This is a genomic window from Spiribacter halobius (genome assembly GCF_020883455.1).
In the GTDB taxonomy this organism is placed as follows: domain Bacteria; phylum Pseudomonadota; class Gammaproteobacteria; order Nitrococcales; family Nitrococcaceae; genus Sediminicurvatus; species Sediminicurvatus halobius.
Window position 1 is genome coordinate 1 of record NZ_CP086615.1, and the last position, 451,143, is coordinate 451,143.

General features: G+C 70.4%; 420 protein-coding genes, 2 tRNA genes and 1 riboswitch (1 of these 423 only partly in view). Of the genes, 211 read left to right on the plus strand and 211 right to left on the minus strand.

Annotated features, from left to right (window positions below; genetic code table 11):
* The 4 genes from dnaA (at position 1) to gyrB (ending at position 6,543) form a co-directional block, all read left to right on the plus strand.
* Positions 1-1,344: a chromosomal replication initiator protein DnaA gene (gene dnaA / locus LMH63_RS00005; RefSeq protein WP_229332672.1), complete on the plus strand. Its 1,344-nt coding sequence runs from the start codon at positions 1-3 to the stop codon at positions 1,342-1,344.
* Between the two features lie 223 nt (positions 1,345-1,567).
* Positions 1,568-2,668 (plus strand): DNA polymerase III subunit beta, encoded by a 1,101-nt coding sequence (gene dnaN / locus LMH63_RS00010; RefSeq protein WP_109678313.1) that lies wholly within the window; start codon positions 1,568-1,570, stop codon positions 2,666-2,668.
* Positions 2,669-2,851: 183 nt separating this feature from the next.
* Positions 2,852-3,922: a DNA replication/repair protein RecF gene (recF, locus tag LMH63_RS00015; protein ID WP_109678315.1), complete on the plus strand. Its 1,071-nt coding sequence runs from the start codon at positions 2,852-2,854 to the stop codon at positions 3,920-3,922.
* 200 nt (positions 3,923-4,122) lie between these two features.
* Positions 4,123-6,543, plus strand: a complete 2,421-nt coding sequence (gene gyrB, locus LMH63_RS00020) for a DNA topoisomerase (ATP-hydrolyzing) subunit B (RefSeq protein ID WP_109678317.1) — start codon at positions 4,123-4,125, stop codon at positions 6,541-6,543.
* Between the two features lie 191 nt (positions 6,544-6,734).
* Here gyrB and LMH63_RS00025 read toward each other — a convergent pair whose 3' ends face one another.
* The 4 genes from LMH63_RS00025 to glyQ are packed head-to-tail and all read right to left on the minus strand — an operon-like array spanning position 6,735 to position 11,058.
* Positions 6,735-7,508: a lysophospholipid acyltransferase family protein gene (locus LMH63_RS00025; RefSeq protein ID WP_109678319.1), complete on the minus strand. Its 774-nt coding sequence runs from the start codon at positions 7,506-7,508 to the stop codon at positions 6,735-6,737.
* Entirely contained in the window at positions 7,498-8,064 is a 567-nt protein-coding gene (gmhB, locus tag LMH63_RS00030; RefSeq protein WP_229332673.1) for a D-glycero-beta-D-manno-heptose 1,7-bisphosphate 7-phosphatase, read from the minus strand. The genes LMH63_RS00025 and gmhB overlap by 11 nt, the downstream gene beginning before the upstream one ends.
* Before the next feature lie 4 nt (positions 8,065-8,068).
* Positions 8,069-10,165, minus strand: coding sequence for a glycine--tRNA ligase subunit beta (gene glyS, locus LMH63_RS00035; protein WP_109678323.1), 2,097 nt, complete (start codon positions 10,163-10,165; stop codon positions 8,069-8,071).
* Positions 10,162-11,058 (minus strand): glycine--tRNA ligase subunit alpha, encoded by an 897-nt coding sequence (gene glyQ, locus LMH63_RS00040; RefSeq protein WP_109678325.1) that lies wholly within the window; start codon positions 11,056-11,058, stop codon positions 10,162-10,164. Before glyQ ends, glyS begins: the two co-directional genes overlap by 4 nt.
* Before the next feature lie 184 nt (positions 11,059-11,242).
* Between glyQ and LMH63_RS00045 the strand changes: the two genes are divergently transcribed.
* The 5 genes from LMH63_RS00045 to ntrC all read left to right on the plus strand — a co-directional run bounded on the left by LMH63_RS00045 (position 11,243) and on the right by ntrC (position 17,106).
* A complete protein-coding gene (locus tag LMH63_RS00045) occupies positions 11,243-11,812 on the plus strand; it encodes a hypothetical protein (protein ID WP_109678327.1) in 570 nt (189 codons plus the stop codon).
* 421 nt (positions 11,813-12,233) lie between these two features.
* Entirely contained in the window at positions 12,234-13,649 is a 1,416-nt protein-coding gene (gene glnA, locus LMH63_RS00050) for a glutamate--ammonia ligase (RefSeq protein WP_109678329.1), read from the plus strand.
* A 212-nt stretch (positions 13,650-13,861) separates the two neighbouring features.
* Positions 13,862-14,413 carry a DUF4124 domain-containing protein gene (locus LMH63_RS00055; protein WP_229332813.1) on the plus strand — a complete coding sequence of 184 codons (552 nt, stop codon included), beginning with the start codon at positions 13,862-13,864 and terminating at the stop codon, positions 14,411-14,413.
* 244 nt (positions 14,414-14,657) lie between these two features.
* Complete coding sequence (glnL, locus tag LMH63_RS00060) at positions 14,658-15,722, plus strand: nitrogen regulation protein NR(II) (RefSeq protein WP_109678333.1); 1,065 nt, start codon at positions 14,658-14,660, stop codon at positions 15,720-15,722.
* Complete coding sequence (gene ntrC / locus LMH63_RS00065) at positions 15,709-17,106, plus strand: nitrogen regulation protein NR(I) (RefSeq protein ID WP_109678335.1); 1,398 nt, start codon at positions 15,709-15,711, stop codon at positions 17,104-17,106. Before glnL ends, ntrC begins: the two co-directional genes overlap by 14 nt.
* Positions 17,107-17,129: 23 nt before the next feature.
* On the opposite strand, the gene LMH63_RS00070 is transcribed toward ntrC, so the two are convergent.
* From LMH63_RS00070 to LMH63_RS00125, 12 genes are all read right to left on the minus strand, one after another.
* A complete protein-coding gene (locus LMH63_RS00070) occupies positions 17,130-18,359 on the minus strand; it encodes a heme biosynthesis protein HemY (protein WP_109678337.1) in 1,230 nt (409 codons plus the stop codon).
* A gap of 6 nt (positions 18,360-18,365) precedes the next feature.
* Complete coding sequence (locus tag LMH63_RS00075) at positions 18,366-19,556, minus strand: uroporphyrinogen-III C-methyltransferase (protein WP_109678339.1); 1,191 nt, start codon at positions 19,554-19,556, stop codon at positions 18,366-18,368.
* Positions 19,553-20,284, minus strand: a complete 732-nt coding sequence (locus LMH63_RS00080; RefSeq protein WP_109678341.1) for a uroporphyrinogen-III synthase — start codon at positions 20,282-20,284, stop codon at positions 19,553-19,555. The genes LMH63_RS00075 and LMH63_RS00080 overlap by 4 nt, the downstream gene beginning before the upstream one ends.
* On the minus strand, positions 20,281-21,201 hold the full coding sequence (hemC, locus tag LMH63_RS00085; RefSeq protein ID WP_109678343.1) for a hydroxymethylbilane synthase: 921 nt from the start codon (positions 21,199-21,201) through the stop codon (positions 20,281-20,283). The genes LMH63_RS00080 and hemC overlap by 4 nt, the downstream gene beginning before the upstream one ends.
* Positions 21,202-21,328: 127 nt before the next feature.
* Positions 21,329-22,069 (minus strand): LytR/AlgR family response regulator transcription factor, encoded by a 741-nt coding sequence (locus tag LMH63_RS00090; protein ID WP_109678345.1) that lies wholly within the window; start codon positions 22,067-22,069, stop codon positions 21,329-21,331.
* Positions 22,050-23,099 (minus strand): sensor histidine kinase, encoded by a 1,050-nt coding sequence (locus LMH63_RS00095; RefSeq protein WP_229332674.1) that lies wholly within the window; start codon positions 23,097-23,099, stop codon positions 22,050-22,052. Before LMH63_RS00095 ends, LMH63_RS00090 begins: the two co-directional genes overlap by 20 nt.
* A gap of 358 nt (positions 23,100-23,457) precedes the next feature.
* Positions 23,458-24,822, minus strand: coding sequence for an HlyD family type I secretion periplasmic adaptor subunit (locus LMH63_RS00100; protein WP_109678347.1), 1,365 nt, complete (start codon positions 24,820-24,822; stop codon positions 23,458-23,460).
* Positions 24,806-26,974: a peptidase domain-containing ABC transporter gene (locus tag LMH63_RS00105; protein WP_109678349.1), complete on the minus strand. Its 2,169-nt coding sequence runs from the start codon at positions 26,972-26,974 to the stop codon at positions 24,806-24,808. Before LMH63_RS00105 ends, LMH63_RS00100 begins: the two co-directional genes overlap by 17 nt.
* Position 26,975: 1 nt before the next feature.
* Positions 26,976-27,533, minus strand: a complete 558-nt coding sequence (locus LMH63_RS00110; protein WP_109678351.1) for a toxin-activating lysine-acyltransferase — start codon at positions 27,531-27,533, stop codon at positions 26,976-26,978.
* A gap of 27 nt (positions 27,534-27,560) precedes the next feature.
* A complete protein-coding gene (locus LMH63_RS00115) occupies positions 27,561-28,022 on the minus strand; it encodes a GNAT family N-acetyltransferase (RefSeq protein ID WP_109678353.1) in 462 nt (153 codons plus the stop codon).
* 15 nt (positions 28,023-28,037) lie between these two features.
* The gene (locus tag LMH63_RS00120) at positions 28,038-34,343 is read right to left on the minus strand and encodes a calcium-binding protein (protein WP_146205200.1); all 6,306 of its coding nucleotides are present in this window, start codon (positions 34,341-34,343) and stop codon (positions 28,038-28,040) included.
* Between the two features lie 70 nt (positions 34,344-34,413).
* On the minus strand, positions 34,414-35,100 hold the full coding sequence (locus tag LMH63_RS00125) for a tetratricopeptide repeat protein (RefSeq protein ID WP_158280354.1): 687 nt from the start codon (positions 35,098-35,100) through the stop codon (positions 34,414-34,416).
* 539 nt (positions 35,101-35,639) lie between these two features.
* Between LMH63_RS00125 and argH the strand changes: the two genes are divergently transcribed.
* Entirely contained in the window at positions 35,640-37,046 is a 1,407-nt protein-coding gene (gene argH, locus LMH63_RS00130; protein ID WP_109678359.1) for an argininosuccinate lyase, read from the plus strand.
* A 511-nt stretch (positions 37,047-37,557) separates the two neighbouring features.
* Here argH and LMH63_RS00135 read toward each other — a convergent pair.
* A complete protein-coding gene (locus tag LMH63_RS00135; protein WP_109678361.1) occupies positions 37,558-38,241 on the minus strand; it encodes an alpha/beta hydrolase in 684 nt (227 codons plus the stop codon).
* Positions 38,242-38,473: 232 nt separating this feature from the next.
* On the opposite strand from LMH63_RS00135, the gene lptM reads away from it, so the two are divergent.
* From lptM to ubiB, 12 genes are all read left to right on the plus strand, one after another.
* Positions 38,474-38,587 carry an LPS translocon maturation chaperone LptM gene (gene lptM, locus LMH63_RS00140; protein WP_109678363.1) on the plus strand — a complete coding sequence of 38 codons (114 nt, stop codon included), beginning with the start codon at positions 38,474-38,476 and terminating at the stop codon, positions 38,585-38,587.
* On the plus strand, positions 38,584-39,822 hold the full coding sequence (gene lysA / locus LMH63_RS00145; RefSeq protein WP_109678365.1) for a diaminopimelate decarboxylase: 1,239 nt from the start codon (positions 38,584-38,586) through the stop codon (positions 39,820-39,822). Before lptM ends, lysA begins: the two co-directional genes overlap by 4 nt.
* Positions 39,823-39,827: 5 nt before the next feature.
* Positions 39,828-40,010, plus strand: a complete 183-nt coding sequence (locus LMH63_RS00150; protein ID WP_146205201.1) for a hypothetical protein — start codon at positions 39,828-39,830, stop codon at positions 40,008-40,010.
* Positions 40,011-40,040: 30 nt separating this feature from the next.
* The gene (dapF, locus tag LMH63_RS00155) at positions 40,041-40,874 is read left to right on the plus strand and encodes a diaminopimelate epimerase (RefSeq protein ID WP_109678369.1); all 834 of its coding nucleotides are present in this window, start codon (positions 40,041-40,043) and stop codon (positions 40,872-40,874) included.
* A gap of 31 nt (positions 40,875-40,905) precedes the next feature.
* Positions 40,906-41,604, plus strand: coding sequence for a DUF484 family protein (locus tag LMH63_RS00160; RefSeq protein ID WP_158280355.1), 699 nt, complete (start codon positions 40,906-40,908; stop codon positions 41,602-41,604).
* 7 nt (positions 41,605-41,611) lie between these two features.
* Positions 41,612-42,529 carry a tyrosine recombinase XerC gene (gene xerC, locus LMH63_RS00165; protein WP_109678373.1) on the plus strand — a complete coding sequence of 306 codons (918 nt, stop codon included), beginning with the start codon at positions 41,612-41,614 and terminating at the stop codon, positions 42,527-42,529.
* Positions 42,530-42,722: 193 nt separating this feature from the next.
* Positions 42,723-43,274 carry an ATP-dependent protease subunit HslV gene (hslV, locus tag LMH63_RS00170; protein ID WP_109678375.1) on the plus strand — a complete coding sequence of 184 codons (552 nt, stop codon included), beginning with the start codon at positions 42,723-42,725 and terminating at the stop codon, positions 43,272-43,274.
* Positions 43,271-44,593: an ATP-dependent protease ATPase subunit HslU gene (gene hslU, locus LMH63_RS00175; RefSeq protein WP_109678377.1), complete on the plus strand. Its 1,323-nt coding sequence runs from the start codon at positions 43,271-43,273 to the stop codon at positions 44,591-44,593. The genes hslV and hslU overlap by 4 nt, the downstream gene beginning before the upstream one ends.
* A 152-nt stretch (positions 44,594-44,745) precedes the next feature.
* Positions 44,746-45,132, plus strand: a complete 387-nt coding sequence (locus LMH63_RS00180) for a gamma-butyrobetaine hydroxylase family protein (protein WP_146205202.1) — start codon at positions 44,746-44,748, stop codon at positions 45,130-45,132.
* Between the two features lie 4 nt (positions 45,133-45,136).
* A complete protein-coding gene (gene ubiE, locus LMH63_RS00185; protein WP_199225647.1) occupies positions 45,137-45,895 on the plus strand; it encodes a bifunctional demethylmenaquinone methyltransferase/2-methoxy-6-polyprenyl-1,4-benzoquinol methylase UbiE in 759 nt (252 codons plus the stop codon).
* Positions 45,896-45,899: 4 nt separating this feature from the next.
* Positions 45,900-46,532, plus strand: coding sequence for a ubiquinone biosynthesis accessory factor UbiJ (locus tag LMH63_RS00190; RefSeq protein ID WP_109678381.1), 633 nt, complete (start codon positions 45,900-45,902; stop codon positions 46,530-46,532).
* Positions 46,529-48,196 carry a ubiquinone biosynthesis regulatory protein kinase UbiB gene (gene ubiB / locus LMH63_RS00195; RefSeq protein ID WP_109678383.1) on the plus strand — a complete coding sequence of 556 codons (1,668 nt, stop codon included), beginning with the start codon at positions 46,529-46,531 and terminating at the stop codon, positions 48,194-48,196. The genes LMH63_RS00190 and ubiB overlap by 4 nt, the downstream gene beginning before the upstream one ends.
* 131 nt (positions 48,197-48,327) lie before the next feature.
* On the opposite strand, the gene LMH63_RS00200 is transcribed toward ubiB, so the two are convergent.
* From LMH63_RS00200 to LMH63_RS00215, 4 genes are read right to left on the minus strand one after another with little or no spacing between them, the layout of a single operon-like run.
* The gene (locus LMH63_RS00200; RefSeq protein WP_109678385.1) at positions 48,328-48,903 is read right to left on the minus strand and encodes a DJ-1 family glyoxalase III; all 576 of its coding nucleotides are present in this window, start codon (positions 48,901-48,903) and stop codon (positions 48,328-48,330) included.
* Positions 48,843-49,661 carry a divergent polysaccharide deacetylase family protein gene (locus tag LMH63_RS00205; RefSeq protein ID WP_109678387.1) on the minus strand — a complete coding sequence of 273 codons (819 nt, stop codon included), beginning with the start codon at positions 49,659-49,661 and terminating at the stop codon, positions 48,843-48,845. Before LMH63_RS00205 ends, LMH63_RS00200 begins: the two co-directional genes overlap by 61 nt.
* Position 49,662: 1 nt before the next feature.
* Entirely contained in the window at positions 49,663-50,955 is a 1,293-nt protein-coding gene (locus LMH63_RS00210; RefSeq protein ID WP_109678389.1) for a S41 family peptidase, read from the minus strand.
* Positions 50,956-51,003: 48 nt separating this feature from the next.
* Entirely contained in the window at positions 51,004-52,155 is a 1,152-nt protein-coding gene (locus tag LMH63_RS00215; protein ID WP_109678391.1) for a murein hydrolase activator EnvC family protein, read from the minus strand.
* 152 nt (positions 52,156-52,307) lie between these two features.
* On the opposite strand from LMH63_RS00215, the gene LMH63_RS00220 reads away from it, so the two are divergent.
* Genes LMH63_RS00220 through LMH63_RS00230 form a run of 3 tightly spaced genes read left to right on the plus strand, consistent with a single transcriptional unit; the run spans position 52,308 to position 54,321 of the window.
* A complete protein-coding gene (locus tag LMH63_RS00220; protein ID WP_109678393.1) occupies positions 52,308-52,736 on the plus strand; it encodes a rhodanese-like domain-containing protein in 429 nt (142 codons plus the stop codon).
* Between the two features lie 32 nt (positions 52,737-52,768).
* Positions 52,769-53,308, plus strand: coding sequence for a protein-export chaperone SecB (gene secB, locus LMH63_RS00225; protein ID WP_109678395.1), 540 nt, complete (start codon positions 52,769-52,771; stop codon positions 53,306-53,308).
* A 17-nt stretch (positions 53,309-53,325) separates the two neighbouring features.
* On the plus strand, positions 53,326-54,321 hold the full coding sequence (locus tag LMH63_RS00230; RefSeq protein WP_109678397.1) for an NAD(P)H-dependent glycerol-3-phosphate dehydrogenase: 996 nt from the start codon (positions 53,326-53,328) through the stop codon (positions 54,319-54,321).
* 137 nt (positions 54,322-54,458) lie between these two features.
* On the opposite strand, the gene LMH63_RS00235 is transcribed toward LMH63_RS00230, so the two are convergent.
* The 14 genes from LMH63_RS00235 to LMH63_RS00300 all read right to left on the minus strand — a co-directional run bounded on the left by LMH63_RS00235 (position 54,459) and on the right by LMH63_RS00300 (position 78,574).
* Complete coding sequence (locus LMH63_RS00235) at positions 54,459-54,932, minus strand: tRNA (cytidine(34)-2'-O)-methyltransferase (protein ID WP_109679230.1); 474 nt, start codon at positions 54,930-54,932, stop codon at positions 54,459-54,461.
* Positions 54,932-55,585: a hypothetical protein gene (locus tag LMH63_RS00240; protein WP_146205233.1), complete on the minus strand. Its 654-nt coding sequence runs from the start codon at positions 55,583-55,585 to the stop codon at positions 54,932-54,934. The genes LMH63_RS00235 and LMH63_RS00240 overlap by 1 nt, the downstream gene beginning before the upstream one ends.
* Positions 55,582-56,430, minus strand: coding sequence for a sulfurtransferase (locus LMH63_RS00245; RefSeq protein ID WP_109679232.1), 849 nt, complete (start codon positions 56,428-56,430; stop codon positions 55,582-55,584). The genes LMH63_RS00240 and LMH63_RS00245 overlap by 4 nt, the downstream gene beginning before the upstream one ends.
* A gap of 361 nt (positions 56,431-56,791) precedes the next feature.
* Complete coding sequence (locus LMH63_RS00250; protein ID WP_109679233.1) at positions 56,792-57,769, minus strand: quinone oxidoreductase family protein; 978 nt, start codon at positions 57,767-57,769, stop codon at positions 56,792-56,794.
* A 10-nt stretch (positions 57,770-57,779) separates the two neighbouring features.
* A complete protein-coding gene (locus LMH63_RS00255) occupies positions 57,780-60,080 on the minus strand; it encodes an NADP-dependent malic enzyme (RefSeq protein WP_109679234.1) in 2,301 nt (766 codons plus the stop codon).
* An 83-nt stretch (positions 60,081-60,163) separates the two neighbouring features.
* Positions 60,164-60,952, minus strand: coding sequence for an alpha/beta fold hydrolase (locus tag LMH63_RS00260; protein WP_109679235.1), 789 nt, complete (start codon positions 60,950-60,952; stop codon positions 60,164-60,166).
* Positions 60,949-65,826, minus strand: a complete 4,878-nt coding sequence (locus LMH63_RS00265; RefSeq protein WP_109679236.1) for an NAD-glutamate dehydrogenase — start codon at positions 65,824-65,826, stop codon at positions 60,949-60,951. The genes LMH63_RS00260 and LMH63_RS00265 overlap by 4 nt, the downstream gene beginning before the upstream one ends.
* Positions 65,823-66,926, minus strand: a complete 1,104-nt coding sequence (locus tag LMH63_RS00270; protein ID WP_109679237.1) for a 3-oxoacyl-ACP synthase III family protein — start codon at positions 66,924-66,926, stop codon at positions 65,823-65,825. The genes LMH63_RS00265 and LMH63_RS00270 overlap by 4 nt, the downstream gene beginning before the upstream one ends.
* 521 nt (positions 66,927-67,447) lie before the next feature.
* Positions 67,448-69,238, minus strand: a complete 1,791-nt coding sequence (lpdA, locus tag LMH63_RS00275) for a dihydrolipoyl dehydrogenase (RefSeq protein WP_109679238.1) — start codon at positions 69,236-69,238, stop codon at positions 67,448-67,450.
* A gap of 20 nt (positions 69,239-69,258) precedes the next feature.
* Entirely contained in the window at positions 69,259-70,980 is a 1,722-nt protein-coding gene (aceF, locus tag LMH63_RS00280; protein ID WP_109679239.1) for a dihydrolipoyllysine-residue acetyltransferase, read from the minus strand.
* A gap of 73 nt (positions 70,981-71,053) precedes the next feature.
* Positions 71,054-73,735, minus strand: coding sequence for a pyruvate dehydrogenase (acetyl-transferring), homodimeric type (aceE, locus tag LMH63_RS00285; RefSeq protein ID WP_109679240.1), 2,682 nt, complete (start codon positions 73,733-73,735; stop codon positions 71,054-71,056).
* 553 nt (positions 73,736-74,288) lie between these two features.
* Positions 74,289-75,200: an oxygen-dependent coproporphyrinogen oxidase gene (gene hemF / locus LMH63_RS00290; RefSeq protein ID WP_109679241.1), complete on the minus strand. Its 912-nt coding sequence runs from the start codon at positions 75,198-75,200 to the stop codon at positions 74,289-74,291.
* A gap of 19 nt (positions 75,201-75,219) precedes the next feature.
* Positions 75,220-75,975: a biotin--[acetyl-CoA-carboxylase] ligase gene (locus tag LMH63_RS00295; protein WP_158280404.1), complete on the minus strand. Its 756-nt coding sequence runs from the start codon at positions 75,973-75,975 to the stop codon at positions 75,220-75,222.
* Positions 75,976-76,180: 205 nt separating this feature from the next.
* Positions 76,181-78,574 (minus strand): tetratricopeptide repeat protein, encoded by a 2,394-nt coding sequence (locus tag LMH63_RS00300; protein WP_109679243.1) that lies wholly within the window; start codon positions 78,572-78,574, stop codon positions 76,181-76,183.
* Between the two features lie 90 nt (positions 78,575-78,664).
* Here LMH63_RS00300 and LMH63_RS00305 point away from each other — a divergent pair, with 90 nt between their 5' ends.
* From LMH63_RS00305 to LMH63_RS00315, 3 genes are all read left to right on the plus strand, one after another.
* Positions 78,665-79,099, plus strand: a complete 435-nt coding sequence (locus LMH63_RS00305) for a molybdenum cofactor biosynthesis protein MoaE (protein WP_109679244.1) — start codon at positions 78,665-78,667, stop codon at positions 79,097-79,099.
* 29 nt (positions 79,100-79,128) lie between these two features.
* Entirely contained in the window at positions 79,129-80,151 is a 1,023-nt protein-coding gene (gene moaA, locus LMH63_RS00310; protein ID WP_109679245.1) for a GTP 3',8-cyclase MoaA, read from the plus strand.
* A gap of 259 nt (positions 80,152-80,410) precedes the next feature.
* On the plus strand, positions 80,411-80,617 hold the full coding sequence (locus LMH63_RS00315) for a DUF6494 family protein (RefSeq protein WP_109679246.1): 207 nt from the start codon (positions 80,411-80,413) through the stop codon (positions 80,615-80,617).
* Between the two features lie 167 nt (positions 80,618-80,784).
* Here the strand turns inward: LMH63_RS00315 and moeA are convergent, their stop codons facing one another.
* From moeA to LMH63_RS00340, 5 genes are all read right to left on the minus strand, one after another.
* On the minus strand, positions 80,785-82,035 hold the full coding sequence (gene moeA / locus LMH63_RS00320) for a molybdopterin molybdotransferase MoeA (protein WP_109679247.1): 1,251 nt from the start codon (positions 82,033-82,035) through the stop codon (positions 80,785-80,787).
* Complete coding sequence (mobA, locus tag LMH63_RS00325) at positions 82,032-82,637, minus strand: molybdenum cofactor guanylyltransferase MobA (RefSeq protein WP_109679248.1); 606 nt, start codon at positions 82,635-82,637, stop codon at positions 82,032-82,034. The genes moeA and mobA overlap by 4 nt, the downstream gene beginning before the upstream one ends.
* A gap of 41 nt (positions 82,638-82,678) precedes the next feature.
* On the minus strand, positions 82,679-82,957 hold the full coding sequence (locus LMH63_RS00330; protein ID WP_109679249.1) for a MoaD/ThiS family protein: 279 nt from the start codon (positions 82,955-82,957) through the stop codon (positions 82,679-82,681).
* A 240-nt stretch (positions 82,958-83,197) separates the two neighbouring features.
* Positions 83,198-83,974 (minus strand): selenium cofactor biosynthesis protein YqeC, encoded by a 777-nt coding sequence (gene yqeC / locus LMH63_RS00335; RefSeq protein ID WP_109679250.1) that lies wholly within the window; start codon positions 83,972-83,974, stop codon positions 83,198-83,200.
* Positions 83,971-85,089, minus strand: coding sequence for a WD40/YVTN/BNR-like repeat-containing protein (locus LMH63_RS00340; RefSeq protein ID WP_109679251.1), 1,119 nt, complete (start codon positions 85,087-85,089; stop codon positions 83,971-83,973). Before LMH63_RS00340 ends, yqeC begins: the two co-directional genes overlap by 4 nt.
* A 78-nt stretch (positions 85,090-85,167) precedes the next feature.
* On the opposite strand from LMH63_RS00340, the gene LMH63_RS00345 reads away from it, so the two are divergent.
* From LMH63_RS00345 to LMH63_RS00395, 11 genes are all read left to right on the plus strand, one after another.
* Complete coding sequence (locus tag LMH63_RS00345; protein WP_158280405.1) at positions 85,168-85,647, plus strand: DUF6505 family protein; 480 nt, start codon at positions 85,168-85,170, stop codon at positions 85,645-85,647.
* A gap of 19 nt (positions 85,648-85,666) precedes the next feature.
* Positions 85,667-86,137: a DUF3305 domain-containing protein gene (locus LMH63_RS00350; protein WP_158280406.1), complete on the plus strand. Its 471-nt coding sequence runs from the start codon at positions 85,667-85,669 to the stop codon at positions 86,135-86,137.
* A 2-nt stretch (positions 86,138-86,139) separates the two neighbouring features.
* Complete coding sequence (locus tag LMH63_RS00355; protein ID WP_109679252.1) at positions 86,140-86,739, plus strand: DUF3306 domain-containing protein; 600 nt, start codon at positions 86,140-86,142, stop codon at positions 86,737-86,739.
* Positions 86,740-86,756: 17 nt separating this feature from the next.
* On the plus strand, positions 86,757-88,427 hold the full coding sequence (locus LMH63_RS00360; protein ID WP_109679253.1) for a 4Fe-4S binding protein: 1,671 nt from the start codon (positions 86,757-86,759) through the stop codon (positions 88,425-88,427).
* A gap of 281 nt (positions 88,428-88,708) precedes the next feature.
* The gene (locus LMH63_RS00365; RefSeq protein WP_109679254.1) at positions 88,709-89,326 is read left to right on the plus strand and encodes a TorD/DmsD family molecular chaperone; all 618 of its coding nucleotides are present in this window, start codon (positions 88,709-88,711) and stop codon (positions 89,324-89,326) included.
* A gap of 81 nt (positions 89,327-89,407) precedes the next feature.
* Positions 89,408-89,623, plus strand: coding sequence for a hypothetical protein (locus tag LMH63_RS00370; RefSeq protein WP_109679255.1), 216 nt, complete (start codon positions 89,408-89,410; stop codon positions 89,621-89,623).
* 62 nt (positions 89,624-89,685) lie between these two features.
* Positions 89,686-92,661 (plus strand): formate dehydrogenase subunit alpha, encoded by a 2,976-nt coding sequence (locus LMH63_RS00375; protein WP_109679256.1) that lies wholly within the window; start codon positions 89,686-89,688, stop codon positions 92,659-92,661.
* 28 nt (positions 92,662-92,689) lie between these two features.
* Positions 92,690-93,280, plus strand: coding sequence for a formate dehydrogenase FDH3 subunit beta (fdh3B, locus tag LMH63_RS00380; protein WP_109679257.1), 591 nt, complete (start codon positions 92,690-92,692; stop codon positions 93,278-93,280).
* A gap of 24 nt (positions 93,281-93,304) precedes the next feature.
* A complete protein-coding gene (locus tag LMH63_RS00385) occupies positions 93,305-93,511 on the plus strand; it encodes a hypothetical protein (RefSeq protein WP_199225694.1) in 207 nt (68 codons plus the stop codon).
* An 8-nt stretch (positions 93,512-93,519) separates the two neighbouring features.
* Complete coding sequence (locus LMH63_RS00390; RefSeq protein ID WP_109679258.1) at positions 93,520-93,726, plus strand: hypothetical protein; 207 nt, start codon at positions 93,520-93,522, stop codon at positions 93,724-93,726.
* A gap of 26 nt (positions 93,727-93,752) precedes the next feature.
* Positions 93,753-94,832: a formate dehydrogenase subunit gamma gene (locus tag LMH63_RS00395; protein WP_109679259.1), complete on the plus strand. Its 1,080-nt coding sequence runs from the start codon at positions 93,753-93,755 to the stop codon at positions 94,830-94,832.
* A 650-nt stretch (positions 94,833-95,482) separates the two neighbouring features.
* Here the strand turns inward: LMH63_RS00395 and tsaC are convergent.
* From tsaC to LMH63_RS00420, 5 genes are read right to left on the minus strand one after another with little or no spacing between them, the layout of a single operon-like run.
* A complete protein-coding gene (gene tsaC / locus LMH63_RS00400; RefSeq protein WP_109679260.1) occupies positions 95,483-96,052 on the minus strand; it encodes an L-threonylcarbamoyladenylate synthase type 1 TsaC in 570 nt (189 codons plus the stop codon).
* A gap of 31 nt (positions 96,053-96,083) precedes the next feature.
* Complete coding sequence (locus LMH63_RS00405; RefSeq protein WP_109679261.1) at positions 96,084-98,681, minus strand: DNA topoisomerase I; 2,598 nt, start codon at positions 98,679-98,681, stop codon at positions 96,084-96,086.
* Positions 98,682-98,732: 51 nt separating this feature from the next.
* Positions 98,733-99,206: a Smg family protein gene (locus LMH63_RS00410; RefSeq protein ID WP_109679262.1), complete on the minus strand. Its 474-nt coding sequence runs from the start codon at positions 99,204-99,206 to the stop codon at positions 98,733-98,735.
* On the minus strand, positions 99,203-100,300 hold the full coding sequence (gene dprA / locus LMH63_RS00415; RefSeq protein ID WP_229332675.1) for a DNA-processing protein DprA: 1,098 nt from the start codon (positions 100,298-100,300) through the stop codon (positions 99,203-99,205). The genes LMH63_RS00410 and dprA overlap by 4 nt, the downstream gene beginning before the upstream one ends.
* 58 nt (positions 100,301-100,358) lie before the next feature.
* Positions 100,359-101,396: a LysM peptidoglycan-binding domain-containing protein gene (locus LMH63_RS00420; RefSeq protein ID WP_109679264.1), complete on the minus strand. Its 1,038-nt coding sequence runs from the start codon at positions 101,394-101,396 to the stop codon at positions 100,359-100,361.
* 121 nt (positions 101,397-101,517) lie between these two features.
* On the opposite strand from LMH63_RS00420, the gene def reads away from it, so the two are divergent.
* The 26 genes from def (at position 101,518) to LMH63_RS00550 (ending at position 130,182) form a co-directional block, all read left to right on the plus strand.
* Complete coding sequence (gene def / locus LMH63_RS00425; RefSeq protein ID WP_109679265.1) at positions 101,518-102,042, plus strand: peptide deformylase; 525 nt, start codon at positions 101,518-101,520, stop codon at positions 102,040-102,042.
* An 11-nt stretch (positions 102,043-102,053) separates the two neighbouring features.
* A complete protein-coding gene (fmt, locus tag LMH63_RS00430) occupies positions 102,054-102,995 on the plus strand; it encodes a methionyl-tRNA formyltransferase (RefSeq protein ID WP_109679266.1) in 942 nt (313 codons plus the stop codon).
* Positions 102,979-104,280: a 16S rRNA (cytosine(967)-C(5))-methyltransferase RsmB gene (gene rsmB / locus LMH63_RS00435; protein ID WP_109679267.1), complete on the plus strand. Its 1,302-nt coding sequence runs from the start codon at positions 102,979-102,981 to the stop codon at positions 104,278-104,280. The genes fmt and rsmB overlap by 17 nt, the downstream gene beginning before the upstream one ends.
* A gap of 2 nt (positions 104,281-104,282) precedes the next feature.
* Complete coding sequence (locus LMH63_RS00440) at positions 104,283-104,885, plus strand: DUF4390 domain-containing protein (RefSeq protein ID WP_109679268.1); 603 nt, start codon at positions 104,283-104,285, stop codon at positions 104,883-104,885.
* Between the two features lie 44 nt (positions 104,886-104,929).
* On the plus strand, positions 104,930-107,083 hold the full coding sequence (locus LMH63_RS00445; RefSeq protein ID WP_109679291.1) for a sensor histidine kinase: 2,154 nt from the start codon (positions 104,930-104,932) through the stop codon (positions 107,081-107,083).
* Complete coding sequence (locus tag LMH63_RS00450; RefSeq protein ID WP_109679269.1) at positions 107,080-108,441, plus strand: sigma-54-dependent transcriptional regulator; 1,362 nt, start codon at positions 107,080-107,082, stop codon at positions 108,439-108,441. The genes LMH63_RS00445 and LMH63_RS00450 overlap by 4 nt, the downstream gene beginning before the upstream one ends.
* A gap of 198 nt (positions 108,442-108,639) precedes the next feature.
* The gene (gene trkA / locus LMH63_RS00455) at positions 108,640-110,016 is read left to right on the plus strand and encodes a Trk system potassium transporter TrkA (protein WP_109679270.1); all 1,377 of its coding nucleotides are present in this window, start codon (positions 108,640-108,642) and stop codon (positions 110,014-110,016) included.
* Between the two features lie 154 nt (positions 110,017-110,170).
* On the plus strand, positions 110,171-111,628 hold the full coding sequence (locus LMH63_RS00460) for a TrkH family potassium uptake protein (RefSeq protein ID WP_109679271.1): 1,458 nt from the start codon (positions 110,171-110,173) through the stop codon (positions 111,626-111,628).
* Positions 111,629-111,839: 211 nt separating this feature from the next.
* Positions 111,840-112,163, plus strand: a complete 324-nt coding sequence (locus LMH63_RS00465) for a tetratricopeptide repeat protein (RefSeq protein WP_109679272.1) — start codon at positions 111,840-111,842, stop codon at positions 112,161-112,163.
* 265 nt (positions 112,164-112,428) lie between these two features.
* On the plus strand, positions 112,429-113,064 hold the full coding sequence (locus LMH63_RS00470) for a hypothetical protein (RefSeq protein ID WP_199225695.1): 636 nt from the start codon (positions 112,429-112,431) through the stop codon (positions 113,062-113,064).
* Positions 113,065-113,788: 724 nt separating this feature from the next.
* Positions 113,789-114,238: a D-aminoacyl-tRNA deacylase gene (gene dtd, locus LMH63_RS00475; protein WP_109679273.1), complete on the plus strand. Its 450-nt coding sequence runs from the start codon at positions 113,789-113,791 to the stop codon at positions 114,236-114,238.
* Between the two features lie 242 nt (positions 114,239-114,480).
* Positions 114,481-115,074, plus strand: a complete 594-nt coding sequence (gene hisB, locus LMH63_RS00480) for an imidazoleglycerol-phosphate dehydratase HisB (RefSeq protein WP_109679274.1) — start codon at positions 114,481-114,483, stop codon at positions 115,072-115,074.
* Between the two features lie 25 nt (positions 115,075-115,099).
* Complete coding sequence (hisH, locus tag LMH63_RS00485; protein WP_109679275.1) at positions 115,100-115,732, plus strand: imidazole glycerol phosphate synthase subunit HisH; 633 nt, start codon at positions 115,100-115,102, stop codon at positions 115,730-115,732.
* A gap of 23 nt (positions 115,733-115,755) precedes the next feature.
* Positions 115,756-116,496, plus strand: a complete 741-nt coding sequence (gene hisA, locus LMH63_RS00490) for a 1-(5-phosphoribosyl)-5-[(5-phosphoribosylamino)methylideneamino]imidazole-4-carboxamide isomerase (protein WP_109679276.1) — start codon at positions 115,756-115,758, stop codon at positions 116,494-116,496.
* A 1-nt stretch (position 116,497) separates the two neighbouring features.
* Entirely contained in the window at positions 116,498-117,271 is a 774-nt protein-coding gene (gene hisF / locus LMH63_RS00495) for an imidazole glycerol phosphate synthase subunit HisF (RefSeq protein WP_109679277.1), read from the plus strand.
* Positions 117,268-117,663 carry a phosphoribosyl-AMP cyclohydrolase gene (hisI, locus tag LMH63_RS00500; RefSeq protein WP_109679278.1) on the plus strand — a complete coding sequence of 132 codons (396 nt, stop codon included), beginning with the start codon at positions 117,268-117,270 and terminating at the stop codon, positions 117,661-117,663. The genes hisF and hisI overlap by 4 nt, the downstream gene beginning before the upstream one ends.
* Positions 117,656-117,979, plus strand: a complete 324-nt coding sequence (locus LMH63_RS00505; RefSeq protein ID WP_109679279.1) for a phosphoribosyl-ATP diphosphatase — start codon at positions 117,656-117,658, stop codon at positions 117,977-117,979. The genes hisI and LMH63_RS00505 overlap by 8 nt, the downstream gene beginning before the upstream one ends.
* 70 nt (positions 117,980-118,049) lie before the next feature.
* The gene (gene tatA, locus LMH63_RS00510) at positions 118,050-118,349 is read left to right on the plus strand and encodes a twin-arginine translocase TatA/TatE family subunit (RefSeq protein WP_109679280.1); all 300 of its coding nucleotides are present in this window, start codon (positions 118,050-118,052) and stop codon (positions 118,347-118,349) included.
* Between the two features lie 24 nt (positions 118,350-118,373).
* Positions 118,374-118,826, plus strand: a complete 453-nt coding sequence (tatB, locus tag LMH63_RS00515; protein ID WP_109679281.1) for a Sec-independent protein translocase protein TatB — start codon at positions 118,374-118,376, stop codon at positions 118,824-118,826.
* Positions 118,823-119,590: a twin-arginine translocase subunit TatC gene (gene tatC, locus LMH63_RS00520; RefSeq protein WP_109679282.1), complete on the plus strand. Its 768-nt coding sequence runs from the start codon at positions 118,823-118,825 to the stop codon at positions 119,588-119,590. Before tatB ends, tatC begins: the two co-directional genes overlap by 4 nt.
* A 430-nt stretch (positions 119,591-120,020) precedes the next feature.
* Positions 120,021-122,846 (plus strand): 2-oxoglutarate dehydrogenase E1 component, encoded by a 2,826-nt coding sequence (locus tag LMH63_RS00525; protein WP_109679283.1) that lies wholly within the window; start codon positions 120,021-120,023, stop codon positions 122,844-122,846.
* Positions 122,847-122,931: 85 nt separating this feature from the next.
* Positions 122,932-124,266, plus strand: a complete 1,335-nt coding sequence (gene odhB / locus LMH63_RS00530) for a 2-oxoglutarate dehydrogenase complex dihydrolipoyllysine-residue succinyltransferase (RefSeq protein WP_109679284.1) — start codon at positions 122,932-122,934, stop codon at positions 124,264-124,266.
* Between the two features lie 70 nt (positions 124,267-124,336).
* A complete protein-coding gene (gene lpdA, locus LMH63_RS00535; protein ID WP_109679285.1) occupies positions 124,337-125,758 on the plus strand; it encodes a dihydrolipoyl dehydrogenase in 1,422 nt (473 codons plus the stop codon).
* Positions 125,759-126,350: 592 nt separating this feature from the next.
* Positions 126,351-127,244 (plus strand): methylisocitrate lyase, encoded by an 894-nt coding sequence (prpB, locus tag LMH63_RS00540; RefSeq protein ID WP_109679286.1) that lies wholly within the window; start codon positions 126,351-126,353, stop codon positions 127,242-127,244.
* A 30-nt stretch (positions 127,245-127,274) separates the two neighbouring features.
* On the plus strand, positions 127,275-128,393 hold the full coding sequence (gene prpC / locus LMH63_RS00545) for a bifunctional 2-methylcitrate synthase/citrate synthase (protein WP_109679287.1): 1,119 nt from the start codon (positions 127,275-127,277) through the stop codon (positions 128,391-128,393).
* 343 nt (positions 128,394-128,736) lie between these two features.
* Positions 128,737-130,182: a bifunctional 2-methylcitrate dehydratase/aconitate hydratase gene (locus tag LMH63_RS00550; RefSeq protein ID WP_109679288.1), complete on the plus strand. Its 1,446-nt coding sequence runs from the start codon at positions 128,737-128,739 to the stop codon at positions 130,180-130,182.
* A 163-nt stretch (positions 130,183-130,345) separates the two neighbouring features.
* Here LMH63_RS00550 and LMH63_RS00555 read toward each other — a convergent pair whose 3' ends face one another.
* The gene (locus LMH63_RS00555) at positions 130,346-131,059 is read right to left on the minus strand and encodes a flagellar brake protein (RefSeq protein ID WP_109676511.1); all 714 of its coding nucleotides are present in this window, start codon (positions 131,057-131,059) and stop codon (positions 130,346-130,348) included.
* 47 nt (positions 131,060-131,106) lie between these two features.
* Between LMH63_RS00555 and djlA the strand changes: the two genes are divergently transcribed.
* The 3 genes from djlA to LMH63_RS00570 are packed head-to-tail and all read left to right on the plus strand — an operon-like array spanning position 131,107 to position 133,070.
* The gene (gene djlA, locus LMH63_RS00560) at positions 131,107-131,892 is read left to right on the plus strand and encodes a co-chaperone DjlA (RefSeq protein WP_109676509.1); all 786 of its coding nucleotides are present in this window, start codon (positions 131,107-131,109) and stop codon (positions 131,890-131,892) included.
* Between the two features lie 59 nt (positions 131,893-131,951).
* Positions 131,952-132,503, plus strand: a complete 552-nt coding sequence (locus LMH63_RS00565) for a cytochrome b (protein WP_109676507.1) — start codon at positions 131,952-131,954, stop codon at positions 132,501-132,503.
* Between the two features lie 18 nt (positions 132,504-132,521).
* Positions 132,522-133,070, plus strand: coding sequence for a YceI family protein (locus tag LMH63_RS00570; protein WP_109676505.1), 549 nt, complete (start codon positions 132,522-132,524; stop codon positions 133,068-133,070).
* 326 nt (positions 133,071-133,396) lie between these two features.
* Here the strand turns inward: LMH63_RS00570 and LMH63_RS00575 are convergent, their stop codons facing one another.
* The 8 genes from LMH63_RS00575 to LMH63_RS00610 all read right to left on the minus strand — a co-directional run bounded on the left by LMH63_RS00575 (position 133,397) and on the right by LMH63_RS00610 (position 140,671).
* Positions 133,397-134,821: a DUF4139 domain-containing protein gene (locus tag LMH63_RS00575; protein WP_109676503.1), complete on the minus strand. Its 1,425-nt coding sequence runs from the start codon at positions 134,819-134,821 to the stop codon at positions 133,397-133,399.
* Between the two features lie 34 nt (positions 134,822-134,855).
* Positions 134,856-135,575, minus strand: a complete 720-nt coding sequence (locus LMH63_RS00580; protein ID WP_109676502.1) for an LrgB family protein — start codon at positions 135,573-135,575, stop codon at positions 134,856-134,858.
* On the minus strand, positions 135,572-135,928 hold the full coding sequence (locus LMH63_RS00585; RefSeq protein WP_109676500.1) for a CidA/LrgA family protein: 357 nt from the start codon (positions 135,926-135,928) through the stop codon (positions 135,572-135,574). Before LMH63_RS00585 ends, LMH63_RS00580 begins: the two co-directional genes overlap by 4 nt.
* 74 nt (positions 135,929-136,002) lie before the next feature.
* Entirely contained in the window at positions 136,003-136,506 is a 504-nt protein-coding gene (locus tag LMH63_RS00590; protein ID WP_109676498.1) for a J domain-containing protein, read from the minus strand.
* 34 nt (positions 136,507-136,540) lie between these two features.
* Positions 136,541-136,765 (minus strand): oxidoreductase-like domain-containing protein, encoded by a 225-nt coding sequence (locus LMH63_RS00595; RefSeq protein ID WP_229332676.1) that lies wholly within the window; start codon positions 136,763-136,765, stop codon positions 136,541-136,543.
* A 270-nt stretch (positions 136,766-137,035) separates the two neighbouring features.
* A complete protein-coding gene (locus LMH63_RS00600) occupies positions 137,036-139,354 on the minus strand; it encodes a Tex family protein (protein ID WP_109676496.1) in 2,319 nt (772 codons plus the stop codon).
* Positions 139,351-140,451, minus strand: a complete 1,101-nt coding sequence (locus tag LMH63_RS00605) for an AI-2E family transporter (RefSeq protein WP_109676494.1) — start codon at positions 140,449-140,451, stop codon at positions 139,351-139,353. The genes LMH63_RS00600 and LMH63_RS00605 overlap by 4 nt, the downstream gene beginning before the upstream one ends.
* A gap of 22 nt (positions 140,452-140,473) precedes the next feature.
* The gene (locus LMH63_RS00610) at positions 140,474-140,671 is read right to left on the minus strand and encodes a hypothetical protein (protein ID WP_109676492.1); all 198 of its coding nucleotides are present in this window, start codon (positions 140,669-140,671) and stop codon (positions 140,474-140,476) included.
* Between the two features lie 177 nt (positions 140,672-140,848).
* Here LMH63_RS00610 and LMH63_RS00615 point away from each other — a divergent pair, with 177 nt between their 5' ends.
* Complete coding sequence (locus LMH63_RS00615; RefSeq protein ID WP_109676490.1) at positions 140,849-141,997, plus strand: flagellar motor protein MotA; 1,149 nt, start codon at positions 140,849-140,851, stop codon at positions 141,995-141,997.
* 8 nt (positions 141,998-142,005) lie between these two features.
* A complete protein-coding gene (locus tag LMH63_RS00620) occupies positions 142,006-143,325 on the plus strand; it encodes a peptidoglycan -binding protein (RefSeq protein WP_109676488.1) in 1,320 nt (439 codons plus the stop codon).
* A 33-nt stretch (positions 143,326-143,358) separates the two neighbouring features.
* On the opposite strand, the gene LMH63_RS00625 is transcribed toward LMH63_RS00620, so the two are convergent.
* Positions 143,359-143,871 carry an alpha/beta fold hydrolase gene (locus tag LMH63_RS00625; protein WP_109676487.1) on the minus strand — a complete coding sequence of 171 codons (513 nt, stop codon included), beginning with the start codon at positions 143,869-143,871 and terminating at the stop codon, positions 143,359-143,361.
* Positions 143,871-144,239: a DUF2237 family protein gene (locus LMH63_RS00630; RefSeq protein ID WP_109676485.1), complete on the minus strand. Its 369-nt coding sequence runs from the start codon at positions 144,237-144,239 to the stop codon at positions 143,871-143,873. The genes LMH63_RS00625 and LMH63_RS00630 overlap by 1 nt, the downstream gene beginning before the upstream one ends.
* A gap of 288 nt (positions 144,240-144,527) precedes the next feature.
* Between LMH63_RS00630 and LMH63_RS00635 the strand changes: the two genes are divergently transcribed.
* The 3 genes from LMH63_RS00635 to iolG all read left to right on the plus strand — a co-directional run bounded on the left by LMH63_RS00635 (position 144,528) and on the right by iolG (position 146,383).
* Complete coding sequence (locus LMH63_RS00635; protein WP_158280295.1) at positions 144,528-144,872, plus strand: DUF3301 domain-containing protein; 345 nt, start codon at positions 144,528-144,530, stop codon at positions 144,870-144,872.
* Between the two features lie 215 nt (positions 144,873-145,087).
* Positions 145,088-145,282: a hypothetical protein gene (locus LMH63_RS00640; protein ID WP_109676483.1), complete on the plus strand. Its 195-nt coding sequence runs from the start codon at positions 145,088-145,090 to the stop codon at positions 145,280-145,282.
* A 114-nt stretch (positions 145,283-145,396) separates the two neighbouring features.
* Positions 145,397-146,383 carry an inositol 2-dehydrogenase gene (gene iolG, locus LMH63_RS00645; protein WP_109676481.1) on the plus strand — a complete coding sequence of 329 codons (987 nt, stop codon included), beginning with the start codon at positions 145,397-145,399 and terminating at the stop codon, positions 146,381-146,383.
* 55 nt (positions 146,384-146,438) lie between these two features.
* Here iolG and LMH63_RS00650 read toward each other — a convergent pair whose 3' ends face one another.
* Positions 146,439-147,287 (minus strand): MurR/RpiR family transcriptional regulator, encoded by an 849-nt coding sequence (locus LMH63_RS00650; protein WP_109676537.1) that lies wholly within the window; start codon positions 147,285-147,287, stop codon positions 146,439-146,441.
* Positions 147,288-147,481: 194 nt separating this feature from the next.
* On the opposite strand from LMH63_RS00650, the gene LMH63_RS00655 reads away from it, so the two are divergent.
* From LMH63_RS00655 to LMH63_RS00710, 12 genes are all read left to right on the plus strand, one after another.
* Positions 147,482-148,609: an ABC transporter permease gene (locus LMH63_RS00655; RefSeq protein ID WP_109676479.1), complete on the plus strand. Its 1,128-nt coding sequence runs from the start codon at positions 147,482-147,484 to the stop codon at positions 148,607-148,609.
* 10 nt (positions 148,610-148,619) lie between these two features.
* Positions 148,620-149,441: an ATP-binding cassette domain-containing protein gene (locus LMH63_RS19435; RefSeq protein WP_109676477.1), complete on the plus strand. Its 822-nt coding sequence runs from the start codon at positions 148,620-148,622 to the stop codon at positions 149,439-149,441.
* Between the two features lie 70 nt (positions 149,442-149,511).
* Positions 149,512-150,477, plus strand: coding sequence for a sugar ABC transporter substrate-binding protein (locus tag LMH63_RS00665; protein ID WP_109676475.1), 966 nt, complete (start codon positions 149,512-149,514; stop codon positions 150,475-150,477).
* Positions 150,478-150,546: 69 nt separating this feature from the next.
* Positions 150,547-151,668 (plus strand): Gfo/Idh/MocA family protein, encoded by a 1,122-nt coding sequence (locus LMH63_RS00670; RefSeq protein WP_109676473.1) that lies wholly within the window; start codon positions 150,547-150,549, stop codon positions 151,666-151,668.
* A 46-nt stretch (positions 151,669-151,714) separates the two neighbouring features.
* Positions 151,715-153,646, plus strand: a complete 1,932-nt coding sequence (locus LMH63_RS00675; protein ID WP_109676471.1) for a bifunctional 5-dehydro-2-deoxygluconokinase/5-dehydro-2-deoxyphosphogluconate aldolase — start codon at positions 151,715-151,717, stop codon at positions 153,644-153,646.
* A gap of 12 nt (positions 153,647-153,658) precedes the next feature.
* Complete coding sequence (gene iolD / locus LMH63_RS00680) at positions 153,659-155,506, plus strand: 3D-(3,5/4)-trihydroxycyclohexane-1,2-dione acylhydrolase (decyclizing) (protein WP_109676469.1); 1,848 nt, start codon at positions 153,659-153,661, stop codon at positions 155,504-155,506.
* A 23-nt stretch (positions 155,507-155,529) separates the two neighbouring features.
* Positions 155,530-156,435: a myo-inosose-2 dehydratase gene (iolE, locus tag LMH63_RS00685; protein WP_109676467.1), complete on the plus strand. Its 906-nt coding sequence runs from the start codon at positions 155,530-155,532 to the stop codon at positions 156,433-156,435.
* Between the two features lie 40 nt (positions 156,436-156,475).
* Positions 156,476-157,291 (plus strand): 5-deoxy-glucuronate isomerase, encoded by an 816-nt coding sequence (gene iolB, locus LMH63_RS00690; protein ID WP_109676464.1) that lies wholly within the window; start codon positions 156,476-156,478, stop codon positions 157,289-157,291.
* Positions 157,292-157,500: 209 nt separating this feature from the next.
* Positions 157,501-157,938: a hypothetical protein gene (locus LMH63_RS00695; RefSeq protein WP_109676463.1), complete on the plus strand. Its 438-nt coding sequence runs from the start codon at positions 157,501-157,503 to the stop codon at positions 157,936-157,938.
* Between the two features lie 90 nt (positions 157,939-158,028).
* Complete coding sequence (locus tag LMH63_RS00700) at positions 158,029-158,358, plus strand: DUF1840 domain-containing protein (RefSeq protein WP_109676461.1); 330 nt, start codon at positions 158,029-158,031, stop codon at positions 158,356-158,358.
* A gap of 114 nt (positions 158,359-158,472) precedes the next feature.
* Positions 158,473-159,093 carry a peptide-methionine (S)-S-oxide reductase MsrA gene (msrA, locus tag LMH63_RS00705; protein WP_109676459.1) on the plus strand — a complete coding sequence of 207 codons (621 nt, stop codon included), beginning with the start codon at positions 158,473-158,475 and terminating at the stop codon, positions 159,091-159,093.
* A gap of 200 nt (positions 159,094-159,293) precedes the next feature.
* Positions 159,294-160,223 (plus strand): pirin family protein, encoded by a 930-nt coding sequence (locus LMH63_RS00710; RefSeq protein ID WP_109676457.1) that lies wholly within the window; start codon positions 159,294-159,296, stop codon positions 160,221-160,223.
* 102 nt (positions 160,224-160,325) lie between these two features.
* Here LMH63_RS00710 and LMH63_RS00715 read toward each other — a convergent pair whose 3' ends face one another.
* Positions 160,326-161,087, minus strand: coding sequence for an AraC family transcriptional regulator (locus LMH63_RS00715; RefSeq protein WP_158280294.1), 762 nt, complete (start codon positions 161,085-161,087; stop codon positions 160,326-160,328).
* Positions 161,088-161,190: 103 nt separating this feature from the next.
* Here LMH63_RS00715 and LMH63_RS00720 point away from each other — a divergent pair, with 103 nt between their 5' ends.
* From LMH63_RS00720 to LMH63_RS00750, 7 genes are all read left to right on the plus strand, one after another.
* Complete coding sequence (locus tag LMH63_RS00720) at positions 161,191-162,174, plus strand: quinone oxidoreductase family protein (RefSeq protein ID WP_229332677.1); 984 nt, start codon at positions 161,191-161,193, stop codon at positions 162,172-162,174.
* A gap of 37 nt (positions 162,175-162,211) precedes the next feature.
* Positions 162,212-162,835 (plus strand): LysE family translocator, encoded by a 624-nt coding sequence (locus tag LMH63_RS00725; RefSeq protein ID WP_109676453.1) that lies wholly within the window; start codon positions 162,212-162,214, stop codon positions 162,833-162,835.
* Positions 162,836-163,092: 257 nt separating this feature from the next.
* On the plus strand, positions 163,093-164,208 hold the full coding sequence (locus LMH63_RS00730) for a TRAP transporter substrate-binding protein (RefSeq protein ID WP_109676451.1): 1,116 nt from the start codon (positions 163,093-163,095) through the stop codon (positions 164,206-164,208).
* A gap of 76 nt (positions 164,209-164,284) precedes the next feature.
* The gene (locus tag LMH63_RS00735) at positions 164,285-164,890 is read left to right on the plus strand and encodes a TRAP transporter small permease subunit (protein ID WP_109676449.1); all 606 of its coding nucleotides are present in this window, start codon (positions 164,285-164,287) and stop codon (positions 164,888-164,890) included.
* Positions 164,877-166,193 (plus strand): TRAP transporter large permease, encoded by a 1,317-nt coding sequence (locus LMH63_RS00740; protein WP_109676447.1) that lies wholly within the window; start codon positions 164,877-164,879, stop codon positions 166,191-166,193. The genes LMH63_RS00735 and LMH63_RS00740 overlap by 14 nt, the downstream gene beginning before the upstream one ends.
* A gap of 9 nt (positions 166,194-166,202) precedes the next feature.
* A complete protein-coding gene (locus tag LMH63_RS00745; protein ID WP_158280292.1) occupies positions 166,203-167,477 on the plus strand; it encodes an amidase in 1,275 nt (424 codons plus the stop codon).
* A 211-nt stretch (positions 167,478-167,688) separates the two neighbouring features.
* On the plus strand, positions 167,689-168,384 hold the full coding sequence (locus LMH63_RS00750) for an aspartate/glutamate racemase family protein (protein WP_109676443.1): 696 nt from the start codon (positions 167,689-167,691) through the stop codon (positions 168,382-168,384).
* Here LMH63_RS00750 and LMH63_RS00755 read toward each other — a convergent pair.
* The 6 genes from LMH63_RS00755 to LMH63_RS00780 all read right to left on the minus strand — a co-directional run bounded on the left by LMH63_RS00755 (position 168,372) and on the right by LMH63_RS00780 (position 172,678).
* Positions 168,372-169,310 (minus strand): hypothetical protein, encoded by a 939-nt coding sequence (locus tag LMH63_RS00755; protein WP_109676441.1) that lies wholly within the window; start codon positions 169,308-169,310, stop codon positions 168,372-168,374. The genes LMH63_RS00750 and LMH63_RS00755 overlap by 13 nt on opposite strands.
* Positions 169,307-169,606, minus strand: a complete 300-nt coding sequence (locus LMH63_RS00760) for a hypothetical protein (RefSeq protein WP_109676439.1) — start codon at positions 169,604-169,606, stop codon at positions 169,307-169,309. The genes LMH63_RS00755 and LMH63_RS00760 overlap by 4 nt, the downstream gene beginning before the upstream one ends.
* Positions 169,603-170,280, minus strand: a complete 678-nt coding sequence (locus LMH63_RS00765; RefSeq protein ID WP_109676437.1) for a DUF2589 domain-containing protein — start codon at positions 170,278-170,280, stop codon at positions 169,603-169,605. The genes LMH63_RS00760 and LMH63_RS00765 overlap by 4 nt, the downstream gene beginning before the upstream one ends.
* A gap of 10 nt (positions 170,281-170,290) precedes the next feature.
* Positions 170,291-171,094, minus strand: coding sequence for a hypothetical protein (locus tag LMH63_RS00770; protein WP_109676435.1), 804 nt, complete (start codon positions 171,092-171,094; stop codon positions 170,291-170,293).
* A gap of 144 nt (positions 171,095-171,238) precedes the next feature.
* On the minus strand, positions 171,239-171,844 hold the full coding sequence (locus tag LMH63_RS00775) for a DUF2589 domain-containing protein (protein ID WP_109676433.1): 606 nt from the start codon (positions 171,842-171,844) through the stop codon (positions 171,239-171,241).
* Positions 171,845-171,964: 120 nt separating this feature from the next.
* The gene (locus LMH63_RS00780) at positions 171,965-172,678 is read right to left on the minus strand and encodes a winged helix-turn-helix transcriptional regulator (protein ID WP_109676431.1); all 714 of its coding nucleotides are present in this window, start codon (positions 172,676-172,678) and stop codon (positions 171,965-171,967) included.
* Positions 172,679-172,882: 204 nt separating this feature from the next.
* Between LMH63_RS00780 and LMH63_RS00785 the strand changes: the two genes are divergently transcribed.
* Both LMH63_RS00785 and LMH63_RS00790 read left to right on the plus strand, forming a co-directional pair.
* The gene (locus LMH63_RS00785) at positions 172,883-173,716 is read left to right on the plus strand and encodes a class I SAM-dependent methyltransferase (protein WP_109676429.1); all 834 of its coding nucleotides are present in this window, start codon (positions 172,883-172,885) and stop codon (positions 173,714-173,716) included.
* Positions 173,717-173,901: 185 nt separating this feature from the next.
* Entirely contained in the window at positions 173,902-174,657 is a 756-nt protein-coding gene (locus LMH63_RS00790) for a Crp/Fnr family transcriptional regulator (RefSeq protein WP_199225583.1), read from the plus strand.
* A 116-nt stretch (positions 174,658-174,773) separates the two neighbouring features.
* Here LMH63_RS00790 and LMH63_RS00795 read toward each other — a convergent pair whose 3' ends face one another.
* Entirely contained in the window at positions 174,774-175,046 is a 273-nt protein-coding gene (locus LMH63_RS00795; protein WP_146205169.1) for a hypothetical protein, read from the minus strand.
* Positions 175,047-175,370: 324 nt separating this feature from the next.
* A complete protein-coding gene (locus LMH63_RS00800) occupies positions 175,371-176,537 on the minus strand; it encodes a mandelate racemase/muconate lactonizing enzyme family protein (protein ID WP_109676423.1) in 1,167 nt (388 codons plus the stop codon).
* Between the two features lie 95 nt (positions 176,538-176,632).
* Here LMH63_RS00800 and LMH63_RS00805 point away from each other — a divergent pair, with 95 nt between their 5' ends.
* On the plus strand, positions 176,633-177,544 hold the full coding sequence (locus tag LMH63_RS00805; protein ID WP_109676421.1) for a LysR family transcriptional regulator: 912 nt from the start codon (positions 176,633-176,635) through the stop codon (positions 177,542-177,544).
* Between the two features lie 176 nt (positions 177,545-177,720).
* Here LMH63_RS00805 and LMH63_RS00810 read toward each other — a convergent pair.
* The 5 genes from LMH63_RS00810 to rpsU form a co-directional block, all read right to left on the minus strand.
* Positions 177,721-177,796: transfer RNA gene (locus LMH63_RS00810), tRNA-Ile, on the minus strand.
* 107 nt (positions 177,797-177,903) lie between these two features.
* Positions 177,904-179,748 carry an RNA polymerase sigma factor RpoD gene (rpoD, locus tag LMH63_RS00815; RefSeq protein WP_109676419.1) on the minus strand — a complete coding sequence of 615 codons (1,845 nt, stop codon included), beginning with the start codon at positions 179,746-179,748 and terminating at the stop codon, positions 177,904-177,906.
* A gap of 140 nt (positions 179,749-179,888) precedes the next feature.
* Entirely contained in the window at positions 179,889-181,619 is a 1,731-nt protein-coding gene (gene dnaG / locus LMH63_RS00820) for a DNA primase (protein ID WP_109676417.1), read from the minus strand.
* Between the two features lie 111 nt (positions 181,620-181,730).
* The gene (locus tag LMH63_RS00825) at positions 181,731-182,180 is read right to left on the minus strand and encodes a GatB/YqeY domain-containing protein (protein ID WP_109676415.1); all 450 of its coding nucleotides are present in this window, start codon (positions 182,178-182,180) and stop codon (positions 181,731-181,733) included.
* A 10-nt stretch (positions 182,181-182,190) separates the two neighbouring features.
* Entirely contained in the window at positions 182,191-182,406 is a 216-nt protein-coding gene (gene rpsU, locus LMH63_RS00830) for a 30S ribosomal protein S21 (RefSeq protein WP_109676413.1), read from the minus strand.
* Between the two features lie 118 nt (positions 182,407-182,524).
* On the opposite strand from rpsU, the gene tsaD reads away from it, so the two are divergent.
* Positions 182,525-183,574 (plus strand): tRNA (adenosine(37)-N6)-threonylcarbamoyltransferase complex transferase subunit TsaD, encoded by a 1,050-nt coding sequence (tsaD, locus tag LMH63_RS00835; RefSeq protein ID WP_109676533.1) that lies wholly within the window; start codon positions 182,525-182,527, stop codon positions 183,572-183,574.
* Positions 183,575-183,682: 108 nt separating this feature from the next.
* Here tsaD and plsY read toward each other — a convergent pair whose 3' ends face one another.
* Positions 183,683-184,288: a glycerol-3-phosphate 1-O-acyltransferase PlsY gene (plsY, locus tag LMH63_RS00840; protein ID WP_109676411.1), complete on the minus strand. Its 606-nt coding sequence runs from the start codon at positions 184,286-184,288 to the stop codon at positions 183,683-183,685.
* Positions 184,289-184,436: 148 nt separating this feature from the next.
* Here plsY and folB point away from each other — a divergent pair, with 148 nt between their 5' ends.
* The 5 genes from folB to LMH63_RS00865 are packed head-to-tail and all read left to right on the plus strand — an operon-like array spanning position 184,437 to position 188,429.
* Positions 184,437-184,808, plus strand: a complete 372-nt coding sequence (gene folB / locus LMH63_RS00845) for a dihydroneopterin aldolase (protein WP_109676409.1) — start codon at positions 184,437-184,439, stop codon at positions 184,806-184,808.
* The gene (folK, locus tag LMH63_RS00850) at positions 184,805-185,296 is read left to right on the plus strand and encodes a 2-amino-4-hydroxy-6-hydroxymethyldihydropteridine diphosphokinase (RefSeq protein ID WP_109676407.1); all 492 of its coding nucleotides are present in this window, start codon (positions 184,805-184,807) and stop codon (positions 185,294-185,296) included. The genes folB and folK overlap by 4 nt, the downstream gene beginning before the upstream one ends.
* Positions 185,297-185,298: 2 nt before the next feature.
* Positions 185,299-186,489 carry a class I SAM-dependent methyltransferase gene (locus LMH63_RS00855; protein WP_308443943.1) on the plus strand — a complete coding sequence of 397 codons (1,191 nt, stop codon included), beginning with the start codon at positions 185,299-185,301 and terminating at the stop codon, positions 186,487-186,489.
* A gap of 59 nt (positions 186,490-186,548) precedes the next feature.
* The gene (locus LMH63_RS00860) at positions 186,549-187,616 is read left to right on the plus strand and encodes an adenylate/guanylate cyclase domain-containing response regulator (protein ID WP_109676403.1); all 1,068 of its coding nucleotides are present in this window, start codon (positions 186,549-186,551) and stop codon (positions 187,614-187,616) included.
* An 18-nt stretch (positions 187,617-187,634) separates the two neighbouring features.
* Positions 187,635-188,429, plus strand: a complete 795-nt coding sequence (locus LMH63_RS00865) for an undecaprenyl-diphosphate phosphatase (RefSeq protein ID WP_109676401.1) — start codon at positions 187,635-187,637, stop codon at positions 188,427-188,429.
* Between the two features lie 9 nt (positions 188,430-188,438).
* Here the strand turns inward: LMH63_RS00865 and LMH63_RS00870 are convergent, their stop codons facing one another.
* Entirely contained in the window at positions 188,439-189,686 is a 1,248-nt protein-coding gene (locus LMH63_RS00870; protein WP_109676399.1) for a multifunctional CCA addition/repair protein, read from the minus strand.
* 161 nt (positions 189,687-189,847) lie between these two features.
* Positions 189,848-190,807 (minus strand): complex I NDUFA9 subunit family protein, encoded by a 960-nt coding sequence (locus tag LMH63_RS00875; RefSeq protein ID WP_109676397.1) that lies wholly within the window; start codon positions 190,805-190,807, stop codon positions 189,848-189,850.
* Between the two features lie 471 nt (positions 190,808-191,278).
* Between LMH63_RS00875 and LMH63_RS00880 the strand changes: the two genes are divergently transcribed.
* Entirely contained in the window at positions 191,279-192,070 is a 792-nt protein-coding gene (locus LMH63_RS00880; RefSeq protein WP_109676395.1) for a sulfite exporter TauE/SafE family protein, read from the plus strand.
* A gap of 169 nt (positions 192,071-192,239) precedes the next feature.
* Here the strand turns inward: LMH63_RS00880 and accC are convergent, their stop codons facing one another.
* From accC to cutA, 6 genes are all read right to left on the minus strand, one after another.
* Positions 192,240-193,583 carry an acetyl-CoA carboxylase biotin carboxylase subunit gene (gene accC / locus LMH63_RS00885; RefSeq protein WP_109676393.1) on the minus strand — a complete coding sequence of 448 codons (1,344 nt, stop codon included), beginning with the start codon at positions 193,581-193,583 and terminating at the stop codon, positions 192,240-192,242.
* Between the two features lie 14 nt (positions 193,584-193,597).
* Positions 193,598-194,068: an acetyl-CoA carboxylase biotin carboxyl carrier protein gene (accB, locus tag LMH63_RS00890; RefSeq protein ID WP_109676391.1), complete on the minus strand. Its 471-nt coding sequence runs from the start codon at positions 194,066-194,068 to the stop codon at positions 193,598-193,600.
* 7 nt (positions 194,069-194,075) lie between these two features.
* Positions 194,076-194,513 (minus strand): type II 3-dehydroquinate dehydratase, encoded by a 438-nt coding sequence (aroQ, locus tag LMH63_RS00895; RefSeq protein ID WP_109676389.1) that lies wholly within the window; start codon positions 194,511-194,513, stop codon positions 194,076-194,078.
* Positions 194,514-194,657: 144 nt separating this feature from the next.
* Positions 194,658-195,191, minus strand: coding sequence for a TlpA family protein disulfide reductase (locus LMH63_RS00900; protein ID WP_109676387.1), 534 nt, complete (start codon positions 195,189-195,191; stop codon positions 194,658-194,660).
* Positions 195,188-197,134 (minus strand): protein-disulfide reductase DsbD, encoded by a 1,947-nt coding sequence (gene dsbD, locus LMH63_RS00905; RefSeq protein WP_109676385.1) that lies wholly within the window; start codon positions 197,132-197,134, stop codon positions 195,188-195,190. Before dsbD ends, LMH63_RS00900 begins: the two co-directional genes overlap by 4 nt.
* A 2-nt stretch (positions 197,135-197,136) precedes the next feature.
* Positions 197,137-197,463: a divalent-cation tolerance protein CutA gene (cutA, locus tag LMH63_RS00910; RefSeq protein ID WP_229332678.1), complete on the minus strand. Its 327-nt coding sequence runs from the start codon at positions 197,461-197,463 to the stop codon at positions 197,137-197,139.
* A gap of 271 nt (positions 197,464-197,734) precedes the next feature.
* Between cutA and groES the strand changes: the two genes are divergently transcribed.
* The 6 genes from groES (at position 197,735) to LMH63_RS00940 (ending at position 205,189) form a co-directional block, all read left to right on the plus strand.
* Complete coding sequence (groES, locus tag LMH63_RS00915) at positions 197,735-198,025, plus strand: co-chaperone GroES (RefSeq protein WP_109676381.1); 291 nt, start codon at positions 197,735-197,737, stop codon at positions 198,023-198,025.
* Between the two features lie 64 nt (positions 198,026-198,089).
* Positions 198,090-199,736, plus strand: coding sequence for a chaperonin GroEL (gene groL, locus LMH63_RS00920; protein ID WP_109676380.1), 1,647 nt, complete (start codon positions 198,090-198,092; stop codon positions 199,734-199,736).
* 343 nt (positions 199,737-200,079) lie between these two features.
* Positions 200,080-203,013, plus strand: coding sequence for a bifunctional [glutamate--ammonia ligase]-adenylyl-L-tyrosine phosphorylase/[glutamate--ammonia-ligase] adenylyltransferase (gene glnE / locus LMH63_RS00925; RefSeq protein WP_109676378.1), 2,934 nt, complete (start codon positions 200,080-200,082; stop codon positions 203,011-203,013).
* Positions 203,010-203,933: a branched-chain amino acid transaminase gene (locus LMH63_RS00930; protein ID WP_109676375.1), complete on the plus strand. Its 924-nt coding sequence runs from the start codon at positions 203,010-203,012 to the stop codon at positions 203,931-203,933. The genes glnE and LMH63_RS00930 overlap by 4 nt, the downstream gene beginning before the upstream one ends.
* Positions 203,934-203,950: 17 nt before the next feature.
* On the plus strand, positions 203,951-204,205 hold the full coding sequence (locus tag LMH63_RS00935; RefSeq protein ID WP_109676531.1) for a zinc-finger domain-containing protein: 255 nt from the start codon (positions 203,951-203,953) through the stop codon (positions 204,203-204,205).
* Between the two features lie 30 nt (positions 204,206-204,235).
* A complete protein-coding gene (locus LMH63_RS00940; protein ID WP_109676373.1) occupies positions 204,236-205,189 on the plus strand; it encodes an LpxL/LpxP family acyltransferase in 954 nt (317 codons plus the stop codon).
* Between the two features lie 215 nt (positions 205,190-205,404).
* Here LMH63_RS00940 and LMH63_RS00945 read toward each other — a convergent pair whose 3' ends face one another.
* From LMH63_RS00945 to LMH63_RS00965, 5 genes are all read right to left on the minus strand, one after another.
* The gene (locus LMH63_RS00945) at positions 205,405-206,061 is read right to left on the minus strand and encodes a sulfotransferase family 2 domain-containing protein (protein ID WP_109676371.1); all 657 of its coding nucleotides are present in this window, start codon (positions 206,059-206,061) and stop codon (positions 205,405-205,407) included.
* 172 nt (positions 206,062-206,233) lie between these two features.
* Positions 206,234-207,382, minus strand: a complete 1,149-nt coding sequence (locus tag LMH63_RS00950) for a glycosyltransferase (protein WP_229332679.1) — start codon at positions 207,380-207,382, stop codon at positions 206,234-206,236.
* Positions 207,379-209,199, minus strand: a complete 1,821-nt coding sequence (asnB, locus tag LMH63_RS00955; protein WP_109676369.1) for an asparagine synthase (glutamine-hydrolyzing) — start codon at positions 209,197-209,199, stop codon at positions 207,379-207,381. Before asnB ends, LMH63_RS00950 begins: the two co-directional genes overlap by 4 nt.
* Positions 209,199-210,347 (minus strand): glycosyltransferase, encoded by a 1,149-nt coding sequence (locus LMH63_RS00960; protein WP_109676367.1) that lies wholly within the window; start codon positions 210,345-210,347, stop codon positions 209,199-209,201. The genes asnB and LMH63_RS00960 overlap by 1 nt, the downstream gene beginning before the upstream one ends.
* A 66-nt stretch (positions 210,348-210,413) precedes the next feature.
* Positions 210,414-211,520, minus strand: a complete 1,107-nt coding sequence (locus LMH63_RS00965) for a glycosyltransferase (RefSeq protein WP_229332680.1) — start codon at positions 211,518-211,520, stop codon at positions 210,414-210,416.
* On the opposite strand from LMH63_RS00965, the gene LMH63_RS00970 reads away from it, so the two are divergent.
* Complete coding sequence (locus tag LMH63_RS00970) at positions 211,513-212,937, plus strand: O-antigen ligase family protein (RefSeq protein WP_229332681.1); 1,425 nt, start codon at positions 211,513-211,515, stop codon at positions 212,935-212,937. The two genes, LMH63_RS00965 and LMH63_RS00970, sit on opposite strands and share 8 nt — an antisense overlap.
* Here the strand turns inward: LMH63_RS00970 and LMH63_RS00975 are convergent.
* Genes LMH63_RS00975 through lpxL form a run of 5 tightly spaced genes read right to left on the minus strand, consistent with a single transcriptional unit; the run spans position 212,894 to position 218,483 of the window.
* Positions 212,894-213,979 (minus strand): glycosyltransferase, encoded by a 1,086-nt coding sequence (locus tag LMH63_RS00975; protein WP_109676363.1) that lies wholly within the window; start codon positions 213,977-213,979, stop codon positions 212,894-212,896. The two genes, LMH63_RS00970 and LMH63_RS00975, sit on opposite strands and share 44 nt — an antisense overlap.
* Complete coding sequence (locus tag LMH63_RS00980) at positions 213,976-215,013, minus strand: glycosyltransferase family 9 protein (RefSeq protein WP_109676361.1); 1,038 nt, start codon at positions 215,011-215,013, stop codon at positions 213,976-213,978. The genes LMH63_RS00975 and LMH63_RS00980 overlap by 4 nt, the downstream gene beginning before the upstream one ends.
* Before the next feature lie 2 nt (positions 215,014-215,015).
* Complete coding sequence (locus tag LMH63_RS00985) at positions 215,016-216,089, minus strand: glycosyltransferase (RefSeq protein ID WP_158280290.1); 1,074 nt, start codon at positions 216,087-216,089, stop codon at positions 215,016-215,018.
* 10 nt (positions 216,090-216,099) lie between these two features.
* Positions 216,100-217,542 carry a bifunctional D-glycero-beta-D-manno-heptose-7-phosphate kinase/D-glycero-beta-D-manno-heptose 1-phosphate adenylyltransferase HldE gene (gene hldE, locus LMH63_RS00990; RefSeq protein ID WP_109676357.1) on the minus strand — a complete coding sequence of 481 codons (1,443 nt, stop codon included), beginning with the start codon at positions 217,540-217,542 and terminating at the stop codon, positions 216,100-216,102.
* Positions 217,539-218,483, minus strand: a complete 945-nt coding sequence (gene lpxL / locus LMH63_RS00995) for an LpxL/LpxP family Kdo(2)-lipid IV(A) lauroyl/palmitoleoyl acyltransferase (RefSeq protein ID WP_109676355.1) — start codon at positions 218,481-218,483, stop codon at positions 217,539-217,541. The genes hldE and lpxL overlap by 4 nt, the downstream gene beginning before the upstream one ends.
* 119 nt (positions 218,484-218,602) lie before the next feature.
* Between lpxL and waaA the strand changes: the two genes are divergently transcribed.
* Positions 218,603-219,868 (plus strand): lipid IV(A) 3-deoxy-D-manno-octulosonic acid transferase, encoded by a 1,266-nt coding sequence (waaA, locus tag LMH63_RS01000; RefSeq protein ID WP_109676353.1) that lies wholly within the window; start codon positions 218,603-218,605, stop codon positions 219,866-219,868.
* Between the two features lie 29 nt (positions 219,869-219,897).
* Here the strand turns inward: waaA and LMH63_RS01005 are convergent, their stop codons facing one another.
* From LMH63_RS01005 to LMH63_RS01025, 5 genes are all read right to left on the minus strand, one after another.
* Positions 219,898-221,238: a TolC family outer membrane protein gene (locus LMH63_RS01005; RefSeq protein WP_109676351.1), complete on the minus strand. Its 1,341-nt coding sequence runs from the start codon at positions 221,236-221,238 to the stop codon at positions 219,898-219,900.
* A 19-nt stretch (positions 221,239-221,257) separates the two neighbouring features.
* A complete protein-coding gene (locus LMH63_RS01010; protein WP_109676348.1) occupies positions 221,258-221,578 on the minus strand; it encodes a rhodanese-like domain-containing protein in 321 nt (106 codons plus the stop codon).
* Between the two features lie 16 nt (positions 221,579-221,594).
* Positions 221,595-222,257 (minus strand): protein-L-isoaspartate O-methyltransferase family protein, encoded by a 663-nt coding sequence (locus LMH63_RS01015; RefSeq protein ID WP_109676346.1) that lies wholly within the window; start codon positions 222,255-222,257, stop codon positions 221,595-221,597.
* Positions 222,258-222,416: 159 nt separating this feature from the next.
* On the minus strand, positions 222,417-223,406 hold the full coding sequence (locus LMH63_RS01020; RefSeq protein WP_109676344.1) for a DnaJ C-terminal domain-containing protein: 990 nt from the start codon (positions 223,404-223,406) through the stop codon (positions 222,417-222,419).
* A 20-nt stretch (positions 223,407-223,426) separates the two neighbouring features.
* Complete coding sequence (locus LMH63_RS01025) at positions 223,427-223,864, minus strand: Hsp20/alpha crystallin family protein (RefSeq protein WP_109676342.1); 438 nt, start codon at positions 223,862-223,864, stop codon at positions 223,427-223,429.
* A gap of 242 nt (positions 223,865-224,106) precedes the next feature.
* On the opposite strand from LMH63_RS01025, the gene rpmB reads away from it, so the two are divergent.
* From rpmB to mutM, 6 genes are all read left to right on the plus strand, one after another.
* Entirely contained in the window at positions 224,107-224,343 is a 237-nt protein-coding gene (rpmB, locus tag LMH63_RS01030) for a 50S ribosomal protein L28 (RefSeq protein ID WP_109676340.1), read from the plus strand.
* A gap of 13 nt (positions 224,344-224,356) precedes the next feature.
* Positions 224,357-224,512, plus strand: coding sequence for a 50S ribosomal protein L33 (gene rpmG / locus LMH63_RS01035; protein ID WP_109676338.1), 156 nt, complete (start codon positions 224,357-224,359; stop codon positions 224,510-224,512).
* Between the two features lie 108 nt (positions 224,513-224,620).
* Positions 224,621-225,532, plus strand: coding sequence for an ABC transporter ATP-binding protein (locus LMH63_RS01040; protein WP_158280289.1), 912 nt, complete (start codon positions 224,621-224,623; stop codon positions 225,530-225,532).
* Positions 225,529-226,266, plus strand: a complete 738-nt coding sequence (locus LMH63_RS01045) for an ABC transporter permease subunit (protein WP_109676334.1) — start codon at positions 225,529-225,531, stop codon at positions 226,264-226,266. Before LMH63_RS01040 ends, LMH63_RS01045 begins: the two co-directional genes overlap by 4 nt.
* Positions 226,263-227,576 (plus strand): DUF4350 domain-containing protein, encoded by a 1,314-nt coding sequence (locus tag LMH63_RS01050; RefSeq protein ID WP_158280288.1) that lies wholly within the window; start codon positions 226,263-226,265, stop codon positions 227,574-227,576. The genes LMH63_RS01045 and LMH63_RS01050 overlap by 4 nt, the downstream gene beginning before the upstream one ends.
* A 12-nt stretch (positions 227,577-227,588) precedes the next feature.
* Positions 227,589-228,407, plus strand: a complete 819-nt coding sequence (gene mutM / locus LMH63_RS01055; protein ID WP_109676329.1) for a bifunctional DNA-formamidopyrimidine glycosylase/DNA-(apurinic or apyrimidinic site) lyase — start codon at positions 227,589-227,591, stop codon at positions 228,405-228,407.
* A 189-nt stretch (positions 228,408-228,596) separates the two neighbouring features.
* Here mutM and LMH63_RS01060 read toward each other — a convergent pair whose 3' ends face one another.
* Genes LMH63_RS01060 through LMH63_RS01080 form a run of 5 tightly spaced genes read right to left on the minus strand, consistent with a single transcriptional unit; the run spans position 228,597 to position 234,075 of the window.
* Positions 228,597-230,189 (minus strand): gamma-glutamyltransferase family protein, encoded by a 1,593-nt coding sequence (locus tag LMH63_RS01060; RefSeq protein WP_229332682.1) that lies wholly within the window; start codon positions 230,187-230,189, stop codon positions 228,597-228,599.
* A 35-nt stretch (positions 230,190-230,224) separates the two neighbouring features.
* Positions 230,225-231,061, minus strand: coding sequence for a sulfite exporter TauE/SafE family protein (locus LMH63_RS01065; protein ID WP_109676325.1), 837 nt, complete (start codon positions 231,059-231,061; stop codon positions 230,225-230,227).
* A gap of 14 nt (positions 231,062-231,075) precedes the next feature.
* The gene (locus LMH63_RS01070; protein WP_109676323.1) at positions 231,076-232,404 is read right to left on the minus strand and encodes a TRAP transporter large permease; all 1,329 of its coding nucleotides are present in this window, start codon (positions 232,402-232,404) and stop codon (positions 231,076-231,078) included.
* The gene (locus LMH63_RS01075; protein ID WP_109676321.1) at positions 232,401-232,964 is read right to left on the minus strand and encodes a TRAP transporter small permease subunit; all 564 of its coding nucleotides are present in this window, start codon (positions 232,962-232,964) and stop codon (positions 232,401-232,403) included. The genes LMH63_RS01070 and LMH63_RS01075 overlap by 4 nt, the downstream gene beginning before the upstream one ends.
* A 4-nt stretch (positions 232,965-232,968) precedes the next feature.
* The gene (locus tag LMH63_RS01080; RefSeq protein ID WP_109676319.1) at positions 232,969-234,075 is read right to left on the minus strand and encodes a TRAP transporter substrate-binding protein; all 1,107 of its coding nucleotides are present in this window, start codon (positions 234,073-234,075) and stop codon (positions 232,969-232,971) included.
* Between the two features lie 368 nt (positions 234,076-234,443).
* On the opposite strand from LMH63_RS01080, the gene LMH63_RS01085 reads away from it, so the two are divergent.
* A complete protein-coding gene (locus LMH63_RS01085; RefSeq protein WP_109676317.1) occupies positions 234,444-234,890 on the plus strand; it encodes an Lrp/AsnC family transcriptional regulator in 447 nt (148 codons plus the stop codon).
* A gap of 215 nt (positions 234,891-235,105) precedes the next feature.
* On the opposite strand, the gene LMH63_RS01090 is transcribed toward LMH63_RS01085, so the two are convergent.
* Positions 235,106-235,420, minus strand: a complete 315-nt coding sequence (locus tag LMH63_RS01090; protein ID WP_109676315.1) for a ribbon-helix-helix domain-containing protein — start codon at positions 235,418-235,420, stop codon at positions 235,106-235,108.
* Positions 235,421-235,620: 200 nt separating this feature from the next.
* Here LMH63_RS01090 and LMH63_RS01095 point away from each other — a divergent pair, with 200 nt between their 5' ends.
* From LMH63_RS01095 to gloA, 3 genes are all read left to right on the plus strand, one after another.
* A complete protein-coding gene (locus LMH63_RS01095) occupies positions 235,621-236,178 on the plus strand; it encodes a twin-arginine translocation signal domain-containing protein (RefSeq protein WP_109676313.1) in 558 nt (185 codons plus the stop codon).
* 36 nt (positions 236,179-236,214) lie between these two features.
* On the plus strand, positions 236,215-237,783 hold the full coding sequence (locus tag LMH63_RS01100; protein WP_109676311.1) for a GMC family oxidoreductase: 1,569 nt from the start codon (positions 236,215-236,217) through the stop codon (positions 237,781-237,783).
* Between the two features lie 94 nt (positions 237,784-237,877).
* Positions 237,878-238,417 (plus strand): lactoylglutathione lyase, encoded by a 540-nt coding sequence (gloA, locus tag LMH63_RS01105; protein ID WP_109676309.1) that lies wholly within the window; start codon positions 237,878-237,880, stop codon positions 238,415-238,417.
* 311 nt (positions 238,418-238,728) lie between these two features.
* Here gloA and LMH63_RS01110 read toward each other — a convergent pair whose 3' ends face one another.
* The 7 genes from LMH63_RS01110 to LMH63_RS01140 all read right to left on the minus strand — a co-directional run bounded on the left by LMH63_RS01110 (position 238,729) and on the right by LMH63_RS01140 (position 247,814).
* Positions 238,729-239,511 (minus strand): dienelactone hydrolase family protein, encoded by a 783-nt coding sequence (locus tag LMH63_RS01110; protein ID WP_109676307.1) that lies wholly within the window; start codon positions 239,509-239,511, stop codon positions 238,729-238,731.
* 377 nt (positions 239,512-239,888) lie between these two features.
* Positions 239,889-240,950, minus strand: coding sequence for a tartrate dehydrogenase (locus LMH63_RS01115; protein ID WP_109676305.1), 1,062 nt, complete (start codon positions 240,948-240,950; stop codon positions 239,889-239,891).
* Positions 240,951-241,120: 170 nt separating this feature from the next.
* Positions 241,121-242,803 carry a thiol reductant ABC exporter subunit CydC gene (cydC, locus tag LMH63_RS01120; protein ID WP_109676303.1) on the minus strand — a complete coding sequence of 561 codons (1,683 nt, stop codon included), beginning with the start codon at positions 242,801-242,803 and terminating at the stop codon, positions 241,121-241,123.
* Positions 242,796-244,403: a thiol reductant ABC exporter subunit CydD gene (cydD, locus tag LMH63_RS01125; RefSeq protein WP_229332683.1), complete on the minus strand. Its 1,608-nt coding sequence runs from the start codon at positions 244,401-244,403 to the stop codon at positions 242,796-242,798. Before cydD ends, cydC begins: the two co-directional genes overlap by 8 nt.
* A gap of 166 nt (positions 244,404-244,569) precedes the next feature.
* A complete protein-coding gene (cydB, locus tag LMH63_RS01130) occupies positions 244,570-245,571 on the minus strand; it encodes a cytochrome d ubiquinol oxidase subunit II (protein ID WP_109676299.1) in 1,002 nt (333 codons plus the stop codon).
* 5 nt (positions 245,572-245,576) lie between these two features.
* Positions 245,577-246,989 (minus strand): cytochrome ubiquinol oxidase subunit I, encoded by a 1,413-nt coding sequence (locus LMH63_RS01135; RefSeq protein WP_109676298.1) that lies wholly within the window; start codon positions 246,987-246,989, stop codon positions 245,577-245,579.
* A gap of 129 nt (positions 246,990-247,118) precedes the next feature.
* Entirely contained in the window at positions 247,119-247,814 is a 696-nt protein-coding gene (locus LMH63_RS01140; protein ID WP_109676296.1) for a Crp/Fnr family transcriptional regulator, read from the minus strand.
* 110 nt (positions 247,815-247,924) lie between these two features.
* On the opposite strand from LMH63_RS01140, the gene LMH63_RS01145 reads away from it, so the two are divergent.
* The 3 genes from LMH63_RS01145 to LMH63_RS01155 are packed head-to-tail and all read left to right on the plus strand — an operon-like array spanning position 247,925 to position 249,549.
* Positions 247,925-248,140, plus strand: a complete 216-nt coding sequence (locus tag LMH63_RS01145; protein ID WP_109676294.1) for a YgaP family membrane protein — start codon at positions 247,925-247,927, stop codon at positions 248,138-248,140.
* A 5-nt stretch (positions 248,141-248,145) separates the two neighbouring features.
* Positions 248,146-248,580: a DsrE family protein gene (locus LMH63_RS01150; protein ID WP_109676292.1), complete on the plus strand. Its 435-nt coding sequence runs from the start codon at positions 248,146-248,148 to the stop codon at positions 248,578-248,580.
* 30 nt (positions 248,581-248,610) lie between these two features.
* Positions 248,611-249,549: a sulfurtransferase gene (locus tag LMH63_RS01155; protein ID WP_109676290.1), complete on the plus strand. Its 939-nt coding sequence runs from the start codon at positions 248,611-248,613 to the stop codon at positions 249,547-249,549.
* A 65-nt stretch (positions 249,550-249,614) separates the two neighbouring features.
* Here the strand turns inward: LMH63_RS01155 and hemH are convergent, their stop codons facing one another.
* The 4 genes from hemH to speE all read right to left on the minus strand — a co-directional run bounded on the left by hemH (position 249,615) and on the right by speE (position 254,637).
* Positions 249,615-250,724, minus strand: coding sequence for a ferrochelatase (gene hemH, locus LMH63_RS01160; protein ID WP_109676288.1), 1,110 nt, complete (start codon positions 250,722-250,724; stop codon positions 249,615-249,617).
* A 110-nt stretch (positions 250,725-250,834) separates the two neighbouring features.
* Positions 250,835-251,809 carry a GGDEF domain-containing protein gene (locus tag LMH63_RS01165; RefSeq protein WP_109676286.1) on the minus strand — a complete coding sequence of 325 codons (975 nt, stop codon included), beginning with the start codon at positions 251,807-251,809 and terminating at the stop codon, positions 250,835-250,837.
* A gap of 83 nt (positions 251,810-251,892) precedes the next feature.
* Complete coding sequence (locus LMH63_RS01170) at positions 251,893-253,731, minus strand: sensor domain-containing diguanylate cyclase (RefSeq protein ID WP_109676284.1); 1,839 nt, start codon at positions 253,729-253,731, stop codon at positions 251,893-251,895.
* 36 nt (positions 253,732-253,767) lie between these two features.
* Positions 253,768-254,637 (minus strand): polyamine aminopropyltransferase, encoded by an 870-nt coding sequence (gene speE / locus LMH63_RS01175; protein WP_109676525.1) that lies wholly within the window; start codon positions 254,635-254,637, stop codon positions 253,768-253,770.
* A gap of 240 nt (positions 254,638-254,877) precedes the next feature.
* On the opposite strand from speE, the gene speA reads away from it, so the two are divergent.
* Positions 254,878-256,758 (plus strand): biosynthetic arginine decarboxylase, encoded by a 1,881-nt coding sequence (gene speA / locus LMH63_RS01180; protein ID WP_109676282.1) that lies wholly within the window; start codon positions 254,878-254,880, stop codon positions 256,756-256,758.
* Positions 256,755-257,639: an NAD(P)-dependent oxidoreductase gene (locus tag LMH63_RS01185; RefSeq protein WP_109676280.1), complete on the plus strand. Its 885-nt coding sequence runs from the start codon at positions 256,755-256,757 to the stop codon at positions 257,637-257,639. The genes speA and LMH63_RS01185 overlap by 4 nt, the downstream gene beginning before the upstream one ends.
* Before the next feature lie 147 nt (positions 257,640-257,786).
* On the opposite strand, the gene LMH63_RS01190 is transcribed toward LMH63_RS01185, so the two are convergent.
* The 3 genes from LMH63_RS01190 to LMH63_RS01200 form a co-directional block, all read right to left on the minus strand.
* A complete protein-coding gene (locus LMH63_RS01190) occupies positions 257,787-258,422 on the minus strand; it encodes an SPOR domain-containing protein (protein ID WP_109676278.1) in 636 nt (211 codons plus the stop codon).
* Between the two features lie 2 nt (positions 258,423-258,424).
* Complete coding sequence (argS, locus tag LMH63_RS01195; protein WP_109676276.1) at positions 258,425-260,185, minus strand: arginine--tRNA ligase; 1,761 nt, start codon at positions 260,183-260,185, stop codon at positions 258,425-258,427.
* 333 nt (positions 260,186-260,518) lie between these two features.
* Entirely contained in the window at positions 260,519-262,702 is a 2,184-nt protein-coding gene (locus LMH63_RS01200; RefSeq protein ID WP_109676274.1) for a primosomal protein N', read from the minus strand.
* 80 nt (positions 262,703-262,782) lie between these two features.
* Between LMH63_RS01200 and LMH63_RS01205 the strand changes: the two genes are divergently transcribed.
* Together LMH63_RS01205 and LMH63_RS01210 are read left to right on the plus strand one after the other, a co-directional pair.
* Positions 262,783-263,373: a DNA-J related domain-containing protein gene (locus tag LMH63_RS01205; protein ID WP_158280287.1), complete on the plus strand. Its 591-nt coding sequence runs from the start codon at positions 262,783-262,785 to the stop codon at positions 263,371-263,373.
* Between the two features lie 316 nt (positions 263,374-263,689).
* Positions 263,690-264,271, plus strand: coding sequence for a TIGR02444 family protein (locus LMH63_RS01210; RefSeq protein ID WP_109676270.1), 582 nt, complete (start codon positions 263,690-263,692; stop codon positions 264,269-264,271).
* A 47-nt stretch (positions 264,272-264,318) separates the two neighbouring features.
* Here the strand turns inward: LMH63_RS01210 and LMH63_RS01215 are convergent, their stop codons facing one another.
* The 4 genes from LMH63_RS01215 to LMH63_RS01230 form a co-directional block, all read right to left on the minus strand.
* The gene (locus tag LMH63_RS01215) at positions 264,319-264,756 is read right to left on the minus strand and encodes a hypothetical protein (RefSeq protein WP_109676269.1); all 438 of its coding nucleotides are present in this window, start codon (positions 264,754-264,756) and stop codon (positions 264,319-264,321) included.
* Between the two features lie 435 nt (positions 264,757-265,191).
* Complete coding sequence (locus LMH63_RS01220) at positions 265,192-266,685, minus strand: NAD(P)(+) transhydrogenase (Re/Si-specific) subunit beta (RefSeq protein ID WP_109676268.1); 1,494 nt, start codon at positions 266,683-266,685, stop codon at positions 265,192-265,194.
* Positions 266,682-266,990, minus strand: coding sequence for an NAD(P) transhydrogenase subunit alpha part 2 (locus LMH63_RS01225; RefSeq protein ID WP_109676267.1), 309 nt, complete (start codon positions 266,988-266,990; stop codon positions 266,682-266,684). Before LMH63_RS01225 ends, LMH63_RS01220 begins: the two co-directional genes overlap by 4 nt.
* Entirely contained in the window at positions 266,990-268,120 is a 1,131-nt protein-coding gene (locus tag LMH63_RS01230) for a Re/Si-specific NAD(P)(+) transhydrogenase subunit alpha (RefSeq protein WP_109676266.1), read from the minus strand. Before LMH63_RS01230 ends, LMH63_RS01225 begins: the two co-directional genes overlap by 1 nt.
* Positions 268,121-268,680: 560 nt before the next feature.
* Between LMH63_RS01230 and LMH63_RS01235 the strand changes: the two genes are divergently transcribed.
* Both LMH63_RS01235 and LMH63_RS01240 read left to right on the plus strand, forming a co-directional pair.
* On the plus strand, positions 268,681-269,253 hold the full coding sequence (locus LMH63_RS01235; RefSeq protein WP_109676523.1) for an HNH endonuclease: 573 nt from the start codon (positions 268,681-268,683) through the stop codon (positions 269,251-269,253).
* Between the two features lie 161 nt (positions 269,254-269,414).
* Complete coding sequence (locus tag LMH63_RS01240; protein WP_109676264.1) at positions 269,415-270,284, plus strand: fructosamine kinase family protein; 870 nt, start codon at positions 269,415-269,417, stop codon at positions 270,282-270,284.
* Between the two features lie 256 nt (positions 270,285-270,540).
* Here the strand turns inward: LMH63_RS01240 and LMH63_RS01245 are convergent, their stop codons facing one another.
* A complete protein-coding gene (locus LMH63_RS01245) occupies positions 270,541-271,293 on the minus strand; it encodes an MlaA family lipoprotein (protein ID WP_229332685.1) in 753 nt (250 codons plus the stop codon).
* Positions 271,294-271,398: 105 nt separating this feature from the next.
* Between LMH63_RS01245 and LMH63_RS01250 the strand changes: the two genes are divergently transcribed.
* On the plus strand, positions 271,399-272,394 hold the full coding sequence (locus tag LMH63_RS01250) for an RsmB/NOP family class I SAM-dependent RNA methyltransferase (protein WP_109676262.1): 996 nt from the start codon (positions 271,399-271,401) through the stop codon (positions 272,392-272,394).
* Positions 272,395-272,613: 219 nt separating this feature from the next.
* Here LMH63_RS01250 and LMH63_RS01255 read toward each other — a convergent pair whose 3' ends face one another.
* Complete coding sequence (locus LMH63_RS01255; protein WP_109676260.1) at positions 272,614-273,627, minus strand: CDP-6-deoxy-delta-3,4-glucoseen reductase; 1,014 nt, start codon at positions 273,625-273,627, stop codon at positions 272,614-272,616.
* Positions 273,627-275,105 carry a 4-hydroxy-3-polyprenylbenzoate decarboxylase gene (gene ubiD, locus LMH63_RS01260; RefSeq protein ID WP_109676258.1) on the minus strand — a complete coding sequence of 493 codons (1,479 nt, stop codon included), beginning with the start codon at positions 275,103-275,105 and terminating at the stop codon, positions 273,627-273,629. The genes LMH63_RS01255 and ubiD overlap by 1 nt, the downstream gene beginning before the upstream one ends.
* Positions 275,106-275,549: 444 nt before the next feature.
* Here ubiD and LMH63_RS01265 point away from each other — a divergent pair, with 444 nt between their 5' ends.
* Entirely contained in the window at positions 275,550-276,893 is a 1,344-nt protein-coding gene (locus tag LMH63_RS01265) for a sigma-54 dependent transcriptional regulator (protein WP_109676256.1), read from the plus strand.
* Positions 276,894-276,934: 41 nt separating this feature from the next.
* A complete protein-coding gene (locus LMH63_RS01270) occupies positions 276,935-277,999 on the plus strand; it encodes a transporter (RefSeq protein WP_158280286.1) in 1,065 nt (354 codons plus the stop codon).
* 266 nt (positions 278,000-278,265) lie between these two features.
* Here the strand turns inward: LMH63_RS01270 and LMH63_RS01275 are convergent, their stop codons facing one another.
* The 11 genes from LMH63_RS01275 to senA all read right to left on the minus strand — a co-directional run bounded on the left by LMH63_RS01275 (position 278,266) and on the right by senA (position 289,918).
* Positions 278,266-278,940 carry a hypothetical protein gene (locus LMH63_RS01275; protein ID WP_109676254.1) on the minus strand — a complete coding sequence of 225 codons (675 nt, stop codon included), beginning with the start codon at positions 278,938-278,940 and terminating at the stop codon, positions 278,266-278,268.
* A gap of 6 nt (positions 278,941-278,946) precedes the next feature.
* Entirely contained in the window at positions 278,947-279,654 is a 708-nt protein-coding gene (locus LMH63_RS01280; RefSeq protein ID WP_109676252.1) for a C39 family peptidase, read from the minus strand.
* A gap of 22 nt (positions 279,655-279,676) precedes the next feature.
* Entirely contained in the window at positions 279,677-280,033 is a 357-nt protein-coding gene (locus LMH63_RS01285; protein WP_109676250.1) for a hypothetical protein, read from the minus strand.
* 62 nt (positions 280,034-280,095) lie between these two features.
* Positions 280,096-281,460 (minus strand): hypothetical protein, encoded by a 1,365-nt coding sequence (locus LMH63_RS01290; RefSeq protein ID WP_158280285.1) that lies wholly within the window; start codon positions 281,458-281,460, stop codon positions 280,096-280,098.
* 32 nt (positions 281,461-281,492) lie between these two features.
* Complete coding sequence (locus LMH63_RS01295) at positions 281,493-282,863, minus strand: hypothetical protein (protein WP_158280284.1); 1,371 nt, start codon at positions 282,861-282,863, stop codon at positions 281,493-281,495.
* A gap of 357 nt (positions 282,864-283,220) precedes the next feature.
* On the minus strand, positions 283,221-283,991 hold the full coding sequence (gene xth / locus LMH63_RS01300; protein WP_109676242.1) for an exodeoxyribonuclease III: 771 nt from the start codon (positions 283,989-283,991) through the stop codon (positions 283,221-283,223).
* 15 nt (positions 283,992-284,006) lie between these two features.
* A complete protein-coding gene (egtD, locus tag LMH63_RS01305; protein WP_109676240.1) occupies positions 284,007-284,936 on the minus strand; it encodes an L-histidine N(alpha)-methyltransferase in 930 nt (309 codons plus the stop codon).
* 574 nt (positions 284,937-285,510) lie between these two features.
* The gene (locus LMH63_RS01310) at positions 285,511-287,031 is read right to left on the minus strand and encodes a PhnE/PtxC family ABC transporter permease (RefSeq protein WP_109676238.1); all 1,521 of its coding nucleotides are present in this window, start codon (positions 287,029-287,031) and stop codon (positions 285,511-285,513) included.
* Between the two features lie 27 nt (positions 287,032-287,058).
* Positions 287,059-287,709: a phosphonate ABC transporter ATP-binding protein gene (locus tag LMH63_RS01315; protein WP_109676236.1), complete on the minus strand. Its 651-nt coding sequence runs from the start codon at positions 287,707-287,709 to the stop codon at positions 287,059-287,061.
* Positions 287,709-288,569, minus strand: coding sequence for a putative selenate ABC transporter substrate-binding protein (locus tag LMH63_RS01320; RefSeq protein WP_109676234.1), 861 nt, complete (start codon positions 288,567-288,569; stop codon positions 287,709-287,711). The genes LMH63_RS01315 and LMH63_RS01320 overlap by 1 nt, the downstream gene beginning before the upstream one ends.
* 29 nt (positions 288,570-288,598) lie before the next feature.
* Positions 288,599-289,918 carry a selenoneine synthase SenA gene (gene senA, locus LMH63_RS01325; RefSeq protein WP_109676232.1) on the minus strand — a complete coding sequence of 440 codons (1,320 nt, stop codon included), beginning with the start codon at positions 289,916-289,918 and terminating at the stop codon, positions 288,599-288,601.
* A gap of 26 nt (positions 289,919-289,944) precedes the next feature.
* On the opposite strand from senA, the gene senB reads away from it, so the two are divergent.
* The gene (senB, locus tag LMH63_RS01330; protein ID WP_109676230.1) at positions 289,945-290,910 is read left to right on the plus strand and encodes a selenoneine biosynthesis selenosugar synthase SenB; all 966 of its coding nucleotides are present in this window, start codon (positions 289,945-289,947) and stop codon (positions 290,908-290,910) included.
* A gap of 219 nt (positions 290,911-291,129) precedes the next feature.
* Here senB and selD read toward each other — a convergent pair whose 3' ends face one another.
* A complete protein-coding gene (selD, locus tag LMH63_RS01335) occupies positions 291,130-293,406 on the minus strand; it encodes a selenide, water dikinase SelD (protein WP_109676228.1) in 2,277 nt (758 codons plus the stop codon).
* A 33-nt stretch (positions 293,407-293,439) separates the two neighbouring features.
* Entirely contained in the window at positions 293,440-295,473 is a 2,034-nt protein-coding gene (gene prlC, locus LMH63_RS01340; protein WP_109676226.1) for an oligopeptidase A, read from the minus strand.
* 107 nt (positions 295,474-295,580) lie between these two features.
* On the opposite strand from prlC, the gene gorA reads away from it, so the two are divergent.
* From gorA to LMH63_RS01355, 3 genes are all read left to right on the plus strand, one after another.
* On the plus strand, positions 295,581-296,942 hold the full coding sequence (gene gorA / locus LMH63_RS01345; protein ID WP_109676224.1) for a glutathione-disulfide reductase: 1,362 nt from the start codon (positions 295,581-295,583) through the stop codon (positions 296,940-296,942).
* A 186-nt stretch (positions 296,943-297,128) separates the two neighbouring features.
* A complete protein-coding gene (locus LMH63_RS01350) occupies positions 297,129-297,656 on the plus strand; it encodes a gamma carbonic anhydrase family protein (protein WP_109676222.1) in 528 nt (175 codons plus the stop codon).
* On the plus strand, positions 297,657-298,706 hold the full coding sequence (locus tag LMH63_RS01355; RefSeq protein WP_109676221.1) for a succinylglutamate desuccinylase/aspartoacylase family protein: 1,050 nt from the start codon (positions 297,657-297,659) through the stop codon (positions 298,704-298,706).
* Between the two features lie 169 nt (positions 298,707-298,875).
* Here LMH63_RS01355 and LMH63_RS01360 read toward each other — a convergent pair whose 3' ends face one another.
* The 5 genes from LMH63_RS01360 to hemE form a co-directional block, all read right to left on the minus strand.
* Positions 298,876-300,096: a cation:proton antiporter gene (locus LMH63_RS01360; protein ID WP_109676219.1), complete on the minus strand. Its 1,221-nt coding sequence runs from the start codon at positions 300,094-300,096 to the stop codon at positions 298,876-298,878.
* A gap of 10 nt (positions 300,097-300,106) precedes the next feature.
* A complete protein-coding gene (gene aroE / locus LMH63_RS01365; RefSeq protein WP_109676217.1) occupies positions 300,107-300,925 on the minus strand; it encodes a shikimate dehydrogenase in 819 nt (272 codons plus the stop codon).
* A gap of 128 nt (positions 300,926-301,053) precedes the next feature.
* Complete coding sequence (hemB, locus tag LMH63_RS01370; RefSeq protein WP_229332686.1) at positions 301,054-302,067, minus strand: porphobilinogen synthase; 1,014 nt, start codon at positions 302,065-302,067, stop codon at positions 301,054-301,056.
* Between the two features lie 380 nt (positions 302,068-302,447).
* Positions 302,448-302,933 carry an NUDIX domain-containing protein gene (locus LMH63_RS01375; protein WP_229332687.1) on the minus strand — a complete coding sequence of 162 codons (486 nt, stop codon included), beginning with the start codon at positions 302,931-302,933 and terminating at the stop codon, positions 302,448-302,450.
* Positions 302,905-303,969 carry a uroporphyrinogen decarboxylase gene (hemE, locus tag LMH63_RS01380; RefSeq protein WP_109676515.1) on the minus strand — a complete coding sequence of 355 codons (1,065 nt, stop codon included), beginning with the start codon at positions 303,967-303,969 and terminating at the stop codon, positions 302,905-302,907. Before hemE ends, LMH63_RS01375 begins: the two co-directional genes overlap by 29 nt.
* 154 nt (positions 303,970-304,123) lie before the next feature.
* Here hemE and LMH63_RS01385 point away from each other — a divergent pair, with 154 nt between their 5' ends.
* The gene (locus LMH63_RS01385) at positions 304,124-304,744 is read left to right on the plus strand and encodes a glutathione S-transferase family protein (RefSeq protein WP_109676215.1); all 621 of its coding nucleotides are present in this window, start codon (positions 304,124-304,126) and stop codon (positions 304,742-304,744) included.
* A 17-nt stretch (positions 304,745-304,761) separates the two neighbouring features.
* Here the strand turns inward: LMH63_RS01385 and LMH63_RS01390 are convergent, their stop codons facing one another.
* From LMH63_RS01390 to LMH63_RS01440, 11 genes are all read right to left on the minus strand, one after another.
* Complete coding sequence (locus tag LMH63_RS01390; RefSeq protein WP_109676213.1) at positions 304,762-306,168, minus strand: glutamate synthase small subunit GltD family protein; 1,407 nt, start codon at positions 306,166-306,168, stop codon at positions 304,762-304,764.
* A gap of 324 nt (positions 306,169-306,492) precedes the next feature.
* Positions 306,493-310,956, minus strand: a complete 4,464-nt coding sequence (gltB, locus tag LMH63_RS01395; protein ID WP_109676211.1) for a glutamate synthase large subunit — start codon at positions 310,954-310,956, stop codon at positions 306,493-306,495.
* Between the two features lie 237 nt (positions 310,957-311,193).
* Entirely contained in the window at positions 311,194-311,736 is a 543-nt protein-coding gene (locus tag LMH63_RS01400) for a Dps family protein (RefSeq protein ID WP_109676209.1), read from the minus strand.
* Between the two features lie 225 nt (positions 311,737-311,961).
* A complete protein-coding gene (locus LMH63_RS01405) occupies positions 311,962-313,134 on the minus strand; it encodes a deoxyguanosinetriphosphate triphosphohydrolase (protein WP_109676207.1) in 1,173 nt (390 codons plus the stop codon).
* Positions 313,127-314,230 carry a 3-dehydroquinate synthase gene (gene aroB, locus LMH63_RS01410; protein WP_109676205.1) on the minus strand — a complete coding sequence of 368 codons (1,104 nt, stop codon included), beginning with the start codon at positions 314,228-314,230 and terminating at the stop codon, positions 313,127-313,129. Before aroB ends, LMH63_RS01405 begins: the two co-directional genes overlap by 8 nt.
* Positions 314,214-314,747 carry a shikimate kinase AroK gene (aroK, locus tag LMH63_RS01415; protein WP_109676203.1) on the minus strand — a complete coding sequence of 178 codons (534 nt, stop codon included), beginning with the start codon at positions 314,745-314,747 and terminating at the stop codon, positions 314,214-314,216. The genes aroB and aroK overlap by 17 nt, the downstream gene beginning before the upstream one ends.
* A gap of 102 nt (positions 314,748-314,849) precedes the next feature.
* Complete coding sequence (locus LMH63_RS01420) at positions 314,850-316,997, minus strand: type IV pilus secretin PilQ (protein WP_229332688.1); 2,148 nt, start codon at positions 316,995-316,997, stop codon at positions 314,850-314,852.
* Positions 316,998-317,049: 52 nt separating this feature from the next.
* Entirely contained in the window at positions 317,050-317,583 is a 534-nt protein-coding gene (locus tag LMH63_RS01425; protein WP_109676200.1) for a pilus assembly protein PilP, read from the minus strand.
* Positions 317,580-318,203 (minus strand): type IV pilus inner membrane component PilO, encoded by a 624-nt coding sequence (locus tag LMH63_RS01430; protein ID WP_109676199.1) that lies wholly within the window; start codon positions 318,201-318,203, stop codon positions 317,580-317,582. Before LMH63_RS01430 ends, LMH63_RS01425 begins: the two co-directional genes overlap by 4 nt.
* Positions 318,203-318,781, minus strand: coding sequence for a PilN domain-containing protein (locus LMH63_RS01435; protein WP_109676198.1), 579 nt, complete (start codon positions 318,779-318,781; stop codon positions 318,203-318,205). Before LMH63_RS01435 ends, LMH63_RS01430 begins: the two co-directional genes overlap by 1 nt.
* A 1-nt stretch (position 318,782) precedes the next feature.
* Positions 318,783-319,847: a pilus assembly protein PilM gene (locus LMH63_RS01440; protein WP_369406039.1), complete on the minus strand. Its 1,065-nt coding sequence runs from the start codon at positions 319,845-319,847 to the stop codon at positions 318,783-318,785.
* Between the two features lie 169 nt (positions 319,848-320,016).
* On the opposite strand from LMH63_RS01440, the gene LMH63_RS01445 reads away from it, so the two are divergent.
* On the plus strand, positions 320,017-322,524 hold the full coding sequence (locus LMH63_RS01445; protein ID WP_109676196.1) for a penicillin-binding protein 1A: 2,508 nt from the start codon (positions 320,017-320,019) through the stop codon (positions 322,522-322,524).
* 21 nt (positions 322,525-322,545) lie between these two features.
* A complete protein-coding gene (locus LMH63_RS01450; RefSeq protein ID WP_109676194.1) occupies positions 322,546-323,154 on the plus strand; it encodes a hypothetical protein in 609 nt (202 codons plus the stop codon).
* A gap of 530 nt (positions 323,155-323,684) precedes the next feature.
* Here LMH63_RS01450 and LMH63_RS01455 read toward each other — a convergent pair.
* The 3 genes from LMH63_RS01455 to LMH63_RS01465 form a co-directional block, all read right to left on the minus strand.
* On the minus strand, positions 323,685-324,983 hold the full coding sequence (locus LMH63_RS01455) for a citrate synthase (protein WP_109676192.1): 1,299 nt from the start codon (positions 324,981-324,983) through the stop codon (positions 323,685-323,687).
* Between the two features lie 281 nt (positions 324,984-325,264).
* Positions 325,265-325,528 (minus strand): type B 50S ribosomal protein L31, encoded by a 264-nt coding sequence (locus LMH63_RS01460; protein ID WP_109676190.1) that lies wholly within the window; start codon positions 325,526-325,528, stop codon positions 325,265-325,267.
* Between the two features lie 92 nt (positions 325,529-325,620).
* Positions 325,621-325,962, minus strand: a complete 342-nt coding sequence (locus LMH63_RS01465) for a DUF3135 domain-containing protein (protein ID WP_158280283.1) — start codon at positions 325,960-325,962, stop codon at positions 325,621-325,623.
* Between the two features lie 128 nt (positions 325,963-326,090).
* On the opposite strand from LMH63_RS01465, the gene LMH63_RS01470 reads away from it, so the two are divergent.
* Entirely contained in the window at positions 326,091-326,471 is a 381-nt protein-coding gene (locus LMH63_RS01470) for a SirB2 family protein (RefSeq protein WP_109676186.1), read from the plus strand.
* A 143-nt stretch (positions 326,472-326,614) separates the two neighbouring features.
* On the opposite strand, the gene LMH63_RS01475 is transcribed toward LMH63_RS01470, so the two are convergent.
* From LMH63_RS01475 to rph, 4 genes are all read right to left on the minus strand, one after another.
* Positions 326,615-326,800: a CPXCG motif-containing cysteine-rich protein gene (locus tag LMH63_RS01475; RefSeq protein WP_109676184.1), complete on the minus strand. Its 186-nt coding sequence runs from the start codon at positions 326,798-326,800 to the stop codon at positions 326,615-326,617.
* Complete coding sequence (gene hemW, locus LMH63_RS01480) at positions 326,797-327,963, minus strand: radical SAM family heme chaperone HemW (protein ID WP_109676513.1); 1,167 nt, start codon at positions 327,961-327,963, stop codon at positions 326,797-326,799. Before hemW ends, LMH63_RS01475 begins: the two co-directional genes overlap by 4 nt.
* Complete coding sequence (rdgB, locus tag LMH63_RS01485) at positions 327,960-328,565, minus strand: RdgB/HAM1 family non-canonical purine NTP pyrophosphatase (RefSeq protein WP_109676183.1); 606 nt, start codon at positions 328,563-328,565, stop codon at positions 327,960-327,962. Before rdgB ends, hemW begins: the two co-directional genes overlap by 4 nt.
* 199 nt (positions 328,566-328,764) lie before the next feature.
* Positions 328,765-329,481, minus strand: coding sequence for a ribonuclease PH (gene rph / locus LMH63_RS01490; protein WP_109676181.1), 717 nt, complete (start codon positions 329,479-329,481; stop codon positions 328,765-328,767).
* A gap of 133 nt (positions 329,482-329,614) precedes the next feature.
* Between rph and LMH63_RS01495 the strand changes: the two genes are divergently transcribed.
* From LMH63_RS01495 to recG, 6 genes are all read left to right on the plus strand, one after another.
* A complete protein-coding gene (locus LMH63_RS01495; RefSeq protein ID WP_109676179.1) occupies positions 329,615-330,481 on the plus strand; it encodes a YicC/YloC family endoribonuclease in 867 nt (288 codons plus the stop codon).
* Complete coding sequence (gene gmk / locus LMH63_RS01500; protein ID WP_109676177.1) at positions 330,478-331,098, plus strand: guanylate kinase; 621 nt, start codon at positions 330,478-330,480, stop codon at positions 331,096-331,098. The genes LMH63_RS01495 and gmk overlap by 4 nt, the downstream gene beginning before the upstream one ends.
* 88 nt (positions 331,099-331,186) lie before the next feature.
* Positions 331,187-331,510 (plus strand): DNA-directed RNA polymerase subunit omega, encoded by a 324-nt coding sequence (gene rpoZ, locus LMH63_RS01505; protein ID WP_109676175.1) that lies wholly within the window; start codon positions 331,187-331,189, stop codon positions 331,508-331,510.
* A gap of 10 nt (positions 331,511-331,520) precedes the next feature.
* Positions 331,521-333,689 carry a bifunctional GTP diphosphokinase/guanosine-3',5'-bis pyrophosphate 3'-pyrophosphohydrolase gene (gene spoT, locus LMH63_RS01510; RefSeq protein WP_109676173.1) on the plus strand — a complete coding sequence of 723 codons (2,169 nt, stop codon included), beginning with the start codon at positions 331,521-331,523 and terminating at the stop codon, positions 333,687-333,689.
* Positions 333,690-333,865: 176 nt separating this feature from the next.
* Complete coding sequence (locus LMH63_RS01515) at positions 333,866-334,255, plus strand: RidA family protein (RefSeq protein WP_109676171.1); 390 nt, start codon at positions 333,866-333,868, stop codon at positions 334,253-334,255.
* A gap of 13 nt (positions 334,256-334,268) precedes the next feature.
* A complete protein-coding gene (recG, locus tag LMH63_RS01520; protein WP_109676169.1) occupies positions 334,269-336,344 on the plus strand; it encodes an ATP-dependent DNA helicase RecG in 2,076 nt (691 codons plus the stop codon).
* A 243-nt stretch (positions 336,345-336,587) separates the two neighbouring features.
* Here recG and LMH63_RS01525 read toward each other — a convergent pair whose 3' ends face one another.
* On the minus strand, positions 336,588-337,580 hold the full coding sequence (locus tag LMH63_RS01525; protein WP_229332689.1) for an IS110 family RNA-guided transposase: 993 nt from the start codon (positions 337,578-337,580) through the stop codon (positions 336,588-336,590).
* A 573-nt stretch (positions 337,581-338,153) separates the two neighbouring features.
* Here LMH63_RS01525 and LMH63_RS01530 point away from each other — a divergent pair.
* Entirely contained in the window at positions 338,154-338,714 is a 561-nt protein-coding gene (locus LMH63_RS01530) for a chorismate--pyruvate lyase family protein (RefSeq protein ID WP_158280413.1), read from the plus strand.
* The gene (ubiA, locus tag LMH63_RS01535; RefSeq protein WP_109679423.1) at positions 338,705-339,586 is read left to right on the plus strand and encodes a 4-hydroxybenzoate octaprenyltransferase; all 882 of its coding nucleotides are present in this window, start codon (positions 338,705-338,707) and stop codon (positions 339,584-339,586) included. Before LMH63_RS01530 ends, ubiA begins: the two co-directional genes overlap by 10 nt.
* Before the next feature lie 135 nt (positions 339,587-339,721).
* Here the strand turns inward: ubiA and LMH63_RS01540 are convergent, their stop codons facing one another.
* Complete coding sequence (locus tag LMH63_RS01540; protein WP_199225705.1) at positions 339,722-340,435, minus strand: ComF family protein; 714 nt, start codon at positions 340,433-340,435, stop codon at positions 339,722-339,724.
* Between the two features lie 278 nt (positions 340,436-340,713).
* Here LMH63_RS01540 and LMH63_RS01545 point away from each other — a divergent pair, with 278 nt between their 5' ends.
* The 5 genes from LMH63_RS01545 (at position 340,714) to LMH63_RS01565 (ending at position 346,062) form a co-directional block, all read left to right on the plus strand.
* Positions 340,714-341,652: a methyltransferase domain-containing protein gene (locus LMH63_RS01545; RefSeq protein WP_109679424.1), complete on the plus strand. Its 939-nt coding sequence runs from the start codon at positions 340,714-340,716 to the stop codon at positions 341,650-341,652.
* Between the two features lie 279 nt (positions 341,653-341,931).
* Complete coding sequence (locus tag LMH63_RS01550; RefSeq protein WP_109679425.1) at positions 341,932-342,501, plus strand: DUF2244 domain-containing protein; 570 nt, start codon at positions 341,932-341,934, stop codon at positions 342,499-342,501.
* Between the two features lie 6 nt (positions 342,502-342,507).
* Positions 342,508-343,383 carry a cytochrome c oxidase subunit II gene (coxB, locus tag LMH63_RS01555; protein WP_109679426.1) on the plus strand — a complete coding sequence of 292 codons (876 nt, stop codon included), beginning with the start codon at positions 342,508-342,510 and terminating at the stop codon, positions 343,381-343,383.
* Between the two features lie 30 nt (positions 343,384-343,413).
* On the plus strand, positions 343,414-344,991 hold the full coding sequence (gene ctaD, locus LMH63_RS01560) for a cytochrome c oxidase subunit I (protein ID WP_109679427.1): 1,578 nt from the start codon (positions 343,414-343,416) through the stop codon (positions 344,989-344,991).
* Positions 344,992-345,201: 210 nt separating this feature from the next.
* Positions 345,202-346,062, plus strand: a complete 861-nt coding sequence (locus LMH63_RS01565; protein WP_109679428.1) for a cytochrome c oxidase subunit 3 — start codon at positions 345,202-345,204, stop codon at positions 346,060-346,062.
* A 31-nt stretch (positions 346,063-346,093) separates the two neighbouring features.
* Here the strand turns inward: LMH63_RS01565 and LMH63_RS01570 are convergent, their stop codons facing one another.
* Positions 346,094-346,312, minus strand: a complete 219-nt coding sequence (locus LMH63_RS01570; RefSeq protein WP_109679429.1) for a twin transmembrane helix small protein — start codon at positions 346,310-346,312, stop codon at positions 346,094-346,096.
* Between the two features lie 79 nt (positions 346,313-346,391).
* On the opposite strand from LMH63_RS01570, the gene LMH63_RS01575 reads away from it, so the two are divergent.
* From LMH63_RS01575 to cyoE, 4 genes are read left to right on the plus strand one after another with little or no spacing between them, the layout of a single operon-like run.
* A complete protein-coding gene (locus LMH63_RS01575; RefSeq protein ID WP_109679430.1) occupies positions 346,392-347,138 on the plus strand; it encodes an SURF1 family protein in 747 nt (248 codons plus the stop codon).
* Positions 347,135-347,728 (plus strand): redox-active disulfide-containing membrane protein, encoded by a 594-nt coding sequence (locus LMH63_RS01580; protein ID WP_109679431.1) that lies wholly within the window; start codon positions 347,135-347,137, stop codon positions 347,726-347,728. Before LMH63_RS01575 ends, LMH63_RS01580 begins: the two co-directional genes overlap by 4 nt.
* 16 nt (positions 347,729-347,744) lie before the next feature.
* The gene (locus LMH63_RS01585; RefSeq protein WP_109679432.1) at positions 347,745-348,758 is read left to right on the plus strand and encodes a COX15/CtaA family protein; all 1,014 of its coding nucleotides are present in this window, start codon (positions 347,745-347,747) and stop codon (positions 348,756-348,758) included.
* Positions 348,755-349,699, plus strand: coding sequence for a heme o synthase (cyoE, locus tag LMH63_RS01590; protein WP_109679433.1), 945 nt, complete (start codon positions 348,755-348,757; stop codon positions 349,697-349,699). The genes LMH63_RS01585 and cyoE overlap by 4 nt, the downstream gene beginning before the upstream one ends.
* A gap of 52 nt (positions 349,700-349,751) precedes the next feature.
* Here the strand turns inward: cyoE and LMH63_RS01595 are convergent, their stop codons facing one another.
* From LMH63_RS01595 to LMH63_RS01605, 3 genes are read right to left on the minus strand one after another with little or no spacing between them, the layout of a single operon-like run.
* Positions 349,752-350,168 (minus strand): gamma-glutamylcyclotransferase family protein, encoded by a 417-nt coding sequence (locus LMH63_RS01595; protein WP_109679434.1) that lies wholly within the window; start codon positions 350,166-350,168, stop codon positions 349,752-349,754.
* Positions 350,169-350,174: 6 nt separating this feature from the next.
* Positions 350,175-351,182: a lipoyl synthase gene (gene lipA, locus LMH63_RS01600; RefSeq protein WP_109679435.1), complete on the minus strand. Its 1,008-nt coding sequence runs from the start codon at positions 351,180-351,182 to the stop codon at positions 350,175-350,177.
* 54 nt (positions 351,183-351,236) lie between these two features.
* Entirely contained in the window at positions 351,237-351,425 is a 189-nt protein-coding gene (locus LMH63_RS01605) for a hypothetical protein (protein WP_109679436.1), read from the minus strand.
* Between the two features lie 84 nt (positions 351,426-351,509).
* Here LMH63_RS01605 and LMH63_RS01610 point away from each other — a divergent pair, with 84 nt between their 5' ends.
* Complete coding sequence (locus LMH63_RS01610; RefSeq protein WP_229332690.1) at positions 351,510-351,797, plus strand: sulfurtransferase TusA family protein; 288 nt, start codon at positions 351,510-351,512, stop codon at positions 351,795-351,797.
* 46 nt (positions 351,798-351,843) lie between these two features.
* Here the strand turns inward: LMH63_RS01610 and sohB are convergent, their stop codons facing one another.
* Positions 351,844-352,848, minus strand: coding sequence for a protease SohB (gene sohB, locus LMH63_RS01615; RefSeq protein WP_109679438.1), 1,005 nt, complete (start codon positions 352,846-352,848; stop codon positions 351,844-351,846).
* Positions 352,849-352,976: 128 nt separating this feature from the next.
* Here sohB and LMH63_RS01620 point away from each other — a divergent pair, with 128 nt between their 5' ends.
* From LMH63_RS01620 to LMH63_RS01660, 9 genes are all read left to right on the plus strand, one after another.
* Complete coding sequence (locus tag LMH63_RS01620; RefSeq protein ID WP_109679439.1) at positions 352,977-353,258, plus strand: ORF6N domain-containing protein; 282 nt, start codon at positions 352,977-352,979, stop codon at positions 353,256-353,258.
* 527 nt (positions 353,259-353,785) lie between these two features.
* Positions 353,786-354,628: a cytochrome c oxidase assembly protein gene (locus tag LMH63_RS01625; RefSeq protein ID WP_109679440.1), complete on the plus strand. Its 843-nt coding sequence runs from the start codon at positions 353,786-353,788 to the stop codon at positions 354,626-354,628.
* Positions 354,625-355,209 carry an SCO family protein gene (locus LMH63_RS01630; RefSeq protein WP_109679441.1) on the plus strand — a complete coding sequence of 195 codons (585 nt, stop codon included), beginning with the start codon at positions 354,625-354,627 and terminating at the stop codon, positions 355,207-355,209. Before LMH63_RS01625 ends, LMH63_RS01630 begins: the two co-directional genes overlap by 4 nt.
* A gap of 523 nt (positions 355,210-355,732) precedes the next feature.
* Complete coding sequence (locus LMH63_RS01635) at positions 355,733-357,499, plus strand: NirA family protein (protein ID WP_109679442.1); 1,767 nt, start codon at positions 355,733-355,735, stop codon at positions 357,497-357,499.
* Between the two features lie 26 nt (positions 357,500-357,525).
* The gene (locus tag LMH63_RS01640) at positions 357,526-357,924 is read left to right on the plus strand and encodes a (Fe-S)-binding protein (RefSeq protein ID WP_109679443.1); all 399 of its coding nucleotides are present in this window, start codon (positions 357,526-357,528) and stop codon (positions 357,922-357,924) included.
* 58 nt (positions 357,925-357,982) lie between these two features.
* Entirely contained in the window at positions 357,983-359,530 is a 1,548-nt protein-coding gene (locus tag LMH63_RS01645) for a sulfite reductase subunit alpha (protein WP_109679444.1), read from the plus strand.
* Positions 359,531-359,793: 263 nt separating this feature from the next.
* Positions 359,794-360,240 (plus strand): cyanase, encoded by a 447-nt coding sequence (gene cynS, locus LMH63_RS01650; protein ID WP_109679445.1) that lies wholly within the window; start codon positions 359,794-359,796, stop codon positions 360,238-360,240.
* A 69-nt stretch (positions 360,241-360,309) separates the two neighbouring features.
* Positions 360,310-361,125 carry a formate/nitrite transporter family protein gene (locus LMH63_RS01655; protein WP_109679446.1) on the plus strand — a complete coding sequence of 272 codons (816 nt, stop codon included), beginning with the start codon at positions 360,310-360,312 and terminating at the stop codon, positions 361,123-361,125.
* Positions 361,126-361,426: 301 nt separating this feature from the next.
* Positions 361,427-363,151: a bifunctional protein-serine/threonine kinase/phosphatase gene (locus tag LMH63_RS01660; protein WP_109679447.1), complete on the plus strand. Its 1,725-nt coding sequence runs from the start codon at positions 361,427-361,429 to the stop codon at positions 363,149-363,151.
* 134 nt (positions 363,152-363,285) lie between these two features.
* On the opposite strand, the gene ilvD is transcribed toward LMH63_RS01660, so the two are convergent.
* A complete protein-coding gene (gene ilvD, locus LMH63_RS01665; protein WP_109679448.1) occupies positions 363,286-364,977 on the minus strand; it encodes a dihydroxy-acid dehydratase in 1,692 nt (563 codons plus the stop codon).
* A gap of 159 nt (positions 364,978-365,136) precedes the next feature.
* Here ilvD and LMH63_RS01670 point away from each other — a divergent pair, with 159 nt between their 5' ends.
* From LMH63_RS01670 to LMH63_RS01680, 3 genes are all read left to right on the plus strand, one after another.
* The gene (locus LMH63_RS01670) at positions 365,137-365,451 is read left to right on the plus strand and encodes a hypothetical protein (RefSeq protein ID WP_109679449.1); all 315 of its coding nucleotides are present in this window, start codon (positions 365,137-365,139) and stop codon (positions 365,449-365,451) included.
* Between the two features lie 263 nt (positions 365,452-365,714).
* The gene (gene zapE / locus LMH63_RS01675) at positions 365,715-366,815 is read left to right on the plus strand and encodes a cell division protein ZapE (protein ID WP_109679476.1); all 1,101 of its coding nucleotides are present in this window, start codon (positions 365,715-365,717) and stop codon (positions 366,813-366,815) included.
* A gap of 344 nt (positions 366,816-367,159) precedes the next feature.
* Positions 367,160-367,921, plus strand: coding sequence for a hypothetical protein (locus LMH63_RS01680; protein ID WP_109679450.1), 762 nt, complete (start codon positions 367,160-367,162; stop codon positions 367,919-367,921).
* Positions 367,922-368,176: 255 nt separating this feature from the next.
* On the opposite strand, the gene LMH63_RS01685 is transcribed toward LMH63_RS01680, so the two are convergent.
* The 7 genes from LMH63_RS01685 to LMH63_RS01715 form a co-directional block, all read right to left on the minus strand.
* Positions 368,177-369,100: a histone deacetylase family protein gene (locus tag LMH63_RS01685; RefSeq protein WP_109679451.1), complete on the minus strand. Its 924-nt coding sequence runs from the start codon at positions 369,098-369,100 to the stop codon at positions 368,177-368,179.
* A gap of 96 nt (positions 369,101-369,196) precedes the next feature.
* Positions 369,197-369,628, minus strand: a complete 432-nt coding sequence (locus LMH63_RS01690; RefSeq protein ID WP_109679452.1) for a DUF4426 domain-containing protein — start codon at positions 369,626-369,628, stop codon at positions 369,197-369,199.
* A 73-nt stretch (positions 369,629-369,701) separates the two neighbouring features.
* Entirely contained in the window at positions 369,702-370,304 is a 603-nt protein-coding gene (gene metW / locus LMH63_RS01695) for a methionine biosynthesis protein MetW (RefSeq protein ID WP_439654548.1), read from the minus strand.
* Positions 370,301-371,455: a homoserine O-succinyltransferase MetX gene (metX, locus tag LMH63_RS01700; RefSeq protein WP_109679453.1), complete on the minus strand. Its 1,155-nt coding sequence runs from the start codon at positions 371,453-371,455 to the stop codon at positions 370,301-370,303. Before metX ends, metW begins: the two co-directional genes overlap by 4 nt.
* Positions 371,456-371,652: 197 nt before the next feature.
* Positions 371,653-372,231 (minus strand): YggT family protein, encoded by a 579-nt coding sequence (locus tag LMH63_RS01705; RefSeq protein WP_109679454.1) that lies wholly within the window; start codon positions 372,229-372,231, stop codon positions 371,653-371,655.
* Between the two features lie 2 nt (positions 372,232-372,233).
* Complete coding sequence (proC, locus tag LMH63_RS01710) at positions 372,234-373,061, minus strand: pyrroline-5-carboxylate reductase (protein ID WP_109679455.1); 828 nt, start codon at positions 373,059-373,061, stop codon at positions 372,234-372,236.
* A 27-nt stretch (positions 373,062-373,088) separates the two neighbouring features.
* A complete protein-coding gene (locus tag LMH63_RS01715; protein ID WP_109679456.1) occupies positions 373,089-373,778 on the minus strand; it encodes a YggS family pyridoxal phosphate-dependent enzyme in 690 nt (229 codons plus the stop codon).
* A gap of 89 nt (positions 373,779-373,867) precedes the next feature.
* Here LMH63_RS01715 and LMH63_RS01720 point away from each other — a divergent pair, with 89 nt between their 5' ends.
* Positions 373,868-374,905 (plus strand): type IV pilus twitching motility protein PilT, encoded by a 1,038-nt coding sequence (locus LMH63_RS01720; protein WP_109679457.1) that lies wholly within the window; start codon positions 373,868-373,870, stop codon positions 374,903-374,905.
* 32 nt (positions 374,906-374,937) lie between these two features.
* Complete coding sequence (locus LMH63_RS01725; protein ID WP_109679458.1) at positions 374,938-376,056, plus strand: PilT/PilU family type 4a pilus ATPase; 1,119 nt, start codon at positions 374,938-374,940, stop codon at positions 376,054-376,056.
* A gap of 293 nt (positions 376,057-376,349) precedes the next feature.
* Here the strand turns inward: LMH63_RS01725 and LMH63_RS01730 are convergent, their stop codons facing one another.
* The 8 genes from LMH63_RS01730 to gshB form a co-directional block, all read right to left on the minus strand.
* Positions 376,350-377,042, minus strand: coding sequence for a hypothetical protein (locus tag LMH63_RS01730; RefSeq protein ID WP_109679459.1), 693 nt, complete (start codon positions 377,040-377,042; stop codon positions 376,350-376,352).
* 100 nt (positions 377,043-377,142) lie between these two features.
* On the minus strand, positions 377,143-378,432 hold the full coding sequence (locus LMH63_RS01735; RefSeq protein WP_109679460.1) for a dihydroorotase: 1,290 nt from the start codon (positions 378,430-378,432) through the stop codon (positions 377,143-377,145).
* On the minus strand, positions 378,429-379,397 hold the full coding sequence (locus LMH63_RS01740) for an aspartate carbamoyltransferase catalytic subunit (protein WP_109679461.1): 969 nt from the start codon (positions 379,395-379,397) through the stop codon (positions 378,429-378,431). The genes LMH63_RS01735 and LMH63_RS01740 overlap by 4 nt, the downstream gene beginning before the upstream one ends.
* Complete coding sequence (gene pyrR, locus LMH63_RS01745) at positions 379,394-379,906, minus strand: bifunctional pyr operon transcriptional regulator/uracil phosphoribosyltransferase PyrR (protein WP_109679462.1); 513 nt, start codon at positions 379,904-379,906, stop codon at positions 379,394-379,396. The genes LMH63_RS01740 and pyrR overlap by 4 nt, the downstream gene beginning before the upstream one ends.
* The gene (gene ruvX, locus LMH63_RS01750; protein ID WP_109679463.1) at positions 379,903-380,319 is read right to left on the minus strand and encodes a Holliday junction resolvase RuvX; all 417 of its coding nucleotides are present in this window, start codon (positions 380,317-380,319) and stop codon (positions 379,903-379,905) included. The genes pyrR and ruvX overlap by 4 nt, the downstream gene beginning before the upstream one ends.
* A 6-nt stretch (positions 380,320-380,325) precedes the next feature.
* Complete coding sequence (locus LMH63_RS01755) at positions 380,326-380,886, minus strand: YqgE/AlgH family protein (protein WP_109679464.1); 561 nt, start codon at positions 380,884-380,886, stop codon at positions 380,326-380,328.
* A gap of 55 nt (positions 380,887-380,941) precedes the next feature.
* Positions 380,942-381,802 (minus strand): energy transducer TonB, encoded by an 861-nt coding sequence (locus tag LMH63_RS01760; protein ID WP_146205236.1) that lies wholly within the window; start codon positions 381,800-381,802, stop codon positions 380,942-380,944.
* A 271-nt stretch (positions 381,803-382,073) separates the two neighbouring features.
* A complete protein-coding gene (gene gshB / locus LMH63_RS01765; RefSeq protein WP_109679466.1) occupies positions 382,074-383,021 on the minus strand; it encodes a glutathione synthase in 948 nt (315 codons plus the stop codon).
* A 320-nt stretch (positions 383,022-383,341) separates the two neighbouring features.
* Between gshB and LMH63_RS01770 the strand changes: the two genes are divergently transcribed.
* The 8 genes from LMH63_RS01770 to LMH63_RS01805 all read left to right on the plus strand — a co-directional run bounded on the left by LMH63_RS01770 (position 383,342) and on the right by LMH63_RS01805 (position 395,607).
* Entirely contained in the window at positions 383,342-383,701 is a 360-nt protein-coding gene (locus tag LMH63_RS01770) for a response regulator (protein ID WP_109679478.1), read from the plus strand.
* 88 nt (positions 383,702-383,789) lie between these two features.
* Positions 383,790-384,155, plus strand: a complete 366-nt coding sequence (locus tag LMH63_RS01775) for a response regulator (RefSeq protein ID WP_109679467.1) — start codon at positions 383,790-383,792, stop codon at positions 384,153-384,155.
* The gene (locus LMH63_RS01780; protein WP_109679468.1) at positions 384,136-384,711 is read left to right on the plus strand and encodes a chemotaxis protein CheW; all 576 of its coding nucleotides are present in this window, start codon (positions 384,136-384,138) and stop codon (positions 384,709-384,711) included. Before LMH63_RS01775 ends, LMH63_RS01780 begins: the two co-directional genes overlap by 20 nt.
* 96 nt (positions 384,712-384,807) lie before the next feature.
* Positions 384,808-386,859, plus strand: coding sequence for a methyl-accepting chemotaxis protein (locus LMH63_RS01785; protein WP_229332691.1), 2,052 nt, complete (start codon positions 384,808-384,810; stop codon positions 386,857-386,859).
* A gap of 27 nt (positions 386,860-386,886) precedes the next feature.
* Complete coding sequence (locus LMH63_RS01790; protein WP_109679469.1) at positions 386,887-387,783, plus strand: CheR family methyltransferase; 897 nt, start codon at positions 386,887-386,889, stop codon at positions 387,781-387,783.
* On the plus strand, positions 387,780-394,166 hold the full coding sequence (locus LMH63_RS01795; RefSeq protein WP_109679470.1) for an Hpt domain-containing protein: 6,387 nt from the start codon (positions 387,780-387,782) through the stop codon (positions 394,164-394,166). Before LMH63_RS01790 ends, LMH63_RS01795 begins: the two co-directional genes overlap by 4 nt.
* The gene (locus LMH63_RS01800) at positions 394,147-395,097 is read left to right on the plus strand and encodes a chemotaxis protein CheB (RefSeq protein WP_109679471.1); all 951 of its coding nucleotides are present in this window, start codon (positions 394,147-394,149) and stop codon (positions 395,095-395,097) included. The genes LMH63_RS01795 and LMH63_RS01800 overlap by 20 nt, the downstream gene beginning before the upstream one ends.
* Before the next feature lie 30 nt (positions 395,098-395,127).
* Positions 395,128-395,607 carry a chemotaxis protein CheW gene (locus LMH63_RS01805; protein WP_158280414.1) on the plus strand — a complete coding sequence of 160 codons (480 nt, stop codon included), beginning with the start codon at positions 395,128-395,130 and terminating at the stop codon, positions 395,605-395,607.
* Between the two features lie 75 nt (positions 395,608-395,682).
* Here the strand turns inward: LMH63_RS01805 and LMH63_RS01810 are convergent, their stop codons facing one another.
* From LMH63_RS01810 to metK, 3 genes are all read right to left on the minus strand, one after another.
* Positions 395,683-396,411: a 16S rRNA (uracil(1498)-N(3))-methyltransferase gene (locus LMH63_RS01810; RefSeq protein ID WP_109679473.1), complete on the minus strand. Its 729-nt coding sequence runs from the start codon at positions 396,409-396,411 to the stop codon at positions 395,683-395,685.
* 182 nt (positions 396,412-396,593) lie between these two features.
* Positions 396,594-398,006 (minus strand): adenosylhomocysteinase, encoded by a 1,413-nt coding sequence (gene ahcY / locus LMH63_RS01815; RefSeq protein ID WP_109679474.1) that lies wholly within the window; start codon positions 398,004-398,006, stop codon positions 396,594-396,596.
* 15 nt (positions 398,007-398,021) lie between these two features.
* Positions 398,022-398,105: riboswitch (S-adenosyl-L-homocysteine riboswitch) on the minus strand.
* A gap of 213 nt (positions 398,106-398,318) precedes the next feature.
* Entirely contained in the window at positions 398,319-399,479 is a 1,161-nt protein-coding gene (gene metK, locus LMH63_RS01820; RefSeq protein WP_229332692.1) for a methionine adenosyltransferase, read from the minus strand.
* A gap of 255 nt (positions 399,480-399,734) precedes the next feature.
* Between metK and tkt the strand changes: the two genes are divergently transcribed.
* The 4 genes from tkt to pyk all read left to right on the plus strand — a co-directional run bounded on the left by tkt (position 399,735) and on the right by pyk (position 405,616).
* Positions 399,735-401,729 (plus strand): transketolase, encoded by a 1,995-nt coding sequence (gene tkt, locus LMH63_RS01825; RefSeq protein ID WP_109680087.1) that lies wholly within the window; start codon positions 399,735-399,737, stop codon positions 401,727-401,729.
* A gap of 26 nt (positions 401,730-401,755) precedes the next feature.
* A complete protein-coding gene (gene gap / locus LMH63_RS01830; RefSeq protein ID WP_109680086.1) occupies positions 401,756-402,769 on the plus strand; it encodes a type I glyceraldehyde-3-phosphate dehydrogenase in 1,014 nt (337 codons plus the stop codon).
* A gap of 196 nt (positions 402,770-402,965) precedes the next feature.
* The gene (locus tag LMH63_RS01835) at positions 402,966-404,150 is read left to right on the plus strand and encodes a phosphoglycerate kinase (protein WP_109680085.1); all 1,185 of its coding nucleotides are present in this window, start codon (positions 402,966-402,968) and stop codon (positions 404,148-404,150) included.
* A gap of 32 nt (positions 404,151-404,182) precedes the next feature.
* Positions 404,183-405,616, plus strand: a complete 1,434-nt coding sequence (pyk, locus tag LMH63_RS01840; RefSeq protein WP_109680090.1) for a pyruvate kinase — start codon at positions 404,183-404,185, stop codon at positions 405,614-405,616.
* A 277-nt stretch (positions 405,617-405,893) separates the two neighbouring features.
* Here pyk and LMH63_RS01845 read toward each other — a convergent pair whose 3' ends face one another.
* Positions 405,894-406,796 carry a phosphoribosylaminoimidazolesuccinocarboxamide synthase gene (locus tag LMH63_RS01845; protein ID WP_109680084.1) on the minus strand — a complete coding sequence of 301 codons (903 nt, stop codon included), beginning with the start codon at positions 406,794-406,796 and terminating at the stop codon, positions 405,894-405,896.
* Positions 406,797-406,891: 95 nt separating this feature from the next.
* Between LMH63_RS01845 and LMH63_RS01850 the strand changes: the two genes are divergently transcribed.
* The gene (locus LMH63_RS01850) at positions 406,892-407,194 is read left to right on the plus strand and encodes a metal-sensitive transcriptional regulator (RefSeq protein WP_229332693.1); all 303 of its coding nucleotides are present in this window, start codon (positions 406,892-406,894) and stop codon (positions 407,192-407,194) included.
* Positions 407,195-407,273: 79 nt separating this feature from the next.
* Here the strand turns inward: LMH63_RS01850 and LMH63_RS01855 are convergent, their stop codons facing one another.
* The 4 genes from LMH63_RS01855 to LMH63_RS01870 form a co-directional block, all read right to left on the minus strand.
* Positions 407,274-407,696, minus strand: a complete 423-nt coding sequence (locus tag LMH63_RS01855) for a DUF6691 family protein (RefSeq protein WP_109680082.1) — start codon at positions 407,694-407,696, stop codon at positions 407,274-407,276.
* Complete coding sequence (locus tag LMH63_RS01860) at positions 407,693-408,124, minus strand: YeeE/YedE family protein (protein ID WP_199225751.1); 432 nt, start codon at positions 408,122-408,124, stop codon at positions 407,693-407,695. The genes LMH63_RS01855 and LMH63_RS01860 overlap by 4 nt, the downstream gene beginning before the upstream one ends.
* Before the next feature lie 73 nt (positions 408,125-408,197).
* Positions 408,198-409,652, minus strand: a complete 1,455-nt coding sequence (locus tag LMH63_RS01865; protein ID WP_109680080.1) for a cryptochrome/photolyase family protein — start codon at positions 409,650-409,652, stop codon at positions 408,198-408,200.
* Positions 409,649-410,557: a MerR family transcriptional regulator gene (locus LMH63_RS01870; protein ID WP_158280473.1), complete on the minus strand. Its 909-nt coding sequence runs from the start codon at positions 410,555-410,557 to the stop codon at positions 409,649-409,651. Before LMH63_RS01870 ends, LMH63_RS01865 begins: the two co-directional genes overlap by 4 nt.
* A gap of 140 nt (positions 410,558-410,697) precedes the next feature.
* Between LMH63_RS01870 and LMH63_RS01875 the strand changes: the two genes are divergently transcribed.
* Both LMH63_RS01875 and LMH63_RS01880 read left to right on the plus strand, forming a co-directional pair.
* Positions 410,698-411,474: an SDR family NAD(P)-dependent oxidoreductase gene (locus tag LMH63_RS01875; RefSeq protein ID WP_109680078.1), complete on the plus strand. Its 777-nt coding sequence runs from the start codon at positions 410,698-410,700 to the stop codon at positions 411,472-411,474.
* Positions 411,471-411,920, plus strand: a complete 450-nt coding sequence (locus LMH63_RS01880) for a nuclear transport factor 2 family protein (RefSeq protein WP_109680077.1) — start codon at positions 411,471-411,473, stop codon at positions 411,918-411,920. The genes LMH63_RS01875 and LMH63_RS01880 overlap by 4 nt, the downstream gene beginning before the upstream one ends.
* A 155-nt stretch (positions 411,921-412,075) precedes the next feature.
* Here the strand turns inward: LMH63_RS01880 and LMH63_RS01885 are convergent, their stop codons facing one another.
* The 4 genes from LMH63_RS01885 to LMH63_RS01900 all read right to left on the minus strand — a co-directional run bounded on the left by LMH63_RS01885 (position 412,076) and on the right by LMH63_RS01900 (position 416,802).
* A complete protein-coding gene (locus LMH63_RS01885; RefSeq protein WP_109680089.1) occupies positions 412,076-413,332 on the minus strand; it encodes an MFS transporter in 1,257 nt (418 codons plus the stop codon).
* A 139-nt stretch (positions 413,333-413,471) separates the two neighbouring features.
* A complete protein-coding gene (locus tag LMH63_RS01890) occupies positions 413,472-414,686 on the minus strand; it encodes an SAM-dependent methyltransferase (protein WP_109680076.1) in 1,215 nt (404 codons plus the stop codon).
* On the minus strand, positions 414,683-415,468 hold the full coding sequence (locus LMH63_RS01895; RefSeq protein ID WP_109680075.1) for a DUF1365 domain-containing protein: 786 nt from the start codon (positions 415,466-415,468) through the stop codon (positions 414,683-414,685). The genes LMH63_RS01890 and LMH63_RS01895 overlap by 4 nt, the downstream gene beginning before the upstream one ends.
* The gene (locus LMH63_RS01900) at positions 415,465-416,802 is read right to left on the minus strand and encodes an NAD(P)/FAD-dependent oxidoreductase (protein ID WP_109680074.1); all 1,338 of its coding nucleotides are present in this window, start codon (positions 416,800-416,802) and stop codon (positions 415,465-415,467) included. The genes LMH63_RS01895 and LMH63_RS01900 overlap by 4 nt, the downstream gene beginning before the upstream one ends.
* A 142-nt stretch (positions 416,803-416,944) precedes the next feature.
* Between LMH63_RS01900 and moaB the strand changes: the two genes are divergently transcribed.
* The 8 genes from moaB to trpC all read left to right on the plus strand — a co-directional run bounded on the left by moaB (position 416,945) and on the right by trpC (position 423,557).
* Positions 416,945-417,460, plus strand: coding sequence for a molybdenum cofactor biosynthesis protein B (gene moaB, locus LMH63_RS01905; RefSeq protein ID WP_109680073.1), 516 nt, complete (start codon positions 416,945-416,947; stop codon positions 417,458-417,460).
* A gap of 3 nt (positions 417,461-417,463) precedes the next feature.
* Positions 417,464-418,063 (plus strand): TetR/AcrR family transcriptional regulator, encoded by a 600-nt coding sequence (locus LMH63_RS01910; protein WP_109680072.1) that lies wholly within the window; start codon positions 417,464-417,466, stop codon positions 418,061-418,063.
* Between the two features lie 64 nt (positions 418,064-418,127).
* Entirely contained in the window at positions 418,128-418,802 is a 675-nt protein-coding gene (gene rpe / locus LMH63_RS01915; RefSeq protein WP_109680071.1) for a ribulose-phosphate 3-epimerase, read from the plus strand.
* The gene (locus tag LMH63_RS01920) at positions 418,799-419,503 is read left to right on the plus strand and encodes a phosphoglycolate phosphatase (RefSeq protein WP_109680070.1); all 705 of its coding nucleotides are present in this window, start codon (positions 418,799-418,801) and stop codon (positions 419,501-419,503) included. The genes rpe and LMH63_RS01920 overlap by 4 nt, the downstream gene beginning before the upstream one ends.
* Before the next feature lie 86 nt (positions 419,504-419,589).
* Complete coding sequence (gene trpE, locus LMH63_RS01925) at positions 419,590-421,083, plus strand: anthranilate synthase component I (protein ID WP_109680069.1); 1,494 nt, start codon at positions 419,590-419,592, stop codon at positions 421,081-421,083.
* Positions 421,084-421,106: 23 nt separating this feature from the next.
* On the plus strand, positions 421,107-421,700 hold the full coding sequence (locus LMH63_RS01930; protein ID WP_199225750.1) for an anthranilate synthase component II: 594 nt from the start codon (positions 421,107-421,109) through the stop codon (positions 421,698-421,700).
* A gap of 28 nt (positions 421,701-421,728) precedes the next feature.
* Positions 421,729-422,760, plus strand: coding sequence for an anthranilate phosphoribosyltransferase (gene trpD / locus LMH63_RS01935; protein ID WP_109680068.1), 1,032 nt, complete (start codon positions 421,729-421,731; stop codon positions 422,758-422,760).
* Positions 422,757-423,557: an indole-3-glycerol phosphate synthase TrpC gene (gene trpC, locus LMH63_RS01940; protein WP_109680067.1), complete on the plus strand. Its 801-nt coding sequence runs from the start codon at positions 422,757-422,759 to the stop codon at positions 423,555-423,557. The genes trpD and trpC overlap by 4 nt, the downstream gene beginning before the upstream one ends.
* A gap of 149 nt (positions 423,558-423,706) precedes the next feature.
* Here trpC and crp read toward each other — a convergent pair whose 3' ends face one another.
* Positions 423,707-424,345: a cAMP-activated global transcriptional regulator CRP gene (gene crp / locus LMH63_RS01945; protein WP_109680091.1), complete on the minus strand. Its 639-nt coding sequence runs from the start codon at positions 424,343-424,345 to the stop codon at positions 423,707-423,709.
* Between the two features lie 188 nt (positions 424,346-424,533).
* On the opposite strand from crp, the gene LMH63_RS01950 reads away from it, so the two are divergent.
* From LMH63_RS01950 to LMH63_RS01985, 8 genes are all read left to right on the plus strand, one after another.
* Positions 424,534-424,950, plus strand: coding sequence for an OsmC family protein (locus LMH63_RS01950; RefSeq protein WP_109680092.1), 417 nt, complete (start codon positions 424,534-424,536; stop codon positions 424,948-424,950).
* Between the two features lie 44 nt (positions 424,951-424,994).
* Complete coding sequence (speD, locus tag LMH63_RS01955; protein ID WP_109680093.1) at positions 424,995-425,819, plus strand: adenosylmethionine decarboxylase; 825 nt, start codon at positions 424,995-424,997, stop codon at positions 425,817-425,819.
* Positions 425,820-425,909: 90 nt separating this feature from the next.
* Positions 425,910-426,338: a 50S ribosomal protein L13 gene (rplM, locus tag LMH63_RS01960; protein WP_109680094.1), complete on the plus strand. Its 429-nt coding sequence runs from the start codon at positions 425,910-425,912 to the stop codon at positions 426,336-426,338.
* A 25-nt stretch (positions 426,339-426,363) separates the two neighbouring features.
* The gene (gene rpsI, locus LMH63_RS01965) at positions 426,364-426,756 is read left to right on the plus strand and encodes a 30S ribosomal protein S9 (protein ID WP_109680095.1); all 393 of its coding nucleotides are present in this window, start codon (positions 426,364-426,366) and stop codon (positions 426,754-426,756) included.
* Between the two features lie 11 nt (positions 426,757-426,767).
* A tRNA-Gln gene (locus tag LMH63_RS01970) sits at positions 426,768-426,841 on the plus strand.
* A gap of 261 nt (positions 426,842-427,102) precedes the next feature.
* Positions 427,103-427,474: an outer membrane protein assembly factor BamE domain-containing protein gene (gene bamE / locus LMH63_RS01975; RefSeq protein ID WP_109680096.1), complete on the plus strand. Its 372-nt coding sequence runs from the start codon at positions 427,103-427,105 to the stop codon at positions 427,472-427,474.
* 289 nt (positions 427,475-427,763) lie between these two features.
* Positions 427,764-428,003 (plus strand): MoaD/ThiS family protein, encoded by a 240-nt coding sequence (locus LMH63_RS01980; RefSeq protein WP_109680097.1) that lies wholly within the window; start codon positions 427,764-427,766, stop codon positions 428,001-428,003.
* 5 nt (positions 428,004-428,008) lie between these two features.
* On the plus strand, positions 428,009-429,205 hold the full coding sequence (locus LMH63_RS01985) for a molybdopterin molybdotransferase MoeA (protein ID WP_109680098.1): 1,197 nt from the start codon (positions 428,009-428,011) through the stop codon (positions 429,203-429,205).
* 63 nt (positions 429,206-429,268) lie between these two features.
* Here LMH63_RS01985 and LMH63_RS01990 read toward each other — a convergent pair whose 3' ends face one another.
* Both LMH63_RS01990 and rpiA read right to left on the minus strand, forming a co-directional pair.
* Positions 429,269-429,469 carry a DUF2905 domain-containing protein gene (locus LMH63_RS01990; protein ID WP_109680099.1) on the minus strand — a complete coding sequence of 67 codons (201 nt, stop codon included), beginning with the start codon at positions 429,467-429,469 and terminating at the stop codon, positions 429,269-429,271.
* A gap of 142 nt (positions 429,470-429,611) precedes the next feature.
* Entirely contained in the window at positions 429,612-430,265 is a 654-nt protein-coding gene (gene rpiA / locus LMH63_RS01995) for a ribose-5-phosphate isomerase RpiA (RefSeq protein WP_109680100.1), read from the minus strand.
* 458 nt (positions 430,266-430,723) lie between these two features.
* Between rpiA and ilvA the strand changes: the two genes are divergently transcribed.
* Positions 430,724-432,235, plus strand: a complete 1,512-nt coding sequence (gene ilvA, locus LMH63_RS02000) for a threonine ammonia-lyase, biosynthetic (RefSeq protein ID WP_109680101.1) — start codon at positions 430,724-430,726, stop codon at positions 432,233-432,235.
* Positions 432,236-432,291: 56 nt separating this feature from the next.
* Complete coding sequence (locus tag LMH63_RS02005; RefSeq protein ID WP_109680102.1) at positions 432,292-433,296, plus strand: YhdH/YhfP family quinone oxidoreductase; 1,005 nt, start codon at positions 432,292-432,294, stop codon at positions 433,294-433,296.
* Positions 433,297-433,435: 139 nt separating this feature from the next.
* On the opposite strand, the gene LMH63_RS02010 is transcribed toward LMH63_RS02005, so the two are convergent.
* Positions 433,436-434,521, minus strand: coding sequence for an endonuclease/exonuclease/phosphatase family protein (locus tag LMH63_RS02010; RefSeq protein ID WP_109680103.1), 1,086 nt, complete (start codon positions 434,519-434,521; stop codon positions 433,436-433,438).
* 78 nt (positions 434,522-434,599) lie between these two features.
* Between LMH63_RS02010 and LMH63_RS02015 the strand changes: the two genes are divergently transcribed.
* Together LMH63_RS02015 and LMH63_RS02020 are read left to right on the plus strand one after the other, a co-directional pair.
* Entirely contained in the window at positions 434,600-434,758 is a 159-nt protein-coding gene (locus tag LMH63_RS02015; RefSeq protein ID WP_109680104.1) for a DUF1289 domain-containing protein, read from the plus strand.
* Positions 434,755-434,961, plus strand: coding sequence for a cysteine-rich CWC family protein (locus LMH63_RS02020; protein WP_109680105.1), 207 nt, complete (start codon positions 434,755-434,757; stop codon positions 434,959-434,961). Before LMH63_RS02015 ends, LMH63_RS02020 begins: the two co-directional genes overlap by 4 nt.
* A gap of 3 nt (positions 434,962-434,964) precedes the next feature.
* On the opposite strand, the gene LMH63_RS02025 is transcribed toward LMH63_RS02020, so the two are convergent.
* Entirely contained in the window at positions 434,965-435,264 is a 300-nt protein-coding gene (locus LMH63_RS02025) for a hypothetical protein (protein WP_109680106.1), read from the minus strand.
* Between the two features lie 156 nt (positions 435,265-435,420).
* Between LMH63_RS02025 and LMH63_RS02030 the strand changes: the two genes are divergently transcribed.
* Both LMH63_RS02030 and LMH63_RS02035 read left to right on the plus strand, forming a co-directional pair.
* Positions 435,421-436,164, plus strand: coding sequence for an FCD domain-containing protein (locus tag LMH63_RS02030; RefSeq protein WP_109680107.1), 744 nt, complete (start codon positions 435,421-435,423; stop codon positions 436,162-436,164).
* Positions 436,165-436,237: 73 nt separating this feature from the next.
* Positions 436,238-436,783 carry an adenine phosphoribosyltransferase gene (locus LMH63_RS02035; RefSeq protein ID WP_109680108.1) on the plus strand — a complete coding sequence of 182 codons (546 nt, stop codon included), beginning with the start codon at positions 436,238-436,240 and terminating at the stop codon, positions 436,781-436,783.
* A gap of 278 nt (positions 436,784-437,061) precedes the next feature.
* Here the strand turns inward: LMH63_RS02035 and LMH63_RS02040 are convergent, their stop codons facing one another.
* The 4 genes from LMH63_RS02040 to LMH63_RS02055 form a co-directional block, all read right to left on the minus strand.
* Positions 437,062-437,964, minus strand: a complete 903-nt coding sequence (locus LMH63_RS02040; RefSeq protein ID WP_109680109.1) for a ketopantoate reductase family protein — start codon at positions 437,962-437,964, stop codon at positions 437,062-437,064.
* On the minus strand, positions 437,964-438,530 hold the full coding sequence (locus LMH63_RS02045; protein WP_109680110.1) for a hypothetical protein: 567 nt from the start codon (positions 438,528-438,530) through the stop codon (positions 437,964-437,966). Before LMH63_RS02045 ends, LMH63_RS02040 begins: the two co-directional genes overlap by 1 nt.
* Before the next feature lie 226 nt (positions 438,531-438,756).
* Complete coding sequence (locus LMH63_RS02050; protein ID WP_199225752.1) at positions 438,757-439,218, minus strand: NUDIX domain-containing protein; 462 nt, start codon at positions 439,216-439,218, stop codon at positions 438,757-438,759.
* Positions 439,215-439,871, minus strand: coding sequence for a DUF4126 domain-containing protein (locus LMH63_RS02055; protein WP_109680112.1), 657 nt, complete (start codon positions 439,869-439,871; stop codon positions 439,215-439,217). Before LMH63_RS02055 ends, LMH63_RS02050 begins: the two co-directional genes overlap by 4 nt.
* A gap of 240 nt (positions 439,872-440,111) precedes the next feature.
* Here LMH63_RS02055 and LMH63_RS02060 point away from each other — a divergent pair, with 240 nt between their 5' ends.
* Entirely contained in the window at positions 440,112-441,926 is a 1,815-nt protein-coding gene (locus tag LMH63_RS02060; protein ID WP_199225753.1) for a S8 family serine peptidase, read from the plus strand.
* 64 nt (positions 441,927-441,990) lie between these two features.
* Here the strand turns inward: LMH63_RS02060 and LMH63_RS02065 are convergent, their stop codons facing one another.
* From LMH63_RS02065 to LMH63_RS02110, 9 genes are all read right to left on the minus strand, one after another.
* The gene (locus LMH63_RS02065) at positions 441,991-442,704 is read right to left on the minus strand and encodes a PEP-CTERM sorting domain-containing protein (protein WP_158280474.1); all 714 of its coding nucleotides are present in this window, start codon (positions 442,702-442,704) and stop codon (positions 441,991-441,993) included.
* A gap of 233 nt (positions 442,705-442,937) precedes the next feature.
* On the minus strand, positions 442,938-443,750 hold the full coding sequence (locus LMH63_RS02070) for an ABC transporter permease (RefSeq protein WP_373317891.1): 813 nt from the start codon (positions 443,748-443,750) through the stop codon (positions 442,938-442,940).
* Positions 443,751-443,977: 227 nt separating this feature from the next.
* Positions 443,978-444,538, minus strand: a complete 561-nt coding sequence (locus LMH63_RS02075; RefSeq protein ID WP_109680114.1) for a Uma2 family endonuclease — start codon at positions 444,536-444,538, stop codon at positions 443,978-443,980.
* A gap of 60 nt (positions 444,539-444,598) precedes the next feature.
* Positions 444,599-445,555 carry a helix-turn-helix domain-containing protein gene (locus LMH63_RS02080; RefSeq protein WP_109680115.1) on the minus strand — a complete coding sequence of 319 codons (957 nt, stop codon included), beginning with the start codon at positions 445,553-445,555 and terminating at the stop codon, positions 444,599-444,601.
* A 126-nt stretch (positions 445,556-445,681) separates the two neighbouring features.
* On the minus strand, positions 445,682-446,173 hold the full coding sequence (locus LMH63_RS02085) for a transposase (RefSeq protein WP_109680116.1): 492 nt from the start codon (positions 446,171-446,173) through the stop codon (positions 445,682-445,684).
* Positions 446,174-446,579: 406 nt separating this feature from the next.
* Complete coding sequence (locus LMH63_RS02090) at positions 446,580-447,002, minus strand: pilin (protein WP_109679019.1); 423 nt, start codon at positions 447,000-447,002, stop codon at positions 446,580-446,582.
* 407 nt (positions 447,003-447,409) lie between these two features.
* Positions 447,410-448,744 (minus strand): sigma-54-dependent transcriptional regulator, encoded by a 1,335-nt coding sequence (locus LMH63_RS02100; protein WP_109679018.1) that lies wholly within the window; start codon positions 448,742-448,744, stop codon positions 447,410-447,412.
* Positions 448,741-449,769 (minus strand): sensor histidine kinase, encoded by a 1,029-nt coding sequence (locus LMH63_RS02105; protein WP_109679017.1) that lies wholly within the window; start codon positions 449,767-449,769, stop codon positions 448,741-448,743. Before LMH63_RS02105 ends, LMH63_RS02100 begins: the two co-directional genes overlap by 4 nt.
* Positions 449,770-449,796: 27 nt before the next feature.
* Positions 449,797-450,396 carry a hypothetical protein gene (locus LMH63_RS02110; protein WP_109679016.1) on the minus strand — a complete coding sequence of 200 codons (600 nt, stop codon included), beginning with the start codon at positions 450,394-450,396 and terminating at the stop codon, positions 449,797-449,799.
* A 408-nt stretch (positions 450,397-450,804) separates the two neighbouring features.
* On the opposite strand from LMH63_RS02110, the gene sucC reads away from it, so the two are divergent.
* A protein-coding gene (gene sucC / locus LMH63_RS02115; RefSeq protein ID WP_109679015.1) for an ADP-forming succinate--CoA ligase subunit beta crosses the window boundary here: on the plus strand, positions 450,805-451,143 show its 5' end (the start). It continues 831 nt past the right edge of the window; 339 of the gene's 1,170 nt are visible here — the first part of the coding sequence; the start codon lies at positions 450,805-450,807; the stop codon falls past the right edge of the window.

Sequence of the window (451,143 nt, forward strand, 5' to 3'; positions counted from 1 at the left end):
GTGGCCGATTCGCTATGGAAGGGCTGTTTGCGCCGCCTGGAGCGGGAGATTCCGGACCAGCAGCTGAATACCTGGATCCGGCCGCTGCAGGCGCAGGAGGATGGCGAACAGCTCCGCCTCTATGCACCCAACCGGTTCGTGCTGGACTGGGTGCGCGAGCACTTCTCCCACCGGATCGAGGAGCTTCTGGCAAGCCAGCGCCCCGACGCGCCCCCGAGGCTTGCGCTGCAGATCGGTACCCAGGCGCCGCCGCCCGAGGCTCCGCGGCGGCCCTCCTCCCGCCCGGCAAACGCCGAGGCAACCGCCCGCAGCGTCATGCCGTCGGCGTCCAGCCTGAACAGCCATTTCACCTTCGATACGTTCGTCGAGGGCAAGTCGAACCAGCTCGCGCGGGCGGCGAGCATGCAGGTGGTGGAGAATCCGGGGGGCGCCTACAACCCGCTGTTCATCTACGGTGGCGTCGGCCTCGGCAAGACCCACCTGATGCATGCCATCGGCAACGCCCTGCTGCGCAATCGGCCCCGGGCCCAGGTGCTCTACCTGCACTCCGAGCGCTTCGTCGCAGACATGGTCAAGGCGCTGCAGCACAACGCCATCAACGAGTTCAAGCGCCACTATCGCGGTGTGGACGCCCTGCTCATCGACGATATCCAGTTCTTCGCCCGCAAGGAGCGCTCCCAGGAGGAGTTCTTCCATACCTTCAACGCGCTGCTCGAGGGCCAGCAGCAGGTGGTCATGACCTGCGACCGCTACCCCAAGGAGGTACAGGGCCTCGAGGAGCGGCTGAAATCGCGCTTCGGGTGGGGGCTGACCATCGCCATCGAGCCCCCCGAGCTGGAGACACGGGTCGCGATCCTCATGAGCAAGGCCAATCAGGAAGGCATAGACCTGCCGAACGAGGTCGCCTTCTTCATCGCCAAGCGGATTCGCTCGAACATTCGCGAGCTCGAGGGGGCGTTGCGCCGGGTCGTCGCCAACTCGCAGTTCACCGGGGCACCCATTACCGTCGACTTCACCAAGGCCGCGCTGCGGGACCTGCTCGCCCTGCAGGACAAGCTCGTCACCATCGAGAACATCCAGAAGACGGTAGCCGAATACTACAAGATCCGCGTGGCGGATCTCCTCTCGAAGCGGCGCAGCCGCTCTATCACCCGCCCGCGGCAGGTGGCGATGGCCCTCGCCAAGGAACTCACGAGCCATAGCCTGCCGGAGATCGGCGATGCCTTCGGCGGGCGTGACCACACCACCGTCCTCCATGCCTGCCGCAAGGTGGTGGCATTGCGGGAGAGCGACACCCGTGTGGACGAGGACTACAACAACCTGATGAGAACCCTGTCGTCATGATGTGGATAACCGGTGCACAACCGCAGGGGTCGATTTCGTCCACAGGTTGCACCCAGGCTTTGCTTGCCAGAGGCGCGTTCTATGCACAGCTTCCTGATGCGAGGGACGCCGCGTGATGAGGGCGGATCGAAGGGTTGTCCACCGTTGAGGGGGCTGCCTGCAACAGCAGGTATCCAGAATATTAAGAGATATCTAAGACAGTATCGGGAGACCGGGATCCGTCATGCAGTTCGAGATCGAGCGCGAAGCCCTGCTGCGACCGCTTCAGTCCGTCATCGGCGTGGTGGAGCGCCGGCAGACCCTGCCGGTGCTCGCCAACCTCCTGCTGGTTGCCGATGAGAGTGGCCTGGCCCTCACCGCCACCGACCTGGAGGTAGAGCTGCAGGCGCGGGTAGCCGTAGAAGTGGCGGAGACCGGGCAGATCACCCTGCCGGCCCGCAAGCTCATGGACATCGTCCGAAATCTGCCCGAGGGCTGCACCATCCGCATGCAGGTGGACCAGGACCGGGTAGTGGTGCGGGCGGCGCGCAGCCGCTTCAGCCTGGCGACGCTCCCGGCCGGGGATTTCCCCACGGTGGCGGAGATCGGCGCCGCTGACGAGGTCCAGCTGCCCCAGTCCCAGCTGCGCTGGCTGATAGAGAAGACCCACTTCTCCATGGCGCTGCAGGACGTCCGCTACTATCTGAACGGCCTGCTGCTGGAGCTGGAACCGCGTCGACTTCGGGCGGTGGCCACGGACGGGCATCGGCTGGCACTGGCGGAGCTGGCTCCGGAGCTGGAGCTCGAGAACCCGACCCAGGTGATCGTGCCGCGCAAGGGCGTGCAGGAGATGCTGCGCCTGCTCGACCATTCGGACACCCCGGTCAGCGTCTCGCTCGGGGCCGGGCACATCCGCGCCGAGCTGCCGGAGCTCCGCTTTACCTCGAAGCTGATCGACGGGCGTTTTCCGGACTACCAGCGTGTGATACCGGCCGAGGAGGGGCCGCACGCCGAGGTGGATCGGGAGGCCCTGCGGCAGGCGCTGGTCCGCGCCTCGATCCTCTCCAACGAGAAGTACCGCGGTGTGCGCTTCCTGTTCGAGTCGGAGCGGCTGCGCATTCAGTCGAACAATCCGGAACAGGAGGAGGCGGAGGAAGAGGTCGCGGCCACGTATGACGGTGAGCCGGTAGAGATTGGCTTCAACGCGAGCTACATGCTGGACGCCCTCGGGGCCGTGGACGAGCCGTCGGTGCATATCTACGTGCGCGATGCCAACAGCAGTGCCCTGGTGTTCGGCGCGGAGAGCAGTGACAGCCGCTACGTTGTCATGCCCATGCGGCTCTAGCCCGCCTCTCTCACCGATTCGCGTGGCGAGGGCGTGGAGATGGCGGGCAGGACAAGGCGCGGGAGAGTCCGGGCGCGCAGGCGTACTCGACAGTACGTCGAGCACCCGGGCCGAGCGCAACGCCGGCCTGCCTGCCAGATCCGCGCCCGCAGCCGCGAATCGGTGGGAGAGGCGGGCTAAGCCGTGGCGCTGATCCGCTTCGAGGTTCAGGGGTTCCGTAATCTCGAGCCCACCGCGGTCGAGTTTTCGCCCGGGGTAAACGTTATCCACGGCGCGAACGCCGCGGGCAAGACGAGCCTGCTGGAGGCAATCCATTTCCTCGCCCGGGCGCGCAGCTTTGCGACGACACGGGTGCCGCGGCTGGTGCAGCGGGGTCGGGCGGACGGTCTCTGGGTTCGCGGCGAGGTGGATGTCGCCGGCAGCGTGCATCGGCTGGGCGTGGGCTGGCGTGAGCATCGCGTCCAGGTGCGCCTGAATGGCGGGGATGTAGGGGCTCTGTCGGAGGCGGCCTGGCTGCTGCCGGTGCAGGTCATTAACACCGAGGCGCAGCGCCTGCTCACGGACGGGCCGCCGGTGCGTCGCTCCTTCCTCAATTGGGGCGTGTTCCACGTGGAACACCGCTTTCGTGACGACTGGCGTCGCTACCAGCGTGCGCTGCGCCAGCGGAATGCCGCTTTGCGGGTCGGCGACGCACGTCTCGCAGCGGCCTGGGAGCCGGAGCTGGCGTCGGCAGGTGAGGCGGTGGATGGCGCCCGACAGCGGTTTCTGGAAACACTGAACGGCAGTTTCCAGGAGCGCGCGGCGGCCTGGCTGGGCGGCGTGCCAATGGGCTGGCGCTACCGTCGCGGCTGGTCCGGCGAGCAAGGCCTTGCCGAGGCGCTGGCCACGGGGCGGGAGCGGGAGCTGCAGCAGGGCTACACGCTTTACGGTCCCCATCGAGCGGATCTGCGATTGCTGGCCGAGGGCGTGGATGCGGCGTGGCGACTCTCGCGGGGGCAGCAGAAGCTCGCGGTAATCGCCTTGCGGCTCGCGGAAGTTGACCGGCTGCTCAGCGCAGGCGGCGCGCGCCCCCTGGTGCTGGTGGATGATCTGCCGGCGGAGCTGGACAGCGCGCATCGGCGGCGGGTCCTGGACGCCCTCTTCGGTACCCAGGCCCAGGTCTTCGTGACCAGCATCGAACGGGACGCGCTGCCATCGTTGCCCGAGGCGCGGGTGTTCCACGTGGAACATGGTATCTACCGGCGCGAAGCCTGACCGACCCCGTGACCCGTTTATCGGACCGCAACGAGCTTCAGCCAGGCGGGGCCAGGAGACCGCGGCGTACCGGGTGATTTCCGGCACGCGGTGCGGGGCGCGAGGCGGGGCAAGCCACTAAGGGATACCGTGCATTTGCGCCTGCAGTCCGGGGGCGGGGGATCAGGTATAATCACCCGGTTCAGCCAATAGGTGAGCCGATGAGCGCACAGACGACCGAATACGATTCCGCCCAGATCAAGGTGCTCCGTGGCCTGGATGCGGTGCGCAAGCGTCCGGGCATGTACATCGGAGACACCGATGACGGCACCGGCCTCCATCACATGGTCTTCGAGGTCGCGGACAACTCCGTCGACGAGGCACTGGCGGGCCACTGCAGCGAGATCGAGGTGATCCTCCACGGCGACAACTCCGTCACCGTCGCGGATAACGGTCGCGGCATTCCAGTGGACATCCACCCCGAAGAGGGGCGCTCGGCGGCGGAGGTCATCATGACCGTGCTGCACGCCGGCGGGAAGTTCGACAATAACTCGTACAAAGTCTCCGGCGGGCTGCACGGTGTGGGCGTTTCCGTGGTCAACGCCCTCTCGGACCGCCTGCGCCTCGTGATCAACAAGCACGGCAAGGTGCACATGCAGGAGTACGCGGGCGGCGAGCCCGTGGCCCCGCTCAAGGTGGTGGGCGAGACGGATCAGAAAGGCACCCGCATCACCTTCCACCCGAGCGCCGAGGTGTTCACCAACATCGACTTCAATTACGACATCCTCGCCAAGCGGTTTCGCGAGCTGTCGTTCCTGAATCCCGGTGTGCGCATCTCGCTGAAGGACGAGCGCTCGGACAAGGAGGACACCTTCGAATACGCGGGGGGGATCCGCGCCTTCGTGGAGCATCTGAACAAGAACAAGACGCCGCTCCACCGTAACGTCTTCTATCTCAGCACCACCCGCGACGAGATCATCGTCGAGGTCGCGATGCAGTGGAACGACTCCTACCAGGAGGCGATCTTCTGCTTCACCAACAATATCCCCCAGCGCGATGGCGGCAGCCACATGGCGGGCTTTCGCGCCGCGCTCACGCGTACGCTGAACCAGTACATGGATGCCGAGGGCTACAGCAAGAAGCTCAAGGTGAGCCCCACGGGTGACGACATCCGCGAAGGTCTTACCGCGGTGGTCTCGGTGAAGGTTCCGGACCCGAAGTTCTCCTCCCAGACCAAGGAGAAGCTCGTCTCCTCGGAAGTGAAGGGCGTGGTGGAGTCGACTCTTTCGGAGTCGCTGCACAGCTTTCTCTACGAGAACCCCAACGATGCCAAGGCCATCGTCGAAAAGGTGGTGGATGCCTCCCGCGCCCGCGAGGCAGCGCGCCGCGCCCGGGAGATGACGCGGCGCAAGGGCGCGCTGGATGTGGCCGGCCTTCCCGGCAAGCTCGCCGACTGCCAGGAAAAGGACCCGAGCCTCTCGGAGCTCTACCTGGTGGAGGGCGATTCCGCCGGTGGCTCTGCCAAGCAGGGGCGCGACCGCCGGATCCAGGCGATCCTGCCGCTCAAGGGCAAGATCCTGAACGTGGAGAAGGCCCGCTTCGACAAGATGCTCTCCTCCGCCGAGGTCGGCACGCTGATCACCGCGCTCGGCTGCGGCATCGGCAAGGAGGAGTTCGATCCGGACAAGTTGCGCTACCACCGCATCATCATCATGACCGATGCGGACGTGGACGGCTCCCATATCCGCACCCTGCTGCTGACCTTCTTCTACCGGCAGATGTCGGAGCTGGTGGAGCGCGGCCACGTCTACATCGCGCAGCCACCGCTCTACAAGGTCCGGCGCGGCAAGCAGGAGCACTACGTCAAGGACGAGCGTGAGCTAACCAACTACCTGCTGCAGCTCTCGCTCTCCGGCGCGAGCCTCGAGCCCGGCGGCGGCGCGCCGGCCATTGGCCCTGAGGCGCTGGAGAAGCTCATCCGCCAGTACCTCACCACCATGGAGATGATCGACCATCTCGCCCGGCGCACGGATCCGCACATCCTGCGCGCCATGGTCGACCTTGACCCGCTGCACGAGGACGCCCTGCAGGACGGCGCCCGCATCCAGCGCTGGTTCGAGGCCCTCGGCGAGCGCATCAACCAGGGCCTGCCCACCGGCACCGAGTACCGCGTGCGGGTACAGACCGGGCCTGACGGCGGTTTCCAGGAGGCGGTGCTGACCAAGCGCATGCACGGCATCCTCTATCCGTACACCTTCCCCGCACAGTTCTTCCTCTCCCGGGAGTACGACACCCTGCGCCACCTCGCCGAGGCTCTCGACGGGTTGCTGGCGGAGGATGCGACGATCCGCCGGGGCGAGCGAAGCCAGCCGGTGAGCGAGTTCCGGGACGCCGTCAGCTGGCTGATGGAGGAAGGCAAGCGCGGCCTGGTGGTACAGCGCTACAAGGGCCTCGGCGAGATGAATCCCGACCAGCTCTGGGAGACCACCATGGACCCGGAGACCCGCCGGCTACTGCAGGTTCGCATCGAGGATATCGTCGCCGCGGACGAGATCTTCACCACGCTCATGGGCGACCACGTCGAGCCCCGCCGCGAGTTCATCGAAAAGAACGCCCTGGCGGTGAGCAACCTGGACGTCTAGGCTGCGACTCGTTCAGCGTTTTTTTTGAACACAACGGCACAACGGACACAACGATTCACGACGTCGAACGGGATCTACAGGTAAACCGGCCACGCGCAAGGTTTACTGATTCAGCCACAATTGGCTTAATTATCAGAATGTTACCCGTGGTGAATCGTTGTGTCCGTTGTGTCGTTGTGTTTAACCCGGCCTCACCCTGCAGCACGGTGACGATCGACGAGCTCGCCGCTGTACCCGAAGCGGGACAGCTCCGGCATCTGCTGCTCGATCCAGTGCTGGGCCTCGGTGAGGACGTCCATGGCGTCGCGGCCGGCGGTGGGGATGGGCTGTCCGATGCGGACGTTGACCGTGCCGGGCCGTAGGCGCAGGCCGCGGCGTGGCCAGTGCTCGCCGGCGTTGTGCGCCACCGGGACCACGGGCACGCCCGCCTCGCACGCCAGCACCGCGCCTCCCAGCCGATAGCGCCCGCGCCGACCCGCCGGGATCCGCGTGCCTTCCGGGAACACCACCACCCAGCGGCCGGCCCGGAGACGGGCGCGTCCCTGCTCCACCACCTGGCGCATCGCGTCCCGGCCCGCAGCCCGATCGATGGCGATGGGCTCCAGCAGGGCCAGCGCCCAGCCGAAGATCGGCAGCCACATGAGCTCCCGCTTCAGCACCCAGGTCTGGGGATGGAACCAGCGCACCAGATTCACCGTTTCCCAGGTGCTCTGGTGTTTGCTCAGCACCACCGCCGGCGTCTCGGGGATGTGCTCCAGACCCTCCACGCGGAAGCCGACGCCGCCAACCCGCTCCAGCCACCACCACATGAACGGACACCAGCGGCTGATCAGCCAGTAGCGCCGGCGATACGGCAGCGGCCAGCTCAGCAGCAGGCTGACCACACCCCAGACAAGGATGGACAGCATCATGCCGGTCTGGAACAGCAGGCCGCGGGCAAGGCTGCCCCTGGCGCTAGTCGCCATGATCGTGCTCCCGGGGTCGTTCCAGCAGGGCCGCGACGGCCATGCCGAGATCGTCGAAGGTGGCGACGGGCCACGGCCAGGCAGCCGCTGTCTCACGCCCATTGCCGGTGCGTACCAGTATCGGCTCCACCCCCGCCGCCTCGGCGGCCGCAACGTCGCGGGCGCTGTCACCGACGAACGCAGCCTGGTGCGGTGGCACGGCGAGAGTCTCGAGCGCCCGCAGCAACAGGCCCGGGCGGGGCTTGCGGCAATCGCAGCCCGCGTCGGGCCCGTGCGGGCAGACGAAGACACCGGCCAGGGCACCGCCGGCCTCGTCTATCGCGCCTTCCATCCGCTGATGGATGGCCGCAAGGTCGGCATGGCCGAACAGCCCGCGGGCGAGGCCGGACTGGTTGGTGCACACGGCCACCGGTATGTCTGCCTCGTGCAGGCGCGCGATGGCCGCAAGGCTGCCGGGAAGCGGCTGCCAGTCGGCCGCGCTGCGTATATGCTCCGGGCTGTCGGCATTGATCACGCCGTCCCGGTCCAGGAGCACCACCGCGGGGCGCCGGCGCACGGCCTCAGGCGTGCTCCGGCAGCCGGGAGACATCGGCGATGGCGAGAAACAGCCGCTCCAAGCGCTGCAGCAGGGCCAGCCGGTTGCGGCGGACGGCCGGATCCTCCGCCATGACCATGACGCCGTCGAAGAAGGCGTCCACCGGGTCGCGCAGCTCCGCCAGCCGGCGCAGCGCGGCACTGTAGTCACCGCCGGCGATGGCGGCCTCCACGCTGCCGGCCCGCTCCTCGATGGCCTCGTGCAGCGCCCGCTCCGGCGGTTCCCTGAGCGCTGCCGGGTCCACCGCACCGTCGGGGATCTCCCCTTCGGCCCTGCGCAGGATATTGCGGATGCGCTTGTTGGCTGCCGCCAGGCTCCCCGACTCCGGCAGCGACGCGAACTCGCGGCAGGCTCGCAGCCGCCGCTCGACGTCCAGCGGCACCACCTGCGGCGGCGCCAGCACCGAGCGAACGGCCTCGAAGAGCTCCACGGGGTAACCCTGCTCGTGGTAGAAGGCGCGCAGCCGCTCCAGGCAGAAAGTGACCAGCGGCGTGACCTGCGCGCCGGCGTCGACCCCGGCCGGCTGGCGCTCGGCGGCGGTAGCAAACAGCGCCCCGAGGTCGATCTCGTGGCCGCCCTCGATCAGCGTCCGCAGCAGCCCAAGGGCGGCGCGACGTAGCGCGAACGGATCCTTGGCGCCGCTCGGCGCCTTGCCGATGGCGAAGATCCCGGCCAGGGTATCCGCCCGCTCCGCCACCGCGAGCAGCTGCCCAAGCCGGCTCGGCGCGATGGCGTCACCGGAGAAACGCGGCTGGTATATCTCGTCCAGAGCCCGGGCCACCGGATCGGGCTCGCCATCGTGCTCGGCATAGTACCGGCCCATGACGCCCTGCAGCTCGGGGAACTCCCCCACCATCTCGGTGAGCAGATCGGCCCGGGCGAGCAGGCCGGCGCGCCGGGCCTGCTCCGGATCGGCACCGAAATCGCTGGCAAAGGCCGCGGCCAGCTCCGCCACGCGCGCACTCTTGTCGTAGAGGCTGCCAAGGCGCTTCTGGAACACCACCTCCCGCAGACCCTCGAGCCGGTCGGCCAGGGGACGGCGCCGGTCCTGATCCCAGAAAAACGCGGCGTCAGCGAGCCGCGGGCGGATGACGCGCTCGTTGCCGCGCACGATCTGCTGCGGATCGCGGCTGTCGATATTCGCGACCGCGATGAAGCGCGGCAGGAGCCGGCCCTCGGCGTCGCGCACCGGGAAGTAGCGCTGGTGCCCCTGCATGCTGGAGATGAGCGCCTCCGGCGGCACCCGCAGGAAGTCCTCGTCGAAGCTGCCGGAGAGCACGACGGGCCACTCCACCAGGGCCGTGACCTCGTCGAGCAGCGTCTCCTCCATCACCGCGTGCCCGCCGATGCGCTCGCCCTCGGCCCTGACCCCTTCAGCGATCAGCGCGCGGCGGGTGTCGAAGTCGGCAACGACGTGACCGGGGTCGCGCAGGGTCGCCTCGTAGGCCTCCGGGCGCGGGATCTCCAGGGGCTGCGGGTGATGGAAGCGGTGGCCGCGGCTACGCCGGCCGCTGTTGACTCCGAGCACCTCGGCCGGGACGACCTCGTCGCCCAGCAGCAGCACCAGCCAATGCACTGGGCGGACGAACTCCGCATCACGATCGCCCCAGCGCATGCGCTTCGGGATCGGCAGCCGGGCCAGCGCCTGTTCGATAATGCCGGGCAGCAGCGCCGCGGTGGGCTGGCCGGGCTCTACGCCGCGATGGACGAGCCAGGCCCCCTGCTCCGTCTCCAGCCGCTCCAGCGCCGGCACCGCAACGCCGCAGGAGCGGGCGAAGCCCTCGGCCGCACGGGTGGGCTGCCCGGCCTCGTCGAAGGCGACGTTCAGCGCCGGCCCGCGCCGCTCGAACGGCCGATCCGGCTGGCGCAGCGCGACGGCATCGAGCTGCAGCGCGAGCCGCCTGGGGGCGGCAAAGGCCCGCACGGCGCCGTGGCCGACCTCGGCCCGGGCCAGGCCCGCGGTCACCTCCGCCTGCAGTGCATCGCGCAGGGTGGTCAGCGCCCCCGGCGGCAGCTCCTCGGTACCGAGCTCGAACAGCAGTGCGGCCTGCCCCGCGCTCATGCCGCCCCCTGCTGCCGGGGGCAGAGCGGAAATCCAAGGGCCTCGCGGCTGTCGTAGTACGCCTGGGCGACGCCCCGGGCGAGGGTGCGCACGCGCAGGATGTAGCCCTGCCGCTCGGTCACGGAGATGGCGTGACGGGCGTCGAGGAGGTTGAACGTGTGGGAGGCCTTCAGCGCCTGCTCGTAGGCGGGCAGCGGCAGGCCCGCCTCCACCAGGCGCCGGGACTCGCGCTCGCAGGTATCGAACCAGCGGAACAGGCTGTCCACGTCCGCCTGCTCGAAGTTGTATCGCGACTGCTCGCGCTCGTTCTGCAGGTAGACGTCACCGTAGGTCACGGTCCCCGACGGGCCCCGGGCCCAGATCAGGTCGTAGACGCTCTCCACATCCTGCAGATACATGGCGATGCGCTCCAGGCCGTAGGTGATCTCGCCCATCACCGGTCGGCAGTCCAGCCCGCCCACCTGCTGGAAGTAGGTGAACTGGGTGATCTCCATGCCGTTCAGCCAGACCTCCCAGCCGAGCCCCCAGGCGCCGAGGGTGGGTGACTCCCAGTTGTCCTCCACGAAGCGGATGTCGTGCACCAGCGGGTCGATGCCGAGGGCCTCCAGGGAGCCGAGATACTGCTCCTGGAAGTCCGCCGGCGAGGGCTTCAGCACGACCTGGAACTGGTAGTAGTGCTGCAGCCGGTTGGGGTTCTCGCCGTAGCGACCGTCGGTGGGGCGCCGCGAGGGCTGAACGTAGGCCGCATGCCACGGCTCCGGGCCCACCGCCCGCAGGAAGGTCGCCGGATGGAAGGTGCCGGCGCCTACCTCCATGTCGAGCGGCTGCATGACGACGCAGCCGCGCTCCGCCCAGTAGCGCTGCAGGGCGAGAATGAGCTCCTGAAAGGTCATCGTCTCTCCGCTGGATCCCGGTTGGCGTGGAGCCTGCGTCCGCCCGGCGCGCCGCGCCCGGCGGGGGACCGCGCAGTATAGCCCGCCCCTGTCCGGCCATGTAAGGGAAGCGCGACGGGGTTCACTGTCCCCGCCCGGCTGGCCTATATAGAAGGGGAGGGTGACGGGTGCAAGGAGACCTTCAATGGCGCCACTGATACTCGAGCCGACGGCCATGGCGAGCTGGCATCGGCTGGTCACCGAGGCGGCCGCGCGGGCCGACGTTGAACTCGACGAGGAGCGCGAGAGCTACCTGGTGTTCCTGCTCATGCGCTACCTGCGCTGTCCCGAGCTGGTCCGCGCCGTGCTGGCGCTGGAGTTTCTCGAGACCCTGAACGAGCCCTCGTGGCGGCTGCGCGCACAGGGCCTGCAGACGGTCGGTGACCGCTGCCTGCTGCTCGCCGGCCTGTTCCCGGAGCAGGCCCGGCGGCGCCGGGTCGGCCCCGGGTACTTCGTCGACCTTGGCCGCAGCGCTTACGACGGGGCGGCCGAGCTCAATGCCGGCAGCGCCAGCGACCTGCTCGCCGCACTCGCCGCCGGCTTCGTCGCCCTGGCGGATACCCTGCAGGCTGCCCGAGAGGCCGACGAGAGCCATCTGGTGGACGCCCTGGAGGCGGCGGATCAGGCCATCGCCACCGGCAGCGGCGAGGCGCGGCGGCGCCTGCGGCGGGTGACCCGGGCGACGCTGGTTGCCGGCAGCGACCGCCGGCACTGACCGGCGGGCGTTACCAATCGTTTCGGACGTATCGTCAGGTCTCAGCGGGCCTGTCCGGGAGCGGTCGCCGACCGCAAAACGCCGCGCAGCGGCGTACGGTGCCGCGCCTCGCGCGCTCTCGCGCTCGCAGAACGCTCCGACCAGGGGCCCTGCCAGACAGGCCCGCAATGCCGGCGCCCCGGAGCGGGCTGGCGGCGACCTCGTGCATCGGTGCTACAGTCCCGGGGTCAGGCGCAGAGTGTCTGCCCTATTCTGGTGCAACTGCTCGCGTATTTGCACCAATTCAGGGCGCGCTCGCGACCGACTGGCGGTCGCGACGCACCACAATAGCCCGCCGATGCCCGATTCGCGCCTTCCTGGCATGGAATCTGCTTCTTACAGGGGCGCTTTTCCGAACCGCATTCTCACTGGAGGTCGACCGATGGCAAAGACAGCCGATGATGTTCTCAAGCTGATCGCAGACAACGACGTGAAGTTCGTTGATCTGCGATTCACGGATACCAAGGGCAAGCAGCAGCACGTCACCGTGCCCGCCCATTCGGTCGACGCGGACATGTTCGCCGACGGCAAGATGTTCGACGGCTCCTCGATCGCCGGCTGGAAGGGCATCAACGAGTCGGACATGATCCTCCTGCCCGACCCGGACAGCGCCGTGCTCGATCCCTTCTTCGATGATGCGACCGTGAACCTGGTCTGCGACATCATCGAGCCGAACACCATGCAGGGCTACGAGCGCGACCCGCGCTCCATCGCGCGCCGCGCCGAGGCCTACCTGCAGTCCACCGGCATCGGCGACGTGGCCTATTTCGGTCCGGAGAACGAGTTCTTCGTGTTCGACGACGTCCGCTGGGGCGCCGACATGAGCGGCAGCTTCTACAAGGTGGATGCCGAGGAGGCGGACTGGAACTCCGAGCGCGTCTATCCCGACGGCAACATGGGTCATCGTCCGGGTGTGAAGGGCGGCTACTTCCCGGTGCCGCCGGTGGACAGCCTCCACGACATGCGCTCGGCCATGTGTGAGGCCCTCACCGAGATGGGCCTGACGACCGAGGTGCACCATCACGAGGTCGCCACCGCCGGCCAGTGCGAGATCGGCGTCGCCTTCAACACCCTGGTGAAGAAGTGCGACGAGGTGCAGACGCTCAAGTACGTGGTGCACAACGTCGCTGCCGCCTTCGGCAAGACCGCCACCTTCATGCCGAAGCCCCTGGTCGGGGACAACGGCAGCGGCATGCACGTGCATCAGTCCATCGGCAAGACGGGCGACATGCTCTTCGCCGGTGACCAGTACGGCGGCCTCTCGGAGACGGCGCTGTTCTACATCGGCGGCATCATCAAGCACGCCCGTGCCATCAACGCCTTCGCCAATGCCTCCACCAACAGCTACAAGCGCCTGGTGCCGGGCTTCGAGGCGCCGGTGCTGCTGGCCTACTCGGCCCGCAACCGCTCGGCTTCCGTGCGCATTCCCTGGATCTCGAACCCGAAGGCGCGGCGCATCGAGATCCGCTTCCCGGACAGCACCGCGAACCCCTATCTCTGCTTCGCGGCCATGCTGATGGCGGGCCTGGACGGGATCCAGAACAAGATCCATCCGGGCGAGGCCATGGACAAGGACCTCTACGACCTGCCCCCCGAGGAGGAGGCCGAGATCCCGAAGGTGGCCTTCTCGCTGGAGGAGGCGCTGGATGCCCTGGACCAGGACCGCGAGTTCCTCAAGGCCGGCGGCGTCTTCAGCGACGACGCCATCGATGGCTACCTGGAGCTCAAGCGCGAGGAGGTCCAGCGCCTGCGCATGACCACTCACCCGGTGGAATTCGACCTCTACTACAGCGTCTGAGCGACCTCAGCTCTCTGCACTAAAGCCCCCGCCCTGCGGGGGCTTGCTGTTTCCGGCCCGGGGTGGACACCACCGCGCACGACCTACAGCCATGGCCTGGCGGCGGCCTCCCGCCGACGGCCGGATCGAACCCCTCCGCCAGCGGCATTGGCGGCTCCCGCGGCGGGCGCTACAGTGGCGCAAGCCGTCCGGAGGAGCCCGCCGTGAACGCGATGCGTGTCTGCCTGATGGGGATCGCCCTGGCCCTGAGTCCAGCGCCCGCGCTGGCGGACGTCTACCGCTGGGTGGACGAGGACGGCGTGGTGCATTTCAGCGACGAGCCCCGCGACGGGGCCGAGCGCATCGAGGTGCAGGAGCCCGCCACCGTCCGCCTCCCCCGGCCTCAGTCTTCCCGCGCCAGCGCCGCCAACGGCGGGCAGGAAGACGATGACCGCGACGAGGCCGCGGGCTACGAGCGCTTCGCCATCGCCAGCCCCACCGAGGAGCAGACCATCCAGAGCGCGCCAGGCGAGGTGCCGGTCTCGCTGTCGCTGGAGCCGGCCCTGCGTCAGGGGCACCGTATTCGCCTGCTCCTCGACGGCTCACCGGCGGACGTCTCGCCGTCACGAAGCCTGCAGGCCACCCTCGGCCCGCTGGACCGCGGGCCCCACACCCTCGCGGCCGAGGTCACGGATGCCAGCGGTCGTGTGCGCGCACGCACCGAAACGGTGACCTTCTACCTGCACCGGCCCTCCGTGAATCTGCCAAGCCGGCAGGGCAACTGAGACCAGCCAGAGGGTCTGCACTATTCTGGTGCATTAGGTCGGGCGCGCGCCCTATACTGGCGCCATCCCGACGGCGGCCCATCGCCGGTCTGACGACGGCATGGGCGGTGATGGGCCGAGGGCAACGCCGGCTCTCGCCCCCGGATCCGCGCCCGCGGCCGCGAATCGCTGAGCGATGCGGGCTGGCACCATCGCGCCAACGCCGTGCCCACTGGCGCGCTTCTTGCTGCTTTCCGGTGCAGACATGAACGCCAGAACCCGAGCCCCCAACGGCGACATCCTCGAGCACCTGACGCGGGCGGTGGTCCTGCTCGATGCAGGGCGCACGGTGCTGTTCCTCAACCCCGCCGCCGAGACGCTGCTCCATTTGAGTGCACGTCAGGCGACCGGGGCGGTGCTGCCGCGGCTGCTGCCGGGATTCGCCGCGCTGGAGCCGGCCATCGCCCAGGCGGTGGCCCGCGGGGCGAGCTATACCGAGCGCGAGGTGCGCCTGGCCGTGGCCAGTGAAAGGACGGTGACCGTGGACTGCGCCATCACCCCGCTGGCGGATGACCGCCTGCTGCTGGAGCTCGAGCAGCTGGACCGGCATCTGCGCATCTCCCGCGAGAACCGCCTCATCGCACAGAACCAGGCCATCCGCCAGCTCATCCGCGGCCTCGCCCACGAGATCAAGAACCCGCTGGGCGGGCTGCGCGGCGCCGCCCAGCTGCTCGAGAGCGAGCTCGGCGACGCCGAGCAGCGCGAGTACACGCAGATCATCATCAGCGAGGCCGACCGCCTGCGGGCGCTGGTGAACGGCCTGCTGGGGCCGGACGCCCGGCCGGAGAAGCGGCCGACGAACATCCACGAGGTGCTGGAGCGGGTGCGCCACCTCGCCGAGGCGGAGGCCCCGGCGGGGGTGGAGATTCAGCGCGACTACGACCCCAGCATCCCACCCCTGCCGGCGGCGCCGGACCAGCTCATCCAGGCGGTGCTCAACCTGGTGCGCAACGCCCTGCAGGCGGTGGGTGACGCCGGGCGCATCCGCCTGCAGACCCGTACCCAGCGGCGCTTCACCATCGGCGAGGTGCAGCATCGCCTGGTGGCGCGGATCGACGTCATCGACGACGGCCCGGGCATCGCCCCGGAGCTGCTGGACCGCATCTTCTACCCGATGGTGACGGGCCGCCCGGAGGGCAGCGGCATCGGCCTGCCCATCGCCCAGACCCTGGTCAACCAGCATGGCGGCCTGATCGAGTGCAGCAGCGAGCCGGGCTGCACGGTATTCACCGTCTGGCTGCCCATGGAGGACCCTGATGTCGGAGGCTGAACGCGTCTGGATCGTCGACGACGACCGCTCCATCCGCTGGGTGCTGAAGAAGGCGCTGGAGCGGGACGGCATGCATGCGGTGCCGTTCGAGACCGGCGACGAGGCGTTGACCGCGTTCGAGCGCGAGCGCCCGGACGTGCTCATCACCGACATCCGTATGCCCCGTCTGGACGGCCTCACGCTCATGCAGCGGCTGCACGAGCAGATGCCCGATCTGCCGGTGATCGTCATCACCGCCCACTCGGACCTGGATGCCGCGGTCTCCGCCTACGAGGGCGGTGCTTTCGAGTACCTGCCGAAGCCTTTCGACGTCGAGGAGGCGGTGGACCTGGTGCGGCGGGCCGCTGCCGCAGCCCGGGCCAGCGCGCCGCCGCGGGCGGACCGCGAGAACCTGCCGGAGATCATCGGCGAGGCGCCGGCGATGCAGGAGGTATTTCGTGCCATCGGCCGGCTGTCGCGCTCCAACATCACCGTGCTCATCAACGGCGAGTCCGGTACCGGCAAGGAGCTGGTGGCCCGGGCCCTGCACCGGCACAGCCCGCGCTCGGATCATCCGTTCATCGCCCTCAACATGGCGGCGATCCCGCGGGACCTGATGGAGTCCGAGCTCTTCGGCCACGAGAAAGGGGCCTTCACCGGCGCCCACCAGGTCCGGCGCGGGCGTTTCGAGCAGGCCGACGGCGGCACGCTGTTCCTGGACGAGATCGGGGACATGCCGGCGGAGCTGCAGACCCGCCTGCTGCGGGTGCTCGCGGACGGCGAGTTCTACCGCGTGGGCGCCCATACACCGATGCGGGTGGATGTGCGCATCATCGCCGCGACGCACCAGAACCTGGAACGCCTGGTGGAGGACGGCCGCTTCCGCGAGGACCTGTTCCACCGGCTCAACGTCATCCGCATTCACGTGCCGGCCCTGCGGGAGCGGGCGGCCGACGTGCCGGCGCTGGCGGATCATTTTCTGCGCCGGGCCGCGCGTGAGCTCAACGTCGAGCCGAAGAAGCTGACCCCGGCGGTTGAGCGCTACTTCCAGCAGCTGCCCTGGCAGGGCAACGTGCGCGAGCTGGAGAACACCTGCCGCTGGCTTACGGTGATGGCAAGCGGGCGTGAGGTGCAGATGGAGGATCTGCCTCCGGAGCTCGCCACGCCGAGCACGGGCGGCGAGGCCCCGGTGGACTGGGAAAGCGCACTCTCGCGCTGGGCCGATCAGCAGGCGGCGGACCTCAGCGCCGGCGCCCTGGGCGAGGCGCAGACCCGTCTCGAGCGCATCCTTATCGAGGCGGCCCTGCGCCGCACCGGCGGCCGGCGCCAGGACGCGGCGCGGCTGCTCGGCTGGGGGCGCAACACCCTGACGCGCAAGATCAAGGATCTGCGCATGGATCTCTAGCCCACCCTCGCGGGGTGCTGTCGTCAGGCCTGACTGAGGTCTGCCGGCAGCTCGATGGGCGGCAGGCTGTTGCGTCCGGGGTCGAGGCCGATGGCCCGGCGGTAGGCACGGCGCGCCCGTTCGGTCTCGCCGAGGCGCTCGTAGAGCTCGGCCAGCATGCGATGGACCTCCGCATGACCCGTGCGCGAGGCGGCCGCCTCGAGGTAGCTGCGCGCCCGGCCCCAGAGCTCGCAGCGGGCGGCCTGACGGGCGGCGGCGAAGAGCAGCGCCGGGTCCTCCGGATGCTGATTCAGCCAGCCCTCGATCTGCTCGAACGCCCGCTCCGGCGGGTCTACCGCGAGCTCGCCGTAGGCCGCCACCAGTCGCTCGTCCCAGCTCTCCCGCAGCCAGCCGCGCAGGAGCTGCTCGGCGGTGGCGTGGCAGTCGGCGCGCATCAGCGCCCGCGCATAGGCGGCGCGCAGGGCCGGATCGCGCTGGCGCGCGCGGGGCAGCTCGTCCCAGACCTGAGTGATCTCGTCCGCCCCCACTTCCGGGCCGAAGGACCGCAGGCGGCCCTCGAACTGCTCCTGCTCCAGGGTGTTCAGCTCGGCGTCGGGCAGGGCGCGCTGGCGGCGCAGCTCCGGCAGCAGCTCGCCGAGGCGCTGGTGATCCCGCACCGCCTGCAGGCAGCGGGCGAACAGCGCCAGCGCACGACGGTTGCCGGGGGCGCGTTCCCGGGCCCAGGCCAGCGTGGCCAGGGCCTGCTCCCACTGCTCGGCCTCCACCTGCAGCTGCGCCTGCAGCAGGCCCACGGCCAGGCGGGCACGGCTGTCGGCCTGGTCCGCCTCCGCCAGGTAGCGGTCGCGCAGGACCCAGTCGCCCTCGCGCTGGGCGGCAATGGCGGCCAGGAGGTAGTGAAACAGCGGCAGGTCCGAGTCCTGCGCCGCTGGCGCCAGGGTACGCTCGGCCTCCTTGTAGCGGCCCTCGGCGAGCTGCAGCAGGCCGCTGTTGAGGCGGCGGAGGGCGCGCTGGCTACGCCGCTCACGCCAGGCACGGCGCACCCCGCGCGGCGTGCGCCAGAGCCGGCGCACCAGGCCGACGGCGAGCGTCAGCGCGATCCAGGCCGCGACCACCGCACCCACGGCGACGAACAGGCTGGTCTGAATCGCCAGCTCGCCGATGCGCAGGATCAGGAAGCCGTCCTGGCCACGGAACCAGAGGGCGGCCGCGACACTGGCCAGGAGCAGGAGCAGGGCGAGAAAGAGCTTCCGCATCGTGCCCTACTCCCAGTTCCGCACCGGTGCCAGGGCATCGCGGACATCCGGGATGTCCGCCGTCACGTTGGCCTCGCGAAGCTCCGCGAGGCGCTCGCGCAGGGTGCCCACGGCCGGGTCCGCGGTGTCGAAATAGGCCTCGACCCAGCGGTCCACCCGCTCCAGCGCCGCCCGGTACGGCTCCGGATTGCCCCGCAGCGCCGCCAGACGGGCGGACTCGAGCTGCAGGCTCAGGTTCTGCTCCAGCAGGAAGCGGGTCTCCGGGCTCGGCAGCGGCTGCACCTGACGGTCCCGGCTGACGGTGACCAGGCCTGAAAGCCCCTCACGCAGCTCCTCCCAGGCCCGCCGCAGCCGCGCCCGCCAGCCTTCATCCGCTGCCGCCGCGTCGCCCTCGCCGGCGGCCTCGTCCGCCGCGTCCGGGGTGGGGGCGAAGCGGTCGACGTCGGCGGCAAGGGGCAGGTCCGAGAGCTGCTGACTGACGGCGCTGATCCCGTCGCTGATGCGCCCGAGATCGGGCTCTTCGGCCTCCAGGAGCTGATCGATGGCGGCGGCGACGCCCTGGCGGGCATCCACCCCCTCCCCGCCGAGGCCGGCCAGGAGCTGATCCGCGGCCTCCAGCGCCTCGAGGGCGCCGTCGACGTCGCCCAGCAGCCGCGCGCGGTAGTCGGCGATGCCGGCGAGATAGGCCGCCTCGGCGTGGCGCCAGTCGCTGCGCGAGGACTCCATGCGCCGGAAGAGCTGGTCCACCCGGTCCGCCAGGGCGGTGCGGGCATCCGCCTCGCTGTCCACCCGGGCGCGCAGCTCGGCGATGCCCTGCAGGCGGGAGTCCAGGCGCTCGCTGAGGTTGCTGACGCGGCCGCCGAGCTCCGCGATACGCTGCTCCAGGGCCTCGCTGCGCTCGGTCAGGGTCTGTTCGGTGACCACGCCCTGCTGGCCCGCCTCCAGCGCCTGGAGGCGCTGCTGGAACCAGTAGGCGGCGCCGGCCCCGAGCACCAGGAGCAGCAGTACCAGCACCAGCGCCAGGGCGGCGACGATGCCGCGCGGCGGCTCGGAAGCCTCGGCCTCGGGCTCCGGCGCGGGCGGCGGCACCGGCGGCCCCGCGGTCTCCTCGGTGCCTTCGGGAGCGCGCTGGTCGGCGGAGCTTTCCCCGGAAGGCGGAGTGTCCTGGCCTGGCCTGCCGTCGTTCTTCTCGCTCATCGCTCACTCCCTGTGGCGGCGCCGACCACGGCGGCCACCACGGCCGCGTCGTCCGCACCTTCCGCCAGCACGGGCTCGGAGAACCCCGCGGCGCGCGCGGCGGCCGCCACGCGCGCGCTCACCGCGACCACCCGGCTCGCCATCAGCAGCGGGCGGGCCCCCTCGTCGGTCAGCCGCAGGAGGTTCTCGAGTCCCGTCACACTGGTCACGATTGTGAACGCCCGTTCCCGATCCTGCCAGTCCGGCGCCGCCGGGGCCGGCGGCAGCACCCGCCGATAGACCACCGCCTCGCCCACGCGGACGCCGCGCGCGGCGAGCGCCGCCTGCAGTCGCCGCCGGCCGCCCTCGCCGCGCAGCACAAGCACGGTCTCGCCTGGCGCCGGCGCGAACCCGGGCTCGGCCAGCAGGTCGTCGGCACCGCCCCCGCGGGCGGGGGCAACGGTGACCGGACAGCCTGCCGCCGCCAGCGCGGCAGCCGTGCCCGGGCCGACCGCCGCCACCCGCGAGGGCAGTCTCGCCAGCCACGGCAGACCGTAGCGGACGGCGTTGGGGCTGGTGAACACGGCCCAGTCCGCGGCGGGGACCGTGCCCGGGGCCAGCGACTCGAAGGCCACCGTGGGAAATGGCGTGACCCGCGCGCCCAGTGTCTCGAGCTCGCGGCAGAGCCCGGCCTGCTGCCCCTCGGGGCGGGTCACGACGACATGGCAGCCCGCCAGGGGTCTGCTCAACCCGCCTCCGCCAGCAGTGCCCCGGCACCGCGCCCCAGCAGCTCCTCGGCGAGGTGGTTGCCGAGCGCCGGCCCTTCCTGCCGCGGCGCGCGCCCCTCTGCGGTCAGCACCTGGCGGCCGTCGCGGCTCGCCACCAGGGCACGCAGCCAGAGCTGGTCCCCTTCCAGCACGGCGTAGGCGGCAAGCGGCACATGGCAGCTGCCCTCGAGACGGGCGTTGACCGCGCGCTCCGCGGCGACGCGATCGTGGCTGTCGGCGTCGTCCAGCCCCGCGATCAGGGCCTGGACGTCTTCGTCATCCGCCCGGCACTCGATGCCGAGCGCGCCCTGGCCCACCGCGGGCAGGCTCTCCTCGGCACTCATCACGCGGGTAATGCGCTCGCCCATGCCGAGCCGGCGCAGGCCGGAGGCGGCCAGCACGATGGCGTCGAACTCCCCCGCCTCGAGCTTGCCGAGCCGGGTCTGGACGTTGCCGCGGAGCGAGCCGACCTCGAGGTCCGGGCGTCGGGCCCGCAGCTGGCATTCGCGGCGCAGGCTAGCGGTCCCCACCCGGGCGCCCTCGGGCAGGCTGGTGATGTCGTCGTAGTGCACCGAGACGAAGGCATCGCACGGGTCCTCGCGGTCGAGGATCACCGGCAGCCGGAACTCACGGGGCACGGTGGCAGGGACGTCCTTCATCGAGTGCACGGCGATGTCGGCCGCGTCCTCCAGCAGCCCACGCTCCAGCTCCTTGACGAACAGCGCCTTGCCACCGACAGCCGCCAGCGGCCGGTCGAGGATCTGGTCCCCGCGGGTGGTCATCCCGACCAGCTCCACCTCGAGCCCGTCATGCGCCTGCCGCAACCGCGCTGCGACATGCTCCGCCTGCCAGAGGGCGAGGGGGCTGCGGCGGGTAGCGATTCGTATTCGTTCACGCATCGGTTGGCTCGCTTCGCTCCCAGAGTGGCAAGTGGCAAGTTTCAAGGGACAAGCGGGAAGGCGACTCGGCGCATCTTCTTACTTGATACTTTGAACTTGCAACTTGTCACTCTGAGCGCGGCAGCGCTCAGACGACCCCCACCTCCCGGAGCAGCCCGCGCACCCGCGGCAAATGGCGGCGGCTGACCTCGAGGCGGTCTTCGGTGCCGTCGAGCACCGCGTAGGTGCGGCCGTTGTCGCCGCGCTCGAGGCCGATCAGGCGGTCCCGGGCGACCAGCGCCTTGCGGTGGATGCGCACGAAGCGGTTGCCGAACTCCTGCTCGAGCTTCTTCAGCGAGTCCTCGATGAGGTCCTCGCCGTCGGCGTGCTGAACGGTGACGTACTTCTGATCGGCCAGGAAGTAGCGGATGCCACCCACCGGGATGAGCTCGAGACCGGTGCGCCGCCGGCAGAGGATGTGCTCGCGGCAGCCCTCCGCCTCCGGGGCCTGCAGTGCCTCGAGCTGGGCCCGGTTCAGCCGCCGTGCCCGGTCCAGGGCGCGATTCAGCCGCTCCAGACGCACCGGCTTCAGCAGGTAGTCGATGGCCGCGGTCTCGAAGGCCTGCAGGGCGTGGTCGCCGAAGGCGGTCACGAAGATCACCGCCGGGGGGCGGTTCAGCTGGCTGATGCGGGTGGCGGCCTCGAGGCCATCCATTCCCGGCATGCGGATGTCGAGCAGCACGACATCCGGCTCCTGGCGCTCGCAGCACTCGAGGGCCTCACGCCCGCCGGTGGCCTCGCCCACCACCTCGTGCTCGCCCGCCGCCTGCACCAGGGTGGCGAGCCGGTGCCGGGCAGGGGCTTCGTCGTCAACGATGAGTATCTTCATCGACAGGGCCTCGCCGATACGGGACTCGCACCGTCACATGATAGACGCCATCCGCGGTGCTGACCTCCAGTCGGGCGCGTTCGCCGAAGGCCAGCAGCAGACGCTCGCGAACGTTGGCCTGGGCCATGCCGAAGCCGGCACTGCGCCGGCGCGGCATGCTCGGGGCCGGATTGCGCACCTCCACCAGCAGCTGGTCGCCGCTGACACCGCCGGTGAGCGTGATGGTGCCGCCCTCCTCGCGCGGCTCGATACCGTAGTACACAGCGTTCTCCAGCAGCGGCTGCAGCGTCAGCGGCGGGATGAGGGCCCCGCGGGGCAGGCCATCCAGGCGCCAGGCGACGTCCAGGCGCTCGCCGAGCCGCTGATGCTCCATGCGCAGGTAGCCGTCGACCAGGGCGAGCTCCTCGGCCAGCGGCACCAGCCGACGCTCGTCCCGCGTCAGGCTGGCGCGGAAGAGATCCGCCAGATCCTCCACCAGCCGCTCGGCGAGGCGCGGATCCACACCGATGGCCGAGGCGATGGTGTTCAGGCTGTTGAACAGGAAGTGCGGGCGGATGCGCGCCTGCAGGGCGTCGATGCGGGCCTCGGCGGCGGCCTGCATGCGCGCCCGCCACTGGTGCTGCAGATAGAGATAGCGCAGCGCCACGGCGGCGACGATGGCCGTAATGGCGAAGGTGCGGGCGAGGAATGCCGAGCCGCCGCCGGCCGGCAGCACCGCCGGCGGCAGCAGCCACTGGGCGATGGCCGCCGCCAGCGCGGCGACGATAAGGACAAGCGCGTAGCTCGCCAGCGCGCCGCGCCGGGCGCCGAGCCCGAGCAGCCGGCGCCGCAGCAGGCAGAGCACGGCGGCGCTCACGAGTCCGATCCACTGCACGTACAGCGAGAGCAGCGACAGCGCCTCCCAGCTCCAGCCGCCGGTACGCGCCAGCACGAGCACGAACACCAGCAGCTCGCCCATGATGACCACGGCGAACACGCTGCGGATGGCGCAGAAATCGGGGAGGAAGCCCTGGTCCTCGCTGCCCTTCACGGATGCCCCTAATGCCGAAGTGCGCACAGCATGGGCCGCGGCGGCACCGACGGGAAGCCGACCGGTTCACAACCTCGTGCCCGCTTGGATGCCGCGCCACGGGCTCCGGGGGTGGCTCGCGGGCCTGCCGCGCTCGTCCTGAGCGCGCGAGCAGCGTCCCCTGCGACCGGCATTGCCCGCAAGCCACCCCCGGAGCCCGCGCCGTGCGGCGGCGGACCATAGCTTTACAGCCGACCTACAGCCTGACCGCTGGGCTGGTGGGTTGTCTGTCCGCGAACGGCGACAGGAGGAGTAAGCATTTGCTTACACCATGGTTGCCCTGCGGGCGTTTCCGGGCCAAGCGGGCTACGCTCCGAGGTCATTGCTCCCGCAGCGCCTGTTCCCGGTATCGCAGCACTGGGGCGAGGAAGTATTCGATCACGCGGCGGCTGCCGAGTTGCACGTCCACGGTTGCACCGAGGCCAGGGCGGATCGGAATGCGCTCCTGGTCAATCTCCACCCACGCGCGCTCGAGCGTAACCGTCGCCTCGTAGTAACGGCCGCCCTGGCCGTCCTGGGTCGCGCGTGGCGCAATCTTCTCGATGACGCCCGGAATGGACCCGTACCGGGTGTAATCGAAGGCGGACAGCTTGACATCTACAGCCTGCCCAGCACGGGCCAGCGCAATATCGCGGTCGAGGATCCGTGCCGCCACTTCTATCGGATGATCCGCAGGTACCACGTTCAGCAACACCTCCGCCGGCTCCACCACGCGCCCCGGGCCGGTTACCGCGAGATCCTGCACGACGCCGGCCATCGGGGCACGCAGTGTGCGTTGATCGAGCCGCTCTTCCGCCTCGGCAAGCTCCTGGCGGAGTTCTGCGATGCGATCCGTGAGCCGCGCCTGCTCGGCCAGTAGCTCTGCGCTGTAGGCGTTGACAACCGCTTCGCGCCGCCGCGCCGACAGCGCCATCCGGCCAGCGGCGCTCCTGGCTTCGCGCCGTTGCACTTCCAGCTTGCCCCGGTGCTCGGCGAGCAGGCTTTCGGCCTCCTCCACCCGGTTTACCGGCTCGATGCCTCGGCGATGGAGCTGGTGCTGCCGCTCGGCGCGGCGCTCCAGAAAGGGCAGCAGCCGTTCGGTGGCCTGCATCCGTGCCAGCGCGGTGGCATGGTCGGCGCGCGCGTTGGTCAGGGCCTGTTCGAGCTCTTCCAGCTCCGCCCGGTGGGCCTGCCACTGCGCCTGGGCCCGGTGGCGGGCCATCCGAAGCGTGGGGGCCGGCAAGGCCACCGTGGCGTCGAGCTCGGGCGGCGCCTCGCGCCCGGACGCCAGCAATGCTCGGACACGAGCGTGAGCGCCGCGCGCGCTCTGCAGGCGGGCACGCAGAGAGTTTACCCGGGCTTCAGCGGCCTGGCTGGCCAGCCGTATGGTTGGCTGCCCGGCGCGCACGCGATCCCCGTTACGAACCAGGACCGCGGCGACGGTGGCTCTTTCCATCGACGCAACTGGCTGGACCCTGGAGCTCACTACCGTCTCGCCCTGCGCGAAAGCGACGACCTCGATGCGGGCAAAGGTGGCCCAGACCAGAAGCGCCATAAGGAAGGCCAGCAGCACCGCCAGCAGCCCGCGCGCCGCGCCTGGCGATGGCGCCTCGGTCACGGCCCGCACGCCGGGCTTGGCGCGGGCGAGCGCCGCCGATTCGGATCCGCAGTGTTTCGTGCCGTGCGGTCTACGGGGCCAGCGCATGCCGCACCTCCCCGGATGAGGGTCGCGCCTGGGGCTCACCCAGCTGCGCTGCGCGCAGCCGGGCAAAGGGTCCGCCGGCCCGAATCAGGGCCGATGGCGGCCCGGACTCGACGAGTTGCCCGTCTTCCAGTACCAGGACGCGGTCGCATATGCGCAGCGTGGAGAGTCGATGGGCCACCAGAAAGACCGTCCGCCCGCCGACAATGGCCCGCAGGTTCGACTGAATACGCTGCTCCGCAATGGCATCGAGTGCACTGGTGGGTTCGTCGAGCAGCAGGATCCGCGGATCGGCGGCGAGGGCTCGGGCGAGGGCCACGCGCTGGCGCTGGCCGGCGGACAGCTCGACGCCGCGCTCGCCCACCACCGTGTCGTAGGCCTGAGGTAGCGCACGGACGAAGCGGTCGGCTGCCGCGAGCTCGGCAGCCTGCTCGACCTTCTCCATGGGCAGTGCCGGGTGCGCTGCGGCGATATTGGCCCGCACGCTGGCGTTGAACAGCACGCCGTCCTGAGTAACAGCGGCGACATGCCGTCGCAGCCAGCGCGGGTCCATACGCGCGGTGTTTACGCCATCGAGCAGGATGCGGCCGGCGGTAGGCACGTAGAGCCGCTGGATCAGCCTCAGCAGCGACGTCTTGCCCGCACCTGACTGGCCCACGATGCCGATGACCTCGCCTGGCTTTGCCTCCAGTGACACAGATCGGATGACTTCAGGCGCATCCGGGCCGTAGCGAAAACTGACGTCTTCGAAGCGTACCGCACCCCGCGGCGGGGGCAGCTCCGTTGCCGAGGCCGGATGCGGCTCGGTTGGCCGATCGAGGATGTCCGCAAGGCGTCGCACGGCAACGCGCGTCTGTCCCAGCTGCTGGAACAGCTGTGCGAGGCGCATTGCCGGTGCCATGACACGACCGACCATCATGTTGAATGCAATCAGTCCGCCGGCTGTGAGCCCACCGTCGATCACCGCTCGTGCGCCGAGCCACAGGGTGAGGGCAATGGTGCCTTTGCTGATGAACTGGGCGACCTGGTTGAGTCCTGAGGCCAGTTGGTCCGCGTCCCTGGCGGCGTTGCTTTGAGCCACGGTTTGCGACTCCCACTCGCGGGCGCGTTGCGGCTCCAGACCGAGCCCCTTCACCGTCTCGACCCCGGCGACAGCCTCCGTCAGAAACGACTGCGTCTCGGTCTGCTCGACGATACGGCTCTCCAGCCGCCGGCGGAGCACCGGCGCACAGAGGCCGTACAGCAGCAGAAGGCCGGCCATCGCGGCCGCAACGACCATCGTCAACGGCACGCTGAACAGCGCCATGACCCCGAGAAAGAGCAGCGCGAAGCAGAAATCGACCAAGGCGGTCAGCCCGGAGCCGGTGAGGAACTGCCGCACAGACTCGAGCTCCCGGACACGGGCAACGACGTCCCCGGTGCGCTGGCGCGCGAAGTAGGCGAGCGGCAAATCCAGTAGATGGCGGAAGAATCGGGCACTCAGCAGCACGTCCACCCGATTGGCGACATCCGCCAGCAGAATGCTGCGGAGCAGGCCTATGGCGAGATCGAACAGGGCGACGGCGGCGAGCCCGAGAATGAGGACGTCGAGCGTGGAGAGGGCGCCGGTGGTCAGCACCTTGTCGATGATGACCATCGTGAACAGGGGGGTGGCCAGCGCGAAGAGCTGCAGCATCAGAGAAGCGGCGAGCACATGGCCCAGCATGCCGCGGTAGCGGCCCAGCTCGGCAAGCAACGTGCTCAGCCCGAAGCGACGGCGCTCTCTCGCGCGCGCTTCCGAGTCCGAGCGGACCAGCAGCACCGGCATGCGCCGCGTGGCCAACCGTTCCGGTGCAACGCGCTCCTCCGGAGCAGCCGGATCCATGAGCCACGGCTCCGGCGCGTCTGCGTTCCACACGAGCACCCTGCCGTCGCCCGGCAGCACGAGGGCGGGCAAGCCGACCCTGGTCAGCTCGCGCGCGTTCAGATGGACGCGCTCCACGGCGAGACCCTGTTCCTGCGCCGCGTCCAGGAGCTCATCCGGCCCGAAGCCGGAAATGATGCCCGTGCGCCGGCGGATCGTCTCCGCGGTGGTGGGGCGCTGCAGCAGACCGAGCAGAACCAGCAGAGCGGTCAGCCCGGGGTCGGCGACCTCGGGGTTGTCGGTGACATCCATGTCAGCTTCCTGCCTTTTGATGCGCTTCCTGAACTGCCGGCGTATCGCTGGAAGCGGCGGATTCGGGATCCAGAGTGACTGTCTCTCGCCGGCCGTCGCCGCGCAGGCGTGAGAAGCTCAGGCGCCGCCCCGCCAGAACAGTGCTGCGGAGCTCGCCCAGCATGGTCTCCGCCTGCCCGAATGGTGCGATGAGCTCCACCAGCCACGGGCGTTCGCCGCTGCGCCACTCGCCGGCGGCGATGCGCCCGCCGCCCTCCAGACGGCGGCCTACGTTCTTGGAGACGAAGGCCCAGAGCGCAGCGCCCACGGGCTGGCCACCGGACCGGTAGACGCGAAACTGTCCGTGGCTCACCGCGGGCACAACCAGCCATTCCAGGTCCGCGAGAAACAGCGCGTGCCGGTGGGTCGGAGACTGGGAGAGAAGCCAGCCGATCTCGCCGAGTACTGCCGCCACCCGCGGCGGCTCCGCGGAAGCCTCCGCGTCCCGGGCCTGCTCTTTGGTGGATTCAGGGTCGGATCGGCTGTGGTCGCCGCGTCCTGCCGGGGATTCCTCTTCCATGCCTCACTCCCTTGAGATCCTGGGTACTCAGCCGAGCGGCCTTGTATAGAGGCCGCCGATCTGTGACATGCCGGCCCGCCGCAGGAAGCGATCCATTCGAGCCAGCGTCGTGCCCTGGGACGGTCCAGTGCCCAGCACCGCCTCGCGCGCGCCTCGCTGCTCCGCCCAGCGCCAGAAGTAGGCGAGAAGCCGCAGCGCGGCCGAGCTGCCACGGAAGTGCGGCAGAACAAAATAGGCTACGGACTCGGCCATGTATTGATCGGAAAAGTAGTAGGCGGTGACCTGGGCCAGGTGCAGGCCGGCCAGCTCGCCGTTGTCGCTTTCCGCAACCGCCAGCATGTAGTCGGAAGCGGGAATGGCGTAACGGATAACCGCCCGGACCTTGTCCCGATTGAGTGCAATGCCGCGAAATCGGCCGAGCGAGAACATTCGCTCGGCGAGGGCTTCAATCGCCGGCGCATCGGCCAGCTGCGCTGCGCGCACCTGCATGGCTCCCCGAGGCTCCTAACCGACGAGCTGAAGCGGTTGGTCCGCCAAGGGTTCGTCTGCCACTACGACGCCCTCGGCGACGGGCGGCGGGGGCGCCTCCCGGGAAGAGGTGGCGGCCGCCGCCTGCGCGGCCCGCAGAACGGCAACCGCCGAGAGCTCATCGGCGGTCGTCGTCGGCGCCTTCCCGGCATAGTGGAAGGCCACGTCCCCCACGACGCCACCATCGCCGTCGGCCGTCTGGAAGCGGCTGCGGCCGAACACCGTGACATCGCCCAGGCGCTCGGCTTCGCCGTCCGATATCACGCCGATTCGCCGAATACCGGCGTGCGCCAGCTCGATCCGCTCGCCAGGGTCCTCGATGCCGTCGCCATCGCCATCCTGCCAGAGGGCGAAGCGATCCCAGGCGGCGTCGTCGCGGTCGAGATCGCCGTCGCCATCGGTGTCGAATGCCAGCGCCAGCCCCTCCATGTCGGTGCGCGCCCTAGGGTGGTCGTCGACGAAGCTGATCTCTTCGAATCCGGAGACGCGGCCGTCGCCGTCCCGGTCCAGGGTCAGCAGGGCGTCGTCCGCTCCGATCCAGGCCATTCGCTCGAGCCAGCCGTCGCCGTTGATGTCGGCCTCGATCCCAGAGTCGTCAATGTCCGTAAACTCCAGGCCGTCGCCATCGAGGTCCAGCGCCAGGGGCTTCTTGCCGCCTCCGCGTGGAGGGCTGTTCTCTATCGTTACCGTGCTCTCGGCGGTGCCCCCCTGTGAGTCCGTAACCCGAACGTCGAAGCGCACGGTCTCAACCCGGTGCTTCTCGCCGGCGGGCACCGGGTCCTCGGGGGGCTGCCAGACCCAACGGGTCGCGGTCCCGGTGCGCGTATCGCCGCCATCGCGGTCGATGTAGGTGTACTCCTGCGCAACCCAGCGGCCTGCGTCGTCGCCCTGATTTAGCCGATAGCTGAAGCGCCCGTCGGAGGCCACGCTCACCTCGCCGAAGGCCGGCTGGGACGCGAGCTCGTAGTGCAGTTCGCCGGACAGGTCGAGGCCGCCGCCTGTGTCCTCGACGTCGATGCCGAGCAGGCGACCAGACCCTTCGGCGGTGAAGTATCCCGCCTCTGCCTGGTTATGTTCCCGGTCCCAGGCCGGGGACCGCACCGTGACGTGGCGGTAGTTCCCGTCGTAGTCGACCTCCCGATACAGGGAGGGGCTGTCGTTGACGGGCGCGAGGTCCACATGCAGCTGGCCTGCAGCGCGTCCGCCATGACCATCCGCTGCCGAGTAGCGAATGCTCGTCTCCCCGAACCAGTCACGGTCTCCCCGGAAGCGCGCGCCGTCTCCGGTGACTTCGAGCACGCCGCGGCGCACGTCCGCCTCACCGACGAATACGGAGCCGTCCGTGAAGCGCAGGCCCTGAATGCCGTACAGACGGTCTGTGGCGCCGCTGTCGAGCCGGGTAACCTCGACGCGGTCTCCGGCCGCCTCGAGCCGATAGTCCTCGCGGCGGCCGTCGAGCACGACGGTGTCGCGCTCGCCGCCTGCGCCGAGGAAGAGCTCGCGCCCGTCACCCGCGGCAAGCTCGTCGTCCCCGGGTCCGCCGCGCCTAACCCGCCACGAGCCGCCATCGGCAGCCAGTGCGTTCGCTTGCGCCTCGGCGTAGTCCGGATCCCAGTAGCGGTGGTCGAGCGCGCGGGTCAGCGCGATGTCGACTCCTCCCACGGCGGCAACGCGAGTCGCATCGCCGGCATCGAGGTCGAGGTCGTTCGCGGCGAGGCGCTGCGGGTCGAACCGCAACCACGCATCCTCCTCGCCCGTGAGCCGGTCGTCCCGGGTGAACGGGTCGTTGTTGCGGCCGTCGAGATGCACCTCACCCTCGTCAAGCACCAGCGTCTCGGCCGTCACGGCGAGTTTCGCGCCTTCCGCGTCCTCGACCACGGCGCTGCCCGACTCCGGCCCGAAGCGGAGCGCAGCGGCAAAGACGCTGAGGCCTGGGAGCGCCAGACTGTCCTGACCGTCACCCAGGTCGACGTGCAGGAAACGCGTGCTGGCGGTGACCTCATCGTCGCCGGCGCCGCCCTGGATCCGTTCCACGCCCTGGAAGCCCCGCACATCCCCACGCCACACGCCGTCGAGGATCACGGTGTCCGTGCCGCTGCCGCCCTCGACCAGCTCGGCGTCATCGTCGGCATCGACCACCAGCCGGTCATCCCCGGCGCCGCCCGACAGGACGTCGGCGCCCGGTCCGCCAGCCAGCGTGTCGTCGCCGCCACCGCCGGAGAGAATGTCGTCGCCCCCGCCGCCGCGGAGAGTGTCCGATCCGGTACCACCCCGCAGCCAGTCGTCACCCGCCCCGCCGCGCAGGGTATCCGCACCGCTGCCGCCCTCGAGCCAGTCCGCGCCCGGGCCGCCTTCCAGACGATCGTCTGCCTTGCGGCCGTAGAGGCGGTCGTCGCCTCCCCGGCCGAGCATGATGTCGCGAATGTCACTGCCGCGAATTACATCGTCGCCGTTCGTCCCCTCCCAGCGCAGCACGTCGGGCGGAAGCGGCTCGGGGTCCTCGACGGCGTGAGGCTGCCGCTCTTCCCGCGGAGCGGTGCCCTCAGCGGATCGCAGTTCGGGGGCCAGGCCGGCTATCGCTGGCGGCCGTTCACTGTCACCGGCGGCGGTGGTTTCCCGCTGGGCTGGGTCGGCGGGTGGGATGATCGCAACGCCAGGAAGGGATGCTCCGGGCGCACCATCACTGCCGTTACTGGGAGCGTCCGCGGCATGCGATGGCTTGCCGCGGATGTTCTCCCCGATCGCCGCTCCCGGCTCAGCTGCTGCTGGCGGCTGCTGAATCGTCTTCGGGGCCGCCGGCGGCCCCGCACCCTGGTCCGACGGCGACTCTGGACGCCAGTCCCGACCGGAGGCCGTTGCCGGACGCTGCAGGGCGAAACTGGCCAAGATCCCGAGCGCGGCTGCCTCGCCCCAGCCGACACTGCTCTCTGCCGGCCGCCCGCCAAGGCGGCGTGCCGCGGACGGGACGGATGTCCAGTTGCCATCCGACTGAAGTTGCAGAATGCGGTCGTTAAAGCGTAGCCGCTCGACGCCGGAGAGACGGTCTTCCGTGCCCGCCGGCCCGACCACGCTGGCCTCGCCTTCCCCGGCCAGGGTCACGCGGTAATCGCCAAAGTCCCCGGCGTAGGCGGCGGTATCCTGGCCGCCGCCACCCGCGATGATATTGCTGCCACCGCCGCCGATGAGCACGTCGTCACCGGAACCACCCAGGAGCGCGTCATCACCGGATTCGCCGTAAAGGTGGTCATTACCATGACCGCCTGCGATTCGGTCATCGCCGGTGCCGCCGGCGAGCAGGTCCTCACCGGCCTCGCCAAGGAGGGTGTCATGCCCCGCGGCGCCATGGGCGTGGTCATCCCCGGCGCCGGTCGCGAGGCGGTTATCGTCCATGCTTCCCTGCAGAACGTCGGAATGGCGGCTCCCCTCGACGTTTTCGATGCCGTGGAGGCGATCGCCCCAGGCGTCGCCGCCCCGGGCAGCGCCCGTAGCGAGATCCACGTGCACGCCATCGTCGCTTCGGGTGTAGACGACCGTATCCTGCCCGGCGCCGCCGTCCAGGACATCGGCTCCGGCGCCGCCGGCGAGACGATCGGCGCCCGCGCCACCGCGCAGCCGGTCATCGCCGGCCATGCCGATCAGCTCATCTCCAGAGGATCCAGCGGAGAGAACGTCATCGCCGTCGGTACCGACGGCTGCACCGCCCGGAAAAGCGTCCGCGACGGCGCGCGTGCCCGCCCCGTCCGCGAGCCCGAGCCGCGCCACGAGATCGGCGAGGTTCCAGTCGCCGCCATCGGGCAGATGGAGCGTTGCCGCTCCACGATCCGCTGCATACCAGTCGATGGCCGCATGGGGCAGCCCGCCCACGGCGGCTTCCGGGCGGTCCGGATCTGCAACCGCTGCCACCAGGCGGCCGTGATCGATCGCCATCACCAGGTCAGTCACCGCGACACCGTCGAGGTCCACGCCCGCCCGCTCCAGCGCGTCCGTCAGCCGCGAGGCGTGGTCGAAGCGGTGGGGTCGCCCCAGAGCCAGTGCCTGCGCCGCGCTCTCAACCTCCGTCGCCGCGAGCAGCCGCTGCGCCTCGGCCGACAGCTCGTCCACGTTGCGGGCGCCGTCAGCAAGCGCCTCGAGCTCCACCGCGACGTCCACATCGCCCGCCAGGGCTTCTACCTCGGCGCGCTGCCTCTGAACGGCGCTGAATCGCCTCCCGGCCGCCAAGGCCGACTCGAGCGCGTCCAGATCGAGGGCGCCGCCATCGGCGAGCTCGCCGTAGAGGGCGCGCTTCGCGTAGACCTCCCCACCCTCGATCGGCACCTGGCCGAGCATGCGCTGCGCCACACGGCCAAGTGCCTCGTCCAGGGAATCCACATGCCCACCGGGGCCGTAGAGGCCGTCACCGTCATAGCCGATGCGCACGGACGGAATGTCCTCCGGCGCCAGCAGGCGGCCGCCGGTGGCCGCCACGGCCGCATTCATGACATTGGCCACCTGCTGTGCCGCCACCGCCATGGCCCCGCCATTGCCGCCGTAGGCGTCGCCGGCATCGGCCACGTAGTAGCGACCGGTTTCATCCACGGCGATTGCTGCGTAGGCCTCGGGCGGGGGCGGCGGGTCGTCATCCCCGAGCAGGCCGCCGAGCACGCTCCCCGCCACGGAGAGCACCATGCCGGCGACGGGATTCACTGCGCCGACGGCGCTGGTGATGACGCCGAAGCCATTGCCCTCGGCAATATTCGAGAAGAGCCCGGCGTAGGGCACGAACTCCTGCAGCGTTCCGGAGAACGCCTCGAGCCCCGCATTCCCCAGCGCTGAACCCGCCCAGCCGGCGGCGTTGCCGATTCCGTCCACCACCGATACGTAGTTGCCGGCGTCCAGCGCCTCGTCCAGATTCGCCAGCCCAGCCACCGCGCCGAGCGCGTCGCCAGCGCCCTTCAGCTGCCCAGCGAACGCGGATTCGGTGCCGTCGGCCAGCCAGGCGGCAGAGTCGCCAGCGAGGTCCACGCCGTAGCTGGCCGCCCTCCAATCGTCGCCGAGGTCGAGGGCGCGGTCGAGGCGGAAAAGGTCGGCGCCCACACGGAGACCGTCTCCGAGCCCGCCGTTGACCGGCTCCGCAAAGCGGGCAAGCCCGTCGAGGCCCGTGCCGGCGTCGCCGTGGACCAGCCCCAGGCTCAGGCCGCCGGCCCCGAGGAGAAGGTTTCCCGTGAGCGGAGGCGCCGCCCTGTCGGTCTCGGCATCCGGGGCCTGGGGTGCGCTGTCCTCGGCGCCATTGGAGTTATCAGCGTTCGGTTCGCGAAGCGCCGCGCTGCTGTGCGCCGCACCGGCCGGGTGCTTGCCGAGGCCCGGGGCGAGCGTATCAGCGCCTTCGGAGTGCCCCCCCGGTGCCGCGGCCCCCCCGGCAGCGCTTGGCCGCTTCTCAGGCTTTTCGTCAACATCGTGCTCAGGGCGATCAAACTCGCTTACCGCGGCCGGGCGGAAGGCGCCATTGTTTGACCACGGCGACATGTCTGGCTCGGGTACCTGAACTCTTCGACCGGATTCGTGATACCAGATCCGGGTCCCGGCCGGCCCCGACTCGCCGAGCAGGATGTCCTCCACCGGGTGCCCGCCGATCGCGGGACCAGCCGCTTCCGGAAAAGCCGTCACCCGGACGAACGTGCCGTCCTCCCCCCGCAGACCGGAGACCACCTTGGCGTTCACCTCGCCCGCTTCACCGCCCAATAGCGCCGAGAGGTCATCAAGCACGGTCGAGCGCTCAACGACATCATAGGCGTCCAGGCGGCCCACCCCGTTCGCTCCGATCACGACATCAGCCGTGCCGCCGAACCCCTCGCTGATCAGCCCGTCCAGATTGATTGTCTGCCCGTTCTCGTTGGTCGCCCTCAGCCTTACATAGTCTTCCGAGGTGATTCGCCCGTCCGTGTCCCTTGATTCCACGTTGCCATCAATGCGCTCAACTCGGTAGGTACCGCTTTCCGCGAGTACAGTACCGTCCCCCCGCCAGAACAGGTTCGCGCTATTGGTCACCTCGCCAGCGCTACCAACCGGCGACGGCATGAAATCAATGGATGTCTTAAGAATTGAGAAATCAGTATGCAGTGAAATCCCGACCACACCCGGAAAAGACACAGAAATCCCGGGCATTCCTTCATGGTCAACGCTAAGGACCGGAATCACTTGATTCGCCGAGTGAACGACCCTACCGGTCAGATCGTTGCCGCTGGTGGCTCCTGCGCTACCGGGGTAAGGGGGCTGCGGCGGCCGGCCGACGTGATCTCTGCTCATGATTCAACCCTTCCATGGCTCTCGGCGCTGGTCACGCTTAGATCCGGCGTGCAAGGTGATGCGCGGCCCGTCAATCGTTGGTGAGGCTCGGCATGACACCGGCTTCCACGCGCCGCTCGATATCGCGCTGCTGGTGTTCATTGAGGAACCAGTCCGCACCTTCCCAGGCCTTCCGCCCCCACTCGCTGCCCTGGCGGGCAGCGAAGAGCGCCCAGGTGTAGGCGGTCATCTCGTCGTGCGGGACGCCAAGGCCCTGACCGTAGAGCACGTAGAGTCCGTACTGCGCGCGGGCCTCACCCTGGCGGGCAGCGCGATAAAACCACTCGGCGGCACGCTCATGGTCGATGGCAAAGGGGCCGGATCCGCGGTAGTGGATCTCGGCCATGAGGCGAGCGGCCACGGCATCGCCGTTCTCGGCCGCCCGGCGATACCATCGTGCCGCCTCCTCAAAGTCCCGCTCTACCCCCTCGCCCGCGGCATACATCAGCCCCAGGGCGCGCTGGGACGGTACCTCTCCGCCTTCAGCCGCCTTGCGATACCAACGAATCGCTTCCGCGTCATCGAGCGGTAACCCAATCCCTTCATCGAAGGAGTAAGCAATCGCTGCTTGGGCCTCGGGCAGTCCCTGTTCAGCAGCGTCCCAATAGAGGTCGAGTGCGCGGTCAGGATCGGTAGGGACACCATGACCGTAGTCATAAGCCTGTCCCAACCAGTACATGGCGCTTGCATCGCCACTCTCGGCTGCTTCCTGCAGCATGGGGATCGCCTGCTCATAGTCACCGGCCTCGTAGGCGGCGATTGCCTCCTCGAGCGGTGCCGCGGCCGCGAGTGGCGCACAGGCGAGTCCGAGGACAAGCAAAGCTAGCCGTAATGGCTGGCCTGCAGTGGAGACAACCCTGGTGGCGATCGCGCGAAGTCGCGATGTAGCTATGGGGCGCGGTCTGGCGAAGCCGGAAATGCGGGGCGGCGTAGTGTCTGCCCGCTGGGTCTGCACGGAGGCCGTTGAGAACCGATGCGCACGCGGCCCTGCCCACTGTGAACCGAGCAGCTTTGCGCCGATTTGCGTGTTAGCACCGGGACCACGGATCCGAGGCTCGCTGCGGACCACAGTCGCCCGGGAGTGGGGTGGCCTATCCATGAGCACCTCCGTGTGCAAACGGCTAATAGAACGTTAACCCCATCGGGTAAGCCGGGCAAGAGGTCAATTGTGACCGGTGCACTATTCCGCACCCGCATTCAGCCATGGGCGCCCTGATATACTCCCGCGCCCACAAACCCGCGCCCAGGAACTGCGCCATGACCGATCGAGACTCCGCCTCCGGGCAGCTTTGGACCGGCCGATTCACGGAGGCCACGGACGCCTTCGTCGAGGCCTTTACCGCCTCCGAGCACTACGACCGCCGGCTCTATCGCGAGGACATCCGTGGCTCCCAGGCGCACGCGCGGATGCTGAACGCGGTGGGGGTGCTGAGCGATGCCGATACCCGGGCCATCGTTGAAGGGCTCGACGCCATCGCCGGGGAGATCGAGCGCGGCGAGTTCCCCTGGGATCCGGGGCTCGAGGACGTGCACATGAACATCGAGGCGCGTCTGACCGCGCGCATCGGTGAGGCCGGCAAGCGCCTGCACACGGCGCGCTCCCGCAACGATCAGATCGCCACCGACGTGCGCCTGTGGCTGCGGGCGGCCACCGACGAGGCCATCGCGCTGCTGCGCCGGTTCCAGCACGGGCTGGTGGACCTGGCCGAGCGCGAGGCGGACAGCATCATGCCCGGCTTCACCCACCTGCAGGTGGCGCAGCCGGTGACCTTCGGCCATCACATGCTCGCCTGGTACGAGATGCTGGTGCGCGACGAGGGCCGCTTCCGCGACGCCCGCGAGCGGCTCGACGTCTGCCCCCTCGGCAGCGCGGCGCTGGCCGGGACCACCTTCCCGGTGGACCGCGAGCGCACTGCCCGCGAGCTCGGCTTCCGCGAGCCCACCCGCAACTCGCTGGACGCCGTGTCGGATCGGGACTTCGCCATCGAATTCGCCAGCGCCGCGGCGCTGACCATGACCCATCTCTCGCGCATGGCCGAGGAGCTGGTGCTCTGGACCTCACCCATGTTCGACTTCATCGACCTGCCGGACCGGTTCTGCACCGGCAGCTCGATCATGCCGCAGAAGAAGAACCCGGATGTCGCCGAGCTGGTGCGCGGCAAGGCCGCGAGGGCGCACGGCGCGCTGCACACCTTGCTGACCCTGATGAAGGGCCAGCCGCTGGCCTACAACCGCGACAACCAGGAGGACAAGGAGCCGCTGTTCGACGCCGCCGACGCACTGCGCGACAGCCTGCGCGCCTTCGCCGACATGGTGCCGGCCCTCACGGTCAAGCGCGACAACGCCCGTGAGGCGGCGCGTCGGGGCTTTGCCACCGCAACCGACCTGGCCGACTACCTGGTGCGCCAGGGTGTGGCCTTCCGCGACGCCCACGAGATCGTCGGCCGTGCCGTCCGCCACGGTGTGGCGCATGGGCGGGACCTGGCCGAGATGAGCCTGGAGGAGCTTCGCGGCTTCTCCGAGGCCATCGGCGAAGACGTCTTCCAGGTGCTCACCCTGGAGGGCTCGGTGGCTGCCCGCGACCACCTCGGGGGCACGGCGCCGGCCCAGGTGCGCGCCCAGGTCGCCGCCGCCCGCGAGCGCCTGGCTGGCGACAGTTCCTAGCCCGCCTATCTCACCGATTCGCGGCTGCGGGCGCGGATCTGGCGGGCAGGCCGGCGTTGCGCTCGGCCCGGGTGCTCGACGTACTGTCGAGTACGCCTGCGCGCCCGGGCTCTCGCGCGCCTTGTCCTGCCCGCCATCTCCACGCCCTCGCTTCGCGAATCGGTGAGATAGGCGGGCTAGGGCGCGCCTCCGGGACGCCGGTTCGTTGGGGATTGACCGCCAAGACGCGAAGGACGCGAAAGGGGACGCAAAGCGCCAAAGGCGTTACTGATTGCGCGCCTGCCTCAGCCACCGTTCCGGCATCACCGCCCACGGAAGGCGATACAGGCGCCATTCCCGGTATTGCTTTAACCCCGCTCGCGGCCGCGTGCCTGCGCGCCCCGCAAGCTTGGCTGAGCACTATCCGTAATCACGGAGGCTTGCGGAGCCAGGAATGCCGGCTCATGGACGTGCAGGCTTTTCCCGGCTGTCGCTTTCCTTTGCGTCCTTTGCGTCCTCTGCGCCTTCGCGGTTAATCCCCCGGCTGCAGCGCCAGGGCCCGGCGCAGCCACTGGCCGAGGGCCTGGATCTCTTCCAGGCAGACCTGGTGCTGCATCGGGTACTGGTGCCACTCCACGTCGTAGCCGGCATCCTCGAGCGTGTTGCGGGTGCTGGTGCCGAGCTCGAAGGCGAGGACCGGGTCGTACTCGCCGTGGGCGAGGAAGACCGGCGTGCGGCGATTGGCGTCGCTCGCCTCGTCGGCGAGGCGGGCCGGCAACGGCAGGTAGGTGGAGAGGCCCATGATGCCGGCGAGGCGTTCCGGATGACGCAGCCCGGTGTGCAGCGCCACCGCGCCGCCCTGGGAGAATCCCGCCAGCACCACGCGCTCCGCCGGCACCCCGCGCTCGCCCTCGCGGGCGATCAGCGCCCGGGCGTGTCCGGCCGCCTCCGCGAGGCCGGCCTCGTCCTGACGCGCCTGCCGGTCGAGGCCGATGATGTCGTACCAGGCGCGCATGGCCATGCCGCCGTTGAGCGTCACCGGGCGCACGGGGGCGTGGGGGAAGACGAAGCGCACGGCCGCTCCAGCGGGCAGCTGAAGCTCCGGGACGATGGGCTCGAAGTCGTGGCCGTCGGCGCCGAGGCCGTGCAGCCAGATGACGCTCGCGCTGGCGTCGGCCGGGCCGACCTCCACGGTCTCGAGCAGCGAATCGCTCATGGGTGCCTCCCTGGGTTGGCATTCGGTGCAGGGCTGATCGTTCAGGGTACCCATCATGGCGAGGCGATGCGCGCCCGCTGCCGCGCCAACCCGTGCCTCCGTGCCGACGTGGCTTGTCCGCGGCGGAGGTCAGAGTGTTCGTGTGACTGCCCGTGACGGAACTCTGCAGCGCGGCGTGGCTGAGGCCTTCAGCCCCGTTATACTGGCGCATTTTCGCCGCCGGGAGACCGCCATGCTGGTGCGGAGCCTTGTCGCTGCCCTGCTCGCTGCGTCACTGATGGCGGGGTGTGGCGTGAAGGGGGATCTCTACCTGCCCCCCGAGGATACCGAGGAGACGGCTGAATGAGTTTCGAGCGCCGGGACGGGCGACTATATGCCGAGGACGTGCCGCTCGAGGATCTCGCTGCGCGCTTCGGCACGCCGCTGTATGTCTACTCGCGGGCGGCCATTGAGTCGGCCTGGCAGGCCTACGCCGCGGCCTTCGCCGAGCGCGAGCATCTGATCTGCTACGCGGTGAAGGCGAACGGCAATCTGGCCGTGCTGGCGACGCTGGCGCGGCTCGGCAGCGGCTTCGACATCGTCTCCCAGGGCGAGCTGGAGCGGGTGCTGGCCGCCGGCGGCGACCCGGCGCGCACCGTGTTCTCCGGGGTCGGCAAGGGCGAGGCGGAGATGGCGCGGGCGCTGGAGGTGGGTATCCTCGCCTTCAACGTCGAGTCCGAGGGCGAGCTGCATCGCCTGGATGCGGTGGCACGGCGGCTGGGGCAGCGGGCGCCGGTGTCGCTGCGGGTCAACCCGGACGTGGACGCCGAGACCCATCCCTACATCTCCACCGGGCTCAGGGAGAACAAATTCGGCATCGACATCGCCCGTGCCGAGGCGGTGTACCGGGAGGCGGTGACGCTGCCCGGCATTCGGGTCACCGGGGTGGACTTCCATATCGGCTCGCAGCTCACCCGGATCGCGCCGTTGGCGGAGGCCCTGGAGCGGACCCTGGGCCTGGTAGATCGGCTGGCGGCTGCGGGCATTCCGCTCGCCCACATCGACGTCGGCGGCGGGCTCGGCATCCGCTACCGCGACGAGGATCCACCGGCCCCCGCGGCGCTGGCGGAGGCGCTAGCGCCCGCTCTGGCCGGACGGCCGCAGCGGCTGCTCCTGGAGCCAGGCCGGGCCCTGGTGGGCGACGCCGGCGTTCTGCTCACGCGAGTGGAATACCTCAAGCACGACCATCGCGACTTCGCCATCGTGGACGCGGGCATGAACGACCTGCTCCGCCCCGCCCTCTATGACGCCTGGCAGGCCATCGAGCCGGTGCGCGAGCGGCGCGGCCGCAGCCGTTGCTACGACGTCGTCGGCCCGGTCTGCGAGAGCGCGGACTTCCTCGGCCGCGGGCGTGAGCTCGCCATTGCCCCGGGGGACGTGCTCGCCGTGCGCAGTGCCGGGGCCTACGGATTCGTGATGAGCTCGCAGTACAACGCCCGCCGGCGGGCAGCCGAGGTGCTGGTGGACGGCGGACGGGCGGAGCTGGTGCGGGCGCGGGAGTCCTGGGAGGATCTCTGGCGCGGGGAGCGCATCCCGGGGTGACGGCGATGGACGTCAGCCTGTGGGTGGTGCTGCTGCCAGTGCTGGCGTTCTTCGTGCTGCAGCTGAGCGGCACCCTCAGCCGCTACGCGGGGCGTCGCGGCGGCCGGCGCCTGAGCCGGCGGCAGGCGCTGGTGCTGTTCGTGCTGGGCACGGCGGCGATGATCTGGATCAGCGTGCGCGTGCTTTAGTGTCCCTCGAGGGACACTTGGGAGGCCTGGATGGAGCGGCTCGCCTTCACCAAGATGCAGGGCCTTGGCAACGACTTCGTCGTCCTGGACGGGGTCACGCGCCGGCTCGCCCTGGCGCCGGAGCAGATCCGCCACCTGGCCGACCGGCGCCTCGGCGTCGGCTGCGATCAGGTGCTGGTGGTCGAGCCGGCCACCGCGCCCGACGCCGACTTCCGCTACCGCATCTTCAACGCCGACGGCGGCGAGGTGGAGCACTGCGGCAACGGCGTGCGCTGCCTGGCGCGCTTCCTCCTCGAGCGGGGGCTGACCGAGCGCCGCGAGCTGACCCTGCAGACCGGCGAGGGCCGCGCCGTGGTGCGGGTGTGCAGCGACGGTCCGGTGACCGTGGACATGGGGCCGCCCATCCTCGATCCGGCCCGCATTCCCTTCCAGGCGCCGGCGGAGGCGACGAGCTATGCGCTGCGGGTCGACGGCACGATGCTGGAGATCGCGGCCGTGTCCATGGGCAACCCTCACGCCGTGCTCGCCGTGGAGGACGTGGACCGCGCCCCGGTGGCCCAGCTCGGGCCCAGCATCGAGTCGCATCCGGACTTCCCGCGCCGGGTGAACGCCGGCTTCATGCAGGTGGTGGATCGCGGACACATCCGCCTGCGGGTGTTCGAGCGGGGCGTGGGCGAGACCCTGGCCTGCGGGACCGGGGCCTGTGCCGCGGTGGTGGCGGGGCGCCTGCGCGGCTGGCTGGACGACTCCGTAGCCGTCGACCTGCCCGGCGGGCGGCTGGTGATACACTGGTCCGGACGGGGCGAGCCGGTCTGGATGACAGGCCCGGCGGTCACGGTCTTCGACGGGGTGATCTCGATCTGAACGGCGCACGGGCGCATCGCACGGTATGGGCATGAGCACACAGCAGCCGGAACAGCGCCCCGAGGGGCCGGTGAGCGACGACAACGCCGTCGCCGAGTATCTCCTGGCGCACCCGGACTTCCTCCGCCGGCGGCGCGACGTGCTCGCGGCGCTGGACATCCCCCACGACGTCTCCCCGGCGGTCTCGCTGATCGAGCGCCAGGTGGCGGTGCTGAGCGAGGAGGCGTCGCAGCTGCGCGGCCGGCTCGACGAGCTGCTGCGCGTGGCGCGGGACAACGACCGCCTGGCCGACCAGCTGCACCGCTTTACCCTGGAGCTGCTGGCGGCGGATGGGCTGGAGCGCGTGCTGGTGACGCTGCGCGACGGGCTGCGCCACGACTTCCGCGCCGATGTGGTGCAGGTGGTGCTGGTGGGCAGCGGCCTGCCGGCGGTGGACGTGCCGGTGCTGGCCGCGGACGATCCCGCGGCGCTGCGGCTGTGGGAGGCGTTTCCGGACGCGCGGCCGCGGGTGGGCCGGCTCGACCGCGAGTCGCTGGACCTCGTCTTCGGCGACCATGCCGAGGGTCTGCGCTCGGCGGCGGTGGTGCCGCTGGACGAGCCGCCGCTGCGCGGCCTGATCGCCATTGGCAGCCGCGATCCGGAGCGCTACTGCGCGGATCACGGCACCGTGTTCCTCGAGCGCCTCGGCGCCGTGGCGGCCCGGGTGCTGCGCCAGGCGATGCCCCGGTAGCGCGCCCGTGAGCGCGGACGCCCTCGCCGACGGCATCACGCGCTTCCTCGCCCATCTGCGCGACGAGCGCCGGCTCTCGCCCCTCACCGCGCGCCATTACCGGCGCGACCTCGAGAGCTTCGCCGCGGCCTGCCGGGGGACCGGCATCGGCGCCTGGCGTGAGGTCACCAGCGGCGAGGTGCGCAGCTGGCTCGCCGCGCGCCACCGCCAGGGCCTCTCCCCCCGCTCGCTGCAGCGCGGGCTGTCCGCCGTGCGCAGCCTCTATCGCTACCTGCTGCGCGAAGGGCTGGCCGGCCACGACCCGGCCGCCGAGGTGCGTGCCCCACGGGTGCGGCGGCGGCTGCCGGCCACGCTGGATGTCGACGAGACCGCACGGCTGCTGGACGCCGCCCCGGCGGAGCGTGACGATTCCCTCGCCTGTCGCGACCGGGCCCTGTTCGAGCTGGTCTACGGTTCCGGGCTGCGTCTCGCCGAGGTGGCCGCGCTGGACGTGGCGGACGTGGCCGGGGGGTCGGCGGAGCTGCGGGTGCTGGGCAAGGGTGCGCGCACCCGGGTGGTGCCGGTGGGCCGGCACGCGCGCGCGGCGCTGCAGGTCTGGCTGCATCACCGGCACGGGCTGGCCGGCGTCGAGCAGCCGGCACTGTTCGTCAGCCGCCGCGGTGGCCGGCTCTCCCATCGTGCCATCCAGCAGCGCCTCACGGCCCTTGCCCGCCGCCGCGGGCTGGATCGACCCGTGCACCCGCACATGCTGCGCCATGCCTTCGCCACGCATCTGCTGGAGTCGAGCGGTGACCTGCGCGCGGTCCAGGAGCTGCTCGGCCACGCCGACATCGGCACCACGCAGATCTACACGCACCTCGACTTCCAGCACCTGGCGGAGGTCTATGACCGGGCCCATCCGAGGGCGCGGTTGAAAAACAAGTAACAAGTAACAAGTAACAAGTAACAAGTAACAAGTGGCAAGCGGCAGGAGCAGGGAACAGGGGGGTCGGCTGGCGATGCCTCCACGTCTGGCTCCCTTCCGGCTTGCAACTTGCGACTTGCAACTTGCAGCTTTCAACTCGTGCCCCGCCACCCTGCGTTAGAATCGCCAATCCAATCGGACCTCCGGAGCTCCCGTGCAGCAATACCAGGCCACCACCATCCTTGCCGTCCGCCGCCATGGCCAGGTGGCCATCGGCGGGGACGGGCAGGTGACCCTCGGCGATACGGTGATGAAGGGCAACGCGCGCAAGGTGCGGCGGCTCTTCCACGGGCGGGTGCTGGCGGGCTTTGCCGGCGGCACCGCCGACGCCTTTACCCTGTTCGAGCGCTTCGAGGCCCAGCTTGAGCAGCACCGCGGCCAGCTCACCCGCGCCGCGGTGGAGATGGCCAAGGACTGGCGCTCGGACCGCGCCCTGCGCCGGCTGGAGGCGCTGCTCATGGTCGCCGACCGGGATGCCCTGCTGATGATCTCCGGCAACGGCGACGTGGTGGAGCCCGAGCGCGAGCTGATGGCCATCGGCTCCGGCGCCGGCTACGCCCAGGCGGCGGCCCAGGCCCTGATGGCGGAGACGGAGCTCTCGGCCGAGGGCATTGTCGAGCGGGCGCTAGGGATTGCCGCGGACATCTGCATCTACACCAACCATCAGCTCACCATCGAGACACTGGCGGCGGAGCCGAGCGAATGAGTCAGATGACCCCGCGGGAGATCGTCCAGGAGCTGGACAAGCACATCGTCGGCCAGGCCGAGGCCAAGCGGGCGGTGGCCATCGCCCTGCGCAACCGCTGGCGCCGGATGCAGGTGGACGAGCAGCTGCGCCCCGAGATCACGCCGAAGAACATCCTGATGATCGGGCCCACCGGCGTCGGCAAGACCGAGATCGCCCGGAGGCTGGCGCGCCTCGCCAATGCCCCGTTCATCAAGATCGAGGCGACCAAGTTCACCGAGGTGGGCTACGTTGGCCGGGATGTGGAGTCCATCGTCCGCGATCTGGTGGACAACGCCATCAAGATGACGCGCCAGGCGGAGATGGCCAAGGTGGCCGGACGGGCCGAGGACGCCGCCGAGGAGCGCATCCTCGACGCCCTGCTGCCCCAGGCCCGTGGCGGCAGCGACGACCAGAGCGTGGACGCCACCCGCCAGAAGATGCGCAAGAAGCTGCGCGAGGGAGACCTGGACGAGCGCGAGATCGAGATCGAGGTGAAGAGCCTCGGCCAGGGCGCGGAGATCATGGCGCCCCCCGGCATGGAGGAGCTCACCAGCCAGCTACAGGGCATGTTCCAGAACCTGGCCGGCGAGCGCAGCAAGCGCCGGCGCCTGCGCATCCGCGACGCCTTCCGCGTATTGCGTGAGGAGGAGGCGGCGAAGCTCATCAACGAGGAAGAGGTCAAGCAGCAGGCCCTGGAGTCGGTGGAGCAGAACGGTATCGTGTTCATCGACGAGATCGACAAGGTGGCCAAGCGTGCCGAATCCGGCAGCGGTGGCGACGTCTCCCGGGAGGGCGTGCAGCGCGACCTGCTGCCGCTGGTGGAGGGGAGCACGGTGTCCACCCGCCACGGCATGGTGAACACGGACCACATCCTGTTCATCGCCTCCGGCGCCTTCCACGTAAGCAAGCCCTCGGACCTCATCCCCGAGCTGCAGGGCCGGCTGCCCATCCGCGTGGAGCTGGACTCCCTCGACACCGACGACTTCGTGCGCATCCTCACCGAGCCGGACGCCGCGCTCACGCGCCAGTACGAGGCCCTGCTTGCCACCGAGGGGGTGACCGTGCGCTTCGCCGGGGACGGCCTGCAGCGCATCGCCGAAGTGGCCTGGCAGGTCAACGAGCGCACCGAGAACATCGGCGCCCGCCGCCTGCACACCGTCCTCGAGCGCCTGCTCGAGCAGCTCTCGTACAATGCCCCGGAACGCGACGGCGAGACCGTCACCATCGACGCCGCCTACGTCGACGAGCACCTCTCGGGGCTCGCGCAGGACGAGGATCTGAGTCGTTACATCCTCTGAGGGAGGAGTTCAAAGTCCGAAGTTCAAAGTTCAAAGACCGCCTTCGCGAAGCCCCGGGCGCCTTTGGCGTCGGATTCGCGAACGGGCCTATCGGCTCCGGTCTTTGAACTTTGAACTGAGAACCTTGAACTCAACAACCAAAGGTTGTTGCCATGAAAAGACCCGACCGCACCGACACCGGCCGCATGCCCACCGACATCCGGCTGCACCGGCGCTCGCGGGTGCTGGAGGTGGCGTTCGACAACGGCGAGCGCTTCAATCTTCCGGCGGAGTATCTGCGGGTGTACTCGCCCTCGGCGGAGGTGCGCGGGCACGGGCCGGGGCAGGCGGTGCTGCAGGTGGGCAAGGAGGACGTCGGCATCAATGGCATCGAGCCGGTGGGGCAGTACGCGCTGCGCATCGAGTTCGACGACGGCCACAACACCGGCCTCTACTCCTGGGATCTGCTCTACGATCTCGGCGCGAACTACGACGCCTACTGGCAGTCCTACCTCGAGGCGCTTGAGGAGGCCGGCTATCAGCGCAGCGGCGGGGACTGACACCATGACCGGGGAGCACGACCAGGACGCGGTGGACTTCGGCTACCGGCAGGTGCCGGCTGCGGAGAAGGCGGCCCGTGTGGGTGAGGTGTTCCGGTCCGTGGCGGGCCGCTACGACGTCATGAACGATCTCATGTCCGCCGGTCTGCACCGCATCTGGAAGCGCCAGGCGCTGAACCTCATCGCCGCGCGCCCCGGGCAGCGGGTGCTGGACCTCGCTGCCGGCACCGGCGACCTCAGCCGCGGCCTGGCCAGGCAGGTTGGGGCCAGTGGCCGCGTGATCGTCTCCGACATCAATCCGTCCATGCTGACCCTGGGCCGTGACCGGCTCACCGACGCCGGCGTGGTCGGCAACGTCGACTACGTGCTCGCCGATGCCGAGTGCCTGCCCTTCGCCGACCGCAGCATGGACCGGGTGAGCATGGCCTTCGGCCTGCGCAACGTCACCCGCAAGGAGCGGGCGCTGGCGGCAATGCGGCGGGTGCTGCGCCCCGGTGGCCGGCTGGTGGTGCTGGAGTTCTCCCGGCTCTACCTCACGCCGCTGCGGCCGGCCTACGATCTCTACTCGTTCCGCATGCTGCCGCTGATGGGGCGGCTGGTAGCGGGCGACGCCGAGAGCTACCGCTACCTCGCCGAGTCCATCCGCATGCACCCGGACCAGGAGACCCTGCTCGGGATGATGCAGGAGGCCGGCTTCGAGGACTGCGACTACGTCAATCTGAGCGGGGGCATCGTCGCCCTGCACTACGGCCACGTGTACTGACGCCATGCCCGATGCCACGGAAGCGCGGCTCGCCGCCGGCACGCTGCGGGTGCTGCAAGCGGCACTCAACCGCGTGCTCGCCCTCGACCCGGATACGCCCCGCCGCCTGCGTCCGCTCGCCGGGCGCAGCCTCGCCGTACAGCTCACCGAGCCGCCGCTGCACCTGCGGCTCGCCTTCACGGACGCGGCGCTGGAGCTGGCGCCCGCGGCCGACACCGATGCGCCCGCGGACGCGACCCTGGAGGCGAGTCTCGGCGGCCTGATCGGTCTCGTGCTCTCCCGCGGCGAGCGCAGCCGGGACGTCGCCTTCCGCGGCGACGTCGGCGTCATCCAGGAGGTGCGCCGGCTGTTCGGCGAGCTGGAGGTGGACCTCGAGGAGCAGCTCGCCGCGGTCACTGGCGACGTGATCGCCCATCAGGTGGGCAATGCCGCTCGCGGCGGCCAGGCGTGGGGGCGACAGGCCGCCGATACCCTGCTGCGCAACACCGGCGAGTGGCTCACCGAGGAGCGGCGGCTGCTGCCGCCGGCCGCGGAGGCCCGCCACTTCCTGCGTGAGGTGGACCGCCTGCGCGAGGATACCGATCGCCTGGAGGCGCGGCTGCGCCGGCTGGAGCGCCGGCGCGGGGAGGGCTCGTGATCCCGCGCCCGGCGCTGCTCCTGCGCTTCGCCCAGATCAATTTCATCCTGCTGCGCCACGGCCTCGACGAGGTCCTGCTCGCCACGCGGCTGTTCCGCCCGCTGCGCTTTCTGCGCCTGTTCATGCCCTGGGCCTGGTTCCGCCGCCGCCAACGCCCCCGGGGCGAGCGCATTCGGCTCGCGCTGGAGGATCTCGGGCCAATCTTCGTGAAGTTCGGCCAGATCCTCTCCACCCGGCGCGATCTGCTGCCGCCGGATATCGCCGTGGAGCTCTCCTACCTGCAGGACCGGGTGCCTCCGTTCCCCGGAGCGGTGGCGCGGGCAATCATCGAGCGCGAGTACCAGCAGCCGGTGGATGCCTATTTCGCCCATCTGGAGCCGGAGCCGCTGGCCTCGGCATCCATCGCCCAGGTCCACGGCGCCCGGCTGCACGATGGCCGCGACGTGGTGGTGAAGGTGGTGCGCCCGGGCATCGAGCGGGCCATCGAGCGCGATCTGAGGCTGCTCTACACGTTTGCCCACCTGGCCCAGCGCTACTGGACCGAGGGCCACCGGCTGCGCCCGGTGGAGGTGGTGCGGGAGTTCGACAACACCCTGCACGACGAGCTGGACCTGATGCGCGAGGCCGCCAACGCCTCGCAGCTCAAGCGCAACTTCCAGGACTCCGAGCTGCTGTACGTCCCGGAGGTCTACTGGCCGGGCACGCGCCTGCGGGTGATGGTGATGGAGCGCATCCACGGCGTGCAGATCAACGACGTGGAGCGCCTGCGGGCGAGCGGCGTGGACATGAAGGCGCTGGCGGAGCGCGGCGTTGAGATCTTTTTCACCCAGGTCTTCCGGGACAGCTTCTTCCACGCCGACATGCATCCCGGCAACGTCTTCGTCGACGTCAGCGATCCCGCCGCGCCGGTCTACAAGGCCGTGGACTTCGGCATCATGGGCTCGCTCAATCCGGTGGACCACCGCTACCTCGCGGACAACTTCCTCGCCTTCTTCAACCGCGACTACCGGCGCGTGGCAGAGCTGCACGTGGAATCGGGCTGGGTGCCCCCGGATACCCGCATCGACGAGTTCGAGGCGGCCATGCGCACGGTCTGCGAGCCCATCTTCGAGCGCCCGCTCGGCGAGATCTCCTTCGGGGCGCTGCTGCTGCGGCTGTTCCAGACCGGGCGGCGCTTCAAGATGGAGATCCAGCCGCAGCTGGTGCTGCTGCAGAAGACCCTGCTCGCCATCGAGGGCCTGGGCCGCGATCTCTACCCCCAGCTCGATCTCTGGAGCACCGGCAAGCCTTATCTTGAGCGCTGGATGCGCGAGCAGCTCGGCACCCAGGCGGTGCTGAAGAACCTGCGCCGGGAGCTGCCGAAGCTCGGCGAGATCCTCCCGGGTCTGCCGGCCCGCATGGATGCCGCGCTCACCGAGATGGCCGCAAGCCGGCACCGGCAGCAGGACCAGGAGCGGCGGCTGGAGGCGCTGCGCCGGGAGCTGCGCAACAACGGCCGCCGCAGCTTCGCTGCCATTGTCGGTTCGGCGCTGGTGGTCTCGGCCTTCATCATCGCCGGCCTCGACGGCCGCAGCCCCACCATGCTCGGCGAGGCCCCCCTGGTGAGCTGGGTCATCGGCAGCCTGGGCGGGGTGCTGTGGCTGGCGGCGTGGCCCCGCGACTAGGCGCGACTGGTCGCGCCTAGTCGCGAGTTCAAGGTTGCAAGTTCAAAGTTCAAAGTGGGGAGAGGGTCCGCCGTGGCACTGCAGGTGCGGCGGGTGTCTTTGAACTTTGAACTGTGAACTTTGAACTCGCCCTACGGCCCAGCGGCAAAGAGCTGCTGGGCCGTAGGGCGCTGCAGCCGCGCCTCGACTTCCTCTGCCTTTTCTCGTCCGCAGACCAGCTCGATCAGGCGCAGGGCGAAGTCCATGGCGGTGCCGGGGCCGCGGGAGGTGACGATGCGGCCGTCCACCACCACCGGGTCCTCCCGGTAGTCGACGTCCGCCACTTCGTCCAGCCAGCCGGGGAAGCTGGTGGCGCTGCGCCCGGCGAGCAGGCCGGCGCCGGCGAGAATGCTGGGCGCGGCACAGATGGCGCCAAGCCAGGCACCGGCCTCGGCGTGGCGGCGCAGCAGGGTCTGCAGGTTGGGGTCCGCGGCGAGGGCCTGGGCGCCGGGGCCGCCGCCGGGCAGGACGACCAGGTCGAAATCCTCCGTCGCCGCCTCGGCCAGGGTGCGATCGGGGAGCAGGCGCACGCCGCGGCTCGCCTCGATCGGGCCGTCGCCGAGGCCGGCGACGGTCACGGCGACGCCGGCGCGGCGCAGCAGGTCGATCACGGTGACGGCTTCAAGCTCCTCGCTGCCGGGAGCGATGGGGACGAGGGCAGTGACCATTGCACGATCTCCTCGTTCGGGGTCTCTTCGACCTCGGGTTCCGGAATGAGCTCGCTCACCCGTACAAAGCGGATGCCCTCGCGGGCGAGGGCCGGCAGCCGTCGCTCGAGCACCGCGAGGGTGTTTGGCCGCGGATGGCCGATGCCCACCGCCTGGCCTTCGCGCCGGGCCTCGGCGACGAGCCGGGCAAGCTGGCGCTCGATGGCCGCCGGGTCTGCATCATGATCCAGGAACACATCGCGCTCGACAAAAGGCCGGCCGTGCTCGCCGGCGATCTGCCTGGCCACGGTGTGATGGGTGGTGCGGCTGTCGACGAAGTAGAGATCGCCGTGGCCGGCCAGGGCCTCCATCAGCCACGCCATGTGTCCCGGGTGGCGGGTGATCAGGCTGCCCATGTGGTTGTTCAGCCCGCGGGCGTTGGGCACGGCCTCGAGATTGCGCGCCAGGGTGGCGTGCAGCTCGCCTTCGGTGGTGTCCAGCCACAGGGCGCCGCGGCCCACCGGGCCGGGCCGCTCGGCCTGCATCGGCTGATGCAGCATGACCTCCTTGCCGGCCGCCGGCGCCGCCTCCGCGGTGGCGCGTGCGTGCGGGGTGTGCGGCAGGATCGCGAGGGTCAGCGGGACCGGCAGGGCCAGGGTGCGTTCGGCGGCCGCACGGTCGGTGCCGATGTCGTCGATGATGAGCGCGACGCGGGGCTCGCCGGCCAGGGCCGGCAGTGCCGTGGCGAGCAGAAGGAGCGTGGTCAGCGCCCGCGCCATGTCACTCCGTCCGGCCCAGGATGGCCAGCCCCTTCAGCAGGTTGAGCGCCTCCGCCAGGGCGTAGTCCTCGGCGGCCAGGGCCTCGGCCGCGCGTGCCTCTTCCCGGCTCTGCTCGCCGTTCTCGTTGCGCAGATGGCGCGGCAGGTCAGACTCGCGCATGCCCTGTCCCGGGGACTCGCTGCGGCTCACCTGCACGTTGGCGATGGTCACGTCCGGGGCAATGCCCTCGGCCTGGATGGATCGGCCGTCGGGTGTGTAGTAGCGGGCCGTGGTCAGCTTCACGGCGTTGCCGTCGCGCAGGGGCAGGATGGTCTGGACCGAGCCTTTGCCAAAGGTGCGCTCACCCATGATCACCGCCCGGCGATGATCCTGCAGCGCGCCGGCCACGATCTCCGAGGCGGAGGCCGAGCCGCCGTTGACCAGCACCACCAGCGGCGCGCCGTTGAGGGCATCGTTGGGGGTTGCGCTGAAGCTCATCTCGGCGCGCTCGATACGGCCCTCGGTGTAGACGATGCGGCCCTCGCTGAGGAAGGCGTCCGCCACCTCCACCGCGGCATCCAGCACGCCGCCGGGGTTGTTGCGCAGGTCGAGCACCAGACCGTCGAGGCCGCCCTCGGTCTCCGCCTGCAGACGGTCCAGCGCCTCCAGGGCCTCCACACCGGTGTTGGACTGGAACTGACTGATGCGCAGGTAGCCGAAGCCGTCGTCGAGCATGCGCGCCCGCACGCTTTCCACCTGGATCACGGCGCGCTCGAGGGTGACCTCCAGGGGGGCGTCCTCGCCCTCGCGCAGGATGGTGAGCATGATCTCGGTGCCCGGCTCGCCGCGCATCGCCGTGACCGCCTCCTGGAGGCTCATGCCCTTCACCGACTGACCGTCGATGCGCACGATCAGGTCGCCGGCGCGGATACCGGCCCGATCCGCCGGGGTGCCATCGATGGGCGCGATCACCTCGACGAAACCGTCCTCCATGCCGACCTCGATGCCGAGGCCCCCGAACTCGCCGCGGGTACCCTCCTGCAGGTCCTGGTACTCGCTGCGGTCGAGATAAGACGAGTGCGGGTCCAGGCCCTCGAGCATGCCGCGGATGGCGCTCTCGATGAGCTGCTCGTCCTCCACCTCGCCGACGTAGTCGCGCTTGATGCGCTCGAACACCTCGGTGAAGGTACGCAGATCCTCCAGCGGCAGCTCCGCGCCCGCCTCACGCTGAGCCAGTACGCCCTGTGCGGTGGCCAGCAGCAGGCCGAGCAGGACGCTGGCGGTGAGCGCGTAGAGGGTCTTCGGGAATCGCATAGGCTCAAGTCTCTCGCCCGTGTTGTCGTGCCGGCGCCATTGCGCGCCTCAGCTGCGGCTGCGCAGCCAGGCCACCGGATCCACCGGGTCGCCGTCGGCCCGGACCTCGAAGTACAGGGCACTGCCCCGGCGACCGCCGCTGTCGCCGACGGCGGCGATCACCTCGCCGGGCGCCACCCAGTCCCCCACCTCCCGATAGAGTGACTGGTTGCGGCCGTAAAGGGTGAGATACCCGTCACCGTGGTCAATGATGAGCAGCAGGCCGAGTCCGCGCAACCAGTCGGCGAACACCACCCGGCCGTGGGCCACCGCCCGTACCGGCGCGCCCTGCTCGCCGTCGATGAGCAGCCCCGTCCAGCGCACGCCGCCCGAGCGCTGGCTGCCGTAGCCGGCCAGCACGCGGCCCTCCAGCGGCCAGGCCAGATCGCCCTTGTGCGCCGGGAAGGGCCGCGCCTCGGCGGTCGTCTCCGGGATGTCGGCCAGGGTGTCGCGCAGCCGCCCCACCAGATCGGCCAGTGCCTCCGCCTGCTGCTCCAGGTCGGCGAGGGTGCCGCCCTGGCGCTCGATGCGCTCGCGCAGCTCGGCGAGCAGGGCCTCGCGCTCGGCCCTGCCCGCCTCCAGCCGTTGCAGGCGACTCTCCCGCTCCGCCCGGGCCTGTTCCAGGGCCTCCTGCTCCGAGCGCCGGCGCTCGCGCAGCCGGCGCAGCGTCTCCACGGCATCCAGCGCGGCCTCGATGCGCTCACCACGGGCCCGGCCCAGATAGCCGTAGTAGGCGATCATGCGGTCCACCCGGTCCGGGTCCTCCTGATTGAGCAGCAGCCTCAGCACGCCCTCACGGCCCACCCGGTAAGCGGCCCGCAGCTCGGCGGCGAGGCGCTCCCGCTGTCGGGCGACGTTCTCGCGCTCGGTGGCGATCTCCGACTCCAGCGCCTCCACGCGCTCGGCGCGGGCGGCGATCTCGCGCTCCAGCGCGCGCACGTCGCCGGCGATCTCGCCGATGCGCCGCTCGAGCTCCGCGAGGCCGGCGCTGAGGCTGTCCTCGCGCTGCCGGTCCTGGTCGATGGCCGCCTCGAGCTCACCGATACGCTCGCGCAGGGTCTCCAGGCGTTCGGCCTTGGCACCGACGTCGTCCTGCGCCGCGGCGCCGGCGGCGAGCAGACCAAGGGCAAGACCGGTAAAGATATGGAGGATGCGCGTCATCGGTTTCCGGTTGCGGCTGGTATACTCCCGCCCCGCGACGATACGCCGCTGCGGCGGCCGGCGCACCGGCCCCCGGGCCAGACGCATCGAATTGGGGGTCCCGGTGGCGGCGACCCCGACAGCCCACGGCCTTAACGGACCACGCAAGCCCCATGGAAAGAGTCGTCGAATTCGCCGGCAACCATCCCCTGCTCATGCTGGCACTGGTGGCCACGCTGGCCGCCATCGCCGCCAACGAGTTCATGCAGTACCGGCGCAGCCGCGATGCCGTGGACGCCGATACCGCCACCCGGCTCTACAATCGGGACGAGGCGGTGTTCGTCGACATCCGGGGCGAGAACGCCTACCACAGCTTGCGCTTGCCGGGGGCAGTGAACGTGCCGCTGGAGCATCTGGACAAGCAGGCCGGTCGCCTGGATCGCTTCAAGGGCCGGGCGCTCATCGTCTACTGCGACAGCGGCCGGCAGAGCCTGCGCGGGGTGCAGGCGCTCAAGGCCAAGGGCTGGGAGGCGGTCTACCAGCTCAAGGGCGGCATCAACGCCTGGCGCGAGAACAGCCTGCCCACCGAGGGCCGTGGTTGAGCGCCGGGTAACCGGACACAAGCGGAGGCAGCATGGCGGAAGACAACCAGAACACGGGCACGAGCAACGGCGCCGCCGGCGCCGCCGGCGCCGAGGCGCCCAAGCAGCAGTTCGGGATCCAGCGGGTGTATCTCAAGGACGCCTCGCTGGAGACGCCGGCGACCCCGGAAATCTTCCGCGAGGGCGGCAAGCCCGAGGCGCGGGTGGAGCTGAACAGCCGCCGCACGGCGCTGCCCGACGACCACCATGAGGTGGTGCTCACGGTAACGGTGACCGCCAAGGTCGGCGAGCGCACGGCCTATCTCTGCGAGGTGCAGCAGGCAGGCATCTTCGCCGTGCGTGGCTTTCCGGAGGCGGCGGCGGATCAGCTCCTCGGCAGCTACTGCCCCAACGTGCTGTTCCCCTATGCCCGCGAGGCCGTCTCGGACCTCACCGGCAAGGCCGGTTTCCCGCCCATGCTGCTGGCGCCGGTGAACTTCGACGCCCTCTACGCCCGGCAGAAGGCGCAGCGCCAGCAGGCCGCCGGGCAGACCCCGGAGCAGGCCGGCGGCGAGGTCGGCCAGGAGCACTAGCGGAGCGGCAGGCGGCCATGCAGCGGTTCGCGGTCCTCGGCGCCGGTTCCTGGGGCACTGCCCTGGCGCTGGTGCTCGCCCGCAACGGCCATACCGTGCGCCTCTGGGGCCACGACCGGGAGCGCATGGCGGCGCTTGCCCGGGAGCGTCGCAACACCCGCTACCTGCCGGATGCGGCCCTGCCTGACCAGGTAGCGCCCACCGCGGATCTGGACGCCGCCCTCGTCGATGCCGAGGCCGTGCTGGTGGTGGTGCCGAGCGTCGCCTTCGGCGAGGTGCTGGCGGCGGTGGCGTCGCGGCTGCCGCCGGGAGTCGGGCTCGCCTGGGCCACCAAGGGGCTCGACGCCGACTCCGGCGGGCTGCTGCATCAGCTCGCCCGCCGCCATCTGCCCACCACGCCGCTGGCCGTGCTCTCCGGACCGAGCTTCGCCGCCGAGGTGGCCCGCGGCCTGCCAACGGCGGTCAGCCTGGCCGCCACCGAGGCGGACTGGGCCGAACGCCTCGCCGCCGCCTTCCACGACGAGCGCTTCCGGGTCTATACGAGCACCGACGTCATCGGCGTCGAGCTCGGCGGCGCGGTGAAGAACGTCCTTGCCATCGCCACGGGCATCGCCGACGGCCTCGGCTTCGGCGCCAACGCCCGGGCCGGGCTGATCACCCGCGGGCTCGCCGAGGTCCGCCGCCTCGGCCGTGCCCTCGGCGCCGAGGACCACACCCTCACCGGCCTGGCCGGCATGGGCGACCTCATTCTCACCTGCACCGACGACCAGTCCCGCAACCGCCGCCTCGGCCTCGCCCTCGGTCGTGGCGAGTCCCTGGATGGCGCCGTCGCCGCCATCGGTCAGGTGGTGGAGGGTGTCCGCACCGCCGGTGAGCTCCACCGCCTCGCCGCCGACTGCGGCGTCGAGCTCCCCATCGCCCACCAGGTCCACCGCGTAGTGGCGGAGGGCCTCGCCCCGCACGAGGCCGCCCGCAATCTCATGCAGCGGGCAGCGCGCGCGGAGTTCGAGTAGCGCCGCTTTGCGGCCGCTACTCGAACTCCGCGCGCGCTGCCCGTTCAAAGTTGCGAGTTCAAAGTTCAAAGGGACCAGTCAGCACCGCCCGGCGGCGTCTTCGGACTTTGAACTTTGAACTTTGAACTGCAGCTTGGCTACGCCGGCGTGCCGCCGGCGTAGCCAAGCTGCCGCCACGCCTCGAACACCGTCACCGCCACCGCGTTGGAGAGGTTGAGGCTGCGGTTGCCCGGGACCATGGGCAGGTGCAGGCGCTGGGCCGGAGGCAGGGTATCGAGGAACTCCGGGGGCAGGCCGCGGCTTTCCGGGCCGAACAGCAGGGCATCGTCCGGGCGATAGCGGACCGTGTCGAAGCGGGTGGGGCCGCGGGTGGTGAGGGCGAGTACCCGACGGGGGGCGATGGCTGCGAGAAACGCCGAATAGTCCGCATGGACCCGGATGCTCGCGAACTCGCGGTAGTCAAGTCCGGCGCGGCGCAGCCGGGCGTCCTCGAGGGCGAAGCCCAGCGGCGCGATCAGATGCAGCCGGGCGCCGGTGTTGGCGCACAGCCGGATGACGTTGCCGGTGTTGGGCGGGATCTCCGGCCGCCAGAGAACGACGTCCAGCGGCATCAGAAGCGCCGGCGAACGCTCACCCCGAGGCGCTCGCGGGCACCGGCCTCGCCGTGGATGACGATGGCGCCGGTGCGGTCGAGGGCGATGGCGAGCTCCCCCCAGGCCCCCGTGTCCTCGTCGCCCTCCACCGGGCGCGTGCTCTCGCCCTCCACGCGCAGGTCGCCGTCGATGCTCCGGGCGAAGGCGCCGCCGGCGAGCTCCCAGCCGCCGGCGTCGAAGGCGATCCCGGCCCGGCCCTCCAGCTCGGCCCACTCCAGGGTCGTGGTGCGGTCGTCCTCCCGGCTGTCGACGTCGTGCCAGATCCAGCTGGCATCCCCGAGCAGCGCCAGGCCGCCCCCGAGCGGCAGCCGCGAGCGCAGCAGCACGCCGGCGAAAACGCCGTCGAGCCCCAGGCCCTCGGTGGCGGGCTCGCCGTCCTGGCGCAGCCACACGGCGCCGGCGGTGAGGCCGGGCTGGAAACCGGGCCGGCTGGTCTCGCGCAGGGTGGCGGCAAGCCGGGTGATGCGGGTGTCCCGCGGCGGGCTGTCGTCGTAGCGCAGCCGCGTCTCCTCCCGGCTCGCCTCCAGAGACAGGGCGACACCCTGGGCCGCGGCGGCGCCGGGCAGTGCGAGGCCGAGCGCCAGCATCAGCGCCAGACCGGGTGCCCTCACGGTGTCCGCCCCCGCCGCACCGGCCGCTCCGGGTCGCGGATCCACTCGCTCCAGGAGCCCGCATAGAGGGCGACGCCCTCGATACCGGTGTGGGCGAGGGCGAGCAGGTGATGGCAGGCCGTCACCCCCGAGCCGCACATGACCGCGGCCGGTCGCCCGCCGGCGTGCGCCAGCAGGGTGCGCCACTCGGTCTCCAGGGTGGCTTCCGGCTGCAGCCGCTGGTCCGGGCCCAGGTTGCGGGTAAAGGGCCGGTTGAGGGCCCCCGGAACGTGGCCTGCCACCGGATCCATCGGCTCGCTCTCACCGGCGTAGCGCTCCTCGCTGCGGGCATCCACCAGCAGCCAGCCCTCCGGCTCGCGGGCGAGCGCGGCAGTGTCCACCACCGGCATGCTGCCCGGGCGGGGAATGAAGCGGGCGCCCGGGCGCTCCGGGGCGGCGTCGTCCAGGTCCCCGCCCATGGCCCGCCAGGCCTCGAGCCCGCCGTTGAGCACCGCGACGGCGTCGTGGCCGAGCCAGCGCAGCAGCCACCAGAGGCGGGCGGCGAACATGCCCGGGCCGCTGTCATAGGCGACCACCTGGGTGTCGTTGCCGATGCCGTGCCGCGAGAGCCAGGCCGCGAGCGCGTCCGGGTCAGGCAGCGGGTGGCGGCCGGTGTGGCGCTGGCGCGGCCCGGAGAGAACCTGTTCGAGATCGGCGAACACGGCCCCCGGAATATGCCCCGCCTGCCAGGCCCGCCGCCCTGCCTCGGGGTCGGCGAGATCGAATCGGCAGTCCACCACGGCCCAGTCCGGCGCGTGCAGCCGCTGGTGGAGCGTCTGCGGATCGATCAGCGTGGTGAACGGCATGCTGGTCTTTCCTCCTCGCGGGCGTTGGTATTCAACACAACGACACAAAGGACACAAAGGAACACAACGTAAGAGGGAGGTGATTTCTGCTGATCGACGTTGGAGCCTGCCACGCATCCGAAACCAGCACCCGCGAGACCGCAGGTCGATTCACCGTGGGCGCCGGGTGCTACTGCCCCATCTTACGCGACCGGCCGCTGTACCGTGTTCGGCGAGCAGCACGACGGGAGCGATCGCCGCGCCCGTCTTGTAATCAGGATCTTCTCCCCGTTGTGATCCGTTGTGCTCGTGGTGTCGTTGTGTTGAATCTCCCCGCCGGATAGCCCCGCATCGGCTCCAACCCCGGCAGCACAAGGCAGCACTAAGGCAGCAGCACCGTGGAGCCGGTGGTGCGGCGGCCCTCCAGGGCGCGGTGCGCCTCGGCGGCCTCCGCCAGCGGGAAGCGCTCGTTGACCTCGATGCGCACCGCCCCCTGCTCCACCACCTCGAACAGCTCGCGGGCGGTGGCGAGCAGGTCCTCCCGGCTGGCGGTGTAGTGGAAGAGCGTGGGACGGGTGAGGAACAGCGAGCCCTTCTTCGCCAGAAGGCCGACGTCCAGCGGCGGTACCGGTCCGGAGGACTGGCCGAAGCTCACCAGCGTCCCTCGCCGGCGCAGGCAGTCCAGGGAGCGCTCGAAGGTGTCGCGGCCCACGGAGTCGTACACGGCGGCGACGCCCTCGCCGCCGGTGAGCTCGCGCACCCGCTCCACGAAGTCCTCCTCGCGGTAGCGGATCGGGTGCTCGCAGCCGTGGGCGCGGGCGAGCTCGGCCTTCTCGGCACTGCCGACGGTGCCGATGACCATGGCGCCGAGATGGCGCGCCCACTGGCAGGCGATGAGCCCGACGCCGCCGGCGGCGGCATGGATGAGCACGGCGTCGCCGGGCTGCACGCGGTAGGCCCGGCGCAGCAGATACTGGGCGGTCATGCCCTTGAGCATCATGCCGGCGGCCTGCTCGTCGGCGATGCCGTCGGGGAGCGGCACCAGCCGGTCGGCGGCGATCACGCGCTGCTCGGCGTAGCTGCCGGGGGGCGGCGAGGCGTAGGCGACGCGCTCGCCCACGGCGAGCTCGGTAACACCCTCGCCTACGGCCTCTACCACGCCGGCTGCCTCCATGCCGGGAGTGAACGGCAGCCCCGCCGGCTGATAGAGCCCGGTGCGGAAGTAGACGTCGATGTAGTTCACGCCGATCACGGTGTGCCGCACCAGCGCCTCGCCGGGGCCGGGTGCCGGCACGGTCACCGACTCCCAGCGCATCTGCTCGGGGCCGCCGTGCTGGTGAACGCGAATGGCCTGCACCATGGGTAGGCTCCTACTGCTCGGAAACGGTAGCGGCCTCGGCCGGGGCGGACATCGCCGCCTCCACCGCCGCCAGGGCCGTCATGTTGACGATGCCGCGGACGGTCACCGACGGCGTGAGGATGTGCGCGGGCTGGCCCACACCGAGCATGATCGGGCCGATGGAGACCGAGTCCGTCACCGTCTTCAGCAGGTTGAAGGCGATGTTGGCGGCATCCAGCGTCGGCATGATCAGCAGGTTGGCCTGCCCCTTGAGCCGTGAGTTGGGGAAGATGCGCCGCCGGATCTCCTCGTTGATGGCGGCGTCGCCGTGCATCTCGCCCTCGACCTCGAGGCTCGGGTCGCGGTCCTCGATCAGCCGCATGGCCTCGCGCATCTTCACCGCCTCGGGCGCCTCGGAGGTGCCGAAGCTCGAGTGCGAGAGCAGCGCCACCTTGGGCACGATGCCGAAGCGGCGGATCTCGTCGGCGGCCAGCACGGTCATCTCCGCGATCTGGTGCGGGGTGGGGTCCTGGTTGACGTAGGTGTCGCAGAGGAAGAGCGTGCCCTTGGGGGAGATGATGGCGTTCATCGCCGCGAGGTTATGCACCCCGGGGCGGCGGCCGAGCACCTCCTCCACGTAGCGCAGCTGCCGCGGGTAGGTGCCCACCATCCCGGAGAGCATGGCGTCCGCCTCGCCGCGGCGGACCATGAGGGCGGCGATCACGGTGTTGCGGGTGCGCACGATCTGGCGGGCGCGGTCCGGGGTCACGCCCCGGCGCTCCATGATCGAGTGGTAGAGGGTCCAGTACTCGCGGTAGCGCGGATCGTCCTCGGGGTCCACCAGCTCGAAGTGCTGGTCGATCTCGATGCGCAGGCCGAGCCGCTCGAGCCGCATCTGCACCACGCGCCGGCGGCCGATGACGACGGGCTTCGCCAGGCCGTCGTCCACCACGACCTGGATGGCCCGCAGCACGCGCTCGTCCTCGCCGTCGCCGTAGACCACGCGCCGGGGATTCTGGCTGGCGCGCTCGAAGATCGGCTTCATCACCAGGCCGGACTGGAACACGTACTGGGACAGGCGCAGCCGGTAGGCGGCGAAGTCGTCGATGGGCTGGGTCGCCGCGCCGCTGTCCATGGCGGCCTTGGCCACCGCCGGCGCGATGCGCGTGATCAGCCGCGGGTCGAAGGGCTTCGGGATCAGGTACTCGGGGCCGAAGCTCAGCGGCTTGCCGCCATAGGCGGCGACCACCACGTCCGAGGACTCCACCGTCGCCAGGTCCGCAATGGCGCGCACGCAGGCCTTCTTCATCTCCTTGTTGATGGTGGTGGCGCCGACGTCGAGAGCGCCGCGGAAGATGAACGGGAAGCAGAGGACGTTGTTGACCTGGTTGGGGTAGTCCGAGCGGCCGGTGGCGATGATGGCGTCGGGCTTCTCCTCCAGCGCCTCCTCCGGCCAGATCTCCGGAGTGGGGTTGGCCAGCGCCATGATCAGCGGCCTGTCCGCCATCTTGCGGACCATCTCCCGCTTGAGGACGCCCGGCGCGGAGAGGCCGAGGAAAATGTCCGCGCCCTCCATGGCGTCAGCCAGGGTGCGGGCATCGGTCTCCACCGCGTAGGCGCCCTTGCGCTCGTCCATGTATTCCTTGCGGCCCTTGTAGATCACGCCCTTGCGGTCGGTGGCGATGATGTTCTCGGGCTTCACGCCCATGGACACCAGCAGGTCCAGACAGGCAATGGCGGAGGCGCCGGCGCCGGAGGTGACGAGCTTCACCTCCTCGAACTTCTTCCCTACCAGGCGCAGGCCATTGTAGATGGCCGCTGCGGCGGTGATGGCGGTGCCGTGCTGGTCGTCGTGGAACACCGGGATGCCCATGCGCTCCTGGAGCTTCTCCTCCACCACGAAGCACTCGGGGGACTTGATGTCCTCCAGGTTGATGGCGCCGAAGGTGGGTTCCAGGCTGGCGATGATGTCCACCAGCTTGTCCGGATCGAGCTCGTCGATCTCGATGTCGAAGACGTCGATCCCGGCGAACTTCTTGAACAGGACGCCCTTGCCCTCCATCACCGGCTTCGAGGCCAGCGGCCCGATGGCGCCGAGGCCGAGCACGGCGGTGCCGTTGGTGATTACCCCCACGAGGTTGCCGCGGGCGGTGACGGTGGCGGCCTCCGCGGGGTTGTCGACGATGGCCTCGCAGGCCGCGGCGACGCCGGGGCTGTAGGCCAGCGCCAGGTCGCGCTGATTCGCCAGCGGCTTGGTGGGCGTGACCGCGATCTTCCCCGGCGTGGGCAGGCGGTGGTACTCGAGCGCGCTTTCGCGGAAATCTTCAGCCATCTTCGTCCCCTAAGGTCCACGGTCTGGCGGTGCTGCACGCTAGGCTAGCAAAGCCCACCCACAACCGTAATGCAGAAGTGTTTTCATGATGCGGAATACTCGGCGTCGAGGAAGCGCCGCAGCCGGGCCATGAAATCCTCCGGGGCCTCCGCATGCACCCAGTGGCCGATGCCGGGCATCGCCTGCAGCGCTGCCGCCGGGAAGTACCGGTGGATGGCGGCCGCGCCGTCGCTGTCCACGTAGTCCGAGGCGCCGCCGTGGATGAAGGCGGCGGGCCCCTCCCAGCGGCCGTCCAGGGCCGGCCAGCCCTCGATCACGGGGATCTGGCCGGCAAGCAGGTCGAGCGGTATGCGCCAGCTCCAGCCGCCTGCCTGGCGCTGCAGGTTGGTGAGCAGGAACTGTCGCACCAGCGGCTCGGGGATGTCCCGCGCCAGCGCCGTGTCGGCGTCCTCCCGGCGCGTCAGGGCGTTCAGGTCCACCCGATGCAGCGCGGAGATGATCTCGCCGTGGTCGTGGTGATAGGCCACAGGGGCGATGTCCACCACCACCAGGGCGGCGAGGCGCTGTGGGCGCGTCAGCGCAAGCGCCATGGCGGTCTTGCCGCCCATGCTGTGGCCTACCACCGCGGCGCGCTCGACCCCCTCGCGGGCGAGCAGCGCATCCACGTCCGCCGCCATCGCCCGGTAGTCCATGTCGGCGACGTGCGGCGAGCGTCCGTGGTTGCGCAGGTCGGGCAGCAGCACGCGATAGCGATCCGCCAGCGCCCGTGCCTGGCTGCGCCAGTTGTTGCCCGAGCCGTAGAGGCCGTGCAGGAACACCAGCGGCGGTCCGGACCCGGTCTCGGTGCAGGCGAGCTCGACGGTCTGCGTCATCCCTGTGCCTCCCGGGCCGGGGCGAGCGCCGCGCCGGGGCTGCCGCCGCCCTCGGCGGCGCTCACCTGGGAGAGCTGGCGCAGCTCCTGGAGGCCGACGCCGAGCATGGCGAGCTCGGGCTGGGGCGTCGCCTGAAGGGCCTCCATGGTGCGGCCGAGCCGCTCCACCATGTTGGCGTGGCGGGCGCTCCATTCGGCGACCCGCGCCTCCGCGTCGCCGGGGCCCGTGGCCCCGAGGATGGCCACGGTGACCAGGCGCTGCTGGACGAAGAACTCCTCCTCGAGCCCGGCCCGGTAGCGCTCCTGCCAGGGATCGGCGGCGCGGAAGGCGGCGATGGCGGTGCGCAGGCCATCCAGGCCGAGATGGCGCCCGGCCTCGAAATACAGCCGCGCGGTCTCTTCCAGCTCCGCACCGGTGTCGGTGCAGGCCTTGACCAGATCCAGCACCGCGAACAGGGGCTCCAGCCGGGAGACGCGGCCGGCCAGCGCCTCCGGCACACCGTCGGCCACCAGGCCGTCGCGCTCTGCGGCCAGATGCTCGCGGTCGGGCGCCGCCAGCAGCTCCTCCAGGCGGGACTCGAGGCGGCTCACCGCCGGGCGGATGTGGCCGATGGTCTCGCCGATGTCCAGCGGCGGCGGCGCATTGCGCAGCAGCCAGACGGTGGCCCGCTCCTGCAGGTGGCAGATGCGCTGCAGCAGCTGCGCCTGCAGCGCCGCGGGGGCCTGGTTGTCGAGCCGGTCCACCTCGTGCCAGAGCCCGCGCAGGCCGTAGATGTCGCGGGCCGCGAGGTAGGCGCGGGCGGCCTCCTCCGCACCGCAGCCCGTGGTGTTGCCGAGGCGGAACAGGAAGGTCGCGCCCATCCGGTTGAGGATGTGGTTGGTGAGCGAGGTGGCGATGATCTCCCGGCGCAACGGGTGGGCCGTGACCCGCTCCGGAAAGCGCTCGCGCACTGGGCGCGGGAAGTAGTCCAGCAGGTCCTCGTCGAGCTCCTCGGAGGCCACCAGGGCCGAGTCCAGCAGCCCCTCGTAGGTCTGCAGCTTGGAATAGGCGAGCAGCACCGCGAGCTCCGGGCGGGTGAGTCCCTGTCCCAGCTTGTTGCGCTCGCCGAGGGCGTCGTCGTCCGGCAGCTTCTCCACCAGCCGGTCGAGACGCCCGGCCCGCTCGAGCTCGCGCATGAAGCGGCCGTGCTCGTCGAGCATCGGCGCCGCCCGCGCCTCCATCAGGCTCAGTCCCTGGGTCTGGCGGTAGTTGTTGGCGAGCACCAGGGACGCCACCTCGTCGGTCATGTCCCGCAGCAGGCGGTTGCGCTGCTTCAGGGTCAGGTCGCCGTCGTCCACAACGCGGTTGACTAGGATCTTGATGTTGACCTCGTGATCGGAGCAGTCGACGCCGCCGGAGTTGTCGATGGCGTCGCTGTTGACCCGGCCGCCGCCCAGGGCGAAGGCGACCCGTCCCAGCTGTGTGATGCCGAGGTTGCCGCCCTCGCCGATCACCTTGCAGCGCAGGTCCTCGGCGTCCACGCGCACGGCGTCGTTGGTCTTGTCGCCGACGTCGGCGTCGCTCTCCTCGGCGGCCTTGACGTAGGTGCCGATGCCGCCGTTCCAGAGCAGGTCCACCGGCGCCCGCAGGATGGCACTGATGAGCTCGGCCGGTGTCAGCCGGCTTGCCTCGATGCCAAGAGCCGCCCGGGACTCCTTCGACAACGGGATCGACTTTGCGCTGCGCGGCCACACACCGCCGCCCCTGGAGATCAGGCTGGTGTCGTAGTCCGCCCAGGTGGAGCGGTCGAGGCCGAACAGGCGCTCACGCTCGACATAGCTGGTCTCCGGGTCGGGATCCGGGTCGAGGAAGATGTGCCGGTGGTCGAAGGCGCCGATCAGCCGGATCTGGCGCGAGAGCAGCATGCCGTTGCCGAAGACGTCGCCGGACATGTCACCGACGCCGACCACGCTGAACGGCTCGCGCTGGATGTCGCGGCCGAGCTCGCGGAAGTGGCGCTTCACCGCCTCCCACGCGCCGCGGGCGGTAATGCCCATCTTCTTGTGGTCGTAGCCACTGGAGCCGCCGGAGGCGAAGGCGTCGCGCAGCCAGAAGCCGTACTCCTCGGCCACCGCGTTGGCGTCGTCGGAGAAGGTCGCCGTGCCCTTGTCGGCCGCCACCACCAGGTACGGGTCGTCGTCGTCGTGGCGCACCACGTCCGGCGGTGGTACCACCGCTCCCTCGACGATGTTGTCGGTGACGTCCAGCAGTGCGCGGATGAAGGTGCGATAGCACTCCAGCACTTCCGCCTGCAGGGCGCTGCGCTCCTCGGGCAGGTGCTTGCAGACGAACCCGCCCTTCGCGCCCACTGGCACGATCACGGCGTTCTTCACCATCTGCGCCTTCATCAGCCCAAGGACCTCGGTGCGGAAGTCCTCCCGCCGATCGGACCAGCGCAGGCCGCCGCGGGCCACCTTGCCGCCGCGCAGGTGCACACCCTCCACCCGCGGCGAGTAGACGAAGATCTCATAGGCCGGCACGGGTTTGGGCACGCCGGGTATGGCGTCGGGCCGGAGCTTGAAGGCGAGATACCCGCGCGCCCGGCCGTCGCCGTCGCGCCGGAAGTAGTTGCTGCGCAGCGTCGCCTGCACGGCGGCGAGGAGGCGGCGCAGGATGCGGTCCTCGTCGAGGCTTGCCACCGCCTCCAGCGCACCCTCCAGGGTCTCCGCCAGCCGCTCGGCACGGGCGTCGTCGCGCCGCTCCGGATCGAGGCGGGCGCGGAACAGGGCCACCAGCGAGGCGGCGATGTCCGGGTTGGCGGCCAGCGTCTCCTCGACGTAGGCCTGGCTGTAGCTGGTGCCGGCCTGGCGCAGGTAGTGGGCGTAGGCGCGCAGGATGACGATGTCCCGCCAGCCGAGGCCGGCGGCGAGGACCAGGCGGTTGAAGCCGTCATCCTCGGCCTCGTGCCGCCAGACCGCCGCGAACGCCTCCTGGAAGGCCTCGCGCACCCGGTCCGTGTCCAGCGTGCCGGCGCCCTCGTGGGCCAGCCCGAAGTCGTGGATCCAGCAGGGGGTGTCGTCCTCGCGCTCGATGTCGTACGGACGCTCGTCCACCACCTGCACGCCCATGTGCTCGAGCACCGGCAGCACGTCGGACAGGGTGATGGGCTGCTCGGCATGGAAGAGCTTGAAGCGCAGGGTGCCTTCCGGCGCCTCCAGCGGCCGGTACAGGCTGATCGAGAGATCCCCGGCCCGATGCAGCGTCTCCAGGCGCTCGATATCCAGCGCGGCCGCCCGGGGGCTCGTGTCCTCCCGGTAGGCGGCGCCGAAGCCGTCGCCATAGCGCTGGTGCAGCGCGGTGCCGCGCTCCTCGCCGTAGTGCTCGAGCAGCGCCCGGTAGAGGTCGTCCGACCAGGAGCGCATGGTGTCGGCTATGCGCCGCTCCAGCGCGGCGTGGTCGTAGGCCGGGCGGCCGGGTGTGCGCAGGTGCACGATGAAATGGATGCGCGCCAGCACCGCCTCGGAGAGCTGGACCGAGAACTCCGAGTGCGCGGCGTCGAAGGTCTCGGCGAGGATTTCCTGCATCCGCTGGCGCACCTCGGTGTTGTAGCGCTCCCGGGGGGCGTAGACGAGGCAGGAGACGAAGCGCCCGAACGGGTCGTAACGCACGAACAGCCGCACCCGCTGGCGCTCCTGCAGCTGCAGGATGCCGAGCGCGGTGGCATAGAGCTCGTCCACCGAGGACTGGAACAGCTCGTCCCGCGGGTAGGTCTCGATGATGTTCACCAGCGCCTTGCCGGCGTGGCTGTTGGGGCGCAGGTCCGCCCGCGCCAGCACCGCCTCGACCTTGCGCCGCAGCAGCGGGATGGTGCGCGGATTGCGGTTGTAGGCCGCGGAGGTGTAGAGCCCGAGGAAGCGGTGCTCGCCGATGACCTCGCCCCTGGCGTTGTAGCGCTTGACGCCGATGTAGTCCATGTAGCCCGGCCGGTGCACCGTGGCGCGGCTGCTGGACTTGGTCAGTACCAGCGGATCCGGGTCGCGGGCGCGACTGCGCAGGTCGTCCGGCAGGGCGTCGAAGCTTGCGGAGATGCGCTGGCGGCTGCCGCCGTCGCGCAGCAGGCCGAGGCCCGAGTCGGCGACGGCTTGCAGGACGTCACGGCCGCGGCGCTGCCGCAGGTCGTAGCGCCGGTAGCCGAGAAAGGTGAAGTGGTCCGCTGCCACCCAGCGCAGGAACTCCACGACCTCGTCGACGTACTCGCCGTCGACGCCCGGCGGGTTGCGGCGCAGGGCGCGCACGGCGGTATCCACCTGGCCGCGCATCGCCTTCCAGTCGGCGACGGTGACCTCGACGTCCTCCAGCACCGCCCGGAGGTCGTCATGAATGGCCTGCAGCCGCTCGGGGCGGCTCTGGCGGTCGACCTCGAAGTGCATCCAGGCCTCGGTGACGCCATGCCGGTCGCCATCCGCCAGCAGCCCCGTGAGGCGGTCGCCGTCGCGGGCGACGGTGAGCACCGGATGGATGATGAGGTGGATGGTGAGCCCGTGGCGGTTGAGCGCCATGGACAGGGAGTCCACCAGGAACGGCCGGTCGTCGGTGACGATCTGCACGACGCTGTGGGTGCACTCCCAGCCGTTCTGCTCCGGGTCCGGGTTGTAGACGTGGATGAGCGGCTGTCCCGGCGTTCGCCGTCCGCCCAGGGTCCAGTGGGAGAGCGCGGCGCCGTAGAGGTTACCGACGTCGCTGTAGCCGATATCCTCGGGCGCGAGGCCGGCGTAGTAGATCCGCACGAAGCGCTCGACGTCCGCCACCTGGTCCTGGGACCAGCGTTCGCGCACGCGCTCGACGGTCGCCTCGATGGCCGCTTCGCGAAGCTCGTTGTCGCTGCCGTTCTTCATGTCGGCTCCTCGGCTCCCCCATGCGCACCGCCATGGTGCGTCCTTCCGTCTAAGCCTAGTCTGCCAGTATCGCCGAGCCACGGCTGCGGGCGGATCAGCCGTGCGTCCAGCCGCAGCGCCACGCCGGCCATGTTGTAGCCCACCCCGGAGCCCACAAGGGTGATCAGGTCCCCGGGGCCGGCGAGGCCGCGCTCAAGCGCGTCGTCCAGGGCAATAGGCACGCAGGCGGAGCCGGTGTAGCCGTAGCGGTCCATCACCCGCGGCGCCCGCTCGAGCGGCAGGCCGAGGCGCGTGCAGACGGTTTCGATGCTGCCGGCGTTGACCTGGGTGAACACGGCGAGGTCCACCGACGCCGGGTCGAACCCGCCGCGGCGTCCCAGCCGCCGCATGACCTCGGGCCAGCCCTCGTCGTTGATCTCCGGGGGGTAGCGCCCATTGAGCTGCACACGGGTGCGCCCGGCGCGCACCGCCTCGATGCTGGCCGGCTCCGCGGTGCCACCGGCGGGGATGCCCCAGCGCTCGGCGTAGCGGCCATCGGCGAGGAACGCCGAGGCAATCACGCCGCCCGTCTCCGCCGGCTCCACCACCGCGGCCCCGGCGCCGTCGCCGTAAAAGAACACCATCGGGTCCTCGGGGTCGGCCAGGCGCTGCATGAGGTAGGCGCCCACCACCAGCACGCTGCGCAGCTCCGGCTGGGTGGCGATCAGGCCGTTGGCCGTGGCCAGCGCGGTGGGGAAAGAGGCGCAGGCGCAGCCGATGTCGAAGGTGCCGGCCTGATGGGCGCCCAGCTTGGCCTGGAGGATGACGCTGGTGGCCGGCGTGATCTGGTCTGGAGTGTCGGTGCCGAGGAGAATCAGGTCGACCTCCCCGGGGCCGCGTCCCGCGCGCTCCAGGGCCTGCCTGGCCGCGCGCAGGGCGAGATCGGAGGTGGCCCAGTCGTCGGGGGCGTACCAGCGCTGCCGGATCCCGGAGCCGGCTTCCAGCTTGTCGATGACGTGTCCCTTGCCGAGGGGCTCGAAGCGCGCGCGCAGCTCGTCGTTGGTCACGAGACGCTCGGGGAGGTAGCGTCCGGTGGCGACGATGGTAGCGGTGCGCGGCATTCGTTCCTGGTTCCGGTCTGCGTTCTGTGCGCCTTCGGCGCGGGTTTATCTCTGCGGTTCTGGCCTCGGTGCCGGGGGCGAGGTGGGCGGTGACCCTTTTCGGGACACGCCGTGGATCCATCCCTGGAGGCTCCACTGCGGCATCCCTGCCGCAGAGGGTCCCGAAATGGGTCACCACCCACCTCGCCCGCACCCGCCGGGGCGCGGTCAGGTGTGGTCGCAGCGCCACCGCTGGTGGGGGATGGTTGGGGCGTGCAAGCGCTGCGCGCTCGCACGCCTGTTTACACTCCACCTTTCACCGCGGCGGGGATGCCTGCCCGTGCGCCTGAATTCTCCTCCTCTCAAGAAGGCCCGAGCTGCCACCATGCGGTGATGGGCGGGGATCGGGTGCTCCTTCCCGGGACCCTTTGCGGCATGGATGCCGCAATGGAGCCTACAGGGATGTATTCACGGCGTGTCCCGGGAAGGAGCACCCGATCCCCGCCTGGGCAACCGCCGTGATGTAACACTCAAGGCACGCTTCACGCCTTCTTTTTCTTCGGAATGTACAGATCCGTCAGCGTCCCCGCCGCGGCCTCCGCCGCCATGCCTACCGTCTCCGAGAGGGTCGGGTGGGGATGGATGGTGAGGCCGATGTCGTGCATGTCCGCGCCCATCTCGATGGCCAGGCCCACCTCTGCGATCAGGTCGCCCGCGTTGGGGCCGACGATGCCGGCGCCGATCACCTGCTCGGTGTCGGCGTCGAAGATCAGCTTGGTGATGCCCTCGTCGCGGCCGAGGGAGAGCGAGCGGCCGTTGGCGGCCCAGGGGAAGTTGCCGATCTCCACCTTGCGGCCTTCCGCCTTCGCGTGCTCCTGGGTCACACCCACCCAGGCCACCTCGGGGTCGGTGTAGGCGACCGAAGGAATGACCCGGGCGTCGAAGGCGCTCTTCTCCCCGGCGGCGCATTCCGCGGCCACCTTGCCCTCGTGCACCGCCTTGTGGGCAAGCATGGGCTGGCCGATGATGTCGCCGATGGCGTAGATGTGCGCGACGCTGGTGCGCATGTGCTCGTCGGCGCGGATGCAGCGGCTGTCGTCCAGCTCGACGCCGGTGGCCTCGATGTTGATGAGATCCGTGTTCGGCCGCCGGCCGACGGAGACCAGCACGCGGTCGAAGGTGTCCTTCTCCGGCGTCTTCTCGCCCTCGAAGTGAACCGTCACCGACTTCGCGCCCGGCTCCATCTTCGTGACCTTGCTGTTCAGGAAGACGTTGGCGTAGCGCTTGTCGATGATCTTGCGGAAGGGCTTGACGATGTCCGGGTCGGCGCCGGCCATGACCCGGTCCAGCATCTCCACCACGGTGATCTCGCTGCCGAGGGCGTGGTAGACCGAGGCCATCTCCAGGCCGATGATGCCGCCGCCCACCACCAGCAGGCGCTTCGGCACCTCCTCGAGCTTGAGCGCGTCGGTGGAGTCCATGATGCGCGGGTGGTCCAGGTCGAAGCCCGGCGGGGCGGCCGGGCGCGAGCCGGCGGCAATGATGCAATTGCGGAAGCTGATGGTGCGCTCGCCGTCGTCGCCTGCCACCTTCAGATGATGGTCGTCGACGAAGCCGGCGCGGCCGTGCACCACCTCCACCTTGCGCTGCTTGGCGAGGCCCTTGAGGCCGCCGGTGAGCTTGCCGACGACGCTGTCCTTCCAGCTGCCGAGCTTCTTCAGGTCGATCTTCGGCTTGCCGAAGCGGATGCCGTTGTCGGCGAAGAACTCCGCCTCGTCGATGACCTTGCCGGCATGCAGCAGCGCCTTGGACGGGATGCAGCCGACGTTCAGGCAGACGCCGCCGAGGCTCGGGTAGCGCTCGACGAGGATGGTCTTGAGGCCCAGGTCCGCGGCCCGGAAGGCGGCGGTGTAGCCGCCCGGGCCGGCGCCGAGGACGACCACGTCGCAGTCGGCATCGGCCGGGGCTGGGCCGCTGGCCGCCGGGGCCGGGCCCTTGGCGGCGGGTTTCTCCGCAGGGGCCGCTGGCTCGGCCGCCGCCTGCTCCGGCGCCGGCTCGGCCGCCGGCGCCTCCTGGCCGCCGCCGGTGCCCTCGGCCGGTTCGGCCAGCAGGATGAGGTCTCCCTCGGCGACCTTGTCGCCCACCTTCACCTTCAGCTGCTTCACGGTGCCGGCGAAGGGCGCGGGCACCTCCATGGTGGCCTTGTCGCTCTCCAGCGTGATCAGCGACTGCTCGGCCTCGACGGTGTCGCCCTCGGCGACCAGCACCTCGATGATGTCCACCGCGTCGAAATCGCCGATGTCGGGGACGCGGACTTCCTTTGCTTCTGCCATGGCTTGCCGCCCCTCCCGAGTTACAGAATCAGCCGGCGCAGGTCACCCAGCAGGCCGGCGAGGTAGGTGGTGAAGCGTGCCGCGGCGGCGCCGTCGATCACGCGGTGGTCGTAGGAGAGGCTCAAGGGCAGCATCAGGCGCGGGACGAACTGGCTGCCGTCCCACACCGGCTTCTGGCTCGACTTGGACACCCCGAGGATCGCCACCTCCGGGGCGTTGACGATGGGCGTGAACGCGGTGCCGCCGAGCCCGCCGAGGCTGGAGATGCTGAACGTGCCGCCCTGCATGTCCCCGGGGCCGAGCTTGCCGTCCCGCGCCTTGCCAGAGAGCGTGGCCAGGTCGGCGGCGATGTCGTAGACGCCCTTCCTGTCGGCGTCCTTGATCACCGGCACCACCAGGCCCTGCGGGGTGTCCACGGCGACGCCGATGTTGACGTACTTCTTCAGGATCAGCGCATCGCCTGACGGCTTGAGCGAGCTGTTGAAGTTGGGGAATTCCACCAGCGCACGGGCCGAAGCCTTCACCAGGAAGGCCAACGGCGTGAGCTTCACGCCCGCCTTCTCCGCGGCGGCCTTCTCCGCCTGGCGGAAGGCCTCCAGCTCGGTGATGTCCGCCTCGTCGAACTGGGTGACATGGGGGACGTTCAGCCAGCTGCGGTGCAGATGCGGCCCGGAGAGCTTCTTGATCCGGGACAGCGGCTGCTCCTCGACCTCGCCGAACTTGCTGAAGTCCACCTCGGGGATGGGTGGGATGCCCATGCCGCCAGCCGCCGCGGGGGCCGCCGCCGGCGCCGCCGCACCAGCGCCGCCCTGCAGGGCGCGCTTGACGAAGGCCTGGACATCCTCGCGGGTGATCCGGCCCTTACGCCCGGTGCCCTGGACCTGCTCCAGCGGCACGCCAAGCTCGCGGGCGAAGCGGCGCACCGACGGCCCGGCGTGAGCGAGGCGCTGCTTCTCGGGGTCGATAGGGCGCTCGATGGGCTCGTGGTCCATCTCCAGCGAGCTGTCAGCGGTGGGCCCGCGGGGCGGGATGGAGGGAGCGGCGCCGGCGTCCTCCTCCGGCAGCGAGGCCGCGCCGCTCGGCGCCTCCTCCTGCGCTGCGGCGGGCGCCGGCGCCTTCTCCGCGGTTGCCGGGGCCGGGGCGCCGCCGCTGGTCTCCAGCCGCACGATGGGCGTGCCCTCGGAGACCTTGTCCCCGACCTTGATCAGCACCTCGCTGACCTTGCCCGCCTGGGGCGAGGGCACCTCCATCGAGGCCTTGTCGCTCTCCAGGGTGATCAGCGGCTGCTCGGCCTCCACTTCGTCGCCGGCGGCGACCAGCACCTCGATCACGTCCACGGCGTCGAAGTCGCCGATGTCGGGGACGGTGACGGTCTCGGTACCGCCGCCGCCACCGCCACCGGAGGCGCTCGCCGCCGGCGCCTCCTCCGCCGGGGCCGCCTCGGGCTTCTCGCCACCGGCGTCCTTGTCCGCTGCTGCGGCGTCGTCGCCGCCACCCTCGCCGGCGACCTCGAGCTTGATCACGGCAGTGCCCTCGGCGACCTTGTCGCCGACCCCGACCAGCACCTCCTTCACCGTCCCCGCCTCCGGGCAGGGCACCTCCATGGTGGCCTTGTCGCTCTCCAGCGTGATCAGCGAGTCCTCCGCCTGGACCTGGTCGCCAGCGGATACCAGCACCTCGATCACGTCCACGGCATCGAAGTCGCCGATGTCGGGGACGTGGATTTCCTTCACCTCTGCCACGGGGAATCCTCCTGCCGCAGTGCGCGCGAACGCGGACGGGGCGGCTCCGGGCCGCCCCGTCGTTTCCCAACCCTCAGACAGTGACGGGGTTGGGCGCGTCGGCGTCGATGTTGTACTTCTTGATGGCCTCGGTGACCTTCTTCGCAGGTATCGTGCCCTCGTCGGCGAGGGCCTTCAGCGCTGCCACCGTGACGTAGTAGCGGTCCACCTCGAAGAACCGGCGCAGGTTCTCCCGGGTGTCGGAGCGCCCGTAGCCATCCGTGCCCAGGACCACGAAGCGGCGGTCCAGGTAGGGGCGGATCTGGTCGGCGAACGAGCGCATGTAGTCCGTGGACGCCACCACGGGGCCGCCGTGCTTCTCGAGGCACTGGGCGACATAGGGCACCCGCGGCTTTTTCTCCGGGTGCAGCATGTTCCAGCGCTCGCAGTCGATGCCCTCCCGGCGCAGCTCGGTGAACGAGGGGCAGCTCCAGAGATCCGAATCCACCCCCCAGTCCTGCTTGAGCAGCTCGGCGGCGGCGATCACCTCCATGAAGATGCTCCCCGAGCCCATCAGCTGCACCCGGGTCTTGCCGCGTCCGCCCTTGCGGAACAGGTACATGCCCTTGCGGATGCCCTCCTCGGCGCCCTTCGGCATGGCCGGCTGGTGGTAGTTCTCATTGAGCATGGTGATGTAGTAGAAGACCGATTCCTGGTCCTCGTACATCCGCTTCAGCCCGTCCTGGATGATCACCGCCATCTCGTAGGCGAAGGTCGGGTCGTAGGAGCGGCAGTTCGGCACCACCGCGCTCATCAGGTGGCTGTGGCCGTCCTCGTGCTGCAGCCCCTCGCCGTTCAGCGTGGTGCGCCCGGCGGTGCCACCCATGAGGAAGCCCTTGGCCTGCATGTCGCCGGCGGCCCACCAGAGATCGCCCACCCGCTGGTAGCCGAACATCGAGTAGTAGGCGAAGAAGGGCACCATCTCCACACCGTGGTTGGTGTAGGCGGTGGCCGCGGCGATCCAGCTCGACATCGCCCCCGCCTCGTTGATGCCCTCCTGGAGGATCTGCCCCTTCTTGTCCTCCCGGTAGTACATCAGCTGATCGGCGTCCTGGGGCTCGTAGAGCTGGCCCTTGGCGGAGTAGATGCCGATCTGGCGGAACAGGCCCTCCATGCCGAAGGTCCGCGCCTCGTCGGGGACGATGGGCACCAGATGCTTCGCCAGCGGCTTCTCGCGGGCGATCACGGCCAGTGCGCGCACGAACGCCATGGTGGTGGACATCTCGCGCTCGCCGCTGTCGCGCAGCAGCACCTCGAAGGCGGAGAGCTCCGGCACCTTGAGGGGCTTGGCGTCGGTGCGTCGCTGCGGCAGATAGCCGCCGAGGTGGCGCCGGCGCTCGTGCAGGTACTGGATCTCGGGGCTGTCGTCGGCCGGCTTGTAGAACGGCGCCTCGGCCACCTGGTCGTCCGGCACCGGGATCTGGAAGCGGTCGCGGAACTGCTTCAGCGCCTGCTCGGCCATCTTCTTCTGCTGATGGGTGATGTTCTGGCCCTCGCCGGCATCGCCCATGCCGTAGCCCTTGACCGTCTTCGCCAGGATCACCGTGGGCTGGCCCTTGTGCCGGGTGGCCTCGGCGTAGGCGGCATAGACCTTGTGCGGATCGTGGCCGCCGCGGTTGAGCCGCCAGATGTCCTCGTCGGTCATGTTGGCGACCATCTCCTTCAGCTCGGGGTACTTGCCGAAGAAGTGCTCGCGGGTGTAAGCGCCGCCCTTGGCCTTGAAGTTCTGGTACTCGCCGTCGACGCATTCCTCCATGCGCTTGCGCAGAAGGCCCTTGGTGTCCTTGGCAAGCAGCGGGTCCCAGTACGAGCCCCAGATCACCTTGAGGACGTTCCAGCCGGCGCCGCGGAATTCACCCTCCAGCTCCTGGATGATCTTGCCGTTGCCGCGCACCGGCCCGTCCAGGCGCTGCAGATTGCAGTTGACCACGAAGATGAGGTTGTCCAGCTCCTCGCGGGCCGCCACGCCGATGGCGCCGAGGGACTCCGGCTCGTCCATCTCGCCGTCGCCGCAGAAGACCCACACCTTGCGGTCCTCGGTGTTGGCGATGCCGCGGTTATGCAGGTACTTCATGAACCGCGCCTGGTAGACGCCCATGATCGGCCCGAGCCCCATGGACACCGTCGGCAGCTGCCAGAAGTCGGGCATCAGCCAGGGGTGCGGATAGGAGGACAGCGGCTTGCCCTGCTTGGCGAGGTCGGCGCGGAAGTTGTGCAGGTCCTCCTCGGTGAGGCGGCCCTCGAGGAAGGCGCGGGCGTAGATGCCCGGCGCCGAGTGGCCCTGGATGAACACCAGATCGCCGCCGTGGTTCTCGCTCGGCGCGTGCCAGAAGTGGTTGAAGCCCACCTCGTAGAGGGTCGCGGAGGAGGCGAAGGAGGCGATGTGGCCGCCGATCCCCTCACGATCGCGGTTCGCCTGCACCACCATGGCCATGGCGTTCCAGCGGATAATGGAGCGGATGCGCCACTCCAGTGCGGCGTCACCGGGGGACTTCGCCTCCATCTGCGGCGGGATGGTGTTCTGGTAGGCCGTGGTGGCCTTGAACGGCAGCTGACCGCCGCGTCGCCGAGCCTGGTCCACCAGGGCCTCGAGCAGGAAATGGGCGCGCTCGGTGCCCTCGTACTCAAGTACGGCCTCCAGGGCCTCGAGCCATTCCCGGGTCTCCTCGGGATCGACGTCACCCGGAAGGGGGGTGGGGGTCAGTCTTGCCGCCATCGTTCACCTCTCGCTTGGGCCGCGGCGCGGCTGGCTGTCCGGTTCGGAAATTCGGCCTCGGGCCGGCTGCCTGCCGCCCGAGTATAGACACAGGCCGGGGCCTTCGTGGTGTTCGGGAAAGCCACGCAGGCCCTTGTTGCACCGCAAAAAAACGCCTGCTGGCCAAGACGCACACGCTAACGCAGCAGCCCGCGTCTGTCGTCTCATGATTTGAGACGCAGGCGATCAAATAGTGTGAGCAGGAAGGCAAAAACATGCTGCGCTGCCGCAAGAATCCCGGCAGCGCATTGATCCGGCAGCTTTGTTGCGACGCAGCGGAAAAAATCTGCTGATTAGCAACGCGCTTCTGCTATCACGGCGCCAGGAACCCGCGGCGCTGGAGCTACTGTAGCGGCCGTGCCGGGCGCGAGGCGGGGCAGGAGCGCCCGGGACACGCTGTGAATACGTCCCTGTAAGCTCGTAGGCGAGGTCCCTCTCGCCTACGGTCCCGGTCGCTCCTGCCCCGCCTCGCTCGGCCGACGTGGGTACCCGCCGCCGCGCGTATACCGGGGTGCTACTCCTCCAGCCAGTCCCGCGGCCGGAGATAGTCGCGGCTGAGGGCGGCCTCCGGGGTGTCCGGCTCCGGCTGCCAGCCGTACTCCCAGCGGGCGAGGGGCGGCAGCGACATGAGGATGGACTCGGTGCGCCCGCCGGACTGGATGCCGAACCGCGTGCCGCGGTCGAACAGCAGGTTGAACTCCACATACCGGCCCCGGCGGTAGAGCTGGAACTGGCGCTCGCGCTCGCCGTAGGGGGTGTCCCTGCGCCTGTTCACGATGGGCAGGTAGGCCTCCAGATAGGCATCGCCCACGGCGCGCATCAGCCCGAAGCAGTGCCCGAAGCCGCCCTCGTCGTAGTCGTCGAAGAACAGCCCGCCGATCCCCCGGGCCTCGTTACGGTGGGGCAGGTGGAAGTAGCGGTCGCACCACTGCTTGAAGCGCGGGTAGAGATCGTCGCCGTAGGGCGCGACGGCGTCCCGCGCAACCCGGTGCCAGTGCCGGCAGTCGGCGTCGAAGGGGTAGTAGGGCGTCAGATCGAAGCCGCCCCCGAACCACCAGACGGGCTCCGCCCCCTCGGCCTCCGCCAGGAAGAAGCGGACATTGGCGTGGGACGTCGGCACATAGGGATTGCGCGGGTGGACCACCAGCGAGACGCCCAGGGCCTGGAAGCTGCGCCCCGCGAGCTCGGGTCGGCGGTCGCTTGCCGTCGCCGGCAGCCGGTTGCCATGGACGTGGGAGAAGTTCACCCCCGCCTGCTCGAACACCGCGCCCCCGGCCAGCACCCGACTGCGCCCCCCGCCCCCGTCGGGCCGGTCCCAGCGGTCTTCGTGGAACCGCCCGCCATCCACGGCCGCCAGCTCCGCACAGATCCGGTCCTGCAGGTCGAGGAGGTAGGCATGAACGGCATTGGGATCGACGCTTGGCATAAAACACGAAACTCCGCATTCAGCGGCCAAAGAAGTCCGCCAGCGCCACCGTCTTCTCGGTGCCGTCACTGGCCAGCCGCAGGCTGCCATCCGCCTCCAGCCCCCGGGGTATGCCGGTCACCGGGCCCGCCGCGACGTGCACGGTGATCGGCTCCTCCCGCGAGAGCAGGCCGCGGGCGCGCAGGGACTGGCACACCGGCGCGAGGCCCTCCTCGTCCCAGCGCTGCAGCCAGTCCAGCAGGTAGCGCGCGTACCGCTCCAGGGCCTCACCCGGGGTGGTCTCCGCGGCCCCGTCCGCCACCAGCGAGGCGTACTCCCAGCCCTCCACCGGCGGCGCGACGTTGAGCTGCGTCGCCAGGATGGCGGCATCCGCCTGCGGGCGGTGAACCGCCACGCCGCCCACCTTGTGGCCATTGATGAGCAGGTCGTTGGGCCAGCGATAGTCGAGCCCGGTCATCGGCGGCAGCAGCTCCGCCACCGCAGTGCCCAGGGCCAGCAGACTCACCAGACCGAGCTCGGGCAGACGCTCGGCGGGAAACTCCGGGCGCAGCAGCACGGCCGCGTAGAGTCCGCCCGGGGGTGAGCGCCAGGCCTCCCGCTGGCCTCGCCCGGCCGCCTGCTCACCCACCCAGACCAGCAGCCCCTCGTCCGCCCCGGCGGCGGCCCGGCGCGCGGCCTCGTCCACAGCGCTGTCGGCCCGCTCGAGGAACACCGGGTCGTAGAGCGGCGGGAGCGTAGCGGCCAGCCGGGGGTCGCGTGGCTGATTGGTTGCCATCAGAGCCTCCCCGGAAGCGGGAAAATCGCGGGATGACGTAACTGCCCAAGTCTTGCCGCGGCCTCGCGGGCCCCCCACCGGCCGTGCCCGGTGCGGTGCGGGGCAGAAGCCCCGAGCGCGGGCGCCGCATACCCGGCCAGGCACCCACGCTGCCGTACCCCGGCGGCCGCGGAAAACAAGTTCGGCCTGCGCCGCCGACCAATGCTCATCGGCCACCCCCCGCCCGGCGCAGCGCATCCAGATGGCGGCGCAGCTTCTGCAGCTGGGGGGAGAGGACCTTGGTGGTGCCGGCGGCCCGGTCGTAGGCATCCTTCAGCAGCGCCGCGCCCTCCGCGCCACGGCCCGTGTCCCGGAGCAGCGCCGCCAGCCGGCAGAGACTGTCCACGTGCAGGCTGCTGTCGATCCCCATGATGCGCTCCAGCCGCCCCACCGCATCCCGCAGCAGCGGCTCCGCCTGATCCACCCGGCGCGCGTCCGCGTACAGTCCGCCGAGCTCCGCCGCCGTCATCGCCGTGTTCGGGTGATCCAGCCCGTAGAGCTCCGACCAGATCGCCAGATTCTCCCGGTACAGCGGCTCCGCCTCGTCGTAGCGGCGCGTCTCCCGCAGCAGGTCCGCCAGGTTGTTGACGCTGGTGGCTGTCGCCGGATGGCGCTCGCCGACCACCGCCTTCCAGACGGCCACCGCCTCGCGGTAGAGGGTCTCCGCCTCCTCGCGCTGGCCGGTGACGTCCAGCACCCCGGCCAGATTGTGCAGTGTCGTGGCCGTCTCCGCGTGCTCGCGGCCGAGGGCCGCGGTGCGGATCTCCAGCGCCCGGCGGAAGCAGCGCTCCGCCTCGGGGAAGCGCTCCAGGGCGTCCAGCGTGGTGCCCAGGTTATGCAGGCCGGCGGCCGTCGCCGGATGCCCCGGGCCGAACAGCGTCTGCGTGATGTCCAGCGCCTCGCGGTACCGGGCTTCGGCGCCGGCGTAGTCGTGGCCGGCGTAGAGTAGGCCGCCGAGGTTGTCCAGGGCGCTGGCCAGCGCGGGATGGGTGTCGCCGTAATGGCGGCGGGCGAGCTTGACGGCGCGCTCGAAGGGGGCGCGGGCGCGCTCCAGATGGTTCGCCGCCCGGTGCACGGCACCGAGGTTGGTCAGGTGCGGGATCAGCGCCGCGTCCTCGCGCCCGAGCGTCGCCTCGCGGGCCGCGAGCAGCCTGGCATAGGCCGAAGTTGCGCCGTCCAGGTCGTCGTTCGCTTCGAGGGTGGCGGCCAGGGCCGCACGGGTGGAGCGCGTGTCGGGGTGGTCCTCGCCGAGCGTTGTCTCCCTGAGCTCGAGCGCCTCTCTCAGGGGTGCCGCCGCGCCCGCCTGGTCGCCGGCCGCCGAGCGGCTAAGCGCGAGCTGATGCGCCGCCGCCGCCCGCGTCGGGCTCTCTGGCGCCAGGGCCTGCAGTCGGGTGTAGGCGGCTTCGCGCACGGCGCGGGCGGCGTCCGGCGCTTCCAGCTGCTCGAGGATGCGGCCGGCGCCGTCGTGGGCGAGGGCCATGCGCTCCACCTCCCCCGACTTGCGGCGCAGTGTGTCCAGAGCCTGGATCAGATGGCTGATGGCGGTGTCCCGAGCCGGCAGCTCCGCCCACAGGCTCTGCCAGGCAAAGGGTGCGCCGCGCCAGGCCGCCAGGGCCTCCGGCCGGGCCAGGGTCTCGAGCAGCCCGGTCCAGTCCGCGGCGAGCGCCAGATGGCGGGCGCGGGCGAGCGGCTCGTCGATCACCGCCGCAAGGCGGGCGTGGCAGGCCCGGCGCTCGGCACCCCCCGGCAGCAGCGTGCGGGCGACGGCGTCCCGCAGGCCCGCGTGGCGTAAGCGCCAGCGTCTGCCGTCCTGCAGCACCAGCGGATCGCCGGCGGGTTCCGGCAGGCCCAGGGCCGCCAGCGTCTCCGCGTCGAGACCAGTGGGGGCTGCCCAGAGCGCGCCCAGCAGCGGGACCCGCTCCGGCCCGACGTCCGCGAGCGCCGCGGCGACGGGGTCCTCGGCGCCGGCATAGTCCGGCAGCAGCGTGGCCGGGTCAGCCTCGCGGTTCATGTCGAGCCGCTCCCAGCCGAGCTCGCGCAGGCGCTCGGCGAGCAGCCCGCGGCGCGCGGTGGCCACCAGGGTGACCCCCGGCGGCAGGTGCGCCGGCAGCCAGTCCGGCTCGCCGGTGAGGTCGCTGCCGGTGATGCGGTCGAGGTCGTCGATGACGATGAGCGCCGGCCCGGTGCCGAGGCGCGCGAGCCACCCGGGCAGCGCCTCGCGCAGGCCGGACTCATCCAGCGGCAGGGCGTCGGCGGCGTCCAGTTGCCGGCGCAGCCGGGTCAGCAGCCCGTGGATCACGCCCGCGGGGCTGTCGCGGTCCGGTGCCAGTCCGGCCGCGTGGACGTGGCACCAGCGGCCTTCCCGAGCGGCGGCGAGCCAGGTCCGGAGCGTCGCCGTGCGGCCGCTCATCTCCGGGCCGGTGAGCAGCAGCCGGCGGCCGCCGCGGGCACTGTGGCCGAGATGCTCGGCCACGTTGTCGGCCGCCGGCAGGGGATCGACGTCGAGGCCCGGGGTATTGGCGGCCTCTGGACAGGGGGGCGCGCTGCGCGGCATGTTCATGCTGTCTGCGTGTCACACTATGGGTAGACGCGACATCTTGCGGCCAACGCCGCCTGTCGCCAAGCGTGTCACCCTCTTGGAGAGAGCAGGATGAGCGAGCACGTCGGCGCTGCGCCGATCGACCTGGATGCGCTGCTGGAGGCGGGGGACTCCCCCGACGCCGGTGCGCTGGTGGTCTTTGGCGGCACCGTCCGCCGCCACCACGACGGCAAGTCCGTCACCGCCATCGAGTATTCCGCCTACGAACCGCTGGCCGAGAGGGCCCTGGCGGAGGTCGAGGCGGAGACCATGGAACGTTTCGACATCCTCTCCTGCCTCATCCGGCACCGGGTCGGCAAGCTCGAGGTGGGGGAGCTCAGTGTCGTTGTGGTGGTGCGGGCGGCGCATCGTGCCGAGGCCTTCGAGGCCGGCCGCTACGCCATCGACACGCTGAAGAAGACCGCCCCGGTGTGGAAGCGCGAGGCCTACGCCGACGGCACCGAAGTCTATCTGCAGGGCGAGCCCCTGCCCGGCGCCGGCGCCTGAGCGCGCCGCGCCCCGGCACCGGAGGAGCCATGGCGGGTAACGTTACCGACCGACTCGACCGCCCGCTGCGGGATCTGCGTATCTCGCTGACGGACCGATGCAACTTTCGCTGCACCTACTGCATGCCGAAGGCCCTGTTCGGCGTGAGCCACCAGTTCATGCCGCGCCGGGAGCTGCTCTCCTTCGAGGAGATCGAACGCCTCGCGCGGCTGTTCGTGCAGCTCGGCGTGCGCAAGCTGCGCCTCACCGGCGGCGAGCCGCTGATCCGGCGGGACATCGAGGATCTGGTGGCCATGCTCTCGGCCATCGACGGGGTGGAGGACATCAGCCTCACCACCAATGCCTCGCTGCTTACCCTGGACAAGGCGAAGGCGCTGCGAGCCGCCGGCCTGCGGCGGATCACCGTGAGCCTGGACGGCATCGACGACGACACCTTCCGGGCGATGAACGACGTCGGCTTCCCGGTGGCCAAGGTGCTGCAGGGCATCGACAACGCCGCCGAGGCCGGGCTCACGCCGATCAAGATCAACATGGTGGTCCAGCGCGGCGTCAACGAGCACGACATCCTGCCGATGGCCGAGCACTTCCGGGGCAGCGGGCACATCGTGCGCTTCATCGAGTACATGGATGTCGGCAACAGCAACGGCTGGCGCCTGGACGAGGTCATGCCCTCCCGCGAGGTCGCGGAGCTGATCGGCTCGCGCTGGCCGATCGAGCCGGTGGAGCCGAACTACCGCGGCGAGGTGGCCGACCGCTGGCGCTACCGGGACGGCGCCGGGGAGATTGGCGTGATCAGCTCCGTGAGCCAGCCCTTCTGCGGCGACTGCAGCCGCGCGCGGCTCTCCGCCGAGGGCAAGCTCTACACCTGCCTGTTCGCGAGCCGCGGCCACGAGCTGCGCGACCGCATGCGCGCCGGTGCCGGCGACGACGAGCTGCTGGCCTACCTGCGCGGTATCTGGAGCCGCCGCAGCGACCGCTACTCGGAGCTCCGCACCCACGAGACCAAGCCCATCGACAGCCGCAAGATCGAGATGTCCTACATAGGCGGCTGACCACTACGGGTGGTGATGGGGGGTAGAGAGACAGTCGCCAAGGCGCGAAGGACGCAAAGTGGAGGGATCAGGGACTCAACACAAAGACACAAAGGACACAAAGATGCACGAAGGTGAAGAAGGAAATTCATGTTCACTTCCCTTTGTGTTCTTTGTGGCCTTTGTGCCTTTGTGTTGAATCTCCCTCTCGCTTTGCGTCCTTCGCGCCTTTGCGGTCATCCGCCCGTCAGCTCGAATCCAACCCCAAGGGGCATGAGTGATGAACGAAGAGACGATGAACATCAGTGTGCGCAAGTTTCTGAAGAAGGTGGGGGTGACCTCGCAGCGGGAGATCGAGACCGCGGTGCGGGAGGCCATCGAGAGCGGCAAGCTCAAGGGCGACGAAACCCTCAAGGCAAAGATCACCCTGGAGGTGGAGGGGTTGTCGCTGACGCACGAGATTGATGGGGCGATCGAGCTGGAGTAGCGCGCTCGGCGCGCTACTCCAGCTCGATCGAGTTCAAGGTTCAAAGTTCCGAGTCCAAAGACCCAAGGCCGCAAAGCCCTGCTGGTATCCAGATATCCGCCGGCTCAGGGTCTTGGAATCTTGAACTGACAACTTTGAACTCGAGCCTTTCGACACGCTTTTGCGCTTCAGCGCAAAAGCGTGTCGAAAGGCTCGACGAGAACGTCCTCCCCCGCCGCCACCGGGCCTGCGTCCTCCGGGAGCACGATGAAGCAGTCCGCCAGGCTCATGGAGCGGAGGATCCCGGAGCCCTGGTGGCCGACGCTCTCAACTTCCAGGGTGCCGTCCTCGCCGGGGACCAGGCGGCCGCGCTGGAACTCCATGCGGCCGGGCTTCTTGCGCAGACGGCTGCGGCAGCGCACGCGGAAGCGTCGCGGCGGTGCGGCGTTCTCGCCGGCGAGCTGGCGCAGGGTCGGGGCCACCACCTGGGAGAAGGTCGCCATCACCGAGACCGGGTTGCCCGGCAGGCCGAAGAACCAGGCCGTGCCGACGCGGCCGAAGGTGAGCGGGCGGCCGGGCTTCATGGCGATGCTCCAGAAGTCCACCTCACCCTGTTCGCCGAGTATGCGGCCGATGAAGTCCGCCTCGCCGACGGAGACGCCGCCGGAGGTGAGCACCGCGTCCACTTCGGCGCTGGCATCGCGGAAGGCCTGCGCCAGCGCCGCCGGCTCGTCGGCGACCACGCCGTAGTCGAAGACCTCGGCGCCGAGGCGCGTAAGCATGGCGTGGAGCGTGTAGCGGTTGCTGTCGTGGATCTCCCCGGGGCCGAGTGGCTCGCCCAGGCCGCGGAGCTCGTCGCCGGTGGAGAAGAAGGCCACCCGGGGTCGGCGGTGCACCGCCACCTCCACCCGCCCCACCGAGGCCAGCAGACCGATGTCCGCCGGGGTCAGCCGCCGGCCCGGGCCGAGGATCGTCTCGCCGGCGCGCAGATCCTCGCCGGCGGGGCGGATGTTGTCTCCCGTCTCGGGCCAGCTCTCGATGTGGACGCGCTCGCCCTCGGCACGGGCGCGCTCCTGCATGATCACCGTGTCCGCGCCCGCCGGGATGACCCCACCGGTCATGATGCGCACGCATTCCCCTGTCCCGAGCCGGCCGCTGAAGGGGTGGCCGGCGAAGGCGGAGCCCACCAGGCGCAGCGTCTCGGTGCCGCGGTCCTCGCCACGCACGGCGTAGCCGTCCATGGCGGAGTTGTCCTGGGCGGGGACGTCCGCGGGGGCCGTCACGGACTCCGCCAGGACGCGACCGAGGGCGCTGCGTACCGCAAGGCGCTGCCGTGCGGCCACCGTGCCCACGGCGCCGAGGATGCGCTGCAGGGCCTCGGCCAGAGGCATGGCCGGGGCGTCGTGGCCGCAGCCGGCGCTGAACAGGCGCTCGCTCATGGGGTGGTCGTCTCCCGTCCCGGGTCGAGCCGGGCCTCGAGGCGCGCGTGCTCCTCGGGGGTGTTGACGTTGATGAACAGCTCGCGCTGGCCGGAGAAATCGGCCTCGCGCACGTCGAGGCTGGCGTACCAGCGGTCGATCTTGCGGCCGCCATCGGCGAGGAAGCGCTCCAGGCTTGGCAGCACCGGGGCTCGCAGCAGGGCGTGCGCCGGCTGCAGGCGCTCGCCGTCGTGGGCCACCGCGGCGTCGCCGTCACCGAGGGCGGCGCGCAGCCGCGCCACCAGGTCCGCCGGCACCAGCGGACCGTCGCAGGGCAGGGTCAGCGCCAGCGGCGTGTCGCAGTGAGCGAGGCCGCTCGCCATGCCGGCCAGCGGCCCCTGGAACCCGCCCTCGCGGTCCGCTACCACGGGCAGGCCGAACGCGGCATAGCGTTCGTGGTTGCGGTTCGCGTTGATGATGATCGCGTCCACCTGCGGGCGCACGGCGTCGAGGACATGGGCGATCATGGGTCGCCCGGCCAGCGCGATCAGGCCCTTGTCCTCGCCGCCCATGCGGGTCGCCCGCCCGCCGGCGAGGATGATCGCGGTCACGGTCTCCGGCATGGGAGCCTCCCGGCGGCGGGGCGGGGAATGCGGCGCACCGTTCAGCCTCCGGCCACGGAAGGCACCACCGCCAGCGTGCGCCGTCCGGTCAGCGGGGTCTCGAGCCCCTCCAGCGCACGGATGTCCTCGTCGTCGAGGAACAGATTCACGTAGGGCCGGAGCTCGCCGCCCCGGGTGAGGATGCGCGGCAGCAGCAGGGCGTGGCGCTCGCCGGCGGCATTGAGTGCGTCGCGCACGCGCTCGGCGCGCACCACGATGCGTGCCTCGCCGTCGGCGATCTCCTGGAGCGCAGCGGGCAGTTCGATGGCGACTTCGGTCATGCGGTTGTTACCGGTGTTCGAACGGACATCTCAGCCTGTGCTCACCAACCTTCTCGGAATTATCGTCAGTTCTCAGAGCTCGGGAGCGCCCGCACGGCGGGCCTGTGTACCCCGTGGGAGCGGTCTCCGACCGCGAAACGCCGCGCAGCGGCGTACCGTACCGCGCTCCGCGCGCTCTCGCGGTCGGAGACCGCTCCCACGCGGCGCACAGGCCTGCTGAGACCTGGCGAGCAGCCAGCATCAGTTTGCCTCGCCGTCGCGCCGCCGGACAATGTCGACCACGGGCTCCGCGGCAGTCATGGCGGCCAGCACGATGTGCGCCAGTGCGTCGCTGCGTGCGAGGGCCCGTGTGGCCGCCTCGCGGGCAAGGGCCGCCCGCTCGCCATCGTCCACCTGGTTGATCACCGGGATGACGCGCATGCCCGCGGTGCCCTTCAGTGCACCCTGCGGGTCGCTCAGCAGTCGCGCCACGTGTTCCGGGCGCAGGGCCTCGCCGGGGGCGCAGCCGGTGACCGCGGAGAGCTCTGCCGGCCGGTGGGCGATACGCTCGTCGAGCGGCTCGCCGAAGACACCGGCGGAGACCACGAACAGTACGGTGGCGGTGCCGGGGACCAGCTGCGGCTCGCCCTCGGCGGGCGCCTTGATCGAGCGCATGCGCGCGCCGTCCGCCTTGACCAGGGTGAGCCCGAAGCCGCCGGCGCGATGCAGCGCGGCGATCCGTGCCGGATCCACGCCGCTCACCCGGCCCGACTTGGCCGCGGCGGTGGCGTAGGCGATGCGCCGGTACTGGCGCCCCGCCGCCGGCACCTCGGTGTCCAGGCTCTCGGCGTCGGTGAACAGCCGTGCCTCCACCAGCCGCCGGCCCGGCGGCGTGGTCATCACCGAGGCGGTGACGGCCACCGGGCCCGGATGGGCGGCGAGCAGGCGGTAGAGCGTGGTCTTCTTGCCGCCGGCCCCCACGGCGCACACGATGCCCCTCTCGGCGCCGAAGGTTTCGAGCAGCTCGGCGTCGGTCATGGCGCCGCCTCCAGTGAGGTCGCCCGCACGCAGAGGATGCCCGGCAGGAATCCCGCCACCAGCGCCCACTGGTCGCCGCCGTCGCGGCTCGCGAACAGGTGCCCGCTGGAGGTGCCGAGGTAGAGGCCGAGGGGGGCGAGGCCATCGCTGTCGAGGCCGTCGCGGAGGATGGTGACGAACACGTTCTCCTGCGGCAGCCCCGCGGTCAGCGGCTCCCAGCTCGTGCCCGCGTCGCGCGTGCGGTAGACCCGCAGGCGCCCGCCCACGGTCGCCCGGAACTGGCTGCTGTCCTCCGGCACCGTGTAGAGCACGTCCGGATCCCGCGGGTCGGTGGCGAGGGCGTAGCCGAAGTCGCTGGGCAGCCCGGCGGTGATCTCGTGCCAGTGCCCGCCGTGGTCGTCGCTGCGGTAGGTGCCGTGGTGGCTCTGCTGGTAGAGGCGGCCGTCCTGCGCCGGGTGCACCAGCAGGCGGTGGATGCAGTGGCCGCAGGCTGGTGCCTGGCCTGGCAGGTAGGGGGCGCGCACGCCGCGATTGAGCGCATGCCAGTGGCCGCCGTCATCGTCCGAGCGATACACGCCGCCGGCGGAGAGCGCGGCGTACAGCCGCTCCGGGCGGTGCGGGTCGGCCTGTACCGAATGCACCGCGAGGCCGCCCTTCGCCGGGCTCCAGTGGGTGCGGTCCGGATGCTGATTGAAGCCGCCGAAGGCCTCCCAGTGGCGGCCGTCGTCATCGCTGACGAACACCCCCGGCGGCTCGATGCCGGCGTAGAGGCGCTGTGGGCGGGCGCCGTCGGCCGGCGCCAGGCACCAGATCATCTGCAGGCTCTCGGGGCCGTCGTCGCGCCGGTGGCGCGGCACCTCGGCCAGCGGCGCCCAGTGCCGGCCATGGTCCTCGGTGCGGTAGACGTGGATGCCCCAGACCGGATGGTGCGCGGCGGCAAAGCCGACCCCGGGGCGGCGCGGATCGAGGAACGCGGACTGCACCTCGTAGCCGGCGAGATGCGGACCCTCCACCCGCCAGTGCTGGCGCCCGGCATCGGCGCGGGCGATGAACAATCCCTTGCGCGTGCCAACGAGCACGGCGATGGCCTCGCTGGCGGCCTGCGCCCCGGACATGAACTCCTCCGCTTTTCGATCCGTGAGCAGGTACTATACCGTACGAGTTTGGAATCATTCCGATCCAGGAGGAGAGCCTTGCGCTTCCTGCGGGCCCTGCGCCTCGACGACAGCGACGATGCCATCTACGCCCGTGCGGCGCAGGCCGGTGAATGGGTGGTGCCGGGGACGTTCGTGTTCACGTTCAGCGAGCGCGAGCCGGAGCGCCTGGACGAGGGCGAGCGTGCGGCGTTCCGGCACGGCTTCCTCGGCCTGGGTTCCTTCGGCTGGACGACGCTCGCCGTGGTGGTGGAGATGCCCGAGCCGGAGCGCCGCCAGGTACTGGAGCGCCTGGCACGGCACTTCGTCGAGCACTACGGGGCGCCGGACCTCAACGCCGCGATGGAGGTGGCACGGGAAGAGGTGGCGTTCTGCGAGTCGCTCTGCACGCCGGACATCAATACCGTGCTCTCGGTGCAGCGCGAGCTTGGCGACGACGGGGTGCGCGAGGCCTTCCGCGTGCACCGGCCGCGGGCGGACTGGGAGTCGGCGCCCGTCTTCCGCATGGAGCCCGAATGAGGGCGCTGGAGCCATCACCATGAGCGATAGCCCCGAAGCCAGAACGGTCTGGCCGGTTACCGTGATCCTGACGCGGGAGCTGCGGCAGCGCGGGCCGTGGCAGTTTCCGGCCTGGAGCGTGGCGGGCGTGCTGGCCAGGGAGACCGCACCGGGCGTCACCCGCGTACACCCGGACGACCGGCGCGCGGAGTTCGTGTGGGGCGGGCTCAGCGTCCAGCTGGTGCGCTCCAATGCCGAGACCTACTGGTTTAACCTGAAGAGCGAACGCCCCTCGCTGTTCGTCGTCTGCCGTGAGGATCCGGCGAATGGCCTGATGCCGGTGCTGGTTACCCTGGACCACGACGAGGCGTCGCGTCAGGGCGAAGGCGATGGCGAGGTGTTCGCCGTCGAGTTTCCGGGCTGGCTGGAGGCGGGGGTGCGCGAGTTCATTGCCCGCCACTACCGGCCGGCGCCGCCGCGCAAGCGCAAGCCGCGCGAGGAGGAGGACTGATCATGGCCCGAGAGACGAACCCCGAGGACCGCGAGACCGGTTTTCTCGCACGCTGGAATCAGCGCAAGCGCGAGGTGCAGCGCGAGGCCGGGAGGCCGGATCCGGAGCCCGAGGCCGGCGCCCCCGAGGAGGCCGGTTCGGCGGACGAGCAGGCGCCGGCACTCACCGACGCAGACATGCCTGCGCTGGATAGCCTCGACCAGGACAGCGACGTCAGCGGATTCCTTTCCGAGGGCGTGAGCGAGGATCTGCGCCGGCAGGCCCTGCGCCGGCTCTTTCACACTCCGAAGTTCAATCTCCGCGATGGCCTGGACGATTATGACGAGGACTATCGGGCGATGATGACGCCGCTTGGCGATACCGTGACCCACGACCTGCGCCGGCAGCGCAAGCGGCTGGAGGAACGCGAGGCGGAGCGCCAGGAGGCGCTCGCCGACGTCGGCGAGCCCGTCGGCGAGCCCGTCGGAGAGGACGTCGGCAGCCGGGAACGAGTGCCTGGGCGCGGTCCGGCTGGCGACGGCGCGGGGGCGCCGGCGGGCGAGCCGCCGCGCGCGACGGAATCCAGCGCCGATGACAACGACAGTGACACCGGGCGTGCCTGACGGCCGCGGAGGCGAACGTGCTTGATATCGTTGCCAATCCCCTGCCGGAGTTGCCGGCCGCCACGGAGGCCGGCGAGGCCCGCGCGGCGGCGCTGGCGGCGCTCTCCGCGGCACCCCTAGGAACGGCTGGGTTCGTCGAATACCGCTCGCTGGGTCTGTTGCTGATCGTGGGGCCTGCGGCGCCGGCCTTCGAGGCCGCGCGTGCCCTGGCGGACCAGCTCGCCTGCGTGATCGTCGCCGAGGATGACGGGATCGGGTCCGAGCCCGAGGCCGATGTCGAGCGCTTCCTCCTCGCCCGGGGGCGTCCGTCGATCAGCGGTCACCTGGGGGCGTTTCGCGCGCTGCTCCGCAGTGACACCCATGAGGACAACCTGGCCGCGCTGGCAGCGCGCGAGCGGGAGACCTTCGATTTGGTGCTGGATCTCTCGGCGCAGCCGCACATCGGGTTCGAGCGACCTCCGCTCGGCTATTACCGCCCGGGGCAGGATCCGGAGGCCCTGGGCGAGGCGCTGGCGGTGTTGCCGGAAATGGTGGGCGAGTTCCAGAAGCCGCGCTTTTTCACCTACGACGAGCGCATCTGCGCCCATGGCAGCCGCGGCCTTACGGGCTGCACGCGCTGCCTTGACGCCTGCGCCACCGGCGCTATCCGCTCTCTGGGTGAGCGGGTCGAAGTCGACCCCTACCTCTGCCAGGGCTGCGGCAGCTGCGCGGTGGTCTGCCCGAGCGGCGCCATGGGCTATGCCTTCCCCGAGACACGGGATCTGCTGGGTGCGCTGCGCCGGGCGCTGCGGGCCTACGCCGAGCTCGCCGACGAGCCGCCTGCGGTGCTCTTCCATGATGACAGCAGCGGCGCGGAGGCGGTGGCCGCGCTGGCCGCCAGCCTGCCCGAGCGGCTGATTCCGGTGCCGGTGGAGGACGCCGGCAGCATCGGTCCGGACGTCTGGCTCGCCACCCTCGCCTTCGGTGCGAGCGACGTCCGCCTGCTGCTCCCGGAGGACGCGGAGCCCTCGCTGCGCGCGGCCACGGAACGCCAGCTCGCCCTCTACCGGGCCGTGCTGGAGGCGGTGCAGCTCGAGCCGGAGCGTATCGGCGTGGTGGCGCCGGGCAGCGGGCTCGAGGCGCTGACGCTGCATGCCGGCCACGGCCGGCGGCCGGCGGGTTTCAGCACCAGCGGCGGCAAGCGGGAGCTGCTGCAGCGGGCCTTTACCCATCTCTACCGCCCGGCCCGCGACCGGGCCACGACGCCGCTGGAGGCGGGCGCCCCGTTCGGGCGCATCCACGTCGACCAGGAGGCCTGCACCCTGTGCATGGCCTGCGCGGCGGTCTGCCCGGTGGAGGCGGTGGTGAGCGGCGGCAGTCTCCCGCGCCTGGTCTTCCACGAGGAGCGCTGCCTGCAGTGCGGCCTCTGCGAGACGGCCTGCCCGGAGGACGCGATCAGCCTGGAGGCGAGGCTGCACCTGCCGGCCTTCGCCTCGCCCACGGAACGGGTCCTCAACGAGGAGGCGCCCTTCCACTGCGTGGGCTGCGGCAAGCCCTTCGCCACCGAGAAGATGATCGCCCGCATCGGCGAGCAGCTCGCCGGGCACTGGATGTTCCGGGATGAGCGCGCCCGTCGACGCCTGGAAATGTGCGAGGACTGCCGGGTGCGCGACCTCTTCGACGAGGAAGCCTCGGGTTCCGCCCACTGAGACACGTGGCGCCCGGTGCCGCTCCAGCGTTCCAGGCGCAGTCGTCCCCGGCGAATACCACCGGAGCGATCAGGCCGATGCGGGGCAGGAGGGCCCGGGCAACGCCGGTGCTGAGCCCCGAGCGTCGCGCCGCCTGAGCGTGGCCGGGTGCGTCGGGCGACACGCTCCGATTCCACAATGTGCACGCTGCGTCGCAGCAACGATTTTCTTTGGAATTGTTCCGTTTCCGAGCTATAACTTGTCAGACGAACGGTCAGACCACATGAGGGGAACGGCGCCACGTGACTTCCCAGGCCACCGCACAGGACGAGCGCGAGTCGATGCAGACCGACAGCGAGGAGTGGCTGCGCTCTCGGGTCTACGGCCTGCTGGGCCGGCTGTTCGCGGACATACCGCCGGCGGAGGTGATCGAGCCGTTGCGCGCCCTGGAGGTGGATCCCGCGGACGGGCCGCTGGCGGAGGGCTGGCATGGCCTCGCCGAGGCGGCGCGGGCCGCGGGCGACGAGGCGCTGGACATCGAGTACCACGCCCTGTTCATCGGGCTCGGGCGCGGCGAGGTGATGCCGTTCGCCAGCTGGTACCTGACCGGCTTCCTGATGGGCCGCCCGCTGGTGAAGCTGCGTCGGGACCTGCGCGCCCTCGGCGTGGAGCGTGAGGATGACGTGCATGAGCCCGAGGATCACATCGGCGCGTTGTTCGAGGCCATGGCGTTGCTGAGCGGGCCAGAGGGCGGATCGTTCGCTGCGCAGCGGGAATTCTTCAATGCCCATCTGGCCAGCTGGGTGGAGCGATTTATGCAGGATTTGAGGGGGGCGCCCTCGGCACGCTTCTACAAGGCCGTAGGTGCCTTCGGCGAGCGGTTCATGGTGCTGGAGAAGCAGTACCTGGAGATGATCTGACAGCGGCTCGGGGTCGGCGACGGCCGCGGGCGCAGCAAACAGCCACGTTAATCGTGAACATTTACCCGGGAGGAGAGAGCCGTGAGTGCCAACCATCCCCGTAATGACAGCCGCCGCCGGTTCCTGAAGGGGCTGGTGATTGGCGGCGCCGCCGCCGGCATCGCCGCTGGCGGTTCGGCCGGTGCCCTGGCGGCGCCGGTCACGGCGAAGCCCGCCAACGCCGCGGAGAAGCCAGCCCGCAAGGGCTATCAGGAAACGGCGCACGTGCGCCGCTACTACGACCTGGCGCGGGGCTGACCGGCCCTCGCGGCGCCTGGCGCCGCTGGCCGCTGGCTCCAGACGTTTCGGAGAAGGCAGTTATGAAGCTGATCAGAAAGCAGAGCGCAGGGGGTGAGGGCGCGGCCCGTCGCGGCGGTATCTTCGGTGTCCTCGACTCGCCCATGGACCGCCGCACGTTTCTGCGGCGTTCCGGCCTGACCGCCGGCGCCGCCGCGGTGGGCGCTGCCCTGCCGCCGGCCATGATGCGCCGGGCGGAGGCCGCCGGCGGCGAGTACTCGCCCAAGGCCGATGTCCCCACCGAAATCCGTCGGTCGGTGTGCACGCACTGCTCCGTCGGTTGTGGTGTCATCGCCGAGATTCAGGACGGCGTCTGGACGGGCCAGGAGCCGGACTTCGACTCGCCGCTGAACCTCGGTTCGCACTGTGCCAAGGGCGCCGCCCTGCGCGAGCACGGCGTTGGCGAGAAGCGCGTCAAGTACCCGATGAAGCTCGAGGGTGGACGCTGGCGGCGCCTGAGCTGGGACGACGCCATCAACGAGATCGGCGACCGCTTCATGCAGATCCGCGAAGAGAATGGGCCGGATGCGGTATGGTGGTGCGGCTCGTCCAAGGCGAGCAACGAGGGTTCCTACCTGCAGCGCAAGTTCGTCGCCTTTTGGGGCACGAACAACATCGACCATCAGGCGCGCATCTGTCACTCCACCACCGTCGCCGGCGTGGCCAACACCTGGGGCTACGGGGCGATGACGAACAGCTATAACGACATGCACAACAGCAAGTGCATGTTCTTCATTGGCTCGAACGCCGCCGAAGCCCACCCCGTGTCGATGCAGCACATTCTCCGCGCCAAGGAGAACGGCGCGAAGATGATCGTGGCCGACCCGCGCTTCACCCGCACGGCGGCGCATGCGGACATGCATGTGCGATTCCGCCCGGGAACCGACGTCGCGCTGGTCTGGGGCGTGCTGTGGCACGTCTTCGATAACGGGTGGGAGGACACGGAGTACCTCCGCCAGCGCGTCTACGGCATGGACAAGGTCCGCGAGGTGGTGGCCGATTACCCGCCCGACGTGGTGGAGAACATCACGGGGGTCGACCGCGACACTGTCTTCAACATGGCCAAGACCATGGCCGAGAACCGCCCCGGGACGCTGGTCTGGTGCATGGGCGGAACCCAGCACCACATCGGCAACAACAACACCCGTGCCTACTGCGTGCTGCAGCTCGCGCTCGGCAACATCGGCGTCTCCGGAGGCGGGGCCAACATCTTCCGTGGCCACGACAACGTGCAGGGCGCGACGGACGTCGGGCCGAACTCCCATACCCTGCCCGGCTACTACGGCCTTTCGGAGGGAGCCTGGCGACACTGGGCGCGTGTGTGGGACGTGGACTTCGACTACCTCAAGTCCCGCTTCGACGACGGCCGCTACGACTCCGGGACTGGCAGCCAGGCGCATCCCATGAACATTCCCGGCATCCCGGTGTCCCGGTGGATCGACGGCGTTTTGGAGGACCCCGAGAACCTGCAGCAGAGCGCCAACACCCGCGCGGTGTTCTTCCAGGGGCACGCGGTGAACAGCCAGAGCCGCGGGCCGGAGATGAAGGAGGCCATCGAGAAGCTCGACCTGGTTGTGATCTCCGATCCCTACCCGACCCATCTCGCCGTCATGAGCGAGCGCACGGACGGCGTCTACCTCCTGCCGACCTGCACCCAGTTCGAGCAGGTGGGATCGGTGACCGCGTCCAACCGATCGCTGCAGTGGCGCGAGAAGGTCGTGGAGCCGCTGTTCGAGTCCAAGCCGGACGCCGCCGTGCTGTACCTGCTCGCGCAGAAGTTCGGCTTTGCCGAGGAGATGTTCAAGCACATCGCGGTGGACGGCGACATGCCAAGCCCGGAGGACACCCTGCGGGAGATCAACCGCGGAACGTGGACCATCGGCTACACCGGTCAGAGCCCGGAGCGCCTGAAGCTGCATCTCGAGCACAAGCGCAGCTTCGACACCACCACGCTGCGAGCGGTGGGCGGTCCGGCCGACGGCGACTACTACGGCCTGCCGTGGCCGTGCTGGGGCAACCCGGAGATGAAGCACCCCGGCACCCACGTGCTCTATGACCCGAGTCAGCCGGTCAAGGACGGTGGCCTCACCTTCCGTGCGCGCTTCGGCGTCGAGCACGACGGCGAGAATCTGCTCGCGGAAGGCTCATACTCCGTGGATTCGGAGCTCCAGGACGGCTACCCGGAGTTTACCTTCGGCATCCTGCGCCAGCTTGGCTGGCACCGGGACCTGAGCCGCGACGAGCTCCAGGCCATCGCCGACGTCGCGGGTGTCGAGCTGCCGTCGAGCCTCAACGACGCCTCCGACGAGGTGCTTGCGGCGCTGGACGGGGTGAACTGGAAGACCGACCTCTCCGGCGGCATCCAGCGGGTGGTTATCAATCACGGCTGCGCCCCGTTCGGCAATGCCAAGGCGCGCTGTGAGGTCTGGCAGTGGCCGGACCCCATCCCGGTGCACCGCGAGCCCCTGTACACGCCGCGCCGGGATCTGGTCTCCGATTATCCGACCTACGACGACCTCAAAAACACGGTCTACCGTCTGCCGACCCGCTACGCCTCGATCCAGGCGGATGACTACTCGCAGGACTATCCGCTGGTTTTCACCAGCGGCCGTCTGACCGAGTACGAAGGTGGTGGCGAGGAGACCCGCTCCAATCCCTGGCTGGCCGAGTTGCAGCAGGACATGTTCGTCGAGATCCACCCGGCGGACGCCTATGACCGCGGCATCGAGGACGGTCAGTCGGTCTGGCTGGACGGCCCTGAGGGTGGAAGCATCAAGATCAAGGCCATGCTCACCGAGCGCGTGGGTCGCGGCGTGGTCTGGACGCCCTTCCACTTCGGCGGCTGGTTCCAGGGGCAGGATCTGCTCGACCGTTACCCCGAGGGTACAGCCCCCTATGTGCGCGGCGAAGCCTGCAACACGGCGACGACGTATGGCTACGACATCGTCACCCAGATGCAGGAAACCAAGACCACGCTCTGCCAGATCCGCGCCGCCTGAGGCGGAAGAATTCTAGGAGGAGTGCCAGATGGCCAGAATGAAGTTCCTCTGTGACGCCGAGCGCTGCATCGAGTGCAACGCCTGCGTCACCGCCTGCAAGAACGAGAACGAGGTGCCGTGGGGCGTTAACCGGCGCCGCGTGGTCACCATGAACGACGGCGTGCCCGGCGAGAAGTCGATCTCGGTCGCCTGCATGCACTGCACCGACGCCCCGTGTGCGGCGGTCTGCCCGGTGGACTGCTTCTACACCACCGAGGACGGCATCGTCCTGCACGACAAGGACCTCTGCATCGGCTGCGGCTACTGCTTCTACGCCTGTCCCTTCGGCGCGCCGCAGTATCCGCAGCAGGAGGCCTTCGGCGTCCGCGGCAAGATGGACAAGTGCACCTTCTGCGCCGGCGGCCCTGTCGAGGACAACAGCAACGCCGAGTACGAGAAGTACGGCGCCAACCGCGTGGCCGAGGGCAAGCTGCCCGCCTGCGCGGAAATGTGCTCGACCAAGGCCCTGCTCGCCGGTGACGGCGACATGGTGGCGGACATCTACCGCGAGCGGATCATGCGCCGCTCCGGCAGACCGCAGACCTGGGGTTGGGACAAGGCATACGGCGAGGGCGTATAGCGCCCCCGCCGGAAGGAGTCTCCAATGCGATTACCCCTCAGGGTAGGCGCGCTGGCGGCGCTCGGGCTAACGGCCCTGGCGCTCGCCGGCTGCTACGAGTCGCCCGACGATGTCACGCTGCACGAGCCCGGGGTCTACAAGGGGCCGAGCGATCCGTTACGCAACAAGCTGGATGACGGCGAGCTCCAGCAGTCGCTGGAGCAGCGCTTCAGCGGGCAGACGGACCGGTGAGGTCGGCGATGATGCGAGCAGGAGCAGTCGCCCGCCTCGCGACCGGGGCTGCCTTCGCCCTGCTGCTCCTCGCGGGCTGCAGCAACGAGGGCGCCTACGGGGATCCCTGGACCAATCGCGCCCAGGAGGAACGCCTTGGCGACGAGGGCGAGCGCGACCCCGAGACGGCCAAGGCGCTGCGCGAGCGGGCGCGATACAACCAGGCTGACCGCTGACGGCGGCGGCGACGGAGGATGCGCAGATGAGTGATCAGGACGCAGCAAAGGCCAGGCGCCGGCGCGCCCACATGAAGGTCATGCTCTGGAGTCTGCTGGTCATCGCGCTCGGCGCGATGGTGGCGCCCCTCGGCGGATACGTCTACGTCGAGGTGGCCCAGGCGCAGAGCGGGTTCGAGAACGGCAATCCGCGGTCCGATACCTGGGGTGCCGTGCGCGAGGGCGTCAGCGGCACGACCACCGTGCAGGGTCCGGAGGCGGGCGTCCTCATCCAGAACGGGGGGCAGAACTGGCGGCAGCTGCGCAACGCCATCGCCGCCGGGGTCATGCCCTGGTTCATGGCCGCGGCGCTGATCGGCATCGCTCTGGTGATGGCGATCTTCGGCCGTAACCGGCTCGACCAGCCGCCGTCAGGCAAGGTCGTGCCGCGCTGGAAGCTCTGGGAGCGCGTGCTGCACTGGACGACGGCGACGCTGTTTATCGTCCTCGCCATTACCGGCCTCAGCCTGCTGTTCGGGCGAGCGGTGCTCATCCCGGTGCTCGGCGCGGGTGGGTTCGCCGCCTACGCCGGCTTCGCGATGACCCTGCACAATTACGTGGGCCCGGTGTTCACCGCCTGCGTGGCGATCATGATCCTGGCCTGGGTGCGCCACAACATCCCCAGCCGTGCGGACTGGGAGTGGTTCAAGGCGGGCGGCGGTTTCCTCAAGGGCAAGCACCCGCCGGCGGGCCGCATGAACGGGGGCGAGAAGGTCTGGTTCTGGTTCATCGCCCTGGTGGGTGGTCTGGTCTGCGCCACGGGCGTGGTTCTGGACTTCCCCATCTGGGGCCAGACCCGCGAGACCATGCAGCTCGCCAGCCTGGTACACGCCATCGCCGCCATTCTCTGGGTGAGCCTGTTCTTCGGCCACGCCTGGATCGGCACCCTCGGCACCGAGGGCGCGATCGATGGCATGACCACGGGCTATTCCAGCTCCGAGTGGGCGAAGCAGCACCACGATCTCTGGTACGAGCAGGTCAAGGATCAGGAAGTGGACGCCAGCGAGGTGGGCCTCACTGCCGGCAAGGCGGCAAAGACCCCATCCGAGGGCACCAGCCCCGGCTGACCCCCGGACCGTTCACGGCCTGCCTACAGGCAGGCGCCTCTGTCGAAAGCCGCGTCAGCCCATGAGCTGACGCGGCTTTTTTCATGCTGACGTGTCGTCCCGGCTCGTTCGGGCTAGCCGGCAGCCGTGAATCGGCGAGATACGCGGGCTTCCCGCAATGCATTGATCCGCGGGGCTGCGGGACGGATCAACGGCCGTGCCCGGTGCCGAGGCGGGGTGGGAGCGCGCGGGACACGCCGTGAATACGTCCGTGTAGGCTCGAAGGCGACATCCCTGTCGCCTGCGGTCCCGCGCGCTCCCACCCCGCCTCGCACTGGCGACGCCGTCGTAACTTCCGCGGCCAACGGGATGCCAGAGGGAGACGTAACCCGGCCATCGTGCAGCGCTCATTGCCTCCGGGTTCTTTCACACCCCGTTGCGGCCGGGGTGCTAGTGCCCGCGGACTGGCCAGCGGCGCCGGCAGTGCTGGGATCGGTGGGCCCGAGTGGGACCGTAGGCGAGAGGGACCTCGCCTACGAGCCTACACGGACGTATTCACGGCGTGTCCCACTCGGGCCCACCGATCCCAGCACCGGGCAACCACCGTAACGCGATGCCCGCGTCGCGGATCATCGCTCGGACAAGCCCCTGCCTCGGGGCAGGGGGCGTCGCTAAGCTCTACCCGGCCGGAGCACCTGCCCGGTACGGCCGTCGCGGATCTCCGTCGGGCCGCGGAGACCGCCAAGAGGGCCGTTCCACAGCCAGTCGAGGCGCTCGCCGAAGGCCCGGCGGACCTGCCAGGAACGCCGCAGGGCCGGGCGGCCGGAAAGATTCGCGCTGGTGGAGATGAGCGGCAGGCCCGCCGCACGGCACAGGGCGACCACCGGCGGGTGGGCGCTCACCCTGGCGGCGAGGGTGTCGCGGCCGCCGGTGAGAACGTCCGGGGCCTCTGGCGTCGCCTCCAGGATCCAGGTCACCGGCCCGGGCCAGCTGTCGAGGACGGCCGCGCGCCGCGACGCTGCCTCCGGTAGGCGGGCGAAGGGCTCGAGCTGCCCGAAATCCGCCGCAATCAGAATGAGGCCCTTGGCGGGCGGGCGCTGCTTGAGCTCGAGCAGTCGGTCGATGGCCGCCGCGTCGTCCGGCCGGCAGCCGAGGCCCCAGACACCCTCCGTGGGGTAGGCGCCGACGCCACCGGCGCGGATACGGTCAGCAACCCTCTGGAGCCGGAATCCAGCCCGCATGTCTCAGCGATGCGCGCCTGCGGGAAACACGTCAGGCGTCTCGCTTGGCGGCACGCCGCGCGGCGGTCGCGCGACCAGCCCCGCCCTTGCCAGGGGAGACGGACTTGCTGCCGGTCCCGCCAGTGCCCGCGCCCGCCCGCGACTTGCCATTGCCTGCGCCCTTCGCGGGCTTCGAAGTCTTCGCCTTGCCGCCAGCGGTGCTGGCCTTCGCGGTCTTTGTCGTCTTGCCGCTGCCCTTGGCTGCGCCCTTTCGGCCGTTGCCGCGTCCGGTGTCGGACGCCGCCTCCAGCAGCTCCCGGCAATCCTCGAGCGTGAGCGAGGCGGCATCCCGATCCTTCGGCACGCTGGCCCGCTTCTTCCCGTCGGTGACGTAATGTCCGAAGCGGCCGCGGAGGACGCGAATCGCCCCGTCCTCGAAAGTCAGCAGGGTGCGCTTCGCCTCGTTGACCTTCTTCTCCTCCACCAGCTCAAGCGCGCGGTCGCGGTCGATGGTGTAGGGGTCGTCGTCCTTTTTCAGCGAGGCGAACTGGTTGCCGAAGCGCACATAGGGGCCGAAGCGCCCGATGTTGACCGAGAGTGGCTCGCCGTCCGGGGTCTCACCCAGATCCCGGGGCAGCGTGAACAGGGCCAGTGCCTCGTCGAGGCCGATGGTCTCGATGCTCTGGCCCGGCCGCAGGCTTGCGAAGCGCGGCTTCTCCTCGTCGTCGCGGGTGCCGATCTGAACGAACGGCCCGTAACGCCCGAGACGCGCCGTCACCGGGCGGCCGCTCTTAGGGTCAGTGCCGAGCTCGCGGGCCTTCATGACCTCGCTGCGGGAGACCTGGCGCTTCTCCTCCACGCGCTCGTGGAAGGGTTCCCAGAACTCCCGCAGCACCGGCACCCAGTCCCGCTCGCCCCGGGAGATGGCGTCCAGCCGGTCTTCCAGGCGCGCGGTGAAGTCGTAGTCCACGTAGCGGTCGAAGTGGTCGGTGAGGAACTTGGCCACCACGCGCCCGGTGTCCGTCGGCTTGAAGCGGCGGTTGTCGAGAATGACGTACTTGCGCTGCTGCAGCGTGGAGATGATGGCCGCGTAGGTGGACGGCCGGCCGATGCCCCGCTCCTCCAGCGCCCGCACCAGGCTCGCCTCCGAGTAGCGTGGCGGCGGCTCGGTGAAGTGCTGCTCCGGGCGGATCGCCCGCAATGGCACCGCCTGGCCCTCCTCGAGCGGCGGCAGGAAACGATCGCTGCTGTCGCCGCTGGCGTCGTCCTGGCCCTCCTGGTAGACGGCCATGAAGCCCGGATCCCGCACCGTGGAGCCGGTGGCGCGGAAGACCCCGACGTCCCCCGCCGCCAGATCCACCGCCACGGTGTCTATGGTGGCGTGAATCATCTGGCAGGCCACGCTCCGCTTCCAGATCAGGTCGTACAGCCGGTACTGGTCGTCGCTCAGATACCGGCGGATGGCCTCCGGATGGCGCGCCGGGTCGGTGGGGCGGATGCCCTCGTGGGCCTCCTGGGCGTTCTTGGCACGGGTGCGGTACTGGTGCGGCTTCGCCGGGAGCTTCTCGGGCCCGAAGCGCCGCTCGATCTCCGCGCGCAGGCCGTCGATGGCCTCCCGCGAGAGGTTGACCGAGTCGGTCCGCATGTAGGTGACGAGGCCCACCGTGCCGCTACCGACGTCGACGCCCTCGTAGAGCTGCTGCGCCACGCGCATGGTCTGCTGGGCGGAGAAGCGCAGCTTGCGCGAGGCCTCCTGCTGCAGGGTCGAGGTGATGAAGGGCGCGGCGGGGTTGCGCCGGCGCTGCTTCTTCTCCACCTGCACGACGCGCAGGGCGGCGCCCTCGCCGGCGGGCACTCCGCCCTCCGGCAGCCTGGCGTCAGCGTGCACCGCCTGCGCTGCACCGCCGGCCGCCTCCAGCAGGCGCTGCGTGGCGGCGCGCGCGCCGCCCTCGGCGGTAATGCTGAACTGCTCCACCTTCTCGCCATCCAGGCGGCTGAGGCGGGCAGCGAATGCCTGGGGGTCCGCCTCCGGCGCTTCCGGCGCGCGCAGGTCCGCCTCGATGCTCCAGTACTCCTGGGGCTCGAAGGCCTCGATCTCCTGCTCGCGCTCGACGATCATCCGCAGCGCCGGTGACTGCACCCGGCCCGCGGAGAGCCCGCTGGTGATCTTGCGCCAGAGCAGCGGCGAGAGGTTGAACCCCACGAGATAGTCCAGCGCGCGGCGGGCCTGCTGGGCGTTCACCAGATCACCGGAGAGCGCACGCGGGTGCCGGATCGCCTCCTGGATCGCACTCTGGGTGATCTCGTAGAACACGACGCGGTGCACGGGCTTGTCGCCCAGCACGTTGCGCTCGCGCAGCAGCTCGTAGAGATGCCAGGAAATCGCCTCACCCTCGCGATCCGGGTCGGTCGCGAGGTAGACCGCGTCGGCCTTGCGGGCGGCGCGGGCAATGGCATCCACATGCTTCGCGTTGCGCTCCACCAGGGTGTACTGCATGGCGAAGTCGTGCTCGGGGTCCACCGCCCCCTCCTTGGGTACCAGGTCGCGCACATGGCCATAGGAGGCCATCACCTCGAAATCCTTGCCGAGGTACTTGTTGATGGTGCGCGCCTTGGCAGGCGACTCCACGATGACGAGATTCTTGGCCATGAGAACGGTGTCCCGAGCGGGCCGGGCGTGGCAGGGCAGGCCGGCGGCCGGCTAGTGAGCGAGCTGTGTCGGGCTCTCGAAGATCAGGTTTTCCATCCAGGCGTAGGCCTCTTCCTGGCCCGGCTGGCTGAAGAGCACCATCAGCACCACCCACTTGAGGGTGTCCAGATCGAGCTCGTCCTCATCCAGCGCCATCATGCGCTCGATGGCCACTTCGCGGCTGGCCGGCGCCAGTATGCCCGCCTGTTCGAGAAACAGCAGGAAGCCGCGGCACTCGGTGTCGAGCTTGCCCGTCTCGGCCTCCGTGAAGATTCGGATGGAGGGCCGGCAGGGGCCGGCGAGCGGCAGCTCGCGGCTGCTGGCCAGGGCATCGAGCCAGTCCAGCGCCTTGCGGATCTCGGTGCGGGTAAACCCGGCATCGAACAGCTCCGACTCCAGATGCTCCCGGTCCGGCTGAACGGCTTCCACATCGTAGAAGTAGTTCTCGAACAGGTACATCAGGACGTCGAAAACGTTTTCTTTCATCCGCGCGCTCGATTGCCGCTGCGTGCGTAACGGCCCCCTTCGACGGCCGTCACGAGCCCCTTCAACTCTAGCCGGAGGAGCATGGAGGAAAGGGCATCGGGCGTCAATGCGGTGCGCTGCAGCAGAGCATCGAAGGGTACCGGGTCGTGACCGAGCGCCTCCAGCAGGCGGTCATAAGCCGGGTCGAATCCGTTCTCCGCCTCCGCGGGCACCGCCTCGGCGGGCGCCGCAACCGCCTCGCCGTCGCCGAGTGGCGGCAGCTCCTCGAGTACATCGCCGGCCGACTCCACCAGCTTGGCGCCCTCGCGGATGAGGGCATGGCAGCCCCGCGCCACCGGGTTGTGGATCGAGCCGGGGATGGCCAGCACCTCGCGCCCCTGCTCCAGCGCGTGCCGGGCGGTGCCCAGCGATCCGCTGCGCACGCCGGCCTCCACCACCAGGACGCCGAGGGCGAGGCCGCTGATCAGCCGGTTGCGCCGCGGGAAGTGCTCGCGCTGCACACCGGTGCCGGTCGGAAGCTCGGTGACCAGCGCCCCCTGCGCCGCGATTTCCCGGGCCAGCGCGGCATGCCGGGCCGGGTACACGCGGTCCGGCCCGGTGGCGGTGACGGCGACGGTCCCGCCACCCCCGGCCAGCGCGCCGCGATGGGCCGCGCCGTCGATGCCGACGGCGAGGCCGCTGGTGATGGTGAGACCGGCGGCGCCGAGATAGCGGGCGAAGGCATGGGCGTTGTCGAGACCGCCGGCACTGGCGTGGCGGGCGCCGACGACGGCGAGCTGAGGTGTGGTCAGCCAGGCCGGATCGCCGGTGATGAACAGCACCGGCGGCGGGTCGGCGAGCTCGGCGAGCTGGCGCGGGTAGCCGGGGTCGCGCAGGGTCAGGATGTGATGCCCCGCCGCGTCCGCCCAGCGCAGATCGGCTTCCGCTCCCGCCTCCGCCGCCCCCGCCTCGCGGTCGGCGGTGCAGATCGGCTCGGGCAGGCCTGCCGCCCGACGCTGGGACTCGCTCGCCGCGAGAAACGCCCCGGGGCTGCCGAAGGCCGCCAGGGCGTGCGCGAAGCGGCGCGGACCGATGCCTGGCAGCCGCCAGAGCACCAGCCAGTCGCGCAGTCCGCGGGTGTCGGTCAGGGGGAGCTCCTCGCCGCCTGCGAGATCAGGGGCTGCGGGCGAGATCGTTGATCCCCATCGCCCGCGAGGCCTCCATGACCAGGCCGAAGCTGAGCTGCTCCGCGGTGCGGAAGATGATGAGCTCGCCGGCCTTCTCGGCGGGCAGAGTCACGATCTCCTCGTCCTCTGCGAAGCGGTCCACCACCTCGCGGCCGCGCTTGAACACCTCCAGCACGTGCCCCGGCTCGAGACCGTCGACGCTGCCGCGGTTGAGGATGACCACATCGTACTGGCCGATCTGGGAGACCCGATCCCGGGCCGAGACGATCACCGCCTCGACGCTGCGCTCCGGCGCGCGGGGCGTGAACTGCGCCTGCAGCTCGCGCTGCTCCGTCACCAGCAGACGGTCACCGGCGCGGATCTCGCGCAGGCTCTCCGCGATACGGAAGGTCGCCGGATCCCCCTCGCGCTCCAGCCGCACCTCGCCCAGGCGCCTCGCCTCGTAGCCCAGCACCTCGCCGGTCTCCGGGTCCTCGATGGCGCCGTGCTCGCGCACCACTGACCAGCCGCGCGCCGGCTCCGCCGGCAGGCCGCGGGCATAGACCGTGTCGCCGCGGGCGCCGAGCACGCGCTCCTCGCCGCCGGCGACGATGTACGGCGCCTCGTCCAGCACCTCCCGGCCGACCACGCGGTCGCCGGTGAGGAAGGGCCGGATGGCGCTGATGGGGATGGTCTGCACCGCCTGATCCAGCGACTGCTCCCGCACCTGGGGCGAGAGCTTGACGGTACCGCCGCCGCGCTGGACCGTGAGTCGTGGCTCGCCGTCCACCACGGTCAGGCGGATGACGTCCCCCGGGTAGATCAGATGCGGATTGTCGATCTCCGGGTTCTCGTACCAGATCTCCGGCCAGTACCAGGGGTCGTTCAGGAAGCGCCCGGAGATGCCCCAGAGGGTGTCTCCCGGCTGTACGGTGTAGCGCTCGGGATGATCGTCGCGCAGGGCATCGCCGTTCTGGGCGAGCGCCGGCGCCACGGCCGCGAATGCCAGCACGCACAGTGCCCGTCGGATGGTGTGTCTGAACATCGACCTTCCCTGTGTGGAGGCTGTAACGGTGGCGGCAACCGCGGCCGGTTGGTTATAGTTGCTTGTTAATTGGCCACTTGAAGACTAGCAGCCGCACGTTGCGAGCCGCAACGCACTGACTATGGCAAAACTCGACATCCTGCAGTATCCCGACCCGCGGCTGCGAACGCGCGCCGAGCGGGTGGCGCGCGTCGACGAGGATGTGAAGCGCCTCATCGACGACATGTTCGAAACCATGTACGAGGCCCCCGGCATCGGTCTCGCCGCCACCCAGGTGGACGTGCACCGCCAGATCATCGTCATGGATCTCTCCGAGGACGGCAGTGAGCCCCGGGTGTTCATCAACCCCGAGATCCTCGGGCGCGAGGGCGAGGACAGCGCCGAGGAAGGCTGTCTGTCGATCCCGGGCGTCTACGATAGCGTGCCGCGGGCCGAGCACGTCCAGGTGCGCGCCCTCGACCGCGACGGCGAGCCCTTCGAGCTCGCGGCCGAGGGCCTGCTTGCGCGCTGCATTCAGCACGAGGTGGACCACCTCGAGGGCCGGCTGTTCATCGACTATCTCTCCGAGCTGAAACGCAAGCGCCTGCGCCGCCGCTTCGAGAAGGCGGCCCGGCAGCGCGGCGGCGCCGCTTCGGGCGCGGTCTGAACGCCTCCGCCATGGCGGCGCCGCCCCGGGTCGTGTTTGCCGGCACGCCGGCCTACGCCGTGCCCGCCCTGCAGCGGCTGCTGGACGGTGTTGCCGAGGTCTGTGCCGTCTACACCCAGCCCGACCGCCCGGCCGGCCGCGGCCGGCGCCTGCTGCCCTCGCCGGTGAAGCAGGCCGCGGAGCAGGCCGGCGTGCCCGTCGAGCAGCCCGAGCGGCTGCGCGATTCGCAGGTGCGGGAGCGGCTCGCCGCCTACGCGCCCGACGTCATGGTGGTGGCGGCCTACGGGCTGATCCTGCCGCCGAAGGTGCTCGCCATCCCCCGCCGCGGCTGTCTCAACCTGCACGCCTCGCTGCTGCCGCGCTGGCGTGGCGCGGCGCCCATCCAGCGCGCCATTCTCGCCGGCGACGAGCGTACCGGCGTGTGCCTGATGCAGATGGAAAAGGGCCTCGACACCGGACCGGTGGTCGCCTGCCGCGAGACGCCCATCACCGGCGACGACACCGCCGGTACCCTCCACGACCGCCTCGCCCGCCTCGGTGCCGAGCTGCTCGCGGCGCATCTGGCGGACTGGTGCGCGGGGCGGCTGGCCGCGACGCCGCAGCCGGAGAGCGGCGTCACCTACGCCGAGAAGATCGACCCCGCCGAGGCCTGGATCGACTGGTCGCAGCCGGCCGCGGCCCTGGCCCGCCAGGTGCGCGCCTTCGAGCCCTGGCCGGTGGCGCGCACGCGCCGTGGCGACGGCGAGCTGCGCCTGCGCATGGCCCGCGCCCTGCCAGCGCCGGCGGATGCGCCGCCGGGCACCGTTCTCGCCGCCACCGCCGATGGCCTCGATGTGGCCACCGGCGAGGGCGTGCTGCGGATCACCCAGCTGCAGGCGCCGGGCCGGCGCGCGCAGCCGGTGGCGGAGTTTCTGCGCGGCCACCGGATCGGGGCCGGTGAGCGCCTCGGCTGACTCCCGGGCCGCCGCGCTGCAGGCGGTGCTGGCGGTGACCGGCGAGGGCCGCTCGCTGGACGTCGCCCTGCCGGCAGCCCTCGCGGGCGTGGCCGAGCGTGAGCGTCCGCTCGCGAGCGCCCTGGCCTATGGTGTGCTGCGCCACCAGCGCCGGCTGGCGGCGCTGCGCGATGGCCTGCTGCAGCGCCCGCTGCGCCCCCGGGACGCCGACGTCGCCGGGATCATCGACCTCGGCCTCTATCAGCTGCTGGAGACCCAGGTCGCGCCTCACGCCGCGGTGGCGGAGACGGTGGCGCTGTGTCGCCAGCGGCGCAAGGCCTGGGCGGTGAAGCTCGTCAATGCCGTGCTGCGGCGCTTCCAGCGCGAGCGCGACCGGCGCGTCGCGGCGGTGGACGCCGACCCGGTGCTGCGCCACTCCTGCCCGGACTGGCTCGACGCCGCCCTGGCCGAGGCCTGGCCGCAAGACCGTCCCGCCCTGCTCGCCAGCCAGAACGCCCGTGCGCCGATGACGCTGCGGGTGAACCGCCGCCGCGTAACGAAGGAGGCGGTGCAGGCCGAGCTCGCCGCCGCCGGTCATCCCGCCGCGCCCGTGCCGGGGCTGCCCGACGCCCTGACCCTGCACGCCCCGGCGGCGGTCACGGCGCTGCCGGGCTTCGCCGCTGGCTCGCTGTCGGTGCAGGACGCCGCCGCTCAGCTCGCCGCCCCGCTGCTTGCCGCCGAACCCGGAGACCGGGTGCTTGACGCCTGCGCGGCGCCCGGCGGCAAGACGGCGCATATCCTGGAGACTGCCGACGTGTCGCTGCTCGCCCTGGACCGGGCCGAGGCGCGCCTGCCGGCGATCCGCGAGACCCTGCAGCGGCTCGGCCTCGAGGCCACGGTGGCGGTCGGCGATGCCGCCCGGCCCGACGACTGGTGGGACGGGCGGCCGTTCCAGCGCATTCTGCTGGATGCGCCATGCTCAGGGACCGGCGTCATCCGCCGCCACCCGGACATCAAATGGCTGCGCCGGCCTGCGGACATCCCCCGCCTCGCCGCGCAGCAGGCGCGGCTGCTGCGCGCCCTCTGGCCGCTGCTCGCCCGTGGCGGGCGGCTGGTCTACGCCACCTGCTCGGTGCTGCCGGTGGAGAACGAGGCCGTGGTGGCCGCGTTCGCCGATGCCACCAATGATGCGACGGCGGAACCCGTGACGCTTCCGGTGGGGCGGGCGCTCGGTTACGGTCGGCAGATCCTCACCGGGGAAGCGGATATGGACGGTTTCTACTACGCGTGCCTGCGCAAGTCCTGACAATGCGGCCGCGGCGTCCGCCTGGCGGCGGACGGCTGCAGCGCTGGCTGCGGGGCGGGCTCTTGGGGGCGATGCTCGCCGCGGCCACTGTTGCCGGCAGGGCCGACGAGGGCGCCTTCAGCGTGCGCGATGGCGAGCTCTCGCGGCGTGACGGTATCGTCTACCTGGACGCCAGGCTCGACTACCGCCTGAGCGATGCCGCGACGGAGGCTATGGAGAACGGCGTGCCGCTGGTGATCGTGCAGGCGGTGCAGGTGACCCGCGAGCGCCTCTGGGGCTGGTGGTGGGATGCCGTCGTGGCCGGGCTCACGCGGCGCCATCGCCTGCAGTATCATGCCCTCAGCCGCCGCTACGTCCTCACCAACCTCAACACCGGCGACAGCCGCAGCTTTCGCACGCTGAACGCGCTGCTGCCGGCGCTCGGCGAGATCGAGGATCTGCCGGTGATCGACAGCGCCCGCCTGCAGCCCGGACAGCGTTACCGGGTGCGGCTCGCCACGCGACTGGATGTCGACGCGCTGCCGCGGCCGCTGCGCACCGTGGCCTATCTGTCCGATGCCTGGGCGCTGGACAGCGGCTGGCGGCAGTGGGAGCTAACGCCGTGAAGCGCTTCCGCCGCGAGGGGCTGTTCCGCATCGGGCTCTGCCTGATGCTGCTGCTGTCGCTGTACCTGCTGACGGCCGCCACCGAGAACTCGGCCCGCTTCGGGCGCCTCTACGTCTGGCTGCTGCTGCTGAACGGCGTCGTGCTGGTGGCGCTGGTGGGGCTTATCAGCCACAACCTGTGGCGCCTGCTGCGGGGGCTGCGGGAGCGCCAGGTGGGCAGTCGCCTCACGGCCCGGCTGATGGCGCTGTTCGTGCTGCTGGCCGTGGTCCCGGGGCTCGTGGTCTACAGCTTCTCCATGCAGTTCCTGCAGAGCGGCGTCGACAGCTGGTTCGACGTGCGCGTCGAGGAGGCCCTGGACGACGCCCTGGCCCTGTCCCAGGCCTCCCTCGACCAGCGCATGCGCGACATGCTCCAGCGCGTGGAGGAGGCGGCGGACGCCCTGGCGGACGTCCCCGACGGCATGGTGGCCCTGACCCTGGGCGATCTGCGGGCGCGCACCGGGGCCTCGGAGCTCACCCTGCTCGGCGACAACGGCCGCATCATCGCCGCCAGCAGCCTGGATACCGAGGACATCCTCCCGCACCGGCCGGAGGACGAGATCCTCCTGCAGCTGCGCCAGGGTCGGCCCTATGTCGGTCTCGACCCGATCGAGAACGCGGGCCTGCACATTCGGGCCCTGGTGCCGGCGCCGAACCCCGACAGCCCCAGCAGCAACCGTGTGCTGCAGGCGCTGTTCCCGGTCTCGCCGCGCATCGACGACCTGGCGGAGGATGTGCAGCAGGCCTTCAGCGAGTACCGCGAGCTCTCCTACCTACGCGAGCCGCTCAAGGACAGCTTCGTGCTGACCCTGTCCCTGGTGCTGCTGCTGTCGCTGCTGTTTGCGGTGTGGTCCGCGTTCTACCTGGCGCGGCGCCTTGTGGCGCCCATCAGCGGGCTGGCCGAGGGCACCCGGGCCGTGGCGGAAGGCGAGTACGGCACCCAGCTCCCCCCGGCCGGCAACGACGAGCTCGGCTTCCTGGTGCGCTCCTTCAACGACATGAGCCGCCGCGTGGCCCAGGTCCGGGATGCCGCCCGGCGCGGGCAGGTGATGGTGGAGGCCCAGCGTGCCTATCTGGAGACGGTGCTCGCGCGGCTGTCCTCCGGCGTGCTGGCGCTGGACCGCGAGGGTGGGCTGCGCACCCACAATCAGGCGGCGGCCACCATCCTCTCCGTGCCCCTCGCCGACGCCGTGGGCCAGCCCCTGAGCGCGCTGGAGGGCGCGCATCCGGACTTTGCCCCGTTCGCCCGGCTGGTGGAGGCGCACCGCGAGGCCGGGGATTCGGAATGGCGCGAGGAGCTCACCCTCGATACCAGCGAAGGCCGGCGCGTGCTCATGTGCAGCGGCGCGGCCCTGCCCGGGGGGCCGAGCAGCGGCGGCCACGTGATCGTCTTCGACGATGTCACCACCCTCATCCAGGCTCAGCGCGATGCCGCCTGGGGCGAGGTGGCGCGGCGCCTCGCCCACGAGATCCGCAACCCGCTCACCCCCATTCAGCTCTCCGCCGAGCGACTGCAGCACAAGTTCGCCGACCGCCTAGACGGCCAGGATGCCGAGTTCCTGGAGCGGGCCACGCGCACGATCATCCATCAGGTGGACACCATGAAGGCCATGGTCAAGGCCTTCTCCGAGTACGCGCGCCCGCCGGTGCTGGACCTGCAGGCAGTGGACCTCAACGCCCTGATCCAGGACGTGGTCGAGCTCTATCGCGGCGAGCGCGAGCAGCCCCAGTTCAGCCTCGCCCTCGACCCGGCGCTGCCGCGCCTGAACGCCGATCCCGGCCGGCTGCGCCAGCTGCTCAACAACCTCATCCGCAACGCCCTGGAGGCGGCGCCGCCGGAGCAGCCCTGCCGGGTGACGCTGGCGACGCGCCGCGGCGAGGGCCGTTACGCCGACCAGGTGGAGCTGCGGGTGCGCGACAACGGCCCCGGATTCTCGGACGAGGTGATGAGCCAGCTGTTCGAGCCCTACGTCACCACCAAGGCGCGCGGGACCGGGCTCGGCCTGCCGATCGTCAAGAAGATCGTCGAGGAGCACAATGGGGTGATATCGGCGCGCAACGTCGCCGGCGGGGCCCAGATCACCGTGCGCTTTCCCGCGCTGGCCGTGCGCGGCCTGGCGGCGGGCGGGCGCCGTGCCGGTTCAGGGGAGCGGACATGACCACGAGCCATGTTCTGGTGGTGGACGACGAGCCGGACATCCGCGAGCTCGTCCAGGAGATCCTCGAGGATGAGGGCTACGAGGTGGCTACCGCCGACAGCGCGGCGGCCGCCCGCCAGGCGCGTCGCCGCCGGCGGCCGGACCTGGTGCTGCTGGACATCTGGATGCCCCACGAGGACGGCATCACCCTGCTCAAGGAGTGGGCCGGCGAGCACGGGCCCGACTTCCCGGTGGTGATGATCTCCGGCCACGGCACGGTGGAGACGGCAGTGGAGGCGACCCGACTCGGGGCCGTGGACTTCGTCGAGAAGCCCCTGTCCATGGGCAAGCTGCTGGTGACGGTGCAGGAGGCGCTGGCCCGCGGGCGGCGCAGCGGTGTCGCCGCGAGCCAGGCGGTGATCGAGCCGGTGGGCCACAGCCAGGTGATGCGCGGCCTGCGCGAGCGCGCCGCGCGGGTGGCGGCGAGCGACAGCTGGGTGCTGATCTCCGGCGAGGCCGGCAGCGGGCGCAAGTGCCTCGCGCGCTACCTGCACAGCCTGAGCCCGCGCGCCCAGGGCCCGCTGGTGGAGCTCGCCGCCGGCGCCATCGCGGGGGATGGGGCGGCAGAGGAGCTCTTCGGGCGCGAGCGTCCGGGGACGCCGGAGCATCCCGGGCGGCTCGAGGCAGCCCGCGGCGGCACGCTCATCCTGGACGAGGTGGCAGACCTGGACGCCGAGGCGCAGACCCGGCTCATCTCGGCCATCGAGGCCGGGCGCTTCCAGCGCGTGGGCGGCACCGCGGAGATCGCCCTGGATCTGCGGCTGATCGCCCTCACCCGCCACGATCTGGCCGAGGAGGTGCGCGCCGGGCGCTTCCGCGAGGACCTCTACTACCAGCTGAGCGTGGTGCCGATGGAGATGCCGCCGCTACGCCAGCACGTGGAGGATATCCCGGAGCTGCTGAGCTTCTACGTGGATCGGCTGGTGGATCAGGAGCACCTGCCCTACCGGCGGTTCTCGGTGGCGGCGCAGAACCGGCTACGCAACCATGCCTGGCCGGGCAACGTGCGCGAGCTGCGCAATCTGGTGCAGCGCCTGCTGGTGCTGGGCGAGGGCGTCGAGATCGGCGTGGACGAGGTGGAGCGCGCCCTCGGCGAGACCACCGCCGAGGGCGAGTCCGGCAGCGAGTGGCCACCGGAGCTCTCCCTCGACCTACCCCTGCGCGAGGCCCGCGAGGCCTTCGAGCGCACCTACCTGCAGCACCAGCTGAAACGCGCCGAGGGCAGCGTCGCCCAGCTCGCGCGCCTCACCGGCATGGAGCGCACCCATCTCTACCGCAAGCTCCGCGCGCTGGGCATCGATCCGAAGGAGGGGGCGTGAGCGCTTTGCGCTCACCAGTTCAAGGTTCTCGGTTCAAAGTTCAAAGTTAAGGGGGGACGTTCAGGGTTCTCAGTTCACAGGTCAAAGACCGTCGCCGCCAGGCACTGCGCGCTACCACTGCCGGAGCGGGAACGGGCCTTCACGGCTTCGGTCTTTGAACCTTGAACTTTGAACTTGGAACTCTCGCGAAGCGAGCGCATGAAAATCATCATCCTGGGCGCTGGTCAGGTCGGAAGCACTGTGGCTCAGAACCTGACCAGCGAAGACAACGACATCACCGTGGTGGATACCGATGCCGGGGTGCTGCAGGAGCTGCAGGACCGGCTCGATCTGCGCACGGTCACCGGCAGTGCCACCTATCCGGACGTGCTGGTCCGCGCCGGGGTCGATGACGCGGACATGATCATCGCCGTCACCGACTCCGACGAGGCGAACATGGTCGCCTGCCAGGTGGCGGACACTATGTTCCACACGCCCACCAAGATCGCCCGCGTGCGCGCGGTGGAGTATCTCGCCTGCCCGCAGCTGTTCTCCCCCGACGCCCTGCCCATCGACGTGCTGATCAGCCCCGAGCAGCTGGTCACCCAGTACGTCAAGCGCCTGATCGAGCATCCCGGCGCACTGCAGGTGCTGGACTTCGCCGACGGCAAGGTGCGCCTGGTGGGCGTGCGCGCCTACTACGGCGGGCCGCTGGTGGGTCAGGAGCTGCGCACGCTGCGCGAGCACATGCCGGGGGTGCAGACCCGCGTAGCCGCGATCTTCCGCCGCGGCAGCGCCATCATCCCGGAGGGTGACACCGTCATCGAGGCGGGCGACGAGGTGTTCTTCGTCGCCGCGCGCAAGAACATCCGCGCGGTGATGAGCGAGCTGCGGCGGCTGGAGAAGCCGGTCAAGCGCCTGATGCTCGCCGGCGGCGGCAACATCGGCAAGCGCCTCGCCCAGGCCATGGAGGGGCGCTACCAGGTGAAGATCATCGAGCGCAGCCTGCCGCGCTGCCGCGCCATTGCCGACGACCTCAAGAAGACCATCGTCCTGCGTGGCGACGCCGCCGACGAGGACCTGCTGCTCGAGGAGAACATCGAGAACACGGACGTCTTCTGCGCGCTCACCAACGACGACGAGGCCAATATCCTCTCCGCCATGCTCGCCAAGCGCCGCGGCGCGCGGGTGGTGATGGCGCTGATCAACCGCCCGGCCTACGTCGATCTGGTGCAGTCCAGCGAGGACATCGACGTCGCCATCTCGCCGCAGCAGGCGACCATCGGCAGCCTGCTGGCGCACATCCGCCGCGGTGACGTGGTCAACGTGCACAGCCTGCGCCGCGGCGCCGCCGAGGCCATCGAAGCCATTGCCCACGGCGATGCCGGCAGCTCCTCGGTGGTGGGGCGGCGCATCGACGAGATCCGCCTGCCGCGGGGTACCACCATCGGCGCCATCGTCCGCGGTGACCAGGTGCTGATGGCGCATCACGACACGGTCATCGAGCCCGAGGACCACGTCATCCTGTTCCTGGTGGACAAGAGCCGCCTCGCCGATGTCGAGAAGCTCTTCCAGGTGGGCGTGACGTTTATCTAAGAGTCTACGGCGCAGACTCCCGGCCCGGATGTCTCACCGATCCGCGCCCGCAGCCGCGAATCGGTGAGACATCCGGGCTAGACTGCGACGCTCATCAAACCGCGCCCGCCGCCGTTGTGCAGTAAAAGGCGCGGGCCAGACATGGAGCCGGTGAATGCATCTCGACGCCGTCCAGCGTGTGCTCGGCGTGCTGCTGATGGTGTTCAGCATCACCATGCTGCCGCCGGCGCTGGTGTCGCTGGCGGCGGGTGATGGCGTCTACGAGGCGTTCCTGATCACCTTCGCGGTGCTGCTGGCCATGGGCGGCCTGCTCTGGCTGCCGGTGCGCCGCTCGCGCCGGGAGCTGCGCACGCGGGACGGCTTCTTCATCGTCGCCATGTTCTGGATCGTGCTCGGCGCTGCCGGCGCCCTGCCGCTGCTGATCGACCAGGAATCGACGCTGGCGCCGGTGGACGCCCTGTTCGAGAGCATTTCGGGGCTCACCACCACCGGGGCGACGGCCATCGTCGGCATCGACGATCTGCCGCTGTCGGTCCGCTACTACCGCCAGCAGCTGCAGTGGCTCGGCGGCATGGGGATCATCATCCTCGCGGTGGCCATCCTGCCCATGCTCGGCATCGGCGGCATGCAGCTCTATCGCGCAGAGCTTCCGGGGCCGGTGAAGGACGCGAAGCTCACCCCGCGCATCGCGCAGACGGCGAAGGCGCTCTGGTACATCTACATCGGCCTGACGGTGGTCTGCGCCCTGGCCTACTGGCTTGCGGGCATGACGCCCTTCGATGCCGTGGGCCATGCCTTCAGCACCATCGCCACCGGTGGTTTCTCCACCCACGACGAGAGCATCGGCTACTTCGACAGCCCACTGATCCAGATGATCGCCGTGGTGTTCATGCTCATCTCGGCGGTCAACTACTCGCTGCATTTCATGGTCTGGCGCCGCCGCAGCACCGAGCCCTGGCGCAGCGACCCGGAGCTGCGCGTGTTTCTGGGCGTGGTGGTGGTCATGACCGTGCTGATCCTGGGCGGGCTGCTGATCTACCAGGCCGCCCACGACCTGCCCCGGGGGGAGACCTGGCATCACGCCATCTTCCAGGTGGTCTCCTTCGCCACCACCACCGGCTACACCAGCGTGCCCCACTACACCTGGCCCGCGTTCCTGCCCGTGCTGCTGCTGTTCCTGGCCTTCATGGGGGGCTGCGCCAACTCCACCTCGGGCGGGCTCAAGGTGGTGCGCGTGCTGCTGCTCTGGCGGCAGGGCTCGCGCGAGATCATGCGGCTGATCCACCCCCAGGCGCAGATTCCGGTGAAGATCGGCGCCCGCCCGGTGAACGAGCGGGTGATCGACGCGGTGTGGGGGTTCTTCGCCACCTACGTGGTGCTGTTCACCGTGCTGATGCTCACCCTGATGGCCATGGGGCTTGATCAGGTCACGGCCTTCTCGGCCACGGCCTCGGGCCTCAACAACCTCGGCCCTGCCCTCGGCGACGTCGCCGCCAACTTCGCCGCCGTCGGCGCCGGCCCCAAGCTCGTGATGTGCGTGGCGATGATCATGGGGCGGCTGGAGATCTTCACCCTGCTCGTGCTGTTCACCCCCGCCTTCTGGCGCCGCTGAGGCGGCGCCGGAAGGCGGGGGTGAGTGGCAAGTGGCAAGTGGCAAGTGGCAAGTTGAAGACGGGACGACCTACAGGCGCCAGCGCGCGCGGGGAAGGTTTGCTTCGATCTTGCAACTTGCAACTTGCAACTTGCAGCTCGCGACTTGCCACTTTGAACTCGACCGCTCCCGCCTCCATGGTCGAGATCATGGGACGGACCACCACAGGCTTATGAACATAGAGGCGCTGGAAAAAATGATCGCCCGCGGGCAGGACAGCGCCATGCTGCGGCTGACGCTGGGTAATGCCTACGCCAAGGCCGGCGATGCCGAGGCGGCGATCGGGCATCTGCGTCAGGCGGTGGCGCTGGATCCGGGCTACTCGGCGGCCTGGCGGGCGCTTGGCAGGCTGCAGCTGCGGGGTGGCGACGAGGCCGCCGCCCTCGAGACATTCCGGCAGGGGCTCGCCGCAGCCCGGGAGAAGGGCGACATGCAGGTGGTGCGCGAGCTGGAGGTGCGGGTGCGGCGGCTGGAGGGGAAGTCGAGGGACGAGTAGGACCGGCCGTGCCAGCGGTCCCTGGGACCGGCTGGCACGAAGCGGCGGCCGGTAGGAGGCGTGCCTTCACGCGGAAATCGTCCTTGTCCCATTGCATGGCGCCCCGGTGATTCGCGGCGAGGGCGCCGCGTGTGCCGGTTTCACGGCCTCCTCGGCGACGCTCGACCGGCGGCGGGGTGATGCGCACCCGTCGCCAGCGAACGGTGCCGTCTACACTTGCGAGGGCGGGATACCCACCTCACGAACATTCCTGGGAGGAACAACCATGAGCTGGCAGAAGCAGACCGAGGAAATGATCTCCGGCTGGACGGCTACGCAGCGTCGCCTCTGGGACAACTGGATGGAGGCGGTGAAGGGCGTCGCGCCTGGCGCCGAGCAGTGGCAGCAGGAGTACCACAAGCACCTGGACAACTGGGAGCAGGCGGTGCGGGAGGCGCTGTCCCGCCAGCAGGAGCTGGCCGGCTCGTGGCGCCTGCCAATGGCGGACGATGCCGCCGGCCGCGAGGCGGCCGAAGCGTGGATGACCCGTGCCCAGGAGATGATGCGCACCTGGACGGAGACCCAGATGAAGCTCTGGGAGGGCTGGGTCCAGAGCATGGGGCGCGTGGAGGGCGGCAAGCCCGACGCTGCCTGGGAGGAGCACGCCAAGCAGGTGATGAACGCCTGGCAGGAGGCGGCGAACCATGCCCAGCAGGCGCTGGCCGAGTGGAGCCAGAGCGTGGGCAGTGTCCCGCCAGGCGGCGGCAGTGGCGGCAGCGGCAGCGGTAGCAGCAGCGGTGGTGGTCAGAAGTCCAAGCGCAGCGGCGGCAGCCGCAGTGGCGGCTCGGGCCGCGGCGGCTCGGGCAGCGGCGGGAGTTCCGGCTCGGGCGGCAGCGGCGCCCGCTCCGGCAAGTCATCCTGAAGCCCCGAAGCCGAAGCCGAAGCCGAAGCCGAAGCCGAAGCCGGAGCCGGAGCCGGAGCCGGAGCTCGAAGCCGGAGCCCGGGCACCTGGCTCCGGCTTGGGCAGGCCGCCCATCGCCAGCCGTGACAGCGTCGCGGCGCTGCCCGGCAGCGCGCAAGCCAGGGACCGGATAAAAGAACCGATCCTGATTACGCATATTGCTCAGCCATAGTTGTCGGTCGCGTATCCGCGGTGCCGCGAGCGGGTTGGAGGCCGTGCCGGGGGTGACGCGGGGCGGGAGCGTCCCGGACACGCCGTGAATCCGTCCCTGGAGGCTCGTAGGCGAGGTCCCTCTCGCCTACGGTCCCGGGCGCTCCCACCCCGCCCCGCATCGCAGACGTGGGTGGCGTCTTCCGCGACGGGAAGGCTGTCGGGAAACCCGTAGGTATGTTGGCGTCGGGGACGTAATCAGGAATAAAAAAATGCCGGCCCTATCCCTGGGCCGGCTGATGGTCTTCCCGAGTGGAACGCGCGATACCGGCGCCCATATAGGGCGGGGGGCAGGGGCCGGTATCGTCTTACGAGGTTCCTGTTCTGGCCGGGTCGTCCCTGATCCGGCGCGGACGCTTTCCCGCGAACGCAACGCTAGTCTCTCACCCTGATGTCGGTCTGGCTGTCGGCTACCGCCGACAGCTTTTGTAGGAAATGGCTTACACGCTCCAGGGCTCGAGGGACGGAGGTGGTCATGATCGGACTGTTGCAGCGGGTCAGCGAGGCAAGCGTGCGTGTCGGCGGTGAGACCGTCGGCGCCATCGGCCCGGGGCTGCTGGTGCTGGTGGGGGTGCAGCGCGGTGACGACGAGCGCGCCGCTGCACGGCTTCTGGAGCGCCTGCTCGGCTATCGGGTGTTTCCGGATGCGGCCGGGCGGATGAATCTCTCCCTGGCCGATACGGGGCACGGGCTGCTGCTGGTGCCGCAGTTCACGCTGGCGGCGGACACCCGCAAGGGGACCCGCGCGAGCTTTACCCCGGCGGCCCCGCCGGCGGAGGCCGAGCGCCTCTTCACCGTGCTCGCCGAGCGCGCCCATGCCGCCCATGCCCCGGTGGCCGCGGGGCGCTTCGGCGCGGACATGCAGGTCAGCCTCGTCAACGACGGCCCGGTCACCTTCTGGCTCGAGGCCCCGCCGCGACCTTGATGGGTTGCCCAAAGGCGAACCTGTGGCGACTCGCCGGGCTTCGGGGTGTTCAACACAACGACACAACGAGCACAACGGTGCACAACGTCCAAGAGTGTCTGTCGCCAGCCTTCATCACGTTGTGCTCGTTGTGTCGTTGTGTCGTTGTGTTTATCCAGCCGCCCAAGACGATAGGCACGTGACTCCCTGCGTCATGGGCTGCGTGCTATCCTCCGCGCGTCATTTGCCGGGACGGGGCCCGCATGGCCGATCGCACCGCCACCATCGAGCGTCGCACGCTGGAGACCGGGATCCGGGTCCGGCTCGCGCTGGACGGCACCGGGCAGTCGGATATCGACACCGGGCTGCCGTTCTTCGATCACATGCTGGACCAGGTGGCGCGCCATGGGCTGCTGGACCTGGAGATCGCCGCCGCGGGTGACCTGGAGATCGACGGCCATCACACGGTCGAAGACGTCGGCATCTGCCTCGGTCAGGCCTTCGCCGAGGCCCTTGGCGACAAACGCGGGCTGACCCGCTACGGGCACGCCTACTGCCCGCTGGACGAGGCCCTCGGCCGGGTCGTGCTCGATCTCTCCGGCCGCCCCGGCCTGCAGTTCCATGCCGAGTTTCCGCGCGAGCGCATCGGCGCCTTCGAGACCGAGCTCACGCGGGAGTTCTTTCAGGGTTTCGTCAACCACGCCGCGGTGACCCTGCACGTGGACAGCCTCCGCGGCGAGAATGCGCATCATATCGCGGAGACCCTGTTCAAGGCCTTCGGGCGGGCGCTGCGCGTGGCCTGCACCCGCGACCCGCGCCTCGGGGACGCCACGCCTTCCACCAAGGGGGCCCTCTGAACGGGGCCTGCCGGGAGCACGCGGCATGAGCGTGGCAGTGATCGACTACGGCATGGGCAACCTGCGCTCGGTGGCGAAGGCGCTGGAGCACGTCGGCGCGCGCCAGGTGCGCATAACCGACGATGCCGACGCCATCGCCGGGGCCGAGCGCGTGGTCTTCCCCGGTCAAGGGGCGGTGCGCGACTGCATGAGCGCGCTACAACGGCACGAGCTGGTGGACGTCATCCGCGCGGCCATCACGGCGCGGCCGTTCCTCGGTGTGTGCATGGGCATGCAGGCGCTGATGACGCGCAGCGAGGAGAACGAGGGTGTCGCGGCGCTGGACGTCTTCCCCGGCGAGGTGCGCCATTTCCGCCGCCTCACCGGCGGCGATCCGACGCTGAAGATCCCGCACATGGGCTGGAACGGCGTGCGTCAGGTCCGGTCCCATCCGTTGTGGGCCGGGGTGGCGGATGGCGAGCGCTTCTACTTCGTGCACAGCTACTTCGTCGCGCCCGAGGAGGACGCGCTCACCCTCGGGACCAGCGACTACGGCGCGCCGTTCGCCGCGGTCATCGGCCGCGGCAACGTGTTCGCCACCCAGTTCCACCCGGAGAAGAGCCAGCAGGCCGGCCTGCGGCTGCTCGCCAACTTCCTGGCGTGGGACGGCACCGACTGATCGCCGCGACGACTGAGGACGCAATGCTGCTGATACCCGCCATCGATCTGAAGGACGGCAAGTGCGTGCGCCTGCGCCAGGGGCGCATGGATGACGAGACGATCTTCTCCGACGATCCGCTGGCGGTGGCGGAGCAATGGATCGCCGCCGGCAGCCGCCGGCTGCACCTGGTAGACCTGAACGGCGCCGTGGCCGGCTTCCCGGTGAATGCGGACATCATCGGCCGTATCGCCGAGGCGTATCCGGACGTCGAGATCCAGGTGGGCGGCGGCATCCGCAGCTTCGACGTCATCCAGACCTATCTCGACGTCGGCGTGGACTACGTCATCATCGGTACCCAGGCGGTGCGGGCGCCGCACTTCGTCGACGATGCCTGCCTGGAGTTTCCCGGGCACATCATCGTCGGCCTCGATGCGAAGGAGGGCATGGTGGCCACCGACGGCTGGTCGAAGGTGTCCTCGCGCTCGGCCGCGGAGATGGCGCAGCGCTTCGAGGAGGCCGGCGTGGAGGCGATCGTGTTCACCGACATCGGCCGCGACGGCATGATGCGGGGCGTGAACGCCGAGGCGACGGCGAAGCTCGCCCGCGCCATCGAGATTCCGGTGATCGCCTCCGGCGGGGTGAGCAGCATGGAGGACGTGCGCGAGCTCTGCGCCGTCGCCGGCGACGGCGTCATGGGGGCCATCGTCGGGCGGGCGCTCTATGAGGGCAGCCTCGACCTCGCCGAGGCCCAGCGCCTGGCCACTGAGCTCTGCGCGGCCTGACATGGGGCTCGCCAAGCGCATCATCCCCTGCCTCGACGTGGACGCTGGCCGCGTCGTCAAGGGCGTGCGCTTCGTCGACATCCGCGATGCCGGGGACCCGGTGGCCATTGCCCGCGAATACGATCGCGCCGGTGCCGACGAGATCACCTTCCTCGACATCACCGCCAGCCATGAGCAGCGCGAGACGCTGGTGCATGTGGTCGAGGCGGTGGCGGCGGAGGTCTTCATCCCGCTCACCGTCGGCGGCGGCATCCGCTCGGTGGCGGATGTCCGCCGCATGCTCAACGCCGGCGCGGACAAGGTCGCCATCAATACCGCAGCGGTCACCAGCCCCGAGCTGGTGAGCGAGGCGGCCGGGCGCTTCGGCGCCCAGTGCATCGTGGTGGCGGTGGACGCCAAGCGCGTATCCGCCGAAGACGAGCCGGGGCGCTGGGAGGTCTTCACCCACGGTGGGCGCAAGCCCACCGGTATCGACGCCGTGGCCTGGGGGGCGCGCATGGCCGAGGCCGGCGCCGGCGAGCTGCTGGTGACCAGCATGGATCGCGACGGCACGCGGCTTGGTTTCGACACGGGGCTCACCCGCGCCATCTCCGAGGCTGCCGGGGTGCCGGTGATCGCCTCCGGCGGCGTGGGCAACCTCGAGCACCTCGCCGCCGGGATTCTCGAGGGCCACGCCGATGCCGTGCTCGCCGCGAGCATCTTCCACTTCGGCGAGTACAGCATCCGGGAGGCCAAGGACTATCTCGCGAGACGGGGCATCGAGGTGCGCCGGTGAGCTGGCTCGACGCCGTGGCCTGGAACGCCGACGGCCTGGTGGCCGCCATTGCCCAGGATGCGGACTCCGGCGAGGTGCTGATGATGGCCTGGATGGATCGCACGGCGCTGGCCCGCACCGCCGAGCTCGGCGAGGCCGTGTACTGGTCGCGCTCCCGCGGACGCCTCTGGCACAAGGGCGAGACCTCGGGCCACGTGCAGCGCGTGCGGGAGCTGCGCCTCGACTGCGACGGCGACGTGGTGCTGCTGCGCGTCGAGCCGGTGGGGGGCATCGCCTGCCACACCGGCCGCCGGACCTGCTTCTACCGGCGCCTGGCCGGGGATGCCTGGCAGGCGGTGGAGCCGGTGCTGCGCGACCCGGACACCATCTACGAAGGGGAGCGCCGTGAGTAACGACACCCTCGAGCGCCTCGCCGCCGTGCTGGAGGCGCGCAAGGGCGCGGACCCGGGCAGCTCCTACGTGGCCGGCCTCTACGCCGGCGGCCTCGACCGTATCCTGAAGAAGGTCGGCGAGGAGGCCACGGAGACCGTGCTGGCCGCGAAGGACGGGCAGCGTGAGCAGATCGTTTATGAGACCGCCGATCTGTGGTTCCATACACTCGTGATGCTGGCCCATTGCGGATCGGGGCCGGCGGAGGTCCTCGCCGAGCTGGAGCGCCGTTTCGGCCTTTCCGGTCTCGACGAGAAGGCATCGCGGCATAACGACTAGGTCCGCCCGGTGGAGCGCCGCGCTCCCGCATTTCCGGGTGGATCCGACAGGCCCTTGCGGGAGGCATTTCATGGGTTTTGGTGGCATCAGCGTCTGGTCGCTGCTCCTTATTCTCGTCATCGTGCTGCTGCTGTTCGGCACCAAGAAGCTGCGCAACGTGGGGTCGGACCTCGGCGGCGCGATCAAGGGCTTCAAGAGCGCGATGAGCGAGGGCGAGAAGGAGGCGAAAGAGGTCAAGGACAGCGTCGAGAAGTCCGGCGAGGAAGGGGAGCAGGCCGGCGCCCAGGTGGAGCATCGCGAGCAGAGCGGCGAGTCCGCGGGCGCGACCGACACCGGGCAGGAGCGCGAAAAGCGCCAGAGCTCGTCCTGATCCGGTTGGCCGGTCGGTCAGCCCATGTTTGACGTCAGCTTCTGGGAGCTGCTGATCATCGGCGTCGTCGCGCTGGTGGTGGTCGGCCCGGAGCGACTGCCGGGGCTCATGCGCACGGTAGGGCTCTGGGTCGGGAAGGCGCGCGCGTCGTTCCAGTCCATCCGGGACGAGGTGGAGCGCGAGGTCCACGCCGAGGGCCTGCGCGACACCCAGCGCGCCCTGCAGAAGCAGGCCCGGGAAACCGAGCGCCAGGTGCGGGACGCCGTCGATTCCGGCGAGTCCCGTGCCCGGGTACAGGCGCGCAGCCCGGGCGATACGGGCGCGCCGGCCGCGGGCGCGACGGAGGCCGGGAGCTCCGCCGCCGACGCGAGCGCCACGGGCGGCGAGGAGCCCAAGGCCGGAAGCGAAGCCGGCCCGGCGGCCGCGGCCGCCGGGGCGCGCAAGCCGGCGGCCGGTAACGAGTCCGGGCAGGGATGAGCCGCGTGTCCGACCACCAGGATCGCATGGACGAGGATCGCCCTCTGCTGACGCATCTCCTCGAGCTGCGCAGCCGCCTGCTGCGCTGCGCGGTGGTGGTGCTGGTGGTATTTCTCGCCGTCTACCCCTTCCGCGAGGAGCTCTACGGGGCGCTCGCGGGGCCGCTCATGGCGGTGCTGCCGGAGGGCGCCTCGATGATCGCCACCCAGGTGGCGACGCCGTTCCTCATCCCCCTCAAGCTGGCCCTGGTGGCGGCGTTCTTCGTCAGCATCCCGTACCTGCTCTACCAGCTCTGGGCCTTCGTCGCGCCTGGGCTGTACCGGCACGAGAAGATGCTCATCTGGCCGCTGCTCGTCTCCAGCGTGGCGCTGTTCTATGCCGGCATGGCCTTCGCCTATTACGTGGTGTTTCCGCTGGTGTTCAGCTTCTTCGCCGCGGCGACGCCGGAAGGCGTGTCCATGATGACGGACATCGGGGAGTACCTGTCCTTCGTCATCACGCTGTTCTTCGCCTTCGGGGCCGCCTTCGAGGTGCCCATCGCCACCATCCTGCTGGTGCGTACCGGCGCCACCACCCGCGAAGCGCTGGCGAGCAAGCGCCCCTACGTGATCGTGGGGGCGTTCACCATCGGCATGGTGCTCACGCCCCCGGACGTCATCTCCCAGGTGCTGCTGGCAGTGCCGGTGTGGCTGCTGTTCGAGCTTGGGGTGATCCTGTCCCGTTGGTTCACGCCCAACGGGGATGAGGCGCGCGAGGAGGACTGACCCGGCCCGGCGTTTTGCTTACCTAAAGGTAAGAAATCGCAGGCACCGCCCCCGCTGCACCCTGCCCAAGGCCGCTCTGTTGCCGGCAAAGCCGCGCCAAGCTTGCGATTCCAGTCGCCACCGCGTATCGTCAGTGGCCACGTCGGCGCCCGCCATCCGCGGCCACCAGGTCGCACCGGGTGCGCGCCGAGTGCCCTCCTGCGGTGGCGCGGAGTCCACGATCGATGCAGCTCGCCGGCGATGGCGACAGCCACGGAGCCCGGAGAAGCTGGCCACTGGCCGGTTGCACAGCCGCCGTACTCCTCCTGCCCTGTTTCCCGGACGCCTGCCGCGCCGTGCCCGCGCCGAGTGGCGCGAGCGGGCGGCTGCACTACCTTATCCTGAGGGGGTGCGTCCGCATCCCCGCCAGCGACAGTCAGGTGAGTCATCCATGAGCGGTGCATTCGAGCAGTTCCTGCGCAACTCCTATCTGAACGCCAGCAACGCCACGTTCATGGAGGCGCTCTACGAGACCTACCTGCGGGATCCGAGCGCCGTGGAGCCGGAGTGGCGGTCCTACTTCCAGGGGCTCGAGGCCGGCGACAGCAGCGCCGGGCGGGATATCCCGCACTCACCCATCCGCCGCGAGTTCGAGCGCATCGGCCGGAGCAACGGCCAGCGCCGCGGTGGCGCCGTCAGCGAGGCGATGGAGCCGGTGGCGGCGCAGAAGCAGGCGGCGGTGCTGCGACTGATCAACGCCTACCGCGTCCGCGGCCACCAGCATGCCGATACCGACCCGCTGGAGCTACGCGCGAAGCCCGACGTCCCCGACCTCGATCCGGCCTTCCACGGCCTCACCGATGCGGACATGGACACGGTGTTCAACACCGGCTCGCTGTTCGCCGAGGAGCGCCTGCCGCTGCGCGACATCATCGCCCTGGTCAAGGAGGTGTACGCGGGCAAGATCGGCTCCGAGTACATGCACATCACCGACACGGTGCAGAAGCGCTGGATCCAGGAGCGCCTCGAGCGGCCGCGGGCACGGCCGGACCTGAGCGCCGAGCAGCGCCGATACCTGCTGCAGCGGCTGGTGGCCGCCGAGGGCATCGAGAAGTACCTCAACAGCAAGTACGTGGGCCAGAAGCGCTTCTCGCTGGAGGGCGGGGAGACGATGATCCCCATGCTCGACGAGGTGGTGCAGCGCGGCGGCAGCCACGGCATCAAGGAGCTGGTGCTGGGCATGGCCCATCGCGGCCGGCTGAACGTGCTGATCAATCTGCTTGGCAAGTCGCCGAAGGATCTGTTCGCCGAGTTCGAGGGCGACTACGAGGTGGACAACGCCAGCGCCGGCGACGTCAAGTACCACATGGGCTATTCCTCGGACATCAAGACCCGGGGTGGCCCGCTGCACCTTGCCCTCGCCTTCAACCCCTCGCACCTCGAGATCGTCAACCCGGTGGTGGAGGGCTCGGTCCGCGCCCGCATGCAGCGGCGCAAGGATTTCCAGGGCGACGAGGTGCTGCCGGTGCTGATCCACGGCGACGCCGCCTTCGCCGGCCAGGGCGTGGTGATGGAGACCTTCCAGCTGTCCCAGGCCCGCGGCTTCTTTACCGGTGGCACGGTGCACATCGTGCTGAACAACCAGATCGGCTTCACCACCTCCAATCCGCTGGATGCCCGCTCGACGTTCTACTGCACCGAGGTCGCGAAGATGGTGCAGGCGCCCATCTTCCACGTGAACGGCGATGACCCGGAGGCGGTGCTCTTCGTCACCCAGCTCGCCATGGACTATCGCCGCGAGTTCCGGCGCGACGTGGTGGTCGATCTCATCTGCTATCGCCGCCACGGCCACAACGAGGCGGACGAGCCCTCGGCCACCCAGCCGATGATGTACCGGAAGATCAAGGCGCGGGACCCGGTGCGCAAGCTCTACGCCGACCGCCTGATCAGCGAGGGCGTGATCGACGCCGACTCCGGCAAGAAGCTGGACCGGGAGTACCGGGACAAGCTCGACAACCAGGAGATCGTGGCGCCCAACGCGCTGGACGCGGTCCACAACGACTACGCGGTGGACTGGTCACCGTACTTCAACGCCCGCTGGGACACGGAGATCGAGACGGCGGTGCCGCTGGAGAAGATCCGCGCCCTGCAGGAGAACCTGCAGCGCCTGCCGGAAGGCTTCGAGCTGAATCCGCGCGTGGCGAGCGTGATGGAGAGCCGGCGCAAGATGGCCGCCGGAGCGCTCGCCATGGACTGGGGCTTCGCCGAGACCATGGCCTACGCCAGCCTGCTGGACGAGGGCTACAAGGTCCGCCTCACCGGGCAGGACTCCGGCCGCGGTACCTTCTTCCACCGCAACGCGGTGCTGCATAACGCCGTGGACGGGGCCACCTACATCCCGCTCAAGGACATCACCACCGAGCCGAACGACTTCACCGTCATCGACTCGCTGCTGTCCGAGGAGGCGGTGCTCGGCTTCGAATACGGCTTCGCCACCGCCGACCCGACCACCATGGTCATCTGGGAGGCGCAGTTCGGCGACTTCGTCAACGGCGCCCAGGTGGTCATCGATCAGTTCATCGCCTCCGGCGAGACCAAGTGGGGGCGTCTCTGCGGGCTGACCCTGTACCTGCCCCACGGCTACGAGGGTCAGGGCCCGGAGCATTCCTCGGCGCGCCTCGAGCGCTTCCTGCAGCTCTGCGCGGAGCAGAACATCCAGGTCTGCGCGCCCTCCACCCCGGCGCAGTTCTTCCACATGATCCGCCGGCAGATGGTGCGCAAGTGGCGCAAGCCGCTGGTGGTGATGACCCCGAAGAGCCTGCTGCGGCACAAGCTCTCCACCTCGGTGCTGGACGACCTCTCCCGGGGGCATTTCCAGCTGGTCATCGACGAGATCGACGAGCTGCGCGCCCGGGACGTGCGCCGGGTGGTGCTCTGCAGCGGCAAGGTCTACTACGACCTGCTCCAGGAGCGGCGCAAGCGCGAGCTCAAGGACATCGCCATCGTGCGGGTCGAGCAGCTCTACCCGTTCCCGGAAAACGACCTGGCTGCCCTGCTCAAGCGCCGCTACAAGGGGGCGAAGGAGGTCATCTGGTGCCAGGAGGAGCCGAAGAACCAGGGGGCGTGGTACCAGATCCAGCATCATCTGCAGCACTGCATCACCCGCGAGCAGCGCCTCGGCTACGCCGGCCGCGAGCCGTCGGCGTCGCCGGCGGTGGGCTATGCCAAGGTCCACCATGAGCAGCAGCGCCGGCTGGTGGACGACGCCCTGAGCTGAGCGCCCGGGGGCTCGGCCCCCGTCCGGTCCCGGTCTGACGCAATCCGCCGCGGGGGCGCGGCGGCGAGAACAAAGCGAGGAGTCGATGAGCACCGAAGTCAAGGTACCCGCCCTGCCGGAGTCCGTCAGCGAGGCCACCGTGGTCACCTGGCACAAGCAGAAAGGAGACACGGTCGAGCGTGACGAGAACCTGGTGGACCTCGAGACCGACAAGGTCGTGCTGGAGGTCCCGGCGCCCGACGACGGGGTGCTCGGCGACATCCTCAAGAGCGAGGGTGACACGGTGACCGCGAACGAGGTCATCGCCATGCTGGAGGCCGGTGGCGGCGGCAGCAGTGGCGGCGGCGAGGCTGCGGCGGAGAGCCAGCCGGCCGCTCCGGAGACCTCGTCCGCGGCAACCGCCGGCGAGACGCAGCAGGCAGCGGCGTCCGAGCCAGCCGCGGCCCCGGCGCGCGGCGATGGCGACGTCGCCCCCCTGAGCCCGGCGGTGCGCCGCATGGTCGCGGAGCACGAGCTCGATCCGTCGCGCATTCCTGCCACTGGCCCCGGGGGGCGCATTACCAAGGAGGACGTGGTCCGGTATCTCGACAACGGCGGCGATGCCGCCCCGCAGCCCCAGGCACCGGCCCCTGCCCCTGTCGGCCGTTTCAGCCAGGAGCAGCCCGCCCGCTCGCCGGAGGCCGAGGCCATGCCCGCCGGCGGCGAGGCGCCGGCGGGGGAGCGCCCGGAGCGCCGGGTACCCATGACCCGCCTGCGCCAGCGCATCGCCGAGCGACTGGTGGAGGCGCAGCAGACCGCGGCCATGCTCACCACCTTCAACGAGGTGAACATGCAGCCGGTCATGGAGGTGCGCGGGCGCTACAAGGAGCGCTTCGAGAAGGCCCACGGCATCAAGCTCGGCTTCATGTCGTTCTTCGTGAAGGCGGCGGTGGAGGCATTGAAGCGCTTCCCCTCGGTGAACGCCTCCATCGACGGCAAGGACATCATCTACCACGGCTACTACGACATCGGCATCGCCGTCTCCACCGAGCGGGGCCTGATGGTGCCCGTGCTGCGGGACGCCGATCAGCTCTCCTTCGCCGAGATCGAGAACGCCATCGCCGACTTCGGCCAGCGCGCCAAGGCCGGCAAGATCGGCCTCGAGGAGCTCACCGGCGGCACCTTCACCATCACCAACGGCGGCATCTTCGGCTCGCTGGTGTCGACGCCGATCCTCAACCCGCCGCAGAGCGGCATCCTGGGTATGCACAAGATCCAGGAGCGACCCATGGCCGAGGATGGTCAGGTGGTGGTGCGGCCGATGATGTACCTGGCCCATTCCTACGACCACCGCATCATCGACGGCCGCGAGGCCGTGCAGTTCCTGGTCACCATCAAGGACATGCTGGAGGACCCGGCACGGCTGCTGCTCGAGGTCTGACCCCGCGCACCGTCGCCGCGCGGTGCTGCCGGCGCCGCGAGGACCCCACTAGCCCGATTAGGGAGTGAACATGGCTGATTCCTACGACGTCATCGTCATCGGCGCCGGCCCCGCCGGCTACGTCGGTGCCATCCGCTGCGCCCAGCTCGGCATGAGCGTGGCCGTGATCGACGAGTTCGTGCGCAAGGACGGCGAGCCGTCCCTCGGCGGCACCTGCCTGAACGTTGGCTGCATCCCCTCCAAGGCCCTGCTCGACTCCTCCGAGCAGTACCACCGGGTGCACTCGGAGCTCGCCGGTCACGGCATCAAGGTGCAGGGCACGAGCCTCGACGTGCCGCAGATGATCAAGCGCAAGGACAAGGTCGTCGCCGACCTCACCGGCGGCATCAAGCAGCTGTTCAAGGCGGACAAGATCGACTGGCTGCAGGGCCACGGCAAGCTGCTCGCCGAGCGTCAGGTGGAGTTCACCCCGCACAAGGGCAACACCCGTACCCTGAAGGCCGAAAACGTCCTGCTCGCGACCGGGTCGCGACCCATCGACATCGGTGCCGCCCCCACGGACGGCGAGCGCATCGTCAACTCCGACGGCGCGCTGGAGTTCACCGAGGTGCCGAAGCGCCTCGGTGTCATCGGCGCCGGGGTCATTGGCCTGGAGATGGGCAGCGTCTGGAGCCGCCTCGGCTCAAAGGTGGTGCTGCTGGAGGCTCAGGACACCTTCCTCGCCCCGGTGGACGAGCAGGTCGCCCGCGAGGCGAAGAAGCTCTTCGAGAAGCAGGGCCTGGAGATCCGGCTCGGCTGCCGGGTCACGGAAACGCGCAAGGGCAAGACGGTTAGCGTCCATTACGAGGACGCGGACGGCAAGCAGACCATTCAGGTGGACAAGCTCATCGTCTCCGTCGGCCGCCGTCCGCACACCGATGGCCTCGCCTCGGAAGACGTCGGCCTGCTCACCGATGAGCGCGGCTTCGTGCACGTCAACGACCACTGCGAGACCAATATTCCGGGGGTCTTTGCGGTGGGGGACGTGGTGCGCGGCCCCATGCTGGCCCACAAGGGCTCGGAAGAGGGCGTGATGGTGGCCGAGCGCATCGCCGGCAAGCCGGGACACGTCAACTACGAGACCATCCCGTGGGTAATCTACACCGACCCGGAGATCGCCTGGGTGGGCCGCACCGAGGGGCAGCTCAAGGCAGCGGGCACGCCCTACCGCACGGGGACCTTCGGCTTCGCCGCCACGGGCCGCGCCCGGGCGATGGACCGCGCCTCGGGCATCGTGAAGATCCTCGCCCACGGCGAGACGGACCGCATCCTCGGGGTGCACATGGTCGGCCCCCAGGCCAGCGAGCTGATCGCCGAGGCGGTGCTGGCCATGGAGTACGAGGCCAGCTCCGAGGATCTCGCCCGCACCATCCACGCCCATCCGACCCTCTCGGAGGCGGTCCACGAAGCGGCTCTCGCGGTGGACAGGCGCGCCATCCACAAGGCCAACTGAGCTCGCGACCCGCAGGTCGCGCGCGGCGCTGCCGTGCGCGACGGAAGAACAGGCATCCCGCGACTCTCAGGAGCGTCATCGCGTGGTGCCCGGGTCGAGGCGCGTCCGCGGCGACAAGGGTTCATCGAGGCTTTCGGGCGGGGCGGTGTCGTGTACCCCGTCCCGGGACACGCCGTGAATCCGTCCGTGGAGGCTCCACTGCGGCATCCCTGCCGCAGAGGGTCCCGGGACGGGGCACACGACACAGCCCAGGCAGCCACCGGGGCTAATCCGCGGCGGGCACTGTGCATTCGCCTGCCGGCGTGTCGGGTACCGCCTGCGGCGGTTCCCGACCTACACCTCTCGACCGCTCCCGTCTTCTGCGGCTCCTGCCCCGGGCACCACGTGACACTGTGTCGTGTCGTCGCGGATCCAGGCTAAACGTCGCACGCGGCTGCGCCGCGCACGACCTACGGCTATTGCGATGACGTAAGCGGCTGAACTTAATGAGATTTGGGAAACGCCAACCCGCCGCTGTAAACTCCCGGCAGCGTGGCGTTCTGCGGCGCAACACGAGGGCTGACGTGGCTGGGGCCACAGGGGGAGGAGAGCCATGGCGAGTCCCGAATCCGCTGGTGCGCGCTTCCGGCGTGCGGTCGAGGAGGAGCGGCCACTGCAGGTGGCCGGCGCGATCAACGCCTACAGCGCCCTGCTCGCCGAACGGGCCGGCTTTCGCGCGCTGTATCTGTCCGGCGCCGGCGTCGCCAATGCCTCCTACGGCTATCCCGACCTCGGCATCACCCAGCTCGCTGACGTCGCCGAGGACGTCCGCCGCATCGCCGACGTCAGCCCTCTGCCCCTGCTGGTGGATATCGATACCGGCTGGGGCGGCGCCTTCAATATCGCCCGCAGTATCCGTGAGCTTACCCGCGCCGGTGCCGGAGCCGTGCATCTGGAGGATCAGGTCCAGGCCAAGCGCTGCGGCCATCGGCCGGGCAAGGCGCTGGTGTCCGCCAGCGAGATGGTGGACCGGGTCAGGGCCGCCGTGGACGCCCGGCCCGATCCCGCGTTCGTGATCATGGCGCGCACCGACGCACTGGCCAGCGAGGGGCTGGAGGCGGCCATCGACCGCGCCGGGCGCTACGTCGAGGCCGGCGCGGACATGATCTTCGCCGAGGCGGTGACCGAGCTCGACCAGTACCGCGCGTTCACCCGTGCCGTGGACGTCCCCGTGCTCGCCAACATCACGGAGTTCGGCCGTACGCCGCTCTTTACTGTCGAGGAGCTGGGGAGTGCCGGGGTGCGCCTGGTGCTCTATCCGCTCTCCGCCTTCAGGGCGATGAGCCGGGCCGCCGAGGCGGTGTACGCCGCGATCCGGCGGGACGGCACCCAGCGCGAGGTGCTGGACAGCATGCAGACCCGGGATGAGCTCTACGCAGTGCTCGGCTACCACGACTACGAGCGCAAGCTCGATGAGCTCTTCTCCCGCGACGGCGGCGAGGGCTGAACCCGAAACGGCAAGCGACGAGGACTGCTCATGACCGAGAACCACGCCGGCCTGCGCGGCATTACCGCCGGCGATACGTCCCTGTGCACGGTGGGCAAGGACGGCACCGGCCTCACCTACCGCGGTTACGACATCCACGACCTGGCGGAGCACGCCCGCTTCGAGGAGGTGGCGCACCTGCTGGTGTACGGCCATCTGCCCACCCAGGCGGAGCTGGACGCCTACGAGCGCAGACTGCAGGCGCTGCGCAGCCTCCCGTCCGCCCTGCGCGAGGTGCTGGAGCGCATTCCGGCCGACGCGCATCCGATGGACGTCATGCGCACCGGCGCCTCCGTGCTCGGCAACCTGGAGACGGAGCAGAGCTTCGATGAGCAGGACTGGCACATCGACCGCCTGCTCGCGGCCCTGCCCGGAATCATCACCTACTGGTATCGCTACAGCCACGACGGCGTGCGCGTGGAGACGGCCAGCGACGATGCCTCCATCGGTGGCCACTTCCTGCATCTGCTCCACGGCAGGGCCCCGGACCCGGTACACGAGAAGGTGATGCACGCCTCGCTCATCCTCTACGCCGAGCACGAGTTCAACGCCTCGACCTTCACCGCGCGGGTCTGTGCCTCGACGCTCTCGGACATCCACTCCTGCGTCACTGCGGCCATCGGCTCCCTGCGCGGCCCGCTGCACGGGGGTGCCAACGAGGCGGCGATGGCGATGCTCGAGCAATGGTCCGACCCCGATCAGGCTGAGCGCGAGCTGCTCGGCATGCTGGAGCGCAAGGACAAGGTGATGGGCTTTGGCCACGCCATCTATCGCGAGAAGGATCCGCGCAACGCCATCGTCAAGGCATGGGCGAAGCGCCTCGCCGAGCAGGTGGGGGACACGACACTGTACCCGGTCTCCGAACGGGTCGAGGAAGTGATGTGGCGCGAGAAGCGGCTGTTCCCCAATGCCGACTTCTTCCACGCCAGCGCCTATCACTTCATGGGCATCCCGACGAAGCTGTTCACGCCGATCTTCGTGATGTCCCGGGTCAGCGGCTGGGCGGCACACGTCAAGGAGCAGCGCGCCAACAACCGCATCATCCGCCCGAGCGCAACGTACACGGGCCCGGAGCTGCGCCCGTGGGTGCCCATCGAGGAGCGGGGGTGATCGACGCGGGTCGACGTAGGTCGTGCACGGCAGAGCCGTGTCCGACATCCCGTGCTTTCCCACCGGCCACGGATCAGCTGCCACGGCTGGAGAGGTCGGAGTGCGGGGCCTCCCGACGGGACCCTAGGCGGCAGGGATGCCGCCTTGGAGCGTACAGGGATGTATTCACAGCGTGTCCCGTCGGGAGGTCCCGCACTCCGGCCCGGGCACCGGGCGTCCATGAGCCGGCCCGCTTCTCCGCGGGCTTATCTGACGGAGAGGGGATGTCGCAAACGGCTCTGCCGTGCACGACCTACGTCACGCCGACTGCAAGCACAGAAGACGAATCAGAGGAGCCCGCACCATGAGCCAGGATCACCGCAGCGCCAAGCGCCCGAAGCCGGACAAGCTCCTCACCGAGCTCGGCAAGTACGTCACCGGCCCGGCGCCGAAGTCCGACGAGGCCTATTCCACCGCCCGCCACTGCCTCATGGATACCCTCGCCTGCGGCATGCTGGCGCTGCAGTATCCGGCCTGCACCAAGCTGCTCGGCCCGGTGGTTCCCGGCGCGGAGATGCCCGACGGCGTGCGCGTGCCCGGCACGCCCTACCGGCTGGATCCCGTGCAGGCGGCCTGGAACATCGGCGCCATGGTCCGCTGGCTCGACTTCAACGACACCTGGCTCGCCGCCGAGTGGGGGCACCCCTCGGACAACCTCGGCGCCATCCTCGCGGTGGCCGACTACCTCTCCCGGCGTGCCGTGGCGGCCGGGCGCAAACCGCTCACCATGCGTGACGTGCTCACGGCCATGATCCGCGCCCACGAGATCCAGGGCGTCATCGCGCTCAACCACAGCTTCAATCGCGTGGGGCTCGACCACGTGCTGCTGGTGCGCCTTGCCTCGGCCTGCGTCGCCATGGGTCTGCTCGGGGGCTCAAAGGAGGACGTGGCCACGGTAGCGAGCCACGCCTTCCTCGATGGCGGCGCCCTGCGCGCCTACCGGCATGCGCCGCAGGCGGGGCCGCGCAAGAGCTGGGCGGCGGGCGACGCCTCTTCCCGCGGCCTGCGGCTCGCCTTGATCACCGAGCGCGGCGAGCTCGGTTATCCGGCGGCGCTCTCGGCGCCCACCTGGGGGTTCCAGGACGTCCTCTTCGGCGGGAAGAAGATGAAGCTCGCCCAGCCGCTTGGCAGCTACGTCATGGAGAACATTCTCTTCAAGATCTCCTTCCCGGCCGAGTTCCACGCCCAGACCGCAGTGGAGGCGGCGATGACGCTGCATCCCGAGGTGGCCGGGCGCATCGACGAGATCGAGCAGGTGATCATCGAGACCCAGGAGGCGGGCGCGCGGATCATCGACAAGACCGGCCCGCTCAGCAACCCGGCGGACCGGGACCACTGCATCCAGTACATGGTCGCGGTGCCGCTGATCTTCGGCCGCCTGACCGCGGACGACTACGAGGACGCCATCGCCGCCGACCCGCGCATCGATGCCCTGCGCGAGAAGATGGTGGTGAGCGAGAACAGGCAGTTCTCCAAGGAGTACCTGGACCCCGACAAGCGCGCCATCGGCAACGCCGTGCAGGTGGTGTTCAGGGACGGCAGCAAGACCGAGCGCGTCGCCGTGGACTACCCCGTCGGCCACCGCCGCCGCCGCAAGGAGGGCATCCCGGTGCTGGTGGAGAAGTTCGAGAAGGCCCTCGCCACCCGCTTCGCCCCCCGCCAGGCAGAGCGCATCCGCCACGCCTGCGCGGACCAGAAACGGCTGGAGAAGATGGCGGTTAACGAGTTCGTGGATCTCTGGGCGCTTTAGCGCCCGGAGATCCACGAACAGTGGCAGGTTCAACGTTCAAAGTTCAAAGACCGCCGCCGCGTTGTCTGTGCCGGTTCCGCGGCCTCTCCGCACTTTGAACCTTCAACTTGCAACTTTGAACTCTGAAGCGCCAGCGCCCGCTGTCGTGAGCCGCCGAAGGCGCTCACGACAGCGGGCGCTGGCGCTTCAGTACGTAGCGCTCCAGCACGTCCCGCGTGGTCGGGTCGGTGTCCTCGAATTCGATGCCGAGCATGCGCTCCTTGCCGGCGCCGTCGCCGCGGCTGACGCGTACCACCCGGCCGTGCAGGTCCAGCGGGCCGCTGCCGGCGAGCTGGAGCTGGAGGTCGACCCGGCGGCCGCCGCGGGGTACGCGCTCGGGGCTGGCGCGCAGGGCGATGCCGGTGGCGGAGAGATCATGAACACCGGTGGCGCGCAGCTTGCCGCTGCTCTCGCGCACCTCCACCTCGTGCGCGGCGGGGCGCACGCGGGCGGCGCGCGGGCGGGCCCCGAGCTCGACGATGCGCGGCTCCTCCAGGTACAGCGCCAGCGGGAACCCCGCCGGCGGGCGCTCCACGCGCAGCGCGAAGCGGTAGAGGAGCTGGCCGCGGACGGCGCTGAGCTCCAGACGATCGCTGCCGAGCAGCTCCATGAGCGCGACGGCATCCGAGCTGCCCGGGTCGAGCACCAGGCGGCGGTCGGCCGCAGTGGTCTCGGCGCTGCCGGGCTCGGCAAGCAGATCGCGCAGGAAGTCCAGCTCCTCGGCGTCCAGCTGACGGCTGTCCACGGTCGCGCCCTCCCCGCTGACCTTGAGCGGCTCATGTTGCGCGCCGGTCCCCTCGGCCGCAAGTCGGTTGACCCCCGGGCCCGCCGCCGCCATCTTTGCCGCTTCGCGCGATCCGTGACGCCTGGGGGAGGCGAGCGCTCATGAAACTCTGGATCGGCAAGCTGCTGGGGGCAGTGTTCGGCTACCTCGCCGGCGGTCTGCTGGGCGGCTTCATCGGTCTGCTGGTCGGGCACTGGTTCGACCGGGCCCTCGGCGGCGGGGTGCTGGGGCGTGCCCGGCGGCAGGTGGCGACGGCGGTGTTCTTCCGCTCGGCCTTCGTCGTCATGGGGCACGTGTGCAAGGCGGACGGCCGCGTCACCGCGGCGGAGATCGGCGCTGCCGAGCGGGTCATGGCCCACATGGACCTCAACGCCCGCCAGCGCGAGCAGGCCATCGAGTTCTTCCGTGCCGGCCGCGACGGCGAGGCGGACCTGGACGAGGCGCTGCGCCAGTTCCGTCGCCACTGCCGCGGCCACGTGCAGCTGGTGCGCATGTTCCTCGAGATACAGATCCAGGCGGCATTGGCCGACGGTGATCTGCAGGACGCGGAGCACGAGATCCTGCGCCGGATCGCCACCGCGCTCGGCCTCTCGGAGGCGGACTTCGCCCGCCTGGAGAGCATGCTCGGCGCCCGTGCCGCGGGTGGTGGTCCGGGTGCGCCGGCGGGCGAGGCCGAGCTGCAGCGGGCCTATCAGACCCTGGGCGTCTCCGAGGACGCGAGCGACGCCGAGGTCAAGCGGGCCTGGCGCAAGCTCATGAGCGAGCACCATCCGGACAAGCTGGTCTCACAGGGGCTGCCCGAGGAGATGATGCGGCTCGCCAAGGAGCGTGCCCAGGAGATCCAGGCCGCCTACGACACCATCAAGCGCGCCCGCGGGCTGCGGTGAACTGACGGCGGCGATGTCCATCTAACAGCGGCGACCGCACGTCAGGGGAGTGTGTCGGGATGCCGTTACGCAATACCACACGGCGCTGGGGCGGCGTTGCGCAGCTGTTCCACTGGGTAATGGCGATCGGGATCTTCGGGATGATGACGCTCGGCTGGATCATGGTGAACCTGCCCATGGGGCCGACCCAGTTCCAGCTCTACTCCCTGCACAAGTCCCTGGGCATCACGCTGCTCACGCTGGCGGTGCTGCGCCTGGTCTGGCGGCTGGCCAATCCGGCCCCGCCCCTGCCGGCGGACATGGCGCCGTGGGAGCGGCGGCTCGCCGGGGCTACCCATGTGGTGCTCTACGGGCTGATCTTTGCCATCCCGCTGTCGGGTTACGTCATCAACTCGGCGGCGAATTTCCCGCTCAACGTGTTCGGGCTGTTCCAGATCCCGAACCTCACCCCCGAGAGCGAGCGGCTGGAAACCATTGCCAGCTGGACGCATCTGACGCTGTTCTGGGTGCTCGCGGGGCTGCTGGTGCTGCATATCGGCGGCGCCCTGCGCCATCACTTCATTCAGCACGACAACGTGCTCCGGCGGATGCTGCCGGGGCGTGAACCCTGACCAATCCGGAGGACCGCAATGCGCTGGCTCGCAATGCTCGCGGCGCTGGTCGCCATCCCGGCCACGGCCGCGGACAACTGGCAGATCCTGCAGGAAGACAGCAGCCTCACCTTCGAGGCCACCCAGCAGGGCGGCACCTTCGATGGTGGATTCGAGCGTTTCTCGGCAGAGATGCGCTTCAGCGCCGATGATCTTGCCAACAGCGGCTTCGACGTCACCGTGGATGTCACCAGCATCGACACGGGCAGCCGGCAGCGCGACCGCGAGCTGCCGAAGGCGTCCTGGTTCCACTTCGACGAGTACCCCGAGGCGACCTTCCGCACCACGGAGATCCGTGCCGTCGACGGCGGCTACGAGGCGGTGGGCGATCTCACCATCCGCGGCAACACCCACGAGATCGTGCTCCCGTTCACCTGGGAGACCCAGGGCGACACCGCCCGAATGGACGGCGAGGTCACCATCGACCGCACCCGCTACGGCGTCGGCCAGGGCGACTGGGAGGACCCGGACGCGGTGGGCCACGAGGTCACCGTGATCGTCGACCTGACGCTGGAGCGGGATGCCTGATGGGCGCTCGCGGGATGGAGAAATCGCCGATAAGCAGCCGCGGGCGGGCAGTCCTCCGAGCGGACAGTGCTCTGCCGGCCGGGCGTGTCTGTGCCAGGGACCGTAGGCGAGATCCCTCTCGCCTACGGTCCCTGGCACAGACACGCCCGACCAGCCTGAGGTCTCCTTGGCTGATCCGCGACTGTGAGGTCCTAGCCAGCGCTATCGGCGCGGCCCCAACGTCCTGCTCGATTACAGACCTCGATTGGCCAGCCTGCCGCCTACGGTCCCGGGACCAGACACACGACACCGGCCGTCACGGCTTGCGAAACGGGACACTAGGATCCCTACTGACTGATCCGTGCGGAATAGGTGATGGTCCGGCTGGCACCGGGGTCCAGACTCACCTCCCGCCGCAGGGTGCCCGCGTCGGTGCGGGTCCAGCTGTCGGCGCCCTCGGTGAGCTGCCATTCCCCGGGCAGGTGCTCCTCCAGGATCACCGTCTCCGGCGAGGCCCCCACGTTGCGCAGCGCGATCTCCCAGGCCACTGCATAGCGGCGCTCGCCGAGGCGCTGGTAGTCGGTCTGGGTGCGCTCGGCGAGCAAGCTGAACGCCGTGCCGAGGGTGAGCTCGAAGCCCTCTCCGGGGGGCGTGTGGCCGATGGCGTCGCTGCCGAGATAGGCGGGGTTGTCACCGCGGCGGTCATAAACGCGCACCGGACCGGCGGGCAGCGGGCGGTCGGTGCGGTCGTCCACCCGCAAGTGAATGCGCACCGGCACCGACTGGGTACCGCCGCGCTGCCCGCCGCCATTGCCGGTTACCCGCAGGGCGCGGGTGGTGGCAACGGCTGCGGCCCGGTCGAGGGGGACCCGCAGCCGTTGGCCTGCGGGCAGCCGTTCGATGGGTGGCAGGCGGTAGCGGTAGTGGTCGCCGGCCGGCTCCGCCGAGGGCCCGTCGCTGCGGGACTCCATCATGGCCATGGGTCGGGGGCCGCCGCCGTCGTCGTTCACCTCGCCGGCGATGAGGTCCACCGATGGCCCTTCGAAGGTGGCGTCCGTGTCGTTGCTCAGCGTGGCGTGGGTGCTCAGGCGTGCGCCGTCGGCGGTGAGCGTCACGGTGTGGTCGGCCGACCAGCCGAGGCCGTCGGTCAGGTAGTCCAGGGTCACGCGCTGGCTGCCGCCGTCCTCGGCGAAGAGCCGCGTCGCCGCGCCGAAGGGCGCAAGGTCCTGTGCCGGCAGGAGCAGTCGCCACGGCGTGCCCGGGCCGACCTGCTCGATGTGCGTGCCCAGGGTCACCGTGGCCCGATCGCCGTCGACGCTGAGCAGCCGCCCCGTGCGCGTCGGCGCATCCGGATCCGGCGTTGCGGGCGCCACATCCACCCGCTCGCCGACGAAGCGCTGGCGCAGGGCGGCCCCGTCGCCGATGCCGGGCTGCAGCCCCACCGGCCCGGCGCTCACGCCTTCCGGCAGTCCGAGGCTGAGGCTGTCCAGGCGCAGCCGGTCCGGCAGCCCGGTGAGCAGGACGTCGTTGCGCCCGGACAGCAGCGCCAGCGAACGCTGTTCATGCACCGCCGAGAAGCCCCCCTGGTAGAGGGCGAGGTGGAGGTCGCTGCGGTCACTGGCGGAGCTGGTGAGCCCCTGCGTGCCGGGAGCGAGCGGCACGCCGGAGACAGGCCGCCGGTCGGTCTCGGCACCCTGTGACTCGGCTGCAATGCCAGGGGCAACGGCGAGCAGGCCGCTGCAGAACAGGCCGGTCAGCATGGCATGTCGCATGGAGAATGCTCCTCTAGGGAAGCGCTTCCCTAGGTTAGAGTCCGAACAGCCAGACCGCCAGCGGCACCAGCAGCGCGGTCAGGGCCCCGTTGAGCCCCATGCCGAGCCCGGCGAAGGCGCCGGCGGCCTCGCTGTGCTGGAAGGCGCGGGCGGTGCCGATGCCGTGGGCCGCCACCCCCACCGCGAATCCCTTGGTGGCCGGGTCCCGCTCGCCCAGCGCCCGCAGCAGGGGCACGCCGATCACCGCGCCGGTGATCCCGGTGAGAATCACCAGCACGGCGGTAAGCGACGGCAGGCCGCCCACCTGCTCCGCGATGCCCATGGCAATGGGCGTGGTCACCGACTTCGGCAGCAGCGAGACGAGCATCGCCGGCGGCAGCCCGAGCAGCCAGCCGATGGCGAGCGCGCTGCCCACGGCGGTGGCGGAGCCGGCGAGCAGCGCCAGGCCCAGGGGCAGCCACAGCCGCCGCAGGTGATGGGCCTGGCGGTAGAGCGGCACGGCCAGGGCCACCGTGGCCGGCCCGAGCAGAAAGTGCACGAACTGGGCGCCGTCGAAGTAGGTCTGGTAGCGCGTGCCGGTGCTGAGCAGCAGCGCCACCAGCGCGGCCACGGCCACGAGCACCGGATTCAGGAGCGGAAACTCGCCGGCGGCGAGATACAGCCGATGCGCAGCCCAGTAGGCGAGCACCGTCACCGTGAGCCACAGCAGCGGCTGCTCGGCGAGGTAGACCCAGACCCGGAACAGCTCGCTCATGTCCCGGTGCTCCGGCCGGTGAGCCGCTGCAGCGCGCGCAGGGTGAAGCAGGTGACCACCATCGCCAGCGCAGTGCTCGCCAGCAGCGTGACCAGCAGCGGCAACCAGACGGCGCCGACCGCCTCGAGATGGGTGACGATGCCGACCCCCGCGGGGATGAACAGCAGCGAGAGATGGGCCAGCAGGCCGCGGGAGGCCTCTGCCAGCGGCTTGGGTGCCGACCCGCGGACCAGGAGTGCCGCGAACAGCAGCGCCATGCCGAGCACCGGCCCCGGTACGGGCAGCCCCAGCACCCGGGTGAGGACCTCGCCGATGAGCTGCAGTACCAGCAGCGCCGCCAGTGCCCCGATCATGCGCCGAACCCTCCTGCCACGTCCGCTCGCGCCGGCACCCTCAGCCTGGCCTAAGGCAGCTGCCGGGCGCTGCCTCAGGCATCCGCGCCGGGCTGGTCTTCGAGCAGCAGATCCCGGGCCTCGTTGAGCCGCGCGGCGAGATAGCCGGAGCCGCCGCGGTCGGGATGCAGCCGCTGGATGAGGCGACGGTGGGCCGCCCGGATCTCGTCGGGCCCGGCGCCGGGCTCGAGGCCGAGGATCTGCAGCGCCTCGTCCCGGGTCAGGCCGGAGTGCGCCGGCGGCTGCCGCGGGCCCTCGCCGCGGGAGGGCCCCGCGCCGGCGGCGCCGGCGCCGCCCAGCAGCCGCCGCAGCCAGGGCAGGAACTGGAGCAGCGTGAGGGCGCGCCAGGCCAGCGGCAGCGCCGCGGCGATGGCCGCGAAGATCCAGTTCAACCGCCCACTGGCGGCGAGCACGACGAACACCACCGCGATACCGCCGAGGATGAGCATGGGCGCCCGCGCCGCGAGCCAGGCCCGCAGCCGTGGCGAGACCATGAAGGCGATCACGCCAATGAGCAGCAGCAGGCCGAGGACGCGCATCAGCAGGCCCCGGCGTCGGTGGTGAGCGGCCTGCTCACCGCGGCGGACCGTCGCGTCTGCCGGCCTCTGCCCGAAGGCGCTCGCAGCGCTCGCGCCAGCGCTCCAGGCGCGCCTCGTAGAGGTCGAACACGCAGGGGTCGCAGCCGCTGCCGCAGCATTCGTCCAGGTCGGGCTCGCGCGGCGGCGGCGGCAGGCGCACGCCCTCGTTCGCCTTGCGCTCGGACATCGGGCCTCGGTCGGTCAGGTTCGGCACGCTCATCAGGATATCAGCCCTACCGGGATATGCCTGCCCGATCAGGCGGCCGGGCTCGGCGTGTTCGCGACGCGGGGTGCCGCGGCGCTCGCGGCGAATCGGAGGTAGTGCCCGGTGCGGGTCGGCGCGGCGCCGCCCGGGACACTGGGAACTGCCAGCGCACACCCGGGCTTGTGCGGCGAGCCCCGGAGAGTGGGTGCGGCCTTCCCAGCTGCGCCCGCCTCGACTCGTCAGACCGACGCCTCGGCGGCAAGTGCCGATTGCGTTATCGAGGACCTACTCGCCGCGACGCGAGCGCGCGAAGGCGGCTGCCAGCGCCGTCTCCCGAGCCTCCGGTTCGGGCTTGCGCTGCGCCGGCTTGCCGTCCCGCTTCGCCGTCCTGGCGGGCCGGTTCTCGGGCTGCCGGCCCGGCGAGCCCTCCGACCGGGGCGCACGCAGGGAGAGGGCGATGCGCCGGCGCTTCGCGTCCACCTCCAGCACCCGCACGCTCACCACCTGCCCGGGACGGCAGACGCTGCGCGGGTCCTTCACGAAGTGATCGGCCAGCTCGGAGATGTGGGCAAGCCCGTCCTGATGCACCCCGATGTCGATGAAGGCGCCGAAGTTGGTGACGTTGGTCACCACGCCTTCCAGCCGCATGCCCGGCTCCAGGTCCGCCAGCGTGGTGACGTCGTCGCGGAAGCGGGCGGTGCGGAATTCCGGCCGCGGGTCGCGGCCCGGCTTCTCCAGCTCGGCGAGGATGTCCGTCACCGTGGGGGTGCCGAAGCGCTCGTCGGTGAAGCGGGCCGGGTCCAGGGTACGCAGGGTTGCGCCGTCGCCGATGAGGCGCTGTACCGGGCGGCCGATCTCCCGCGCGATCCGGGCCACCAGGGGATAGGCCTCAGGGTGCACCGCCGAGCCGTCCAGGGGTTCGTCGCCGTCGCGGATGCGCAGGAAGCCGGCGGCCTGCTCGAAGCTGCGCTCGCCGAAGCGCGGCACGGCGAGCAGATCCCGTCGCCGCCGGAACGGACCGTGCTGTTCCCGGTGCTCGACGATGCGCCTTGCGAGGGTGGCGCTCAGCCCGCTGACGCGGGTCAGCAGGGCTGCTGAGGCGGTGTTGAGGTCCACGCCGACGGCGTTGACGCAGTCCTCCACCACGGCGTCCAGCGCCCGGGTCAGTGCGGACTGGGCGACGTCGTGCTGGTACTGGCCGACGCCGATGGCCTGGGGCTCGATCTTCACCAGTTCCGCCAGCGGATCCTGCAGCCGCCGGGCGATGGACACCGCGCCGCGCAGGGAGACGTCCAGATCGGGGAACTCCGCCGCCGCCGTCGCCGAGGCCGAGTACACCGAGGCGCCTGCCTCGGAGACCATGACGGTTGCCGGGCCGCCGCCCGGGCCGGAACCGCGCAGACTCTGGGCGAGCTGCTCGGTCTCGCGCGAGGCGGTGCCGTTGCCGACCGCCACCAGGGCCACGTCGTGGGCCCGGATCAGCGCCTCCAGGCGGGCGCGGGCCGCGTCCCACTGCCGCTGCGGGGCGTGCGGGTGAATGGTATCGGTGGCGAGCAGGCGGCCGGTGGCGTCCACCACGGCCAGCTTGCAGCCCGTGCGCAGGCCGGGGTCGATGCCGAGGACCGCCTTCGGGCCCGCCGGCGCGGCCAGGAGCAGATCCTGCAGGTTGCCGGCGAAAACGCGAATGGCCTCCTGCTCCGCGGCTTCGCGCAGGCGGCCGAGGAGGTCGGTCTCGATGCGCACCAGCAGCTTCGCCCGCCAGGCGCGGCGCACGGCGTCCTGGAGCCAGGCATCCGCCGGCCGACCGCGATCCTGCACGCCGAAATGCGCCGCGACGAGGCGCTCGCCCGCGCCGGTGCCATCGCTTCCCGCCGGCTCATCCGGCAGCCGCAGGCGCAGCGCCAGCACGCCTTCGCGGCGGCCGCGCAGCATCGCCAGCGCCCGGTGCGAGGGGATGCGCCGGACGGGTTCCCGGTAGTCGAGGTAGTCGGCGTACTTGGCAGCCTGCTCGCCGGCATCCGGCAGGCCTTCTGCGTGCAGCACGCCCTCGTCCCACAGACGCTGGCGCAGCCGCGCCACCAGGTCGGCGTCCTCGGCGGCACGTTCGGCCAGGATATGGCGGGCGCCGGCGAGCGCCTCCTCGGCGCTGTTGACGCCGCGTCCGGCATCGACGTAGCGGCCCGCTAGGGTTTCCGGATCCCGCGTCGGGTCCGCGAGCAGGGCGTCCAGCAGCGGCTCGAGACCGGCCTCGCGGGCGATGGCGGCCCGCGTGCGCCTTTTGCGGCGATAGGGGAGGTACAGATCCTCCAGCCGCTGCTTGGTCCCGGCGGCCTCGATGGCGGCGCGCAGCGGCTCGCTGAGTGCGCCCTGGGCCTCGATCTCGGCGAGCACGGTCTGCCGCCTTGCCTCCAGCTCGCGCAGGTAGTGCAGCCGCTCCTCCAGCCGGCGCAGCTGGGTGTCGTCGAGGCCGCCGGTGGCCTCCTTGCGATAGCGGGCGATGAAGGGCACGGTCGCGCCGTTGTCCAGCAGGCCCACGGCGGCGGCCACTTGCGCTGGGCGGACATCCAGCTCGCCGGCGATGCGGCGGGAGAGAATCTCGCTCACGGGTCCTGCGACTCCTGACGATTGTAGAGCTCGCTGCCCTGATAATGGGCGTGGGCGTGGCGCAGCAGCACCATGACCATCGCCGCCACGGGCAGCGCGATGAGCACGCCGACGAAGCCGAACAGCTGGCCGCCGGCAAGCACCGCGAAGATGACCGCCACCGGGTGCAGGCCGAGCCGGTCGCCCACCAGCACCGGTGTCAGCAGCATCTGCTCCAGCGCCTGACCGGCCAGATACACCGCCCAGACCAGCAGCAGCGGCACCAGCCAGTCGGAGAACTGGAATACGGCGGCGAGGCTGGCCGCCAGGATGCCCACCACGAAACCCAGATAGGGAATGATGGCGGCCAGTCCGGAGATCAGGCCGATCAGCACCGCGAGCTGCAGCCCGACCAGCCACAGCCCGGCCGCATAGAACACGCCCAGGGCGAGCATCACCAGCAGCTGGCCGCGCAGGAAGGCGGCCACCACCTCGTCGCACTCGCCGGCGAGCCGCGCCACCTGGGGCGCGATGCGCCGGGGCAGCAGCGCGTGGATGCGGGCGAGCAGCACGTCCCAGTCCCGCAGCAGGTAGAAGGTCACCACCGGGATCAGGGCCAGCGTGGCGAGCAGCCCGGCCAGCGCCAGGCCGGAGCGTGTCGCGCGGGCCACCAGATCGGCGGCGATGTTGCCGGTGGAGCGCCAGTGTTCGGTGATGGCGCTGCGGATGCGTTCCAGATCCAGCACGCCGGGGTCGACCCCGAGGCGGGACTGAAGCCAGGGCAGCGCGGTCTGCTGCAGCCAGTCGATCAGGGCGGGGATCTGGCGCTGCAGGATGTCGATCTGGTGGCCCACCAGCGGGATCAGCAGCAGCACGATGCCGGTGAGGATGCCGGTCAGCACGAGGAACACCACCACCACCGCCGGCGTGCGGCCGAGGTGGAGCCGCTGCAGGCGATCCACCAGCGGGTCGGCCAGATAGGCGAGCAGGGCCGCCACCAGGAAGGGCGTCAGGATGGGGCGAAGCAGATAGATCAGCACGCCGCCGAGCACCACGGCCGCGAGCAGCGGCCAGGCGCGGCTGTCCGCGAGCCGACCGGCGCCGCCGCGCACGCTCATGGCTGGCGTGGGCCCGGGGCGGTCACTCCAGCGCCTCGCGCAGCCGCTGGCGGGCGTCCTCGCCAAGCTCCGCGGCGCGCTCCAGCAGCGCCTCCTCGGCGCCGTACTCGGCGAACGGGTTGCTCAGCAGCGGGGCGCCACGGCCGTGGTTGTAGCCGAGCGCGGCCCCCGCGGCCGCCCCCAGGATGAGGCCGATGAGCAGGGTCTTGACGGTTCCCATGGGGTGGGCCTCCGGCCGGTCAGGGTGCCCGAGGATAGCGTAGCGTGACGGACCTCGCATCAAGGCCGGCCCCGGGGGCTACATGGGCCGGCGATTCGCGATAAGGTATGCGCTGCCGCAAACCGCCGTGGGGGCGCGGTTTGCCGGTATCCGACCGATCCGGGGGAGAACTGAGGCGTGCGCAACCCGAACCGAGTCCTGGTGTGGATCTTCCTGTTCCTAGGCGCCGTGGCCGCCGTCTGCGGGCTGCTGTTCGAGCCGCTCCGCGAGGCCTTTGTCGCCAATCCGGTATTCAACGGCCTGATTCTCGGGGTGCTGTTCATTGGCCTGGTCATCAATTGCCGGCAGGTGCTCATCCTGAATCCCGAGGTGCGCTGGATCGAGCGCTTCCGCCGCTCCGAGGACGGCGAGGCGCCGGCGCTGCCGAGCAGCCGCCTGCTGGGGTCCATGGCGCGCATGCTCACCGGCCGCCATGGCGACCGCTTCTCCCTCTCCGCCATGTCCCTGCGCACGGTGCTCGACGCCATCCGCTCGCGCCTGGACGAGTCGCGGGACGTCTCGCGCTATCTCATCGGGCTGCTGGTCTTCCTCGGCCTGCTCGGCACCTTCTGGGGTCTGCTGGACACGCTGCGCGCCGTCGGCGGCGTCATTGGCGGGCTGCAGGTGGGCAGCGGCCAGGAGGCGGGGCAGATCTTCGCCGAGCTGAGGGATGGCCTGCAGGCGCCGCTGCAGGGCATGGGGACGGCCTTCAGCTCCTCCCTGTTCGGCCTCGCCGGTGCCCTGGTCCTCGGCTTCGTGGACCTGCAGGCCGCGCACGCCCAGAACGGGTTCTACAACGATCTCGAGGAATGGCTCTCCGGCCAGACCCGGCTCGCCAGCGGCGCCATGGGCGGCGACGGCGAGGGCTCGGTGCCCGCCTACATCCAGGCGCTGCTGGAGAACACGGCGGACAGCCTCGACAAGCTCCAGCGCATCATGGCGCGGGGCGAGGAGGAGCGGCGCGGCGCCGATGCCCGCCTCATCGAGCTGACCGAGGAGGTGGCCAACCTTGCCGAGCATGCCCGCAGCGAGCAGAAGGGGCTGATCGGCCTCACCCGGACCCAGGCGGAGCTGCAGGGCGTTCTGCAGCGGCTGGCCGATGTCAGCGATGAGCGCGGCGGGGCGAGCCACGAGCAGCTCGAGCACCTGCGGCATATCGCCGGCGGCCTGCAGGACCTGCGCCAGGAGCTTGCCACCGACCGCGAGCGGCTGCTCAACGAGCTGCGTGACGAGGTACGGCTGCTCACGCGGACCGTCGCCCACCTCGGCAACGGCCGCCGCGACTGAGCCCCGGGATGCTCGGAAGCTCGCGCCGCAACCGCGCCTCCGTCAATATCTGGCCAGGCTTCGTCGACGCCCTGGCGACGATCCTGCTCGCCTTCGTCTTCGTGCTGATGATTTTCGTGGTCGCCCAGCTCTATCTGAGCGACCTCCTCTCCGACCGCAACCGCGCCCTGGAGGCGCTGCGCGCCGAGATCTCCGAGATGGCCGAGGCGCTGTCCATGGAGCGGCGCACGCGCAGCCGGCTCGAGGAGCAGGTCTCCGAGCTTTACGCCGAGCTCCACGCGACGCTGTCCGACCGCGACGAGCTGCGCGAGGAGCTGGAGCTCACCCGCGAGGAGCTGGAGGCCGCGCGCCAGGAGGTGGAGACCAGCGAGGAGGCGCTGACCGTGCGCCTCGCCGAGATCGCCTCCCTGCAGCAGGATATCTCCGCGTTGCGCGAGCTGCGCGAGGAGCTCGAGGCGGAGATCGGGAATCTCTCCGCCCGCCTGGAGACCACCGAGGAAGACCTGGAGCAGGCCGAGCAGACCCTGGGGGCGGCCCGCGACCGCAACCGCGAGCTGCGCGCGGAGCTCGCCGAGGCCGAGGAGCGCACCCTGCTGGCGCAGGAGGAGATCGAGGAGCGGGAGATGCGCATCCGCGATCTCGTGGCCGAGATCGAGGAGCGCCAGGAAGCCCTGCGCGAGGAGCAGGAGCTTACCGCGGACGCCGAGGCCCGCGTCGAGGCCCTGCGCCGGGAGCTGCGGGCCCTGCGCAATCAGATCAGCGCCCTGGCACAGGCGCTGCAGATCGAGCAGGAGACCGTCGCCGAGCAGGAGGCGGAGATCGGCGAGCTCACCGAGCGGCTGAACGTGGCACTCGCCGAGCGGGTGCAGGAATTATCCCGTTACCGCTCGGAGTTCTTCGGCCGACTGCGCGAGGTGCTCGGCGGGATCGAGGAGATCGAGATCGTCGGCGACCGCTTCCGCTTCCAGTCGGAGCTGTTCTTCGAGACCGCCTCGGCCGACGTCGGGCCGGAGGGCCGTGACCGGCTGCAGCAGGTGGCGGAAATCCTGCGCCGGGTGGCAGACCGCATCCCCGACGACATCGACTGGGTGCTGCAGGTGGAGGGGCACACTGACCGGCGCCCCATCCGTACCCCCGAGTTCCCCTCCAACTGGGAGCTCTCCACCGCCCGCGCGCTCTCCATCGTCGACTACCTGATCGATCAGGGCATCCCGCCGGAGCGGCTGGCTGCGGTGGGTTACGGGGAGTACCAGCCCATCGACACGGGGGACTCCGCCGAGGCGCTGGCGCGCAACCGCCGTATCGAGCTGCGGCTTACCAACCGCTAGACGGGACAGCCGTGAATCGGTGGGATATGCGGGCTAGCTTTCGGGACGGTCCTCGCAGGCGGCCAGCAGGCGGGCGAGGACGGTCTCGAGCACCGGCAGGCTGGCGGCGAGGCCGTGGTCGTCGTCGAGCAGGTGCAGCTCCGCCCGATGCGCTTCGGCGAGCCGCCAGGCGTGCCCGGGCGGGATAAGCTCGTCCCGCCAGCCGTGCACGATGGCGCAGTGCCCGGCGGTCAGCCGCGGCTCACCCGGATAGCCCGGCAGGTATACCGCGGGCGCCATCAGCAGCAGCCCGCCCGGCTGCAGCCGCTCGCAGGCCATGGCGCAGACGTAGCCGCCCATGCTCGAGCCCACCAGCACCAGCTCCCGCCCCACCGGCAGGCCGAGCTGCAGCAGGTGCGCGATCCGCGCCTGGGGGTCCCTGCTGAAGCGGAAATCCGGGCTCTCAACCGCCCAGCCCCGGGCTCGTGCCACTGCCGCGAGGGCAGTGATCTTTCGCCCCCACGGCCCGCTCTCCATGCCGTGGGCGAAGCAGACCGTCGCCACCATCAGCTCAGGTCCAGGGCGTGCCGCTTGAGGTCGGCCAGGGCCACCACCTCCAGCGCCGCCTCGTGAGTGGCGAGCAGGCGTACCCGCGGCGCACAGCCGCCCTCCAGCGCCTCCTGCCAGCGGGCGGCGCAAAGGCACCAGCGGTCCCCGGGCGCCAGGCCCGCGAAGCCGAACTCCGGGCGCGGTGTGGCGAGGTCGTTGCCGCGCCCGGCGCTGAAGGCGAGAAACTCGGCGGTGACCTCGGCGCAGATCGCATGCACGCCCAGATCATCGGGTCCGACCCGGCAGTAGCCGTCCCGGTAGAAGCCGGTGAGCGGGTCATGGCAGCAGGGTTCGAGCGCGGTGCCGAGGACGTTGCGTGCGCTCATGGGACGCTCCCGATGCGCTGGATGGCTGTCCAGTCTGGCATGGCCAGCGCTGGCGGCGAAGCCGGTCATGGTGATGTCACACCGCTCTGGCAGCCTGCAACTGCGGGTTGGGCGTCACCCCCGGCCGGCCCGCAACCAGGACCCTCCTCCTGGCTCCTCGTCGGCAATGGACTGCAGGCCTTCGCCCACCGTTGCGCCGCACCGGTGGGCTTTTCTATTACCGGGGCGATCCCGGGCCGAGCCTGTGGCAGAGTGGCGGCGCCCTGTGCGCTGTGGGTAAGCGGATCCGTGACCCTGAATGCCCTGCTGCCTTTTCTCCTCCTCGCCGCCCTGGCCTGGGTGTGGCGTGCCAATCTGCAGGCGCGGGAGGCCGCAGTGGCGGCCGCAAGACGTGCTTGCCGCGCCCGCGGCATGACGCTGCTGGACCACACCGTGGCCTTCCGCCGCTGCCGCCTGCGCCGCGGCCCGGATGGCCGCCGGCGCGTTCAGCGGCTGTACGGCTTCGAGTTCGGCTTCGGCGGCGACGAGCGCTGCCGCGGTTGGGTGACGCTGCTCGGCAGCCGCGTCGAGAGCCTTCAGCTGGAGGTGCCGGAGGGCGGCCGGGAGCACGAGATCGGCGGCGATCGGGGGTAAGACCGCCGCGGCCGCGGGCTACCGCCCCGCCCTGCACCAGGCAAGGGCCGCCTGTCACTCGCGGCGTCGCATCCCCGGGCCCGCTTGCCTGGCTGAGGCAGCTTCGCCGTCAGGTTCCTGAATGTCGGTCACAGGCCTTGTGCGTACCGTGCGGAGGCGTTTTGCTGCGGTGCACGATAAGCTGTATCGATAATTCTCGCTATCCGGAGCAAGCCATGGTCGGTCTGTTCACCATGATCCTCGTGCTGGTCCTGCTGGGTGGAATGCACCTGCTGATCGATCCCGAGAGCCCGCTGCGTCGCGGCGAGCGCACGGCTGGCAACGCCGCGCAGCGCGATGCCGGTGCGTCGCGCCAGGCTGGGGCGGGCCACGACGCCGACGTCGAGCCGCCGCTGCGCCGGGCCGCCTGAACGCCTGAGGGACGGCTCCCCGCGTCGCCGACGGCGTCGGTCGACACCCCGATAAGGAACGGATAATCTATCCGTTGTCTGGATGGAACGCCTGTTCCATATATCGGGGGGAGTATGCTCGCAATCTGCCAGTTCGGCGCCGGCCGTATCGGTGCCATACATGCCGCCAACGTCGCCGCTAGCCGCGAGGCGGTTCTGCGCTACGTGGTCGACGTCAACGCGCAGTCCGCCGCCACCCTTGCCGAGCGCCACGGTGCCGCCACCGCCACCGTGGACGAGGCTCTGGCCGACCCGGCGGTGGATGCGGTCATTATCGCGAGTTCCACGGATACCCATGCCGAGCTTATCGAGGCGGCGGCACGGGCCGGCAAGGCGACCTTCTGCGAGAAGCCGATCGATCTGTCCATGGCCAGGGTGGAGGCCTGCCTCGGTGTCGTGCGTCAGGCCGGCGTGCCGCTCGCCATCGGCTTCAACCGCCGCTTCGACCCGAACTTCGCCGCCATCCGCACCGCCATTGCCGAGGGGCGCATTGGCCCGGTGGAGCTGGTGCAGATCACCAGCCGCGATCCCGCCCCGCCGCCGCCCGGCTACATTCCGCACTCGGGCGGGCTGTTCCGGGACATGACCATCCACGACTTCGACATGGCGCGCTGGATGCTCGGCGAGGAGCCCGACCGGGTGTTCGCCGTCGGCAGCTGCCTGGTGGATGCCGCCATCGGCGAGGCCGGCGACGTCGATACGGCGGTGGTCACGCTGACCACGCCGAGCGGGCGCATTGCCCAGATCAGCAACAGCCGCCGCGCCGCCTACGGCTACGATCAGCGCCTGGAGGTGCTGGGTGCGCGGGGCATGCTGCGCGCCGAGAACGAGACGCCCACGCGGGTGGAGTACTACGGCGAGCGCGCCGTCGAGCGGGACCGGCCGCTGTACTTCTTTCTCGAGCGCTACACCGAGGCGTTTCGCCGCCAGCTCGAGCACTTCATCACGGTGGTCCGCGAGGGGCGGGCCCCGCTGGCTGGCGGTGAGGACGGGCGCGCGGCGCTGCGCCTCGCCGACGCCGCGCAGGCGTCCCTGGAACAGGGCCGCGCGGTCCAGCTCTGAGCGCCGGCGCGCCGCAGCGGCACGCAGAGTGAGAAGGAACTTGCCAAACCGGGCACTAATGACCGCACAGGTCGCGCTCCAGGCGCAGGCCGACGCCCACCGCCAGCGCCTGGGCCAGGCACATGGAAGCCGTCAGCGAGCGGAACGTGTAGAGCTCGGCGTCGTGGATGTCGAAGCAGATCTCGGCATGGCTCGCCACCGGTGACAGCGGCGTGTCCGTGATCACGATGGTCGGGCAGCCGCGCTCCGCTGCCCGTGAAACCAGGTCTGCGGTCTCCGGCGCGTAGGGGTGAAAGGTCACCGCGAGCAGGGCGTCCTCGGGCCCGAGATGCCCGGCCTGCTGCGCGAGCATGCCGCCAACGCCATCCAGCAGATTGGCCGCGCAGTCGATGCGGCCGAGGGCATAGGCGAGATAGGCCACCACTGGAAACGAGCGACGCAGGCCGCACAGGTGGATGGTGCGGGCGGACGCGAGGCGGGCGGTGGCCGCCTCCAGGCGCTGCGCCGGTACACCCTCCGGCAGGTGCTCGAGGGAGACGGTGTTCACCTCGCAGAACTCCCGCAGCATGTCGTGCACCGTCGGCTCCGCGCCGTGGTCGTGCTTCTGCGCGCGCAGGCGCCGGATGCGCTCGCTGTAGCTCGACGCACTCTCGGCCAGGCGCACCTGGTAGACGCGCTGCATGTCGCTGAAGCCGCTGAAGCCGAAGGCCTTGGCAAAGCGGATGACGGCCGAGGGCTGGACCCCGGCGCGCTTGGCCACCACGGCGGTGGTGTCCAGCGCCATGTCGTTGGGGTGATCGATGGCGAAGCGGGCAATCTGCTTGAGCCGCTTACTGAGCCCGTCGTACTCGCTCAGGATGCGCGACTGCAGCTCGCCGGGGGTTCGCGGAGGGGATGTGTTCATGGTCGGCATGCTACGGGTCTCCTTCCCTCTGCGTCGGCGCCGTATGGAATGAATGATCCATATTTTATTGCATTGGAATGAGAATTCCACTATAGTCCATGTCAGCCTCGCCGTTCCGGCGCCTGGTGCGGAAGGCGGGCGGCCGCCGCGACCGTCGCGGGCAGAACAAGATGAGTCGAGGGGAGGAGAGAGCCATGGCCCGGGTTTCCCCCGCCGAGCGCCCCGCCGCTGCCGCCGAGGAGGATGAGCGCGTTCGCCGTGTCTCCGCCCTGCGCCAGCTGCTGAATCGTCCCGAGTTCGGGGCGCTGTCCGGCGCCATCCTGGTGTTCGTGTTCTTCGCCATCGTCGCCGGCGACTCGGGCATGTTCTCGCTCGACGGCACGATGAACTGGCTGCAGGTCTCCGCCGAGCTCGGCATCCTCGCCATCGGTGCCACGCTCCTCATGATCGGCGGCGGCTTCGATCTGTCCATCGGGTCGATGATCGGCTTCTCCGGCATGCTGATGGCCATCGCCACCGTGTTCTGGGGCTGGCCGGTGTGGATGGCGATCCTGTTCGCCTTCGCGGTGGCGCTGGCGATCGGCTTCGTCAACGGCTACATCACGGTGCGCACCGGGCTGCCCTCGTTCATCGTGACGCTGGCCTTCCTGTTCATCCTGCGCGGGCTGACCATCGGCCTGTCGGTCAGCCTGACCAACCGCACGATCATCAGCGACGTCATTAACGACCCGCAGTCGGACTGGCTGGCGGACCTCTTCGGCGGCGTCGCCTTGGAGTGGCTGTTCCGCTGGTTCGGCGAGATCGGCCTGGTGGCGACTTTCCCCAACGGCCGGCCGGTGGTCGAGGGCATTCCGATGTCCATCGTCTGGTTCTTCGTGCTGGCGATCGTGGCGAGCTGGGTGCTGATGCGCACGCGCTTCGGCAACTGGGTGTTCGCCACCGGCGGCGACGAGAACGCCGCCAAGAACACCGGCGTGCCGGTGCGCTTCGTGAAGATCTCCCTGTTCATGTTCACCGCCTTCTGCGCGACGGTCTACGCGGCGTGCCAGGTGATGGAGTTCGGCTCCGCCTCGGCCGACCGGGGCGTGCTGAAGGAGCTGGAGGCCATCGCCGCGGCCGTGATTGGCGGCACGCTGCTCACCGGCGGCTACGGCACCATTGTCGGCGCCTGCTTCGGTGCGCTGATTTTCGGCGTCGTGCAGATGGGCCTGTACTTCACCGGCGTCGAGTCGTCGTGGTTCCGCGTGTTCGTCGGCGTGATGCTGCTGGTGGCGGTGGTCCTCAACAACTACATCCGCAAGCGCGTGACAGAGGCGCGCTGAGGAGGCGGGCATGGGCGCGAACATCGTCGAGCTGCGGGACGTCTCCCGTTATTTCGGCTCCGTGGTGGCCCTGGAGGGGGTGTCCATGGGGGTGGCCGCCGGCGAGGTGCACTGCCTGCTGGGCGACAATGGCGCCGGCAAGTCCACGCTGATCAAGATCCTCTCGGGCGTGCACCCGCCGAGCCGCGGGGAGTACCTGCTAGATGGCGAGCCCGTGCAGCTGAGCTCGCCCCGCGAGGCACTGGACAACGGCATTGCCACCGTATTCCAGGATCTCGCCCTGGTGCCGCTGATGAGCGTGACGCGCAATTTCTTCATGGGCCGGGAGCTCACCCGGGGCTGGGGGCCGTTCAAGCGCTTCGACCTGGAGCGCGCCAACCGCATCGCGCGTGATGGCCTCGCCCGCATGGGTATCCAGGTGCGCGACCCGGCCCAGGCCATTGGCACCATGTCCGGCGGCGAGCGCCAGTGCCTTGCCATTGCCCGGGCCATCCATTTCGGCGCCCGGGTGCTCATCCTCGACGAGCCCACCGCCGCCCTGGGCGTCAAGCAGTCCGCCAACGTCATGAAGGTGGTGGCCCGCGCCCGCCAGGAGGGTATCGGCGTGATCCTCATCACCCATAACGTCCATCACGCCTACCCGGTGGCGGACCGTTTCACGTTGCTCAACCGCGGCCAGAGTCTCGGCACCTACGAGAAGGCCGAGGTCAGCCGCGAGGAGGTGGTAGCGATGATGGCCGGCGGCGAGGAGCTCCAGGAGCTGGAGATGGAGCTCGCGGAGTTCGAGCGCAGCGACCGGGCGAAGGCGCAGCGCGAGCGGACGGCGGGCTGACCGCCGCCTACTGGCAACCGCAATGGCCGGCGCCGATGAGGTCGTCGGCCGTCTAGGAGGAGGAGAGACCATGCAGAAGCTGACACAGACACTCGGGGCGGGCGTGCTCGCGGCGCTCGGCCTCGCCGCGCTTGCTGCCGGCAGCGCACCGGCTCAGGCCCAGGACGACCCGATGCGGTTCGTGCTGATCAGTCACGCCCCCAACGCCGACTCCTGGTGGAATACGGTGCGCAACGCCCTGAACGCCGCCGGCGAGCAGATGGGCGTGGAGGTCGAGTACCGCAACCCGCCCCAGGGTGACCTCGCCAACATGGCCCGCATTGTCCAGCAGACAACGTCCTCGGCGCCGGACGGGATCATCGTCACGATCGCCGACTTTGACGTCCTGGACGGCCCGATCCAGAGCGCGGTGGAGCGCGGCATTCCGGTGGTAACCATCAACTCGGGCACCGAGGCGCAGAGCGCCGAGCTCGGCGCGCTAATGCACGTCGGCCAGCCGGAGTACTACGCCGGCCAGCGCGCCGGGGAGCGGGCCGCGGAAGCCGGGGTGACGCAGTTCCTCTGCGTCAACCACTACATCACCAATCCGGCTTCGGTGGAACGCTGCGAGGGCTATGCCGACGGCCTCGGGGTCGAGCTCGAGGGCCAGATGATCGACTCCGGCGTCGATCCGACGGAGGTGCAGAACAAGGTCGAGGCGTATCTGCGCCAGAACCCCAACACCAACGGCATCCTCACCCTCGGGCCGAACTCCGCCCACCCGACCATCCGTGCCCTGGAGAACATGGGGCTCGCCGGCGACGTGCACTTCGCCACCTTCGACCTCTCCAGCGAGATCGCCGCGGCCGTCAAAGAAGGCACGGTGGACTTCGCCATCGATCAGCAGCCCTACCTGCAGGGATACATGCCGGTGGTGGTGCTCAAGCTCTACAACCAGTACGGCCTCCTGCCCGCCAGCAACATCCGCTCGGGTCCCGGCTTCGTCACCGAGGAGAATATCGAGCAGGTGGAGGCCCTGGCCGGCGAGGTCCGCTGACCCGGCGCACCGGCCCCGGAGCTCCGCTCCGGGGCCGGTGCGGGCCCCCTACGGTCCGGAAGAGCAGCCATGCGCACCCTGAACATCGGCCTTGTCGGCTCGGGCTTCATGGGCAAGGCCCACACCATCGCCTACCGGGCGCTGCCAGGGGTATTCCCCCGACCGGTACGCCTGCAGCTCGAGCTGCTCGCGGACCAGGGTGAGGCCCGCGCGCGCGAGGCCGCCGAACGCCTCGGCTTCGCGCGCTGGACCGGCGACTGGCGGGCGCTGGTGAGCGATCCGGCGGTGGACGTTGTCGATATCTGCGCACCCAACCACCTGCACCGGGAGATGGCGCTGGCGGCCATCGCGGCGGGGAAGGCCGTGTACTGCGAGAAGCCGCTGGCGCTCTCCGCGGCCGACGCGGCGGAGATGGTGGACGCCGCCGAACGGGCCGGCGTGACGACGCTGGTCGGCTTCAACTACGCCTGCAATCCGGCTGCGGCCCTGGTGCGGGAGATCGTCGCCGGCGGCGAGATCGGCGAACCGCTGCACTTCCGGGGCGCGCACAACGAGGACTACCTGGCCGATCCGCAGACCCCCTTCAACTGGCGCTGCGAGCGGGCGCTTGCCGGCAGCGGCGCCCTCGGCGACATCGGCGCACACATCCTGCACGCCGCGCTCGGCGTCATGGGACCGGTGGCCGAGCTCTGTGCCGATCTGCGTACGGTGATCCCCGAGCGCCCCGTGGCCGGCGATCCCGGCCGCCGCCGGGCCGTGGAAAACGAGGACCAGGCCAGCGCCCTGCTGCGCTTCGCGAGCGGCGCCACCGGCAGCATCGAAACGAGTCGCGTCGCCGCGGGGCGCAAGCTCGGCCTCGCCTACGAGATCACCGGCAGCCGCGGCTGCGTCCGCTTCGACCAGGAGCGCATGAGCGAGATCCAGCTCTACCTCGCGGACGGGCCGCCCTCGCGCCGTGGCTTCCGGACCGTGCTCCTCGGGCCGGAGCACCCGGACTACGCCGCCTTCTCGCCGGCCCCCGGCCACGGGCTCGGGTTCAACGACATGAAGATCGTCGAGGCCCGCGATCTGGTGGACGCGGTGCTGGACGGCGCACCGGTGGCCAACGACTTCCGTGGGGCCTGGGCCGTCAACCGTCTGATCGAGGCCATGGAGCGCTCCCACGCCGCGCGCGGCTGGGTGGCGCCCTGATGCCGGCGCCTGGGGCGCCGGCCCGGGCAGAGGAGAGCGCACCGTCATGACCGACCGACCCCTGGACGTTATCTGCCTCGGGCGGGCCGTGGTGGACCTCTACGGCGAACAGATCGGCAGCCGCCTGGAGGACATGCAGAGCCTGCGCAAGTACGTCGGCGGCTCGTCGCTGAACATCGCCACCGGCTGCGCCCGCCAGGGCCTCCGCGCGGCCATGCTCACCCGCGTCGGCGACGAGCACATGGGGCGCTTCGTGCGCGAGCGCCTCGCCGCCGAGGGTGTGGACACCAGCCACGTGGTCACCGACCCTGAACGGCTGACCGGCCTGGTGGTGCTGGGCATCAAGGACCGCGACACCTTCCCGCTGATCTTCTTCCGCGAGAACTGCGCCGACATGGCCGTCTCGCCGGAGGACTTCGACGCCGATTTCATCGCGTCCGCGCGAGCGCTGCTCATCACCGGCACCCACTTCTCGACGCCCCACGTCGATCACACCAGCCGCACGGCGGTGGCGCACATGCGGGCCGCCGGCGGGCGTTGCGTGCTCGACATCGACTACCGGCCCGTGCTCTGGGGCCTCACCGGACACGGCGCCGGCGAGGAGCGCTTCGTCGCCGCGCGCAGCGTCACCGAGCACCTGCAGCGCATCGTTCCGCTGTTCGACCTCATCGTCGGTACCGAGGAGGAGATCCACATCGCCGGCGGCGAAACCGACACCGTCGCCGCGCTGCAGCGCCTGCGCGCCCTCACCGACGCGGTGCTCGTGGTCAAGCGCGGCGCCTGTGGCTGCAGCGTCTTCGAGGGCGCCATCCCGGACACCCTGGACGATGGCATTACCGTTCCCGGTGTGCCGGTGGAGGTGCTCAACGTCCTTGGCGCGGGCGATGCCTTCATGGCCGGCTTCCTGCGCGGCTATCTCGGTGGCGATTCGTGGACGCGGTGCGGACACTACGCCAACGCCTGCGGCGCGCTGGTGGTCTCGCGCCACGGCTGCACCCCGGCGATGCCAACGCGGGCCGAGCTCGACGACTACCTGGCCCGCGCCGACGCCGTGCCGCGGCCGGATCGCGATGCGCGGCTCAACTATCTGCACCGGGTCACCGTTCGCCACCGCCAGTGGCCTGAGGTCTGCGCCCTCGCCTTCGACCACCGCAGCCAGTTCGAGGCCATGGCCGCGGAGGCCGGCGCATCGGTGGAGCGCATCCCCGCGCTCAAGGGGCTGATCGCGCGGGCAGCGCGCGAGGGCGCGGCGGCCGAGGGCCTGGCGGGAAGCGCCGGGGTGCTGGTGGACGGGCGTTTCGGCGCCCGCACCCTGGAGCAGCTGACCGGTGAGGGCCTCTGGATCGGCCGCCCGGTGGAACTGCCCGGCAGCCGGCCCCTGGCCTTCGAGGCCGGCGACAACGTCGGCCTGGACATCGCCACCTGGCCGGCGGAGCAGGTGGTGAAATGCCTGCTCTTCTACCATCCGGATGATCCGGTCGCGTTACGCGCCGAGCAGGACCGCCGCGTCACCAACCTCTACGAGGCCTGCGTGCGCACCGATCACGAGCTGCTCCTGGAGGTGATCCCGCCGGCGGACCTGCCCGCGGACGACCGCACTGTCGCCCGGGTGCTGGATCACTTCTACGATCTCGGCGTGTACCCCGACTGGTGGAAGCTGCAGCCACCGGGCACGGCGGCCTGGCGGGAGATCGGCGCGGTGATCGAGGCCCGCGACCCCTACTGTCGAGGCGTGCTGCTGCTGGGGCTCGACGCTCCTGCGGATACCCTCGCAGAGGGCTTCCGGGCCGCCGCCGCCCAGCGCTGGTGTCGCGGCTTCGCCGTCGGCCGCAGCATTTTCGGCGAGCCGGCCCGGAAATGGCTCGCCGGCGAGCTGGACGACGCCGGCCTGGTGGCGGCCGTCACCGGCCGCTACCGCGACATCGTTCGCCTCTGGCAGCAGGCCCGTGCCGCCACCGGCGCGCCGCAGCAAGCCTGAAGGAGGAACCCCATGGCCACCGTTCGACTCACCATGGCCCAGGCGCTGGTGCGCTACCTGGCCAACCAGCTCACCGAGGTGGACGGCGAGCGGATGCCGCTGTTCGGTGGGGTGTTCGCGATCTTCGGCCATGGCAACGTGGCCGGGCTCGGCGAGGCGCTGGCCGGTGCCGGCAACGCCCTGCCGACGCTGCGCGGCCACAACGAGCAGTCCATGGCCCACGTCGCCATCGCCTACGCGAAGACCTGGGATCGGCGACGGATGATGGCCTGCACCACCTCCATCGGGCCGGGGGCGACGAACCTCGTCACCGCCGCCGCCCTCGCCCATGTCAACCGCTTGCCCGTGCTGCTTCTGCCGGGGGATACCTTCGCCACCCGCGCCCCGGACCCGGTACTGCAGCAGATCGAGGACTTCGGCGACCCGACGGTGACGGCCAACGACTGCCTGCGCCCGGTGTCCCGCTACTGGGACCGCATCACGCGCCCCGAGCAGCTGTTACGCAGCCTGCCGGCCGCGCTCGCCACCCTGCTGGACCCGGCGGACTGCGGCCCGGTGACCCTGGCGCTGCCGCAGGACGTGCAGGCCGAGGCGTACGACTATCCGGAGACGTTCTTCGCGCCCCGGGTGCATCGGCCCCGCCGGCCCGCCCCGGACGCCACCGAGCTGGACGCCGCCGTGGCCCGACTGCGCGTTGCCGCGCGGCCGCTGATCGTCGCCGGCGGCGGCGTCCACTACGCCGGCGCCCGAGACACCCTGGACGCCTTCGCCCGCCGGCACGGAATCCCCGTGGCCGAGACCCAGGCGGGCAAGGGGGGGCTCAGCGCCGGGCATCCGTTGCAGGTGGGGGGCATCGGCGTCACGGGCAGCGCGGCCGCCAATGCCCTTGCCGCCGAGGCGGACGTCGTGCTTGCCGTCGGCACCCGCCTGGCGGACTTTCCTACCGCCTCCCGCTCCATTTTCCGCGGTTCCGGTGTGTGCCTGATTGGCCTCAACGTGCAGCCCTTCGACGCCGTGAAGCATGACGGCGAGCCGCTGGTCGCGGACGCCCGGGTGGGCCTAGAGGCCCTGGGCGCGGGCCTCGGCGACTACGCCGCGCCGGCCGCCTGGACCGATGCGGCGCAGCGCGGCTGGCGCGAGTGGAACGCCGTGATCGACCGGGTTACCGCCGACGACGGCCGCGAGCGCCCGAGCGACATGCAGGTGCTGGGCGCGGTGAACCGCTTCAGCGACGAGCGTGGCGTCGTGGTCTGCGCCGCTGGCGGTCTGCCCGGGGAGCTGCACAAGCTCTGGCGGGTGAAGGCGCCGGGCGGCTATCACCTGGAGTATGGCTACTCCTGCATGGGCTACGAGATCGCCGGCGGGCTCGGCGTCAAGCTGGCTGCACCGGAGCGCGAGGTCTTCGTCCTGGTGGGCGACGGCAGCTACCTGATGCTGAATTCCGAGCTCGCGAGCTCGGTGGCGCTCGGCGCCAAGCTTATTGTCGTGCTGCTGGACAACCGCGGCTACGGCTGCATCCACCGCCTGCAGACGAGCTGTGGCGGCGCGCCGTTCAATAACCTCTTCGAAGACACCCGCCACGCCGGTGACGGGGCACCCACGGTGGACTTCGCCGCCCACGCCCGGGCGCTCGGCGCCGAGAGCGAGAAGGTCACCGGCATCGCCGGCCTGGAGGCGGCCCTCGGCCGCGCCCGGGCCGCCCGCCGCAGCTATGTCGTGGTCATCGACACCGACCCCGGTCCGGCCACCGCCGAGGGCGGTGCCTGGTGGGACGTCCCCGTGGCCGAGACCTCGGCGCGCGAGGCGGTGCGCGAAGCCCGGCGCGGCTACGAGGCCGCGAAGCGCGACCAGCGTCACTGAGCGCGACCACGAGCGGAGCGACCATGAGCGTGCGACTGGCCATCAACCCGATCACCTGGTCCAACGACGACATGCCGAGTCTCGGCGGCGACACGCCGCTGCAGACCTGCCTCGCCGAGGCCCGGCAGGCCGGCTTCGAGGGCATCGAGCTGGGCAACAAGTTCCCGCGCGAGCCACAGGCCCTGCGCGCGGAACTGGACGCCTTCGGCCTCACCCTGGCCTCCGGCTGGTACAGCGCACGGCTGCTGGAGCGCAGCGCCGAGGCGGAGATCGCGGCCGTGCAGCCCCATCTCGAGCTGCTGCACGCCCTCGGAGCGCCGGTCATGGTCTTCTGCGAGACCACTGGCTGCGTGCATGGCGACCGCGATGCTCCGCTCTCCCGCCGCCCGGTGCTGGGCGCGGGCGACTGGCGCCGCTTCTGCGCGCGCCTGAACAGGGTGGCCGAGCACCTGGCCGGGCAGGGCGTGCCGATGGCCTATCACCATCACATGGGCACCGTAGTGGAGACCGAGGCCGAGGTGGACCGGCTGATGGCGGACACCGACGAGCACGTGGGCCTGCTGCTGGATACGGGCCATCTCGCCTACGCCGGCGGCGATCCGGTGGCGGTGGCCGAGCGCCACGGCCGGCGCATCAACCATCTGCACACCAAGGATCTGCGCGCCGACGTGGTCGCGGCCATGCAGGCCAGGGACAGCAGTTTCCTGGACGCCGTGCTCGCCGGCGCGTTCACCGTCCCCGGCGACGGCAGCCTCGACTTCCGCGCCGTGCTCGAGGCGCTGCGCGCCTGGGGCTACGCTGGCTGGATCGTGGTCGAGGCCGAGCAGGACCCGGCGCGGGCCCATCCGCTCACCTACGCCTGCCTCGGACACGACACCCTGAGCCGACTGGTGGCGGAGACCGGAATCGGGCGCCCACCCGGCGCCTGAGCCGGCCGCCGAGCTCACAGATACGAGGGAGGGCGTCATCGTGCCCGATCTACTGGTGAGACCCCACGAACCGGATGCCGAGGGCCGCGTGCTCTTGGTCACACCGGAGTCCGCCGGCTGGCAGCACGTCGGCTTCGAGGTGGTCCGGTTGCGCCCTGGCGAAGTGCTGGAGCGCGCCACCGGGCGGCGCGAGCTCGGCGCCGTGATGCTCGGTGGCCGCGCGGGTGCCCGCACCGAAGACCGCGACTGGGGGGATATCGGCGAACGGGAGGACGTGTTCGATGGCACGCCGGCCTGCGTGCTCTACGTCCCGGCCGGCGACCGCATGCGCCTGGAGGCCCGTACCGCGGTCGAGGTGGCCCTGTGCACCGCGCCTGGGCAGGGTACGCACCCGGCGCGGCTGATTCGGCCGCAGGACGTCGAGACCATGAGCCGGGGCACCGGCCCCATGCGCCGGCGCATCCACAATCTGCTGCCGGAGACCGAGCCGGCGGACAGCCTGCTGCTGGTGGAGGTCTACACCCCGGGTGGCAACTGGTCGAGCTATCCGCCGCACAAGCACGACACCGACGTCCCGGGCCGGGAAACCCCTCTGGAGGAGACCTACTACCACCGCGTGAACCCGCGCCAGGGCTTCGCCTTCCAGCGCGTCTACAGCGACGCGGGGGATCTGGACGAGGCGCTGGCCGTGCAGGACGGTGACTGCGTACTCGTGCCCCGTGGCTACCATCCGGTGGGTGCACCGGCCGGCTACGATCTCTACTACCTGAACGTCATGGCGGGGCCGAAGCGGCAGTGGCTGTTCACCAACGACCCGCGCCATGAGTGGCTGTTCGAGGGAATCCGCAGCGACTGAAGGCGCTGCCATCGGTTGCGCCCGCAGGACGGATGGCACCTGAGCCGGTCGGCACCGCGGCGCCGCCGACACCATCCCGCGCTTGCCGCGTTCCAGCGGACGCTGCTAGTTTCTGCCCCACCGGGCAGGAGGCGATGGGGCCGCGATCGGCGGGCGCGTTCCCCGGTCAGGAACAAGGCTTTCCAGGGCACAACTTGGGGGAACACGCCATGCGGGGCTTTCGACTCACCGCCGGGGCGCTGCTCGCGGCCGGGATGCTCATGAGCGCCGGGGCAGGTGCGCAGTCGTACGCCGATACGGTCTGGGAGCAGCTCCAGTCCCACTACGACTTCCTGTCCGGGCGCAATTTCACGCCGGACAATTACGTCATGGGCAAGCTGGCGCAGGGGCGCACCGACTCCTGGCGCCTGCACTTCGACGGCGGCCGGCAGTACGTGGTCACCGGCGCCTGCGACAGCGACTGCAATGATCTCGACCTCGCCATCCTGGACGACAAGGGCAACAGCCTCGTGTCGGACAACGAGACGGACGACTACCCGGTGCTGGAATTCCGGCCGTCCGCCTCGGGGCAGTACACCGTCGAGGTGGAGATGTACGCCTGCGACGTGGAGCCCTGCTACTTCGGTTTCGCCAAATTCCGGCAGTAGACCCATGACCGCCGGGTGCGGGGGCTCGTGCCCGTCCGCCCGGCGGCGCTACTATGGCCTGCAGCGCGCAGTCACCGGAGTCCCCAGGCCATGACCGTCACCTTCCGCAGCCCCGCCGCCGGCGATGTCACCATGTTGCGCGCCCATGCCGTGCATCTGCTCGGGCTGATGGGTCTGAGCGGGCGCATTCCGAGCGCCCTCGGCCCGGAGGACATCCCCCGCGTTCGTGACCGCCTGCGTCAGGCGATCGAGGCCGGGGCACCGGCGCCGCCGGACCCGGAGGCCCGTCAGTTCGAGGAGGAGGACGACGAGCAGGAGGGCGAGACCCGGGTCGGCCTTGCCCAGCGTGCCTGGCCACTGATCCAGCTGCTGGATGCCGCGGAGAAGGCCGGCGAGCACGTCACCTGGGACGAGCGCTGACCTCGCGTCGGGGCCGCCGCGCAGCCGGTCGCAGAGGGGGGCTTCTCCCGCAGCGGTGAACACACCCGCCGGCAAGATGGTCTGACGGGGAGCATACAGACTCCGGGACGACACATGACCGCCTTCCGCCGGACTATCGCCGCCGCCCTGGCCGCGCTCGGACTTGCCGCCGTCGCCCCGCCGGCGCCTGCGGACGAGGCCGTGGCCACCTTCGCCGGGGGCTGCTTCTGGTGCATGGAGCCCCCCTACGACGACATCGAGGGCGTGCTCGCCACCACCTCCGGCTACATGGGTGGCCACGTCGAGGACCCCACCTACGAGCAGGTGACTGCCGGCGGCACCGGACATGCGGAAGTCGTGCAGGTCACCTACGACCCCGAACGGGTGAGCTACGAGCGGCTGCTGGCCATCTACTGGCGCAACGTCGACCCCTTCGACGCCGACGGCCAGTTCTGCGACCGTGGTGACTCCTACCGCCCCGAGATCTTCGTCCACAGTGCGGAGCAGCGGCGCCTCGCCGAGGCGAGCCGCGCCGAGCTGCAGACGCGCTTCGAGCGGGAGATCGTCGTGCCCGTCACGGAGGCAGGCGAGTTCTACGCGGCGGAGGACTACCACCAGAACTACTATCAGGAGCACCCCATCCGCTATCGCGTGTATCGCAGGCTCTGCGGTCGCGACGGGCGGCTCGAGGAGATCTGGACCGACGGCAAGGCCCTGGATCCGGCTTTTCTCTAGTCACCGATTCACCGCGGCGGGGTGAGCCCGGGTCGGCGGGCTCCCGGGGCAGGCCCCAGGAATCCTTGCCGTGCATGGCTATGCCCTCGTTCACTCAAAGGTGATAGCGCGGGTCCGTGCCTCCTGTCTATGCTGCATTGAAGGACGGGGCATCCGGGCTGGCTGCGCCGGCGTGAAGGTCTATTGCGGGAGGGGTCCCCATGAGCTGGCAGGACTGCGCCGAACCCGTCTCCGAGTATGCCCCGGTCGATGTCGATCCGGTCGAGCTCGTGGTCATCCCCCGGACCAGCGACCTCGGCGGCTTCGAGGTGCGCCGGGCGCTGCCCTCGCGGCAGAAGCGCATGGTGGGGCCGTTCATCTTCTTCGACGAGATGGGGCCGAGCGAATTCGTCCTCGGCAGCGGGCTGGACGTGCGCCCGCACCCGCACATCGGCCTCGCGACGCTGACCTACCTCTTCCGCGGCGAGATCCTGCATCGCGACAGCCTCGGCACCGTGCAGCCCATCCGCCCGGGGGAGGTGAACTGGATGACCGCCGGCCGCGGCATCGCCCACTCCGAGCGCACACCCCCCGAGCTGCGCTCCCGCTCGACGACGCTCTTCGGCATCCAGGCCTGGGTGGCGCTGCCCGAGCGCCACGAGGAGACCGCGCCGGAGTTTGCCCATCACGCCGGGGCGGCGCTGCCCATGATCGACGACGGGGGCCTGCGCGTGCGCGTCATCGCCGGCGGCCTCGGCGGCGAGCGCTCGCCGGTGAAGACCCTCTCCGACACCCTCTACGCCGGCGCCGAGCTCGACCCCGGCGCGGTGCTGCCGGTGGATGCCGGCTACGAGGAGCGTGCCCTCTACATCGCCGAGGGCGAGGTGGAGATCGGTGGCCGCCGCCACGGCGCCCGGCAGCTGCTGGTCCTGCGCCCGGGCGACACGGTGGCCGTGGCGGCGATCCAGCCGACCCGGCTCCTCGTGCTGGGTGGCGAGCCCATGGACGGCCCGCGCTACATCTGGTGGAACTTCGTCTCCTCGCGCAGGGATCGCATCGAACAGGCCAAGGCCGACTGGCGCGGCGGGCGCTTCGACCGCGTTGTGGAGGAGAACGAGTTCATCCCGCTGCCGGACATGCCGGGCCCGTGACGGCGCCCCGTCGAATAGCGCCGCCCGGCTCTCGGGTCCGGGGCTCAGCCGTATCGATCCGCGCGGCAGCCGCGGGCAGGCCCGCGGTCGCGCCGTCCCCGCTCACAAGGCCACCACGCGCTCGGGGCCGAGCAGTCGCCGGTACACCTCCGCCAACTCGCTATCCCGCAAGGCCCGCTGCGCCTGACGGGGGGTCATGCCGACATAGCGTCTAACGGCGCGGCAGAGATGGCTCTGATCCGCGTAGCGCGCGTCCTGGGCCACGCTGACCAGATCCTTGCGGGTCTGTAGCCGGGCGAGTGCCGCCTGAAAGCGACCGATGTCGTCGACGCTGCGCCGGGGCAGTCCGTGGATCGCTCGGTATTGGCGCTGGCGCTGCCGGAGGCTTAGCGGCCTTGACGCATGATCTGGAGGAACCGCATGCGCTCGTTGCAGTGCGACCAGCACGGCCTCGATGAACGGTACCAGGGCCTTCCGGGGTTGGGGCGCCGGCCAGGGTAGGGTCCGATCGGGTGAGAGCGCCTCCCGCAAAGCGATGCGCTGGTCCACGAGTCGGGCGACGTCGAGCCCGGCGACCTGAAGCCACGCCGGGGACACCAGGACCATGACGAGGCTCAGGCGCGCGGTTGCCCGGTACTCGTAGGCCCGCGTGGAAGGGCCTGCAATAGTCCATTCCCCAGCCGGGAAGCTGTCCGCCTCGCGGCTTATTCGCCCGTCCAGGGCGATGCTCAGTACGGCCGCGTTGGCGGGCAGTGAGCGGCCATGCCAGGGTCCGCGACGGCGCAGTTGCCCCTCCAGCCCGATGATGCCGAAAACGCCCTGCGGCAGCACCGACCGGGGCGGACGGGCCACGACCAGATCCATCTCGGCGCCCCGGTGTCGCAAACGTTCAATACCGGGCTCCATTGCGGCGCCATGCTTGCTCGAAGCCATCACGCTACCGGCTGGAGTATCTGTCGTGAGAGCGATGGGGATATTACGCCACGGCGGCGTCCAGGAGCTACGGCACCTCGAGCTCGAGAAGCCCGAGCCCGGCGTCGGGGAGGTGCGGGTGCGCGTGGTTTGCAGCGCCATGAATCCCGCCGATATCCGCGCCCGCGAACCGTCGCCAGCGCGTCGCATACCCCGTAGCTTTCCCCTGGTGACGGGCTACGACGTGGCCGGCGAGGTGGACGCCATCGGCCCGGGGGTGTCGGATCTCCAGATCGGCGACCCGGTTCACGGCTCGCCCGACCTGTTACGGCAGGGCGCCCATGCGGAATATGTCATCGTCGACCATCGGCGCCTGCGAAAAATCCCCTCCGGCTGGTCGTGGGAGATGGCGGCAGCGCTGCCGCTGGCCGGCGTCACCGCCCTCGAATGCCTTGAGCGGGCGAGGCAGACGGTGGCCGCGGAACGGGTACTGATCCACGCCGGTGCAGGCGGGGTCGGTCATCTGCAGATCCAGCTGGCCCGTGCCATGGGGCTCGAGGTCTGGACCACGGCGGGCCGGGACGAGAGCGTCGCCCTCTGCAGCCAGCTTGGCGCCAGGCGCGTGATCGATTATCGCCACGCGAGCTTCGTGGCAGCCTGCCGGGAGGCATTGCCGCCGCTGCGGATCATCTTCGACAACGTCGGCGGTGCCTGTTTCGAGGACTCCCTGGAGGCGATCGGGCCGATGGGGGTGCTGGTGTCCATCGTGCCCACGCCGTCGCAGCAGATCGCCGAGCGGCTGTTCCTGAAAGCGGCCACCGTTACGCACCATGTCATGGGCGCTGCCACCTTTACCGGGATTGACCCTGACGCCCAAGGCCTGGCGTTGCAGCGGCTGGTGACGCTCGCCGAATCCAGGGCAGTAGCCCCGCATGTCTCGGCGGTATACCGCGTAAGGGATCTCGCCCGCGCGCACGAGCACCTGGAACGGGGAAGAACGCTGGGCAAGGTCGTGATACGCGTGGCCGACGGCTGGTAGTGGCGCCGTTGCGGCGGGCTGATTTCGAGGCTGGCACTTGAATCTGGACACCCTGCAACTGTTCGTCCCGGCGTGCTTTGCGCTCAATCTCGCGCCGGGGCCGAGCAATCTGCTGGCGCTGAATCACGGTACCCGGTATGGCTGCCGTAGCGCCGTGCTGGCCGGGTTCGGGCGGCTCGCGGCCTTCAGCGGCATGCTGGCCCTGGCGGTGGTGGGGTTGGCTGGCGTCCTCCAGGCTTCGGAGGCGCTTTTCCTCGCGGTCAAGCTGCTCGGCGCGGGCTATCTGGTCTACCTGGCCTGTCAGCTCTGGCGGTTGCCGCCGCGGGAGCCCGGAGAGCCTGCGCCAGGTGGACAGGGTCTGCTGGGGCTCGCGCGGCGCGAGTTCATGCTCGCCGCCGGCAACCCCAAGGCGATCGTGATATTCACCGCTTTCCTGCCCCAGTTCGTGCATGCAGGTGCGCCCGTCCTGCCTCAGCTTGCATTGCTCGGTGGTCTGTTTCTCGTGCTTGAGTGGCTGGCGATTGCCGCCTATGCGGTCCTTGGAGCGCGACTGGCGCACTGGCTTCGCCGGCCGGCCAGTCAGCGTCTCTTCAGCCGAGCCTGTGCGGGGCTTCTCGGCTGGGCGGCGCTGGTTCTCCTGCTCTCGCGACGCCACACCTGAGCCGGGCCTGGCGACGGAGGCGGCGACCTCGCGTACAGCCCCCGATCCGGAAAAAGCAATGCGGGGCGCCTCTTTCTAGTGCGCCGCCGCACGGTAGCGGTGCATTATGAATACACATTGACCTTCCGGCCCACCCGAATCCGCGCCATACAACGCTCTCCGACGACTGGTCCCGATGTTGCAAAGGTTGCGAGTCGCGGGCTGCCTGCGGGTCCGCGGCTCATGCCTGGAACAGTCAGTCCGAGAGGTGACGTCCGATGAAGTTTGCATGCAATTCGCCCCGGCGGGTGGTCCGCCGGGTCTTCCCCGCGGCCGCCGGCACGCTGGCCGCACTGATGACCGCTGCCGCCTGGGGCGCCGACTACAGTTGGACGCTGCAGACGGGCTACGCGGCGGGTGACGAGCAGCACCAGTCCTACGTGGCACTCGCGGAGAAGATCGAGGCCATGTCCGGCGGCCGCCTCGAGATCGACGTCAGCCCGGGCGGGACCTTCGTCCCGGCCTTCGAGGTCATCGACGCGGTGAATGACGGCATTCTCGACGCCGGTGGCGGTGACGGCGACTACCTGGTCGGCCGGCATCCTGCCGGCAGCCTGTTCGCCTCCTCGCCGGGGTTCGGCATGGATTCCATCACCCTCATGAGCTGGATGCGCTATGGCGGTGGTGACGAGCTCTTCGACGAGTACGTGAGCGAGGTGATCGGCTTCAGCGATGTGCAGGTGTTCGCGATGAGCCCCGCGCTGGCGCAGCCGTTCGGCTGGTTCGAGGAGCCTATCGAGAGCGTTGCCGATATCGAGGGCATCAAGTTCCGGACCCCGGGTCTGCCCGTGGACGTCATGGAGGAGATGGGCGCAGCGGTGGTCACGGTGCCCGGCTCCGAGGTGGTGCCGGCCCTGGAGCGTGGTGTCATCGAGAGCGCCGAGTACTTCAGCCCCAAGGCCGATCTGACCCTTGGCCTCTCGGACATCCGCAAGATCTACATGATGCCGAGCTATCTGCAGATCGGTCTCGTGCTCAACGTCTACGTCAACGAGGCGAAGTGGCAGGAGCTGCCCGAGGATCTGAAAGCGATCGTCGAGCACGCCATCATGGCCGAGTCGGCGGATTTCTACTGGCGCTACCTGAGGGACAACGCCGAGGCGCTGGCCTACATGGAGGAGGAGCAGGGCGTCACCGTGGTGCGTACTCCGGATGACGTCATGCGTGCCCAGCTCGACGCCTGGGAGGTGGTCCTCAATCGTCATGCCGAGGAGGACGAGTTCTTCGCCGGCGTGCTCGAATCCCAGCGCGCCTATGCGGACCAGGCAGTGGGCCTGAAGGCCCGGATCACCCCGCCCCTGAACATTGCCCTCGAGAAGTACCGCGAGGAGTAGAGGGAAAGCCTCACTCCCCCAGTCCACAGGCAATCGGCGGCGCTCCAGCCGGAGCGCCGCCGGGGAGGCGGTGACCATGACCGACCCGCAACGACCCCAGTATCAGGATGAGCTGATTGGCGATTTCGGCACGCCGATTACCGGCGACCCGGCGCTGCCCGTGCCGCTGCGCCGCGTCGTGGCGGCAATCGATCGTGGCTCGGAGCTGATCGGGTACGCCGTTTCGGTGTGCATCCTGTTCCTGACGGCGGTGATCATCTTCGAGGTCATCAGCCGTGGCGTATTCGGCGCGCCCACCATGTGGGCCTACGACCTTAGCTACATGCTCTACGGCACGATCTTCATGCTGGGGGCGGCGGTCACGCTGCGCTTCGGCGGCCATATCCGTACCGATATCTTCTTCGCGAAGTTCCCGCCGCGAACCCAGGCGGCGATCGACATCGCCTTCTATCTGCTGCTGTTCATACCCGGCATGTGGCTTTTCCTCGTCGTCGGCTACGACAAGGCCCTGCACGCCTTCGTCACGGGAGAGCGCAGCGGTCTGAGCCCCTGGCGGCCCCTGCTCTGGCCATACCGGGCGGTGATTCCGCTGACGTCACTGCTGCTGATCGTTCAGGCGGTCTCGGAAATCCTCAAGCGCGTGAGCGTGTTCTACGGGAGCGGCCAGCATGGACATGAATGAAATCCTGGGATTCCTGCTGCTGCTGGCGCTGCTCACCGGCATCTTCATCGGATTCCCCATCGCCTTCACGCTGATCTGCCTCACGGTGATCTTCGGCTATATCGGCCTCGGCGATCTCGTGTTCAACCTGATGGTCTTTCAGGCCTGGGGCGTGATGCGCGAGGAGACCCTGGCAGCGGTGCCGCTGTTCGTCTTCATGGGCTACGTCCTCGAGCAGGCCGGGATGATGGAGCGGCTGTTCAAGGGCTTCCAGTACATCCTCGCGCGGGTCAACGGCGCGCTCTATCTCGGCGTGCTGTTCACCTCGACGCTGTTCGCGACGGCCACCGGCATCATTGGCGCCTCGGTCACGCTGATCGGCATGCTCGCCGGTCCGGTGATGCGGGAGTCGAAGTACGACCCGGCGCTATCCGCCGGCGCGATCACGGCGGGCGGCACCCTCGGCATCCTGATTCCGCCATCGGTGCTGCTGGTGGTGCTGGGACCGGTGATGGGCGTCTCCATCCCGAAGCTCTTCGCCGCGACGATCATTCCGGGGCTGCTGATCGCCGGTCTCTTCACCGTCTACGTGATGGTGCGGAGCTACGTGAATCCCGCGGTGGGCCCGGCGCTGCCGAAGGACAAACACCCGAGCGACTATCGCGCGGCCCTGCGGGAGTTCCTGGTCGGCATGCTGCCGCTGCTCGCGCTCATCGGCGCCTCCCTCGGCAGCATTCTCGCCGGCATCGCCACGCCCACGGAGGGGGCCGGCATGGGAGCCGCCGGAGCGCTGATTCTCGCCACCGCCTATGGGCGTCTCAGCCGCTTCCTGCTCAAGGTCTCGCTGTTCAAGAGCATGCTGGTGTCGAGCATGATCATGTTCCTGCTCATGGCCTCGAACATGTACGGCGCCGTGTTCAACCGTCTGGGGACCGGGCCGCTGATCGCCGAGACGCTGGTGTCTCTGAATCTGAGCCCCATCGTCATGCTCGTCGCGCTGATGGTGATCATCTTCCTGCTCGGCTGGCCGCTGGAGTGGGCGCCGATCATCTTCATCTTTCTGCCGATCTTCCTGCCGGTGATTGCAGCGTCGAACCTCGACCTGCTCTGGGTGGCGACGCTGGTGGCGGTCAACCTGCAGACGGCGTTCCTTTCACCCCCGGTGGCGATGGCCGCGTACTACCTGAAAGCGGTGGTGCCCGACTGGTCGCTGACGGAAATCTACAGCGGCATGCTGCAATTCGTGGCGCTGCAGATCGTCGCCCTGGCGCTGGTGGTGACGTTCCCGTCGCTGGCGCTCTGGCTCCCCGGTGTTCTCTTCTAGGAGATGGAAATGGCCGCCACCCTGGGCCCTGCAGCGGACTATCGCGGGATTGTCGCCTCCAGTGCCTCCGGCTGCGTCCGGCTGGTCGACACGCTGCTCGCGCATATAGAGAAACTCGAACCGGAGCACCGTTGCTTCGAGCACATCGATGCGGAGGCGGTCCGCGCCCGGGCACGCTGGCTCGACGAGCGTCGGGATGCGCTGGGGCACCTGCCCCTGTACGGCATGCCGGTGGGCGTGAAGGACATCATCGACGTCGCCGGCCTGCGCACGAGCAACGGTCTCCCGACGGCGCTCGCGACCACGGCCAGCGAGGACGCCGCGGTGGTTCGCGATCTGCAGGCGCAGGGGGCGATTATCGTCGGCAAAACGGTGAGCACCGAGCTCGCGTTCCTGCACCCGGCGCGCACGCGCAACCCGAGGGGTACGGACTTCACCCCGGGGGGATCCTCCGCCGGCTCCGCCGCCGGCGTCGCAGCGGGCATGGTGGCCGCCGCCGTCGGCACCCAGACCGGAGGGTCGGTTACCCGACCCGCCTCGTTCTGTGGTGTGCATGCGGTGAAGACGACTTCCGGACTGATCGACCGCACCGGCGTGCTCAGTCAGTCCCCTACCCTGGACACCGTGGGCTTCCTGGCCTGCGACGCCGAGGCCCTGGCCGCGATCATGGAGGGCCTGACGCCACTGCAGCCACCGGGTGGAGATGTGCCCGGCCGTATCGGACTGCTGGCAGGCGGCATGGTGGATCGTGCCCCGGACTACGTGCGCGAGGCCCTGCACCGCATCGAGCGTCACTGCGCCGATCGCGTCTCCCGCGTGGTGCTGGATCCGCTGTTCGATCGCTGCGTCCCGGTACGCCAGCGCATCAACATGTTCGAGCTCCGCTATCAGTTCGAGCACTTCATGACCGGCTACGGCAATCACCTGAGCGACACCCTGAAGGCCGGCTATCGCGAAGGCGAGGGCGTCACCGTGGAGGACTATTTCGCCGCCATTCGCGAGGGCGCCGACATTCGCCGATACGTGAACGGGCTGCTCGAGCAGTTCGATTATCTGCTGCTGCCCTCGGCCCTCGGTGAGCCTCCGAAGGGCCTCGAGAGCACTGGCGATTCGCTCTACAATGCGCCCTGGTCGCTGCTCGGCAATCCCACGGTGACGCTGCCCCTCTGCGCAGGACCGAACGGCATGCCTTTCGGCCTGCAGCTGGTGGGGCGGCACTTTTCCGAGCGTGCGCTGATCGCGGCGGGTGCGGCGCTTTCAGCCAGATTCGCCGAGGCGCTTTGAGGCGATGGGCCACCGGCGCAGGCTTGTGCAGCGCGCCTGGTCCTGCCCCCCAGCTCCACGCCCTCGCGTCGCGAACGGGCGTGGGAGTCTGCGCTGCAGCCGGGAGACGTTCTACAGCGCAGACCCACAGGGGTCAGGCAGTGGCAAGGCCGACCCGGCGGCGTGACCGGTACACCGCCGGGCTGCCTGCCACGGGTCCGTGGAGGTCGCGATGAAGGTGATCGGCATGCTCGGCGGCATGAGCTGGGAGTCCACCGTGCCGTACTACCGCACCGTCAACGAGACGGTGAAGGACCGGCTGGGCGGCCTGCACTCGGCCCGGGTGCTGCTCTACAGCGTCGACTTCCACGACATCGAGCGCCTGCAGCAGGCCGGCGACTGGACCGCCGCCGGCGCGCAGCTGGCGGACGCGGCGCGCGCCCTCGAGCGTGGCGGGGCGGAGTGCGTCGTGCTCTGCACCAACACCATGCACAAGGTGGCCCCGGCCATCGAGGCGGCCGTGGGCATCCCCCTGCTCCACATCGCGGATGCCGCCGCCGCCGCCATTCAGGCCGAGGGCATCGGCCGCGTGGGCCTGCTCGGCACCCGCTTCACCATGGAGGATGGCTTCTACCGCGACCGGCTGCGGGATCGCCACGGTCTCGACGTGCTGGTCCCCGGGCCGGCGGACCGGGCCGAGGTGCATCGGGTAATCTACGAGGAGCTCTGCCTCGGCGACACGCGCGCGGCATCCCGCGACGCCTACCGGCGGGTGATCGCCGATCTCGTCCGGCAGGGGGCGGAGGGCGTGATCCTCGGCTGCACGGAGATCGGCCTGCTGGTCGACGCGGACGACAGCCCGGTGCCGCTGTTCGATACCGCCGCGATCCATGCCCGGTACGCGGCGGAGTGGGCTCAGAGCCGGTGACGCAGCCACCAGAGAAGCCACCACGGAAACACGTACCGGAATACTCGGGCGGCCCCGAAGCGTGGCGGGTCCGCGGGCTGCAGGCACCAGCAATGCAGACCGCACAGGCTTGGACGGTCCCCGGCCCGCGGCTGGCGTGACAGGCGTATGTCGCCGCCGCTCCGCATGACGGCCAGCCGGATCTCGGTCTCCGGTGCGTCGGCCTCGTGGCAGATCAGGGTCACGGCGCCGTCGGCGCCGGTGCCGAGTGCCCGGACCACGAGCAGCGGCTCGGCCAGCGGCGGCCGGGTCGGATCGTGCACCGGCTCGAGCAGGGCCAGGCCACCCTCGGCCAAGGTCTGACCCACGGCGGCGAGCGTCGCCTCCATGCGCGACCCGGCATCCCGGCCCCCCGGTGCGCGCAGGCTGAGCGTCACCCGCACCGGTGCGGCCCAGCCTGCCGCCGCGACGCTGCCGGCCAACGCGCGGCGGATCGGTGCGTCCGGGAGCCACGTCGTTGGCAGGCGTGCCAGCACCGCGCGCTCGACCAGGGAGCCGGGCAGGTTCGCTGTGAGCACCGCGGCAAGGCGGCCCGCCAGCCAGGGCTGCAGCCGCTCCCAGCGCGCTCGGTTGTCCGCGTCCGTGAGCCCGCCGGGACCGCAGATCGGGGGGCGCAGCCGGGCACGATAGTAGTCCGCGCTGAGCACGGCGCGCGTGAGGTTGATGATCGCGTCCCGGGACGGTGCGACGCTGCCATGCAGCGTCACCTGCTCGATGGCGCCGAAGGTCACGGCGAGCGGGCCGAAGGGGTCCTGCAGGCTGCGTCGGGCCTGGTCGGCCGACGCCCGGCGGATGGCCTCGTCGGTTTCTTCACCCGGTTCGATCGGCGTGCCCCAGGCGCCCGGGTCGTCGTACCCGGGGCGGAATCGGCGGCGCAGCCAGCTCAACCGCGGGGCCGGCCCCGGACGCCGCGCCGCCCCCGGTCCGGGGCGGCTTTCGGGGCAGGTTCGGCTTCCGGTGCCGCCGCCATCGCCTCGCGCATCCCCTGGTACCAGGCGTCGAGGCTCGCGAGCGCCGCCGGCGAGGCGCCCTCGGCCACCTCGAGCCGGGCACCACAGCCAGCGCAGGCGAGAGGGCGCCGGGCGAGGATCGCCTCCACGTAGAGCGGAACGGCGGTGCCGCAGAAGGGGCAGGGGGTGCTGCCCGGGGCGAGCGCGCCGCCGGCGCGCGGGGCCGAGGTCATGCCGGCTCCTCCCCCTCGGGCGTCGTCGCGTCGGGCTCCGCGGGCGGCGGAGAGGGGGGCGCCGGGCGCTGGCTGACCGACTCCGCCGCAAGGCTCAGCAGCCGCGCCAGCCCTTCGGGCATGTCCGACTGCTCGATGCGCACCTTCATGCGCAGCAGCATGTCCACGGAGCGGCGCTGGCTGGTGCGTTCCTCGCGGGCGAAGGTGGCGCGCAGGGTCGCCGGCGCGCCCGCCGCCGAGCGGGCCGCGGCAGGCAGGTGCCCGAGCATCTCGCGCTGCTGCTCGCCGGTGGCCTCGGTGGCGACGATCTTCACCGTGTAGTCCAGCTCGGCGTCGCGGATCTGCAGTGCCGGGATGGGCAGCAGGCTCAGCAGCGGGATCTCGACGTCCAGCGCCTCCTCGCTGCCATCGGCGCGCTGACGCCGGCGGCGGAAGCGCACCATCTGCAGACCGCCAAGCTCGCTCGGATCGTCGGACTGGGCTGGCTCGAAGCCCACGCCGCGCACGAAGCGCGCCGTCGCCCAGGCCGCCTGGGTCTCGGCCTCCACCAGGGCGTGGATCGGTGCCCCGATGAGCTGATCCAGCGAGAGCACGTTGTTCTGGCGCGGCTCGCCGTCTGCGGGCGCAGCGCCCCCTGCGCCGTTGTCGCCGCCGTTGTCATCGGGGTCCGCCATGACCGCTCTCCTATTCCGGGGTAAGGGAACGCTGGTAGCTGTAGGGTCCCGTCTTCACCTCGGTCCACACCGAGTTGCGCACCTCGGCGCGCACGCGGATCGAGGAGATCGCCGCTTCCTGCAGCTGCGCCAGGGTATGCCCGTTGATGTCCACCTCCAGGCGCACATCCGAGTTCTGGTGCCAGATCTCGCGGATCGGCGCATCGAGCCCTGTGACCACGCTGCGGAAGTCGTCGTGCTGGAGGGCGAAGTCGAGGACCGGATCGAGCGGCGTGTTCAGCGCCTCGGGGGCGACCCCGTCCCGCAGGTGGTTGGCGTGGGCCCAGAACATGGGCTGACGCAGGCCGCGCAGGGCGGTCTCGGCATCGAAGCTGCCGTCGGCGCGGATCAGGTGGGTATAGGACTCGATGAAGTAGCGCAGGATGTGCTGGCGCAGCTCGATGCGCAGCACGGTGGAGTTGAATCCCTTGCTCATCACGCGCTCGAGCTCGGTGCCCGTGTCCGGGTGCTGGGCGCTGTAGTCCCGGGCCAGGTCCAGATAGGTGGCGACCAGCTCCTCCACCGAGCGCTCCAGCAGGAAGGCCACATTGGCCTCGCGCCCCTCGGTGTTGACGTCGCTCGCCTTCACCTCGGTGATGCTGAACTTCAGGTCCACCTCCACCTCGGCGATGTCCGCCCGGGGCACCGGGAACTTGCGCAGCAGGAAGTCGCCCTCGTAGTAGCGGGCGATGGAGCGCGAGTAGAGGTCGGAGGCGAACCGGGCCTTGGCGAGGTCCCGCAGGAGCGCGCCGATTACCTGCTGCAGGTCAGCCACGGGGCCCCTCCCCGGTAGCCGGACGAGGGCGGAGCAGCGTCAGCAGCCACAGCGCCGTCGTGCTGCAGGCGCGGCGCCAGCGGGCGGCCACCTGCAACGGAATCCCGGCCGTGGGCGGCGGTGGCGGAGGCGGCGGGCATGGCCTCAGCCACCGGCGGCCGGCTTGTTGCGGGTCGCCTCCTCCTTTTTTTCCGGCTTCTCCACCGCCGGCGCCGGCGGCTCCTCGATGGTGTTGGTGAGGATCGCGAGCATCCGCGCGAGGCCGCCGGGCACGTCGTCCTGCACGGCGTGCACGTGCACGTCCACGGTGTGCTCCACGGAGTAGCGGGAGTCCTTGGTGGAGCGCGAGTCCTTCTTCGAGGAGTAGGAGGCCTGCATGCTCGCCTTGACGAACCAGTAGCTGCCCCCGACCTTGGCCTGCACCGAGCTCTCCTTGCTGGCCGAGCTCTCGTCGTGCGACTCCTCAGAGGCCGTGATGTTGGCCTTGAAATCGATGCTCATCTCGTCGATGCGCAGGAAGGGGATCGGCACGATGGTGAGCAGCGGCACCGTGATGGTGGTCTGGTTGTCGCCTTTGGTCGCGGTGAAGCTGATGCTGTTCACCTCGCCGTTCTTGTCGAAGCCCACCTCGCGGATGAACTTGACGGTGGTCATCGCCGCCTTGGCCTGCGCCTCCACGGCCGCATCCAGCGGCCCGCCGATCAACGTCCCGAACGGCAGGGACTGCAACGCACGATTCGCATCGGCCATGACGGCCTCCTCGGTGGGGACGCGCCGGCGCGGCGCGCATTCTCGCAAGGATAGACGGTGGTCGGGGAAATGCTCGGGGTTCGCCTGAAGCCGGCAAGCGCGCCGCAGTGGCCACCAGGCTCAACCGCCCGCAGGCACCCTTTTCGGCTCATCCGCGAAGGGGCTGAGGCCCAGCCAGGCCTGCATGGTCGTCTGCAGCTCGGGGGCGCCGACCAGATCAAGACGACCGCTGGCCAGTGCCGACTGTACGGTTTCAATGCCCATCCAGATTGCGGTCATCGTCCGCAGATCGGTGACGACGTACAGATCCACCTCGTTACCGGGATCGAGCATGCAGAGATCGACGGGATTCTCGACATCCGCCTTGTCGACGATCAGCCACCATTTCGCCTGCCCGCGGGTCACGTCGTGATACAGAAACTGAACCGTGATGCGCCTTGAAGGCAGCGGCGCCGGGTTCAGATTGCGCCGCATATCCCACATGAGCAGCGACGGGTCCAGGTTCCTGAGCGAGAGCTGGGACTCGAGCCAGCGATGGCCCCAGCGCCCGAGCGACATGATGACTGGGCGCAGTTCCTCACCCGCTTCCGTGAGCTCGTAGCCGGGGCTGCCGCTGCGGACGTCGATGCGGCGGTTGATCAGCCCCAGCTCTTCCAGCTCGCCGAGCCGCTTCGACAGCAGGGCCGGGGAAATCCGCGGCAGGCCGCGCCGCAGCTCGTTGAAACGGCGGCTGCCGCAGAGCAGCTCGCGCAGGATCAGGATCGTCCAGCGGGTGGCCAGCACCTCGCTGGCCATCGCGACGGGGCAGAACTGCCCGTAACCGCTCGCCGACACGGCTCCCTCCCCGCGGATGCGTCCGGCACGGCGCCACGTGTGTCTCCTCATCAGCAGGTTAGAACGTGACGGGTGGGTCCACCAGTTCAGTCGCAGAACTTGCCGGCGCAGCGGGCTCGGGCGGAGATTCACCGGTGCCGCCGGTCATGCATGGCGGCGGAAGGCAATCGAAGGTGAAGGCAGCCGAGTCCCTGGAGTACGGTCATGAGCGCAAATGCCGCAACGGAACACAATTCGGAGATGGAGTCCCTGAAGGCGCGCCTGAAGGCGACCTGGGAATGCGGGGATTACGGACACTTCGCGACGTACATGGCGTCGGGTGCCCTGGATTTCCTGGAGCGAATCGGCATCCAGCCGGGCGAGCGCGTGCTCGACGTCGCCTGCGGAGCGGGCCAGATCAGCGTTCCCGCGGCCAGGGCCGGTGCCCGCGTGACCGGGCTGGACCTCGCCGACAACCTGGTGGCGCAGGCTCGGGCCTGGGCCCGCGAGGAGGGGGTGGATGCGACCTTCGATCAGGGTGATGCGGAAGCCATGCCCTACGAGGACGCCTCGTTCGACGTGGTCGTCAGCCTGATCGGCGCGATGTTCGCCCCGCGGCCGGACCGGGTGGCCGCGGAGTTGCTGCGGGTGTGCCGGCCGGGCGGACGCATCGTGATGGGTAACTGGACGCCGGAAGGCTTCATCGGTGGCATGTTCCGGATCATCGGCAAGCATGTGCCGCCGTCGCCGCTGATGGTACCGCCCGCGAAATGGGGCGACCCGGAAACGGTCAAGGAGCGGTTCGGGAGCGGCGTCTCCAGCCTGGACCTGACCCGGCAGATCTACACGTTCGAGTACCCCTTCCCGCCCGCGGACGTGGTCGAGTTCTTCCGCGTCTACTATGGGCCGGCCAACCGCGCTTTCGCGGCGCTGGACGATTCCGGACAGGAGGCGTTGCGCCGGGACCTGGAGCAATGGTGGTCAGCCCATAATCAGGCAACGGATGGCGGCACGCGCTGCGAGGCGGAATACCTGCACGTCACCGCGATCAGGCGATGACCGGGCCGGATGCTGCCCGTCATCGCGGGGGCGGCTCTGCGTCACGAACTCCCTGGCGACCTCCTCGGCCGGGCGTCCGCTTCGCTCGATCTCCCCGCCCGGCAGGACGCGGCTATGCTGGATATGGGCAGGCGCAGAATCCGGGCCGTGCGGGGACGCCGCAGCGCGTTCCCGTGGAGCCGGCTGTGCCGGTACCGCTGGGGGGAATCTTGGACGTTTCCGGAAGAGCCCTGTGCCGCAAGCTCGGCGCCTTCGTGGCGCTGACCCCGGCGGAGCTGAGCGCCCTGGCGGCCCTGCAACGGCGCGTGCGGACAGTCGCGCCCGGGGCCTTGCTGGTGCGCAGAAGCCAGGCTGTGGATCGCCTGTTCGTTCTGTGCCGCGGTTGGAGCTGCTCCAGCAAGCTGCTGCCGGATGGCCGACGGCAGATTGTCAACGTGCAGATACCTGGGGACTTCGTAGGTCTTCGCGGTGTCCTGCAGCGCATGTCGGACCGCCGCTTCGAGCCGCTGCTGCCGGTCGAGATCGCGGAGGTCAGCGCGGCGGAGCTACGCGAGGTCATCCGCGCGCACCCCCGCATTGGTGCTGCGGTGCTCTGGGCTGCAAGCCGCGACGAAGCCATGCTGGCCGAGCGCCTCTTGAGCATCGGGCGGCGCAGCCCGCGAGAGCGCCTGGCGCATTTCCTGCTCGAGCTGGAGGCGAGGCTCACCCTGGTCGGCCTGACCTCGCCGGGCGGCTACCATTGCCCGCTGACGCAGCAGAATCTCGCAGACGTCCTGGGGCTTAGCGCCGTGCACGTGAACCGAGTGCTTCAGGAACTGCGCAAGCAGGGGCTGCTTACCTTTCAACGCAGCCGGGTCGTCTTCCAGGACCGCGAGGCGCTCCGCCGCCTGTCGGGCTTCGAGGGGCAATATCTCGACCAGGACGGCCCGGCTCTGCCGTGACCGAACCGGCGCGCCCGCCATGGAAGCCTTGCCTGGCCGCGAGTCCCCGCTCTGTACGCCGACGCGAAGAGCCGCCGCAGGGAACCCCGGCGGCGACCCGTTCATAGCCTATAGGTCTAGTTCCACTCGCCCCGATGCAGCTGGCGGTTGGCCTGGACCAATGCCTGGACACAGGCGCGTTCGTCACGCCTCGCGGCTGCCGCCTCGGCCTCCCGAACGTCCCTGTTCGCTGCGCTCTTTCCAGCGCCCGGATGGGCACGGTCGAGCTCCATGCGGATGGCGTTGATGCCGCTCTCGCAGCTCTGGGCCGCCTGGGCTGGCAGTGCCAAGGTCAGGGCAAGCACTAGGGCCACCGTCACGGTGGAAAGCACTCCGGAATTCGCTTTCATGGGAATCTCCTCGGCCATAAAGACGATCGGGCCTCGTCTTCCCGCGCGGCGCGCAGCGACCGGCCCGGCGACGCAACCTCGTCGCCCCGCGGGCACTCCTATGGCTGTCTGCCCGCGGTGACTGAATATGTGCCATCCCCGTTTGCCGCGCACTTACCGCGGATGGGTTTTCCCTGTGCTGCCGGTCACGATCACGGAACGCGCAGGTAGAGCGAGCATTGGCCACTTCCGCGCTCCCTGAGAGACAGCGGCCGCGGCAGGATGCCGAGGGAGGAATTCCTGCCGCGGCCCGGCCGTCCGCCGGAACAGTGAGTCGCCGCGCCGCTATTCGGCGAGGCGCTTCATCTCGCGGTAGAGGTCGGATTTGCCCTCGAAGCCGATGCCGGGCAGATCCGGCAGGGTGACGTAGCCGTCCTCCACCCGCACCCCGTCCGGGAAGCCGCCGAAGGGCTGGAACAGGTCCGGGTAGGACTCGTTGCCGCCGAGCCCGAGGCCCGCCGCGATGTTCAGCGACATCTGGTGGCCGCCGTGGGGGATGCAGCGGCTGCGGGACCAGCCGTGCTGGTGGAGCATGTCGAGGGTGCGCAGGTACTCCACCAGACCATAGCTCAGGGCACAGTCGAACTGCAGCCAGTCCCGGTCGGGGCGCAGGCCGGCGTAGCGGATCAGGTTGCGCGCGTCCTGCATGGAGAACAGGTTCTCGCCGGTGGCCATGGGCCGCTCGTAGTAGTTGCGCAGGGTCGCCTGCAGCTCGAAGTCCAGCGGGTCGCCAGGCTCCTCGTACCAGAACAGGTCGTAGCGCGAGAGCGCCTCGGCGTACGTGATAGCGGTGTCGAGGTCGAAGCGGCCGTTGGCGTCCACGGCGAGCATCTGGCCGTCCTGCAGGATGCCCAGCACCGAGTCGATGCGCCGCAGATCCTCCTCCAGCGCGGCGCCGCCGATCTTCTTCTTGACCACGGTGTAGCCGCGGTCGATGTAGCTCTGCATCTCGTCCTTGAGCTTGCTGTCGTCCTGCCCGGGGTAGTAGTAGCCGCCGGCGGCGTAAACGAACACCTTGCGGTCCGGCTCGCCGCTGCCGAAGCGCTCGGCCAGAAGCTGGAACAGCGGTACGCCCTCGATCTTGGCGACGGCATCCCACACCGCCATGTCGATGGTGCCGACGGCCACCGAGCGCTCGCCGTGACCGCCCGGCTTTTCGTTGATCATCATCCGGTCCCAGATTCGGAACGGGTCCAGGTTCTCCCCGGACTCGTCGACCAGGTCCTCCGGGTTCGCCTCGAGCAGCCTCGGGATGAAGCGCTCGCGCATGAGGCAGCCCTGGCCGTAGCGGCCGTTGGAGTTGAACCCATAGCCGATCACGGGCTTGCCGTCGCGGATGACATCCGTGACCACCGCGACCAGGCTCAGGGTCATGCGGCTGAAGTCGATGTAGGCGTTGCGGATGGACGAGCTGATGGGAACGGTACGCTCCCGGATCTCCACGATTCTCACGGGCTGCCCTCCTCGGGTTGATGCGACGTGCGCCCAAGGTATCCGCGTGGCGCGCCCTTGTGATTCACCTGAATTCAGATGATTATTAACTTTCAGTGAAAGACGGAATCACCACCGAACTGGAGTTCTTCGTCCTGCTCGGCCGCCTGGGCAGCCTGTCGGCGGTCGCGCGGGCGCTGGACCTGACGCCCCCAGCAGCCACCAAGCGCCTCGGGCGCCTGGAGCGCCGGCTCGGCGTGCGGCTGGTCAACCGCACCACCCGCAGCATCAGCCTGACCCCGGAGGGCGAGACCTACCTCCAGCACGCCACCCGGATCCTCGATCAGATTCGGGAGATGGAGGATGAGGTCGCCAGCAGCCGCAGCGAGCTGCGCGGGCTGCTGCGCGTCAACGCGACGCTGGGCTTCGGGCGCACGACCATCGCGCCGCTGGTCTCGGAGTTCGCCGCGCAGCATCCCCGGGTGGAAGTCCAGCTCGAGGTCACCGACCGCCCCGTGGACCTGGTGGAAACCGGCTTCGATATCGCCATCCGCTTCGGTACCCCACCGGACAGCCGTCTCAATGCCCGCCGGATCATGCCCAATCGACGCTTTCTGTGCGCTTCCCCCGCCTACCTGGAGCGCCACGGCACGCCACGAACGCTGGCGGACCTGAAGCGTCACAACTGCATCCTGCACCGCCAGAACGACGAGCCCTACGGCGTCTGGCGCTTCAGCCACGACGGGCAGAGCGAGGTGGTGAAGGTGGACGGCACCCTCTCAAGCAACGATGGCGACATCGTTCTCGGCTGGGCCCTGGACGGCCACGGCATCCTGGCGCGCTCGGAATGGGACCTCGAGAAGTACCTCGAGAGCGGCCGCCTCAGGGTCGTCCTGGCGGACCACCACCTGCCATCGGCGGACCTGTTCGTCTACTACCCGCACCGTCGCAACCAGACCTTGCGCACACGGGCGTTCATCGACTTCCTGGTGGAGCGCTTCGGCGGGCGCCGGCTGACAGCGGTGTAGGAATCCTCGCACCGCCCGCGGTCATCTGGGTTCTATACACCTGGGTGGGGGTTTGCGACTCGACCCGTCTCTACGGCAAAACGGCGGCGCAAGGTGTGGCCTAAATACCAATGTGACCACGTTGGGACCGGTGCGGCTATGTGAGTTCCAGTAGATCCATGACTTGCTGTCTTTATTGGTGGGCCCGCCAGGACTCGAACCTGGAACCAAGGGATTATGAGTCCCCTGCTCTAACCGTTGAGCTACGGGCCCGTCGTCTGGGTCGGGCGGCAGTATAGCGGTGGTGGGCAGAAGCAGGAACGGGCGCCCTGGGGCGCCCGTTCCTGTGTGGGTCGGTGCTGGGTGCTGCCGACCGGGCGCTACTGCTCGTCGAGGAAGCTGCGCAGGCTGTCCGAGCGGGTCGGGTGGCGCAGCTTGCGCAGGGCCTTGGCCTCGATCTGGCGTATGCGCTCGCGGGTGACGTCGAACTGCTTGCCCACCTCCTCGAGGGTGTGGTCGGTGTTCATGTCGATGCCAAAGCGCATGCGCAGCACCTTGGCCTCCCGCGGCGTGAGCCCCGAGAGCACCTCGCGCACGGACTCGCGCAGGCCCTCGCGGGTGGCGGAGTCCACCGGGGACATCACCGAGGTGTCTTCGATGAAGTCGCCGAGGTGGGAGTCCTCGTCGTCGCCGATGGGCGTCTCCATGGAGATCGGCTCCTTGGCGATCTTGAGGACCTTGCGCACCTTGTCCTCGGGCATCTCCATGCGCTCGGCGAGCTCCTCGGGCTGCGGCTCGCGGCCCATCTCCTGGAGCATCTGACGCGAGACCCGGTTGAGCTTGTTGATGGTCTCGATCATGTGCACCGGGATGCGGATGGTCCGGGCCTGGTCCGCGATGGATCGGGTGATAGCCTGGCGGATCCACCAGGTGGCGTAGGTGGAGAACTTGTACCCGCGCCGGTACTCGAACTTGTCCACCGCCTTCATCAGGCCGATGTTGCCCTCCTGGATGAGGTCCAGGAACTGCAAGCCGCGGTTGGTGTACTTCTTCGCGATGGAGATGACCAGCCGCAGGTTGGCCTCGACCATCTCCTTCTTCGCCCGCCGCGCCTTGGCCTCGCCGATGGACATGCGACGGTTGATCTCCTTGATCTCCGCCGGCGGCAGGCCGGTGACCTCGCGGATCGCGGCGAGCTTGGCCTGGTTCTCGAGGATGGCCGTGCGGTGCTCGGCGACGCGCTCGGCGTACGGCTTGCCGCTCGCGATCACCTCGTCCACCCAGGCCTCGTCCGTCTCGCGGCCGGGGAACTGGGCGAGGAAGTCCTTGCGCGGCATGCCCGCCTGCTTGACGGCGACGCGCATCACCTCGCGCTCGGCACCGCGCACGCGCTCCACGGCCTTGCGCAGGTTGCCGGCGAGGCCCTCGATGACCTTGGGCACGAACTTCATGGACAGGAACAGCCCGGTGAGCTCCTCGCGGATCTCGGCCATGCGCGGGTCGCCGCTGCCGCGCTGCTCCAGGATCTCCAGCATCTCGTTGTGGAGCTCCTCGATGCGCGCAAAGATCTGGGCGGCGCGCTCCGGGTCCGGGCCGCTCTCGCCGGGGCTTGCGGCGCCGTCCTCGTCGGCGTCCTCTTCCTCCTGCTCGCGGGCGGCCTCGGCGGCCTCCGCCTGGACGGCCACCACCTCGGGCACCTCGTCCACGAGCTCGCTGACGTCGCGGAAGCCGCCGATGACGTCCGCCAGGCGCAGCTCGCCGTTGCGGATGCCATGGTGCAGCGCGACCATGGTGCGGGAGGACTCGGGATAGGCGGAGAGCGCGCGCAGGACCTGATCGAGCCCGTCCTCGATGCGCTTGGCGAGCTCGATCTCGCCCTCGCGCGTCAGCAGCTCCACCGTGCCCATCTCGCGCATGTACATGCGCACCGGGTCGGTGGTGCGGCCGAACTCGGCATCGACGGCGGCCAGCGCCGCGGCGGCCTCTTCGGCCTCGTCCTCGTCCGTGGACACGGCGCCATCGCTGAGCAGCAGGGTATCGGCATCCGGCGCGATCTCATGGACAGTGATGCCCATGTCGTTAATCATGCCGATGATGTCCTCGATCTGCTCCGGGTCGACGATGTCGTCCGGCAGGTGATCGTTGACCTCCGCATAGGTAAGGTAGCCCTGCTCCTTACCGCGGGCGATCAAGGCTCTGATCTGAGACTGCTGGTCCTGTGCCATATCCTACCGATGGTTCGGGGTGAGTCAGGCGCACGCGGCGCGCGGTGAACCGAGCATTATAGCTGGGCCTGTGGTGTTGACAACTACATCACGGTCTTCATTCCACGTGCCCAGCTGTCGCGCTGCGCGGTACAGACCGGCTAACGCTTCAGTTGCGCCCATTCCTGCCATTCCTCGCGGGTCAGCTCGCCTCGCTGCAACCTTTCGTTCAAGTATTGCAGCCGCTGTTGATCCAGCAACGTGCGCACCCGCGCCATGGCGTCGCGGAACTCCGCCTCCAGCCCGCTTTCCGGCACCAGGTGATCCCAGGTCGCGAGCTTCCACAGCGCTGCCTCGTGCTCGGTGTCCCGAAAGCGCTCGAGCAGCGCACCGCTAGTGATTTGCGGCTCATCGCGGCTGAATTCAAGCAGCTGCATAAGCAGACCCAGCCCCGGCACGTCGTCCCGCCCGCGCATGGCGGCGATCTCCTCCGCCGGTACTGCCTCGGCCAGCGCCGGACGCTGCAGCAGCAGCGCCACGGCCATGCGCACCGGCGTGCGCCGCACCGCCCGGGCATCCACCGGCTCGCTGCGCACCCGCCGCTCCAGGCGCTCGCGGCCGTCGACGACCGCCTCGAGGTAGCCCGTTTCCAGCCGCGCGAGCCCCGCCAGGCGCTCCAGCAGCATGTGCCGGTAGACGTCCGGCGGCAGCCGACGCAGCAGCGGCAGCGCCTCGTCCACCAGACGCGCCCGCCCGTCCATGCTCCGCAGGTCCACCATGCTGCCCAGCCGCTCCATCAGGTAGTCAGACAGCGGGCTCGCGTCTGCGAGCAGCGCCTCGAAACCCTCGCGCCCGTGGCCGCGCACCAGGCTGTCCGGGTCCTCGCCCTCGGGCAGGAACAGGAAACGCACCTGGCGGCCGTCGCGCATGGCCGGCAGGGCGTTCTCCAGCGCCCGCCATGCCGCCCGCCGGCCGGCCTCGTCGCCGTCGAAGCAGAACACCAGGTCCTTGGTGACCCGGAACAGTCGCTCCACCTGGCGGGTCGAGGTCGCCGTGCCCAGCGTCGCCACCGCCCGCGGCAGGCCGTGCTGGGCGAGGGCCACCACATCCATGTAGCCCTCCACGACCAGGATATCGGCCGGATGCCGGTCGGCCTGTAGCACCTCGTAGAGGCCGTAGAGCTCCTGGCCCTTGTGGAAAATCGGCGTTTCCGGCGAATTCAGGTACTTGGGCTCGCCGTCGCCGAGCACGCGGCCGCCAAAGCCGATGGTGCGCCCGCGCCGGTCGCGGATGGGGAACATGATGCGGTCGCGGAAGCGATCGTAGGCGCGGCCGTCGTCCCGCTCGATGACCATGCCGGCGCGCGCGAGCAGGGCGCGCTCGCCGAGCCGGCCCATGAGGTTGTCCCACCCCGGCGGCGCGAAGCCGATGCCGAAGCGCGCCGCGATCTCGCCGCTCAGGCCGCGGCCGCGCAGGTAGTCAATGGCGCGCTGGCGCTCCGGGTGCTCCCGCAGCCAGCGCTGGTAGAGCTCGCTGGCCCGCCCGAGCAGACGGTAGAGGTCGCCGTGCTCGCTGCCTTGGTCGTCACGGGCGCCTTCCGGCATCTCCATGCCGGCGAGGCCGGCGAGCTGGGCCACCGCCTCGCGGAAGTCGAGGCGGTCGTACTCCATCAGAAACCGGATCGCAGTGCCGTGCGCGCCGCAGCCGAAGCAGTGATAGAACTGCTTGGGGGCGCTGACGGTGAAGGACGGCGTCTTTTCGCTATGGAACGGGCAGAGCCCGAGGTGGTTACTGCCCGAGCGCTTCAGCTGCACGCGCTCGCCCACCACGTCGACGATGTCGATGCGGGCAAGCAGCTCGTCGATGAAGTGGTCGGGGATGCGGCCGGCCATGGGCAGCGGTTTCCGCCGGACGTCGAGGGTGGACCGCAAGCATACTCACCCGGTCGGAAATAAAGCCACGTCTCCGCGCTGCCGTCGGCCGGCGGGCAGACCGCGGCCGGCTCAGCCCCCGAGGCGCGCCTTCACGCGGGCGCTGACGGCGCCCATGTCGGCCCGGCCCTGGACGCGCGGCTTGAGCTGGCCCATCACCTTGCCCATGTCGCGCTGGGAGGCGGCGCCGGTGGCGCTTACGGCCTCGTCGATCAGGGCGTCGAGCTCGTCGTCGCGGAGGGGCTGGGGCAGGAACTCGGCGATGATGTCGAGCTCCGCCTGCTCGCGGTCGGCCAGGTCGTCGCGCCCGGCGTCGCGATACTGGGCAAGGGACTCGCGCCGCTGCTTGACCATCTTGTCGAGCACGGCGAGGACGGCCGCGTCGTCCAGCGACTCGCGGCTGTCCACCTCTTTCTGCTTGATCGCCGCGGAGACCATCCGCAGCGTCGCGAGCCGCGGCTTGTCGCCGGCGCGCATCGCATCCTTCACGGCCTCGCCGATGCGCGCCTTGAGCTCGCTCATGGGCGGGGCGTCAGTACAGGCGCTGCTGGCGCTGCTGCTCGCGCTGCAGGCGCTTCATGTGGCGCTTGACGGCCGCCGCCTGCTTGCGCTTGCGCACCTGGGTGGGCTTTTCGTAGTGCTCGCGGCGGCGGATCTCGGAGAGCACGCCCGCCTTCTCGCAGGAGCGCTTGAAGCGCCGCAGGGCAACCTCGAAGGGCTCGTTCTCGCGAACCTTCACACTCGGCATGTAGTTCGGACCTTACTGATGTCTGGGGACGCAGTTAGAATCGGGCGTTCCGATCAAGGCGCGATAGTCTAAACAGCGCCCCCGGCATTTGCAAAGCCCGCGCCAGACGGTGACCGACATGCGCGTTCTCGGCATCGAGACCTCCTGCGACGAGACCGGAGTCGCCGTCTATGACGGCGGCGCCGGCCTGCTCGCCCACCGTCTGCACAGCCAGGTGGCCACCCACGCCGGTTACGGCGGCGTGGTGCCCGAGCTCGCCTCCCGCGACCATGTGCGCCGGCTGATGCCGCTGGTGCAGGAGACCCTGGCCGCAGCGGGGCTCGCGCCTGGCGAGCTGGACGGCATCGCCTACACCCGCGGCCCCGGGCTGGCCGGGGCGCTGCTGGTGGGGGCAGCGGTGGCGCGGAGCCTGGCCTGGGGGCTGGAGCGCCCGGCCATCGGCGTGCATCACATGGAGGGGCACCTGCTCGCGCCGATGCTCGAGCCGGATCCGCCGAGCTTTCCCTTCGTTGCGCTGCTGGTTTCCGGCGGGCACTCGCAGCTGGTGCTGGTGGCGGACGTGGGGCGCTATCGGCTGCTCGGCGAGTCGGTGGACGACGCCGCCGGCGAGGCCTTCGACAAGACCGCGAAGCTCCTGGGCCTCCCCTACCCGGGCGGTCCGGAGCTCGAGCGCCTGGCCCGGAAGGGCACGCCCGGGCGCCTCCGTTTCCCGCGGCCGATGACCGACCGCCCGGGGCTCGATCTCAGCTTCAGCGGCCTGAAGACCGCCGTGCTCAACACCGTGCGCGAAGCCGGCGATGACCCGCGGACCCGCGCCGACATCGCCAGGGCGTTCCAGGACGCGGTGGTGGAGACGCTCGCCATCAAGTGCCGCCGGGCGCTGGAGGCCACCGGCGTGCCGCGGCTGGTGGTCGCCGGGGGCGTGGGCGCGAATACGGCGCTGCGCGAGCGCCTCGCCGAGGTGGCGGCGCGGCACGGCGCCAGCGTCCACTACCCGCGGCTCGCCTTCTGCACGGACAACGGCGCCATGATCGCCTACGCCGGCCACTGCCGCCTCGCCGCCGGCGAGCGCCAGGGCCCGGACTTCGACGTCACCCCCCGCTGGCCCCTGGCCGACCTCCGCCCGCCGGGCGAGGCATCGCTCGCGCCGACGCCGCTCGGGGATTAACCGCCAAGGCGCAAAGGTCGCAAAGGTATTACAGGCTGGAGCAACTCAGCTTCCCGCTTTGCGGGACCTTTGCGCCCTTCGCGACTTGGCGGTCAATCCGGCTTCCCCTCAGTCGTTCTTCGAGCGGCTGCTCAGCGAGATCTTGCCCTCGCGGCCGGCGAGGAGGTTGGCGATGTTGCTGCGGTGGCGCCAGTAGGTGAGGGCGGTCATCACCGCCATGGCGCCGGCGAGGATGGGGCCCGCGCCGAGCCAGACGAGATAGAGCGGCGCGATCAGGAAGCTCACCAGCGCCGAGAGCGAGGCGTAGCGCGTCACGATGGCGACGGCGAGCCAGGTGCCGAGGGTGGCTAGGCCGGCGGGCCACGCCCAGGCGATGATGACCCCGAGCCCGGTGGCCACGCCCTTGCCGCCGCGGAAGCCGAAGAATACCGGGTACAGATGGCCAATGAAGGCCGCGAGCCCGGTGGCGCCCAGCACCCAGGGCGCGGCGCCGGCCAGGTGCGCGGCGAGCACCGGCAGCACGCCCTTGAGGGCATCGCCGAGCAGGGTGAGCGCGGCGGCGGTGCGCCCGCCGAGCCGCAGCATGTTGGTGGTGCCCGGGTTGCCAGAGCCCGCCTCCCGCGGGTCGCCGAGGCCCATCAGCCGGGCGACGATAATCGCCGCGGACAGCGAGCCGCAGAGATAGCCGAACAGGATGAGCACGGCGCCGAGCATGGCGGCATTCCACCGGTTGGCCCCGGCGGGGTCAAGCGCACGGGCCGGCTGCGACCTGGCAATACTTCCGGGAGGACGCGTAAGCTTGACGGCGGCCGCGCCGACGCCCCTGCCGCGGCCTGTTGCCGCCCCGCCTGCCGGAGCCGCCATGGATACCGTCTTTCTCAAGGGTCTTCGTATCGAGAGCGTCATCGGCGTGCATGCCTGGGAGCGGGCCATTCGCCAGCGCCTGGAGCTGGATCTCGAGCTCGCCGTGGACACTGCCGCGGCGGCCGGCTCGGACCGGCTGGAGGACGCGGTGGACTACGCCGCCCTCGCGGATACCCTGCAGCGGGAGGCCGCGGCCGCGGACTGCCAGCTCCTGGAGGCGCTGGCTGCCCGGCTGGCGGCGGCCGTGTTCGCCGGCCATGGCGGTCGCTGGCTGCGGCTGACCCTGAACAAGCCCGGCGCGGTGCCCGCGGCCCGCGGCGTCGGCGTCACCATCGAGCGCACTGCCCCGGAACACGCAGAGGGATCATGACCCGCGCCTACGTCAGCATCGGCAGCAACATCGAGCCCGCGCGCCACGTCCGCCACGCCGTGGCGGCCCTGCGCGAGCGCTTCGACCCCCTCGCGATCTCCCCGGTCTACGAGACCCCGGCGGTTGGCTTCGATGGCGACAACTTCTACAACCTGGTGGTCGGGTTCGATACCGAGCTGCCGCCGGAGCGGCTAACGGAGATATTCCACGCCATCGAGGCGGAAGCGGGGCGCCGCCGCGGCGGCAAGCGCTTCAGCGCGCGGACCCTCGACATCGACCTGCTGACCTGGGGCGACACGGTGCGCGAGTCGCCACCACCGGCGCTGCCCCGCGGCGAGATCCTGAAGTACGCGTTCGTGCTGAAGCCGCTGGCCGATCTCGCCCCGGCGGCGGTCCATCCCACGGCGGGCCGCACCTACGCCGAGCTCTGGCATGGTTTCACCGGTGACGGCGGCCTGCAGCGGCGGGACCTGGCGCTCGAGGGCTGAGCGTGCCGCGGCCGCCGGACCTGCCCACACCCGACGCCGACGCCCGCGCCCACAGCGAGGCCCTGCGCGAGCGCCTGGTCAGGGCGGTCCGCGCCGCCGGCGGCGCGCTGGACTTCGAGCGCTTCATGGCGCTTGCCCTCTACGCGCCGGGGCTCGGCTACTACAGCGCCGGGCAGACCCGCTTCGGCGCCGGCGGGGACTTCACCACCGCCCCGCTGATGAGCGATCTGTTCGCGCGCACCCTGGCGCGGGAGACGGCCCGGGTGCTCGCGGCCATCGACGGTGACACGGTGCTCGAGCTCGGCGCCGGCAGCGGCCGCATGGCGGTGGACGTCCTGCGCGAGCTGGCCAGGCTGGATGCCGCCCCGGCGCGTTATCTGATCCTCGAGGTGAGCGCGGACCTGCGCGCGGCACAGGCCGAGGCGCTGCGCGAGCTCCCGGAGGGGCTACGGAAGCGGGTTCTGTGGCTCGACCGGCTGCCGGCAGAGCCCATCCGCGGCGCCATCCTTGCCAACGAGGTGATGGATGCCCTGCCCGTGCGGCGCTTCCAGCGCGGCGAAGCCACCGTGGAGGCGCTGGCCGTGGGGCTCGACGCGTCGGGCGGCTTCACCTGGGTGCCGCAGCCGGCGGACGCGGCCCTAGCCGAGGCCGTGGCCGCCATCGAGCGGGAACGGGGTGAGCGCCTGCCCGCGGGCTATGTCTCCGAGTGGTGTCCATCGCTGGCACCCTGGGTGGCGGCGCTTGCGGACGCGCTGGAGGCCGGGGCGGCGCTGCTGGTGGACTACGGCTATCCCCGCGGCGAGTATTACCATCCGCAGCGCGGCATGGGCACCCTGCTCTGCCACTACCGCCACCGTGCCCACGACGACCCCTTTCTCTGGCCGGGGCTGCAGGACATCACCGCCTCGGTGGATTTCACGCTGGCCGCGCGGGCGGGGACCGAGGCCGGCCTGGATCTGCTCGGCTTCACCACCCAGGCGCATTTCCTTGCCGGTGCCGGGCTGCCGGCGCTGCTTGAGGCAGACGCCGCCGGCGACCCGGGGCGTGCCGCCGAGCTTGCCCAGCAGGCCAAGCCGCTGCTGTTCCCGGGCGAGATGGGGGAGCGCTTCAAGGTCCTGGGCCTTGCCCGCGGGCTCGGGGAGCCGACGCCCGGCTTCGCCTTCGTCGACCACCGCGACCGCCTCGCACGCTGAAGGGAGCCGGGTGGCGCGTGCTACACTCCGGGCGCTGGGTGGCGTTCGGCGCAGGGACCATGGCGAGCGGAGAACACAGCCCCATCGTGCTGGTGGTCGACGACGATCCCGCCTCCCGCCGGGCGCTGAGCCGGATCCTCGAGGCCGCGGGCTATCGCACGAAGCTCATGGGCAGCATGGCCGCGGTGCGCCGCTACCTTGCGCGCCAGGAGCCCGATGCCTTCGTGCTGAGCGCCGAGATGGACGGCATCGACGGCATCGAGCTCTGCTGGCGTCTACGCGAGGACGAGCGCTTCCGCATGACGCCCATCCTCGTCGCCACCTCCAGCGAGGACCGCTACCTCCTCCGCTCGGCCTTCACCGCCGGCGCCGATGACTTCCTCGTCAAGCCGCTGGAGCCGCTGGTCGTGGTCGCCCGGCTGGGCGGGCTGCTCAAGAAGCGGGAATACTACAAGCAGCTCGAGGCGGCCCGGGCCGAGCTCGCCCGCTACGTTTCCCCGCGCATCCGCACGCTGATCGAGCGTCGGCTGGACAGCCGGGAGCCCATGCAGACCGCGCCCACCCTCGAGGACGTCTGCATCCTGTTCTCGGATATCCGCGGCTTTACCGCCCTCTCCCAGACCATCGACCCGCCGACCCTCTTCCGCACCGTGAGCGAGCACCTGGGCGTGCAGGTGGATTGCGTCTATCGCCACGGGGGCTACGTGGACAAGTTCGGCGGCGACGGGCTGATGGCGGTGTTCGACGGCGAGCGCATGGGTGAGAAGGCCTGCCGCTGCGCCCTCGACATCATCGACCGGGTGGGCGTGCTCAAGCCCCCCGGCTGCAGCGGGGCGGTGCCCATCGGCATCGGCATCCACGCGGGGCCGGTGGTGCTCGGAAATATCGGCACCGGCGAGCATCTGGACTACACCGCCATCGGCGAGAGCGTGAACGTCGCCGCCCGGCTCTGCGGCTACGCCGAGCCCCAGAGCGTGATCGTCTCGGAGGCCTTGCGCGAGCGGGTGGGCGACCCGCGGGCGCTGGATTTCCGGGAGCCGCGCTCGGTGCAGGTGCGGGGTGTGAGCGAGCCGGTCCTGCTCTATCATCTCGCCCGCGCGCCCCTGGCGGATACCCGCCGCGCCTGATCACCAACCGGAGAACGCATGGACTGGGCCCAGGCCTTCTGGCTTGCGGTCGTGCAGGGGCTCACGGAGTTCCTGCCGATCTCAAGCTCCGCGCACCTGATCCTCCTGCCGCGTCTGCTGGGCTGGCCCGACCAGGGGCTCGCCTTCGACGTGGCCGTCCATGTGGGGACGCTGGCGGCCGTGCTCTGGTTCTTTCGCGCGAGCCTCGTGCCGCTGGTCCGCGATACGCTGGCCTCCGCCCGCCGCCGCGCGCCGGTGGGCGAGAGCCGGCTGGGCTGGGCGGTGGTGATCGGCAGCGTCCCGCTGGTGCTCGGCGGCGCCCTGCTGAAGGGGCCGGCCGAGACCGTCTTCCGCGCGCCTGAAGTGATCGCCTGGGCCACCATCGGCTTCGGCGTGCTGCTCTGGGTGGCAGCGCGCTGCGGCCGCGGCGGCCATGACGAACACGCCATCGGCCTGCGGGACGCGCTGATCATCGGTGCGGCTCAGGTGCTCGCCATCATCCCGGGCACGTCCCGCTCCGGGATCACCATGACCGCGGGGCTGTTCCTGGGGCTGGAGGCCACCGCCGCCGCACGCTTCTCGTTTCTGCTCTCGATCCCGGCCATCACGCTTGCCGGAATCTGGAAGGGAGCACAGCTCACCGCCGGCGAGGTGGCGGTGGCGTGGGGCCCGTTCACGGTCGGCGCCCTGGTGGCCGCGGTGTCGGCCTACCTGTGCATACGGGCGTTCCTGGCGCTGCTGGCGCGCATCGGCATGACGCCGTTCGTCGTCTATCGCCTGCTCCTCGGGGCGCTGCTGCTGGTGCTGCTGTAGGAGCCGGCCTCACCGATTGACGGCCGCCACCGCGCGCACCCGGGCCTCGTGGACGGCCTCGGCGATCTCCGGTCCGCGCAGGCCCTGCTCCACGAAGGGCCGGGGGTCAACCGCCTTGCACGCGTCGTACGCCGCACGTAGACAGGCCGCCTGGGGAAACGGGCGGTCCTCGAACCCGGTGCGGCCGCGGGCGTCCGCCTCGCAGGCGAGCAGAAACCCGTCGACGCGCTCGGGCCTGCGGAAGGCGTCCAGGCGCTCCAGCAGGCGCACGATGCTGGCCGGGCGCAGCTTGAGCAGGCGGTGACCGTGCATGTGGTAGCGGGTCACCAGGCGGGCGAGCTCGCGGCAGGCCTTTGGTACCTGCAGGCGCTCGCTGACGGCCTCGGCCAGTGGCACCCCGCGCTCCTCGTGGCCGCGGTGGCGAGGCAGCTCCTCCGGGGGCGTCTCGGCCTTGCCGAAGTCGTGCGTCAGCACGGCGTAGCGCACCGCGAGCGGTGCCTCGAGGCGGGCGGCCTGGTCGAGGGCCAGCAGCACGTGCTCGCCGCTGTCCACCTCCGGGTGATGGCGGGGCGGCTGGGGTACCCCGAACAGGCGGTCAAGCTCCGGCAGCAGCCGCGCGAGGGCCCCACAGTCCCGCAGCACGCGGAAGAACGCGGACGGCACCGCCTCCATCAGGGCCCGCGCGAGCTCCTGCCAGACACGTTCCGGCACCAGCGCGTCCACCTCCCCGGCAGCCACCATCTCCCGGCAGAGCTCCAGGGTATCCGGCGAGGGTGCGAAACCGAGCCGGTGAAAACGCGCGGCGAAGCGGGCAAGCCGGAGGATGCGCACCGGATCCTCGCGGAACGCCGGCGATACGTGGCGCAGCCGTCGCTCGGCGAGGTCGCGCTCGCCCCCGTAGGGATCGATGCGCCGCCCTTGGGGGTCCTCGGCCATGGCGTTGATGGTGAGGTCGCGCCGGGCGAGGTCCTGCTCCAGCGTCACCGCCGGGCTCGCGTGGAAGGTGAAGCCGTGATAACCGGCCGCCACCTTGCGCTCGGTGCGCGCCAGCGCGTACTCCTCGCCCGTCTCCGGATGCAGGAACACCGGAAACTCCCTGCCCACGGGCCGGAACCCGCGCTCCGCCATGGCCTCCGGCGTCGCCCCCACCACGACCCAGTCCCGCTCCTTCACCGGCAGCCCCAGCAGCCGGTCACGAACGGCGCCGCCGACGAGGTAGGTGCGCCCGGGTGGGGTGGGGGACTTGGTTGCGCTCATGTAGCGGCGAGTCTCGTGATCGCAAACCAACCGTAGGTCGGGAACCGCCGCAGGCGGTACCCGACGCGCCGGCAGGCGAGTTCCCGGGTGCCACGCTCCGCGTGGCAGTCGGCGAGCGCTGCGCGCTTGCCGACCTACGTCTGCTGAGCGGCCTGGGCCGCTCAGTCCCTGCCCGCCTCCCGTCGCCACTGGTTGTAGCGCAGGCGGGTCATGCGGCCGCCGAGGTAGGCCGGCGCCACGGCTTCCAGGGCCGTGGCGCGGATGCCGAGCTCGCCGAGGCCATCCTGGACGCAGATGTTGTCCACCTGGGCGGAGAGGTAGTTGTCCCAGGTGTAGGGCTGACCCGGGACGCGCTGCATGACCTTGGCCTGGAGCCGGGAGAAACGGTCGTTGAGGCCGAGAATGTAGCGCTGGATGCCCATCAGCTCGGCGGCGTAACGCACCAGCTCCTCCAGGGTGTAGACCCGCGGGCCGCAGAGCTCGTAGCGGCGGCCGAAGGTGTCGCGGTCCTCCAGGGCCTGCACGAAGGCGGCGGCCACGTCGCCCACGTAGACCGGCTTGAAGCGGGCGTGGGGCGTGGGCAGCGGCATCACCGGGGCGATGCGCAGCAGGCTCGCGAACCGGTTCAGGAAGCTGTCCGCCGGTCCGAAGATCACCGAGGGCTTGAACACGGTGACGGCGAGATCCTCGCCGTGGGCCTCCAGGGCCAGGCGCTCGCCCTCGGCTTTGGTCTGCTGGTAGCGGCTCGGCGCGTCCGGCTCCGCGCCCAGGGCGCTCATGTGCAGCAGCCGCTTGACCCCGCAGGCGCGGCAGGCATCGATGAGCTTGCGCACGAGCTCGACGTGGATGTCCTCGAAACGCCGGCCCTCGCCCTTGCCCTCGTTGAGCACGGCCACCAGGTTGATCACGGCATCGCAGCTCGCGAGCTCCCGGCGCAGGTCCTGCGGGTCGTGGACGTTCGCCTCCTTGAGCTCGAGGTTCGGGATGGGCAGCAGGTGGCGGTTGCGCTCCCGGTGCCGGGTGAGCACCTTGATGCGCACGGGCGTGTTGGCCAGCCGGTTGGCGATCTGGCGGCCCACGAAGCCGGTGCCGCCAAGGATGCAGACAGTCTGGACTCGCATGCGTACGCCCTGCTCTCAGTCGTCGAATTCGGGGTGCGATCCCGGATCGCGATCGCGTGCCGCACTATTGTAGAGGAAAGGCGGCCGCTGCCGGGGGTTGCGTCCGGGTCTGTCACACTGAAATGCCGGTACGGTCGACCCCGTGCGGAGAGATCCGCGGGTCCGAGGAAGATTCGCGGCCGTGCCGGGTGCGAGGCGCGGCGGTGGCGCCCGGGACGCGCCGCGAATCCGTCCCTGGAGGCTCGTAGGCGAGGTCCCTCTCGCCTGCGTTCCCGGTCGCCACCCCCGCGCCTCGCCCCGCTGGTCCGGGAGGCGGCTCCGCGATGGCCCGTTCCGCAGCCCTCCCCGGGCGCGGGCTTTGCATCGCTGCGGTTCGCGTTGCCCACCGCGCATGCCGGTCCGTGATACCGCACGGCTCGCGGCCTGCCGCGGCGGCGCAGAGCCACGCCGAGACTTCGAGAGGATTGGTCAGTGCTGCTTTTCCTGTTCTACATAGCGGCCGGGGTGCTGGTCGGGCTGACCTCCGGACTGTTCGGGATCGGCGGCGGGCTCATCGTGGTGCCCGCCCTGCTGCCGGTGTTCGCGCATCAGGGCCTGACGGACGATGTCGCCGTGCATATGGCCATCGGCAGCTCCATGGCCACCATCATCCTCACCGGCCTCGCCTCCGCCCGGGCCCACTGGCAGCTCGGCAATATTCTGCCGGAGCTGCTGCCGGCCCTCGCCGGCGGTCTGGTGCTTGGCTCGCTGCTGGGCGCCCAGGTGGCCGCGACCATTCCGGGGGAGATCCTGCGCACGGTGTTTTCGTTGTTCGTGCTGGTGATGGCGGTGCGCATGGTCCTCGGCCGCCAGCCGGACCCGCACCGGCCGCTGCCGGCGAAGCCGGTGGTGGCGCTGGTGGGCGGGGTGATCGGCGTGCTCTCGGCGCTGGTGGGCATCGGCGGGGGCAGCCTGGTGGTGCCGTTCCTCGCCTGGTGCGGCGTGGCGATGCGTTATGCCGTCGGCACCTCGGCCGCCGCGGGTGTCGCCATCGCCGTCGCGGGGACCGTCGGCTTCATGCTCGCCGGTACCGGCGACGAAGCCCTTCCGCCCTGGAGCACGGGCTATATCTACTGGCCGGCCGTTGCCGGCATCACCCTTGCCAGCACCGTCTGCGCCCCCGTCGGCGCCCGCCTCGCCACCCGCGTCCCGGGACACCTGCTGCGCTGGGCCTTCGCGGCCTTCCTGGTGGTGGTGGGCCTGCGGCTATTGTTCGGGGGGTAACGGTCTGAGCCGCAACTGGGCTCGGAGCGGGATAACCGCGAAGGCGCAAAGGACGCGAAGAGGATCAGAGCAAGGCCTACAGCAATCCGATGATTCCACCGGGTTGCGATTCGGCATGGAGAACTCCGCCTCTTTGCGCCCTTTGCGCCTTTGCGGTTGTCTCCCCCGCTCAAGTTATGCCCAGTTTCTTCTCCAGGTAGTGGATGTTCGTGCCGCCCTCCTGGAAGGCGACGTCGTTGAGCAGGTCCTGGTGCAATGGCACGTTGCTGTTGATGCCTTCGATTACCATCTCGCTCAGCGCGGTGCGCATGCGGGCGATGGCGCTCTCGCGGGTCTCGCCCCAGGTGATCACCTTGCCGATCATGGAGTCGTAGTAGGGCGGCACCACATAGCCGGTGTAGACGTGGGAGTCCACCCGCACCCCGGGGCCGCCGGGGGCGTGGTAGACCTGGATGCGCCCGGGCGAGGGCACAAAGCGCTTCGGGTCCTCGGCGTTGATGCGGCACTCCACCGAGTGGCCGCGGAAGCGGACTTCCTCCTGGCGCAGGCTCAGTCGCTCGCCGGCGGCGACGCGGATCTGCTCGGCCACCAGGTCCACGCCCGTCACCATCTCGGTAACCGGATGCTCCACCTGGATGCGGGTGTTCATCTCGATGAAGCAGAACTGCCCGTCCTGGTAGAGGAATTCGAAGGTGCCGGCGCCGCGGTAGCCGAGCTGGCGGCAGGCCTCGGCGCAGCGCTCGCCGATGGCGGCCCGCTCCTCCGGGCTGATCCCCGGCGCCGGGCTCTCCTCGATGACCTTCTGATGCCGGCGCTGCATGGAGCAGTCGCGCTCGCCGAGGTGGATGGCGTTGCCGTGCTGGTCGGCCATCACCTGGACCTCCACGTGGCGCGGGTTGTCCAGGTACTTCTCCATGTAGACGGCGCTGCTGCCGAAGGCGTTGGCGGCCTCGGTGCGCGTCATGGAGATGGCGTGCAGCAGGTTGGCCTCGGTGTGCACCACGCGCATGCCGCGGCCGCCACCGCCGGCGGCGGCCTTGATGATCACCGGGTAGCCGATGTCGCGGGCGAGGCGGAGGTTCTCCTGCTCGTCCTCGCCAAGGGCCCCGCCGGAGCCCGGCACGCAGGGTACGCCCGCCTCTTTCATGGCCTGGATGGCGGAGACCTTGTCGCCCATCAGGCGGATGGTCTCGGCCCGGGGGCCGATGAATACGAACCCCGACTGCTCGACGCGCTCGGCAAAGTCGGCGTTCTCCGAGAGGAAGCCGTAGCCGGGGTGGATCGCCACGGCGTCGGTCACCTCCGCCGCGCTGATGATGGCCGGGGTGTTGAGGTAGCTCTCGGAAGAGGACGGCGGCCCGATGCAGACGGACTCGTCCGCCAGGCGCACGTGCTTGAGGTCGCGATCGGCGGTGGAGTGCACGGCCACGGTGCGGATGCCGAGCTCGCGGCAGGCGCGGAGGATGCGCAGCGCGATCTCCCCGCGGTTGGCGATGACGATCTTCTCCAGCATGGCTTGCGCGCCCGTCACTCGATCACGAACAGCGGCTGGTCGAACTCCACCGGCTGCCCGTTCTCCACGAGGATGCTGCGCACGACGCCGCCGCGGTCCGCCTCGATCTGGTTGAGCATCTTCATCGCCTCGATGATGCAGAGCACATCGCCCTCGGCCACTTGCTGGCCTTCCTCGACGAAGGAGGGCGACTGCGGCGAGGGCGCGCGGTAGAACGTCCCCACCATGGGCGAGCGGACGAGGTGGCCGCTCGGCTCCGCCGGCGCCTCGCCCTCGGCGCGGTCGGCGGCCTGCGGAGCCGGCTGTGCGGGCTGGGGTGGCGCGGCCTGGGCCGGCGGCGCCTGGTAGTGCACGGTGGGCGGCGGGGCGCTGTAGGGCGCGGCCCGGGTGATACGTACCGCCTCCTCGCCTTCCCGGATCTCGATCTCGTTGACGCCGGATTCGTCCAGGAGCTCGATCAGGCGTTTGATCTTGCGGATATCCATGGGGTTCTCAGTCTCGTTTTGCCTGCTGCAGGGCGGCCTGCAGCGCGAGTTCGTAGCCCAGCGGCCCAAGCCCGACGATGACGCCGGCGGCGACATCGGAAAGGTAGGAGTGCCGGCGGAAGGGTTCGCGGGCATGGACGTTGGACAGGTGGACCTCGATGAAGGGGACGCCCACGGCGAGCAGCGCGTCGCGCAGCGCGACGCTGGTATGGGTGAAGGCCGCCGGGTTGATGACGATGGCGTCCACGGCCTCGGCCTGCTGGATGCGCGCCACGAGCTCGTGCTCGGCGTTGCTCTGGAAGCACTCCACCGTGGCACCGGCCTCGCGACCGATCTCGGCCAGGCGGCTGTCGATGTCGGCCAGCGTGGTGTGCCCGTAGAGGCCGGGCTCTCGGCTGCCGAGCAGATTGAGATTGGGGCCGTGGAGCACCAGCACCCGGGTCATGCGGCGTCTCCCCTTGAAGACGGGCCCGCGACAGCGGACCGGTGCGCGGATTCTGGACCAGGGGCAGCGAGCTTGTCCACGGCAACGTTCCGTTTGCCGAGGATCGGCGCAGATCGCAACCAGTATGGGTAAATTGCCCGCGGCTCAGCCGCTGCGGACGAGCTCCGCGAGGATCGGCTGCAAATCCTCCCGGTGGACCTGGCCGCGGAAGTAATGGCGGATGTCGCCGTCGCGGTCGATGATCACGGTGTAGGGCAGCGTTCCGGCATGGTTGTCGTAGCTGGCGGCGACGTCCATCGCCGCCTGCATGCCGTAGAGCGTGGGATAGCCCATCTCGACCCGGTCTAGGTACTCCGTAATGGCCTCGCGCCGGTCTATGGCCACGCCAAGGAACTGTACGCCCTCGTCTCCGTAGCGTGCCTGCAGCTCGGTGAACAGAGGGATCTCCTCGCGGCAGGGTGCGCACCACGTCGCCCAGAAGTTGAGCACCACGATGCGGCCGTCCCATTCCGTGATGGAGCGCGTGTCTCCTGCCAGATCGGGCAGGCTGAAGGCCGGCCGCTGCACGGTCTCCGGCTGCTGGGCCTGCTGATACCAGTACACCCCGCCGATGCCCCCACCGGCGCCGAGCACCGCCGCCAGCAGCACCAGCAGCGCGAGGCGCAGGCCGCTGCTCATCCCGTCTGCCCGTAGAGCCCGCTGCGCGCCCGCTCGATAAAGCGCTCCGGCCCGAGGAAGCCCACCACCCGCTGCTCGCGGCGCTCGCGGCCGTCGGGGCCGTAGAAGATCACCGCCGGCGGCAGATACACCTGCAACGCCTCCAGCAGCTCACGGTGGGCGGGCGTCATGGCGGTGACGTCGGCGCGCAGCAGGATGGCGTCCGCCAGGGTCTCGCGTACCCCGGCGTCGGTGAAGGTGCGCTCGTCGAGCTGCACGCAGTAGACGCACCAGTCGGCATAGACGTCCAGCAGCACCGGCCGCCCGGCGGCGCTGGCGCGGGTCACCGCGTCCTCCAGCTCGGCGAGGGAGTCGATACTGCGAAAGGCGACGCGCTCGCTCGCGGGCTCACCGCCCCCGCCCTGGAACCCGGTCAGGGGTTGCAGCACATCGCGCCCACCACCGGCGGCGCCGATCAGCGCCACCGCGCCCCAGATCACCAGGGCAAGGCCCGCGGCCTTGCCGAGCCGCGGCCAGGCACCTGCGCGCGGGCGCAGCCGCTCGAGGCCGCCGAGCCAGACACCGCAGCCGAGCAGCAGCAGGCCCCAGAGGCCGAGGGTCAGCGGCGCTGGCAGGAAGCGCTCCAGCAGCCACAGTGCCACCGCCAGGAAGCCGACCCCGAACAGACCGCGCACGCCCGCCATCCACGGCCCGCTGCGCGGCAGCCAGCGGCCGGCCGCGGTACCGATGAGCAGCAGCGGCAGACCCATGCCGTTGGCTAGAGTGAACAGCGCCAGGCCGCCGAGCCAGGCGTCGCCGGTGGTGCCGATGAACACCAGCGCGGCGATCAGTGCCGGCCCCGAGCAGGCGCCGACGATGAGTGCGGAGAGCATGCCCATGAGCGCCACGCCGAGCCACGTGCCGCCACGCTGACGGTTGGACAGCGCCGTAAGGCGCGTCTGCAGGCCGCTGGGTACGCGCAGCTCGAAGGCGCCGAACATGGACAGCGCCAGCAGCACGAACAGGGCCGCCACGCTGCCGAGCACCCAGGGGCCCTGCAGATCCGCCTGCACGGCGGCACCCGTGAGCCCGGCGGCGACGCCGGCCAGCGCATAGGTAAGCGCCGTCGCCTCGACATAGACCAGCGACAGGGCGAAGGCCCGCAGCCCGCCGCTGCGCTGCCGGTCGCCGGCGATAAGCCCGGAGAGGATGGGGATCATGGGGTAGAGACAGGCGGTGAAGGCGAGCAGCAGGCCGGCGGCGAAGAAGCCGCCGAGAACCGCGGGCAGGCTGCCGCTGCCGAGCAGCCCGCTGAGCTGGCCCGTCGCCTGGCCGGCCAGGGTGCCGCCATTACTCACGGCCGGGGCTGCATCCGCGGAGCCCGCGGCGCTTCCGGCAACGGGGCCGGCGCCGGATCCGCCGGCCGACCCGGCATCAGCCGGGGGCGCGCCCCCCGCCGCCGGCGCCGCCCCGTCGATGGCGTAGCGTGGCTCGCCCCCGGCGAGGTCCACGTCCACCCGATAGGGCGGATAGCACACGCCCACCTCGGCGCAGCCCTGCAGGCTCACCGCGAGCCCTGCGCTCTCGCCCGGCGGGGCATCGAAGGCCAGGTCGATGGTGACAGGGTCCGTGAACACCGCCTGGCGGCCGAAGAATTCGTCCTCCTTCTCCGTCGCCGGGGGGTATTCGACGCGCACGATTTCGGCGTCGGTGCCGGTGGCGGTGAAGTCGAAGCGCTCGAGGTAGAGGTAGTAGCCCTCGGCGACGTCCACCTGCACGGCGTAGCTGCGCTCGCCGTTGGGCGTCACCGAGAGCGGGAAGGCCTGCTCCACCGGGAGCACGCTGCCGGCGCCGCCGGACTCATCGCCGCCGAACAGGCGCTCGAGCACCCCGCCCTGGGCAGCGACGCCGGCGCTGAAGGCGAGGCACAGCAGCGCGACCAGGGCGCGCAGGCGATGGGGCATGGTCAGGCGTCTCCCGCGGTCTCTTCGCTCACCCACTGCAGATAGCCGGCGAGGCCAGTCTGCACGGGGACCGCGACGATCTCCGGGAGTTCGTCCGGGTGCAGGGCAAGTACGGTCCGCTCCAGCCCCGGATACGCGTCGCCGGTGGTCTTGGCCACCAGCAGCAGCTCCTCGTCGTGCTCGATGCGGCCCTGCCAGCGATAGACGGAGGTGAGCCCCGGGATGATGTTCACACACGCCGCGTGCCGGCCCTCCACCAGGGCGTCGGCGATGCGCTCGGCGACGTTCCGGCTGGGACAGGTGGTGAGGGTGACGATGCGCTCGCTCACCGGAAGTCCTCCTCTGCGGCGCAAGTCGGGTGGCATTGGTGTCCAGGTGCCCGGCCGTGGCCGGACCTGCGCGGCGCAATGGTGCCGCTGAACGGGCTTGAATTGTACCACCGCCGGCCCCAACACCCGACGCAGCCGCCGCCCGGCGGGTATTGACGGCCTGACTGCGGTCAATATCATTAGCACTCACCAGCGGCGAGTGCTAACAACCGGTCCGCCGGGGAACGGCACGCGAAGCTGATCACCAACAACGGGACAGGGAGAAAGGCCGATGAATCTTCGCCCTCTGCACGATCGAGTAGTCGTCAAGCGAATGGAGGAGGAGCGCACCACCCCCGGTGGCATCGTGATCCCCGACAGCGCCGCCGAGAAGCCCATCCGGGGCGAGGTGGTCGCCGTGGGCACGGGCAAGCGCCTGGACAACGGCGAGGTGCGCCCGCTCGACGTCAAGGTGGGTGACAAGGTCCTGTTCGGCAAGTTTGCCGGCACCGAGGTCAAGCTCGGTGAGGACGAGGTCCTGGTCATGCGCGAAGACGACGTGATGGCGGTTATCGAGGGCTAGTCAGCCTCCTGCTGACAGGCCTTAGCGATCCCGACAGAATCCGGATACGAAGAGGAAGACGAATATGGCAGCCAAAGATGTACGTTTCGCCGAGGACGCCCGTCATCGCATGGTCGCGGGCGTCAACGTGCTCGCCAACGCGGTGAAGGTCACCCTCGGCCCGCGCGGCCGCAACGTGGTGCTGGAGAAGTCCTTCGGTGCCCCGACCGTGACCAAGGACGGCGTCTCCGTCGCCAAGGAGATCGAGCTCAAGGACAAGTTCGAGAACATGGGCGCGCAGATGGTGAAGGAGGTGGCCTCGCAGACCTCCGACGCGGCCGGTGACGGCACCACCACCGCCACCGTGCTCGCCCAGGCCATCCTGCGCGAGGGCATGAAGGCGGTCGCCGCCGGCATGAACCCGATGGACCTGAAGCGCGGCGTGGACAAGGGCGTCACCGCGGCCGTGGAGGAGCTGAAGAAGCTCTCCAAGCCCTGTGACACCGACAAGGCCATCGCCCAGGTGGGCGCCATCTCCGCCAACTCCGACACCGCCATCGGCGAGATCATCGCCGACGCGATGAAGAAGGTGGGCAAGGAAGGCGTCATCACCGTCGAGGAGGGCACCGGCCTCGAGAACGAGCTGGATGTCGTCGAGGGCATGCAGTTCGATCGCGGATACCTGAGCCCCTACTTCATCAACAACCAGCAGAGCATGGCCGCCGAGCTGGAGGACCCCTACATCCTGCTCTGCGACAAGAAGATCTCGAACATCCGGGAGCTTCTGCCGCTGCTGGAGAGCGTGGCCAAGTCCAGCCGCCCGCTGCTGCTGGTGGCCGAGGACATCGAGGGCGAGGCCCTGGCGACGCTGGTGGTCAACAGCATCCGCGGCATCGTCAAGGTCGCCGCCGTGAAGGCGCCCGGCTTCGGTGACCGCCGCAAGGCCATGCTGCAGGACATCGCCGTCCTCACCGGCGGCACGGTGATTTCCGAGGAAGTGGGTCTCACCCTCGAGAAGGCGACGCTGGACGACCTTGGCACCGCCAAGAAGGTGAACGTCTCCAAGGAAGAGACCACCATCGTCAACGGCGGCGGCCGGGCCGACGAGATCAAGGGTCGCGTCGAGCAGATCCGCAAGCAGATCGAGGACGCCACCTCCGACTACGACCGCGAGAAGCTCCAGGAGCGGGTCGCCAAGCTCGCCGGCGGTGTCGCGGTGATCAAGGTCGGCGCCGGTTCCGAGATCGAGATGAAGGAGAAGAAGGCCCGCGTCGAGGACGCCCTGCACGCCACCCGTGCGGCGGTCGAGGAGGGCATCGTCCCCGGCGGCGGCGTGGCGCTGGTCCGTGCGCTCAAGGGCCTTGACGGCGTGAAGGGCGACAACGAGGACCAGAACGTCGGCATCAGCATCGTCCGGCGCGCCCTCGAGGAGCCGCTGCGGCAGATCGTGTACAACTGCGGCGAGGATTCCTCGGTGGTCGTGAACAAGGTTCGCGACGGCGAGGGCAACTTCGGCTACAACGCCCAGACCGAGGAGTACGGCGACCTGGTCGAGATGGGTATCCTCGACCCGACCAAGGTCACCCGTACCGCGCTGCAGAACGCGGCCTCCGTCGCCGGCCTCATGATCACCACCGAGGCGATGATCGCCGAGCATCCGAAGGATGACGACGACAGCGCCGGCGGTGGCATGGGCGACATGGGCGGCATGGGCGGCATGGGCATGATGTAAGCCCGGCCCCCGGTGCCCAAACCAAAGCCCCGCCCCGTGCGGGGCTTTCTGTTTCCGGCTCCGGCGCGTGGCACGTTGCGCGCGTGGTTGTTCAACACAACGACACCACGGGCACAACGATGCACAACGGGGGGATAGACCAGGCTTTCGCCGCGACGAGGGCCGAGGCCTTCAATCGACGGTCGCGGCAGCGTCTGTCCCCCGCAATACAACGTCTCTCCTCGTTGTGAGTCGTTGTGCCCGTTGTGTCGTTGTGTTGAACAACAAGGCCACGACCCGGCGTGGAGCACAGGTAGCGGGAAAGCGATTGTCCACGGCAGGTTGCGCCGTCTAAGCTCCGGCCATGGATATCGACACCCTCCCGAAGCCCGTGGCCCAGGCGCTCGCAGCGTTGCCGGAGAATCTGCAGGCGCCGGTGCGCACGGCGCTGGAGCGCCTGCCCGACGACCCCGGCCTGCCTCCGGACGACGCCGTGGCGGCCGAGCTGCCGCGGGTCTGGGCCATGAGCGAGTTCGTGAGCCGCGTCTGCCTGCGTAGCCCAGGCCTGCTGCCGGAGCTGGTGGCCAGCAGCGACCTCGCCGCGGACTACGGCGAGCAGGGGCACCGGGACCGCCTGCGGGCGCGGCTCGCGGACGTCGCCGACGAGGCCGGCCTGCACCGCACGCTGCGCCGTTTCCGCGAGCGGGAGATGCTGCGCATCGCCTGGCGCGATCTCACCGGCCGCGCCGGGCTCGAGGAGGTGCTGCGGGATCTCTCCCGGCTCGCCGACTGCTGCCTCGACGAGGCCTTGGAGCACCTCTACGCCGCGCTCTGCGAGCGCTGGGGCACGCCCCGCAATGCCGACGGCGAGGCCCAGCGCCTGGTGGTCCTCGGCATGGGCAAGCTCGGCGGCGAGGAGCTCAATTTCTCCTCCGACATCGACCTGATCTTCGCCTACCCGGACGTCGGCGAGACCGATGGCGAGCGCCCCCGTACCAACGAGGAGTTCTTCGCGCGGCTCGGGCGCCAGCTGATCGCCGCGCTCGACCAGCAGACGGCGGATGGCCAGGTGTTCCGGGTCGACATGCGCCTGCGCCCTTACGGCGACAGTGGCCCGCTGGCGATGAGCTTCCCGGCCATGGAGCTGTACTACCAGGAGCAGGGCCGCGAATGGGAGCGCTATGCGCTGGTCAAGGCCCGGGTAGTGGCCGGCGACCAGGCACAGGGCGCGGAGCTGCTGAAGACGCTGACGCCCTTCGTCTACCGGCGCTATCTCGACTATGGGGCGCTGGAGTCCCTGCGCGAGATGAAGGGGATGATTGCCCGCGAGGTGAAGCGCCGCGGCCTTGCGGACAACATCAAGCTCGGCCGCGGCGGCATCCGCGAGGTGGAGTTCATCGGCCAGGCCTTCCAGCTCATCCGCGGCGGCCAGGCCCCGGAGTTGCGCGAGCGCCGCCTGCTGCCGGTGCTGGATTACCTCGCCGAGCACGGCCAGCTGCCGCCCCGGGCGCGGGACGAGCTGGCGGCGGCCTACCGCTTCCTGCGCCGCACGGAGAACCGCATACAGGCCATGCATGACCGCCAGGGCCACGACCTGCCCGCCGCCGAGCCCGACCGGACACGGCTGGTGCTCGCCATGGGCGCGCGGGACTGGTCGAGCTTCCGCGCCGAGCTGGACGGCTGGCGACGCAAGGTGCAGGGCCACTTCGATCAGGTCTTCGTCGCCCCGCAGCAGGAGGACGATGCCGAGAGTACCGATGCGCCCGACCTCCCCGACGTCTGGCAGGGGCTGCTGGACGAGGAGACCGCGGACGAGGTTCTGGCGGCCGAGGGCTTTGCCGAGCCGGCGCGGGTGCGCCAGCGGCTGCTGCAGTTCCGCGATGGGCATAGCGTGCGCGCCCTGTCCGCCCAGGGCCGCACGCGACTGGACCGGCTGATGCCCATGCTGCTGGCCGCCGCCGCCGGCGCCGACCACCCGGACGCCACCATCGAGCGCCTGCTCGCCCTGCTCGAAGGTATCGTGCGCCGCACGGCCTACCTGTCACTGCTCAACGAGCACCCCATGGCGCTCTCGCAGCTGGTGCGTCTCGCCGGCGGCAGCCCCTGGATCGCGCGCTTCCTCGCCCTGCACCCGATGCTGTTGGACGAGCTGCTGGACCCGCGCACCCTCTATGCCCCGCTCGGGCGTCAGGCTCTGGAGCGCGACCTCGCCGAGCGCCTGGAGGCCGTGGGTGCGGACGATCTCGAGCGACAGATGGAGGTGCTGAGGCACTTCAAGCAGAGCCACGTGCTGCGCGTCGCCGCCGCGGACCTCGGCGAGGCCATTCCGGTGATGCTGGTAAGCGACTACCTCACCGACATCGCCGAGGTGGTCCTGGAGGCAGTGCTGCGGCTCGCCTGGCACCATGTGCGCAGCCGCTACGGCGAACCGCACCGCGAGGATGGCGATCCCGCGGGCTTTGCCATCGTCGCCTACGGCAAGCTCGGCTCCTTCGAGCTCGGCTACGGCTCCGACCTGGACCTGGTGTTCCTGCACGACCCGGTACCGGCGGGTGCCGCCACCGACGGCGACAAGCCGGTGGAGCCGGCGGTGTTCTTCGCGCGCCTCGCGCAGCGGATCATCCACATGCTGAGCACGCCCACCCCGGGCGGCGTGCTCTACGAGGTGGACACGCGCCTGCGCCCGAGCGGCAAGTCGGGGCTGCTCACCACCAGCCTCGAGGCCTTCGCCGACTACCAGCGCCGCCAGGCCTGGACCTGGGAGCACCAGGCGCTGGTGCGGGCACGGGTGGTCGCCGGCCTGGAACGCCTGGCCGAGGGCTTCCGCGAGGTGCGCCGGGAGATTCTCACTCAGCCTCGGGATCGGGACGAGCTGCGCGAGTCCGTCCGCCAGATGCGCGAGCGCATGCGCCGGGAGAAGGCCGCGCGCAAGCCAGGCCTGTTCGACCTCAAGCAGGAGCGGGGCGGTATCGCGGATATCGAATTCGTGGTTCAATACGGCGTGCTGGCCGGGGCCTCGGACTACCCCGGCCTGCTGCGTTACACCGACAACATCCGCCTTCTCGACGAGCTCGAGCGGGGCGGCGTGCTCGCCGCCGAGCACACCCGCGTCCTCGCCGACGCCTACCGCGCCTACCGCGGCCGGCTGCACCGGCTCACCCTCCAGGAGGCCCCGGCGCTGGTGCCGGAGGACGAGATCGCTGAGGCCCGCGCCGCGGTCACCGACGTCTGGGAGCGCGTGATGGGCGGGGAAGCGGCCGGCGAGCCGGCGACCGATTCCAAGGAGAGCCGCGCATGAGCATGGCCGACCGCGACGGCGTGATCTGGATGGACGGGGAGCTCGTCCCCTGGCGGGACGCCCGGATCCACGTCCTCACCCACACGCTGCACTACGGCCTCGGGGTTTTCGAGGGTATCCGCGCCTACCACACCGATCAGGGGCCGGCGGTGTTCCGCCTGCCGGAGCACGTGCGCCGCTTCTTCGACTCCGCCAAGATCCTCGGCATGACGCTGCCCTGGAGCCAGGTCGAGGTGGCCGAGGCCTGCCGTCAGGCGGTGCGCGAGAACGGCCTCAAAAGCGCCTATATCCGGCCGATGGCCTTCTACGGCGCCGAAGGCATGGGCCTGCGCGCCGACAATCTCCAGGTCCACCTCATCATCGCCGCCTGGGAGTGGGGCTCCTACCTGGGCGCCGAGAACATCGAGCGCGGCATCCGCGTGCGCACGTCCTCGTTCGCGCGCCATCACGTCAACGTCACCATGTGCCGGGCCAAGGCCAACGGCCATTACATCAACTCCATGCTGGCGCTGCAGGAGGCGGTGGCCTGCGGCTACGACGAGGCGCTGCTGCTCGACACCGACGGTTTCGTCGCCGAGGGCTCGGGGGAGAATTTCTTCCTCGTGCGTGATGGCGTCATCCATACCCCGGAGCTCGCCTCCGCGCTCGCCGGCGTCACCCGCGACGCGGTGATGACGCTGGCCCGCGAGGCCGGCTACGAGATCCGCGAGCGGCGCATCACCCGCGACGAGGTCTACGTCTGCGACGAGGCCTTCTTCACCGGCACCGCCGCGGAGGTCACCCCCATCCGCGAGCTCGACGACCGCCCCATCGGCGAGGGCCGCCGCGGCCCGGTCACCGCCGACCTCCAGGAGCGCTTCTTCGCCCAGGTGGAGGGCCGCCGCGAGGCCCACCCGGAATGGCTCACCCCCGTGGCCTGACCCAGCAGGAGCATATCGTGCCGGATCCGCAGACCCACGACCGCAAAGACCTCATCCAGCCCAACGCAGAGCATCGCTACGAGGTGACGGTGGACGACCTGCCGCTGTCCTGCCCGATGCCCGGCATGTATCTCTGGAACAGCCACCCGAAGGTGTACATCCCGATTCACAAGACCGGTGAGGGCAAGTGCCCCTACTGCGGTGCCGAGTACACCCTGCGCGACTTCGATCCGAAAGACCCCGCGCTCGCCGAGCACCACCGCCGGGAGTGATCGCAAGCCCCGCCCGCGCTTCGCTGTGCCATGCCGGCTAGCACCCCCTCGCCGGGCCTCCGCGCCCGCTTGCTGGAAGGCCTGCTCCGGGCGGTCGCGCGGTTGCCGCTGCGCTGGCTGCACGCCCTGGGCAGCGGCCTCGGCCGGCTCGCGGACCGCTTGCCCAATGCGGAGCGCCACACCTGCCGGGTCAATATCGAGCTCTGCTTCGGTGACCGTCCGCTGGCCGAGCGCCGGGCGCTCGCCCGCGCCGCGCTGCGCGAGTCCGCCAAGGGCCTGACGGAGCTCGCCGTGTTCTGGTATCGGGCGCCGGCGCGCAACCTGGCGCTGGTGCGGGAGGTGCAGGGCGCGGAGGTGCTGGAGGCGGCCCGCGCCGGGGGCCGCGGCGTGCTGATCCTTGCTCCTCACCATGGCGCCTGGGAGCTGCTCCAGGTGTGGGTGGCCGCGCGCATGCCGCTGCATGCGCTCTACCGGCCCCCGCGGCAGCCCTATCTCGAGCCGATCCTGGTGGGGCGCCGGGCGCGCACGGGCGCCCGCCAGTGGCCCGCGGGCACCGCCGGCGTGCGCGGCCTCCTGCGCGCCCTGCGCAACAACGAGGCGGTGGGCGTGCTGCCCGACCAGCAGCCGCCGGGGGAAGGGGTCCACGCGCCTTTCTTCGGCGTGCCGGCCAAGACCATGACGCTGTTCTGCAAGCTGGCGGCGCGCAGCCGGGCGCCGGTGGTCATCGCCTGGGCCGAGCGCCTGCCCCGGGCCTCCGGTTACCGCCTGCACTTTTGCAGCGTCGAGGAGCCGGTCACCGATCCCGACCCGCTGCGTGCCGCCACGGCGATGAACGCCGCCATCGAGCGCATCGTCCGCGAGCGCCCCGAGCAGTACCAGTGGACCTACCGCCGCTTCTCCCGCCCGCCCGCGGGCGAGACCAACCCCTACAAGCGCTGGGTGAGCCGCGACGGCTGGCTGTCACCTAGGGAATCTGCGCCGTAGGTCGTGCGCCGCAACGCGGCGTGCGACGTCCCGCGTGCTGGCTGCCATCACGGTCGGCCGGATAGCCCTTGGCTCTTCACCGGAATGCGGCGCGAAGCGCGGCGCATTCGGCGCGAGGCCGCGCCCCCAAGGGGGTGCATAATCCCGAGGCGGCGGGATTGGCGTGTGGGCGCGGTGCCCTCGCCGCGAATCCCGGGCCCGGTGTCACCCCGGGATCAAAAGCTATACCCGAACTCCTCGATATCCCGCGCGTAGTGCTTGGCCACCAGCGCGCGCAGGTCATCGTCGTAGTAGTCCCGGTAGCCGCGCCGGTCCGCTGCCTTGCGCCGGTGGGGCAGCGGCGGCGGCTCGATACCGATGCGGGCGCAGGCCTCCCGGAAGTCCGCCTCGAGGTTCTCGTAGCGGGCCACGTAGTCGACGATGCGTCGGCCCTCCAGGTCGCACAGATACTCCCACTGGCGCTCCTGGGAGATATCGAAGAGGTAGTCCGTATCCCGCGCGGGGTCGAACTTGTGCCGCAGAAACGCGGCGAAGTCGCCGATCCCCTCCATGCGCTGCGGATGCTCCCGGCGCAGATGATGAAACGAGCTCACCTGCAGATCCCACGGGTTGCGCACCACCGCGAACTTGAAAAGCCCCTCGTAGACCTCCGCGGGCAGCATCTCCTTCGCCGCGATGGCCTTGGCATGACGCGGGAACTTGATGCCCAGCGCGTGCTTCGGGCGGGTCATCTGGCTCATGACGCTGCACAGCGCCAGCGGCGCCGTGTACGGCCAACCCCACCGGTAGCGCCGCAGTGCCGCGCGGATGCTGGTGCCGCCGGTCTTGGCAATGTGCACGAACAGAAAGCGGTGGGAGTAGGAGATCAGCATAGGGAGGCTTTTCGGGTTTCCGTTTCCTGTCTCAGGCTGCGCCCGCACCGCCTCGGATACGCTGGCCGTGCACGCGCAACCTTAGCCCGGGATCCGTGGCAGGCAAACCGATACCATACCGGTCATCGGGCGCGCTGGTGAGAGCGGCGCCCTCGCCGCGAACTCCCCAACGTCAGTCACCCAGGGGCGACCGCTCCGCCTCCGCTTGCGCCAGCCGCAGGGTCTGCAGGTATCCCCGCGCACTAGCGGCCACCGTGTACTCCGCCGCTGCCTCGCGCAGCGTCTCCGCGGGTAGCGGCGCCTCAAGCGTGCGATGCATGGCTTCGGCAAGCGCGGCGGCGTCGCCCACCGGCACGAGGTGTCCGTAGCGCCCGTCCTCGAGCAGCTCCCGCGGGCCGCTCGGGCAGTCGGTGGCGACCACCGGCGTGCCGCAGGCGATGGCCTCGGTGAGCACGTTGGGCGAGCCCTCCCAGGCGGAGGAGAGGACGAACAGGCTGGCGCGAGCCATCCAGGCCCAGGGGTTCTTCTGGTGGCCTGGCAGTGCGACGTCATCACCGAGCCCGAGCTCCGCGATCGACCGCTCCAGCGCCCCGCGCTCGCCGCCCTCGCCCAGGATCACCAGCCGGGCGGGCCGGTGACGCCGTAGCGTCGCGAACGCGCGGATGAGGGTAGGGAAGTCCTTCTGCCTCGTGAGCCTCCCGGCGCCGAGGATGACGGGCACCTCGGCGCCCGGCTGTAGCCAGGGGTGATCAACCGGTGCCTGGGCCTGCATGGCCAGCTCGGGCGTGACCACCGGGTTGCGCACCACGAGCACCCGCCCCGCCGGCAGTCCGGTGATCGCCCGGGTATCCTCGGCGACGCCCTCGGAGACGGCGACAATGGCGTCCACGTCCCGGTAGAGACGGCGCATGGGTGCCTGGCGCAGCCAGCGCCGCAGGGCACCCTGCCCTGCAAGGGCCGCGGAGAGATTGGTGCCGAGCCGCCCGACGATGCGCGTCTCGACGCCGGCAAGACGGCGGGCGGAGACCGTCGCACGAATGGCTCGGTCCTTCGCCGTGAGCACCGCATCGGGGCGCTCCCGCCGCAGATAGCCGGCGAGCGCGCGTGCCGCCAATGTGCTGTGCCGCAGGCCGAGATCCACCACCCGCACGCCTTCGGGTACGCGCTCGCGGGGCAGGTTGCCGGCGCGGATCGGGATCAGGTCGATGGCAAGCTCCGATGGGCCCTCCGCCTGCAGGCCGGCCAGCAGGTTCAGGACCATGCGCTCCACGCCACCAGCCCCGGAGAACGCCATGACGACGGCCAGGCGCGGGCTGCTCACGAGGCTTCCTCGATCAGGGCGATGGGATCCGCTCCGGCGTCGGGCCGCGCGCCGTCGCCGTCGATGAACATCCGGTGCCAGAGGGCGAACTGGAACACCGCGAAACCGGCCTGGCTGAGCCGGTCGGCACGGGCATCCGCGGCGAGCAGCCGGCGGACGCCCTGCGGCCGCAGGTGGGCCCGCACCGCCGGATGGTCCGGCAGTGCCCGGCCCAGCCGCGCCAGGCGCTCGCCTGCAACCTGGCTGCGGAACGGCACGTGGAAGCCGCGCTTGCGCGCGAAAAGCGCGCCCCGGTCCAGGTAGCGCGAGGCCCAGTGCTTGAGGAACCACTTGCCCTGCCCGTCGCGGACCTTGAGATGATCCGGCAGAGCCAGCCCGAACTCCACCACCCGATGATCCAGGAAGGGCACCCGGCCCTCGATGCCGTGGTGCATGAGCATGCGGTCCGCCTTCACCAGCAGGTTGTCCGGCAGTGCCGTCATCAGGTCCACGTACTGCCGGCGCTGAAGGTCGCTCCAGTCGCCCGGGGCTTCCTGCCAGGCGCGGATGAACGGGTCGCGGCTCGCCCGGTCGGCGGAGAGCAGGGCATCACCGTACAGGGCGCGCTTGAGCCGCCCGGGAACGGTGCCGCGGGTGCGGAAGCCGCCGCTGCCGGGGCGCAGCAGCCGCTTGGCGAGCGTCTCCAGGCGCCCGGGGTGGTAGCGGCCATAGCCGGCGAAGGCCTCGTCCCCGCCCTCGCCGGAGAAGATCACCTTGTGCCGGCCCGCCGCGCCCTCGGCGAGCAGCAGGGTGGGCAGGCTGGCGAAGTCCCGCATCAGCTCGTCCGCGGCCCAGACCGAGGCCGGCAGGGCACCGAGCAGGGCCTCGATCGGCGGGCGTACCGGATGGAAGGCGACGCCGAAGCGCCCGGCTACGGCCTGCGCCAGCGGCAGCTCGTCGGTCATGCCGTGGCCCTGGAAGCCGACGCCGTAGGCCTCCAGCGGCTCGTTGTGCAGGTCGGGCAGGCGCGCGCAGAGGATGCTGGAGTCCACCCCGCCGGAGAGGAACAGGCCGATGGGCACATCCGAGCGCAGATGCTCCCGCAGAACCTGCTCGAAGAGCCCGTCGAAGGCCTCCTCCGCCTCACCGAGGGAAAGCGAGGCGGGTCGGACGTCCCGCGCGCGCCAGTACTGCCAGCGCCGCTCGATCGCGCCATCCCGCAGCCACAGCGCTTCCCCGGGCAGCACCCGCTCCGTGTCCGCCCACAGCGTGCGCGGGCCCGCCGCGAACTGGTGGGCGAAGTACTCCGCTAGGCCCTCGGGATTGACCTCCGGCCTCCCGGCGAGCGGCCGCAGCGCCTTCAACTCCGAGCCGAAGGCGAACCCATCGCCCCGGCGGCGCAGGAACAGCGGCTTGATGCCGAGCCGGTCCCTCGCCAGCAGCACCGCCCCGCGCGCCCCGTCGCGCAGGGCGAAGGCGAACATCCCGTGCAGCCGCTCCAGCACCGCCTCGCCCCAGGCCAGATAGCCCTGCACGATCACCTCGCAGTCGGAGTGCGTGCGGAACCGGTAACCCATCGCCTCGAGCTCAGTCCGCAGCTCGACGTGGTTGTAGATCTCACCGTTGGCCACCAGTACCAGCCGCCCGTCGTCCGAGGTGATGGGCTGATGACCCCCGGCCAGGTCAATGATCGACAGCCGCGTATGCGCAAGCCCGATGCTGCCCTCCGCCCAGACGCCGCGGTCGTCCGGGCCGCGGTGGGCGAGGGCCGCGAGCACCGGAGCAAGCGCGCCCGGGTCAACGGCGTCACGGAGACAGAGGCCGGCGATGCCGCACATCAGGCATCGTCCCCCGATACCGCGCCCATGGCCCTCAGGTAGGCCAGGGCACTCGCCTCCAGCTCGTATGGTCGGGCTGCCGCCCGCAACTGGTCCGGATCGGGCGGAGCGTCAATCAGCGTGCGCAGGGCGTTCGCCAGTGCTGCGTCGTCGCCCATCGGCACCAGCGGGCCGTGGCGCCCGTTCCCGAGAATTTCGCGGGGGCCGCTCGGGCAGTCGGTGCTGACCACGGGGGTGCCGCAGGCCAACGCCTCGATCAGCACCACCGGGGCTCCCTCCCAGCGCGACGTCAGTGCGAAGGCGCTGGCATGGGCCATGTACATCTCCGGACGGCTGACGAAGCCTGGGAAGTCGACCTCCTCGGCAACGCCCAGCTCGCCGGCTACGCGTCTCAGCCGCTCGAGGCGGCCGCCGCGGCCGAGGATGACCAGCCTTGCGGGACGGTTCTGACGCAGCCTCGCAAACGCACGCAGGAGAGTCTCGAAGTCCTTCCTGCCGCAGAGCTCACCGGCACCCACGATCACCGGCACTGATCCATCCCGGAACCAGGGGTGGTCCGGGCGCGGAATCGCCCGGAAGCGCTCCGTATCGACAATCGGGCTGGGGACAGCGGTCACGCGTCCGTCCGGCCACCCGGCAAGCCGCTCCAGATCGTCCGCGGCCTGGCGTGAAGGCATGATCACGGCGTCCGTCGCGGGATAGAGATGACGGAAACACCAGCGCTCGAAGACCCGATCGAGACGCCCACGGCTTGCCAGGTCGACGGACACTGTCGTGCCTATGCGAAGCGCAAGCCGGGTGGTGGTACCGCTAAGCCAGCGGGCGGTAAGCGCGATCCGATTGACCTTGTACTTGTCGGTAAGCAGGCAATCCGGACGTTTGCTCCTCAGGTAACGGACCAGTGCCGGTAGCGCGGTATTCACGTGTTCGGCCGGTAGCGAGACCTGGCTGACCTCGGATAGCTCGGGCGTCTCCGGCAGATAAGGGCCGTGATCGCGGATGCGCAGCAGCTCGGGCCGGTACCCGAGGCGCACCATCCCAGTCAGGAGGTTGGCCACCACCCGGTCCACGCCGCTATGGCCGGAGGTGGCCATGAACAGCGCAAGCGTCACGCCGCTAGCGGAACCCTGGCACACGCTGGATGTCATCGCGAAGTTTGCCTGTAAGCGAACTGATCCGAAGAAGGTAAGCGCCCCGGCTGCATCTGGCAGTGATCAGTGACCGGGTGTGAAATGCGACTGAAGCGATCGGAAAAAATCCAGGTAGGCTTCCGCGGACGCCTCCTCACGATAGTCTGACACAGCCTCACGTAGCCTCTCGGTCGGCACAGGTCGGTCGAGGATCTGGCGGATTGCGAGATGAAGCGCGTGGGGGTCACCAACGGGAACCAGCGGACCCCAGCGGCCCTGATCGAGGATCTCGGCAGGGCCGCTGGGGCAGTCCGTCGCGGCGACCGGAACACCTAGGGCCATCGCCTCGATCAGTGCATTGGGCGAGCCTTCACGGCGGGAGCTGACTATCAGTGCGTCCGAGGCTGCAACTTCCGGGTAGGGGTCCGCGGTGAAGCCCGGCATGGAGACCGTATCCTCAAGGCCTAGTGATCGGGTCAAAGATTCCAGCCGTTGCCGGCAACGACCTTCGCCGAGGATGATAAGCCGAGCCCCCATCTCCCGCGGCAGCATCGCAAAGGCCTCGAGGAGGGTCGGGAAGTCCTTGACCGAGGCAAGCCGTCCGACTGCGACGATCACCGGGCCTGCCTTCTGCCGCAGCCACGGGTGTCGGGGTGGACGGCTGGTGGCCTCCAGAAGCGCATCGGTAATGACCGGATTGCGGATGAGTCTCGACGGGGTGAGGGCGCCGAATGCGTCCATCGAGTTGCAGACGCCGACGGAGTTGCCGGTGACTCCGTCGACACCGCCAAGCAGTTGTCTGACTCGGCGCCGCTCACGCCAGCGGCGAAAGGCGCTACGTCCGGCAAGCCGGGCACGCAGGTCCGTGCCACATCGGTAGATGACGGGAATCGGAAGCCGCGAACGGTTTCGCGCCTCCAGCAGTATCCGGCAGTCGCGGTCTTTCGCCGATAGGGTGACGTCGCACCCGGTGTGTCGCAGCCAACGCTCGGCCTCGTCCCGGATCGGTGCCGTCCTGCCGAGGTGCCAGATCTGAAGCAATGGTGAGGCGCTGGTGCGATCGAGGTAAGGCGGGCTATCCGTCGCACAGGCCAGGCTCACGGTGAGACCGAGCTTATTGAAACCGCCCGCCAGATTGATCAGCATGCGCTCCACGCCGCCATCGCCGAGCGAGGGCGCGAAGATGCCCACACGTGAGATGCCGTGGGTTTCCCTGCCGTCAGCCATCCAGCACCGAAATTACCGCATGAAAACACACCATGCTCCCACAAATTGGGAGGGAACTGCTCCTGCTGCCGATGCCGGCTTGGGGAGGATTCACCGCGGCGCCGACGGAATCGGCTATGTGGGGTTGCTCGGGTTCGCCCTGTTTGCCTGGCTCGGTACCGCAGGGGCCAATGCCGCTCTGCTGCTGATGCTGGTGGCAACCGTCATTCATGGCATCACCGGCGAAGTCCGGCAGCTGATTCGCAGCCCCCTGGCGGCGTGGGCCGCCGTATGGCTGGCCTATGTCGCCTTCTGGGCCATGCAGGGGCCCGTTGCGGGCCAGCAGGCCGCTGGTTTCTACGACGCGGCTGCCGGGTATGCCTATCTGGCGCTTGTGGTGGTGCCGGCGTGGTGGCTGGCGCGCTTCGCCTCGACGAGACACTGGCTTCGTGTTGCCCTGCTGGCGCTTGTCGGGTTCGTGCTCGGGCGCCTGGTGGAGGTCGACTGGGCTGATCCCCTGCGCTTCTTCCGCCAGCGCGACGGCCTCGGGCTGCCGGCCATCGCGCTCGGTCAGTACGCTGCGGCCGCCTTGCTGGGTCTGCTGCTCATGCCGCCTGACATGGCAGCGCAGCGCGTCGACGAGCCAAACCGCTGGATTCGGGCTGCCCTCTGGACTTTGCTGCTGGTGACCGTCGCCTTCCTTCTGCTGGCGTCACGATCTCGTGGTGCTTGGCTTGCGTTCCTGGTCGTTCTGATTCCCGCGCTCTGGTTTCGCTATCGGGCACGGCCAAACCCCGCCGGACATGCGGCGGCGCACTGGCCGCTTGCTGCTGCGGTCGCCGGCGGCGCCGGCTTGCTGGCGCTGGCCGTCTGGTATACCGACGCCGCCGATATGGTGCAGAACCGGCTGCAGGCCGAGTCGCAGACTTACCAGGCGGTGATCGAGGGTCGCTGGTCCGACGTGGGCGACGGCTCCATCGGAACGCGCATCCAGATGTACCGGTTGGGCATGGAGCGTTTCGCGGAGGCGCCGCTGGTCGGCTGGGGACCGGGCATGGGTAAATGGATGCTGGACCGCTCCGGGAGTGAACACCTGGCCAAGTTCCAGGATCTGCACAGCCTCCTGATTCAGTTGCCAGCTGAACTGGGCATGATCGGGGTCGTGCTGTTTGTCGTGCCGCTTGCGCTTGCTATCGCTGGGTTCGCTCGCGAGCGACTACCCGTGTCGAAACCCATGCTGATTCTGATCATCAGCGGTCTCGCCCTGCACCTGCTCTGCGCGGCGACGAACTTCCGTGTTTTCAACGTCGACTGGCGGTTTTACTGGTTCCTGTTCGCAGGCTTCGGGCTAGCCCTCGCTATCGCGCCTGCAGGCGCTGGTACTCGTGAAGATTGCCGCTGACCATGGCCGCGCAGGAAAAACGTTGCATTGCCAGCGCCCGCGCGTTTCCTGCCATGGCCTGTCGCAGCGATGCGTCCGCCAGCAGGGTATTGATGGCCGTTGCCAGGGCCTTGGTGTCACCGGGCGGCACGAGATAGCCCGAGTGAGAGTCGTCGACGGCTTCCGGAATCCCGCCGGCGCGGCTCGCCACCACCGGTACGCCACAGGCCGCAGCCTGTAGCAGCGACACGCCGAGACCCTCCATCTCTGCCGGGTGGACGACGATGTCGAGCTCGGGCAGCAAAACCGGGAGGTCGTCACGAAAACCAGCCATCAGGACGCTGTCCTGCAGGTTGCGCGCCCTGATCGCCTGCTCGATTTCCTGATGCAATGGCCCCCTGCCGAAAAGTACGAAGTGAGCTTGGGGGTGCGCTGCCAGCACTTGCGGGGCCGCATCCAGCAGGGCCTGATGACCTTTCCGCGGGATCAGCTGGGCGATCATGCCGATCACTGGGCCTCCGCCCGAGAGCCCTAGCGCATCCTGCAGCGCGTGCGAGTGCTTTTGCGGTGCATAGCGTACCGTGTCAACGGCGCTGTGGACGCAGACCGCCTTCTCCGGGCGCACGCCCTCCTCCAGCAGCACTTGCCGTATCGCTTCCGAGATCGTGATTACCCGATCATAGAGCCGGTACTTGACCGCCACCAGCCAGCGCGGCTCCGGATTGTCCACGCGCCGCGACAGCACCGTTGGCACGCCGGCCAGGCGCCCGACGATGCCGCCCAGGGTGTCGGCGCCGCGGCGACTGTGCAGGTGGAGGATGTCAGGGCGCTCCCGGCGCAGGAGGCGCACCAGGCGCAGGATGAACGGCAGGTCGTGATCGCCACGGAGGGGTATCTCACGTACGTCGATCCCAAGCTCGCGGGCCCGCCGGCCCACCTCGGCACCGGGGGGGCAGACGAGGACGCTCTCGATCCCCCGTGCCTGCAGCCCCTCGAGCAGGAAGACGACCTGCAGGGCGCCCCCATAAAGGTGGCGGCCAGCCTCCACATGCACGACTTTCATGGGGCGTCCTCCATGGCCCGGGCGGCGGCGTCCAGCACACCCTCCGGACGATGCAGCCGCATGCAGCTGAACACGCCGCCGCAGATGGGCCGGCGCCGGCAGGGGGAGCACCAGAGCGGCTCGTAGAGTACCCGTGTCCCGGGGCTGTCCGTCTCCAGATAGGGCCGTGTGGAGCCGAACAGCGCCACGGTGGGCCGATGGAAGGCCGTGCCCATGTGCGTCAGGGCCGTATCCACGCCGACGACGAGGCGGGCGTCGGCGACGGCCGCGGCACTCGCCCGCAGTCCCAGGCGCCCGGCCAGGGTCACGGCGCCCGCGCCCATGGCGGAGGCCAGTGTGTCCGCGGCGCTGCGGTCATCCGGGCCACCCAGCACGACGGGCAGCAACCCGTGCCGCTCGGCAAGGGCCCGCCCGAGTGCGATCCACCGGTCCTCGAACCAGTGCTTCTGCGCCCGCGTGGTAAACGGGCAGAGCGCGGCATAGGGGCCGTTCACGCCGGCCGCCGCGAGGGCATGAGCGGCGTCTGCCTGATCCGCTTCGGACAGCGCGAGGTCGGGGCCGTAGGGTGTATCCGGACATCCCAGGTGCGCGGCGAGCTGCCGGTACTCGGAGCCCAGGCGCCGGCCGTCCCCGGGGCGCTGAACGACCTCGGTCATCAGGCGATGACCGCCCTCGCGGGAGGCGAGGCCGACGCGGCGTGGCGCAGCAGAGAGCCACGCGGGCAGTGCGCTCTTCAGCAGGCCCTGGGTGTCGAGCACCAGGTCGTACTGCCCGGCGCGCAGACGGCCGCGGAGCCCGGCCACGGCACGGCCGAGGGCGAGCCAACGGCCGCCGCGGGCGAGCGCCTTCCAGCCCAGGCGGTCCCAGCGGATCACTTCGTCGACGCGGGGGTTCGCGTCCAGAAGCACCGCGCCGGCCGGCTCGGCCAGCCAGGCGATGTGCGCGTCCGGCCAGCGCGTGCGCAGCGCCGGGATCAGGCCGGAAGCCATCACGATGTCGCCGAGGGCGGAGAGGCGCACGATCAGGATGCGCATGGTCAGACCGTGGCGGCCACGCGTTGGGTCAGCCCCCGGTAGAAATTCAGATAACGCTGCGTTATCGCTTCGGGACCGTGGGCACGACGCAGTTCCTCCCGACCTGCCCTGCCCAAACGCTCCCGCGCCGTCGGGCCCATCTCGAGCAAGGTGCGAATGCCGGCGGCCAGCTCTGCCGGCGAGGCGACTTCACAGAGAATGCCGGTTTCCCCGTCGCGCACCAGCTCCGCCGCGCCGTCGCTTCGTGTGCTCACCAGCGGCAGGCCGTGGCTCCAGGCTTCGAGGATGACGTTGCCGAGGGGCTCATGGCGCGAGGGGCAGACGAAGAGATCCGAGCAAGCGTAATGCGCATCGGGATCGGGCTGCCAGCCTGCCCAGTGTACTCGTTCGCCTATGCCGAGAGCCGCCGCCTTCGCCTCCAGCTCGCGCCGCCTCGGTCCGTCGCCGACCAGCAGGAGGTGCAGTCCGCGGAAATCCCCGCAAAGCATGGCCACTGCGGGCAACAGGTCCTGAAAGCCCTTCTTGTCGATCATTCGACCCACCGCCACCAGCAGCGTCGCGTCCGCCGGAATGCCGTGGCGGTGTCGCAGGGCGATCCGATCCGAGGGCGCCGGCCGGGGGGCCGGGGCGACGAAGTTGCCGATCATCGTGCAGCGTGCCGGCGGCAGGCCCTGCTCCAGGAGGTAGCGGTGCAGGCCACGGGTATTACCGATCCAGGCGTCGCAGTGGCGATAGTAGCCGTCGATGCGGTAGTAGCCGCCCAGACGGGCCACGTGGAAGCTTGGCAGCCCCCGTGGCTTGCGCATCAGTCGGGTCGCTCGTCCCATGTAGGTTTGCACGACCGCCGGACGGTAGTAGCGCAGGAGGCCGCGCAGGGCGCCACGGGTGGCAAAGTCCCAGCTGTTCGCGAAACTCAGGAAATGGTTGCGGCCCCCCAGACGGTCCAGTGCCTCGGCGACCGGCGTATCGCGGCGGGCGACGGCCACCGTCGGATGGCCGGCTTCCCGAAGCGCACTCACCAGTCGCAGAAAGAAGCGCTCGGCCCCGCCGAACTGCCGGCTCCCGATAACGTGCATCGTTGTTATTTCATCCATCCGGTGCCGTGCTGCCCCCCCGCAGCCGCTTGAGAATCCCCGTCGTCGAATATCCTGCCCGAAACGGTAGCACCCGCACCTCTCCGCCCCGCGACAGCACGCTCTCGTGTCCGGCGATCTGCTCCACCCGGTAGTCCCCGCCCTTGACCAGAATGTCCGGCGCGATGGCCTCGATCAGTGCCGCCGGGGTGTCCTCGCTGAAGGGTACGACCCAGTCGACGCTGGCGAGGCCGGCCAGCACCGCCATCCGGTCGGCCAGGGGCACCACGGGGCGGCTTTCCCCTTTCAGCCGGCTCACGGAGGCATCGTCGTTGACGGCCACCACCAGGCGGTCGCCCAGGGCCCGGGCCTGTTCCAGGTACGCCACATGTCCAGGGTGCAGCAGATCGAAGCAGCCGTTGGTCATCACCACCCGCTCGCCCTGGCGCTGTAGGTTGCGCACCGCCGTGGGCAACCGCTCCGGATCGGTCACGCCCCGCTCCACCGTGGGCTGCCAGGCCGCGGCGGCCCGATGCAGCTCCGTGGGGCTGACCGTGGCCGTGCCGAGCTTGCCGACGGCGACCCCGGCGGCCAGGTTCGCCAGTGCGGCCGCGTGCCCGAGGTCCTCGCCGGCGGCGAGGGCGCCGGCGAGCACGGCAATGACGGTATCGCCGGCACCGGTCACGTCGAAGACGTCCCGCGCCTGGGCGGCCACGTGGATCGCGTCCTCGCCCCGCGCCACCACGGTCATGCCTTCCTCGCCGCGGGTGATGACCAGCGCCCCAAGGTCGTGGGCGCTGAGGAGGGCTTGCGCGCGCCGCACCAGTGTCTCGGCGTCGGGGCAGGGGCCGGCTACCCGCTCGAACTCGCCGCGATTGGGCGTGAGCACGCTCGCGCCCCGGTACGCCTCGAAGTCCGGGCGCTTCGGGTCCACCAGCACCGGCACCCCGCGCGCCTGGGCCGCGGCGATCAGCGCGGCCGGCTCGGCGAGCGCCCCCTTGGCGTAGTCCGACAGCACGACGGCCGCGACGCCGCTGTCGCCAAGGGCCGCCGCCAGGTCATCGGCGGTCAGCGGCCAGCCCGGCTCCGGAGGGTCCTCGAAGTCGAGCCGGATCATCTGCTGGTGCTGACTGAGCACCCGCAGCTTGCTGGTGGTGGCCATCCCCTCATGCCGCCGCCAGTGGCGCGTGACGCCCGCCGCGTCCAGGAGCCGGTCGAGGACGTCGGCGGCCTCGTCGCGGCCCACCGGTGCCAGCAGTCGGGCGCGGGCGCCGAGCGCGGATAGCCCCAGGGCGACGTTTGCCGCGCCACCCGGACGGTCCTCGCGGCCGCCGATGCGCACCACCGGCACCGGCGCCTCCGGCGAGATGCGTCCGGTGCTGCCGTGCCAGTAGCGGTCGAGCATGACGTCGCCGGCCACGAGCACCTCGGCCTGGCTGAATTCGGGAATCCTCAACGCTTGCTTCTCCGTCTGCGGCGCCGCAGCTCGTAGGGTGGCGCCTCCCCCGGCGGCCGGGTCTTGAAGCGCCGGTGCACCCAGTAATACTGGGCGGGATGACGGCGGATCTCCGCCTCCATCAGGGCATTGATGCGGGTCGCATCGGCGACGTCGTCGCCGCTCGGGAAGTTCTCCAGCGGCTTGCCAATGTGCACAACGTAACCGTCCCCGGACTCCTCGGCGAGCAGGAACGCGGGGACAACATAGGCCCGCGTCTGGCGGGCCAGGCGTGCCGGCAGGGTGATGGTGGCCGCCGGCACGCCGAAGTACGGCGCGAACACCGCATGCCGGCGCCCGAAGTCCTGATCCGGCGGATACCAGACCGTGCGCCCGTCCTTCAGGGCGCGCAGCAGCGCGCGCATGTCCCGTCGATCGAAGGCCTGCTCCACGTGCCGCTCCCGGGACCGGCGCATGAAGTGCTCGATCACCGGGTTGCGGTGCTCACGGTAGATGATGCTCACCGGCAGGTGCGCCGAGACGATGCGCGCGCCGATGTCCAGGGCGGTGAAGTGGGGGCCCACGGCCAGCACCGGCCTGCCCTCCCGCTGCAGGCCATCCAGGTGCTCGATCCCCTCCACCCGGCCGCAGCGGCGGATGCGCTCGTCACTCCCCCACCAGGCGATGCCCACCTCGATCAGCCCCCGGCCGAGGTAGCGGAAGTGACGCCGCAGCAGTGCCAGGCGCTCGTTCTCGCCAAGCTCCGGGAAGCACAGGCGCAGGTTCACCTCGGCGATGTGGCGGCGATACCGCATCAGCCGGTAGCCGAGCGCCCCGATGGCATCGCCGAGACGCATGGCGGTACCTTGCGGCAGCCGCGAGGTGAGCCACAGCACGCCCATGGCGAGCCAGGTCGGCCAGTAGCGGGGGGCGTAGAGTCCTTGGGCGGCGGAATCGCTCACGTTGGGCCGGGCGCTTGCTGGCGGAGGCGCCGCAGGATGCCGGCGCAATGGGCGCGGAGTATAGCAGAGCCCCCGCGTGCTAGACTCCGCCCGCCCAGACGCCCGGAGCCCGCCCCGTGATGTCCGCGCGTGCGCTCTACGCCCAGCTCGTCCGGCTGCTTGTGCCGTTTGCCCTGGCGCGGCTGCTCTGGCGCTCGCGCCGGGCGCCCGCGTATCGCCGGCGCTGGCGGGAGCGACTCGGCTACGGCGCGGCGGTGCCGGGGCGCCCGCTCTGGGTGCATGCGGTTTCCGTCGGCGAGGTCATGGCCGCATTGCCGCTGATCGATGCCTTCCGCGCGCGGCATCCGGACGTTCCCCTGCTGGTGACCACCACCACCCCTACCGGTGCGGAGCGCGTCGCCGACCGCCTCGGCCAGGCGGTCATCCACCGCTATCTGCCTTTCGATGCCCCCGGTGCGGTGCGCCGATTCCTGGACCTTGCCGAGCCGCGGCTCGGCATCGTCATGGAGACCGAGATCTGGCCGAACCTCATCGCCGCCGCCGAGGCGCGAGGGCTGCCGATGGTGCTCGCGAATGCCCGGCTATCGGCACGCTCGGCCCGCGGCTACGCCCGCTTCCCGGCGCTGGTTCGCCCGGCGCTGCGGGGCTTTGCCGCCGTCGCGGCGCAGACGCAGGCCGACGCCGAGCGCCTGTGCGCCCTCGGCGCGTCCCCGGAGCGGGTCGAGGTAACCGGCAGCGTCAAGTTCGACCAACGCCTGCCGGCCGCGCAGCGTGAGGCAGGGCAGGGGCTGCGCGCCCAGCTCGGGGCCGGGCGCCCGGTCTGGGTTGCCGCCAGCACCCACGAGGGCGAGGAGATCGCCGCCCTTGCCGCGCACCGGCGACTGCGCGATCGCCTGGCGGATGCCGCCCTGATCCTGGTGCCGCGGCATCCCGAGCGCTTCGACGGCGTTGCCGCCGAGACCCGGCGCGCCGGCTGGACACCGGTGCGCCGCAGCCGCGGCGAGGTGCCGGATACGGACGCGGCGGTGTTCCTCGGCGATACCATGGGCGAGCTGCCGCTCTACCTAGCGGCGGCGGATGTGGTGTTCATGGGTGGCAGTCTGGTGGCCGTGGGCGGCCACAACATGCTGGAGCCCGCCGCGCTGGGGCTGCCGGTGCTCACCGGGCCGCAGGTCTTCAACTTCCAGGCCGTGGCCGAATTGCTGGACGAGGCAGCGGCCCTGAGGTACGTCGATGACGCGGAGAGTCTGGCGACGGCGCTGGCCGAGCTGCTGGCCGACGCCCCGGAGCGCGATCGCATGGGCCGTGCCGGCGCCGAGGTCGTGGCGGCCCACCGCGGCGCCTGCGAGCGCACGCTAGCGCTCGTGGAGCCCCTTCTGCCGTAGGTCGGCATCCGCCGCAGGCGGACGCCGATTCAAGCGTCGGACGCCTCCAGCAGGCGGTTGATGCGGATGATGTCGTCTTCGGCGAGCAGGCCGGCGGCCTGCTGCAGGCGCAGGGTGTTGAGCAGGTAGGCGTGACGGGCCTGCTGGTAGTCCCGCTCGGCGTTGAAGACCTCGCGCTGGGCGTTGAGCACGTCGACGATCGTGCGCGTGCCCACCTCGAAGCCGGCCTCGGTGGCATCCAGGGCCGCCCGGGTGGAGGTGCGGGCCTGATCCAGGGCGCGCACCCGCTGCAGCGCGGTGACCACGCCCCGGTAGGCGTCGGCGGCGTTGCGGCGCACCGTGCGCCGGGTCTCCTCCAGGAGCTCGCGAGCTTCGGTATAGCGGAACTGCGCCTCACGCACGCGGGAGCTCACCTCCCCGCCCTGGTACAGCGGCACAGTGAGCTGCACGCCCAGGCGCAGCTCATCGGAGCTGATGTCCCGGCCGTTGCGGTCGAACTGCTCGCCGCCCTGGTAGGCGGCGACAAGGTCCACCGTCGGGTAGTGGCCGCCGCGCTCGACGTCGATGCCCACCATGGCTGCCTCGGCTGCACGGCGCGCGGAGGTGAGCTGCCAGTTCTGCTCCTCGGCCCGGCGCCGCCAGGCGTCCGGATCGTCCGGCTGCGGGCGGTCCAGGCGCACGCCCTCGCGCACCTGGGCGAGGGCCTCAGGCGGCCGGTCGGTGAGCTCGCGCAGCTGCTCGCGTTCGGTCTGCAGGTCGTCCTCGGCCTGCAGCAGCTCGGCGCTGGCGAGGTCGAACTGCGCCTGCGCCTCCTCGACGTCCGTGCGCGCCACCACGCCCACCTCGAAGCGCTCCCGCGCCTGCTCGAGCTGGCGCTCGATCGCCTCCAGATTGGCGCGCGAGGCCTCCACGCGCTCGCGGGCGTCGAGCACGGCGAAGTAGCGCTCTGCCACGCGCAGCACCAGCTCCTGCTCGGCGAAGGCGAAGTCCGCCTGCGCCTGCTCGACGCTGGCGTCCGCCTGCTCCACCGAGCGTGCGGCGCTGTAGCGGAACAGGGGCTGGTTGAGCTGCACGCCGTAGCTCAGCTCCTGGTAGGTGTCGTCATTGCTGCCCTCGAAGGCGGTGCCGGCCGTGGGGTCGCTCTCGCTGTCCACCCAGTCGTAGCCGCCGGTGGCCTCGACGTCGGGGCGCAATGCCGAGCGCGCCTGGGGCAGCGCCTCCTCCCGGGCACGGCGGTCGGCTATGGCCTGCTGGAATACGGGGTCGCTCTCACGGGCCAGCCGGTAGATGCCGAGGAGGTCATCCTGGGCGAGGGCGGGGCCGCCGCTGGCGGCAAGCGTCAGGGCGAGTACGGCGGACAGACGACGCATGGCAGGACCTCGTTGTTGTTCAGTAGACGGGCAGGTCCGGATCCACCTCGCGGGCCCAGGCATCGATGCCCCCGGTCAGATTGACGACCCGCTCTAGCCCGGCGTTTTCGAGCCACTGCGCCACCTGGGCGCTGCGAATCCCGTGATGGCAGATCACGACGACGTCCCGTTCCCGTGGCAGCTCATCGATGACGCCAGGGTGAAGCCGGCTCATGGGCAGCAGATGGCTATCCGGGAGTCTGACGATATCCGCCTCCCAGGGTTCGCGGACGTCGAGCACCAGTGGCGGATGCTCGCCCTGAAGCGCGTCCCGGAGGCCCTGCGGCGTTACCGATCGCATGCCGCGCGGGTCCGGCTCAGAGCTCGAAGCGCTGCTGTCGCGGCGCCCCCACCAGGGGTGGCAGGCTGGTGTCGAACAGGCTCTCCGTGGCCCACTGCTCGTCGTCGATGCGGGTGATCAGCAGCGCCTCCATGATCGGCGGCGTGCCTACGATCACGGCCAGTCGCCCGCCAATGGTCAGGCTGCGGTGAAAGCCTTCGTGCAGCTCGGGCAGGGAGCCGGTTACCGCGATGACGTCGTAACGCCGGCCGTCCTCCCAGCCGCGGGCGGCATCGCCGGTCTCCAGGTGGACATTGCGCAGGCCCTGACTCGCGAGGTGCTCGCCGGCAAGCTCGGCGAAGTCGGGGTAGAGGTCGACGCTGGTCACCTGCCCCGCCAGGCGGGCGAGGCAGGCCGCCAGATACCCCGTACCGGTGCCGATCTCCAGGGCGCGCTCGCCCGGCTGCGGATCGAGACACTGCAGCAGCCGGCCCTCGACCTTGGGCTCCATCATCACCTGGCCGTGGGCGATGGGGATCTGCACGTCGGCATACGCAAGGTTGCGGTATGCGGCCGGCACGAAATCCTCTCGCGGCAGCGTCTCGATCACGTCGAGGACGCGCTCGTTGAGCACCTCCCAGGTACGCACCTGCTGCTCCACCATGTTGAAGCGCGCCTGCGCGAGATCGACGTCGGTCATTCGATAGCGCCTCTGCCAGCCGTAACGCTGGAAGCCTAAGGGGTTTGCCGGAGCCGGACAAGGCAGGGCGGCGGGGGCGGGGTGCCGCGAGACGGCGGAGCGGCCGGCTTCCTGCCTGTGCCCGCGCCCGTGGGAGGCGCGGCTCCCACCGGTGGGCCGTCACGCCTGCATCGCCGCCCGCGGGTCGAAGTCGAGCCTCTTCTCCATCTCGCGGAACAGCCGCTTCGCCTCCTCGCTGTCCACCGGCGGATTCACGATCTTCAGCGTGACGTATTGATCCCCCGGCGGGTCGCCCGGCAGGCCGCGGCCGCGCAGGCGCAGGCGGCGGCCGCTCTGGGAGCCGGGCGGGATCTTCAGGTCCACGTGGCCGCCCAGGGTCGGCACCTTCAGGGTCGCGCCGAGCGCGGCCTCCCAGGGCGCCACCGGGAGGTCGAGGTGCACGTCCCGCCCCCGCAGGTGGAAAGTGCGGTGGGGGGCGATGTGCACTTCGAGCATGAGGTCGCCACGCTCGCCGCCCCCTAGGCCCGGGTCGCCCTGGCCGGCCAGGCGGATGCGCTGGCCGTTGGTGACGCCCGCCGGAATGCGGACCCGCAGGTTGCGGGTCCTGCGGCGCACGGCGCCGCCGGCGTCCGGCTCCGTGTCCTCGATGGCGAAGGTCTTGCTGGCGCCGTGATAGGCCTCCTCCAGCGAGACCGTGATCTTCGCGGTGCGGTCGCCGCCGCGGCGGGCGAAGCCGCGGCCACCCCCGGCCCGCCTGTGGCGACCGCCGCCGCCGAATACCTCCTCGAAGGGGGAGCCGCCGAAGCCCCCGCCGAAGACGCTCTCGAAGAAGTCGCTGAAATCGCCGAAGTCGGCGCTGCCGCCGCCGGCGCGCTGCCGGCCGCGGCCCGCCTGCTCCCAGCCCGGCGGCGGCCGGAAGTCCTGGCCAGCCCGCCAGTCGCTGCCGAGCTGGTCGTAGAGCTTGCGCTTCTCCGGGTCCTTCAGGACCTCATACGCCTCGGCGACCTCCTTGAAGCGCTTCTCGGCGTCCGGCTCCTTGCTGACGTCCGGATGATACTTGCGCGCGAGCCGACGGTACGCCTTCTTGATCTCGTCCGCGGAGGCGTTGCGGTCGACGCCGAGCGTCTTGTAGTAGTCACGGTACTCCATGGTCCCTCATGAGCCGGCGGTCAGCCCTGCACCTGGATGCGCCTTGGCTTGACCTTCTCCTGTTTGGGGATGGAGATCTGCAGCACCCCGTTCTCGCTGCGCGCGGAGATGTTCTCCGCATCCGCCGTGTCCGGCAGGCTGAAGCGGCGGAAGAAGCTGCCGACGGCGCGCTCCACCCGGCGGGCGCCGCCTTCCTCGCTGCTGGCCTCGGTCTTCCGGGTGCCGCGGATGGTCAGCATCCCTTCCTCCATGTGGATGTCGATGTCGTCCGGCGCGACGCCCGGCAGATCGGCATCGATGACGTAGCGATCCTGCAGCTCACGGATATCAACCGCCGGTACCCAGTCGCTGGTGGCGGCGCTGCTGGCATCGGGCTGGCCCTGCCCCTCGTACATGCGGGACAGCTCCTGGGAGAGCTCGTTGAGAAGACCCCACGGCTCGTAGCGACGCATGGCCATATCGGCATCCCTCCTTTCCCGGCATATCGCCGTCGTGAATGGTCGGACGATGCAATCCGTACACCCGCGGAAATGGTGGGCCCGGGGCGCGAATTCAAGCGTGTAGCCCGCAGCCGTGGATCGGTGAGAAATGCGGGCTTAGCTTGCAGCGGGGCGGTCGCACTGGTATAAAGCGCGGTCTGCAAATCGGAGGCTCCGGTGCGCGCTGCCGGGGCGGTCACGGAATCCTAGGAGTGAGCCCCATGTCGAAGGTGTGCCAGGTCACCGGCAAGCGGCCGATGACCGGGAACAACGTCTCGCACGCCAACAACAAGACGCGGCGGCGGTTCCTGCCCAACCTGCGCTACCACCGCTTCTGGGTGGACAGCGAGAGCCGTTGGGTGCGGCTGCGCGTCTCCAGTAAGGGCATGCGCATTATCGACAAGCTCGGTATCGAGCAGGTCCTGGCGGACCTGCGCGCCCGCGGCGAGAAGGTCTGAGGAGGCCCGAGCCATGCGTGACAAGATCAAGCTCGTGTCCACGGCCGGCACCGGCCACTTCTACACGACGGACAAGAACAAGCGGAACACCCCGCACAAGCTGGAGTTTCGCAAGTTCGATCCGGTAGCGCGCAAGCACGTGCTCTACAAGGAAGCGAAGATCAAGTAGCCGGGCCGGCGACCCGGTGCCCGAAAGGCCCGCCATTGTGCGGGCTTTTTCATGGTTGCACCTAACAGCGTGCGTACCATGCGGGCATCGCCCCACGGGAGCCCAGCGTTGACCGAGCCTGCCGAATCGCCGCTGCTCCGGGCCGAAGGTCTGTCGGTGCGCTACGGCCGCCAGGTCGCCCTGCGCGAGGTGAGCCTCTCGCTGCGCCGGGGCGAGGTGGTGGGGCTGCTCGGCGCCAACGGCGCCGGCAAGTCCACCGCGCTCGCGGTGCTTGCCGGGCTGCAGGTTCCGCGAAGCGGGCGCCTGTGGCTGGATGGGCGCGTGGCAATCCCGCGCGCCCTCCGCGCCCGCTCGGGGTTGCTCCCCCATCGCCCGCCGCTGCACCCGGAGCTGACCGTGCGCCAGGCCGTGGCGCACGCCGCGGCCGTCGCCGGTGTGCCGCGGCGCGAGCGGGCGGACGCCGTCACCGACACCCTCGCCCGCTGCGACCTGGCCACCGTGCACGCGCGCCGCGCCGGTAACCTCTCGCAGGGCTACCGGCAGCGCCTTGGCCTCGCCCTGGCACTGGTCCATCGCCCGGAGGTGCTGCTGCTGGACGAGCCCACGGTGGGGCTCGACCCGCGCCAGCTGGCCCGCTTTCGTGCCCTGGTCCGCGAGCTCGCCGCCGGCCATGCGATCCTGCTCTCCTCGCATGCCCTCGCAGAGGTGCGCCGCACCTGTGATCGCGTGCTGGTGCTGCACGAAGGCCGCCTGACCGAGGCCGGCGAGACGGCCACGGCCGGGCGGCGACTGCTGCGCCTCGCGCCGGTGCCCGCTGCCTCGGATCTCCTGGCGCTGCCTGGCGTGGCGAGTGTCGAGCCACTGCCGGAGGGCTACTGGCACGTGACATTCAAGGCCGACGGGGAGGCGGCCTGCCTCGCGGCCCTGGCCGCGGGTGGCTCGCGGCTCGAGGAGTGGGCGCCCGCCGGGGCGGACCTCGAGCGCCGCTTCCTCGCGCTCACCGGGAGCGGCGCGGCATGAGCGCGATTGCCTGGCGGGACGCGCTCGCGCTCTGGCGCACGCCGGTGGGCTGGCTGCTCGCCGCGGTCTCCCAGGGCGTGCTCGCCTGGTGGTTCCTGCTGCTGGCGGACCGCTATCAGCGCGAGTACGAGCCGGCCCTCGCCGGCAGCGCCAGCAGCCTGGGCGTGGCGGATCTGGTGGTGGCGCCCTTCCTCGGCGGCCTGCCGCTGCTGGCGATGCTGCTCACCACCGTGGCCGTGCTGGGCATGCGCGCCTTCGCCGAGGAGCGCCGCGGCGGCACGCTGGTGCTCCTGCTCGCCTCGCCGCGGGGAGCCCCGGCCATCGTTGTCGGCAAGTACCTGGGAGCGCTGCTGTCACTGACGCTCCTGCTCGCGCTCTGGTCGCTCATGCCGCTGTCTCTGCTCCTCGGCACCGCCCTCGACCTCGGCCGGCTCGCGGCCGCGCTGCTCGGTCTGTGGCTCGCCGGGGCGGCGCTGCTCGCCGTCGCCCTGCTGGTCTCGGCAAGCACCGAGCAGCCCGCCGCGGCGGCCACCGGGGCGTTTGCCGCCGGCCTGCTCCTGCTGCTGGTCGGACGGGGTGCGGAGGGTGGCGTGCTCGGCTGGCTGGGGCTGACGACCCACCTGCGCGGTTTCCTGGACGGCGTGCTGGCGGCGACCGACCTCGCCTACTTCGCGCTCCTTGCCGCCACCGCCCTGGCGCTCACCGCCTGGCGGATCGCGGGGCTGCGGCCGTGACTGCGCGCCTGCTGCAACGGGGCCTGGCGCTCCTGCTGATCATCGCGCTGGCCGCCGGCGGTGCCTGGCTTGCGCAGGGCGTCGAGGGCCGCTGGGTCTGGGCGGGTGCGGGGCCGGCGCGGCTCGGTGAGGCCTCCGAGCGTCTGCTGGCCGACGTGCCGGCGGAGACCACGGTGCGTTACCGCGTGCTGGTGCGCCCGGACAGCCCCCTGGCCACCCGCCTGCAGCGGCTGGTCACGGCCTATCGCGAGGCGGGGCTGGATCTCGCCCTGGAGCGGCTGCACCCGGACCGGGACGCCGAGCGACTGCGCGAGTACGGTCTCGGCCGCGACGGCGAAGGCCTGCTGGGCGTCGAGGACGAGTGGGAGCACGTCGCGGCCCCCGCCGAGGCGCGGGTTTCGGCGGCGCTGGAGCGGCTGCTGCGGCGGGGCAGCCGCTATATCGTCCACCTGACCGGCCACGGCGAGCGCGAGCTCACCGGCGAGGCCGGCCACGCGCTGGGAAGGCTCGGCCAGGCCCTGGAGCGCAAGGGCTACCGGCTGCAGCCACTGGACCCCGAGCGCACGGCGGTGATCCCGGACAACACCCGGGTGCTGCTGGTGGCCGGCCCCACCCGGTCGCTCCCGGCCGAAACCCGACAGCTGCTGGCCCAATACATCGCCCGTGGCGGGCGCCTGCTCTGGCTCACCGACCCGGGCGCGCCGCCGCTGCCGGCGGCGCTGCCGGTGACCCGCGGCGAGGGCGTGGTGGTGGATCCGCAGGGCGCCGAGCTCCTGGGCGTGGACGACCCGGCCCTGGTGGTGGCGGAGGCCCGGGGCGGGCATCCGGCGCTGACCGGGCTCGGCGCGCCGCTGCTGCTGAACCGTGCGGCCCCGCTGCGCGCGAGCGCCGGCGCGGAATGGCGCCGGGAGGTGCTGCTCGCCACGGGCCCGCGGCAGTGGCCGGTGGCCAGCGAGCGGCTGCAGGACCCGGGCGAAGCGCCGGCGGATGCCGGCGGCGCGCCCCTCGCCCTGACCCTCGCCCGGGACACGCCGGAGGGCGAGCAGCGGCTCGCCGTGTTCGGCGACAGCGACCTGTTCGCGAACGCCTACATCGGCAACGGCGACAACCTCGCCCTGGCCCTCAACACCATCGACTGGCTGGCGGATCAGGGCGGCGTCACCGGCCGCTACGGCGAGGCCGCCGGCGATCGGCGCCTGCGGTTCAGCCGCCACGAGACCCTGCTCCTCGGCTTCGGCTTCCTGGCCGGCCTGCCGGCGGTGTTCCTGCTGGGGGGCTGGCTCGCCTGGCGGCGCGGCCGCAGCGGATGAGGCGCCCGCCCCGTGCCTGAGCTGCCGGAGGTGGAAACCACGCGACGGGGCGTGGCGCCGCACGCGGTGGGCCGGCGCCTCGCGGCGCTGGTGGTGCGCGAGCCGCGGCTGCGCTGGCCGGTGGATGCCGGCCTGGCGGCGCAGGCGCAGGGCCGCCGGGTCACGGCCCTGGAGCGGCGGGCCAAGTATCTGCTGTTCGGCCTGGAGGGCGGACTCTGGCTGCTGCTGCATCTCGGCATGTCCGGCAGCCTGCGCGTCGTCCCCGCCGGCGCGCCGCCGCAACGGCACGACCATCTCGATCTTGCCCTGGACAGTGGCGAGGCGGTGCGCTTCACCGACCCGCGCCGCTTCGGCAGCCTGCACGGCGCGAGCGGCGACCCCGAGGCGCATCCGCTGCTGCGCCACCTCGGCCCGGAGCCGCTGGGGGAGGCATTCCACGGCCAGCATCTGTACGCCCTGAGCCGCAGCCGCCGCGTGCCGGTCAAGGCCTTCGTCATGGACAGCCGGGTGGTGGTCGGCGTCGGCAACATCTATGCGGCGGAGGCCCTGTGGCGCGCCCGGATCCACCCCGGCCGCGCCGCCGGGCGGATTGGCCTCGGGCGCTACCGCCGCCTCGCAGAGGCCATCAAGGCGGTGCTGGCCGAGGCCATCGAGGCCGGTGGCACCACCCTGCGCGACTTCACCCGCGGCGACGGCACGCCGGGCTACTTCCGCCAGCAACTGGACGCCTACGGCCGCGCCGGCCTCCCATGCCGCCGCTGCGGCACCCCGCTCCAATCCCGCCGCCTCGCCCAGCGCGCCACCGTCTACTGCCCACGCTGCCAGCGCTAGCGGATCGTCGCGCAGCGGCACCCATTTCGGGCAGGGGAGATAAACACAACGACACAACGGCACAACGATGCACAACGAGGGAATTGCCTTTTCGTTGTGTTCCGTTGTGTCGTCGTGTCGTTGTGTTGAAGGCGGGGCCCGGCGAGGTGCTGGCGTCAGCTGGCCGCATCCGAACAGGGGGCACAGGTGTCAGACGGCAGCAACCGCGCCGTCGCTGCGGGGGTCGGCGGCGCCTTCCAGGAGGCCGTCGGGGTGGCGGACGATGGCGCCGGCGTGGCCCATGGCGCTGTCGAAGTCCGGCCGCAGCTCGACGTCGTGGCCGGCGGCGCGCAGCGCCTCGACGAGCTCGGCCGGGAAGCGCGACTCCAGCTTCAGCGTGTGGGTCTCCGCGCCCCAGGTGCGGCCCAGCAGCCAGCGCGGGGCGGTGACCGCCGCCTGCAGCGCCTGGCCCTGGTGGGCGTAGCGGGTGAACACCGCGGCCTGGGTCTGTGGCTGGCCCTCGCCGCCCATGGTGCCGTAGACCATGCGCCGGCCGTCCCCGAATTCGGCCAGCGCGGGGTTGAGGGTATGGAACGGGCGCCGGCCGGGCTCCAGCGCCTGCGGGTGCGCGGCATCGAGGCCGAAGCTGATGCCGCGGTTCTGCATGAGCACGCCGGTCGCCGGCAGCACCACGCCGGAGCCGTACTCCCAGTAGATGGACTGGATGAAACTCGCGGCCCGGCCCTCCGCATCCACGGCGCCGAGCCAGACGGTGTCCCCCGGCTCGCCGGGGTGCGGCCAGGGCGCCGCCCGCGCTGGGTCGATGGCGGCGGCGAGGCGCTCGAGCGCTGCTGCACCGAGCAGTTCGGGCGCGTCGCGGCGCATCCAGGCCGGATCCGTGACCTCGGCGTCGCGCACGCGGAAGGCCTGCTTGGTGGCCTCCACCAGCGCGTGTACGTGGGCGAAGCCCTCCTCGCGGGCGGCGCCGAGGCGTTCGTAGATGCCGAGGATCATCAGCGATGCCAGGCCCTGGGTGGGCGGCGGCATGTTGTAGGCGCGGGCATCGCGCAGGCTGACGGAAAGGGGCTCCACGGCGAGCGGAACGTAGCGCGCGAAATCGGTGGCAGCGAGCGGGCTGCCCAGGCGGGCCAGGTCATCCGCCATGGCCTCGGCGAGCTCGCCGCGGTAGAAGTCGTCCAGGCCCTCCCGGCCCAGGCGCTCCAGGGTATCGGCAAGCCGGGTCTGGCGGAGCCGCTCGCCGGTGGCGGGCACGCGGCCTTCGGGCAGATAGACCTCGGCGAAGCCCGGCACCGACGCCAGCTCGTCGCGCTTGTCGGCCGTGAGGGTCGCCTGCCCGGCGGTGACCGGCACACCCTCGCGGGCCAGCGCCACGGCTGGCGCCAGCAGCCTGGCCAGGGGCAGGCGTCCGGCCCCGGATTCCGGCCGGGCGAGGGCCTCGGCCCAGCCGGCGATGGTCCCGGGCACGGTGAGGGCGGCAAGGGCCCCGCGGGCCGGGATGCGGTCGTGGCCCCGTTCCCGGTAGTAGCCGCGGGTCGCCGCCGCGGCGGCGGGGCCGCAGGCGTCGATGCCCACCGGCGCGCCCGCCGGGCCGGCGATCAGCCAGAAGCCGTCGCCGCCGATGGCGTTCATGTGCGGGTAGACCACGGCGATCACCGCCGCGGCCGTGACCATGGCCTCCACCGCGCTGCCGCCCTCCTTCAGCACGTCGCGCCCCGCCTGGGCGGCGAGATGGTGGGGGGCGGTGAGCATCCCGCGGGTGCCCATGGTGGTGTTCAGCATCATGCTCTCCCTTGTTCGGTTCCGGCCGCGGCGGCCGCTCAGCTCAGCAGATCGTAGAACATGCGTGCCGAGGTGGCGGCGAGGAAGATCGCGAAGGCGAAGCGCAGTCGCCGCGGGTTGATCGTATGCGCGAGCCGCGCCCCCACCGGCGCCATGCGCATGGTCAGTGGCACGATCAGGGCAAAGCCGATCAGGTTGACGTAGCCGATGCTCGCCGGCGGGCGCAGCGGCTCGCCGATGCCGGCGGCGATGAAGCCGATGCTGCCGGGGACGGCGATGATCAGCCCGAGGGCCGAGGCGGTGCCCACGGCCCGGCGGATGGGGTAGTTGAAGGCAGAGAGCACCGGCACGCTCAGGGTGCCGCCCCCGATGCCCATGATCGCCGAGAGCCCGCCGATGACCATGCCGATGGCCGCGCGGCCGACGCCCCGGGGCAGGTCTGCGGCCAGCGCGCTGCCCTCCGGGCGCAGCGCCATGTTCGCCGCCACCAGCAGGGCCACGACGGCGAACACGGCGCTCAGCACCGCACCGTCCACCGCGCTGCCGGCGAGGCCGCCGATGAGCGCGCCTACCAGCACCGCCGGGCCGAGGGAGCGCAGCAGCGCCGGATCCAGCCCGCCCTTGCGGTAGTGGGCGCGGGCGGAAATGATCGACGTCGGGATGATGGTGGCAAGCGAGGTGCCCACGGCCAGATGCATGCGCACCGCCGGGTCCAGCTCGAGCAGGGTGAACAGATGATAGAGCACCGGCACGATGACGATGCCGCCGCCCACGCCCAGCAGCCCGGCGAGCACGCCGGCCACCACACCCGTGAGCACGAGCGCCCCGGCCAGCCCGGCCAGCCAGGCCGGGTCGTACTGTGCGAGGAGTTCCATGGCCCGGTTCTTCTTCAGTTCCAGCCGATCGCGGTGGGCAGCCAGGTCGCGAGCCCGGGGAACAGGAACAGCAGCCCCAGCGCCACCAGCTGCAGGCCTATGAACGGTAACACGCCGGCATAGATGTCCCGGGTGCTGATCTCCGGCGGCGCCACCCCCTTCAGGAAGAACAGCGCCCAGCCGAACGGCGGCGTGAGGAACGAGGCCTGCAGGTTCATCGCCACCAGTATGCCGAGCCAGATCATGTCCACGTCCGCGTTCTGGAACAGCGGCAGGAACAGCGGCAGCGCGATGTAGGAGATCTCGATCCACTCCAGGAAGAAGCCGAGCACGAACAGCAGCAGCATCATGAACAGCAGCTCGGCGTTGAGCCCGCCCGGTACCCAGGCGAACAGGCCCTGCACCAGATGCTCGCCGCCGAGCCCGCGGAACGCGAGCGCGAAAGGCTGGGCGCAGATGAGGATGAAGAAGACCATCGCCGAGATGCTCACGGTGCCCTTGAGCGTCTCCCCGAGCACGCCCCGGTCCAGCCGACCGCTCAGCGCGGCGATGACCAGACTCCCCGCCGCGCCCATGGAGGCGGCCTCGGTGGGCGCCGCCACCCCGCCGATGATCGACCCGAGCACCGCGAACACCAGCAGCAGCGCCGGCGCCACGGAGCGGCCGATGCGCTTCCACAGCTCCAGCGCCGGCAGGGCGTCACGCTCGGCCGCAGGGATCGGCGGCACGGTGTCCGGTCGCAGCAGCCCGAGCAGCACCAGGTACACCACGTAGACCAGCGCCAGCGTCAGCCCGGGAATGAGGGCCGCGGCGAACAGGCTGCCCACGGACTCGCCGAGGATATCGGCGAGCAGGATCAGCACCAGGCTCGGCGGCAGTATCTGGCCCAGGGTACCGGAGGCGCAGATGGTGCCGCAGGCGACGCCGCGGCCGTAGCCGCGGCGCATGAGCACGGGCAGCGTGAGCAGGCCCACGGTGACCACCGTGGCGCCGACGATGCCCGTCGCCGCCCCCATGAGCACCCCCACCAGCACGATGGCGATGCCCATGCCGCCGCGCAGCCCGCCCATGGCGTGGCCGAGAGTCTCCAGCAGCTCGTCGGCAATGCGGGATTTCTCCAGCATCACGCCCATGAACACGAACAGCGGGATGGCGAGCAGCGTGTAGTTGGTCACCACCCCGTAGATCCGCGAGGGCAGCAGCCCGAGCAGGCCCGGACCGAACCCGATGTAGCCGAAGACGAGCCCGGAGACGGCCAGCGAGATGCCGACAGGGATGCCGATGAGGATCATCGCCATGAACCCGCCGAGCATCGTCAGCGCGAGGATCTCGGTGCCCGTCATGCGGGTTTCCCATGCCTGGGTGTGGCGGCGGCTGCGGCGTTGCCCGCCTCCGCGCGGGCCGGCAGCAGCCGCTCCAGGGCAAGCAGCAGCGCAGCCATCCCCTGCAGCGCCAGCAGACCGAAGCCGAGCGGAATGAAGGCCTTCAGCAGGAAGCGGTAGGGCAGGCCGCCCGGATCCGGCGAGCCCTGGCCCATCTGGTAGGAGGCGGCCACGTAGGGCATCGAGATCCAGGCCAGATACAGCGCCATGGCGATGGTGAGCACGGCGGTGACGGCATCCACCAGCGCCTGCACCCGTGGGCGCATGTGCTCGTAGAAGACGTCCACCCGCACGTGCTCGCCCTGGTGCAGCGCATAGGACATGCCCAGCAGGGCGATGGGCGAGACCAGGTGCCATTCCAGCTCCTGCAGCCCCACCAGGCCCTCGCTGAAGAAATAACGGGCGAGCACGTTGGCGGTCACCAGCAGCACCAGGGCGAAGGCGCTTGCCTTCGCCAGCCAGCCGGCCCCATCCAGTACCCGCGTGGTCACCCGCAGGGCGTGAGCGATCGGGCGGGACATGGCGTCAGGCCCCGCCGTTGATCAGGCGCTGCACCGGGCCTTCCGAGAGCGCCGCCCAGGAGGCGTGCTTGTCGCGGAAGGCGAAGAAGGCGTCATGCACCCGGCGGGTCTCCGGATCCTCGTTCGCGCCCTCCTCGAGAACGTCCATGGTCACCTCGCGCAGGCGCGAGACCACGGACTCCGGCAGCGTGTCGGCGATCACGCCCTCGTTCTCCACCAGGTCCGTGAGGGCATCGGCGTTGTTGGCCTCGGACCAGGCGTGGCTCTCGATGTTGCAGGCCATGGCGGCGGTCCGCACGATCGCCTGCAGATCCTCCGGCAGACTCTCCCAGGCCTCACGGTTGATGAGCAGCTCGGTGACGTTGTTCGGCTCGTGCCAGCCGGTGGTGTAGTAGTAGCTGGCCGCCTGATGCAGGCCCAGCCGCCGGTCCTGATAGGGGCCGACGAACTCGGCGGCGTCGATCACGCCGCGCTCGAGTGCCGGGAAGATCTCGCCGCCCGGCAGCAGGCGGACGTTGACGCCGAGCGCCGCGTAGACCTTGCCGGCGAGCCCCGGGATGCGCATGTTCAGACCGTCAAAGTCCGCCACCGAGGTGATCGGCTCGCGGAACCAGCCGGTCATCTGCACGCCGGTGTTGCCCATGGGGAAGGCAATCAGCCCGCGCTCGGCGTAGAGCTCGTGCCAGAGCTCCAGGCCGCCGCCGTGGTAGAGCCAGGCGTTCATGCCCTGGAAGTTCATGCCGAAGGGCACGGTGGTGAAGTACTGCGCGGCCGGGATCTGGCCGGCCCAGAAGTAGGCGTTGGCGGCGTTCATCTGCACGGTGCCCGCGGCCACCGCCTCATAGCCCTCCAGCGCCGGGATCAGCTCACCGGCGGCGAAGTGCTGGATGCGTAGGCGGCCGCCGGACATGGCCTCCACCTTGGCGCAGAAGTCCTCGGGACTACCGGGCCCGGAGACGTAGAACGGGGCCTCCGGCGGGTAGGCGTTGGTCATGCGCCAGGTGAAGCGCTGGCTGGACTGGGACTTGGCGACCATCGGCGCGCCGGCGATGACGCTGCCCGTGGCGAGGCCGGCTCCGGCCTTGAGGAAGTCGCGACGCTTGATAGCCATTGGGGGTGTACCTCCGTTGCTGCATCGGGGCACCCCGAACAAGGGGGCACCGCTTCACTCGAGGGCATCGCAAGCGCCATGCCAGGACGACCCGAGGCGCCTACCATTCTTGCTCGATCAGTGAGTTGCGGCCCGCCAGTGCGGCGTGCACGTAAGGTCGCCGAAGCGGTGCAGCTGCACCATCGCGGTGCCTGGGGCAGAGGCCGCCGGCCTACAAACGGTCCCGAAACCCGGCGTCGGGCGCCGATTGTCGGCCAGGACTGCCCGGTGGAAGGCTTCTTGCAAACGCGAAGGGTGGTTTCGCGACGTCCGTAGGCCGGGCACGTTTTCGGGCAGCGCGCCCCGTTTCAGGGCGCGGGAGGGGTGCGATGGAGACCGTGGACCGGGCGATTCTCGAGCTACTGGTGGAGGACAGCCGCCTGTCCTTCGCCGAGATCGGGCGGCGGGTCGGCATCTCGCGGGCCTACGCGCGAGAGCGGATCCAGCAGCTGGTCCGCGACGGCGTCATCGAGAAGTTCACCGCGGTAGTCAATCCGGTAAAGCTCGGCCGCGGGGTCTCGGCGTTTCTGGACGTGCGGGTGCGCCCGAGCCATGTGGAGCACTTCTGCGAGGTGCTCGGCACGGCGCCGGAGGTGGTAAGCCTCTATCTCATGAGCGACATGCAGAGCCTGCATATCCACACGCTGACCGACACCGAGGAGCACCTGGACGCCTTCGTCAGCCGCCACTTCTTCAGCAGCGACGGCGTTGCCAGCGTGGACTGCAAGCTGCTCCTGCGCCGGATCAAGCACCGCCGCGGCGGCCCGCGAGTGTAGCCCGCCGGGTGCGCGGCCCTGCAGGAGCGGCGCCCCTGCCGGAATCCCCGGCAGGAGTAGCTCGTGCAGCGAAGGTGTGCGACATCCCGGCGAACGGAGGCGAACGGGATGTCGCACACGGCCTGCGGCCGTGCACGACCGACGGGAGAATGGGAGCGGCGCCTCGCCGCGAATCGCCGGGTTACGGGCTCGCTGCGGCCCGGGGTTTCCGGCGCTCAGGCGTCGTGGGCGGCGAATCCGGCAGCCACGCCGTCCAGCTCCGGCGCCGGCGGGCGGCGGCTCAGATAGACGGCGCAGACCACCCGCAGCAGCGACGCAAGGTTGCGTACCTCGCCGCGCTCGACCAGCACCTCGTCATACAGTCGCGTGATGAACTGCGGCGCGGTCAGCCCCTCGTCGCTGGCCATCATCTCCAGGATTTCCCAGAACTCGGTCTCGAGCCGGACGCTGGTCACCAGGCCGTGCACGCGCACGGAGCGGGTCACGCTCTCGTAGCGGGCCGGGTCGGTGGACGCATAGATATGGCACACGGGTCGCTCTCCTCCTCGGCCGGCGCCTTATCGTCCCGGCGAACGGGCGCCGCTCCTTGAAAATACCCCAGGGTAGTAACCGTGTACTACCCCGGCCGCGACCGCCGGGCCTAGTCTCGACCCCAAGGCCGCCGCACGAGCGGCCGAACCGGGCAGGCCGCCCCGCGGTGCCAGTGCCCGAACCACAGGAGGAGAGACGCATGTTGGAGACTGCCGTCAGTCGCCGTGACTTCCTGCGCGGCAGCGGCGCCGCGCTAATGGGTGTGCTGGCCTTTGCCGGCGGGCCCATCGCCGCCCTCGCGCCGTCCCGTGCCTGGGCGCTGGAGCTCACGCAGCTCAGCGAGCGCCAGGGCCGGGCGCTGCTCACGCTCACCCGCCATATCTTCCCTCACGACACCATGGAGGACGCCGTCTACGCCTTCGTAGTCCGCGACCTGGATGCGGCAGCGGCCGCGGATGACGCTACCGACGCGCTGATCCGGGACGGCCTTGCACGCCTCGACGACGCCGCCGGCGGTGACTGGCTCGGGCTGGACGGCGACGAGCAGTTCGTCCACGTCCGCGCCATGGCCGGCTCGCCGTTCTTCGAGAAGGTGCGCAGCACCGCCGTGGTCTCGCTCTACGACAACGAGCTCGCGTACGCCCACTTCGGCTACGAAGGGCCCTCGTTCCAGAAGGGCGGCTACCTCATGCGCGGCTTCGACGACCTGACCTGGCTGCCGGACCCGCCGGAGTCGGCCAGCCCGCCGATGGCCTGAGCCGGCCACTGCGACCGCATCGAGAGGAGAGAGACAATGACGACGTTCGCGAAAGACGACGACGGCGTGGTGGTGGTGATCGGCTCCGGCGCCGGCGGCGGCACCCTGGCCAACGAGCTCTGCCAGCAGGGCATCCGCGTGGTTCTCCTGGAGGCAGGCGCGCGGGAGTCCACCGCCACCTTCGTCAACGACGAGTGGGAGGCCTTCAGCCAGCTGTCCTGGCTGGACGGGCGTACCACCTCCGGGAGCTGGCGCATCGCGCGGGACTTCCCCGGGCTGCCCGCCTGGATCTGCAAGACCGTGGGTGGCAGCACCGTGCACTGGGCCGGCGCCAGCCTGCGCCTGCAGGAACATGAGTTCCGGGCCCGCAGCGTCTACGGCGACCTGCCGGCGGCAAACCTGCTGGACTGGCCGGTGACCCTGGCGGAGCTCGAGCCCTGGTACGACCGGGCCGAGGATCGCATGGGCGTGACCCGCACCCACGGCATCCCCGGGTTGCCGGGGAACAACAACTTCAAGGTCATGTACAACGGCGCGCAGCGGCTTGGCTACACCGAGTGCAGCACCGGGCGCATGGCCATCAACAGCCGGCCGCGGGACGGGCGCGCCTCCTGCCTGCAGATTGGCTTCTGCTTCCAGGGCTGCAAGTCAGGGGCCAAGTGGTCGACCCTCTACACCGAGATACCCAAGGCCGAGGCCACGGGCAACCTGGACCTGCGCAGCAACAGCCAGGCGGTGCGCATCGAGCACGACGATCGCGGCCGGGCGAGCGCGGTGATCTACTTCGATGGCGACGGCCGGGAGCAGCGCCAGCGGGCGCGGGCAGTGGCTGTGGCCGGCAACTCCATCGAGACGCCGCGCCTGCTACTGGCCTCGGAGTCCGCCCGCTACCCGGATGGCCTCGCCAACGAGTCCGGCCAGGTGGGCCGCAACTACATGCGTCACCTCACCGGCTCGGTGTATGGCGTATTCGAGGAGCCCGTGCACATGTATCGCGGCACCACCATGGCCGGCATCATCTCCGACGAGGCGAAGCACGACCCGAGCCGAGGCTTCGTCGGCGGCTACGAAATGGAGACGCTGTCCCTCGGCCTGCCGTTCATGGCGGCTTTTCTGGACCCCGGCAGCTGGGGCCGCGGCTTCACCGAGGCGATGGACGCCTACACGCACATGGCCGGCATGTGGATCGTCGGCGAGGACATGCCCCGGGAGACCAACCGCATCACCCTGCACCCGACCCAGAAGGACCAGTACGGCATCCCCGTTCCCAACGTCCACTTCGACGACCACCCGAACGACGTGGCCATGCGCGAGCATGCCTACCGCCAGGGCGAGGCGGTCTACGATGCGGTGGGGGCGAAACGCAACTACCGGGTACCGCCCTACCCCTCGACGCACAACCTCGGCACCTGCCGCATGAGCGAGCGTCCGGAGGACGGGGTCTGCAACGGCTACGGCCAGACCCACGGCATCCGCAACCTGTTCATCTCCGACGGCAGCCAGTTCACCACCGGGGGTGCAGAGAACCCGACGCTGACCATCGTGGCACTGGCGCTGCGCCAGGCCGAGTACATCCGCGGGCAGATGATGGAGCGGGCCATCTGACCCACGCCGCGGCGCCTGCGGGCCTTGAAAACGCCCGCAGGCGCCTCGAAGCCGTTGCCGAGCCAACCACCAGCCACAGGGAGACAGACAGCCGATGGCCTTCAACACCGAAACGGCGCCCGGCGTCCAGGAGCAAGCCCCCGCGGAGACCCGCGGCTTCACGCTCAACCACACCATGCTGCGGATCAAGGACCCGGAGCGCTCGCTGGCGTTCTACACGGGCGTGCTTGGCCTGCGCCTGCTGCGGCGGCTGGACTTCCCGGAGATGAGCTTCTCGCTGTTCTTCCTCTCCCATGCCGCCGACAGCGAGCAGCCGCCGGCGGACGAGGGCGAACGCACTGCGTATACCTTTGCCCGCCCGGGCGTGCTCGAGCTCACCTACAACTGGGGTGACGAGAAAGACCCGGAGGTGAGCTTCCACAGCGGCAACGAGCCGCCCAAGGGCTTCGGCCACATCGGCATCGCCGTGCCGGACCTGGACGCTGCCGCCGCCTGGCTGGAGCAGTGCGGCGTGGACTGGGTGAAGCGCCCGGCCGACGGCAAGATGAACATGATCGCCTTCATCCGCGACCCGGACGGCTACTGGATCGAGATCTTCGAGCCAGCCCGCATGAAGGACGTCGGCAGGGGGTGATTCACGCTCGGGGCGCGGCTCTGTTCCGGATTCTCAACTGCTGATCCTCAACACAACGACACAACGGGCACAACGCTACACAACGAGGCGATGGCGGCACTTGGCGGATGGCGCCACCAGGCTCACCGGGCTGACGGCGGGGCTCGCAAAGACCGTCAACCCAACCGCAAATGTTCGCCAAGCGCGTCGGCAGTCTAGGTCGCGGCATCTGCCGCACCAGGGTTCCTCTCCCCGTGGTGTCCCGTTGTGCTCGTTGTGTCGTTGTGTTTAATCCCCGCCCCGGCTCGGACACCCGGGGGGAGAGGATCAGCTCACAGCGCCCGGCCGGTGCCGATGCGGTCGGCGAGGAAGTCCTGCAGGGCCTCCCAGGAGCGCAGGTCGGCGGTGGGCTGGTAACGGTCGCCGCCGAAGACGGTAAACGCGTGGCGGGCGCCGCCGTAGAGCTCCATGCGGAAGTCCACGCCCTCGGCGTCCAGGCGCCCGACCAGGTCGGTGACGTCCTCCATGGTCACGGCCTGGTCGCGGGTGCCGTGGAGCACGAGGATCGGGGCCGGCACGTCGCCGTAGTCCTGCCCCTCGGGCGTGCCCAGGCCGCCGTGGAAGGTGACGAAGCCGTCCACGTCCATGCCGGCGCGGGCCATCTCCAGCGTTACCGTGCCGCCGAAGCAGTAGCCCATGGCGACCACGCGATCCGGGTCGAAGCCGGACTGCTCCGCCATGGCGTCGAGGCCGGCCTGCACCAGCTCGCGCATGCGCTCGCGGTCCTCGTACAGCGCACCGGTGAGGGCCCGCCGGTGGTCGACGCTCTCGGGGCGGACGCCCTCGCCGAACATGTCCACGGCGAAGGCGGCGTAGCCCTGCTCGGCAAGCATTTCCGCGCGGCGCTTCTCGTAGTCGGTGAGCCCGTCCCAGTCGTGGACGATGAACACCGTCGGCTGGTCGTCGCCGAGGGCGGTGTTGCGGGCGTGGTAGCCCTCGAAGCGCTCGCCATCCACTTCGTAGACGACGTTGCCGGAGACGATCTCGGCAGACGCCGCCAGCGGCATCGCGAGGCCCGCGGCACAGAGGGATGCGAATACGGTGTTCTTGTTCATCTCGGCCTCCTCGAATAATGCCTGTCGGCCGCGCCGGGGTAGCGCGCCCTTCAGGTTAGGTCGACCGACGGCGACGCGCGGCGGTTCCGCGGCGGCTGCGGGGATTCGACGCCAGGGCGCGCCTGCCACGGGCCCGGCGGCGTCGGCCTATGCCGTCGTGAGCCGCCGGCTGACGGCGGCGGAGCCGCGCATTAGGCGTGGGAGCGGTCTCCGACCGCGACAGCGTGCGCGGCCCGGTACGGCGCCATGCGCCGTTTCGCGGTCGGAGACCGCTCAGACTGGCGTCTCGGTCCGCCTATCTCACCGATTCGCGGCTCCGGGCGCGAATCGGTGAGATAGGCGGGCTAGCGGATGTCGGTAATGCCCAGGGTCCCCGCTCAGCCGTTCAGATGCGCCAGAACGGCGTCCGTGAACTCGCGGGTGCTGGCGCTGCCGCCGAGGTCGCCGGTGAGCACCCGGCCCTCGCCCGTGACCGCCTCGATGGCGCCCATGAGGTCGTCCGCGGCCTGCTGCTCGCTCAGGTCCTCGAGCATCATCACCACCGTCCAGAGCATGGCGATGGGGTTGGCGATGCCCTTGCCGGCGATGTCGGGCGCCGAGCCGTGGACGGGCTCGAACATGCTCGGCAGCTCGCCGGTGGGGTTGATGTTCGCCGAGGGGGCGACGCCGATGCCGCCGGCGATGGCCGGGCCCAGGTCGGACAGGATGTCGCCGAACAGGTTGCTGCCCACGACCACGTCGAACCAGTCGGGATGGGTGACGAAGTTAGCCGCCAGGATGTCGATGTGGAACTGATCCCAGGTGACGTCCGGATAGCGCCTGCCGACGTCAGCCACGCACTCGTCCCAGAACGGCATGGTGTGCTTGATGCCGTTGGACTTGGTGGCGGAGCTGAGGTGCCTGGCGGGGCGCGACTGGGCGAGCCGGAAGGCGAAGTCCAGCACGCGTTCGGAGCCCTTGCGGGTGATCACCGTGGACTGGATGGCCATGCCCTCGGGCAGGCCGTCGTAGAGGCGGCCGCCGATCTCGGAGTACTCGCCCTCGTTGTTCTCGCGCACGACGATGAAGTCGATGTCCTCCGGGCCGCGGTTGCGCAGGGGCGAGGTGAGCCCTCGCAGCAGGCGCACCGGGCGCAGATTGACGCACTGCTGGAACTCCCGGCGCAGGGGGATCAGCAGGCCCCACAGGGAGACGTGGTCCGGCACGCCGGGGTAGCCCACCGCGCCGAGCAGGATCTTGTCGAAGCCGCTCAGCTCGTCGATGGCGCCCTCGGGCATCATCACACCGTGCTTGGCGTAGTACTCGCAGGAGTAGGGGAACTCGGTGAATTCGAAATCGAGCCCGGGCCGGCGGGCCAGGGCCTCGAGGCAGCGGACGCCCTCGGGGGTGACCTCGAGGCCGATGCCGTCGCCGGGGATGAGTGCAATGCGATGGGCCATGTCTGATTGTCCTTCTCGGCGGGCGTGCGCCACCGCCCCGCGCGGGCGGTGGAAATTAAGGGGTGCCGGCGTGCATCCGGCATGCCGGACAACCCCCAAGCCTACCGCGGTGGCTGCCGATGAGAAAGCATGGCCGAGGCGGGTACGGAATCCGGCGGAAAGCCGGCCACTCAGCCGGGCAGCGGCTCGAGCCGCCCGTGGCGGAGGGTGAGGTAGCGGTCGGCCGCCGGCAGCGCCTCGCGGCCGTGGCCGAGCAGCAGTGTCGTGCGGCCGGCGAGCCAGCGCTCCAGCGTCGCGGCGACGTGTCGCGCCGAGGCTGCATCAAGGCCGCTCAAGGGCTCGTCCAGCACCACCAGGACCGGATCACGCAGCAACAGGCGGCCGAGCGCCAGCCGCCGTGCCTGACCGCCGGAGAGCTGTAGCCCCGCCTCGCCGATCCAGGTGTCGATCCCCTCGGGCAGCCCGTCCACGAAGCCGGCGAGGTCCACGGCCTCCAGCAGCTGCCACAGGCGCGCCACAGACGCCTCGGGGTCCGCCAGGCGCAGGTTGTCGGCGACGCTGCCGGCGAACAGATCCGTGTGCTGGGTGAGGTAGCCGACGGCCGGGTACAGCGCGTCCGGGTCCAGCCGGCGCAGATCGATACCGCCGAGGCCCACGCTGCCGGCGCTGGGATCGAGCTGGCGACACGCGAGCTGGGCCAGGGTGGACTTGCCACTGCCCGAGACCCCGAGGACGGCGACCGCCTCGCCGGCGGCCACTTCCAGGCTGACCCCCGCCAGCACCCGCGCCCCGGCGCCCCGCTCCACCGTGACGTCCGCCAGCGTGAGCGCCCCGCCAGCCGGTACCGGCAGCGGTGATGCCGGCGCCGGCACGGCGGGTGGACGCTCCGCCTCGGCATCGAGCCGCCGGGCCGCCGCCCGCGCCCGGGCTAGATGCAGCCCCGAGCCGGGCAGCACGCCCAGCGGCTCCAGCAGCCCGAGCACCGCCAGCGGCATCATCACCGCCACCGCACCGGAGACGGTACCGGCGGCGTATAGCGAGAGCGCCGCCAGCAGCACGAGCACCGCGGCAAGCTGCACGCCGCCGTGCAGCAGGGCCTCGCCCCGGGCGATGCCGCGGGCAAGTGCCGTGTCCTCGCCCCGATAGGCGGCATCGAGGGCGTCCAGCCCTGCGCGATGGTGCCCGGCACTGCGGAAGGCCAGCAGCTCGCCGAGCCCGCGCAGATGGTCGACGATGCCGGCCCGAAGCCGCGCGCCGCTGGCGGCGAGCTGCTCGGTGAGCCGGCGGCCGAGCCGCCAGGCGCCCAGGAGCAGGACGGCACCGAAGGTCCCGAGGGCCGCGACGGTGGCCAGCGCCGTGCCGCCGTCGCCGATGGCGAGCAGGGCCGTGGTGAGGGCGAGCGCGAGTGCGGCCACCAGCGGCGGCGCCAGGCCCCGCAGGTAGAGGCCGTCGAGGCGATCGATGTCGCTGGTCAGGCGAGTGAGCAGCTCGCCGCCGCGCAGGCGCCCGAGCGTGGCCGGATCCAGCCGCGCCAGCCGGGCGAAGGTCCGCGCGCGCAGCAGCGCCAGCAGGCGCAGCACGGCGTCGTGGTTCTGCAGCCGCTCCAGGTAGCGGGCCACCGTCCGACCGACGGCGAAGGCGCGGATGCCGCCGCCGGGGACATAGATCTCGAGGCTCGCCGCGATGCCGGCGGCGAGCAGCGCGCCGGTGACCGCCGTTGCCGTGATGAACCAGCCGGACAGCGCCAGCAGGCCGATCCCGGCCCCGGCGGTGGCGAACATCAGCAGCGCCCCCAGGGCGAGGCGGCCGCGCTGGCGGCGCAGTAGGCGCAGATAGGGCAGCAGCTCACGCATGATCGGCCGGCTCCAGCGCGCCTTCGCGGATGCGCCAGTGGCGGTCCGCCGCGGCGATCACGGTGGCGTCGTGGCTCGCGATCACCAGCGCCCGGCCCTCGTCGGCAAGACGCTGCAGCCCGGAGAGGACCACGGCCTCCGTGTCCGCGTCCAGGGCCGCCGTGGGCTCGTCGAGCAGCAGCAGCGGCGCCGGCGAGACCAGCGCTCTGGCCAGCGCGACGCGCTGCGCCTCGCCGCCGGAGAGCCCGGCGCCGCGCTCCCCGATCACGGCGTCGAGGCCGTCCGGCAGCCGCGCGGCGAACTCGCTGACACCGGCGAGATCGGCGGCACGGGCGATGGCGGCCTCATCGGCGTCAGGAGCGCCCAGGCGGATGTTCTCGCGCAGGCTCGCCTCGGCGAGGAAGGGGGGGGCACCCAGCCAGCCCACCGGCGCCTCCGGGCGCCCGTGGCGAACCGTGCCGGCGGATGGTGGCAGCAGCCCCGCCAGGGCCAGCAGCAGCGAGGTCTTCCCGCTGCCCGACGGCCCGCTCACCACCAGACGCTCCCCGGCCGGGACCTGCAGCCGCCGGACCCGCAGGATGGCACCCCGGCCGGGGCGTTCCAGCACGAGGTCTTCCGCCTCCAGCACCCAGCGTCTGGCCACCTCTGGCGCCCGCGGCGGCGGCTCGGGTGTGGCCTCCAGCGCCATCAGCGCCTCGACGGCGCCGAGCGCCGCCGCGCGGTCGTGGTAGTGCTGGGCCAGGGCTCGCAGCGGCTGGAAGAATTCCGGGGCGAGCAGCAGCACGAACAGCCCGCTGAACAGCGTCACCTCCGGCGCCGGCCCGAACTCGATGTAGCCGAGCAGGGCGAAGCCGACGTAGATGGCCACCACGGCGATGGCCACCGAGGCGAAGAACTCCAGTACCGCGGAGGACAGGAAGGCCACCCGCAGCACCCGCATGCTGCGCTCGCGGTAGGCGTCGGAGGCGGCGTGCACCTCGGCGGCGGCGTCGCCGGCGCGGCCAAGCAGGCGCAGGGTGGCGAGTCCCCGCAGCCGGTCCAGGAAGTGCCCGGAGAGCCGCGCCAGGCTCTCGAACTGGTCGCGGTTGAGGCGCTCGGCGCCAAGTCCCACCAGCGCCATGAACAGGGGAATGAGCGGCGCGGAGAGCAGCAGGAAGAGTGCCGCCAGCCAGTCCTGGCTGAACGCCGCCGCCAGAATCGCCAGCGGCACCACCACTGCCACGGTCATCTGCGGGCGGTAGCGGGAGAAGTAGCCGTCGAGCGCGTCCACCTGCTCGGTGAGACGGCTCGCCAGGGCGCCTTCGGAGTCCGCGGCAACGCCGGTAGGCCCGAGGGCGAGCACGCGGTCCAGCAGCCGGCCCCGCACCCGCTCGCGCACGCGGCTGCCGGCGGCCGTGGCCGCCTGGGCACGCAACACCTGGCAGGCCGGACGGGCGAGCACCACCAGCAGCAGCGCGGCGATGCTTGTGGCTTCACCCCAGAGCGGGCGCTCCAGGCGGACCACGGCGTGCACCAGCCAGGCGATGAGCCCGGCCTGGGCGACGATCAGCAGGCCCTCGGCGACACCGGCGGCGGCGGCCAGCCGGAGCTCGCCGCGCACCGCTGCCCCCTCCCGTGCCAGCCAGTCCTGGGGCCGGTCCCCGGCCACCTACGCGCGGTCGGCCCGCATGGCCCGCCGGTTCACGGCGGCGGGCGCGCAGCCGGCGCCCGGATCCGCACTGCACCCGGTATCGGTGCCCGACCCGGCAGCCGGCGAGCGACGCGGGCTAGTGGTAGCCGGCATCGGCGCGCACCTTGCCGCGGAACACCCAGTACGTCCAGGCGGTGTAGGCCAGCACGATGGGGATGACGAACAGCACGCCGAGCAGCAGGAACAGCTGCGACTCCGGCGCCGAGGCCGCATCCCGCAGGGTGAAGGTGGGCGGAATGACGTAGGGCCACTTGCTCGCCAGCAGGCCCAGGTAGGTGAACACGAAGATGCCCATGGTCGCGACGAAGGGCAGGCCCTCGTCTCGGCGCCTGACCGCACGGTACAGCGTCCAGGCGCAGAGCAGCGCACCCGCGGGCAGCAGCCAGATCAGGTAGAGGTGACCGAACCAGCGCTCCCGCACGAACTCGTCCACCAGCGGTGTCCAGATGCTGACCAGCGCGAACACGCCGAGTAGCCCGGCCAGCAGCGGCAGGCTGACGCGATAGGCCCAGTCCTGCACGCCGCCCTCGGTCTTCATGATCAGCCAGGTGCTGCCGAGCAGCGCATAGCCGATCACCAGCCCGATGCCGGTGAAGATCGTGAATGGTGTCAGCCAGTCGAAGGCGCCGCCGGCGTAGGCCGTGCCTTCCACCTCGAAGCCCTGGATATAGGCACCCACCACGGCGCCCTGGGCGAAGGCGGCAAGCGTCGAGCCGCCGGCGAAGGCAATGCTCCAGTAGTGCTTCGAGGTGCGCGCCTTGAATCGGAACTCGAACGCCACGCCCCGGAAGATCAGCCCCGCGAGCAGCAGGAACACGCCCAGATAGAGTGCTGGCAGCAGAATCGAGTACACCAGCGGAAAGGCGCCGAGCAGGCCGGCGCCACCGAGCACCAGCCAGGTCTCGTTGCCATCCCACACGGGGGCGACGGAGTTCATCATGATATCCCGGGAATGCTCGTCCGGGGCGAAGGGGTAGAGGATCCCGACGCCCAGGTCGAAGCCGTCCATCAGGACGTACATCATCACGCCGAAGGCGATGATGACCGCCCAGATCATGGTCGTGTCGATCAGAGCCATGGCGCTTACCTCGTGGCCGGTGCGGTGATGGAGGGATCGTCCCAGGACACGTCCGCGCCGGAGAGCGGGCGCATCGGCCGGCCGACGCCGTGCTCGGGATGGTCCGGCGCCTCCATGCCATTGGTCACGACGCGATAGAAGTAGTAGGCCCCGGAGCCGTAAACCACCGCGTAGACCAGCATGTAGCCAATGAGCGTGGTGAGGGCCATCCAGCCGCTGAGCGACGGCGTCACGCCCTCGCTGAAGCTCATCAGGCCGTAGACCAGCCAGGGCGCCCGCCCGCTCTCGGTGGTCACCCAGCCGGCGAGCACCGCGATGAAGGGCGCGGCGATCATCCACGGCAGCAGGCGATGAAAGCGGCCGGGCTCGTACAGCCGCCCGCGCAGGCGCAGCACGAAGCCCCAGACGGCGAAGGCGATCATCAGCAGCCCCAGGCCCACCATGATCCGGAACGACCAGAACACGATCGCCACCGGCGGCTGCTCGGCCCGCGGCACCTCGCTCACCCCCGGGATCACGCCGTTGAAGTCATGGGTGAGGATGTAGCTGGCCAGCCCCGGGATCCCGATCTCGAAGTGGTTGGTCTGCGCGGCCTGGTCCGGGATCGCGAACAGGAGCAGCGGCGCGCCGGCGTGACGCTCCCAGCTGCCCTCCATGGCGGCGATCTTGGTGGGCTGGTGCTCGAGCGTGTTGAGGCCGTGGAAATCGCCCACGACGGCCTGCGCCGGGGCGAGGACAAGCAGCAGCCACAGACACATGGACAGCGCCTTGCGGTTGGCCTCGATGGCGTGGCCGCGGAGCAGGAACCAGGCGCTCACGCCGGCCACCACGAAGCCGCCGGTGAGGAAGGAGGCGAGCGCCATGTGCGCGAAACGGTAGGGGAATGACGGGTTGAAGATGGCCGCCGCCCAGTCGGTCACGTGGAACACGCCCTCGCGCAGCTCCACGCCGGCGGGCGTGTGCAGCCAGCTGTTCGCCGCCAGGATCCAGAACGAGGAGATGAACGTCCCCACCGCGACCATGATCGCCGCGAACAGGTGCGTGCCCTTGGGCACCTTGTCCCGGCCGAACAGCAGCACGCCGAGGAAGGCCGCCTCGAGGAAGAAGGCGGTCACCACCTCGTAGCTCAGCACCGGGCCGAGGAAGTTGGCCGAGGCCTGGGAAAAGTTGCTCCAGTTGGTGCCGAACTGGAACGACATGACGATGCCGGAGACCACGCCCATGCCGAAGGCGACGGCGAATACCTTGGTCCAGAATTTCGAGAGCATCTCCCAGGCCGGATTGCCGGTGCGGAAATGCAGGCCCTCGAGCAAGGCGATGTAGGCCGCCAGCCCGATGGTGAAAACCGGAAAGATGGCGTGGAACGAAACCACGAACGCGAACTGGATTCGCGAAAGCAGGATCGGATCGAGCTCCATGGCGGTTGCCCCTGTGGTTTCCGAGATTCGTCACTAGCGCCGGGCTGTCTCGCTCCGAGCAGACGGGGCGCCCGGCGCCAGCCCGCCCGCGCCGCGGCTGGCAGCGGGCGTTGCCGCCACCAGCCGCGGTCAGTGCGTGCGTTGTACGCCGAGCCCCGCGGCGATGCGGGCCAGGCCCGGCTCGTGACGGAGCTCGATGAGGCCGCGCTCGAGGCGCACCAGCGACTGGCGCTCGAACTCCTTGAGCAGCCGGCTTACCACTTCCCGCGCGGTGCCCAGCTCCACTGCGAGATCCTGGTGAGTCACCGTGAGCAGCCCCTGTCGCTGGCGGCTGATCAGCCGCTCGGCGAGGCGCTGGTCGACGCGACGGAAGGCCACCTCCTCGATCACCAGCATTAGCGCCTGCAGGCGCTCACCGTAGCTTTCGAGCACGGCATGCCGAAAGGCCGGCGCGTCGTCCATTAGCCGCTCGGCGAGCTCCGCGGGCAGCACCAGGACCACGCTGCCCTCTTCGGCATAGGCCTCCGCGCGATAGGCACCGCGGCTGAGCAGGCAGGACACCGAGAGCGTGCAGAGCTGGCCGGGGCCGATTCGGTAGAGCACGATCTCGTTGCCGGAGACACCGGTCATCTGCACCCGGATCTCCCCCTCCACCACCAGCGGCAGACCTTCGCAGCGCTGCCCGGGAGCGAAGACCCGGGTGCCGGCCGGCAGCGTCAGCCGACGGCTTGCCGCCAGCACTTCCGCGCGGCCGGCGGGGTCGAGCCCCGCGAGCGCCGGATGCGTGGCGCGCTCTGCACTGTGCTGCTGCGTCTCGGTGCTCATGTTACCGCCATGTTAGCGCGAGCCCGCGAGGGACTCTGTGACTTGGTCACTGACACCCTCCGGGGTATCGGCGCCCACTGATGTTGTCATCCCAACCGAGGTGTTCTCCCATGTTCCAGCGCAACGTCGGCACTCTCGACCGCGCCCTGCGAGCCGTCGCCGGGCTTGCCCTGATCGCCGCCGCCCTGGCCGTCGACGGCATGGTCTGGGGCTGGATCGGCCTTATTCCGCTCGCCACCGCCGTCGTCGGTTACTGCCCGGCCTACCGGCTCATCGGCCTGAGCAGCTGCCGGCAGCGGCCGACCACCCGCAACGCTCAAGGATAGCCCACATGAGACCCTTGCAGATCCTGTTCCTCGCCGCGCTGCTGGTGGTGCTCGCCGCGCCCGCAGCGGCGCAGTCGGAGCGATCACTGCTCACCATCGTCACCAGCGGCGAGGCCGAGACCCAGGCCATGGCGCTCATCCTCACCCGTCAGGCCCGGGCGGCCGGCAGCGACGTGCGCGTACTGCTCTGCGACGCCGCCGGCGACCTCGCACTGCGCGGTGCCACCGACACGAGTCCCGTCATCCAGCCGGCGGGCATGAGCCCGGCGGCCATGCTGCGCGGTTTGCTGCAAGCGGGCGTCACTGTCGAGGTGTGCGCCATCTACCTGCCGAACCGTAGCGCCGACGAAGACGACCTGGCCGAGGGCGTGCGCGTCGCCCGCCCCGATGCCATTGGCGCCCTGGTGGCCGATCCGGCCGTTCGCCTGTTCACGTTCTAGCAGACCTCGAGGGCCGTCCAGATGTGCACTATGAGACAGTTCGCAGCGCAGCGGGTTCTGCCCCGCGCGCTGCTCGGCCTTGCCTTGCTTCTGCCCGTCGCGGCGGCTGCGGCGAGCCCCGCGGTGGTCGACGCCGAGTGGCTGCGACAGCACCACGACCGCGTCGCCGTCGTGGAGACCTCCCGCTCCGTGGATGCCTTTGCGGACACCGGGCATATCCCGGGCGCGGCGTTCGTCGCCATGGGCGAGTTCCTGGCGGAGCGCGAGGGGCGCCACGGGCGCATCCGCTACCTGCTGCCGGAGGCGGAGGCCTTCCAGGCCACTGTCCGCGGGCTTGGCGTCGACGCCGGGGAGACGGTGGTCATCGCCCCTGCCGGGCACACGGTCTATGGCGACGCGACCGTGGCGGCGCGGCTGTACTGGCAGCTCCGCTACTACGGCCATGACGACGTCGCCGTACTCGACGGCGGAGTGGCTGCCTGGCGTGCGACCGGCGGCGCCGTGACCGACACCCTCGCGGACACCGCCGCCGGCGACTTCACGGCGAGGGCGCCGCGCTCGGAGCTACTCGCCACCAGCGCCGAAGTCGAGGGCATCGTCGCCGGCGAGGTCAACGCACGGCTGCTGGACAATCGGCCACTGGAGCCATTTGCGGGACTGGCCGGCCAGGACTACGTCCGTGGCCTGGGCCATCTGCCGGGGGCCGAGCCGCTGCCGTTCACGCTGTTCGTCACCGAGCGCGAGGGTATCGTCCACTGGCGCTCCCGCGAGGAGGTGAGGCGGCTGGTACAGGCTCTGGTTGGGGCCTCACCGGGGCCGATGGTGACCTACTGCAACTCGGGGCATGTGTCTGCCCTCGCCTGGTTCGCGCTGAGCGAGATCGGTGAACTGCCGCAGGTGCGTCTCTACGACGGCTCTCTCCACGAGTGGACCCTGGATGGGGATCGCGAGCTGGTAATCGGCCGGTAGCGAGCGCCGGCGTGGCCTGCCGTGGGCTGGCGCCGCCCTGGCGACGCCCACCCGCGGCAGGCCGTTCACACCTCCGAGCCGAGGGCGTGGGCGCGTGCCAGCGTCGCCTCCGGTTCCCGCAGGCCGCGGGGCGGGCCACCCGCCTCCGGCCAGCCCTGGACGTGCTCGAGCACGAGCCGGGTGAGCAGCTCCAGGTGGTCCTCGCGGTCGTTCAGGGCCTTGATGTAACGGAGCTCCCCGCCGCCGGCCTCCTCGAAGATCTCGGCGTTTTCGCCGCCGATCTCCTCGATGGTCTCCAGACAGTCCGCCGAAAAGCCCGGGCAGACGACGTCCAGGGTCTTCAGGCCGGACTTGCCGAGGGCCTCGACGGTCTCGTCGGTATAGGGCTGCAGCCACACCTCGTTGCCGAACCGGGACTGGAAGGTGACCTGCCAGGCATCGTCCGCGAGCTCCAGGCGCTCGGCCACGAGACGGGCGGTCTTGCGGCACTGACAGTGGTACGGATCGCCATCCAGTAGGTAGCGCCTCGGCGTGCCGTGGAAGGAGAACAGCAGCTTCTCCCCGCGCCCGTGCTCTGCCCAGTGCTCGCGGATGCTCGCGGCAAGGGCGTCGATGTAATCGGCGTCGTCGTGGTACTGGCCGATGAAGCGCAGCTCCGGCACCCAGCGCCAGCGCTTGAGCTCGTCGGCCACCGCGTCGAAGGTGGAGCCGGTAGTGGCGCCGGAATACTGCGGGTAGAGCGGCAGCACCACGATGCGCTCGGCGCCGGCGTCGCGGAGCTTGCGCAGCCCCTCGGCCATGGACGGATTGCCGTAGCGCATGGCGAGCTCCACGGCCACCGGCCCCTGCAGGCGCTCGCGCAGGCGGCTGGCGATGCCCTCGGTCTGCGCCCGGGCGGTGGTGAGCAGCGGCGAGCCCTCGTCGGTCCACACCGTGGCGTAGGCCGCGGCGGACTTCTTCGGCCGCGTCCGCAGGATGATCCCGTGCAGAATCACCCACCACAGCGCTCGATTGATCTCGATCACCCGGGGGTCGCCCAGGAACTCCGCCAGATACCGGCGCAGCGCCGCCTTCGTGGGGGCGTCCGGCGTGCCCAGGTTGGTCACCAGTACGCCCAGGCGGGGCCGGTCGTCGTGGCGAAAGCCGGGCTTGTTGCTGTACAGGGGCTTGGGCATGGCGTCGTTCCTGCTGACTCCGTGGCATAGATTGGCCCGGGGGCGACCATAGAGGCCCATGGGCGGGCGCGCAAATCAATCGGTATGAGTGTGGCGATAGAGCCGATGGATCAGACGCCGCCGCCGGCCGCGGCGGACTTTCCTCGGTAGAGATCGGCATCGGCGCGCTGCAGCCAGTGTTCGACGCGCTCGCCCGGCAGACGTTCGGCTACCCCGATGGATACGCCGATGCGCTCGCCTATACGGAAGTCCGCGGCCGCGACGGCCTCGGCAAGGCGCTGCGCGAGCTGTCGCGCACCGTCCAGGGGCGTCTCCGGAAGCAGCACGAGGAGCTCGTCTCCGCCCACACGGTAGGCGCTGTCGGAAGCGCGCAGGTGCTCCCTCAGCAGGCCACCCAGCCGTACCAGGACCTCGTCCCCGGCGGCGTGGCCATGCCGGTCGTTGAGCAGCTTGAACCGGTCCAGATCGATCATGAGCACGCTGGCGACCCCCTCCCCCTCGGCCACCCGGTCGAGGGCCGGGCGCAGGGCCCGCCGGTTGCCGAGGCCGGTGAGCTCGTCGCGGTGGGCGAGCCCGTCCAGCTGCTGCCAGCTCTCCTCCAGGGCGCGCCAGATGAACAGCACGAACACGAACAGCAGCAGCGTGGTCTTGAGGAAGGTGAACGTCTCGGCGCCACCGGCCCACAGGCTGACGTTCCAGGTGCCGGCGGCGATCAGCGCCAGATTGGTGAGGCCGCCGACGGTGAGCCCCATGAGCGTGAAGTTGAGCGCCAGGAAGGGGAATATCCAGTAGCTCGGGCCGTGGGGCAGGTGCGCCGCGGAGACCGCGATCACGCCATTGATGGCAAGCATCGCGGGCACGGTGTAGCGCGGTGGCGGCAGATGCCCGCTGATCCGGTACCAGATCAGCAGGAAAGCCGCCGGCAGGAGTGCGACGGCACCGGCCAGCGCGGCAGTCCGGCCGCCGGTGGCGAGGCTGATGACGATGAAGGGCAGCAGGGCCAGCGCCCAGACACCGAGCACGGCCGCGCGGGTGCGCTCGGGCAGCAGCAGGGCGTGGCGGGCGGCGTTGGTGTCGCTCGGCATCGGCGTTGGCGGGTTGCCCTGGAGAGGATCGGTCAGTCGCGGCGGAGCCGCATCATGCCACGGCGACGGCCTGGCCGTCCGGCTCAGGCGAGCTCCCCGGCGACACAGACGCGGTTGCGGCCGGCGGCCTTGGCGGCGTAGAGCGCCTCGTCGGCCGCCTGGATCAGGCGCTCCTCGCTGTCGCCATGCTGCGGCGCCATGGCAATGCCGAGAGAGAGGGTGAAGTCACCCAGCGCTTCGCCCTGGTGGACGACCGCTGCCTCGGCCACGCACCGGCGCAGCTCCTCGGCCCTCTGCCGCGCATGCTCGAGGTCGGCCCCGGGGAGCACGACGGCGAACTCCTCGCCGCCGAAGCGGCAGCAGATGTCCTCGCCACGGAAATTCTCCCCGAGCAGCCCGGCGAGGTGGCGCAGCACGGCATCGCCGGCGTCGTGGCCATGATCGTCGTTGAGCTGCTTGAAGTGGTCTAGGTCGAACAGCAGCAGCGCCACCGACTGCTCCGCGCGGGCGCTGCGGCGCAGCTCCCGTGGCAGGGCCTCCGCCAGCATGCGCCGGTTGTAGAGGCCCGTGAGCGGATCGCGCAGGGACTGCTCCTGCAGCCGGTGGCGCAGCTCCAGGTTGGCCAGGGCGAGCGCCACGTGCTCGGCCATGGTGGCGGCTAGCTGGTGCTCGGCGTCCGTCCAGTCCAGCGTCCCTTCGTGTTCGGGCTCGTCGTTGCGCAGATGCAGCACGCCGAGGGTTTCGCCCTGGGCGACCAGCGGGATGCAGATGTAGGGCGCCGGGTGTGCCGGGTCCACGTGGCCGCAGCTCAGCTCGCCCTCGTCGCCGGCGCCGGTGTGGGTCTTGCCCCGGCGCAGGGCCCAGCACTCGCGGGCGGCGAACGCTGACGCGCCGAGGCGTTCGGCATGCCGCCCCCAGCTGCGGAGCCGGAGCACGTCCTGGTCCTCGGTGAGCATGAGCAGCGCCCCGCTGTCGTCCGGAAACAGCTCGCGGGCGGTCTGGGCCACCACCCGGTAGGCCTCTTCGCGGTCGTCCGCGGCCTGCAGCAGCTCGCCCATGCGGGTGAGCAGGTTGCTCTCACGGGTGCGCAGGGCCACCAGCCGATCCACCCGCTCGCGCAGCTCCGCCTGGGTACGCTGCTGCTTCTGCACGGTGGCCTGCAGCCGATCCGCCATGCGGTTGAAGGCGGTCGCCATGGCGGAGATGTCGCGATCCCCGCGCACGGTCATGCGCCGGTCGAGCTCGCCGTCGGCAATGCGCTGGGCGCTGTCGGTGAGATCGCGCACGCTGCGCGAGAGGCCGAGCAGCAGCAGCGCACCAACACCGGCGGTAATGCACACCGCAGCCGCAAGCCACACCCAGGCTACGGTCTCCATGCGGTGGAAGCCGCTCTGGCTGGCGGCGAGCTGGTCCTGCAGGCGCTGCTCGGCGGCCTCCAGCAGCTCGCGCAGGGTCTCCCGGAAGGCGCTGACCAGGCCGGTGCCCTCGCGGGTGCTGACGATGGCGGCGAAATCCTGCCCGCCGCGCCGGGCCTCGATCAGCTCGCTTGCGACGGAGCGCTGCCAGCGATCGAACAGCTCCCGCGCCAGCGCGGTGCGCCGGCGCTGCTCGGGGCGGTCGGCGACCTGCCGTGCCAGCGTCTCGATGGTCCGCGAAAACCGGAAGACGGCGATGTCGTAGGGATCCAGGAGATCCTCGTCGCCGGTGATGAGGTAGCCGCGGAGGCTGGTCTCGGCATCGATCAGCAGCCGCTCCACCAGCCGGGCGGTGCTGATGATGTCCTGGGTTTCGGTGACCTGCTCGTTGGTGGTCAACGTGGTGCGCAGGCCGAGGGTGACGTAGATCGCCAGTGCGCCGATGGCGAGCACCGGCAGCAGGTAGACCAGAGCGACCCGGGTCGGCAGCGAGAGTTTGCCGCGCATGTTGACTGTCTGCCGTGGCCTGGCCCGGATAACAGGCTATGTCCCGCCCCCGGCCGGCCGGTCGGGGCGGAACAGCGTCCCGCAGAAGGCCGGCGGGGTAAGCGCCGCCTGGTGCATCGCGGCACTGTAATAGCGCAGCTCCGGCAGGGTAACCGTGCGGTAGGCCTCGGGTTCGAGACCGAGCAGGCCGAGCGTCGCGCTCCACCAGCCGGACGGATAGCTCGGCACCGGAAAGTGCAGGGTCGCCCGGGCCGCGAAGCCGGCCTCGGCCAGCGCGCCGTGCAGGGGGCGGATGACGCTCTCGGCGTGCAGCAGGGGGGATTCGCTCTGCTGCACCAGCACGCCGGGCGATCGCAGCACCCGGCGGACGTCGCTCAGGAACGGCGCCCCGAACAGGCCAGCGGCGTGGCCCACCGGGTCGGTGCTGTCGATGATCACCACGTCGAAGGAGGCCGCTGGCGCCTGGCGCAGGTAGGCGACGCCGTCCTCGAAGCGCAGCGTGACCCGCGGGTCGTCATTGCCGGCGGTGAGCTCGGGGAAGAAGCGCTCCGCCGCCCGGGTGACGGCCTCGTCGATGTCCACCTGCACGGCGCGGGTGACGCTCTCATGGCGCAGCACCTCGCGCAGGGTGCCGCAGTCGCCGCCGCCGATCACGAGCACGTCCCGCGGTGCCGGGTGGGTGGCCAGGGCCGGATGCGCCATCATCTCGTGGTAGAGGAAGTTGTCCCGCCCCGTGAGCATGACGCAGCCGTCGATCACCAGCAGCCGGCCCCAGTGGGCGGTTTCGTACACCTCGATGTACTGCCAGGGGGTGCGCTCCTCGTGGAGCTTCGAGGTCACCCGCAGCGAGAAGGCGACGCCTTCGCTCGCGAGCGGCTCCGAGAACCAGTCGGTATCCAGGGTCACGATGCGGGAGGCCTCCTTGGGGCAATACACCGGCGCGGCGCCTGTCGGCCACGGCTGGCGACGTTTCGTGCTCCGACGCCCGGTTTCGAGTTTCGGGTTTCGGGTTTAATGTTGGCGCCCCCGGCAGCGTGCGGGTGGCGCCGGCGCCGATCCGGAGCCTTGAACCCGCAACCTTAAACCCGAAACGTCGGACCCGAAACGTTGAACCCGTAACCCTCGGCCCCTCGGAATCCCAGCGCCATGGAAGATCTCCCCGCCGTCGCCTACAACCTCGCCCAGTGGAGCGGTGGCTATTTCCGGGCCGATGACCGGGGCCGGCTGCTGGCGGTCCCCGACCGGGGGGCCGGCGGGCCCGCCGTCGTGCTCGAGGAGGTGGTGGCGGAGGCCCGCGCCGCCGGGCTCGCGCTGCCCCTGCTGGTGCGCTTCGCGGACATTCTCCAGGACCGGGTGCGGCATCTGTGCGCGGCCTTCGACGCGGCCTGTGCGGCCGAGGATTTCCAGGGCGGCTACACCGCCGTCTACCCGATCAAGGTCAACCAGCAGCGCCGGGTGGTGGAGGCCATCCTTGCCGGGGCGCCCGGGCGCGTCGGTCTCGAGGCCGGCAGCAAGCCGGAGCTCATGGCCGTGCTCGCGGCGGCGCCGCCGGGGAGCCGGGTCATCTGCAACGGCTACAAGGACCGCGAATACGTGCGCCTGGCCCTGCGGGCGCGCCAGCTGGGGCTGGACGCCCGGCTGGTGGTGGAAAAGCGCTCCGAGCTCGCGGTGATCATCGACGAGGCGGCGCGGCTCGGTCTGCGGCCGAACCTCGGGCTGCGCGTGCGCCTCGCCTCCCTCGGCGAGGGCAAATGGCAGAACACCGGGGGAGAGAAGTCGAAGTTCGGGCTCTCCGCCACGGATGCCCTGGCGGTGGTGGAGCGCCTGCGCGCCGCGGGGCTGCTCGAGTGCCTCGACCTGCTGCATTTTCACCTCGGCTCGCAGATCGCCAACATCGCCGACATCCAGCGCGGCATGCGCGAGGCGATCCGCTACTACGTGGAGCTGCACCGCCTGGGCGCGCCGGTAACGGTGGTCGACGTCGGCGGCGGGCTCGGCGTCGACTACGAGGGCACCCGCTCGCGTAGCCACTGCTCGATGAACTACTCCCTGGAGGAGTACGCGCACAACGTCGTGCATACGGTGCGCGAGATCTGCAGCGAGCATGACCTGCCGCAGCCGCACCTGGTCACGGAGGCCGGCCGCGCCATGACCGCGCACCACGCGGTGCTGGTGACCGACGTCATCGACGTCGAGTCCGTGGCCGATGGCCCGCCGCCGACGGAGCCGCCGGGCGAGGAGGCTCCCCTAGTGCTGCGCGACCTCTGGCGGGGCTATGCCTCGGCCGCGGAGCGCTCGCCGCTGGAGGTCTGCCATGACGCCGCGCACTGGCTCGCCGAGGCCCGCAGTCAGTACCAGCACGGCGTGCTCGGGCTTGCCGGGCGAGCGGAGGCGGAGCGGCTTTACCACGCCACCTGCCTTGCCGTGCGCCGGCGCCTGGACCCGCGCATTCGGGCGCACCGTGAGCTGCTGGACGAGCTCGACGAGAAGCTCGCCGACAAGGTGTTCGTGAATCTTTCCCTGTTCCAGTCCATGCCCGATATCTGGGCCATCGACCAGATCTTCCCGATTCTGCCCCTGCACCGGCTGGACGAGCCGCCGCAACGCCGGGCGGTGCTACAGGACCTCACCTGCGACTCCGACGGCGCCATTCACCAGTACGTCGCCCGCGACGGCGTCGAGACCACACTGCCGCTGCCCGGCCCCGGCGCGCCGCTTCTGCTCGGGGCGTTTCTGGTCGGGGCGTACCAGGAGATCCTCGGCGACATGCACAACCTCTTCGGCGACACGGACTCGGTGAACGTCTCGCTGACCGCTGACGGCTGGCGGCTGGATGACCCCCACAATGGCGACAGCATCGAGTCGGTGCTGGCGCACGTGCGCTTTGGCGAACGCGAGCTGCTGCAGGCCTATCGCCGGCGCGTGGCGGCCTCCGGCCTGCCCGCGGCGGCGCGTACGGAGTGCCTGCGCGAGCTCGAGGCGGGGCTGCAGGGCTCGACCTATCTGCGAACGGAGGAAGGGGAATGAGCGCAGGTGTTATCGGCCTCGGCGTCATGGGTCAGGGCATGGCCCGCAATCTCGCCCGCGAGGGCCGCCTGGCCGCGGTCTGGAACCGCACTCGCGAGCGAGCCGAGACGCTCGCGGGCGAGCTCGGAGTGCCCGTGGCGGAGGATCCGGCCGCCCTCGCCGCCGCCTGCGAGACGGTGATCATCTGCGTCTCTGCCGATGCCGACGTGCTGGAGGTGGTGGACGCCCTGCTGCCGGGCCTGCAGCCGGGGCAGGTCGTGGTCGACTGCTCCACGGTGGGTGTCGATACGGTGGCCGAGGCGGCCCGATGCACGGTCGAGCGCGGCGCGAGCTTCCTGGACGCTCCCGTGACCGGAGGCCGCGAAGGCGCGGAGGCCGGGACGCTGATGGTCATGGTGGGGGGCGAGGCAGGGGCGCTGGAGCAGGCCCGCCCGGACCTCGCGCCCTTCGCCGCCGAGATTGCGCATATGGGGCCGACTGGCTACGGCCAGCGGGCGAAGGCCGTGAACCAGATCCTCGCCGCGGGCGTCATTCAGGCCATCAGCGAGGCGCTGGCGTTTGCCGATGCCAGCGGCCTCGAGCGCGAGCGGCTGCTGCCGGTGCTGGCCGGCGGCGCCGCTGGCAGCCGCCTGCTCGAGCGCCGCGGCGAGCGCATGCTCGCCGGCGACTTCGAGCCCGGCTTCCGCATGGCCCTGCACGACAAGGACCTGGCCCTGTGCCAGCGCCTGCTTACCGAGCTGAACGTCAATCTGCCGCTGGTGGAGATGACCCGCAAGCACTACGCCCTGCTCATGGCCCGCGGCCACGGCGACGAGGACATCTCCGCGCTCTACCGGCTGAAGCGGGAGCAGTTCGAGGGGGGGAACCGGCGCGGCCTCTAGCGGCCGAGTTCAAAGTTCCAAGTTCAAAGTCCAAAGACCGCGAATTCCAGCGCTGCGTCATCGAAAAGCGTAGGGCGGTTCGGCGGCGGTCTTTGAACTTTGAACTTCGAACTTTGAACTTCGAACTATCCTGCTCCGGGCCGGAGGTTAACCTCCGGCCCGGAGCAGGATCGCCTCAACCTCATTCTCCGCCAGCCGCTCCCGCACCCGGTTGATCTCCTCGCGGTCGCTGTAGGGGCCGATGCGGACTCGGTGCCAGGTTTCGCCGCCGGGGAGCTCGACCTCCTGGATTCTTGCCTCGACCCCGAGCAGGGCGAGGGTGGCCTTGAGGCGGTCGGCGTCGTCGAAGTTGCGGAAGGAGCCCGCCTGCAGCAGGTAGCGTTCGCCGGAGCCATCGGCGTTGCCCGTTGCCGGCTCCGGAGGCGCCGAGGCCGGCGTGTCGTCGGTTCGGGCGGTGCGCTCGGGGGCCTGGGGCACCTCCACCTCCTGCTCCGGCAGCAGCTTGTAGAACTCGAAGCGCGGGCCGTCGTCGTCGCCGCTGGTATCGCCGCTCGCGGCGCGGTCGGCAGCGCCCCCGCCGGCGCCGTCCTCCGGCGGGGCGAGGAGCTCGCCGATCGGGTCGCGGGCCTCATCGGCCGGCCGGCTGCCCTCCAGGTGCACCAGAAAGGCGATGAACAGACCCACCGCCAGGCCGGACAGTCCCCACACCCAGCCCGGCAGCGCGCCGCCGCTACCGCCGCGGCCCTTGCTGGCCTGGCCGCTACTGCGCTTGCGGCTCGCCACGGTTACATGCTCTCCGGTGCGGAGACGCCGAGGATGCCGAGGCCGCTTCGGATCACCTGCCGGGTGGCGAGGATCAGGTTGAGCCGCGCGTCGCGCAGGCCGGCGTCGTCCACCAGGAACGTGTGGGCGTTGTAGTAGGTGTGGAAGGCGGCGGCGAGCTCGCGTAGGTACTGGGCCACCTGGTGGGGCTCGTGGGCGAGCGCCGCGGCCTCGATCACCTCCGGATAGCGCCCGAGCAGGCCGAGCAGCTGCTGCTCGTGGTCCTCGGTGAGCCGGGTCGCGGCGGCGGCACCGTTGTCCGGGTCGTGGTTGAGGCCCCGCTCGGCGAGCTGGCCCAGAACGCTGCAGATCCGGGCGTGGGCGTACTGGACGTAGTACACCGGGTTGTCGTTGGACTGCGACTTGGCGAGGTCGAGGTCGAAGTCCAGGTGCTGTTCCGGACGGCGCATGGCGTAGAAGAATCGCGCGGCGTCGTTGCCTACCTCGTCGCGCAGCTCCCGCAGGGTCACGAACTCGCCGGAGCGGGTGGACATCTGCAGCCGCTCGCCGCCGCGGTAGAGGATGGCGAACTGCACCAGCCGGAAGCTGAGCCGGTCAGGGGCGAGGCCAAAGGCCTCGAGGCTCGCCCGCACCCGCGCCATGTAGCCGTGGTGGTCGGCGCCGAAGACGTCCACGGCGCTGTCGAAGCCGCGGGCGAACTTGTCCAGGTGGTAGGCGATGTCCGAGGCGAAGTAGGTGATCTGGCCGTCGGCCCGGCGCACGACGCGGTCCTTTTCGTCGCCGTAGCGGCTGGAGCGGAACCACAGGGCGCCATCGGCCTCGTAGACCTCGCCGCGGGCCTGGAGCTGCTCCAGGGCGCGGCCGACGGCGCCGGATTCCACCAGCTCGCGCTCGGAGAACCAGCGGTCGTAGTGGACGCCGAATTCCGCCAGGTCGGCGCGAATGTCGCCGAGGATCGCGTTGACCGCGGCCTGCAGCACGTCCCGATAGCCGGCTTCTCCAAGGCGCTCCCGGGCGGCGCGCACGAGGGCATCGATGTGGCGCTCCTTGTCGCCGCCCTGGGCGGCATCGGGGGGCAGCTCCGCCGTCAGCGCCGCCCCGTCAAGCCGGTAGCGCTCGCCGACGCGCTCCGCGAGGGTGGCGGCGATGTCGCGGATGTAGTCGCCGCGGTAGCCGTTGTCCGGGAAGCGCACCGCCTCGCCGAAGTGCTCCAGGTAGCGCAGCAGCACACTCACCGCGAGGATGTCCATCTGCCGGCCGGCATCGTTGACGTAGTACTCGCGCTGGACGCGGAAGCCCGCCGCCTCGAGCAGGCTCGCCAGCGCCGCGCCGAAGGCGGCACCGCGGCCGTGGCCCACATGCAGGGGCCCCGTGGGGTTGGCGGAGACGAACTCCAGCAGCACGCTCTGGCCGCGGCCGGCGTTGCAGCGGCCGAAGGCCTCGCCCTGGCGGCGGATGTCCTCGAGCACCGCGGTGCCCGCGTCGGCGGTCAGGAAGAAGTTGATGAATCCCGGGCCGGCCACCTCGACCCGCGCCACGTACCGGTGCGCCGGCAGCGCCGCCACCAGCGCCTCGGCGATCTGCCGTGGTGCCCGCCGCGCCGGCCGTGCCAGCTGCATGGCCAGATTGCTCGCATAGTCGCCGTGCTCGCTGCCGCGCCCGCGCTCGATCTGGATCTCGGGCTGGACGTCGTCAGGCAGCCCGCCCTCGGCCCTCACGGCCTCGAGCGCCTGCCGCAGCAGTTCGGCAAGTTGTTGTTTCATGGGCCTGAGCGGGTTCGGTGGCGAAAGGGGCGCCTATTATCGCTGCGCGTGCAGCGAGTTCAAAGGCTCGCGTTCCGAGTTCCGAGTTCAAAGTTCAAAGTTCAAAGTTCAAAGCTCAAAGGCCGAAGGGGCGCGCCGGAATCGTGGCGATGGTGCGTGGGCCGCGGTGGTCGCAGGGGATTCGGTGCGAGGGCGCACCTCCTGCACGCTCTGCTGCCCCCGTGGCGGCTGATCGGAGCCTGGTAGGAGCGGCGCCCCCGCCGCGAATCTCCCTGGGGGCATCTGCACGTTGAACCTTGAACTTGCACCTTTGAACTCGGCCCGGCAGGGCCGCTAGAGCGTCTCGACCGGATCCACGTCGATCGACCAGCGCACGCGCCTGGCCTCCGGCAGTGCCGCCACCCGGGGCAGCCAGACGTCGAGCAGAGCGTGCAGGTCGCGGCGGGCGTCGGCCTGGAGCATGAGCTGGGCGCGGTAGCGGCCGGCGCGGCGCTCCATGGGGGCGGGCAGCGGGCCGAGCAGCTCCACACGGGTGGCGGGTGCGGTGTTGCGGGCGGCATCGAGGAAGGCACGGGGGGCGGCTGCTCCGGGGGCCTCGGCGCGCAGCAGCGCGAGCGAGCGCTCCGGCGGCAGACCGGCCGCCTGGCGCTCGGCCAGCGCGGCCTGCGCGAACGCGGGGTAGCCGTGATGGATGAGCGTCTGCAGCAATGGGTGCTCGGGGTGATGGGTCTGGATCAGCACCTCCCCGGGTCGCTCGGCGCGGCCGGCGCGCCCGGCCACCTGCACGATCAGCTGGGCGAGGCGTTCCGGGGCGCGGAAGTCGGCGCCGAACAGACCCTGGTCGGCATCGATGATGCCCACCAGCGTCACCGCCGGCAGGTGATGGCCCTTGGCGAGCATCTGCGTGCCCAGCAGCAGCCGCGCCTCGCCGCGGCGCACCGCCTCCATGCGGGTCTCGAAGCTGCCGCGGCGGCGGGTGCTGTCGCGATCGATGCGCACCAGGCTGGTCTCCGGAAAGGCGGCCTCGAGGGCCGCCTCGACGCGCTCGGTGCCGAGGCCCAGGGGGCGCAGGTCGACGCTGCCGCATTCCGGGCAGTGCCGTGGCAGCGGCTGCTCGCGGTCGCAATGGTGGCAGTGCAGGCGGGCCCGGCCGCGGTGATAGGTGTAGCGGGCGTCGCAGCGCTCGCACTCCGCCATCCAGCCGCATTCGTGGCAGAGCAGGGTCGGCGCATAGCCGCGCCGGTTCAGGAACAGCAGGACCTGGCCGTCGTGGTCCAGATGCTCCCGCACCCGCTGCAGCAGCGGCTGCGACAGGCCCTCCTGCATCGGCCGCCCGCGCACGTCCAGCAGCCCGAACCGGGGCGGGCGCGCGCCGCCGGCCCGCTCGCCGAGGTGCAGATGCCGGTAGCGGCCCCGGCCGGCGTTGGCAAGGCTCTCCAGCGACGGTGTGGCGGAGCCGAGCACCACCGGCAGGTCGAGCCGCTGGGCGCGAATCACGGCGAGGTCCCGCGCCGAATAGCGGAAGCCGTCCTGCTGCTTGAGCGAGGCGTCATGCTCCTCGTCGACGACGATGAGTCCCGGGCGCGCCAGCGGCGTGAATACCGCCGAGCGCGTGCCGATAATCACGTCCGCGACCCCCTCCCGCGCAGCGAGCCAGGCGTCCAGGCGCTCGCCGTCGGCGAGGCCGGAATGGAGGACGGCGAGCCGGCCTCGCAGGCGCCGCCGGAAGCGGGTGAGGAGCTGCGGCGTGAGCCCGATCTCGGGGACGATAACCAGCGCCTGCCGGCCGGCAGCGAGGCAGCGGGCGATGGCATCGAGGTAGACCTCGGTCTTGCCGCTGCCGGTGACGCCGTCGAGCAGCAGGGCGGTGAAGCCTGTTGCGGCGGCAAGGGCCGCCGCCGCGTCGGCCTGCTCCCGGTTGAGCGCCGGAGCGGGGTCTTCGCTGTCGCCCTCGATCAGGCCGTAGTCCCGGCGCTGCACGACCTCGGCCCAGCCGCGGCTGGCCAGGCGCTCCAGCGCGCCGCGGGCGTCGCCGCCCATGCCGGGGAGCTGCGCGGGCCGGAGCACCCCCGCAGCCTGGAGCTCGGCCAGCAGCAGCGCCTGGCGGGGAGCGCGGGCGCGCAGCGCCGTCACGTTGGCGGCGGCGCCGGCCTCGGTGAGCCGCCAGTAGCGTTCCTCGCCGGGCGTGGCCGGCGCGCCCTGGCGCAGCCGGCGGGGCAGCGCGGTGGCAATGCAGTCGCCGAGGGGATGGTGGTAGTACTGGGCGCCCCAGCGGAGCAGGGCGAGCAGCTCGGTATCCAGCAGGGGCGTCTCGTCGAGGACGGTCTCCACCGCGCGCAGCCTGTCGGGCGGCAGCTCGCTCTCCCCGGCATGCCCGGTGACCACGCCCACCACCCGGCGCCGCCCGAGCGGCACCTGCACCCGGGCGCCCACCGGCGGGGGGAACGCCGGTGCCCGGTAGTCCAGCGGACCGGCCAGCGGCCCAGGCACCGCGACCTTGACGACGGCGACGCTCATCGGCGCGGCGTGCCGGTCATCACCCGGGCGGGGCGCTGGCGGCTGTAGCCCGGGCTAGTATCCGCCCCATGACCATGACCATGACCACGACCGTGACCGCGCCCGCCTGCCGTTGGCCCCATCTGCTGGACCCCATTGCCGGCATGCTGCCGCCGCCTCCGGGGGCGGTGGACGAGTTCCGGCTCATCCGCGCGCTGCAGGCGCGCGGCGATCTGGCGGAGTTCCCGGCGGAGGGGCTTGCCACGCCGCTTGCGCTCTATCGCACCCACTTCGTCCTGTTTCACTGCCTGCATCACCTTGATGCTGCCCTGGGCGAGCGCGGTGAGGCGCTCGAGATCCACTGTCTGAGGATACGGCGCCTGGCGCGCCCCGCCGAGGGTCGCCAGCGCCCGGGCTTCGTGGACCCCATGCGCAGCTTCTACCTCGACGGCCGCAATCTCGATGATGTGGACACGGCGCAGGTCGAGCGCCTGCTCGGTGACTTCTGGCGCCGTTTTGCCCGGCGCGACGGGCGCGCCGAGGCCCTCGCCGAGCTCGGGCTGGAGGACCCGGTGACCGACGCCGAGATCCGTCAGGTCTACCGGCGCCTGATGATGCGCCATCACCCGGACCGGGGCGGCGATACCGCCACGGTGCAGCGGCTCAACGATGCCGTCGCCCGGCTGCTCTAGGGAAGCGCTGATCAATTCCCGCGGGCCTCTGCGCTCCAGAGCGGCGGCCTGGCAAGGCGGCGTTCGCAGTGAATGGCCGTAGCCCTTTACAAGAACGCCAACGCAGTCCAGGGCGCCGCTCTGGAGCGCCCTTCGGGGCCGCAGGTCGCGCGCGCAGCCGGCGTTGCGCTGCTTGACTGTACCCCCGGTACAGCGCTGCGCAGCGCGCCTTGTCTGCGCACGCGACCTGCGGCCAGAGGCCCGCGGGAATTGATCAGCGCTTCCCTAGCCCGCGAATCGGTGCGATGAGCGGGCTATTGCCGCTACACTCGCGGCCATGAGCGACACCGATGATCTCGACGCCGCGGCGGCACGCCTGTGGCAGTTCGCCGTCGCCCTCTACGAGATGGAAGGGGTCAAGGCGGCCTGCCTCAGCATCCAGGCCCGTTACGGGATCAGCATCAGCCTGCTGCTGGGGGCGGTCTGGGCCGGTGGCGCCGGCTACGGCCGGCTCGGGGCCACGGACCTGGAGACGGCGATCCGGCGCGGCGTGGAATGGCATCGCGAGATCATCGAGCCCATGCGCAGCCTGCGCCGGCGGCTGCGGCAGGCGCCGCCGAAGGGGCTCGAGAAGACCACCGAGCGTCTGCGCCGCGCGGTGCTGGACCAGGAGCTCGAGGCCGAGCGCATCCAGCAGCGGCTGTTCCTGGAGGATTTCCCGGCCGGCTGCACGGCGGCGCCGGAGCCGGAGCGCTGGCGCGACGCCGCCGCCAACGCCGCGCTCTATACCCGCAAGAGCTGCCCGCGCCCCGAGCGCGAGGCGCTGGACGCGCTGGTGCTGATCCTGCAGACGGCCTTCCCGGACGTCTCAGCCGGTGCCCTGGCCGGCGAGGCCGAGGCGGTGTGGCAGGTGCGCTAGCCCGCCATCTCCACGCCCTCGCTTCGCGAATCGGGGAGAAATGCGGGCTAACGGATCTGGATGCCGCCTCCCGGCACGCCGCCGCCTCCGCCGCCGGGCATGCCCCCGCCGCCGTAGCCGCCCTGGCCACCCAGCTGGTCGGGCGTCATGATCCGTGAGGCCTGCTCGCGCTGCATCTCCTTGAGCTCCTCCATGGTGCGCTCCAGCGACTCCGCAGCCGCCGCCGGGAACTGCGCCATGGCCTCCTCGAGGTTGCTTGCCTCCAGCTCGAAGTTGAGGGGCAGCGCGCCCACGGGGGTCATGACCTGGGTCTGGCCGAGGTAGAGCACCTCACGGCTGCTGTCGTCGCTGCCATCCCGGGTGACCGGCGTCAGGCGCTGAATGGTGCCGATGCGCCGGTCGGTAAAGACTTCCTCGCGATAGAGGCCGTCCGGATCCATCCGCAGCTGCTCAAGGGCCTGCTGCTGCTCGTCGGAAGCGCTCATGGGCTGCTCCTGTGCGATGTCTGCTGACTGTGGCGCCACATGGTATCAGAGCGTCGCGTGCCCGCCTCGATATGCGGCTTCATCGGGCGCTGCTGGTCAACACAACGACACCGCGGACACAACGATTCACAACGCGGGAAGAAGACAACCGCGAAGACGCGAAGGACGCGAAGGATTAGGGGTAGGGATGGCGGTGAGCCATGCCGGAAACGCCAGCCCTCGGCGGCGTGCGTGATGTCCCGTGCGAGGTGGCACACAAGAATGCTTTTGCGCCGTCCTTCGCGTACTTCGCGTCTTTGCGGTTATTCCCTGCCCCTTCCCGCGTTGTGAATCGTTGTGTCCGTGGTGTCGTTGTGCTGAATCCGCCGACGCAACAAAGCAAAACGCCCGGCCGCAGTAGCAGCCGGGCGTTCCGGGGGCCGGGCGAGGTTAAGGTCAGAGGTTCTTGACCGCCTGGACCATGCCCGCGGCCACTTTCTGGCCGTCACCGAAGACCATGCGGGTGTTGTCCGCGAAGAACAGCTTGTTCTCCACGCCGGAGAAGCCGGCGCCGCGGCCGCGCTTGATCACCAGCACGTTCTCGGCGTCCTTCACCTTGAGGATCGGCATGCCGTAGATCGGGCTGTCCGGCTCCTCCTCGGCGGCCGGGTTCACCACGTCGTTGGCGCCGATGACCACGGCAACGTCGGTGGTGGCGAACTCCTCGTTGATATCTTCCATGTCGAAGATCATGTCGTAGGGCACGCCCGCCTCCGCCAGCAGCACGTTCATGTGGCCCGGCATGCGGCCGGCCACGGGGTGGATGGCGAACTTCACCTCCACGCCCTTGTCCTGCAGCAGCTCCACCAGCTCCCAGATCTTGTGCTGGGCCTGGGCCACCGCCATGCCATAGCCGGGTACGATCACCACGCGCTCGGCATAGGCGAGCATATAGCCGGCGTCCTCGGGGGAGACGTCCTTCATCTCGCCCTCGGGCCCTTCGGCGCTGCTTTGCGGGGCCGCGCCGAAGCCGGAGAACAGCACGTTGGCGAGGGAGCGGTTCATGGCCTTGGCCATGAGCTGCGTAAGCAGCGTACCCGCCGCGCCCACGACGGTGCCGGCAATGATCATCGCCGGGTTGCCGAGTACGTAGCCCTCGAAGCCGACGGCGAGGCCGGTGAGGGCGTTGAACAGCGAGATCACCACCGGCATGTCGGCGCCACCGATGGGCACCGCCATGAACACGCCGAACAGCAGCCCGAAGGCGAAGAACGCGACCACCACGGCCAGGCTGTCGGTGAAGTAGGTCATGACGCCGAACAGCACGGCCAGTGCGAACACGGCGACGTTCACGAACTGCTGGCCAGGCACCAGGCGGTTGCGCTGCATGCGGCCGTCGAGCTTGGCCCAGGCCACCAGCGACCCGGAGAAGGCGACGGTGCCGATCAGCGCGCCGAGGATGCCGAGAATCGCGACATCGCCGCCGAGCGCGGTGGCGATGCTGGCGGGCTCCGCGCCCTCGGCGAGCAGCGCCGCCTCGGCGGCGGCCAGGCTGAGCCCCGCGCTCTCGGCCAGCGCCTGCGCCTGAGTCTGCAGGTCCTCCGGCAGGGTGCGCAGTGCGCGCAGCATCTCCACCGCGGCGATGGCCGCGGCCGCGCCGCCACCCATGCCGTTGTAGAGCGCCACCATCTGCGGCATGCCGGTCATCGCCACGCGCCGGCCGGACCACCAGGCGAGGACGCCGGAGACGGCAATGGCGATGATGATCAGCGTGTAGTTGGTGACGCCATGCACCGCGGGATGGACGAAGGTCACCAGCGTCGCCAGGACCATGCCCACGCCGGCCCAAACGATGCCCCGGCGCGCCGTCTTCGGCGAGCTCATGGCCTTCAGGCCGAGGATGAACAGGACTGCGGCGAGCAGATAGCTCGTCTGGACGATGAAGTTCATTCCTGCGCCCCCTTCTTCTTCTCGTCCTTGCTCTTGAACATCTCGAGCATGCGCTCGGTGACCACGTAGCCGCCGACCGCGTTGCCGGCGGCGAGCACCACCGCGATGAACCCGACCACCTGCTCGGCAGCCGTCTCGGCGTGGCCGAGGACCACCATGGCGCCGACCACCACGATGCCGTGGACGAAGTTGGAGCCGGACATCAGCGGCGTGTGCAGGATCACCGGCACACGGCTGATCACCTCGAAGCCGGTGAAGGCCGCGAGCATGAAGATGTACAGGGCCACGAAGCCTTCGATAGCCATCACTTGCCTCCTTCCAGACGCTCGCGGGTGGGGGCGTGGCGGACCTCGCCGTCGTGGGTCAGGCAGCTGTCGGCAAGGACCTGGTCGTCCCAGTCGAGCTGGATCTCGCCGTCCTTCACGATCAGCGCCAGCAGGTTGTAGAGGTTGCGGGCGTACATCTCGCTCGCGTGAGTCGCCGCCATGCTCGGGATGTTCTTCGGCCCGGCGACCACCACCCCCTGATGGGTGATCTCCTTGCCTGCCTGGGTAAGCTCGCAGTTGCCGCCGGTCTCGGCCGCCATGTCGACGATCACCGAGCCGCCGCGCATGCGCTCCACGGTCGCCTTGTCGATGATCTTCGGCGCCGGGCGGCCGGGGATGGCAGCGGTGGTGACCACCGCATCGGCGCTGGCGATGTGGTCGGCGAGCACTTCCTGCTGCTGGCGGCGTTCGTCCTCGGTGAGCTCGCGGGCATAGCCGCCCTCGCCTTCGGCCTTGACGCCGGTCTCGATGAACTTGCCGCCGAGGGACTCCACCTGCTCCTTGGTGGCCGAGCGCACGTCATACGCCTCGACAATGGCGCCAAGGCGTCGGGCCGTGGCGATGGCCTGCAGACCGGCAACGCCGGCGCCAATCACCACGACCTTCGCCGGGCGCACGGTGCCGGCGGCAGTGGTCAGCATCGGGAAGAGCTTGGGGCTCAGCTGTGCGGCAAGCAGCGCGCACTTGTAGCCGGCGATGTTGGCCTGCGAGGACAGAGCGTCGATGGACTGGGCGCGGGTGATCCGCGGCACCAGCTCCATGGCGAAGCTCGTCACCTTGCGCTTGGCGAGGTTGCGGATACGGGAGTCACCCTCATGGGGGGTGAGAAAGCCCAGCAGCAGCGCGCCCTCGGGGAGCTTGCCGGCCTCTTCGACGGTTGGTGGCTGCACCCGGAGGATGATGTCCGCCTTCTCGTAGAGCGCTTCGGCCCCGTCCACGATCGTGGCGCCGGTGTACTCGTCGTCGGCGAAGCCGCTGGCGGCGCCGGCGCCCTTCTGCACCAGGACCTCGACGCCCAGCTTGTCGTACTGCTTGAGGACGCTCGGCACCAGTGCCACCCGGCGCTCGCCGGAGGCCGTTTCCTTCGGCACGGCAACTCGTATGGTCATCAGGTTCTCTCCCGTCTTATTCGTTCAGCGTCGGAGAGCCGGTGGCTGGCAGCGGCAGAGCCGCGCCACCCGGGCATCCAGTATAGGGCAGCCCGTGCGCACCCACGCCTGCGGGGGCCGTCCCCGGGCCGCCGGAACACCCGGCCCGGCGGCGGGGGCGAACCGCGCATTGTACAAGAATGGGACTGGAGCGCATCTAGCCCGCATATCTCACCGGTTCGCGCAGCGAGGGCTCCGCGCTGCCCAACGCGCGGGAGAGCCCGGGCGCGCAGGCGTACGCGACAGTACGTCGAGCACCCGGGCCGAGCGCAACGCAGGACTGTCCGCCATGTCCGCGCCCGCAGCCGTGAATCGGTGGGATATGCGGGCTAGTAGCCGCCGAGCGCCCGCGCGGACCCGGCCGGTTGCGGGTACTGTCAACTCGGCGTAACGCTTGCACCGTACGCTCCGGGTGTGGATTATCGAGAGCGTGACGCCGTTCCCGCGACGGCGTCGCGCGAACAGCGGGGTGAGGCGTGACCACGCTTGATCAGCACATCCTGCGCACCGATGTCTCGGGTATGCCGCTCGAGTGGATCACTTACCAGGACGCGGTGCGGCTCTACTACCTCGATCAGGTGGCGTATACCTGCGGGCGGCTGCTGTACCGCGTGCGCGGTGGCTACAATGCCCTCACCGGCAGGCGCAGCGTGATCGAGGTGAACTCCATCGTCGCCACGGCGGGCGCCGTGCAGGCCACCCTCAAGGGCAACCCTGCCTACATCCCGCCGCTCAACAACGCCACCCTGTTCCGCCGGGACGACCAGATCTGCCTCTACTGCGGCGACTCGCGCCGCGCCAGCGAGCTCTCCCGGGACCACGTGCGCCCCATCAGCCGCGGCGGGCAGGACATCTGGATGAACGTGGTCACCGCCTGCAAGCGCTGCAACAACCACAAGGGCAACCGCACGCCGGAAGAGGCAGGCATGCAGCTGCTGGCGGTGCCGTTCACCCCCACCCACGCCGAGTACGTCTACCTGCAGGGCCGGCGCATCCTGGCGGACCAGATGGCCTTCCTGCGGGCGCACTTCCCCCGCCGCAGCCCCCTGCGGCGCCGCCTCGGCCTCGCCAGCGGCCAGCGTCGGCTGCTCTAGGGCGCGCCCCGGGTTGCTGCTATCGGCGCTCCCGCCCCGCCTCGCACTGCCAGCGCTGATGCCCGCCGCCGCGGGGGTCGGGGTCGGTCAGGTCCCCTGTCAATTCGGCATCGGCCTCCTCGGCTGTCCGCTCAGCTTGCCGCCATTGCGGGTGATCGCCGATGCCGCCTGAGGCCGGGCTGACCGAGGTCGTTGCGGGCGCGCTCGGCGTGTCGACGACGGAGGCCGCGGCCGCGCTGCGCGGGCACGGCGGCACCGGCGTCGTGCACGTGGATGCCCGCGCGGCCTTCCTGAAGTGCCTGCCGCGCGATGAAGGCGAGGCGCTCGCCGCGGAGGCCGACGGCCTCGCGGCCCTGGCCGGCACGCCGGGCCTGCGGGTCCCGGCTGTGCTGGCCTGCGCCGAGGCTGGCGGCCGCGCCTTCCTGCTCACCGAGTACATCGCGCTGCGTCCGGCGCGCGGCGCCGCCAGCGCCGCGCTGGGGGAGGCGGTCGCGGCGCTGCACGCACGCTGCGGCGAGCGCCACGGCTGGCACCGGGACAACTTCATCGGCGCCACGCCGCAGCCGAACACGCCCGATACGCACTGGGCGAGGTTCTATCGGGAGCAGCGCCTGCGGCCGCAGTGGCAGCGGGCCCGGCAGAACGGCGCCGGCGCGGCTCTGCTGCGCGCGGTGGAGCAGGTGATGGAGCGACTGCCGGCGCGGCTCGAAGGTCATCAGCCCGCGCCTTCCCTGCTCCATGGCGATCTCTGGGCCGGCAACGCCGCAGCGGATGCGCAGGGCCGCCCGGTGCTCTACGACCCGGCAGTGCACTACGGCGACCGCGAATGCGATCTGGCCATGGCAGCGCTCTTCGGCGGCTTCGATGCCGATTTCAGCGCCGCCTACGAGGCCGCCTGGCCCCTACCCGAGGGCCACCGGCAGCGCCGTCCCCTCTATCAGCTCTACCACCTGCTTAACCACTTCAACCTCTTCGGCGGTGCCTACGAGGCGAGCGCCCGCCGAGCCGCCGAGGCGTTTCTGGCGGATTGACCCTTCGACAGGGGGGGGGTTAAACACAACGACACAACGGGCACAACGAGGCACAACGAAAAGAGGGGAACGACGCAAAGACGCGAAGGACGCCAAGCGGGACCGCCAAGCAGTTTGTTTTTCAGCTCTTTGCGTACTTTGCGCCTTTGCGGTTTTTCCCTTTCACGTTGTGGACCGTGGTGTCCGTTGTGTCGTTGTGTTTAACCCGGCGCCGGATACAGCAATACGACCCCTCGCAGGCCCACGGTTGCGCGGCCTAATCGCCGCTCTCCAGCTCGTCGAAGAAGTCGCCGTAAGGGTCTTCATCCTGGGGCGGGTTGCCGTCGTAGACCTGCTGTTCCCGGTACTGCAGATAGGCCGACCGGGTGAAGGCGTAGGGGTCAATGGCGGACTCGTCGCGCAGGCGGGCGGCGCGGTCGAGCTGGGCGCGGGTGTTGATGACGTTCACCGCGGTGAAGGCGCCCATGGTCACCGTGTCCAGGGCGACGTAGGTGAGCACGTTGGTGTAGTAGCCCACCGGATAGCGGGTGACGTCGCGGCCGCTGGAGGGCCCGAAAAGGGGCACCACCAGGTAGGGGCGGTTCTCCACCCCCCAGACGCCCAGCGTCTGGCCGAAGTCCTCCTCGCGGGCGGCGATGCCGAGATAACGGTCCGCCGGGTCGAACAGTCCGAGCACCCCCACCGTGGAGTTGACCAGGAATCGCGCCGTGGTGGCCGAGGCGTCGCGGAACTTGCCCTGCAGGAGGTTGTTCAGCACCACCCCGGGGGCGGCGAGGTTGTCGAAGAAATTGCCTACGCTGTCGCGCACGCCCGGCGTGGTGATGCGGGTCCAGCCCCGGGCCGCCGGGGCGAGTGCGTAATCATCCAGGACCTCGTTGAAGCCGTAGACGCCGCGGTTGACGCCCTCCAGCGGATCCGACGGGCCGGTCGAGGGCTCGCCGCCGGTGCTCGCGCAGCCGGTGAGCAGGGCGAGCAGCAGCAGCCATAGCCAGGGCCGGATCGTGCGCACGGCGCTTCCTCCTGCCGGTGAGAACACGGCCCGGTCGGGCCACACGCCGGCGCCAAGCCTAGCAGGCCAGGGCCGCTGGTGGGAGAGACGGTAAACTCCCGCGCCATGCGATCACGACATCAGCCAAGGGACGAGACCGCGCCCGGCTGGCCCTCGGTGCTGCCGGCGCCGCTTGGCGAGCGGCTGGCGACGCTGCTCGGGGCCGAAGGCCGTGCCGCGTGGCTCGCCCAGGCCAGCGCCGCGCCGGTGACGGCCTTTCGCGTCAACACGCTGCTGGCCGATGCCCCGGCGGTCCTGGCGGAGCTGCACGCGGCCGGGCTCGACCCCGCGCCCGTCCCCGGCTGCCCGGGCTGTTTCACCGTGCCGCCCGGCCAGCGGCGCGCACTCACCGAGACGGCGGCGGTCGCCGCGGGTCGGGTCTACATCCAGACGCCCTCCAGCGTGCTGGCGGCGTCGCGGCTCGGGGTGCGGCCCGGGGACGAGGTGCTGGACCTGGCGGCGGCCCCGGGCGGCAAGACCCTGGTGCTGGCCGCGGCGCTGGGCGGTGCGGGGCGGCTGGCCGCCGTCGAGCGCTCGCGCCCGCGCTTCTATCGCCTGAAGCGCAACCTCGCCGCGCACGGTGCGGGCTGGGTACACACCTATCTGAAGGACGGCACGGCGGTGGGGCGCCTCACGCCGGAGCGCTTCGATCGTGTGCTGCTGGATGCCCCGTGCTCCGCCGAGGCGCGCATCCGCTCGGACGAGCCGGCGACCTTCGCCGACTGGGGCCCCCGCCGCCACCGCCGGCTCGCCCGCCTGCAGGGCCGGCTGCTCGCCTCCGGGCTCGCGGCACTCAAGCCCGGCGGCCGCCTGCTCTACGCCACCTGCACCTTCGCCCCCGAGGAGAACGAGGCCGTCCTCGACACCGCCGTTGGCGGCGGCGGCCTGCGCGTCCTGCCCCTCGGGGAGCTCCCCTGCGCGACGCGCCCGGGGCTCACCGAATGGGAGGGTCGCCGCTACCACCCGGACCTCCGGCACGCCGCCCGCATCCTCCCCCAGGGCCCCTGGGAGGGCTTCTTCATCGCCCTGCTGGAGAAGCAAACCCGTATATCCGGGGGCTGATTCCTGCGCCGCTTTCAACACAACGACACCACGGACACAACGAGGCACAACGATAGAGAGGACTGACGCAAAGACGCGAAGGACGCCAAGGCCACCGCTAAGCAGTTTATTTTTCAGCTCTTCGCGTACTTTGCGCCTTTGCGGTTTTTCCCTCTGGCGTTGTGATCCGTTGTGTCCGTGGTGTCGTTGTGTTGAACGCACGCCAGCCCGATCGAAGCCCTACTCAGGCGCCGACTCGAAGGAGTCGTAGAAGAGCCGGGACGGGTCCAGGCCGGCCCTGGCGAAGTCGCGTTTGGCGGCGTTGATCATGGGCGGCGGGCCGCTCATGTAGACGTCGAAGTCGGTGAGGTCCGGGTGCTCGGCGAGCACCTGCTCGTGGACGAAGCCGGTGGCGCCGTCCCAGTCGCCCCCGGGCTTCGGCTCCGAGAGCACCGGCACGTAGCGGATGTGGTCGTTCTCCGCCGCCCACTGCTGCGGCAGCTCGTCCAGGTAGAGATCCTCCCGTGCGCGGGCACCCCGGTAGAGGTGGATGGGGCGTTCGACGCCGATGTGCAGGGCGTGCTCGATGATGCCCTTGACCGGGGCGAAGCCGGTGCCGCCGGCGACCATGATCATTGGCCGGTCGCTATCGTCGCGCAGGTAGAAGTTGCCGAGGGGGCCCTCGAAGCGCAGCAGCGCGCCCTCGCGCATGCCGTCGAAGACGTGCCCCGAGAAGGCACCACCCGGCAGATGGCGCACGTGCAGCTCCAGGCGCTCGTCGTCGTGGGGGGCGTTGGCGAGGGAGAAGCTGCGCCGGCGCCCGCCTCGCAGGAGGATGTCCAGGTACTGGCCGGCGAGGAACGGCAGGCGCGTGCCCGCGGGCAGCCGCAGCCAGAGGCGGCGCACGTCCGGCGCCAGGTCTTCGATGCCGGTGACCCGGGCGGGTAGCTTGCGCGGGATGATGTCCCCGGCCTCGCGTACCTCGCGCACGGCGATCAGCAGATCGCTCTGCGGCCGCGCCTGGCAGAACAGGGCGTCCCCGGCGTCGGCCTCGTCGGCCTCCAGGGCCGGCGGCAGGCCGTCCGGGTAGGCGATCTCGCCTTCCACTACCTGTCCGCGGCAGGTCCCGCAGGTGCCGCCGCGGCAGCTGTAAGGGAGCATCAGCCCGTTGCGCAGGGCGGCGTCGATGACGCTCTCCCCCTCGTTCACCTCGAAGGCGTGGTCACTGCCCTGAATGCGCACCTGATAACCCATTACCCATCGTCTCCTTCCAGTCCGAGCTCCGGCCACAGGACGTCGACGCGGCGCTTGACCGCGTCGTCCATGACGATGGGACGGCCCCATTCGCGCTGGGTTTCACCAGGCCACTTGCTGGTGGCGTCGAAGCCGATCTTGGAGCCGAGCCCGGAGACCGGCGAGGCGAAGTCCAGGTAGTCGATGGGGGTGTTCTCCACCATCACCGTGTCCCGGGCCGGGTCCATGCGGGTGGTCATGGCCCAGATCACGTCCTCCCAGCGCCGGGCGTCGACATCGTCGTCGGTCACGATAATGAACTTGGTGTACATGAACTGGCGCAGGAACGACCACACGCCCATCATCACGCGCTTGGCGTGGCCCGGGTACTGCTTGCGCATGGTCACCACCGCCATGCGGTAGCTGCAGCCCTCCGGCGGCAGGTAGAAGTCCACGATCTCCGGGAACTGCTTCTGCAGGATCGGCACGAACACCTCGTTCAGCGCTACGCCCAGCACCGCCGGCTCGTCCGGGGGGCGGCCGGTGTAGGTGCTGTGGTAGATCGAGTCGTCACGGTGGGTGAGGCGCTCGATGGTGAACACGGGGAACTCGTCCACCTCGTTGTAGTAGCCGGTGTGGTCGCCGAAGGGCCCTTCCGGTGCCGTATCCCCCGGGTGGATATGCCCCTCGAGCACGATCTCCGCCGAGGCGGGCACCTGGAGATCGGAGCCGAGGCAGTTCACGAGCTCCGTGCGCCGGCCGCGCAGCAGCCCCGCGAAGGCGTATTCCGAGAGGGTGTCCGGCACCGGCGTTACCGCGCCGAGCAGGGTTGCGGGGTCGGCGCCGAGAGCCACCGCGACGGGGAATGGCTCCCCTGGCCGGGCGCGCTGCCAGGCCTGGAAATCCAGCGCGCCGCCGCGGTGGGAGAGCCAGCGCATGATCACCCGGTTGCGGCCGATGACCTGCTGGCGGTAGATGCCGAGGTTCTGGCGTCCGCCGTCGGGCCCGCGGGTGACCACCAGCGCCCAGGTGATGAGCGGGCCGGCGTCGCCGGGCCAGCAGGTCTGGATCGGCAGCTCGCCGAGGTCCACCGCCGCACCCTCGCGGACCTGCGCCTGGCAGGGGGCGCGACGGCGCACCTTGGGCGCCATGTCCAGGACCTTGCGGAACACCGGCAGGTTGTTCCAGGCCTCGCGCATGCCCCTGGGCGGCTCCGGTGCCTTGAGGAAGGCGAGCAGGCGGCCGATCTCGCGCAGGGCCTCGGTGTCCTCGGCGCCCATGCCGAGCGCCACCCGCTGCGGGGTACCGAAGAGATTCCCCAGTACCGGCATGCGGTGCTCGCCGGGGCGCTCGAACAGCAGCGCCGGCCCGCCCCGGCGCAGGACGCGGTCGCAGACCTCGGTCATCTCCAGCTTCGGATCGACCCGTGCCGCGATGCGTCGCAGCTCGCCACGGCCCTCGAGCTGCGCCATGAAGTCGCGCAGGTCCCGGTATTCCACCGCATGCTCCCCTGGCTGAACGGACGGCGATTGTAGCCACGCCCCTCTGGCCGCGGCGAGTGCGGTCCGGTTCCCCGGGTTCCATGGATGCAACGCTCGCCCGCCTGTCTCACCGATCCACGCCCGCAGCCGCTGATCGGTGAGCCAGGCGGGCCAGGCATCGTCCGTGACCGGGCTTCGGCGGCGGTCTCCTGATGCCCTGACGCTCCGAGGCGCCGTTGTGCTCGTGACCTGTTCCGCCGGGAGGCGTCGTGCGGTGTTAAGTTGCGGAGTGCGCAAAACTGGGCGGGAAAAGTGTAAAGAATCCGGTACTTGTTTCCGCTTGTCGGCTTAAATGTTTCGTGATGCAAGAAATCGCCTGACATCTGCTATGTAAACGGAAGAGATCGGTAACACGGCGGTGGCCGGCGCCGGAGGGCACCGGGGAGTGATTCCGTGACGGGCATGAGGCTGGCGGTGTTGCAGGGTGCGGGGGACACCGGGCTGGTGGCCGTGGACGCCCTGCGTCCGGAGTGGGATGTTCAGCGCTGTGCCAACCTCAACGAGCTCTCCGCCGCCCTGCATGAGCGCACGCCGCAGGTCGTCCTGTTCCGGGCCGACGAGGCGCTGGTGCCGCTGGAGTCCCTGGAGGGGCTGGTGGCCGGGAGCCCGCTGGTTCAGTGGATCGCGCTGGTGACACCCGAGGAGCTTGAGGACCCACGGGTGCGCCGGCTGGTGGCGCAGACCTGCACCGACTACCAGACACTGCCGCTGGACGCCGTCCGACTGCGCCATACCGTGGGTCACGCGGCGGGCATGGGCCGGCTGCGGGCGCGGGTCATGGAGGGGGTGACCTCACCCTCGGAGCTCGGCCTGGTCGGCGCCAGCCCGGTGATGCTGAAGCTGATGCGCGGGCTGGAGAAGGTGGCCGCCGTGGATGCGCCGGTGCTCGTTCACGGCGAGACGGGCACCGGCAAGGAGCTCGTCGCCCGGGCCATCCATGCCCGCTCGAGCCGCCGCCGCGGCCCCTTCGTCGCGGTGAACTGCGGTGCCCTGCCGCCGACCCTCATCCACTCGGAGCTCTTCGGCCACGAGCGCGGGGCCTTCACTGGCGCGGCCAGCCGGCGGATCGGCCGTATCGAGACCGCCCGCGGCGGTACGGTGTTCCTGGACGAGATCGGCGATCTGTCGGCGGAGCTGCAGTCGCATCTGCTGCGCTTCCTCGAGGAGTCCACCATCGAGCGGCTCGGTAACGGCGATCCCATACGCGTTGACGCGCGGGTCATAGCGGCCACTCACGTGGACCTGGAGGGCGCCGTGGCCGAGGGGCGCTTTCGGGAGGATCTCTACTACCGCCTCAACGTGCTCCGGCTGGACACCCCGCCGCTGCGCGAGCGGGGCGACGACATCGAGCTGCTGGCGCGTTTCTTCTTCCAGCGCTATCGCAGCGAGTCGGCGCCCGGCGTGCGCGGGTTCAGCCGCGAGGCCATCGCTGCGATGCAGCAACATCCCTGGCCGGGAAACGTCCGCGAGCTGCTCAACCGCGTGCGCCGGGCGCTGGTGATGAGCGAGCGTCGCCTGATCGGCGCCGCCGATCTCGGCCTCGATCGCCGGGCCCGACCCCGCCGCCAGGAGACGCTGGAGCGGGCGCGCATCGCCGCCGAGCGCGAGGCGGTGCTTGGCAGCCTGCGCGCCAATCGCAACAACGTCACCCGCGCCGCCCAGCAGCTCGGCGTCTCCCGGGTGACGCTCTACCGGCTTCTGGACAAACATGGGCTGCGCTCCCACGGCGCGGCCGAGGCTCAATAAGCGCCGCGCAGGCGGCGGCCCGGCGACGGAAAGGAGGGGGCATGATCAGGGGGCAGGGAATTGGGGCATGGGCCCTGGCTGCGTCGCTCGCGGCCGGGCTGGCGGGCGCGCAGGAGACGCCGGACGGGCCGGTGGGGCAGGCGCCGCAGGAGGCGGAGCCGGAGCGCCCGGAGGTCGCGGCCATCGCGGACGTCGGCGGCGTCCTCACCCGCGATGGCGCACTGGTCGTAGAGCCGTCGATCCAGCTCAGCAACTCCCAGGTGAACCGGTTCACCTTTCTCGGCGTGGAGATTCTTGAGACCTTCCTCATCGGGGTGCTCGAGGCGGAGGACGTGGACCGCGACGTGATCTCACCGGCGCTGGAGTTCCGCTACGGTGTCACGGACCGCTTCGAGCTGGGGCTCGAGGTGCCCTGGGTTTACCGCGAGGAGCGGCGGGTGGCCCGGATCCCGAACGTGGACACCGGCGAGGGCAGCGCGCCGATCACCCAGGAGCTGGACGGCGACGGCCTGGGCGACGTGTCCGTCTCGGCCCACTGGCAGATCAACCGGGGCGACCGCGACGGCCCGTTCTGGGTGGCCAATCTGCGCTACAAGAGCACCACCGGCGAGGGCCCCTTCGACATCGACTACGACGACGCCGCCATCGAGCAGGAGCTTGCTACCGGCTCGGGCTTCGAGGCCGTGGAGCCGAGCATCACGGTGCTCGGCACCAGCGACCCGCTGGTGCTCTATGCCAACCTCGGCTATCTCTTCAATCTCGAGGACGATGTCAATCGGACGCTGGGCAGTGGTGACCAGGCCCGTCGTATCGGCCGGGTGGACCCGGGCGACGCGGTGCGTACGAGCTTCGGTCTCTCGGTGGCGCTCAACCCGAACAGCTCGCTGAGCTTCGGCTACAAGCACGACTTCATCCGCGAGACGGTCACCGAGATCAACGGCACGGATTTCCGCTCGGAGACGCTGGACGTGGGTGCGCTGCTGATCGGCTACAGCCATTCCCTCGGCCCGCGCCTCGGGGCCGGGGTCAGCCTGGAAATCGGCGCCACCGCAGACGCCCCGGACATCAGCGTGACGTTCCGGTTGCCGTATACGTTCGGGCCGTAATCCGAGGGCGCGCGGTCCGCGGCGTGGTTGAATGCGTCCCGGGCCGTGCCCGGGCGGTTGTGAGGGCGTGTCCCGCGGGACACGGCGTGAATACCTCCCTGTAGCCTCCACTGCGGCATCCCTGCCGCATCGGAGCCCCCAGGGATGGGTTCACGGCGTGTCCCGCGAGTAGGTCGGCAAGCGCGTAGCGCTCGCCGACACACCGGCAGGCGAATCCGCAGGCCGCGCTGAGCGCGGCTGTCGGCGAGCGCTACGCGCTTGTCGACCTACTGTGACAAGGCCCGGCCCAGCGCCCTGGCTCGGACAACGTCCCGGGCCCGGGCGGCGAAGCTGGAGAAGTTGTGAATGCGGAGCTCCAGCTCGACTGCGTGATGGATGCTGCGATTGTCCGCCGTGTTGGTGATGGTCGAGACCACCTGGTGTGGGTTCACGATATGGTCCACGCGGGTCTGGCCGGTGACCGTGCGTCCCGCTGCCACGGGGTTTGCCTCCGTGACCGTCGCCGGGGCGACGCTCCCGCCTGTGGCGACGGCGTTCGGCGTTGCCGAGGCGGCGTCGATGCGGCTCGCGGCCGATTCGCCCGCGCTCTGTGTAGTCACGGTCGGAGCGGTGGTCGCCGATGGTGACGCATCCGTGACCGTGGCGGGCGCCTGCAGTCCGGCCTGCACGAGCCGTTGCGTCATCATCGCCTTGCCTTCGGCCAGACGGGTGATCTGCATCTCCGTCGCGGCGGCGAGGCGCTGATCGATGTAGGTGCGCATGCGCGCCGTCAGGTCCATGCGCAGGCCGGCCACCTCGAGGCCGCCGCGCAGGCCGGCGAGCTCGCCGTCGCTCAGGGCCGTGCGGGGAAAGCTCGCCGCGCTGGCCGTTCCAGCCAGCAGGGCGCCTGCAATGACCAGGGCGGCAAGCCCTGCCGTGGGTCGATATCGCTGACCGTCCATGAACTGCTACCTCCCGAATTCGTTGAGTCCGGGCAGGTCGATGCCGTGCAGCGGCAGCCCGGGGAGCCGGCGACCGGCCGGCAGGGGGGCGTCCGGGCGCACCGCCCAGTCCGCCGGATGATTGAAATGCGCCCGGGCGACGTCGATGCGTCCCCGGGCAGCGAGAAGAATCCCGTTCCAGATGGACTCCATCAGCGCCCTCGGCACCACGGCCAGCCCACCGGCGGGATCTCCCACCAGCACCTCGTCGCCGCGTACGCCCTTGATCACCACGAAGTGCCGGTAGCCGTTGGTGTTCACCAGGGCAATGGCAGGCACACCGATGGCGGCGAGCTGGTCCAGGTCCATGCGGAAGCCGTCCGCCTGGAGTCCGAGGCCGTCCAGATAGCGCTTGAGGTCCAGCATGGAGAAGCCTTCCCGCCGGATCAGCGCCTGGTCGCCGGTGGCGTACATGGCCTCGAAGACGCTGGCCTCGTTGCGGGGGAGCTCGTAGTGATAGCTGAGCAGCGTCGCCACCGCCGCCGAGCCGCAGCTGAAGTCGTACTGCTGGCCCACGACCCGCTGCCAGCGGCGCTCGGTGAGGCTGACGAGCGACGGCGTGCGGGCGAGATCCATGGCCCGCAGGGCCGGTGAGCGGGCATCGCTCGCGTGCGGCACGGACAGCGCCGTCAGCGCCAGGGCGCAAAGCACGATCAGGCCAGACATCCGTGACATGGCGCAGCGCTCCCGCAAGGCCTCAGTGCAGATGCACGCTCATGCTGACGCCCGTGGAGAAGGCGTTGTTGTTCCCCGAATTGAGGACGTTGACGCCCACGCCGGAGAAGTTGGCGAATGCGCCCTCACCCACGGTGATGTCGCCGTTATTCATGGTGCCGACGTTGAAGCTGGCGCCGGTGACGCTGGCGCGCATGTCCTGGCGGCTGGTGACGATGGTGATCTGGTTGTCCGCGCCCCTTGCGGCCTCGAGCTCGGCACTGTCGGCGACGGGCAGGCTGTCCAGCGCCGCCATGGGATCCGCCGCGCCGGCTGCCAGGCTCGCCAGACCGAGGACGGCGGCGACCAGGGTCGGAGAGAGAAGCTTTGCCGTATTCATGACCCGAACCTCGTGAAGAGAGGGGCCGGCGACCCCCCAAGGCGGTCGCCGGCCAACAGGCCTCAGTTGCCGATGTTGACGTTGGAGTGCGCGGCCACCGACACACCGCCCACGCTGGCGTTGTAGAGACCGCTTGACAGGTTCATGGAGTTGATCCCGCCGAAGGTCCCCGAGCCGACGTTCACGCTGAGGGCGCCGGTGGAGAGCATGCCGCCCGAGCCGGCACCCCCTGCGCCGCCGTTGCCGCCGTTGCCGCCGGCACCGCCCTGGTTGTTGCCGGCGAGGCCACCGCTGGCCGCGCCGCCGACCCCACCGTTGCCGCCGTCACCGCCGGCACCGCCCGTGGCCACGTTGTTGCCGTTGCCGGTGGCTCCGCCGTCGGCTCCGTTGCCGCCGGCCGCCGTCTGGCCGCTGGCATCCGCCGCGCCGCCGGCACCGCTGGTACCGCCGTTGCCGCCGGTGCTCGTCTGAGTGCCGCTGGCGTCGGCCGTCTGGTCGGTGTCGTTGTCGTTCTCCTGGCTGTCGCTGGTGTCGTCGAAGTCGTTGCGGTTGCGCTGGGTGGTGGTGTTGGTGTTGTCGGCATCCCCGTAGGCATAGCCGTCGGCATAGCCGCCCTCGGCATCACCCGAGTCCCCTCCCTCGGCATCGCCATAGGCGTCGGCGTAGCCGCCGTCACCGCCGTCGCCGGCGTCACCGTAGCCCTTGGCCTTGGCATCGCCGCCGTCGCCACCGTCGCCGCCATCGCCGGCACCCACGGAGACGCCCAGGGAGGCACCCACGGCGAGGCCGCCGCTGGCACCGTTGCCGCCGTCACCGCCGGCCGCCCCGTTGCCACCCTGGATGTTGATGGCCGCACCGGTGACGTGGGCACGCATCTCCTGGTAGGAGATCACCTCGGTAACCGTGTTGAACGACTCGCTGTAGGCCTCTGCGGTGCCGCCGAAGCCACCCGCGCCACCGGCGCCGCCGGCGCCGCCTGCACCTCCGGCCCCGGCCGTGCCGGCCGTGCCGGTGCCCGTGCCGCCGGCCCCGCCGGTGGCGCTGGCATCACCGGCTGTGGCCGTGCCGGTCTGCCCGGTGGTGTTGGCGTTGCTCTGGCTGACCGCCTCTTCCGGGAATTCGTCGTTGCTGTTGGACTGACTCGTGTAGTTGTCGTTGTAGGCGTCGGCATCCGCGTCGGCATCGGCATAGCCCCCGTTGCCGCCGTCGTTGTTGCTGGCGTTGGCATCGCCGCCGGTCCCGCCATCGCCGCCGTAGCCGCCGTAGCCGCCATCCCCGGCGTGGGTTGTCGCCGTGGCCGAGGAGTTGACGGTGTTGCTCTGGTTGTCACCGAACTTGTTGATCGGGTTGGCCGAGGCCGCCGAGGCGAGCAGGGCCGCCAGCGCCAGCGCCGAGCCGTAGGTTGCGAGAGTCTTTCCGGTACTCATCTCAATGCTCCTTGACGCACGCGGGTGCGGTCTCAGTTGTTACCGATGTTGACGTTGGAGTGCGCCGCCACGGACACACCGCCGACGCTGGCGTTGTAGAGGCCGCTCGAGAGGTTCATCGAGTTGATGCCCCCGAAGGTGCCGCTGCCCACGTTGGCACTGAGCGCGCCGGTGGAGAGCACGCCGCCGGAACCGGCACCGCCGGCACCGCCTGTGCCGCCGTTACCGCCCACGCCGCCGGCGTTGCCGGAAGCGTCACCGCCAGTGCCAGCGCCGGCCACCGCGGCGTTGCCGCCGTTGCCGCCGTTGCCGCCAGTAGCATTGTTGCCGCCGTTGCCGGTGTCGCCGCCATTGCCGCCGTTGCCGCCCACCGCGTTCTGCGCGCTGGCCGTGGCCGCCCCGCCGTCACCACTGGTGCCGCCGGCGCCGCCGGTGCTGTCCTGATCGGCGGTGGCCGTCGCGGTCTGCGTGGTCTCGTTGTCGTTGCTCTGGGTCTCGCTGTTCTCCTCCGGCACGTTGTTGCGGTTCACCTGACGGGTGCTGTTGCTGTTGCTGGCGTAGGCCTCGGCGTCGCCATAGCCGTCATCGCCGTCGGCCTCCCCGGAGTCGCCCCCGTAGGCCATACCCTCGGCGTAGGCGTCATCGCCCTCGCCACCGTCGCCGGCATCGCCCTTGCCCTTGGCATAGGCTTTGCCCCCTTCGCCACCCTCGCCACCGTCGCCAATGGCAACGGAGGCGCCGGCGGAGATGCCCACGGCTGCGCCACCACTGGCGCCGTTGCCGCCGCTGCCGCCGGCGGCGCCATTACCGCCGTTGATGCGGATTGGCGCACCGGTGACGTTGGCGCGCATCTCCTGGTAGGAGATCACCTCGGTCACGCTGTTGAACGACTCACTCCAGGCTGAGGCCGTGCCGCCGGAGCCGCCCGCGCCACCGTTGCCACCGGCGCCGCCGGCACCACCGGCACCTGCCGTTCCGGCCATGCCCGTGCCGGCGCCGCCGTCGCCCGCGGTCGCCGTGCCCACGCCGCCAGCAGCGTCCGCATCCTGCGTGGTGTCATTGGTGTTGCTCTGGCTGGCGGTCTCCTCGTCCGCCAAGTCGTTCTCGTTGTTCTGCCAGGTGTCGTTGTAGTTGCTGGAGTAGGCGTCGCCGTCGGCGTCGGCGTTGCCGCCGTTGCCACCATCGTTGTTGCTGGCGTTGGCGTCGCCGCCGGTGCCGCCATAGCCGCCGTCACCACCCTCGGCGCCATGGCCGGCGTTGGTTTCGGCGTAGGCGTCGGACTCGACGCCGTTGTCCTGCCCACTACCAAACTTGTTGATGGGATTCGCGGATGCCGCTGTCGCGTAGAGTGCAGCCAGCGCGAGGGCCGAGGCGCACGCCACGACGGTTTTCCTGGTGCCCATAACTCGTCTCCTTAAGGGTTGCCCTTCGATTTCCCTGCCCCGTCACGCCGCCTCCGGGCGGTCGCGGCAAAGGGGGCCGCTGTGACCCCGGATGGTGGACACATCACCAATGACCCGCCCCCACCCGGCACCGGGAACGCAGCAATGGCTATGCCATGCCCGCGGGTTATTCGTAAGACGCTGATATGGAGAGGAAAATAGCGTCGGGCGGCCAGCTGCGTCCGCCGTATCGGGGTTGGCGACCGTCAGCCCGCTGAAACACCGCCCGGAGAAATACGGCGCCTCGCCCCGCAATCGCGGGCCTGGGCGGCGTGGCGCGGAAGCGTTAAGGCCGGGATACGCGCGGGTGGCGCCGGCTCAGGCGTCGGCGAGCTCGGCGACCACGGGGGCGTGGTCGGATGGGCGCTCCCAGGCCCGGGGGCCCCGGTCCACATAGCTCGCCGTGAGCGCCCCGGTCACGGTGGGGCTGGTCAGGATGAGATCGATGCGCAGGCCGCGGTTGCGCTTGAAGTTGTTCATTCGGTAGTCCCACCAGGAGAAGACGGCTTCGTCCTGGGGAAAGCGGCGGAAGCTGTCGGTCAGTCCCAGCGCCATTAGCGCCTGCAGCGCCTCGCGCTCGGGGGTCGAGCAGAGTACCTGCTCGCGCCAGGCCTCCGGGTCGTGGACGTCCCGGTCCTCGGGGGCGACGTTGAAATCCCCAACCACCACGAGGCGCGGGTGGCGTGCCTGCTCGGCGGCGAGCCAGTCGCGCAGCCGCGCCAGCCAGTCCAGCTTGTAGGCGTACTTGTCGCTGCCCACGGCCTGGCCATTGGGGACGTACAGGTTCACGAAGCGCAGGTCACCGATCGTCGTGGCCAGCACCCGGCGCTGAGGGTCATCGAGGCCGGGGATGTCGGTCACCGGTGCCGACAGCGGCTGGCGTGCGAGCACCGCCACGCCGTTGTAGGTCTTCTGGCCGCTGCACAGTGACTCGTAACCCGCCTCGCGAAGAGCGTCGCGGGGAAAACGCTCGTCCGGGAGCTTGGTCTCCTGCAGGCCGACCACATCCGGCTGCGCCTGCTCCAGCCAATCCAGCACCTGGGGCAGGCGTACGTTGAGGGAGTTGACGTTCCAGGAGGCAAGCTTCACGAGGGGGCTCCGGGTTCAGACCAGCAGGACGACGGCGAACCAGCCGTCGGCATCCGTCCACCAGCGCTCGCAGTCCCAGCCACCGGCGGCTGCCAGCGCGGCGAATCCGTCGCGAGTGTACTTGTGGGAGGTCTCCGTGTGCAGGCTCTCACCGGCCTCGAAGCGGAACCGCTCTCCGGCCACGGTGACCGTCTGCGGCCGCTCGGCGATCAGGTGCATCTCGACGCGCGGCGGGTCGTCGGCATAGCGCGCCTCGTGCCGAAACGCCTCGGGATCGAAGTCGCCGCCGAGCTCGCGGTTGATGCGCCGCAGCAGGTTGCGGTTGAACTCCGCCGTCACCCCGGCGGCGTCATCGTAGGCCGGGATGAGGACCGAGGCGGGCTTGTCCAGGTCGAGCCCGAGCACGAGGCAGCCGTCCGCGCCTAGCAGGCGCCGGCAGCGAGCGAGCAGCGCGCCGGCCGCTTCGTCGTCGAGGTTGCCGAGGGTGGAGCCGGGGAAGAAGCCGGCCCGCCGGCGGTGCGCCGGCAGCCCATCCGGTAGCCCGAAGTCGGCGGTGAAGTCGGCCACCACCGGTTGCACGGTGAGCTCGGGAAACGCGCCCTGCAGCGAGCGCGCCGCCTCGTGCAGGTATTCCTCGGAGATGTCCACGGGGACATAGCCCGCGGGCCGGCTCAGGGCAGCGAGCAGCGGCCCGGTCTTGCGGCTGGAGCCACTGCCGAGCTCCACCACCAGCGCCTCCGGCCCTATGGCCTCGGCGATCTCTTCCATGTTCCCGTCGAGGATGGCGAGCTCGGTACGGGTCGGGTAGTACTCGGGCAGCCGCGTGATCTCCTCGAAGAGCTCGGAGCCGCGCTGGTCGTAGAGCCAGGCCGAAGGGATACGCTTCGGTGAGCGGGCGAGCCCTTCCAGGACGTCCCTGCGGAAGGCGTCTTCGGTTCCGGTCATGGTTCGTCCTTGTATTGGCGTGCGAATGAGGTGGCCGCGGCCGCGCGGGAGACGTATGGGCCGTGCCCGGGGCGAGTTCGGGTGGGCGCGCACGGGACACGCCGTGAATACGTCCCTGTAGGCTCGTAGGCGAGGTCCCTCTCGCCTACGGTCCCGTGCGCGCCCACCCAAACTCGCCCTGGCGAGCTCAGTGCACTCCTCCGCGACCGCGTGATCGGGAGGCGCCCGTGCTCGGGTCCACCCCGCAGCCGCCGTGGCGGGGTCAGCCTGCCCCCTGGGCGGCGGTGCGCGGAGGCGCCGCATTCACCGGCGCGCAAGTGACTGCCCCCTCTTCCAAGGGCCGTGCGGCGAGCACGGGGCATGCGTGAGCGGGAGGCGGTATCCCTCGCCGGGACCGTATGCGACAGGGATGTCGCATCCGAGCCTACAGGGACGTATTCACGGCGTGTCCCGGCGAGGGATACCGCCTCCCGCTCGGGGCACGGCCGGGCGGCGGGTGACGAGAGCACCGTTCGGGATGCCGCATCCAGGTCCCGGCGCGACCATTGAGCAGGCGCTTCCTGGCTCACTGCGCTCACGCTTCGCATGTCGGCGTGGTGCGCAGGTGAAGGCGGCGGCGGAGGTGGCGGGCGAGGGCGTCGACGGCGATGTTGAGCGCGGCGGTGATGAGGATGAGCACCAGGGCGCGGTCGAAGCGCAGCTCCTGGATGGCGCTATCCACGTAGAAGCCGAGCGTTGTGATCCCGAGGATCCCCAGGATCGCCGTCTCACGCATGATGATCTCCCAGCGGTAGAACAGGAACGCGAGAAACGAGCCGTACAACCGCGGGACCACCTCGAAGGCGTAGCGGTTGAGCCCGCGGGGGGCGTCGGGGCGGAGTACGAGCTCGTTGCTCTGGCGGCCGATGAGATGGCCGATGATGGCCCCGTTGTGCAGCGCCAGGGCGACCGCCGCCGGCAGCATGGAGGGCCCCCAGAGCTGCAGCAGGATGTAGGCGAGCAGGTACTCGGGGGTGGAGCGCGCGACGATGAGCACCGCGTGGCCGAAGCCGCCGCCGAGGCGGCCGGTGAACTGCCGGGAGATCATCGGGAAGCTCGCGAGTGCCAGCAGCCCCGTCGCCACCAGGGCGATCTGCGTGAGCACCAGGGTCGCGGCGATACCCGGCAGGGCCTGGTTCATCAGGAGATCGCCGAGCCAGGGGAACAGCCCCGGCAGGCCCTCGCCGGCGCGCAGCGGCGCCGGCACGATGTCCTCGGTGAAGAACCGCCCCATGTTGCCCCACATGATCGGCAGGCCCGTGCCGAGGAACCAGGGTGCCGCCAGCAGGTAGAGGGGGACCAGGCGCGGCCGCACCCACAGCCGCAGGCTCGCGATGAGCGCGAAGAACACCAGCAGCAGCATCCCGACCTCGCCGTAATGCCCCTCGCCGTAGGCGCTCTCCAGATAGAAGCCGAGGGTGGGCATGCCAACGAAGCCGAGCACGGCGCTGGAGCGCAGGCCGCACTCCAGGCGGTAGCTGGTGTAGCTCATCAGGTGCGGCCAGACGTCCGGCACCCGGGCGTACCAGAAGGCGGCGACGAGCCCCGTGCCCGGGGGCAGGGCACGGGTGGGTGTGGGGTCCGCCTCCTCCAGGATCTCCGAGTAGACGCGGGCGAACACCCCGGCGTAGGGGATGGCGATGGCGAGCACGCCGGTGAGCGGATGCAGCCCGAAGATCTGCAGGAAGATCAGCGCCCAGAACAGCTCATGGATGGCCCGCACGAATGCGCAGCCCGTGCGCACGGCCCGGTACTGGAACACCAGCGCCAGGCCCATGCCGGCGGCAGCGCCGAGGGCGACGCCGCAGAAGGCAAAGGCCACGGTGCGCAGCAGCGCCGTCCCGGCGGTGTCCAGGGTGGCGAAATCCGGCTGCAGGATTCCGCCGAGGAAGCGGCCCAGTTCCGCCCACGGCGAGACCGCGCTGATCTCCAGGTCCGCCGGAATCAGGCAGACCAGGGCGACGGCCACGAGTCCGAGGCTCGTGCGCACTGTGCGCGAGGCGAGGGCATCGCCGTCGGCACCGAGCCAGCGGCCGGTGCGCTCCGTCACCGCCATGACAGGCCTCCATCGGCGCAGCCGCGCTCAGTAGAGGTCATTCAGATCCGCCTTGCCCAGGCGCGCGGCGGGTTCATCCAGGGCGATTCCGCCATCGCGGATGCCCACGACGCGATGGGCGAAGCGCAGGGCCAGGTCGATGTCGTGCAGCCCCAGGACGGCGGTATCGTAGGTCTCGGTGAGGGCCTCCATGACGGTGACCGCCAGCGGGCCGTCCAGCGCCGAGACCGGCTCGTCCGCCAGCAGCACGCCGGCATTCTGGAAGAGGGCTCGCGCCACGGCGACGCGCTGGCGCTGGCCGCCGGAGAGCTCCCCGGCACGGGACCAGAGCTGATCCGCCATGCCCAGGCGAGCCAGCAGCGGCCGGATGGCGTCGACCTCCCGCCGGAACGGCCGGATCAGGTTGGCCAGGTTGTAGGCGGTGCCGTGCTCGGCCAGGCGGCCCATGTAGACGTTGTGAAAGACAGACAGCGTCTGCACCAGGCCGAGGTCCTGAGGCACCAGGGCCAGGTCCCGCCGTGCCGGGTTGTACAGCAGCGAGAGCAGGGTCGACTTGCCGGCCCCGCTCCGCCCCACCAGCGCAACCCGCTCGCCCCGGCGGATGGTGAGCGTCAGCGGGCCGAGCACGGCGGTCTCGCCGTAGCTCGCCCGGGCGTCACGCAGCGCGAGCGCCTCCATCAGTCGATAAGGCCGATCGCCTGCGCCGTCTCGCGGATGCTGGCGTAGTCGTCGTTCTCCGCCGGGATGAAGCCGGAGCGCGGGAAGCGCTCGAGCAGGTCCGGGTCGTCCATGCCGAGCAGGGCCTGCTGCACCCGGTCGGCGAAGCCGTCGCCGAAGCGCTCGTCGACATCGCCGCGGATGCTCCACTGGTAGTCCGGATAGGGCGGCGTCTCCCAGATCACCTGCACCGCGTCGGTATCCACCTCGCCGGCCGCGACGGCCTCTTCCCAGACCGCGTAGTTGAGTGCCCCGGCCTGATAGCTGCCGCTCTCCACGAGACGCAGCGTGCGGCTGTGATTGCCGCTGAAGCCCACCCGCTCGAAGATCGCCTCCGGCGCCTCGCCGAAGTGCTGCCGCAGATGGTATTCGGGCATCAGCCGCCCGGAGGTGGAGCCCTTGGAGCCAAAGGTGAAGGTCAGCCCGCGCAGGCCCTCCGGCAGCTCGTCGGCGGGCTCCAGGCCGCTGCTCTCGTGGGCGATGAAGTAGGTGCGGAATTCGGTGTCCTCGACGCCCTGGGCGATGGCGCGGGAGCCGGGCACGGCGTCCCGGGCCTGCACGCCGGATAGACCGCCGAACCAGGCGAGCTGCACTTGGCCGTTGCGGAAGGCGCTCACCGCGGCGGCGTAGGACTTCACGGGTACGTAGCGCACGTCGACGTCGAGCCGGCTCTCCAGGTAGTCGGCTACGGCGCCGAAGCGCTCCTCCAGGGCGCTCTCGTCCTGGTCGGGGATGGCGGTGAAGACGAAGGTCTGGGCGCCGGCCACCGGCGCGGCGAGCCCCAGGGCGGCAATGAGCAGTCGGCGCAGCAGGTTACGCATGGTGTCAGTCCCTTGTGGTTGACAGTGGCTCAGAGCGCGCAGGTGCGGAAGCCCGCGATGGTGTCGTTGCGCTCGGGGGTAAAGAAATTGCGGAAATTGTTGTTCACGAGCCGGGAACGGGTGGCCCAGGCGCCGCCACGCAGCACCCGCCGGCCTTCCTTGAACCAAGGCTCCGAGTAGTCGGCGTAGAGGTCGGCCTGAAAGCCGGGGAAGGGCTGGAACAGGCTGCTGGTCCACTCCCAGACGTTGCCGAGCATCTGCCGGCAGCCGCAGGCGCTCTCGCCCTCGGGGAAGGCAGCGACGTCCACGGCGCCGAGGCGGTAGCCGTCCAGGTTGGCCGGCGGCCGCTCGGGCAGCGCGTCGCCCCAGGGGTAGAGGCGCTTGCCGGGGGCCAGGCGGTCGCCGTCCGGGACGCGGCTTGCAGCCACCTCCCACTCCACCTCCGTGGGCAGGCGCCGGCCCGCCCAGGCGCAGTAGGCCTCCGCCTCGTAGTAGCTGACGTGCGCCACCGGCTGGTGCGGCGGCAGCGGGAGCCAGCGGTCGAACCAGCGCAGCTGCCAGCCGTCGCCGTCGCGACGCCAGTAACAGGGCGCCTCGAGCCCTTCCGCCTCGCGCCAGGCCCAGCCGGCCTCGCTCCAGAGCTCCCGCCGCCGATAGCCGCCGTCCGCCACGAACTGGGCGAACTCGGCGTTGGTCACCGGCGCCCGGGCGATGCGGAACGGCGCCACGCTGACCGTGTGCGGCTGCTTCTCGTTGTCGAAGCGAAACGGCACGGTCTCGTCGGAGCCGAGCAGATGCTCGCCGCCCGGCACCGCGACATCCCCCGGCAACGGGCCGGCGGCCGCCTCGGGCAGGTCGGCGGGTGTGGCCAGCGCCGGCGGTGGGTCGGAGAGGGTCTGGCGGGTGTAGGCGAAGGCCTCGCCGTGCATGTCCTCGTGGAAGATGGCGAGCTGCCAGGCATAGCTGGACGCCGCGTCGGCCGTGCCCTCCGGCAGGCGGGCCACCATCTCGTCGCGCACCTGGCGCAGGTAGTCCAGGGTGTCCGCCATGGTGGGCAGCGGGAGATCCCAGCGGTCGTCGTGGGCCACGCCCATTGAGTCATAGAGCCGCTCGGCGTGGGGAATGCGGTAATCCGGCAGCCCGTGCAGCTCGCGCAGCACGAAGTGGTCGTAGAAGAACCCCACGTGGCCGATCTCCCACTGGGGCGGATTGACGATGCTAAGCTTCGGCCCGAGCCGGCGCTCGCCGGAGAGATCGCCGGTGAGCTCGACGGTGCGCCGGCGGGCGTCGTCGAGCATGGCCGCGAGCCGCTCGGATGCCACTGGATGGGTGCTCGGCACTTCGATCATCGTGCTTCCCCCAAGGATGCCGTCAAATGCGAATCACGCTGGTCACGCCCGCCGCGCCCCGCTCCCGCGCCGGCAATCGCGCGACAGCCACGCGCTGGGCGGGCCTGCTGCGCGGGCTCGGCCACCGCGTGCGGATCGTCGAGGACTGGCAGCCCGGCGACCCTGCCCCGGAGCTGCTGCTGGCGCTGCACGCCTGGCGCAGCGCGGGGGCCATCGCCCGCTTTGCCGAGGCACAACCGCAACGCCCCCTCGTGGTAGTCCTGACCGGCACCGACATCTATCGGTTCCAGCACAGCCACCCCGCCGAGACCCTGCCGAGCCTGGAGCGCGCCCACGCCCTGATCGGCCTGCATGCGGACGTCGCCCAGGACATCCCGGCGCGCTTCCGGGATCGGCTGCACACCGTGCTGCAGTCCGCCCTGCCGCTGCCGGCAAGCTATCGCGGGCCGGTGCGCGGGCGCTTCGAGGTCTGTGTCATCGGCCACCTGCGCCCGGAGAAGGACTCCCTGCGCGCCGCCTATGCCGCGCGCCGCCTGCCTGCCGGCTCGCGGGTTCGGGTCGTCCAGGCCGGCCGCGCCCACAGCGAGGACTGGGCCGAGGCGGCGCGCTCGGAGATGGCGCTCAACCCCCGCTACCGCTGGCTCGGCGAGATCCCCCACGGCGACGTGCGGCGGCTCCTCGCCCGCAGCCGTGCCATGGTCATGAGCTCCGTCATGGAGGGCGGCGCCAACGCGGTCTCCGAGGCCTGCGTGGCGGGCCTGCCGGTGCTGGCCTCGGAGATCCCGGGCAACACCGGCCTGCTCGGCGCCGACTACCCCGGCTACTACCCGCCGCAGGACACCGCCGCGCTGGCGTCCCTGCTCGAGCGCAGCGAGCGCGACCCGGCCTTCCTCGAGCGCCTGCGCCGCCACTGCGCGGCGCTGGCCCCCCGCTTCACCCCGGCGGCCGAGCAGGTCGCCCTCGCCCGCGTCCTCGCCGCGGTCACGGCCTGAGTCCGACCGGTACGCGGCCGGAATCGGAGACGACCGCAAAGACGCGAAGCACGCAAAGAGGACCGCCAAGGTCGTGAATTCCAGGAAACACGCGGCCTTCGGACCCGCTCCGGGTTCCTGCACGGACAGCCTTTCTCGCCTTTGCGCCATCTTTGCGTCCTTCGCGTCTTTGCGGTTCATTCCGCGCATCGGGGCGTTCGCAGGTGAAGCGGCACCGCGTCAGGCGATGAGGCGGATCGGCTCCAGGGCCTCGCCCTGGGCCTCGACGCGGCCGATGATGGCGGTATGGGGGTAGCCCAGGGCGCGCAGGGCGGCGACGCAGGCGTCGGCGCGTGCGGCCGGGACGCTGGCCAGCAGGCCGCCGGCGGTCTGCGGGTCGAAGACCAGCGGATAGCGCGGGTGCCCGGCCACCTCCTCCTGATTGCGCAGGGCCCGGCGCAGGCGGACGTTGGCCGGCTGCAGGGAGCTCAGGATCCCCGCCGCCACCGTCTCCTCGGCGCCCTCCAGCACCGGCAGCTTCGCCAGATCCAGAGAGGCGTCCACGCCGGAGGGGCGGGTCATCTCCACCAGATGGCCGAGCAGGCCGAAGCCGGTGACGTCCGTGCAGGCCGTCGCCCCGTGCTGGTGCAGGCACTGGGCGGCGCGGCGGTTGGACTGGCACATGGAGGCCAGCGCCGCGTCGATCCAGCGGCCCCTGGCCGCGAGCCGGGCGTGGGCGGCGAACAGCGTCCCGGTGCCTACCGGCTTGGTGAGGATGAGCACATCCCCCGCCTGCATGCCGCCCTTGCGCATGACGTCCTCGGCGGCGTCGTCGATCAGGCCGTTGACGGCGAAGCCCAGCGCGAGCTCGCGACCCTCGCCGGTGTGCCCGCCCACCAGGGCGCAGTCGGCGTCGTTCAGGATCTCCAGCGCGCCGGACATCATCTGGTACACGGTGTCCTCGACCTTGGCCTCCAGCCCCTGGGGCACGGTGGCGATGGCGGTGGCGGACTGGGCCTCGGCGCCCATGGCGAAGATGTCGCCGAGGGCATGGTTCGCCGCCACCTGGCCGAAGACGTAGGGGTCGTCGATGAAGGCCCGGAAGAAGTCCACCGTATGCACCATCGCCTTGCCCGGCGGCACCCGCACCACGGCGGCGTCGTCCGGGGCGTGCAGGCCGATGAGCACGTCCTCGCGGTCCACCGGCTGCAGCGCGCCCAGCGCCCGCGAGAGGGTCGAGGCGCCCACCTTGGCGCCACAACCCCCGCAGCGCATGGCCACGGCGGAGATGGCCTGGCGCGCCTCCTCCCCCTCCAGGGCCACCTCCGACTTCGGCGCCTTGCCCTCCTCGTCCATGGCGGGCAGATCGCGGAAGCGGGCCATGAAGCGACGGTCGATCCAGTCTTTCCAGCGCCAGACCCAGTCGCCCTCGGCGTGGAAGGCGCCGCGGGAGGCGATGGCGTGGCGGTCGCCGGTGCTGATCAGCGCCAGCCAGCGGCGCTGCGGCCGGTAGGGCCGCAGCGGCCGGCCCTGCACGGCACGGCGCAGGTTGCGGGCCAGCGGCGGGCCCTGACGCACGGCGAACACGCCGGCCTTCTCACGCGGATGGTGGTCCATGCTGGCGATGTCGCCGGCGGCGAAGACGTTCGGGTCGGTGACCGTCTGCAGGGTGTCGCTGACGCGAATGAAGCCCTGCCCGTCCAGCGCGAGGCCGGTGTCCCGCAGCCAGGGCGCGCCACCGGCCCGGGTCACCCAGACCACCTCGTCGGCGGCGAAGTGCTCGCCGCTGGCGGTCACCAGGCCGCCCTCGTCCACCCGCGTCACCTCGCTGCCGGTGTGCAGGCGTACGCCGCGGGCGGCGAGCGTCCGTCGGAAGCGCTCGCGCACCGGCGGCGCGTGGGTGGGCAGCACCTCCGCGCTGCGGGTGAAGAGATGGAACTCCAGCTCCGCCGGATCCCGGCCCTGGGCCTCGAGCTCGTGGCGCAGTCGGTACTGCATGGCGAGCACCAGCTCGACGCCGCCGGCGCCACCGCCCACGACCGCGATGGTGGTGCGCCCGGGATGCCGCTGCACCCGGGTGAGCAGGGCGAGCCAGCGGTCATTGAACCGGTGGATGGGCTTCACGGGTACGGCGTGGTCACTGGCGCCGTCCACCTCGCCGAGCTGGGGCGTGGAGCCGATGTTGATGGATAGCCGGTCGTAGGGCACCGGCGGGCGATCGCGGCAGATCACCCGACGCGCCTCGCGGTCCAGGCCCACCGCCTCCGCGCGATAGAAGCGCGCGCCGGCGAACTCCGCCAGTCGGCTCAGATCGATGTGGACTTCGTCGTAGGCGTAGTGCCCGGCGATGTAGCCGGGCAGCATGCCGGAGTAGGGCGTGTGGGTGTCGCGGCAGATCAGGGTCAGGCGCACCCCGGGCACCGGCTTCATGCCGAAGCGCCGCAGCACGCCGACGTGGCTGTGGCCCCCGCCCACCAGGACGATGTCCCGGAGGACGGGCTGCTCGGATGACTGCATTGCGGGGCTCCCAGTCCGGTTGGGTTTCCGGCCTCAGGCCGCCAGACCGCTTGCGCGCAGCAGTGGCTCGATGCTGGGTTCGCGGCCGCGGAAGGCGACGAAGAGGCTCATGGCATCCTCGGACCCGCCCTTTTCGAGAATGTTCTCGAGGAAGGCGCGCCCGGTCTCCGCGTTGAATATCCCCTCTTCCTCGAACCGCGAGTACGCGTCCGCGGAGAGTACCTCCGCCCACTTGTAGCTGTAGTACCCCGCCGCATAGCCGCCGGCGAAGATGTGCGCAAAGCTGTTGGGGAAGCGGTTGAAGGCCGGCGGCCGCACCACCGCCACCTGCTCGCGCACCGCCTCCAGCAGCTCGTAGATGCGCGCCTCGGCGTCCGGCTCGGTGTGCAGGCGCAGGTCGAACAGCGAGAACTCCAGCTGGCGGACCATCTGCATGGCCGCCTGGAAGTTGCGCGCCGCGCGCAGACGCTGGAAGAGCGCTTCCGGTATCGGCTCGCCGGTCTCGTGATGGGCGGCGAAGAGATCCAGCGCCTCGCGCTCCCAGGTCCAGTTCTCCAGGAACTGGCTTGGCAGCTCCACGGCGTCCCAGGCGACACCGTTGATGCCGGCCACACTCGCCGCATCGACCCGGGTGAGCATGTGGTGCAGGCCGTGGCCGAACTCGTGGAACAGGGTCTCCACCTCGTCGTGGGTGATCAGCGCCGGGCGCCCGCCCACCGGCGGGGTGAAGTTGCAGGTGAGAAAGGCCACCGGCGTCTGCAGCCGTTCGCCATCCCGCAGGCGCCCGCGCAGCGTGGCCATCCAGGCGCCGCCGCGCTTCTGCGGGCGGGCGTAGAGGTCGGTGTAGAACTGCCCGCGGAGGGTGCCGTCCGGGTCGCGGATCTCGTAGAAGCGGACGTCCTCGTGCCAGACATCCACCCCCTCGCGCGCCTGGATCCGCACGCCGAACAGCCGCTCCACCACCTGGAACAGCCCGTCCATCACCCGATCCGCCTGCAGATAGGGGCGCAGATCCTCCGGCGAGAGCTCGAATCGGGCCTCGCGCAGGCGCTCGCTGTAGTAGCCGACGTCCCAGGCCTCGAGCGTCTCGAGGCCGTCCTGCTCGCGGGCGAAGGCCGCGAGCTCGGCGAACTCCTGCTCGGCCACCGGCTTGGCCCGTTGCGCCAGATCCTCGAGGAAGCCGATCACCTGCGCCGGGCTCTCGGCCATCTTCGGCTGCAGGGAGAGCTCGGCGTAGCTGGCGAAACCGAGCAGCGCGGCCTGCTCCCGGCGCAGGGCGAGGATCTCCCGCATCAGCGGGAGGTTGTCCCAGCGCCCGCCATGGGGGCCGGTGTCCGAGGCCCGGGTGGTGAAGGCCTCGTAGACCTCCCGGCGCAGCTCGCGGTCCCGGGCATGGCCGAGGATTGCCTGCACCACCGGCACATCCAGGGTGACCCGCCAGCCCTCGACGCCGGCCTGCTCCGCCGCCTGGCGCATGACCCCGAGGGCCGATTCCGGCACGCCGGCGAGACGGGCCTCGTTGGTCACGTCGAGCTGCCAGGCGTTGGTGGCATCCAGGAGATTCTCCTGAAAGCGGGATGACAGCTCCGAGAGGCGGCTCGCGATCTCGGCATAGCGGCGCTTCTCCGTCTCCGGCAGGGCGACGCCGGCGAGGCGGAAGTCCCGCAGGGCGTTGTCCACGGTCTGGCGCTGGGCCTGGTCCAGCTCCGCGAAGGCGCCGCTCTCGCGCAGGGCCTGCATGGCCTCGAACAGCTCCGTGTTCTGGCCGACCTCGGTCTGGTAGGCGGAGAGCTTGGGCAGGCAGGCGTTGTAGGCGGCGCGCAGGCCCTCACTGTTGCGCACGGCGTTGAGGTGGGAGACGGGAGACCAGACCCGTTCCAGACGATCCTCCAGCCGCTCCAGCGGAGCCACCAGGTTGTCCCAGCCCCAGGGGCCGCCAGCGTCGAGCAGCTGCCGGATTGCGGCGCGGTTGTCCGCGAGCACGGTGTCCACCGCCGGCTCCACGTGCTCGGGGCGGATGCTGGAGAAGCGGGGCAGGGCGTCGTCGGCGAGCAGGGGGTTGGTCATGATGGTCCTTGCCTGGATGCGAATGGCGCGAGTGCGTAGATTACCGGACGTGCGCCGCCCCGCGCAGGGCGGCATCCTGTGCGACCACTCCGGGACGAGGTGATTCCATGACCGCAGACGGCGCGTACGACCTCATCTGCATCGGCGGCGGCAGCGGTGGCATCGCCACCGCCCGGCGCGCGGCGAGCCACGGCGCGCGCTGCGCGGTGGTGGAGGCCGATCGCCTCGGCGGCACCTGCGTAAACGTCGGCTGCGTGCCGAAGAAGGTGATGTGGAACGCCGCCCACGCCATGGAGGCGGTGCAGCGGGCGCCGGACTACGGCATCGACGTGCGCGCCGGCGGTCTGGACTGGGCGACGCTGGTGAGCCGGCGCGAGGCCTACATCGAGCGGCTGAACGGGATCTACGCCCGCAACCTGGAGAAGTCCGGAGTAGACCTGATCCGCGGCGAAGCGCGCTTCGTGGACCCGCACACCATCGAGGTGGCGGGCGAGCGCTACCGCGCCGAGCGCTTCGTGGTGGCCACCGGGGGCGTGCCCGGGCGCCCGAACATCCCTGGCGGCGACCTCGGGATTGACTCCGACGGCTTCTTCGCCCTGCGCCATCGCCCGGAGTCCATTGCCGTGGTGGGCGCAGGCTACATCGCCGTGGAGCTCGCCGGCATGCTCCACCAGCTGGGCAGCCGGGTGCAGCTGGTGGTACGGCGGGAGGCGCCGCTGCGGAGCTTCGACGAGATTATCCGGGAGGCCTATGTGGAGTCCCTGGACGGCCATGGCCCGGAGCTCGTGAACCGCTTCACCCCGGCGGGGCTCGAGGCCGGCTACGGCGGCTACACCCTGCACGCGGAGGACGGCCGCAGCCTGGAGGGTCTGGAGCAGGTGCTCTGGGCCGTGGGCCGGGTGCCGAACACGGATGGCCTGGGGCTGGAGCAGGCCGGGGTGGCCCTGGCGGAGGACGGCAGCGTGCCCGTGGACCGCTGGCAGGCCACCAGCGTCCCGCACATCTTTGCCCTGGGCGACGTCACCGGCAACGCCTTCCCCCTGACCCCGGTGGCCATCGCCGCCGGCCGGCGTCTGGCGGACCGGGTCTGGGGCGATCGCGAGGGCCGCCACCTGCCCTACGAGATGATCCCGACGGTGGTGTTCACCCATCCCCCCATCGGCACCGTGGGCCTCACCGAGGCCGAGGCGCGGGAGGCCTACGGCGACGACGTCACCGTCCACAGCACCCGCTTCGTGCCCATGGAGTTCGCCCTTGCCCCCCAGGAAGCCAAGCAGCGCAGCGCCATGAAGCTCGTCTGCGTCGGCGAGGAGCAGCGCATCGTGGGCGCCCATCTCTTCGGCACCGGCGTCGACGAGATGCTCCAGGGCTTCGCCGTCGCCATCCGCATGGGCGCGCGGAAAGCCGACTTCGACGATACGGTGGCGATCCACCCGACCAGTGCGGAGGAGCTTGTGACCATGCCCTGAAGAGGCATGGTCACAAGTTGCAAGTGGCAAGTTGCAAGAATCAAGTGGGAAGGGGCATTGAGTAACGGTGACCGCCGTAGGGTTATCCTCTTGTTTGCCACTTGCCACTTGCCACTTGCCACTTGCCACTTGCCACTTGCCACTTGCCACTTGCCACTTGCCACTTGCCACTTGGAACTCGAAAGAATGATCGAACCCTACGAGGCCACCCACCCCGACATCGCCCCCACCGCCTGGGTGCACGCCACCGCCGTGGTGATCGGCGACGTGGGCCTTGCCGAGCACGTCTCGGTGTGGCCGACGGCGGTGCTGCGGGGGGACGTCAATCACATCCGTATCGGGGCGCGCAGCAACGTGCAGGACGGGACCGTGGTGCACGTTGCCCACAAGGGACCCTACCAGCCCGGGTTTCCGACGCTGGTGGGGGAGGACGTCACCATCGGCCACAGGGCCATCGTGCATGCGTGCACCATCGGTGACCGGGTGCTGGTGGGCATGGGCGCGGTGGTGATGGATGGCGCGGTCGTGGAGCCCGACACCATTCTGGGCGCGAATACCCTGGTGCCCCCCGGCAAGCGGCTCGCTGGCGGTCATCTGTACGTAGGCAGCCCCGCGCGCTGCGTGCGTGAGCTCACCGATACCGAGCGCGAGCAGCTCGTGTACTCGGCGCGGCACTACGTGAAGGTCATGCAGCGCCACCGGAACGGCGGCTGAATGGCGCGCAGGTCCATCACCATCGGCGATCAGGAGATCGCGCCGGGCAGCCGCGCTACGGTCGATATCCCCGCGGCCCTGCTCTACACCCACGCCCCGGTGACCCTGCCGGTGCACGTGGTCCACGGGCGCCGGGACGGCCCGGTGCTGCTGGTCTGCGCCGCCATCCACGGCGACGAGATCAACGGCGTCGAGATCATCCGCCGGCTGCTGCAGGTGCCTGCCCTCTCCCGACTGCGGGGCACGCTGCTGGCAGTGCCCATCGTCAACGTCTTCGGCTTCACCGACCGCTCCCGCTATCTGCCGGACCGGCGGGACCTCAACCGCTCCTTTCCCGGCAGCGAGCGCGGCTCCCTCGCTGGCCGCCTGGCCTGGCTTTTCAAGACCCGGGTGCTCGACGCCGCGAGCCATGTGATCGACCTGCACACCGCCGCCATCCATCGTGACAACCTGCCCCAGGTGCGCGCCAATCTGGACGAGCCGGAATGCGCCGCCATGGCCGAGGCCTTCGGCACCCCGGTGGTGGTGAACACGCCGCTGATCGAGGGCAGCCTGCGCCAGGTCTGCAACGATGCGGGCATGCCGGTGGTGACCTACGAGGCCGGTGAGGCACTGCGCTTCGACGAGCAGGCGATCAAGGCCGGGCTGTCCGGCGTGGTGCGGGTGATGCGCCATCTGGGCATGGTGAGCCAGCGGGCCGTCGGCCGCTCGCGCGCGGCGGAGAGCTATGCCGCCAACACCAGCCACTGGATGCGCGCCGAGCAGGACGGCATCTTCCGCGCCATCGTGCCCCTGGGCGCCTCGGTGAGTGAAGGCACGGCGCTCGGCTTCATCGCCGATCCCTTCGGCGAGCGCGAGATCACCGTCCGCGCCAGCGTCAGCGGCATCGTCATCGGCCGCAACAACCTGCCTCTGGTCCACGAGGGCGAGGCCCTGTTCCATATCGCCCGGTTCGATTCGGTCCGCCGCGTGGCCCGCTACGTCAGGGCCTTCAACCGCGAGCTGGAGGAGGATCAGGAGTGGGCGGCCGAGGAACCCCCGATCGTCTGATGGTCCGAGGTTCCTCGGCGGTTTCGCGTTTCGGAGCGGGCGTTTCGGGTTTCGCGTCTAAGGTTGAAGGTCAGGGAGCGATCAACCCCACGGGTGGTGCTCGCCACCCGCGCGTTCGGCCGCTGAACCTTAAACCCGAAACTCGCAGACCAGGTCCCGACCCTGCCAGTTAGCCTCGAAGTCGCCCCCCAGGTCCGCCCCGTGCCAGTAGCCGTCCCAGCACCGGCGGCGTAAGCGCGCAGGTGCCGAGGGTCACCAGCGTCATCGCGCCGTAGAGGGTGTCGGGCACCACGCTCGGCCCAAGCCGCCGGGCCTGGTCTACCACCACCATGGCGATCTCCGCCCGCGGCACCATGCTCACGGCGAGGGGTAACGCCGTTCCTGCCGGGGCTGCCAGCAGCGCCGGCAGCCAGGTGCCGACGAGCTTGCCGGCCACCGCCGCCAGCAGCAGCACCGCGCCGACGGCGAGGGCGCTCTGCAGGGCTGCGGGCTCGAGCTTCAGGCCTATGCCGATGAAGAAGAACGGCACGAGGAAATCGTGCAGCACCAGATAGCTCCGATCCTCGCGCACGCCCTCGGGGGCGCCGCTGAAGATCAGCCCGGCGAAAAGCGCACCGATGGCGAGGGAGAAGCCCAGCAGCCCGGCGCCGGCGGCAATGAGCGCGCCGAGCGCTACTACTACCAGCAGGCGGGCGGGCGGCGTCTCCCAGCGCTCCAGTGCGCGGGTAAGCGGAGGCTCCAGCCAGTGGGCGAAGGCCCAGCAGCCGGCGGTGAATGCGGCGAGCCCAAGCAGCAGGGTCGATAGGGTGGTGGCGAGATCAGCCCAGGCGATGCCGTGAGCGGCCTGCAGCGTCGGGATGGCGGCGAGAAGCAGGGCCATCAGCAGGACGCCGGAGAGATCGTCCAGCTCGGCCACGTCCAGCGCCAGGGTGCCGGCCTCGGTATCCAGCTGGCCGGCCTCCTGCCAGGGCGGCAGAGCGACGCCGATGCTTGTGGCCGTTAGCGCGACCCCGGCCACCAGGGACGCAATCTCGCCCAAGCCCATCATACGTGCTGCCGCCCATCCGGCCAGCCCGGAGACCGCAACGCTGATGAGCCAGATCAGGCTCGCTCGGGGCAGCTTCTCCAGCAGGCGCTGCGGGTGGCTGCCGAGCCCGACGCGGAAGAGCAGGGCGACCAGGCCGAGGGCACCCAGCAGCTCGAAGGCGAACCGTGCCGGCTCGCTGAACAGGGCGAGCGCCTCGTCCGCCAGGCCGAAGCCGAGGCCGATGAGAATGTAGCCAACCAGCGGTGGGATGCCGAGGCGCGGCGCGAGCCCCCGCCAGAGCGTCGCCAGCAGCGTGGCGAGGCCGACCAGCCCGACCAGCAGGGCATCCAGCGCCCCATGCACTGCGGAGCGCTCAGGGCTGCAGGTCGCGCCGCAGGGCCTCGATCACCGGCTCGGTGTCCGGGCGCACCCGGCGCCAGAGCTCGAAGGCGGCCGCCGCCTGCTCCACCAGCATGCCGAGGCCATCGGCGGTGATGCGTGCGCCGTGGTCACGGGCCCAGGCCACGAAGGGGGTGGTGCGGTCGCCGTAGACCATGTCGTAGGCGGTGGCACCGTTGGCCACCAGGCTGTCGGGCAGTGGCGGCAGCTTGCCTCTCAGCCCGCTGGAGGTGGCGTTGATGACCACCTCGAAGCGCTCGCCCTCGAGCTCATCCAGTCCGCAGGCGCTGATCCGGCCGAGATCGGCAAACGTCTTGGCCACCGCCTCGGCCCGCTCACGCGTCCGGTTGGCGACCAGGACCGTTGCCGGCTGCTCGGCCAGCAGCGGCTCGAGCACCCCGCGCACCGCGCCGCCGGCGCCCAGGATCAGGATGCGCTTGCCACCGAGGCCGACGCCGAGGTTGTGGCGCAGGTCGTGCACCAGGCCTTCGCCGTCGGTGTTGTCGCCGTAGATGGTCTCGCCGAGGATCAGGGTGTTCACCGCGCCGGCCCGTTCGGCGCGCTCGCTGCGCTGCCCGGCGATGCCGAAGGCCTCCTCCTTGAACGGCACGGTGACGTTGAGCCCGTGCCCGCCCTCGTCGGCGAAGCTCGCCACGGCCGCGGCGAAGCCGTCCCGCGGGACCTCCCGGCGCTCATAGCTGAGCTGCTGGCCCGTCTGCTCCGCGAACATCGTATGGATGCGCGGCGACAGGGAATGGCTGACGGGATTGCCAAATACGGCGTAGAGGTCCATGGGGACACCTTAGTTGCAAGTTTCAAGTGGCAAGTTGCAAGTGCCGAGTAGGGCATCGTCGATCAGGCTGTCCGGGCTTCTTGCAACTTGTTACTTGGTGCTTGTCACTGCGGGCTGGCTGCGCGGCTTTAGCCGCGCAGCCAGCCCGCAGCCTCCTTCGCGAAGTACGTCAGCACGCCGTCGGCGCCGGCGCGCTTGAAGCCGAGCAGGGCCTCGAGGACGCAGGGCTCGCGCTCCAGCCAGCCGTTGGCGAAGGCGGCGTTGAGCATGGCGTACTCGCCGCTCACCTGATAGGCGAACGTCGGCACCTGCAGGCGCTGCTTCACCCGCTGGATGACATCGAGATAGGGCATGCCGGGCTTGACCATGACCATGTCCGCGCCCTCGGCCAGGTCCATCGAGACCTCGCGCAGGGCCTCTTCGCCGTTGCCCGGATCCATCTGATAGGTCTTCTTGTCGCCGCCGCCGAGGTTCGCAGCAGAGCCGACGGCGTCCCGGAATGGCCCGTAGAAGGCCGACGCATACTTGGCCGAGTACGCGAGAATCCGCGTGTTGACGTGACCATCCGCCTCCAGCGCCTCGCGTATCGCGCCGATGCGCCCGTCCATCATGTCCGAGGGGGCGACGATGTCCACGCCGGCCTCGGCGTGGGAGCGGGCCTGGCGCACCAGCGCCGCCACCGTGGCGTCGTTGGTGACGTAGCCCTGATCATCCAGCAGGCCGTCCTGGCCGTGGCTGGTGAACGGATCGAGGGCAACGTCGGTGATCACGCCGAGCTCCGGTACCGCGTCCTTGAGGGCGCGCACGGCCCGCTGGGCGAGGCCCTCCGGGTTCCAGGCCTCGGCCGCGTCGTCGCTCTTCGCCTCCGCCGGTGTCACGGGGAAGATCGCCACCGCCGGGATGCCCAGGGCAGCGATGGTTTCCGCCTCGGCGGCGAGGCGATCCACCGTGAGCCGCTCGATCCCCGGCATCGAGCCCACCGCCTCGCTGCGGTCGCGCCCCTCGATCACGAACAGCGGCTGGATGAGATCATCCACGCTCAGCCGATGCTCCCGCACCAGCCGGCGCGAGAACTCGTCCCGCCGAAGACGCCGGGGTCGCGTCGCGGGGTAGCGCAGGCCTGCCGGGGATTCGGCTGTCACGATTGGGATCTCCTCAGCGTGGTGCGACGTCTGCAGGGTCTATAGGAGCCCGCGACGTGAGGTCCTGCCCCACCTCACGCCCGCTGGCTCGGTGCCTGCTTCCGCGGCGAACCTTGGCGCGCAGGACTTCTCCCGTAATCATCGCGGCGGAGAGCACAGGCGACACTCTAGCGGGGAGCGGCAGGAGCGGCCGGGACCGTAGGCGAGAGGGATCTCGCCTACGAGCCTACAGGGATGTATTCACGGCGTGTCCCGGCCGCTCCTGCCGCTCCCCGCGCCGGGCACCGCCCTAGCACCAATGGGAGCGCCGCGGGGCTGCAATTGTACTCGCTCTTTGCCGGCATTATGCCTGCGTCATGGATGCGTGCCCAAAGTATGGCCTAGCTTTCCGGCCGTGGCGGCAGGCGCTCCGCCATCCAGTCCAGCACCCGGCGCACCCGGGGCGAGGTCAGCGCGTAGGCCTCGTCGAAATCCACCCAGCGCCATTCCTGGTGCTCCGGCTCGCCCAGCTCCGGCGCGATCCCGAGCACCACCTCTCGCTCCGGCGTCTCCGCCAGGTAATAGCGCGCCACCTTGCCGCGGGCGTAGGGGCCGGTCTCGTAGTAGTCGTAGCCCCAGCGGAACGCCAGCTCGCGAATGCCGGTCTCCTCCGCCACCTCGCGGCAGGCCGCCTCCAGTGGCTGCTCCCCCGCCTCCACCTGCCCCTTGGGAAAGTCCCAGTACTGATAGGCGCGCAGCAGCAGCAGGCGCCACTCCCCTGCCTCCGCGCGCACCAGCGCTACACCCGCCGAGAGCACGCGGATGCGGCCCCGGCCGCGGGACGGATGGCGACGGGTTTCAGCCATGCCGCTGGGGGCTGAGCTCATGCACCGCCTCCACCATGGCCAGCACGTGCTCGGGCGGGATCTGCGGATGCACCCCGTGGCCCAGGTTGAAGACGTGCCCCGTGCCGTTGCCGTACTCCGCCAGCACCCGTGCCACCTGCTCACGGATCACCGGGGGGCGGGCGTAGAGCACGCTCGGGTCGAGGTTGCCCTGCAGCGCCACGCGGTCGCCCACCCGGGCCCGGGCGTCACCCAGGTCCATTGTCCAGTCCAGCCCCAGGGCGTCCGCGCCCGACTCCGCCATGGCCTCGAGCCAGAGCCCGCCGCCCTTGGTGAAGAACACCACAGGCACGCGGCGGCCTTCCCGTTCACGCACCAGCCCCTCCATCACCTGCCGGGCGAAGGCAAGGGAGAAGCGCCGGTAGGCGTCGTGCGCGAGCGCGCCGCCCCAGGTGTCGAAGATCATCAGCGCCTGGGCGCCGGCGGCGCTCTGGGCGTTCAGATAGTCGGTCACCGCCCGGGCGACCTTGCCGAGCAGCCGCTCCAGGGCCTCAGGCTGGTCGTAGGCGAGCGCCTTGATGTGGCGGAAGTCCCGGCTGCTGGCGCCCTCCACCATGTAGGTGGCGAGCGTCCAGGGGCTGCCCGAGAAGCCGATCAGCGGCACGCTGCCGGCGAGCGCCTCGCGGATATGGGCCACCGCATCGGTGACGTAGGCGAGCTCCCGGGCGACGTCCGGCTCCGGCAGTGAATCGATGGCCGCGGCGTCGCGGACCGGATGGCGGAAGCGCGGGCCCTCCCCGGTCTCGAAGTAGAGGCCGAGACCCATGGCGTCCGGCACCGTGAGGATGTCGGAGAACAGGATGGCCGCGTCCAGCGGGAAGCGCCGGAGGGGTTGCAGCGTCACCTCGCAGGCGAGCTCCGGGTTCCGGCAGAGATCCATGAAACTGCCGGCGCGCTCGCGTACCTTGCGATATTCGGGCAGGTAGCGCCCGGCCTGGCGCATGATCCACACCGGGGTACGGTCCACGGGCTCGCGCAGCAGGGCGCGCAGCAGTCGGTCGTTGTCGAGTTGGCTCACGGTGCACACGGCCTGACAGGCGGCAAAGCCGTCAGTGTACCCGGGATGGCCGCGACGTCGTAGGCGCGGTATCGGCCCCGCCTCGCACTGCCAGTGCTGACGGCAGCTTCCGCGCGAACTTGGCTGAGGAAAGCAATCAGAATGAGGAAAGGCGATGCTGACCATCTGGGGACGTAACAGCTCGATCAACGTGCAGAAGGTGCTCTGGGTCTGCGAGGAGCTCGGCCTGGACTATGAGCGCCACGACCTGGGCGGCGAGCACGGGGGGCTTGATGACCCGGCCTACCGCCGCCGCAACCCCCATGGCCGCGTGCCCACCGTGGAGGACGACGGGCTGGTGCTCTGGGAGTCCCACAGCATCGTGCGCTACCTGGCCGCGCGCCACGATCCGGGCGGGCTCTGGCCGCGGGACCCCGGCGAGCGGGCGCTCGCCGAGCGCTGGATGGACTGGGAGCTGGGGACGCTCTGGGTGCGCTTCCGCCCGCTGTTCATCGCGCTCGTGCGCACGCCCGCGGCGGAACGCGATCCGGCCCAGGTAGAGCGCCAGCTGGCCGAGACTGTGGATGGCTTTCAGCTGCTGGACCAGCATATGGCCGGGCGGGATCACGTGGCCCTCGGCCGCCTCACCATCGCCGATATCCCCCTCGGCTGCGCCCTGCACCGCTGGCTCAACCTGCCCGTCGATCGGCCGGAGCTGCCCAATCTGCAGGACTGGTACGAGCGCCTGCAGGAGCGGCCTGCCTATCGCCGGGCGGTCATGCAGCCGGTTCGGTAGCTGGCCGCGGGCCGGGTTCAGATGTCGAGATAGGCGAGGATGCCCTTGGCCGCCTCGCGGCCTTCCCAGACGGCGGTCACCACCAGATCCGAGCCGCGCACCATGTCACCGCCCGCGAAGACCTTCGGGTTGCCGGTCTGGTAGGGGTGCTCGCCCTCCTTGCGGACCACCACGCGGTCACGGTCGTCCACGGCGATACCGTGCTCGTCGAACCACTCCGCCGGGCTCGGCCGGAAGCCGAAGGCGATCAGCACGCGGTCCGCCGGCAGCACCTCCTCGGTGCCCGGCACCGGCTCCGGTCGCCGGCGGCCGCGCTCGTCCGGCGCCCCGAGCTGGGTCTGGATCACCTTCACCCCCTCGACCCGGCCGTCACCGACCACCTCCACCGGCTGGCGGTTCCAGAGGAAGCGCACGCCCTCCTCCTTGGCGTTGTAGACCTCGCGTCGCGAGCCGGGCATGTTGGCTTCGTCCCGCCGATAGGCGCAGGTGACCCCGCGGGCGCCCTGACGCAGGGCCGTGCGGTTGCAGTCCATGGCCGTGTCGCCGCCGCCGAGCACCACCACCTGCTTGCCCGCCATGTCGATGTAGTCCGTCGGATCCTGCTCCAGGCCCATCAGGCGGTTGATGTTGGAAACGAGATACGGCAGGGCCTCGTACACCCCCGGCAGATCCTCCCCCGGGAAGCCGCCGCGCATGTAGGTGTAGGTGCCCATGCCGAGGAACACCGCGTCGTACTCCCGCTCCAGCTCCTCGTAGGTCACGTCCCGGCCCACCTCGACGCCGAGCCGGAACTCCACCCCCATGTACTCCATGATCTCGCGGCGCTTGGCGATGACCTCCTTCTCCAGCTTGAACGGCGGAATCCCGAAGGTGAGCAGGCCGCCGATCTCTGGATAGCGGTCATAGACCACCGCCTCCACGCCGTTGCGCACCAGGATGTCCGCCGCCCCAAGCCCCGCCGGGCCGGCCCCGACCACCGCCACCCGGCGGCCGGTTTTCACCACCCCGGACATGTCCGGGCGCCAGCCCTGCCGGAAGGCCTCGTCGGTGATGTACTTCTCCACCGAGCCGATGGTCACCGCTCCGAAGCCGTCGTTGAGCGTGCAGGCGCCCTCGCAGAGCCGGTCCTGCGGGCAGACGCGGCCGCAGACCTCGGGCAGGGTGTTGGTCTTGTGCGAGAGCTCCGCGGCCTCGAACAGATTCCCCTCGGCGATCAGCTTCAGCCAGTTGGGGATGTAGTTGTGCACCGGGCACTTCCACTCGCAGTACGGATTGCCGCACTCCACGCAGCGATCCGCCTGCGCCGCCGCATGCTCGCTGGTGAAGTCGCCGTAGATCTCGCCGAAGCGGCCCACCCGCGCCTCGGCCGGCTCCTTGGCCGGATCCTGACGGGGCACCTCGATGAACTGGAAGTTGTTACCCATTGCTCTCTTTCAGTATCCCTTTCCAATTGCCGCTGCGGCGCCCCGGCCCAACAGGCCCCGGAGCGCGAATCCGCCCCCAGGGTAGGGCCCGGATGGCGGTGGCTCCCTTGCGGACCGTAGGTCGCCCGGACGGCGACCTACGAGCCTACAGGGATGTATTCACGGCGTGTCCGCAAGGGAGCCACCGCCATCCGGGACCGGATCGAAGCCACAAACGCAATGACCAGCGCCACTCGGGGCCGGATCGAAGCCACAGACGTACGGCTTGCACCACTGGAGGCCGGTTCGAAGCCAGCGCGTAAGATCACCTTCTCCCCCCGACGATCAGGCCGCCTGCCGCAGCGTGTTCAGCACCTCGTGGATGTCCGCCGCCTTCGGCTTCACCAGCCAGAACCGCCCGATGTAGTCCCGGAAGTTGTCGAGGATCTCCTGACCCCACTCCGAGCCCGTCTCGTCCACGAACTCCTGGATCATGTCGCGCAGATAGTGCCGGTGCGCCTCCATGTGCTCCGCCTGCAACCGGTGGATGTCGATCAGCTCGTGGTTGTAGTTGTCCACGAAGCGGTTCTGCTGGTCCAGCACGAAGGCAAAGCCGCCGGTCATGCCCGCGCCGAAGTTCAGGCCCGTGGCACCCAGCACGCAGACCACGCCGCCGGTCATGTACTCGCAGCCGTGGTCGCCAACGCCCTCCACCACCGCGTGCGCCCCGGAGTTGCGCACGGCGAAGCGCTCGCCGGCGAGACCGGCGGCGAACAGCTTGCCGCCGGTGGCGCCATACAGACAGGTGTTGCCGATGATGGTGGTGTCCTGGCTGGCAAAATGGCTGCCGGCGGGTGGGTGGATCACCAGCTTGCCGCCGGCCATCCCCTTGCCCACGTAGTCATTGGCATCGCCCTCCAGGCGCAGCTCCAGGCCGCCGGCGTTCCAGACGCCGAAGCTCTGGCCGGCGGTGCCGGTGAGGTGCAGCCGGATGGGCGTGTCCGCCATGCCCAGGTTGCCGTGGCGCCGGGCGATCTCGCCGGACAGCCGGGCGCCGATGGAACGGTTGTTGTTCTGCACCCGGTAGTGGAAGTCGCCGCCGGACTTCGCCTCGATGGCCGGCAGGGTGTCGCGCACCATCTGCTCGGCCAGCTCGCCCTTGTCGAAGGGGGCGTTGCTCGGGACCATGCAGAACTGCGGCTTGTCCTCGGCCAGACCGCCGTCGGAGAGGATGGGCGAGAGGTCGAGGCGCGCCTGCCGCGGCGTCTCCGGCTCGCGCTGCTCGAGCAGGTCGATGCGCCCGATCAGCTCCTCCAGCGAGCGCACGCCGAGCTTCGCCAGCCACTCGCGGGTCTCCATGGCGACGAACGTGAAGTAGTTCGCCACCCGCTCCGGCGTGCCGATGAAGTGCTTCAGCCGCAGCACCTTCTGCTGGGTGGCGACGCCCGTTGGGCAGTTGTTGAGATGGCACACTCGCAGGTACTTGCAGCCCATGGCCACCATGGGCGCGGTGCCGAAGCCGAAGCTCTCGGCGCCGAGGATCGCCGCCTTCACCACGTCCAGCCCCGTCTTCAGGCCGCCGTCCGTCTGCAGCCGGACCTTGTCGCGCAGGTCGTTGGCGCGCAGCGTCTGGTGCGTCTCGGTGAGTCCGAGCTCCCAGGGGGTGCCGGCGTACTTCACCGAGGTCAGCGGGCTCGCGCCAGTGCCGCCGTCGTAGCCGGCAATGGTGATGAGGTCGGCATAGGCCTTGGCGACGCCGGCCGCCACCGTGCCCACACCCGGCTCGGCCACCAGCTTCACCGAGACCAGCGCCTCGGGGTTGACCTGCTTGAGGTCGAAGATCAGCTGCGCCAGGTCCTCGATGGAGTAGATGTCGTGGTGCGGCGGCGGCGAGATCAGCGCCACGCCGGGCTTGGAGTAGCGCAGGCGGGCGATCATCTCGTTGACCTTGTGCCCAGGCAGCTGCCCGCCCTCGCCGGGCTTCGCGCCCTGGGCGACCTTGATCTGCAGCACCTCCGCGTTCACCAGGTAGTGCGGCGTGACGCCGAAGCGCCCCGAAGCCACCTGCTTGATCTTGGACATGCGCTCGGTGCCGTAGCGGGCCTCGTCCTCGCCGCCTTCGCCGGAGTTGGAGCGCCCGCCCAGCCGGTTCATGGCGATCGACAGCGCCTCGTGGGCCTCCGGCGAGAGCGCGCCCAGGGACATGCCGGCGGAGTCGAAGCGCTTGAGGATGGACTCCAGCGGCTCGACCTCCTCCAGCGGGATGGGCTCGGCCTCGCGTAGCCGCAGCAGGTCCCGGAATGCCGCCACGGGGCGCGTGTTCACCGACTCCGCGAACACCTGGTAGCGCTCGTAATCTCCGCTGTAGGCCGCCTCCTGCAGCGAGGCCACCACGTCCGGGTTGAAGGCGTGGTACTCGCCGCCGTGGACGTACTTGAGCAGACCGCCCTGGGCGAGGGGCTCGCTGCGCCGCCAGGCCCGGCGGTGCAGCGCGCGGAGGTCCGCCTCCAGGTCCTCGAAGGCCGCCCCCTGGACCCGGCTGGTGGTGCCGGTGAAGCAGAGATTCACCACCTCGTCATGGAAGCCGACGATCTCGAACAGCTGCGCGCCGCGGTAGCTGGTGATGGTGGAGATGCCCATCTTGGAGAGGATCTTGTAGAGCCCCTTGTTCAGCCCCTTGCGGTAGTTGCGCAGCAGATCCTCCAGCGGCGTGCCCTTGATCTGGCCCGTGCGCACCAGGTCCTGCACCACGTCGTAGGCGAGGTAGGGATACACTGCCGTGGCACCGTAGCCGATCAGCACCGCGCACTCGTGAGAGTTCCGCGCCGTGGCGGTCTCCACCACGATGTTGGCATCGCAGCGCAGGCCGCGGGCGACCAGGTGATGGTGCACGGCGCCGGTGGCCAGCAGCGCGTGCACCGGGATGCGCTCGCGCTCGATCTCGCGGTCGGAGAGCACCAGCACCCGGGCGCCCTCGCGCACGGCCTGCTCCGCCTCGGCGCAGATCGCCTCGACGGCGGCCTTCAGCGTGCCGTCCGCGGCGTAGCCGAGGTCGATGCGCCGATGGGTGTAGGCCGGATCCTTCTCCAGCAGCAGGCCGTTGAACTTCTCATCGGAGAGGATGGGTGAGTCCACCACCAGCCGGCGGGCGTGGTCCTCGCTCTCCTCGAACAGGTTCTTCTCGGCGCCGAAGCAGGTCTCCAGCGACATCACGATCTGCTCGCGCAGCGGGTCGATGGCCGGGTTGGTGACCTGGGCGAACTGCTGGCGGAAGTTGTCGTAGAGCGGGCGGACGTGCTTCGAGAGCACCGGCATGGGCGTGTCGTCGCCCATGGAGCCCACCGCCTCCTGGCCGCCCTCGGCGAGTGTGCGGATGACGATGTCCCGCTCCTCGAAGGTGACGCCGAACTGCTTCTGGTAGGTGCCCAGGTCCGCCGGGTCGATGGCGTCGCGGTGGCCGTTGCTCGGGAGCCGCGAGGGCAGGTTGCGGGCATGCTTCTGCAGCCAGCGCTTGTACGGCGCGCGGGTTTTCAGGCGCTCGTCGATGGTCTGCGGCAGCAGCAGCTCGCCGGTCTCGGTGTCGGCGGCGATCATCTCGCCGGGACGAAGCCGGCCCTTCTCCAGCACGTCCGCCGGCTCGTAGTCCCAGACCCCCACCTCGGAGGCGAGGGTGATGTGGCGGTCGCGGGTGATTACCCAGCGCGCCGGGCGCAGACCGTTGCGGTCCAGCGCACAGGCGGCGTGGCGGCCGTCGGTGAGGACGATGCCGGCGGGCCCGTCCCAGGGCTCGATGTGCTGGGAGTGGTACTCGTAGAAGGCCCGCAGGTCCGGGTCCATGGTATCGACGTTCTGCCAGGCCGGCGGCATCAGCAGGCGCAGCGCCCGGAAGATGTCCATGCCGCCGGTGATCAGCACATCGAGCATGTTGTCCAGGCTCGAGGAATCCGAGCCGGTGAGGTTCACCAGCGGCTGAATCGCCTCGATGTCCGGCAGCAGCGGCGTGTCGAAGCGGTAGGCACGGGCGATGGCCCAGTTGCGGTTGCCCTGGATGGTGTTGATCTCGCCGTTGTGGGCGAGGTAGCGGAAGGGCTGGGCCAGCCGCCACTGGGGCAGGGTGTTGGTGGAGAAGCGCTGATGGAAAACCGCCAGCGCCGTCTCCAGGCGCTCGTCCTGCAGATCCTGGTAGAACACCGGCAGGTTCGCCGGCATCACCAGCCCCTTGTAGGAGATCACGCGGCCCGAGAGGCTCGGCACGTAGAAGCCTTCGCTCTCCGGCTCCAGCGCCTTCTCCGCCCGGCGCCGCGCCATGAACAGCCGCCGCTCGAACTCCGCCTCGTCCATTCCGTCAGGGGCGTTGACGAACAGCTGCTCGATCCGCGGCAGCGTCTCCAGCGCCTGCTGGCCGCAGGCGGAGGTGTCCACGGGGACGTCACGCCAGCCCGCGGGAGGCAGCTCGTGGTGGGCAAGCGCGTCGACGAGGGCCTGCTTCTCCCGCGCCGCTGCGGCGTCCTCCGGCGTCAGGAAGATGCAGCCGGCGGCGAAGTGGTCGGCGAGCTCGATCCCGGCCTCGGCGGCCGCCGCGCGCAGGAACCCCACCGGCGGCTTCATCAGCAGACCGCAACCGTCGCCGCTCTTGCCGTCGGCGGCGACGGCACCGCGGTGCGTCAGGCGGGTGAGGGCGCGGATCGCCGTGTCCACCAGCCAGTGGCTGGGTTGGCCGTCCATGTGCGCGATGAGGCCGAAGCCGCAGTTGTCGCGCTCGAACTCGGGACGGTAGAGGGTCGGGCGGGTAAAGGGATGCTGCCTCACGCGGACTGCCTCTCGAGTTTCCGGGGGACCGGGCCGCGGCTGCCTCCGACCGGCGCCGTCGGGCAACGATCTCAGGGCAGGCGTAGCGGGGTGATGCCGAGCATGGGGTGGGTGGCCCGGTCCCGACCAAAGGGCAAATGGCCGGTCAATATAACCCGCACCCGATGGCGCGGCAAACCGGGGGGCTGGCGGGGAGCGGACCCGGCGGCCGGCCGCCGGGTCCTGGAGGCGGCGCGGTCAGCCCACCGCGCGCCGCGGCCGGTTGCCGCCGCCGGCCTGCAGCTGGTCGCGCACGGACTTCGCGACGTGCCCGTCGCCGGCCGGGCGCTCCAGCAGGCTGCGCAGCATCCAGGCGGTCTTCTCGTGCACGGTGAGGCGGTCGTCCATGAGGTTCACGGTGGCGTCGTCGCCGGCGGCCTCGGCGGTCTTGCGTGCCTCACGCAGGCTCGCCAGCGTCTTCTCGTGGTCGGCGACCAGCTGGCGCAGCATCTCTTCCGGCACCGGCACGCCGCGCTCTTCGCTGATGCTGGTCAGCTCGAGCAGGTCCGCAAAGCTGCCCGGCGCGAACACGCCCAGGGCCCGGATGCGCTCGGCGATCTCGTCCACCGCCTCCCAGAGCTCGCGATACTGCTTCTCGAACTCCTCGTGCAGCGGCTGGAAGTCCGGCCCGACCACGTTCCAGTGGAAGCCGTGGGTCTTCATGTAGAGCGCGTAGCTGTCCGCCAGCGCCCGCGCCAGCTTGCCGGCCACCGCTTCTCGCGTCGTGTTCTGCTTGGCCATGGTTCACCCTCCTTCGATGCCATGTCCCACACCGGGAAAGTGTGGACGGAGGCTGGGACCGTTCAAGGTTGGAATGGTTCCAATGAGAGTTCAAAGTTCAAGGTTCAAAGGGGGAAGGCCCCGTGCGGCCCCCGAGCCGTGGTGCCAGGCACGGGGCCGTCCCCCTTTGAACTTTGAACTTGCTGCTTTGAACTGCGCCTGACCTGAGGCGCGCCGCTGCGCGCCTCAGGTCAGGCGCTTGGGGGTGTGCAGCCGCTCATGCTCATCCAGCGCGAAGCGGTCGGTCATGCCCGCGATGTAGTCCGCCACGGCGCGGGCGCGGCCGCGGTCGCCCCGGCGGGCCTCGCGGGCCTCGGCGTCGGCGCGGAACTGGGGCGGCAGCAGGCGCGGGTCCCCGAACAGGGTGGTGAAGAGCTCGCGCACCACGCGGGCGGCCTTGGTGGTCATCCGGTGGACGCGGTAGTGGCGGTAGAGGTGCTCGTAGAGATAGGCCTTCAGCGCCTGATGCCGCTCGCGCATCGCATCGCTGAAGCCGACCAGCGGCTCGGGCAGTGCCCGTGCGGCGTCCGGCGATGCCGGTGCCGCGGCGTCGATGCGGGCGCGGCTCGCATCCACCAGGTCCCGCACCTGGTGGCCGATCAGCCGGCGTACTGCGGCGTAGATCAGGCGGCGCTCGCCGAGGTCCGGGTGCTCGGCCGTCACCTCGGTGAGGATATCCCCGACTAGCGGCACCTCGCGGAGCTGGCTGACGGTGAGCAGACCGGCACGCAGTCCGTCGTCGATGTCGTGGCTGTTGTAGGCGATCTCATCGGCGATGTTGGTGAGCTGGGCCTCGAGGCCGGGCTGGGTGCCGTCCAGAAAGCGCCGGCCGATGTCGCCGAGGCGCTCGGCATGGTGGAGCGGGCAGCGCTTCACGAGGCCCTCGCGGGTCTCGAAGGTGAGGTTGAGCCCGTCGAAGCCGGGGTAGCGCGCCTCCAGCAGGTCCACGACCCGTAGCGACTGCAGGTTGTGCTCGAAGCCGCCATGCTCTGCCATGCAGGCGTCGAGCGCGTCCTGGCCGGCATGGCCGAAGGCGGTGTGTCCGAGGTCGTGGGCGAGCGCGATGGCCTCGGTGAGGTCCTCGTTGAGGGCCAGGGCCCGGGCGATGGTGCGCGCGATCTGAGCCACCTCGAGGGTGTGCGTGAGCCGGGTGCGGAACAGGTCACCCTCGTGGTTCACGAACACCTGGGTCTTGTACTCGAGGCGGCGGAAGGCGCTGCTGTGGATGATGCGGTCGCGATCGCGCTGGAAGGCGTTGCGCAGGTCCGGCGCGTGCTCGCCGTGCTGCCGGCCGCGGCTGGTCGATGGGCGCTCGGCATAGGGGGCGAGGCCGGGCGGGTCGCCGAGGGGCTCAGGCATGGTGGGCCTCGAAGTGCGCGAGGGTCGCCGTCAGCGCCGTGGCCGGATAGTCCCCGGTTACCACCGCCTCCCCGGGGCGTCGCAGCAGCACCAGGCGCAGCTGGCCGTCCCGGGCCTTCTTGTCCACCGCCATGTGCCGGCGGAAGGCGGCCCCGCCGATGCCCGGAGGGCGGGTAGGCAGGCCCGCCCGGGCGAACAGCGCCGCCACCCGCTCGTAGTCGGCGGGGGTGATCCAGCCGAGCTCGGCGGACATCCAGGCCGCCATGCACTGGCCCGCGGCGATGGCCTCGCCGTGCAGCCAGGGGCCGTAGCCGGTGGCTGCCTCGATGGCGTGGCCGAAGGTGTGGCCGAGGTTGAGCAGCGCCCGGCGCCCGGCCTCGCGCTCGTCCTCGACCACAATGGCCGCCTTGTTCCGGCAGGAGCGCTCCACGGCGTAGGCGAGGGCGTCCGGCTCCCGTGCCAGCAGGCGCTCGATGTCCGCCTCCAGCCAGGCCAGGAATTCGGGGTCGCCGAGCAGGCCGTACTTGATCACCTCCGCCAGGCCCGCGCGCAGCTCGCGGTCCGGGAGGGTGTCGAGCACGGCGAGGTCGGCGATCACCGCCCGCGGCTGGTGGAAGGCGCCGATCATGTTCTTGCCTCGCGGGTGGTTGACGCCGGTCTTGCCGCCCACGGAGGAGTCCACCATGGCGAGCAGCGTGGTCGGCACCTGCACGAAGGCCACCCCCCGCTGGTAGGTGGCGGCGGCGAAGCCGGCGAGGTCGCCGATCACCCCGCCGCCCAGGGCCACCACGGTGCAGCCGCGGTCGAAGCCGGCGTCGATGAGCTGGTCGTAGACCGCCATGGTGGTCTCGAGGCGCTTGTGGGCCTCGCCATCGGGGAGCACGACGCTCGCGGTGAGGCGGCCCTCAAGGGCGGCCTCCAGGCGGGCGAGGTAGTGGGGCGCCACGGTCTCGTTGCTCACCAGCAGGACCTGGCGTCCGGGTACGGCGCCGGCGACGGTGGCGCCGTCGTCCAGCAGTCCACGGCCGATCTCGATGGGGTACGCGCGGCCCGGCAGCTCGACGCGGACCTGGCGGCGTTCAGGGTTCGCGGGCAAGTGGCGCCTCCTCGATCAGCGTGGCGATGCGGCGGGCAAGACGGTCCGGGCCGCCCTCGGCGGCGTCGACGACGAGGTCCGCGATGCCCTCGTAGAGCGGGGCGCGCTCGGCCAGCAGCCCCTCCAGGCGGGCGTACGGGTCGGCGCACTTCAGCAGCGGGCGGCTGCTGTGGCGGGTGCGCGCGAGCTGCACCTCCACCGGGGCGCGCAGATAGACCACCAGGCCGCGGCCGGCAAGATGCTGGCGGTTACTCTCGGTGGTGATGGCGCCGCCCCCGGTGGCGAGGACAATGCCGGGCTCCCGGGTGAGCTCGTCCAGCAGTGCCGCCTCCCGGCGTCGGAAGCCGGCCTCGCCCTCGATGTCGAAGATGCGCGGGATGTCGACCCCGGTCCGGGACTCGAGGGCCTGATCCAGGTCCACGAAGCGCAGCCCAAGCTGGCGTGCGAGCCGCCGCCCCACGGTGCTCTTGCCCGCGCCCATGGGGCCGACCAGGAATATGCGATCCGCCTGCGCCATGGGGCCCGAGTGTACTACGCATGGCCCGCCCGGGGCGCCCGGGCGGGCCTCGCCCGAGGCAGCTCACCACTGCCCGGCCGCGGGCGGTCGGGCAGTGGGCGGTCAGTTATTCAGGCCGAGCTGCTCGTCGAGGATGCGCGGGGTGACGAACACCAGCAGCTCGCTGTTCTCGTCCAGCGACACCCGGTTGCGGAACATCCAGCCCACGAGCGGCAGTTCGCCGAAGAACGGGATGCGCTCCACACCCTCGGTCTGGGTGCGCTCGAACACGCCGCCCAGCACCACCGTCTCGCCGTTGTCCACCAGCACCTGCGTGCGCACGGACTGGGTGTTGATGGCGGGGCCGGAAGGGGTGTCCTCGCCCCGGCTGTCCTGGTTCACCTGCAGATCCAGCAGCACGCGGTCGTCGGGGGTGATCTGCGGCGTCACCACCAGGCCCAGCACCGCCTCGCGGAACTCGATGCTGGTGGCGCCGCTGGAGGTCGCCTCCTGGAACGGGATTTCCACGCCCTGCTTGATCTCGGCCTCGCGCTGATTGGCTGTCACCACCCGCGGGCTGGAGATGATCTCGCCGCGGTTCTCGCTCTCCATGGCGGAGAGCTCGAGCTGCAGGAGATAGCTGCCCACCCGGCCGATGGCGAGCCCCGCGGAGCCCGCGGCGTTGCTCGCCGGCAGATCCACCAGCAGACCCTCGGTGCCCTCGTCGGCAGGGACCTCGAAGCCGGTGGTGCCACCGTAGTTGAAGGCGCCGGGGCGCGTGCCGCCGAAGACGGCGGAGTCGCCGTCGATGCTGCCGTTGCGGCTGTAGCCGAAGCGCACGCCCAGCTCGTCGCTGAAGTCGTCGCTGGCGATCACGAGCCGCGACTCGATCAGCACCTGTCGCACCGGGATGTCCAGCCGCGTCACCAGCCGGCGGATGTCGGCAAGGTTGCGGTCGGTGTCGCGCACGATGAGGGTATTGGTGCGCTCGTCGATGCTGATGCTGCCCCGCTCGGAGAGCAGGCCCTCGTCACCGCCGTCCTCGCCGCCGTCGCCGCCGATGCCGCGAATGAGCTCTGCGAGGTCGGCGGCCTTCGCGTAATTGATCTCGATGAATTCCGAGCGCAGCGGTGTCAGTGCCCGCAGCTGCTCGCGGGACTCCAGCTCCTGCCGCTCGCGGGCCGCGATCTCCTCGGCGGGCGCCACCAGCATGACGTTGCCGTTGGTGCGCTTGTCCAGGCCCTTGGTCTGCAGAATGATGTCGAGCGCCTGATCCCAGGGCACGTTCTGCAGGCGCAGGGTGATGTTGCCGCTCACCGAATCGCTGACGACGATATTGAGCCCGGTGAAATCGGCGATGAGCTGCAGCACCGAGCGGACCTCGATGTCCTGGAAATTCAGCGACAGGCGCTCACCGGTGTACTCCGGCTCCTCCCGGGCGCGGCGCTCCTGCTCGGCCTCGGTGATGGGCTGAAGCTCGATGGTGAAGGTGTTGTCCGCCTGATAGGCGATCTGGTCGTACTCGCCCTCGGCGTCGATGGCGACGCGGGTGTCGCCGTTGCGCTGGCGGGTCTCGACGAAGCGGGCCGGCGTGGCGAAGTCGGTGACGTCGAGGCGGCGCTGGAGCCGGTCGGGGACGCTGGCGCCGAGGAAGTCCACGACGATGCGACCGCCCTCGCGGTTGACGTCCACCGGCGTGGTCTCGTCCGAGAGCTCGACGATGATGCGGGCACTGCCGTCGCCGCCGCGGCGGAAGTCGACGCCATTGATGCGCCGGCCGCCGTCGTCGGCGTCCGCCGCCGCGCCTGCCTCACCGTTGCCGTTCGCCACCGGCTGCGCGCTTGCCGCGGGAGCCGAGTCGCCGGCGGTCGCGGCCACCGTCACGAACACCTGATTGCCCTGCACCTTGACGTCAAACGGCACCAGCCGCGAGAGCCGCAGGACGGCCCGCGTGCGCCCGCCTGCCTCGGCCGTGGAGAGCCCCTCCACAACGCCCTCGCCGATGTCCACCGAGCGCTCCGCGAGGCCGTTGCGCACGCCGACGAAGTCCAGCGCGATGCGTGCCGGATTCTCGGTGTTGAACGTGCGCGGAGCCTCCACCGGTTCGTCCAGGTTGAAGGTGATCTGCACGGCGTTGCCCGGCAGCGCGCTGTAGTCCACGTCCTGCAGCGTCGCCGCGCCGGCGCTGCCGGCGATCAGCAGGAGCAGCAGCGCAAGCGCGGCCGCGTGGAACCGGCACATCCGCCGCCGGCCGTTATGGTTGCGGGTCATCGTCCTGGCCCCCTCTGCACGCAAGCTCATCATGGCTGTCCGCTCCCGAACGCTATTCGCTCAACGCCAGCGAGGCCTCGCGCTCGATCCAGCCACCCTGCTGGTTCGGCACGAGCTCGCGCAGCTCGATGGAGTTGGGCGTGATCCGCTGGATCTCGCCGTAGTTACGGCCCAGGTAGTTGCCGTCCTGAACGCGGTGAATGGTGCCGTCGGGATCCTGCACCAGGGCGTAGCGCTCACCCTCCCGCTGCAGGGTGCCGACGTAGGCGAGGGAGTCGAGCTCGAACTGCTCGAGCACCTCCCGCGGGCGGCTGCGGTCAGGCTGGAGGCCGGAGTCGGCCACGGCCTCGTCGTCCGGCTCCGGTTCGGCAAAGGACTGTACCGAGAACGGATTGGCGTCCAGCGTCTCCGGGTAGGCGTAGGTCTCGAACGGCTCCATCTCCGGGATGGGCTCGATCTCGCCGCCGGGACGCGCGCGCACCTGCTCGATGTAGCGCTGCAGATCGCCCATGCCCTCGGCGCAGCCGCCAAGCAGCAGGGCACAGGTGGCGCCGGTCAGCCAGCGGCCAAGGCGGGCGCTGCTCATTCCCCGCCCTCCTCTGTCTCGTCGTCCAGATACCAGTAGGTTCGGGCGGTCAGCTCCATGCGCAGCGGGTCGTCCGCGTCGCTGTCACTGCCCCCGTCGCCGTCGGCGCGGCTGATGGCGATGTCGTGCAGGGTCACGATCCGCGGCAGGTTGGCCACGCCGCTGACAAAGCTCGCGAACTCGCGGTAGTCACCGGTGACCCGGATGTTGACCGGCAGCTCGGCGTAGAACTCGCGGCGCAGAGGGTCCTGGGGCCGGAACAGCTCGAACTCCAGGCCGGCGCCGAGACCGGTCTGGGAGATGTCCACCAGCAGCCGGGAAACCTCGGCGCGGCTTGGCAGCTGGCGCAGCATCGCACCGAAGGATTCCTCCATCTCCGCGAGCTGTGCCTCGTAGGCCTCGAGGTTCGCGGCCCGCCGCTGCTTGGTCTCGAACTCCTGGCGCAGCTGCTGCTCGCGGGCCTCCGCCTGCTCCAGGCGCTGCAGCTGATTGCTCCAGTCGAAGTACCAGCTGGCGGCGATGGCGAGGGCGAACACCACCACCAGCGCGATGGCCTTGGCCGCCACCGGCCAGCCACCGGGGTTGTTCATGTCCAGGTTGCGGAACTGCTCCAGATCCATCAGGAGCCCTCCCCGTCGCCGTCCGTAGCGTCATCGGCACGTTCCCGGGTTACCGTGAGGGTGAAGTTGCTCACCCGGGTGCCCTCGCGCTGCTCGACCTCGATCACGGAGAGGTCCGGATCCTCAAGCCACTCCGAGGCCTCGAGGTTCTCCATGAAATTGGAGACACGGGCATTGGATTCGGCCACGCCGGTCATCGTCACGTCGGCACCCGACTGGCGGATGCTGTCGAGGTACAGGCCATCCGGCGGCGTGATGGCGAACTGCTCGAACAGGTGCACCACCTCCGGGCGGCCCTGCTGCAGACGCTGGATCACGTTCATGCGGGCGATCAGCTGTTCCTTGGTGGATTCCAGCTCGCGGATGCGCACGATCTGCCGCTCGAGGCGCGAGATCTCGCGCTCGATGAAGGCGTTGCGGTCGTTCTGGTAGCCGATCCGGCCTTCCAGATGGGTGTGCACGCCGAACCAGACCAGGGCGCCGAGGGCGAGCGCGCCGCCGAGCATGCCGTAGAAGTCCCGCTCGCGCTTCTTGCGCCGCTCCTCGCGCCAGGGGAGGAGATTGATGCGTGTGGTCATCTCAGTCGAAGCTCCTCAGCGCCAGCCCGCAGGCGATCATCATGGCCGGAGCATCGTCCGCCAGCGCCTGGGGCTTGACCCGGGAGGCGACGGACATGCGGGCAAAGGGGTTGGCCACGGTGGTGGGCGCCCCGGTGGCATCGGCGATGGCCTCCGCGGCCCCGGTGACGCCGGCGCAGCCGCCCGCAAGGACGACGTGATCGACGCTGTTGTGCTGGCTGGCGCCGAAGAAGAACTGCAGCGAGCGCCCGACCTGCTGGCTCATCGCCTCGCGGAACGGGGCCAGCACCTCCTCCTCGTAGGTGTCCGGCAGCCCGCCGCCCTGACGCTTGGCGCGCCCGGCCTCCTCGTACGAGAGCCCGTACCGGCGCATGATCTCGTCGGTGAGCTGGCGGCCGCCGAAGACCTGGTCCCGGGTGTAGACGATCTGCTGGGCCTCGAACACGGTGAGGGTGGTCATGGTCGCGCCCACATCCACCACCGCGACGGTGCCCTCGGACGCCTCCGGCAGCTCCGGGGCGATCAGCCGAGTGAAGGTCTCCTCGAGGGCATAGCTCTCGACGTCCACCAGCTGTGCCTTCAGGCCTGCCGCCTCCAGCGCGTCGACACGGATGTCCACGTTCTCGCTGCGGGAGGCGACCAGCAGCACCTCGACCTCGTTGGGGTCGCGCTGAGCGGGGCCGATGATCTGGAAGTCGAGGTTCACCTCTTCCAGCGGATAGGGCACATACTGGTCGGCCTGCAGCTGAACCTGGGCCTCGAGCTCGTCGTCGTTGAGCCCGGCCGGCAGGGTGAGCGTGCGGCTGATGGCGGAAGAGCCCGGAACCGCGACGGCGGCCTGCTTGAGCTTGGTCTGGGAACGGCGCACGGCAGCGCGAATCCCCTCGCTCACGGCCTCGATGTTGCTGATGTTCTTTTCGATCACCGCGTTCTGGGCAAGGGGCTCCACGGCGAAGCTCTCCACCCGGAAACGCTGGTCATGCCCGCGAAGCTCGATCAGCTTCACCGAGGTGGAGCTGACGTCGATGCCGAGCATCGGGACGGGCTTCTTCCTGAAGAGGGCCACGGTAATTTTCCTTCTTGATTTTCAGTTTAGGAACTTTTCGTGGTTCGCAACATTCAATACGACGCGTAACTGAAGATCAAGCGCACGGAAATCGTGCAATGGTGCCCAGTCCCGCCGGGTGCCGGTGATATACTTCGCGAGCGCCTCAGCCCGACGGTCGAATACCCCCATGTCACGCATCCTTCGCCTCTCCCTGCAGTGTCTGGCCGCCCTCGGTGCCCTTGGTCTGCTCGCCGTGGCCGGCGCCGGTGCCGTCTACCTCTGGCTCTCCCCCGGCCTGCCGCCGGTGGAGGCGGTGCGCAATGTCGAGCTGCAGGTGCCGCTGCGCGTGCACAGCGCCGACGGTGCGCTGATCGCCGAATTCGGTGAGATGCGCCGCACCCCCGTTTCCCTGGACGCCGTGCCCGACCCGCTGGTGAACGCGTTCATTGCCGCGGAGGACCAGCGTTTCTATCAGCATCCGGGGGTAGACTATCAGGGGCTTGCGCGAGCGATCTGGTACCTGGTTCGCACTGGCGAGAAGGGACCGGGGGGCAGCACCATCACCATGCAGCTTGCCCGCAACCTCTTTCTGTCCAGCGAGCGCACCTACATCCGCAAGGCGCGGGAGATCCTTCTGGCGCTGCGCATCGAGCGCCAGCTCGACAAGCGCGAGATCCTCGAGCTCTACCTCAACAAGATCTATCTCGGCCAGCGCGCGTACGGCGTGGCGGCGGCGGCGGAGGTCTACTACGGCCGCCCGCTGGCTGAGCTCAGCCTCGCCGAGCAGGCGATGATCGCCGGCCTGCCCAAGGCGCCCTCGGCCTGGAATCCCATCAGCAATCCCGAACGGGCGCTGGAGCGGCGGGCCTACGTCCTCGGGCGCATGCTCGATCAGGGTTTCATCGAGCAGTCCGCCTACCAGCAGGCGATGGCGGCGCCGATCACCGCCGAGCGCCACGCGCGCCAGCCGGAGCTCGCCGCGCCCTTCGTGGCCGAAATGGTGCGGGCCCAGATGGTGGCCCGCTATGGCGAGGAGGAGGCCTATACCCGCGGCTTCAAGGTCACGACCACGCTGCAGGCGGTGCGCCAGGCAGCGGCCAATGCGGCCTTGCGCAGCGCCCTCCATGCCTACGACGAGCGCCACGGCTATCGCGGCCCGCTGGACCGCTTGGCCGAGGACGTGCCGCTGGAGCCGCAGGCGCTGCAGGAGGCCCTGGAGGACTACCCCCGGGTCGGCGAGCTCCACAACGCCGTGGTCATGGCCGTGGACGAGGACGGCGCCGAGCTCATCAGCCGCGACCGGGACGCGCCCTGGCGCCTGCCCTGGTCGGCCATGCAATGGGCGCGGCCGATGCTTTCGCGCAATGCGCTCGGGCCGGAGCCGGAGCGCCCCGCGGACGTCCTCGCGGTGCGGGACGTCGTCCGGGTGCGCCAGACCGCGGAGGGCCCGCGGCTCGCCCAGGCCCCGGAGGCCGAGGGCGCGCTGGTGGCGGTGGACCCGCGGGACGGGCGCCTGGTCTCCCTGGTCGGTGGCTACGACTTCGGCCGCAGCAAGTTCAACCGCGCGGTCCAGGCGCGTCGCCAGCCCGGCTCCGCGTTCAAGCCGCTGATCTACTCCGCGGCGCTGGAGAACGGCTTCACCCCGGCGACCCTGGTCAACGATGCGCCGGTGGTCTTCGAGGACTCGGCCCTGGAGAGCGTGTGGCGCCCGGAGAACTACAGCGGCCGCGTGTTCGGGCCGACGCGGCTGCGCGAGGCGCTGACCTACTCCCGCAACCTCGTCTCCATCCGGGTGCTGCGCAGCATCGGCGTGGAGGCTGCCATCGACCACATCCGGCGCTTCGGCATCGACACCGCGCAGCTGCCTCGCAACCTCTCCCTCGCCCTCGGCTCGGCCGAGGTCACGCCTCTGGAGCTCGCCCGGAGCTACGCCGTGTTCGCCAACGGCGGCCATCTGGTGGAGCCCTATTTCATCCAGCGAATCGAGGGCGACGAGGGCGAGGTGCTGTTCGCGGCGCGCCCGTACGCCGCCTGCGACGCCGGCGAGGCGGCGTGCAGCGAGCGCGCCGACGAGGCCGCCGACGGCGGTCCCGCCGTCGGCGATGGCGAGGAGCCGCTGCAGGCGGCGGGCCTGGAGCAGGATCTGCTGGTGGCGGTGGAGGAGGAGGACGGCGCGGTGCCGCCGGCGCGGCCCGCCCCGCAGGTGATTCCGCCCGCCAACGCCTGGCTCATGCGCTCGATGATGCGGGACGTGGTCCAGCGCGGGACCGCCCGCGCCGCCGCCGCGCTCGGGCGCACCGACATCGCCGGCAAGACCGGCACCACCAACGATCAGCGCGACGCCTGGTTCTCGGGCTTCAACAGCCACCTGGTGGCGACCGCGTGGGTCGGCTTCGACGAGCTGCAGTCCCTCGGCCGCTACGAGACCGGCGGACGGGCGGCGCTACCCATGTGGATGGACTACATGCGCGTCGCCCTGGACGGCCTGCCAGAGGCCGATCCGGCGCGGCCGGACGGGCTGGTCACCGTGCGCATCGATCCGGACACCGGGCGGCTGACCAACGCCGACAATGAGGATGCGATCTTCGAGACCTTCCGCGAGGGCCGCCTGCCTGAGGCCGAGCGCCAGGCCCGCGGCGGCTCCGGCGGCAGCGACGAGGGCGACGACAGCGCCTCGGAGCAGGCCCTGTTCTGATCACCGGGAGACGGGCTGACCATGGCTCGCAATCGCCAGAACCGCGATACGCGCATGCGCGAGCTGCTCGCGCAGGAGTGCGCACGCATCATGTCCGCCGAGGGCGTGCGCGACTTCTCCCTTGCCAAGCGCAAGGCGGCCCTGCGCCTCGGTGCCCCGGATACCCGCAACCTGCCCCAGAACCGGGAGATCCAGGACGCCCTGCTGGACTATCAGCGGCTGTTCGGCGGCGTAGCGCAGCAGAACACCCTGCGCGCACTGCGCGAGGCGGCGCTGGAGGCCATGACGTTCTTCGAGCGTTTCCGGCCGCGGCTGGTGGGGCCTGTGCTGGACGGCACCGCGGACGACTACTCGGAGGTCAACCTGCATCTGTTCGCGGATACGCCGGAGGAGGTGGTGCTCTTCCTGATGGAGCACGATATCCCCTTCGATACCGACGAGCGCCGCTTCCGCTACGACGACGACTACGTCTTCCTCCCGGTCTACCGCTTCGTCGCCGGCGAGACCCGCATGGATGTCTGCGTGTTCACCGAGCGCGGCCTCCGTCACCCGCCCCGCAGCCGCGTGGACGGCCGCCCGATGCGGCGCGCGAATGTCAGTGAGGTTCGGTCATTGCTGGAGTTCGACTAGCCCGCGAATCGGTGAGATATGGGGGCTGGGAAACCGCTGATTTTGCCGCGGTGCTCAGGGCGCATCGGCGGCGGTGCCTGGAACGCAGTCTGGCCCCCACTGGCGGGACACGGCGTGAATCCATCCCTGGAGCCTCCACTGCGGCGTCCATGCCGCAGAGGGTCCCGCCAGCGGGGGCCAGACTGCGTTCTCGCTGGCGCAGTGCCTGCTTCCGCGAGGCTGGAGACTGGTCGCGCGTTGCGGGCTTGGGCGCAGAAGTGACCCGCTCAGTTTGCGCGCTGCATGGCTTTGGGGAGGTTCCCGACTCCTGGCGCCAAGGCGCTTTTACGCTCGCGGATCAGCGACAGGCGTTGGCAGTGCGGTGAGAGGTGGGAGCGACCGGGACCGTAAGCGAGAGGGACCTCGCCTACGAGCCCCCAGGGATGGGTTCACGGCGTGTCCCGGGCGCTCCCACCTCTCACCGCACCCGGCACCACGTGTTGCCACGCCCGAAGCTTCGCGGAACACTAGTCCGCCAAGCTGCCCGGCACTCAACGACGCCGGTGCAGCGGCACGTAATCGCGCTTGGCGGCGCCGGTGTAGATCTGGCGCGGGCGGCCGATGCGCTGCTCGGGGTCGCCGACCATCTCCATCCACTGGGCGATCCAGCCCGGTGTGCGGCCGATGGCGAAGAGCACGGTGAAGAACTCCGTGGGGATGCCGAGGGCGCGGTAGATGATGCCGGAGTAGAAATCGACGTTCGGGTAGAGCTTGCGCTCGACGAAGTAGTCGTCCGCCAGCGCGATCTCCTCAAGACGCATGGCGAGCTCGAGCTGCGGGTCGTTGCCGACGCCGAGCTCGTCGAGGACCTCGTGGCAGGTCTTGCGGATGATGGTCGCGCGCGGGTCGTAGTTCTTGTAGACCCGGTGGCCGAAGCCCATCAGGCGGAACGGGTCGTTCTTGTCCTTGGCCTTCTCGATGTACTTCGGTACCTGCTCGACCGTGCCCACCTCCTCGAGCATGTTCAGCACCGCCTCGTTGGCGCCGCCGTGGGCCGGCCCCCAGAGGGCCGCGCAGCCGGAGGCGATGGCGGCGAACGGGTTCGCGCCCGTGCTGCCGGCCAGGCGCACGGTGGAGGTGCTGGCGTTCTGCTCGTGGTCGGCGTGCAGGATGAGGAGCTGGTCCAGCGCCTTCTCGGCCACCGGATTGATCTCGAACTCCTCGGTGGGCCGGGCGAAGAGCATGTTCAGCAGGTTGCCGCAGTAGGAGAGGCGGTTCTGCGGATAGACGAACGGCTCGCCCATCATGTGCTTGAACGCCGCCGCGGCGATGGTCGGCATCTTGGCGATGATCCGGTGCGCGCAGAGCACGCGATTCTCCGGATCGTTGATGTCGATGGTGTCGTGGTAGAAGGCGGACAGCGAGCCCACCACGCCGGTCAGCATCGCCATGGGATGGGCGTTGTAGTGAAAGCCGTTGAAGAAGTTCTTCAGGCTCTCGTTGACCATGGTGTGGTGGGTGATGGAGTGCTCGAAGTCGTCGAGCTCCGATTGCGTCGGCAGCTCGCCGTGGATGAGCAGCCGCGCCACCTCCAGGAACGAGCTCTGCTCGGCGAGCTGCTCGATGGGGTAGCCGCGATAGAGCAGTACGCCGCGGTCACCGTCGATGAAGGTGATGTCGCTGCGGCAGCTGCCGGTGGAGCTGAACCCCGGGTCGTAGGTGAAGTAGCCGAGATCCTTGTACAGCGAACGGATGTCGAGGACTTCCGGGCCATGGGTACCGCCCAGCACCGGCAGCTCGGTCTGCTTGCCGGTGGCGTTGTCGGTGAGGGTTACGGTCTTCTCGGCCATTGATGCTCTCCTGGTTTCCCCGCGGCCGGTTGAGGCCCCGACCCTGGCGGCTGCGCCCGGGCCGACCCGGGCCTGCCCGGGCGGTTTGCCGCGCCCGGGCTACGGCCTGGCGGGAGACGACCGGGGGTGTGACGGCAGCGCGTATGACCGGACACGGCCGGACCGCGCGAGCAAAATCGCGGCGAATGGTAGCAGCAAAGACTGAGGGCGGGAAGCGAGGCGCGGGTGAGGTGGCGCAGGGTCGCAGGCGGCCGCCGTGGCGGCGGCCGCGGGCAGGTGGCTCAGCGCTTGGCGCCCTTGGCCATGTTGCCGAAGCGCTTGCGGAACTGGTCGACGCGGCCGCCGCTGGAGAGCACCCGCTGTTTGCCCGTGTAGAACGGGTGGCTGGCACTGGAGATCTCCACCTTGATCAGCGGATACTCCTGCCCATCCTCCCAGGTGATGGTCTCGTTGCTGCGGATCGTCGAGCGCGTGAGGAACGCGAAATCCGAGGAGATATCCTGGAAGACCACCGGCCGGTACTGGGGATGGATGTCCTTCTTCATGCTGCCACCTTGACTGGATTGCGCGGGGCGCTCGCCCCGGTCGATGCAAGGCCGCGAATCTTAGGGCCTTGCCGGCGTCAAGGCAAGGGCCTTCAGCGACGCGGGCGGAACCGCAGGATCTGCGCCCGGCGCCTGCTGGGCGGCGGCGCGGTGCCCTGGAGGGCGTGCAGGTGCTCCACCAGCCCGCCCTGGCCGGCGAAGCTGCGCCACATCAGGTCGCTGAGGCGCCGGCAGGCGCCAAGGGGATTGCCGGAGCGCTCGCGCTCGCGGTCGATCCGCCACTGCAGGCGCCTGAGCCGCTCGCGCCGGTCCGGGGCCTGACGCGCCATGAAGGCCTCGATGGCAGCCTGGCGGCGGGACTCGAACGCGCCCGGATCGCGCCGCGCGAGATGGGACCAGCTGTCGAAATCGAATGGCTCGAGCCGCGGCTCCATGGCGGGCACCTCCACACGGGGCCTGTGGACAAAGCTAGCACACCCCCGCCGACCTGCCCGAGATGGCCAGGCGCTGCCCCGCATGAGTACCATCCCCCACCAATCGCAACCGACCCGGAGCGCGCCCAATGGGCTACATGATCGCCAAGCACCTGCACACCACCGCGGTGGCCCTTACCCTCATTCTGTTCCTCGTGCGCGGGGCGTGGATGTTCGCGGACTCGGGGATGCTCCAGCGCAAGTGGGTACGCATCGTCCCCCACGTGATCGACACGGTGCTGCTGCTGAGCGCGCTCTACCTCGCCATCGCGGTGTGGGGCTGGCCGGCGACGTTCCACGGCTGGATCACGGCCAAGCTCCTGGCGCTGATCGCCTACATTGTGCTCGGCACCATCGCGCTGAAGCGCGGCCGCACCAAGGGCGTGCGCAGCGCTGCATTCGTGGGCGCGCTGCTGGTGTTCGCCTATCTGGTGGCGGTGGCGCTCAGCAAGCAGGTGGTTCCGGTGTGAGGCGATCAGATCGCCGGTCGCATAGCCTTCGAACCGTAGCCTTCGGGACGGTCTGACTCCGCCTCGCCTCTGGCCGCTGGCGTCGGTGCCCGCCGCCGCGAATGGCATCGCGGTTGCCGTCGCAGGTTGCCGCCGGCGAGTCCTCACTCGTCATCGCGGAGGGTGACGATCTCGCCGCTGCCTGTACTGTCGGCCATGAGCCGGAACTCGATGGGGCGGCAGCAGACGGCGCAGTCCTCGACGTAGGACTGGTCGCCGGCGGACCAGTCCACCAGCGTGGTGAACGGCTCCCCGCAGTAGGGGCACTCCACCGTCCGTTCCTCGATCACGAGGCGGCCTCCGTGGCCGGCTCCAGGAACAGCCCCAGGAGATCGTTCAGAAAGCGCAGACCCTCGGCGGTGGCGGCGAGGCGTTCGGGGTCGGAGACCATCCAGCCACGAGCGCGCGCCTCGGCGACGCCCGGGGCGAAGGCCGACCAGGGCAGCCCGGTGCGCGCCAGGGCCTCGGCCCGCGGGGCGCCGTCCACCAGGCGCAGGGCGTTCATCAGGTACTCCAGCACGCGCTCGTCGGCGGGCACCTCCCACGCCTCGGCGACGGCGGCCGGGGTGCCCGCCACCGTCTGATAGTGGCGCGGCAGGGCCACCTTGCGGGTGCGCTGGATGCGGCCGTCGCTGGTGCTGAGCTTGCCGTGGCCGCCCGCGCCCAGGGCCAGGTAGTCGCCGAAGCGCCAGTAGTTGAGGTTGTGCCGGCAGGCACCGCCGGGCCGGCTCCAGGCGGAGACCTCGTAGCGGACGAAGCCCGCCGCCGCCAGGCGCTCCGCGCAGGCCGCCTCCATGTCCGCCGCCAGGTCCTCGTCGGGCAGGGCCGGCGGGCGCGCGTGGAAGGCCGTGCCGGGCTCCAGGGTCAGCTGATAATGGGATATATGCTCGGGCTCGAGCGCAATGGCCGCGTCCACGTCCGCCACGGCGCCGGCCAGGTCCTGGTCGGGCAGGGCAAACATCAGATCCAGGTTGAAGCGCTCGAATCCGGCCGCCCGCGCCGCCCGCGCCGCGGCGCGGGCCTCGCCGGGGCCGTGGATGCGCCCCAGGCGATGCAGCTGGCCCGCGTCGAAGCTCTGCACGCCAATCGACAGCCGGTTCACCCCGGCGGCGCGGAAGCCCTCGAAGCGCTTCTGCTCCACCGTGCCGGGGTTGGCCTCCAGGGTGATCTCGGCATCGCCGGCCACCGTCAGGTGTTGCGACAGCCCCTCCAGCAGCTGCCCGATGGCCGCCGGCGAGAACAGGCTCGGCGTGCCCCCGCCGATGAATATCGTGCGCACGCTGCGGCCGGTCGCCGTCGGTGCCTCCCAGGCGGCATCCCGCAGCAGCGCCGTGAGGTAGTCGGTCTCGGGGAGCGGCCCGCGCAGGGCGTGGGAGTTGAAGTCGCAGTAGGGGCACTTCTGCACGCACCAGGGCAGGTGCAGGTAGAGGCCGAGGGGTGGCAGCGGGGTCATGCGTGCGCGCCCCATTCCCGTGCCAGGGCCTCGCGCAGGCGCTGCAGTGCCTGGCCGCGGTGGCTCAGCCGGTTCTTGGTGGCGGCGTCCAGCTCGGCAGCAGTGCGGTCGAGCTCCGGAACCAGGAAGTGCGGGTCGTAGCCGAAGCCGTGCCCGCCGCGGGGCTGCTCCAGTACCCGCCCCGGCCAGACGCCCTCGGCGATGAGTGGCGCCGGATCCGCGGCATGGCGCAGGTAGACCGCCACGCAGCGAAACCGCGCGCTGCGCTCCGCTTCGGGCACGTCCAGCAGCTCGTCCTGCAGCCGGGCATTGTTGGCGGCGTCATCGGCGTCTTCCCCCGCCCAGCGCGCGGAGTGCACGCCGGGTGCCCCGCCGAGGCCGTCCACCTCGAGCCCGGAATCGTCGGCGATCGCCGGCAGTCCGGTGTGCTCGCAGGCGTTGCGCGCCTTGATGATCGCGTTCTCGACGAAGGTGGTCCCGGTCTCGGCGGCGGCGGGGACGTAATAGAAAGACTGCGGCAGCACCTCGACGCCAAGCCCTTCGAGCAGCGCCTGCAGCTCGCTGACCTTGCCCGGGTTGCCGGTGGCTAGGACGATGCGCATTGGTGCGAGTTACAAGCTGTAAGTCGCAAGTTTCAAGTTGCAAGTGGCAAGTTGCAAGTCAATCATGAGCACCGCCGAGGCGGGTGGCGAGGCGCCGTCCTGCCTGGTCCTGGCGGGGCACTCCCCGCGCTCGCGGGATCATCCTGCTTGCCACTTGCCACTTGCCACTTGCCACTTGCCACTTGCCACTTGCAACTCATCATTCCTCCAGCGCCACCCGCTGCGCCTCCAGCAGTCCGCTGATTCCCTTCTGCGCCAGGTCCAGCATCCCGTCCAGCTCGGCACGGCGGAAGGCGTGGCCTTCGGCGGTGCCCTGGACCTCGATGAAGTGGCTGGCGTCGTTCATGACCACGTTCATGTCCGTCTCCGCCTCGGCGTCCTCGGCGTAGTCCAGGTCGAGCACGGGCTCGCCCCGGTAGATGCCGACCGAGATGGCGGCGACCTGGCCGTGCAGGGGGTTGCGTCGGAGGCTGCCGTCGCGCAGCAGTCGGCCGACGGCGTCGGCCAGGGCGACGTAGCTGCCCGTGATGGCCGCAGTGCGGGTGCCGCCGTCGGCCTGGAGGACGTCGCAGTCCAGCACCACCTGGCGCTCGCCCAGCGCCTCCAGGTCGACTACGGCACGCAGGGCGCGACCGATCAGGCGCTGGATCTCGATGGTGCGGCCCTGCTGGCGGCCACGGGCGGCCTCGCGGTCGTTGCGGCTGCCGGTGGCCCGCGGCAGCATGCCGTATTCGGCGGTGAGCCAGCCCCGGCGGTTGCCGCGCAGCCAGGGCGGCACCCGTTCCTCCACGGAGGCGGTGCAGAGGACCCGCGTATCGCCGAACTCCACCAGTACGGAGCCCTCCGCATGCTTGGTGAAATGCCGCGTGAGGCGGACCTGACGCAGCTCGTCCGGCTGACGGCCGCTCGGGCGCATGGCGGGCTCCTGGATTGCGTTGCACACGGGGCGCGCAGGGTAGCACAGGCGGGGGCTGCCGGCCGTGGCCCGGCGCGGCGCGTGCGGGTACCATGCCCGCTCCGGCCATGCCGGCCGCCGGACCGGAGCCGCCATGATCCGCAGCATGACCGCCTTTGCCCGCGAGGAGGCCCAGGGCGACTGGGGCTGGCTTGCCTGGGAGCTGCGCTCGGTCAACCACCGCTATCTGGATCTGCACCCTAGGCTGCCGGAAGAGCTGCGCTTCCTGGAGCCGGCGCTGCGGGAGCGCCTTGGGCAGCGGCTCGCCCGGGGCAAGGTGGAATGCACCCTGCGCTATCGCCCGGCGCCGGCGGCGGCGGGCGGGCTCGCGGTCAACTGGCGCTACGCCGAGCAGCTGCTGGCGGCCTGTGATGCGGTGCGCGAGCGCCTCGCCGAGCCGGCGGGCGTCTCGCCGCTGGAGGTGGTGCGCACCCCCGGCGTGATCGAGGAGCAGGCGCCGGACCTGACGCCGGTGGGCGAGGCGGCGGTGGCGCTGCTGGAGACCACCCTGGACACGCTGGTGGCGGCGCGGGAGCGCGAGGGGGCGCGGCTGGCGGAGATCATCCGCGAGCGCGGCGGCGCGCTGGCCGGGCATGTGCAGGCCGTGCGCGAGCGCCGTCCGGAGGTCAACCGGGAGGTGCGCGCCCGGCTCGAGGCGCGCCTCGCCGAGCTCGGCGGCAGCCCCGACCCTGGCCGTCTGGAGCAGGAGCTGGTGTTCATCGCCCAGCGGCTCGACGTGGACGAGGAGCTGGAGCGCCTGGACAGTCACCTGGCCGAGCTGGACGGCATCCTCGGTGCCGGCGAGCCCGTCGGGCGGCGGCTCGACTTCCTCATGCAGGAGCTGAACCGTGAGGCCAATACCCTGGCCTCCAAGGCCTCCGACGCCGAGACCACGCGTCACGGCGTGGAGATGAAGGTGCTCATCGAGCAGATGCGCGAACAGATTCAGAACCTGGAATGACTGGCACGCTCTACATCGTCTCCGCCGCCTCCGGGGCGGGCAAGACCTCGCTGCTGCGCGCGCTGGTGCGTGACGAGCCGCGCCTGGTGGTGTCCGTCTCCCACACGACACGCGCGCCACGATCCGGCGAGCGGGACGGGGTGGACTACCATTTCACCGACGAGCCGGGCTTCCGCGCGCTGGTGGCCGAGGGTGCCTTCCTCGAGCATGCCGAGGTGTTTGGCCGCTGCTACGGTACGACCCGCGCGGCAGTCGAGCGCGAGCTCGCCGCCGGGCGTGACGTGGTGCTGGAGATCGACTGGCAGGGCGCGCAGCAGGTGCGCGCGCGCATGCCGGAGGCGGTTTCGGTGTTCATCCTTCCGCCGTCGCGGGCCGAGCTGGAGCGGCGCCTGCGCGGCCGCGGCCAGGACAGCGAGACGGTGATCGCCCGGCGGCTGCAGGAGGCGGTCGCGGAGATGAGCCACTACGACGAGTACGACTATCTCGTCATCAACGACCGTTTCGATCAGGCGCTGGAGGATCTGCGAGCCATCGTACGCGGCCGCCGGCTGCGGCTCGAGGCCCAGCGCGAGCGACATTCGGGGGTGCTTCGGGAGCTGCTCGGAGCCCGGGACTAGCCGTCGCCACCACTGTCGCTTTCTCGGCAGGCCGCTTTCAGGGTAGAATCAGAGGGCTATCACACCGAACCCCTGCGGAGGCCCCTGCATGGCGCGCGTTACGGTCGAAGACTGCCTCGAAACCATCGACAACCGCTTTGAGCTCGTGCTCGCGGCGACCCGCCGTTCCCGCCAGATCGCCCGCGGCGCCCAGCCGTTCGTCGACTGGGAGAACGACAAGCCCACCGTCGTCGCCCTGCGCGAGATCGCCGATCGCCATGTGACCCGGGACATCCTGCGCGTGGAGGCCGAGGCTGCCGAGGCGCTGGAAGCGCTCGAGGAGAGCGGCGAGGGCGATGCCGACGCGGCCATCGAGTCGCCTACGGCATCGGCCTCTCCCGCTGGCGGGGACGAGGGCGAGCCCCGCGAGTGATCGTCTGTCCATGGCGAGCGGCGATGCGGTAGTCACCCGGGGGAGCACCGGCATCGAGCCCTCGTCGCGGGCGGCGGATCTCTGTTCCCTGCTCGAGGACTACCTGGACCCGCATCAGGTCCAGAAGGTCTATCAGGCCTACCAGTTCGGCGCCGCGGCCCATGAGGGGCAGCGGCGCCTGTCGGGCGAGCCCTACATTACGCACCCGCTGGCGGTGGCCAAGCTTCTCGCCGAGATGCGCATGGACACGGAGAGCCTGTGCGCGGCCATTCTGCACGACGTCATCGAGGACACCCCCACCGCCAAGGCGGAGATCGCCGAGCGCTTCGGCGAGGAGGTAGCCCAGCTCGTCGACGGCGTCTCCAAGCTCACCCAGATCAACTTCCGCAGTAAGGCGGAGGCGCAGGCGGAGAACTTCCGCAAGATGGTGCTCGCGATGTCCCAGGACATCCGCGTCATCCTGATCAAGCTCGCCGACCGCCTGCACAACATGCGCACCATCTGGGTGATGCCGCCGAACAAGCGCTGGCGCATTGCCCGCGAGACGCTGGAGATCTACGCCCCCATCGCCCAGCGCCTCGGCATCAACACCCTGCGCGTTGAGCTGGAGGATCTCGGCTTCGCCGCGCTCTATCCGATGCGCTACCGGGTGCTGAAGGAGAAGGTCCGGCGCCAGCGCGGCTCGCGCAAGGAGCTGCTCGGCAAGGTGCGCAGCGCGCTGGAGCAGCGCCTCGAGGAGGCCGGGATCCAGGCCCACGTCATCGGCCGCGAGAAGCACCTCTGGAGCATCTACCAGAAGATGCGCGCCAAGCACGCGAGCTTCCAGGACATCTTCGATGTCTATGGCTTCCGTGTGATCGTCGCGGACGTGGATACCTGCTACCGGGTGCTCGGCCAGCTGCACGGGCTCTACAAGCCGCTGCCCGGGCGCATCAAGGACTACATCGCCATCCCCAAGGCGAACGGCTACCAGAGCCTGCACACCACGCTGCTCGGCCCCCGCCGGATCCGGGTCGAGGTCCAGATCCGGACCGCCGAGATGGACAAGGTGGCCGAGGCCGGCATCGCCGCCCACTGGCTATACAAGGATTCCGAGACCGCCAGCAGCGTCGCCCAGGCCCGGGCACGGGAGTGGGTGCGCGGGCTCATGGAGATGCAGAAGAGCGCCGGCAACTCGCTCGAGTTCATCGAGCACGTCAAGATCGACCTGCTGCCGGACGAGGTCTACGTGTTCACCCCGAGCGGCGACATCATGGAGCTGCCCAAGGGGGCCACGGTGGTGGACTTTGCCTATGCCGTGCACTCGGACATCGGCGACTCCTGCATCGCCGCCATGGTGGACCACCGCCTCGCGCCCCTGCGCACCCCCCTCGAGACCGGGCAGACCGTGGAGATCATCACCGCCCCGGTGGCGCGGCCCAATCCGGCCTGGCTGGATTTCGTGGTCACCGCCAAGGCCCGCGCCGCCATTCGCCACAGCCTCAAGCGCCTGCGCGGCGAGGAGGCCGTAGCCCTCGGCCGGCGGCTGGTGGCCCAGGCGCTGGAGGCCATGGCGCTGCGCCTGGAGGACGTGGGCGGCGAGCAGGTGGAGCGCGCGCTGGAGGCGCTCGGGGCGGAGAGTCTGGAGCAGGTGTTCGAACAGGTGGGGCTCGGCCAGCGCATGCCCTGGCTGGTGGCCCAGCGCCTCTCCGGGGCCACCGCGGTGAGCGCCGAGCAGCCGGGAGACGGCGGCCCGGGCCCGCTCACCATCCGCGGCTCCGAGGGCGCGGTGGTGACCTTCGCCCGCTGCTGCCGGCCGATCCCCGGCGACCCGATCGTCGGCTTCGCCAGCGCCGGGCGCGGCGTGGTGATCCACCATCAGGCCTGCCACAACATCCGCGAGTACCGGAATCACCCCGAGAAATGGCTGGACGTGCAGTGGGATGCCGCCGCCGCCGGCGAGTACCCGGCGGCGATCGCCGTGGACGTGGTCAACCGTCGCGGGGTGCTGGCTGACGTCGCGGCCGCGGTGTCGGACCTGGACTCGAACATCGAGGCGGTGGAGATCGAGGAGAAGGAAGGGATGATCGCCACCATCCGGATCACCCTCAGCGTCCGCAACCGCGCCCACCTCGCCCGCATCATGCGCCGCCTGCGCGGGCTCTCGGCGGTGCTCCGGATCAACCGCCGGCGCGGCTGACGCCGGCGCTGGCCGCGCCGGAGTTCAAAGTTCAAAGTTCAAGGTCCAAAGTATGAGAGGGCTACTGCCGAGGGCGGAACGCGCTAGCCAAAGCTCGGCCGCGAAGAGTGCCCCCGCCGGTGATGGGGGTGGCTTTGAACTTTGAACCTTGAACTTGTAACTCGGAGCAACGCGACGTGCGCACGACCATTCAGACCGACCAGGCCCCCGCAGCCATCGGACCCTACTCGCAGGGCGTTCGGGTGGGCGATCTGGTGTTCCTGTCGGGGCAGATCCCGCTCGACCCGATCACCATGAGCCTGGCGGGGGAGGACGTCGACACCCAGACCCGGCGGGTGTTCGACAACCTCGAGGCCGTCTGTCAGGCGGCGGGCGGGGGGCTGGACGATATCGTCAAGCTCAGCATCTTCCTCACCGACCTCGGCCACTTCGCCACGGTCAACGGGATCATGGCCGAGTACTTCGCCGAGCCCTATCCGGCGCGGGCGGCGATTGGCGTCGCGGCCCTGCCGAAGGGGGCCATGGTCGAGGTGGAGGCCATCATGAGCCTCGCCGGTCGCGACTGAAGGCGCAGTGACCATGGCGGTGGCCAGGGACGGCACGCCCCTCGAGCGGCTCCCCGGCATCGGGCCCCGGCTCGGCGAACGGCTCGGCCGACTGGGGATCACCCGGGTCGAGGACCTGCCGTTCCATCTCCCCCTGCGCTATGAGGACCGCTCCCGCTGCGTGCGCCTCGGTGAGCTGCGTCCGGGCGAGAGCGTGCTCGCGGAGGGCGAGATCACCGCGGCCGAGGTCGTGGCCGGCCGGCGGCGTCGGCTGGTGTGCCGACTTGCCGACGGCAGCGGGTCGCTGGAGCTGGTGTTCTTCCACTTCTTCGGCGCCCACCGCCAGCGGCTGACCCGGGGCGCCCGGGTACGGGTGTTCGGCGAGGTCCGTCCCGGTCCGGTGATGCTGCAGATGGTGCACCCCGAGTGGGAGGTCGTGGCGGCGGACGCGCCGCCGCCGGCTGGCGGCCTCACGCCCTGCTATCCGGCCACCGAGGGCGTTACCCAGCAGCAGCTGCGGCGGGCCGTGACAGGCGCCCTGGAGAGCGCGGAGGCGGTCCGGGACTGGCTGCCTTCGGCCCTCGTCCAGCGCCAGCAGCTACCGGACCTCGCCACCGCGCTGGCCACCGTGCACGCGCCGCCGATCGAGGCGGACACGCGGGCGCTGCTCGAGGGCCGTCACCCGGCGGTCCGCCGGCTCGCCTTCGAGGAGCTGCTCGCCCACCGCCTCAGCCTGCTGCGCCTGCGCCGGGCCCACCAGGCCGCCCGCCCGGCGCCGGTGCTGGCCGGCGGTGAGGACCGCCACGCCGCACTGCTCCAGCGGCTGGGCTTCGCGCTCACCGACGCCCAGTCCCGGGTCCGGCGCGAGATCGCCGCCGACCTGGCGAGCGAGCAGCCGACGCTGCGCCTGGTACAGGGAGATGTCGGCTCCGGCAAGACCGTGGTCGCGGCGCTGGCTGCCCTCACCGCCGTCGCGAGCGGGCACCAGGCCGCGGTGATGGCGCCGACGGAGCTGCTCGCCGAACAGCACTTCCGCAACTTCCGCGACTGGCTGGAGCCGCTTGGGGTGCGCGTGGCCTGGGTGAGCGGGCGACTGTCCGCGGCGCGCCGGCGCGAGACCCTGGCCGCGCTGGCCGAGGGTGAGGCCCAGGTGGTGATCGGCACCCACGCCCTGTTCCAGGAGGGCGTTCGCTTTGCCCGGCTGGGGCTGGTGGTGGTGGACGAGCAGCACCGCTTCGGCGTGCACCAGCGCCTCGCCCTGCGGGACAAGGGCGATGACGGCCGCACCCAGCCCCACCAGCTGGTGATGACCGCAACCCCCATTCCGCGCACCCTGGCGATGACGGCCTATGCGGATCTGGACGTGTCCGTCATCGACGAGCTGCCGCCGGGCCGCCAGCCGGTGACCACGGTGGCAATCCCGGACAGCCGGCGGGCGGAGGTGGTGGAGCGCGTGCGCGCCGCCTGCGCCGAGGGGCGGCAGGCGTACTGGGTGTGCACGCTGGTGGAAAGCTCCGAGCTGCTGGAAGCCGAGGCTGCGGAGGCGACCGCGGAGCGTCTGCGCGAGAGCCTGCCGGAGCTGCGGGTGGGCCTGGTGCACGGCCGTGTGAAGGCCTCGGACAAGGAGGCGGTGATGGCCGCCTTCGAGGCTGGCGAGCTGGATCTGCTGGTGGCGACGACGGTTATCGAGGTGGGTGTGAACGTGCCCAATGCCTCGCTGATGATCATCGAGAACCCCGAGCGCCTCGGCCTCGCCCAGTTGCACCAGCTGCGCGGTCGCGTCGGCCGTGGCGATGCGCAGAGCAGCTGCGTGCTGCTCTACCACGGCCCGCTCACCGAGACGGCCCGGGCGCGCCTCGGCGTGCTCCGGGAGAGCAACGACGGCTTCCGCATCGCCCGCCGCGACCTCGAGCTCCGCGGCCCTGGCGAGCTGCTCGGCACCCGCCAGACCGGCGCCCTGGAGTACCGCATCGCCGACCTCCACCGCGATGCGGACCTGATCGACGCCGTCCAGGCGGAGGCCGACGCCCTCCTGGACGACTACCCCGAGGCCGCCGCCGCCCTCATCCGCCGCTGGGTCGGCGAAGGTGAGCGCTACGCGCAGGTGTAGGTTTCCGGCTCCGCGTGCTGAGCGCGCGCGGCCCATGCTCCGCGACGTCGCGGCGTATCCACCCGTGGTGCCCGGGCCTGGAGTCGTGTGCCTCCCGACGGGACACGGCATGAATACATCCGTGTAGCCTCCACTGCGGCATCCCTGCCGCAGAGGGCCCCGTCGGGAGGCACACGACTCCAGACCTTCCGGCGTTTGGGGCAGCCGCCGCGTTCTGGGTCCCGTAGATACTCCCTTGCCGGGTCAAGCCTTCTGCATGTGGTTTCTGCTGAACAGCTGGCTGCTATCGAAGGGCTGCTGTGTTTTGAAGCAGGCCCAGATGCCGGTGAGGTACTTGCGCATGACCGCGCAGATGGCCTGGATGCGCTTTTTGCCGCGGGCGATGAGCGCCTCGTAGAAGGCCTTGGCGTAGGGATCATTTTGGATGGCGACCATGGCCGGCATGAACAGCGCCGCGCGCAGGTAGGCATTGCCGGCCTTGCTGAGCCGTCCGGGTCTGGCGACGCTGGTACCGGATTGGTTGAGGCGCACGTCGAGCCCGGCGTGGCGGGCGACCTGCTTGGCCTTGAGCTGCTCGGGCAGCGTGCAGAGCTCGGCGATGAGCGTGATGGCGCTGACCTCGCCGACGCCGACGGCGGCGGTGAGGGCGCGGAACTGCGCCTGGAGGGTGGCATCGGCGTTGATCAGCTCGAGTGCCGCGGCGCGCAGGCGCTCGATGCGCCGATCGAGCGCGGCGATGCCCTCGCGCTCGTCGTCGATGACCAGCGCCGGCGTGGCCTGCTTGGCGCCGAGGGCGTGGAGGCGGTTCTTCGCCTGGGTGCGCTCGCCGACGAGGCGGTTGACCTGGCGGCCGAGCTCGCGCAGGGCAAGGGCGCTCTCGCGCGGGGGCTGCCACAGGGGCGGGTGCATGCACTCGGCGTAGTCGGCGAGCAGCGCGGCGTCGATGGGATCGGTCTTCGAGCCGGTGAGCTTGAGCTCGGCGAAGTGCTTGAACGCGCGCGGGTTGATCACGCACACGGGCAGCCCCGCCTGGTGCAGCGCGAGGGCGAGATCGAGGAAGTACACGCCGGTGGCCTCGAGCACGATGCGCTCGGGGGCGAGGCGCTGGAGGTGGGCGATGGCGTGGCGATGGCCCTGCGGGGTCTGCTCGAAGCGCTTCGAGGGGCTGTGGCGCCCGGCCTTGCGCGTGACCAGCTCGAAGCTTGCAGCGGCGATATCGACCCCGACGTTGCACATCCTCTTGGCCTCCTGAACGTGACTGAGAGAGACTGGCTACCAGGCTCCCCGACCTCGCAGTTGTTGCCGCTTCGACCTTGTGATGCGAAGTCCAGCACGGCTGGCTTCCGGATACTCCTCGAAGTGGGCAATGAGGCGGGGAGCCGCTCTACGGACGAGGTCAGTCGGCGACTGCCTCCAGGTCGGCGCGGCTTCCCCGGTAACCGGTTCGTGAAGCCCGAAAAGCTTCAAGCGCAGCATACAAGGTCGGCAAGCGCGCAGCGCTCGCCGACAGCCGCGCTCAGCGCGGCTCGGGGATTCGCCTGCCGGCGTGTCGGCGAGCGCTGTGCGCTTGCCGACCTACAGCTGGCTGGACACGGCCGCTCCGCTCTGCCCGGCACCACCACAATCGGCAGGCGGCGGCGTGGCGGAAATCTGTCTGCCTCGCGCCGGTGCGGCCGAGGCATCGCTCGTTATCCATTGGATTCCCAGCGCCGGGATTGCCACGGATGGATCTCTGGTAGCGGCCCGGGCGGCACCAAAACCGTCGGCGCAATGGCACAATGCGCGCGTCGTCACGATGCGAGGTGCGTGTTGCGCGAACGGGGAGCCCGCTGCTGGCGGCCGCCGACGGTGCCGGCGGGGGCGCCGGTGCCGGGGCCGCTGCGACCCTGGCTGAACGAGCCCGGCTCACTGACCCGGCGGCTGCGACATCTGGCTGGCGAGGACTTCAGCGTCCGGGTCTGTACCGAGCGCTGGGGGAGGCCGTGGCTCGATGAGCGCCGGCGACTGGGGCTGGAGCCGCGGCGGCGAGCCTGGTTGCGGGAGGTGGTCCTGGGTTGCGGGCAGCAGCCCTGGATCGTGGCGCGCAGCGTGATGCCCGAGCCGACCCTGCGCGGGCCCTTGCGGCGGCTGCGCGGCCTCGGGCCGCGGCCACTCGGGAGCGTGCTGTTTGGGCATTATGCCGTGGTGCGCGGGCCCATCGAGCTGGCGCGGCTTGACGAGGGCGACGCCCTCGCCGCGCGGGCGGCCGGTTTTGGCGGCGAGCCGGGGGAGTGGGCGCGCCGCTCGGTGTTCCGTATCGGCGGCCGGCCGCTGCTGGTCACCGAGGTGTTTCTGCCGTCCCTGCTGGAGGCCTGTCGACGATGGCCGTGACCGCTGACCGCCTCACCGACCGTCTCGCCGACTACGCGCGGCTGACCCGCCTGGACCGGCCCATCGGCAACTTCCTGCTGCTCTGGCCCATGCTCTGGGCGCTGTGGCTCGCCGCCGAAGGGCCGCCACGGCCGTTGGTGCTGGCGGTGTTCGTGGCCGGCGTCGTCGTCATGCGTGCCGCCGGCTGCGTGATCAACGACTACGCGGACCGCCACTTCGACCGCCACGTCAAGCGCACCCGGGACCGCCCGCTCACCACGGGGCGCGTCAGCGAGCGGGAGGCGCTGTCGCTGTTCGTGCTGCTGTGCCTGGTGGCCTTCGGGCTGGTGACACTCATGAATCCCCTGACCGTGGCCCTGTCCCTCGGCGGAGTGGCGCTGGCCGCGACCTACCCGTTCATGAAGCGCTACACCCATCTGCCCCAGGTCCACCTGGGCGCGGCCTTCGGCTGGGCGATTCCCATGGGGTTCGCTGCTCAGACCAACAGCGTGCCCCCGCTCGCCTGGCTGGTGTTCACCGCCGCCGTGGTCTGGGCGACGATCTACGACACCCAGTACGCCATGGTCGACCGCGACGACGATCTGAAGATCGGTATCAAGTCCACGGCGATCCTGTTCGGCGAACACGACCGGCTGATGATCGCCGTGCTGCAGGGGCTGATGACGCTGACCCTCATCGCCATCGGCGTGCGTGCCGATCTCGGTCCCGCCTACTTCGGCGCCCTGGTGCCGGCGACGATGCTGTTCGCCTGGCAGCAATGGCTCATTCGCGACCGCAGCCGCGACGGCTGCTTCCGAGCCTTCCTGAACAACAACGTCTACGGCGGCGTCGTGTTCATCGGGATTCTGCTGCATTACCTGTACGCCGCCTGACGGCGGCAGTTGCAAGTTGCAAGTAACAAGTGACAAGGGGGCCTCGCCGCCAAGGCCCAACCGCCGGCACGACAGGGTCCTCTCGCTTGCAACTTGTCACTTGCCGCTTGCCACTACGCCGCGCGACGCGCGGCGTTACGCCCTCGCCAGCACCATCAGGTCGACGCGTTCGACGCCCTTGGCGAGCAGGGCGCGGGCCAGCTCGCGGGCGCTGGCGCCGGTGGTGAGGACGTCGTCCACGAGGGTGATCGCCGGCGGCAGCGGGCGGTCGGTGACGGCGAAGGCGCCACGGACGTTGCGGCGGCGGGCGCCGGCGTCGAGGCCGCTCTGGGCGGCGGTGTTGCGCGTACGGCGGACGAGGTCCGCCGCCACGGGCGGGCCCAGCCTGCGGGCGAGCTCCAGTGCCTGGTCGAAGCCGCGCTCCCGGCGCCGCGCGGGATGCAGTGGCATCGGCACCAGTACGGCGGGCGGCGGCACGCGCTCCGCCAGGGTCTGCGCGGCCAGATCGGCGAGGAGTCGGCCGGCGGCCAGGTCGCCATGGAACTTGAAGGCGCGGATCAGCGTGGCGACCTGACCGGCGTAATGCCACAGAGCATGGCTGCGGGTGATCGGCGGCGGCCGCCGCTGGCAGCGCCCGCACTGCAGGGACTCAGCGACGAGCGGCAGGGCGCAGGTCCGGCACGCCGGGCCGAGCCAGGGCAGCTCCGCCCGGCAGCCGGCACAGATCTCCGGCCCCGGCGCCGGCCCGGCACAGAGGCGGCAATGGCCCGCCAGCAGCAGGAAGGGCCAGCGGTCGCCGGGCCCGTAGCGACGCCACCGGGGCCCGCGTCGACTGCGAAGTCGAAGCATCGTCCGGCGCTCCTTGCCGAATAACGGCGAATCCTTTGCACGCTCCGATGACCAGGCATCGTGTCACCTAGCGTAGCCGAACGCGCTGCCGTGAGACACTTCCGTCCGCGCCCTTGCGGGCACTGTGGCACCCTTTCGCGAAGATGCGGGTCGAACCCCACGGACGGATTGCCCGCAGCCCATGGGCACGCTCGTTGTCACGCGTGCGGCCTCGCGGCTACGGGCTGCACGCGCGGCGAGGACGCCGGAATCAAACGAGCAGTCTGAAAGGTGGACGGATGAGCCAGCGTGAAGAGCCTTTTGCCCTGGATGTGAGGGCCCAGCGGCGCGGGCTTGCCGCTGCCGTGGAGAGCCATGAGGGCGCGGCCGTGCTGCAGCGCGAGGTCACCGCCCGGCTGCTCGAGCGCCTGGATTTCATCCGGCTGGACCCCGCCGACATCCTCGAGCTCGGCTGCGGCCCCGGGGGCAACACACGCGCCCTGCGCCGGCGCTATCCGAAGGCGCGGCAGGTGGGCCTGGAGCTGGTGCCGGGAATGGCGCGCGCGGCGCGGCGGCGCTCGCCCTGGCGGCGGCGCCTGCAGGCCGTGAGCGCCGGCTACGAGCAGCTCCCCTTTGCCGGCGACAGCTTCGATCTGGTGTTCTCCAGCCTGGCGCTGCATCGCTCCCGGGATCTGCGGACGACCGTGCGGGAGCTGCAGCGCATCCTCCGCCCCGGGGGCGTGCTCATGTTCGCCACCTATGGCCCGGATACGCTGGACGAGCTGCGCGCGGCGTGGGCGGCCGCGGACCCGCACGTGCACGTGCAGCGATTCGTGGACATGCACGACATCGGTGACGCCCTGGTGGGGGCACGGCTGGCCGATCCGGTGATGGACATGGAGCATTTCACCCTGACCTACCCGAACCTGCGCGGCCTTGTCGCCGATCTGCGCGCGCTCGGCGAGCGCAACGTCCTGCGCGGGCGCAATCCGGGGCTGACCACACCGCGGCGCTGGCGCCGCATGGAGGCGGCCTACGAGATGCGGCGCGACGCCGACGGCCGCCTCCCGGCGACCTGGGAGATCGCCTACGGACATGCCTGGGGCACGGATGCGCAGCCGCAAACCCACGGTCCCGAGGGCGAGGTCCGCGTCGCCCTGGGAGGGGTCAGCATCCCGCGCCGGGGCCGCGGAGACGGCCCGCGAACGGAACCGGGCGCCCGCGGTGGCGGTCGGTAGAAAAGCGCTGATCGATTCCCGCGGGCCTTTACGCTCTGGAGCGCCTTTCGGGGCCGCAGGTCGCGCGCGCAGCCCGCGTTGCGCTGCCTGACCGTACCCCCGGTACAGCGCGGTACAGCGCGCCTTGCCTGCACACGCGACCTGCGGCCGGAGGCCCACGGGAATCGATCAGCACTTCCCTGGGCGGGGCAGGCAGCTTTCCTCGCCCTGGCGACTCCTCTACACTAGCGACCGGCCTGAGCGGCGCGGAGAGCGCCGCATGCGGCCCGGGAGGTGCGAATGGCGACGAGCTCCGCAGCGCCCGCCGACGAGCGCCGCTTCGTGCTGGCGCCGAACATTGCACCGAACTGGCCGCAGACGAAGCGGATCTATGCGGGGCTCTGCGCGGTGTGTCTCACCGTAGCCGGTGCCTGCGCCGCCGTGGGGCTCTGGCCGGTGGTGCCGTTTGCGGGGCTGGAGCTCGCGGCGCTTGGCGCGGCGCTCTACGTCTCCGCGCGCCGCTCGCTGGACCGGGAGGTGATCCGGGTCGCGGGCAACGAGGTGCACGTTGAGCGGGGGCGCGGGCGCGTGGAGCGCGCCTGGCATTTCGAGCGGGCCTGGACCGAGGTCCTGCTGCAGCCGCCGCGCCGCCGCTGGGATCCGCCGTTGCTGCTCTTGCGCTCGCGGGGCAGGGTCCTTCGGGTGGGCGAGTGGCTCGACGACGAGGAGCTGCGCAGCCTGGCGCGGGAGCTGGCGGGCTGCATCGGGCCAATGGCCCAGTGTGGCCGCGGCGACGGTCCGGCCCGGCCGACGGCGGCCGTGGCGCCGGCCGCCGCGGCGGCCGCCAACCCAACACAGCCTGGGAGATAACACGGGATGAAGCGGAACTGGCGCAGAGGATTCGGGGCCCGCGCCGCGGCGGCACTGGTGCTGCTTGTGGCGGCCATGCCGGCGTGGGCCGACTTCGGGCTGCTCAACATGACCGAAGGCGTCACCGAATCCAGCCGGCAGATCTACGACCTGCACATGCGCATCTTCTGGATCACCGTGGTCATCGGCCTGGTGGTCTTCGGCGCCATGTTCTACTCGATGTTTCGACACCGGAAATCCCGCGGGGTCAAGCCGGCGCAGTTCCATCACAGCACCGCGGTGGAGATCGTCTGGACGGTGATCCCGCTGATCATTCTGGTGAGCATGGCGGTGCCCGCCACCCGCGTGCTTATCGATCTCGAGGACACCAGCGACGCCGAGATGACCGTCAAGGTCACGGGCTACCAGTGGTTCTGGGGCTACGAGTACATGGGCGAGGACGTCCAGTTCTTCAGCCGCCTGGACGAGGCCAGCAACCGCGCGCGTCAGCTCGGCTCGGGCATCGATCCGTCCTCGGTGGACAACTATCTGCAGAACGTGGACCGGCGCCTGGTCCTGCCGGTGGACACGAAGATTCGCTTCCTGATCACCGCCGAGGACGTCATCCACTCCTGGTGGGTGCCCGATCTGGGCTGGAAGAAGGACGCCATCCCCGGCTTCGTCAACCAGACCTGGACGGTGATCGATGAGCCGGGCGTCTACCGCGGGCGCTGCGCGGAGCTCTGCGGCCGTGACCACGGCTTCATGCCGGTGGTGGTCGAGGCCGTGGCGCAGGACGAGTACGAGCAGTGGCTCGCCGGCCAGCGCGGCGACGATGGCGAGGCGGCACGCACCGCCGCGGTGGACGGGGACGACGCGGGCGCCAGGCTCGCGGCCCGCTGACGGCAGGAATTCCACGGGAGGTTTGGCCTGATGACTGCGACGACCCACGACGACGCGCACCACCACGAGGCCGGCTACGGTGGCCTCAGGCGCTGGCTGTTTACGACCAATCACAAGGACATCGGCACGCTGTACCTGCTCTGGTCGCTGGCGATGTTCCTCGTAGGCGGTGCCATGGCGCTGGTGATTCGCGCGGAGCTGTTCCAGCCGGGGCTGCAGGTCGTCGATCCCTACTTCTTCAACCAGATGACCACCAACCACGCGCTGGTGATGATCTTCGGCGCGGTCATGCCCGCGTTCACCGGGCTCGCCAACTGGATGATCCCGCTGATGGTCGGCGCGCCGGACATGGCGCTGCCGCGGATGAACAACTGGAGCTTCTGGCTGCTGCCGTTCGCCTTCGCCATCCTGCTGGCGACGCTGTTCATGCCGGGCGGCGGCGCCGCCGGCGGCTGGACCATGTATCCGCCGCTGATGCTCCAGACCGGCGACGCGTTCCCGTTCATCATCTTCGCGATCCACATCATGGGCATCAGCTCGATCATGGGCTCGATCAACGTGATCGCGACGATCCTGAACATGCGCGCCCCGGGCATGACCCTCATGAAGATGCCGCTGTTCGTCTGGACGTGGCTGATCACCGCCTACCTGATGATCGCCGTGATGCCGGTGCTGGCGGGGGCGATCACCATGCTGCTCACGGACCAGTACTTCGGCACCACCTTCTTCAGCGCCGCCGGTGGTGGTGATCCGGTGCTCTACCAGCACATCTTCTGGTTCTTCGGCCACCCCGAGGTGTACATCCTGATCCTGCCGGCCTTCGGGATCGTCTCCACCATCATCCCGACGTTCGCCCGCAAGCCGCTGTTCGGCTACAGCTCCATGGTCTACGCGACCGCGTCCATCGCGTTCCTCTCATTCATCGTCTGGGCGCATCACATGTTCACGGTGGGCATGCCGCTGGCCGGCGAGCTGTTCTTCATGTACGCCACCATGCTCATCGCCGTGCCCACGGGGGTGAAGGTGTTCAACTGGGTGGCGACCATGTGGCGCGGAGCCATGACCTTCGAGACGCCGATGCTGTTCGCCGTGGCGTTCGTCATCCTGTTCACCATCGGCGGCTTCTCCGGGCTGATGCTGGCCATCGCTCCGGCGGACTTCCAGTACCACGACACCTACTTCGTCGTTGCCCACTTCCACTACGTGCTGGTGACTGGGGCGATCTTCGCGATCATGGCCGCGGCCTACTACTGGCTGCCGAAGTGGACCGGGCACATGTACGACGAGCGCCTGGGCCAGTGGCACTTCTGGCTGTCGACGATCACGGTGAATGTGCTGTTCTTCCCGCAGCACTTCCTGGGGCTCGCGGGTATGCCGCGGCGCATTCCGGACTATTCGGTGCAGTTTGCCGACTGGAACCTGGTCTCCAGCCTCGGCGGCTTCGCCTTCGGCCTGTCGCAGCTCATCTTCGTGTGGCTGGTGATCAAGTGCGCCCGCGGCGGCCAGCGGGCCGAGGCGCGGGCCTGGGAAGGCGCCGAGGGCCTGGAGTGGGAGGTGCCCTCGCCGGCTCCGCACCATACCTTCGACACGCCGCCGGCGGTGCGCTGAGGCGGCAGCGGATGATGGCCCCGCCCCGGGGCGGGGCCGAGGAACTGGCATGATCAACCGGGAAGTGGATCGCCGCACCCGCCGCCGGATCCGCTGGACGGTCGCGGTGCTGGCGCTGGTGGCGGCTGGCATCTACGTGGGCACGTTCCTGGAGCACGTCAGCTGAGCTCCGGAACCCGCCAGATGACAACGAACACAGAGGAAGAGGGCATGGCGCAGGCGCAAGGCTCCTACTACGTACCCCACGGCAGCTACTGGCCCATCGTCGGCAGCGTGGGCATCACCAGCCTGGTGGTGGGCATGGGCCTATACCTGGAAGGGTCGACCTGGGGGCCGTACCTGCTGGCCCTCGGCGCGGCGGTGCTGGTGGTGATGATCGTCGGCTGGTTCGGCGACGTCATCCGTGAGGGCGTGGGCGGCCTCTACAGCGATCAGGTGGACCGCTCGTTCCGGTGGGGGATGGTCTGGTTCATCTTCTCGGAGGTGATGTTCTTCGGTGCCTTCTTCGGGGCGCTGTTCTACGCCCGCACGCTGTCGGTACCGTGGCTCTCCGGCGCGGATCCGGAAACCAGCCGCTACATCTGGGACTCCGTCGTGCTCAACTGGCCCACCGCCGGTCCCGGCAACACGGCCATGGAATTCGAGCCGATGGGCCCCTGGCCGCTGCCCACCATCAATACGCTGATCCTGCTGACCTCGGGCGTGACCATCACCATCGCCCATCATGCGCTGAAGGCGAACGAGCGCCTGCGGCTCATCGGTTTCATGTGGGCCACGGTCGCGCTCGGTACGCTGTTCATCGGCCTGCAGGCCTACGAGTACTACGAGGCCTATGCCCACCTGAACCTGCGGCTGGACACCGGGATCTACGGCTCGACATTTTTCATGCTCACCGGCTTCCACGGCATGCACGTGCTCATCGGCACCATCATGCTCGCGGTGATCACCCTGCGCTGCATGCGAGGCCACTTCCGCCCGGAGGCCCATTTCGGCTTCGAGGGCGTGGCCTGGTACTGGCATTTCGTCGACGTGGTTTGGCTCGGGCTGTACATCTTCGTGTACATCCTCTGAGCGCATGGCGGGCGCAAGGCGCCCGCCGCCGTCAAGCCAGTGGGCTCGAGTTCGGCGCGATCATGCCGGTGGCGAGCCCGAGCAGGATCAGCAGGAACAGCACGACCGACAGCACGATGCGCACGGTGAGGGCATTCAGCGTGCGCCGCGACTCGCTGCGATCCCGCATCAGATAGAACAGTCCCGAGCCGAGGCTGCCGACAATGGCGAGGAGCGTCAGGACGATGGCGCCCTGGATGGCGAGTTGCATGCGAAACCTCCCCTCTGGGGATGATCGATTGTAGTCCAGCCCGGCGGCACTTGTGCACGCCGCGAGTGGTCCGAGAGGCATGACCATCGCCGGATACGAGTTTCGCCCCCGGCTGGTCCCCACGCTGGCCTATGTGGTCGTCCTGGCGCTGCTGCTGGGTCTGGGTTTCTGGCAGCTGGAACGTGCCGAGCAGAAGCGCGAGGCCCTGGCCGCCCGCGCCGCCGCTGCCCGGGCGCCGGTGCTGGAGCTGAACCGCGCACCGGCGAGCCTCGCTGAGCATCGCTACCGCCGCGCGCGTGCCAGCGGACGCTATGACGGTGAACATCAGTTCCTGCTGGACAATCAGGTGCGCGATGGCGAGGCCGGCTACCGCGTGCTGACCCCGCTGCGGCTCGAGGGTTCAACCGGTGCGGTGCTGGTGGACCGTGGCTGGGTGCCGGTGGGGCCGGACCGCAGCCAGCTCCCGGCCATCCCCGCGCCCGACGGTGCCCGCACCGTCAGCGGCAGGATCGCGCGCGGACCAGTGGTCGCGCTGCGGCTCGGCGAGCCCGCCGCCGAGAACCGCAGCTGGCCGCGGCGGATCCAGTACCTGGACTTCGACTACATTGCGCACGCCCTGCCGTATCCGGTCGAGGGCTATCTGCTGCGGGAGACCCCCGAGGGCGAGGGCGCCGTGGCGGCCCGGGCCCCGCGGGACGCCTGGCGCTTCGGTCCGGAGCGGCACGAGGGCTATGCGGTCCAGTGGTTCGCCCTGGCGGCTGCGCTCACGCTCATCTGGATTGGCGTCAACAGCCATCGACAGCGAGAGGACGGAAAGCAGACATGACCCAGCCAACGCGGCGCGGCCGCTGGCAGCTCCTGGCCGTGCTGGTGCTCTTCGTGGGGCCGACGGTCGCGGCCTTCGTGCTGACCGTGAGCGGCTGGCGCCCCGGCGGCACGACCAACAACGGCGAGCTGGTACAGCCTGTGCAGAGGCTCGCCATGGAGGGCTGGCGCGACCGGACTGGCGAAGCTCCGGATCTGGACGGCAGCTGGATCCTGCTGGTGCCGCTGGCTGGCGATTGCAATGCCGAGTGTGAGGATAGGCTCGAGACCCTCGGGCGGGTCCGCATCGCGCTGGATCGGGATGTCGACCGCGTGCGCATCGCCACGCTGCAGCCGCCGGACAGTGTTCCGCCGGAGGCGGATGGCGATGCCCTGGTGCGGCTCACGGCGCCGGCCCCCCGGGTGGCTGCCCTGATCGGGAACGCGGGCCAGCCGGTCGCGGTCCATCTGCTCGACTATCGCGGCTTCCACGTGCTGCGCTACCGCCGCCCCCTGGATGCCTCGGGGCTGCTCGACGACCTGGAGCGCCTGCTGCGCCTCTCCAAGGAAGAGGCCGAGAGGCGCGCGTCCGAATCCCCTGACAACGCCTGACCCGGACTCCCGGACCATGCACCAAGCCCATCCCTGGTTCTATCGCCTCTCCCTCGCCGCCACGACGCTCGCGCTCTGCGTCATCGTGCTCGGCGCCTGGGTACGCCTGACCGATGCCGGCCTCGGCTGCCCCGATTGGCCGGGCTGCTATGGGCTGATCGACGTGCCCCGGACCGCGGAGGAGATCGCCGCCGCCAATGCCGCCTTTCCCGAGCGGCCGGTGGAAGTGGGCAAGGGCTGGCGGGAGATGATCCATCGCTATCTCGCCGGAATCCTTGGACTGCTCATCCTCGGGCTCGCTGTGTTCGCGTGGCGGCAGCGGCGCCGCCCCGGCCAGCCCCGCCGCCTGCCCTGGATCATCCTGGGGGTGGTCACCTTCCAGGCCATACTCGGCATGTGGACGGTCACCTGGCAGCTGAAGCCGGTGGTGGTGATGGCCCACCTCCTGGGCGGCCTGCTGACGCTCTCGCTGCTCTGGTGGCAGACGCTGCGCAGCCGGCCGCTGCCGGCCGCCGGGCGCCTCGGCGGCCGGCCGCAATTGCGCCTCCTGCTGGCGGCGGGCCTCACCGTGGCCATCGGCCAGATCGCCCTCGGCGGCTGGACCAGCACCAACTACGCGGCGCTGGCCTGCAATGAGTTCCCCGCCTGCAGCGTCGGCGAGTGGTGGCCCGACGACGCCGACTTCGCCGAGGGCTTCGTGCTCTGGCGGGGACTTGGGGTGAACTATGAGTTCGGCGTGCTCGACCACCCCGCCCGGGTGGCCATCCACCTCACGCACCGGCTGGGGGCAGTGGTCGCCCTGATCGTCCTGGGGGCGCTGGCGTGGGCGCTCTGGCGTGCCGGCGGCGCCGGTCGCGTGGTCGGCCTGGCCCTCGCGGGCGCCCTGGTGCTGCAGATCAGCCTGGGCGTCGGCAACGTGGTCTACAGCTTGCCTCTGCCAATGGCGGTCGCGCACAATGCCGGAGCTGCGTTGCTGTTGCTGGTGCTCGTCACCGCCATCCATCTGGTCCGACCGCTGCCCACATCATGAGCCGAACCCTGGATGCGACAACGCCGGAGGAGCTGCCCGCCCTCCAGCATCTCGCACGCCACTGGCGCGACTACTACGAGCTGACCAAGCCCGGAGTGGTGGCTCTGATGGTGTTTACGGCGGTAGTGGGCGAGCTGCTGGCGAGTCCGGGTACGGTGCCGTGGAACGCGCTACTCGTCGGCAATCTCGGCATCGCGCTCGCCGCCGGATCGGCGGCGGCGATCAACCACCTGGTGGACCGCGGCGTCGACGCGCGCATGGCGCGTACCCGCGGCCGGCCACTGCCTACCGGGCATCTGCGCACGGTTCACGCCTCGCTGTTCGCCGGCCTGCTCGGCGCGGCGGGTCTCGCGCTGCTGTATTTCGCGGTGAACCCGCTGACGGCAGCGCTGACCTTCCTCTCGCTCATCGGCTATGCATTCGTCTATACGCTGTTCCTGAAGCGGGCCACGCCGCAGAACATCGTCATCGGCGGGGCGGCCGGCGCAGCGCCGCCAGTGCTCGGCTGGACCGCCGTCACGGGCACCATCGACCCGCATTCCCTGCTGCTCTTCCTGATCATCTTCGTGTGGACGCCCCCGCACTTCTGGGCGCTGGCGATTCATCGCCGGGAGGAGTACGCGAGCGTGGACATCCCCATGCTCCCCGTGACCCACGGCGATCGCTACACCCGCTGGCAGATCCTGTTCTACACCGTGCTCCTGGTGGGAGTGACGATGCTGCCCTTCGCCACCGGCATGAGCGGGCCGCTCTATCTCATGGGCGCCCTGGCGCTTGGCATCGTCTACATCTACTACGGCGTGACGATGCTCACCCACGAGCATGATCGCTCGCTGCCGATGAAGTCCTTCGGCTACAGCATCATCTACCTGATGGCGCTCTTCGCCGTGCTCCTCTTCGACGCCTACCTGCCGTTCATTCTGGCGCCGTTCCTCGGTTGAGCGCAGCTTTCGGACGAGTGTCCGCGACGTGGGAGCCCTCCTCGCCAGGGCGTCACTCCCCCTCCACCCAGCGCAGCCAGTCGCCGTGGGGGATGCGGCGGGCGGTGGTTAGGGGGCCGTGGTACCAATAGATCTCGACCCCCAGCCGCGCACCGGCGCCAGTGCGTGCCTGCACCGGTCGGCGGCGGAACAGGCCCCGCTCCGGGCGGTTGGGGTCCGCGCCCTCGTAGCGGTCCATGATCGGCAGGCAGCGCTGGGGACGCTCCAGCTCCAGGATCTCGCCGTGCACGCGGTCGCGGCGGTGGTGCGAGGGCAGGGCACCCGGAAAGCGACCGAGGCAGTAGAGCCGGCCCTGCACCGAGGCCGGATAGCGGGTCCGGCAGTGGCGGGCGAGCAGGCGGTCAATCTGCGGGTCTAGGGTTCCGGTGAGCAGGGTGCCGTAGGAGAACAGCCGGAGTACGGCCGCCACGTCGCGCTAGCCACCGGCCGCCTGCCCGAGGCCGACGTTGTTCTTTTCCAGCACCCGCTCCGCGCGATAGCTGGAGCGCACCAGCGGGCCGGAGACCACCTCCAGGAAGCCCTTGCCGAGGCCGATCTGGCGGATGCGCTCGAATTCCGCCGGGGTCACGTAGCGGTCCACCGGCAGGTGGTTCACCGTGGGCCGCAGGTACTGACCGAAGGTGACGATGTCGACGTCAATGGCGCGCAGATCGTCCAGCGTCTCGATGACTTCCTGCTCGGTCTCGCCAAGGCCGAGCATCAGACTGGTCTTGGTCAGCACGTCCGGGCGGCGGCGCTTGGCGTGGGCGAGCACTTCCAGGGTCTGCTCGTAGCTCGCCCGCGGATCCCGTACCGGATGGGTCAGACGGCGCACGGTCTCCACGTTCTGGGCGAAGACCTCGAGGCCGGTGTCCACCACCGTGTTCACCGCCTCGAACTGGCCCTTGAAGTCCGGCGTCAGCGCCTCTACCGCGGTGCCCGGGTTCACCCGCTGAATCTCCCGGATGCAGGCGGCGTAGTGGGCTGCGCCGCCGTCGTCCAGGTCATCCCGATCCACGGAGGTGAGCACCACGTACTTCAGGCCCATCAGGCGGACGGTCTCCGCCGCGTGCGCCGGCTCCTCCGGATCAAGCCAGCCACGGGGGTTGCCGGTGTCCACCGCGCAGAAGCGGCAGGCGCGGGTGCAGACATCCCCCATGAGCATGATGGTGGCCGTGCCGGCGCCCCAGCACTCGCCCATGTTCGGGCACATGGACTCCTCGCACACCGTCGCCAGGCGGTGCTCGCGCACCGTCTCGCGCACGCGCTGGAAGCCTGCGCCGGTGGGGATCTTGACGCGCAGCCAGTCGGGCTTGTCGCCGCGGGGTACGGGGGCGCTGTCGGGCCGGCTCTTGATGCCGTTCTTGATGGCGCGCACGCCGTTCGGCTTGCTCACCTTGGCGCCGCTGCTGACGACGACGGGGATGCCCTTGATCTCGCTCATGCTGCCACTCCGCAGTTGCGGGGGGATGGCCGCCCGGCGGTCCCGGGCGGGGGCTCAGTCCTTGCCGTAGGGGTTGTTCATCACGGAAAACCAGTTGCTGTGGCTTTCGTCAGCCTCCCGCCGCCAGCGTTCCACCTGCTCCCGGGTGACCTCCTCGCGCAGGCGGTCGTCGCTCACCGGGCGCGGGTCGTGCGCATCCGCGGCGGGCTGCTGGTCCTTGCGGTCGTCGCTGTTGGTACTCATGGATCGTGCCTCCGGCCGGCCCCCAGGGCCGGCGCGCTTCGATATACTTGTGACCAGTATACGCCGGCCCAGGGGGCAGCCTCCATGCAGGACAGCTCTGCCAGCGCTTCCATGACCGATACCGATGCACTTGTCCACGACGAGGATCTGGACGTGCGCGGGCTCAACTGCCCGCTGCCGATCCTGCGCACCAAGAAGGCACTGGCCGATCTCGCGCCGGGCACGCGCCTGCGCGTCCGCGCCACCGATCCGCACTCGGTGATCGACTTCACCGCCTTCTGCGCCCGCTCGCCCCACGAGCTGCTGAGCCATCACGAGGCGGATGGCGAGTATCACTTTCTCCTGCGCAAGGGGCCGCCCGCCACCGGGTGACCCCGCCCGCCGCGGCGGCGACCGTCGGTGTGAATGGGGCGGGCCGTCACTCCTCCAGGTGCCCGCCGCCCAGGCCCAGCCGGGCGGCCAGGGATTCCAGGGTCAGCGCGAGCCGGCGGCTGAACGGCTGCGGCCGGCGGTAGCGCAGGGCGACCAGGTCCATCCGCTCGCGGCGCTCCAGCAGGATGTCGTCGCTGGTGCCGAGGTCGTCCACCAGCCCCAGCTCCAGCGCCTGCTCGCCGAGCCAGTGCTCGCCGGTGGCCACCCGCTCCAGGTCGAGCTTGGGCCGGTGCCGGGCGATATGCGTCTTGAACAGATCATGTACGGCCTGCAGGGACTCGCGGAACTTGGCGCGCCCCTCGTCGGTATTCTCCCCGAACAGCGTCAGCGTGCGCTTGTGTGCGCCCGCGGTGTGCAGCTCGAAGTCCACGTCGTAGCGCTTGAGCAGCCCGCGGAAGTTGGGCACCTGGCCGACCACGCCGATGGAGCCGATGACGGCAAACGGCGCGGCGACTATGCGATCGGCGACACAGGCCATGAGATAGCCGCCACTCGCTGCCACGCGGTCGACGCTGACGGTGAGCCGGATCCCGCGCTTGCGCAGGCGGGCGAGCTGGGAGGCGGCGAGGCCGTAGCCCGGGACCGTCCCGCCGGGGCTTTCCAGGCGCAGCAGCACCTCGTCGTCGCTGCGCGCGGTGGCGAGCACGGCGCTCACCTCCTCGCGCAGGGCCTCGGTGGCACTGGCACGCAGGTCACCCTCGAAATCCAGCACGAACAGCCGCGGCAGCCGGGCCTCCCCGCGGCGGCCCTCGCGCCGCTCCCGCCGGCGCTCGCGCAGGCCCTTCAGCCGGCCGCGCCGGGGTGCAAGGCCCTGGTCGATGCGCCGTGCCATGTCGCGGTAGCGGCGGTTGAGCGGCTCGACTTCCAGCTGCTCACGGCTGCGGCTCCGGCTGCGCCCGGCGTTGGCCATCATGGCCAGGGCGAAGCCGAGTGCGGCCAGCAGCGTGACCGTCTTGGCGAGGAACAGCCCGTAGTCCTGCAGCAGCTCCATCCTGGTCTCCTTGACGATACGGCGCGTGGGACAATCGGAACGGCCCGCGGACAACCGCGGACCGCGGCGGGCCGAGACTACCGGAGGCCCGGCGCGCGGCAACCCGTTACGGTCAATGCGGAGCTCCCATGGTGAAAGACGCGGTCACCCCGTTCCACCACGACGGCCACCCGGTGCTCACGCTGCGCCAGCTCGACCGCCTGAACAATGTCCCCAAGGGCACCGCGTTCCGTGCCTTCAAGCGTGCCCGAGCCAACCTGGTCGAAGGCCGGGACTTCTTCGTTCTCGACCCCGAGCGGGATGCCGGCCGAATCGCGGAGCTCAAGGCCGCCGGCCTTGCCTATGACAGCAGCCATCGCGTGGTGCTCCTCACCGCGGCGGCCTATGAGGTGATGCGAGGCGCGCGCTGAGTCGGCGAGCAAACTGTGCCGGTTGCAGACCTTCTCGGATTGCGGAGCTGACCAAGCTGTACTCAAACCACTCACGTCGCGGGACACGCCACCGATGTTTGGCCATGCGGTGCGGCCTACGCCTCACCCGCGGCCCGCGGCCCCGCGGCGGAAGTTCCCCCAAGCAGGGCGGACACCGGTGGGTAGTCGGGAACCCCTCCCCGCGAAGCCCTGGGCGCATTTGCCTCCGTGCCGGGTGCGAGTCGGGGCAGGAGCCTCCGGGACACGCTGTGCATACGTCCCTGTAAGCTCGTAGGCGAGGTCCCTCTCGCCTACGGTCCCGGACGCTCCTGCCCCGCCTCGCACAGTCGCGGTCAGTGGTCGCTTCCGCGATGCGCGCAATTGAGCCGGGCAGGGGGTGGTGATAACTTGAACAGCCAATGTCCGATCTGATCATGCACTTGCCTCGGCCCCGGATCGCACCCGGCATGCCCCTCGTCGCGCGCACGAGCTCGCGGTGGCATGACTGAGGCGGGTACCTAATCAGCATGTCCGACCTGCTGGCCTGGCTCCGGCCCTGGGAGCCGTCGCTGCCCATCCTGCTCGCCTGTGCCCTCGCCGTCGGCCTCTACGCCGCCGGCCTGCTGCGCGGGGCGCGCCCCGGTGTGCCGGCGATGCTGGCCTACTTCCTCGGCGTCGGGCTCATGTACGCGGTGACGCAGACCCACGTGGACTACTACTCCCAGTACCTGTTCGCCGCCCACCGCGGGCAGCATCTCGTGCTGCACCACCTGGCGCCCTTCCTCATCGCGCTCTCGGCCCCGGCGCCGGTGCTCGCCGCAGGGCTGCCGGCGGCCCTGCGGCGTCTGCCCCATGGCCGGCTCGCGCCGCTGTTCCGCCTGCTCGCCCTGTGCTACCGCATCGTCCAGCAGCCGGTGATCGCGGCGGTGCTCTTCGTTGGGCTGATCTTTTTCTGGCTGACGCCGTCGATCCATTTCGACGCCATGCTGAGCCTCGATCTGTACTGGATCATGAACTGGACCATGGCCGTGGACGGGCTGCTGTTCTGGTGGCTCATCCTCGAGCGTGGCCGGCCGGGCATCACGCCGCGGCTCTCCCCGGGGCGGCGTATCCTCATCCTGGCGCTGATCATGCCGCCGCAGATCGGGCTCGGGGCGTTCATTACCTTCAGCGACCGCAACCTGTTCGAGATCTATGACGTCTGTGGCCGTGCCTTCCCCATCGGACCCCTGGTGGACCAGCAGATCGGAGGGCTCATCACCTGGATCCCGGCGGCGATGATGAGCGTCATGGCGGCGCTGGTGGTGCTCGCCTTCCGGCTTGCCCCGAGCGAGCGCGGGGCGCCGGCGACCGCGGCGGAGGCGACATGAGGCGGCTCGGCCTCATCGGGAGCGTGCTGCTGGCCGGGATGCTCCTCGCGGCCTGCGGCGGAGGCCAGTACGCCACCAAGGGCATCGAGGGCCTGCTGCCCGACCTGCGCTTCGAGCTCACCGGCGAGTCCGGCGAGCCGCTCACCGCGGCGGATCTCCGCGGCGCGCCGGTGGTGCTGTTCTTCGGCTTCACCCACTGCCCGGACATCTGCCCCACGGCCATGGCACGCATTTCGGCGGCGCTGCGGGCGGTGGACGACCCGGCGGCGGAAGAGGTGCAGATCCTGTTCGTCTCGGTGGACCCGGGGCGTGACGACCCGGAGACCCTTCGCCGCTACACCAACGCCTTCGGCGAGAACATCATCGGTGCCACCGCGCCGGTGCCGCGTCTGCGCGAGGTCACCAAGCGCTACCGGGCGACCTTCGGCTACGGGGAGGCGGACGCCGGCGGCGACTATGCCGTCTCCCACTCCAGCGCCATGTACCTCTTCGACGCCGAGGGCCGCGCCCGCGCGCTGTTCCGTCCCGACGACGGCGTCACCGCCATGGCCGCCGACCTGGCGCGGGTGCTCGACGGCTGATCCGCGTCTTCGGGCTTCTTCGAAGGCCGTTTTAAACGCAACGACACAACGGGCACAACGAAGCACAACGGGAAGCCTTATTGGTTGACTCCATGTCCCTCCGCGGATGCCTGCTAACGGGCCCGGCTGCGCAAGGCTGATCTGGAGGTCCCCGGTTCCAGAGCAGCCCCCGCAATCCTTTCTCCAAGGCCTCGAGCTTCGGCATAGCAATCCTCTTGTAACTGATTGCCTTCCCCGTTGTGTTTCGTTGTGTTTAATCCCCGTGTTCAATCCCCGCCTTCACCCCGCCACCCAGCTGGCAAACGCCCGGTCGCCCGATTGCACCAGTTTTGTGCCACCCGCGAAGCAGCTGCCCGGCAAGGGTGCATCGCTCCGGCCGCGGCGCCACGGCAGTCCGCATAACTTCCTGACGCACGGGTCCTAAGCCTGCGACCCGGAATCTGGCCTGGTGTTTGCAGTGCAACATGGTGACGCAGGCGACGCCGGATTGTGGTGTCGCGGGCAGGCATCCGAGGACCGGGCCATGAGCAGCAAAGACGTCACCGCCGAGTTCACCGATGTCCAGAAGCGCTTTCTGGAAGGCTTTCTCAGCGGTATCGACACCCTGCGCGCGGGGCAGGGCCTGAGCGGGATCTTCACCCCGGACGAGGCAGACAGCATCGGTGCCGACGGCCACCCCGACGCGCTGCATCTGGCAGCGCAGGCGGCCACGGAGAAGGAAGGCCGCAAGCTCGTCAAGGAGGAGCTCGCCAAGCGCGAGGAGCCGGCGCTGGATATCTGGAGGAAGATCCAGGCCAACGCGGCGAGCCGGACCTTCCCCCAGGGCACGGACGTCTTCCGCTACAAGTTCCACGGGCTGTTCTACACCGCACCGAACCAGGACGCCTACATGTGCCGCCTGCGCATGCCGAACGGCATCCTTACGGCGGTGCAGGGCCGGGGCATCGCGGACCTTGCCGACGCCTTCGCCGGCGGCTACGCCCACGTCACCACCCGCGCCAATCTGCAGATCCGCGAGATCGGCGCCGGCGATGCGCCCAAGGTGCTCATGGGGCTGCAGGACCTCGGCATCATCAACCGCGGCGCCGGCGCCGACAACGTGCGCAACATCACCGGCGATCCCCTGGCCGGCGCCGACCCGCAGGCGCTCATCGACACCCGCGAGCTCTGCCGGGAGATGCACTACCACATCCTCTGCCACCGCGAGCTCTTCGGCCTGCCGCGCAAGTTCAATATCGCCTTCAACGGCGGCGGCCGCGTGCGCGGCGTCGCCGATACCAACGACATCGACTTCACCGCCGTGCGCCGCGGCGACGGCACGGTCTGGTTCCGGGTCGGCATCGGCGGGGTGCCGGGGCATGACGCCTTTGCCGGCGACACCGGCTGGCTGGTCACCCCCGAGCAGTGCGTGCCGCTGGCGGACGCCATCCTGCGGGTCTACGCGCAGACCGGCTGCCGCAGCGACCGCAAGAAGGCGCGGCTGAAGTACGTGCTCGAGTCCCTGGGCATGGAGGCCTTCCTGGAGCAGGTCCGGGCCCATCTCGACTTCCAGCCCGCCGGCGACGACGGCGCCTGCGAGGAGGCTCCGCCGCCGGATCCGATGGCCCACGTCGGCGTGCACGAGACCGCCGAGCCCGGCGTCCATTACATCGGCGTGCCGCTGCCCTTCGGCTACCTCAGCAGCGAGCAGCTGCGCGGTCTCGCCGCCGTCGCCGAGGAGCACGGCGACGCCCTGCTGCGCCTGACCGTGTGGCAGAACCTGCTGGTCGCCGGCATCCCCGAGGCCGGCCTAGAGGACGCCACGGCCGCCATCGAGGCCCTGGGCCTGCGCTGCAGCGCGAGCTACGTGCGGGCGGGCACCATTGCCTGCACCGGCAACTTCGGCTGTAAGCTCGCCAACGCCGACACCAAGACCCATGCCGGCCTGCTGGTGGAGCATCTCGAGCAGCATCTCGAACTCGATCAGCCCCTCAGCATCCACGTCACCGGCTGCCCCAACTCCTGCGCCCAGCACAAGATCGGCGATATCGGCCTGCTCGGCACCGGCGTCGAGACCGAGGACGAGGAGATGGTGGAGGGCTACGACGTCTTCGTCGGCGGCGGCTTCGGCGGCCAGCGCGGGCTCGGGGAGCGCCTCTTCGCCAAGGTGATGGCGCCGGACGTCCCGGCGACGGTGGAGCGGGTGCTGCGCGCCTACCAGGCCCACCGCGATTCCCCCGAGGAGACCTTTCAGGCGTTCGTCGGCCGGCAGGGCGTGGACGGCGTCAAGCGCCTTCTCGCGGCCGCCTGAAGCCGACCCGAGGGAGACGGACCAGCATGCGTACCCCCCAGCTGCCCGAGAACGCGCCCTTCGACGAGGAGCAGCGTGCCTGGCTGAACGGCTACATCGCCGCCCTGCTCACGGGCGTCGAGGACGGGGCGCCCGCGGCGGAGGCGCCGGCGCAGAACGGCGAAGCGGCCGCAGAGCCGGCGGACGAGCCCTGGCATGACCCCACACTGACCCTCGAGCAGCGCATGGCGCTGGCCGAGGGCCGGCCGCTGGCGGACCGGCTGATGGCGGCCACCGCCAACGAGGACTGCGGCGCCTGTGGCTACGACTGCCGCCGCTATGCCGAGGCCCTCGCCGACGGCACCGAAACGGACACCACCCTCTGCGCCCCCGGCGGCAACGACACCCGCAGGCAGCTCAAGGCCCTGCTCAAGGGCGAGGCCTGAGCCGGCGCCCGCCAGCAGCGCAGCGGGCGGCCCACGGACACGAGTACCGGAGAGCGGCATGAACGCGAGCGTGATCCCGCGCAGCGCCCCCTTTTCCGAGCAGCAGCGCCAGTGGCTGGCGGCCATCGTCAGCGAGCGCTTCCTGAACCCCGGCGGGGCCGGGGAGGCCACCACCGGCGACGACGGCCTGCTCGATGATCTGGACAGCGCCCCCTGGCACGACATGGATCTGCCGCTGGAGGAGCGCATGGCGCTGGTGCCCGAGGGCGGGCCGTTCCTGTATCGGATCATGGCCGCCATGGCCCAGCAGGACTGCGGCCAGTGCGGCTACGACTGCAAGGGCTACGCCCAGGCCCTGGTGGAGGGCCGCGAGCCGGAGATGGGGCTCTGCGTCCCCGGCGGACCCACCACCCGCAAGCAGGTCAAGGCCCTGTTCGAGGCCCATGGCCCCGTGGCGGCGGCCGCCGAGGCGGCGCCGCTCGGGCCGGTCGGCCAGGACCCGCGCAACCCCTGGCATGCGCCGGTCAACTCGGTGTACGCCCTGCACGGCGAGGGCGCGCCCAAGGACACGCGGCATGTGGTGATCGACCTGGCGGGCAGCGGCCTGACCTACCGCCCGGGCGACTCACTCGGCGTCTATCCGCAGAACGATCCGGCGCTGGTGGCGAGCGTCATCGGCGAGCTGGGGGCCGCCGCGGAGACCGAGGTCACCGTGAAGGCCGGCATTGCCCTCAGGCTGGACGAGGCGCTGCGGGACTGGCTGGACATCACCGCACCCAGCGACGAGGTGCTCGAGCTGCTGGCGGCCGTGGCGGGTGATGCCGGGGAGGCGCGGGCGCTCGCCGCCCTGGCCGAGGAAGGGCTGGACGACAGCCCCCTGGACGTCTTCGATGTCCTGCGGCGTCATCCCTCGGCACGGCCGGACGTGCAGGCCTTCGTCGACCGCCTCGGGCGCCTGCGGCCGCGGCTCTACTCCATCGCCTCGTCCCAGAGCATGCATCCGGAGGAGGTGCACCTCACCGTCGGCGTGGTCCGTTACGAGGCGGAGGCGCGCCAGCGCAAGGGCGTGGCCTCGAATTTCCTCGCCGAGCGCGCCGCCGGCCGCGAGGTCCCGATCTACCTGCAGCCGGCGAAGGACTTCGCTGTGCCGGAGGACGACCGCACGCCCATCATCATGGTGGGGCCGGGCACGGGCATCGCCCCCTTCCGGGGTTTCCTGGAGGAGCGCCATGCCCGCGGCGCCAGTGGCGGCGCGTGGCTGTTCTTCGGCAACCCGCACCGGGAGTCCGACTTCCTCTATCAGGAGGAGCTGGAGGGCTATCTCGAGGCGGGCACCCTGACCCGGCTCGCCACCGCCTTTTCCCGTGACGGCGAGCGCAAGGTGTACGTGCAGGACCGCATGCGCGAGCACGGTGCCGAGCTCTGGTCCTGGCTGCAGGCCGGGGCCTGCTTCTACGTCTGCGGCGACGCCGAGCACATGGCCCCGGCGGTGGATACGGCCCTGCGCGACGTGATCCGGGAGCACGGCGGCGCCGACGAGGAGAGCGCCCGGGACTACCTGCGCAAGCTCGCCCGTCAGGGCCGCTACCAGCGCGACGTCTACTGACCGGTGGCCGCCGCGGCCGCCGGCCCGCTCCGGCACCGCGGCGGCCCGCGGCCCTCACCGGCCGAAACGGTGCAGATGCTGCACCGCACAAGTGCAAACCCCCCGGCCGATTCCCCTGCCAAGGTCATAACCCGCTGTTCGGCCGGGTAATCCGCGCCTGGCACGGTCATCGCATTGAGCGGCAGGGAGCGCCTTGCCCCGGCTGCGGCCGGGCCATCCATATTCCAGGCAGAAACCCATTCGCAGATAGGAGTGACGTCGACATGACGAAGGACGAGATGCGTGCAGCGATTCTCGAGGCCAAGGCGGAGAAGCAGATGACCTGGGAGCAGATCGCCCGGGAGGTCGGCTGCTCTCCCGTGTTCGTGACGTCCGCCTGCCTCGGCGAGAACAGCATGACCGACGAGCAGGCCGGAAAGCTGACCGGCACGCTCGGGCTCGGCAAGGAGGTCGCGCAGGCGCTGATGCGCTGCCCGGTGCGGGCGCGCCAGGGCGAGGCGCTGATGACCGATCCCGTGATCTACCGGGCCTTCAAGGAGGTGGGCATGGTCTACGGCGAGACCTTCAAGGAGCTCGTCCACGAGAAGTTCGGCGACGGGATCATGAGCGCCATCGACTTCACCATGGACGTGGAGAAGGTGGAGGACCCCAAGGGGGACCGCGTGAAGATCGTCATGAACGGGAAGTTCCTGCCCTACAAGCGCTGGTAGGCCGCCGGCCACCGGCGGCTCGGCGTACAACGCCGCCCCCTTGCAGACACACCAGAGGAATCCGAATCCATGTCCTACCTACAACCCACGGAATTCGTCACCAAGCTCGTCGATCAGGGCGAGGCCAAGGTCTACATGAGCGAGCGGGATACCGTGCTGCGGGCCTTCATGGCCGGCGCCACCCTCGCCCTCGCCGTGATCTTCGCCGTCACCATCGCCGTGAACACCGGCAACTTCCTGATCGGCGCACTGCTCTTCCCGGTCGGCTTTTCCATGCTCTATCTCATGGGCTACGACCTGCTGACCGGCGTGTTCACCCTGGTGCCGCTGGCGTGGCTCGACCGGCGTCCGGGCGTCACCTTCGGGCGCATGCTCAAGTGCTGGGCGCTGGTGGGCCTCGGCAACCTGATGGGAGCCCTGTTCATCGCCGTCTTCGGCTGGCTCAACTTCACCCAGGGCTGGTCCCAGGAGGTGAACGAGGTCGGCCAGGCGATCATGGCCACCGGCGAGAGCCGCACCGTCGGCTACCGCGAGGCCGGCCTCGGCGGCTGGATCATCCTCTTCCTGCGCGGCATGTTCTGTAACTGGATGGTGTCCATGGGCGTGGTCGGCGCCGCCATCTCCACCACCGTGCCCGGCAAGATACTCGGCATGTGGATGCCGATCATCGTGTTCTTCTACCTCGGCTTCGAGCACTCGGTGGTGAACATGTTCCTGTTCCCGATCGGACTCATGATGGGGGCGCCGTTCACCCTCTACGATTACATCTTCTGGAACGAGATCCCGACGGTGCTCGGCAACCTGGTGGGCGGCCTCACCCTGGTGGGTCTCGCGCTCTACACCACCCACGTGCGCACCGGCGCGAAGAAGCAGTTCGCCGTCTGAGGCTTCCACCGTCGCGGAGCTGACGGAAGCGGCTGGTGCCGGGGCCTCCCTGGCGCCAGCCTTCCTGGTTCCTGACCAAGTATCTGCCTCAGCCCGCGTTACCCCACGGCACCCGCGGCACGGGCTTGAATCCGCTCGCAGCACCGCGGATGCGTGCCCGACAAGTACGGCCGAGCAAGATGCGTAATCAGGTTGTGGTTAAGGCGCTACTGGCGTGGGTGGCTGCCTCCGCGAGGATCTCGGCGCCAAGGATTGGGTCCTTTCAGCGACCGCACCCGAGGCCAGAACCCGGGAGAAGGCCTTGACCGGCAAGCTCAGCGTATCCATCGGCCAGCACTCCGAGGCCGGCGCCAAGCCCCGCAATCAGGATGCCTGCGGCGCGCGCGTCCCCGCCGGCGCGGAGCTCGCCTCCAAGGGGGTTGCCGTCGCCCTGGCGGACGGCATCAGCACCAGCGAGGTGGCCCATATCGCCAGCGAGACGGCGGTCACGGGCTTCCTTGCCGACTACTACTGCACCTCCAACGCCTGGTCCGTGAAGCGCTCCGGCCAGCGCGTCATCGACGCGATCAATGCCTGGTTGCATGGCCACACGGACCGCAGCTGGGCGCGCTACGACAAGGACCGCGGCTACGTCTGCACCTTCACCGCGCTCGTCATCAAGGGTCGCACCGGGCATCTGTTCCATGTCGGCGATTCCCGGGCCTGGCGCGTTCAGGGCGGTTCGCTCGAACAGCTCACGGACGATCACCGCCATCACGCCGGCGGGCGCAGCTTCCTGGGGCGTGCGCTCGGCACGGCGCATTCCGTGGAGATCGACTACCGGGCGTTCCCGCTCGCGCCGGGTGACACCTTCGTGCTGACCACCGACGGCGTCCACGAGCATCTGCCGCCGCAGGCCATCGCCGCCGCCATCCGTGAGGGTTCCGATGATCTGGAGGCAGCGGCCAGGGCGCTGGTCGCTGCCGCCCACGGGCGCGGCAGCGAGGACAATCTCACCGCCGCCATCCTGCGCGTGGACCGGCTCCCCGAGCCGGCGCTGAGCGAGTTTCAGCAGCGGGTCACCGAGCTGCCGTTTCCGCCGGCGCTTGGCCCGCGCAGCCTCATTGACGGCTACGAGATCGTGCGCGAGCTGCACGTCAGCAGCCGCAGCCACGTGTTCCTCGCCCTGGACAGCGAGTCGGGCACGCCGGTGGCGCTCAAGGTCCCGGCCACGGAACTGCGCGACGATCCGGCGGCGCTCGAGCGCTTCCTGGCCGAGGAGTGGATCGCCCGCCGGGTGGACAGCGCCCACCTCCTCAAGCCGCGGCCGAGGGAGCGCGCCCAGAACTACCTGTACGTGGTCACCGAATACGTGGACGGGCAGACCCTGACCCAGTGGATACGGGACCACCCCCGCGCCGACTTCGCGCGGGTGCGGGATCTGGTCACGCAAATCGGCAAGGGTCTGCGCGCCCTCCACCGGCAGGACATGATCCACCAGGACCTGCGTCCGTATAACGTCATGATCGACGCCACCGGAACGGCCAAACTGATCGATTTCGGCGCCGTGCGCGTGGCCGGCCTCGGCGAGGGTGTGGATGAAGCGGTGGGTCCCGTCCTCGGCACGGAGCAGTACGCCGCGCCGGAATACTTCCTCGGGGCGGGCGGATCGGAGCGCTCGGACGTCTTCTCGCTGGCGGTGATCACCTACCAGATGCTGACCGGGCAGCTGCCCTACGGCCCGAAGGTGGCCCAGGTGCGCAGCCGGAGCGGGCTCAATCGCCTGAAGTACACGTCAGTGCTCACCTACAACCGCGCCTGCCCGCCCTGGATCGACGGCGCCCTGCGCAAGGCGCTGCATCCTCGTCCCGAGCGGCGCTACGCCGAGGTCTCGGAGTTCCTCCACGACCTCCACCACCCGCGCCCGGAATTCGTCCACGCCACCCGCCCGCCGCTCATCGAGCGCAATCCCGAGGCCTTCTGGAAGGGCGTTTCCCTGCTGATCGGCTTGATCGCGCTGGCCGAGCTGCTCTGGCTCGTTCGCTGATGGCCATCTGCCGCAGGTATAAACACAACGACACAACGAGCACGACGTTCGGGAATAAAAACATCCTCCCGTTGTGTTTCGTTGTGTCCGTTGTGTCGTTGTGTTGAATCCCGGCGGTCGCCAGCGCCGCGAGCTCAGTCGAACAGGTCCTTGTCGGTGACCGCGCCGTAGGCGGCGGAGCTCACGAGCTTGGCGTACTTGCCGAGGACGCCGCGGCGGTAATTCGGCGGCCGGGGCTGCCAGGCCTCGCGGCGACGGGCGATCTCGGCCTCGTCGACGTCCAGCTGCAGCAGGTTGCGGTCGGCGTCGATGGTGACGGAATCACCTTCCTCCACCAGGGCGATGGTGCCGCCCGCCGCCGCCTCCGGGGCGACGTGACCCACCACCATGCCGTAGGTGCCGCCGGAGAAGCGGCCGTCGGTGATCAGCCCCACGGTGTCCCCGAGGCCACGGCCGATGATGGCCGAGGTGGGGGCGAGCATCTCGCGCATGCCCGGGCCGCCGCGCGGGCCCTCGTAGCGGATGATGATGACGTCGCCGTGGCGGATGCGGTCCGAGAGGATGGCGTCCATGGCCTCCTCCTCGGAGTCGAACACCCGCGCCGGGCCGGTGATCTGGCGCTTCTTGATGCCCGTGACCTTGGCCACCGCGCCCTCCTCGGCAAGATTGCCGCGCAGGATGGCGAGATGGCCGTGCTCGTAGAGCGGGTCCTCGAAGCGGTGGATGATGTCCTGGCCCGTCGGCGGGTCCGACGGCACGTCCGCGAGCTGCTCGGCCACGGTGCGCCCGGTGATGGTAAGGCACTCGCCGTGCAGCAGGCCGCGGGCGAGCAGCATCTTCATGACCTGGGGCGTGCCGCCCACCTCGTGGAACTCGCTGGTGACGTAGCGCCCCGAGGGCTTCAGGTCACAGAGCACCGGCACCTTCCGGCGGATCGCCTCGACGTCGTCGATGGAGAAGTCCACCTCGCAGGCGTTGGCGATGGCGAGCAGATGCAGCACCGCGTTGGTGGAGCCGCCGAGCGCCATGATCACGGCGAAGCCGTTCTCGAAGGCCTCGCGGGTCATGATCTGGCGCGGCAGACGCTGGTGGTGGATGGCGTCCACCAGCACCTCGGCGGCCCGGGCGGCCACCTCCCGAGCGTCGTCGTCCTCGGCGGACACCGTGGAAGACCCCATCAGGCTCATGCCCATGGCCTCGAAGGCGCTGGACATGGTGTTGGCGGTGTACATGCCGCCGCAGGAGCCGGCGCCGGGGCAGGCGTTCATCTCCACGCCCTTGAGGTCCTCCTCGGAGAGGTTGCCGGCGGCGGCCTGGCCCACGGCCTCGAAGGCGCTGACGATGGTGAGGTCCTGGCCCTTGTAGCGCCCGGGCTTGATGGTGCCGCCGTAGACGAAGATCGCCGGGATGTTCAGCCGGGCGATGCCGATCATCGCACCGGGCATGTTCTTGTCGCAGCCGCCGGTGGCGAGCACTCCATCCAGGCTCTGGCCGTTGCAGACGGTCTCGATGGAGTCCGCGATCACCTCGCGGGAGACCAGCGAGTACTTCATCCCCTCCGTGCCCATGGAGATGCCATCGGAGATGGTGATGGTGCCGAAGGTCACCGGCATGGCGCCGGCGCCCTTGAGGGCCTCGGCGGCACGCTCGGCCTGGGCGCCGATGCCGAGGTTGCAGGGCGTGATGGTGCTATGCGCGTTGCCGACGCCGACGATGGGCTTCTGGAAGTCCTCGTCGCGGAAGCCCACGGCGCGCATCATCGCGCGGTTCGGCGTGCGGGCGAGGCCCTCGGTGGTGATACGGCTGCGGCGGTTGTCGGCCATGATGCTCTGCTCCTGGTGAACTGGCGGCCCCGGGCGGTGACGCGCAGGAACACTTCCCGGCGGGTCGGTAACCCGGCAAAATACGAGAGCGGCGCCGATCTGGCAACGCAGCCCTGATGGCCGCCGCCCGCTCCCGCCCCACGCCTGCGGAGGCCGTGGCCCATGCGCGTCGACCCGCCCCTGATCACCGGCCTCCCGGCGCCCCGCCTGCGGGGCCCGGCAACCGTCGCGCCGGGGGGCAGCGAGCCGCGGCGCCCCCAGGCACCGACACCACCGGAGCGCACGCCGGTCCCGGCCGCCGTCACCGATCGCCTGCCGAGCGCCCGCCTGGCCGCCCTGCGCATCGCCGACCCGCGCCGTGACGGCGCCGACCCCCGCCCCGAGCCACCGGCACTGCGCGCCTTCCGCACGGTCGAGACCTTCGACGGCGGCGCCGAGCTCCTCACCCGCGGCGGACGTATCGATCTCTCGGTCTGAGCGACGGACGCCGCTCCCTGCGCTTCCCGCCCGTAACCGTCTGGCCGAATGGGTCTGTTACGGGGTGATCACGGAGGCCGATGGGCCGCGATGCTGCGGGCGACGACCCGGCCGTGCCGGGTGCGGGGCCGAACGCCATCACGCCTTTCGACGAGTCGTCGGCGTACCTGCGGCAGCCCGCCAGCCGGCATGCGATACTCCGGCGCCGGGCGGTGCGGGGGCGCCGCCCGATGATCGTCGTTGCCGTCAGCGGGGGGGAGCTGATGACCACGCCCCAGGAGCGTTACCGGGCCGATCTCGAGGAATCCGGATTCGTCGCCGATGCCGCCCAGCGCGAGGCCGTAGCGGCGCTGCAGGATCTCTACGAACGCCTGTGCGCGGCACCCGAGCAGCCCGCCGGCGGGCTGCTCGGGTGGTGGCGCAGGCGGCGCGGCGGCGGGCCGGCGGCGGAGACCGGGCTCTACCTCTGGGGCGGAGTCGGCCGCGGCAAGACCTACCTCATGGATACCTTTTACGAGTGCCTGCCCTTCCGCGCCAAGCGCCGCCTGCACTTTCACCGCTTCATGCGCGCCGCCCACCAGCGCCTGCCCCAGCTGCGCGAGCGCGAGGACCCGCTGCGCCTGCTCGCCCGGGAATGGGCGGCGGAGGTGCGGGTGCTCTGCTTCGACGAGTTCTTCGTCAGCGACATCGCCGACGCCATGATCCTCTCCGGCCTCCTGCACGGCCTGTTCGAGGAGGGGGTGACCCTGGTGGCCACCTCCAACGTGCCCCCGGAGGATCTGTACCGCGACGGCCTGCAGCGCGCCCGCTTCCTGCCCGCCATCGAGCTGCTCAAGGCCCATACCCGCGTGCTCAACGTCGACGGCGGCACCGACTACCGGCTGCGCTTCCTGAGCCAGGCAGAGATCTACCACACGCCGGCGGACGCCCCCGCCGAGGCGGCGCTCGCCGAGGACTTCGAGCAGATCTGCCCGGACCGGGAGCACGAGAGGGGGCCGCTCTGGATCGAGGGTCGGCGCATCCCGGTACGGGCCCTCGGCGATGGCGTGGTCTGGTTCGACTTCAGCGCCGTGTGCGAGGGGCCGCGCAGCCAGACGGATTACATCGAGATCGCCCGCCAGTTCCACACCGTGCTGATCTCCGGGGTGCCGGTGTTCGACCGTCGCCGCGAGGACGCGGCGCGACGGTTCATCAGCCTCGTGGACGAGTTCTACGACCGCGGCGTCAAGCTCCTGCTCTCGGCGGATGCCCCCGTGGAGCAGCTCTACCAGGGCAGGCGCCTCGGCTTCGAGTTCGAGCGCACGGCAAGCCGGCTCATCGAGATGCGTGCCCACGACTACCTCGCGGCACCGCACCGGCCTTAGCCCCAAGGATTCTCGGCTATCGCGGCGCCAGGAATCCGCGGCGCAGGGGGTGTCTTGGCGGCCGTGCCAGGCGCGAGGCGGGGCAGGAGCGCCCGGGACACGCTGTGAATACGTCCCTGTAAGCTCGTAGGCGAGGTCCGTCTCGCCTACGGTCCCGGTCGCTCCTGCCCCGCCTCGCTCAGCCGTCGTGGGTGCCCGCCGCCGCGCCGATGCCGGCGGCAGGGACAGCCGAGGCTCGTCGCTGATCCGGCAGAGGGCTGATCGGGGCTTCCGTCGTGTGGCGTGCTACGTTGTTAGTCTGAGCGGCCTGCAAAGGCGAGCGCCCCCGGCCGGGAGCGAATGGCATGAGCGACCTGGACCGCGTGATCGACGCCCATGGCGGGCGGGAGCGCTGGCAGGGCATGAGCCGCCTGCTGGCTACGCTCTCCCTCGGCGGCATGGAGTTCGTGGCGCACTTTCAGCCACGGCCGTTCCGCGAGGTGGAGGTGACCCTCGACCCGCGGGCCTTCCGGGTGACCTGCACGCCGTTCCCCAATCCCGGCTGCGTCGGCGTGTTCGACCCGCAGCGCGTGCGCCTCGAGGACGAGGACGGCGGCGCGCTTGAGGAGCGCGCCGCGCCCGCACGCATCGCCCGCTCGCTGCGCCACTGGTTCCTCTGGGACAGCCTCGATGTGCTCTACGTCAGCGGCATGACGCTATGGCATTCGCTGCTGCTGCCGTTGATCCTCGCCCGCTCGGGCGTGGCCTGTGAGCCCCTCGGCCCGGTGACCACCGACGCCGGGCGCTGGCAGCGCTACGACGTGCGCTTCCCCGCCGACCTGCCTCTCCCGGCCGCCCAGCAGACGCTGTACACGGACGGTGCCGGGGTCATCCGCCGGGTGGACTATGCACCCGTCACCTACGGCAGCGTGATGCGGGTGGCGCAGCTGCTGGAGGGGCACGAGTCCGTGGACGGCCGAATCATCGCCACCCGGCAGACGCTGCACCCGTGCCTGCCCGGCGGCTACGTCGTGCGGGCGAGTCGCCTCGCCTGGCTCGAGGCCTCGGATCTGCGGGTGGTGGCGGACGCCCCGGGCGGGGCCGAGAGCGAGCGGGCGCCCTCCTGACGGCGTCCCGACGCGGGATTCCCCGGCTTTCCACAGTTCCTGTGGATAACATTGTGGAGGAACTGGGGGAAGACCCCCGCGAGCGGCGTGCCGAGGCGCTTCATGTCAATTCGGTGAAGATTTGATCGAAGCCAAAAAGTGCCGGAATATCAGGGCGTTGAGGTTTTCGGGCGGTGCAATGGCGGCGCCGGTGGACAAAGCGCGTCAGATCGCGTCGGCATGTGAATAAGTTCGCTTGTCAACCTGTGCGGATGTTCAGCGCAGCAGCCCGGAGACATGCGCCGCGACCCCCCGGCCGAGGGCGCCCAGGTTGTAGCCGCCCTCGAGACTGGACACCACCCTCCCACCGCAGCAGTAGTCGGCGACGGCGACCAGCTCCTCGGTGATCCAGGCGAAGTCGTCCGTGTCCAGGTTCATGCCGGCCAGCGGATCGTGCGCGTCCGCGTCAAACCCCGCAGAGATGAGCAGCAGCTCCGGGTCGAATTCCATCAGCGCGCTGATGACCTGCCCGTGGAACTGCTCGCGGTAGGCTGCGGAGTCGGTGCCGCCGGGCATGGGGATGTTGAGCAGGTTGCCGGGCCGGTTCTCGCGGCGTGTGCCGGTGCCGGGAAACAGCGGATGCTGGTGGGTGGAGACGTAGAGGAAACCCTCGCGCCCGCCGAGCATGGCCTGGGTGCCGTTGCCGTGATGGACGTCGAAGTCCACCACGGCAACTCGCTGTACGCCGTGGGCGATGCGGGCGTGCAGCGCGCCGACGGCGATGTTGTTGAACAGGCAGAAGCCCATGGCCCGGTCGGGCTCGGCGTGATGGCCAGGCGGCCGCACCGCGCAGAAGGCGCGCCGCGCCGCCCCGCCCATGACCGCGTCCACCGCCTGGCGCACGGCACCGGCGGCGCGCAGCGCGGCCTCCGCCGAGCCGGGGCAGACCACGGTGTCGCCGTCCAGATGGCGGTAGCCGATCTCCGGGATGGCGGCGAGGGTCTCCTCGATGTAGGCGGCATCGTGCACGCGGCGCAGCTCGTCCGGCGTCGCCGCCTCCGCCTCGTGGCGCTGCAGCGCCGCGAACGCCGGCCCTTCCAGGGCCTTCAGCACCGCCTCGAGACGCGCCGGGCACTCGGGGTGGCCGGGCCCGGTGTCGTGGCCGAGGCCTGCCTCATGGGTAATCAGCCAGGTGGTCATGGCCCGTGCGCTCTCCCCCTCGCTCCACGCCGGTCCCTGCCGGCATGCTGACGCCGCCGCGCGGGCGGTGCAAGCCTGCCGGCGGGGCTAGCGGGCTCACTCGCCGGCGAAGAACCGCTGGCGGAAGCCGATGCGGAACGGGCCGGCCTCGCCGCCCTCGGGGGTAACCTCCACCTCGAAGCGCAGCGCCTGCTCGTCTTCCACCGGGAAAGTGCCGATGTAGGAGACCCACGCGGACTGGCGTACCTCGCGCATGTCCACCTCCTGCAACCGGTCGTCGGCGTCCCGGGCGAGCGCCTCGATGCGGGCGGGCACGGCATCGCCGCCGCGCATGACCGTGAGCATCAGCAGGCCGCGGGTGCGGCTGCGGAGGATGTTGTAGGACGCCGCCACCTCGGCATTGAGCAGGCGCGTGGGCATGGCGTTGTAGTGGACCTCGTAGTCGCCGAAGCGGTCCGCCTGCTGGGCGGCTGCCGGCAGGGCGAGGAACATGAGCGTCAGGCCAAACAGCAGGCGCAGCGGGGGCATGGGCAGTCTCTCCTTGTCGGGCGGCCTCTGCCCTGTTGAGAGTTCGGGGCCGGGGTGCGAGTTCAGCGCCGTCTCAGGCGCGGCGGAAGCGGTACAGAGCCACTTCCGCCAGCAGGTTCGGCAGCAGCCCGCCGAGCCGTGGCGGCTTGAGCTCGTGGGAGAGCACGCGGCGCTCGATGATGCGGATGCCGAGCTCCCGGCACAGCTCCTCGAAGTCGTGGATGGTGCACAGGTGGATGTTGGGCGTCTCGTACCAGGCGTAGGCGAGGGCGCCGCTCATGGGCATGCGGCCGAGGATCGCCAGGTAGTAGCGCAGCCGCCAGTAGGCGAAGTTGGGGAAGGTGACGATGCCCTCGCGCCCCACCCGGAGCATCTCCAGCAGCAGACGGTCCGGGCGCTGTACGGCCTGCAGGGTCTGGGTCATCACCACATGATCGAAGGCCTCGGCCTCGAAGTCGGACAGGCCCTGGTCCAGGTCCGTCTGGATGACATTGACGCCGTTGGCGACGCTCTCGCTGATCTGCTCCGGATCGATCTCCAGCCCGTACCCGGTCACATTGCGGCTCTCGTAGAGATGGCGCAGCAGATGGCCGTCGCCGCAGCCGAGGTCGAGCACGCGGCTGCCGCTGCCGATCCAGTCGGCGACGATCTGCAGGTCCCGGCGCAGCCCGGTCACGCTGCCACCTCCGCGGCCACCCGCTGCATGTAGGTGCGGAACACCTGCAGGTACTGCGGCACCGGCATCAGGAAGGCGTCATGCCCGTGGTCCGCCTCGATCTCGCCGTAGGTCACCGGCTTGTAGGTCTCCAGCAGCGCGCGCACGATCTCCCGGGAACGGGAGGGCGGGAAGCGCCAATCACTGGTGAAGGAGAGCACCAGGAAGCGCGCCGTGGCGCTGGCCAGCGCCCGGGCCAGACTGCCGCCGTGGGCCGCCGCCGGGTCGAAGTAGTCCAGCGCCTTGGTCATCAGCAGGTAGGTGTTGGCGTCAAAGCGCTCGACGAAGGACTCGCCCTGATAGCGCAGGTAGCTCTCCACCTCGAACTCCACCTCGTAGTGGAAGTCGTAGTCGTCCTTGCCCCGGCGCAGCTCGCGGCCGAATTTCTCCCGCATGGCGGCCTCGGAGAGGTAGGTGATGTGGCCGAGCATGCGCGCGAGCATCAGCCCGCGCCGCGGGATCACGCCCCGGGACTGGTAGCGGCCGTCGTGGAACTCCGGGTCGGAGCGGATGGCCTGGCGGGCGACCTCGTTGAAGGCGATGTTCTGCGCCGAGAGCCGTGGGGCAGCAGCGATGGCAACCGCATGGGCGATCCGGTCCGGCAGATCCATGGCCCACTGCAGCGCCTGCATGCCGCCGAGGCTGCCGCCGACGACCGCCGCCCAGCGCTCGATGCCGAGATGGTCCGCGAGTCGCGCCTGGCTCGCCACCCAGTCCCGCACCGTGACCATGGGGAAGTCGGGCCCGTAGGGCTCGCCGGTCTGCGGATTGGTGCTGGTGGGGCCGGTGGAGCCGTGGCAGCCGCCGAGGTTGTTGCAGCAGACGACGAAGAAGCGATCCGTATCCAGTGGCTTGCCCGGGCCGATGCAGGCCTCCCACCAGCCCGGCTTGCGGTCGTCGGGGCTGTGGTAGCCCGCCGCGTGGTGCGTCCCGGAGAGCGCGTGGCAGACCAGCACGGCGTTGCTCGCCGCCGCGTTCAGCGTGCCGTAGGTCTCATAGACCAGCTCGAACCCCGACAGCGTCCGCCCGCACTCCAGCGCCAGCGGCGCCGGAAACACGGCGCGCTGCGGCTCGACGAGCCCGACGGAGTCGGCAGGGTAGGTTGCGGGCATGGACTAGGCAGCCATCCGGTGGACAAAGGCCTGGGATGGTACGAAGCCCGCCCGCGGCCGGCAACTGCCCGGCCGCGGGCGGGCAGTTCAAAGTTGACAGTTCAAAGTTCAAAGGCCGGCATGCGTGGTCCGCGGCCAGCGCTTTGAACTTTGCACTCGGAACTTTGAACTCGCGCCGCGCCACGCGCGGCGCGCCGCTACATCATCAGGGGTGGCGCCACACGATCCAGCGGCGGCATCACCAGCATCTTCACCACCTGGATCGCGAGCAGCGCCGCCAGGGGGGAGAGGTCGATGCCGCCGGGCATGGGGATGACCTGGCGGAACGGACGCAGCACCGGTTCGGTGAGGCTGATGAGGACCGTTGCCGCGGGGTTGTAGCCGTCCGGGTTCACCCAGGAGAGGATGGCGCGCACGATGATGGCGACGAGATAGACGTTCAGCAGCAGCTCGATCAGCTCCGCCGGCGTGCGCAGGATCAGGTAGTCCGGGCGGGGCGTCACCCCGGCCACCATCATCAGCAGGGCCAGCGCCAGCATCTGCAGCAGGATCATCAGCACCAGCGCGGAGAGGTCGATGCCGCCCCAGCCGGGGATGAGACGCCGCAGCGGGCGCAGGGGCGCCTGGGTGATGCGCACCAGGAACTGCGAGACCGGATTGTAGAAGTCCGCCCGCGCCCACTGCAGCAGGAAGCGCAGCATCACCGCCATGATGTAGAGGCTGAACAGCGTCTCGATCAGGAACGCGAGCGGGCTGCTGAGGTATCCCGGACCCATGCCTACTGCTCTCCGAGCATGTCGCCGAGTTCGCCCGCGCGCTCGGCGGCGGTGCGCAGGGCACGGCGGTAGAGCTCGGGCAGCCCGCCCTCCTCGAGCACCCTGGTGGCGGCCTCCGTGGTGCCGCCCGGCGAGGTGACGCGCTGGCGCAGCTTCGCCGGCTCCTCCTCGCTCTCCAGCGCCATGCGTGCCGCCCCCAGGGCCGTTTCCAGCGTCAGCAGGCGGGCGGTCTGCCGGGGCAGGCCAAGCTCCGCGCCGGCATCCTCCATCGCCTCCATGAGCAGGAAGAAATAGGCCGGGCCGCTGCCCGAGACCGCGGTCACCGCGTCCATCAGCGCCTCGTCCTCGAGCCACTGGGTGATGCCCACCGCACGCAGCAGCGACTCGGCGAGATCCCGCTGGTCCGCGCTGACGCGCTCGTTGGCGTAGAGCGCGGTGGCGCCCGTCTGCACCAGCGACGGCGTGTTCGGCATGGTGCGCACCACCGCCACGCCGCCGCCGAGCCAGCGGCTCAGGTCCGCCTCGCGCACGCCGGCGGCGATGGAGATCACCAGTGCCCCGGCCTCGCGCAGGATGCCGCCGAGGGGCTCGGCCACCTGCTTGACCACCTGCGGCTTGACGGCGAGGACGACGGCATCGGCGCCGCGGGCGGCCTCGGCGTTGTCTTCCAGGGCGGTGATGCCGAAGCGGTCGGCGAGCTGGCCGCGGCGCTCGGCGTGCGGGTCGGCGACGCGGATGCGGTCGGCGGGGTAGCCGTCCGCCACCAGGCCGCCGATGAGGCTGCGGGCCATGTTGCCGCCGCCGATGAAGGCGATGATCTTCTCGCTCACGGTGGAGTCTCCTCTCTGGCTGCTGGCTCAGCCCGGCGGGCGCGGGCCGAAGACCGCGGTGCCGATGCGAACGATGGTGGCGCCCTCGGCCACGGCGGCTTCCAGGTCGTCGCTCATGCCCATGGACAGCGTGTCGAGCCCGTAGCCGCGGGCGTTGAGCGCCTCGAGACACTCGCGCAGAGCCCGCAGCGGCTGGCGCTGCGCCTCGAGCCCGGCCGCCGGCGCGGGCAGCGTCATCAGTCCGCGGAGGCGCAGGCCCGGCAGCGCCGCCACGGTTTCGGCCAGCGCCTCGACGTCCGCCGGCGTGACTCCGGACTTGCTCGCCTCGCCACTGACGTTGACCTGGATGCAGCAGTTCAGCGGCGGGCGGTCCTCCGGGCGCTGCTCGGACAGCCGGCGCGCGATTTTCGGTCGATCCAGAGTGTGAATCCAGTCAAAGCACTCTGCCGCCGGCTTTGTTTTATTGGATTGCAGGGGACCGACGAAATGCCACTCGACGGGGTAGCCGGCGAGCGCCTCGCGCTTGTCGAGAGCCTCCTGCAGGTAGTTCTCGCCGAAGGCGTGCTGTCCGGCCGCCAGCGCCTCGCGCAGCGCTTCCGGCGGGTGGCGCTTGCTGATGGCGAGCAGCGCGACGCTGCCGGGCTCGCGGCCAAAGCGCGTCTCCGCCTGGCGGATGCGCTCGCGGACGGCGTCGAGCCGCGCGGCGATGGCGTTCATGTTGCCGCCCCCCGGGGCGGGGCGTAGCTTGAGCGGTCCGCCACACTTACAGGCCAGTCACCGGGCATCGTTTTTCTCTGGGGGGCTCGATGGATATCGCGGACCTGCTCGCCTTCGGCGTCAAGAACAACGCCTCCGATCTGCACATCTCCGCGGGGCTGCCGCCGATGATACGGGTGGACGGCGATGTGCGTCGAATCAACCTGCCGGCCATGGAGCACAAGGAGGTGCACGGGCTCATCTACGACATCATGAACGACAAGCAGCGCAAGGATTACGAAGAGTACCTGGAGACGGACTTCTCGTTCGAGATCAAGGGACTTGCGCGCTTCCGCGTCAATGCGTTCAACCACAACCGCGGCGCCGGCGCAGTATTCCGGACCATCCCGTCCACCGTGCTCACCCTCGAGGAGCTGGGGGCACCCGATGTCTTCAAGACCATCTCCGACAACCCCCGCGGCATCGTGCTGGTCACCGGGCCCACCGGCTCCGGCAAGTCCACCACGCTGGCGGCGATGATCGACTACAAGAACGAGAACTACCACGAGCACATCCTCACCATCGAGGATCCGATCGAGTTCGTGCATGAGTCGAAGAAGAGCCTGATCAATCAGCGCGAGGTCCACCGCGACACTCTCGGCTTCTCCGAGGCGCTGCGCTCGGCCCTGCGCGAGGACCCGGACGTGGTGCTGGTCGGCGAGCTGCGCGATCTCGAGACCATCCGCCTGGCGCTCACCGCAGCGGAGACCGGGCACCTGGTGTTCGGCACGCTGCACACCAGCTCGGCGGCCAAGACCATCGACCGCATCATCGACGTCTTCCCCGCCGCGGAGAAGTCCATGGTGCGCTCCATGCTCTCCGAGTCCCTGCGTGCGGTGATCTCGCAGACCCTGCTGAAGAAGGTCGGCGGCGGGCGCATCGCCGCCCACGAGATCATGATCGGCACCCCCGCCATCCGGAACCTCATCCGCGAGGACAAGGTGGCGCAGATGTACTCCGCCATCCAGACCGGTCAGTCCACCGGCATGCAGACCCTCGATCAGTGCCTGCAGAACCTCATCCGCAAGGGCCAGATCACCAAGCAGGACGCCCGCCTGAAGGCGGTCAACCGCGAGCAGTTCAGCTGACCGCCGCGGCCAACACGGCAACTGGAGGCGCCATGGATTTCAATGCCCTGCTCGAGCTACTGGTCAACAAGAAGGGCTCGGACCTGTTCATCACCGCGGGCCTGCCGCCGAGCATGAAGGTGGCCGGGCGGATCATGCCCATCACCAAGAACCCCCTCGGCGCCGAGCAGGCCCGGCAGGTGGTCTACTCGATCATGAGCGAGCGCCAGCGCGAGGAGTTCGACGCCACCCACGAGTGCAACTTTGCCATCAGCGCGAAGGGCCTCGGGCGCTTCCGCGTCAGCGCCTTCTACCAGCGCAACAACGTGGGCATGGTGCTGCGCCGGATCGAGACCGAGATCCCGAGCATCGAGGCGCTGCGGCTGCCGCCGATCCTGAAGGATCTGTCCATGACCAAGCGCGGGCTGATCATCTTCGTCGGCGCCACGGGCACCGGCAAGTCCACCTCGCTTGCCTCGATGATCGGCTACCGCAACCACAACTCCACCGGACACATCATCACCATCGAGGACCCCATCGAGTACATGCACGCCCACCAGGGCTGCATCGTCACCCAGCGCGAGGTGGGCATCGATACCGAGTCCTTCGAGGTGGCGCTGAAGAACACCCTGCGCCAGGCCCCGGACGTGATCCTGATCGGCGAGATCCGCGCCCGCGAGACCATGGACTACGCCATCGCCTTCGCCGAGACCGGTCACCTGTGCCTGGCGACGCTGCACGCCAACAACGCCAACCAGGCGATGGACCGCATCATCAACTTCTTCCCCTCGGACCGCCGCGATCAGCTCTTCACCGACCTCTCGCTGAACCTGAAGGCGGTGATTGCCCAGCAGCTCATCCCGACCCCGGACGGCAAGGGCCGCGTGCCGGCGGTGGAGATTCTCATCGGCACCCCGCTGGTCGCGGACAAGATCCACAACGGCGAGGTGCACGAGCTGAAGGAGATCATGAAGCGTTCCGGCGAGCAGGGCATGCAGACCTTCGACCGCCATCTCTATCAGCTCTACGCCGAGGGCTCCATCACCTACGAGGACGCCCTGCGCTTCGCCGACTCCGCCAACGAGGTCCGCCTGATGGCCAAGCTCGGCGACTCCCACGCCGAGGCGCGCATGCAGCAGGCGACGGAGGGGATCAAGCTCGTGGACGAGTGAGGGCCTTGCCCTCACTCGCCCACGAGCGTTCAAAGTTCAAGGTTCCAAGTTCAAAGCCGGGAGGGTGCCGACTCCGCGGCTTACGGGCTGGAATCGGCCCCGCGGAATCGCCATGGGCGTTGGCGGTGCGTGGAGCGGGAGGGACGCGTGGGACCGTAGGCGAGAGGGACCTCGCCTACGAGCTTACAGGGACGTATTCACAGCGTGTCCCGCGCGTCCCTCCCGCTCCACGCACCGGGCACTACCGTTGCCATGCCCACAAGCTCGCGGAAATCTGCTGCCACATCCGCCACTCATCCCCGAACCGGTAGCTCGCTGACCCGCAACGCTCTGACGAGCCCCTCCAGCTCGCTACGCCACGGCGTGAGCAGGCCCCACGGGCAGCAGGCGAGGACGGTGAGGCGCCGGCGGCGGTCGGCGGGCAGGGCGGCGAGGTGGTGGCGCAGGAGATCGACGGCGTCGCCCTCGTAGCAGCCGGGGTGTTCCTCGGTGAGGGCGATGCGGGCCGGAATACCCTGGGACTCGAGGCTCGCCAGGCCGGCGATGGCCGCGTCGGGCACCGTGCGCACCAGAAAGCGCGAGGGACAGATGCGGCCGGGCAGCGAGCCCTGCCCACCCAGCAGCACCAGCCCCACCGCCTCGCCCAGCGCTTCCGCCATTGCCAGCGCGGGGCCGGCACCGGCGCCGGCGCCCACCACCAGCACCGGTGCCGCCGGTGCTGGGGTCAGCAGATCCTCGCCATGCGGCCCTTCGAGCGTCGCCGGGCGCCCGGCTGCGAATGCCGCAGGCACCTGCCCCGGCGGCAGCACCCCGGCCACCCAGCCCTCTTCGCTGCTCGCCTGGCGCACCGGCAGGCACAGCCGCTGCCCTTCGACCTCGGCCCAGAGCCACTGTCCGGGCGACGGCAGTGCGCCGTGCCAGCGCAACCGGAGCAGCGTCCAGTCGCCACTGACGGGAGTTCGGTCAACGATGCGGGTAGCGGTCATGCGCTCGCCTGGTCGTGTGTTGAGTCGCGCCGAGCACCGCCAATAATTCACCTTGGCATCGCGGAGCAAGGCACCGCGAGAGGCCCGGCATCGAAGAGGCTCATCCCGACTCAGCGTCGCCGTGCACCAGCTCGCCGTTCACCAGGGTGTGGGTGTTGCGGGCGCTGAACTCCCAGCCGAGGAAGCCGTTGTGCCGGCCGCGGCTGCCGAGGGATTCCGCCCGGCACCACCAGGGCGACTGCGGGTCGACGATGCAGACATCCGCCGGCGCCCCGGTGGCGAGGCGACCGGTGTCCAGGCCGAGCAGCGCCGCCGGATGCGCCGTCACTGCGGCCAGCGCCGGCAGCAGCCCGATGGCCTCCTCCTCCACCAGCCGCAGCACCAGGGCCAGCAGCGTGTCGATACCCGAGAGCCCCGGCTCGGTGCCGGTGAAGGGCCCGTCCTTGGCGTCGCGCTCGTGGGGCTGGTGGTCGGAGCAGATGATGCCGAGGGTGCCGTCGGCCACTGCGCGGCGCAGGGCGTCGCGGTCGCCGACACTGCGCAGCGGCGGCTGCACGTGGAAGCGGCTGTCGTAGCCGACGGCGTCGTTCTCCGTCAGGAACAGCTGATGGATCGCGACATCGCCGGTGACCGGCGCACCGTCGCGGTGGGCGTTGCGCAGCATCGCCGCACCGGCGGCGGTGGACAGCCGCCCGAAGTGCACGCGCAGGCCGAGGGCCGTGGCCACGGCGAGCTGTCGGCCGAGGCCGGCGGTCTCCGCGGCGACGGAGACACCCGGGAGACCGAGGCGCATCGCCACCGGACCCTCGTGCAGCCCGCCACCGGCGGCGAGCCAGGGATCCCAGGGCGTCAGCAGCGCCGGCAGCTCATAGGTGGCCGCGTACTCCAGCGCCCGCCGCAGCACCAGCGTATCCGCCACCGGGCGGCCACCGTCCGCCACTGCGGGACAGCCGGCGTCGGCCAGGGCCGCCATCGGCGCCAGCTGCTCGCCGGCGAGGCCCAGAGTCAGGGCGGCCAGCGGCACCACCCGGGCCCCGCCGGCGGCCGCCGCGCGGCGGTGCACCAGCTCCGCCACCGAGGGCGTGTCCAGCACCGGCTCGGTATCCGGCGGCAGCACCAGGGTGGTGATGCCGGCGGCGGCCGCTGCCCGGGCCTCGCTGGCGATATCCGCCTTGTGGGTGGCGCCGGGCTCGCGCAGCCGCGCGGCAAGGTCGATCAGACCCGGCAGCACCCAGCAGCCCTCGGCGCCGATCACCCGGTCCGCGGCAAAGCCATCGGGCGGCGCGCCCAGGCCGACGATGCGCCCGCCGGCGATGGCGAGGTCGCCCACGGCATCGTGGCCGCTCGCCGGATCCAGCAGCCGCCCGCCGCGAATCAGGATCCGGCTCATGTTGCCTCCGGCGTGCTCTCGGGCGCGACGCCGAGGACCAGGCTCATCACCGCCATGCGTACCGCGATGCCGTTGGTCACCTGCTCCAGGATCACCGAGCGCGGGCCGTCGGCCAGGTCGGAGTCGATCTCCACGCCGCGGTTGATGGGCCCGGGGTGCATGACGATGGCCTCCGGGTGGGCGACGGCGAGGCGCGCCTCGGAGAGGCCGTAGCGGCGGTAGTACTCCGACTCGCTCGGCAGCAGCGCCCCCTGCATGCGCTCGCGCTGCAGGCGCAGCCCGATCACCACGTCCGCGTCGCGCAGGCCGCTGTCGAGGTCGTGGTGCACCCGCACCCCGAGCCCCTCCACGTCCCGCGGCAGCAGGGTGCGCGGCGCCACTACGCGGACCTCGCCGGTGCCGAGGGCGTTCAGGGCATGGATCTGGGAGCGGGCCACCCGGGAGTGACGGATGTCGCCGACGATGCTCACCGTCAGGGGCTCGAAGGCGCCCTTGTGGCGGCGGATGGTGAAGACGTCCAGCATCGCCTGGGTGGGGTGGGCGTGCCAGCCGTCGCCGGCATTGAGCACCGCCACGCCGGGCTGGACGTGGCGGGCGATGTATTCGGCTGCGCCGCTCTCGGCGTGGCGGACCACGAACATGTCCGCCTGCATCGCCTCGAGGTTGTGCAGCATGTCCACCAGGCTCTCGCCCTTGATGGTGGTGGTGGCGACGTTGACGTTGAGCACGTCCGCGGAAAGCCGCTTGGCGGCGAGCTCGAAGGTGGTGCGGGTGCGCGTGCTCGACTCGAAGAAGAGGTTGATCACCGTGCGCCCGCGCAGCAGCGGCACCTTCTTCACCGACTTGCCGATGACTCCGCTGAAGGACTCCGCGGTGTCCAGGATGTGCGTGAGCAGGGCGCGTGGCAGCCCCTCGGTGGTGAGGAAGTGGCGCAGCCGGCCGTCGGCGTCGAGCTGCAGGCTCACGGCGCGCCGCCTTCCAGCACCAGGCGGAGCGGTGCCGGCCCCTGGAGCTTCACCCGCTGCCCGGCCGGGAGCTCCAGCCGGGTGGCGGCAACATCGGCGGCGATGGGGAGCTCGCGCCCGGGCCGGTCCACGAGCACCGCGAGCCGCACGGCTGCCGGGCGCCCGTAGTCGAACACCTCGTTGAGCGCGGCGCGCACTGTCCGCCCGGTGTAGAGGACGTCGTCCACCAGGATCACCACGCGATCATCCACCGTAAGCGGCAGCCGCGAGGGCCGCACCCGCGCCTGCATGCCGCTGCGGGCGAGGTCGTCCCGGTAGAAGGCGATGTCCAGCGCGCCGGGTGCGCCGGCGAGGCCGAGCCGCTGGTGCAGGGCCTCGGCGAGCCAGACCCCGCCGCTGTGGATGCCCACGAGCGTGCACCGCCCGCGGCCTTCGTCGGCGAGCAGCGCCTCCAGCCCGGCCGCGAGGCGGTCGAGCAGGGGCGGGACGTCGGGCAGCTTGGCGCTCATGGGCAGTGTTCGCTCAGCCAGGTCTCGAGGATCACGCGCGCAGCCTCGGCGTCGAGGGCGGCGCTGCGGCGACCGCGGGCCTGCAGGGCTGCCGCCGCCTCGCGGCTCGAGAGGCGCTCGTCGATGCGGTGAACCGGCAGCCCGCTGCGGCTGCCGAGGCGGCCGGCAAATCGCTCCGCGAGCCGGGTGCTGTGGGAGGCGCTGCCATCGGCATGGCGCGGGATTCCCACCACCGCGCCCGCAGGCTGCCACTCCGCGAGCAGGGCGTCCAGCTCGTCCCAGTCCGGCTCGCCCGCCCGGCAGCGCAGGGTGCGCAGCGCCCGGGCGTGGCCGGTAAGCGTCTCGCCGACGGCGGCGCCGAGCCGACGCTCGCCCGGGTCGAAGCCAAGGTAGGTCCCGGGGCGCGGTGGCACGGCCCCTCAGGCGTGGCCGGTCTGGGAGGAAAGCAGCGTCAGGTCGACGCCGAGCAGCGCCGCCGCCGCCTGCCAGCGCTCATCGTGACGTCGCTCGAAGATGATGTCCGGCGCCGCCGGGCCGCTCAGCCAGGCGTTCTCCGCCATTTCCTGCTCCAGCTGTCCCGGGCCCCAGCCGGCGTAGCCCAGGGCCACCAGGAACTGCGACGGCCCGTCACCCCGGGCCACCGCCTCAAGGATGTCGCGCGAGGTGGTCACGCAGATGCCCTCGGCCACCTGCAGCGAGGCGTCCCACTCGCCCGCCGGCGGGTGCAGCACGAAACCGCGCTCGCGCTGCACCGGGCCGCCCATGAACACCGGCGTCGCCCGGGTGCCGAGGCCGCTGGCGTCGATGCCCATGTGGTCCAGCAGCTCGTCCAGGGTGACCTCGGAGGGGCGGTTGACGACGATACCGAGGGCGCCGTCCTCGTTGTGCTCGCAGAGGTAGGTGACCGTGCGCGCGAAGTTGGGGTCCGCGAGCGACGGCATCGCGATCAGGAAGTGATTGGAGAGACTGCCCTCGGCCATGGCCGCAGTATCCGACAGGGGTTCCGCCGCATACAAGCGCGCGGGCAGCGCCAGGCTACCGGGAGGTGAAGCGCTGGCCGTTCTCGAACGCCCAGGTCCGGGTGATCACCAGCAGGTCGTTGTCCTGCAGCACTGCCTCCGGCACCCGCTGGAACGGCGCGGCGAGGTCGACGATGCGCTGGGCAGCCTGGTCCAGGGCGGGCTCGCCGGAGCTGCGCAGCACCCGGGCGGCATGCACGACGCCGTCCGGGCGCAGGGTGACCTCCAGGATCACGCGCCCCGACAGGCCGCGGGCGCGCAGCTCCCGCGGGTAGTTGAGGTTGCCGATGCGCTCGACGTGGTTCACCCACTGACGCATGTACTCCGCGGCCTCGTGGGCGCGGGTGCGGGCATTGATTCGGCGTTTGCTCGGGTAGCGGGCGCTGATGCGCTCTGCCACCGCTGCCAGCTCGGCGGCGGCCGCAACCTGCCGGTCCGCGCTCACCGGTTCGGGGGTTCCGTGCTCTTCCGGATTGCGCGGCTGCGGCTCGGGCTGGGCCGGTACGGCTTCGTCCGCCCCGGCGATCGCCTCGCGCTGGTCCGGCGTGACCTCGGCCCCCGGTGGTGGCGCGGCCTGCAGCGGAGAGGCGCCCTCGGGCACGCCGGGCATGAAGGCCTCGGTGGGGCGTTCCGGAATCTCGGCGGTCTCGGACTCGCCACCGCCGTCCTGATTCGCCTCGGCGAGGAAGTCGTAGTCCTCCGGTGTCTCCTCCTGCGGCCGATCGGCGAGGGTCACCTCGATCATGGGCGCCGGCCGCTGCGGGGCCTCCGCCAGCCCGGTGAAGCCGACACCGAGGATCACCAGCGCGTGGGCGGCGAGGGAGAGAAACAGCGCCAGCGAGACGCGGTCCACTGCGGTGACTGCTGCTGTGCTCATGGCCGAACGTTCCGCATCGGAGGACGCCGATGATGCCTGCTGTGCCCGCTCCGGGCTGCGACCAGGATTCCAGTTTGGGGTTTCGGGGGAGCCCGAGGGCTTCGGGTTAGCGTTTAACGTTGAAGGTTAGGCCTGTCGCGCGCCGCGGCGGCAGAGGGCGAACCGCCGAACCACCTCCTCGGCGCGCTGATGGCATGTCTCGCTCGAGGCAGAGCCCATGCCGGTCGGAAAACGCTCATCGGAGCCGAACCTTAAACCCAAAACGGGGCCATCAGGCCCGCTCCCCCTCGATCCAGTCGAACAGCGTCCCGGCGATGTTCAGGCCGCACTGGGCGTCCAGCTCGCGCACGCAGGTGGGGCTGGTGACGTTGATCTCGGTGAGGGAGTCGCCGATGACGTCGAGCCCGACGAAGGTGAGGCCGCGCTCGCGCAGGAAAGGGGCGACCTCGCTGGCGATCCAGCGCTCGCGTTCGGTCAGCGGGCGGGCGACACCGCGGCCGCCAGCGGCGAGATTGCCGCGGCTCTCGCCGGCCAGCGGGATGCGCGCCAGGGCATAGGGCACGGGCTCGCCGTCCACCAGCAGCACGCGGCGGTCGCCGTCACGGATCTCGGGTAGGTACCGTTGGGCCATGACGTAGCGCGTGCCGCGCCTGGAGAGCGTCTCGATGATTACCGAGGTGTTCGGGTCGCCGTCCTCGACCACGAAGATGGACTCCCCGCCCATGCCGTGCAGGGGCTTGAACACCGCGCGGCCCTGCTCGCGCAGGAAGGCGCGCAGCGGCTCCGCGCGCATCTCCACCACCGTGTCCGTGCAGCACTGCGGGAAGTAGGCGATGGCCAGCTTCTCCTGGACGTCGCGCAGTCCCCGCGGGCGGTTCACCACGGTCACCCCCTCGGCCTCCGCGGCCTCGAGGATGTAGGTGGCGTACAGGTACTCGCTGTCCACCGGCGGGTCCTTGCGCATGAGCACGACGTCCAGCTCGGCCAGCGGGTGCTCGCGCTGCGCGCCGAGGGTGTACCAGTCGGCGTTGTCGTCGCGCACCTCCAGCGCGGCGCTTCGGCCCCAGGGCCGGCCGTTGCGCAGAGAGAGGTCGGACAGCTCCAGATGGTTCAGCTGCCAGCCCCGGCGTTGCGCCTCCAGCAGCATGGCGAGGGTGGTGTCCTTGTACGGCGTGATGCCGGAAATGGGATCCATGACCACGCCAAGGCGCCGCGTCATCGTGCACGCTCCGCGCACTGGCAGCTCAGGATCGCGCCCGGCCTGCCGATACGCTCGGCAGGGGCGCGGTAGAGGCGGCGGATCCGGGGCTGGCGCATGGGGGTCTCCTGAGGCCTGGGTCGCAGATCCCGCCGCGCGCGAAGTGGCGCCGGAAAGGCTGCGGCGGGGTCGCTAGATTGTACCCCAGTGGTGTGGTAATTAAACTCCGGAACATGGCGCAAGGCCTTGAGCAGCACGGCTTTGGCGTCTCCGGCAGGGACACAGCGGGGGAGCCGGTGGATCAGACGAGCGAGCACAACGGGCTGGCCGGCCTCAAGGTCATGGTCATCGACGACAGCAAAACCATCCGCCGTACGGCGGAGACGCTGCTGCGCAAGGAAGGCTGCGAGGTGATCACAGCCACGGACGGCTTCGAGGCCCTGGCCAAGATTGCCGATCATCACCCGGCGATCATCTTCATCGACATCATGATGCCGCGTCTGGATGGCTACCAGACCTGCGCGCTGATCAAGAACAACGAAATGTTCCGGGGTACCCCGGTGATCATGCTCTCCAGCAAGGACGGCCTGTTCGATCGGGCCCGTGGACGCATCGTCGGTTCCGAGCAGTACCTCACCAAGCCCTTTACCCGGGAGGAGCTGCTGGGAGCCATTCGCCGCCATCGGGAACAGGCGGCCTAGGCGTCCCGCGGCGTCTGCCGGCGACAGGGACGACACGGCGCACGACCCGAGTGAACACTACGGCTGACATTGCTATGGGGGATCCGGAATGACCCGCATCTTGGTTGTCGACGACTCGCCGACGGAAACCCATGTGCTGAAGAACATGCTGGAGCAGCACGGCTTCGCCGTGAGCGTGGCCCAGGACGGCGAGCAGGGGCTTGCCAAGGCCCGCTCGGAGAAGCCGGACCTGATCCTCATGGATATCGTCATGCCCGGGGTCAACGGCTTCCAGGCCACGCGCAAGCTCTCCAAGGACCCGGAGACCTCGGCCATACCCATCGTCATGATCAGCACCAAGGATCAGGACACCGATCGCATCTGGGCCAAGCGCCAGGGTGCGCTCGACTACATCAGCAAGCCGGTAACGGAGCAGGAGCTCCTGGACAAGGTGCATGCCGCGCTCGGCCGCTGAACCGGAGCGCTCCGAGGTGCGCGCCGGCGACGAGGGACCCTGGGCGCTGCTGCGCCATCTGGAGCGGCTCGGCCTTGGCCACCGCGAACCGCTGCCCGCCCAGGAGGCGGCGCGCGACGTCTGGTCCGGGGTCGGCTTCCGTATCGGCGGCCAGCATTACGTGGCGGCGCTGGGCGACGTCGCCGAGATCATGACCTGGCCCGCGGTCTCCCGCGTGCCGCACACCCGGAGCTGGGTGCGGGGGCTCGCCAACGTCCGCGGCAACCTGCTGCCGATCCTCGACCTGAGCGCCTTTCTCGGGCGCGGCGAAGTGGCACCCTCGCGGCTGGTCCGGGTGCTGGTGATCGAGCAGCAGGGCGTGAACGCCGGACTGCTGGTGGACGAGGTGCTCGGCATGCGCCAGTTCGACCAGGCGGACTGGCAGGAATCGGTATCGGCGGAGGCCGGGATCACCCCGTTCCTGGACGGTCGTTTCAGCACCGCCGAGGGCGAGTGGCCGGTCTTCAGCATGGCGGCGCTGGCGCGGCATCCGCGCTTTCTCAGCGTCGCCGACTGAGCTCGAGAGCCGAAGGCGGCGTCCGCCGCGGCGATTGAATGATTCCGCCACTGGCTCGGCCGGGGCGGACAATCCTTGCGCGAAGAGGTTGGCAACATGAACGCGTCGCAGGATACGGGTCGGATCGAGAGCATGCGGCGGACCGCCAATGTGCTCTCGCTGCTGGTGGTGGTGGCGATCCTGCTGATGGGCGGCAGCTTCGGCTACGTCGCCTACTACGGCAATTTCGAGCAGGCCTATGCCGAGCGGGCGGACAGCATCGCCGCGCGTACGCAGGGTCTGGCGCGCAACGCCGGCCGGGCGCTGGACGGCGAGGCCGCAGGCTTCCGGGGGGTCGCTGCGGACCGTGATGCCCTGAGCCGTCAGATCACCGCCCTCACCGAGGGCGAGCCGGAGACCGGCCTGCCGCCGGCGGACGAGCTCGGCGGCGAGGCCGGCCAGGCCACGGCGGCGGTCGCCGCAAGCTGGGCCGAGCTCCGGCCGGCCGCCGACACGGTGGTGGCGCGGCAGGACGCGGCTCTGGCCGCCGCCGCGCTGGCGGACCGCTTCGGCGAGGCGCTGCCGGACATGCAGGAGCTGGCAGCGGAGCTGGCGGCACGCCTCTCCGCCATCGGTGCCGACCGTGACCAGATCGTCCTAGCCGGCGAGCTTTCCACGCAGGCCGAGCGCATCGCCCGCGCCCTCGAGCGCATGCCCGGGCCGGCCAGCGCCGCGGCCGCCGAGACCCTCGCCGAGGCGCGGGCGGCGTTCCAGCGCCGTCTGCAGGCGCTCGCCCAGGGCGGCGATCTGGGCGTCGGCGCCGTCACCGACAACACCGCGGCCGGGCTGCTGGTGGAGCTTGCCGAGCGCTACGAGGGGCTTGCCGGCGAGCTCTCGGAGGTTGAGGCCGCGGGCGGCGAGATCGCTGCCATGGCGGACGCCGCCGAGTCCCTGCGCACGGGCTCGGACACACTGCTGCAGCGGGCCCAGACGCTCACCGCTGCCTTCGCCGCGCTGCCGGCGCAGCGGCCGATCAAGGAGTGGTACGGCTTCGTTGCCGGTGGTATCGCCCTGGTGCTGCTGGTGCTGCGCGGCTTCCTGGCCCGGAGCATCAGCCAGGCCGAGCTCGCCCGCACCGAGGCGGAGCGCGAGCGGGTGAACGAGGCCCAGCGGCGCAACCAGGAGGCGATCCTCAACCTGCTCGACGAGATCGAGGGCCTGAAGGAGGGTGACCTCACCGTCGAGGCCTCGGTGGGCGAGGAGATCACCGGCGCCATCGGTGACGCCTTCAACGACGCCATCGAGGCGCTGCGCAATCTGGTGCTGACCATCAACGAGACCTCCGTGCAGGTCTCCTCCGCGGCCCAGCAGACCCAGGCCACGGCCATGCACCTGGCCGAGGCCTCGGACCATCAGGCACATCAGATCACCGCTGCCTCGGCGGCGGTCAACGAGATGGCCGTGTCCATCGATCAGGTGTCGCGCAACGCCGAGGAGTCGGCCCGCGTCGCCCAGCAGTCCGTGGAGCTCTCGGTGCGCGGCGCGGACACGGTGAAGCGCACCATCGAGCAGATGGACAGCATCCGCGAGCAGATCCAGGAGACCTCCAAGCGCATCAAGCGCCTCGGCGAGTCCTCCCAGGAGATCGGCAACATCGTCGAGCTCATCAACGACATCGCCGATCAGACCAACATTCTGGCGCTGAACGCCTCCATCCAGGCGGCCATGGCCGGCGAGTCCGGGCGCGGCTTCGCTGTGGTGGCCGACGAGGTGCAGCGCCTCGCCGAGCGCTCCGGCAACGCCACCAAGCAGATCGAGGCCCTGGTCAAGACCATCCAGACCGATACCAACGAGGCCGTGATCTCCATGGAGCAGAGCACCTCCGGCGTGGTCGCGGGTGCTCGCCAGGCGGAGGAGGCCGGCGAGGCCCTGCGCGAGATCGAGAACGTCTCCAAGCAGCTCGCGGGGCTGATCCAGAACATCTCCGAGGCCTCCCGGCAGCAGGCGAACGCCGCCGCCAACGTCTCCGACACCATGAACGTCATCCAGGAGATCACCTCCCAGACGTCCGCGGGCACCAACGAGACGGCCACCTCCATCGGCAACCTGGCCGACCTCGCCAACGACCTGCGCAGCTCCGTGGCCGGCTTCAAGCTGCCCGAGGCCTGAGAGGGGTAGCGCATGGCGACGCCGGCAATGGCCGAGCCACTCCTCACGCTACCGGCCGAGCCGGCGGCGATGAGTGATGCCGAGTTCGACGTCTGGGCCGAGCTGCTGCGGGAACGCACCGGCATGCGCCTTGCGCGCGAGCGCCGCTCGTTTCTGATTACCGCCCTCGCGGCTCGCATGGCGGAGCGCGGCTTCGAGGATCGCGCGGCCTACTATGCGCATCTGCGTGCCGGCGCCGTCGGCCAGCTCGAATGGGCCGCCCTGGTGGACCGGCTGACCGTGCAGGAGACGCGCTTCTACCGGGACGCGGCGAGCCTCGACTGGCTGCGCGGCGCCGGTCTGCCGGCGCTCCTCTCCGGGCTGCCGCCGGCCACCGCGCTGCAGGCCTGGAGTGCGGGCTGCGCCACGGGGGAAGAGGCGTATACGCTGGCGATGCTGCTGGATGAGGCGCTCGCCGGCACGGGACGCTACTTCGGCGTGACCGGCAGCGACCTCAGCCTGCGGGCCCTGGCTCGGGCCCGCCGCGGCGAGTTCCCCGCGCGGCGGCTGGCGCCGCTGCCCACCGAGTGGCGGGAACGCTATTGCGAGCCCCTGCCGGGGGAGCGCTACCAGGTGTGCGAGCGGCTACGGGCCCGGACCTGCTTCCTGCAGAACAACCTGCTGGAGCCGGCCTCGAGCCCGCTGCCGGCGATGCATCTCATCGTCTGCCAGAACGTCCTGATCTACTTTGACCGGCCCCGCCGCGAGCAGCTGCTCGCGGAGCTGGCCCGACGGCTGCAACCCGGTGGCCTGCTGGTGCTCGGCGCCGGCGAGTTGAGCCGCTGGCGGCCGGCCGGCCTCGAGCGGGTTGCACAGGATCACCTCCTCATTTTCCGGCGCCGCGCCGACGCAACCGTGGCGCCTGCGGCCGGAACCCGGGCATGAGCATGAGCAGCGAGATCGATCACAGCACCCTGCGCTGGGTGAAGAAGGAGCTGGACGAGACGCTGCGGGAAGCGGCGGCGGCGCTGGAGCGCTTCAGCGAGGATCCCGCCGACGCCACCCAGGCCCAGTTCTGCATCGCCCAACTGCACCAGGTCCGGGGCATCCTGCAGATGCTGGAGCTGCACGGTGCCGCCATGCTCACCGAGGAGATGGAGCAGCTCGGCGCGGCGCTGCTGGAGGGCGATGCCGCCCGCGGCGAGAGCGGCGCCGAGGTGCTGATGGGCGCGATCCTGCGCCTGCGCGACTACCTCGAGCGCCTGGAGGGCGGGCAGCAGGACGCCGCCCTGCTGATCCTGCCCCTGGTCAACGAGCTGCGGGCCGCGCGGGGCGAGGCCATCATCGCCGAGAGTGCCCTGTTCTCTCCGGATCTCGGCCGTGCGCCGGAAATGCCCCGCCACGACCGCGACGGCGCCGACCACCTGCCGGAGGTCGCCGGCGCCGCGCGCACGCTGTTCCAGCGCGGGCTGCTCGGCTTCCTGCGGGGGCAGGGTGTGCGGCAGGGCCTGGAGCGCATGCGCGAGGCGGCCGATCAGCTCGACGCCGCGGCCCCGGACGATCGCACCGGTGCGGTCTGGTGGGTCGTCGGCACCGTCGCGGAGGCCCTGGCGGCCGGCGCGCTCAATGCCGATGCCGCAGTGCGCAACCTGATCGGCCAGGTGGACCGCCAGATCAAGGCGGTGGCGCGGCACGGCGCGGAGGCCGAGCGCCCGGAGGCGCTGATGCGCGGCCTGCTCTACTACCTCGCAGGCGCCGCGCCCGCGACGCCCCGCATCGAGGCGGTGCAGACCCACTACGACCTGCCGGCGCTGATCGCCGACCAGCAGCGCCTGGAGCAGGCCCGCGAGGGCCTGTTCGGCCCCGGCGTGGATGCCTTCCGCAGCGTGGCCGAGGCAATCCGCGAGGACCTCGCCGGCGTCAAGGACACCCTCGACCTCTACGTCCGCGGCAGCGCCCGGGAGCCCGAGCGCCTCGGGGCGGCCGCCGACGCCATGCGCCGCATCGCCGACACCCTCGGTGTGCTTGGCCTCGCCGCCCCGCGACGGGTGGTGCTGGAGCAGGCAGAGCTGGTGCGGGGGCTCGAGGGCAGCGACGACGACGCACTCACCGTGATGAAGGCGGCGGAGTCGCTGCTGTACGTGGAGTCGGCGCTGCAGGGGCTCGGCGGGCGTGCGCGCGAGGGCGCCGACGGCGGGCCCGCCGCCGCGCCGGAGACGCCGGAGGCGGCGCTTTTCCGCAGCGAGTATCGCGAGGTCGTGGCGCTCACCCTGGATGAGGCCATCACCGAGGTGGGGCGCGTCAAGGAGGCCATCGTGCGCTTCCTCGAGAGCCACGATGGTGTCCAGCTGGAGGGCCTGGACGAGCGCTTCGCCAGCATCCGCGGGGCCCTCGGCATCATGGAGCTGCCGCGAGCCGCGGCCCTGGTGGGTGCGGCCGCGCACTACGTCACCGAGCGTCTGGCGAGCGATGAGACGCCGCCGCCGGCGGAGGCGCTGGACGATCTGGCCGATGCGGTGACCAGCATCGAGTACTACCTCGAGGCGCTGCGCGACGGCCGCAGCGGCGCCGCGCAGGTACTGGACGTCGCCGAGAACGGGCTCCGCCGCCTGGGCGAAGCCCTGCCGGCGGCGGCCGTGTCCGCCGGGGCCACGGCGGAGCCCGCGCCCACGGCGGCGGAGTCAGCGGCGGACGATGCTGCGGTGGCCGAGTCCGAGGCATCGGCTGGCCCGGCAGAGACGGTCACGGACGAAGCCGCACCCCCGGCACCGGACCGGCCCGCCACGCAGCCCGACGCGGCGATCGATTTCTCCAGGAAGCGCGGACGAGTCGATCTCGACGTCCCGGTGCGGGCCGACGAGCTGGATGCCGAAATCGTGGAGATCTTCGTCGAGGAGGCAGGCGAGGTCCTGGAGACGCTGGCCGAGAGCTTCCCGCGCTGGCGCGCCAATCCCGACGACGAGCCGGCGCTGCTCACCACCCGGCGCATGTTCCACACCCTCAAGGGCAGCGGCCGGCTCGCCGGCGCCCTGCTTCTGGGCGAGCTGGCCTGGGCGGTGGAAAACCTGCTGAACCGGATCCTCGACCGCAGCCGGGAAGCCGACGAGTCGGTCTTCGACGTGGTGAAGCGGTCGATCGACGCGGTTCCGGGCCTGCTGCAGGAGTTCCAGGGCGGCGCCGCCCCTGCGACGGACGTCCGCGGGCTGATGCGCGAGGCGGCCCGGCTGGCCGATCCGGCCAGTGCCGTCGAGGCGGAGGGCGGCGATGAGGAGGCTGACACCGCCGCGGCGGCAGCGGCCGCCGACGAGCCCGATGCCGACACCAGCGCCGGCGATGAGGGGCCCGCGAGCGAAGCGATGGAGCCCGGGTCCGATGCCGCCGGGGCAGCCGATGCGGATGCCACGGAGACCGGCAGCGAAGACGCTGCCAGCGAAGCCGCCGGTTTCGACGCCGGTGAGGGCACGGCGGCGCCGGCCACGGCCGATGCCGGCGAGGACGAGGTCGGCGCGCCGGTTCCGGGCGCTGACGAGCCGCTGCCGGCTGGCGACCCCGCCGGCCACGGAGAGGCCACGGAGCAGACCGCCGCGCCGGAGCGCGCCGACGCCGCGGACGCGGAGTCAGCCGCCGGTGCTGACGGCCCCACGGTCGTGGACGAGGACACGGGCGATGATGCGGCCGGGCACGAGACTGCCGACCACGTCGAGGCCGCCGGCGAGCATGAGACCGCCGACGGGGCCGAGGCCGTGGCCGAGCCCGAGGGCAACCGTGAGCCCGAGGCCGCCGGCGATGCCGAATCGGAAACCGCGGCGCTGCCGGCCATGGACCCGATCCTCTACGACATCTTCAGCAAGGAGGCCGAGGACCACCTCGCCGCGGTGGATGCCTTTCTCGCCCGCGCCGCCGCAGGCGACAGCCTGCGCGTGAGCCATGACGTCATCCGTTCCCTGCACACGCTGACGGGCAGCGCCCGGATGGCCGACGTCGAGCCCATCGCCCGCCTCGGGCGGCGGCTGGAGGACCTCGCCCGCATCCGCTTCGCCGACCGCCGGCCGCTCTCGGGGGATGAGCTCGAGGTTATCGAACGCAGTGTCGCCCGGGTGCGCGAGATCGTGGCTGCCCTGGGTCGCGCAGGGTTCCCCGTCCCCGACGTGGACGGGCTGGTGGCCGAGGTGGACGCCCTCAAGGGCGGCGCGCCCGTGCCCTCGCTGGAGGCGGTGACCGACGACACCGAGGTGCCGCCTGACGCGGGCGAGCCGGCCTTCGAGGCGGAAGGGCCGGAGGAGCGCGCCGACGGCGCGGCGTCGGCGGACGAGGGGCGCGAGACCGACGCGGAGTTCTCGCGCGACGACTCTTCCGAATACCGCGCCGAGCTGGACGCACCCGGAGCGGACAGCGCCCATGCCGACGGCGACGAAGCGGCGGAGACCCTCGGCTTCGAGGCGCCGCCTGCGGAAGATCCCGCAGACGATGCCGCCGGCATGGCCCTGGCCGCTGCCGAGGATGATGCCGAGCTGCGTGCCATCTTCCTGGAGGAGGCCGAGGAGCTGCGCGGCCATATCGAGTCGCTGCTTGCCGACTGGGAGGCCGGCGACGGCGGTGACGCGCCGGCGGAGAGCCTGCAGCGCGCCCTGCATACCCTGAAGGGCGGCGCCCGTCTGGCGGAGCAGGCCGGCATCGCCCGGCTGTGCCATGCCATGGAGACGCTGGCCGCCGCAGTGGCCGAGGAGGGGCTCGCCGCGGACGGGACCTTCTTCCGCCTGGGGCAGCGCGCCACCGACCATCTCGGCGATCTGCTCCGCCAGGCCGCCGACGACGTCGTGCCGGAGGCCGACGAGGCGCTGGTGGCGGCGCTGGAAGACGCCGCCGACGCGCCGGCGGACACCGGCGACACGGGAGAGGCCCTGGCGGCGTCCGATACGGAGCCCGAGTCCGCCTCCCCCGTCACCGGCACGACGGACGCGGAGGCGGAGCCGCCGCCGGACGAGGAGCTGGTAGAGGTCTTTCTGGAGGAGGCGGGCGAGATCCTGGCCGCCCTCGAGGCCCATCTCAACGAGTGGCGCGAGGGCGCCGACGAGGAGTCGACGCTGGTGGCGCTGCAGCGGGCGCTGCACACCCTCAAGGGCGGCGCGCGCATGGCGGGGTTCCAGCCAGTGGCGAACCTGGCCCATGCCCTGGAGACGCTGCTGCGGGAGGTGCAGGAGGGCGGGGTCGCCGCCGATCCGGCCCTGTTCGAGCTGCTCGAGGCCGCCAACGACGCCCTGGTGGCGCAGCGCGAGGCGGCGGAGGCCGGCCGGCCGGTGGCCGCCGAATCCGCGCTGGTGGCGCGCATCGAGGCCATGACCGCCGGCGCTGCGCCGGCAGCCGGCCCAGCCCCCGCACCGGACCCCGAGGCGCCGGAGGCCGACACCGCCGGGCAGGCCGAGGTGGCCGCGGCGCCGGCGGCCGAGCCGCCCGCCGCCGACGAATCCCAGCGCCGGCAGGGGGACGTCGTGCGGGTGCGCTCCGAGCTGCTGGACGATCTGGTCAACTTTGCCGGCGAGGTGAGCATCTACCGGGCGCGGCTGGAGCAGCAGGCCGGGGCTATCGGCTTCAACCTGGGTGAGCTCGGGCAGACCGTGCGCCGGCTGCGCGACCAGCTACGCACGCTGGAGATCGAGACCGAGGCCCAGATCCTGCATCGTGCCGAGCGGGAGTACGAGCTCCAGGACCGCTACGGCGAGGATTTCGACCCGCTGGAGATGGACCGCTTCTCCCAGATCCAGGAGCTCTCGCGGGCGTTATCGGAGTCGGTGAACGACCTCTCGAGCATCGAGGGCACCCTCGACAACCTCAACCGCGAGAGCGAGACCCTGCTGCTGCAGCAGTCGCGGGTGAATGCCGAGCTGCAGGACGGGCTCATGCGCACGCGCATGGTGCCCTTCGCCAACCTCGCCCCGCGCCTGCGCCGCATCGTGCGCCAGGCGAGCCAGGAGCTGGGGCGCGAGGCCCGGCTGCGGGTGCTGGGCGCCGAGGGCGAGATGGACCGCACCGTGCTGGAGCGCATCGTGCCGCCGCTGGAGCACATGCTGCGCAACGCCGTCGCCCACGGTATCGAGGCGCCGGAGGTGCGGCGTGCGGCGGGCAAGCCCGAGGGCGGCACCATCAGCGTGTCGCTGGCGCGGGAGGGCGCGGACGTGGTGATCCGCGTCGCCGATGACGGCGGCGGCATGGACCTCGCCGCGATCCGCCGCAAGGCCGTGCGCCAGGGGCTGATGAACGAGGACAGCACCCTCACCGACCGCGAGGTCATGCAGTTCGTGCTGGAGTCGGGCTTCAGCACCGCCGAGGAGGTGACCCAGATCGCCGGCCGCGGCGTCGGCATGGACGTGGTCAACGCCGAGATCAAGCAGCTCGGCGGCAACCTGGAGATCGACTCGACCCCCGGCGAGGGCACCCGCTTCACGGTGCGCCTGCCCTTCACCCTGGCGCTGAATCAGGCCCTCCTCTGCGAGGCCGGCGACGAGGTCTACGCGGTACCGCTCTCCAGCGTCGAAGGCGTGGTGCGCATGACCGGCGACGAGGTGAACCGGCGCCTGGACGATCCCGACGGCGGCCGCTACGAGTACGCCGGGACGAGCTACGCGCTGCGCAGCCTGAGCGGCGTGCTCGGGGCGGAAGAGGCCCCGCGCCCGGCGCCGGGTAGTCGCGTGCCGCTGCTGCTGGTGCAGGCGGGCGAGTCGCGGATGGCGCTGCAGGTGGACGGCCTCCTCGGCAGCCGCGACATCGTCGTCAAGTCCCCCGGGCCGCAGATCGCCAGCGTGCCTGGCGTGCTGGGGGCGACCATCCTCGCCGACGGCCGCGTGGTGCTCATCCTGGACGTCAGCGCCCTGGTGCGCTTCGGCATGCTCGGCGACGCGCCGGCCAGGCCGCGGATCCCCGCCGCCCGCGCCGGCGGTCGCGGCGACCGGCGATCGCTGGTGATGGTGGTGGATGACTCCATCACCATGCGCAAGGTGGCGAGCCGGCTGCTCGAGCGCAACGACATCGATGTCATTACCGCGAAGGACGGTGTCGATGCCGTGGCGGCGCTGCAGGACCGCGTCCCCGACGCCATGCTGCTGGACATCGAGATGCCGCGTATGGACGGCTACGAGGTGGCCGTGCACATGCGCAACGACCCGCGCCTGCGCGACGTGCCCATCGTCATGATCACCTCCCGCACCGGCGAGAAGCACCGGCAGCGGGCGCTGGATATCGGCGTCGACCGCTACATCGGCAAGCCCTACCAGGAGGGCGACCTGCTCGCCACCGTCCGGGAGCTGCTCGAGCATGGGCGCGCGAGCGCCTGAGCCCCCCCTCCGTCTGGCCCTGCTCGGCAGCCGGCCGGCGGACCGCGCACGATTGCGTGCCCAGGTAGCCGCGGCGGGGCCGGTGGAATTCGTCTGCGACTGCCGCATCTCGGCGCTGCCGCCGAGCCTGCCCCGGGGCTGCGATGCCCTGCTGGTGGATCTGACCGGTGCTGACGATGCCGAGCTCGATGCCCTGGATCGCGTGGTCGGCCAGCGGCCCGAGCCCATGCTGTTCGTGGACAGCCAGGCGGGTGATGCCGGCTGGCGGGTCCATGCCAAGCTGCAGGATCTGCTGGCGGTGTCGTGGCGCCAGGAGGGAGCGGCCCCTGAGCCCGATGCGCAGGTCAGCGTCTGGGTGATCGGGGCCTCCTTCGGCGGCCCCCAGATGCTGAAGCGCCTGCTGGGCGCGCTGCCGCAGGCGCCGGCGGCCGCGGTGGTGATCGCGCAGCACATCGGCGCGGGTTTCGCCGACGCGCTGGCGGCGGAGCTGCAGCGCGTCTGCCCGCTGCCGGTCTGCTGCGCCGCCCCCGGCCTGCACCTCGAGCCGGGGCAGGCTTATGTCATGCCGGTGGAGCACCGGCTGATCCTCGACCTGCAGGGCCGGTTCGCCGTCGGCGAGCCGTATCCCGCAGAGCGAGTGGAGCGGCCCTGTATCGACGAGGTCATGACCCTGTTCGCCGGGCATTACGCCGCGCGCTGCGGCGGCATCGTGCTCTCCGGCATGGGCGACGACGGCGCCCGGGGTGCCGATGCGATCCACCGGGCCGGCGGGCCGGTGTGGGTCCAGGCGCCGGAGAGCTGTGCCGTTGACAGCATGCCCCTTGCCGTCCGCCAGCGCGTGCCGGCGGCCGGCGAGGCGGCGCCCGAGGCCCTGGCAGCGCTGCTCGGCAGCGCCGGCGGGGCGCACGAGAATCATTGCTGCCGCGCCTGAGCGATGGGCGCGGCGAGGAGTAGCAAGCCCATGAGCGACGACGCCAGTCCCGTCCGCAGCCTGCTGATCCCCGTGTCCGGGGAGGACATCCTCCTGCCGGGCGCGGTGGTGGCCGAGGTCACGGGCTACGTCGAGCCCGAGGGTGACGGCAGCCCGGACGAGGGCGTGATCGGCACCGCTACCTGGCGCGGTCAGCGCCTGCCGGTAGCCGCGCTGACCGGCCTCGGCGAGGAGGGGCAGCGCGAGCCAGGCGCCCGCGCGCGGCTGGTGGTGCTGAAGGGGGTGAGCAACCATCCGGAGCTGCCCTACTTCGGCATCGTCGCCGACGATATCCCCCGCCCCCTGAGCGTCCAGGCCCAGACCATCGAGAGCCTGAGCCACGACGACCTCCCCGAGGGCATGCTCGCCTGCGTCCTCGCCAACGGCGAGCCGGCGTACATCCCGGACGTGGAGGCCCTGGAGGCGAAGGTTCATCGCGCGCTAGCGCGCGAGTCCAAAGTTCAAGGTTGAAAGTTCAAAGACATACGGGCGTTTGCGGCGTGCGCCTTGGAACTTTGAACCTTGAACTTTGAACTTCCCCCCGCGTCACCCTAGATCCCCGAACCGCAGCTGCAGGGTGGCCAGGGCCGCTACGGCGGCGGTTTCGGTGCGGAGGACCCTTGGGCCGAGGCGCAGGCGGGTGAAGCCGGCGCGGGCCGCCTCGGCGATCTCCTCCGGCGCGAGGCCGCCCTCCGGGCCCACCAGAAGGGTGTAGGCAGGGCGGGCCGGGAGAGCCGCGACGCCGGTTTCCGACCCGGGGTCGAGCACCAGGCCGCAGGCGCCTGCGCCCTCGGCCAGCGCCGCGGCCAGGGGGGCGGGGGTTGCGATGGCAGGGACGCGGTTCCGCCCGCACTGCTCGCACGCGCTCGCCGCCACCGCCTGCCAGTGCCGCTGCCGGCGCCCCGCGCGCCGGTCGTCCAGGCGCACCACGCTGCGCGCCGTCAGCACCGGCACGATGCGGCTCACCCCCAGCTCGACGGCCTTCTGCACCGCGAAGTCCATGCGCTCGCCCTTGCTCACCCCCTGCAGCAGGGTGAGCTGCAGCGGCGACTCGGCCTCCCGCGGATCATGGGCCTCGACGCGCACCTGCGCCTCGCGCCGGCCAAGGGCGAGCAGCACGGCACGGTACTCGCCGCCCCGGCCGTCGAAGAGCGCGAGCTCCGCCCCGGGCTTCAGCCGCCGCGCCTGCACATGGGCCAGCGCCGCCGCCGGCAGCGCCAGCTCGCCGCCCGGCGCGGGGATGTCTTCAACGTGAAGGCGGGTAACGTTGGGCATGGTGCGCCCTGTGGTAGCGGTCACCAGTTGCGGCAGCGCACAGTAGCATGGGCGTGGCGCTCGGCGGATGCCACCGACGCGGCTCGGCGATGGCTAGGGGCTTCAACACAAAGACACCACAGAAAAAGGCCGGCCCCTTGCGGGGACCGGCCTTCAGGGTCAGCCCTGACTGAGCGCGGGGCTCAGTAGCGGTAGTGTTCGGGCTTGAACGGGCCCTGCATCGGCACGCCGATGTAGTTGGCCTGCTCCTCGCTGAGGCGGGTGATGTGCGCGCCGATCTTCTCTAGATGCAGGCGCGCCACCTCCTCGTCCAGGTGCTTCGGCAGGACGTACACCTGGTTGCCGTACTCGCCCTGGTTGCCGTGCAGGGCCATCTGCGCCAGCACCTGGTTGGTGAAGCTCGCCGACATCACGAAGCTCGGGTGGCCGGTGGCGCAGCCGAGGTTCACCAGCCGGCCCTCGGCGAGCAGGATCAGCCGCTTGCCGTCAGGGAAGGTGATGTGGTCCACCTGCGGCTTGATGTTGTCCCACTCGTACTGGCGCAGGCTCGAGACGTCGATCTCGTTGTCGAAGTGGCCGATGTTGCAGACGATGGCCTCGTTCTTCATCGCCGCCATGTGGTCGTGACCGATGACGTGGAAGTTGCCGGTGGCGGTGACGAAGATGTCCGCCAGCGGTGCGGCCTCCTCCATCGTGACCACGCGGTAGCCCTCCATCGCCGCCTGCAGCGCGCAGATGGGGTCGATCTCGGTGACCCACACGGTGGCGCCGAGGGCCTTCAGGCTCTGGGCGCAGCCCTTGCCGACGTCACCATAGCCGGCCACCACGGCGATCTTGCCGGCGATCATCACGTCGGTGGCGCGCTTGATGCCGTCCACCAGCGACTCACGGCAGCCGTAGAGGTTGTCGAACTTGGACTTGGTGACCGAGTCGTTGACGTTGATGGCGGGGAAGGGCAGCGTCCCGGCCTTCTCCATCTCGTACAGTCGCTTGACGCCGGTGGTGGTCTCCTCGGTGACCCCGCGGATGGCCTTCTGGACCCGACCGTAGAAGCCCGGCTTGTCCTTCAGGCGCTTGCGGATGGCGGCGAACAGCGCGCGCTCCTCGTCGCTGCCCGGGTTGTCCAGCACCGACGGATCCTGCTCGGCCTTGGCGCCGAGGGTGACGGCCAGTGTCGCGTCGCCGCCGTCGTCCAGGATCATGTTCGGCTCGCCGTCCGGCCATTCGAGGATGCGGTGGGTGTACTCCCAGTACTCTTCCAGGGTCTCGCCCTTGTAGGCGAAGACCGGCACGCCCTCGGCGGCGATGGCCGCGGCGGCGTGGTCCTGGGTCGAGTAGATGTTGCAGGAGGCCCAGCGCACCTCGGCGCCCAGGGCCTGCAGGGTCTCGATCAGGACCGCGGTCTGGATGGTCATGTGCAGCGAGCCGGCAATGCGGGCGCCGGCGAGCGGCTTCTCCTTGCCGTACTTCTCGCGCAGTGCCACCAGCCCGGGCATCTCCGTCTCGGCGATGGCGATCTCCTTGCGCCCCCAGGGTGCGAGGGACGCATCGGCGATGACGCAGTCCTGCTGCTTGGTCTCAACGACAGCGTTCATGGCTTCACTCCATGGTGCAACCGAGCGCCGTTTTCACGATTGCCGCCGGTCGCCGAGCCTCGCCCCGGGTGCTCCGGAGCTGCAGCGCTCCTCGACGCCAGCGGTCGCCCATGATGGGCGGTGATCGGTTCGTTTCGGTCGTCCACCCCGTGTGCGGATATCAACCTTGCGATTCGGAAGGTCAACACAACGACACAACGGGCACAACGATCCACAACGGTTGAGAATTGTTAATGCAATCCCTTGCGTGGTGATTCCGTTGTGCCCGTCGTGTCGTTGTGTTTAAAAACCCCGCTCGAATAACGGGAAGGCCTACAGCCCCGCCGCCTGGCGCAGGGTGTCGGCCTTGTCGGTGCGCTCCCAGGTGAAGCTCTCCTCCTCGCGGCCGAAGTGGCCGTACACCGAGGTCGGGCGGTAGATCGGGCGCACCAGGTCGAGCATGCGCAGGATGCCGAAGGGGCGCAGGTCAAAGAGCTCGCGCACCAGCTCCACCAGGCGCTGCTCGCTGATCTGCCCGGTGCCGAAGGTCTCGACACTGATCGAGGTCGGCTCGGCGACGCCGATGGCGTAGGAGAGCTGGATCTCGCACTTGTCCGCCAGCCCCGCGGCGACGATGTTCTTCGCCACGTAGCGCGCGGCATACGCCGCCGAGCGGTCCACCTTCGAGGGGTCCTTGCCCGAGAACGCCCCGCCGCCGTGGCGCGCCATGCCGCCGTAGGTGTCGACGATGATCTTGCGCCCGGTCAGCCCGCAGTCGCCCACCGGGCCACCGATGACGAACTTCCCCGTGGGGTTGATGAAATACCGCGTCGACTCCCCCAGCCACTGCGCCGGCAGCACCGGGCGGATGATCTCCTCCATCACCGCCTCCTTGAGGTCGGCCTGGGAGATCGAGGCGTCGTGCTGGGTGGAGAGCACCACCGTGTCCACCGCCACCGGGCGGCCGTCCTCGTAGACGAAGGTCACCTGGCTCTTGGCGTCGGGGCGCAGCCACGGCAGCACCCCGCGCCGGCGCACCTCGCTCTGGCGCTGCACCAGGCGGTGGGCGTAGGTGATCGGCGCGGGCATGAGCACGTCGGTCTCGTTGCAGGCGTAGCCGAACATCATCCCCTGATCGCCCGCGCCCTGGCTCTCGTCACGCTCGCGGTCCACGCCCTGGGCGATGTCCGGGCTCTGCTTGCCGATGGCGTTGAGCACCGCGCAGGTGGCCCCGTCGAAGCCCACGTCCGCGCTGTCGTAGCCGATCTCCGAGACCGTGCGCCGGGTGAGCTCCTCGAGATCGATCCAGGCGCTGGTGGTGATCTCCCCGGCGATGATCACCATGCCGGTCTTCACCAGCGTCTCGCAGGCCACCCGCGCGTTCGGGTCCTCGGCAATGATCGCATCCAGCACGGCGTCCGAGATCTGATCGGCCACCTTGTCCGGATGACCCTCGGATACCGACTCCGAGGTGAACAGATGCTGTTTCGACATCGGCGTATCCAGGCTCCCTGTTGCCCGAGGCGACTCGGGGGCGGCGCGCGCGCCCCCCTTGAATGGCCGCCGATTGTAACGTCAAGGGGCGCGCATGTCCCGTTGCGGGCTGGGTGTCCGCCTGGCGGCCCACCTTGCCTGGGCTCCCGAAGTTCTGGAGAATTGCGCGCTTACGAATTCCCGAGGCATCGCGTCAAGCCCGCGTGCGGGTCGCGCTGGCGCGCCCTCGAATACCACGCCGGAGACCCCCAGCCCATGCCTGCTCGCCGCGAACTCGCCAATGCCATCCGCGCCCTCGCCATGGACGCCGTCCAGCGGGCCAAGTCGGGCCACCCCGGCGCGCCCATGGGCATGGCGGACATTGCCGAGGTGCTCTGGAACGACTTCCTGCGGCACAACCCCGCCAACCCGCACTGGCCGAACCGGGACCGCTTCGTCCTCTCCAACGGCCACGGCTCCATGCTGCAGTACGCGCTGCTGCACCTCTCCGGCTACGAGGTCAGCATCGACGACATCAAGGCCTTCCGCCAGCTCGGCTCCAGGACGCCGGGGCATCCGGAGGTGGGCTACACGCCGGGGGTGGAGACCACCACCGGGCCGCTCGGCCAGGGGCTGGCCAATGCGGTGGGCATGGCGCTCGGCGAGAAGGTGCTGGGCGCGCAGTTCAACCGGCCGGGCCACACGCTGGTGGACCACCACACCTATGTCTTCCTCGGCGACGGCTGCCTGATGGAAGGCGTCTCCCACGAGGCCTGCTCGCTCGCCGGCACGCTCGGCCTCGGCAAGCTCATCGGCGTCTACGACGACAACGGCATCTCCATCGACGGCAAGGTGGAGGGCTGGTTCACCGACGACACCCCGCGCCGCTTCGAGGCCTACGGCTGGCACGTCATCCGTGACGTGGACGGCCACGACGCCGAGGCAGTGAAGGCGGCGCTGGAGTCCGCCCGCGCCGAGACCGAGCGGCCGACGCTGATCTGCGCCAACACGGTGATCGGCTTCGGCGCCCCCAACGTCTGCGGCAGCCACGGCGTCCACGGCGCGCCCCTCGGCGACGACGAGATCCAGGCGAGCCGCGAGTTCCTCGGCTGGGAGCACGCGCCCTTCCACATCCCCGGCGAGGTCTACGCCGGCTGGAACGCGCGCGAGCGCGGGGCCGCCGCCGAGGCCGAGTGGCAGGAGCGCCTGGACGCCTATCGCCGCGCCCATCCCGAGCTCGCCCGGGAGTTCGAGCGCCGCCTCGCCGGCGATCTGCCGGCCCGCTTCGCCGAGCACGCCGATGCGCTCATCCAGCGCCTGCAAGCGGAAGGCAAGAGCGACGCCAGCCGCAAGCACTCGCAGGCGGTGCTGAACGGGCTCGGGCCGTACCTGCCGGAGCTGATCGGCGGGTCTGCCGACCTGACCGGCTCCAACAACACCTGGTGGGAGGACTGCACGCCGGTCACCGCCGGCGACGGCGACGGCAACTACGTCTTCTACGGCGTGCGTGAGTTCGGGATGACGGCGGTCATGAACGGCCTCGCCCTGCACGGCGGCTTCGTCCCCTATGGGGGCACGTTCCTGGTGTTCTCCGACTATGCGCGCAACGCCGTGCGCATGGCGGCGCTCATGGGCGTGCGCAGTATCCTGGTCTACACCCACGATTCCATCGGCCTCGGCGAGGATGGGCCTACCCATCAGCCGGTGGAGCAGCTGCCGAGCCTGCGGCTGATCCCCAACCTGCACGTCTGGCGACCCTGCGACGTTACCGAAACCGCCGTCGCCTGGCGCGCGGGGCTGGAGCGCCGGGACGGGCCGGTGGCGCTTGCGCTGTCGCGCCAGAAGCTGCCGCACCAGCCCCGGGACGCGGAGCAGGTGCGGGCCATCGCCCGCGGCGGCTACGTGCTGAGCGAGCCGGACGGCGGGCCCGAGGCCATCGTCATGGCAAGCGGCTCCGAGGTGGGGCTTGCCGTGGACGCGGCGCAGGCGCTGGCACAGGAGGGCCGCCGCGTGCGCGTGGTCTCGGTGCCCTGCATCGAGGTCTTTCTCGCTCAGGATGCCGACTACCGGGAAGCCGTGCTGCCGGCGGCGGTCACCGCCCGGGTGGCCGTGGAGGCGGCGATTCCGAGCAGCTGGCTGCCGCTCACCGGCGCCGGCGGTACACTCGTGGGCCTCGAGGGCTTTGGCGAGTCCGCACCCGGCCAGGCGGTGTACGAGCATTTCGGGCTGACCGCGGAGCGGGTCGCAGAGGCGCTGCGCGGGCAGCTGTAACCAGAACGAAACCGCAGGAGAAGAGCATGGCGATCAAGGTTGGCATCAACGGCTATGGGCGCATCGGCCGCAACGTGCTGCGCGCGCTGTACGAGTCGGGGCGCAGCGACGAGATCCGCGTGGTGGCGATCAACGACCTCGGCGACGCCGAGACCAACGCCCACCTCACCCGCTTCGACACCGCCCACGGCCGCTTCCCGGGGACCGTGGAGGTGAGCGACGGCAATCTCGTGGTCAACGGCGACGCCATCCGCGTGCTGGCCGAGCGCGATCCCGCGAAGCTTCCCTGGGGCGATCTCGGGGTGGACGTGGTGCTGGAGTGCACCGGCCTGTTCGCGAGCAAGGAGAAGGCCTCCGCGCACCTGCAGGGCGGCGCGAAGAAGGTGATCATCTCCGCACCGGCGGGCAAGGAGGTGGACGCCTCCGTGGTCTACGGCGTCAACCACCACGTGCTGCGCCCCGAGCACCAGGTGATCTCCAACGCCTCCTGCACCACCAACTGCCTCGCGCCCATCGTCAAGCCGCTGCACGAGCGCATCGGCCTCGAGCAGGGCCTGATGACCACGGTGCATGCCTACACCAACGACCAGGTCCTCACCGACGTCTACCACAAGGATCTGCGCCGGGCCCGCAGCGCGACCATGTCGCAGATCCCGACCAAGACGGGCGCCGCCGCCATGGTGGGCCTGGTGATGCCGGAGCTGGACGGCCGCCTGGACGGCTACGCCATCCGCATCCCCACCATCAACGTCTCCATCGTGGATCTCACCTTCACCGCCGCCCGCGAGACGAGCGTGAAGGAGGTGAACAGCATCCTGCGCGAGGCCGCGGAGGGCGAGCTCAAGGGTGTGCTCGCGTACAACGAGGCACCGCTGGTGTCCGTGGACTTCAACCACGACCCGCACTCGTCGATCTTCGACGCCACCCTCACCAAGGTGGGCGGCGGCCGCCTGGTCAAGGCCTGCGCCTGGTATGACAACGAGTGGGGCTTCTCCAACCGCATGCTCGACACCACGGTCGCGCTCATGAACGCGCGCTGACGCGTTCATGAGCGCGAGTTGCAAGTAACAAGAAGCAAGTCGCAAGTCGCAAGTAACAAGTAACAAGCGGGAAGCGGGTAGCCACGCCGACCTGGCAGCGCGTTGCGATGCCGGGGAGCTGAGAGCTCTCATCTCGCTTGCAACTTGCAACTTGCAACTTGCCACTTGCCACTCTTCTCCGAAGGAGAAGCCCCGGATGCCCGTAAAGACCCTGGATGACATCGACGTACGCGGCCGGCGGGTGCTGGTGCGTGAGGACCTCAACGTCCCGGTGAAGCACGGCCGGGTCACCGATGAAAGCCGCCTGCGGGCAGCGCTGCCCACCCTGAGGCGCCTGCTCGACGCCGACGCCGCGGTGATGGTGATGAGTCATCTGGGGCGCCCGGAGGAGGGGCACTTCGATCCGGACGCCTCCCTGGCGCCGGTGGCGGAACGCCTGGGCGAGCTGCTCGGGCGCGAGGTGCCGCTGGCGCGGGACTGGCTGGATGGGGTCGAGGTGGCCCCCGGGGAGCTGGTGCTCTGCGAGAACGTGCGCTTCAACGTCGGCGAGAAGGCCGACGATGAGACGCTGGCCCGGCGCATGGCCGCGCTCTGCGATGTCTTCGTCATGGACGCTTTCGGCACGGCCCATCGCGCCCAGGCGTCCACTCACGGCGTGGCGCGGTTCGCGCCTGAGGCCTGCGCGGGGCCGCTGCTCGCCGCCGAGCTGGACGCCCTCGGCCGTGCGCTGGAGCGCCCGGCGCGGCCGCTGGTGGCGGTGATCGGCGGCTCCAAGGTCTCCACCAAGCTGACGCTGCTGGAGCGCCTGAGCGACAAGGTCGACCAGCTCATCGTCGGCGGCGGCATCGCCAACACCTTCATCGCCGCCGCCGGCCATCCCATCGGCCGCTCCCTGCACGAGCCGGACCTCATCGGCACGGCCCGCGGCCTCATGGAGCGGGCCCGGGCCGCCGGCGGAGAGATTCCGCTGCCGGAGGACGTGGTGGTGGCGGACGAGGTCAGCGAGGGCGCGCGCAGCCGTGTCTGCGGCGTGCACGAGGTTGGGGCCGGCGAGCTCATCCTCGACGTTGGCCCGCGTACTGCCGCCGCCTACGCCGAGCGCCTCCGCGGCGCGGGCACCATCGTCTGGAACGGTCCGGTGGGCGTATTCGAGATCGAGGCCTTCGGCGGCGGCACCCGGGCGCTGGCAGAGGCCATCGCGGCGAGTGACGCCTTCTCCATCGCGGGGGGTGGCGACACCCTTGCCGCCATTGCCCGCTATGGCGTGGCGGATTCCCTGTCCTACATTTCCACGGGAGGCGGTGCCTTTCTCGAGTTTCTCGAGGGCCGCACCCTGCCCGCGGTGGCCGTGCTCGAAGCCCGGGGCCGCGCGGCGTCCTGAACAGCCGCCCGGAACCACGAGGCAATCCCATGATCCGTCAGACCAAGATCGTCGCCACCCTGGGCCCGGCCACCAGCGACCGCCAGTCGCTCGCGGCCATCATCGCCGCCGGGGTGAACGTGGTCCGCATGAATCTCTCCCACGGCGACCACGATGAGCACCGCACTCGGGTCAGCGTGCTGCGCGAGGCCGCGGGCGCCGCCGACCGCGTCGTCGGCGTGCTCTGCGACCTGCAGGGCCCGAAGATCCGCATCGAGCGCTTCCAGGGGGGCACGGTCAATCTCGACAATGGCCAGGCGTTCTTCCTTGACCCCTCACACCCGGCCGACGCGGGCACTGCCGAGGGCGTCGGCGTCGCCTATCAGGGCCTGCCCGACGACGTCGCCCCCGACGACATCCTGCTGCTCGCCGACGGGCTCATCCGTCTGCGCGTGGAGCGCATCGAGGGCAAGCGTATCCATACCCGGGTCGAGACCGGCGGCGAGCTCTCCGACCGCAAGGGCATCAACCGTCTCGGCGGCGGCCTCTCCGTACGCGCCCTGACCGACAAGGACCGCGCCGACATCCGCCTGGCGGCGGAGCTGGAGGCCGACTACCTGGCCGTCTCCTTCCCGCGGGACGCGGCCGACATCGAGGAGGCCCGGGAGCTGCTGCGCGCCGCCGGCGGCCATGCCGGAATCGTCGCCAAGATCGAGCGCCACGAGGCGGTGGCGGCGCTGCCGGAGATCATGGAGGCCGCGGATGCGGTGATGATCGCCCGCGGCGATCTGGCCGTGGAGATCGGCGATGCCGAGCTGCCCGGTGTCCAGAAGCGCATCATGCGCCTCGCCCGCGAGCGGGACTGCGTGGTGATCACCGCCACCCAGATGATGCAGTCCATGGTGGACAACCCCATGCCCACTCGAGCCGAGGTGCTGGACGTGGCCAATGCGGTCCTGGACGGTACCGACGCGGTCATGCTCTCGGAGGAGACCGCCGTCGGCCACTATCCGGCGGAGACCGTGGCCGCCATGGCCCGGGTCTGCGTCGGCGCCGAGGCCTATGCGGACGAGACGCGCCCGACCATCCCCTCGCTGCAGGAGCCGCGCTTCCAGCGCATCGACGAGACCATCGCCAAGACCGCCATCGCCGCCGCCAACAGCCTGGGCGTCGCCGCCATCGCCGCGATGACCGAGTCCGGCGCCACGGTGATGTGGATGTCCCGCATCGGCACGGATATCCCCGTCTACGCCCTCTCCGAGCAGCCCCGCACCCGCACCAAGGTCACCCTCTACCGCGGCGTGCACCCCATCAGCTTCGACCCCACCATGCGCGACCACGACACCGTCACCCAGGAGGCCATCGCCGAGCTCACCCGCCGCGGCGCCGTCCACGACGGTGATCTGGTGCTGATCACCAAGGGCGATCTCGCCGGGGTGCGTGGGGGGACGAACGAGATGAAGATCGTTCGCGCGGGGGACGTCTAGGGTTTCTGTGACGGTTGGGGGCCGGCGCGGCGTCGCGACTTCGGGCGCGCGTTCGACGCGCGAGTTTCAAGTTCAAAGTTCAAGGTTCAAAGTTCGGCCGTCCGGTGGCTGGTGGCTGCCGATACAGGGGCAGTAGGTCGGCAAGCGCGCAGCGCTCGCCGACAGCCGCGCGCAACGCGGCAATGGAAATGCGCCTGCCGGCGCGTCGGGTACCGCCTGCGGCGGTTCCCGACCTACGTCATCTTTGAACTCGAAACTCCGCGAAGCGGAGCGCCGGCTATGGGGCCTCGCCGCATAGCCGACGCTCCGCCTCGCGGTACTTGTCGGCCGTACGCGCCACGATCTCCTCGGGTAGATGCGGGGCCGGCGGGGTCTTGTCCCAGTCCAGGGTCTCCAGGTAGTCGCGGACGTACTGCTTGTCGAAGCTCGGCGGGGAGCTGCCCGGCTGCCACGCGTCGGCGGGCCAGAAGCGGCTGGAGTCCGGGGTCAGGGCCTCGTCGATCCACACCAGGCGGCCCTCCGGGTCGTGGCCGAACTCGAACTTGGTGTCGGCGATGAGGATGCCCCGGTCCCGGGCATGGGCTGCAGCCTCGGTGTAGATCGCCAGGGTCAGCCGGCGGATGGCCTCTGCCGTCTCCCGGCCCACGGCCGCCACCACCGCCTCGAAGCTCACGTTCTCGTCGTGATCGCCCGCTGCCGCCTTGGTGGAGGGGGTGAAGATCGGCTCCGGCAGGCGGTCGGCCTGGCGCAGGCCCGGGGGCAGCGCGATGCCGCAGACCGCGCCGGTAGCCTGGTAGTCCTTCCAGCCCGAGCCAATCAGGTAGCCCCGGGCAATCGCCTCCACCGGCAGCGGGGTCAGCCGTCGCACCAGCATGGCGCGGTCCTCGACCTGGGCGCGCTCCGCCGGGTCCTCGAGTACCGCCTCAATCGGGGTGTCCAGGAGGTGGGTGGCAACATGGTGCCCGAGCCGGCCGAACCAGAAGCGCGAGAGCCGGGTCAGGACGGCGCCCTTGCCTGGAATGGGGTCGGGCAGGATCACGTCGAAGGCGGAGAGCCGGTCGGTTGCCACCACCAGCAGGCGATCGTCGTCGACGGCGTAGACGTCACGCACCTTGCCCCGCTGCAGCAGGGGCAGGCTGGTCAGCTCGCTGCGAAACAGGCGCTCGGGGGTCGCTGGCATGGGCTCCTCGAGGGGTTAGCATACGGCGCGGCTCGGGGGCGATATCATAGCAGTGCCGCCCGCAGGCAGGCGCGGGCGAGGACGGAGGCGCAGGCATGGCAAGCGTACCTGATATGGAAGACTCCCTGCCGGCACGGCGCCGCAAGCGCCAGCGGGCGCTGCTCGCCCGGCTCTCACGCATCGAGGGTCAGCTACGCGGCGTGCGGCGCATGATCGACGAGGACAGCGAGTGCGAGGCGGTCGCCCAGCAGCTGGCGGCCTCGCGCAAGGCCCTGGATCGCGCCTTCTACGAGATGATCGCCTGCGCCATGGAGGTAGAGGCCCTGCCGGAGGACAGCAGCGAGGAGACCCGGGAGCGCCTCGAGGCGCTTACCCGGCTGCTCGCCCGCTACGGCTGATCCGCTGCCGTCTGGCGTTTCGGTTTTCACGTTGCCTGTGTGCAGGCGGCTCGGCGCCGGGCCACGGCGCCGCAACGTGTCACGTCAGCCGGCCGGCGGCCGCATTGCCCACCGCCATCGCCACCACGAAGCCAACGACCTCCGGGAGGCCGGAGGCGAGCGCCGCAAGGGCCGGGCCCGGACAGAGACCCGCGATGCCCCAGCCGACGCCGAACAGCATCGCGCCGGCCACGAGCCGGGCGTCCACGTCCTGCCGGGTGGGCAGCTGAAACCGGCCGCCAAGCCAGGGCTGTTGGCGGCGCGGGAGCCAGCGGAAGGCGGGAAGCGTCACCGCCAGCGCCCCGGCCATCACGAACGCCAGCGTCGGATCCCACTCCCCCGCGACGTCGAGGAAGCCAAGCACCCGGGCCGGGTCAACCATGCGCGAGACGGCGAGACCCAGGCCGAAGACGAGCCCGGCAAGGCCGGCGAGCAGCACGGGAGCGAGCCGGCGCGGGGTCATGCTCCCTCCCCGATGACGTGCCGGATCAGGAACACCGTGGCGGCGGCGGTAAGCATGAAGATCACGGTCGCCACCAGGGACCGGGGCGAGAGCCGTGCGAGGCCGCAGACGCCGTGGCCGCTGGTGCAACCGCTCCCGAGGCGGGTGCCGAAGCCAACGATGGCGCCGGCGACCAGCATTCCGGGCCAGCCCGTCTGCAGGTGCACCTCGGGGAGCTCGCCGCGCAGCCAGGCCCAGAGAACAAAGCCGGCGGGCAGACCCAGCAGGAAGGCGAGCCGCCAGGGTGTATCGGCATCGGGCCGGCCAAGCGCACCGCCAAGGATGCCGCTGATGCCCGCGATGCGGCCGAGACCGCCGAGCAGCAGCAGGCTGGCCAGGCCGATCAGCACGCCGCCGGCCAGGGCGGAAACCGGGTCGAAGGGCGCCATGGGCAGTCCTCAATATACGGGTAGGGGTATATTAGGCTGTGCCCATCCGCTTGCCAAGCGGTGTCGGGTTTCCTTACGCCGACGCCTGCTTGATCAGCTGGAACGCCTCCAGCGCCTCCTCGCGGCTGCGCTTGAGATCCACCACCGGGCGTGGGTAGTGCTCGTCGAGGCGCAGGCCCGCCGCGCGCAGGGCGCTGGCCGGTGCCTGCCAGGGGGCGTGCCGATGCTGGGCCGGCAGGCCCGCCAGCTCCGGGATCCAGCGCGCCACGTACTCGCCATCCGGATCGAAGCGCTCGCCCTGGCGCACCGGGTTGAACACCCGGAAATAGGGCGCTGCATCGGCGCCGCTGCCCGCCACCCACTGCCAGCCCAGGCTGTTGCTGGCGAGGTCGGCGTCCACGAGGGTATCCCAGAACCAGCGCTCGCCCTGCTGCCAGGGCAGGCGCAGATTCTTCACCAGCAGCGAGCCCGTCACCATGCGCACGCGGTTGTGCATCCAGCCGGTGGCCCAGAGCTCGCGCATGCCGGCATCCACCATGGGCAGGCCGGTCTCGCCGCGTTCCCAGGCGTGACGCAGGCGACCGTCGTCCTCGCGCCAGGGAAAGCGCGAAAAGCGCGGATTGAGGGGTTCGTCCGGGAAGCCCGGATGATGGAACAGCACGTGATAGGCGAACTCGCGCCAGCCGACTTCGGCCAGGAAGGCCTCGGCGCCGGCGGTGAGGCTGCCTGCGCCGTCCCGCGCCAGGCGCCGCTGGACCGCATGCCAGACCTGGCGCGGGCCGATCTCGCCGAAGTGCAGATGCGGCGAGAGGCGCGAGGTCGCAGGCTGCGCCGGCAGATCACGCCCCTCGTCGTAGCTGGCCAGGCCGTCGTCGAGGAAGGCCGCGAGCCGTGCCTCGGCCCCCGCGCTGCCCGGCTGCCAGTGCCCTTCGAGCTTGCGGTCCCAGCGGATGGCGGGCAGCAGCCCCATGGCGTCCAGTGGCTCGCCCTCCGGCAGACCGCCGGCGGGCGCCGCCAGCTGCGTGGGGGCAGGCGCCGGGGCGGGCGGCTCCTCGCGGCGCCGGCAGGCCTTCCAGAACGGCGTGAAGGCGCGGTAGTCCCCGCCGGTACCGGTCTGCACCGTCCACGGCTCGTGCAGCAGGGCGGCGTTGTGGCTGTGGACCTCCAGCCCCGCGCGTCGCAGCTCAGCCTTGATCTCGCGGTCGCGGGCGATGATGGCCGGCTCGTAGAGCCGGTTCCAGTGCACGGCGTCGGCGCCGGTCTCCCGGATCAGGCGGGTCAGCGCCTGCAGGCTCGGGCCCCGCCGAAGCACCAGATCAAGCCCAAGCTCGCGGAGCTCCCCGGCCAGCGCCGCCAGGCTCTGGTGCAGCCACCAGTCGCTGGCCGCACCCGGCGCCCAGGCGCCGAGCTCCTCCGGCGCGTGGACGTAGACAGGAACGATTGGGCGGTTGCCTGCGCAGGCGGCCTGCAGCGCCGGGTTGTCCGCCAGGCGCAGATCACGCCGGAACCAGACAATGGCGGCAGTCACGGCCGGCCGAGGGCCTGATAGATCTGGGCGAGACTCTGGCTGACACCCCCGGCGAGGGCCACGGCGCCGGCGGCGCGGACCGCCTCGCCGTGGCGCTCGGCGACGCGGCCGCCGACGCACACCGGGCAGTCCACCCCGGCCACCAGCGCGGGCAGGGCGCGCTGGAGCGTGTCCGCGTCCGGGTCGCTGCTGCCGAAGAGGACGATGGCCCGCGCTGCCGCCTTCTCCGCCGCCGGCTGCAGGGGCGCAAGCGGCATGTTGGCGCCCAGCAGCACCATGCGGTAGCCCTGGGTCAGCGCGGCCAGGGCGAACAGCAGCAGCTCCACCTCGCAGGCCTCTCCCGGCAGCCCGGCCGCCATCAGCCGTGGCCCGCGGCCCGGAATGCCGTAGTGATGATGCAGGCGCGCACCGAGCTTGTTGCGCATGTAGGCGCTGAAAAAGTGCGCCTCCGCCGGGCCCACGGCCTCGCGTGCCCAGCGCGGGCGCAGCTGCTCCAGCAGCGGCAGGACCAGCAGCCGGCTGACCAGGTCCACCGGATACAACGAGAGCGCCTCGTTGTAGGTGGCGTTGAGCGCGTCCTCGTCAAAGCGCTCGATGGCGCGGGTCATGCGCGCCCGGAAGTCGCTCCAGGGGTCCTCGCTGTGGCTGCGGGAGGCGGCCGGCTCCGGGGCGCCGGCACTGTCGATGAGGCGGCGGGCCTGGCCGATGGGGATGCCCTGCTGCAGGAGCTCGAGGATACGGTGGATGCGCTCGATGTCAGCGTCGGTGTAGAGCCGGTGGCCCTTGGGCGTGCGCTGCGGCCGGACGAGACCGTAGCGACGCTCCCAGGCCCGCAGGGTGACCGGGTTGACGCCGGTGAGGGTGGACACCGTGCGGATGGGGTAGAGGCCGTCTCCTTCAGGCATCGCGTCAGGGCTGCTGAGCGATACTCGATCGTCCTGCGCTTGGGAGTCTTGCATGGCGGCTCCAGCGGGGCCTCTATCTGGACGGGTGAGTATAAGATAGGATCGTACAAGATTTGTATCAATTCTGACAGGCACGCCCCATGCACGACAGCGCCCGCACCGACGGCCGGATCGCCTTCATCAGCGGTGCGAGTGCCGGAATCGGCCGCGCACTGGCCGAGCGCCTGGCCCGTGATGGCTGGCAGGTGGTCATCTCCTCGCGCCGCGCCGAGGCACTGGAGGCGATCCGGGAGGCCAATCCGCAGCTCGCCCCACGGCTGCATCCGCGGGTCATGGACGTCACCGATGCCGCCGCCTGCGCCGCCGTCTTCGCCGAGGTGGAATCGAGCCTCGGCGAGGTGGATACCCTGATCCTGAATGCCGGCGACTACGACCCGATGCGCCTGGACGACTTCGATCCGGCGCTCTTTCGCCGGCTGGCCGAGGTCAACTACCTGGGCGCGGTCAATGGCGTGGCTGCTGCCCTCGGGCCCATGCGCCGCCGGGGCCGCGGCCAGATCCTCGTGACCGCGAGCCTCTCGGCCTACCGCGGGCTGCCACGGGCGGCGCCCTACGGCGCGAGCAAGGCCGCGGTGCTGAACATGGCCGAGGCCCTGCGCCCGGAGCTGGAGGGCACCGGGGTCGCGCTGCGGGTCATCAACCCGGGATTTGTCCGCACCCGCCTCACGGACAAGAACGACTTCCGCATGCCGCAGCTCATCACCCCGGAGCAGGCGGCGGACTACATCGCCCGCGAGCTCGACGGACGCGGCTTCGAGATCATGTTCCCCAAGCGCTTCGGCTGGACGCTGAAGCTGCTGCGGCTGCTGCCCTACCGGCTCTACTTCGCGCTCACCCGGCGCATGGTGGGCAGATGACGCCGCTCGAGGCGTATTGCGAGTTCTTCGCCGGGCTGCAGCGGGCGGACCTCGAACGCCTCGATGCCGTGTTTACCGAGGACGCCCGCTTCCGCGACCCGTTCAACGATGTCCGCGGCCGGAACGCGGTGCGCGCCGTGTTCGAGCACATGTTCGCGGTCTGTGCGGAGGCGCGCTTCGAGGTCCTGGAGGCGGTGCCCGATGGGCGCAGCGGCTACATCCGCTGGCGCTTCCACTTCCGCCTGGCCCGGGACCGGGCACCGCGCCGGCCGGTGGAAGGGGTCTCGCGCGTGGCTTTCGCCGACGACGGGCGGGTGCAGGAGCATATCGACTACTGGGATGCGGCCGGCGAGCTCTACACCCAATTCCCCGTGCTGGGCGGGCTCATGCGCTGGCTGCGCCGGCGGCTGGCAGCGCCGCAGACCTCTCTGCCGGTTCGGTACTGATTTCCGGACTTCGGACTAACCGCAAAGACGCGAAGGGCGCGAAGTCGCGGAGAGTGGATCCTGATTGCTTCGCTGCCACCCCGCCTCGAACCGGGCACCGCCGTCGAATCGCCAACGGCGCCGCGGAGTCATCGCAGGTCGCCTGCGTCATCCGCTCAGGATGGCGTTTCTGCCGCCTCCAGACCGTGCACCCGCTCGCGGGTACTGGCGTGGGCGGCGCGGTCGTGGGGGAAGTTCCACACCAGCGCCGTCGCCGCCAGCTTGAACAGGATCGGCAGGCCGCCGTAGAAGAGCGCGAGCGCCAGCGTCCCCTCGCCGTTGGCCGGCTGGGTGGCGTCGAAGCCGAACCACTCCAGGGCCGGGAAGGCCACGCCGACGGCGAGTGCCAGGGCGAGCTTGGTGGCGACGTTCCAGATGCCGAAGTACAGGCCGGTGCGCCGGCCGCCGCCGCGGGCGGTGTCGACGTCCACCAGATCCGCCTGAATCGCCGCCGGCAGTGCCATGTCCACGGCAACGCTGACCCCGGACAGCACGCAGATGGCCAGGAACAGCCAGGTGTCTCCCGCACCGAGGAACGGCACCCAGGCGAAGACCAGGCAGTTCCAGAGCATGGACACGGCCCAGGCCCGGTGCTTGCCCACGCGGCGCGAGAACCACAGCCACGCCGGCAGCGCCGCGACGCCGGCGATGAAGTAGGCGAGCAGTAGCACCCCGGTCCAGTCCCGGGCGGCCAGCACATGGGCGACGAACAGGGTGAACAGCGCCGCCGGCAGGCCGTTGGCCATGCCGTTCATGACGTAGGCCGACACCAGGCGCAGGAACGGCCGGTTGTCCCGAAGCAGCGCCCAGCCGGCGTGCCAGCCCACCGGATGGCTCGTGAACCGGTGCTCCGGCACCCGGGACAGCGTCAGCACCACGGCAAGCGGAAGGCAGATCGCCAGCACCCAGGCAAGCCCCGCCAGGGTCGCGGCGTCGGCCCGCCCGGCGCCGATCAGCGCCGGCCAGGCCACCGCCAGCAGGGTGCCGGCGATCATGAAGCCCTCCCGGCTCGCGGTGAGGCTGGCGCGCTCGTCGTAGTCCTCGGAGAGCTCGGCGCCCCAGGCGGTGTACGGCAGGGACATCAGCGTCCAGCCCAGGTAGGCGGCGAGGCCCCAGCCGAGCAGGTAGACCAGGGTCACGTCCTCGGGTGGGCGGAACAGCGCCCAGGCGCTGACCAGCAGCAGCGGCGTGCCCGCGGCGATCAGTGGGCGACGGCGGCCCCAGCGGGTCTGCAGGCGGTCGCCAAGGCTGCCGATCAGCGGGTCGGTGACCACATCCCACAGCCGGGCCACCAGCAGCGCCACGCCCACGGCGCCGAGACCCAGGGTCTCGCTGTAGAAGCCTGGCAGGAAGACGTACATGGGAATGCCCATCACCGCCAGCGGCAGGGCGGGCAGGCCGTACAGCAGTACGGTGCTGCGGGCCAGCGTCCCGTTTCGCAATTTCCTGCTCACGCCGAGGCCCGCAGCGACACGCGGAGCAGGCAGGCACTTGCGAACCGGGGCACCAGGCTCACGGGCGTCGCAGCAGGATGCGGCTGACGTCTATGGTGCCGGTGCGGAAGCCGGCGTAGCAGTAGGCGAGGTAGTAGCGCCAGAGGTTGACGAAGCGCTCGTCGAAGCCGAGGCGGTAGACCTCCGGCAGCACCCGCGTGAAGTTGGCGTCCCACAGCAGCAGGGTCTTCGCGTAATGCTGGCCGAGGCCCGTGAACTCGGTGACCTCGAAGCCGGCCTGGTGGCACTCGGCGCGCAGCCGATCCGGGCTCGGCAGCATGCCGCCGGGGAAGATGTAGCGCTGGATGAAATCGGGGCTGCGCCGGTACTCCTCGAAGCGGTCGGCGGCGATGGTGATGCCATGCAGTCCGATGCGACCGCCCGGGCGCACCCGCTCATGGAGCATCCGGAAATAGGCCGGCCAGTACTCCTCGCCCACGGCCTCCAGCATCTCGATGGAGGCGGCGTGGTCGAAGCGCCCGCTGACGTCGCGGTAGTCCTGCAGGCGCAGCTCGATGCGGTCCGCGAGACCCTGCTCGGCAACGGCCCGGCGGGCCCAGGAGAGCTGCTCGCTGGAGAGCGTCAGGCCGGTTACCCGGGCGCCGCGGCGTGCGGCCTCGATGGCAAAGCCGCCCCAGCCGCAGCCGATCTCGAGGATATGCTCGCCCGGCTGAACCGCCATGGCGTCCAGCAGGGCGCGGTACTTGTGGCGCTGCGCCTCCGCCAGGGGCTGGTCCGGCGTCTCGAACACCGCGGCGGAGTAGGTCATGGTCTCGTCGAGCCAGAGGCGGTAGAAGTCGTTGCCGAGGTCGTAGTGGGCGCTGATGTTGCGGCGGCTGCCCCGCGGGGTGTTGCGCCGCACCCAGTGGCGCGCGGCGAGCCACGCCCGATGGGTGCGGGAGGGCTCCATGCGGCGCTGGAAGGCATCCTCGTTGCGCAGCATCAGCTCCAGCAGATGCGCCGTGTCGGGGCTGCTCCAGTCGCCGGCCATGTAGCTCTCGGCAAACCCCACCGAGCCGCGGGCGAGCACCCGGGCGACCAGCCGCAGCGGCCTGTGCAGCCGCAGCTCGCCGTGCGGGCCGGGCTCCGGGCCCTGGATCAGGAACGGCTCGCCGTCGGCGAGCTGGCCGGTCATGCGCCCGCGGCGCAGGCGCGCGAGCCAGGCAAGCAGGATGCGCGCGCCCAACGGCAGCGGCGAAGGGAGGTCGACGACAGCGTCCCGAGTGGGATTCATCGGCTGATCTCCGTGGCCGGCGGTGCGGGCTTGCGGTGAAAACGCCCGCCCCGCAACCAGATTTTCAGCGCCTGCCAGTGAATGGCGGCGATTACCTTGAGGGTCATGAGCGGCACGGCCAGTGCCGCCCACAGCAGGCCGGCGTCCCCCGCCGGCCGCTCGCTCCCGAACTGGACCGCGATCAGGGCGGGGTGTTCCGGGTCGGCATCGTCGTGCCAGTTGACGGTGGCCGAGTAGCGCTCGCCGGGGGCGCTGAAGCGGAAGCGGTAATGGCCCTCGCGGGGCAGGAAGGGCGAGACATGGAACCGCTTCGGCGCCTGGTCGCGCAGGTGCTCGGGCAGCGGCGCGCCGCCGTCGTGCAGCAGGTAGCCATGCCACTCGCCGAAGGTGTTGCGCACCTCGCAGAGCACCGCGCGCAGGCGCCCGTCGGCATGCCGGCAGAACCACACCGAGAGCGGGTTGAACACGTAGCCCAGCACCCGCGGGTAACAGAGCAGCTCGACCCGGCCGCCGGCGAGGTCGACGCCGGCCTCGGCCAGCTGCGCGTCGATCCACGGGCGCAGCGGGGAGCCGTCCTTCGGCCCGTGGTCGCGGTCGTGGAGCGCGAGCAGGTTGAAGCGGTTGTGGCTGAACAGCCGTCTCGTCGCCGCAGCCTCGTCGAGCCGGTCGATGTCGGCGAGCAGGCTGAACACGCGGTAGCGGAAGCGGTAGCAGGGCGGCCGGCGCCGCTCGTGGATGAGCGTGCCGCGATAGAGCCGCAGGGCGGCGCCGGGCGCGCTCATGATACCGCCGGGGCCCCGACCGTCGGCGTGGCGGCCGCTGCCGGGGCCGGCGCCGCGACGCCGTGCCAGGGTGCCGGCGCGCCGAGCTGCTCGGCGACCTGCACGGCACTGGCGAAGGCGTCCTCGTGGAAGCCGTAGCCGTGATAGCTGCCGCAATACCAGATGCGGTCCCGGCCCTGGATCACCGGCAGCAGGCGCTGGGCGCGCATGGCCTCGCGGTCGAACACAGGGTGCGCGTATCCCTCGCGACGGATCACCGTATCCGCCGCAGGCGGATCGAGCGGGTTCAGGGTCACCAGGACGTCGGTCGCCGTCGGCAGGTTCTGCAGCCGGTTCATCCAGTAGGTCACGGACACGGGGCGAGTGCCGTCCGCGGCCTGCCGGGTGAGGTGATTCCAGGACGACCACACTGACCGCCGCCGCGGCATCAGCCGCCGGTCGGTGTGCAGCCAGGCGTCGTTATGCTGATAGCCGAAGGCGCCGAGCACGGTGCGCTCCCAGAATGAGGGCTGCTCCAGCATCGCCAGCGCCTCGTCCGCATGGGCGCCGATCACCACCTCGTCGAACCGCCCGAGCTCGCCCGCGTCGCCGTACAGCCGCACCCCGTCGCCCCCGTCCGCGCGCACCACCTGGCGAACCGGCGTGCCCGTCACCACAGTCTGGATGCCGGCCTGCAGCCTTGTCAGGTACTCGCGCCCGCCGCCGCTGACGGTGCGCCACTGGGGCCGGTCGCGCAACCGGATCAGGCCATGATTGTGGAAGAAGCGCAGGAACGACTGCGCCGGAAAGCGCAGCATGACGTCCTGCGGGCAGGACCAGATGGCGGCGCTCATGGGCAGCAGATAGTACCGCCGGAAGGCGGCGCCGAGGCCGAGCTCGTCCAGCAGCTCGCCCAGGGCGAGATCCTCCGGCAGCCCCACGGTGAGCCGGCGCCCGGCCTCGCCGTTGAAGCGCAGGATGTCCCGCACCATGCGCCAGAAGCGCGGCCGCAGCAGGTTGCGGCGCTGCGCGAACAGCCCCGCAAGCCCGCTGCCTGAGTATTCCAGGTCAAGATCCGTCGCCGCGAACGCGAACGACATGTCCGACTCCTGGGTGGCCACGCCGAGGTGGCTGAACAGCGCCGTGAGCTGCGGATAGTTGGGCTCGTTGTAGACGATGAAGCCGGTGTCCACCGGCACCTCGCCCTCCGGAAGGTGGCAGATCACGGTATTCGTGTGCCCACCGAGCCGGCCCCGGCCTTCGAACAGAGTCACGTCGTGCTGGCGTGCCAGCAGCCAGGCGGCGCCGGTGCCGGCCACGCCTCCCCCAACGACGGCAATGCGTCGACGCTGCATGCGGAATCCCCTGGTGCAATAGCTATACGATAATTGTACAGCCGTCATTGCTCGTCAAGCGGCGGCGTTGCCGCGGACGATTGGTCCGGGCACGGGCCCGGCGTATCCTGTGCCGCAGGCCCCGCAATGGACAGATACCGCCGTGAGCCACTCGGACCGCGAATTCGTTCCGCTCAGTCTTGCCATCCTCACCATCTCGGACACCCGCACCGCGGCCGATGACCGTTCCGGCGACACTCTGGCCGAAGCGGCCGCCGAGGCCGGTCATCGGGTCGCCGAGCGACGGATCGTACGCGATGACCGCTATGCCATAAGGGCTGCGATCTCGGAGTGGGTTCTGGATGCACGGACGCACGCCATCATCACCACCGGCGGGACCGGGTTCACCGATCGCGACGTCACCCCGGAGGCGGTGCGGCCGCTGTTCGACCGCGAGATTCCCGGCTTCGGCGAGCTCTTCCGTCAGCTCTCCCACGGCGAGATCGGTACCTCCATGCTCCAGTCCAGGGTGCTCGCCGGGATCGCCAATCACACGCTGATTGCCTGCCTGCCCGGCTCCCCCGGGGCCTGCCGCAGCGGCTGGCGCGGCATTCTCGCCGACCAGCTGGACGTGCGCCATCGGCCCTGCAATCTCGCCGAGCTGGTGCTGCTGGTCTGAGCCATGGTGGTCTCCCGGCGCCGGCCGCGCGGGGAGACGCGGCGGGAGATCCTGGCGCTGGCGGCGCGACTGCTGCAGACCCGGGGCTACCACGGCTTCAGTTTCCACCACCTCGCGGAGGGGCTGGGGGTGCGCACGCCCGCCGTGCACTACCACTTTCCCACCAAGGCGGATCTTGCCGCCGCCGTCCTGCGCCGCTTCCGCGACGATTTCGCCTGGTGGCGCGAGCAGCCGACGCTGCGCGCACTGCCCGCCCACGCCCAGATGGAGGCCTTCCTGGACCTGGAGGCGCGCTACGTCGCCGAGGGCAAGGTCTGCCCGCTGGGCATGGCCGGGGTGGAGTTCGCCTCGCTGCCGCCCGCGGCCTGCCGCGAGGCGCAGGCGCTGATGCACGAGCTGCGGGACTGGCTCGCGGCGCGGCTCGCCGCCGCCCGGGAGCAGGGCCAGTGCACCTTCGCCGGCAGCGCCGAGGACACGGCCCTGGCGGTGATGGCGGCGGCCCAGGGCGGCCTGCAACTGGCGCGCCTGAACGGCGCTGATGACTTCGCCGCAGTGCGCCGCGCGCTGCGTACTGCCCTGGGCGGCGATCCGTCGGCCCCCTGAGAACTGACCGTACAGCCACGAAAATTAGTATAGTTCGCGACCCAACCCGCGCCCGGATGCAAGCATGCTGGACCCCGTCATCGCCCCCTCGATCCTTGCCGCCGACTTCGCCCGCCTGGGCGAGGAAGTGGACGCCGTGCTGGCCGCCGGAGCCGACTGGGTCCATTTCGACGTCATGGACAACCACTACGTCCCGAACCTGAGCTTCGGCCCGGTGGTCTGCCAGGCGCTGCGGCGGCACGGCGTGACCGCGCCCATCGACGTCCACCTCATGGTGAAGCCGGTGGACCGCATCGTGCCTGAGTTCGCCGCTGCCGGCGCCGATCTCGTCAGCTTCCACCCCGAGGCGAGCGAGCATGTCGACCGCACCCTGCAGCTCATCCGCGACCAGGGCTGCCGCAGCGGGCTCGTGTTCAACCCGGCGACGCCGCTGGACTGCCTGCGCTACGTGATGGACAAGGTGGATCTGGTGCTGATCATGTCCGTGAACCCAGGCTTCGGCGGCCAGGCCTTCCTGCCCTCGGCGCTGACCAAGCTGCGCGAGGCGCGACGGATGATCGCCGACAGCGGCCGCGAGATCCGCCTCGAGGTGGACGGCGGCGTCAAGGTGGACAACCTCGCCGAAGTGGCCGCGGCGGGCGCCGACACCTTCGTCGCCGGCTCGGCGATCTTCGGCGAGGCCGACTATGCCGAGGTGATCGCCCGCATGCGCGCCGAGCTCGCGGGGGTGGCGGCATGATCCGGCCCGCGGCGGTGCTCTTCGACCTCGACGGCACGCTGGTGGACAGCGCCCCCGATCTCGCCACCGCGGTCAATCGCACCCTGGCCGAGCTCGGCCACGCCCCCGTGGTGGAGGACACGGTCCGGGTGTGGATCGGCAACGGCGCCCGGACGCTGATGGCCCGGGCCCTCGCCGGCCGGCGCGAGTTGGTGGAAGAACCGCCCGGGCTGGAGGCGGCGCTGGAGCGGTTCTTCCAGCACTACCGGGACTGCCTGGTGGACCGCAGCCGGCCCTATCCCGGGGTGCGGACGGGGCTCGACACCCTGCGCGGGCTGGGGCTGCCGCTGGGCGTGGTGACCAACAAGCCGGAGCGCTTTACGGCGCCGCTGCTGGAGGCGCTCGACCTGGCGGAATACTTCCGGGTGCTGGTGGGTGGCGACACCCTGCCGGTGAAGAAGCCCGACCCGGCGCCGCTGGAGCATGCCGCGCGGGCACTCGCGGTGCCGGTGGCGGACTGCCTGCTGGTGGGCGACTCGCGGGCCGATCTCGACGCCGCGCTGGCGGCGGGCATGCCGATGGTGCGCGTGCCCTATGGGTATCCCGGCGGGGATGCTACATTTGAGGACCATCCGGAGCTGGAGGTCGCCAGCGTCGATCAGCTGGCGGCCCGGATCGAGGCGGAGCACACCCATGGCGGAGCCGGTCACCGGACAGCCTGAGATCCCAGGGCGCGCGGCCAGCGCGCGATGGCGGCGCTGAGCGTCTGCATCCTCGTCCCGTTGACCCCTGGCTGCCGGAAGTGACCATGGATCCGACCACATTCGCCGAGCTCGCGCGTGCGGGCTACACCCGCATCCCCCTGGTACGCGAGGTCCTCGCAGACCTCGATACCCCCCTGTCCACCTATCTCAAGCTCGCCGAGGGGCCGGGCAGCTACCTGTTCGAGTCCGTGCAGGGCGGCGAGAAGTGGGGGCGCTATTCCATCATCGGCCTGCCCTGCCGGCTGCAGTACCGCATCCACGGCCACCGGGTGGAGACCCGCGTGGACGGCGAAGTGGTGGCCGCGGAGACCGTGGACGACCCGCTGGCCTGGGTGGAGTCCCGGCACGCCGAGGTGCATGCCGCGCCGGCCACGGACCTGCCGGCGCTGCCGCGCTTCCTGGGCGGGCTGGTGGGCTACTTCGGCTACGACACCGTGCGCTACATCGAGCCGCGGCTGGGCGAGTGCCCCAATCCCGACCCCCTCGGCGTGCCCGACATCCTGCTCATGGACTCCGAGGAGGTGCTGGTCTTCGACAACCTCGCGGGGCGCCTGTACCTGGTGGTCAACGTCGAGGCGGCCGAGGGCGAGGCGGCCCTGGAGCGCGGCCATGCCCGGCTCGAGGCCCTCGGCCAGCGCCTGCGCGTCGAGGCCCTGCGCTACGGCCGGCCCAGCCCGCCGCGCACCGTGGCGGAGGAGGACTTCACCTCGAGCTTCAGCCAGCCGGACTACGAGGCCACCGTGGAGCGCATCCGCCGCTACATCGTCGATGGCGACTGCATGCAGGTGGTGCCCTCGCGGCGCATGACCGCGCCCTACAGCGGCCGGCCGCTGGATCTGTACCGGGCGCTGCGCTGCACCAACCCCTCGCCGTACATGTTCTTCCTCGACTTCGGCGACTTCCAGGTGGTGGGCTCTTCGCCGGAGATCCTGGCCCGGCTCGAGGCCGGCGAGGTCACCCTGAGGCCCATCGCCGGTACCCGCCGGCGCGGGCGCAGCGAGGACGAGGACCGCGCCCTGGAGGCGGAGCTGCTGGCGGACCCGAAGGAGCTCGCCGAGCACCTGATGCTCATCGACCTCGGCCGCAACGACGTCGGCCGGGTGAGCGAGACGGGCACGGTGCGGGTCACCGACCGCATGACCATCGAGCGCTACAGCCATGTCATGCACATCGTCTCCAACGTCACCGGCCGGCTGCGGGCGGGGCTCGGTCCGATGGACGTGCTGCGGGCGACCTTCCCCGCGGGCACCCTTTCCGGGGCGCCCAAGATCCGTGCCCTGGAGATCATCGACGAGGTGGAGCCGGTCAAGCGCGGGGTCTATGCCGGGGCGATTGGCTACCTCTCCTGGTCCGGCAACATGGACACCGCCATCGCCATCCGCACCGCGGTGATCAAGAACGGCGAGGTGCACGTGCAGGCCGGCGGCGGCATCGTCCACGACTCCGACCCGGCGGCGGAGTGGGAGGAGACGGTGAACAAGGGCCGCGCCCTGTTCCGGGCGGTGGCGATGGCCGAGGCCGGACTGGATAGCGGTTGAGCGGCGCTCGCGCGGAGGCAGCCATGCTGTTGATGATCGACAACTACGACTCCTTCACCTACAACCTCGTCCAGTACCTGGGCGAGCTCGGGGCCGAGGTGGCCGTGCGGCGCAACGACGCCATCGGCATCGAGGAGATCGAGCGCCTCGCCCCGGCGCGTATCGTCATCTCGCCGGGGCCCTGCACCCCCAACGAGGCCGGCGTCTCGCTGGCGGTGGTGGAGCGCTTCGCGGGGCGTATCCCGCTGCTCGGCGTCTGCCTCGGCCACCAGGCCATCGGCCAGGCCTTCGGCGCGCGGGTGGTGCACGCAGGGCAGGTCATGCACGGCAAGACTTCCTGGGTGCATCACCGCGGCGAAGGCGTCTTCCGCGGGCTGCCGCAGCCCATGGAGGCAACCCGCTACCACTCCCTGGTGCTCGCGCCGGACAGCCTGCCGGACTGCCTCGAGGTCACCGCCTGGACCGAGCATGCCGATGGCACGCTGGAGGAGATCATGGGCGTACGCCACCGCAGCCTCGACGTCGAGGGCGTGCAGTTCCATCCGGAGTCCATTCTCACGGCGGCGGGCCACGACCTGCTGCGCAACTTTCTCGAGCGGCCGGCGGCGGCCGCCTGAGCACGGCGAGGCGGGAGGAGCATCACTCATGGAGATGCGGGAGGCGATCCGCGCGGTCATGGAGCGCGAGGATCTCGACCACGAGGCGATGACCGGCGTCATGCGCCGGATCATGACCGGCGAGGCGACGCCGGCGCAGATCGGCGGCTTCCTCGTCGGCCTGGCCATGAAGGGCGAGACCGTCACCGAGATCGCCGCGGCGGCCGCCGTGATGCGCGAGCTCGCCACCCGCGTCGACGTGCCCACCGAGCATCTGGTGGACACCTGCGGCACCGGCGGTGACGCCCGCGGCACCTTCAACATCTCCACGGCCACGGCCTTCGTGGTCGCTGCCGCCGGTGGCCGCGTGGCGAAGCACGGCAACCGCTCCGTCTCCAGCGCATCCGGCAGCGCCGACGTGCTCGAGGCCGCCGGCGCGAATATCGATCTGGCCCCGGCGCAGGTGGCGGCCTGCGTCCAGCGCACCGGGGTCGGTTTCCTGTTCGCCCCACGCCATCATTCGGCCATGCGTCACGCCGTCGGCCCCCGCCGGGAGATGGGGGTGCGGACGCTGTTCAACCTGCTCGGGCCGCTCACCAATCCCGCCGGGGCCCCGAATCAGCTCATGGGCGTGTTCGCCGGGCACTGGGTGCGCCCGCTTGCCGAGGTGCTGCAGACCCTCGGCAGTGAGCGGGTGATGGTGGTGCACTCGGAGGACGGGCTCGATGAGATCAGCGTCGGCGCGCCGACCCATGTGGCCGAGCTGCGGGACGGCACGGTCCGCGAGTACCGCATCCGCCCGGAGGATTTCGGCCTCGCCACTGCCGATCTCGGCCCGCTGCGGGTGGACTCCGCCGAGCGCAGCCTCGAGATCATCCGCGCGGTCTACGACGGCATCCCCGGTCCGGCCGCGGACATGCTGGCGCTGAACGCCGGGGCGGCGATCCACGTCGCCGGCCTGGTGGACGACCTCGGCACCGGCGTGGCCCGCGCGCGGGAGGCCCTGGCCGACGGCAGCGCCCGCGACGCCCTGGAGCGATTCGTACGCACCACCCGGGAACTGGCCGCGGAGGCATCATGAGCGACGGCACCCCCGATATCCTGCGCCGCATCCTGCAGCGCAAGGCGGAGATCGTCGCCGAGCGCAGCGAGCAGATCGGCCTGCGGGCGTTCAGCACCCGCGTCGAGCAGGCGCCGCCGGTGCGCGGCTTCCGCGCCGCCCTGGAGGCGCGGATCGGCGCCGGCGACGCCGCCGTGATCGCCGAGGTGAAAAAGGCCTCCCCCAGCAAGGGCGTGCTGCGGGAGGCCTTCGACCCCGCCGCCATCGCCCGCAGCTACGAGGCCGCCGGCGCCGCCTGTCTTTCGGTGCTCACCGACGAGGACTTCTTCCAGGGCCGCGACGAGGACCTGCAGCTCGCCCGCGGCGCCTGCGGCCTGCCGGTGCTGCGCAAGGACTTCATCATCGATGCCTATCAGGTCTACGAGGCCCGTGCACTGGGAGCGGACTGCATCCTGCTGATCGTCGCCGCCCTCGGCGACGCCACCCTGAAGGAGCTGCACCTCCTCGGCCAGGAGCTCGGCATGGACGTGCTGGTTGAGGTCCACGACGCCGAGGAGCTCGACCGGGCGCTCGCCATCGGCGCGGAGCTCATCGGCATCAACAACCGCGATCTGCGCACCTTCGAGACCGACATCGATACCACCCTGCGCCTGCGCGAGCGCCTCCCGGAAGAGGCCCTCGTGGTCACCGAAAGCGGCATCCACACCGCGGAGGAGGTCGCCCACCTCCGCCGGCACGGGGTACACGCGTTTCTGGTGGGGGAGGCGTTCATGCGGGAACCGGACCCGGGCCGCAAGCTGGCGGAGCTCTTCGGCTAACGCCGTCGAGCTCCGCCAGCTTGCGGCCCGGGTCCGGAGTTCAAAGTTCAAGGTTCAAAGTTCAAAGACCGCAAGAGCGAGCGTCGGGGCACTGGCTAGCTCGCTCGGTCTTTGAACTTTGAACTTGCAACTTTGAACTATGGTGATTTTCAACGCGTGTTGAAAATCACCATCGTCTTGCCACTCACCGAGATCAGCCCCTGCTCCTCCAGGTCCTTCAGCACCCGGCCCACCATCTCGCGGGAGCAGCCGACGATGCGGCCGAGCTCCTGACGGGTGATGCGGATCTGCATGCCATCCGGGTGGGTCATGGCGTCGGGCTCGGCGGCGAGGTCGAGCAGGGTGCGGGCAATGCGGCCGGTGACATCCAGGAAGGCGAGGTCGCGCACCTTCATGCTGGTCTTGCGGAGGCGGTCGGCCATCTGGCCGGCCAGGTGGAAGAGGATCTGCGGGTCGTCGTTGGCGATCTGGCGGAAGCGGTTGTAGCTTATCTCGGCCAGCTCACAGTGCGTCCGGGTGCGGATCCAGGCACTGCGGGTGGTGCTCTGGCCGAACAGCCCCATCTCGCCGAAGAAGTCGCCGGCGTTGAGATAGGCAAGCACCAGCTCGTGGCCGCTCTCGTCGTCCATGAGCACGCTCACCGACCCCTCGATGATGAAATAGAGGGCATCGGATTGGTCGCCGGCATAGATGACCACCGTCTTCGGCGGGTAGCGGCGCCGATGGCAGTGCCTGAGCAGGTGGTCCATGGGGGGCTTGTTCAGCAAATCCTTGGCCGCCTGTACCATTTTTATGTCCTTGTGTGCCGTTGCCGCGGCTGTGTCGCTTATTCGTAGTACACCCCCGCGGCGACCGCAACCATCTTTTTCGAATCGAGAAACGCGCCGTTTCCCGGGGCGTGCCAGTGACGATATACTACCCGGCTTTTCATTCAAAGCGCGTGGCCGGCAGGCGCGTGTGCAGGAGGCAGCATAAGGTGAAGGCGAGTATCCGCTGGCTCGACGGGATGGCCTTCGAGGGCCGCACCGGCAGTGGCCACAGCGTGACGGTGGACGGGCCGCCGGACCTCGGCGGGCGCGACCGCGGGCCGCGGCCGATGGAGCTGCTGCTGCTCGGCGTCGGCACCTGCTCGGCGGTGGACGTGGTGCACATCCTTCAGCGCGGGCGCCATCCGGTGAGCGACTGCGAGGTGGACGTCGCCGCCGAGCGCCGGGACGAGCCGCCCAAGGTGTTCACGCATATCCATCTGCACTTCCGCGTCAGCGGCAGCGGGCTCAAGCCGGAGGCCGTGGCGCGGGCGGTACGGCTGTCCGCGGAGAAGTACTGCTCGGCCTCGATCATGCTGGGGCAGGCCGCGGAGATCACTCACGACCACGAGGTCGTGGAGGTCTGAAGCCATCCCTTGGGTGGCCGGACCGTCACGGGAGGTAGCGAGCGTTGGCGCAGTCGGAACGGGTGAAGCTCTACGGCTTCAACAATCTCACGAAGTCGCTCAGCTTCAACATCTACGACATCTGCTACGCCAACACGGCGGCGCAGAGGCGCGACTACATCGAATACATCGACGAGGTCTACAACGCCGAGCGGCTGACCCAGATCCTCACCGGCGTCGCCGAGATCATCGGCGCCACGGTGCTGAACGTCGCCCGCGAGGACTACGATCCCCAGGGCGCAAGCGTGACCATTCTGATCGCCGAGCAGGATGACGGCACCGGCATCGAGGAGACCTACGTCACCGCGCCGGCCTCGCCGGGGCCGCTGCCGGAGACCGTGCTGGCGCATCTCGACAAGAGCCACATCACGGTGCACACCTACCCGGAGAGCCACCCGCATCGCGGCGTGAGCACCTTTCGGGCGGACATCGACGTCTCCACCTGCGGGCTGATCTCGCCGCTGAAGGCGCTCAACTACCTGATCCACTCCTTCGACTCGGACATCGTCACGATGGACTACCGGGTGCGCGGCTTCACCCGGGACGTCGAGGGCCGCAAGCACTTCATCGATCACGAGATCACCTCGATCCAGAACTACCTGGCCGAGGACACCCTGGCGCGCTATCACACCATCGACGTCAACATGCTTCAGGAGAACATCTTCCACACGAAGATGATGCTCAAGGACTGGGACGTGGACGACTACCTCTTCGGCGAGTCCGCGAGCGACCTTCCGGACGAGGAGCGCGACCACATCCGCGAGGTGCTGCGCCACGAGATGCTGGAGATCTTCTCCGGGCGCAACCTCGCCCTCAGCGCCGGGCAGTGATGCTGCGCCCCGGCGCCTTGTCTGGCGTCGGGGCTTTGTGTAGTATCCCGCCTCTTGATCGGGAGCGACGGCTTCGGAGAGCTTTTCCCAATGAGGACCTTCAGCGCCAAACCGGCGGACGTGCAGCGCGACTGGTACGTGGTGGATGCCACCGACAAGACACTCGGTCGGCTCGCCTCGGAGATCGCCTTCCGCCTGCGCGGCAAGCACAAGGCCGAGTTCACGCCCCACGTGGACACCGGTGACTACATCGTCGTGGTGAACGCCGAGCGCGTGGCCTTGACCGGCCGCAAGGCCTCGCAGAAGACCTACCACCGGTTTACCGGCTATGTGGGCCACATGAAGAGCATCACCTTCGACAAGCTCATCACGAGCCACCCGGAGCGGGCCATCGAGCACGCCGTGCGGGGCATGCTGCCGAAGAACCGCCTCGGGCGGCAGATGATCAAGAAGCTCAAGGTCTACAGCGGCCCCGAGCACAACCATCACGCCCAGCAGCCGCAGGCGCTGGAGATCTGATCCCGCCTGAGAGACGGAACAAGACATGGCAACCGAGCAGTATTACGGAACCGGCCGCCGCAAGACCTCCTCCGCGCGGGTCTACCTGCGCCCGGGGCAGGGACAGATCACCGTCAACGGGCGGCCGCTGGATCAGTACTTCGGGCGCGAGACCGCCCGCATGGTGGTGCGCCAGCCCCTGGAGCTCACCGAGACTACCGACAAGCTGGACGTCAATGTTACGGTCTTTGGCGGTGGTTCGAGCGGTCAGGCCGGCGCCATCCGCCACGGCATCACCCGGGCGCTGGTCCAGTACGACGAGGACATGAAGAGCGGCCTCCGCCGCGCCGGCCTCGTCACCCGCGACGCCCGCATGGTGGAGCGCAAGAAGATCGGCCTGCACAAGGCGCGCCGGGCCACCCAGTTCTCCAAGCGCTGATCACGGTTCATTGGGGGATCGTCTAGCGGTAGGACAGCGGACTCTGACTCCGTTAACCCAGGTTCGAATCCTGGTCCCCCAGCCAACATGAAAAAGGCCCGCCACCGAGCGGGCCTTTTTCATGTTGGCTGGGGCACCCGCCCGGCGATCGATCCGCTCACCCGGGTGCGCCGGCGCTCAGCGCGGCAACGTCATCTTCGCTTGTCTATACTCCCGGCGTTTGCCGCCAGGGATGTGCTTAAGGCCTGTGCCTACCCGGGCCTGCACGGGCAGACGCGGGCCCGAACTCCTGGCGGCATCTCACCTGCATTGAGGACCTCCAGAACAAAAAACAGAGGTAATACCCATGACAGCTCGCACCCTGCCATTGGCCACGATCCTGCTGCTCGCCCTGTTTCTTGCTGCCTGCGCGACCACCTCGGGAACCCAGGTTTCGGACGACGACCTTGGGCAGATCACGAAAGGGGAGACGACCTACTCCGAAGTCATCGAGCGCCTCGGCGAGCCGGACTCGACGAAGACCACCGGTGAAGGCCGCATGATCGCGTACAACTACTCCGAGGCGCGCCCTGGCCTGCTGAGCTACGTGCCGTACGCCTCCGCCCTGAGCAAGACCGACACCGAGTACCGTGTCGTTTACATCTTCTTCGATGACAGCGACGTTGTTCGCGAGGTGCAGGTGGAAGACGGCGGCAGCGAGAGCGGGACGTCGCTTTAGCCCGGTATTCGCGCTGCCTTGCCCGGCGGGCGGTTCAGCGCGCCAATCGAGGAGTGCGGGTCGGGCGTCGTTCAGGCCCCTGCTGCTCGGCGCGGACGGGCTTATCCGCCTTCACGGGTCGGAGAAGACCTTGGCTCGAGACGCGGAGCCGCTGGAGCATCCCCTGCACGTAGCAGCCGCGGGCGACCCGCGGGCGGATGGGCTGTTCCTTCCGCCTGATGCCGCCGGTACCTCGCGCCAGGGTGGTCGGATCAGCTAGTCTGAACCTCGCGCAGAAGAGGAGGTGCCGATGCAGGTGGAGCTCTACGGGGTGTTGCGCGAGGCCGCCGGGCAGAGCCGGGTGGAGATCGGCCTCTCCGGGCCCGTGCGGGTCGCCGAGGTGCTGGAGGCGCTGACCGAGAGCGTGCCCGCGATCGCCCCGCATCTGCCGCGCGTGGCCTGCGCGGTGGGGGACGAGATGGTCGGTCGGGACGACGAGCTCGCCGGCGACCGGCCGCTGGTCCTGCTGCCGCCGGTGAGCGGCGGCTGACGTCCATGCACGAGATCGACGCGGCGCTCGCGCTTTGCAGTGAGCGGGTGGGTGCACTCGCGCCGGTCGCCCAGTCCCTGGAATCGGCTCTGGGTCGGGTCCTTGCGGAGCCGGCCAGCAGCGTGCTGGATCTGCCTCCGTTCGCCCAGAGTGGGCTGGACGGCTACGCCGTGCGGGCGGCCGATACCGAGGCGGCGCCCTCGAGCCTTGCCCTGGCCGGCGAGGTGCCGGCGGGCGCCGTGGCGACGGAGCGCCTGCCGGCGAACGGCGCAGTACGCGTATTCACCGGGGCCATGGTGCCCCCCGGGGCGGATGCGGTGGTGGCCCAGGAACGGGTGCGGGCCGAGCCGGGCCGTATCCATCTGGCAGCGCCGGTGGCTGCCGGCGACGGGTTGCGGAACCGCGGCGAGGAGCTTGCCGCCGGCGCGATCGTCTGCCCGCCCGGCCAGCGCCTGCATGCCGCGCGCCTGGCCGCCCTCGCCGCCGCTGGCGTTGAGCGTGTCATGGTGCGCCCGGCGCCGCGGGTGGCGGTGCTGGTGACCGGTGACGAGGTCCAGCCCGGCGCCGGCGAAACGGCCCCCGGCCGTATCCGCGACGCCAACGGCCCCCTGCTGCGCGGCTGGCTCTCGGAACGCGGCTACCCGGTCGAGATACACCATGTGGCCGACCGCCTGGAGGCCGTTCGCGCGCACCTGGAGCAGGCGCTCGCCGAGGCCGACGTCGTGGTCACCACCGGCGGCGTCTCCGTCGGCGATTACGACCTCGTCATGCAGGCCGCGGCCGACCAGGGCGTGGAGACGGTGTTCTGGCGGGTGCGGCAGAAGCCCGGCAAGCCGCTCTACCTCGGGCTGGCGCCGAACGGCGTGCCGCTGCTCGGCCTGCCCGGCAATCCGGCGGCGGTGCTGGCCGGGGCGTCGGTATTCCTGCGCCGGCTGCTGGACCTGCGCGAGGGGCTGGCGGTGCCGGGCCCCGAGCTCCTCGGCGGCGTCGCAGCCCATCCGGTGCGCCGGGACGGTGTCCGCGACGGCTGGCTGCGGGCCCGCCGCGAGGCGGCGGAGGGGACGGTGCGGCTGCACGTCCTCGATCGTCAGGCCTCCCACATGCTGAGCAACCTCGGCGAGGCGGACGCCCTGGTCCGCGTGCCCGCAGGCGAGACGCCGCTGCCCGCCGGCGCCACGGTCCAGTGGCTGCCCCTGGACTGAGCCGCGCTCCCGCCCTGCACGACCGTACGCCCGCCGCCCGGGGCCGGGGAGCACGCGGGCCGGCTACTTCCGGAAGAACCAGAGGATCAGCGTCAGCACCACGCTCACGATGATCGAGGTCATGATCGGGAAGTAGAAGGTGAACCCCTCCCGGCGCACCAGGATATCCCCCGGCAGCCGCCCCAGCCCGAGCTTCTGCAGCACCGGCCACAGCAGCCCCACGAGAAGGATCACCAGGCCCAGGATGATGAGGAATCTCTGCATGGAATGACGTAGTTCAAAGTTCAGGTTCAAAGTTCAAAGACAGCGAGCCGGACCGCCGTGCTCCAGCCGATGAAGCTGGCATCAAGTCTCCCCCTCATACTTTGAACGTTGAACTGAGCGCTTTGAACTCGGGTCGAGCGCATCAGCGCTCGACCCGCTCCACACCCCCCTCGCTCCCCACCAGCAGCAGGTCCGCCGGCCGCAGCGCGAAGAGGCCGTTGGTGACCACGCCCGGGAGGTCGTTGAGCGCGCGTTCGAGGCGGATGGGCTCGGCGATCTCGAGGCCGTGAACGTCCAGGATCAGGTTGCCGTTGTCGGTGGTGAAGCCCTCGCGCAGCACGGGCCGGCCGCCGAGGCGCGCCAGCTCGCGGCCGATGAAGGAGCGCGCCATGGGGATGACCTCCACCGGCAGCGGAAAGGCGCCGAGCACCCCCACGCGCTTGGCGGCATCGACGATGCACACGAACCGATCGCTCATGGCGGCGACGATCTTCTCCCGGGTGAGCGCACCGCCGCCGCCCTTGATCATCTGCAGGTGGCGGTTCACCTCGTCGGCACCGTCGACGTACAGGGCCAGGCCGTCCACTTCGTTGGCGTCGAGCACGGGGATGCCGAGCTCGCGCAGTCGCGCGCTGCTCGCCTCGGAGCTCGACACCGCGCCGCGGCAGTCGCGCCCGGGCAGGGCGTCGATGAAGTGATTGACCGTGGAGCCGGTGCCCACGCCGATGACGCTGCCCGCCTCCACCAGCGCCGCGGCCGCCTCGGCCGCCGCGCGCTTGCCCGCTTCCCCGCCCATGCCTGTGCCTCCCGGGTAGTCCGCCTGCTGCGTACAGGCCGTTGACGTCAGTCGCTTCGCCCTGTAGCCGGCCGGTCAGCCGCGACGTCGCGGCGGATTCACAGCCGTGCCCAGTGCGAGGCGGGGCGGGAGCGCCCGGGACACGCCGTGAATCCGTCCCTGGAGGCTCGTAGGCGAGGTCCCTCTCGCCTACGGTCCCGGGCGCTCCCGTCCCGCCTCGCACCGCCGGCGCCGAGGGCCTCCTCCGCGGTACTGTTGGCCGCCGGCCCCGCAGCGCCTGTCGCGTGCCTCGGCCGAATCATACTGACCGCGGCAAGCCGGTGGCCAGCGGCGCGCACGGACGCCGAGGCGGCGCGTTGCCGCCGGACCGGTGCAGGCTCCCCGCCGGTCCGCGCCTTATCAGCCCACCGGTCATCCATTACACTCGGGCACCGCAAAACCGCGAGCCGGTCGCCCGAATGAAGAACTACCTGCAGAGCATCCTCACCGCATCCGTCTACGACGTTGCCCGGCAGACCCCCCTGGAGGAGGCGGTGAACCTCTCCCGGCGCCTGAACAATCGCGTGCTGATGAAGCGCGAGGACCTGCAGCCGGTGTTCTCGTTCAAGATCCGCGGGGCCTACAACAAGATCTCCAAGCTCCCCGCGGAGCAGCGCGAGCGGGGGGTGATCTGCTCCTCCGCCGGCAACCACGCCCAGGGCGTGGCGCTGTCCGCCCAGCGCCTCGGCATCAAGGCGACTATCGTCATGCCGCGCACCACGCCGGCGATCAAGGTCAACGCCGTGCGCAACTTCGGCGGTCGGGTGGTGCTGCACGGGGACAGCTACGACGAGGCCAAGGCCCACGCCGAGAAGCTCGTCGCCGAGCGCGGGCTGACCTACATCCCGCCCTACGACGACCCGGACGTCATCGCCGGCCAGGGCACCGTGGGCATGGAGATCCTCAGCCAGCACCCGCGGCCGATCCACGCCATCTTCGTGCCCGTAGGCGGCGGCGGGCTCATCGCTGGCATCGCGGCCTACGTGAAGCAGCTGCGCCCGGACATCCGCATCATCAGCGTCGAGCCCGAGGATGCCCCGACCCTGGAGCGGGCCATGGCCGCCGGGCGGCGGGTAACCCTGGACGAGGTCGGGATCTTCGCCGACGGCGTGGCCGTGCGCCAGATCGGCAAGGAGACCTTCCGCATCGCCCGCGAGCTGGTGGACGAGTGCATGCTCGTCTCCACCGACGAGATCTGCGCCGGCATCAAGGACATCTTCGAGGACACCCGCTCGGTGATGGAGCCGGCCGGGGCGCTGGCCGTCGCCGGCATCAAGAAGTATGTCGAGGAGCGCGGCGTGCGCGCCGAGACGCTGGTCGGCATCAACTGCGGCGCCAACATGAACTTCAACCGCCTCGGCCACGTCGCCGAGCGCGCCGAGCTCGGCGAGCACCGCGAGGCGGTGCTGGCGGTGACCATCCCCGAGCGCCCCGGCAGCTTCCGCGAGTTCTGCGAGACCATCGGCAACCGCTCCATCACCGAGTTCAACTACCGGTTCGCCGACCCGACCGAGGCCCACGTCTTCGCCGGCATCGCCCTAAACGAGGGCCTGAACGAGCGCGACGAGGTCATCGCCGCCCTGCGCGAGCGGGGCTACCCCGTGCTCGACCTCACCGAGGACGAGATGGCCAAGGTCCATCTCCGGCACATGGTGGGCGGGCGCGGCCACAACGTCGCCGACGAGGTGCTCTACCACGTGCGCTTCCCGGAGCGGCCGGGGGCGCTGCTCAAGTTCCTGCGCCGGCTGGGCAAGCGCTGGAACATCTCCATGTTCCACTACCGCAATCACGGCGCCGATTACGGCCGCGTGCTGGTGGGCATTCAGGTGCCGCCGGACCAGCGGGGCCGGTTCCGCGAGAGCCTCGACAAGCTCGGCTACCCTTACAAGGACGAGACCGCCAACCCGGCCTACGCCCTGTTCCTGAGCTGAGCGTTCCGCCGCCGGGGGCGGGCGGGAACGCGGCGGCCTGACCCACGGAGGAGCTCATGACCACGAATACCTTCCGCGCCCTGCGCATCGAGCCCGAGGGCGATGGCTACGCCCGGCACATCCGCGAGCGCCGGCTGGAGGACCTACCCGCCGGTGACGTCCTGGTCCGCGTGCACTGGTCGGCGCTGAACTACAAGGATGGCCTCTCCGCCAGCGGCAACAAGGCGGTCACCCGGGAGTACCCCCACACCCCCGGCATCGACGCCGCCGGCGTGGTGGCCGCGAGCGACAGCCCCGACTGGCGTCCGGGCGACCCGGTGATCGTCACCAGCTACGACCTCGGCATGAATACCGATGGCGGCTTCGGCGAGTACATCCGCGTGCCGGCCGAGTGGGTCGTGCCCATGCCCGAGGGCATGGACGCCCGGGAGGCCATGATCCTTGGCACCGCCGGCTTTACCGCCGCGCTCTGCATCCGCGAGCTGCGCCTGCGGGAAGTCACGCCCGAATCCGGCGACGTCCTCGTCACCGGCGCGACGGGTGGTGTCGGCAGCCTTGCCGTCGCCCTGCTTCACCGGCTCGGTTACAGCGTCCATGCCGCCACCGGCAAGCGGGATGCCGAGGGCTGGCTGCGCGAGCTCGGTGCCGAAGAGATCGTCGACCGCGGCGAGCTGGCGGACGACTCCGGTCGACCCCTGCTGAAACCCCGCTGGGCCGGCGTGGTGGATACCGTGGGCGGCGAGATCCTCGCCCATGCGCTCAAGTGCACGGCCTACCGGGGTGCCGTGAGCTGCTGCGGCCTGGTGGCCTCGCCGGAGCTGCACACCACGGTCTTCCCCTTCATCCTCCGGCACGTAGCGCTCATGGGCGTGGACTCCCAGAACACCCCGGCGCCGATCCGGCGCGACGTCTGGTCGGACCTCGCCGGTGGCTGGAAGCCGGGCATGCTCGACACCATCGCGGTGGAGACGGATCTGGACGGCCTCGGCGCCGAGATCGACCGCATCCTGGCCGGCGGCGTCCGCGGCCGGGTGATCGTGCGCATGGCGCCGGAGCGCTAGCCCGCCGCCGACGGAGGCCGCTGTTCGACGTGGGGGTTCGCGGCGAGGGCGCCGCTGCCACAGGCTCCGATGCGGGCGCCGCGGCCAGGCAGAGCCTGTGGGAGGCGCGCCCCCGCGCCGAATTCCCCGCCCGGGGCCGCTACGGCACCGCCACGTCCACCCAGACGAGCCGGTGGTCCGAGCTCACCACGCCCCGGCCGTCGCCCACCAGCGCGCGCCCGGGTTCGTCGGGCGCCGGCCAGTGCACGCCGGCGTCCAGCATCGTCCAGCGCCGGTCCGGCAGGACGTAGTCGAGACGCAGGCCGAAGGCGCCGAACCAGCCCGTGTGCAGCGCCGGGTCCCCTGCCGGGCGGCGGCGCGCGCTGCGGCTGGCCACCGCGCCGCCGCGGCTGCGGGGCTGCGGGTCCTGCAGGCGTGGATGCCCCAGCAGGGAGCGGATCACCGCGCGCTCGCCGTCGCCGTCCGCCGGATCCGCGTTGAGGTCGCCGAGCAGCACGACGTGCGCTCCCCTCGCCAGGCCGCCGGATCGTCCCCTGTCATCCTCGACCCAGGCGGCGTCGTCGAGGTAGCCCAGCCAGAAGCGCAGCTCGTCGGCATTGCGCAGGCGGTTACGCCGCTCCGGCCCGTCGAAGGCAGGCGGCGTGGGGTGGCTTGCGAGGCAGTGCAGAATTCGGTCGCCCAGGGCCACCGGCACGTCCCAGTGGCTTTTGGAGGAGAGCGGCAACCAGGCCCGCGCGTGCGGCGGATACCAGTGCCCGCCCTGGTCGTCCCGCGGCAGCCGCGCACCCGGCAGGCGACACCAGGGGAAGCGGCGGAAGCTGCGCACCTGGCCGGTGAGAATCGGGTAGCGGGCGAGCAGTGCCATGCCGTACTGGCCCGGGAACTCGCCGAAGCCGAGGGCATCCCCGGGGCCGTCACAGCGGCCGTCGCGGTCCAGGTCGTAGCCCGACGGCACACCGGTGTTAACCGGCGCGCGGAAGCGGTAGGGGTAGTCGGCGCCCGCGGGAGCGAGGTAACCGTCGATGAACTGCGCCAGCGCCGCTCCGTCGGGGTCGTCATCGACCTCGTTCAGCAGCAGGATGTCCGGGGCGACCGCGGCGACAATGGCCGCCACGGCTGCGGCCTGGGGGTCGCCCGTGGCAAGGTCGCGGCAGAGGGCGCCGGCAGCCGGGCGGTTGAGCGCCGTATTGTAGCTGGCGATGCGGACCCGGGGCGGCGTGCTCATGGTGAGGTGCGCTGCGGCATTTACCAGAAGTGGTGGTTCTGGTAGAAATCAGGCCCTACATGTTGTGGAGGTAGCCGGATGGACATCGCCTCGCCCTGCATCGGCGTCTGCCGGGTAGACAACGGCCGCTGCCGCGGCTGCGGGCGCACGCTCAGCGAAATCGCCCAGTGGACGCGCTACAGCGACGCCGAGCGCGCGGCGATCATGCGCCGCCTGGCCCGCCAGGCGGCCCGATGACGGCCCACGAGCCCAAGCTCTGCCCCCGATGCGGGCGGGACTTCGAGTGCCGGCTCGGTTCCATCCATCGCTGCCAGTGCGTGGATGTCCCGCTGGACGACGAGCTCCGCGAGGCCATCGCCCGCCGCTATGACGACTGCCTCTGCCGCGACTGCCTCCAGCAGCTGGCGCGCCGGCCGGAGGCCATCACCGGCTGCCGCTGAACGTCAGGCGCGGCCGGCGTCGAAGTCCGTCGGGGCGTGGAAGTACTCGCTGCTGCGGGCGAAGTCCTCCACCAGCTGGTGGAGCGCCTCCATGCGCAGCTCCGCGGTGCAGAGTGAGGCGCAATCCTCGCAGTCCGGGTCACCGCAAGGCTGGCGGGCATAGAGCCAGTACTGCACCGCACCGGCCAGCAGCCCGTCGGCGATCTCCCAGACGTCCCCCTCAGGCTCGGCGTCGGCCAGGCGGTTGCCGAGCTCGACGGCCTCCCGCGAGGCGATATCGTAGCTTGCTTCCTCGTCGCTCATCGGCGGTCCTGTGCTGTGCACGCTGTTGCGGCGGCTGACGTGAATGGTACCAGTCCGCGGGCCTGGGCTGGCCGCGGGATGCGTCCCGGCGAGGTTTGTCGCTATCATCCCGGAATGCTGGGGCCGTGCCCCGGCGTTCCGGATTGAAGGTTTGCTGTGGAAAGCCTGTTCAGCACTGTCGAGCCGCCCGCCAGCGCCCGGCTCTCCGACGCCATAGCCGAGCAGATCGAGCGACACGTGGTGGAAGGGCGGCTGCGCCCGGGAGACGCCTTGCCGGCGGAGCGCGAGCTCTCCCGGCAGATGGAGGTCTCGCGGCCCTCCCTGCGGGAGGCCCTGCTGAAGCTCGAGGCCAGGGGCATCCTCGCCGTGCGCCGGAATGCCGGCTATACCGTGGCCGAGGTCACGGCGCCCAGCCTGACCGACCCGCTGCTGCGCCTCATGGAGACGCAGCCCAAGGCGGTGGCGGACGTGCTCGAGCTGCGTCAGGGCCTGGAGACGCTCACCGCCGCCCTCGCCGCCATGCGCGCGAGCGACGAGGACCTGCAGGCCATCGAGCTCGCCGCCGAGCGCATGGAGGAGGCCCAGGAAGCCGGGGACGCCGGCACCGCCGCGGAGTGGGATGCGCGGCTGCACCTCGCGGTGGCGGAGGCGAGCCACAACGTGGCGCTGGTGCACGTCATGCGCGGGCTGTTCTCGGTGATGCGCGATCACGTGCGTCGCGCGCGGGAGGCCCTGCTGGTGCGCGAGGCCGCCGAGCATCTGCTGCGCGACCAGCATCGCGCCCTGGTGGACGCAGTGCGTGCGGGCGACCCGGAGGCCGCGGTGCGTGCCGCCGAGGTGCACCTGCGCTTCGTGCGTACCGGCGTGGGCCAGGGCGGCAGCGGACCCCCGTCCGGATGAGACCGGACTGCGGTGCCGGCCGCGACGCATCGCCCCGACCCTGCGGGCGCCGAACCCAATGGAGACGAGCAGCATGACCGACAGCATGGACCCGCAGGGCGCCATCGAGCAGGTAGGGCGCCTGATCCGGGACATCCCCGACTTCCCCAAGCCGGGCATCGTGTTCAAGGACATCACGCCGCTGCTGGGCGATGCCCGGGGCTTCCGTGCCAGCATCGACCTGTTCGCGGAGCGGCTCGGGGGCGAGCCGCTCGACTACGTGGTGGGGATCGAGTCCCGGGGGTTCATCTTCGGCGCGGCACTGGCCGATCGCATCGGCGCCGGCTTCATACCCGTGCGCAAGCCGGGCAAGCTGCCGGCGGAGGTGCACCGCTGCGAGTATCAGCTGGAGTACGGCACCGACGCCCTGGAGGTCCACCGCGACGCCTTCGGCGCCGGCGCCCGGGCGGTGATCATCGACGACCTCCTCGCCACCGGCGGCACCGCCCACGCCACCGGCCAGCTCATCCGCCGCCTCGGCGGCGAGCTGGTCGGCTACCTCTTCCTCATCGAGCTCACCTTCCTCAACGGCCGCCGACGCCTGGACAACGCCCCGGTCACTTCCCTGATTCGCTACTGATTTCGCTTGATTCTGGCGTTGGATTAAACACAACGACACGACGGGCACAACGATTCACGACGCGAGAGAGACGGAGAAAGACTGGAACGCCAAGAGCGTGATGAGGTTTGCCTGCAAGACGCTCCAGCCGATCTCCGCGGCTTTCTACTTCGTTTCGGGAATTTTCGCTCGTAGCGGTTCTGCCGGGCTCTGCAAAGGAATATCTCTTCCGTTGTGAATCGTTGTGCCCGTTGTGTCGTTGTGTTTAAACCTCACGCCCGCAGCGGTTGCAGACCGCGCTACCGACCGACCGCCGCCAGCCCGCGCAAGGTGTCGTAGATGCGTTGGTGCTCGGGGGTGGCGATGCCGTGCCGGGCGCCGAGGGTGAGGATCGCGCCGGTGATGGCGTCGAGCTCGAGGCGGCGGCCGGCGCGGTAGTCCTGGAGCATGGAGGAGACGTTGTCCGCGGTGGCGCGGGCCACCGCCGCGGTGCGTGCGGCGGCGCCCTCGGCGAAGCGGTAGCCGGCGGCGGCGAGCACCGCGTCCGCCTCGGCACCGAGGGACTCCAGGGCCGCCCGTGCCCCCGGGATCTCCAGAACCCCGCCGTTGCGGCAGTCGTGCAGCACGGTGAGCGGATTGAGCAGGGCGTTGACCCGCAGCTTGTCCACGAGCCAGCGGCGGATGTCCGGTACTGGCTCGCAGCCGAGCCCGGCGGGCCCGAGCCGCTGGCACCAGTCGACGTCGTCACCCTGCAGGGGCCCGATGCGGGTGACGCCGATACCGGCATGCACCACTGTGCGGGCGTCCCGGCGCCAGGCGCCCTCCGTAGTGCAGCCCGCGCTCACCGGATGACCGGGGAGCGCGGCCGCCACCGCATCCTGGCTGCCCAGGCCGTTCTGCAGGGTCAGCACCGCCGCGCCGGGCGGCAGTGCTGGTGCCAGCTGCCGGATCGCCGGGGCGGCGTCGTGAGCCTTGGTGCAGAGGATGACATGGCTCAGATCCGGGGGTGGCGAGTCGATGCCGCTGGCGGGCAGGGACAGCTCGCGACGCTCGCCGCCACGCTCCAGGCGGATGCGCTCCTCGGTTGGCCTATGGCCGGGGCGGCGCAGCAGGTGCACGGACTGGCCGGAGGCGGCGAGCGACGCCCCGAACAGCAGCCCCAGGCTGCCGGCGCCGAGGATCGCGATGCGCGGCGCGGCCATCAGAACCGCAGTCGCGCACCCACGGTGAGCAGCTCCTGCTCGTCGCCGAGCTCCAATTCGCCGCCCACCTGCACCCGGCGGCCGACGTCGACCCAGGTCTCGCCGTAGAGCCCGAGCTCCTCGTCGCTGTCGAGGTCGTAGTAGACGGCGCCGCCGCCGAGGGTAACCCCGGGCGAAATGGTGCCGAGCACGCCCCCGCGCAGGCCGAAGCCGTCATCGTCCCGCTCGCTGGCGCCGCGCTCCAGCTCGCGGTTCTCGTAGAACAACTCGCCGATGAGGTCGAAGTTGCGGCTGATGGGGCCATGCAGGCCGCCACCGAGGCGGAAGTCCTCGCGGTCGACCCCGGCATCCAGGTCCCAGGCCGCGTAGCGGCCGAGGAGATAGGCATTCGGGCCGATGCTGAACTTGCCGTCCAGCACCAGTCCCTCGCCGTCGCGGTCGCGCTCGTCGAGCTCGATCAGGCCGACGCCGAGGCCGACGTGATCATAGCTGGGCTCCGCGGCTGCCGTTCCGGCTGCCAGCGTTGCGGCGGCTGCCGCCGCGGCAAGCGTCATGGTCTGGCGCATTTCAGGCTCTCCGTTGTCATGCGATCAAACGTGGCCGGCCCGCAGCCGGGAAACGTTCCACGGCGCAGGCTCCTGGGGGCCGCATGGCCCAGGCGCCCAGTGTCCACGCAATGCCCTGCCGCTGCAGCGGTGCCCGCGATTCGCCGCGTGCAGCGCCTCCTGCGTCGCTCAAAGACGACGGTCACGGCCTGGTGGGAGGGCCCGCCCGCAGCGGCGATGGGCTGCCTCAGCCGAGCTCGAGCGTGCCCGCCGGCGCGTGTCCCTGCCAGCGCGCCACCACCCGCCGCATCCAGCGTGTCGCCGGGTCCTCGGCCGTCAGCAGTGCCTGGGCGCCCTCGGCATCGACCCACCGCGCCGCGTCATGCTCCGGGGACAGGCGTGGCGGTACCGCCGCCGGGACGCGGCAGAGGTAGGTCACGCCCACCAGCTCGTGATCCGCGTCCGCCGGCCCGCGGTGAAAGTGGGCGGTCCCGAGCAGGGCCACCGGCTCGGCGGCCAGGCCCGTCTCCTCCCGCACCTCGCGGCGCAGGGCGTCCTCGAAGCCCTCGCCCTGCTCGAGGCGCCCGGTGATGCACTCCCAGGCGCCGGGGGCATAGTCTCGATGGTGGGCGCGGCGCAGCAGCAGGACGCGCCCGTCCGGCGCCTCCAGCAGCGCCGCGATGCCGGCGAGAAAACGCCCGACGGTCATGGTCGCTGGTCCGGCAGCCGGGCGGCGCTGTCGCCGGCAGGCGACGATCGGCCGCGGAAGAAGCCCGCGATACGCCGCCCCACTGCCCGCAGGCCCCGAAGGATCCGCGGCAGCAGCCATACCAGCAGCGCGATGAAGGCCACCAGCAGGATCAGGAACAGCCAGGGGTGGTTGAGCGCGAGCCAGAGCCCGCCGATCACCGCCACGTCCTCCGAGATGGAGGCGGTCCAGTTCGAGAACGGCTCCGGCGAGGTGTTGATCAGCGCGCGCCCGCCGGCCTTGAGCGAGTGACTCCCCGCCGCCAGCCCGCCGCCCACCAGCGCCGCCGCGAGCTCGGCCGCCGGCGCCACGTCGCCCACCGCCGCCGCGGCCAGGAGGGCGCCGGCAGGCAGCCGCACCAGCGTGTGCAGCGCATCCCAGCCGGTATCCACCCCCGGCGTCTTGTCGGCCACGAACTCCACCATGTACATGAGCCCCGCTGCGGCAATGACCAGCGGATCCGCCAGCACCTCGAGGCCCGCCGGCAGCGAGGCATAGCCGAGCCGCTGCATGAGCCCGAGGGTGAGCATGGCGGCGTAAAGGTTGATGCCGCTCGCCCAGCCGACGCCCAGGGTGAGGGCGATTAGCCCGGTAACGGAGTCGAGCGTTTCCATATCGGCCTGCCTGCCCGTGGCGGAGTTTCGATCACCCGTCAGGGTACCGCGCGCGGCGCTGAACGGCAGCTGAACGCAAACGTGACAGCCGTCGCACGCCCGTCGTCGCATTCGCCGCTACGCGCCAGTATTGCGAAATCGCGCGCACTTCGGGGAACCCTTGCCCTATAGCGTGCACCCTGCCACTGGGCCGCCAATCGAAGAATCACGCGGCCGGGGCTCAAACAGGGGGCCAGAATCATGTTCGCGTTTCTCCGTACCCGTCGTATCTTCCAGTCGGTGCTGCCGCTGGCGGCCCTGATGGCCGGCCTGATGGCGATCCCCGCCCCGGCGGCCGCCGAGGACGCGCGCCTGCTGGTGCAGCCGCGTCCGGGGCTGTCCGAGGGTCGCCTGGGCAGTGTGCTGCGCGGGCTGGGCGCCGTGCGCACCGGCCGCATCGAGGCCATCGACGTGATCACGCTGCGCGTCCCGGAGCAGGCCCGGGAGCGGGTGCTCACCGCGCTGCAGCGCAATCCCCATATCAGCTTCGCGGAGCCGGACCGGCTCGTGCCGCCGGTGGCGACGAGCCCCAACGACCCCTACTATGACGACGCCTGGCACCTGCCGCAGATCCAGGCCCCCACCGCCTGGGACAGCAGCCGCGGCAGCGGCCGCGTGGTGGCGGTTCTCGACACCGGCGTGGACGCCGGCCACGCCGACCTCGGTGCCAACGTCCTGCCCGGCTACAACAGCGTCTCCGGCAGCAGCGACAGCAGTGACGTCCACGGCCACGGCACCCTGGTGGCCGGCGTTGTGGCCGCCCTCGGCGACAACGGCGAGGGCGTGGCCTCGCTGGCGTGGCAGACCGGGATCCTGCCGGTCCGCATCACCGACCGCGACGACGGTTACGCCTACTTCAGCGACATTGCCAACGGCCTCACCTGGGCGGCGGACAATGGCGCCCATGTGGCCAACATCAGCTACAACGTCTCCGGCAGCTCGACCATCCAGAGCGCGGCCAAGTACATGATGGATCGCGGTGGCCTGGTGGTGGTGGCCGCCGGCAACGACGGCAGCGACCCCGGCTACTCGGACTCCCCCTATCTGATCGCGGTCTCGGCCACGAACAGCAGCGACAGCAAGACCAGCTGGTCCAACTACGGCTACTACATCGACGTCGCCGCTCCCGGTGCCGGCATTTGGACCACCAAGCGCGGCGGCGGCTACGGCTCGGCCTCCGGTACCTCTTTCGCGAGCCCGGTCACCGCGGGCGTCATCGCCCTCATGACGGCGGGCAACGAAGGCCTGGCCCCGGCGGACGTCGAGCGCCTGCTCGAGGCCTCCGCCGATGATCTGGGGCTCGAGGGCGCGGACACCTACTACGGCCACGGCCGGGTTAACGCTGCCGAGGCGGTGAGTGCCGCGGCAAGTGTCAACGATTCGGACACCACCGCACCGGCGGTCAGCCTCGTCTCACCGGCGGAAGGCGCGGAGGTCTCCGGGCTGGTGGCCGTGGACGTGGATGCCAGCGACAGCAGCGGCGTGAGCTACGTGGAGCTGCAGGTCAACGGCGCCCCAGTGGCTACCGACGAGACCTCCCCCTGGGGCTTTTCCTGGGACAGCGAGACCGTCAGCGACGGCGACGCCCGCCTGAGCGTCAAGGCGGTTGACAGCGCCGGCAACAGCGCCACCGACGAGGTCGGCGTGCTGGTCGCCAACACCAGCGACGACGCCGGTGCGCCGACCGTCACCATCACCAGCCCCGCCGACGGCGCCACCGTCTCCGGCCACGTGGACATCGCCGCCTACGCCGAGGACGACACCGGCGTCGAGATGCTAAGCATCCTGGTGGACGGCAAGCTCCTCTGCGCCGGCGGGAGCGCGACTCTCAACTGCCGCTGGAACAGCCGTAAGGCGGACGCGGGCAGCCATACCATCACCGCCGAGGCCGAGGACGCCGCAGGGAACACCGGCAGCGCGTCGGTGGGTGTGACCGTGGACGGCAAGGATGACGACAGTGATACGGGGGGCGGCAACGGAAACAACGGCAATAATGGGAAGGGACCCAAGAAGTAGTTCATGCCGCTCGTCCCGGATAAATCAAAAACGCGGGGCGAGCGGCTAGCTTCTTCTCGGGCAACTACTTAGAGAATCGACGCGCGCCAATGAACCCCGCGATGCCTGTGGCAAAGAGGATGAGACTACCCGGCGCGGGCACCCCCCCGGCAGGTGTATCGCCGCCCTCCCCATAGAGGCCAGCCACTACACCACTGTCGTCGCCATCTTCACCGACGCTTTGGAAGCTTGCTGCGGCTTGGTAGCCGCCATTTCCTGCGCCGGATAACGGCGCATTAAGGAACGTGTCTAAATCCCAAACGAACTGGTCGGTAGTGAGTGTAAAGACCAGTTTCAAGTCTCTTCCGAGGCGACTGCCCGAGTCGTCGCTTTCGTTGACCAACTCGAAGGTGCCAGCACCACCAGAGTTTCCATTGGCATCGTTCAGCGACCAACCCGAGTCGACATCCGATAGGCTTTCTACCAAGGCCATCGTCAAGTCGTTGGCTGTGAAGGACCCGGCGCCGCCGAATTCGTGAAGCGAGAAGAACAACTGGTCTATACGGGGAGGATTTCCGGTCCCACTTCCACCATCTGTTCCACTCCAAGAGTCACTCGACGCCGCGTTAAGAAGGGTCCACGTGGTTTGGCTGTCGGAGTCAATCGTGATTCCAAGTTGAGCGGCCAGTCCGAATGTAGTGTCTACCTCGGCCATATCCACGAAGACATCGTAGTCACTCGCGGTAAGTGCTGCACTTGCTGAAGCGCAGAAGGCCAGGGACACGATCGCGAGCCCCATCGATGTCGCGTGCCGTCTGAGTACTGTTCCTGAAGGCATTGTTCTTTTCCTCACGGAGGACGTGATACAGTTCTGCAACTTAGGAAGCATGATTCAGGCCAACAAAAAACAAGCAAAAAATACAGCAAGTTAGCGCTATGCTAATGGCTTGCATGTAAAGAAGTCGGACACTTTAGTCAGACAGTCTCACCCCGCAGCAAACGTATGTTTGCTGCTCTGGTGGGTGCTAGGAGTCAACGAATCAAACGCCGCCGAGCCAGCGCTGTCGCGATCCAGTAGGCGGAGACGGCGTAGCTGGCGATTACCAGCAGATGCAACATGGCGGCATCCGGGACGCCGCCCGTCATAAGCGGCCGTACCAGCAGCACCACGTGGGCCAGGGGCAGGAACATCGCCCCCGCGGAAACCGCGCCGGGCAGGCTCTCCAGGGGGAAGAACACGCCGGAGAGCAGCAGCATGGGCGTTAGCACCAGGGTGAAGTAGTAGAGGAAGAAGTCGTAGCTCTTCGAGATGGCGGTCACGATCATCGCGATGGCCGCGAAGCAGAGCCCCGCCAGCCCGATCACCGGGAGCACCAGCAGCGCCCGCAGATCCGCCACCAGGCCGAGGGACGCCGCCACGATCAGGATGGCGGTGGAGTTGATCAACGCCTTGGTCGCCGCCCAGACGATCTCCCCCAGCACGATGTCATCCACGTTCATGGGCGCGGCCAGCATCGCCGCCCAGGTCTGCTGCATGGTCAGCCGGGTATAGGCCGAGTACAGCGCCTCGAAGGTCGCGCCGGTCATGGCGCTGGAGCATATGATCCCCGAGCCGAGGAAGACCATGTAGGTCATCCCCTCGATCTCGCCCACCAGCTGCCCGAGCCCGTAGCCAAGCGCCAGCAGGTACAGCACCGGCTCGCCGAAGTTGCCGAGCAGCGAGGGGATCATCAGCTTGCGCCATACCCGCAGGTTGCGCAGCCAAACGGCGAGAAAGCGCAGACTGAGCCAGGGCGGCTGGGTCAGGTAATGAATGAGCGTGGGCTCGGCTGGGGGATTCCGCACGGGGTGCGACCTCTTCCTATGAGCAGTGGACGGGTTACGGTTCGGCTGCCGCGCGGATGTTGGCTGGCTCCGCCGTAGGTCGGGAAGCGCCGCAGGCGCTACCCGACACGCCGTCAGGCGAAATCCCCCACGGCCGCGCTGCGCGCGGCTGTCGGCGAGCGCTGCCGCGCTTGCCGAGCTACACCTGGCTCAGCCTCTGACTCTGAGCCCCGCGGGGCCGCCGAGGTTCAGGCCCAGAGGCTCTCCAGCCCGAAGGTGATCGCATCGAAGGGCGGCTGGCAGACCGGGTCGTCGTCCTTCAGCGCAGCGAGCATGAGCCAGCGGCCTTCGTCCTGTAGTGCGAAGACTTCGAGCGTACGGGCATCCGGGTCCACCAGCCAGAGGTGATGCACGCCCTCCCGGGCGTAGATCGGCATCTTGATGGCTCGGTCGGCGCGTGCCGTTGCCGGGGAGAGGATCTCGCAGACCCAGTCCGGCGCGAGCTCGAACCAGGCCGTGTCCGGCAGCGACGGCATGCGCTCGCGCCGCCAGCCGGCCAGATCCGGAACCAGGACATCCTCGCCCAGGTGAACCTCCGGCTCGTCGAGTATCCACCAGCCGCCCGGGCCGTCGATGCCGCCGTCAAAAGGCCCGCCGATGCGATAACCGAGCGCGGAATAGGCCCGCGCATGCCGCGGCGCGGGCCGCGGATGGGTGTGCAGGTCGCCGCCGAGGAGCTCGCCCACCAGATGGTCGGGAAGCGCGAGGATGTCCTCGTAGGTCGCCTGCCGGGGCGCTGGATCCGTCATCGCACAGACCTCCCATGGAGACCTCATGCTACCGCCTGCCGCTCATCGCGCGCGACAGGGTCAGGGGTCAAGTCTTGACATGACAGTTTCCCGTTTTCGCTTCAGCGCCTCCGCTCCGAGCGCCTCACGCAGTCGCCGGATCGCCTGCGTGACTGCGGAGTAATGCAGCCCGCCAAAGCGCTCGCCGATCTCCTGCAGGCTTGCACCGGCTTCCTGGCGGCATAGCCACATTGCGAAGGGCCGACTCCTGTGCGGTGGCCGTCCGCGGCGCGCGGTGAGGTCATCGATGCGTATGCCCGCATCATCCGCGACTGCCTGCAGCACCTCGTCCATGGTGCGCCAGCGTCGCCTCTCCGTAACCGGGACCTCGTCCGCCGGCCGCGCCAGCGCCAGCATGCGTTCCTTGAACTGGTCACTTCCCAGCACCGGCGGCCTGCGCGCGCTTGCGTAGAACTCGGCGATCTCCTGCTCAACGCCCATGGCCACGAATCGCTGATAGCGCGCGGGTGTGTCATTCCGTCCCATCGCCGCCAGGATCTCGCTCGTGCTGATCCACGGCGCCGATGGCCTAGCGCCGATGTATTCGGGATAGCTGGACCAGCGCCAGCCCTCAAGCTCTGCAGTGAGGGGCGTCAGGCAGTCGATCGGGTTGCGATGGATGTACCGCGAGACGGTAAGCAGGTAGGCGTCCGACTCCACCAAAATGGCCTTGTAGCGGCCACGGAACAGGGGGCCATCCGTACCCGCCACCCGGTTGTAACGCTGCGTATAGACCCCGTCGAGATGACGCATTGCCCGCCCGAGATTGGCGAAGGGCGTCCGCAGCAGCAGATGGTAGTGATTGGGCATTAGGCAGTAGGCATGCACCTCGATACGGAATCGGTCCACCGTCTCGGCGAGGGTATCCAGGAAGCGCTGGTAGGCATCACCGTCGGGGAAAGTCACCCGCCGGCCGGCGCCGCGGTTCATGACGTGATACCAGGCGCCTTCGTACTCGATGCGGAGGGGGCGAGCCATGGCACGGCATCCTGCCGAGATCTGCGACGCGATCCATGCGCCGGTGGTGGTGATAGTAGATCCGGGAGGACGCGATTGCGAGGGTGGGCTTTCGGTTATGGCTCGCAGAGGGGGTGAACTGTCATGTCAAGACTTGACCCCTTCGCCTCGGATCCACGGCGCCGATGGCCTAGCGCCGATGTATTCGGGATAGCTGGACCAGCGCCAGCCCTCAAGCTCTGCAGTGAGGGGCGTCAGGCAGTCGATCGGGTTGCGATGGATGTACCGCGAGACGGTAAGCAGGTAGGCGTCCGACTCCACCAAAATGGCCTTGTAGCGGCCACGGAACAGGGGGCCATCCGTACCCGCCACCCGGTTGTAACGCTGCGTATAGACCCCGTCGAGATGACGCATTGCCCGCCCGAGATTGGCGAAGGGCGTCCGCAGCAGCAGATGGTAGTGATTGGGCATTAGGCAGTAGGCATGCACCTCGATACGGAATCGGTCCACCGTCTCGGCGAGGGTATCCAGGAAGCGCTGGTAGGCATCACCGTCGGGGAAAGTCACCCGCCGGCCGGCGCCGCGGTTCATGACGTGATACCAGGCGCCTTCGTACTCGATGCGGAGGGGGCGAGCCATGGCACGGCATCCTGCCGAGATCTGCGACGCGATCCATGCGCCGGTGGTGGTGATAGTAGATCCGGGAGGACGCGATTGCGAGGGTGGGCTTTCGGTTATGGCTCGCAGAGGGGGTGAACTGTCATGTCAAGACTTGACCCCTTCGCCTCGATGCGAAGGGGACGAGCCATGGGACGGCATCCTGCCGAGGTCTGCGACGCGATCCCTGCGCCGGTGGCGGTGATGGTAGATCCGGGAGAGCGTAATTGCGAGGGCGGGATCGCGGTTATGGTTTGCGGAGGTGGCGAACTGTCATGTCAAGACTTGACCCCTTCGCCCTTCGCTGCGTCCACGAAGAAAGCCCCACGAAGAAAGCCGCAGGATACGAACTGTATCCTGCGGCCTGCTGGCATAGCCTTTTCAGTTATCAGTTAGCACACCCGCCGGGGAGGTGATTCGCCTCCATACCGTTAGCGGCGGCACACACCCAGCCCTGCTGCGGATCGTTGTTAACTGGAGCAATCGTCATATCACCCGCCAGCGATGACGTCGCGCCGTCCCACGTGACGGTGATCGTTCCATTGGCGTAAGCAACGCCGCTGATGTACTGAGCAGTCGCGATATCGTTCAGGTTAGTGTTCAGATCACCTGCAGCGGCCGGAATTGTGTCGGTCAGTGCGAACTGCTCCGAGATATCTGCGCGTAGACCGGCCGTCGCGCTCAGCCCTTCAGAAGCCTGTGCACGTGCGGTGTAATCTTGATAAGCCGGAATCGCAATCGCCGCAAGAATACCGATGATCGCCACCACGATCATCAGCTCGATAAGGGTAAAGCCCTGCTGCTTCTTCATGACGTTGACTCCTCTTTGAGTCGGTTCCTGTAAGACCTGCTCGTCGCAGTGCCCGGCGGGCCAAGCGCCACCCCCTCTGGGTTGTTCGGCGTTGGTCCTCGGTGATCCTGTTTGCAGGAGGTGTGCCAACGGGTGGAGTTTGGGGTCATTTGGGGCGTTACTGCTGCTGGAACAGCCGGTTAGCGAAGTTGGCGTTATGTGGCATGCTGCCATTTTTGGTGACGTTTTGGGCGTTTGGCTGACGTGCTTGGGCAGGTAGGTGGGGCCGGGTGACGTGGAGGGGCAGGTTTTTGGGTGGTCGGGGAGTTCGCGGCGGGGGCGCCGGTGCTACGGCCAGCGCCCGGTCTTCGGGGGATCGCGGTCGGAGACCGAGCCCACGGGAGTGAGCCCTTGCGGATTGGGCCGGGCTACTCCATGTTCAGCTTCTTCAGGCGGTATCTGAGAGCGCGGAAGCTGATGCCGAGGAGCTGGGCGGCGGCGGTCTTGTTGTATCTCGTCTTCTCCAGGGCGCGTTCGATGAGGTCGCGCTCGATGCCCTCGAGATACCCTTCGAGCTCAAAGTCGTCGTCCGGCTCGGCGGTGGGGGGCTCCGGGAGCTCGACGCCGGTGGTCTCGGGGAGCTGGAGGTCCTCGGGCTGGATCTCGTCGCCCTCGCAGAGGGTGAGGGCGCGCTCGAGGATGTTTTCGAGCTCGCGGACGTTGCCCGGAAACGGGTAGCGCTTGAGCTGATCGAGGGCGGTCTCGCCGAGGCGGGGGCGCTGGCCGCCGTCCGCCAGGCGCTCGAGGACGTGGTCGACGAGCATGGGGATGTCGTCGGGGCGCTCGCGCAGGCTGGGGGCGCGGAGCTGGATGACGTTGATGCGGTAGAAGAGGTCGCGGCGGAAGTCGCCGGACTCCACCAGCTCGGCGAGGTCCTTGTGGGTGGCAGAGAGGATACGCACGTCCACCTGCTGCTCGCGGCTCGCGCCCACCGGGCGCACGGCCTTCTCCTGGATGGCGCGCAGGAGCTTCACCTGCATGTGCTGGGGCAGGTCGGCCACCTCGTCGAGGAACAGCGTGCCGCCGTCGGCGGCCTGGAAGAGGCCCTGCTTGTCGCTGGTGGCGCCGGTGAAGCTGCCCTTCTTGTGGCCGAAGAACTCGCTCTCCATGAGCTCGCTGGGGATGGCGCCGCAGTTCACCGGCACGAAGGGCTGGTCCCGCCGCGGGCCCTTGTCGTGGATGAGCCGGGCGATGAGCTCCTTGCCGGTGCCGGACTCGCCGCAGATGTAGACCGGCGCCTGGCTGCGGGCGAGCTTGACGATGGTGGCGCGGATGCGGCGCATGGTAGCCGACTCGCCGAGCAGGGTGTCCCGCGAGCGGCGGTCCACCGGCTCCTCGGAGAGCCGGAAGGCGTGCTCCACCAGCCGCCGCAGGATCTGCAGGTCCACCGGCTTGCTGACGAAGTCGAAGGCGCCGGCCTTGAGTGCCTGAATGGCGGTGTCGACGCTGCCGTAGGCGGTGATCATGGCCACCGGGAGCTGCGGGTGGTGCTTCTGGATGTGGCGCACCAGATCCAGCCCGTCGCCGTCCGGCAGGCGCATGTCCGTCAGGCACAGGCCGAAGCGCTCGCGCTCCAGCAGCCCGTAGGCAGACTCCAGGTTGGCGGCGCTGCGTGCCTCGATGTCCATGCGGGCGAGCGTGAGCTCGGCGAGCTCGCGGATATCGGCCTCGTCGTCGACGATCAGGGCCAGGGGTCGGCTCATTCGGCGTCTCCTCTGCCGTGGGCGGCGGCGAGGTGCAGCCGGAAGCAGGCGCCCTCGCGCTCCGTGTCCAGGGTAACCGTGGCCTGGTTGGCCTCGCAGAGCTCGCGCACCAGATACAGCCCGAGCCCGGTGCCGGTGGCCGAGGTGGTGGCGAAGGGCTCGAAAAGCCGGTCGCGGATTTCCTCGGGGATACCGGGGCCGTTGTCCTGGATCTCCAGCCAGGGGCGGCCGTCGCTGCCGGTCCCGCAGGCGAGGCGCACCGTGGGTGGGCCGTTAGCCCCGGCGTGGTCCACCGCGTTGCGCATGAGGTTGTCGATGATCTGGCGCAGGTGGTCCGGGTCGAACAGGCCCCGGGCCGGATCCACCTCCAGCGCCAGATGCAGCTCCGTCAGCCCCGGCGGCAGCGACTCCCGCCACTCCTCGGCGAAGGCCTGCAGCCAGTCGTCCAGGGCCAGCGGTCGGCGGCTGGCCGGGGCGCGGCGGGAGAGCTGGAGGACGTTCTCGATGGTCTGGTTCAGCCGCCGTCCCTGCTTGCCGATGATGCCCACCAGCCGCTGCTCGCCGCGCTGGAGGTAGTCCGCCTCGCCGAGGAGCTGCGACGCCTGGAGCATGGCGCCCAGCGGGTTGCGGATCTCGTGGGCGATGCTGGCGGTGAGCCGGCCGAGGGAGGCGAGCTTGGCCTGCTGCACCTGGGCGCGCATCTCCGAGAGGTTCTCGAGGAAGATCAGCGTGCCGTTGCGCCCGCCGCGGCCGATGGGCTGGAAGCGGGGCAGGAACTCGGCGCCGTCGCCGGCCAGCGGCCCGGAGTTGCTGTCCCAGTGCGCCCGCCACTGCTCGTAGGCGGCCTCCAGCGCGGGTGAGAGCTCGCCCAGCGCCTGGCCGTCGCCGCCTGGCAGATGGCCCAGGAGCTGGCGCGCGGCGCGGTTGATGAGCCGTACACGGCCGGTGGGGTCAAGGGCGATGATACCCGTGTCCATCCGCTGCACGATGTGGGCATTGAGCGCCTCCAGGTTGGCGACGTCCACACCCCGGGCCTCGGCCAGCGCCTCGCTCTACCGCGCGCGGCGGGCCAGCAGGGAGCCGCCGATGGCGGTGGCGAAGATCGCGAGCCCCACCACGGCGGCCTGGGTATAGCCGCCGCTGCTGGCGATGCCCTCGGCGTGGGAGAGCCCCTGCTGGCCGAACAGCGCCAGCGTGGCGACCGCCGCGAAGTAGGCCGCGAGCCGCACGCCCACCAGCAGGCTGGCGCCAGCCACCGCCACCAGCATGAACATGCCGAGGCCGCTGAAGAGCTCGCCGCCGGCGTGGATGAGGGCGGCGAGGCAGAGGGCGTCCACCAGCACCTGGCCGTGCACCTGCCAGAGGAACGGCGGCCGGCGGGCGAAGGCCAGCGTGGTGGCCGCCGCGCCCAGCAGCAGATAGAGCGTGGCCGCCTGCAGGAACAGCGCCGGGTCGGCGATGGGGAAGAGCCGCTGCCCCTGATCGATGACGAAGCCGCCCACCAGCAGCATGGCCACCACCAGCCGGTAGCCGCAGAGGATGCGCAGCGGCTTCCAGGTGCGGTCGTCGGCGGCGGGCGTGTGGCGCTCCGCGGTCTCGGCGGCGAGCATGCTGGCGGTGACTCCGCTGGTGCTGTCCGGGTTGATGTCCATTCTGCCCGGTCTCCCCCGGTTGCCGTGAGGCCTCTGTGCCCGATGCTGCCTTTGCGAGGCGCGCCCTAGCGCCGAATCCCCCCGGTCCGCGCCTACCCCAGTAACGTGGCTGACCAGCCCGGGTAGGTCGTGCGCGGCGGCGCCGCGTGCGACGTCCCGGGCCGGCGCTGGCGCACTCGGGCGCATCCGGTATGGCCGGCCGCGCGGGACGTCGCACGCGGCGCCGCCGCGCACGACCTACGGCGGGCTCCTGTTGTAACGTGGCCAACGCGCTGATTCCGCGACGGGGTCGGCACATCAGTCTTCCCGGCAGCGCCCGCGCCGGGCAAGGGCGCCGGTCGGGCGCTTTTGAACCGCCAGGGCGTTTGGTGGAGAATGCCGTGTCTTTTTCAGGGAGGCAGGGCGCCCATGAATCTTCACGAGTTCCAGGCGAAGCACATCTTCAGCCAGTACGGCATCCCGATCCCCAAGGGCTACGTCGCCCGCTCCCCGGCCGAGGCCAGGGCCGCGGCGGAGAAGCTCGGCGGCAAGGTCTGGGTGGTCAAGGCCCAGGTTCACGCGGGGGGCCGCGGCAAGGCCGGCGGGGTGAAGCTTGCAAAGACCCTCGACGAGGTGGCCGAGTACACAGAGGGCATGCTCGGCGAGCGCCTCGTCACTCACCAGACCGACGAGCACGGCCTGCCCATCAACTCGGTGATGATCGAGGAGGGGCTCGACATCGCCCGGGAGATCTACCTCGGCGCCCTG

Coding starts and splice junctions, on each gene's coding strand:
- dnaN (WP_109678313.1), top strand. CDS start 1,568: ATGCAGTTCGAGATCGAGCGCGAAGCCCTGCTGCGACCGCTTCAGTCC.
- gyrB (WP_109678317.1), top strand. CDS start 4,123: ATGAGCGCACAGACGACCGAATACGATTCCGCCCAGATCAAGGTGCTC.
- LMH63_RS00025 (WP_109678319.1), bottom strand. CDS start 7,508: ATGGCGACTAGCGCCAGGGGCAGCCTTGCCCGCGGCCTGCTGTTCCAG.
- glyS (WP_109678323.1), bottom strand. CDS start 10,165: ATGAGCGCGGGGCAGGCCGCACTGCTGTTCGAGCTCGGTACCGAGGAG.
- glyQ (WP_109678325.1), bottom strand. CDS start 11,058: ATGACCTTTCAGGAGCTCATTCTCGCCCTGCAGCGCTACTGGGCGGAG.
- LMH63_RS00045 (WP_109678327.1), top strand. CDS start 11,243: ATGGCGCCACTGATACTCGAGCCGACGGCCATGGCGAGCTGGCATCGG.
- glnA (WP_109678329.1), top strand. CDS start 12,234: ATGGCAAAGACAGCCGATGATGTTCTCAAGCTGATCGCAGACAACGAC.
- LMH63_RS00055 (WP_229332813.1), top strand. CDS start 13,862: ATGCGTGTCTGCCTGATGGGGATCGCCCTGGCCCTGAGTCCAGCGCCC.
- glnL (WP_109678333.1), top strand. CDS start 14,658: ATGAACGCCAGAACCCGAGCCCCCAACGGCGACATCCTCGAGCACCTG.
- ntrC (WP_109678335.1), top strand. CDS start 15,709: ATGTCGGAGGCTGAACGCGTCTGGATCGTCGACGACGACCGCTCCATC.
- LMH63_RS00070 (WP_109678337.1), bottom strand. CDS start 18,359: ATGCGGAAGCTCTTTCTCGCCCTGCTCCTGCTCCTGGCCAGTGTCGCG.
- LMH63_RS00075 (WP_109678339.1), bottom strand. CDS start 19,556: ATGAGCGAGAAGAACGACGGCAGGCCAGGCCAGGACACTCCGCCTTCC.
- hemC (WP_109678343.1), bottom strand. CDS start 21,201: ATGCGTGAACGAATACGAATCGCTACCCGCCGCAGCCCCCTCGCCCTC.
- LMH63_RS00090 (WP_109678345.1), bottom strand. CDS start 22,069: ATGAAGATACTCATCGTTGACGACGAAGCCCCTGCCCGGCACCGGCTC.
- LMH63_RS00100 (WP_109678347.1), bottom strand. CDS start 24,822: ATGCGCTGGCCCCGTAGACCGCACGGCACGAAACACTGCGGATCCGAA.
- LMH63_RS00105 (WP_109678349.1), bottom strand. CDS start 26,974: ATGGATGTCACCGACAACCCCGAGGTCGCCGACCCCGGGCTGACCGCT.
- LMH63_RS00110 (WP_109678351.1), bottom strand. CDS start 27,533: ATGGAAGAGGAATCCCCGGCAGGACGCGGCGACCACAGCCGATCCGAC.
- LMH63_RS00115 (WP_109678353.1), bottom strand. CDS start 28,022: ATGCAGGTGCGCGCAGCGCAGCTGGCCGATGCGCCGGCGATTGAAGCC.
- LMH63_RS00120 (WP_146205200.1), bottom strand. CDS start 34,343: ATGAGCAGAGATCACGTCGGCCGGCCGCCGCAGCCCCCTTACCCCGGT.
- LMH63_RS00125 (WP_158280354.1), bottom strand. CDS start 35,100: ATGCTGCAGGAAGCAGCCGAGAGTGGCGATGCAAGCGCCATGTACTGG.
- argH (WP_109678359.1), top strand. CDS start 35,640: ATGACCGATCGAGACTCCGCCTCCGGGCAGCTTTGGACCGGCCGATTC.
- LMH63_RS00135 (WP_109678361.1), bottom strand. CDS start 38,241: ATGAGCGATTCGCTGCTCGAGACCGTGGAGGTCGGCCCGGCCGACGCC.
- lptM (WP_109678363.1), top strand. CDS start 38,474: ATGCTGGTGCGGAGCCTTGTCGCTGCCCTGCTCGCTGCGTCACTGATG.
- lysA (WP_109678365.1), top strand. CDS start 38,584: ATGAGTTTCGAGCGCCGGGACGGGCGACTATATGCCGAGGACGTGCCG.
- LMH63_RS00150 (WP_146205201.1), top strand. CDS start 39,828: ATGGACGTCAGCCTGTGGGTGGTGCTGCTGCCAGTGCTGGCGTTCTTC.
- dapF (WP_109678369.1), top strand. CDS start 40,041: ATGGAGCGGCTCGCCTTCACCAAGATGCAGGGCCTTGGCAACGACTTC.
- LMH63_RS00160 (WP_158280355.1), top strand. CDS start 40,906: ATGAGCACACAGCAGCCGGAACAGCGCCCCGAGGGGCCGGTGAGCGAC.
- hslU (WP_109678377.1), top strand. CDS start 43,271: ATGAGTCAGATGACCCCGCGGGAGATCGTCCAGGAGCTGGACAAGCAC.
- LMH63_RS00180 (WP_146205202.1), top strand. CDS start 44,746: ATGAAAAGACCCGACCGCACCGACACCGGCCGCATGCCCACCGACATC.
- ubiE (WP_199225647.1), top strand. CDS start 45,137: ATGACCGGGGAGCACGACCAGGACGCGGTGGACTTCGGCTACCGGCAG.
- LMH63_RS00190 (WP_109678381.1), top strand. CDS start 45,900: ATGCCCGATGCCACGGAAGCGCGGCTCGCCGCCGGCACGCTGCGGGTG.
- LMH63_RS00200 (WP_109678385.1), bottom strand. CDS start 48,903: ATGGTCACTGCCCTCGTCCCCATCGCTCCCGGCAGCGAGGAGCTTGAA.
- LMH63_RS00205 (WP_109678387.1), bottom strand. CDS start 49,661: ATGGCGCGGGCGCTGACCACGCTCCTTCTGCTCGCCACGGCACTGCCG.
- LMH63_RS00210 (WP_109678389.1), bottom strand. CDS start 50,955: ATGCGATTCCCGAAGACCCTCTACGCGCTCACCGCCAGCGTCCTGCTC.
- LMH63_RS00215 (WP_109678391.1), bottom strand. CDS start 52,155: ATGACGCGCATCCTCCATATCTTTACCGGTCTTGCCCTTGGTCTGCTC.
- LMH63_RS00220 (WP_109678393.1), top strand. CDS start 52,308: ATGGAAAGAGTCGTCGAATTCGCCGGCAACCATCCCCTGCTCATGCTG.
- secB (WP_109678395.1), top strand. CDS start 52,769: ATGGCGGAAGACAACCAGAACACGGGCACGAGCAACGGCGCCGCCGGC.
- LMH63_RS00230 (WP_109678397.1), top strand. CDS start 53,326: ATGCAGCGGTTCGCGGTCCTCGGCGCCGGTTCCTGGGGCACTGCCCTG.
- LMH63_RS00235 (WP_109679230.1), bottom strand. CDS start 54,932: ATGCCGCTGGACGTCGTTCTCTGGCGGCCGGAGATCCCGCCCAACACC.
- LMH63_RS00245 (WP_109679232.1), bottom strand. CDS start 56,430: ATGCCGTTCACCACGCTGATCGATCCGCAGACGCTCCACCAGCGGCTG.
- LMH63_RS00250 (WP_109679233.1), bottom strand. CDS start 57,769: ATGGTGCAGGCCATTCGCGTTCACCAGCACGGCGGCCCCGAGCAGATG.
- LMH63_RS00255 (WP_109679234.1), bottom strand. CDS start 60,080: ATGGCTGAAGATTTCCGCGAAAGCGCGCTCGAGTACCACCGCCTGCCC.
- LMH63_RS00260 (WP_109679235.1), bottom strand. CDS start 60,952: ATGACGCAGACCGTCGAGCTCGCCTGCACCGAGACCGGGTCCGGACCG.
- LMH63_RS00265 (WP_109679236.1), bottom strand. CDS start 65,826: ATGAAGAACGGCAGCGACAACGAGCTTCGCGAAGCGGCCATCGAGGCG.
- LMH63_RS00270 (WP_109679237.1), bottom strand. CDS start 66,926: ATGCCGCGCACCGCTACCATCGTCGCCACCGGACGCTACCTCCCCGAG.
- lpdA (WP_109679238.1), bottom strand. CDS start 69,238: ATGGCAGAAGCAAAGGAAGTCCGCGTCCCCGACATCGGCGATTTCGAC.
- aceE (WP_109679240.1), bottom strand. CDS start 73,735: ATGGCGGCAAGACTGACCCCCACCCCCCTTCCGGGTGACGTCGATCCC.
- hemF (WP_109679241.1), bottom strand. CDS start 75,200: ATGCCAAGCGTCGATCCCAATGCCGTTCATGCCTACCTCCTCGACCTG.
- LMH63_RS00295 (WP_158280404.1), bottom strand. CDS start 75,975: ATGGCAACCAATCAGCCACGCGACCCCCGGCTGGCCGCTACGCTCCCG.
- LMH63_RS00300 (WP_109679243.1), bottom strand. CDS start 78,574: ATGAACATGCCGCGCAGCGCGCCCCCCTGTCCAGAGGCCGCCAATACC.
- LMH63_RS00305 (WP_109679244.1), top strand. CDS start 78,665: ATGAGCGAGCACGTCGGCGCTGCGCCGATCGACCTGGATGCGCTGCTG.
- moaA (WP_109679245.1), top strand. CDS start 79,129: ATGGCGGGTAACGTTACCGACCGACTCGACCGCCCGCTGCGGGATCTG.
- LMH63_RS00315 (WP_109679246.1), top strand. CDS start 80,411: ATGAACGAAGAGACGATGAACATCAGTGTGCGCAAGTTTCTGAAGAAG.
- moeA (WP_109679247.1), bottom strand. CDS start 82,035: ATGAGCGAGCGCCTGTTCAGCGCCGGCTGCGGCCACGACGCCCCGGCC.
- mobA (WP_109679248.1), bottom strand. CDS start 82,637: ATGCCGGAGACCGTGACCGCGATCATCCTCGCCGGCGGGCGGGCGACC.
- LMH63_RS00330 (WP_109679249.1), bottom strand. CDS start 82,957: ATGACCGAAGTCGCCATCGAACTGCCCGCTGCGCTCCAGGAGATCGCC.
- yqeC (WP_109679250.1), bottom strand. CDS start 83,974: ATGACCGACGCCGAGCTGCTCGAAACCTTCGGCGCCGAGAGGGGCATC.
- LMH63_RS00340 (WP_109679251.1), bottom strand. CDS start 85,089: ATGTCCGGGGCGCAGGCCGCCAGCGAGGCCATCGCCGTGCTCGTTGGC.
- LMH63_RS00350 (WP_158280406.1), top strand. CDS start 85,667: ATGAGCGATAGCCCCGAAGCCAGAACGGTCTGGCCGGTTACCGTGATC.
- LMH63_RS00355 (WP_109679252.1), top strand. CDS start 86,140: ATGGCCCGAGAGACGAACCCCGAGGACCGCGAGACCGGTTTTCTCGCA.
- LMH63_RS00375 (WP_109679256.1), top strand. CDS start 89,686: ATGAAGCTGATCAGAAAGCAGAGCGCAGGGGGTGAGGGCGCGGCCCGT.
- fdh3B (WP_109679257.1), top strand. CDS start 92,690: ATGGCCAGAATGAAGTTCCTCTGTGACGCCGAGCGCTGCATCGAGTGC.
- LMH63_RS00385 (WP_199225694.1), top strand. CDS start 93,305: ATGCGATTACCCCTCAGGGTAGGCGCGCTGGCGGCGCTCGGGCTAACG.
- LMH63_RS00390 (WP_109679258.1), top strand. CDS start 93,520: ATGATGCGAGCAGGAGCAGTCGCCCGCCTCGCGACCGGGGCTGCCTTC.
- LMH63_RS00395 (WP_109679259.1), top strand. CDS start 93,753: ATGAGTGATCAGGACGCAGCAAAGGCCAGGCGCCGGCGCGCCCACATG.
- tsaC (WP_109679260.1), bottom strand. CDS start 96,052: ATGCGGGCTGGATTCCGGCTCCAGAGGGTTGCTGACCGTATCCGCGCC.
- LMH63_RS00405 (WP_109679261.1), bottom strand. CDS start 98,681: ATGGCCAAGAATCTCGTCATCGTGGAGTCGCCTGCCAAGGCGCGCACC.
- LMH63_RS00410 (WP_109679262.1), bottom strand. CDS start 99,206: ATGAAAGAAAACGTTTTCGACGTCCTGATGTACCTGTTCGAGAACTAC.
- LMH63_RS00420 (WP_109679264.1), bottom strand. CDS start 101,396: ATGTTCAGACACACCATCCGACGGGCACTGTGCGTGCTGGCATTCGCG.
- def (WP_109679265.1), top strand. CDS start 101,518: ATGGCAAAACTCGACATCCTGCAGTATCCCGACCCGCGGCTGCGAACG.
- fmt (WP_109679266.1), top strand. CDS start 102,054: ATGGCGGCGCCGCCCCGGGTCGTGTTTGCCGGCACGCCGGCCTACGCC.
- LMH63_RS00440 (WP_109679268.1), top strand. CDS start 104,283: ATGCGGCCGCGGCGTCCGCCTGGCGGCGGACGGCTGCAGCGCTGGCTG.
- LMH63_RS00445 (WP_109679291.1), top strand. CDS start 104,930: ATGCTGCTGCTGTCGCTGTACCTGCTGACGGCCGCCACCGAGAACTCG.
- LMH63_RS00450 (WP_109679269.1), top strand. CDS start 107,080: ATGACCACGAGCCATGTTCTGGTGGTGGACGACGAGCCGGACATCCGC.
- trkA (WP_109679270.1), top strand. CDS start 108,640: ATGAAAATCATCATCCTGGGCGCTGGTCAGGTCGGAAGCACTGTGGCT.
- LMH63_RS00460 (WP_109679271.1), top strand. CDS start 110,171: ATGCATCTCGACGCCGTCCAGCGTGTGCTCGGCGTGCTGCTGATGGTG.
- LMH63_RS00465 (WP_109679272.1), top strand. CDS start 111,840: ATGAACATAGAGGCGCTGGAAAAAATGATCGCCCGCGGGCAGGACAGC.
- LMH63_RS00470 (WP_199225695.1), top strand. CDS start 112,429: ATGAGCTGGCAGAAGCAGACCGAGGAAATGATCTCCGGCTGGACGGCT.
- dtd (WP_109679273.1), top strand. CDS start 113,789: ATGATCGGACTGTTGCAGCGGGTCAGCGAGGCAAGCGTGCGTGTCGGC.
- hisB (WP_109679274.1), top strand. CDS start 114,481: ATGGCCGATCGCACCGCCACCATCGAGCGTCGCACGCTGGAGACCGGG.
- hisH (WP_109679275.1), top strand. CDS start 115,100: ATGAGCGTGGCAGTGATCGACTACGGCATGGGCAACCTGCGCTCGGTG.
- hisA (WP_109679276.1), top strand. CDS start 115,756: ATGCTGCTGATACCCGCCATCGATCTGAAGGACGGCAAGTGCGTGCGC.
- hisF (WP_109679277.1), top strand. CDS start 116,498: ATGGGGCTCGCCAAGCGCATCATCCCCTGCCTCGACGTGGACGCTGGC.
- tatA (WP_109679280.1), top strand. CDS start 118,050: ATGGGTTTTGGTGGCATCAGCGTCTGGTCGCTGCTCCTTATTCTCGTC.
- tatB (WP_109679281.1), top strand. CDS start 118,374: ATGTTTGACGTCAGCTTCTGGGAGCTGCTGATCATCGGCGTCGTCGCG.
- tatC (WP_109679282.1), top strand. CDS start 118,823: ATGAGCCGCGTGTCCGACCACCAGGATCGCATGGACGAGGATCGCCCT.
- LMH63_RS00525 (WP_109679283.1), top strand. CDS start 120,021: ATGAGCGGTGCATTCGAGCAGTTCCTGCGCAACTCCTATCTGAACGCC.
- odhB (WP_109679284.1), top strand. CDS start 122,932: ATGAGCACCGAAGTCAAGGTACCCGCCCTGCCGGAGTCCGTCAGCGAG.
- lpdA (WP_109679285.1), top strand. CDS start 124,337: ATGGCTGATTCCTACGACGTCATCGTCATCGGCGCCGGCCCCGCCGGC.
- prpB (WP_109679286.1), top strand. CDS start 126,351: ATGGCGAGTCCCGAATCCGCTGGTGCGCGCTTCCGGCGTGCGGTCGAG.
- prpC (WP_109679287.1), top strand. CDS start 127,275: ATGACCGAGAACCACGCCGGCCTGCGCGGCATTACCGCCGGCGATACG.
- LMH63_RS00550 (WP_109679288.1), top strand. CDS start 128,737: ATGAGCCAGGATCACCGCAGCGCCAAGCGCCCGAAGCCGGACAAGCTC.
- LMH63_RS00555 (WP_109676511.1), bottom strand. CDS start 131,059: ATGGCGGCGGCGGGCCCGGGGGTCAACCGACTTGCGGCCGAGGGGACC.
- djlA (WP_109676509.1), top strand. CDS start 131,107: ATGAAACTCTGGATCGGCAAGCTGCTGGGGGCAGTGTTCGGCTACCTC.
- LMH63_RS00565 (WP_109676507.1), top strand. CDS start 131,952: ATGCCGTTACGCAATACCACACGGCGCTGGGGCGGCGTTGCGCAGCTG.
- LMH63_RS00570 (WP_109676505.1), top strand. CDS start 132,522: ATGCGCTGGCTCGCAATGCTCGCGGCGCTGGTCGCCATCCCGGCCACG.
- LMH63_RS00575 (WP_109676503.1), bottom strand. CDS start 134,821: ATGCGACATGCCATGCTGACCGGCCTGTTCTGCAGCGGCCTGCTCGCC.
- LMH63_RS00580 (WP_109676502.1), bottom strand. CDS start 135,575: ATGAGCGAGCTGTTCCGGGTCTGGGTCTACCTCGCCGAGCAGCCGCTG.
- LMH63_RS00585 (WP_109676500.1), bottom strand. CDS start 135,928: ATGATCGGGGCACTGGCGGCGCTGCTGGTACTGCAGCTCATCGGCGAG.
- LMH63_RS00590 (WP_109676498.1), bottom strand. CDS start 136,506: ATGCGCGTCCTCGGCCTGCTGCTGCTCATTGGCGTGATCGCCTTCATG.
- LMH63_RS00595 (WP_229332676.1), bottom strand. CDS start 136,765: ATGAGCGTGCCGAACCTGACCGACCGAGGCCCGATGTCCGAGCGCAAG.
- LMH63_RS00605 (WP_109676494.1), bottom strand. CDS start 140,451: ATGAGCGTGCGCGGCGGCGCCGGTCGGCTCGCGGACAGCCGCGCCTGG.
- LMH63_RS00610 (WP_109676492.1), bottom strand. CDS start 140,671: ATGGGAACCGTCAAGACCCTGCTCATCGGCCTCATCCTGGGGGCGGCC.
- LMH63_RS00620 (WP_109676488.1), top strand. CDS start 142,006: ATGCTCGGAAGCTCGCGCCGCAACCGCGCCTCCGTCAATATCTGGCCA.
- LMH63_RS00625 (WP_109676487.1), bottom strand. CDS start 143,871: ATGGTGGCGACGGTCTGCTTCGCCCACGGCATGGAGAGCGGGCCGTGG.
- LMH63_RS00630 (WP_109676485.1), bottom strand. CDS start 144,239: ATGAGCGCACGCAACGTCCTCGGCACCGCGCTCGAACCCTGCTGCCAT.
- LMH63_RS00640 (WP_109676483.1), top strand. CDS start 145,088: ATGGTCGGTCTGTTCACCATGATCCTCGTGCTGGTCCTGCTGGGTGGA.
- iolG (WP_109676481.1), top strand. CDS start 145,397: ATGCTCGCAATCTGCCAGTTCGGCGCCGGCCGTATCGGTGCCATACAT.
- LMH63_RS00650 (WP_109676537.1), bottom strand. CDS start 147,287: ATGAACACATCCCCTCCGCGAACCCCCGGCGAGCTGCAGTCGCGCATC.
- LMH63_RS00655 (WP_109676479.1), top strand. CDS start 147,482: ATGGCCCGGGTTTCCCCCGCCGAGCGCCCCGCCGCTGCCGCCGAGGAG.
- LMH63_RS19435 (WP_109676477.1), top strand. CDS start 148,620: ATGGGCGCGAACATCGTCGAGCTGCGGGACGTCTCCCGTTATTTCGGC.
- LMH63_RS00665 (WP_109676475.1), top strand. CDS start 149,512: ATGCAGAAGCTGACACAGACACTCGGGGCGGGCGTGCTCGCGGCGCTC.
- LMH63_RS00670 (WP_109676473.1), top strand. CDS start 150,547: ATGCGCACCCTGAACATCGGCCTTGTCGGCTCGGGCTTCATGGGCAAG.
- LMH63_RS00675 (WP_109676471.1), top strand. CDS start 151,715: ATGACCGACCGACCCCTGGACGTTATCTGCCTCGGGCGGGCCGTGGTG.
- iolD (WP_109676469.1), top strand. CDS start 153,659: ATGGCCACCGTTCGACTCACCATGGCCCAGGCGCTGGTGCGCTACCTG.
- iolE (WP_109676467.1), top strand. CDS start 155,530: ATGAGCGTGCGACTGGCCATCAACCCGATCACCTGGTCCAACGACGAC.
- LMH63_RS00695 (WP_109676463.1), top strand. CDS start 157,501: ATGCGGGGCTTTCGACTCACCGCCGGGGCGCTGCTCGCGGCCGGGATG.
- LMH63_RS00700 (WP_109676461.1), top strand. CDS start 158,029: ATGACCGTCACCTTCCGCAGCCCCGCCGCCGGCGATGTCACCATGTTG.
- msrA (WP_109676459.1), top strand. CDS start 158,473: ATGACCGCCTTCCGCCGGACTATCGCCGCCGCCCTGGCCGCGCTCGGA.
- LMH63_RS00710 (WP_109676457.1), top strand. CDS start 159,294: ATGAGCTGGCAGGACTGCGCCGAACCCGTCTCCGAGTATGCCCCGGTC.
- LMH63_RS00715 (WP_158280294.1), bottom strand. CDS start 161,087: ATGGATCTGGTCGTGGCCCGTCCGCCCCGGTCGGTGCTGCCGCAGGGC.
- LMH63_RS00720 (WP_229332677.1), top strand. CDS start 161,191: ATGGGGATATTACGCCACGGCGGCGTCCAGGAGCTACGGCACCTCGAG.
- LMH63_RS00730 (WP_109676451.1), top strand. CDS start 163,093: ATGAAGTTTGCATGCAATTCGCCCCGGCGGGTGGTCCGCCGGGTCTTC.
- LMH63_RS00735 (WP_109676449.1), top strand. CDS start 164,285: ATGACCGACCCGCAACGACCCCAGTATCAGGATGAGCTGATTGGCGAT.
- LMH63_RS00740 (WP_109676447.1), top strand. CDS start 164,877: ATGGACATGAATGAAATCCTGGGATTCCTGCTGCTGCTGGCGCTGCTC.
- LMH63_RS00745 (WP_158280292.1), top strand. CDS start 166,203: ATGGCCGCCACCCTGGGCCCTGCAGCGGACTATCGCGGGATTGTCGCC.
- LMH63_RS00750 (WP_109676443.1), top strand. CDS start 167,689: ATGAAGGTGATCGGCATGCTCGGCGGCATGAGCTGGGAGTCCACCGTG.
- LMH63_RS00760 (WP_109676439.1), bottom strand. CDS start 169,606: ATGACCTCGGCCCCGCGCGCCGGCGGCGCGCTCGCCCCGGGCAGCACC.
- LMH63_RS00765 (WP_109676437.1), bottom strand. CDS start 170,280: ATGGCGGACCCCGATGACAACGGCGGCGACAACGGCGCAGGGGGCGCT.
- LMH63_RS00775 (WP_109676433.1), bottom strand. CDS start 171,844: ATGGCCGATGCGAATCGTGCGTTGCAGTCCCTGCCGTTCGGGACGTTG.
- LMH63_RS00785 (WP_109676429.1), top strand. CDS start 172,883: ATGAGCGCAAATGCCGCAACGGAACACAATTCGGAGATGGAGTCCCTG.
- LMH63_RS00795 (WP_146205169.1), bottom strand. CDS start 175,046: ATGAAAGCGAATTCCGGAGTGCTTTCCACCGTGACGGTGGCCCTAGTG.
- rpoD (WP_109676419.1), bottom strand. CDS start 179,748: ATGGCACAGGACCAGCAGTCTCAGATCAGAGCCTTGATCGCCCGCGGT.
- dnaG (WP_109676417.1), bottom strand. CDS start 181,619: ATGGCCGGCCGCATCCCCGACCACTTCATCGACGAGCTGCTTGCCCGC.
- LMH63_RS00825 (WP_109676415.1), bottom strand. CDS start 182,180: ATGAGCGAGCTCAAGGCGCGCATCGGCGAGGCCGTGAAGGATGCGATG.
- rpsU (WP_109676413.1), bottom strand. CDS start 182,406: ATGCCGAGTGTGAAGGTTCGCGAGAACGAGCCCTTCGAGGTTGCCCTG.
- tsaD (WP_109676533.1), top strand. CDS start 182,525: ATGCGCGTTCTCGGCATCGAGACCTCCTGCGACGAGACCGGAGTCGCC.
- plsY (WP_109676411.1), bottom strand. CDS start 184,288: ATGCTCGGCGCCGTGCTCATCCTGTTCGGCTATCTCTGCGGCTCGCTG.
- folB (WP_109676409.1), top strand. CDS start 184,437: ATGGATACCGTCTTTCTCAAGGGTCTTCGTATCGAGAGCGTCATCGGC.
- folK (WP_109676407.1), top strand. CDS start 184,805: ATGACCCGCGCCTACGTCAGCATCGGCAGCAACATCGAGCCCGCGCGC.
- LMH63_RS00860 (WP_109676403.1), top strand. CDS start 186,549: ATGGCGAGCGGAGAACACAGCCCCATCGTGCTGGTGGTCGACGACGAT.
- LMH63_RS00865 (WP_109676401.1), top strand. CDS start 187,635: ATGGACTGGGCCCAGGCCTTCTGGCTTGCGGTCGTGCAGGGGCTCACG.
- LMH63_RS00870 (WP_109676399.1), bottom strand. CDS start 189,686: ATGAGCGCAACCAAGTCCCCCACCCCACCCGGGCGCACCTACCTCGTC.
- LMH63_RS00875 (WP_109676397.1), bottom strand. CDS start 190,807: ATGCGAGTCCAGACTGTCTGCATCCTTGGCGGCACCGGCTTCGTGGGC.
- accC (WP_109676393.1), bottom strand. CDS start 193,583: ATGCTGGAGAAGATCGTCATCGCCAACCGCGGGGAGATCGCGCTGCGC.
- accB (WP_109676391.1), bottom strand. CDS start 194,068: ATGGATATCCGCAAGATCAAACGCCTGATCGAGCTCCTGGACGAATCC.
- aroQ (WP_109676389.1), bottom strand. CDS start 194,513: ATGACCCGGGTGCTGGTGCTCCACGGCCCCAATCTCAATCTGCTCGGC.
- LMH63_RS00900 (WP_109676387.1), bottom strand. CDS start 195,191: ATGAGCAGCGGCCTGCGCCTCGCGCTGCTGGTGCTGCTGGCGGCGGTG.
- dsbD (WP_109676385.1), bottom strand. CDS start 197,134: ATGCCCCATCGCCTGCGCGCCCTGGTCGCGCTGCTGTGCCTCGCCTTC.
- groES (WP_109676381.1), top strand. CDS start 197,735: ATGAATCTTCGCCCTCTGCACGATCGAGTAGTCGTCAAGCGAATGGAG.
- groL (WP_109676380.1), top strand. CDS start 198,090: ATGGCAGCCAAAGATGTACGTTTCGCCGAGGACGCCCGTCATCGCATG.
- glnE (WP_109676378.1), top strand. CDS start 200,080: ATGGATATCGACACCCTCCCGAAGCCCGTGGCCCAGGCGCTCGCAGCG.
- LMH63_RS00930 (WP_109676375.1), top strand. CDS start 203,010: ATGAGCATGGCCGACCGCGACGGCGTGATCTGGATGGACGGGGAGCTC.
- LMH63_RS00940 (WP_109676373.1), top strand. CDS start 204,236: ATGCCGGCTAGCACCCCCTCGCCGGGCCTCCGCGCCCGCTTGCTGGAA.
- LMH63_RS00945 (WP_109676371.1), bottom strand. CDS start 206,061: ATGCTGATCTCCTACTCCCACCGCTTTCTGTTCGTGCACATTGCCAAG.
- asnB (WP_109676369.1), bottom strand. CDS start 209,199: ATGTGCGGCATCGCCGGCCTCTGTCTCCGTGACGCCGTTGACCCGGGC.
- LMH63_RS00960 (WP_109676367.1), bottom strand. CDS start 210,347: ATGACATCCAGCGTGTGCCAGGGTTCCGCTAGCGGCGTGACGCTTGCG.
- LMH63_RS00970 (WP_229332681.1), top strand. CDS start 211,513: ATGCCCACACGTGAGATGCCGTGGGTTTCCCTGCCGTCAGCCATCCAG.
- LMH63_RS00975 (WP_109676363.1), bottom strand. CDS start 213,979: ATGAAAGTCGTGCATGTGGAGGCTGGCCGCCACCTTTATGGGGGCGCC.
- LMH63_RS00980 (WP_109676361.1), bottom strand. CDS start 215,013: ATGCGCATCCTGATCGTGCGCCTCTCCGCCCTCGGCGACATCGTGATG.
- LMH63_RS00985 (WP_158280290.1), bottom strand. CDS start 216,089: ATGCACGTTATCGGGAGCCGGCAGTTCGGCGGGGCCGAGCGCTTCTTT.
- waaA (WP_109676353.1), top strand. CDS start 218,603: ATGTCCGCGCGTGCGCTCTACGCCCAGCTCGTCCGGCTGCTTGTGCCG.
- LMH63_RS01005 (WP_109676351.1), bottom strand. CDS start 221,238: ATGCGTCGTCTGTCCGCCGTACTCGCCCTGACGCTTGCCGCCAGCGGC.
- LMH63_RS01010 (WP_109676348.1), bottom strand. CDS start 221,578: ATGCGATCGGTAACGCCGCAGGGCCTCCGGGACGCGCTTCAGGGCGAG.
- LMH63_RS01015 (WP_109676346.1), bottom strand. CDS start 222,257: ATGACCGACGTCGATCTCGCGCAGGCGCGCTTCAACATGGTGGAGCAG.
- LMH63_RS01020 (WP_109676344.1), bottom strand. CDS start 223,406: ATGGAGTACCGTGACTACTACAAGACGCTCGGCGTCGACCGCAACGCC.
- LMH63_RS01025 (WP_109676342.1), bottom strand. CDS start 223,864: ATGGCCATGCGTCGCTACGAGCCGTGGGGTCTTCTCAACGAGCTCTCC.
- rpmB (WP_109676340.1), top strand. CDS start 224,107: ATGTCGAAGGTGTGCCAGGTCACCGGCAAGCGGCCGATGACCGGGAAC.
- rpmG (WP_109676338.1), top strand. CDS start 224,357: ATGCGTGACAAGATCAAGCTCGTGTCCACGGCCGGCACCGGCCACTTC.
- LMH63_RS01045 (WP_109676334.1), top strand. CDS start 225,529: ATGAGCGCGATTGCCTGGCGGGACGCGCTCGCGCTCTGGCGCACGCCG.
- LMH63_RS01060 (WP_229332682.1), bottom strand. CDS start 230,189: ATGATGCTGAACACCACCATGGGCACCCGCGGGATGCTCACCGCCCCC.
- LMH63_RS01065 (WP_109676325.1), bottom strand. CDS start 231,061: ATGGAACTCCTCGCACAGTACGACCCGGCCTGGCTGGCCGGGCTGGCC.
- LMH63_RS01070 (WP_109676323.1), bottom strand. CDS start 232,404: ATGACGGGCACCGAGATCCTCGCGCTGACGATGCTCGGCGGGTTCATG.
- LMH63_RS01075 (WP_109676321.1), bottom strand. CDS start 232,964: ATGTCCCGCCCGATCGCTCACGCCCTGCGGGTGACCACGCGGGTACTG.
- LMH63_RS01080 (WP_109676319.1), bottom strand. CDS start 234,075: ATGGCTATCAAGCGTCGCGACTTCCTCAAGGCCGGAGCCGGCCTCGCC.
- LMH63_RS01085 (WP_109676317.1), top strand. CDS start 234,444: ATGGAGACCGTGGACCGGGCGATTCTCGAGCTACTGGTGGAGGACAGC.
- LMH63_RS01095 (WP_109676313.1), top strand. CDS start 235,621: ATGTTGGAGACTGCCGTCAGTCGCCGTGACTTCCTGCGCGGCAGCGGC.
- LMH63_RS01100 (WP_109676311.1), top strand. CDS start 236,215: ATGACGACGTTCGCGAAAGACGACGACGGCGTGGTGGTGGTGATCGGC.
- gloA (WP_109676309.1), top strand. CDS start 237,878: ATGGCCTTCAACACCGAAACGGCGCCCGGCGTCCAGGAGCAAGCCCCC.
- LMH63_RS01110 (WP_109676307.1), bottom strand. CDS start 239,511: ATGAACAAGAACACCGTATTCGCATCCCTCTGTGCCGCGGGCCTCGCG.
- LMH63_RS01115 (WP_109676305.1), bottom strand. CDS start 240,950: ATGGCCCATCGCATTGCACTCATCCCCGGCGACGGCATCGGCCTCGAG.
- cydC (WP_109676303.1), bottom strand. CDS start 242,803: ATGCGTGAGCTGCTGCCCTATCTGCGCCTACTGCGCCGCCAGCGCGGC.
- cydB (WP_109676299.1), bottom strand. CDS start 245,571: ATGGCTCTGATCGACACGACCATGATCTGGGCGGTCATCATCGCCTTC.
- LMH63_RS01135 (WP_109676298.1), bottom strand. CDS start 246,989: ATGGAGCTCGATCCGATCCTGCTTTCGCGAATCCAGTTCGCGTTCGTG.
- LMH63_RS01140 (WP_109676296.1), bottom strand. CDS start 247,814: ATGAGCACCGAGACGCAGCAGCACAGTGCAGAGCGCGCCACGCATCCG.
- LMH63_RS01145 (WP_109676294.1), top strand. CDS start 247,925: ATGTTCCAGCGCAACGTCGGCACTCTCGACCGCGCCCTGCGAGCCGTC.
- LMH63_RS01150 (WP_109676292.1), top strand. CDS start 248,146: ATGAGACCCTTGCAGATCCTGTTCCTCGCCGCGCTGCTGGTGGTGCTC.
- LMH63_RS01155 (WP_109676290.1), top strand. CDS start 248,611: ATGAGACAGTTCGCAGCGCAGCGGGTTCTGCCCCGCGCGCTGCTCGGC.
- hemH (WP_109676288.1), bottom strand. CDS start 250,724: ATGCCCAAGCCCCTGTACAGCAACAAGCCCGGCTTTCGCCACGACGAC.
- LMH63_RS01165 (WP_109676286.1), bottom strand. CDS start 251,809: ATGCCGAGCGACACCAACGCCGCCCGCCACGCCCTGCTGCTGCCCGAG.
- LMH63_RS01170 (WP_109676284.1), bottom strand. CDS start 253,731: ATGCGCGGCAAACTCTCGCTGCCGACCCGGGTCGCTCTGGTCTACCTG.
- speA (WP_109676282.1), top strand. CDS start 254,878: ATGGAAGATCTCCCCGCCGTCGCCTACAACCTCGCCCAGTGGAGCGGT.
- LMH63_RS01185 (WP_109676280.1), top strand. CDS start 256,755: ATGAGCGCAGGTGTTATCGGCCTCGGCGTCATGGGTCAGGGCATGGCC.
- argS (WP_109676276.1), bottom strand. CDS start 260,185: ATGAAACAACAACTTGCCGAACTGCTGCGGCAGGCGCTCGAGGCCGTG.
- LMH63_RS01200 (WP_109676274.1), bottom strand. CDS start 262,702: ATGAGCGTCGCCGTCGTCAAGGTCGCGGTGCCTGGGCCGCTGGCCGGT.
- LMH63_RS01205 (WP_158280287.1), top strand. CDS start 262,783: ATGACCACGACCGTGACCGCGCCCGCCTGCCGTTGGCCCCATCTGCTG.
- LMH63_RS01210 (WP_109676270.1), top strand. CDS start 263,690: ATGAGCGACACCGATGATCTCGACGCCGCGGCGGCACGCCTGTGGCAG.
- LMH63_RS01215 (WP_109676269.1), bottom strand. CDS start 264,756: ATGAGCGCTTCCGACGAGCAGCAGCAGGCCCTTGAGCAGCTGCGGATG.
- LMH63_RS01220 (WP_109676268.1), bottom strand. CDS start 266,685: ATGAACTTCATCGTCCAGACGAGCTATCTGCTCGCCGCAGTCCTGTTC.
- LMH63_RS01225 (WP_109676267.1), bottom strand. CDS start 266,990: ATGGCTATCGAAGGCTTCGTGGCCCTGTACATCTTCATGCTCGCGGCC.
- LMH63_RS01230 (WP_109676266.1), bottom strand. CDS start 268,120: ATGACCATACGAGTTGCCGTGCCGAAGGAAACGGCCTCCGGCGAGCGC.
- LMH63_RS01235 (WP_109676523.1), top strand. CDS start 268,681: ATGCCGCTCGAGTGGATCACTTACCAGGACGCGGTGCGGCTCTACTAC.
- LMH63_RS01240 (WP_109676264.1), top strand. CDS start 269,415: ATGCCGCCTGAGGCCGGGCTGACCGAGGTCGTTGCGGGCGCGCTCGGC.
- LMH63_RS01250 (WP_109676262.1), top strand. CDS start 271,399: ATGCGATCACGACATCAGCCAAGGGACGAGACCGCGCCCGGCTGGCCC.
- LMH63_RS01255 (WP_109676260.1), bottom strand. CDS start 273,627: ATGGGTTATCAGGTGCGCATTCAGGGCAGTGACCACGCCTTCGAGGTG.
- LMH63_RS01265 (WP_109676256.1), top strand. CDS start 275,550: ATGAGGCTGGCGGTGTTGCAGGGTGCGGGGGACACCGGGCTGGTGGCC.
- LMH63_RS01270 (WP_158280286.1), top strand. CDS start 276,935: ATGATCAGGGGGCAGGGAATTGGGGCATGGGCCCTGGCTGCGTCGCTC.
- LMH63_RS01275 (WP_109676254.1), bottom strand. CDS start 278,940: ATGGACGGTCAGCGATATCGACCCACGGCAGGGCTTGCCGCCCTGGTC.
- LMH63_RS01280 (WP_109676252.1), bottom strand. CDS start 279,654: ATGTCACGGATGTCTGGCCTGATCGTGCTTTGCGCCCTGGCGCTGACG.
- LMH63_RS01285 (WP_109676250.1), bottom strand. CDS start 280,033: ATGAATACGGCAAAGCTTCTCTCTCCGACCCTGGTCGCCGCCGTCCTC.
- LMH63_RS01290 (WP_158280285.1), bottom strand. CDS start 281,460: ATGAGTACCGGAAAGACTCTCGCAACCTACGGCTCGGCGCTGGCGCTG.
- LMH63_RS01295 (WP_158280284.1), bottom strand. CDS start 282,863: ATGGGCACCAGGAAAACCGTCGTGGCGTGCGCCTCGGCCCTCGCGCTG.
- egtD (WP_109676240.1), bottom strand. CDS start 284,936: ATGACCGGAACCGAAGACGCCTTCCGCAGGGACGTCCTGGAAGGGCTC.
- LMH63_RS01310 (WP_109676238.1), bottom strand. CDS start 287,031: ATGGCGGTGACGGAGCGCACCGGCCGCTGGCTCGGTGCCGACGGCGAT.
- LMH63_RS01315 (WP_109676236.1), bottom strand. CDS start 287,709: ATGGAGGCGCTCGCGCTGCGTGACGCCCGGGCGAGCTACGGCGAGACC.
- LMH63_RS01320 (WP_109676234.1), bottom strand. CDS start 288,569: ATGCGTAACCTGCTGCGCCGACTGCTCATTGCCGCCCTGGGGCTCGCC.
- senA (WP_109676232.1), bottom strand. CDS start 289,918: ATGATCGAAGTGCCGAGCACCCATCCAGTGGCATCCGAGCGGCTCGCG.
- senB (WP_109676230.1), top strand. CDS start 289,945: ATGCGAATCACGCTGGTCACGCCCGCCGCGCCCCGCTCCCGCGCCGGC.
- selD (WP_109676228.1), bottom strand. CDS start 293,406: ATGCAGTCATCCGAGCAGCCCGTCCTCCGGGACATCGTCCTGGTGGGC.
- prlC (WP_109676226.1), bottom strand. CDS start 295,473: ATGACCAACCCCCTGCTCGCCGACGACGCCCTGCCCCGCTTCTCCAGC.
- gorA (WP_109676224.1), top strand. CDS start 295,581: ATGACCGCAGACGGCGCGTACGACCTCATCTGCATCGGCGGCGGCAGC.
- LMH63_RS01350 (WP_109676222.1), top strand. CDS start 297,129: ATGATCGAACCCTACGAGGCCACCCACCCCGACATCGCCCCCACCGCC.
- LMH63_RS01355 (WP_109676221.1), top strand. CDS start 297,657: ATGGCGCGCAGGTCCATCACCATCGGCGATCAGGAGATCGCGCCGGGC.
- aroE (WP_109676217.1), bottom strand. CDS start 300,925: ATGGACCTCTACGCCGTATTTGGCAATCCCGTCAGCCATTCCCTGTCG.
- LMH63_RS01375 (WP_229332687.1), bottom strand. CDS start 302,933: ATGAGCTCAGCCCCCAGCGGCATGGCTGAAACCCGTCGCCATCCGTCC.
- LMH63_RS01385 (WP_109676215.1), top strand. CDS start 304,124: ATGCTGACCATCTGGGGACGTAACAGCTCGATCAACGTGCAGAAGGTG.
- LMH63_RS01390 (WP_109676213.1), bottom strand. CDS start 306,168: ATGGGTAACAACTTCCAGTTCATCGAGGTGCCCCGTCAGGATCCGGCC.
- LMH63_RS01400 (WP_109676209.1), bottom strand. CDS start 311,736: ATGGCCAAGCAGAACACGACGCGAGAAGCGGTGGCCGGCAAGCTGGCG.
- LMH63_RS01405 (WP_109676207.1), bottom strand. CDS start 313,134: ATGCCTGAGCCCCTCGGCGACCCGCCCGGCCTCGCCCCCTATGCCGAG.
- aroK (WP_109676203.1), bottom strand. CDS start 314,747: ATGGCGCAGGCGGATCGCATATTCCTGGTCGGCCCCATGGGCGCGGGC.
- LMH63_RS01420 (WP_229332688.1), bottom strand. CDS start 316,997: ATGACCCGCAACCATAACGGCCGGCGGCGGATGTGCCGGTTCCACGCG.
- LMH63_RS01425 (WP_109676200.1), bottom strand. CDS start 317,583: ATGAGCAGCGCCCGCCTTGGCCGCTGGCTGACCGGCGCCACCTGTGCC.
- LMH63_RS01430 (WP_109676199.1), bottom strand. CDS start 318,203: ATGGATCTGGAGCAGTTCCGCAACCTGGACATGAACAACCCCGGTGGC.
- LMH63_RS01435 (WP_109676198.1), bottom strand. CDS start 318,781: ATGACCACACGCATCAATCTCCTCCCCTGGCGCGAGGAGCGGCGCAAG.
- LMH63_RS01445 (WP_109676196.1), top strand. CDS start 320,017: ATGTCACGCATCCTTCGCCTCTCCCTGCAGTGTCTGGCCGCCCTCGGT.
- LMH63_RS01450 (WP_109676194.1), top strand. CDS start 322,546: ATGGCTCGCAATCGCCAGAACCGCGATACGCGCATGCGCGAGCTGCTC.
- LMH63_RS01455 (WP_109676192.1), bottom strand. CDS start 324,983: ATGGCCGAGAAGACCGTAACCCTCACCGACAACGCCACCGGCAAGCAG.
- LMH63_RS01460 (WP_109676190.1), bottom strand. CDS start 325,528: ATGAAGAAGGACATCCATCCCCAGTACCGGCCGGTGGTCTTCCAGGAT.
- LMH63_RS01465 (WP_158280283.1), bottom strand. CDS start 325,962: ATGGAGCCGCGGCTCGAGCCATTCGATTTCGACAGCTGGTCCCATCTC.
- LMH63_RS01470 (WP_109676186.1), top strand. CDS start 326,091: ATGGGCTACATGATCGCCAAGCACCTGCACACCACCGCGGTGGCCCTT.
- hemW (WP_109676513.1), bottom strand. CDS start 327,963: ATGACCCCGCTGCCACCCCTCGGCCTCTACCTGCACCTGCCCTGGTGC.
- rdgB (WP_109676183.1), bottom strand. CDS start 328,565: ATGCGCATCGTCCTAGCCACCGGCAACCCGGGCAAGGTCAGCGAGCTG.
- rph (WP_109676181.1), bottom strand. CDS start 329,481: ATGCGCCCGAGCGGCCGTCAGCCGGACGAGCTGCGTCAGGTCCGCCTC.
- LMH63_RS01495 (WP_109676179.1), top strand. CDS start 329,615: ATGATCCGCAGCATGACCGCCTTTGCCCGCGAGGAGGCCCAGGGCGAC.
- gmk (WP_109676177.1), top strand. CDS start 330,478: ATGACTGGCACGCTCTACATCGTCTCCGCCGCCTCCGGGGCGGGCAAG.
- rpoZ (WP_109676175.1), top strand. CDS start 331,187: ATGGCGCGCGTTACGGTCGAAGACTGCCTCGAAACCATCGACAACCGC.
- spoT (WP_109676173.1), top strand. CDS start 331,521: ATGGCGAGCGGCGATGCGGTAGTCACCCGGGGGAGCACCGGCATCGAG.
- recG (WP_109676169.1), top strand. CDS start 334,269: ATGGCGGTGGCCAGGGACGGCACGCCCCTCGAGCGGCTCCCCGGCATC.
- LMH63_RS01525 (WP_229332689.1), bottom strand. CDS start 337,580: ATGTGCAACGTCGGGGTCGATATCGCCGCTGCAAGCTTCGAGCTGGTC.
- ubiA (WP_109679423.1), top strand. CDS start 338,705: ATGGCCGTGACCGCTGACCGCCTCACCGACCGTCTCGCCGACTACGCG.
- LMH63_RS01540 (WP_199225705.1), bottom strand. CDS start 340,435: ATGCTTCGACTTCGCAGTCGACGCGGGCCCCGGTGGCGTCGCTACGGG.
- LMH63_RS01545 (WP_109679424.1), top strand. CDS start 340,714: ATGAGCCAGCGTGAAGAGCCTTTTGCCCTGGATGTGAGGGCCCAGCGG.
- LMH63_RS01550 (WP_109679425.1), top strand. CDS start 341,932: ATGGCGACGAGCTCCGCAGCGCCCGCCGACGAGCGCCGCTTCGTGCTG.
- coxB (WP_109679426.1), top strand. CDS start 342,508: ATGAAGCGGAACTGGCGCAGAGGATTCGGGGCCCGCGCCGCGGCGGCA.
- ctaD (WP_109679427.1), top strand. CDS start 343,414: ATGACTGCGACGACCCACGACGACGCGCACCACCACGAGGCCGGCTAC.
- LMH63_RS01565 (WP_109679428.1), top strand. CDS start 345,202: ATGGCGCAGGCGCAAGGCTCCTACTACGTACCCCACGGCAGCTACTGG.
- LMH63_RS01570 (WP_109679429.1), bottom strand. CDS start 346,312: ATGCAACTCGCCATCCAGGGCGCCATCGTCCTGACGCTCCTCGCCATT.
- LMH63_RS01575 (WP_109679430.1), top strand. CDS start 346,392: ATGACCATCGCCGGATACGAGTTTCGCCCCCGGCTGGTCCCCACGCTG.
- LMH63_RS01580 (WP_109679431.1), top strand. CDS start 347,135: ATGACCCAGCCAACGCGGCGCGGCCGCTGGCAGCTCCTGGCCGTGCTG.
- LMH63_RS01585 (WP_109679432.1), top strand. CDS start 347,745: ATGCACCAAGCCCATCCCTGGTTCTATCGCCTCTCCCTCGCCGCCACG.
- cyoE (WP_109679433.1), top strand. CDS start 348,755: ATGAGCCGAACCCTGGATGCGACAACGCCGGAGGAGCTGCCCGCCCTC.
- lipA (WP_109679435.1), bottom strand. CDS start 351,182: ATGAGCGAGATCAAGGGCATCCCCGTCGTCGTCAGCAGCGGCGCCAAG.
- LMH63_RS01605 (WP_109679436.1), bottom strand. CDS start 351,425: ATGAGTACCAACAGCGACGACCGCAAGGACCAGCAGCCCGCCGCGGAT.
- LMH63_RS01610 (WP_229332690.1), top strand. CDS start 351,510: ATGCAGGACAGCTCTGCCAGCGCTTCCATGACCGATACCGATGCACTT.
- sohB (WP_109679438.1), bottom strand. CDS start 352,848: ATGGAGCTGCTGCAGGACTACGGGCTGTTCCTCGCCAAGACGGTCACG.
- LMH63_RS01620 (WP_109679439.1), top strand. CDS start 352,977: ATGGTGAAAGACGCGGTCACCCCGTTCCACCACGACGGCCACCCGGTG.
- LMH63_RS01625 (WP_109679440.1), top strand. CDS start 353,786: ATGTCCGACCTGCTGGCCTGGCTCCGGCCCTGGGAGCCGTCGCTGCCC.
- LMH63_RS01630 (WP_109679441.1), top strand. CDS start 354,625: ATGAGGCGGCTCGGCCTCATCGGGAGCGTGCTGCTGGCCGGGATGCTC.
- LMH63_RS01635 (WP_109679442.1), top strand. CDS start 355,733: ATGAGCAGCAAAGACGTCACCGCCGAGTTCACCGATGTCCAGAAGCGC.
- LMH63_RS01640 (WP_109679443.1), top strand. CDS start 357,526: ATGCGTACCCCCCAGCTGCCCGAGAACGCGCCCTTCGACGAGGAGCAG.
- LMH63_RS01645 (WP_109679444.1), top strand. CDS start 357,983: ATGAACGCGAGCGTGATCCCGCGCAGCGCCCCCTTTTCCGAGCAGCAG.
- cynS (WP_109679445.1), top strand. CDS start 359,794: ATGACGAAGGACGAGATGCGTGCAGCGATTCTCGAGGCCAAGGCGGAG.
- LMH63_RS01655 (WP_109679446.1), top strand. CDS start 360,310: ATGTCCTACCTACAACCCACGGAATTCGTCACCAAGCTCGTCGATCAG.
- LMH63_RS01670 (WP_109679449.1), top strand. CDS start 365,137: ATGCGCGTCGACCCGCCCCTGATCACCGGCCTCCCGGCGCCCCGCCTG.
- zapE (WP_109679476.1), top strand. CDS start 365,715: ATGACCACGCCCCAGGAGCGTTACCGGGCCGATCTCGAGGAATCCGGA.
- LMH63_RS01680 (WP_109679450.1), top strand. CDS start 367,160: ATGAGCGACCTGGACCGCGTGATCGACGCCCATGGCGGGCGGGAGCGC.
- LMH63_RS01685 (WP_109679451.1), bottom strand. CDS start 369,100: ATGACCACCTGGCTGATTACCCATGAGGCAGGCCTCGGCCACGACACC.
- LMH63_RS01690 (WP_109679452.1), bottom strand. CDS start 369,628: ATGCCCCCGCTGCGCCTGCTGTTTGGCCTGACGCTCATGTTCCTCGCC.
- metX (WP_109679453.1), bottom strand. CDS start 371,455: ATGCCCGCAACCTACCCTGCCGACTCCGTCGGGCTCGTCGAGCCGCAG.
- LMH63_RS01705 (WP_109679454.1), bottom strand. CDS start 372,231: ATGGGTCCGGGATACCTCAGCAGCCCGCTCGCGTTCCTGATCGAGACG.
- LMH63_RS01715 (WP_109679456.1), bottom strand. CDS start 373,778: ATGAACGCCATCGCCGCGCGGCTCGACGCCGTCCGCGAGCGCATCCGC.
- LMH63_RS01720 (WP_109679457.1), top strand. CDS start 373,868: ATGGATATCGCGGACCTGCTCGCCTTCGGCGTCAAGAACAACGCCTCC.
- LMH63_RS01725 (WP_109679458.1), top strand. CDS start 374,938: ATGGATTTCAATGCCCTGCTCGAGCTACTGGTCAACAAGAAGGGCTCG.
- LMH63_RS01730 (WP_109679459.1), bottom strand. CDS start 377,042: ATGACCGCTACCCGCATCGTTGACCGAACTCCCGTCAGTGGCGACTGG.
- LMH63_RS01735 (WP_109679460.1), bottom strand. CDS start 378,432: ATGAGCCGGATCCTGATTCGCGGCGGGCGGCTGCTGGATCCGGCGAGC.
- pyrR (WP_109679462.1), bottom strand. CDS start 379,906: ATGAGCGCCAAGCTGCCCGACGTCCCGCCCCTGCTCGACCGCCTCGCG.
- LMH63_RS01755 (WP_109679464.1), bottom strand. CDS start 380,886: ATGGCCGAGGGCAGTCTCTCCAATCACTTCCTGATCGCGATGCCGTCG.
- LMH63_RS01760 (WP_146205236.1), bottom strand. CDS start 381,802: ATGAGCACAGCAGCAGTCACCGCAGTGGACCGCGTCTCGCTGGCGCTG.
- gshB (WP_109679466.1), bottom strand. CDS start 383,021: ATGACGCGGCGCCTTGGCGTGGTCATGGATCCCATTTCCGGCATCACG.
- LMH63_RS01770 (WP_109679478.1), top strand. CDS start 383,342: ATGGTCATCGACGACAGCAAAACCATCCGCCGTACGGCGGAGACGCTG.
- LMH63_RS01775 (WP_109679467.1), top strand. CDS start 383,790: ATGACCCGCATCTTGGTTGTCGACGACTCGCCGACGGAAACCCATGTG.
- LMH63_RS01780 (WP_109679468.1), top strand. CDS start 384,136: ATGCCGCGCTCGGCCGCTGAACCGGAGCGCTCCGAGGTGCGCGCCGGC.
- LMH63_RS01785 (WP_229332691.1), top strand. CDS start 384,808: ATGAACGCGTCGCAGGATACGGGTCGGATCGAGAGCATGCGGCGGACC.
- LMH63_RS01790 (WP_109679469.1), top strand. CDS start 386,887: ATGGCCGAGCCACTCCTCACGCTACCGGCCGAGCCGGCGGCGATGAGT.
- LMH63_RS01795 (WP_109679470.1), top strand. CDS start 387,780: ATGAGCATGAGCAGCGAGATCGATCACAGCACCCTGCGCTGGGTGAAG.
- LMH63_RS01800 (WP_109679471.1), top strand. CDS start 394,147: ATGGGCGCGCGAGCGCCTGAGCCCCCCCTCCGTCTGGCCCTGCTCGGC.
- LMH63_RS01805 (WP_158280414.1), top strand. CDS start 395,128: ATGAGCGACGACGCCAGTCCCGTCCGCAGCCTGCTGATCCCCGTGTCC.
- LMH63_RS01810 (WP_109679473.1), bottom strand. CDS start 396,411: ATGCCCAACGTTACCCGCCTTCACGTTGAAGACATCCCCGCGCCGGGC.
- ahcY (WP_109679474.1), bottom strand. CDS start 398,006: ATGAACGCTGTCGTTGAGACCAAGCAGCAGGACTGCGTCATCGCCGAT.
- metK (WP_229332692.1), bottom strand. CDS start 399,479: ATGTCGAAACAGCATCTGTTCACCTCGGAGTCGGTATCCGAGGGTCAT.
- tkt (WP_109680087.1), top strand. CDS start 399,735: ATGCCTGCTCGCCGCGAACTCGCCAATGCCATCCGCGCCCTCGCCATG.
- gap (WP_109680086.1), top strand. CDS start 401,756: ATGGCGATCAAGGTTGGCATCAACGGCTATGGGCGCATCGGCCGCAAC.
- LMH63_RS01835 (WP_109680085.1), top strand. CDS start 402,966: ATGCCCGTAAAGACCCTGGATGACATCGACGTACGCGGCCGGCGGGTG.
- LMH63_RS01845 (WP_109680084.1), bottom strand. CDS start 406,796: ATGCCAGCGACCCCCGAGCGCCTGTTTCGCAGCGAGCTGACCAGCCTG.
- LMH63_RS01850 (WP_229332693.1), top strand. CDS start 406,892: ATGGCAAGCGTACCTGATATGGAAGACTCCCTGCCGGCACGGCGCCGC.
- LMH63_RS01855 (WP_109680082.1), bottom strand. CDS start 407,696: ATGACCCCGCGCCGGCTCGCTCCCGTGCTGCTCGCCGGCCTTGCCGGG.
- LMH63_RS01860 (WP_199225751.1), bottom strand. CDS start 408,124: ATGGCGCCCTTCGACCCGGTTTCCGCCCTGGCCGGCGGCGTGCTGATC.
- LMH63_RS01870 (WP_158280473.1), bottom strand. CDS start 410,557: ATGCCTGAAGGAGACGGCCTCTACCCCATCCGCACGGTGTCCACCCTC.
- LMH63_RS01875 (WP_109680078.1), top strand. CDS start 410,698: ATGCACGACAGCGCCCGCACCGACGGCCGGATCGCCTTCATCAGCGGT.
- LMH63_RS01880 (WP_109680077.1), top strand. CDS start 411,471: ATGACGCCGCTCGAGGCGTATTGCGAGTTCTTCGCCGGGCTGCAGCGG.
- LMH63_RS01885 (WP_109680089.1), bottom strand. CDS start 413,332: ATGGGCATTCCCATGTACGTCTTCCTGCCAGGCTTCTACAGCGAGACC.
- LMH63_RS01890 (WP_109680076.1), bottom strand. CDS start 414,686: ATGAATCCCACTCGGGACGCTGTCGTCGACCTCCCTTCGCCGCTGCCG.
- LMH63_RS01895 (WP_109680075.1), bottom strand. CDS start 415,468: ATGAGCGCGCCCGGCGCCGCCCTGCGGCTCTATCGCGGCACGCTCATC.
- LMH63_RS01900 (WP_109680074.1), bottom strand. CDS start 416,802: ATGCAGCGTCGACGCATTGCCGTCGTTGGGGGAGGCGTGGCCGGCACC.
- LMH63_RS01910 (WP_109680072.1), top strand. CDS start 417,464: ATGGTGGTCTCCCGGCGCCGGCCGCGCGGGGAGACGCGGCGGGAGATC.
- rpe (WP_109680071.1), top strand. CDS start 418,128: ATGCTGGACCCCGTCATCGCCCCCTCGATCCTTGCCGCCGACTTCGCC.
- LMH63_RS01920 (WP_109680070.1), top strand. CDS start 418,799: ATGATCCGGCCCGCGGCGGTGCTCTTCGACCTCGACGGCACGCTGGTG.
- trpE (WP_109680069.1), top strand. CDS start 419,590: ATGGATCCGACCACATTCGCCGAGCTCGCGCGTGCGGGCTACACCCGC.
- LMH63_RS01930 (WP_199225750.1), top strand. CDS start 421,107: ATGCTGTTGATGATCGACAACTACGACTCCTTCACCTACAACCTCGTC.
- trpD (WP_109680068.1), top strand. CDS start 421,729: ATGGAGATGCGGGAGGCGATCCGCGCGGTCATGGAGCGCGAGGATCTC.
- trpC (WP_109680067.1), top strand. CDS start 422,757: ATGAGCGACGGCACCCCCGATATCCTGCGCCGCATCCTGCAGCGCAAG.
- crp (WP_109680091.1), bottom strand. CDS start 424,345: ATGGTACAGGCGGCCAAGGATTTGCTGAACAAGCCCCCCATGGACCAC.
- rplM (WP_109680094.1), top strand. CDS start 425,910: ATGAGGACCTTCAGCGCCAAACCGGCGGACGTGCAGCGCGACTGGTAC.
- rpsI (WP_109680095.1), top strand. CDS start 426,364: ATGGCAACCGAGCAGTATTACGGAACCGGCCGCCGCAAGACCTCCTCC.
- bamE (WP_109680096.1), top strand. CDS start 427,103: ATGACAGCTCGCACCCTGCCATTGGCCACGATCCTGCTGCTCGCCCTG.
- LMH63_RS01980 (WP_109680097.1), top strand. CDS start 427,764: ATGCAGGTGGAGCTCTACGGGGTGTTGCGCGAGGCCGCCGGGCAGAGC.
- LMH63_RS01985 (WP_109680098.1), top strand. CDS start 428,009: ATGCACGAGATCGACGCGGCGCTCGCGCTTTGCAGTGAGCGGGTGGGT.
- LMH63_RS01990 (WP_109680099.1), bottom strand. CDS start 429,469: ATGCAGAGATTCCTCATCATCCTGGGCCTGGTGATCCTTCTCGTGGGG.
- rpiA (WP_109680100.1), bottom strand. CDS start 430,265: ATGGGCGGGGAAGCGGGCAAGCGCGCGGCGGCCGAGGCGGCCGCGGCG.
- ilvA (WP_109680101.1), top strand. CDS start 430,724: ATGAAGAACTACCTGCAGAGCATCCTCACCGCATCCGTCTACGACGTT.
- LMH63_RS02005 (WP_109680102.1), top strand. CDS start 432,292: ATGACCACGAATACCTTCCGCGCCCTGCGCATCGAGCCCGAGGGCGAT.
- LMH63_RS02010 (WP_109680103.1), bottom strand. CDS start 434,521: ATGAGCACGCCGCCCCGGGTCCGCATCGCCAGCTACAATACGGCGCTC.
- LMH63_RS02015 (WP_109680104.1), top strand. CDS start 434,600: ATGGACATCGCCTCGCCCTGCATCGGCGTCTGCCGGGTAGACAACGGC.
- LMH63_RS02020 (WP_109680105.1), top strand. CDS start 434,755: ATGACGGCCCACGAGCCCAAGCTCTGCCCCCGATGCGGGCGGGACTTC.
- LMH63_RS02025 (WP_109680106.1), bottom strand. CDS start 435,264: ATGAGCGACGAGGAAGCAAGCTACGATATCGCCTCGCGGGAGGCCGTC.
- LMH63_RS02035 (WP_109680108.1), top strand. CDS start 436,238: ATGACCGACAGCATGGACCCGCAGGGCGCCATCGAGCAGGTAGGGCGC.
- LMH63_RS02040 (WP_109680109.1), bottom strand. CDS start 437,964: ATGGCCGCGCCGCGCATCGCGATCCTCGGCGCCGGCAGCCTGGGGCTG.
- LMH63_RS02045 (WP_109680110.1), bottom strand. CDS start 438,530: ATGCGCCAGACCATGACGCTTGCCGCGGCGGCAGCCGCCGCAACGCTG.
- LMH63_RS02050 (WP_199225752.1), bottom strand. CDS start 439,218: ATGACCGTCGGGCGTTTTCTCGCCGGCATCGCGGCGCTGCTGGAGGCG.
- LMH63_RS02055 (WP_109680112.1), bottom strand. CDS start 439,871: ATGGAAACGCTCGACTCCGTTACCGGGCTAATCGCCCTCACCCTGGGC.
- LMH63_RS02060 (WP_199225753.1), top strand. CDS start 440,112: ATGTTCGCGTTTCTCCGTACCCGTCGTATCTTCCAGTCGGTGCTGCCG.
- LMH63_RS02065 (WP_158280474.1), bottom strand. CDS start 442,704: ATGGGGCTCGCGATCGTGTCCCTGGCCTTCTGCGCTTCAGCAAGTGCA.
- LMH63_RS02075 (WP_109680114.1), bottom strand. CDS start 444,538: ATGACGGATCCAGCGCCCCGGCAGGCGACCTACGAGGACATCCTCGCG.
- LMH63_RS02080 (WP_109680115.1), bottom strand. CDS start 445,555: ATGGCTCGCCCCCTCCGCATCGAGTACGAAGGCGCCTGGTATCACGTC.
- LMH63_RS02085 (WP_109680116.1), bottom strand. CDS start 446,173: ATGGCTCGCCCCCTCCGCATCGAGTACGAAGGCGCCTGGTATCACGTC.
- LMH63_RS02090 (WP_109679019.1), bottom strand. CDS start 447,002: ATGAAGAAGCAGCAGGGCTTTACCCTTATCGAGCTGATGATCGTGGTG.
- LMH63_RS02100 (WP_109679018.1), bottom strand. CDS start 448,744: ATGAGCCGACCCCTGGCCCTGATCGTCGACGACGAGGCCGATATCCGC.
- LMH63_RS02110 (WP_109679016.1), bottom strand. CDS start 450,396: ATGGACATCAACCCGGACAGCACCAGCGGAGTCACCGCCAGCATGCTC.